This window comes from Devosia sp. FKR38, assembly GCF_005222805.1.
GTDB lineage: Bacteria > Pseudomonadota > Alphaproteobacteria > Rhizobiales > Devosiaceae > Devosia.
This window is the reverse complement of the sequence record NZ_STGC01000005.1, coordinates 281155-720445: the sequence shown is the minus strand read 5'-3', so window position 1 is coordinate 720445 and position 439291 is coordinate 281155. Positions and strand designations below refer to the sequence as shown.

The following is a 439291-nucleotide window of genomic DNA, read 5'->3' as shown; positions in this document are numbered from 1 at the left end:
CTCCCCCTTGAGGGGAGGGGTTGGGGGTGGGGGTCCATCAGTGGACAGCTCGACGACCCCCTCCCTCGGTGCAGCCATTCGACCTTAGGTCTAATGGCCTTCTCGGCTCAAATCGCGCCGCTGGCGCGATTTGCCCTGCGGTCGCCTCGAAGCCCCATCAAGGGGGATGGGAAGGACGACTGATGGATGGTGGGGAACCGGGAGGTGAACGGCGTCAGCGCGTGCCGGGCAGCGGCATGGCGACCACTTCGGCCAGCATCTCAAGCATGCCTTTGACATTGGCCTCGACGATCAGGCGCCCCTTTTCGGCGGTGGCAATGGCGGCGTTGCCGACGGCGCCGGAGGGATTGATGTCGCTGGCAATCCAGGAATAGACGTGGCCGAAGGCGCCGGTGGGCCGCAGATAGCGGAACTGTTGCTCGTCGCGGGCGGCGATGGAAACAAAGTCCTCGGCGCGGCTCATGTCGACCAGGTCGGGCCGGAAATGCAGCACCAATGAGGTTTCCGCATCGCCACCGTGAATGCCGTGGCGGCGTTCGAGATCGGTGAGCACGCCCTCGGGCGTAAAGCGCCAGCCGCTCTTGACCGCCAGCATGCCGGCGCGAACGCGCAGCTCGCGGGCGACGATGCCCATGATTTCCTCATTGCCGCCGTGCGAATTGATGAAGACGAGCTTGCGGATGCCGGCGCGGGCGACTTCGAGGCCGATCTGCGTCCAGGCATCGATGAGATTGGTGGCGGTATGGGTCAAGGTACCCTTGGCCCAGATATGCTCATTGGACTTGCCGATGGCCTGGACGGGCAGGATGCGGATGTCGAGATCGGCCGGCGCGGCGGCGACCAGCGCCTCCATCATGGAGGTATTGATGATGGTATCGGTGCCCACCGGCAGATGCGGCCCATGCTGCTCGACGGCGGCAATGGGCAGGATGGCGATGGTCTTGTTGGGGTCGAGCCCCTCGAACTCGCGGGCGGCGAAATCGGTCCACCAAATCTTGCGCATACTCAGTTTCCTCAGGCGGGACCGGCCGCAATGGCCTCGATCTCAACAGTAAATTCGGGCCGGGCGAAGCCGGAGACAATCATCAGCGTGGAGGCTGGAAAGGGCGCAGCAAACAGGGCGTTGCGCACGCCCATATAGGCCGGCAGATGTTCGCGCCCGCTGACATAGGCATTGATGCGCACGATGTGCTCAAGCCCCAGGCCGGCCTCGCGCAGGATGGCGGCGATATTGTCAAAACAGATGCGGGCCTGGCCGGCGCAATCGGGCGGGACATGACCGTCGGCGCCTATGCCGAGCTGGCCCGAGCAGAACACCAGGCGCTGCCCCGCCGGCACCACCACCCCATGGCTATAGGGCGCAAAGGGCGGGTGAATGTCGGCGGGCTCAAGCGTGGTAATCATGGGTATCCCAAGTCTTGCGAGCGGGATGCTAGCGGCCGGTAAAGCGCTTGACCAGTCACAAACACCCCGCTCTGCACGCATAGCAGGCATTCATCACGACTGCCTATTTTTTGACTTCCCTCGCGCGGCGGAACGCGGAAGTGTTCAGCTCTGGCGACACAGGTCGCAGCAGACACGGGCGGCGGCACCATGACCGCTGCCGAGGGAGCGCAGACATGACCGTTTCTATTCGCACTATCATTCTGGCCGGGCTTGCCCTGGCCGTGCCCGGTGTTTCGGCCCAGGAGCTGGACAAGGTGACCTTTGGCACCAACTGGCTGGCCCAGGCCGAACATGGCGGCTATTACCAGGCCGTGGCCGACGGCACCTATGCCAAATATGGGCTGGATGTGACCATCCGCCAGGGCGGGCCGCAGGCGCCCAATGGCCAGCTGCTGATCGCCGGCCAGCTCGATTTCTACATGGGCGGCATGTCCACCATCGACTCGGTGAAGGAAGGCATTCCCGTGCTGGCGGTGGCCTCGATCTTCCAGAAGGACCCGCAGGTGCTGCTGGCCCATCCCGATGCCGGCTTTACGGACCTGGCGAGCCTGAGCGGCGCCAGCAAGCTGATCATGGGCAAGGACAGCTTTTTTGCCGGCTACTGGCCGTGGATGAAGTCGGCCTTCACCGGCTTCTCGGACGAAATGTATGAGCCCTATACCTTCAATCCGGCGCCGTTCATCGCCGACGACAAATCGGTGCAGCAGGGCTATCTGACGTCCGAGCCCTATGAGATCGAAAAGCAGACCGGCTGGGCGCCGCAGGTGTTCCTGCTGGCCGACTATGGCTATGCGCCCTATTCGACCACCATCGAGACCCGCCAGGAGATCGTCGATACCAATCCGGACATGGTGCAGCGCTTTGTCGATGCCACGGCCATCGGCTGGTACAATTACCTCTATGGTGACAATGCCGCGGCCAATGCGCTGATCAAGACCGACAATCCGGAAATGACGGATGGCCAGATCGCCTATTCCATCGAGAAGATGAAGGAATATGGCATCCTGATCTCGGGCGAAGCCGAGACCAAGGGCATCGGCTGCATGACCGACGCGCGCTGGACGGCCTTCTACGACGAGATGGTCAAGGTCGGCGTCTATGAGGCTGGCATCGACATCTCCAAGGCCTATACCACCCAGTTCACCTGCAAGGGCGTGGGCATGGAACTGGCCAAGTAAGGACTAAGCTCGGCGCGGGCGATCCTGCCCGCGCCGTTTTGACCCTAAACCGGGTTGGTACCGTGACCGATATTGCCGTTTCGACGATCCCTGGCGCTGCCAGCGAGGCCGTGCGCCGCTCCGTGGTGAGCATGCGCGACGTGTCCAAGGTGTTTTCCAATGGCACGCTGGCCCTCAAGGGCATGAGCCTGGATGTGCAGGCGGGCGAGTTCATCTCGCTGCTGGGGCCTTCGGGCTGCGGCAAATCCACCGCGCTGCGCATCATTGCGGGCCTAGGCGCCCCCTCCTCGGGCAGCATCGACTGGCCCAGTTCCAAGATCAATGCCAAGGGCCTGCCGGATGGCGACGTCGGCTTTGTGTTCCAGGACCCCACGCTGATGCCCTGGGCGACGGTGATGGACAATGTCTATCTGCCGCTCAAGCTGCGCGGCGTGTCCAAGGCCGCGGCGCGCGAGGCCATCATGGACAATCTGGCCGCCGTCGGGCTGGCCGATTTCACGGCATCGTATCCACGCGAGCTGTCGGGCGGCATGCGCATGCGCGTGTCCATCGCCCGGGCCATGGTGACGCGGCCCAAGCTGCTGCTGATGGACGAGCCCTTTGCGGCGCTCGACGAAATCACGCGCCAGAAGCTCAATGACGACGTGCTGCGCCTCTGGCAGCAGCATGGCGTGACGGTGATCTTCGTGACGCATTCGGTTTATGAATCGGCGTATCTCTCGAGCCGGATCGTGGTGATGCGGGCGCGGCCCGGCCAGGTGTTTGCCGACATGGCCATCGCCCAGCCGGCCGAGCGCGACCAGGCCTATCGCGTGTCGGAAGGCTATCGGCAGACCTGCCAGGACGTGTCGGACGCGCTGCAGCGCGCCATTGGCGCAGCGGAGGCCCATTGATGAGCCAGACCATGACGAACCCCAGCGAAGCGGGCACCGATAGTGCAGCCGGCGTGCTGCTGCCCAGAACGCCGAACCGCGAGAAGCTGATGCAGGTGGTGATCCCGATCGCGGCGCTGCTGCTGGCGATCCTGGGCTGGCACCTGCTGGTCACGATCAACAATATCCCGCGCTATATCCTGCCCGGGCCGGTGGATGTGGGCATTGCGTTGTTCACCGATTCCGGCACGCTGTGGCCGGCTTTGCTGGTCACGGTGCGGATCACCTTCACGGCGCTGGCTATCGCGCTGATTGGTGGCGTGGGCCTTGCGATCCTGCTGGTGCAGTCGCGCATTCTGGAATTGGCGCTGTTTCCGTTTGCCGTGGTGCTGCAGGTGACGCCGATGATCGCCATTGCGCCGCTGCTGCTGATCTATGCGCCGGACACGCAGACGGCCCTGCTGATCTGCGCCTTCATCGTGGCGTTCTTCCCGATCCTGTCCAACATGGCGCAGGGGCTCAAGAGCGTGGACCACAATCTGCTGAACCTGTTCGAGCTCTATGGCGCCTCGAGCTGGCAGACGCTGATCTACCTCAAGATCCCGGCGTCCATGCCCTATTTCATGGCCGGGCTGCGCATCGGCGGCGGGCTGTCGCTGATCGCGGCAGTGGTGGCCGAATTTGCCGCCGGATCGGCTGGTCAGGGTTCGGGGCTGGCGTTCCGCCTGCTCGAAAGCCAGTATCGCATGAACCTGCCGCGGCTGTTTGTCTGCCTGATCATGCTGTGTGGCACGGGTATCGCCATTTTCGGGCTGACGTCGCTGATCTCCTGGCTGACGCTGCACCGCTGGCACGAAAGCGCCATAAGGCGGGAGAACTAGAGCCATGCGCATCACGATTCCCGCCGACCGGCACTATGTGCTCGCCAATGCCCATGTGCCCGCCTCCGTGCTGGGCCAGGCGCAGTCGGGCGCGCTGGAGCGGGTGGATATCACTGTCGCCGACGGCGTGGTGACCGCTATCGCGCCGGCCGGCCGTGCGCCGGGTGCGCATGTGATCGACCTCGATGGCGGCATTGTGCTGCCGGCGTTTGTCGACCTGCACACCCATCTCGACAAGGGGCATATCTGGCCGCGCCGGCAGAATCCGGATGGCACCTGGATCGGCGCTCTTAAAGCGGTGCTCGAAGATCGCACGGCCAATTGGGCGGCGCAGGACGTCGAGCGGCGCATGGATTTCGCGCTGCGCTGTGCCTATGCGCATGGCACGGCGGCCATCCGAACCCATCTCGACATGGCGCCGCCGCAGCACACCATCAGCTGGGATGTGTTCGAGGCCATGCGCGCCCGCTGGGCGGGACGCATCGAATTGCAGGGCGTGGGCCTGATGGGGCCGGACACCATTCTCGACCCCGCAGCGCTGGCGGCGGTGGCCGAGCGCACCAAGGCCGCCGGTGGTATTCTCGGCGGCTCGACTGCTGTGCATCCGGAGAACGCCACCATCATGCGGCGGCTGGTGGAGACGGCGGGCCGGCTGGGGCTCAACATAGACCTGCACACCGACGAATCCCCCGATCCCGCGGCCAATGCGCTGGAGAGCCTGGCCGATGCGGTGATCGAAACCGGCTTTACCGGTTCGGTGACGGCGGGACATTGCTGCTCGCTGGCGGTGCAGGACCGGGATGTGGCGCAGCGGGTGATCGACAAGGTGGCGCGGGCCGGCATCGCGGTGGTGTCGCTGCCGATGTGCAACATGTATCTGCAGGACCGCAGCAATGAGGCCGGGGTGCGCACGCCGCGCTGGCGTGGGGTGACCCTGCTCAATGAGCTCAAGGCGGCGGGCGTGTCCGTGGCCATTGCCTCGGACAATACGCGCGACCCCTTCTATGCCTATGGCGATCTCGATGGCTTTGAGGTGCTGCGCGAAGGCGCGCGGATCCTCCATTTCGATCATCCGCAGGACAAGGCCTTTGCCTGGGCGCGCTCGGTGAGCGGCGACCCGGCTTCCATTGCCGGCTTTGGCTATAGCGGCGACATCGGCGCTGGCCAGGCTGCCGACCTGGTGGTGTTCGGCGCCCGCAGCTGGACCGAATTGATGGCGCGGCCACAGGCCGACCGGCTGGTGCTGCGCCAAGGCGCCGCTATCGACACGACCCTCCCCGACTATCGCGAACTCGACGACCTGATGGGACCAAACTGATGAGCATTGCAGCCTTCCGCGCCGATCTGGGCGACATTCCGGTGGAAGACCATCCCCGCATCGTGCAGCAGCGCAGCCGGGACCATTACTGGTATTCGCCGGTGCTCAAGGAAAAGCTCGACCATGTGACGGCCGAGATTGTGGTGTCGCCGCGCAGCAATGCCGAGGTCAAGACGGTGCTGGCGGCGGCGTTCCGCCATGGCGTGGCGATCACGCCGCGCGGGGCCGGCACGGGCAATTATGGCCAGGCCATGCCATTGGCCGGCGGCGCCATGCTCAATCTGATGCAGATGGACAAGGTGCTCGAGATCAAGCCGGACCGGGTGCGGGCCCAGGCCGGGGCTGTGATGGAACAGATGGACCATGAAACGCGGGCGGCGGTGGGGGCCGAACTGCGCTTTCACCCCTCGACCTATCGCATGGCCTCGATCGGCGGCTTTATTGCTGGCGGTTCGGGCGGCGTGGGTTCGGTGCGCTGGGGCGGGCTACGCAATCTGGGCAGCATATTGGGCCTTAAGGTCATCACCTGCGAGGCCGAGCCGCGCGAGCTGGACCTCGAAGGCGAGGACATTCTCAAGGTCGCCCACGCCTATGGCACCAATGGCATTATCGTCGAAGCCGAAATGCCGCTGACGCAGGCGCATGACTGGGTCGACATGGTCGTGGGCTTTGACGATTTTATCGCCGCAACCCGCTTCGGGCAGGCGGTGGCGCTGCAGGATGGCCTGTTGGTCAAGGAAGTGTCGAGCTATGCCGCGCCGATCCCCGAGGCCTATTTCAACCGCCACAAGCCCTATCTCAAGGATGGGCAATCGGTGGTGCTGCTGATGGTGGCGCCGGTGGCGGTGCCGGCGATGACGCTGTTCATCAGCCACCACAAGGGCGATCTGCGCTATCGTTCGGACAGCGCCAGCGCCGAAGAACTCAAGCGCCTGCCGCCGGTCTATGAGCTGGCGTGGAACCACACCACGCTGCGGGCGCTCAAGGTCGATCCGACGGTGACCTACCTGCAGACGCGCTACCCCAGCATGGCGCATCTGGAAAAGATCATTGGCATTCTGGGTGACGAGCTGCCGATGCATCTCGAAATCACCCGGCAGGATGGCATCGTCACGCTCTCGGGCCTGCCGCTGGTGCGCTACACCAATGAGGCGCGGCTGGAGGAAATCGTGCGCATCCATGAGGACAATGGCTGCGACGTGTTCAACCCGCACCGCTATACGCTGGAAGAAGGCGGCATGAAGCGCACCGACCAGAAGCAACTCGCCTTCAAGCGCGAGGCCGACCCCAAGGGCATGCTCAACCCGGGCAAGATGGTGGCCTGGGAAAACCCGGACTTCGATTTCACCGCTGGCAAGGCCTGGCTGTTCGACGGCCTCAACCCGGTGCATGCAGCCTGATGCGTGTCCATGTGATCCATGCCCATCCGGTGGAAACCAGTTTCAACCGGGCGCTGTTTGACGCGGTGGTGGCCAGCCTGACGGCGGCCGGGCATAGCGTGGATGCGCTGAACCTCTATGACGAGCAGTTTCCCGCCGTGATGACGCGGGAGGAGCGACTGAACTATCACGACGTGCCGGGGAACCTGACGCCCGCCATCAAGCCCTATGTCGAGCGGCTGCAGGCGGCGGACGCCATGGTGGTGGTGCATCCGGTGTGGAACTACGGCTATCCGGCCATTCTGAAGGGCTATTTCGACCGCATCTTCGTGCCCGGCGTATCCTTCCGCATGGAAGGCGGGGCTGACCGGGGGCGGCTGGTGCCGTGCCTGACCAATATCAAAAAGGTGGCGTTTGTGACCACCTATGGCGGCAGCCATTTGCGCACCTGGGTGATGGGCGATCCGCCGCGCCGCATCGCCAAGCGCTGGGGCTGGGCGACGTTCAGCACGCGGCCGAAATATCTGGCGCTCTATGACATGAACAATTGCACGCCGAGCCAGCTCAGCGGCTTCATCGACAAGGTGCGCGGGGAGATGGGGCGCTTCTAGCGCCTGACTTTCGGTCGGCCGGTCCGATGTAGCCGCAGGTCGCGGACTCGGTCTATTTCGTTTGTACCATGTTCTATGGCTGTGCCGGCGCGGCCGCTGTCTCGCCGGATTTGCTTTTCCTGTATGTATGCCGGCGCCTGCGCCGCGTTTTTCCCCGAGTCCACCATGATCGACGCCAAATCCGAAGTCGCGATCCGCAAGGCCCTGACCCTGGTGGCCATGGGCAAGGCGCCGGCCGATAGTTGCCTGCGGGTGGGCAGGCTGCTCGATGTGGCCACGCGCAGCTGGCTGGACGACCAGGAAATCGTCATCAAGGGCGACCGCATTGCCTATGTCGGGCCTGCCGGTAGCTATCCGGGCAGCTATGGCCGGCATGAGCACCGACCGGATTTGATGGCCATTCCGGGCCTGGGCGAGGTGCACAAGCATATCGAAAGCTCGCATCTGACGCCGGAATGGGAGGCGGCGCTGGTGCTGCCGCGCGGCAATACCTGGACCTGCGAAGCGAGCCACGAATTCTCCAATGTGCGCGGCTCGCGCACACTCGAATTCTGGATGACGGCGCGCCAGCATGGCTCGCCGCTCAAGATCTTCCCCCTGCCCGGCTCGGCTGTGCCGCCGACAGCCTATGAGCATGGTGGTGGCTGGCTCGGCTATGACGAACAGGCCGGCTTTCTCAAGGGCAGCCTGATGGTGGCCGGGCTCGACGAGGTGATGGATTGGCCCGCCGTGTGGGACGCCAGCAATGGCTCGCATGATCGGCTGTGGGGCATGATCGAGGCCACCATGGCGCAGCGTGGCGTGATCGAGGGGCATGCTGCGGGCATCAAGGACCTGCCCACGATCAATGCCTTTGCCGCAGCGGGTCTCGCCTCCGACCATGAGGCGTGGACCGCCGAGGAGTTCTGGGACAAGCTGCGCCATGGGCTCTTCATGGAGCTGCGCGTCCATTCCATGCCCGAGGTGATCAAGGGCCTGATCGAACGCGGACTGCAGGACTGGTCGCAGATTGCCTTTGCCACCGACGACCGCAGCGCCAGCGAGACGCTGCAGAAGGGCGCCACGGACCACAATGTGCGCACGGCGATTGCCGCCGGGCTGGCGCCGGAGATCGCCATCCAATGCGTGACCATCAATCCGGCGCGCCATATGCGGTTGACGCCCTGGGTGGGCTCGATCGCGGCGGGGCGTTTTGCCGATGTGGTGCTGCTGTCCGATCTTGAGAGCTTCAGCATTGCCGAAGTCTGGGCCGATGGTCGGCAGGTGTCGCGCGGCACGGACTATATCGAGCCGGTGCCGGCGATTGCCTGGCCGGATTGGGCCACCGATACCGTGCAGGTCGGCGGGGCGCTGACGGCGGCGGACTTTGCCATTCCCGCCGAGCCGGGGCGCGAGACCATGCAGGCGGCCGTGCTGCGGCCGTTCCATTGGGCCGATGATTTCCTGACCTATGAGCTGCCGGTGCGCGATGGCGCCGTGCAGCGCGACGAGAGCCGCAACATCACCAAATTCGCCATTGTCGACCGCTTCTCCAATGCCCGGTCGGTGTCGAAAATGTTCTGGCTGGGCACGGGGCCGCGCACGCCCGACACGGCCGTGGCCAGTTCGCTGGGCCATGACAAGCACAATATCTGGTGCGCGGGGTCGTCGGACGAAGCCATGGCGATGGCGGTCAATGCCCTGTCCGACATCAAGGGCGGCTGGGCGCTGGTGACCGGCAACAGGGTGGTCGCCACGGTGCGCTATGAGGTGGCCGGGCTGATGTCGTGCCGCTCGGCACAAGACCTCGATGCCGATATGCAGGCGCTCTATACCGAGGCGGCCAAGATCGACTGGATGTATGAGCCGACATTCAGCCCGCGCTGGTCGCCGGGGTTCCCCGAGCGCCTGTCGTTTGCCACGCTGACCTGCTCGCCCTGGCGCTGGGTGCTGGTCGCCCCCGGCCCGCTGGCGCCGCTGGGCCTGGTGAATGTGCAGACCGGCCAGGTGCACAAGACGGTGTGGTGAGCGGCCACGCCAAGCGCTCGACGGTCCGCCCGACGTCCGCTAGACTTCTCCCATGCGACGGGAGATCGCATGACTCATGCGAGGGGAGATCGCACGTTGAGGGGGAGCGGGACGTGAAGATCACTGCGATCAAGACGGCGGCGTCGGTTGGCCATTGCATGCATCTGTGGGTGCGCATCGAGACCGATGCGGGCATCACGGGGCTGGGGGAATGCGTGCATGGCGGGCACCAGGCCATTGCCATCATCCAGCACGAGCTGGGGCCAAAGCTCATCGGCCGGGATCCCTTTGCCATCGATGCGCTGTTCGAGGAGCTGCGGCGGAGCCTCGTATTCGAGGGTGGCTTTGCCGGGGCGCTGATCACGGCGCTGACCGGCATCGAGATCGCGCTGTGGGACCTCAAGGGCAAGGCGCTGCAAGTGCCGATCTATGAGCTGATGGGCGGCAAGTTCCGCGACGACATCCGCGTCTATTGCGACTGCGAAGTCTCGCCGGGCATGAATATGGATGAGGTGCAGGCCGAGGTGGACCAGGTGCTGGCCGCCGGGTTCACCGCGCTCAAGGTCGATCTCGACATCCGCGCCTATGGCCATACCGGCAGCGAAACCGGCTGGTACGAGAAGGACAGGTTCAACATGACTCCCAACAAATGGGAGCATGACCGCATGGTGCAATTGGCCGAGATGGTGGTCAAAGCCGCCGGCAAGGATGTCGAAGTGGCCTGCGACCTGCACACGCGGCTCGACAAACACAGCGCGATCCGGCTGGCGCGCGACCTCGAACATCTGCAGCTGATGTGGCTGGAAGAGCCGGTGCCGCCGGAAAATATCGATGTGATGGCCGAGATCACCCGCAGCACGTCAACGCCGATCTGCGCGGGAGAAAACCTTTATCTGCGCCATGGCTTCCGCAAGCTGCTTGAGAGCCAAGCGGTCGATATCATCATGCCCGATATTCCCAAGTGCGGGGGCCTCAGCGAATGCCGCAAGATCGCGGAGATGGCGGACCTCTATTCCATCCCCTTTGCGCCGCACAATGTGTCCTCGCCGATCGGCACCATGGCCTCGACGCAGGTGTGCGCCACGGTACCGAATTTCCTGGTGCTGGAGTTCCACTGGTTCCACCGCGACTATTGGTCAACGATCACCGATGGCGGCGAGATCATCAAGAATGGGCGCATTGCCCTGAGCGATCGGCCCGGCATCGGGCTGGAGCTCAATGAAGAGGTGGCCCGGGCGCATCAATACCCGGGCACGACCTGGTTCGCTTGACGGCCACTGACTATTGCGCGGCCAGGGCCGGGGTCAGTTCGGCCTCGGCCAGTATGGGCACGATAGGCCCTGCCCCGGACGGTTTCGGACTGACGCCGTCGACGATGACCTGGGCGAAGCCGCGCGAACAGGGCTCGATGCGGGCGTCGATGCGATAGACGTCGCGCAGGAGCGTGGTGGTGATGACATCGGCGGTGGGGCCGACGCCGCGCAGCCGTCCGTCTTCGATGACCATGGTGTGGTCGGCAAAGCGCATGGCCTGGTTGAGATCGTGGATGGCGATGAAGACGATCATGCCGCGCGCACGCGCCACGCTGCGCATGAAGGAGAGCACCTCCATCTGCCTGTGCAGGTCGAGCGCGCTGGTCGGCTCGTCCATCAGCAGGATATCGGGCTCGCGCACCAGCGCCTGGGCGATGCTGACCAGCTGGCGCTGGCCGCCGCTGAGTTCGCCCAGATTGCGGAAGGCGATGGCGGTGATGTCGATGGCCGACATGACGGCGTCGATCAATTTGAGGTCCGCGTCCTCGACTGACCAGCCGCCGCCCTGCTTGCGGGCGAGCAGGATCGATTCATAGACCGTCAGCACGGCATTGGCTGAAGTGTCCTGCGGCATGTAGCTGATGGCGCGCTTGCCCTTGTCGGTGCCGGTGACGGCGACGCTTCCGGGACCGCGCAACAGCCCGGCCATGCGCTTGAACAGGGTGGATTTGCCGGCCGCATTGGGGCCGATCACCGCCACCACATCGCCGCCGGCAAAGGCCGGCGTGGAAATATCGGAAACCGTCAGCCGCCGGCCGTAAAAGGCGCCCAGGCTGTCGAGCGCGATGCTTACCATGACCGCCTCACATTGGAGAGAATGAGGGAAAAGAAGAAGGGCACGCCGACCAGCGCGGTGATGATGCCGATGGGAAAGACCACGCCGGGCAGGATGGATTTGGACACCACGGAGGTGACCGAGAGCAGCAGCGCACCGCACAGGATCGCCGTGGGCAGGAAGAAGCGCTGATCCTCGCCGACCACCATGCGGGCAATGTGGGGCCCAACCAGGCCAACAAAGCCGATGGTGCCGACAAAGCTGACCGGCACGGCGGCCAGGAGGGCGACGATGAACATGGTTTCGAGCCGGATGCGGCGGACATTGACGCCGAAGCTGGCGGCCTTGTCCTCACCCAGGCGGATGGCGGTGAGCGCCCAGGCGTGGCGGGCGAACAACGGAATGGCCAGGAGCAGAACCACGAGGGTGATCCAGATCTTTTCCCAGGTGGCTTTGGTGAGGCTCCCCATGGTCCAGAACACCACGCTCTGCAGCGCCTGTTCGGTGGCCAGATATTGCAGGAACGCCAGCAGCGCATTGAAGGTGAAGACCAGGGCAATGCCGAGCAGCACCACCGTCTGCACGGTGACGCCGCGCATCTGGGAGATGAAGTGAATGATGAGCGTGGCCACCAGCGCCATGGCAAAGGCATTGAGCGGCACCATGAACATGCCGGCAAAGGGCACGAGCGAGACGCCCAGCACCAGGGCCAGCGCAGCACCAAAGCTGGCGGCCGCGGAAATGCCCAAAGTGAAGGGGCTGGCCAGCGGATTGGCCAGAATGGTCTGCATCTGGGCGCCGGCCAGCGACAGGGCGGCGCCGGTGATGACGGCCATCAGCGCCATGGGCATGCGGATGTCCCAGACCACGACACGGATCTTGTCGGACACGCTGCCCGGCGAGACGATGGCGGTGATGACATCGCCCAGGGCGTAGCGGGCCGGGCCCCAGGCGATATCGACGGTGAAGGAGATCGCTAGCGCCAGGGTCAGCGCGGCGATGATCAGAAGGCGGCGCCAGGCCAGGGCGCGGTAAATCCCGCGCCCCTCTGCGGCACCGTCGGCGATGGATGCCGTGGCCATCTGGATTACTCGGCGTTCAGGGCCAGCCAATAGCCGGGCTGGTAGGGAACGGGCAGGAACTTGTCGTGGAATTCCTTGAAGGTGGCTTCCGGATCGAGATCGGCGAAGAGATCGGGGTGGAGCCACTTGGCCATGACCTGGATCGGCACGAACTGGTAGGGGCTGGTGTAGAACTGGTGCCAGATGGCATAGACTTGGCCGTCCTGGACCGCCTTGGCATCGGTGAAACCGGGCTGTTCCATCAGCTTGCCGAGCGCGGTGCGGCTGGCCTCAGCAGAGGCAGCGGCGCCGGGGCCGACATTGACGAAGGACGGGTTGGGGCCGGCGCTTTCCAGCTTGGACCAGTCCGAACCGGTGACCACGATCACGTCGGGGTTGGAGGCGATGACCTGTTCGGGGTTGATGGTGCCGGTGTAGCCGGGCAGGAATTCCGAACCCAGATTGGTGCCGCCGGCCAGTTCGACCATCTTGCCGAAATTGTCATTGCCGAAGGTGCCGCAGCAATCGCCGAGGCCGGCGGCGCGATACATGAAGACGAGCGGCTTTGCGGGATTTTCGCTGGCGAGAACGTCGGTGACGCGGGCGGTCTGGGCGTCCCAGAAATCGATGATCTGCTGAGCGCGCTCGGACTTGTCGAACAGCTGGCCGAGCAGCTTGAGGCTGGGCTCGGTGTTTTCGATGATGTGCTCGCGGAAGTCGACATAGACCAGCTTGACGCCGACCGCGTCGAGCATCTGCTCGAGCTTGACCTCATCGGCGGCGGTCTTGTTGCCGATGGGCAGGATCATCACGTCGGGGTTCAGGTCGACCACGGTCTCGGTCTGCAGCGTGCCATCGGTGAGATTGCCGAGGAACGGGATATCGGCGGCTTGGGGGAAGGCCGCGACATAGGTGGAATAGCCGGTGAAGTCGGTGGTCATCAGATCATTGCGCCACCCCACCACATGGGCGAAGGGGTTTTCGGTTTCGAGCGCGGCGAGCGTGTAGAGCAGGCGCCCTTCCCCCAGGATGACGCGGTCCACCGGGCCATCAAAGCTCACCTGACGTCCGGCGACGTCGGTGACGGTAAAGGGATCGGCCCAGCTGACGCCAGGCATGAGGATAACGGTCCCGGCCAAGGCGGCCAGGGCGAGCTTGCGAATGGACATTGCCATGCACTCCGGGATTGAAAGACACCTCGACCTATGAAATATGACAAACACAATCAAGAATTATCTTTTAGAGCAATTCCAAACAATTAGGCGTCACCAGGGCAGGCAATGAGCGAGCTGAGCAATTATTCCATCCGCGACGAGATCCGCGAATTCTGGTCCGAACGGGCCGCCACATTCGACCAGAGCGTGGGTCATGAGGTGTTCAGCGAGGACGAGCGGCGCGGCTGGCACCGGCTGATCCGCAAGCACCTGGGCGAGGGCAATGGACGGCCGCTGCTGGACATGGCCTGCGGCACGGCGGTGATCTCGCACCTGATGCACGACATGGGCTTTAAGGTCACGGGGCTGGACTGGTCCGAAGCCATGCTGGCGCAGGCGCGGGCCAAGGCGCAGGCGCGCGGCACCGACATCGCCTTCATCATGCGCGACGCCGAGCGCACCGGCGAGCCGGATGGCAAATACGCCGCCATCACCAACCGCCATCTGGTGTGGACGCTGGTGGATGTGCCGGCGGCCTTTGCGGAATGGCACCGGCTGCTGCAGCCGGGCGGACGGCTGCTGATCGTGGATGGCAATATGGGCAAGCCCAATTGGGTGGCACAGCTGCATGGCCAGGTGGACAGCCTCCTGGGCCGCCCGCCCGCCAAGGGGCATATGGACCCGGCCATGCAGGCGCGGCACAAGCGCATCCGCGAACAGGTGTATTTCCGGGACGGCATGCCGGCCGAGGCCGTGGTAGCGCTGCTGGAAGCCGCCGGCTTTGTCGAGATCGAGGTCGACCGCCGCCTATGGGACATCCACTGGGCGCAGGCGCGCAAGAGCAGCTTCTGGCGCGGCGCCGAGCGCCTGGCGTCCGACCGCTTCGCCATCTGCGCCCGCAAGCCGGGGTGATGCGCCCTGCCCCGTCCTCAGCCCTGCGGGGCAAGACCGGTTTCGATGCGCTGGCGATAGGCGGCGATGGTGGCTGCGTCGCGGTCTGCGCGTGGCACCGGAAGCGTCAGATCGGCGATGATGCGGGCGGGACGCTGATCGAGCAGGATCACCCGGTCGGCGAGGCGCGCGGCGTCGTCGGCGAGATGGGAGACAAAGACCACTGTTGGCTGTGTCTCGGTGAGGATGCTGGCAAACAGGTGGTGCATCTCGGCGACCAGCGGGCGGTCGAGCGAGACAAAGGGCTCATCCAGGAGCAATAGGCGGGCATTGACCGAGAGCGCCCGCGCCAGGGCCACGCGGCGCTGCATGCCGCCCGAGAGCTGGTGCGGATAGGCGGCGCCGACATCGCCCAGTCCGACGCGAGCCAGCGCCGCTTGGGCCTCGGCAAGGGTGCAGCCGGGGCGAACGGCGCGGATATTGTCGAGCGCGCTCAGCCAGGGCAGCAGGCGCGGGTCCTGAAACACGAAGCCGGGTGGCGGCGCGGCATGGGCCGCCACGCCATCGATAGTGATGCTGCCGGCGAACTGATGATCGATGCCGGCGATGAGGCGCAGCAGGCTGGACTTGCCGACGCCCGAGGGGCCGACCAGCGCCACGGTGCTGGCCGGGACAATATCGAGGCGCAGGTCCGCGAACAGCGCGGGGGCAGCGGCCGCAAAGCGCTTGTCGGCGATGTGGATGTTCAGGGCCGGACCGGTCGCCATCGCAATATCCGCCGCTCAAGCGGCCGCAGAATGCCATATTCAAAGGCCAGGACGACGAGGATGAAGCTCGCCGTATAGGCCAGAATGCCGGCAATGTTGAAGAATTGGAACATGATGGCAATGCGATAGCCGATGCCGCCGTCGCTGCCGAGCACCTCAAAGACCAGTACGATCTTCCAGATCAACGACAGGCCGGTGCGGGCGGCGGCCAACACAAAGGGGGTGAGCTGGGGCAGAAGGATCAGCCGCAGCCGGCGCCGGCGCGTCAGGCGGAACACGGCGCCCAGCTCGTCGAGATCGGGGGCAAAGCTGCGCACGCCCTCGCGGATGGTGGCGGCGACCAGCGGGATCTTATTGAGCGTCACCGCCAGGATCAGCGCGGTCTCGGTGAGCCCGAGCCAGATATAGAGCACGATGGCGACGACAATGGCCGGCAGATTGAGCCCGACGAGCAGCCAGCCGGAGAACAGCCGATCGAGCCAGCGCACCCGGCCCAGCACAATGCCGATGGCAGTGCCGATCAGCATGGCCAGGACAAAGGCGATGGACGCGCGCAGCAGCGTCTTGCCCAGATCGGCAAACAGCCGGCCGGTGGTGGCAAAGTCCCAGATCTGCGCGGCGACCATGATGGGCGTCGGGAACAGGCGCTGGGCCAGCAGCATGGCCAGGCCCTGCCAGACCAGCAGCAGCAGCGGAATGGAGGCCAGCTCGAGCAGGCCCCCGCCCCTGGCCGCGCCTGTGTCGCGCTCGCCTATTTGCTGAAACCCTTCCAAAAGGTGCCGGGATCGAGCGTCTGGCTGTCGCCGACCAGATCCGAACCGCCAAACTTGGCCAGCAGGGCAAAGGCCTGTTCGGCCGGCGCGGTGGTCGTGGGATCATAGTGCGAGACAATGCCGGCGCGATAATCGTCGCGCAGCCGGGTGAAGAGCGCGTCGTCGCCTTCGGCGCCCATCAGCGCGCGCAGCGGTTCCCAAACCGCATCGTCATGCAGCAGACGGTCCTTGGCCTCAAAGGAGGCATCGAGGAAGCCGGTCAGCGCGTCATGCTTGGCTGCGGCCGTCTCTTCAGTGAAGGTCCAGCCGAGCAGCGGCGGCTGTTCGGAAACGCCCAGATCCCTCAGCATGGCGGCGACCGAGAGCAATTCGGTGGCGCCGGCGGCCTTGGAGCGGGCGTTCCACTGCCAGAAATTGAGCGCGGCATCGGCGCCGCCATTGCCGAGCAGTTCATTGACCAGCGGCGGGGCGCCATAATTGGCGGTGACGTCATCGAGCAGATTGGCGCCGGTGACGCTGTTGTAATAGGCCTGCAGCGTCACCCAGCTCTTGTCGACCGGGCCGCCGGCGACGGCGATGGTCTTGCCCTTGAGATCGGCCACGCTCTTGATGGCGCTGCCCGCCGGCAGCATCAATCCGCCGACGGCCAGCGAATGGGGCACCATGGTCACCGCGCCGCCCTGGTGGCGCTGGATGGAGACCCAGACAAAATCGGAGAGAATGACGTCCACGGCCCCGGCCAGGAGGGCAATCTGCCCGGCCCGGCTATCGGCCAGCGGGCGAATCTCGAGCTCGACGCCATGCTTTTTATCGAGGCCCAGCGCCTGAATGGTCGCCAGCTCCCATTGCACGGTGCCGGTTTCCTGCGCGCCCAGAATCAGGGGGGCGGCCGATGCGGGCGTGGCCAGACAAAGGGCCAGAGCGGCGATGACGAAGGAAGCGAAACTGCGCATGCGAACCTGCCGAAGTGATGTCGCCGCTACCGCTATCATCCCGCAGCACTGGCGAACATAGGCTAGCGCAAGGTGGTCGCCTCCCTGCCCCGCTAGAGTTCGGCCCAATCGGCGTGGATGGCTGCGTTGCCCTGGCCGCGAAAGGCTGGTGCAGCCGGTCTCTGCGCGGCCGGTGCCATGTCCCGGGCGCCCCGCTCGTCGTAGCGGTTGTCGCGGCCGATGTGGAACTGGCCCAGCAGGCCAAACAGCCGCTCGGCCTGTTGGGCAAGACTGTGCGCAGAGGCGGTTGCCTGTTCAACCATGGCGGCGTTCTGCTGGGTTCCCTGCTCGATGGCGACAATGGTGGCATTGACCTCGTGGATGGAGATCGCCTGCTCCCGCGCCGCATTGCCGATGGCCGTGCTGTTGGTGTCGAGCTGGCGGATCTGCTCGACGATGGTGCCCAGCGTACTGCTGGTCTCGACCACCGAATCCACCCCGGACACCACTTGCCTGGCCGAGGTGTCGATCAGCGCCTTGATCTCCTTGGCCGCCTCTGCCGAGCGGCGCGCCAATGTCCTGACCTCCTGGGCCACCACGGCAAAGCCCTTGCCCGCCTCTCCGGCGCGCGCCGCTTCCACCGACGCATTGAGCGCGAGCAGGTTGGTCTGGAAGGCGATTTCGTCCATGACGCTGATGATGCTCGATATCCGGGTCGACGAGGCCTCGATCTGGTGCATGGCATCGACGGCCGTATAGGCGACCGTGCCACCGTGCTCGGCGCTGTCCAGGGCCATGCGCGTGGCCTGCGCGGACTGCTCGACCTGGCGACTGGTGTCGGCAATGGTCGCGGTGATCTGCTCAATGGCTGCGGCGGTCTGCTGCACGGCGCCGGCCTGGTGCTCGGTGCGCGCGGCCAGATCGTCGGACGCCGTCTGGATCTCCTGCGCCCCGTTCGCGATCTGGGCGGCGCTTTCGGAAACCGCATGCAGCGCCCCGCGCAGTGATCGGAGCGAGGCGTTGAAATTATCCCGCAGCGCATGATAGGCGCCGGGCAGCACGGCATGGATCTCGGCAGTCAGGTCCTTGTCTGCCAGGCTGGCGATGGCTTTGCCGAAACTGGCCGTCACCAGCTGTTGTTCATCGGCAATCGCCTTGGCCTCCGCGGCCTGCTTGGCCCGTTCCGCCTGGTCGAGATAGACACAGATCGCCAGATCCATATCGAGCAACACAGCCTTGGCCAGGCTGCCCAGAGCCTCGCCAAAGGCTTCCGAGGTCATGCCATCCTGCGCGGCCGCCCGGCGGCGCCCAAACAGGCCCGTCCTGGGCTTGGGGAAATGCGCAGCGACCGCCGCCTTGATCAAATGTTCCAGCACCAGGGAATAGCCGCCAATATACCAGCGCGGTTCCAGACCGATGCGCGCATGCACCGTGCCGATGGCATGCACCTTGGCGGCATAATCGGCGTTGAAGTCACCATTGGCGATATTGGCCCAATGGCCGACCTGAGCGCCCTTGGCGCGCACCATGTGCTCATCGGAGGCAAAAAAGCGCGCGGTCTGGGGCGTTGCGCGCACCTGCTGATAGAAACTGTCCAGGGCGAGCGGCAGTTCCCGATCGACAACGGTCTTGAGCGCGCGGATCGCGGCGCAACTCTGCTCGGTTATCCGCATGAAGCGCAGGCGGTCGCCGAGGTCGCGGATCCCCGCCTCCGGGGTGGGCGCCGCTGGCTGCGCGCAGGCTGGAAGGGTCATGCTGTGCTCTCTTGTTGCTATCGCCGCAGGCCTTGCGCCTGGGCGGGCGACCCGCGTGACGGTTGACGAGATGGTCGGCGAAAGGCCGCTGTTTCACCGGTGCTGACGCTTCACCGGCCAGGGTTAACGAAATGCTGCGCTTGACCCCGCCCACCTCCCCGGCTTGCGCAGACTGGACAAGACTTGCGCAAGCTGGACAGGGCTGCGCCAGAATGCCGGCCAGACGCAAACCTGGGCGGACCTGAGCAAGCCATCGAGCCCGGCCGATCGACAAGCCACCATTGACCCAGCAAAGCCCGCATGGGGCGATAGCGCGTGTTGGCGGCAACATGACCTGCGCCCCAAATTCTCGCCGGCCTTGAGGGGGTTAGTTGGGTCTGCGTCCGGCCCCGCGCGGACGCGTTCTGCAGCGCCAATGGCGCGGCGAACGCGTCGGGCGTGGAATAGCCAATGCCGATTGCGGTCTTGGGCGGCTATGCCCGCCCGGCCATGCACGGCTGGGCTCCCACACTTCGGCCCCAGACGAGAACCGCATTTTTTGGGATGATCGTCGCGAGTCCTTCGGTTGACGCGCACGACGACGCCGCTCTGCATCGACATGCCGGGAGCGACCTGAAGCCGATCGACCTAGAGATCCCTGGATCATCACAGAATCGCCGTGCTGTTTGACTTGGTGCGGTTGTCGCTGTCCACCGTGAGCGGCTGACTGCGATTATCGATCAGGCCATATTCCACCCATACGCAATACCGCAAACGCACGATCACTTTGGGTCACCAAGCCAGGCACAGGCGCTGTACCGGGTGCTCGCCTTTGACACCGAGGCTGAACTCCGGGCGCATTGTCTACGGACCGAGCAGGGGACGACGTCAGCAGGATGTTGCACCATGCCGAAGCCAGAACGGCAGCCGGTTACCCATACAGACCTCTCTTGGGTCGGCGTGTGTGGGACCTTGTGTGGGAGTCTGTGTGAAGATTTCACACAACCCACGAATTAAACCAGCAATTTCAATGTTTTGAGGAGATTTTTGGCTGGGGAACCTGGATTCGAACCAAGATTGACGGAGTCAGAGTCCGCTGTTCTACCGTTGAACTATTCCCCAGCAGGGGCGAGGCCCGCTGGCGTCGGTGGTGTTTGCCGTGACGCGGGGTCTGCATAGACAATGCGCAAACAGATTGCAAGCGTGTGCGACAGGGTTTTGCACGGTGGAGGAAAATCGGTTGGGGAGAGGTGGCTCTGGGCAGGTCCGGGCGGGCGACGAGGGGCGTTGGCCATGCCGTGGCGGGGGGGGTGCGGCGGCGTAGTTGGTGATATCGATTGCATCAGCAATGCTGATAGATATGATTGTCACACAGCAGCGGACCTGAAAGTGCCGAAATGAGCCGAAATTTTCTGGTCGTGGACCCCGAAGAGGACATGGAGGTGCTCAAGGGGCTGGCCTCGCCGATCCGGGTCAAGATTCTCAAGCTGCTGCATGTCGAAGGCGCCATGAATGGCAATGACATTGCCGACAAGCTGGGCCTGCCCCAATCGACCGTCTCGACCAATATCCAGATTCTGGAGAGCGCCGGGCTGATCCGCACCGAGACGCAGAAGGCCCGCAAGGGCAATCAGAAGATCTGCCACTCGATGTTCGACGAAGTCATGGTGATGTTCAAGGAAGACATCAAGCCGCTGGCCAGCAACACCATTGAGGTGGCGATGCCGCTTGGGCTCTATACCAGTTGCGAGGTGTCGGCGCCCTGCGGGCTGTGCTCGACCGAGGGCATTATCGGCCTGCTCGATGTGCCCGATACCTTCCTCGACCCCGACCGGATGAAGGCCGGGCTGATCTGGTTCACGCGCGGCTATCTGGAATATCAGTTTCCCAACAATGCCAAGCTGAGCCAGACGGTGATCGAGGCCATGGAGTTTTCCATGGAGCTGAGCTCGGAAGTGCCCGGCACTTCGGCCGACTGGCCGAGCGATATTACCTTGTCGGTCAATGGCACTGAAATCGGCACCTGGATGAGCCCGGGCGATTTCGGCGACAAGCGCGGCGTCTATACGCCGGACTGGTGGAAGCTCAAGGGCAGCCAATATGGCAAGCTCAAGAGCTGGCGTGTCACCACCGACGGCACCTATGTCGATGGCGTCAAGATCTCCCCGGTGTCGCTGGTGGACCTCGATCTGGCCACCCATCACTCGATCCGCCTGCGCATTGCGGTCAAGCCCAATGCCAAGCATCCGGGCGGCATCAATATCTTCGGTCGCGGCTTCGGCAATTATGACCAGGAGATCATCATGCGGCTGCAGACCGAGCGCTAAACGCAAAAAACCTGCCCGCCCCCACTTGCGTGCCCTTCCCGGCCTCGTCTACAACGGGGTACGTGATACAAATCATAAAAACGGGATCAGTGGGAGGCGGCCGTGAAGGCAAGCGTAATCGCGCATAAGGATTTTACGATCAGCAAGATCGACGACCGGGTCTATGGGGCGTTTCTGGAACACCTCGGCCGCGCCGTCTATGAGGGCATTTACGAGCCTGACCATCCGACGGCCGACAAGGACGGGATGCGCGGCGACGTGGCCAAGCTGGTCAAGGACCTCAATGTCCCGGTGGTGCGCTACCCCGGCGGCAATTTCGTGTCGGCCTATAACTGGGAAGACGGCATCGGCCCGCGCGAGCAGCGCCCGGTGCGGCTGGACCTGGCCTGGCACACCTCCGAGAGCAATGCGGTGGGCGTGCATGAGTTCGCCGACTGGTGCGCCACGGTGGGCACCGAGATGATGCTGGCCGTCAACCTGGGCAGCCGCGGCGTCGACGAGGCGCGCAATTTCCTCGAATATGTCAACCACCCCGGCGGCAGCTACTGGAGCGATTTGCGCATCAAGAACGGCCGCAAGGAGCCGTGGAACGTCAAGATGTGGTGCCTGGGCAACGAGATGGACGGCCCCTGGCAGGTCGGCCACAAGGATGCCGATGAATATGGCAAGCTGGCCGCCAACACGGCCCGCGCCATGCGCATGTTCGACAGCTCGCTGGAGCTGATCGTCTGCGGTTCCTCGCATATGGACATGCCCAGCTTCCCCGATTGGGAACGCATCGTGCTCGAGCACACCTATAACCATGTGGACTTCATCAGCCTCCACATGTACTTCGCCAACCGCGACGACAATACGCCCGATTACCTGGGGCTCAGCCACAAGCTGGACCGCTATATCGAGACCGTCGCGTCGACCATCAAGCAGGTCAAGGCCAAGAAGAAGAGCAAGAAGGACATCTATATCTCCTTCGACGAATGGAACGTCTGGTACCATTCCAACAAGCAGGATCGCGCGATCCTGGAGGGCAATGGCGGCTGGCCGCATGCGCCGGGCCTGCTCGAAGACATCTACAATTTCGAAGATGTGCTGATGGTGGGCTTGATCCTGAACACCTTCATTCGCCGCTCCGATGTGGTCAAGATTGCCTGTATCGCCCAGCTGGTGAACGTGATCGCCCCGATCATGACCGAAAAGGGCGGCCCGGCCTGGGCGCAGACCATCTACTACCCCTATTACTTCGCTTCGGTGTTCGGTCGCGGCACGGCGCTCAATCTGATCGTCAATTCGCCCAGCTACAGCACCACCCATGCCGCAGAGACGCCGTTTGTCGATATTTCGGGCGTGCACAATGAAGACGAGGGCACGCTGACCTTCTTCCTGGTCAATCGCCACACCACCGACTCCATTGATGTCGACGTGAGCCTACAGGGCTTTGCCGCCGGCACGGTGGTGGATCACCAGGTGATGACGCATCCGAACCTGAAGGCCGTCAACACGGCCGGCAAGCAGGATGAGGTCAAGCCCCGCAAGGGTGACGGCGCCAAGGCTGCCAATGGCAATCTGACCGTCTCCTTGCCGCCCTATTCGTACCAGATGGTGCGGGTGAAGGTCTGATTGCGGGAGGGCGAGCCCCTCCCCTTTCGACGAAAAAGACCGTTTGGCGCGTTCGGCCGGCACCCTGTCGGCCGACCCATCGGGCCATTCCAACACGAGGCACATCGGCAACGATGTGCCTTTTTCACATCTATATCATCATATCAGATTTACATCAGAAAGTGCGTTGACAGCCCATTCGGCTCAGTTAAGTATGACTTAAGAAGGCGCTGGAGGGCGCCTCTACAACGGGGGTGCGCAAAGCGCCCCAAAGGGAGGAATTGATGGATAGACGCAGCTTTATGCTGGGCACCGCTGCTGGTGCGCTTCTGATTTCCGCAAAGGGCCTGGCCTTTGCCCAGGAGGCCGAAGGCACGGCCCCCGATCTGAATAATTTCCCGCGCAATGAGACCGTGATCGTCCACAATCCGGAAGGCGTTATCCGCAATCCGAGCTGGTTCAACATCTGGGTGAACGGTGGCGGCGGCTGGTCCAATGGCCTGCACCAGCTGACCATGGATACGCTCTGGTTCATCGACCCCGATGCCGGCATCCCCGAAAAGAGCGAAAACGCTATCTACTACTCGCTGGCCGAAGGCCCGTGGGAGTACAATGCCGACTTCACCGAAATGACCGTCAAGCTGCGCCAGGGCATCCTGTGGAGCGACGGCGTCGAGTTCACCGCCGATGACGTGGTCTACACCGTGCAAAAGCAGATGGAGACGCCCGGCCTGACCTGGAGCGGCGCCTTCTCGACCCAGGTTGCCGAAGTCACCGCCCCGGACAAATACACCGTCCACTTCAAGCTGCAGGCGCCCAATTCGCGCTTCCACGGCACGTTCTGCGTGCGCTGGAACGGCGCCTGGATCATGCCCAAGCATGTGTTCGAAAAGGTCGAGGACATCCTGTCGTTCGACTACAATCCCCCGCTCAGCTTGGGGCCCTACACGCTGCACTCGTCCGATCCGAACGGCACCTGGTATGTGTGGGAAAAGCGCGCCGACTGGGACAAGACCACCATGGGTCTGGTTGGCGAACCCAAGCCAAAGTATGTGATCTACCGGAACAATATCTCGACCGACAATCGCCTGATCGAGATGCGCAACGGCAATCTGGACATGATCCACGATCTGTCGCCGGAAGGCACGTTCTCGATCACCAAGGACGATCCGCAGGTCCAGGGCTGGTTCCCCGGCTTCCCCTATGCGCACCCCGATCCGACCCTGCCGATGATGATCTTCAATCATCAGAACCCCAAGTTCCAGGACAAGCGGGTCCGCTGGGCCCTGGCGCTGATGCTCGACGCCAAGGCCATGAGCATGGCCAGCTATCGCGGCGCGGCAACGCTGTCGGCGATCTCGATCCCGCCGACCGGCACGCATCCGCGCGACTACCATGCGCCGCTGCAGGACTATCTGATAAATTACGAGATCGACACCGGCACCCGCAAGGTCAAGCCATACGATCCCACGATCGGCCTGCAGATTGCCGAAATGGTGCGGCCGCAGTTCGGCGATCAGGTGCCGACCGACGAGACCGCAATCCGCAACTCCTTCGGCTACGGCTGGTGGAAGCAGGATCTGGAAGCGGCTGGCGAGCTGCTGACGGCGGCCGGCTTCACCAAGAACGGCAACCAGTGGATGATGCCCGACGGGCAGCCCTTCGCCTTCTCGGTGATGGTGCCCCAGGAAGGTGTGATCGGCCGGCTTGGCGTGATTGTTGCCCAGTTGTGGGCGCAGGCCGGTGTGCAGGCGACGGCAGAAATCGCCACCGACAGCTGGGATCGCCAGGGCGCTGGCAATTATGAGTGCAATATCGCCTGGGCCGTGGAGACCTGGGGCGGTCATCCCGACATCAGCTTCTTCCTGGACAGCTACCACTCCGAGTTTGTGGCCGACGTCGGGGCCATCCAGCCGGGTCGCAACTGGATGCGCTGGAAAGATGAACGCCTGGACGCGATCATCGAGAAGGTGCGTGCCGTGGACTTCAACGACCCCAAGAGCCTGGAATATGGCCATGAGTTCGTGAAGCTGCATCTGGACGAAATGCCCAACATCCCGATCATGTCGTACAATGTGTTCTCCATTCAGTCGAACCGGTACTGGACCGGCTGGCCGAATGCGGACAAGCCCTATGCGAACCCCGTTACCAACTGGGCGAATGCGAAGTATATCTTCACCCAGATTACGCCGGTTTCGTAACCGGTCCCTCCCGGGTGGTCCGGCCTACGGGCCGGGCCACTTCGTGACACACTGGCCAAGCAATTGTGATGGTGGGGACATGCCCCCACCGGCTCGCCCTCGATGTCCGGGGGTGATGCCATCTGATCGCCCCCGGGGTGACCAGGCGGCAGGCAGCACTGCAGGTCCACAACCATGCCGAATATCCGGGTTGGCGGGCCGCTGAGGAGACCGAATGAATAGCTATCTCTGGTTTGTGGGAAAACGCACGCTGCAACTGCTGGCAGTGATCTTTTTCGGCGTGTCGGCGACATTCCTGGTGACACATCTGTCGCCCATCAGCCCCGTGGAAGCGGTGCTGGGGCGCATGACGGCGCGCTCGAACTCGGCGCCTGAGGCCATTATCGCCATGCGGGCGGCTCTGACCGAGCTCTATGGCGTGGACGAACCCATCCTCAACCAATACTTCAACTTCTGGCTGCGCCTGTTCCGGGGCGACCTGGGGCCGTCGCTGCTGGCCTTTCCGACGCCGGCGATGGTCCTGGTTGGCCGTGCGATGCCCTGGACGGTCGGCCTTCTGACGCTGGCGACGCTGATCACTTTCGTGGTGGGCAATTTCCTGGGCGGCCTTGCCGGCTATTACCAGAACAACAGGCTTCTGAAGGCCTTCGGCATCGTGGCGATCGGCATCCAGCCGGTGCCATACTATATCGTCGCCTTCATTCTGCTGATCATCTTCGGCTTTCTCTGGCCCGTGCTCCCCATTTCGGGCGGGTTTGCCATGAATGTCATTCCGGGCTGGAACTGGCCGTTCATCAGCTCGATCCTGCAGCATGCGATCCTGCCGGCGGCGTCTCTGGTTCTGGTGGGCTTTGGCGGCTGGTTCCTCGGCATGCGGGCGCTGGTCTCCAATGTGGTGACCGAGGACTATGTCACCTATGCCGAACTGGCGGGCGTGGAACACTCCACGATCGTGAATGGCTATGTGATCCGCAACGCCCTGGTGCCACAGCTGACGGCATTGGCCATGGCACTGGGCGGCGTGTTCTCGGGCACCGTGATTACCGAACAGGTGTTCAACTATCCGGGCCTGGGCTCGCTGCTGATCGATGCGGTCAATGCCGGTGACTCAACCCTGGTGCTGGCGGTTTCGACCGTGTCGGTGACCGCGGTGGCCCTGGCTATCTTCATCGTGGACCTGCTCCATCCCCTGCTCGATCCCCGTGTGCGGGCGGAGTAACCAGCCATGTTTGCCGTTTTTCGTGACCTCATTCGCTACAACATCGAGTTTGCCATCGGGCTGGTACTGGTGAGCATTATCGTGGTGTTCGCCCTGCTGAGCTTTTTCTCGCCGGTCGATCCGTCGCTGATCTACATCACCATCCCCGACCAGCCGCCTTCGGCGCAATATTGGTTTGGCACCAATTCACGCGGCCAGGACATGTTCTGGCAGCTCAGCACCGCCCTGCGCAATTCGCTGAGCTTTGGCATTATCGTGGCCGTGATCTCGCGCGTGATCTCCCTGACGGTGGGCCTGCTCAGCGGCTACGTCGGCGGCTGGGTGGACCGCGCCCTGATGTTTGTGAACGATATCTTTGTGGCCGTGCCGATCTTTCCGGTGCTGGTGCTGTTCTACTTCGTGCTGCGCAATGACATGAACAGCTTCACGCTGGCGCTGATCATGGCTTGCTTTGGCTGGCCATTCGATGCCCGCCTCATCCGCTCGGTGGCGCTGGGGCTCAAGCATCGCGAGTTCACCCGCCATGCCGTGTTTGCCGGCATGGGCACCCGCAAGATCCTGCTCGAAGAGCACCTGCCCTATGTCATGCCGATCGTGTTCTCCACCTTCATGAACAACATGCTTTGGTCGATTGGCCTGGAGGTCACGCTGGCGGTACTGGGCTTCACCAATATCAACAATCCCACCATCGGCACGGTGCTGTACTGGGCCAATAGCCACTCGGCCATGGTGGTGGGCGTGTGGTGGTGGATCGTCATTCCAGTCATCCTGATCGTGATGACCTTCCTGGGCCTGTTCTTGCTGGCCGTCAGCATGAATGAATACATCGACCCGCGCAGCCGCCTGCGGAGGATGGGCGCATGAGGGACCAATCAGCCAAGCCGCCCCTCGCGTCATTCAGTACTGCCCTGCACGGGGAAAGCTGTCGAATGACTGATCTTCGCGTATCCGGAGCGTTCTGCGCATGACCCAGGATCTTCTCAAGGTCGACGGCCTGAAGGCCTACTACCAGATGAATTATTTCGGCGTGACCCGCGAAGTGCGGGCCGTCGATGACATCACAATGACCATCCGCAAGAACGAGGTCTATGGCATCGCCGGCGAAAGCTCGTCGGGCAAGACCAGCTTTATCAAGGTGCTCGCGGCCGCCATCCGACCGCCACTGCGCATTGTGGCGGGCTCGGTGAAGTATGACTTCAAGTCCGGTCCCATCGATGTGGCCACGGCCAGTCCGGCGGAAATCGAGGCCGTGCGCTGGCGCCGGCTGAGCTACATCATGCAAGGCTCAATGAGCGTGCTCAATCCGCTGCGCCGGATCGGCAAGACTTTTGAGGACTTCGCCATGCGGCCGCTGGGGCTGACCGGCGAGGCCTATCGGGCGCGCATCCTGAACCATCTCGAGCGGCTCAAGCTGCCGGCCGATGTGTTGCGCGCCTATCCGCATGAGCTCAGTGGCGGCATGCGGCAGCGTGTGACCATTGGACTGGCCACCGTATGCCACCCCGAATTCGTCATTGCCGACGAACCCACCACGGCGCTCGACGTGGTGGTGCAAAAGGAAGTGCTGGGGCTGATCCGCGAAATCCAGCAGGACATGGGCAGCTCGGTGATCTTCGTCACCCACGACATGAGCGTACACGCCAATATGGCTGACCGCGTCGGCATCATCTATGCCGGCCGGCTGGTGGAAGAAGGCCCGACGCGCGAGATGTTCTTTGCGCCCAAGCACCCCTACACAGCTCATCTGGTGGCCAGCCTGCCGCGCATTGGCGACACCACCCAGCGCCCGGCGCTGGAGGGGCGGCCGCCCAATCTGGCCGATCCGCCCAAGGGCTGCCGCTTCCATCCGCGCTGCCCGCTGGCCGTGGACAAGTGCCGCACCGAAGTGCCGCCGCTCGAGACCGTGGGCAAGGACCATCGCACCGCCTGCTGGCGCTGGCAGGATGTGCAGCCGCTGGTCAGTCCGCACGCCGCCCATGGGGTGATGGCATGAGCACTTTGCTGGACGTTCGCAATGTCAACAAGCGCTTTGCCACCGGTGGCCTGATGGGCCGGCGCGTGGTCGATGCGGTGCAGGATGCCAATCTGACGCTGTCGTCGGACAAGCCGGAGATTTTCACCATCATTGGGGAATCCGGCTCGGGCAAGACCACGCTGGCCCGCATGATCCTGGGGCTGGAATTGCCCACGAGCGGCGAGATCAGCTTTGCCGGCAAGACGGTGAGCCATCGTGTGGGGCGGCAGGAACGCCTTGAGTTCATGGCCAAGGTGCAGCCGGTGTTCCAGAACCCCTTTGAGGCGTTCAATCCGCTCAAGCGGGTGGATCGCTATCTGGAATCGACGGCCAAGCGTTTCCTCAAGTTGAAAAGCCGCGACGATCTCGACGGCGCCATGGATGGTGCCCTGCAGAAGGTGGGCCTGAGCCTGGCGGAAGTGCGCGGCCGCTATCCGCATGAGATGAGCGGCGGGCAGTTGCAGCGCGCCGCCATCGCGCGGGCACTGATCCCCAATCCGCCGCTGCTGGTGGCCGACGAGCCGGTGAGCATGGTGGACGCGAGCCTGCGCATGAGCATCGTCAACCTGCTCAAGAGCCTGCGCGATGACCTGGGCGTGTCGGTGATCTATATCACCCACGATCTGGCGACGGCCTATTACATCTCCAACCGGCTGATCATCATGCAGCGCGGACGGATCGTGGAGATGGGTGATGCCCGCACGGTGCTGGACAATCCCGAGCATCCCTATTCGCGCCTGCTCAAGGCCAGCGTGCTCTCCACCGAAGACGCGGGCGATGGCAAGCTGGCCACCGATCCGGCCATGGTCGAGCTGGCCAATGAGCTGGTTCGCCGGCCGGGCCGGCTTGTGGATCGTCCCGACGGGCGGATGGTCAGGACCTATGATCGCGTATAGATAGTTCGTCACTCGAACTATCTTACGTCCCAGGAGTCCGCATGAGCAGCCCCCGTCCTTCCAAGCCCCGGCCTGCGGCGGATACCGCCGTGGCCACAGGCCCCTTCGCGCCCGATTGGGCGTCGCTGAAGGCCAATTATGTGGTGCCGGACTGGTTCAGGGACGCCAAGTTCGGCATCTGGGCGCATTGGAGCGCGCAGAGCCAGCCGGGCGCGGGCGACTGGTATGCCCGCAACATGTATATCCAGGGCGACAAGCAGTCCGATTTCCACCGCGCCAACTATGGCCATCCGGCCGACGTGGGCTTTCTCGACATCGAGAACCAGTGGACGGCCGACAATTGGGACCCCGACGCCCTGCTCGATCTCTACCAGGCCGCCGGGGCGCGCTATTTCGTGGCGCTGGCCAATCACCACGACAATCTGGACTGCTATGACTCCGCCTGGCACGGCTGGAACAGCGTCAATATTGGCCCCAAGCGCGACATCGTCGGCATCTGGGCGCAAAAGGCCCGGGCGCGCGGGCTCAAGTTCGGCGTCTCCAACCATGGCGCCCATGCCTGGCACTGGTACCAGACCGCCTATGGCTATGATCCCGAAGGGCCGCGCGCCGGCGAGCGTTATGACGCCTGGCGCCGCACCAAGGCCGATGGCATTGGCACCTGGTGGGAGGGGCTGGACCCAAAAGATCTCTACACCGGCCCCAGCATGCCCATGCCCGACGGCATCACATCGATTGCCGAGGCCAATGCCTGGCACGAGGCCAATGATCTGGTGTGGACCGAGGCGCTGCCGCCCAACAACCCCGGCTATGTCACCGACTGGTACCGGCGCTGCAAGGACCTGATCGACAGCTACCAGCCGGACCTGATCTATTTCGACAATTACGACCTGCCGCTGGGCCAGGCCGGGCTCGACATCGCCGCGCATTTCTACAATGCCTCGATGGGCTGGAATGGCGGGCAGTTGCAGGCGGTGATCAACACCAAGGAGCTGCCGGTCGAGCGCCAGGGCGCCGTGGTGGAGGATGTCGAACGCGGCTTCCGCGCCGAGATCCAGGCCTATCCCTGGCAGACCGACACCTGCATCGGCAATTGGCACTACAAGCGCGAGCTGTTCGAGACCAAGAGCTATGTCAGCGCTGCAGCGGTGATCCATAGGCTGTGCGACGTGGTGGCCAAGAATGGCAATCTGCTGCTGAGCGTGCCGATCATGGGCGATGGCAGCATCGACAGCCAGGAGCGCGCCATCGTTGAGGGCGTGGGCGACTGGAACCGGCGCTTTGGCGCGGCGATCTTTGGCAGCCGGCCCTGGCGGGTGGCGGGCGAAGGCCCGACCCAGGTCAATTCGGGCATGTTCGGCGAGGACAAGGCCAAGGCCTTCACCGCGGCCGATATCCGCTTCACCACCAGCGGCGACGCACTCAATGCGCTGACGCTGGGCGCGGCCAGCGGCACACTGAGCCTCAGTAGCCTTGCCGAAGGCGGGCCGCACGGCGCTGGGCGTGTCGAGCGCGTCGAGGTCGTCGGCCAGGATGCGCCGCTGGACTTCACGCGCGACGCGCGTGGGCTGCATGTCCGCCTGCCGGACGGCGCCAGCCATGCCTATGGCGTGGCGATCACCATCAAGGGCCCAGGGCTGGTGGACTGACGGGCGCCCTGCCCGCCGTCCATCGGTCCCCCGGGACACATCAGGAGCGAGCAGGATGAGCACGGCGATATTTCGCGACCCGATCGAGGATGGCGCGGCGGACCCCACCGTAATCCGCCGCGAGGGCAGCAACGAATGGTGGATGTTCTACACCAATCGGCGACCGAGCACGCCGGGGCCGAAATTTACCTGGATCCATGGCTGTCCTATCGGGGTGGCGGTGTCGGTGGATGACGGCGCGAGCTGGAGCTATCGCGGCACGGTGGCGGGCCTCGACGCCCCCGGCGATGTGCCGGGCGGCAATACGCATTGGGCGCCCGAGGTGATCTATGCGCTGGGGCAGTATCACATGTTCCTCAGCTATATTTCCGGCATACCCTCTGACTGGCCGGGCGTGCCGCGCACCATTGTGCATTACACCAGCCCGGACCTCAGCACCTGGACCCGCGTCGGGCCGCTGACGCTGAGCAGCCCGCGGGTGATCGACGCTGCCGTGGCGCCCTGCCCCGATGGGCTGTGGCGCCTGTGGTACAAGGACGAGAACAACCATTCCGCCACCTGGGCGGCGACGAGCCCGAACCTGATGGACTGGACCGTCGAGGGCGAGGTGATCCCCGGCGACAAGGGCGGGCGCGGCCATGAGGGCCCCAATGTCTTCGTGCTGGGCGGCTGGCACTGGATGATCGTGGACGAGTGGCGCGGTAAGGGCGTCTATCGCTCCAGCGATGCACGCAACTGGCAATGGCAGGGGCTGATTGGCGATGTGCCGGGGCTGGCCGGCGACGACAAGCGGCTGGCGCGCCATGCCGATGTCGTCGTGGTGGGGGAGCACGCCGTACTATATTATTTCACCCATCCGGAATGGAACGAGCACAGCCAGGCCGAGGGCCCGCCCGATATCGCGGCACGGCGCACGGCGATCCACCATGGCAAGCTGCGCGTGGTCGATGGGGTGCTGGTGCTGGAGCGTAACGTGGCGGGCAATGCCCCGCTGCTGCGCGCCTAGGTGGCAGACGCCCCGCGCTCGAGCAGAATGGTGGCGTGGTCCTTGTAGCTGGTGCGGGCATATTCGGCGTAGCCGAGCCGCCCCGCCAGGGCCAGCGAGGGGGCATTGGTCGGATCGATCATGCACACGGTGCGGGCGAAATGGCGATCGGCCCAGGCCAGCAGCGCCTGGAGCGCTTCGCGGGCCAGGCCCTTGCCATGATACTGCGGCAGCAGCACCCAGCCAGCCTCGGGCGTCGTGCCAAAGGCCGGGGTGATGTCGCGCTGGAAATCTGCCAGCCCCACTTCGCCCACCAAGGCGCCCGTCGCGCGATCGGTCACCAGGAGATAGCCGTAACCGCGCAGTGACCAGAGCCCGGCATAGCGCAGCAGCCGCGCCCAGACTTCCTCGGGTGTGCTCGCGCGGCCGCCGATGAAACGAGTGACCTCAGGGTCGGCCCAGAGGGCGCAGCAGGCGGCAAAGTCATCGGCCGTGTGCGGGCGCAGGATCAGCCGGTCTGTGGTGAGGACGGGCGGCTGGGTGCCGGTCGCAGGCATCAGCCCACCGCCACGGCACTGCGGGGCATGTCGGAGAGGATTTCGGCGACGCCATTGCGGATGATGACGATCTCCTCAAGCCGCAGGCCGAAGCGCCCCTGCAGGTAGATGCCCGGCTCGATGGAGAACACCATGCCCTCTTCGAGCACTGTGTCGGAGGTGGCGGTGATATAGGGCGTCTCGTGGATGTCGATGCCCAGACCATGGCCGGTGCGGTGCAGGAAATTGGGGCCATAACCGGCGGCGGTGATGACATCGCGGGCGGCCTTGTCCACGGCGCTGGCCGGGGTGCCCGGCCTGGCAGCGGCGATGGCGGCCTCGACGGCGCGGTCAAGGATCGAGTGGATCTGGCCAAAGCCCTCGGGTGCGGTGCCATAGAAGCCGACACGCGTCATGTCGCTGGGGTAGCCATAGATGCGTGCGCCGGTGTCGATCAGCACGGCATCGCCCTCGGCCAGCCTGGTCTCGCCGGTGTGGTGATGCGGGAAAGCGCCATTGGGGCCAAAGCACACCGAGCAGAACTCGGTGGTGGCGCCATTGGCCTTGTAGAAATCGCGGATGACGGTAGCCACTTCGCGCTCGGTGATGCCCGGGCGCAGCGCGGCAAAGCCGGCGGCCATGGCGGCATCGTTGAGCACAGCGCTCTTTTTGAGCGCGTCATACTCAGCCGCGTCCTTGCGCGAGCGCAGATAGCCCACCGTGTCATTGGTGAAGCGGCGGCTGGCGCCGGGCAGCGTATCGAGCACCAGCAGCGCGAAATCGGCGCGCATGGTTTCGTCCAGAACGATGGAGGGCGCCGTGCGGTCAATGCCGGTGGCGGCAATCAGTTCGGCCAGCGCAGCGGCCGGGCCGTCGGCATCGGCCCAGGGGAAGAACGGCAGGTCGGTATGCTGGCGGGCGCTGTCGACATTGAGCGCGGGCATCAGGAAACCGGCAAAGCTCTGGCTGATCATCAGCAGCACCGGGCGCTCGTCGCCATGCGGGGACAGGTCGGCCATGTAGAGCATGTGGCTCGAGGGCCCGATGACCACCAGATCGGTCGCGGTGGCCGCCATGCGGGCACGCAGATTGGCGAGGCGGGTTTGCAGAGTGGCGTTCATGGTGGGCTCGATGCTGGAAAGGGAGTCGGCAGTGGGCGGGCGCGGTGGGCCGCTGTGACCGTTTACGGGGCGGTGATGGCCCGGGGCAAGTCAAATGGGGCCGGGCCACGAAAGGGAGGAGGTCCGGCCCCGATACGACAATGGCTTGGGGACACTGTCGTGTGGTGGGCGCGGCGCCCGGAGGCGCCGGCCGATTGCTTGGTGCGGACTACTTGGTCACGAGGCGATAATAGACAAAGTCCGAGGTCGCGCCGTTGACATAGCCTTCGACATTGTTGGCCATGGCGATGGTCAGCGCGGCCTGGAACATGATGACGATGGGCGAGGACGCCTGCGTCTGCTTCTGGATGTCGATGTAGAGCTCGTTGCGCTTGGCCTGATCGGGCTCGGCCAGAGCGGCGGTGACTTCCTTGTTCAGCGCATCCGGAACAGCCCAGGCATTCCGCCAGGTGGTGGTGGCGGTGTAGGTAGCGTCCGAGTTGTCGGAGTTATAGGCGAAGGCCTTGGCGTTGGAGTGCGGGTCCATGAAGTCGGGGCCCCAATACAGCAGCATGGCCTGGTGGGTGCGCTCGCGGTACTTGGTGATCACCTGGGCGCCGGTGCCCGGGAGAATCTCGAAGTTGATGCCGGCTTCGGCAAAGGTGGCCTGCAGCGACTGTGCCATATCGGTGAAGGGCGCGGCGTTGATCACGTCGAGCGTGACATTGATCGGCGTCTTGATGCCGGCGTCGGCCAGGATCTTCTTGGCCTTTTCGACGTCGAGGCTGAACGGGGTCTCGTCATAGGAACCGGGGAAGCCCTTGGGCCAGAAGGCCTGGTGCTTTTCCATCTGGCCCTTGAGGAAGGACTGGGTCATGCCATCATAGTCGACCAGGTAGCGCGCGGCTTCCCAGACGGCCGGCGGGGTCAGGTCTTCGTCCTTCTGGTTGAAGGAGAGGAAGTGCACGGCAGCCTGGGGATAGGTTTCCACCTTGATGGTGTCAGCCGAGAGGCCCGCAATCTGGTCCGGGGTCAGGTTCTTGGCGATGTCGACGTCGCCCGAGCTCAGCAGCAGCTGCTGGGTGGCGGCTTCGGCAACATGGCGGATCAGGATCTGCTTCATGGCGGGGGCGCCACGGAAGTAGTTTTCATTGGCGGTGAGGCGGACGATTTCAGCGGGGCGGAAATCGGTCATCACGAAGGGGCCCGAACCGGCCGAATGGGTGTTCAGCCAGGCATTGCCCATGTCGCCAGCGGTTTCATTGGCCATCACCAGCGCTTCATCGACGATGGAGGCCGGGCGCGAGGCCAGCACGTTGAGCACGAAGGCGGAGGAGAAATCGCCCTCATACTTCACGATGACCTTGTTGCCATCGATGGTGACCATGTCGGCGATGTTCTCAGGGGTCCAGCCGAGCTGGGTGAGAATGAAGGCCGGGGTCAGGTTGAGCTTGATCACGCGGGTGAAGGAGAACACCACGTCTTCGGGGCGGACGGGATTGCCGGAGGCAAACTTGGCGTCGCGCAGGGTGAAGGTGATGGTCTTGGCGGCGTCATCGGCCACCCATTCGGTGGCCAGGCCCGGCGCCAGCACCGTGGTGTCCTCGGCTTCATAGCCCACCAGGCGATCATACACATTGGTGTTGATCTCGCCGGACGTGAACTCGTAGGCCTGGGCCGGATCGAGGGCGACGATGTCATCGATGTTCTGCGCGACGACAAGGGCGTCGGCAGGCGTGGCGGCGATAGCGGCGACACTGCCCAGAGGCAGTGCCAGCGCCGTCGCCAGCAAGGCTGCGCGGAAGAGTTTCATCAGCGTTTCTCCTGGAGTTTGACGATCTTCTTGTTCTTCACCGGCCGCAGGCCGGGTTTGGCAACCGCAGCGGCCTGGCGCGAGGGCTTGGCCGATGAGCGGAAAAGGGCAAGCGTGCCGGTCCAGAGGAGGCGCGCGGGCTTGTCGGTGTGGTTGGACCACGAATGGGGGCGATTGCCGCGGAAATGCAGGCTGTCGCCGGCGCTCATGATCATCTCGTCGCCATCGAGCCGCTGGGTGATGGCACCTTCGAGCACATAGAGGATTTCCTCGCCCTCATGCGCCACGGTCTCGGAGCGATAGCCGGGCGGCACTTCCATGACGAAGCTGGAGAGCATGTTGCCGGGAAAGTCGGTACCCAGGCGCTCATAGATGATGGACGAGCCGTCGAGAGAAAAGCGGTTGCGCTCCCCTGCCCGGGTCAGCGCCGTCTTGGCCGTGGGCGCCGACACGAAATAGTCGATGCCCACGCCCAGCGCGGCGGCGATCTGGGCCAGCGTGCCCAGCGATGGCGTGGCATGATCGCGCTCGACCTGGCTGAGATAGCCCACCGAAACCTCGGCGGCTTTGCCCAGCGCCTCCAGCGTCATATGCTGCTGGCGACGACGGGCGCGAATGAGGGCGCCTACCCTGGGGTGGCCCTGCGGATCAGTTTTGGTCAGCGCTGCACTTGTCATCAAACCACCAAAATTTTTTTGATATAAGCAAAGTTTTCTGTATGGTGGAAGCGAAATGTGAGGGGCTTCACAATCTGCAGAAGAGTCAATCTGCGGGTGTAGAACCTTGTTTCTCAACAGGAAACACGCTTGAGCCAGAACCCGACGACTGCCGCCACCCTTGAGGTCGCCGGCGCTGCCAGCCGCAGAACCAGACGCCGCCTTCTGGCCATCCTTGGCTTTGTGGCCACGGTTCTGCTGACCTTTCTGGGCCTGTTGGCCATCACCTTCTTCATCGGCCGGGTGATCCCGATCGATCCCGTGCTGGCCGTGGTGGGCGATCGCGCCAGCACCGAGGTCTATGAGGCGGCGCGCGTCGCCATGGGCCTCGACCAGCCGCTGCCGATCCAGTTCGTGCACTATGTGCTGAACGTCTTTTCCGGCGATCTCGGCCAGTCGGTCAGCACCGGGCGCAGCGTGGTCGAGGATCTCAGCCGCTTCTTCCCGGCAACGCTGGAAATGGCCACCATCGGCATCATCATCGGCGTGGTGCTCGGCGTGCCGCTGGGCGTGATCGCGGCCAGCCGCCAGGGCTCGATCATCGACCAGATCATCCGGGTGGTGGGCCTGTTGGGTTATTCGATGCCGGCCTTCTGGCTGGGTCTGGTCGGGCTGGCGCTGTTCTATGCGCGCCTGCGCTGGGTGGGCGGCCCGGGGCGTCTGGATATTTTCTACGATGGCCTCGTGCATCCGGTCACCGGCCTGTTGCTGGTCGACAGTCTCCTCGCCGGTGAGATCGAGATCTTCTGGAATGCCGTGACGCATCTGGTGCTGCCGGCCTCGGTGCTGGGCTTTTTCAGCCTGGCCTATATTGCCCGCATGACGCGCAGCTTCATGCTGGACCAGCTCAGCCAGGAGTTCGTCACCACCGCCCGGGTCAAGGGCGTGCCGGAGCGTCTGGTGATCTGGCGCCATGCCTTCAACCCCATCCGCGTGCCGCTGATCACGGTCATCGGCCTCAGCTATGCCGGGCTGCTCGAAGGCTCGGTGATGATCGAGACCGTGTTTTCCTGGCCCGGCATCGGCAATTATCTGACCACGGCCCTGCTCAATGCCGACATGAATGCCGTGCTGGGCTCGACGCTGGTGATCGGCGCCGTGTTCATCTTCATCAACAAGATTTCGGACGTGCTCTACCGCGTCCTCGACCCGAGGGCCCGCTGATGAGCACGCGTGACTGGTTGCTGGAAGATTCGCCGCATTCGCGGCTGCAGGCCAATGCCGGCCGGGCCTATCGGGTGTTCACCGCGCTGCTGCGCAATCCCCTGTCCGTGCTGGGCGGGCTGATTATCCTCATTCTCGTGCTCACGGCCCTATTGGCGCCGTGGCTGGCGCCCTATTCGGCCACCGGGCAGGATCTGGCCAATCGCCTGGCGCCGCCCTCGGGCGCCCATTGGATGGGCACGGATGAGCTGGGCCGCGACATCTTCTCGCGCGTTATCTGGGGCAGCCAGATCACCCTGACCATCGTGGGCCTGGTGGCGCTGATCTCGGCGCCGCTTGGCCTGCTGCTCGGCGCGGTGGCCGGCTATTTCGGCGGCTGGACCGATCGCGTGCTGATGGGCATCACCGACATTTTTCTCTCCATGCCCAAGCTGATCCTGGCGCTGGCTTTCGTCGCGGCCCTGGGGCCGGGCATCAACAATGCCATTATCGCCATCGCCATCACCTCCTGGCCGGCCTATGCCCGCATCGCCCGCGCCGAAACGCTAACTATCCGCAGCTCGGAGTTCATCGCCGCTGTGCAGATGCAGGGCGCCTCCCCGCTGCGCGTCATCGTCGGCCACGTACTGCCGCTCTGCACCTCTTCGATGATCATCCGCGTGACGCTCGACATGGCCGGGGTGATCCTCACCGCGGCGGGCCTGGGCTTCATTGGCCTGGGCGCGCAGCCGCCGCTGCCCGAGTGGGGCGCCATGATCAGCCGCGGCCGCACCTTCATCCTCGACCAATGGTGGGTGGCGACCATGCCGGGCTTTGCCATCATCATCGTGAGCCTGGGCTTCTGCTTCCTCGGCGACGGGCTGCGCGACGTGCTCGACCCCAAGAGCGAGGGCAAGTGATGGCACCGATGCTTTCCGTCAAGAACCTGCGCGTCAGCTTTCCCACCCATCGCGGGCGGGTCGAGGTGGTCAAAGGCATATCCTTCGATCTGGGCCGCGAGCGACTGGGCATTGTGGGCGAAAGCGGCTCGGGCAAGTCGATGACCGGCCGCGCCATTCTCAAGCTGATCCGCAAGCCGGGCCTGGTGACGGCCGACCGCATGGACTTCGACGGCATCGACCTGACCCAGCAGACCGAAAAGCAGATGCGGGCCATTCGCGGCGCCCGCATCTCGATGGTGATGCAGGACCCCAAGTTCTCGCTCAACCCGGTGATGACCATTGGCGCGCAGATCGCCGAGGCCGTGGTGACGCATGAAAAGCTCGGGCGCGGCGAAGTGCGCGATCGCATGCTCTCCATGCTGGAGGCCGTGCGCATCAACGACCCCAAGCGCGTGGCCGGGCTCTATCCGCACGAAGTGTCGGGCGGCATGGGCCAGCGCATCATGATCGCCATGATGCTGATCCCCGGCCCCGAGCTGCTGATCGCAGACGAGCCGACTTCGGCGCTCGACGTGAGCGTGCAGGCGCAGGTGCTCGACATCATCGACAATCTGGTGACGGCCAAGGGCATGGGGCTGATCCTGATCAGCCATGACCTGAACCTTGTCAGCCGCTATTGCGACCGCATCCTCGTCATGAATGCCGGCACGGTGGTGGAAGAATGCGCCGCCGGCCAGCTTGAGCAGGCGCAGCACCCCTATACGCGGGGGCTCCTGGCAGCCATGCCGGTGATCAATGAAACCCGCGACGAGCTGCCCGTGCTCGACCGCAGCCAATGGGCAGGCACATGAGCGCGATCCGGCTGGACAATCTCAGCATTTCCTATGGCGACACCACCGTGGTGCATGGCGTCACGCTCGACATTGCCGAAGGCGAGAGCTTTGCGCTGGTGGGCGAAAGCGGCTCGGGCAAATCGACCATCCTGCGCGCCATCGCCGGGCTGGCGCCCGAGTGGACCGGCACCATTGAACTCTTGGGCCGTGCCCGCAGCCATGGCGTCGAGCGCGCCGTCGCGGCGCAATGCCAGATGGTGTTTCAGGACCCCTATGGCTCGCTGCATCCGCGCAAGACCATTGACGCGACCCTCAGCGAACCGCTGGCCATTCACGGCATCGGCAATCGCGACAAGCGGGTCGAAGAGGTGCTGACCGCCGTCGGGCTCGACCGGCGCTTCCGCTTCCGCTTTCCGCACCAGCTCTCGGGCGGGCAGCGCCAGCGCGTCGCCATCGCCCGGGCGCTGATGCTGGAGCCCAAGGTGCTGCTGCTCGATGAGCCGACCTCGGCGCTCGACGTCAGCGTGCAGGCGGAAATCCTCAACCTCCTCAAACGCCTCCGGCGCGAACAGGGCCTCACCTATCTGGTGGTGACGCACAATCTGCCGGTGGTGAGCTTCCTCTGCGACCGGCTGGCCGTGATGCGGCATGGTCGGATCGTGGAGGTCGCCGCTGTCGACCTGCTCAAGCGCGAGGCGCTGGTTGAGCCCTATTCCCGCGAACTGCTGGCGGCGACCGAGGGTCGGGCCGGCCTGCTGGACGGCGTGGCCTAGATTGCACCCGCCCCGGCCCAACCGAGCAGTTCCCTGAAAAGCCAGCGGCACGGACTGACAGAGACAGGACAATTCCTCCCCCCTCCCGGGGAGGTCAGGTGGGGCAACCCACAGACGGACGAGACCAAGGACCAAACTATGACTGACTATTCCCAGGCCATCGCGGCGTTTGATGCCGCCATTGCCAAGGCCAAGGGCGCCGACGAAGCTTTCGCGGCGCTGCAGGCGCTGACCGAGGCCACCGTGGGCACAAAGCTGTTCACCTATATGACGGTGGACATGCAGGCCGAGGTGGCGCGCCGGGCTTATACCAGCGACCCCAAGAACTACCCGACCTCGGGCACCAAGCCGATCCGCTATGACAGCTGGTTCGACATCGTGCACAAGGAGCGCCGCTATTTCGTCGCCAATACCATTGCCGATATCGCCAAGGTTTTCCCCGACTACGAGCTGATCGACTCCCTGGGCTGCCAGAGCGTGGTCAACATGCCAGTGGTGATCGGCGGCGAGCTGGTCGGCACGGTGAACATGCTCGACGTGGACGGGTACTATACGCCCGAGCGCGTCCAGACCATCCGCGACGTTATCGCCATTCCGGCCAAACTGGCCGCTTTGGTGGCCGCACAATAGGCTGGTTCACCCTGCCCCACACACCCCAGCCCGCAGCCCCCGCTGCGGGCTTTTTGCTGGGCTAGCGGGCGAATGGCGCCATCGCCGGTTGAAAGGGGCGTCGGAGCGGGCTGCGCCCGGCAGCCCGCGTCAGGTTGCAAAGTCCAGACCTCACACGGCGCAACGCTGGAAAGCCGGCAAGTGGTTGTTCTGCGAGGCATCGCGCAGGTATTCGAGAACCACAGTGATATCGTTGAAGCCGCTGACAGCCGGCAGCAGGTTATCATCGTAGAGCGCTGCATTGGCGATTTCGGCCTGAACACCTATTGCGCAGGCAGCGCCGAGTGTCGCGGGAACGGCGGCGGCGATCTCGGCGGAACCGAGCTGCGTGTTCGCCGGAACGTCCATGCCATAGGCCGTCATGAGCGCGGCAACCTTGCTGGCATGATACTGTTCGGAACCGATGATATTGGCAAAAGGACGAACCTGACCGAAGCGTTCCAGAACGGCGCTATAGAATGCTTCGGCGTGGTATTCGTCCATTAGCGCTGAGGTCAGCGCCGCCTGCACGGTCTGCGGGAGTGCTTCGCCAGCAGACACCGTGGTGGTGCTCGCTAGCGGCGCGGCAAAGGTGGCAGCCAGAGACAAGACGATCACTGCATTGATGTGGTGGGTCACTTTTTGATCTCCTTGAAATTCCGTGCCCCGAGTCTTCGCGGCACCTGTTTATTTATAAGCATATTCGAATGTGCTTACTCTTTAATTCTTGGTAATGTGACGGGGTCTGGCGCGGGCCGGTCGGTTTCAGCGCAGTCCGGGCAGGGTCATGCCTGCGAAGGTTGTGAGCAACAGCCGGTCAGGCGGCCAAAAAGGCCGCGGTGCGCCTAGGCGGCTGGCGCGCACCCGTGGGGTGGATAGAGGCGGATTAGTCCGGGTCGGCCATGCGACGCTGCAGCACGGCGGCGAAGAAGCCGTCTGTGTCGTGCTGGGCTGGCGTCAGTGACAGGAAGTCGGGGTGGGCCGAGCCGGCAAGGTCGGGCGCAGCCTGGGGGAGCGGGATGATGTGGAAATCGGGATGGGCGGCGAGGAAGGCGGCGACCTGGTCCTCGTTTTCCTCGATCAGCAGCGAACAGGTAGCATAGACCAGGCGCCCGCCGGGGCGGACGAGGCGGGCGGCGCTGGTGAGGATTTTCGCCTGCAATGGCAACAGATTGTCGAGGCGTGAGCCGGCCATGGCGCGCCAGCGGGCGTCGGGATTGCGCCGCCAGGTGCCGGTGCCGCTGCAGGGGGCGTCGACCAGCACGCGGTCAAAGCCGGCCTTGTGGCGCTTGACCCATTTGTCGGTTTCGCTGGAGAGCAGCCGGGTCTGCACATTATGGATGCCGGCCTGGCGGAAGCGCTCGGCAGCGCGCTTGAGGCGGCCTTCCATGACGTCACAGGCGACGACATGGCCTTTGTTGGCCATCTGGGCGGCCATGGCGAGGGTCTTGCCGCCGGCGCCGGCGCAGAAATCGACCACACGATCGCCCGGATGGGCATCGACCAGCAGGGCCACCAATTGCGAGCCCTCGTCCTGAATCTCGACTTCGCCAGACTTCAGCATGGGCAGGCGCGCCAGCGACAGGCTCTCGTCGAGGCGAATGCCCTGGGGCGCCAGGGGCGTCGGCTCAGCGCGCAGGCCCATGGCCCGCAGCGCCGACAGCATGGCCGGGCGGTTGGCCTTGATGGTATTGACGCGCAGATCGCGCGGCGCGCCGGTGAGCATGGCAGCCATTTCGGGGCCGAAGGCCGTGCCGAAGCGGCGCTGCAACGGGGCCTCCGCCCAATCGGGGCATTCAACGCGCACCGGGTCTGGCATGGCGGGATGGTCGATCGGCTTGCCCTGGAGCCTTGTCAGAAGGCTGCGTTCCGGCTCGGTGAGCGCGGCGGGCTCGGCATTTCTGCCGGTGAACAGGGCCGCGACCTGGGCCGGCGTGCGACCCGTGCCCAGCACCAGCCAGACGAGCAACCGGCTGCGCGGATGATCTTCAGCGCCCTGCCCGGCCAACCACCAGCCCAGCCGCGCATGGTGGCGCAGCAGCGCATAGAAGAGTTCGATGATCTGGCCGCGGTCATCGTCGCCAATGGGGCGGCGGGCACGAAACCAAGCCGAAACAACGGCGTCGGCGGGGCCGGCGACGGTATCGGTTTCATGCAGCAGATCGAGAGTGGCTTGGAGACGGGCGGAGGGCGACACGGGAGAAAGCGGAAACGGAACAACGCGCGGCACCATAGGGGAAAGCGCGGCGGCTGACCATCCGCTCCCCCGTCTGCGGCGGAAGCGCGTGCAACTAGCTAGCGAAAGGCCTGCACCAGGGAGCGGACCAGCTCGGTTTCGAAATCGGGGTCATCCAGCAGATGCGGCTTGGCCAGGGCTGCCGAGCGGGTGGCCGCGATAACGCCACGCAGCATGGCATGGCGACCGGCTGCGGGGGGGACGCGAACACAGTCGGCAGCGCGGCTGCGCACGGCCTCAACGAACAGCTCGGTCAGGCGATCCAGCGTGTCATCCAGAAGGGCCGCAAGATCGCGCCGGCTCGCTGCTGCCAGCATCAGCGCGCGCCGCACCTTGACCCGGCCCTTGAAGGGCGTAAGGGCTGCCGCCACCAGAACGCGGGCAAAGCCTTCGACGGTCGTGATGTCCGGATCGGCGAGCCGGGCGGCGACCTGCGCTTCCTGGCGCGCCAGTTCGGACCGGATCATGGCCTCGAAGATGGCATTCTTGTCGGCAAAATAGCGATAGATCGTGCCAACCGAATAGCCGGCCCGGGCCGCAACGTGATTGGTGGTGACATGACCGTCAAGGGACTGCTCCAGAAGCTGAGCAGTAGCCTCCAGGGTGATGTCCACCGCCGAGATTGCCCGTTGCTGGCGGGGTATTTTTCGTTTCATTCCAATACCCTATGCAAAGCTCTTTCGCAGCGGCAGCTGCCTGAAACCCGAGTAGCCTAGCCCCCGGCAGCCCCCTAGAGTCAAGGGTGAGGACCACAGCCCACGAGGACACAATGCCGCTCCTGAACCCAAACCTTGCCACCGTCGCGCTTCTGGCGGGACTGGTGTTTGCCCCAGCCTTTGCCCATGCCAATGACGTCTCGACAGGCGGCGCGAGCGGGATCTTTGATGATCGCTATTGCGAAATCCTGACCGTGGAACGGCAGATGCTGGCGCTCAAGGTGACCGTCTATAACACTATCGGGCTCAATGACTGCCCGGCGGAGGCATGGAGCGCGCTCGATGCCGACGCCCTCAAGAGCGCGCTGGGGGTCACGGCGGTGCTCAAGAACGGTCCCCGGCACTGGACGATCGACGGCATCGAGGGGCGCGGCGAATCCATCGCCAGCGCGCCGACCATGTTCGGCACCATCGCAATGACGCAGCGCGCCACTTTGGAGCGCAAGCTGTTTGGCGGCATGACCGAGGAGAGCTATGCCCCGCAGGAGGTCGACCGCGACACGGTGTTTGTCTTTGCCGCCGGCAAGCCGGTGTTCGAGCTCACCGACCCGCAGGGCCATGTCTATATGATGCAGTCCTATGCCCAGATGGTCGATCCCGCGCTCAGCCTGGCGGACCTGCCGGACCTGGGCAGCCGCCTGAACCTGCCCGAGGGCTGGCGCTACTCGACCCGGATTCTCGATGCCGACTATCGACTGGAAGCCAAGGGCGTTGCTGTCGTGGTGCGGGACGAGTTGCAGAACACCTACCAGCGGCGCTAGCGCCTGTGGTCGCCAGGCCGGGTTTACCCGGCCTGGGCCATCAGGCTGGCGTTGCCGCCGGCCGCCGTGGTGTCGATGCAGACATGGCGCTCGAGCAGCAGGCGATGCGCATCGTCCGGGCTGGTCAGCAGCGGGATCAGCGCGCCGCTGCGGGCACTCAGCGCGATGCGGATGCTGCGCAGCGTGCTCTCGTCACCAAACCAGGCCACGGCATCGAAGGTGTTGGCGTGGCTAAGGGCATCGAGATCGAGTTCGGCCACGATGGCAGTATTGCCCAATGTGGAGCACATGACCGATTGCGCCAGAATATCGGCCGGGGTGGGCCCCAGGCACAGCACGGCACCGCGCGGCGCGGTGTGCAGCACATTGGTTTCGCCGGTGGGGCCGGGCAGCGGCAGCGGATCGGTGGTCACCGGCGCATGGCCGCGGGTGAAGCGCGGCAGATAGGCCGGGCCGCCCGCCTTGGGGCCCGTGCCCGACAGGCCCTCGCCACCAAAAGGCTGCGAGCCGACGACAGCGCCGATCTGGTTGCGGTTGATATAGATATTGCCGGCATGAACGGCCTGGGACACCTGACGCACACGCGAGGAAATGCGGGTGTGCATGGCAAAGGTGAGGCCGAAGCCGCTGGCATTGATGGCGGCGATGACAGCGTCGAGCTCCTGCGCCTTGAAGGTGGCCACATGCAGCACGGGGCCAAAGATCTCCTCGCTGAGATCGGCGATGGAGGTGACGCGCAGCAGCGTGGGGGCCACGAACGTGCCGTCGACGGGCGCCTTCAAGCGATGAATCAGATTCCCCTTGCGCTCGTAAGCCTCGATATGGGCAAGGATTTTTGTTCTGGCGGCAGTGTCGATGACCGGGCCGATATCGGTGGCCAGATCCCAGGGATTGCCCAGGGTGAGCTCGTTCATGGCGCCGATGAGCATCTCGAGCGTGCGCTCGGCGGCATCCTCCTGCACATAGAGCACGCGCAGGGCCGAGCAGCGCTGGCCGGCCGACTGGAACGCCGAAGCGAGGATGTCGCGCACGGCCTGTTCGGGCAGCGCGGTGGAGTCAACGATCATGGCGTTGAGGCCGCCGGTCTCGGCGATCAGCGGCGCCGTGGCGGCGAGATTGCCCGCCATGGCCTGATCGATGCGGCGGGCGGTGGGCAGCGAGCCGGTAAAGGCGACGCCGGCAATGGCAGGATGGCTGGTGAGCGCCGTGCCAACCGCGCCGGCGCCGGGCAGCAGCTGAATGGCATCGGCGGGCAGGCCCGCAGCGTGCATCAATTGCACAGCGCGGTAGGCGATGAGCGGGGTCTGTGGCGCAGGCTTGGCCAGCACGGGATTGCCCGCCACCAAGGCGGCCGCGATCTGGCCAGTGAAGATGGCCAGCGGGAAGTTCCACGGCGAAATGGCGACAAACGGCCCGCGCGGCGCGGCCAGCGGCTGGCGCTCGGCCTCATCGGCATAATAGCGCAGAAAATCGACGGCCTCGCGCACTTCGGCCACCGCATCGGACCACGACTTGCCCGCTTCGCGGGCCAGCAGGGCGAAGAACTCGGGCTGATTGGCCTCATAGAGATCGGCGGTGGCGCGCAGCAGCGCGGCACGCGCGGCGACCGGCACCTGCGACCAGGACGAGGCACTGGCAGCGGCAATGGCCTTGGCGACATCGGCCGGGGCGGCATCGAGAATGGTGCCGATGGTGTCGGACGGGTTGGCAGGATTGGTCAGCGTGGCAACACCGCCGGGCGTCCAAGCCACCGCACCCTGGGCTGAAGCGTCCGGAGTGGCGCTCGACAGAGCAACGAGCGGGCTGGCGTGCCACTGCGTGGTGGCAAAGGCGCTACGGCCTGTGTCCATGGCGCCAAAGGCCAGCGGATCGGTGAGGTCGAGGCCGGCGGAATTGCGGCGCGGGGCAAAGATGGCGCCGGGCGCTGGAATGGCCGGATTGGGCAGGCCCTGAGCCGGGTTGTCGAGCGCCATGAGCTTGGCAATGGGATCCTCGGCCACCGTGGCGGCGGGGATGTGCTCATCGGCGATCTGATAGACGAAGGAGCCATTGGCGCCGTTTTCGAGCAGGCGGCGGACCAGATAGGCCAGCAGATCCTTGTGGGCCCCGACGGGCGCATAGATGCGGGTGCGGGCGGCGTGATTGGTGCGCAGCACCTCATGCAGGCGCTCGCCCATGCCATGCAGGCGCTGGAACTCGAAGCTGTCGTTGAAGCGCCCGGCGTCAGCGGCCAGATGCAGCACGGCCGCAGCGGTGTGGGCATTGTGCGTGGCGAACTGCGGATAGATATTGCTGGCCGCAAACAGGCGGCGCGCGGCGGCGATATAGCTGACGTCGGTCGATGCCTTGCGGGTATAGACCGGGTAGCCGGGCAGGCCCATCACCTGGGCGCGCTTGACCTCGGCATCCCAATAGGCGCCCTTGACCAGGCGCACCATGATGGTGCGATCGAGCGAACGGGCCGTGGCATCGAGCCAGTCGATCAGCGGCAGCACGCGCTTGCCATAGGCCTGGACGACGACGCCGAAACCGTCCCAGCCGGCCAGCTCGGGCGTGGCCAGCACGGCCGCGATGATGTCGAGCGACAGATCGAGCCGGTCGGCCTCTTCGGCGTCGATGTTGAAGCCCATATTGGCGGCGCGGGCAGCCAGCGCCAATTTGCGCGTGGATTCAACCAGTTCAGTCAGAACCCTGTGGCGCTGGGCGACTTCGTAGCGCGGGTGCAGCGCCGAGAGCTTGACCGAAATGCCGGGATTGTCACGCACCAGCGGCGCGGTGCAATGCGGCGCGAGGCTGGCGATGGCGGCGGCATAGGCATCGAAATAGCGGGCGGCGTCCTCGCTGGTGCGGGCGGCTTCGCCCAGCATGTCATAGGAATAGCGATAGCCCAGGGCCTCGGGCTTGCGGGCGTTGGTGATGGCTTCATCGATGGTGCGGCCAAAGACGAACTGGCTGCCCAGCAGGCGCATGGCCTGGCCCACCGCGGTGCGGATGACCGGTTCGCCCAGGCGAGCGATGGCGCGGTGGAGCGCATTGCGCGGGCCGACCTCGGGGTCGCCCAGCACATCGGCGGTGAGGCTGAGGGCCCAGGACGAGAAATTGACCAGCGGGCTGCCGGAGCCGCCGAAATGGCTGGACCAATCGGCGCCGCCGACCTTGTCATGGATGAGGGCATCGACGGTCTCGGCGTCGGGCACGCGCAGCAGCGCCTCGGCCAGCGACATCAGCGCCACGCCCTCGTCGGTATCCAGGCCATATTCGGCCAGAAAGGACTCCATCAGGCCCAGGCGATTGCCCTTGCGCACGGCGGTGACCAGCGCTTCGGCATGGCCGGAGATGGCGGTGCGGGCCGAAGCGTCGAGCCCGGTGGCAGCGATGAGATCGCGCACAAGCGGGGCTTCGTCGGCCAGATTGCGGTCGCGCAGGGCCTGACGGATTTCGGTGATAAGCATGGGGACCTCTGGTGAGCGCTCGCGGCAAATGCCCTGGTTCGACCGGCGCACCAGGAGACCGGGGGAAGATATAACAGCACGCATAGGCGTTTTGCCTGATTATGTGGCGATTGGCGCGATGCTGCGTTATCGTAGCGCCCAGATGCAGGATTTTGACCCATGAAAACTGTCACTTACGAGACATTGGACCAGATCGACCGCAAGATCCTGGCCGAACTGGCGCAGGATGGGCGGATCAGCGTCGCCGAGCTGAGCCGACGGGTGAACCTATCCAAGACGCCATGCCAGGCGCGGATCACACGGCTAGAGCAGGCCGGCTATATTCTGGGCTATCGCGCGGTGCTCGACCCGAGGCGGCTGGGCCTGCCGCATGTGGCCTTTGTCGAGGTCAAGCTCAGCGACACGCGCAAGGGGGCGCTGGCGGCGTTCAACAAGGCCGTGCGGGCGATTCCGGAGGTGGAACAGGCGCATATGATCGCCTCGAGCTTTGACTATCTGCTCAAGGTGCGGACCAAGGATATTGCCGATTATCGGGAAGTGCTGGGCGAACGCATCAGCGCCCTGCCCCATGTGGCGCACACCAGCACGCATGTGTCGATGGAGGCAGTCAAAGGCGACGAGGAGTAGGAAACCTCGATGGTCCGGGCGAATAGCCCCATACCGATCAGTCGACACCCTCCCCCTTGTGGGGAGGGATCAAGGGTGGGGGGCTCCCATGCGCTGATTTCGCGCAGAGATACCCCCACCCTGTTCGATCACGGACTTAGCACGCTAAGTCCTATCTCACGTCCCTCCCCACTAGGGGGAGGGTGAGCCCGGTGGTTGTGGCAGGTGCCGGGAGAGCCCGACACCCTGCTCAGTTTACTCGGCGATCTTGGCGTCGCGGAAGTAGGGCACGTTAAGCGTCGAGCGCCAGAAGCCGGTCACCTTGGGGCTCATCATCATGTAGTTGTTGCGATGATACTGCGGCAGGATGACGTGGTCATTCATCAGAATGGCCTCGGCCTTGCGCATTTCGGCCAGCGATTCAGCCTCGTCGCCGGTGGCCTTGGCGGCCGCGATGGCGGCGTCATAGTCGGCATTGGACCAGTTGTTGAGGTTGTTCGGGCTGCCGGTGACGAAGTTGTCGAGGAAGGTCATAGGGTGCGGATAGTCAGCGCCCCAGCCCATCTGGGCGATCTGGTATTCGACCTTCTGGACTTCCGGATAGTAGACCTGCCATTCGCTGGCCTGGATCTTGACGTCGATGTTGAGGTTCTGCTTCCACATCTGCTGCATGGCTTCGAGCAGCTTCTCGATAGCCGGCGACGAATAGGTCACGAACAGCGTTTCGGGGAAGCCCTCGCCATCGGGGTAGCCGGCGGCGGCCAGGGCTGCCTTGGCGCCCTCGACGTCAGCGGTTTCGGAGAGGCCGAAGGTGTCGCGGCCGTCGGTGAATTCCTCACCATTGACCATCATGCCCGGCGGCACGACGCCCAGGGCCGGAATGTCAGCAGACTGCAGCACGAATTCGACGATCTCGGAGCGGTCGATGGCCATCGAGAGGGCCTTGCGGACGTCGAGATTGTCGAGCGGGGCCTGGTGGGGATTGAAGAAGGCATAGGTGGTGCCCAGCGCCGGCACGACCATGAAGGCATCCGATTCCACCGAGAGGCGCGGAATTTCGGGGGCCGGAACGGCTTCGATGCCGTCGACATCGCCGGCTTCCATGGCGGCCAGGGCCGTTGCCGGATCGGGGATCAGGCGGAAGGTGAGCTTGTCGAGCGAGACGGCGTCGGCGTCGTAATATTCGGGGTTCTTTTCAAAGACCACGGATTCGCCGGCGTTGAATTCGGTGACGCGGAAGGGACCGGTGCCGATGAAGGTGGCGGGGTTGCGCGTCCAGCCTTCGGGATCGGCCTCGACCACATCCTTCCGCACGGGGAAGAAGGTGGTGTAGGTCAGAAGCTGCATCATATAGGGGACGCGGGCCTTGAGCGTGAAGGTCAGCGTCTTGTCGTCGGGGGCCGAGATGGCAATGCCGGCGACATCGGCGGTGGCGTTGAAGGCTTCTTCAGCGCCCACGATGGAGAACAGCATGGCCGAGTTCATCGCGCCGGTCTTGGGATCGAGCACGCGCTTCCAGGCATAATCGAAATCGCCGGCGGTCACCGGCTTGCCGTCGCTCCACTTGGCGTCGCGCAGGTGGAACGTATAGGTCAGGCCGTCTTCGGAGACTTCCCAGCTCTCGGCCAGGGCGGGCACGATTTCGCCCTCGGCATCAAAGCGCACCAGGCCTTCAAAGGTATTGCCGATGATCGGGGCGGCAAAGGTCTCGGCCGTGGTGCCGGGATCGTATTTGGCGCTTTCATTGTTGACCACATAGGTCAGTTCGCCGGCGGCAAAAGCGCCAGCTGTCGAGGCGAGGAAGGCCGCTGTCAGCAGCGGCAGAAAATGCTTGGTCATGCGCTTCTCTCCTTGTTTGGGGAACGTGCTCGCTCCCATTCGTGTCGTCACCTCCCGGCTGGGCCGGACGGCATGTCTTTGGCCGCATCGCGGCTTTGCCCGGACCGGCCGGGCGGCGCGACGGGCGGATCGGAGACCGATCCGGTAGGCTGGCAGCCTAGGCTGCCAATTCAGTGCCCGCATAGTGGCAGGCGGCCAGATGCCCGCCGCCAATGTCGCGCAGGGTGGGTTCGCTGCTGGCGCAGAGTTCGGTGGCCATGGGGCAGCGGGTGCGGAAGCGGCAGCCACTGGGCACGGCCATGGCGCTGGGGATCTCGCCGCGCACCGGATCGGCGGGGCGGGTCGCGGTCGGATCGGGCACCGGAATGGAGGCCAGCAGCGCGCGCGTGTAGGGGTGGCTGGGCCGGGCATAGAGATCGGTATTGGAGGCCAGCTCGACGATCTTGCCGAGATACATCACCCCGATGCGATCGGAGATATGGCGGACCATGCTGAGATCATGGGTGATGAACAGATAGGTCAGCCCCAACTGGTCCTGCAGATCCTCAAGCATGTTGACGACCTGGGCCTGGACAGAGACGTCGAGGGCCGAAATGGGCTCGTCGCAGATCACCAGATCGGGCTCAAGCGCGATGGCGCGGGCAATGCCGATGCGTTGGCGCTGGCCGCCGGAGAATTCGTGGGCAAAGCGGTTGGCGTGGTCGGCATGCAGGCCCACCCGCGCCAGCAGCTCATGTACCTTGGCGGTGCGGCTTTCCGGCGTGCCGATGCGGGCAATCTCAAGCGGCTCGGCGATGAGATCGCGCACCGTCATGCGGCCATTGAGGGACGCGTAGGGGTCCTGAAAGATCATCTGGACGCGGCGCCGGAAGGGCACCAGGTCGCGCTCGGAGAGATGGGCGACGTCCTGCCCGTCAAAGACCATGGAGCCCGTGGTGGGCTCATAGAGGCGGATGAGCGTGCGGGCGAGCGTGGACTTGCCACAGCCAGATTCGCCGACAAGGCCGAGCGTCTCGCCGCGGCGAATGTCGAGATCGACGCCATCGACGGCGCGCAGGACTGGTTTGGGACCAAACAGCTTGCGGCCGACGGTGAAGTGTTTCTTCAGGTCGCGGATGGAAACGAGGGGTTGTTCGGTCATGCGGCCACCTCGTTGATGCCGGCGATGCGGGGCGCGTCCGGGTGATGCAGCCAGCAGCGGGCGCCCTGGCTGTGCCCGAAGATCGGGGGCAGTTCGGCTGCGCATTGGCGCATGGCGTGGGGGCAGCGGGCCGTGAAGGGACAGCCGGCGGGCGGATGGGCCATGTCAGGCGGCGAGCCCGGAATGGGCGTCAGCCGGCGATGGGTATCGTCGCGCAGATCGGGCACCGAGGCCAGGAGGCCCCGCGTATAGGGGTGCATGGGGTGGGCGAAGAGCTCGCGCACCGGGCCGGTTTCCATCACCAGGCCACCATACATGACGACGATGCGGTCGGTGACTTCGGCGATGACGCCGAGGTCATGGGTGATCAGGATCACGGCCATGCCCAGGCGCGCCTGGAGATCGCGCAATAGGCCCAGGATCTGGCGCTGGATGGTGACGTCGAGCGCGGTGGTGGGCTCATCGGCAATCAGCAGCCTGGGGTCACAGGCCAGGGCAATGGCGATCATGACGCGCTGGCGCATGCCGCCGGAGAACTCGTGCGGATAGGATTTGAGGCGATCGGCGGCCGACGGGATGCGCACCAGCTCGAACAGCTCGATGGCGCGGGCACGGGCCTCGGCACGGGTCGCCTTGCGGTGGCGCAGAATGGTCTCGATGACCTGCTCGCCCACCGACAGGGTGGGATTAAGGCTGGTCATGGGATCCTGAAAGATCATGCCGATCTTGTTGCCGCGGATGTCGCTGAGATCGGCCTCGTCGAGAGCGAGCAGGTCCTGGCCATCGAAATTGGCCGAACCGGCCTTGATGCGGCCGGTGGCTTTGAGCAGGCGCAGCACGGACATGCAGGTGATGGATTTGCCTGAGCCCGATTCCCCGACGATGCCGAGGATTTCGCCGGGATGGACGTCAAAGCTGACGCCCCGCACAGCCTGCACTTCGCCGCGCTGGGAGAAGAAGCTGGTGGTGAGGTCGCGGACCGACAGGACGGGCGTACCCGAGGTGGACTGGGTCATTTGCGGAACCTCGGATCAAGCGCATCGCGCAGGCCGTCGCCCAGGAAGTTGAAGGCGAACATGGTCAGCGAAATGGCGGCGGCCGGGAAGAAGAGCTGGTGCGGATAGGCGCGCATGGTTTCCACGGCCTCCGAGGTCAGCGTGCCCCAGGAGGCCAGTGGCGGCGTGACGCCCAGGCCAATGAAGCTCATGAAGCTCTCGATGAAGATGGCTGAGGGGATCAACATGGTCAGGGTGACGATGATGGGGCCGATGGAATTGGGCAGCAGATGGCGGGTGAGGATGCGGCCGGTGCCGGCGCCCATGGTCTTGGCGGCGGCAACATAGTCCTGGCTCTTGAGGCTGAGGATCTGGCCGCGCACGATGCGGGCCATATCGACCCAGAACACCGAGCCAATGGCGATGATGATGGAATAGAGCCCACTGTCGAACACCACCATCAGCAGCACGACATAAAGCGTCAGCGGAACGGTGGAGATGATCTCGACGATGCGCATCATGATCGCATCGGTGCGGCCGCCGATATAGCCGGCGAGGCCACCATAGAAGATGCCGATGAAAAAGTTCACCAGCGTGGCGACAAAGGCGACGGTGAGCGAGATGCGCGCGCCAAAGAGCTGGCGCACCAGGACGTCGCGGCCGAGTTGGTCGGTGCCGAACAGATAGGTGCGGTTCCAGCTCCAGCCCGAGGGCGATATGGTCGCGCCATCGGCGGTGAGTAGCCGGGCGGGCAGCGTCTTGTAGTCGAGCGTGACGGTGGTGGCGCCAAAGGTGAAAGGCTGCACCTTCTTGAGCATGTCCTTGCGGCCACCGCGCAGCAGGCCGAGCACATGACCCTCCGCATCGACCTCATAGAGGTTGAAGTTGGAGGCATTGAGGAAGAAGCGGGTGGTGCCCCCCTGCCCGTCGTCGACGGCATAGGTCTCGAAGGCCGGCGGGATATTGGCCAGCTTGAGGTTCTGGTCGGCATAGCTATAGGGGCTGAACCAGGGGCCAAAGATGGCGCCAAGGATGAGCAGGATGATAAAGCCCAGCGCCACGATGGCCGGCTTATTGGCCCAGAGGCGCCGGCGCGCATCCTGCCAATAGGTCAGGCTTGGCCGGCTGGTGGCGGGGGCGGAATCGGCGGGGTGCAGCGGCGCCCACATCTCGGGCGCAATGGTGCGGGGATCGGTCATGCCTTCGCCCCGCTCAGCTTGATGCGTGGATCGAGCACGGCATAGAGCAGGTCAACGATCAGGATCATCACCATGAGTGCGGCGGCATAGAAAATGGTGATCCCCATGATGGCGGTATAGTCGCGATTGGTGATGGAGAGCACGAACTGACGACCTATGCCGGGCAGCGCGAAAATCTGCTCGATGACAAAGCTGCCGGTGATGAGATTGGCGACCACCGGACCCAGCACGGTGACGACCGGAACGAGCGAATTGCGCAGGCCATGCTTGAACAGGATCTGGCCGGGGCGCAGGCCCTTGGCGCGCGCGGTGGTCATATAGTCCTGCTCGAAGGTTTCCAGAAGCGAGGAGCGCGTGAGGCGCGCGACGAAGGAGACCCAAAAGCCCGAGAGGGCAAAGACCGGCAGGATATAGCCGCGCCAGTCATCGAGCCCGAACGTAGGCACCCAGCCCAGGCGCAGGGCAAAGACATAGAGCAGCACGGTGGCGATGACATAGCTGGGGATGGCGACGCCGATGGTGGCCAGCATCATCACGGCCGTGTCGGGCCAGCGGTTGCGGTTGAGCGCGGCGACGATGCCCATGGGAATGCCCAAAGCGACCACGCAGATCACCGCCAGGAGACCTGTCTGCAGCGTCACCGGCAGGCCGGTGGCGATCATGGTATTGATCGAGACGCCGGGATATTTGAACGAGGGGCCGAGATCGAAGGTCAGCACGCCCTTGAGATAGCTCAGATATTGCAGCCAGATGGGCTGATCGAGCCCGTATTTGGCATTGAGCGCGGCGGCGATTTCCGGCGCCAGCATGCGCTCGGACACAAAGGGTCCGCCGGGCACGGCGTGCATGAGGAAAAAGGTGAGCGTGACAATGGCCCACAGCGTCAGCAGCATCATGCCCAGGCGCTGGAGAATATAGCTGGGCACGTCAGCGCCTCACGATAGTGAGTGGGGCGGGACGGACGATGGGCGGACACAGAGCTGACATAATTTATATGACAGCACTAAAAAAATTTTACTGCAAGAGGCCGCGGTGGATTTGCCTGTTGAGACTTGCGGCAGGGGGCGGGCTCGCTGGGACAGCAGGCAGGGACCGGAGCCCCTGCCCGGTCGCTAGAGCGTAAAGTGGTTGCGCAGGATGAGGAAAACGGCGGTGGCCGGGATGATGAGATCGGCGGCGCGGGCCACGACCTCATCGGGATAGGCGCCCTCGACATCGAGCGCATTGATGGTGCCGAGCAGCTGGTTGCCGGCCATGATCGGTACGCTGATCGAGGCATTGCAGCCCAGGGTGCGGATCAGGTCGAGATCGGGGAAATTGCCTTCCATGCCAGCGGCCGTGTTGATGACCGTGGTGCGCCGGTCGGTACGCATGGCCTCGAACCAGTCATCGAGCACGATGGGCTTGGTGCCCAGCAGCGGATAGACCTCGGGATGGCTGGAATAGACGCGGCGGACATGGCCGGCGTCCATGTTGATGGCGGTGAGCGTGAACAGGCGCGCGCCGATGACAGCGTCGGCGAGGGCATGAAGTGCTGCGCCAGTGTCGGCGGGATCGGCATAGCGGGCCAGGGCTTCCTCGAAGGTGCGGAAGGCCTGGGCAGTTGGGGTCGTCGTCATCCGTGGGATAGCTTTCGCGGTTCTGCATTGTCCTGCACCAGGATTGGCATATCGCGGGAGATGATACGATCGCGTCCGGTGGTCTTGGCCATGTAGAGGCGGCGATCGGCCATTTGCAACAGCAGACCCGAGGGGACATCACCCTTGCCGATGGCCAGGCCGATGCTGACGGTCACCGAAAGGCCCTCGGCAATCTGGGACCAGTCGGCATTGGCAATGGCGACGCGGACGCCCTCGCAGAGCGCGGCTGCGGTGGCCTCGGCGACATCGGGGAAAATGAGTGCGAATTCCTCGCCGCCCAGGCGGGCCGCGTGACCAAGCGGGCCGATCTGATCGACCAGGATGCGAGCAACACGCTGCAGGACCGCGTCGCCGATAATGTGCGAGTGGCGGTCGTTGACGGATTTGAACCGGTCGATATCGAGCATGCCGATGGCGATGGGCGAGCCGGCCAGGCGGTTCAGGATCTGGTCGAAGCTGCGGCGATTGGCAATGCCGGTGAGCGGATCACACATGACCTGCTCGGCGAGCATGGAAGCCTCGTCACGCAGACGATCGGTCTCGGAGCGGATCTCCTCAACGCGGGCGCGACGGCGGGCGGTTTCACCAGCCTGTCGGACATAAAGGTTGTGGTAGCGCTTGTGCATGGCAAAGGCCGCGCGGACATCGCCCTGGGCCTCAAGGATTTCCACCAGCTTGGCAGCCGAGTTGATCTGATGGTCGAGCATGCCGCAGCCTTCGGCCAGTGCTAGCGCTTCGGCAGCGGCGAGACGGGCGTCATCCTTACGGCCGCAGCGCAGCAGGACATCGCTCAGGGTATATAGAAAATGGATGCGCAGCCCCATGCCGGGCAGTTCGGGCAGCTCGGAGAGGCGATCCATAAGCTCGACGGCCAGATCGTGCCGCCCCTGCAGGGACAGCAGTTCGGCGCTGTTGCTCAGGGCGGTGCGCAGAGTCCAATCGTCGCCGACGCGATCGGCGAGATCGACAGCCAGCGCGCTCAATTCGGTGGCGGTGCGGTTCTCCTGCACGGCGCGCTCCGGCTCGAGCAACGCGGTGGCTTCCTCTGCCAGTTTGGCGTGGCAGAAGCCGATATTGAGCAGGTAATAGGCCTGTGCGGCATGGTTCTGCTGGCGTGCGGCGATGACCATGGCCCGTTCGATGAGTTCAAGACCCAGCTGCGCCTCGTGGCAGACGGCCAGCACAATGCCCTTGGCATTGAGGGCGAAGGCATGGACGGATTCAAACTCGGTGCCGAGCGCCAGGGTCAGCCCCTGGTCTGCGGCGGCATAGGCTTCGTCGCTGAAGCCGATCTCGACAAACAGAATGGCTTCGATGGCCAGGGCCCGGGCCTTTTCGGCCATGTTTCCCACCTTGCCCCAATGCCACTTGGCACCCATGGCGTATTCAAGCCCCTGCTCGACTTCGCCTAGGCGGTAGCTGCTCCAGGCCATTTCATTGAGGCAGGCCGCCATCAGGCCGAGATCCTGATCGGCCAGCGCACGACTGTAGACGGTCCGGAAGGATTCGATGGCCTCGGTGCAGCGCCCCGTCTGCAGCAAACGGGTGCCGAGCATGAAGGTGTCATCGAAGGCAATGCCGGAAATGGACACTGTGCGCTCTCGGGTTGGTCGAGCTCACACTAGCCGGGAGCTGTAGCTAAACTCCTAAGCCATCGCGCGAATTTAAGTAAAATTGTTTAGATGCCGCGTTCAGCCGCTGGAAAGAGCTGCCAGCGGCGGGGCCGGAAGCTAATGGCGCCGCTCTGGTTGAAGGGTTGATCGAAGGGGACATCGATCTCCACCAGCTGGCCGACACCGAGGTCAAGCTCGACCCGGCGGGTGCCACCGACACGGCGGCTGGCGACGATGGCACCGTTGAGCCCGGTGCCGGGGTCGACCAGATCGACGTCATGGGGACGGAAAAACAGACGCGCCGGGCCGGCCGACAGGGGCCCCGCCGCCTGGCCGAGCGACAGGCTACCGAAGCGGATGTCGCCATCGTTCAAGTTGACGGGCAAATGGCTGGATTCGCCAATGAAGCCAAAGACAAAGGGCGAACTGGGCTGGTCGTAAATGGTGTCGGGCGTGCCGACCTGCTCCACCTTGCCCTGGCTCATGACACAGAGGCGGTCGGACAGCTCCAGCGCTTCTTCCTGGTCGTGGGTGACAAAGACGGTGGTGTGGCCGGTGCGGTCATGGATTTCGCGCAGCCATTTGCGCAGCTCGCGGCGCACCTGCGCATCCAGCGCGCCGAAGGGCTCATCGAGCAGCAGGACGGCCGGCTCGATCGCCAAGGCCCGCGCAAGGGCGACGCGCTGGCGCTGACCGCCCGAGAGCTGATTGGGGTAGCGCTTCTCAAGCCCCGACAGCTGCACCAGATCGAGAAGTTCCATGGCACGGCGGCGGATTTCATTGGCCGGCGGACGGGTCGAGCGCGGACGGACCTTGAGGCCGAACGAGACGTTTTCCAGGATCGTCATGTGGCGGAACAGGGCATAGTGTTGGAACACAAAGCCGATGTTGCGCTGCTGCACGGTCCATTCGGAGGCATCGGTATCGCCGAAATAGATGCGGCCGGTGGTGGGCATTTCCAGCCCGGCGATCAGGCGCAGCAGCGTGGTCTTGCCCGAGCCCGAAGGCCCGAGCAGGGCGATCAGCTCGCCGGAATGGATGTCGAGCGAGACATCATGCAGCGCCGGGAAACGGTCGAATTCCTTGCGCACATTGGTGACACGAACGTCCATTCGCTCAATCCTGTCAGTTGTCGCCCAGGGGCGCATCAGTGGTTGCCGGCGGCAATTTCAGCGCTGAAGCGCCATTCGAGAGCGCTCTTGAGCACCAGTGTCACAAGGGCCAGCAAGGCCAGCAGCGACGCCAGGGCGAAGGCGGCCGTGGCGTTGTACTCATTGTAGAGCATTTCCACCTGCAGCGGGATGGTGGTGGTCTGGCCGCGGATCTTGCCCGAGACCACGGCCACGGCGCCGAACTCGCCCATGGCGCGGGCGTTGCACAGCAGCACGCCATAGAGCAGGCCCCATTTGATATTGGGCAGGGTGACCAGGAAGAAGGTCTGCCAGCCATTGGCGCCCAGCGACAGGGCCGCCTCTTCATCGCCGGTGCCCTGGTCCTGCATCAGCGGGATGAGTTCGCGGGCGACGAAGGGAAAGGTGACAAAGATGGTAGCCAGCACGATGCCCGGCAGGGCGAACAGCACTTCGATGCCATAGCTCTTGAGGACCGGTCCCAACACGCTGCCCGCACCAAAGAGCAGTACATAGACCAGGCCGGAGATCACCGGCGAAACCGAAAAGGGTAGATCGATCAAGGTGATGAGGAAGGCCTTTCCCTTGAATTCGAACTTGGCGATGGCCCAGGAGGCAGCGACGCCAAACACCAGGTTGAGCGGCACGGCGATGGCCGCGACCAAGAGGGTCAGCCGAATGGCTGACTGGGCGTCGGGCTCGAGCAGCGCGGCGAAATAGGCGCCGGGCCCCTTGATCAGGGCTTCGTGGAACACGGCATAGAGCGGCAGCAGCAGGATGACGCCCATGAACAGCAGCGACAGCGCGATCAACAGGCCCTGAACCAGCGGGGTCTCGCTGGTGGGCGAGGTCTTGCGGCTGCGGCGGGCGGTGAGCTTAGTTGCCATAGCCATATCTCCGTCGGCTCCAGGCCTGAATGAGGTTGATGGCAAACAGCAGCGCAAACGAGATCAGCAGCATGACCGTGGCAATCACGGTGGCGCCGACATAGTTGAACTCCTGCAGGCGGATATAGATCAGCAGCGGCGCGATTTCCGAGACGAAGGGGATGTTGCCGGCGATGAAGATGATCGAGCCATATTCGCCAACGCCACGGGCAAAGGCCAGGGCGAAGCCGGTGAGGATGGCCGGCGTGAGGCTGGGCAGCAGCACGCGCGTGATGGTCTGAAAGCGCGTGGCGCCCAGGGTGGCGCTGGCCTCTTCAACCTCGTGGCTGACCTCTTCGAGAATGGGCTGAATGGTGCGCACGACAAAGGGCAGGCCGATGAAGATCATGGCGATGACGATGCCGGCCGGGGTATAGGCGATGCGCCAGCCAAGCGGCGCAAAGAGCGCGCCAATGGTGCCATTGGGGGCATAAATGGCGGTGAGCGCGATGCCGGCGACGGCGGTGGGAAGCGCGAAAGGCAGGTCGATCACCGCGTCGAAGATGCGGCGGCCCGGGAAGCGATAGCGCACCAGCACCCAAGCGATCAGCGTGCCGAAAACGACATTGACGGCTGCCGCGATCAGAGCGGTGACGAAGCTGACCCTGAGCGCGCCGAGCACGCGCGCATCACTGGCGGCGATCCAGAAGCTGGCCGGACCCAGCCCGGCTGAGCGAAAGGCCAGGGCCAGCAGCGGCACCAGGATGATCAGCGAGAAATAGGTGAGCGTGAAGCCCATGGTGAGGCCGAAGCCAGGAATGACACTGGGACGGGTCCAGCGCCAGGCGGAGCGTGTCGCGGAGGCGGCGGCGCTCAAGCGAAAGCCCACAGATGGCGTGACATTTGGACCCCTCAACCGGTTCGGCGATGGTTACCCTAGTAGAACAGTCGGGTTTCCTAAAGGCGACGCTTGGCGTTTGCGACGCGGCGGAGAGAAAACTATTCTGTGCCGTGCGCGCCTGGGAGATTGCGCCCCTGCGTGCCGCCCCAAAGGCTCAATCAGCCGGGTGGGGTCCAGATGGGATCCTCGCGCTGCAGCGGCGCCATGGATTTGATGTCGCCGCCCCGCCGCATGGCGATGTTCATGCGGAAGCTGTTGCCGATGCGCTCGGAGCGCTCGATGAACAGCGCGGCGATGTCGGGCGGGCACAGTTGCGTCACGGTGCGGCGGAACAGGGCCAGCCAGCGCATGAAGTGGGCGTCCGAGAGTTCTTCGATGGCCATGTGCTTGGGCATGGGGCGGCCGGCATAGCGTCCCGAGCCGAGCAGCATGGAGCTCCAGAAATCGGCGATGAGCGAGAGATGGTGCGGCCAGGCTTCGGCCGGGATGCGGCTGTTGAACACCGGACCGATAATGGGGTCGCGGCGGGCTTCCCCATAGAAAGCGTCGACCACGGCGCGGATCATGGCCTCGTCGAGCCCATCCGGCGTGTCCCAGCCCACCCGCTGATGCTGGGTGCCGATGGGGGGACGGGGATTGTCTGTGTTGCTCATTCAGGCCTCGCGGATGGCATAGCTGCAGCGGCGACCGCCGGAGACGATGTGCTCGGCGCGGGTGACGGTCACATCGGGACCCAGCACAGCGCGGAACACCTCGAGTTCGGAGCGGCAGAAGCCCTGGCAGGCGGTGGCGGCCGCGCAGATGGGGCAGTGATTTTCCAGCAGAAGCAGTGATCCGTCAGGCTCTTCCTGCCACTGGGCCATATAGCCTTCCTGCGAGCGCAGACCAGCCAGGGCCGCAACCTTGTCGCGCAGCGCCGGGCGATCGGCCATGGCAGCGGCATAGGCGGCGCTGGTGTCGGCCTCGCGGGTGGCGATGATGGTGTCGAGGGCACCCTCCCCCAGCGTGTTGCGCACAATATCGAGCAGTTGCACGGTGAGCGCGGCATGGGTGTCGGGAAAGCGCGCCTGGGCAGCGGCGGTCAGCGCCCAGTTCTGCGTCGGTCGCCCGACGCCGCTGGCCTGGCTGGTGGCCAGCACGAGCCCCTCTTCGGACAGCCGGGCCAGTTGCTGGCGTGCGGCTTCGCCGGTGGTGCCCAGATGCTGGCCCACCGAGGCCGCCGATTGCGGCCCGTGCATCTTGAGCACCATCAGCACGCGCTCCGCCGGGCTGCGGGGCGTCCAACTCACATTTTCCAAGCCATCACTTGACATATCTGCCGGGAAGGTTTTCAAAGTCATGACTTGGAAATTAAGCGCCACAGCGACAAAACGCAAGTGCGGCGCATCAGCACAAGGAGACGACGATGGCGTTCGAATTGCCAAACCTGCCCTATGCCCATTCCGCCCTTGCCGAGCGCGGCATGAGCCAGGAGACGCTGGAGCTGCACCACGACAAGCACCATCAGGCCTATGTGACGGCGCTCAATGGTTTCGTCGACAAGAACGCCGATCTTGCCGGCAAGTCGCTGGAAGAGATCATCGCCTTGGCCAAGGACAAGGCCGAGCTGGCGCCGGTGTTCAACAATGCCGGGCAGCACTGGAACCACATCCACTTCTGGAATGCCCTGTCGCCCAAGGGCGGCGTGCTCGGCGGCAGGCTGGAAGCCAAGATCATGAGCGATTTCGGCTCGGTCGAGGCCTTCAAGGACGCCTTCAAGACCGCAGCCACAACGCAGTTCGGTTCGGGCTGGGCCTGGCTGGTGCTGGGCAATGACGGCAAGCTCAAGACCACCAAGACGCCCAATGGCAGCAATCCGCTGGCGACCGGCGAAGGCAAGCCGCTGCTGGGCCTCGATGTGTGGGAGCACAGCTATTACGTCGACTTCCGCAATCGCCGGCCGGACTATGTGACCAACTTCCTCGACAAGCTGGCCAATTACGAGTTCGCCGAAGCCAATCTGGGCTGACGCCAGCGAGAGTGCACACGGCAGCGGTGCCCCGCCCAGACGGGCGGCTGGGCGCCGCTGCATCACGTATTGCCAGCCGCGACGGATGGTCAGCGGCATAGCGGACCCAGGACATGACTTTTGTCGTCACCGAAGACTGTATCGCCTGCAAGCACATGGACTGTGTCGAGGTCTGTCCGGTGGACTGCTTTTACGAAGGCGAAAACATGCTGGTGATCCATCCGGACGAATGCATAGATTGCGGTGTATGTGAACCGGAGTGTCCGATCGACGCTATTCAGCCCGACACCGCGCCCGATATGGCGCCCTGGATCGCGCTCAACCGGACCTATGCTCGGCTGTGGCCCAATATCAGCGAAAAGGGCCAGCCACCGGCCAATGCCAAGGCCATGGAAGGCCGACCTGACAAGCTGCGGGACCTGTTCTCGGCATTGCCAGGAGAAGGAAATTGACAGACACCATGGCCGATTTCGACATACCCGAGACAATGATGTTGCGCCCCACCCGCCAGCCGGTGGTGGGCAGCGCCGAATTCCGTGCCGCCATGGCCGGATTTGCCTCGAGCGTCGGCGTGGTCACTGCGCGCCGCGGCGATGAGCGGATCGGACGCACCGTCACCTCCATGCTGTCGCTGTCGATGACGCCGCCGACGCTGTTGGTATCGATCGACATCACCAGCCGGCTGGCCGATTTCATCGCCAAGACCAATGGCTTCTCGCTGGCGATCCTGGCGGACGACCAGCAGGGTGTGGGCGATGCCTTTGCCGGTCGGCTCGACCCCAAGGACCGCTTCGCCTCCGGGGAGTGGTCGCATTGGCCGTCTGGTCACCCGATGCTTCTGGGCGCCGTGACCGCGCTCGACTGCGAGGTCATCGGCTCGATCGCGACCGAGAGCCATGTGCTGTTTGCCGGGGCGATCATCGAGGCCGAGACCAATACGGGACGCCGTCCGCTGGTGTGGCAGCGCCATGGCTATCACGGGCTGGCCGGACTCGACGGCGGCACCGGCGAGTGACAAGCTGGGGCATCATATGATGGCGGGCCTCGTGGGAGGCCCTGCCCCCCTAGTCCTCCAAAGCGAGCCTGTCGTGCCCCGCTACTTCTTTCACTACCGCACCGATGACCAGTTGATCCGCGATACGGATGGCAGCGACCTGCCGGACCTGGACGCTGCCGAGCACAATGCCGCTGCGCTGGCCAAGGCCATTGTCGAACACGCCAAGAGCCAGGGGGAAGACCCCACCCTGCCCCGCTCCATCGAAATCACCGATTCGGATGGCGAGGAACTGCTCTATCTGGTGTTCTGGGCCGGGCCAAAAATGGGCGGCGGTGGCGACACCGATGATGAGCCGGCGCTGGACACCCCCACGCTGCACTGATGGCACAAACAAAAACGCCGGCCCTGGGGCCGGCGTCTGTGCGTCTGGGAGGACGTCGGGATTATTGCGCCGGGGCGCCGGTGTAGATCTGGTCGAACACGCCGCCGTCGCCGAAGAAGCGGGGCTGGGCTTCGCGCCAGCCGCCGAAGTCGGCGATGGTCACCAAATTGACCTTGCCGAAGCGGGCAATGTCTTCCGGCTTGGCCGCCTCGGGCTTGAAGGGGCGGTAGTAGTTGGCAGCCGCGATGGCCTGGCCTTCGTCGGAGTAGAGATAGTCGAGATAGGCCTTGGCGAGGTCGGTATTGCCCTTCTTTTCGGCATTGCCGACCACCAGCGCCACCGGCGGTTCGGCGAGGATGGAGACCGATGGGGTCACGATGTCAAAGGCATCTGGCCCCAGTTCTTCGAGCGCCAGATAGGCTTCGTTTTCCCAGGCCAGCAGCACGTCGCCAATGCCGCGCTGCACAAAGGTGGTGGTGGAGCCGCGCGCGCCGGTGTCAAGGACGGGGACGTGCTTGTAGAGATCGGTGACGAAGGCCTGCGCTGTTTCATCCGAGCCGCCCGGCTGCGCCTTGGCCCAGGCCCAGGCGGCCAGCAGGTTCCAGCGGGCGCCGCCCGAGGTCTTGGGATTGGGCGTGATCACCTCGACGCCGTCCTTGACCAGATCGCCCCAATCCTTGAGGCCCTTGGGATTGCCCTTGCGGACCAGGAACACGATGGTCGAGGTATAGGGGGCATTGTTGTTGGCGAACGAGCCGCGCCAGTCGGCGGGGATCAGCGTCGGGTTGGCATCGGAGATGGCATTGATGTCGCTCTCGAGCGCCAGCGTCACCACGTCGGCTTCCAGCCCGTCGATCACGGTGCGCGCCTGGGCGCCCGAGCCGCCATGGGTGACCTGTACGGCGATGGTCTCGCCTGTGGTCTCCTGCCAATGCTTGATGAAGGCGTCGTCGAACTCCCGGTAGAGTTCACGGGTCGGGTCATAGCTGACATTGACCAGAGTGCGATCCTGGGCGTGGGCCGTTACGACAAAGCCCAGCACCAGCGCCGCAATCAGGGCGGCGTAGGCGAACAGTTTGGGGGCGTTTTTCAATCTCTGTCTCCCGCTGAGATCGGCGATTAAAAGACTACCACATTAGTGGGGTATTACAAGCATGGCCGCTTGCGCCTGAAGCGGCGCGATGGAAACGATTTGCTCCGATTTGTCGCCGGACGGCAAAATGAAGGCGAGCGGCACGCCAGAGCGCCCAAGCACGCAACTTCATTTCAGAACCCTAAGAACCCACTAATAAATTGCGGCTGTCACGGGGCTATTGCCCAACGCCTGTATAGGTCAAACGGACGGCAGACAGCGGCCCGCGCTGTGCCTAGAGTGCCGATGCGAGCTGAGGAGTCGTTGCATGAAGTTGAATCACGCCAACCGACAGATCCTACTGGAGCGGGCCGCGGAGTTGACGGGGCAGGACGAGGGCTTTGCCCAGTTCCTGCGGTCGGCCGTGCTGGCGACAGATCCGGAAGATCTGGCGCGCCAGGATGCGGCGGCCTTCGAGACGGTGCTGGCGCAGTCGTTCCGGCATCTGCAGAACTATCATGGCAAAGGCAGCGAATTGACCGTGACGCAGCCGGCGGTGACGGGTGCGCCGCTGGTGATCGACATTGTCTCGCCCGACATGCCCTTCATCGTCGACAGCGCGCTGGCCGCCCTGCGCGCGGCAGGCGGGGTGGTGCGTCTGTTCTCCCATCCGGTGGTGCGGCAGGCCGACGGACGGGCGCTCAGCGTGCTGCATATCCACAGCGATCCGGTATCCGACCATGGCGTGGTGGTGCATGAGATCGAGAGCACCATGGCCGATGTCAGCCGCGCCGTGCACGACTGGCAACCCATGCTGGAACGTCTGCGCAAGGCGATTGCCGAACTGACGCAGATCCGGTCGAGCCATGCCGATGAGCCGCTGCGCTTCCTCGACTGGCTGATCGAGCATAATTTCACCTTCCTGGGCATGCGCGAATACGCCATTGATGGCGATGCGCTGGTGCCGGTGGCCGGCAGCGGGCTGGGCATTCTCACCGACCCGGAAGTCAAGGTGCTGCGCAGCGGCCCGACCTTTGTCGAATCGACGCCGCAGCATGCCGCCTTCATCGCCTCGAACGAGCCGCTGCTGGTGACCAAGGCCAATGCGCGCTCGCGCGTACACCGGCGCGCGCACATGGATTACGTCGGCATCAAGCTCTATGACGCCACGGGCAAAGCCTCGGGCGAATTGCGCATTGTGGGCCTGTTCACCTCGCAGGCCCTGGCCACGCCGCACACCGAAGTGCCGATCATCCGCCGCAAGATTGCCGATGTGATGCGCAAATCGGGCGTGGACCCCATCGGCCATGACGGGCGCACGCTGCTGAGCGCGCTCGACAGCTATCCGCGCGACGAGCTGTTCCAGATCGGCGTTGACCAGCTGTTCGAATTCGCCACAGCAATTGCCGGTCTCTATGACCGGCCGCGCGTGCGGGTTTTGCCGCGCATCGACCGCTTCGACAATTTCGTCTCGGTGCTCGTCTATGTGCCACGCGACCGCTATGACGGCGCGGCGCGGGAGCGGATCACCGACTATCTGGCCAAGGTCTATGACGGTCGCGTCTCGGCCTTTTATCCCAATTTCCCCGAAGGGGAGCTGGTGCGGGTGCATGTGATCATCGGGCGCGTGGCCGGGCCGACGCCCAAGCCCTCGCGCAGCGATCTGGAGGCCAAGGTCTTTGCGCTGACCAGCAATTTCGGCGACCTGCTGGTGGCAACAGCCACGGACCCGGCGGCGATCAGCGACTACCGCACGGCTTTCTCGCCAGCCTATCAGTCGCGCAATTCGGCGCAGGACGGGCTGTTCGACATCGACGTGCTGCGCAGCCTGGGCGACAGCGGCCAGGTGGCCATCAAGCTGCGGACGCGCACTGGTGCGGATGGCGCGCTGGGCCTGAAATATTACCATCGCGCCAGCGCCATTCCGCTGAGCGACCGCGTGCCGATGATCGAGGCCTTTGGCTTCCGCGTGGTGGATGAGCGCACCTACACCATCACCCCGCGCGACGGGGTGGACCGCTATGTGCACGACATGGTGCTGGCCACAGCCGATGGCAGTTTCCTCGAGGTCGCAACGCGCGGCCCGGCGGTTGAAGATGGCCTGTTGGCCGTGTGGGATGGGCTGGCCGAGAGCGACCAGCTCAATTCCCTGGTGGCCCGCACGGGCCTGGGCTGGACCGATGCCGCCCTGCTGCGGGCACTGTCGCGCTATCTGCGGCAGATCGGCATTTCCTATTCGCAGCGCTATATCGCCCAGGTGCTGGTGACGCAGAAGGACGCCGCCGAGGGGCTGGTGGCGCTGTTTGATGCGCTGCACAACCCCAGGATGGCGGACGCCGCGGCTGCCGCCGAGGCAGCGCGGACGCGGGTGATGACGGCGCTCGACGCCATGGCCTCGCTGGACGAGGACACCATCATCCGGCGCTTCCTCAACCTGGTGGACGCCAGCGTGCGCACCAATGCCTATCAGCGCGACGCCGACGGACAGCGCCTGCCGGCGCTGGCCATCAAGTTCGACAGCGCCAAGGTCGATGGCATGGTGGCGCCGCGCCCGTTCCGCGAGATTTCGGTCTATTCGCCGCGCGTTGAAGGCATTCACATGCGCTTCGGCGCCATTGCGCGCGGTGGGCTGCGCTGGTCGGACCGACCGGAAGACTTCCGCACCGAGGTGCTGGGCCTGGTCAAGGCGCAGCAGGTCAAGAACGCCGTGATCGTGCCGGTGGGCGCCAAGGGCGGCTTTGTGCCCAAGCGGCTCAGTGCCGGCATGGCGCGCGACGCGTTCCAGGCCGAGGGCGTGGCCAGCTACAAGATCTTCGTCGGTGCCCTACTCGATGTCACCGACAATCTGGTTGAGGGCGCCGTGGTGCCGCCGCGCGACCTGGTGCGGCGCGATGGGGACGACCCCTATCTGGTGGTCGCCGCCGACAAGGGCACGGCGAGCTTCTCGGACACCGCCAATGCCATTGCCGTCGGCCGTAACTATTGGCTGGGCGATGCCTTCGCCTCGGGTGGCTCTGCGGGGTACGACCACAAGAAAATGGGCATCACCGCGCGCGGCGGCTGGGAGGCGGTGAAACGCCATTTCCGCGAGATGGACCGCGATATCCAGACCCAGCCCTTCACCGTGGTGGGCGTGGGCGACATGAGCGGCGACGTGTTCGGCAATGGCATGCTGCTCAGCCCGCAGACGCGGCTGGTGGCGGCCTTTGACCATCGCGATATTTTCATTGACCCCAATCCCGACCCGGCGACGAGCCTTGCCGAGCGGCAGCGGCTGTTCGCCCTGCCCCGTTCGAGCTGGCAGGACTATGACAAGGGCCTGATCTCGAGCGGCGGCGGCGTGTTCCCGCGTAGCCTGAAATCCATCCCGCTGACGCAGGAGATGCAGTCAGCCCTGGGTTTGAGCGCGGCGCATGCCACGCCGGCCGAGGTGATGACCGCCATTCTCAAGGCGCCGGTGGACCTGTTGTGGTTTGGCGGCATCGGCACCTATGTGCGATCGAGCCTGGAAACCAATGCCGAAGTGGGCGATCGCGCCAATGACGGCATCCGCATCACCGGCAGCGAGATACGCGCCAAGGTGGTGGGCGAAGGCGCCAATCTTGGCGTGACCCAACGCGGGCGCGTCGACTATGCGCTCACGGGCGGCCGCATCAACACCGACGCCATCGACAATTCGGCCGGGGTGAATTCGAGTGACCTTGAGGTCAATATCAAGATCGCCGTGGCGCCGCTGCTGGCCAATGGCACGCTGAGCCTTGAGGCGCGCAATGCGTTCCTCGTCACCATGACCGACGAGGTCGCGGCGCTGTGCCTGCGCAACAACTATCTGCAGGGCCTGGCGATTTCGCTGGCCGAGCGGGCCGGCCTGGCCGAGCTGCCGGCGCATCGCGAGCTGATGGAGCAATTGGTTGATCGCGGCCTGCTGGATCGGGCGGTGGAATTCCTGCCCACCGATGCGGGCCTCGATAACCGCATGGGCACCGGCAAGGGGCTGATGCGCCCCGAACTGGCGGTGATCCTGGCCTATGCCAAGCTGACGCTTTATGCCGATCTGCTGGATGGCCACGCCATTGACGACGACTATCTGGCCAGCGAGCTCTATCGTTACTTCCCCGAGACGCTGCACACCAGCTATCCCGAGGCGGTGGCCCGGCATCGGCTGAAGCGCGAAGTGATTGCCACCGTGCTGGCCAATGCGATGATCAACCGGGGCGGCCCGGCCTTCGTCAGCCAGATGACGGCAGCGACCAGCGCCAGCCCGGGCGAAGTGGCGCTGGCCTATGCGGCCACGCGCGACGTCTATGGGCTGACCGAGATCAATGCCGCCATCGATGCGCTCGATGGGCAGGTGCCTGGGGCGGTGCAGCTGGAGCTCTATGCCGAGGGCATGGCGCTGCTGCGCCAGGAATGCCTGTGGTTCCTGCGCAATGCCGATGTGACCGAAGGCCTGTCGGGCCTGGTGGAGCGGCACCGCGGCGGCGTGGCGACACTGCGCAGCCTGATCACCAGCACCTTGCCGGCGTCTTTGGCCGAGGGCGTGTCCACCATGGCGGGCCGGCTGATCGTCAAGGGCGTGCCCGAGGCCACGGCGCAGCGCATCGCCGAGCTGGGCGTGCTGAGCTATGCCAGCGACATCGTGCTGGTCAGCGAGCGTGGCGGCGTGTCGGTGGCCGATGGCGCTGCGGCGTTCTTTGGCGTGTTCACCGCCTTCAAGCTCTGGCCGGTGATCGCCCAGGCGCGGGCGCTGGTGCTGAGCGACCGCTTCGACCGCATGGCGCTCGATCGCGCCCTGGCCAATCTGATGCGCGCGCAGCGCGATCTGACCGGCGACGTGCTGCGCGCCGAGGGCAATACGGTGACCGAGCGGCTGGTCGAGTGGCAGAGCCGGCGCCAGGCGGTCATTGCCCGTACAGCAGCGGCCGTGGCCGAGCTGACGCAGGGGACGCTGACCGTGTCCCGCCTCAGCGTGGCAGCAGGTCTGCTGGCCGATCTGGCGCAGGGGTAGCATCACCCCTGCCGCAGGCGCGACGCGTGAGGGCGTTGCGAACAAAACAGGAAACGTGCTCCCTTGGGCCTCAGTCCGGGGGACCCTGATTCGTGCTTGCTCCGTCCAGCTATCTTGATGCGCTCAACCCCGCCCAGCGCGCGGCCGTGGAGCATGGCGCGGGACAGGAGAGGCCCGGCCCCTTGCTGGTGATTGCCGGCGCCGGATCGGGCAAGACCAATACGCTGGCCCATCGCGTGGCGCATCTGATCGTGAGGGGTGCCGACCCCAGGCGCATCCTGCTGATGACCTTTTCGCGCCGGGCGGCCAGCGAAATGAGCCGGCGCGTGGAGCGGATCGCGGTGCAGGTGCTGGGCACCAGCGCCGGGGCGGTGACCGATGCGCTGAACTGGTCAGGCACCTTTCATGGCATTGGCGCGCGGCTGCTGCGCGAATATGCGCCGCAGATCGGGCTGGACCCCAGCTTTACCATCCATGACCGCGAGGATTCGGCGGATCTGATGAATCTGGTGCGGCATGAACTGGGATTTTCGGACGCCAAGAGCCGCTTTCCCACCAAGGGCACGTGCCTGGCCATCTATTCCCGCGTGGTCAATGCGCAGGACGAGCTCAGCGCTGTGCTCGAGAGCCATTTCCCCTGGTGCGCCATGTGGGAGAAGGAGCTCCGAAGCCTGTTCGGCGCCTATGTGGCGGCCAAGCAGGCGCAGAACGTGCTCGATTACGATGATCTGCTGGCCTATTGGGCCGGCATGATGGCCGAGCCGGCCATTGCCGCCGCAGTGTCGGCGCGCTTTGACCATGTGCTGGTCGATGAATACCAGGACACCAACCGGTTGCAGTCCTCGGTGCTGCTGGCGCTCAAGCCCGAGGGTCATGGGCTGACCGTGGTGGGCGATGACGCACAGTCGATCTATTCGTTCCGCGCCGCCACCGTGCGCAATATCCTCGACTTTCCCGCTGCGTTCACGCCGCCGGCCGCGATCGTGACGCTGGACCGCAATTATCGCTCCACCCAACCCATTCTTGCCGCCGCCAATGGCGTGATCGAGCTCGCCAGCGAGCGCTTCACCAAGAACCTGTGGACTGAGCGGCAGTCGGACGCCAAGCCGCTGCTGGTCACCGTGCGCGACGAGGCCGACCAGGCGCGCTATGTGGTCGAAAAGGTGCTGGACGCCCGCGAGGGCGGCATGACGCTGAAGAACCAGGCTGTGCTGTTTCGCACCTCAAGCCATTCGGGCCCGCTGGAAATCGAGCTGACGCGGCGCAACATCCCCTTCGTCAAGTTCGGCGGACTGAAATTCCTCGATGCCGCCCATATCAAGGATCTGCTGGCCATATTGCGCTGGGCGGAGAACCCGCGTGACCGCGTGGCGGGATTTCGCGTGCTGCAACTGCTGCCCGGCGTCGGGCCGGGCACGGCCGGCAAGGTGCTCGATGCCATGGCCACCGGGCCGGACCCGATCTGGGCGCTGGGTGAAATCCCGGCGCCGCCGCGGGCCGCCGAAGGCTGGAGCGGGCTTGTCGATCTGATGACCCGGCTGGGCCGGCGCGACGCGGGCTGGCCGGTGGAGCTGGGCTATGCGCGGCTGTGGTATGAGCCGCTGCTGGAGCAGACCTATGACGACGCCATGGTGCGGGTGCAGGACATTATCCAGCTCGAACAGATCGCCGGTGGCTATGCCAGCCGCGAGCGCTTCCTGACCGAGCTGACGCTCGACCCGCCTGATGCCACCAGCGACCAGGCCGGCGTGCCGCTGCTGGACGAGGACTATCTGATCCTGTCCACCATCCACTCCGCCAAGGGGCAGGAGTGGAAGGCGGTGCATGTGCTCAATGTTGTGGATGGCTGCATGCCGTCGGACCTGGGCACGGGCAGCACGGCCGAGCTCGAGGAAGAACGCCGGCTGCTCTATGTGGCCATGACGCGGGCGCGCGACCAGTTGCACCTGATCGTGCCGCAGCGCTTCTTCGTGACGCAACAAGCCAAGCATGGCGACCGGCATCTCTATGCCCAGCGCAGCCGCTTCATTCCCCGGGCCATGGTGGGGCTGTTCGAGGATGTGCTGTGGCCGCCGGTGACCCCGGCCCACATCGAAGGCCTGTCGCCTGCGCCGGTGCGCATGGACATTGGCGCGGCCATGCGCGGCATGTGGAAGTAGCGCACGGGACACGCCCCTGCCCCATGCCAAAGTCGGATTGTGCCGAGCCGCTGGATGGCGAGAGTGGGCCATCCATCTTGTCCAGCCCAGAGCCGCTCATGACCACGCTTACCGACTGGCTTGCCGCCCAGACTGTCGATGCCGGACTGGCGTCGGTGATGCAGACCATGGCCGCGGCCAGCGCCGAAATCGCCCGTGTGTTGCGCTCTGCCGCCATCACGGGCGAGACCGGGCTGGCTGGCCACACCAATGTGCAGGGCGAGGCGCAAAAGGCGCTCGATGTGATCTCAAACGATATTGTTTTGAGTCACATAGGCGAAAATCCCGAGATCTCGATTCTGATTTCCGAAGAGCTGGATGAAGCCGTTCAGATGCAGAATCAGGGTCGCTATCTGGTGGCCACGGACCCGTTGGACGGATCGTCAAATCTGGACGTAAACGTCACTGTCGGCACGATCTTTTCCATTCTGGATGCCAGCAAGGGCCTGCTTCAGCCGGGCACGGCGCAATTGGGCGCGGGTTACGCCGCCTATGGCCCGGCAACGAGCCTAGTGCTGACGTTCGGACCCAGAGCAGCAGCGTTTACGCTCGATGACACCGGCACCTTCCAACTGACCACCGCGGCGCTGAGCGTGCCCAGGGCGTCGGCGGAATACGCCATCAACACGGCGCGGGAACGGCTGTGGGACGCGGCGACACGCGGCTATGTCGCCGAGAATGTAGCGGGGGAAACCGGACCAGCCGGCAAGCGCTACAACATGCGCTGGGTCGGCTCCATGGTAGCCGATGTGCACCGCATCCTGATGCGTGGCGGCATCTTCCTGTATCCGCTCGACAGCGAGACCTCGGCCAAGGGCGGCCGGCTGCGGCTGCTCTACGAGGGCAATCCCATGGCGCTGCTGGTGCAGGCCGCCGGGGGGCGTTCGACCACCGGGCAGCAGAGCGTGCTCGATGTGGTGCCGACCAGCATTCACCAGCGGGTGCCGGTGGTGCTGGGCTCGGCCGACGAGGTGGCGCGGGTCGAGGCCTGGTACGGGCGGACCTGAGGTCTCTGGGCGCGCGGTCTGCCGCTCGAACAGCGCCAGTCGAGAAGCTGCGGGACGCGACATCTGAGCGAATTGCAACGTTCTTATTGTCTCGCTATAGCTCTTGGCATGTGTTGCCGGCGCCTTGAGATCGCCGGACAGGAGCCATCATGACCGACGCCCCCGCCACCCTGCCCAAGACCAATTCGAGCCCATGGTCCAACCGCCCGTTCCACCGGCAATATCTGATGGCGCAGGCCAACAAGCTCTATGATTTCTTCGAGGGCCCCTCGCTCAATGCCAAGGGCGGCTTCTTCGAGCTCGATGATGATGGCAAGCCGCTGGGCGGCGCCAATCCGATGCGCCAGATCCATGTGACCACGCGCATGGTGCATTGCGCGGCCATCGGCAGCCTGATCGGCCGCCCCGGCTCGGGCGAACTGCTCGACCATGGCATGCGCTACATCTGGGAAGGGCACCGCGACGCGGTCAATGGCGGCTATGCCTGGGGTGCCAATGACACCGGCATCGTCGATGGGTCCAAGCAGGCCTATGGCCATGCCTTTGTGCTGCTGGCTGCTTCGAGCGCCAAGCTGGTGGGCCATCCCCTTGCCGACCAGATCATCGCCGACGTCACCGGCGTGATCAATGCGCGCTTCTGGGACGAAGGCGACGGCGCCATGCGCGACGAATACAATCAGGACTGGTCGGTGCTGCTGCCCTATCGCGGGCAGAACGCCAATATGCACATGACCGAGGCGCTGATGGCCGCCTATGAGGCCACCGGCAACAAGGACTATCTGAGCAAGGCCGAGCGCATTGCCGACCGCATCATTGCCCGCAATGCCGTGCCGCTGGGGCACCGTGTCGCCGAGCATTTCGACTCCAAATGGGTGGTCGACAAGCACTATGAAGGCAATGAGATGTTCCGCCCCTCGGGCACGACCCCGGGCCATTCGCTGGAATGGTCGCGGCTGCTGATGCAGCTGTGGATCCTGGGTGACAAGCGCAACAGCTGGATGACCGATGCGGCGCGCAATTTGTTCCGCCAGTCGATCGAGCTGGGCTGGGACCATGTGCACGGCGGCTTCTTCTACACGCTGGACTGGGACAACAAGCCCATCATGCGCGAGAAGCTGTGGTGGCCGGTGAGCGAGGCCATTGGCGCGGCAGCGTTCCTCTCGGCCTATGACCGCGACGACTATTTCCAGAGCTGGTATCGCACGCTGTGGGATTTTGCCGAAAATCACGTGATCGACCATGCCCGTGGCGGCTGGCTGAGCGAGCTCAAGGAAGATTTGACGCCGACCTCGCGCCTGTTCGTGGGCAAGCCCGATATCTACCATGCGCTGCAGGCCTGCCTGATCCCGCTCTACCCGGCGACGGGAAGCCTGACGGCGGCGATCATCGAGGCTGATCACACGGTCAAGCAGCACCACTGAGCCGCCGTTCTGGTTGCATCGGGCGGTGGTGACGCGTACATCACCGCTCGACGCGAGAGACCCGAGCCATGCTGCCCACTGACCGCCTGCCTGCCCAATTGCCGCGCCTTTTGGTCGACCGCGCCGTTGCCGCGGCGCTGGAGGAAGACCTGGGCCTGGCCGGCGATCTGACCAGCCAGGCGACCCTGAGCCCGAGCGCCACCGCAACAGCAAGCCTGTCGGCGCGTGAGCCCGGCGTGATCGCGGGGCTCGATCTGGCGGCAGCGGCCTTTCGACTGGTCGGCGATGGTGTGGTGTTCACCCCCAAGGTTGCCGATGGCGACCGCATCGCGGCCGGCGGCGTCGTGGCCGTTGTCACAGGGCCGGCGCGGCTGGTGATGTCGGCCGAGCGCGTGGCGCTGAACTTCCTCAACCACATGAGCGGCATTGCGACCCTGACGCGGACCTATGCCGATGCCGTGGCCGGCACATCGGCGCAGATCTGCGACACCCGCAAGACCACGCCAGGGCTGCGGGCCTTTGAGAAATATGCCGTGCGCTGTGGCGGCGGCGCCAATCACCGCTATGCGCTCGATGATGCCATCCTGATCAAGGACAACCATATCGCCGTGGCCGGCAGCGTCACCGCCGCTTACCAGGCGGCCGCAGCCTATGCCGGCCATCTGGTGGCCATCGAGATCGAGGTGACCACGCTGGCCGAGCTCGAGGAAGCGCTGGCGGCCGGGGCCCGCGTGGTGCTGCTGGACAATATGGACAATGCCATGCTGCGCCAGGCCGTGGCGCTCAATGCCGGCCGGGCGCGGCTGGAGGCTTCGGGCGGCGTCAAGCTTGACCGTGTCCGCGCCATCGCCGAAACCGGCGTCGACTTTATTTCCACCAGCCAGATCACCATGGCGGCCAAGCCGCTCGATCTGGGTCTTGATGTCGAGATCGGTGCCTGAGATGAGCCTTGCGCAACAAGCGCCGACCAATAGCGCCCTCACCGATCTGGCCGTGACAGCCGCCATTGCTGCAGCGCGCGTGATCCTCGATGTCTATTCACGCCCGATCTCGTCTGTGTCCAAATCTGATGGCTCGCCGGTGACCGAGGCCGATGCCGCCGCTGAAGCGGTGATCCTGGACCATCTGCGCGCCACCGGCATTCCCGTCTTGGGTGAAGAGAGCGTCGCGGCCGGCATCATTCCGAACCTTGGCCGGCGCTATTTCGTGGTTGATCCGCTCGATGGCACCAAGGAATTCATCAAGCGCAACGGCGAATTCACGGTCAATATCGCGCTGGTGGAAGATGGCGCGCCGGTGATGGGCGTGGTGCTGGCGCCGGTGACCGGCGAGACCTTTGTTGGCGACGCGTCGGGCGCCTATTCCGGCAACAGTCTTGCTGGCGTGCTGCGGGACCGGCGCCCCATCGCGGTGGCAAGCACCCTGCCCCTGCGCATCGTCGCCAGCCGGTCGCATGGCCATGCGGCGCTGGCCAGATTGTGCGAGACGCTGGCCGTCGAGTCCGATGTGTCGGTGGGATCCTCGCTCAAGTTCTGCCTGTTGGCGCGCGGCGATGCCCAGCTTTACCCCCGCTTCACCCCAACTTGCGAATGGGATACCGCTGCCGGCCAGGCTGTGCTTGAAGCAGCCGGTGGGGCCGTGGTGACGCTGGATGGCCAGACCATGCGCTATGGCAAGGGCGAGCTGGGGTTCCTCAACCCCTATTTCGTGGCGGCTAGCACTCTGGATCTGGCGCAGCGCGCCGCTGCAGAGATGGCGCAACTGATCGCCTAGACGGGCCGCCATGCAAGAGGGTCTTAACTGATCTGCACGATCGCAGGCACCGTACAACTTGCACGATTCACGGGCTGCATATAGAGAACCGACATATATCGGTCCGACATAGCGCCCCCGGGAGTGTGCATGAACGTCAGAACCCTGTGCCTGTCCATTCTGCATGATGGCGATGCGACGGGCTATGAGATCCGGCGTCTGTCGGTGGAGGGCGAGTGCTCCTACTTCGTGGAAGCCAGCTTCGGATCAATCTATCCTGCGCTGGCCCGACTGGAGAGCGAAGGCCTGGTCTCGAGCCGGCTGGAGCAGCAGGACGGCAAGCCGACCAAGAAGATCTATTCAATCACCCCCGCGGGTCGGGATGCTTTTGTGCAGGAACTGTCCGCGCCGATGGGCGAGGAAGTCTTCCGCAGCCCCTTCCTGCTGTTTGCCCGCTTTGCCCACCTGCTGCCGCGCGAACTGGTGGCAGCGCGGGCCAATGACTATCTTGCGGTCCGCCAGGAAAAGCATCGCATCGTCGCCGAGGCGATGGAAACGCCTAGCCTGAATGCGTGCGACGCATGGGTGATAAACTACGGTCGTGCCATTATGGGCGTTGCGGAAGAGTATCTGCGCACCCATATGGACGATTTGATCAAACTAGGGCGAGCCGAGCCAAACAAAGACGCGGCCGAGTAATCTAAAGGGACGGAATTTAATGCGTGCACTCTTTTCCTACGGTGTGGCTTTGTTGATCCTGATTTTGGCAGGAGCATGGCTGGCCACCGGGACCCTGGTGATGGGCGGCAACGGCCCGGGCAAGGGTGAACGCCCGATTATATCGGTGATGGAAGGCGAAGAGCATGGTCCGATCGCCACGCAACTGGCCGAGGCCGGCGTGCTGGCCCAGCATGAGGGCGAGGAAAAGGTCGACCCCCATCTGACCATTGCCCAGCGCAATGAGCAGGCCAATGGCGCCAGCACAGCGCTGCAGTCCGTCCGCACATCGACCTATGTGGCCGAGCCGATGACCGTGGAAGTGTCCCTGCGCGGTCGCACCAAGGCCAAGGCCTCGGTTGGCGCGGTTGCCGAAACCGCCGGCATCGTGGACACCGTGCATGTCACCAAGGGCCAGAAGGTTGCCGTGGGTGAGCTGCTGTGCACGCTCGACCAGGGCACCCGCGCCGCCGCTGTGGCCCAGGCCAAGGCCGCCGTAGCCCAGGCCAGCGCAGGGCTGGTGAAAGCCCAGTCGGACTATGACACCAATGCTGAACTCCGCGCCAAGGGGCTGGCTGCGCCCAATACCGCCCAGCAGGTCGAAGTGGGCCTGAGCTCTGCCCAGGCCAATGTGAGCGCGGCCCAGGCGGGACTCGACAATGCCGAGGCCGAACTCAACCGTACCGAGATCAAGGCCAAGGTGGCCGGCGTCGTGCAGGACCCGCTGGTAAACGCCGGCGCCATGCTTGGCCAGGGCCAGCCCTGCGCCACCATCGTGCAGCTGGACCCGATCCTGTTTGTCGGCCAGGTGCCGGAAGCCCGTATCGGTCTGGCCCGGCTCGGCCTTGACGCAACCATCGACACCATTACCGGCCAGTCCGTGCCCGGCAAGGTGACCTATATCTCCGCGACCGCCGATGCCGCGACCCGCTCTTTCCCGGTGGAGATCGAGGTTCCCAACGCCAATGCCGCCATTCGCGACGGCGTTTCGGCCACGGCCAAAGTGGTGATGGGCAGCGCGCTCGCCCATCTGCTGCCGCAGTCGGTGCTGACGCTCAATGACAGCGGTGTGCTGGGGGTCAAGACCGTGACCGACAGTGTCGTCAAGTTCGTGCCCATTACCATTGCCAGCGACACGCGCGAAGGCGTGTGGGTGCTGGGCCTCCCCACCAGCGCTGACGTGATCACCGTCGGCCAGGAATATGTCGTGGACGGCCAGTCCGTCGACGCCACCAATGTTGCTGCCAAGACCCCCAACGCAACCGCGAGCTGATCCATGCTGGACTTTATCGAACGCATCCTGAGGATGCCGCGTGTCGTTCTCACCGTCATGGTTCTGCTGCTGCTGGCTGGCTACTCGGCCTATAGCACGTTGCCCAAAGAGAGCTTCCCGGCGATCGATATCCCGTATTTCTACATCTCGGTCAGCCAGACCGGCGTGTCGCCGCGGGACGCTGAGCAATTGCTGGCCAAGCCGATCGAAGACCGCATCAAGGAAATCGACGGGCTGGAGAACTACTCGTCCACATCAACCACCGGCCACGCCTCGGTGTTCCTTGAGTTCAACGTGAATGCCGACAAGGACAAGGCCCTCTCGGATATCCGCGCCAAGATGGACGGCGTCACAGCCGTACTGCCGGACGACGCCAAAGAGCCGACAGTGTCGGAAATCTCGTTCTCGGACATGCCGACCATCTCGGTGGCTGTCTATGGCACCGTGCCCGAGCAGGAACTGGTGCGCCGCGCCAAGGACCTGCGCAAGGAACTGGAGGGCATGGGCGACGTGCAGAGCGTGACCCTGTCGGGCTCGCGCGATGAAGTGCTCGAGGTCACCATCGACCTCAACCGCCTGGAAGCCTATGACCTGACGGCAGCCCAGCTGCTCGATGCACTGTCCAAGAACAACATGGTGGTGCCGGGCGGCACGCTGGACAGCGGCCAGGGCTCGTTCAACGTCGAAGTGCCCGGCCTGATCAAGAACGCTCAGGACGTCTATACGCTGCCGCTCAAGACCTCGGGCGACACCGTGGTGACCTTTGGCGATGTGGCCACCATCACACGGACGTTCAAGGACGCCACGCAGTATGCGCATGTGAATGGCCAGCCGGCGATCACGCTGGGCGTGGTCAAGAAGCTGGGCACCAATGTCATCACCATCTCCGATGAGGTCCGCAGGGTCACAGAGGCCTATACGGCCGATTGGCCCAAGGGCATCGAGACCAGCTTCCTGATTGACCAGGCAGACTCCACCAAGGGCCTGTTCCGCTCGCTGGAAGCGGCGGTGCTGACTGCCGTGGCGCTGGTGCTGATCACCTGTATCGCAACGCTGGGCGTCCGCCCGGCCATCATGATCGGCATGTCGATCCCGATCTCGTTCATGATCGCTTTCCTCGTCGTGCAGGTCATGGGCATGACCATCAATATGATGATCATGTTCGGGCTGGTGCTGGCGGTGGGCGTGCTGGTGGACGACCCCATCGTGGTGGTCGAATATGCCGAACGCAAGCTGATGGAAGGCGTCTCCAAGAAGGAGGCCTTCATCATGGCGGCGCGCAAGATGTTCGTGCCGGTGGTGTCGGCGACGTTCACCACGCTGGGCGCCTTTGTGCCGCTGTTGTTCTGGCCGGGCATTATCGGCAAGTTCATGAGCTATCTGCCCATCATCGTGATCGTGGTGATGTGTGCCTCGCTGGTGTCGGCGCTGATCTTCATGCCCATCATCGGTGCGCTGATCGCCTCTACCCATGTCGACCCCGTGGCCAAGGAAAAGGCCGACATGGTGATGTATGCCGACAAGTTCGACCCCAAGAAGGTGGGCGGCGTCACCGGCGTTTATGTGCGCACCATGCAGCACTTGCTGCACCAGCCGCTGCCGACGCTGGGCATTGGCTTTGCCCTGATCATCGGCATGTTCGTGCTCTACGCCAACAGCAACCCGACCTCTGAAGCCTTCCCGGCCTCCGAGCCGGAGTTCGGCACCGTCAACGTCATCACGCGCGGCAATTACTCGCCGATCGAGATCCGCGACATGCTGGTCGAGGTGGAGAACGAGATCCTGCAGGTCCAGGGCATCCAGGACGTGATCATGAGCTTTGGCGGCGGTGGCTCAGGCCTGAGTTCGGGCGGTCCGCCGGATACCATCGGCTCGTTCAACCTGCAGCTGCTGCCCTATAATGAGCGCGACAAGGCGGCTGTGATCTTCCAGAACATCCGCGAGCGGGTAGCCGACATCTCGGGCCTGCAGGTGCAGATTGCCGCCCAGGAAAACGGTCCGCCGGCCGGCAAGGCCATCAACCTGCGCGTGGAAGGCACGGTATATGACGACATCGCGCCAGCCGTGACCAAGCTGCGCAACTATATCGAGAACGAGCTGGGCGACACGATCGACATCGAAGACGGCCGCCCTGCACCCGGCATCGACTGGGAAGTGACCATCGACCGCGAAGCGGCTGCCAAATACGGCATCGGCGTGCGGGAACTGAGCCCCTATGTGCAGCTGGTGACCTCCGGCGTGAAGCTGGGCAGCTATCGGCCCGATGATGGCGGCGACGAACTCGACATCCGCGTTCGCCTGCCGGAGGAAGAGCGCACCTTCGACGCGCTGGACTCGCTGCGCATCGTGACGGCGCAGGGTCTGGTGCCGGTGAGCAATTTCATCGAGCGCACGGCCGTGCCCAAGGTGGCCAATATCTCGCGTCGCAATGGCGTCTATGCCATGGGCGTGGCCGCCAATCTCAACCCGACCAATGCGGCTGGGGAACCGGTGACCTCCGACGCCAAGATCGAGCAGATCAAGGCCTGGCAGGCCACGCAGGAATGGCCCGCCTCGGTCAAGATCGTCTATGGCGGCGCGGCCGAGCAGGTGGACGACACCAATGCGTTCATCGTGTCGGCGTTCGGTGCAGCGATGTTCCTGATCTTCCTGATCCTGCTGCTGGAGTACAACAGCTTCTGGCAGGTGATCGTGACGCTCTCGACGGTGATCATGTCGCTCGGCGGCGTGCTGCTGGGCATGGTGGTGACCGGGATGAGCTTCTCGGCCATCATGACGGGCCTGGGCATCGTGGCCCTGGCCGGTATCGTGGTGAAGAACGGCATCGTGCTGATCGACACCTATAACCACTACAATCGTGACGAACATGTCGAACCCATCAAAGCCATGCTGCTGACCATCAGCCAGCGCGTGCGCCCTGTGCTGCTGACGGCGACCGTGACCGCACTGGGCGTTATCCCGATGGCGGCCAATGTCGAGTTCGACTTTATCCGTCGCGAGATCGTGGTGGGCGGCATTGCCGGCTCGTGGTTCATCCACCTGTCAGCGGCGCTGGTGTCGGGACTGTTCGTGTCCACGGCGCTGACGCTGGTGATGGTGCCGGTGATGGTGGTGGCGCCCAATGTGCTGTGGAGGCAGATCCGCTGGATCAGCCACCAGTTTGCCCGCCTGGGACGCTTCGTCACCGGTCGCGGTGGCCAGCCGGCCATGGCAATGCCGGCGGGCTTTGACGGCATGGCCGTCGAAATCCCCGCCGATGCCGATGGCTCCAAGCGCTATATCGTCAGCCCCGATGCCGGGTTGGTGAAGAAGGAACAGAACGGGGTGACCGTCGTCAGCCGCCCCGATCGCCCGGAAGCCGCCGAATAGCTTCGGCGCACACACTCCAACAGAAGGCCCGCAGCGATGCGGGCCTTTTTGTTTCAAGCGACGAGGCTGTAGAGCCGCCAGTCATCGCCATCGAAGCTGATGTCGCGCGCAGGGGCTGCATGGCCTGCGACTGCCTTATGCCAGAATGCCGCCGCTGCCAGGTTCGCATGGGGCACGGCGATGTGCCAGTCGCCCGGATGACGGGCGAATGCTGCGGCCAATGCCGCCTGCCCTGCACCGCGGCGCCGGTAGGCCTTGAGCACGAAGAACTCGGCCATGAACCAGCAGGGCGTGCGGCCCGTCAAAGGGCAGCCGTCGATCACCAGGGCAAAGCCGGCGATCTCGTCTCCCGCCATGATGAGATAGGGATGCTGCCAGAACCGGTCGAGGAAGTCGTACTCGAAGCGTCCGTCTGCGCCGACCGGAAACGGCATGAACTCGGTCATGTCGTGCAGATAGAGCTGGATCAGATTGGCAACGGTACGCTTCTGATCCGGGCGGGCAGCGATGAGGGATATGGCGGACATGCCGGCATGGTGCGCCATGCGGCGCTGCTGGACAAGTGCACAACGCGGCCCGAGGTGAGCGCCGGGGTTCCGGCACGCGCGGACTACCCGCGTCGCGAAACCCCAGTCTCATCCTTGCCTCAGCCTGACCCTGCCCGCGCGGCGTTTTGCCCGCCCTTATTCGGCGGCGGGCAGGCCGCGCTTGACGAAGCCGTCGGGATCGTTGGCGGTCTGCAGCAGCTTTTCCTCGGCCTCGGTGGCCTCGCGCTGGCGGTTCCACATCTGGGCATAGAGCCCGCCCTGGGCCAGCAACTGCTGGTGATTGCCGCGCTCGGCGACGACGCCCTCGCGCAGCACCAGGATCTCGTCGGCATTGACCACGGTCGACAGCCGATGGGCAATGACCACGGTGGTGCGGTTCTGCGACACCACATCGAGGGCGGACTGGATGTCGCGCTCGGTCTTGGTGTCGAGCGCCGACGTCGCCTCGTCTAGGATGAGAATGGAGGGCGCCTTGAGAATGGTGCGGGCAATGGCCACGCGCTGCTTCTCGCCACCGGAGAGCTTGAGGCCGCGCTCGCCCACGGGCGTGTCATAGCCCTTGGGCAGGCTCTCGATGAAGGGCCCGACCTGGGCCATGGCGGCGGCCGCACGCACATCGTCCACCGAGGCGCCGGGGCGACCATATTCGATGTTGTAGCCAATGGTGTCGTTGAACAGCACGGTATCCTGCGGCACCATGCCGATGGCGCGGCGCAGGCTCTCCTGCGTGACATCGCGCAGATCCTGCCCATCGATGGTGATGCTGCCGCCCGTCACGTCATAGAAGCGATAGAGCAGCCGCGAGATGGTGGACTTGCCCGCGCCAGTGGGGCCGACGATGGCCACGGTCTTGCCAGCCGGCACCTCAAAGCTCACGCCCTTGAGGATGGGACGATCAGCATCGTAGTGGAAGGTGACATTGTCAAAGCGGATCACCGGGCCGCTGATGGTCAGCGGCGTGGCCTTGGGGCTGTCCTCGATCTCGGGCTTCTGGTCGAGGAGCTTGAACATCTCCTCGATGTCGGTCAAGCCCTGGCGCAGTTCGCGGTAAACAAAGCCGATGAAGTTGAGCGGGCGATAGACCTGCATCAGGAAGGTGTTGAGCAGGACGAAGTCACCCAGGGTGAGCGTCTTGTTCATCACGCCCAGCACCGACATGATGGCGATGACAAGGAAGCCACCATAGAAGATGACGGCCTGGCCGAAGTTGAGAAAGCCCAGCGAGGTCCAGATTCGAATGGCCGAGCGCTCATAGCCGGCCATGGAGACGTCGTAGCGATCAGCCTCCATCTGCTCATTGGCGAAGTATTTGACCGTCTCAAAATTGAGCAGGCTGTCGATGGCCTTGCCGTTGGCGTCAGTGTCGGAATTGTTCATGTCCCGACGGATCGAGATGCGCCAATTGGAGGCCTTGATGGTGAAGTAGAGATAGCCCCAGATCATCACCACCAGCACGCCCAGATAGCTGATGCCGAACATCCACACGAAGATGACGGCCGTGATGATGAACTCGACCAGGGTGGGGGCAATGTTGAGCATCGTGAAGCGCACGACGGTTTCAATGCCCTTGGTGCCGCGTTCGATGACACGGCTCAGCCCGCCGGTGCGACGCGCCAGATGGAAGCGCAGCGACATGCGGTGCAAGTGGTGAAAGGTGCGGAGCGCCAGCTTGCGCACGGCATTCTGGCCGACACTGGCAAACAGCACGTCGCGCAACTGCTGGAAGCCCGCGTCGGCGATATTGCCAATGACATAGGCGATGACCAGCACAATGGGTACGGCGAGGCCGAAGACGAGATTGCTGTCTGGCGCTGCCCCGTCGAGGCTATCGATAACCCCCTTGTAGGCGAAGGGCACCAGGGTAGTGGCCACCTTGCTGAGCATCAGGGCGCCGATGGCGAGCACAACGCGCAGCCGCAAATCGGCGCGGTCGGCGGGCCACATATAGGTCCACAGGTTCCTGACCGTAGAGAAAAGGGAACCTTCGTCCGCGTTGACGGACGGTTTCTTGGCAGCGCTGTCGGCAGGCATCAGGCGGGTTCCGATTCCATTTTGGGGGTGGCCGGGCCCAGTGCGGCAAGCATGCCGGAATAGGCCGAACCCAGGGCGGCAAGGCGTTCATGCTGGACGATGTAGCAGTTTCGCGTGCCGCGCGGCTTGCGCTCGATCAGCCCGGCGTCGAGCAGCACCTTGATATGCTGGCTGACGGTGGACTGGGCCAGGGTGAGGGACTCGGTCACATCGGCGCAACAACATTCGGGGCGCTGCTGATTGGACAGAATGCGCAGGATGTTCAGGCGCACGGGATGGCCGAGCGCGCGCATGATGGCTGCAATATCGTCGTCTTGCATGGGTTGAACTGCTTTTATCGTCATCTTGCGATATACATGGGACCAATGGCCCAAATAATCAATGGCCCGCCGAGCGGCGGGCCATTTTGTCTTCAGTTCCCTGCACCCTCGGGCAGTTCGAACACCTGGCCAGGATAGATGCGATCGGGATCGCGGATCTGGCCCGTATTGGCCTGGTAGATCGTGGTGTATTTGATGCCCTCGCCATAGACGCGGCGCGCGATGGTCCAGAGGTTGTCGCCGCGGCGAATGATGGCCTTGCCGGCGGAGAAGCGCTGGTCGTCCAGACTGCCGACCGAGACAGCCACCAGGGTGGGGACGGCTTCTGTCGGTGCCGCTTCAGCCGGTGCCGGCTCTGCCGGCTGGGGCTGGGCAGCCTGGGCGGTTTCCGTGGCTGCGGCTGCGGGCGCAGCAGGGGCGGCGGCAGGTGCCGCTGCGGCCTCTGTGGCGGCCGGCGCGACCGGAGCGGCGGGCTCTGCGGCAGCCACAGTCGTCTCAGCCGGGGGTGCCGGCAGATCGATGCGGAAGTCCACTTCGGCGCGCGAGGCGACATTGGCCGTGCCGGCTTCGAGCAGGTCCACGCGGACGCGCTGGGTCGGCTTGGTCAACACCTTGCCGGCCTCGACCAGCCAGCGCCCGTCGGCGACGATGGCGTCGGCAATAAAGACGTCGTCGACATAGAGACGAACCGTGGCGCCGTCCGGACCGGCGCCGGCGAAGAAGGAACGATCACCCTCGACCTCGACGGCATCAATGGTCGCCGGCACGGAAGCCGCAGCGGGCTTGGCCGGCGCCTCGGGCGTTGCGGCTGGTGTCGGAGCTGGAGCCGCTGCGGCTTCAGCCGGTGCCGTTGACGCGGCGGCAGGCGCAGCCGGGGCAGCTGCGGGTGCGGGTGCGGGCTCAGCCGGAGCGACAGCGGCCGAGGCGGCAGTGGCGACCGCTTGCTCAGGCTGCGGCGCGGCCGGCGGCGGAACGGCGGCGTCGGTTGCGGCTGACGCCGCCGGTGCTGCGGGTGCCGTAGCGTCGACGGCGGGTGCAGGTTGCGCGGCGGCAGCGGCCGGAACTGGCGCAGCGGGCGCTGCGGCCGGCGCGGCTGCAGCGGTGGGCTGGGCCGGAGCGGCAGGCGCCGCAGGATCGGCGGCAGCCAGCTTGGTCTCGCCGGTTGGCTTCAGGCCCTGCAGCACTTCGCTGATGGCGCCAGGCGTGCTGGCAACCACCAGCGGCTCGCTGGTCTTGTCCTCATTGATGGCCACGACGAAGGACTGTTCGGCAACGCCGGGCACGCCGGCTTCGCCAAGAGTGATCTCCGTGCCGCCCGGCGGGATGGGCGCATCGGGCACCAGCACCCAGTCGCCGCTCGCGCCGACCTTGGTCTTGCCCAGCGGACTGCCATTGGCAAAGACCTCGATCTCGCTGCCCGGCTTGCCACTGCCGGCTATGACCACGGAACCATCTGGCTCGGCGCGCAGCAGGCCGAAGGTGGCGGCGATCAGGCCCTCGGGGGCCTTGGCGTCGGCAGCGGGGGCCTCAGCCGCGGGCGCCGGCGTCGGCGATGGTGCAACGGCAGGTGCAGCGGGCGCTGCAGCATCGGCAGCCGGTGTCTCGGCCGGCGCCTGGGTCGTGGCGGTTTCGACGGCGGCGGGCAGGCTGCCGGGCAATAGACCGGCCTCGGTCATCTTGCCACGCAGGCAGACGCCCATGCCCTCATCGGAATTGAAGCAACTGACGACATTGGGACCGGCCAGAACACCCAGCACGATGGCGAGCGTGACAGCAGCGGCGCCAAGGGTGAGCATCAGAGGTTGTTTTGGAGCGGTATCGGCCAGTTTGTCCTCCCGGACCGTTATGACGGCAGAGCCGTCCGGTTCAACCAAGCACGCGAAGAGGCCTAAGCCGTCTCAGTTTTCAGCAACTTATAGGTGATTGATTCATACAGAGCTTCAAAGGACGCATCAATGATGTTGGGGGATACGCCGATGGTGTACCAGCGCTCGCCGGTGCCGTCGCGGCTTTCGACCAATACACGGGTGACCGCGCCCGTGCCGCCGTCCAGGATACGCACCTTGAAGTCGACCAGTTCGAGGTCCTCGATACGCGCGGAATATTTGCCAAGGTCCTTGCGCAGCGCCAGATCCAGCGCGTTGACCGGACCATTGCCCTCGGCCACCGACATCAGCAGCTCGCCCTCGACCCGGATCTTGACCACCGCCTCGGTGACCGTGACCTCATCGCCCTGGGCATTGTGGCGCCGCTCGACGCTGGCACGATAGTTCTCGACAGTGAAGAAGCTGGGCAGAACGCCGAGCACGCCACGGGCCAGCACGGCAAAGGATGCGTCGGCGCCGTCATAGGAATAGCCGCGTGATTCGCGCTCCTTGACGGTGGCCAGCAGGCGTTCGAGGCGCGGATCGTCCTTGGCCAGGGCAATGCCGTGGCGGGCCAGTGCGGTCAGCAGGTTGGACTTGCCGGCCTGCTGGCTGACCATGATGGAGCGCTCATTGCCGATGCTCTCGGGCGGCACATGCTCATAGCTGGTGAAGTCCTTGAGCAGGGCCGAAGCGTGGATGCCTGCCTTGGTGGCAAAGGCGGAGGCGCCAACATAGGGCGCCTGGCGCGACGGGGCGCGATTGAGGCGATCATCAAAGGCGCGGGAGATCTGGGTCAGCCGCTTGAGCCGGCTGGGCGCGATGCCGGTCTCGAAGCGGTCGGCATAGTAGCGCTTGAGCACGAGCGAGGGGATGATGGTGATCAGGTTGGCATTGCCGCAGCGCTCGCCGATGCCGTTGAGCGTGCCCTGGATCTGGCACACGCCGGCCTCGACGGCGGCAAGCGTATTGGCGACGGCCTGGCCGGTGTCGTCATGGGCGTGGATGCCGAGGCGATCGCCGGGGGCCACGGCCTGCACGGCCTTGACGATGGCGGACACTTCCGCCGGCATGGTGCCGCCATTGGTGTCACAGAGCACGACCCAGCGGGCGCCGGCCTCAAGCGCGGTGCGCACGCAGGACAGCGCATAGTCCGGATTGGCCTTGTAGCCATCAAAGAAGTGTTCGCAATCGATCAGCGCTTCCTTGCCGGCCGCGACAGCAGCCAGGACGGTCTCGCGCAGATTGTCGAGATTATCCTCCAGCGAGATTTCCAGCGCCGTCTCGACCTGGTGGTCCCAGGCCTTGGCGACAAAGCAGACCGCGTCGGCATTGGAGTTGACCAGAGCCTGCACGCCGGGGTCGTTGGCGGCAGAGCGCCCTGCCCGCTTGGTCATGCCAAAGGCGGTGAATGTGGCCGATCGCGTGCGCCTGGACTCAAAGAAGGCCGTATCGACCGGGTTGGCACCAGGATAGCCGCCCTCAATATAGTCGACACCCAGTTCCTCAAGCAGGCCGACAATGGAAATCTTGTCCTCAAGCGAGAACTCGATGCCGGCTGTCTGGGCCCCATCGCGCAGGGTGGTGTCGAAGATGTAGAGGCGGGTCTTGGTCATGACTTACTCGGGCCAGCGCTGGGTGTCGCGGTCGGGATGCTGATGGTTGGTGGATGCGATGAAGGCGGCGGTGGCGGGGTCTTCGACCTCGGTAGAGGGGCGATCGGGCAGATGACCCAGGCCATTGGCCCAACTCAGGCGGCTCTCGACGCCATGCTGGTCGATGGGCGGAAAGGCCTCGGGATTATCCAGCGAGCCTATCGAGACCGACATCCAGTCCCCATCGATATAGGCAAAGCTGAGGGGCGTGCCGCACTGCCGACAGAAGCCACGTTCCACCTGATCGGAGGAGCGAAACAGTGTGATCTCGCCCCGGGTCACCTCAAAGCTCGCACGCGGCGCGCCGACCAAGGGGGCATAGAAGCCGCCGAAGGCCTTCTGGCACATGCGACAATGGCAGATATGGGCGCCGCGCGGCTGCTGGGTGAAGCGGTAGCGTACGGCGCCGCACTGGCAACCTCCTGACCAGCTTTCAGCCATTGTTGCCTCCGTGCGGTGGCCAGTCGTCGGTGTCGTGGTCCGGATGCTGGTTGGAATGGATGCCCGCGAGGAAGTCACGCCATTCGTCGGGCGCGTCGGTGCGTTCGGGCAGCGCCGTCAGATCGTGAAAGAACGGCAGGCGATCGGTGAGATTGACCTGGATGACGGGGGCGGCGACGGTGGGGTCATCGAACGCGCCGATGGCCAGTTCGAGCCCGAAGCGGGTCTCATAGGCCAGGGGCGTGCCGCAATCGCCGCAGAAGGCGCGGCGAGCCGCATTGGAGGACTGGAACCACTTGGGCTCCCCGCGCGTCCAGCGGGCATTGTGCGCCGTGACCAGCGGCCCGAAGAAGCCGCCAAAGGCCTTCTGACACATGCGGCAATGGCAGATCGAGGGGCGCCCCAGCCGGGTGACGCTGAACCGCACGGCGCCGCATTGGCAGCCGCCCGTATAGGCATGAACAGGTGTCGTCACCGCTTGGCCTCCCATCTGGTTTGCCGATTGCCGGCCTCGTCCTTGTAGTCCATCAACGCGATGCCCTGCTCGGCCAGTTCATTGCGGATGCGGTCGGCCTCAGCGAACTGCTTTGCATTAAGGGCCGCCAGACGGTCGGCGATGGCGGCGGCAAGATGCGGCGGTTCGGCGCGGTCGGACTCTGTGGCCAGGAGTGTATCGAGACCAAAGCCGAGGAAGCGCAGCGAGGCGGCCAGGCAGCGCTTGGCCGACAGGCCATCGTCGCGATTGGCCTTTTTGGCGATGACGTCGAGCGCCACGCTGGCCCGATGGAAGCCCAGATCATCGGCCAGTTCGCGCACGACCGAGTCATCGGGCGCATCGGTGTCGGAGAGTTCGACGCCCTGGGCCGCGCGCTGCCAATCGCGCAGGCGCGTTTCCGCCTCTTCCAGCCGCTTGACGGTGAAATCAATGGGCTCGCGATAATGGGTCATCAGCATGCCCAGGCGCAGCACATCGCCTGGCCATTTGCGGCCGCCGAAGTCGCCGGTCTCGAGCAATTGGGCGATGGTGTAGAAATTGCCCAGCGACTTGCTCATCTTCTGGCCTTCGACCTGAAGGAAGCCGTTGTGCATCCACACATTGGCCATGGCATGGGTGCCGTGGGCGCAACGGGACTGGGCGATTTCATTCTCATGGTGCGGGAAGATCAGGTCGAGCCCGCCACCGTGGATATCGAACAGCTGGCCAAGATAGCGTTCGCTCATGGCCGAGCACTCGATATGCCAGCCGGGGCGACCACGCCCCCAGGGGCTGTCCCAGCCGGGTTCATTGTCGGCCGACTGCTTCCACAACACAAAGTCGGCCGGGTTCTGTTTGTGTGCATCCACCGCAATACGCGCACCCGCCAGATTGTCTTCGAGATTACGCCCGGAGAGCTTGCCATAGTCCGGCATGGAGCTCACCGAGAACAGCACTTCGCCGGCAGTAGCATAGGCATGACCACGCTGGACCAGCGCGCCGATCAGCGCCTGCATCTCGGCGATATTGTCGGTGGCACGCGGCTGCACGGTGGGCTCCAGGCAACCGAGCGCCTTGACGTCCTTCTGGTACTGGGCAGCGGTGCCCTCGGTGACCTTGCGGATAGCCTCGTTGAGCGGCAGGTCGGGGTGGTCGCGCAGCGCCCGGGCGTTGATCTTGTCGTCCACGTCGGTGATGTTGCGCACATAGGTGACGTGATCGGCGCCATAGACCTGGCGCAGCAGCCGAAACAGCAGGTCAAACACAATGGCCATGCGGCCGTTGCCGATATGGGCAAAGTCATAGACCGTGGGGCCGCAGGCATACATGCGCACATTATGCGCATCGATGGGAACGAAACGTTCCTTGGTGCGCGTCAGCGTATTGTAGAGCGACAATGGCAGCGTGGTCATGCGGTCCGTCCCTGGGCCCAAGCGAATGTGCGCTGGCAGGCGGCTCTTCAGGTATCAGAGTTTTGGAGTGAAGAAGACCGCGCCGCCAACGAGTGGTTAGCAGGTAATAATGCAGCGGTTAATCAGAATGCTCTGCGACTTCATGGCGTGATGATTGGCGCCCGCCGCGCGGAAAATCAAGCAGAAAGAAAAAAGGCGGCCCCTGCGGGCCGCCCAATCGCTTTGGAGGCGAAAGAAATCGATCAGCTGCGGAACTGCTGGTGGCACTGGCCGCAGGTCCCGCCGATGGCCTTGATGGCGTCGTTATAGGCGGCAGCGTCGCCGGCTTCGGCAGCCGTCAGGCCGGCCTGGGCAGCGGTCTTGCCGGTTTCGACGATGGCTACGAAGGCATCCCAGTTCTGCCAGATGGCGGGCAGCGCTTCGCTGTCGCCGACCACCGAGCCTTCGGGGAAGAGCGCGGGAATATGCGAGTAATTGGTCAGAAGAGTCTGCATGGCGGTCACCGCCTCGGCGCCGGTCAGCCCGCCGGCGGCCTTAAGCAGGGCGCCATCTTCCTTCATTAGCGCCTTGCGTGCTGCGACGATCTCGGCCGGATCGGTGGGCGCCACAAAGGCGTCTTCAGCAAAGCTGCCAACAACACCCATGGTCATCAGACCAGCCAAGGCCAGGATAGAAATCTTGCGAACCGACATGTCACCCTCAACGTGAACCCAATTTGCCTGGTCGCCAGACTTGCATGCCCCCATGACGGCCCCAAGTCGCACACGGGAATGTTATCGGATCGGGGGCGCCGCCAGCGCAACCGATTGAACAATATCGCCAAATACCGAGGTGCTGCCCGACATTGCACCAATACGGATGGTATCGCCAGGCTGCAGAAACGGCGTGCGGGCCCGGCCATATTTGAGCTTTTCGACGGTGCGGGCTTCGGCGATGCAGGCGAAACCGATTCCATCGCGCTTGATGGGCAGGCTTTCGTCATGCTGGTTGGAGACCGTGCCGCCACCGATGATGGTGCCGGCCGCGAGATTGCGCGTCCGGGCCGCTTCGGCGATGAGGTCGGCAAAGTCGAAATGCATGTCAGTGCCGGCATTGGGCTGGCCGATCAGCGTGCCATTGACCTCCACCCGGACGGGCAGATGCAGCCGCGCGTCGCGCCAGGCCGTGCCCAGGGCATCGGGCGTGGCGACGATGGGGGCAAAGGCGGTGGAAGGCTTGGAGTGGAAAAAGCCGAAGCCATTCTGCAGATCGTCGGCGACGAGGCGGCGCAATGAGACGTCGTTGCAGACCGTGACCAGGCGAATGGCGGCAGCCGCCGTGGCGCGGTCGGCGCCCATGGGCACGGCGGCAATGATCACCGCCACTTCGGCTTCCAGATCGATGGCGAGGTCCGCATCGGTGGCGAAGATCGGCGCAGTGGGTGCCGACAGCGAATCAGAGGCGCCCTGGTAGAGCAGCGGACGCGCAGACTGCAGCTCGGCATCCTTGCTACCCTTGAGGCCGCGCACGCGTTCGAGATGATTGAGATAGCCCGAGCCGTCGATCCACTGGTAGGCGCGCGGTAGCGGCGCCAGCGCCAGCGCCGGATCAAAGGGCTGGCCGGCAATGGCGCCAGCTTCGAGCTGCCTGGACAGGTCGGCGAGGGCCGGCGCCAGCGCGGCCCAGTCGTCGAGCGCAACCTGCAGGGTTGGCGCAATGCGGCCGGCGGATACGCAGCGACTCATGTCGGCGGAGACGATGACCAATTGCCCGTCCGGGCGACCGTTTCTCAGCGTAGCAAGCTTCATGGCGACGCATTCCCTGGCTGGTGTGTCCGTGCAGCGCTATCACGGGGTGGGCGCTGTCACTATAGTGTTGCCATGGGTCCTAGCGTTGTCTTAAGGCCCGGTTGCGGCGCGACGGGCGCCTATGGGATTCGATGGCGATTTTAAGCAGACGTGGCGTGCGAGCGCTGGTGATCCTGACCCTGGCCGGCCTGGGCTTTGCCGTGGATGTGCAGACGGCCCATGCGCAGTCGGCGCAGTGCGAGCGGCTCGTCGGCATTCTGCGCCAGATCGACAGCAATGGCGACTATCGCCAGTTGGGCGGCAATTCGCAGGCGGCACGCGAGGCAAAGCGCGACGTTCAGAATATGGAGAGTCGCTATATCCGCGACGGATGCAATGACGACGCCAAGGCGGGGCGCACGCTGACGCCACAGTGCCGCGAGATTGGGCGCGAGGTGCTGCGCCTGCGCGAAGTGGCGGCAGATGTCGCCCAGCAGGTGGAATCGGCCAATGCCGTGGCCGGCCAGCGCGAGGCTGTGCTGCAGGAGCTGGCGCGCTTTGGCTGCGGCGCTAATGGCTCAAGCGCGACGGTGACCAATGACCGGCAGGGCCTGTTCGAACGCATTTTCGGCACGCCAGCCAATAGCGATTTCGGCGACGGCCAGCTGGTGGATGGCGGCGACCCCTGGGGCTCGTTTGGCTACCAGACGGTCCGCACGGTCTGCGTGCGTCTGAGCGACGGCTATTTTTGGCCCATCAGCTACGCAACACTGCCCGACTATGTGAGCAATGACGCCGCGATCTGCCAGGCGAGTTGCCCGACGACGCCGGTGGAGCTCTACTTCTACGACAATCCGGGCCAGGAGCCCGAGCAGATGATCAACCAGGCGGGCACGCCCTATACCGCCCTGCCCTCGGCCTTTGCCTATCGCACGACGCTGGACACCAGCCCAGGCGCCAATTGCAAAGTGCCGCCGCAGTCGGACGGGTCGATCACGGTGGCGACGCGGACCGATGGCACCTCGCGCAGCATGATCACAGTGGGCGAAGAGCAGTTCCCCATGCCGCTGCGCGATCCGCGCGGCGTGGCGCCGGTGATGGCAGCAACGCCTGCGCCGACCGAGGTCGCCGCGCTGGTGGATGTGCCGCTGCCGCGGCCGCGACCGGCTGGCCCGGGGGAAACGCCGGTGACGCGCCCGGCCAACACCACGGCTGCCGACACCGAACTGCGTCTGGTGCAGTTCGGCGACAAGGTGGTCAGGGTAGTCGGTCCAGACACGCCATACGCCCAGCCAACGGGAGCAGGGACTTAAGCTCAGGCCCATCGTGACGGCCCGTCAGGGCCATGCGCAGGGGCAGGAACAGGGCCTTGCCCTTGCGTCCGGTGGCGGATTTGAGCGCCTCGGTCCAGTGGCCCCAAGTGGTTTCGTCCCAGGGCTCGGGCGGCAGCAGGGCTTTGGCCAAGGCGAGGAAGTCGCGGTCCTCATCGGCGATCACCGGCTCGACCGGGCCGGTCACCAGCTTGGCCCATTCGGTTATGTCGTTGAATTTGCGCAGGTTGTCGCGCAGCAGCAGCCACATGGCTTCGCCTTCGAGCCCCAGGGCTGACAGCCGCGCGGCGGCGCCGGCATAGGGCAAGGCATGCAGCAGGCGGGCGTTGAGATTGTCGAGTTCGACCGGATCGAACCGGGCCGAGCCATGCGAGATCATTGAGAAATCCAGGCGATTGGCGATCTCGTCGAGCGTCTCATAAGTCTCGATGGGTAGGCTCGTGCCGGTGAGGCTGGCCATGATGGCAATGGCCATGGGCTCATAGCCATCGGTGCGGAAATCGGCGATGGACTGGCTGCCCAGGCGCTTGGAAAAGCCCTGACCTTCCGCATCCGTCAGCAGGTTGTGGTGGCCAAAGACCGGAATTGTGCCGCCCAGGGCCTCGAAGATCTCGATCTGCGTGCCGGTATTGGACACATGGTCCTCGCCCCGGATCACATGGGTAATGCCGAGATCGATGTCATCGACCACCGACGGAAGCGTATAGAGATAGCTGCCGTCGGCGCGCACCAGAACAGGGTCGGACATCGACGCCGTGTTGACGGTCTGCGGCCCCTTGATGAGATCGTCGAAATGCACGGGGCGACCGTCGAGCCGGAAGCGCCAATGCGGCTGGCGGCCCTCGGCCTCGAGCCGGGCGCGGTCGGCGTCGGTCAGGGCGAGCGCGGCGCGATCATAGATGGGCGGCTTGCCGAGCAGGCGGGCGCGGGCGCGCCTGCGGTCAAGCTCCTCCTCGGTCTCGTAGCAGGGGTAGAGCCGGCCGGCCGCGATGAGGCGGTCCCGCGCGGCATCATAAAGCGCGGTGCGCTCGGACTGGCGGACCAGAAGATCGGGCGTGATGCCCAGCCAGGCCAGGTCGACCTCGATGCCATCGGCCGATTCACGCGTGGAGCGGACCAGATCGGTATCGTCCATGCGCAGCACATAGCGACCGCCATGACGGCGGGCGAAGAACCAGTTGAGCAGCGCCGGACGCGCATTGCCGAGATGGATGCGGCCAGTGGGGGACGGCGCCCAGCGAACAATGGTCATCCGATGCTGTGGTCCTTAAAGCCATTGGTGATGGGGTATTTGCGGCCCAGGCCAAAGGCCTTGGGTGTCAGCTTGGGGCCCGGCGCAGACTGGCGGCGCTTGTATTCGGCGATGTTGAGCAGGCGCTCGATGCGGCGCACCAGCGCCGCGTCATGGCCACGCGCGACGATCTGGGCCAGCGACATCTCCTCCTCCACCATAGCGGTGAGGATATCATCGAGCACCGGATAGGGCGGCAGGCTGTCCTGATCGGTCTGGTTGGGGCGCAGCTCGGCGCTGGGGGCCTTGTCGATGATGGCCTGGGGGATGACGGCGCCATCGGGGCCGAGGCAATCGCCGGGCAGATGGTGATTGCGCCAGTCCGCCAGGCGATAGACCTCCATCTTGAACATGTCCTTGAGCGGATTGTAGCCGCCGTTCATGTCGCCATAGATGGTGGCGTAGCCCACGCCCATTTCGGACTTGTTGCCGGTGGTGAGCAGCATGGAGCCCAACTTGTTGGACACCGCCATCAGCACGACGCCGCGCATGCGGGACTGGATGTTTTCCTCGGCCAGATCGGCGGGGCGATCGCCAAAGATCGGCGCCAGCTCGGCCAGGGCATCATCGACCGGATTGCCGATGGCCACCACATCGTAGCGCACGCCCAGTCGCTCGGCGCAATCCTTGGCGTCCTTGAGGCTGGCCTGGGAGGTGTAGCGATAGGGCAGCATGATGCAGTGGACATTGTCGGCGCCCAGGGCATCGACGGCGAGGGCCGCAACCACGGCGCTGTCAATGCCGCCCGACAGGCCCAGCACGACCTGCTTGAAGCCATTCTTGCGCACATAGTCGCGCAGGCCGAGCACGCAGGCCAGCCAGGGCGCTTCGTCGGTGGTGGTGAGTTCGGTGACCTCGCCGCTGGCGCAGGTCCAGCCATCGTCGCCACGAACCCAGTCCGACACGATGAAATCTTCGGCGAAGGACTTGCCCTGAAAGACCAGCTTGTTGCCCGGCTCCATGGCGAAGGAGGCGCCATCAAAGACCAGCTCATCCTGCCCGCCGACCTGATTGAGATAGAGCAATGGCACGTCATGGGTCAGGACGTGGTTGCGCACCAGATCCTTGCGGACATGCTGCTTGTTGGTCCAATAGGGCGAGCCATTGGGGCAGAGCATGATTTCGGCGCCGCGCATGGCCAGATGTTCACAGACGCTTGTGTGCCAGATATCTTCGCAGATCGGGATTCCGACCGGCACGCCCTTGATGACAACGGGATCGGGCAGCGCCCCCGCCAGGAAATAGCGCTTTTCGTAGAACACGTCGCCATTGACCAGCTCACGCTTAAAGCGCGTGGCGATGATCGCGCCGTTTTCAGCGACGATGACGGCATTGCGCAGGCCGGATTTGTCCTTCCAGACGGTGGGCAGGATGACCACGAGATCGGAGCCGGTGGTATCGGCGACCAGATCGTTGGCCGCCTGGATGGCGTCGGCAACGAACTGTGGCTTGAACAGCAGATCATCGGGGAAATAGCCGGTGAGGAAGAGCTCGCTGAACATCAAAATGTCGGCGCCGGCGGCCTGCGCATCGCCAAGGGCCTTGCGGGCCAGCGCCAGATTGCCGGTCAGGTCACCGACCTTGGGATTGAGCTGGGCGAGCGCAATGGTGAGGCGGTCTGTCACGGTAATCCTGCCCGTATGCTGGAGAAGTCGCAGGCGCTGCGGCACCGGCCGAAACGCGCGCAAGACTTATCTGCTCACCCCCAACAGGGCAAGCGGACAACAGGAATGGCGGCGTTGCCGGATGGACGGCTAGAACTTGCCGGCCAGCTCGAACAGCGCGCCATAGCGGAAGATGCGGGCGAAATTGCTGGGCAGGTTCAGATCGGAATTGCCCAGAGCCGAGGCGGAGTGAAACTGCGTCTCCAGCTGGCCTTCGAGGTACCAGGCCCGACCACCAACGCGCACCACCAGGTTCTCGGTGGGATGGAAACCGACCATGCCTTCAGCCATCACACCATAGCCGCGGCCGGTCAGCGTGGTGGGGGCGCGCTCGTAGAAGGTCACCGGAATGCCTGGGAAATTGAAGCCGCCGGGGGCAGAGCCGCCGACGGTGCCCGAGACATTGGCATAGGGCACAGCCGCCACTTCGCCCTGGATGTCGAACTGCTCGACGCGGGCCTGGCCCTTGACGCCCAGGCGCAGCGCATGGATGTCGAAATTATCCTTGGCGGCACCATAGGTTGCCGGCACGCCGCCGGCAAAGCTGGCAGCATATTGGCCGGTGCCGATATCGGGCGCGTCCTTCCAATACTGGTAGCCGATCAGGCCGCCGATGGCGGCGCCGTCAGTCATATTGCCAAAGGGCAACCAGCCGAAATCAGCGCCGGCATAGCCAATCGAAGAGTTGCGCCCGATCGAGCCGCTGGCCGCCGGGGTGATATTATAGGTGCCAGTGGTGTGCAGCCCCAGCCCAGCCCGCATGTCGACATAGGTCTGGGTGGTCAGATCCTCGATCTTGCCGTGCAATTCACCGATCTGGGTCTGGTCGCGGGTGGAAATGCCGACATTGCCCAGGGTGACGCCCCTATCGACCGCCGTAAAGCCGGCATCCTGTTCGCCCCAGGACATCCAGTAGCGGGTGCCGAATTCAAAGCGCAGCGAGCTGTCGGGATTTTCCCAGGTCTCGGGATAGGCGGGACGGAGTTCGGGATAATCTGCGGCCATAGCCGGAGCGACCAGCGCGAGACCCAACACAGCAATGGCGCGTTTCATAGAATACTCCCGACCAGCCCACTGAGGGCATCGTCGCATTTATGACCCGTTAGGGTTAATGTTCGGCTAAGGGCAGAACCGGCGCCATGGAACAAAACAGCCCGCACGCCGGGGCGTACGGGCTGATAGCAGCGACCAGGATTTGCGAGCTATTCGCCGGCGATACGCACCGGACGCGGCGCCTTTTGCGCATGGACTTCCTCGGCAACCAGGAAGGCCAGTTCCAGCGCCTGGCTGGCATTGAGGCGGGGATCGCAATAGGTGTTGTAGCGATCGGCCAGGGTCGCCTCGGTCACGGCCGAAACGCCGCCGACACATTCGGTGACGTCGTCGCCGGTCATCTCGATATGGACGCCGCCGGCATAGGTGCCCATCTCGCGGTGGATTTCGAAGAAGGACTTGACCTCAGACAGCACGCGGTCAAACGGGCGGGTCTTGAAGCCCGTTGAGGCCTTGATGGTGTTGCCGTGCATGGGATCGGAGCACCAGACGACAGTGCGGCCGGCCTTCTGCACGGTTTCGATCAGGCGCGGCAGGTGATCGCGGATCTTGTCCGAGCCGAAGCGGGCAATCAGGGTCATGCGGCCGGCTTCATCGGTGGGATTGAGCCGATCGAGCAGGCGCAGCAGATCATCGCTCGACAGCGAGGGACCACACTTGACGCCAATGGGGTTCTTGATGCCGGCGAAATATTCGACATGGGCAGCGTCAGGCTGGCGGGTGCGGTCACCGATCCACAGCATGTGGCCGGATGTGGCATACCAGTCATTGGTAATGGAGTCGCGACGGGTCAGCGCCTCTTCATAGCCGAGCAGCAGCGCCTCGTGGCTGGTGTAGAAGCTGGTCTGGCGGAGGGCCGGCGTATTGTCGGGGTTCAGGCCCAGGGCACCCATGAAGGTGATGGCATCGTCGATCTTGCGCGCGACTTCCTCAAATCGGGTGCTCCAGTTGGAGCCCTTCATGAAGCCCATGGTCCAATCGTGGATGCGGGTCAGCTCGGCATAGCCGCCGGTCGAGAAGGCGCGCAGCAGGTTGAGCGTGGCGGCGGACTGGCGATAGGCCTGCAGCATGCGATCAGGATCGGGCACGCGCGCCTTTTCGGTGAAGCCAATGTCGTTGATGATGTCGCCGCGATAGCTGGGCAGTTCGACGCCATCGATGGTCTCGGTATCGGCGGAACGCGGCTTGGCGAACTGGCCAGCGACACGGCCGACCTTGACCACAGGCTTGCTGGAACCATGGGTGAGCACGACGGCCATCTGCAGGAAGACGCGGAAGAAGTCGCGGATATGGTCGGCACCATGCTCGGCAAAGCTCTCGGCGCAGTCGCCGCCCTGCAGCAGGAAGGCCTCGCCGCGCGCCACAGCCGCCAGGCGGGACTTGAGCTCGCGGGCCTCGCCGGCAAACACCAGCGGCGGAAAGCTGGCGAGCTGGCGCTCGGCTTCGGCAAGAGCGGCCGCGTCGGGATAGGCCGGCACCTGGGAGATCGGCTTGTCGCGCCAGCTATGGGGGGTCCAGGTGGTCATATCAGGTCTCGCTCACGCGCGGTTACGGATTGGTGTGGGCGGAATACCAAGGGACGCCGGGCGGGACAAGGATATTCGAGGCAGACTTTAGGCGGCCGGACCGAGTGCCCGGTGACTGGTCAAGGGGCATTGCCCCTCAACCGTCGATGTGCGCAGGCCTCTCCCCTCAAGGGAAGAGGCGGTCGGAGGCTTAGCCGCCGACCTTCTCGCCATTGCGATAGGTATAGCTGGGCGCCTTGAAGGTCACGAGCTCTTCGGCAGCGCTGGGGTGCAGGGCCATGGCGCGGTCGAAATCGGCCTTGGTGGCGCCCATCCCCATGGGAATAGCCACCAGCTGGATCATTTCAGCGGCGCCTGGCCCCAGGATATGGCAGCCGAGCACCTTGCCGCCGTCCTTCTCCGTGATGAGCTTGAGGATCATGCGCTCGGTGCGGGTGGAGAGCGTGTTCATCATCGGGCGGAACTTGGCGAGATAGACGTCAACGTCGCCGTGGGTGGCCGCCTCGGCCTCGGTGAGGCCGATCACGCCCAGCTCGGGCTCGGAGAATACTGCCGTGGGGATCTGCGAGTGATCGACGGCGAGCTTATTGTTGTTGAATACGGTCTCGGCGAAATACCAGCCTTCGCGGATGGCGACCGGTGTCAGCGCAGCGCGGCCGGTGACGTCGCCCACCGCATAGATGGACGGAACCGAGGACTGCGACCAGGCATCGACGGCCACAGCGCCATCGGCATGCAGTCTCACGCCGGCCTCCTGCAGCCCCAGGCCCTCGGTATTGGGCGTGCGACCGATGGCGAACATGACGGCGCCATAGGGCGCAGTGACACCATCGCTGAAGGTGACGGAGATGTCGCTGCCCGCGCGGGCCATGGACTCGATGGTGGTCTGGTAGATCAGCTTGATGCCGCGGTCGGTCAGGCCAGCCTCGAGGCCGCGGCGCAGATCCTCGTCAAAGCCGCGCAGGATGCAGTCGCCGCGATAGATCAGCGTGGTGTGGACGCCCAGGCCGGCGAAAATGGTGGCAAATTCGACCGCGATATAGCCGCCGCCGGCGATCAGGATGGAATGCGGCAGTTCGGGCAGGTCAAAGGCTTCGTTGGAGGTGATGCCCAGCTCGGCGCCCGGGATGTCGGGCTTGTTGGGACGGCCGCCGGTGGCGACGAGGATATATTTCGCAGTGACTTCGGTGCCCTGCCCCACCAGGCGCACCGAATTGGGTCCGGTGACCACGGCACGGTCGCGGATGATCTCGACGCCGGGCTTTTCGAGATTGGCCACATAGGCATTCTCGAGCCGGGTGATTTCCTTGTCCTTGTTTTCGACCAGGGTGCGCCAGTCAAAGCTGGCATCCACGGTCCAGCCGAAGCTAGGCGCGACATCGAACTGGTCGCGGAAGCGGCTGGCATAGACATAGAGCTTCTTGGGTACGCAGCCACGGATCACGCAGGTGCCGCCGACGCGGAATTCCTCGATGATGGCAACGCGGGCGCCGTAGGTGGCCGCCATGCGGGCAGCTCGGACGCCCCCCGAACCAGCGCCAATGACAACAAGGTCGTAAGTCGAGCTCATCAGGGGTCTCCAGCTGCCGGGGTACATCGGCATTCACCGATGGATATAGGGGGCGCGCAGACAAAAGAAAACCCCGCACACGGCGGGGCTCTCCGGCATGACAAATGCTGGTGGAACTAGAGCTCGACGCCCTGGGCGCGCAGCTCGGCGCGCACCTTGGCGAAGAATTCCTGGCGCACATTGTTGGTGAACACCTGCAGCACGGACTGCAGATCGGCATTCACCTCAGTATTGGCCTGGGCCAGCTTCTTGCCGGTATCGGTGCTGTAGAAAGCAACGATTTCCTGCAGTTCGGCGGCAGTGAAGCGCGCGGCATAGACGCGGGCAAACTGGTCGAGCAGATCGCCCTTGCGCGCGCGGTACTCCTCAAGAACCTTGCCGACGGCAGCGTCGGTCTTGTCGGTCAGCTCGGGGTTCTGCTGCACGATCTGGCGCATGGTGCCAATGCCGATCTCGACCATGGTGATCTCGAACACCGAGGCGCGGTCGGTCAGGTCAATATACTGGCGGGCGAGGGCAAGCTGCTCGGGGGCCAGTTCCTGGGCCATGGCAGGAGCCGCAAAGGCCAATGTGCCGGCGCTCAGCGCCACTGCCACAAGCGCCTTGATGCGCATCATCGTACCGGTCATTTTCGATCCATCCATGTTGTCAGGAACCATCAATTCTTAGCCGCAGGCAGGGTTATTACGCCATCTGCGGTCGCCACATAAGCCGTCTTGCACATTTTCAGGAACAGGCCGTGCTGTACCACGCCGGCAATATCGAGCAGATCGCGCGACAGCGCTTCTGGCTGCGAAATGCGGCCAAAAAAAGCATCCAGGATCAGGTGTCCGCCATCGGTGACAAAGTCCTGGCCAGCCGGAGTGCTGCGCAGGCGCAGTTCGCCCTCGGCCTTGTGGGCCGCCAGGACAGCGGCGACAGCGCGGCGCGTGGCGCCCAGGCCGAAGCGGTTGACCTCGATCGGCAGCGGAAAGCGCCCCAGCGTCTCGACCAGCTTGGAGCCATCGGCGATGACGATCATGCTGTCGGATGCGGCGGCCACGATCTTCTCGCGCAGCAGCGCGCCGCCGCCGCCCTTGATCAGATTGAGCTCGCGGTCGATCTCGTCGGCACCGTCGACGGTGATGTCGAGCCGGTCGAGCGTATCGAGATCGGAGAGCGGAATATTGAGCCCGCGCGCCTGGGCGGCGGTGACTTCCGAGGTCGGCACGCAGATGCAGTCAAAGCCCTGCGCAACCTTCTCGCCGAGCAGGTCCACGAAGTGTCGTGCGGTCGAGCCGGTCCCCAGGCCCAGGCGCAGGCCGGGCCGGATCTGGCTGAGGGCCATAGCGGCCGCTTCACGCTTGAGATGTTCGCTCATGACTGCTGTCTCCACTGCGCCGATAGCCTGCACTTGCAGCGCAAAGTGCGCTGTGTCAATGCGTCACGCCGGGCTCGATCACGAGTTGGTGAACGCGGGTTGTAACCAGCTAGCAACACTCTTTCGGCATGGTGAATAAACTATGGCGGAATGGGGGCGGCCACCTCTTCTCGCTGCACTTCAAAGCGCGTAAGCAATCCGAATTGTTCCGCGCACGAATCAAACGCACGAACTCCTTGCAAAGGCGAAGTCGCAAAGATGCACAAAATCAAGTCAGTCATTGTCGTCGGACTGTCTCTACTGATGTCGGTAGCAGCGGTGGCGCCGACCGCGGCCCGGCAGGTCTATGACCCCGAGAAGGCCAATTGGGTGGATGAATCCACCCTGCAGCTGCCGCAGAAGGGGCGCAGCAGCGCGATCAAGAAAGAGATCGTGTCCTACGAGACCAATTACAAGCCGGGCACTCTGGTGATCGAGACCGACGAGCGTCGGCTCTATCTGGTGCTGGAAGACGGCAAGGCGCTGAAATACGGTATTGGCGTGGGTCGCGACGGCTTCACCTGGACTGGCACGCACCGCATCACCCGCAAGGCCGAGTGGCCCGGTTGGACGCCGCCGGCGCAGATGCGCAAGCGCGTTCCGGACCTGCCGGCCTATATGCCGGGCGGCCCGAACAATCCGCTGGGCGCGCGCGCCATGTATATCGGCTCGACGCTGTATCGCGTGCATGGCACCTCCGATCCGTCTTCGATCGGCCAGGCCGTCTCCTCGGGCTGCATTCGCCTGACCAATGAAGACGTCGCCGATCTGTATGACCGTGTGCAGGTGGGCGCGACGATCGTCGTCAACCACTAGTTACAAGTCAAAGGGCAATGGCGACATTGCCCGGCCTCGCAGACAGTTGAAAGGGTTGCCGCAAGGCGACCCTTTTTTCATTGGCAATTGGCTTTGAAAAAACTCAGCCGGCGTCTAGATTTGCCGACATGATAAATGCCACGCCCCCTGCCCGTCCGCTCGTTGACCGCTATGGGCGGCACATATCCTATCTGCGCATTTCGGTGACGGACCGCTGCGATTTCCGCTGCGTTTACTGCATGGCTGAGGACATGACCTTTCTGCCTAAGCGGGACGTGCTCAGCTTTGAGGAAATCGAGAGCATTGCGCGGGCCTTCATTGATCGCGGTACCACGCGCATCCGCTTGACCGGCGGCGAGCCGCTGGTGCGGCGCGACATCATGGACCTGGTGCGCAGCCTGGGCAGCCGCATCGGGCATGGGCTGGATGAGCTGACCATCACCACCAATGGCAGCCAGTTGGCGCGCCATGCCGAAGGGCTGGCTGCAGCCGGCGTCAAGCGGATCAATGTGTCGCTCGATACGCTGGACAGCGCGCGCTTTGCCGCCATCACCCGACGCGGCCGGCTCGCCGATGTAATGGCCGGGATCGATGCGGCGCAGGCTGCCGGCCTGGCGGTCAAGATCAACATGGTGGCCATGGCCGACGTCAATGCCGACGAGATCGAGCCGATGATGGCCTGGGCGCATGGGCGCGGCATGGGGCTGACCCTGATCGAGGGCATGCCGCTTGGCGAGGTGGGCATGGACCGCGTGCAGAGCCATCTGCCGCTGCGCGAACTGCATGACCAGCTGGCGCGCCGCTATAGCCTGACGCGCCTCGAAAAACGCACCGGCGGCCCGGCGCGCTATGTGCATGTGGCCGAGACCGATGGAGTGCTCGGTTTCATCACGCCAATGAGCCACAATTTCTGCGAAAGCTGCAACCGGGTGCGGCTGACCGCCACCGGGCAGCTGTTCATGTGCCTGGGGCAGGACGACCAGGTGAACCTGCGCGACGCCTTGCGCGAGGGTGGCGCCGAGGGCCTGGATGCAGCCATGGACCAGGCCATGCTGCTCAAGCCCAAGGGGCATGATTTCGTGTTGGATCGCGACCGGCCGGCGCCCGCTGTGGCCCGGCACATGAGCGTGACGGGCGGCTGAGGCCGGTCCAGCAAACCGAACCAAACTAGAACTGGAGAGCACCATGGGCGAGCGCACGACTTTGACGGCCAGCGACGGCTTCACCCTGAACGCCTATCGGGCTGTGCCCGAGGGCAAGCCGCGCGGCGGCGTGGTGGTGGTCCAGGAGGTCTGGGGCCTCAATAGCTGGATCCGCAGCGTGGTGGACCGCTATGCCCAGCACGGCTTTCTGGCGGTAGCGCCGGCCATGTTCGACCGGCTGGAGTTTGGCTATGAAAGCGACAATTACGGCCCCGATCAGTTCGTGATCATTGGCGAGTTGATGAAGCGCTTCAACGCGCAGACGGCGCTGCTGGACGTGCAGGCCGCTGTCAGCGCCGCGGCCGAGGGCGGCAAGGTGGGGATCACCGGCTATTGCTTTGGCGGCGCCGTCTCCTGGCGCGCGGCGCACCATGGTCTGGGGCTGAGCGCGGCATCGGGCTATTACGGCGGCGGCGTGCCGAACTACATCGATCTGGCGCCGAGCATCCCGCTGGAGATGCACTATGGGGACCAGGACACCGGCATTCCGCTCGAGCAGATCGAGGCGCTCAAGGTGCGCCATCCCGATGTGCCGATCTACACCTATGCCGCCGCCCACGGCTTCTGCAACAGCGACCGGCCCAGCAATTTCAACCTCGAGGCCTGCACCAAGGCTTCGGCCCGCACGCTCGATTTCTTCCGCAAGCATCTTGGCTGAGCTGTCCGCGCATCGCGCCTATCTCGAAGGCGAATGGCGGGCAGCTCGGGCCGCGCCGCTGTCGCTGCGCCGCGCCATGTTGGTGGCCATGCTGATCGACGCCTTTGTTGACCGCCAATTTGCCGCCGATCCGAGCGCGGACGATATCCTGGCCTATCGCGCGGCCCGCGCCGCCGCCGCGCCGATGCTGGGGGTGGTCTTGCAGATCTGCGCGCAGGCGGACGGGCCAAAGATGACCCTCGAAGCTGTGACAGTGCCGTTGGAGGCCTATGCCAGCCTCTCGGTGGAGGACTTCATGGTCAGTCTCTACAATGACCACAGCGTGCAACGCGTGGTGATCGCCTGGCCCGACGGTCGTCGGGCGCTGGCGCATGATGTTTTGGAAGAGGCGATGGCGGCGCTGGAGGGAGACGGGCATGCGTGACGTAGTTGCATTGGTGACTGGCGGCAGTCGCGGCATCGGGCGCGGCATTGCCGTGGCATTGCTCGAACAAGGCGCCAGCGTGCACGTAACGGCGCGGACCAGAACGGATGTGCAGGCTGCTTCGCATCCTCAGCGCGAAGGCTCGCTTGACGGGCTGGTCCCCGAGGCAGCGGCCCTGCCCGGGCAATTGGCCACCCATGTGTGCGACCACAGTGTCGATGCGCAGACCGAGGCGGTGGTCAGGGACATTCTGGCCCGGCATGGCCGGATCGATATTCTCGTCAACAATGCCTGGCCTGGCTATGAAAACATGGAAGAGGCCGGTGACTTCACCTGGGTCAAACCGTTCTGGGAGCAGCCGATGTGGCGCTGGGATGCCATGATCGGCACGGCCTTGCGTGGGGCCTTTGTCGCCGCGCGGGCTGCTGCAGGATCCATGGTGGCCCGGCGCGCCGGGCTGATCGTCAACATCTCCTATTGGGCGGCGCAGCGGCATGACGGCAACGCCATTTATGGCATCGCCAAGGCGGGCGCCGACAAGATGGTGTTCGATTTTGCCCATGAGCTGCGGCCGCATGGCGTGGCCGCCGTTTCGCTCTATCCTGGCCTTGTCCGCACCGAGGCAGTGATGCGGGCGGCGCAGTTCTTTGATCTCAGCAATTCGGAATCGCCGCAGTTCATCGGGCGGGTGATCGCCGGGCTGTGGCGCGATCCGCAGCTGATGGACAAGTCGGGCACCGTGCAGGTCGCGGCCGCGCTGGCCGAGGCCTATGACATCACCGACATCGACGGCAAGCGGCCCCGGCCCGCCTAGCGGCCGGGTGCGCGTTCGATCAGTTCGACGATGATGCCGTCGGGATCGCGCACAAAGGCGACGCGGCGGACCATTTCGGTGTTGTGGGCGTCGCGGGGGCGCTCGACGATGGGAACCCCGGCGGCCTCGAGCGTCTCGATCATGGCGTCGACATCGCTGTAGGCCAGCGTCAGGTGACGCATGCCGGCCTCGCCGGGCGGCACATCGCGCGACGGCGTGGCACCCTCGGCAGGGCCGAAGATCTCCAGCATGCCGCCGCCGGCATCGAGAAAGGCGACATTGGGTTTGCGCAGGGCCAGGCGCAAACCCATGAGATCGCAATAGAAGGCAATCGTGCGATCGAGATCGCTCGCCGTCATGCCAACATGTTCGAAGCCGATCAGGCTCATTTGTCGTCGTCAACGACGATAGCAAAGTCCAGCGGCAACGCCGTGGTGTATTTGATCTGCCCCATCGCAAAAGCGGAGCTGACGTCGGTCAGGTTGATCTTGCTGATGAGCTTTTTGTAGAAGCTGTCATAGGCGCCGATATCGGGCACGACGACGCGCATGAGGTAATCGACCTCCCCGCTCATGCGATAGAATTCCACCACCTCGGGAAACTCGTCGATCACGGCGGCGAATTTGCGCATCCAGGTGTCATTGTGTTCGTTGGTCTTGACCGAGACGAAGACGGTGACGCCTACATTGACCTTGGCCGGATCGAGAACGGCAACGCGGCGCTGGATGACGCCGTCTTCTTCCATCTTCTGGATTCGGCGCCAGCAGGGGGTGGTGGACAGACCGACCTTGCGGCCGATTTCGGCCACCGGCATGGTCGCATCCTTCTGCAGAAGGGTCAGAATTTTCCGATCTATCTTGTCCAAAGCCACATCGCCCCGCGAGATCATAATTCTAAAATTGCATCAATTCCGCACGGAATTGCGCCCGTTACTGCCACAAAGTCGCTCATCTAGCAATATTATTGCGGCCCCGCCGCCAATGGGCGCCGGATGGGCTGGACGATCAGCGCGCGTCCAACCCCTCGTCGGGGACCTGTCGGCGCCAGCTGGCGGGCAGATCGAAACCCGCCGACCAGATGCCCAGCGCCTGGGCACGCGCCGCCAGATGCTCAGTCCAATAGTCGCCGGCCGAAACCGCCATGCCCTGGCGCACCATTTCAGCCCCCAGGTCCGTGTTAGCGATAGTGCAGCGGGCGAGGAAGCGGCCATAGCGATCCCTCCCCTCGGCACGGCAGGTGACAGGTCCTTTGGCCAGCAACCCGGCAAGCGCCGTGCGCGCGGCCCGGCCGCAGGCCCAATCTGGTCCATCGGGCGCGGGACAGGTCTGGTCCAGTTCGGGCGCATCAAGGCCGATCAGGCGGACACGGCTGTCGCCGAGGCGAAAGCTGTCACCATCGCTGGCGCGCCCCACCCCGGAGAGCGGCTGGCTCGGGGCGGATTGCCGGATGACCAGCGCCGCAACAATAACCAGCAGGCCGACCATGACAGACATGGCCAGACGACGGGCCTGTCGGGAATTTGGCAGCGGGTTGCGCCGTCCCATTTCACCACCCGTTAACTACGCCCCGGTAAGCTTGGGCTCATCAGCGTAGCGAATAGAGTTCTTGTTCGCATCAGTTAGTAATGAGTAACCATGACGTCCCAACCGGCTGTCACTGACGACGTCCGTTCGCAGATGGGACGTGACGGAAAGCGCACGGCGCAGAAGACTGTGCTTGACGCCCGCCAGCGCCTGACCTCCAGCTCGGGAACGCGCGCCTCCTTCGATTTCGAACTCATGCACGACTATGCCGACTCGCGCGTGGCCGGTGCCCTGCCCATGGCGGCGATCGTGGGTATTCTGGCGACAGTGGCGACGCTTTGGGTGCCGCCGCTGTTCACGGCGCTCTGGGCCGGGTCGGTGGTGCTGGCGCTGCTGATCGTGGTGCTGATGGCCCAGCGCTTCCGCAACAGCGACCCCGCCAGGTTCAATGCCGGAGACTGGACCGCGACCTTTGTCGCTGGCGAACTGGTGCTGGGCATCGCCTGGTCGCTGCTGGCGCTGTTCACCCTGGTGGCCGCGCAGGCCGACCTGGCCCCGGTGATGTTCGCCATGGTGCTGGTGGCCATTGCGGCAAATGCCATTGCCACGCGCACGCTGCCGCCGGCCACGCTGATGAGCACGCTGCCGGCGACGTTGACGGTTTCCGCCGGGCTGGTCATCCAGGGTGGCGTGTTGAACTACACTCTGGGTGGCGTGGCCATTTGCGGCGAAATCTTCTTTGTCTATCTGGCGCGGCAGCTGCACGGGTCCGAACTCGAGACACTGACGCACCAGGGCGAAAAAGACTCCCTGATCAGCGAGCTGGAAGAGGCCCGGCATATGTCCGACGAGGCCCGCCGCCATGCCGAACAGGCCAATATCGCCAAGTCGCAGTTCCTGGCCACCATGAGCCATGAGCTGCGCACACCGCTCAATGCCATCATCGGCTTTTCCGAAGTGCTGCAGTCCGAGCTGCTTGGGCCGCACCAGGTGCCGCAGTACAAGGAATATGCCGGCGACATTCACAGCAGCGGCCAGCATCTGCTCAACCTGATCAATGAACTGCTTGACCTCAGCCGCATCGAAGCCGGCAAATATGATCTCAACGAGGAAGTGGTGTCGCTGGTCGATATCGCCGCCGACTGCCGCCGCATGATGGAGCTGCGCGCCAAATCGAAGGGCATCGACCTGGTGTTCAGCGTGGGCGAGAACCTGCCCAAGCTGTGGGGCGACGAGCGCGCCATCCGCCAGGTGGTGCTGAACCTGTTGAGCAATGCCATCAAGTTCACGCCACAGAACGGCAAGGTGATTCTGGTGGTGCAGCGCAGCAGCGATGGCGGACAGATGGTCTCGGTCAAGGACAATGGCCCGGGCATTCCCGAGGACGAGATCGAAACCGTGCTGTCGTCCTTCGGCCAGGGGTCGCTGGCGCAAAAGACCGCCGAACAGGGCGCGGGCCTGGGCCTGCCGATCGTGCAGAAGATCATGGAACTGCACCAGGGCCGGTTCGACCTGTTCAGCAAGCTGCGCTTCGGCACCGAGGTGATCGCCACCTTCCCGCGCGCGCGCGTCATGGATGCGCTGGCCCCGGTGGTGGAAAAGAAGAACCGCCTCGAGATCTATTCGCAGGCCGGCTAGGCGCCCGCCAGCGGCGCCTCAGCTCTCCTTGCCGCTGACCCCGGCGGAATCGAACGTCGCCATATTGGTATGCAGGTGCAGCGCCGTCTTGACCAGCACGGCGGCCAGCGCCGCGCCACTGCCCTCGCCCAGCCGCATGCCCAGATCGAGCAGACCCGTCTGGCCCATGGCCGAAAGCGCCCTGGCATGGGCGGATTCGGCCGAAACATGGGCAAACAGGCAATGGTCGATGGCCGCGGGATTGACCGCATAGGCGATGGCGGCGGCCGCGGTGGCGACAAAGCCATCGACGATCACCGGCACCTTCTGATGCCGGGCGGCGATCAGCGCACCCAGCATGGCAGCGATCTCACGGCCACCCAGGCGCGCGAGAATGGCCAGGGGATGGTCGAGCTCGCCGGCATGGCGCGCCAGAGCACGATCAACGGCATCGGCCTTGCGCGCCAGGCCGGCATCATCAACGCCGGTGCCCCGGCCAACCCAATCGGCGCCGGTGCCGCCAAACAGCGCAGCGTAGAGCGCTGCGGCAACGGTGGTGTTGCCGATGCCCATTTCGCCGATGCAGATCAGGTCCGGCTTGCCGGCAATGGCTTCCATGCCATAGGCGATGGTGGCAGCGCACATCTTGTCATCCAGCGCTGGCTCCAGCGTGATGTCGCCGGTGGGCAGTTCGAGCGCCAGTTCGAATACGCGCAGATTGATCTCGTGCAGCGCACAGATCTGGGAAATCGCGGCGCCGCCATTGGTGAAATTGGCAACCATCTGGGCAGTGACTTCGCGCGGGAAGCTCGACACGCCCTGGTCGGTGACGCCGTGGTTGCCAGCGAAAATAGTGACCATGGGGTTGTCGAGTCGCGGCTGGGCCCGGCCCTGCCAGCGGGCCAAAAATTCGACCAGGCCTTCGAGCGCGCCGAGCGAGCCAGGCGGCTTGGTAAGCTGGGAATCACGCGCCCGCACGGCCGCAACAGCCGACTCATCGCCATCGGGCGGCAGTGTCAAAAGCTCGACAACATCGGCGTAGGCGGGGTTGAGCGAAGGCATGGCGAGTCCGGTCTGCTGTGGTAGGAAGGTGGGGTCTTGTTGCGTAGAACGGGGGCAAATGCAATTGAGCCAGGAGCAATCCAGCGACGCCATCGACAGCGATGTGCGTGACGCCAGCCGCCCGCCCCCGCCGCCGCCAGCCATGGGGCTGGTCGCCGATTTCATCATGGCGCTGCGGCTGTTCTCGCGGCTGCCAACCGGCAGTTCGCCGCATCAGCCGCCCGATCTGAACCGCATCGCCATGGCGCTGCCGCTGGCCAGTATCGCCATTGGCATCGGCCCGGCGGCGCTCTTGGTGCTGGGGACATTGGCGGGTCTGCCACCGTATTTTGCCGCGACTTTGGCTGTGGCTGCCATGGTGCTGGCGAGCGGCGCCATGGGCGAGGACGCGCTGGCCGATGCTGCTGACGGCTTGTTCGGCGGGCACACCACCGCCCGCCGGCTCGAGATCATGAAGGACAGCCGCCATGGCACCTATGGCGTATCAGCACTAAGCCTGTTCATCCTGCTGCGAGTCACCGGCCTGGGCGCCATAGCGGCGGTCAGCCCCCTTGGCGCGGGGGCGGTCTGGCTGGCTGCCAGCGTCGCAGGGCGCTCGTCGGCCATCTGGCTGGCGGTGGCCCTGCCCGCGGCGCGCAGCGACGGTCTCTCGGCTGCTGCAGGCAGCGTGTCGCCAATCAGCTTTGCCGTAGGGGCGGTGTTTGCCGCCGTGTTGCTGTTCGTGCTGGGTGGCCCGGCGACGAGCCTGGTGGCCCTTGGAGCAGCACTGCTGGCTGCGCTGGCCATGGTGGCGGGCTGGACGGCGCTGTGCAAACGCCTCGTCGGCGGCCAGACAGGCGACCTCATCGGGGCGCTGGGCGCGCTGACGGAAGTGGCGGTGCTGACGGCGCTGTTACCGTTCGCTCTGCGCTGATGCCTTGAAATCGCCGCCTGCCTTGCCTTTATCTGGACCATGACCTGCCCCCGGACAGAAAGCGCGCCAGCATGATCTTCATCGGAATTGCGCTGCTGGTGGCCGCGGGACTGGCCTTGCTGATCAGTGCAGACGTGGGGAGCCTGGTGGGTCTCAGCCAGATGCAGACTGCGCAGCTGATCCCCATGGTGGTGCTGCTGATCGTCTTTGCCGGGGGCCTCTTCACCAGGCCGCGGCGATTGAAGGAGCTGCTGACCGGCGTGGTGCTCTGGGCCGGCATTTTTGGCGTGGCCGGGCTCACCTATGCCTATCGCGATGAGCTGGTGGGCGTGGCCGGCCGGATCATGGGCGAGTTCCAGCCCGGCGTGGCCCTGGTCGATGCCAAACAGGGCACAGCGACCTTCCGGCGCGGTATCGGCGGGCATTTCCAGGTCAATGCCAATATCAATGGCCATGAGACACCAATGATCTTTGACACGGGCGCTAGCGCGGTGGTGCTGAGCGTGGCCGATGCCGAGGCGGCCGGGATCGACACCGACGCCCTGAACTTCACGACGCCGGTATCCACCGCCAATGGCACGGGGCGCGCGGCGCGCATTCGTATCGACCGGCTTGAGGTCGGTGGCATCGTGCGCCAGGGCGTTGCCGCCTTTGTGGCCGAGCGTGGGGCGCTGGAGACCAGTCTGCTGGGCCAGACCTTCCTGGAAACGCTGCAGCGCTACAGCGTGACGCAGAATGCGCTGGAGCTGGTGGACTAGATGCGAAAACGGCCGGTGCGAACACCGGCCGTTTCCCTTTTCAGCGATCCGCCTGATGTCAGCTGACGGCGAACTGAATGGCCTGGCTGCTGACGATGTACCAGGTGACGAACAGCGCGTTGATGAAGGCGCCGGGCAGATAGCTGCCGGTGCGCCGCCAGGCAAAGGTCGACAGGAACGCCACCACGGCCAGTAGCGGCAGGAACTGCATGCCGATCACGGTATTCAGCGGCTCGTTCATGCTGAACAGATGGCCGGTGAACAGCAGCGTGAGATACTGGAAGCCCAGGAACACCACAAAGCCGAGCGTGAGCGCCAGGATGTTGGACAGATACTGCACGAGGCGGCTATCGCCCCGCACCGACAGGCCCGTGTGCAGGCCGCGCAGGGCCAGCACGAAGAACACCGTGAACGGCACCAGATAGACCACGGCAATCTTGGCGCGGACCAGGTCAAACGGCTTGAGCGCCAGCACCCAGAAGCGGAAGTCGACCTTGAAGAAGAAGTCGACCGCACAGACTGCCAGATAGCCAATGCCCACCGTGGCCAGCGCAATCAGCACTGAGCCCAGGATATCGCCACGGCCTTGCACCTTGTTGCCCTTGAGCAGGAAGCCCGTGACCAGCACGATCAGGCCATTGAGCACGGCCCAGAGCGCAATCTGCGAGGTGAAGGTTTGCGGCAGGATGGCCGAGGCCGGGAACAGCACAGTCGCCCAGTAGAAGAAGGGGTAATAGGTGATCACGGGCACAAAGGCGGCCAGGGCGAAGGCCAGCCACCACTTGGCAGTGCGCTTGTCGTGCGCAGTGCCGGCCGGTTCACGGCGCAGATGGGCGAAGGCCTGGGTGGACAGCAGCATTTCGAAGGTGCCGGCCAGCAGCACGACAAAGCCAACCAGGGCGATCAGCGTGCCGATTTCCTTCCAGATCCAGATCTGGTCGTCCACCGGCAGCGGCTTGGCGCCGTCCAGTGTCTGGTCAAACCAGGTGATGGCATCGCCAATGGCTTCATTGGAGAAGTGGTCGCCCGGATGGGTGGTGTTGGGCTGGGTCAGCATGCGACCGGTGCCGGCGGCAATGTCGCCATAGAGCTGGCCGGCAACAACCGGCTCAGTGACGCCAAACACGGTCTGCAGCTTGGCACTGACAGGCACCTCCTGGGCGGTGGGAACGCCCCACATGACTTGAGAGAATTCGTCGAACTTGGAGAAGACCACGGCCAGATTGCGCGGCCAGCTGGTGTCGCCTTCCTTGGCGAAGGGTGCGCCGGTGCTGGAGCCTTCGAGCACGACGGCCTTATAGGCGTCGGGCATGGCGGCGGCGGCAGCCAGAACGGTCCAACCGCCCATGGAATGGCCTTCCAGGCCAATATTGTTCACATCGACAATGTCGAGCGTGCGCAGATAGGCCAAGCCCGCCGGACCGCCGAAGCCATTGGCAAAGGCCGGCGCGTCGGAATAGCCGTGGCCCTTCTGGTCGAGCGCCAGCACGACGTAGCCGCGGCGGGCGAATTCGATGGCGAAACCGTCCTGGGTTTCGCGGCTATTGAAATAGCCGTGCACCGCCAGAATGGCCGGTGCCTTGTTTTCGGCGCTGACGCCCGGCGGCACATAGAGCAGACCGCTCATGACCTCGCCATTGGTGCCATTAAAGCGCAGATCGCGAATAGTGATGCCGCCCGAGGTCTGAATGAAATGCGCTAACAGGGCACCGAAAAGGATGATGATCCACCCCAGGTGGAACAGGCGAAATTTTCTCAGCATGACAATGAGCTCCCCTTAAAGGCCGCAACCATGGCCCGCGCTTGGTGGCGGGTATGTCCAGTTGCTAAATGTCTTTAGCAGACATTGAAACGAAACAATACGCGCCCCAATCGAAATATTTCCGCTGCAATCCGAACCATGGTCTGCGGCAGATGACGGTCTTCTCCCGCGGGCGAACTCCCGCTAGCCTGCAGGTTCGCGCCTCTCTGAAGGAGTCCTGCCATGCCCGTTCGATCTGATGATGAATCTCTGTTGCGTCAGGCCTTTGCCGTGGCGCAGCGCTCCCGCGCACAGGGCGACCACCCCTTTGGCGCGATTCTGGCCGATCGGGACGGCACAGTGCTGATGGAACAGGGCAATGGCTTTTCGGCCGAAGGGCATGACCGCACCGCCCATGCCGAAAAGCTGTTGGCCACGCGCGCCGGCAAGGCCTTCAGCCTTGAGGTTCTGGCCGGAGCGACGCTCTATAGTTCAGCCGAGCCCTGCGCCATGTGCGCCGGGGCGATCTATTGGGCGGGCATCGGCCGGGTGGTGTTCGGGCAGACCGAGCGCGGACTCAAGGCGATGACGGGCAATAATCCGGAGAACCCGACGCTGGACCTGCCGTGTGCGGTGGTGTTTGCCGCCGGGCAGCGCCCCACCGAAGTGGTGGGCCCGCTGCTCGAAGACGAAGCCACGCAGCTGCAGGCCGACTACTGGGCCAGTCGCGGCTAGCTCGCTGCGGCGAGGCGCGACCGGCTGACAGCGTCCAGCGCCTGCTGCATCACGCGGGAATCGGCGCCGGGGCGGCAGGCTTCCACGCTCAGGATCTGGCGGAACTGGCGGGCGCCGGGCAGGCCATTGGCCAGGCCAAGCATATGGCGGGCAATATTGTTGATGCGCGTGCCGGCGGCGGCCTCGCGATCGGCATAATCGGCCATGGCGGCCATCACCTCGGCCAGCGACACCGGCGCGGTGGTCGCGCCGAAAATGCGACGGTCGACGTCGGCCAACAGCATGGGATTGTGATAGGCGGCGCGGCCGAGCATGACGCCATCGGTATGCGCCAGCTCAGCCTCGGCAGCATCCAGGGTTTCAATGCCGCCGTTGATCAGCACCTGCAGCGGCGCCAGTCGCGCGCGCAGGCGATGCACCCGATCATAATCGAGCGGCGGAATGGTGCGATTCTCCTTGGGGCTGAGGCCCTTGAGCCAAGCCTTGCGGGCATGGACATAGAGCGCGTCGACGCCGGCGGCGACCATGGTATCGGCAAAGCGGTCGAGGCTTTCCTCGGTGTCCTGGTCGTCGATGCCGATGCGGCACTTGACGGTGACGGGCCGGTCGGTGGCTTCACGCATGGCCCGGACGCAGTCGGCCACCAGGTCGGGCTCGGCCATCAGGCAGGCGCCGAAGCGGCCGGACTGGACGCGGTCGGAGGGGCAGCCAACGTTGAGGTTGATCTCGGCATAGCCGGCGGCATGGGCAAGGCGCGTTGCAGCGGCCAGTTCAGCTGGGTCGGAGCCGCCCAGTTGCAGCGCCACGGGCTGTTCGACCGGGTTGAAGCGCAGATGGCGCTCGGCATCGCCATGCACGATGGCCGCGCTGGTGACCATTTCGGTGAACAGCAGGCTTTCGCGCGTCAGCAGACGGTGAAGGAACCGACAGTGGCGGTCGGTCCAATCCATCATCGGCGCCACGGAAAAGCGGCGGGCGCGGGCGAGTGTGGCGGCGGGCGAGGTCATAGCGGCGGGCAATAGCGCAAATCGGGCAGATTGGCCAGAAGGCTGGCGCAAGGCGCATTTGCACAAGACGCTAACATGTTAGTGATGGCGCTGTAGAACGATATCCGCTATGGCGGCAGGCACAGTCCAATTGAGCCGTGGTGAGCATGTCCCAGCCCCGTTCCATCGCCGTGATCGACATCGGCAAGACCAATGCCAAGGTGGTGCTGATCGATGCCGTGTCGCGCCAGCAGATTGCCGCGCACAGCACGCCCAACAGCGTGCGGCAGGACGGGCCCTACCCCCATGCTGATGTCGAACGGCTGTGGGGCTTCATCACCGAGAGCCTGGCCGCGCTGCAGGCGGCGCATGGAGTGGATGGCATTTCGATCACCACCCATGGCGCCACCGCGGCGCTGATGGCCGGCGATGGGCTGGCCATGCCTGTGCTGGACTATGAATATGCCGGGCCGGAAGACACGGCCGAGGCCTATGGGCTGGTCCGCCCCGATTTTGCGGAGAGCCTGTCGCCGCGCCTGCCCAATGGGCTCAACCTGGGCGCGCAGATCTTCTGGCAGAGCCGGACGCAGGCCGAGCACTTTGCCACGGTCACCGCGATCCTGACCTATCCGCAATATTGGGCCTGGCGGTTGACCGGCGTGCTGGCGAGCGAAGTGACCTCGCTGGGCTGCCACACTGACCTTTGGGCGCCGGCGCTGGGGCAGTTCTCGAGCCTGGTGACGGGCGAGGGCTGGACCGGGCTCTTCCCGCCGGTGCGGCCAGCGGCATCGGTGCTGGGCACGATCACCCCTGCGGTGGCGGCGGCGTCGGGGCTGGCGGTCAATACGCCGGTCACCTGTGGTATCCACGATTCCAATGCGTCCCTGCTGCCGCATCTGGGCACGCATGCGGAGCCCTTCACGATCCTCTCCACCGGCACCTGGGCCATCGCCATGACGGTGGGCGGCGACACAAGCCGGCTCGACGCGACGCGCGATAGCCTGGCCAATGTGGATGCGCATGGTCGCGCCGTGCCGACGGCGCGCTTCATGGCCGGCCGCGAATTCGACCTCCTGGCGCCGGGCGCGGTGGTGCCGAGCGATGCCGACATCGATGCGGTGATATCAGGCGATATCCAGGCGCTGCCCAGCTTCACGCCGGGCGTCGGCCCCTACCCCGATGCAGTCGGTCGCTGGACGGTCGATCCCGCCACGCTCAGCCCTGGGCAGCGGACCGCCGCCGTGTCGCTCTATCTGGCGCTGGTGACGCGCACGTGCCTCGACCTTTGTGGCCTGGGCCGGCAGATCATCATCGAGGGACCGCTGGCACGTAACGCTCTGTTCGCCGCGGCGCTGGCCGAACTCACCGGTGTGACGGTGACGGCATCGGGCGATGCCACCGGCACCAGCCTGGGCGCCAGCATGCTGTTTGGCGGGGCGGCGGGCGCGGCGGGCGGCACGGCCATCGCGGCGCTGCAGCACCCCGGGTTCAGTGCCTATGCCGCGCGCTGGCGGGACCGGCTGTCGCGAGACGAGCCGCACTTGGGCTAGCGCATCGTCTGCCGCTAACCATCTGCACGAAAAGCGCGAATTCCGCTGGTGCTATGACGCAATTTGCTCGAATCGCATCGGGGAACCCGATAAAGCTTGCCTCGCCTGCCGGATGGCAGTGAAGCGAGGAAATTATGAAGTCGAATATCTTGGGCGTCGTTACTCTTTCGGCACTTGCCTTGATCTCGGTGGTCAGCACCGCATCGGCACTGGACCGCACGGTCAGTGTCAACAACCTGACTGGCTCGGTCATGACCGAGTTCTACGCGTCCAACACCGGCACGGGTGACTGGCAGGAAGACATCCTGGGTGACCAGGTGGTTGGCGCTGGCGAGACGGCAACGATCAACATCGACGACGGTTCGGGCTACTGCAAGTTTGACTTCAAGGCCGTGTTTGACGACGGCACCGAAGTCATCGCGCCTGACAACAATGTCTGCGAACTGACCGACTTCAATATCACCGAATAACGGCCGCCGTCTGGCTGGCTAATGGGGCGGATGCCATGACCGGCGTCCGCCCTTCTGTTTTGCACCAATGGAGGCTCAGCGGTCGGGGAGTTCATCCACCGAGGTGGTGCGGCGATGCAGATTGCGCTCGCGCAGCCAGATATAGAGGCCGCTGCCGATGATGATGGCGGCGCCCAGGAAGAACCAGCGGTCGGGCGGCTGGTTGAAGATCAGCCAGCTGGCGATCGCCAGGTACAGCAGCTGCAGATAGTTGAACGGGGCGAGCGTTGCGGGCGTCGCAAAGCGATGGGCCACCGAAATCAACAAATGGCCCAACACGCCCGCCGTGCCCAGCGTGAAGAAGGCGATCCAGGAGATGGGCTGGCTGGGCCAGGTCCAGTCGCCAAAGGCAAAGGGCGTCACCGCGACCAGCGCAATGCCGCCAGCATAGAACTGCTGGGTCATGGCGCTGTCGACACCGGCCAGCTTGCGGGTGAGGATGCCAAAGACCGCTCCGGCAAAGGCGGCCAGCAGGCTGAGCAGGGCGGCAGGATGGAACGCCTCGGTGCCCGGACGGATGATGATCAGGATGCCGACAAAGCCCATGGCAATGGCCAGCCAGCGGCGCCAGCCGACGGTTTCGCCCAGCAGCGGACCGGACAGGGCGCAGACCATCAGCGGGGAGGTAAACAGCAAGGCGCCCGTCACGGTCAGCGGCAGATAGCGCATGGCCAGGAAATTGCCGCCAGTGGACACCAGCAGACAAAGACCGCGCGCACCCTCGAGCTGCCAATTGCCGGTGCGGAACAGATCCCAGCCGCGAACCGGCAGCACCAGTATCAGCAAGAGGCCGACATGGATGCCATAGCGGGCGAACATGATCTCGGTGGTTGGCATGCCTGTGGTGGCGAGCCATTTGGCCGAGACGTCGAGAAAGATCAGGATCGACTGCGCCAGCAGCAGGATCAGGATCGCGCGATTGGCATTGTGCTCGATAGCGGCAACCGGGCTGGCCATCAGGCTTCCTCGGTCACGGGGGATGCCGGGCGCGACAGGGCCCGTTCACGCAGCCAGATATAGAGCCCGCTGGCCACCACGATCGGGGCGCCGATGAACAGCGAGGTGTCGGGCGGCTGGTGGAAGATGAACCAGCTGGCGGCGATGAAGAACAGGATCTGCACATAGCCAAACGGCGCCAGAGCCGAGGCCGGAGCAAAGCGGTGCGCCACGGTCATGAACTGGTGGCCGGTGAAACCGACCACGCCGATCAGCGACAGCACGGCCCAGTCGACCGGTGTCGTCGGCCAGGTCCAGGCGGCCAGGGCGAAGGGCGCCAGCACCAGGGTTGGCAAAGCCGCGCCATAAAATTGCTGGGTGCCGGCCGAATCCACGCCCGCCAGCCGCCGCGTCAGCATGGCATAGCTGGCGTAGCTGAGCGCACCGCCCAGCGAGAGCAGCGTAGCAGGGTGGAACACCTCGGTGCCGGGGCGGACGATGATGAGGACACCGACAAAGCCCACGGCAATGGCGGTCCAGCGCCGCCAGCCGACATGCTCGTGCAGAAACAGCACCGACAGCGCCGTGACGATCAGCGGTATGGTGAAGCCGATGGCGCCGGTGACGGTGAGCGGCAGGTAGCGGACGGCGGTGAAATTGCACAGTGTCGAGCCGATGAGCGCGGCCGCGCGCAGCAGTTCGAGCTTGAGATTGTTGGTGCGCAACAGGCCCAGGCCCTGGCGCGGCAGATTGATGGCCCCCGCCAGCCCCAGATGGACGGCATAGCGCACGAACATGATCTGCAGCGCCGGGATGCCGACCAGCCCCAGCCATTTGGCGGAGGAGTCGAGACAGACAAACAGGAAATAGGCGCCGAGCACCAATCCGATGCCCAGAAGACGGCGCTCCTCGATGGGCGCAATGGTGGTCGACATATGAAGTCCGGACAAAGCAGGCGGCGCGGGAAGGACAACCCAGCGTTGGAAGATCGCGCCGCTCCTGTCAATGACAGGCTGATGAAATCTTGTATGGAAGTTGGCGGTATTGGCGATGAACGCGGCGTACGAGGCTGCCACCGCCGAACCCGCCACTCAAGCAGAGCCCGCGCGGAGAACGCGCCACCGGCGCGATCTCCTCTATTGGACAGTTCGAAGCCCCTTCAGGGGCGTTCTGCGCTTCTAGAACGTCTCGCTGAGGTTGCGTACCTTGAGCGACTGCACCAGTTCGGACGCCGACGGGGCGGCCCCGTGGCGCGGGGTGAAGGTGAGGTCAGTAGTGCGGCCCGGCAGCAGCGTCACGGCATTGTCGGAGAAATAGCCGGGCACATCGACCGTGGCGGTGACGAAGAGCGCTGGCTGGTCACTGGTCAGGCTGAGCACGAGCTGGCCGTTGACGTCGGACCAGCCGGCTCGCACCTTGGGCTGCACCAGTTCATAGGCCTTGTAGGGCTTGGGGAAGAAGTCGTTCTCGCCCAGCAGATTGCCCTTGGCGTCGCGCCAGGAGAAGAACAGGAACTCATCGGCAGCCAGCGCTTCTGCGGGCACAGCGGTGACTTCGATGGCGGCATCCGCCGAGATGGCCGTATTGCCGGTGAACAGCACGCGCTGGCCGCCGCCGACCTTGACCGCCAGCACTTCGAGCGAAATCGCCAGCGGAGCGCCGGTGTCGTTGATGGCCTTGAGCACAATGCGGCTGGCGGGCGCGCCTTCGACCGGCTTGCCGCGCGAATTGGTCGGCACCACATCATGCACCGGCACGGCCACGACATTGACCGGCAGGAAGAAGCGTTTGGCCATATACTGCAGCAGCTTCCACTGCCCGCCGTAGTCCAGGCTCGACCAGGACGCGACCGGCCAGATGTCGTTGATCTGCCAGAACAGCGTGCCCATGCAGCGCGGCTTGGTGGAGCGCCAGTATTCGATGGCGGTCTTGATGGCCAGGCCCTGCTGGATCTGGGACAGGAACACCATCTGGTCGAAATCGCGCGGGAAGCGGAAGTAGCGCGTCATCGTCTCCAGGATGCGCGCATTGCCGCCGTCATTGCGCTGATGGTTTTCCATCACCGGCGAGGACGGGTTGCGGTCCTTGGGCTCGGAGAAGGTCTCGATGATGTTCATCGAGGTGAAGGACTGGAAGCCGAACTCGGAGGCAAAGCGCGGGTTGACCGTGCGATAGGCCTCGAAGGACTTGGCCGAGTGCCAGACGTCCCAATAATGGGTGTCGCCGCGGGTGTCGGCATGCCAGCCGTCGGAGAAGTCGAGATAGCCCATCGACGGCGAGGATGGCCAGAAGCGGCGGGCCGGATCTTCATCCTCGACGATATTGCCCAGCATGGAATTGAGCCGGTCGTAATTGGCGACATAGCGCTCGGGCGCCGCCCTGGTCTCGGGATACCAGCCGAGCGAGCCGATGACTTCGTTGTCGCCGCACCACAGCGCGATACAGGCATGGTGGCTGAGGCGCCGCACCTGCTGGGTGATTTCAGTGCGGACATTGTCGAGGAACGGCCGGTCGGACGGATAGCTCATGCAGGCGAACATGAAGTCATGCCAGATCAGAATGCCCAACTCGTCACAGAGCTCGTAGAAGTAATCCGGCTCATACTGCCCGCCGCCCCAGATGCGCAGCATGTTCATATTGGCGGCCTTGGCGCTTTCAAGCAGGTCGCGGATCACCGCCGGGGTGATGCGGCTGGGGATAGCGTCGGCCGGAATCCAGTTCGCACCCAACATGGAGATATCGCGGCCGTTGATGCGGCACTTGAAGGAATGGTCGATCTCGTCCTTCTCGACCACCCATTCCAGCTGGCGCAGACCGATCTGGCGGGTAGTCTTTTCCCCCTCCAGATTGGTCACCAGTTCATAGAGCGGCTGGGCGCCCTGCCCGGCCGGCCACCACAGCTTTGGGTTGTGGATGGTGATGTTGTGCGTGAAGACGTTCTCGCCCTTTTGCACCGACACCTTGTCGGTGACGGTCTGGCCATCGATGCTGTGCTCAAGCTCCACCTCACCATGAGCGAAGGCGAAAAGCCGAGTCTTTATCGACAGTTCCACCGTGCTCTTGCCATGGGCCTGGTCGACCTGGACGCTCTCCTGACGGGCCAGGCGCGAGCGGCGCAGGCTCATGGTGCCATACACGCCGATGGGCATGATGCAGATGCCCCAGTCCCATCCGGCATGGCAGGCTGCCTTGCGGATGAAGTTCATCGGAATGCCCTTGAGGCCATTGGTCTGGTAGTTTTTGGTGAAGGGGATCGGGAAGGGATGGGCGTCCGAGCGCGCCTGGGCCACCTCGGGGGCAATGGCGAAATCGATGCGCAGGGTATTCTCCCCCACCCGCACCTTGCCGGTGACGTCGATGTCGTTGCGCAGGAAGCTGTTCTGCGTCTCGGCGACCACTTCACCATTGAGCGAAATGGTGGCGATGCAGTCCACCTCGGCCAGGGTCAGGGTCAGGTAGCCATCGATATCGGCAGCGCTGGCGTCAAAGCGCCGCTCCACCGACCAGGCGGTCTCATTGACCCACATGACGGTCTTTTCGTTCTCGCCATAATAGGGGTCGGGAATATGCCCGCCCGCCAAAAGGGCGGTGTGGACATCGCCCGGCAGGGTGATCGGCGCGGCAATGGCGACCGTCGGCGAGGTCAGCGCAAAGGTGCCGGCCAGATCGAGGGCCGAGTAGGTGTCGGGAACAGACATGGGCGAAGTCTCCGGGTGCCCGGCGCCGCTGCCAGGCCTGCGTGTCGATGAGTGTGATTGGCGGCGGCAGCGTGCACCGCAATCGATTGCAACGTTCTATCTGGACTCGTGAGCGCTTCCAATGGGGAGACGCAGCCGAATTGATCGCCTAGCGCATCCCTGGGGCAACCCGCCAGCCTTTGGAACGTCTCGAATGGGCGACAATAGTCGTCTGACCGTCGCAATCCAGCGGGTCGCGTTTACTGTTGTGTTAGGGTTTTGGGCGCTATTTTGGCAATGATTGAGGGCAAATCTGCCATGTCGGGACTGAAATCTGCGCTGGGGGCACTGTCGGCTCCCCAAGAGCCGGAGCTGGTTATGGCCCAGGCACGCGCCCTCGCGCGGCAAATTCCGCTGATGTACATCATGCTGGTCATCAATTCTCTGGTGCTGGCTGCCACCCACTATGGCTCAGCGCCAGATCTGATGACTGTCTATATTCCTGGCGCGTTGACGATCGTCTGTGTGGCGCGACTGGTTTTCTGGTGGCGGCGGCGCAACCGGCTGATCGATCCGGTGCGGGCGCGGCGGACGCTCAACTCCATGCTGTGGATCACGGGGCCCCTGTCGCTGGGCTTTACCGGCTGGGCCATTGCGCTCTACCCCTATGGCAATTCCTTCCAGCAATCGCACATTGCCTTCTACATGGGCATCACCACAATTGGCTGCATGTTCTGCCTGATGCATGTGCGCGCTGCCTCGCTGCTGGTGGCCGCCTGCGTGCTGGTGCCGTTCACCCTGTTCTTTTCCTCCACCGGCCACGCCATCTTCACCGCCCTGGCGGTCAATATGGTGGTCGTGGTGGTGGCCCTGCTGGTGATCCTGCTCGGCAATAACCGCGATTTCAACGCGCTGGTTGCCTCGCGCAGCGCCATGCTGCAGCGCCAGCAGGAGACGCAGCGCCTGTCGGACGAAAATGACCGTCTGGCCAATGTCGATACGCTGACCGGCCTGCCCAATCGCCGCTCGTTTGATCGCCATCTGGCCGCGCGACTGGCCGACGCCCCCGCAGGCGGCATTGCCGTGGCGCTGATCGACCTGGACAGTTTCAAATCGGTCAACGACATCTTTGGCCAGATCACCGGGGACCGGGTGCTGATCGAAGTGGCGCGCCGCATCGATCAGCTGCGGCGGCCCTCGACCTTCATCGCCCGGCTGGGCGGCGACAATTTCGCGCTGATCATGGATGGCCCGACCAGCGAGACACTGCTGCAGGTGTGCGGCGATCTGGTGTGCAGCGCGTTGCGCGCGTCCTTTGACATGCCCGGCGCCACCATTCACCTGACCTCTTCGGTGGGCTTTGCCGCCTCAAGTGTCGATGACACGGCTGAGACGCTGTTCGACCGCGCCGACTATGCCACCTCGGTGGCCAAGCGCGACCAACGCGGCAAGACCGTGGTGTTCTCCGAGCGGCACGCCCAGGAGATCAGCAAGGTGCGCATGCTTGAGCACGCCCTGCACACTGCCGATCTCGACAAGGAACTCTACATCCTGTTCCAGCCGCAGTTCGACATGGTTCTCAAGCGCACCACGGGCTTTGAAGTGCTGGCGCGCTGGAAGAGCCCGCTGTTGGGCGAAGTCTCACCCATCGAGTTCATTCCGCTGGCCGAGCGCACCGGCATGATCTGCAAGATCACCGAGACCGTGCTGCGCAAGGCACTGCTGGTCTCCAAGGGCCTGCCGCGCGCCATGCGGCTATCGGTGAACCTTTCGGCACATGACATCGGCTCGGCCACGGCCATCGAGAATATCGCAGCCATGGTGGAATCGGTCGGGCGCCCCCGCCGGATCGATTTCGAGATCACCGAGACGGCCGTGATGCGCGATCTGGTGCAGGCCAATGATGCGCTGCTGTCGCTGCTGGCGCTGGGCTCGCGCATTGCGCTTGATGACTTCGGCACGGGCCATTCCAGCCTCACCCATGTGCAGCGGCTGCCGCTGGACCGTATCAAGGTGGACCGCAGCTTTGTCGCCGACGTGACCCATGACACGACCAGCCGGGCTATCGTCAAGACGACGATCGACCTGTGCCGGAACCTGGGGATTTCCTGCGTGTTTGAGGGCATCGAGACCGAGGACCAGTTGCAGGTGCTGACCGGGTTGGGCGGATCGGTGATGCAGGGGTATCTCTTCGGCCGGCCGATGCGCGAGGAGATGGTGCACAACCACATCCTCACCGAGCGGCGCGATTGGGGCAGCGAGCCAGCGCAGGTTTTCGGCAATACCGGCTGATTGCCGCCAGGGCATTGGCGCCGCACGCGGGATGCGCGCGACGCCAATGGGTCAGGTGATGGCGTCCAGGTCGAGGAAGCCGCCGGACTGGCGTTCCCACAGTTGGGCATAGTGCCCGCCAGTGGCCAGCAGCTGGGCATGGGTGCCCTGCTCGACGATCTGCCCCTTTTCCAGCACCACCAGACGATCCATGGCGGCGATGGTGGAGAGACGGTGGGCGATGGCGATAACCGTCTTGCCCTGCATGAGTGTCGTCAACTGCTCCTGGATGGCCGCCTCGACCTCGGAATCGAGGGCGGAGGTGGCTTCATCGAGCACCAGGATGGGCGCGTTCTTGAGCAACACCCGGGCGATGGCGATGCGCTGGCGCTGACCGCCCGAGAGCTTGACGCCCCGCTCTCCGACATGGGCGTCGTAGCCGGTGAAGCCCTTGGGATCGACCAGGCCCATGACGACGTCATGCACCTTGGCCTGCTCGGCCGCCCGGATCATCTCCTCGTCGGTGGCCGTCTGCCGCCCATATTTGAGGTTCTCGCGGATAGAGCGATGCAGCAGCGAGGTGTCCTGGCTGACCAGGCCAATGGCCGCCCGCACGCTCTCCTGGGTGACATCGCGCACATCCTGCCCGTCGATGCGGATCGAGCCGCCCTGCACGTCGAACATGCGCAGGGCCAGGTTGACCAGCGTCGACTTGCCCGAGCCCGAGCGCCCCACCAGGCCGATCTTTTCGCCTGGCGCCACCGTGAGGTGGAAGTCCTCGATGACGCTGCCGGCCTTGCCCCGCCAATAGTTGAAGCTGACATTGTCATAGGTCAGCTCGCCCTTGCTGACATGCAGGGGCTTGGCGCCGGGCGCATCGACCATGGTCAGGGGCTGGGCGATGGTGTCCATGGAATCGCGGACCGTGCCCACCTGGCGGAAGATGTTGGAGCCGATTTCGAGGATCCAGCCGCTCATGTTCATGATCTGGAGGGCGAAGGGGATGGCAGTGGCCACGGCGCCGGCCGCCAATATGCCTTCGTTCCAGCCCTTGAGCGCCAGCCAGGTCACCGACACCACCAGCCCGGCGTTGAGCAGGAACAGGATGGACCACATATAGGTGAACACCCGCATCAGCTTGCGGAAGCTGACGGCGTGATCCTCAATGGAGTCAGCGACATAGCGATCTTCGTGCTCGCCGGTCGAGAAGGTCTTGAGCGTCTGGATATTGGTATAGCTGTCCACGATCCGGCCGGTCATGACCGACTTGGATTCCGAGAGTTCCTCGGAATAGCGGGCAATCAGCGGCATGGTGATGGTGAACAGGATCGCGTAGAGCAGCAGCCAGGCCGCGATGGGCACCAGCAGCACCAGGTCGAGCCGGGCCAGTACGACAATGGCCACCACCACGAACACCAGCGCATACCAGGCGGCGTCGATGGTCAGGTTCACCCCGATCTCGATGGCTTCACCGGCCTGGATGATCTTGTTGGCGATGCGGCCGGCAAAATCGTTCTGGAAGAAGGTCCAGCTCTGGCGGATCACATGCCAGTGGCTCTGCCAGCGCACCAGATCGACCAGATTGGGCACGATGCCGTGGTTGCGGATCAGCGTGTCGCACAGAAAAGTCAGCGGCCGGATGACGACGACGACCAGCACCATCCACAGGAAGGTCTGACCGTTGAGGGTGAACATCTCGCCGGGCGGGGTCGTGGCCAGCATACCGACCACCAGGCCGACAAACACGGGCATCAGGGCATCAGCCACCGAGCCGATGGCCACCAGCACGATGCGGATGACGAAGGCGAGGCGGAACTGGCCGACAAAATAGGTAACAAAAGGACGAAGGCCCATAGGGGGCTGGCGATTTTCGGCCAGCGCGGTGGGCGAATAGAGATGGTCGAAATAGTCGATGACGCGGTTGAACATTTTGAGCTCGTTATCTTGAGCCGCGCCTGACGGAGTTTTTCTGGCTCAGGTCAGGTTCGGAATCGGTCCATGGGTTTGCGTTTGGCGCCCGGCGCGGGGTTTCGCGGTGCAGTTATGGCCGTTTCGATGATGTCACCCATTTTGGGGTCTCCTCTGGTTGTTGGCTTGATACTTCAGCCGCCTTCCCTCCCCCTGGTGAGGGGGAAGGCGGATTGCATATTCTGCGCCTACTGCGCGGCCGCAGTGGCGTCAGTATCGGCGTCTATGAAACCGCCGGACTGGCGGTTCCACAGGCTGGCATAGATGCCGCCGGTCTGCAGCAGCTCGGCATGGGTGCCCGTCTCGACGATGCGCCCCTTGTCGAGCACCACCAGGCGATCCATCATGGCGATAGTGGACAGGCGATGGGCAATGGCGATCACGGTCTTGCCCTTCATCAGCAGCTGCAGCTGGCCCTGGATGGCCGCCTCGACCTCGGAATCGAGGGCCGACGTGGCTTCGTCCAGCACAAGGATTGGGGCGTTCTTGAGCAGGACCCGCGCAATGGCGATGCGCTGGCGCTGTCCGCCCGAGAGCTTGACGCCCCGCTCGCCCACATGGGCATCAAAGCCCTTGCGGCCCTTGGGATCGCTCAGCCCTTCGATAAAGGTCGTGGCCTCGGCAAGATCGGCAGCCTCGCGCATCATCGCCTCGGTCGCATCGGGGCGGCCGTAGAGGATGTTGTCGCGCACCGAGCGGTGCAGCAGCGAGGTGTCCTGGGTGACCACGCCGATATTGGCGCGCAGGCTGTCCTGCGTCACATGGGCAATGTCGTGCCCATCGACCAGCACATGGCCATCGGCGCGGTCGTAGAAGCGCAGCAGCAGGTTGACGAGCGTCGACTTGCCAGCGCCCGAGCGTCCGACCAGGCCGATCTTTTCGCCCGGACGGATATGCAGGTTGAGGTCCTCGATGACACCGCCGGTCTTGCCGTAGTGGAACGAGACATTCTCGAACTTGATGTCGCCCTTGACCTCGGGCAGCGCCTTGGCGTCGGGGAGATCCGACACCACACGGGAGACCGACAGCGAAGCGATGCCATCGCGCACGGTGCCGATGTTCTCGAACAGCGAGGACATTTCCCACATCACCCACTGGCTCATGCCCTGGAAACGCATGACCAGGCCCAACGACACGGCCAGCGCGCCCGGGCTCATCAGCCCGTTCAGCCACAGCCAGAGGCCTGTCGAGGCCACCGCGAACAGCAGCAAGGCATTGGACCACAGCACCGAGATATTGAGCACGGTGAACAGGCGCATCTGCCGGTAGGCGGTGTCGAGGAACTCGTCCATCGCTTCCTTCGCATAGGTCTCTTCGCGGTTGGAATGGCTGAAGAGCTTCACCGTGGCGATATTGGTGTAGCTGTCGACAATGCGACCGGTCATCAGCGAGCGGGCGTCGGCCTGCTCGGCCGAGATCTTGCCCATGCGCGGGATGAAATAGGTCATCATCCAGACATAGGCGACCAGCCAAACGAGGAACGGCACGGCCAGGCGCCAGTCTGCCGAAGCCGCCAACACCAGCGCGCCGGTGAAATAGACGACAACATAGACCAGCATGTCGAGCAGCTTCATGACCACTTCGCGCACGGCGAGCGAGGTCTGCATCAGCTTGGCGCCGATACGGCCGGCAAACTCGTCCTGGAAATAGCTCATGGACTGGCGGATGAGGTAGCGGTGGCTCATCCAGCGGATGCGCTGCGGGAAATTGCCCAGCAGCGTCTGGTGCATGGTCAGGGTCGAGAGCGCGGCAAAAGCGGGCACGACAAAGACCACTGTTGCGCCCATCAGCGCCAGCTTCCAGCCATCAGTTTGCAGGAACGTGGCGCGGTCGGCCTCGGCCAGCCAGTTCACTACATCGCCGATGAAGCCAAAGATGACGATTTCGCCGATGGCTACCGCCGCGGCGGCAAAAGCCATCAGCGCCAGCCACTTCTTGGCGCCATTGCTGTAGTGCAAACAGAATTGCAGCAGGCCCTTGGGGGGCTCCACCGGGTCGCCGGGGGGATAGGGGTCCAGCCGTCGCTCAAACCAACGCAACATCGTCCATCACCATTGTCTGTGCCTGAGAGGCGAAATGTCCGGCCAGCAAGGCTATGGCGCGGCAAAGGCGCGCACATGCATGGATTGGCCGAGGGCAAATGCGCCGGTCGGGGAATGTCAGAAGCGCCCTCGATACGCCCGCAATTGACGCAGAGGAGGCACGCGGAGTGCCCGCAGGTTGCCTCTCCCCAATGCCGTCCCATTTGGCGTAGAAGAGTGCAGCAAAGCGGTCACTGGCCGCGTAGGTTACACGAAAGCGCCGAGTCTGCTGTTGCGGCGCAGCCACAGTTGTTTTGAGACCGCAGTTTTAACGGATCCGTTCATGCGCACCGACACCGAGCACACCATCTATCTCAAGGACTATACGCCGAGCCCGTACAAGATCGTGTCGGTCGACCTCGACTTCCGCATCGAGGCCACGGAAACGCGCGTGCGGGCCCTGCTGACGGTGGAACCCGCCGCGAATACCGCAGCCGGCACGCCGCTGGTGCTGGATGGTGACGAGCTGGTGCTGGATTCCATCGCCATCGACGGCGCGCCGCTGGTGCTGTCGGCCTATGCCAGCGACGCCAATAGCCTGACCATTGTCGAGCCGCCGCTGCGCCGCTTCGTGCTGGAAACCGAAGTCACCATCAAACCGGAAGGCAATACCAAGCTGATGGGGCTCTATCGCTCGGGCGGCACCTGGTGCACGCAGTGCGAGCCGGAAGGCTTCCGGCGCATCACCTATTATCTCGACCGGCCGGATAATCTGGCGGTGTTCAAGGTGCGCATGTCGGCTCCGCGCGATCTGGCGCCGGTGCTGCTGGCCAATGGCAATCTGGTCGAGACCGGCGATGCCGGCAATGGCCGCCACTTTGCCATCTGGGAAGACCCCTTCCCCAAGCCGGCCTATCTGTTTGCGCTGGTCGCCGGCGACCTCGGCCATATCAGCGACAGCTTCACCACCGCCTCGGGCCGCCAGGTGGCCCTGGCCATCTACTGCACCCATGGCAAGGAAGATCAGTGCCTGTGGGCCATGGACAGCCTCAAGCGCTCCATGGCCTGGGACGAGCGCCGCTTTGGCCGCGAATATGATCTGGACATGTTCAACATCGTGGCGGTGAGCGACTTCAACTTCGGCGCCATGGAAAACAAGGGGCTGAACATCTTCAACGACAAGCTGGTGTTCGCCCAGCCTGAGAGCGCCACCGACGCCGATTATGACGGCATCGAGCGCGTGATCGCGCATGAGTATTTCCACAACTGGACCGGCAACCGCATCACCTGCCGCGACTGGTTCCAGCTGTGCCTGAAAGAGGGGCTGACGGTCTATCGCGATCAGGAGTTCACCAGCGACGAGCGCTCCAGGGCGGTCAAGCGCATCTCCGACGTGGTAACGCTGCGCGGCGCGCAGTTCCCCGAGGATGGCGGTCCGCTGGCCCATCCGGCCCGACCGGACCAGTATCGCGAGATCAACAATTTCTATACTGCCACGGTCTACGAAAAGGGCGCCGAGATCGTGCGCATGCTGGCCACGCTTCTGGGCGAAGCCGGCTTCCGTCGGGGTATGGACCTCTATTTCGAGCGCCATGACGGCGACGCCACCACCATTGAGGCGTTCCTGGCCGTCTTTGCCGAAGCCAATGGCATCGACCTCGAGCAGTTCAAGACCTGGTATCTGCAGGCCGGCACGCCGCGCGTCACCATGGCGGACAGCTATGATGCCGCCAGCCAGACCTACACCCTGACGCTGCGCCAGGAGACGCTGCCGACGCCCGGCCAGCCCACCAAGCAGGCGCTGGTGCTGCCCATCAAGTTCGGCCTCATCGGCCCCAATGGCAGCCCCATGGGCTGGACCGGGGTCAGCGGCGCCGAAGTGCGCGACGACATGATCGTGCTGCGCGACGGCCAGGCGGAAGTCGTGTTCACGGGCGTGCCAAACCGCCCGGTGCCGTCCTTGCTGCGCGGCTTCTCGGCGCCGGTGACGCTGGACACCACGCTGACCCAGGATGACCAGCTGTTCCTGGCCCGGCATGACAATGATCCGTTCAACCGCTGGCAGGCGCTGCAGGATGTCGGCATGGCGCTGGTGGTTGCGGCCGTCCGCGGCACGCCCTGGACGGTCGAGGCCGCACAGGCGCTGAGCGATGCCTTTGGCGAGACCCTCGCCAGCCCGACGCTCGACGATGCCTTCAAGGCCCTGGCGCTGTCGCTGCCGGCAGAAGGCCAGATCGCCCGGACCCTTGGCAAGGATGTCGACCCCGACCGCATCCATGCCGCGCGCGACGCGCTGCTGCGGGCGGTGTTCGCCCCGCTGGCCCTGCCCATGCTCAACGCCTATCGCAAGCTGACCAGCGACGCGCCCTATGTGCCCGATGCGGGCAGCACCGGCCGACGCGCCCTGCGGAACCGTCTCCTCGGCCTTCTGGTCGCCAGCGAGGCCGCCGGCGCCGGTGCCCTGGCGGCACGGCAATATAGTGAGGCCCGCAATATGACGGATCGGCTGGCAGCGCTCAGCGCCAGCGCCATCAGTTGGACGGTCGAGGCCCCCGCCATGCTGGGTGACTTCCACACCCGTTTTGCCGCCGGCAATCCGCTGGTGCTCGACAAATGGCTCGCGGTAACGGCTGCGGTTCCCGCAGATGGGGTCATCGAGCGCATTCGTGCGGTCCTGGCCGCGCCGGATTTTCCGCGCACCAATCCCAATCGCCTGCGCTCACTGGTGGGCACGTTTGCCATGAGCAATCCGACGCAGTTCGCACGGGCCGATGGTGCCGGCTTCCGCTTTGTCGCCGAATTCGTCGCCGAGGTGGATAAGGTCAATCCGCAGGTGGCCAGCCGCGTGCTCACCGGCTTCCGCATCTGGCCGATGCTGGACACTGAACGACGCGCGGCCGCCAAGGCGGCGCTCGAAGGACTGCAGGCGACGGGCGGCCTCAGCCGCAACACGGCGGACATCCTCACGCGCATGCTGGCAAGCTAAATCGGCATCAAGATTGGAAGAATTTTTCTTCGTCGCTAAGTGATTCTGCTGACTCGCGTTTTCGTGAGTCAGCCCCTCCGCTGCCCGACGGACCTCTGGACACTGCCCGCGGCCTGATTCATTGTTCGTTAACGGCAAATCGGGCGGCTGTTTCCAGCCTTGCGTTCAGCGGAGAAGTATATGCGGTCGGCGGAGACATCCGGCGTCGGGGCCAACGGATTCCAGGCCGACCAGGAGACGGCCACCGCAGCGTCTGCTGTCCGTTCGGGCCATCGTATCGGCTTTCTGCCCGTCTCTCCCATTACCCTGGCTGTGGCTATCACCTCGGTTCTGGCTGCGACCCTGTTCATCGCCTATGACACGGTCAGCACGCTGATGGAGACCGACGGCGCGCTGGTTGCCATCAGCAGTGAACTGGCTGAACTCGAACAGCCCAGGCCGGCCTTGCTCGACAGGGGCCTGCCCAATCTGCTGGCACCAACGGGCAGTGCTGGCCTGGTGGCGACACCGGTGGGGCTGGATATCACTCAGCCCATGGCCAGCGTGCTGCCCGATGTCGGCGCGGCTGTTGGCGACACCAGCGCAGCGGACAATCTGTGGATCGGCATTGCCCAGCGTGGCGGTATCGCCTTTGGTCTGGCCGCGCTGCTGGTGCTGATCGCCGCCCGCAGCCGGTTGGCTGGGATGAGCGATGTCTGGCAAAGGCAGAACTATCGCACCGTGGCTGCCGCCATCCCCATGGGCGTGGCCTGCTGGACCCGCACCGGCGAACTGGTGGTCTGCAACGACAGCTTCCGCCAGCGGCTCAACCTCACCCTGCCCCATGCCACCTATCGGCAGACCCTGCAGGGCCTGATCAATGGCGGCTATGTCAGCCTGATCAATGAGGACGACAACAATCGCCTGCTGGAGCTGCATGGCGAGGACGGCAGCTGCCTGTTAATCGACGAGCGCCCGCTGGCCGATGGCGGCTTCATGACGCTGGTCAGCGACATCACCGAGCGCAAACAGATCGACAGCATGCTGCAGACCGTGCAGAGCGAACAGCGTCTGCTGGCCCGCCGCTACCACGAAGAGAAGCTCAAGGCCGAGGCCGCCAACCACGCCAAGACCAATTTCCTGGCCCATCTCAGCCACGACATCCGCACCCCGCTCAACCACATCATCGGCTTTGCCGAGATGATGCGGCACCAGACCTATGGTCCGCTGGGCGATCCGCGCTATGCCGACTATGTGCAGTCGATCAAGCAGTCGGGCGAGCACCTGCTGGCGTCCTTCGCCACCATTCTCGATCTGGCGGAATTCGAGAGCGGCGCCAAGGTGCTGCGCAGCGAACCTGTGGCGGTGGACGATCTGCTTGACAGCGTGCTGGAGCGCTTCCATGGCCAGGCCAAGCGTGCCGGCATTGCCTTTGTGCGCTGCGCGCCCTGTCAGGCCGTTGTGCTGGGCGATCGCATGGGGCTGGCCCGCATGGTGGGCAATATCATGGACAATGCCCTGCGCTTCACGCCCAGGGGCGGGTCCGTCACCCTGGCGGCCTTTGCGGCCCGCGATGGCGTGGTGATCGAGATCACCGACACCGGTCTGGGCATGAGCGAGGACCGGCTGGCAAGCCTGTCGCAACCTTTCGCGCGGGGCGATGCCACCTTCACCCGCGAAGGCGTGGGTCAGGGCCTGGGCATATCCATCGCCCGCGCCATTGCCGAACAGAGTGGCGGCAAGCTGGCCATCGATTCCAGCCCGGCGTTGGGGACGACGGTGGCCATCTCGCTGCCACTGGATTCCATGATCAATTTGCAGGCTGCGGAATGAACAAGGACTGGCACAACGCCCATGTCATGCCGGAACGGGCCACGCTCGACCAGCGCGTGGCCTGGCATCTGGACCACGCCGCCCATTGCGCCTGCCGGCCGATACCGGACAGCGTGCTCAAGGTGCTGGCCGAGCGCGGCATTGCCGTGCCGCCTCCGCCACAGCATTGAGCGCAGCCTACAGCGTCCGGGCCTTCTCATACCAGGCAGACGCCGCCGTGGTGACTTCTGCGCGCATCTCCGTCAGGTCGGTCTCAAGCCGGCTGAAATCGGGATAATGCGTCAGCCCGGCCAGCAGTTCCTTGAAGGCGCCGGGCCAGGTCTCGTCGCGCAGCGGATGCACCAGCGCCGAGCTCATCACCTGCAGCACCGTGGCATAGAGCTCGTGGATCTGCGCCAGCCGCACGCCATTGGGCACCAGCCCGGTCTCCCCCAGCCGCTGCAGCACGGCCATGGTCGGGGCCTGCGGCAGAGCGACAGTATCGCCCGCCACCAATTGCGCCGACTGGGCGATGAATTCGAGGTCGATCAGCCCGCCTGTGGCCAGCTTGAGGTCAAAGCCGTGCCGGGCCGGGCGTTCGCGCGCCATCAGGCTGCGCATGGAGACGACATCGTCGATGGTCTTGTTCACATCGCGCGGCCGGGACATCACTTCGTTGATGGCAGCATCGATGGCAAAGCCGAAGCTGTTGTCGGCCACCACCACGCGCGCCCGGCTGAGGGCCAGATGTTCCCAGGTCCAGGCATTGTCGCGGTGATAGGCCTTGAAACCGGCCAGGCTCGTCGCCAGCGGCCCGGCATTGCCCGAGGGGCGCAGCCGCATGTCGGCCTCGTAGAGCACGCCTTCGGCGGTCGGCGCGGTAACCGCTGCAACCAGGCGCTGCGTCAGTCGCGTGTAGTAATGATTGGTGCTCAGCGGCTTTTCGCCCGATGACTCAGTTTCGGGCGCGTCATAGAGCAGGATGAAATCAAGGTCTGAGGCCACGGTCATCTCGCGGCTGGCCATCTTGCCAAAAGCCAGCAGGCCCACCTTGCCCCCGGCGATGACGCCATGGCGGCGCTCGAACTCGACGCGCACGCTGGCAAACAGCCGGTTGAGCAGCGTTTCGGCCAGGGCCGAGAACTGTTCGCCCGCCCCACGCGCGCTGACCGTGCCCGACAGCAGGCCTGCGGCGATGAGGAACTTCTGCTCCTGGCCGATGATGCGGGCGCGATCGATCACCTCTTCATAGGATCGCGCGTCGGCAAGGAACGCATCCACCTTGGCCACCAGCACGTCGCGGCGGGTGACGTCATTGGCAAAGGCCGGATCGATCAGCCCATCCATGACATGGGCGCGGTGGATCACCGCTTCGGCCATGCGCGGGGCAGAGGCCATCAGCTGCACCAGCAGCGTGCGCAGATTGGGGTGGTTGCGCAGCAGCGCGAAGAGCTGCACGCCGGTAGGCAGGCGCGACAGGAAGTCGTCGAACTTGGCCAGCGCCTCATCGGCATTGCCCGCATTGCTCAGCGTGTTGAGCAGGGCCGGCAGCAGCTCGGTGAGATGGGCCCGGGCGGCCGAGGCGCGCGTCGCCGGATAGCTGCCATAGTGCCATTTGCGCACCGTCTCGATGGCCTTGGACGCATTGGCGAAGCCCATGGCGGTGAGGGTTTCCAGCGTCCCCGGATCGTCATCGCTGCCGGTAAAGACCAGATTGCCCTCGCCGCTCCCCAGCGTTTCTCCCTCGGTGAACAGCTCGGCATAATAGCCGGCCACACGCTCCAGCGCGCTGCGATAGTCAGTCTCGAACTGGCGCAGATCACTCTCGCCCATCAGCGTGCCGATCACGGCTACTTCGGCTGGCGTGGCCGGCATGACATGGGTCTGCTCGTCGCGCAGCATCTGCAGCCGGTTCTCCACTGCGCGCAGATACCAATAGGTCTGCGTCAGCTCGGTGGCGGCGCGGGGCGAGATCCAGTTGGCGTCGGCCAGCGCCGCCAGGGCATGGGCCGTGGGTTTGACGCGAAGGCTCTTGTCGCGCCCGCCGGCGATCAGCTGCTGGGTCTGGGTGAAGAACTCAATCTCGCGGATGCCACCGCGGCCGAGTTTGACATTGTGCCCCTCGACGCGGATCTCGCCAACGTTCTTGGCGATGTTGATCTGCCGCTTCATAGCCTGAATATCGGCGATGGTGGCGAAGTCGAGATGCTTGCGCCAGACATAGGGCGCCAGTTCGCGCAGGAAGGCCTCGCCCACCCGCTTGTCGCCAGCGCAGGCGCGGGCCTTGATCCAGGCGGCGCGCTCCCAGTTCTGGCCGCGGACCTCGTAATAGGCCAGCGCGGCATCAAAGGAGATGGCCACTGGCGTCGAGCCGGGATCGGGCCGCAGGCGCAGATCGGTGCGGAACACATAGCCAAACGCCTGGCGTTCCTCCATCAGCCCAACCAGCTTCTGGACGATGCGGGAATAGATCTTGGTGGCTTCGCTGGGGTCCTTGAGCACGCCCTTGTCCGGGTCGTAAAAGGCCACAATGTCGATGTCGGAGGAATAGTTCAGTTCCTGCCCGCCATGCTTGCCCAGGGCAAAGATGGCCAGGCCCGAATTGGCGGCAGTGGCTTCGCCCGGTGGCAGGGTCAGCTGGCCCTTGGCCGCCGCCTCGCGCAGCAGCAGATTGAGCGCAGCATCGAGCGCGGCATCGGCCAGGTCAGACAGCGCTGCCGTGGCCTGCGCCGTGGTCCAGGCGCCGCCGGTTTCCGACAGCGCCGCCAGCAGCGCCGTGCGGCCCTTGGCGATGCGCAGCACCGGTGCCAGTTCGGCCTCGTCACGCGCCACCCGCCCGGCCGCATCCACCGCCTCGATGATGTCGATGAAGGCGCCATCGGCGCTGTCGCCCAGGATCTCGATCAGCCAGCCCAGATTGGCCTGCGCCAGATCGAGCAGGTAGGGCGCCGATTCCAGCAGCGGTCCGAGCGTGGGCATGGCCGGCGCCAGAGACCCGCTCTGTTCGGGCGGCAGTTCGGCAAGCCAGGCCGCGACGCGCGGCGTGGCGATTTTGGGCAGGGCGCTGAGTTTTATGACCATGGCAATGGATTAGCTTGGCAATCCCGGCCCGGCAAGGCCGCAGGCAGCACTCAGGCCGCCGGCAGGTCGATCACCGCGCGCACGCCGGGGGCATTGTCCTCGATGCGGAAATTGCCGCCATGCAGCCGCGTTACGGCATCGACCAGCGACAGGCCCAGGCCCGACCCGGTTTCCGATCGGCTCTTCTCGAGCCGGACAAAGCGCTCCAGCACGCGCTTGCGATCCTCGGCCGGAATGCCCGGCCCATTATCGGCCACCTCGATCAGCACGCGCCCACCCTGCTGGCGCAGGCTGACGGTGATCCTGCCCTCGCCTTCCCCATCGGGTTTGGCATATTTGACGGCGTTTTCGAGCAGGTTGACCATGGCCTGACCGATCAGCTCGCGATTGGCGCGCAGGCGAACTGCGGGCGCAATATCGGTGGTAACGACAATGCCCTCGTCTTCGGCCACCGGGCCATAGAGCTCGGCCAGATCGGCCACCACGGCGCTGACGTCGATTTCGGTCAGCGCGCCAGATGGGGCGCCGGCCTCGACGCGGGCAATCATCAGCAAGGCGTTGAAGGTCTGGATCAGCCGGTCGCTCTCGGCAATGGTGGTGGCCAGCGCCTGCTTGCGGCTCTCGTCCGACGCACCATCACGCAACGCCGACTCGGCCTGGTTGCGCAGCCGGGTCAGCGGCGTCTTGAGGTCATGGGCCACGTTGTCAGTGACCTCCTTGAGCCCCTGCAGCAATTGCTCGATGCGGTCGAGCATGGCGTTCAGGTTGGTGGCCAGGCCATCGAACTCGTCATTGCGCTTGGTCACCGGCACGCGTTCGCTGAGATTGCCGGACATGATCTTGGTGGAGGTATCGCGGATGGTGTCGATGCGGCGCAGCACGCGCCGCGCCGTGACGCCGCCGGCTATCATCGAGAACAGTACGATGCCCAGCACGCCAAACAGGAAGCTCTGCACGATAATGGCCGAGAAGCCGCGCCGCTCGACCACGTCGCGGCCCACGATCAGCCGCATGCCATTGCTCAGCTCCACCGAGCGGACCACGGCATAGCCGGCTTTGCTGGGCCGGTCCGGCTTGCCCTCGATGGCATCGACCGTATCGGCGAGGCTGTCGGCCCGCTCATAGTTGAAGCTATAGGTGCCCGGCTCGCGCAGCACGTCAGGCGGCACGTCGGTGACATTGCCCAAAAGGAACTGCCCGGCGGCATCGCCCAGGTAATAGACGCCCGGCCCCGGCGCGCGGGACACGCGCTGCACAGCGATGGCCACGGCGCGGATGCCCTGGTTGGCATCGAGCCGCTGCAGCACCTGCACTTCGCGGTCAATGTCATTGGCCTGCTGGCGCTGAAGGGACACGCTCGACTGCCAGCCGATGAAGGCCAGCAAGAGAATGGCGAACAGCGAGAAGATCAGGATGAACGTTGCCGTCAGCCGAACCGTCGAGGTGCGCAGCAGCTGGGTGAAACGACTCACGGCCTACTCGCGGATCATGTAGCCAGCGCCGCGCACGGTATGCAGCAGCGGGGTGGCATGGCCCTTGTCGATCTTGGAGCGCAGGCGGGACATGTGCACGTCGATGACATTGGTCTGCGGGTCGAAATGATAGTCCCAGACATTCTCGAGCAGCATGGTGCGGGTCACCACCTTGCCGGCATTCTTCATCAGATATTCGAGCAGACGGAACTCGCGCGGCTGCAGCAGAATGGTCTCGCCATCGCGTTCGACCTTGCGCGACAGCCGGTCCAGCGACAGGCCGGCCACGGCATAGCTGGTGGCGGCCTCGGTGGGGCTGGAGCGGCGCGCCAGCACTTCGACACGGGCCAGCAGTTCGGTAAAAGCATAGGGCTTGGTGAGGTAGTCGTCGCCGCCAGCGCGCAGCCCGGTGACGCGGTCATCGACCTCGCCGAGCGCTGACAGGATCAGCACGGGGGTCTTGTCGTCCTCGGCGCGCAGCGATTCCACGATCGACAGGCCATCGCGGCGGGGCAGCATGCGGTCCACGATCAGCACGTCATAGTCCATGCCCGAAGCCATGGCGTAGCCGGTTTCGCCGTCAGCGGCGTGGTGGGTGATATGTCCGGCCTCGTCCAGGGCCTGCATCAGATAGCTCGCGGCCTCCCGATCATCCTCGATCAGCAAAATCTTCACCGCGATACTCCCGATTGTTGAACGGAATGACCCCGGGACCACTGGCCCCGGGGTCACTTAGCTTACTTGCTCAGCGGCAGGCCGACAAACCGGGCCTCGCCATCACGGCTGGCCTTGATCAGCGCCGTGTTGAGACCCTTGGCCTTGACCGCGTCGATGGCCGCCTCGAACTCGTCGAGCGTGGACACCGGCGTGTTGTTGACTTCCAGGATGGCGTCGCCAACGGCAAAGCCCTTCTGTGCCGCCTGCGATTCCGGATCCACGTCCTGGATCAGCAGGCCGCCATTGCCGTCACCATTGGGCACCAGCGTCAGGCCGACGCTGGACTTGCTGGGGAGCGGTGCGGGCGGAACCGGCTTGTCCTGGTTCTGGTCGGGGGCATCGGCAGCGGCTTCATTGAGCACCTGCAGCTTGACCGACAGCTTGGACTCCGCGCCATCGCGCCAGATGGTCAGCTCGACACTGGAGTCGGGCTTCTTGCCGGCAATGGTCCGGCTGAGGTCGAGTGCGTCATCGATCTGGTCGCCATCAACGGCGGTGATGATGTCGCCGGACTTGATGCCGGCCTTTTCGGCCGGGCCGTCGGCAACCGGCTCACGCACGATGGCGCCCTTGGCCGCGGTCAGGCCGACGCCGTCGGCGATGTCACGGGTCACGTCCTGGATGGACACGCCCAGATAGCCGCGAGTCACCGAGCCGCTGTCGATCAGCTGCTGCACGATGGTCTTGACGGTGGAGGCCGGGATAGCGAAGGCGATGCCGACATTGCCGCCGTTGGGCGAATAGATGGCCGTGTTGACGCCGACCACCTGGCCCTTGGTGTTGAAGGCCGGGCCACCGGAGTTGCCGGTATTCACAGCCGCGTCGATCTGCAGGAAATCGCCGTAGTTGGAGCCGCCGATATTGCGGCCCGAACCCGAGATCACGCCCACGGTCACGGTGCCACCCAGGCCAAAGGGATTACCCACGGCCACGACCCAGTCACCGATGCGGCTCGCCTCGTCCTCGAAGCTGACGAAGGGCAGGTCGGTGCCGTCGATCTTGAGAACGGCAAGGTCGGTGCGCTTGTCGGTGCCCACGATGGTGGCGACCTTTTCGGTGCCGTCGTCGAACACGACCGTCACCTTGGTGGCGTCTTCAACCACATGGTTATTGGTGACGACATAGCCGTCGCCGGAGATCACAAAGCCAGAACCGGCAGCCATGTAGTGGCGCGGTGCGGGCGCTTCGCCATTGCCGCCAGGACCGCCCTGACCGAACTGGTTGAAGAAGTCCTTGAAGGGATGCCCATCGGGAAGGTCGGGGAAGTTGAAGTCGAACTGGCCATTGGGGCCGCGCTGCACCCTCTGGGCGCTCTCCTCGGCTTCCACCAGGATCGACACCACGGCGGGCTTGACCGCAGCGACCAGGTCCGCAAAGCCGGCATGCGGCGCAGCGGAATCGGGCACGATGATCTGCGCGGCATTCTGCACCTGCGCATTGGCAGCCTGTCCGGTAATGACATAGGCGGTGGACACGCCACCGATACCGACCATCAGCGCCAGGGCTGATGCACCGAGCCAGCGGCTGGTACGCTTGATAATGGACGAGCGCATCTAAGATATTCTCCTTCGGCAAGCCCTCAACAGCTTGTGCCGACAGGTATGACCCAGCCCAGCTTTCTAAGACGTTGCGCTCACATTAAGGTTTGGCAATGTTGCAGGCGGGAATGCGGCAGCACCTTGACGGCGCGGAGACTGCGCCTAGCGCAGCTCGTCGAGCGCAGCCTGTTCCTCGGCGCTCAAAGGCGCGCTCTTGGCCGGCCGCCGGCGGAGACTGACCAGAAACAGCGTCAACAGCCCACCACCCAGCAACACTGGCGCGGCGATCCACAACACCAATGTGTGATCGTTGAGGCGCGGGTTGAGCAGCACGAACTCGCCATAGCGATCCACCAGGAACTGGCGCACCTGTTCGTCGCTGTCGCCGGCCACCAGGCGCTCGCGCACCAGCAGCCGCAGATCGCGGGCGAGGTCGGCATCGCTGTCGTCGATCGACTGGTTCTGGCAGACGAGGCACCGCAACCCGGCCGAGATGGCGCGGGCGCGGGCTTCCATCGCGGCATCGGGCAAGACTTCATCGGGGCTGACAGCCAGGGCGCCGCTGCTCAGCAGCAGGCCCATTGCCAGCACCAGGGCGCGCAGCGCCCGCATGCCCGTCATGGCGCGGCCTCGGCGGCCAGCTTGGCCGCGCGGCGCGGCGCGCCAACGCGCACGCGGCGATCGGTCAGCGAGACAACGCCGGCCAGGGCCATCAGCAGCGCCCCCAGCCAGATCAGGGTGATATAGGGCTTGTGCCAGATGCGCACGACATGAGTATCGTTGAGCGGCTCGCCCAGCTGCAGATAGAGCTGGGAGAAGCCATAGGTCTCGATGGCCGCTTCTGTCGTCGGCATGCCAGTGGCCACGTAAGTGCGGCGGTCAGCCATGGTCTGGCGCGTGCCGCCGCCCGGCGCGGTGATGGTGAAATGGGCTTCGTCGGCCATATAGTTGGGGCCGGGCTGCTTGCCGAAGCTGTCAAAGGCAATGGTATAGCCCGAGAGCTCGGCGCTTTCGCCCGGGTTCATTGTCGTCACCAGTTCGGTCTGCCAGGCCGTGGTCGCTACAATGCCCAGCACGGTCACACCCATGCCGAAATGGGCGATGGCGGTGGACCAGGCGGTGCGCGGCAGGCCCATCAGGCGGCGCAGGCTGTCGCCCAGCGGAATGCGGCCGAGCTTGCTGCGATCAACCAGCTCAGCGATAGCGCCGAAGGCCACCCAGAAGCCGAGCAGCAGGCCCAGCGGCGCCAGCGAGATCGAGACGCCACCCAAAGCCGAGATCAATATGGTGACAAAGACCGTCAGCGCCGCGGCGCCGATCAGGCGCTGAGCCGCCGCGACCACATCGGCCCGCTTCCAGGCCAGCATGGGGCCAAAGGGCAGCACCAGCAGCAGCGGCGCCATCAGCGCCCCAAAAGTCAGGTTGAAAAAGGGCGCGCCCACCGAAATGGACGTGCCCATCAGCGCGTCGAGCAGCAGTGGATAGAGCGTGCCCACCAGCACTGCCCCCACTGCCGTAGCGAGGAACAGGTTGTTCAGGATCAGCGCGCCTTCGCGGCTCACCGGCGCAAACAGCCCGCCCTGGCGCAGCGAAGAGGCCCGCATGGCGAAGAGGAAAAAGGCGCCGCCGATGACCAGAGCCAGCAACGTCAGGATGACGAGGCCGCGCGTGGGATCACTGGCAAAAGTATGCACCGAGGTCAGGATGCCCGAGCGCACCATGAAGGTGCCCAGCAGCGACAGCGAGAAGGTGATGATGGACAAAAAGATCGTCCAGATCTTGAGCGCATTGCGCTTTTCCATCACCAGCGCGGAATGCAGCAGCGCCGTGCCGGCCAGCCAGGGCATGAAACTGGCGTTTTCCACCGGATCCCAGAACCACCAGCCGCCCCAACCCAGTTCGTAATAGGCCCAGTAGGAGCCCATGGCGATGCCCAGGGTCAAAAAGGTCCAGCTCAGCATGGTCCAGGGCCGCACCCAGCGCGCCCAGGCCTGGTCGATGCGGCCCGAGATCAGCGCGGCAATGGCAAACGAGAAGCAGATCGAAAAGCCGACATAGCCGGCGTAGAGCAGCGGCGGATGGATGGCCAGGCCGATGTCCTGCAGCACCGGATTGAGGTCATTGCCCTCCATCGGCGCCGGAAACACGCGCAGGAAGGGATTGGAGGTGAAGATGGTAAAGCCCGTAAAGGCCGCCGTCAGCAGGCTCTGCGTGGCCAGCACCAGTGTGAGCAGATCATTGGGCAGCCGTCGGCCAAAGGCCGCCACCATGGCGCCAAAGGCGACAAGGATGAAGATCCACAGCACCATGGACCCCTCGTGATTGCCCCAGACGCCGGAGATCTTGAAGATCAGCGGCTTGAGCGAATGCGAGTTGTTGACGGCCAGCAGCAGCGAGAAATCGGAGGTGATGAAGGCCTGGATCAGCGCCAGGAACGCCACAGCCACCAGCACGAACTGCAGGATCGCCGCCTGGCTCAGCACCTGGGCAATGCGACGGCCGCTGCGCCAGAACAGATAGCCGCCCAGCGCGCCACCGGTGGCAATGGCAAAGGCCAGGATGAGGGCGAAGTGTCCGAGTTCAATGCTCACTTGGTGGCCGGCTCCCGCCATTCGCCGCTGGCCTTGAGGGCGTCGACGACTTCCTTGGGAATATAGTTCTCGTCATGCTTGGCCAGCACATTGGTGGCGGTAAAGCCGCCATCGGGGTCCATGGCGCCCTCGGCGACCACGCCCTGGCCTTCGCGGAACAGGTCGGGCAGCAGGCCGACATAATGCACGGTGATGGTGCTGGCGTTGTCGGTCACCACAAAGGTGTTGTTCTGGCCATCGCGCACCCAACTGTCGGCTTCGACCAGGCCGCCCAGGCGAATGGGCTGGCCGGCAGGTACATGGCGCGCGGCAATGTCTGAAGGGGCATAAAAGAAGACGATCTGGTCGCGCAGCGCCACCAGCACCAGCGTGGTGGCCAGCGCCAGCACCACCGCCAGCCCGGCGATGACGGCGAGGCGCTTCTGCTTGCGGCTCCAGCCGCGCTTGCGCGCCGTTTGGCTCATGGTCATGGCGTTGCTCCCTTGATGGTGAGGCCGGCACTGAGCGCCAGGCTGTCGAGATCGCCGCGGTCGAAGGCCTGGGGATAGGCGGTGACGGCTTTGTCGAAGGCGGCCTGCGCCTTGTCCTTATCGCCGAGCACCAGATAGGCGCGCACCAATTGCGTCCATTCGGCGACGCTGCCGCCATTGGCATCGAGCCGTTCGGCAAGACCCGAGACCATCTGGCCGATCATCTCGGCTTCGGGCCCGCTGGTGGGCACGCCATTGCCGGCTGGGGCGACACCCTCGTTCTGGGCAACGGCCAGACCCTGCTGCGCCGCCGGCAGCCAGGCCTCGTCGCCCTTGGCCAAGGCCAGCACTTCGGTCCAGGCGGTGGTGGCAGCGGGATAGTCGCCCTGGCGGGTGAGTTCGGCGGCCAGATAGAGCCGCGAGCGGACATGGGTGGGGTCGCTGGCCGCTGCGGAACGCAGCAGGTCCATGGCCTCGGGCGAGCCGGCGTCGGTGGCCCCGAACAGCAACGCCTCGGCCAGGCTGGTCTCTAGGTCCGGCGTCGCGCCGCCCAGTTCGATGGCCTTGCGATAGGCCCTGGCGGCATCGGCATAGCGACCCATTTCGAGATAGGCCGGGGCAATCACCGTCCAGCCGCGCAGATCGTCGGGCTTGTCGGCCAGGGCCTTTTCGATGCTGGCAATGGCGCCGTCGAGATCGATCGACTGGGCTGCGACATCGGCGCGGTCGGCCAGCGGTGCGCTGGGCATGTCGGGGCGACCGAGAAAACCATAGACGACGAAACTCATCGCCGCGACGCCGGCCAATCCGACCAGCAGCGGCACGCGTCCCACCTCGGCCTTGCCCGGTTTCGCCTTGCCGGCATCAGCCTTGTGGCGCAGGATTTCGCGCGCCAGTTCGCCCCGCGCGGCTTCGGCTTCGCTCTCGGCCAGCTTGCCAGCGGCGACATCGGCGTCAATCCCCGCCAGCACAAGGCGAAAATGACTGTTGGCAGCCTCCGAATCCGGCGCAGCCGCGTTGACCATCTGCGGGCCGGCTGCGTAAAAAAGTGCAGCGCAGGCAATGGCGGTAACGGCTATGGCAATCAACCAGAAGATCATGGGCCAACAGTGCTTGACGCCGGCATGCGGCTTTGCGGACCACTGTATAAGCGCCCTATCGGGAAAAACCACAAAAACACGGTTCATTGAGGGGGACGCATTGCCACAGGTAACCGGCCAGGCATGAGCCAGCCCCGCGTTGATTTCGCCATTGTGGGGGCGACCCCGCTGGCCCGGCTGCTCGCCGGCCTGCTGGCGGGCACGCATGGCCGCTCGGTGCTGCTGCAGGGCGAAAGCCATGCCGGCTATCGCCTGCCGCGCCATCTTGATCTCTCCATCGGCGCCATCACCCGACCGGCGACTTGGGCCCTACTGGGCGACATCGCGCCCGAAGTGCGACGGCTGGTGACCCGCATCGGCAAGCGTGCTGCCGTGGCGCGGCTCGATCCGCTGCTGGTGGCCCGCAGTGCCGCCGGCCAGGCCGCTCTGGGCCATGTGCGCCACATGGCCGCCGCCTTTGGCCATGCCGCCGAGCCGTTTCGCGGCCGCGGCCTGCCTGATGGCAGCAGCGGCGTATTGCTGCGCGATGCCATCCTGCTGCAGCTGACGGCCGCCGATGCCGCTGTCGATGAGTGGTTGCGCCGCCAGGGTGTCGAGCGCCTGAGCGAAAGCGAAATGCTCACCGTGCATGCGGATGGCTCCGGCCTCGCTCGGCGGGGCGACCAGACCATCGCCATCGGCCAGACCATCCTGGCCGATGACGCCGCCCTCCTCGCCCACCTGCCTCAGTCGCAATGGCCGGATCTACTGGTGCGCCAGGCGGCCAGCACGGTGCTGACCGGCGCCGTGCCGCCGCTGCCCGCGCGGGTGCTGCATGATCTCGACACGGGGCTCTGGGTGCATCAGCAGGCCGGCGGCATCATGGTCGCCTGCGGCCCCGGCTCCACGGGCACCACAGCTCGCCGGCTGGCGTCCCTGCTCGGGGACACGCACCGCTTCGAACAGGCCGGGCAATCGGGTTATACCAGCCTAGTCACCCGCGATGGCGCGCCGGCGGTGGGTCGCAGCGCTGGCATGGGGCCGGATGTGCTGGTGGGGTTTGGCCCCATCGGCGGCGTTCTCGCGCCCGCCATCGCCCGTTGGCTTTGCGGCGCGGCCACCCCAGCAGAATCGGCCTGGATGGGCAGCCATCTGGTCAATCGTTGCAATGTCGAGGGCGCTGCAAGCGTGCGCGACCTGGGGGTGGTGGCATGACACGCCCCCTCGCCCGCCTCGACCCCGCCCGTTCGCCTGCGCTGGCCGGCACAGCCATCGATCGGGCGCGCCCGCTGCAGTTCCGGCTCGATGGCCGCATCATTACCGGCTTTGCCGGTGATACCGTGCTCAGCGCCATCCTTGCCGCCGGCATCGACACTGTCGGCCCGCGCAATGACGGACCGCTGGCGCTGTCGGCGCGCTTTGCCCCCGCGATCGTGCCGGCATCACGCGGGCGCGGCGCGCAGCGGCCGCTGTCGATGGCGCGCACGCCCGCCACGGACGGCGCCGACTACGCCACCATCGGCGTCCATGATTCGCGCCTGCGCTCGGGCCGCCTGGCCCGTCTGCTCCGCCCGGCCCGCAGTCTCGGCCTCAGTCTCGAAGCGCCCGAGGGCCTGCCGGTGCCGTGGCGCACCATGCCCGGCGCCAATGGTCCCTCGGCCGATCTCATCGTGGTGGGTGGTGGTGTCGCCGGCATGGCGGCGAGCCTGGCCGCGGCCAAGGCGGGTCTGAGTGTCATCCTCGTCGAAGCCAGCCCGTTTCTGGGCGGTCACAGCCGCCTCTTTGGTACGCTCGACGGCGAAGAAACGCCCGACGCGGCCATAGCCCGCATGACTACGGCCATCTCGGGCAGTGACGCCATCACCGTGCTGCACAATGCCGAGGTCTTTGCCGCCCGCGCCGGCGTGGTACGGGCCCATGTCACGACGCTGGACGACGGCGTGGCCACAGCCAGCGTCGTGGATCTGACGGCCAAGGCCATCGTCTTGGCCTGCGGCACGGTCGAACGCCTGCCGGTTTTTGCCGGCAATCGCCTGCCGGGCACAGTGGGCACGCTCGAGGCCTTTGCCCTGGCCTATCATTATGGCGTCTGGCCCGGACAATCGGCGGTGTTTGCCACGGCCAGCAGCGCGGCCTATCGCCTGGCCATGCTGGCCAATGACGCCGGGATCGCCACGCGGCGCATCATCGACAGCCGGCCGCGGCCGCAGTCGCGCTTCATCGAATTCTCCCGTGCCTATGGCATCACCCAGACCACCGGCTCGATCATCGCTGCAGCAGAGCCCTCGCGCAGTGGCGCCGGGCTCGACATCGTGCCGCAACTGGCCAGTGGTGGCGCCCTGCCCGACAGCACTCTCAGCGCCGATCGCCTGGTGCTGTGCGGCGGCTGGCAGCCGGATCTGACGCTGTGGCACATGGCCGGCGGCGCCAGCCACTGGGCAGCCGACAGCGCGCGGCTTGAGCCGCAAGGCGAAATGGCCGGGCTGGCTCTCGCCGGCAGCGCCGCCGGCTGGCTCAGCCGACAGGCCTGCGTCAGCAGCGGCGCCGATGCCGTGGCGCAGCTCTTCGGGCACAGGCGCGTCGCGGTCACCGAACGCCTGCTCGATCCGATCTATGAAACGCCCGACGCCCCAGCCGCCATTGCCGATGCCAGCAGTGGATCGGCGCCGGCATTCCTTGACGCCGGCCAGCGGCAGAGCCGGCGCATGCGGGTCGATCAGCGCAGTTGGCTCGCGAGCCTGTTGTTCCGCACAAAGCCCCTCCTTGCCACCGCACCCGAGCCGCTGGCCGTGGCGGACGTCGCGGCCAGTGTGCAATTGGGCCTCGTGCCCGCCGTCAGCGCCGGCATTGTCGCGCGCGAACGCGTCGCCATGGTGAGCCTGGGGGGTGACGAGTCGCCACTGGTCGCGGACGAACCCGTCGCGCCGCTGGTGCCGGAATTCCTGGCGGGTCGTTTCGGCGCGCATCCGACGCTGTGGTCCATAGCCAGCGGCGACGGTCGCCTGTTCGAGATCGGCGCGCTGATCCAGCCCGATGCCGATCAGCGCGATCCCTTTGCGGCGGTTGGCGTGGTCGTGCGGGCCGATCGCGATGGCGCTGTGGCGCTGGTCGCGGCCAGCCATGGCGAGGCCGGACGCCAGCTGGCCCTGATCGAAAACGGGCGCAGCACGCCCATTAGCCTGGTCAGCGCCTTGGAAGGGGCTTAGGTCCGCCGCTCGGCCGAGGCGCGGGCACGACGCATGGTGTCGGCATATTCGGGATTGAAGCGCACTTCGGCCATCTTGATGGCCGCATCAATGCGGGCGCCCACAACAGCATCGGTGGGGCTGGCGCGCAGCAGGTCGAGATTGCGCTGCAGGTGCATTTCCAGCGCCTCGCCGGACTGGCCCCAGGCCTGGTCGAAGGTAGCGTTCAGCGCCATGGAATCGCGGCATTCGCGCACGGTGGCCAGCAGATAGACGCCGTTGATAGCCGCCAGGATGCGGTCATTGTCGAGCCGGTCGATGCTGCCCTCGCGGGCGCGGCGCAGGGCGAAATTGATGTCCGGCACCACTTCGCGCAGCCGCGGCTCGATGCGTTCGGAGACCTGCTTGGTCAGGCTCGAGAGCACCTGCGCCCAGCGGCTGCCGCGCTCGATCTCCACATAGCTGGTCAGGGCGCGCACCATACGATGGAAGCGCTCCAGGGCCCGGCAGATCAGGTCGACGTCTGCAAAAGGTCCGCCCGGCTGCAGCCTGTGCAGCTGGTTCTGCGCATGGGCCAGCATGGCATCGACCAGCGGGCCGAAGCCGTTGCGGGCCACTGCCTGCTCGCTTGCATTGCCCGAGAGCTTGATGATGGTGGTAACGAGGCGGGTCGGGTTGACCACCTGCCCCATGGCCGCATGGAACAGCAGCGCCGCCAGCGGCGGGTCCTGCAGCGGCATGGATTGCAGCGCCACGCCCAGCGCGGCGTCGTCGCCAATGGTGTTGACCGCCTTGCCGAAGGCCTGGGCCTTGGCCAACAGGTGCCGCGCCCGCAGCGCCGCCAGCAGCACTGGCAGTGCGGCGCGGGCTTCGTCGCTGCCCAACATGGCGCGCAGGCGCATGCGGGAATCATGGTCGGCATCGGCGACGGACAGGCCTTCCTTGATGCGCGTCATGATCTGAGGCAGCAAGGGATCAAGTGCAGCGGGGGTCAGCCGACCTTCCAGCACATCGTCTGCAGAAATGATGTCGTTGCAGAGGTCGCGATAGACCCAGGTCCAGCCGGCCATGGCCGACGTGCGGGAGACCGAGCCTGGAAAACTGAAACTCACCGGCTCATCGACAACCACGGACTCGATCAGACCGGCAAATGGCTTGATCGCCACCCGGCTTGCCCGGCTGGCCGGGCGTGGGGCGGCATCGTGATCGTCAGGACGGTTGGCAGCTTGGGACATCAATGCTGGGGGTCTGGGAAGCAATACTCCCCAGACCCTAACGCACGATGGTAAATAATGTTTATGCTTGTGGCGCCCCTCAGGCGGCCGACTTCTCGACGGCCCAGTTGCCGTTCTGCTCGCGGCAGGCCGTGCCCTTCTTGACGAACTCCTGGGCGCCGACCTTCACGGTGTGGGTGAAATCGCGGCAATCGAGGTTGTTCACGCGCACATAGGGGCCGACGGCGACCGAGCCGGTGGTGCCCTTGCTGCCGGTCCAGGCGCGCGGGGCGCCGGGGCGGCCAAACTGCAGCGCATAGAACTGGGCGCTATTGGCTTCGGCCGAATCAGTGGCGGTCATCAGCGCGAGGGCGCCGCTGTCGATGAAGCCGTTGGCGACGTTGGTGGTGGCGAGCGCCTGCTGGGTGGTCTGGGCAGGGCTGGCGACCAGCGGCGTGGCCATCACCGGTGCGGTGATGACAACCGGCGCCTGCGCCACCTGGTTCGTGCCGGTGCTCGAGCACCCGGCCAGGGTCAGGGCGAGCAGCGGGGCGGCGAAAATGGCGAAGCGGTTCATCTGTTTGTGTCTCTGCGTGTCTGGAAAGGTCATGTTGGCGCAATGCGGCAAAAGTGCGTCATGTCGACGGTCTGGTCGTCGCCGATATACGGGCCGAAGGCAGGCTCAATTCAGCCAGCAAACCGCCCAGCGCAGACCGTTTCAGCGCCAGCTTGCCGCCATATACATCCACTAGTTCCTTGACGATATCGAGCCCCAAGCCGCTGCCGGGGGTTTTCTCGTCCAGTCTGACACCGCGACGCAACACTTTGCCGGCGTCTTCCTCGGTCAGACCGGGGCCATTGTCCTGTATGGCCAGCACCAGCATTGTCGCATTGTCGATGCGCTCGGCTACCAGCGCGACATTGACCTTGCCGCGTGACCATTTGCAGGCATTGTCCAAGAGATTACCGGCCATTTCCTCAAGGTCAGCCTCATCGCCGCGGAACCAGGCCAGCCCAGCCGCCGGCTCGGTCCAGCCGATCTCGACCTGGGGGTGGATCTTGCGCATCACCCGCACCAGCCGTGTCATCACTGCGGCCGCATCGGCCTTCTTGCCCACCACCGAGGTGCGCGCCGCCATGCGGGCGCGGTCGAGATAGGTGGCGACAATGGCGCTCATCTTGCCGCTCTGGTCGAGCACGACATCGGCCAGCGGCCCTTTGTTGGCACCGGCCTCATTGCGCAGCACGGCGATGGGGGTCTTAAGCCCATGAGCCAGATTGCCCACCTGGTTGCGCGCCCGTTCGATGATTTGCGTATTGGAGCGCAGCAACTCGTTGACCTCCTCGGCCAGCGGGGCAATCTCGCGGGGATAGGTGCCGGTGACATCGGCGCTGTCGCCGGACCGCACGGCTTCGATGGCCTGGCTCAGCCGGGCAATGGGGCGCATGGCAAAGCGGGCGACCATGGCGCTCATCACCGCCAGCATCACCCCCACCGCGCCCAGCACAATGAAGGCCTGGCCGCGGAAATCGCCGACCAGTTCGAGGATTTCGCTGAGATTGCCCGTCACCACGATCTGGTAGGTCTTGGGCGCCAGGGTCACGGTGCGTTCCACCATGCGCATCTCGGTACCAAAAGCATCGGTCATGATGGCCGTGCGCCGGCCCATGCCGTCGGCGGCGCTGGTGATCTCGGGGAGGTTGATGCCGACCACAGATGAGGAGAGATTGTAGAGCACGCCATCGCTGTCGCGGATGGCCCAGTACCAGCCCGAGCGGGGACGCCCGAATCGCGGATCGGTCAGGGCGATGTCTGGGCTGGTGGGGTCGGTGGTTTCGAGCAGCGCGCCGACCAGGCTCTCGACATGGAAATCCAGCGTCTCGGAGAGCGATGTGTCGAGCGCCCGCGAATAGAGATCGGTGAGCAGAAAGCCCGTCGCCACCAGCGCCACGATCAGCCAGCCGGCCGACAGCCAGAACAGCGATGCCGCGATCGAGCCCTTGCGCATCTGCTTCACGGCCGCGCGTCCCAGACGAACGCGGCGGTCACAGCCAGGCTGGCCTCATGCAGACGCCGGGCCAACCCTAGTCTTCCGCGATCTGGTAGCCGAGGCCGCGCACGGTCTGGATGCAGTCATCCGGCAGCTTCTTGCGCAGGCGGCCGACAAAGACCTCGATGGTATTGCTGTCGCGGTCGAAATCCTGATCATAGAGATGCTCGGTCAGTTCGGTGCGCGAGATCACCTTGCCCTTGTGGTGCATGAGATAGCTCAGCAGGCGCAGTTCATGGCTGGTCAGCTTCACCGACTGGCCATCGACGGTCACCTTGCCCGAGCGCGCATCGAGCCGCACCGTGCCGGCGACGATTTCATTGGAGGCCAGGCCCGCCGCGCGGCGCACCAGGGCGCGGATGCGGGCCAGCACTTCTTCCATGTGGAACGGCTTGGCGACATAGTCATCGGCGCCGGCGTCGATGCCCTGCACCTTGTCGCTCCAGCGGTCGCGCGCTGTCAGCAGCAGCACCGGCATGGTCTTGCCGGCGCGGCGCCATTCCTCCAGCACGCTCAACCCGTCCATCTGCGGCAGGCCGATATCGAGCACCACCGCGTCATAGGGCTCGGTGTCGCCCAGGAAGTGCCCTTCCTCGCCGTCAAAGGCCACGTCCACGGCATAGCCGGCCTCGGTCAGCGCATCCTTGAGCTGGCGATTGAGGTTGGTATCGTCCTCGACGACAAGTATGCGCATCGGCGGCCCCCGGAAGTGCGACTGGTCTTGTGCGGCTGGACTATTGGGCGTCCAGCACCAGGTTTTCTGCTGCGCCCGAGGCGGTCAGCACACCGATCTTATAGACGAGTCGACCGCCCTCGTCACAAACGGCGACATTGAGCACCTGGGCGCTGCCGTCGATACCGGCCGAATTCAGCACATCGGCCAAGGACATGATCTGGCCGGAGGACACGGCTTCCTGGATCTGGCGATTGTCCAGGCACTCAGCCTGAGCGACCGTGCCGCCGGCAAGCGCCAGCACAAGGGCCAGGGCAATCGTCGCTGGAAGATGGGGAATCGAGGTTTTCATGGGCCCACACTACGGCGCGGAAACTGAATGGGACATGAATGCGGCACCCGCTCAGAACGCCTTGGGCAGGCCGGCCTGCTTGAGCGTCTCATTGGCTGTATGCCGCGACTTTGTCCCGGCGTCGATGGTAAAATAGCGCCCAGCGACGGCATAATTCTCTCTCGCATTCTTGCTAGCTGTAGAACCACTACACCTGCGGACGCAGGGCATTCCGTTCAGGCCATCATATCTTCTCTGCACTACCGGCATCCTTGAGGATAGCGTTGGCCGTGTGTCGGCTCTTGAGATTGTGCGGCACGATCATGACCTTGCCAGCCTGGTCGACCCATTTCTCGTGCGAGCCCTTGGCATTGCCCAGCTTTGTGTAGCCAAGCCGACGAAGCTCACCAATTATCAGCTTGTAGTAGCCCGCGACCAATCATGCCGCCTCTGGCACAGGACGTTGCCAGATGATCGTCGGGATCAGGTCCTGCGGGGGGATGGAACGCAGCTCTTCTTTGGTGACATGGTTGGCGATCACCAGGCCTGGTGCCAAATCGAGCATAACGGCCTCGAACTCGGCGATGGTGGTCGCCTCGATATGCAGGCCGATAATGTCGCTTTCCGCGAAGTAGACCTCTGCCTCGTCGTCCCAACGGGCGGTCACGGTGAACACGCGCTTTGCCATCGGCGTCCTGTCCCGGTTTGAGTATGCCTACCTACAGATATCGGCGACGCGGGGCCTGAATGCAACGGCCTTGCGTCACCCCTGCCCCGCGCCGGTCTTGATGCCCTGGCGCAGAAAGATCAGCGCCAGCGCCTCCATGATCATCTGGCCGGACGAGCCGCCCTCGAGCGTCGGCAGGTCGATGCCGAAGGCCTGGGCAAGGCCGGCCAGCAGCATGAAGATGGCGGTAATATAGGTCTTGTAGCCGTTCAGAATGTCCATGGCGGACCTCCCCTTGTGTGGTGATTGAGATGGTAACGGACTGCCGGACGCGGCCAGCGCCGCCGACCGGATGGCGGCGACGCGGCGGGTCCAGCCCTTGCCGAAGGTGGCAAAGCCCTTGAGCCGGCTGAGGAACCCAAGCCGGGCGTCGCAAAGGCCGGCGATCAGGCTTGCAAGGGCTGGCCCGGCGTTGCGCGTGGCGATTGCAGCAAGCGTGATCGGGCCGATCCGGCCATCGGCCACAACGCCCAGCAGGCGCTGCATCTGGCGGATCGCCCGGTCGGGCCCGGAGTTGACGGCGAAGTCGAACAGCGCCAGGTCGAGCCCACTCGGCAGGTCGTCGGCCTGGCAACGCTGCCAATAGAGCGCCCGATAAATCCGCGCCGCCTCTGGCCTCTGCAATCCGCGCACCTCAGCCTTTGGCAATGCCCACCAGGGTGACACCTGACGCCAATCGGCCAGTGTTCGGCGGGTGATACCCAGATTGGTGGCGCCGCCGGGATCGGCGGGATGGTCGGCATAGCCGCCCTCGTGCCCCAACACGATTGCGAGGCAGGCTTCAAAGCGCGCTTCAGCCATGGAACTCTCCCGTTGCACCATATCCCGCGCCCAGCACGGGGCTGATCTGGGCCACAGCGAAGTCAAAAGCGGTCGCCGGACCGCCGAAATCGCTGGTCTGATCGGCCAGCGCGTAGAGCGCGGACGGCGCCGTCAGCTCCAGTGTCCGCAGCGTCAGTCCGGCGCTGGTGATGGTCAGGGAATAGCGCTCCGGCACATGCTCCAGCGGCACGTCGAGCAGGCCCCAGCCGGCACCATCGGCGCGACTGCAGCGCTGCCAGGTCAGCGCGATATCGCCGCTATCCAGCCGAAGCGCCCGCAAATGCACCGGTGGCAGCGGCAGGGCCGGCGCCGCGTCCAGTGAGATCTCCAGTGCCGTACCGGTCATATCGTCACTGCCGGCATAGGCGCGCAGGCTCCTCGTCTCGCCCAGCCAGTCCGCCGCCAGCGGCAGGCTGGCCACACGGCCATCGAGCAGCATGACGCGCCGACCGGCGGCAATGGGTCCCCTGGCGGGGCCACTGCCCTCCAGCCCGCGCAGCAGGTGGCTCAACCGATAGCGCCCCGGCGCCACCAGCACCGCCTCGGCAAAGCCGATCACCTCCCAGCCTCCGGCGTCGGTCTCGACGGCCAGGCGATTGCTGCCCGCCAGCGCCGCCTGCGGCGTCACCGACGCGAGATGGCCGGCATAGAGGATGATTTCAAAGCCCGTTCCGCGATCCCAAACCGCGCTTGGCCCCGGCCCCAGGGCCGTTGCCGTCTCGCCCAACCCAGCACCGCGCTGCAGCGTCAGCAGGTTGGCGCCGGTGGCGGTGTCGGCCAGTTGCAGCGTACCCGGCCAGGGCGTGGCATGGCCACCAACCACCAGGCGCGACTGGCTGGGGTCGTCCGGCAGCGGCGGCAGATGCGCCGCCACCAGCAGCGGCACGCTGGGTAGTTTGACCCCCGCGCCCGCCGCCAGCGGACGGTCCGGCGCGCTGGCCACAGCGCCATCGCGCGGCAGGCTGCGCGCGCTGATGCGCCGCGTGGCGCCGTCGCGGATGTCGGTGATTTCGAATGGTCCGTCGGTGATCCCGGCAATGGCCAGCAGATCACCCGCTTCCAGTTGCAAGGCGTTTGGTGGCAAGGCCAGCTCGACGGTCTCGATCCGCCCGCCCTGGGCATCAAGCAGGCGTTCTGCCGCCAGTCGCGCCGCCGTGCCATCGAGCACCAGCGGCAGGGATTCCGTCGCCAGCGCCCCCTCTTCCAGCGCCAGCGCCGTCACGGCACCTCCGAGATAGTCGCGTTCGCGGTCGACAAAGCTCAGCGCCAACCGCCCCGGCACTTCGGCGGGGTCGCTGCGCTTGCGCGCCAGCACCGGCCCCTCGTCCTCTGCCAGATGCTCGGGCGCGACGGTCAGCGCCGTGGTCGGACGCGGCCGCGCCAGCCACAACCCATCGCTGCGATTGGCCACGCTCTGCCCTGTCGCCGCCAGCAGCGGCTCCAGCGCCGCCCGTGCCGTGCTCACCGTGCCCAGCGCATAGCCCGACACAAAGGGCAGAGCCGGTTCGGCCTTGAGTGCCACGCCATGCTCGGCAGCGATGGCTAGCGCCAGCTCGTCGCTGGCCAGCCCGCCCAGCCGCCCGGTCAGCCAATGGCCGGCGCGGTGATTGGTCCCGTCCGACCAGACGTCGAGCCGGGCCGGGAAGGCCGGGTAGGGCCGCGCGTCCCAGCTCCACAGATAAAGCCGATCGACATCCACCATGCCTGGCGGATTATGCGCGCCATCGCGCCAATAGGCCTGGTGCGCCCGTAGCAGTTGGCGCTGCATCAGCGGGTCCGTTAGGCCCGAGGAAAAATATGGCCGCCCGCTTTCGGCGCTCTTGGGGTCGCCGAAGATATTGGGCTGGTTGGCGCCCTTGTCGACCGCGCCGCAGCCCAATTCCGTGAACCAGATCGGCTTGCTGGCCGGCACCCAGGCCGTCGGAGACGCATTGCGCACGCCGCCGGGGCGGTCGTGATGCGGCTGGCTCCACCAGCTGCGGATATCCTTGTAGCGCCACACCCAGGGCTCGCCATGGGCGCCGTCGGTGATCGGCGTGCGGTTCTGCGCCTGCCGGTCGGCGTCGCCGGCATAATACCAGTCAAAGCCCTCGCCGCCCGCGATATTGGCGCGCAGATAGTCCAGCCCATAGGGACTGGCCGCGTCTTCGGCGTCGCGATGTCCGGCGCCGTCGCGCCAGTCCGCCAGCGGCATGTAGTTGTCGATGCCCACCGCGTCGATGGCTGCCGAAGCCCAGAGCGGATCGAGGTGGAAGACCTTCTCGCCCCCCGCCTGGACGCCGGAATACTCGCTCCAGTCCGCCGCATAGGTCAGCCGCGTCGCTGGTCCCACAATGGCGCGCACCTCGCTCGCCAGACCCACCAGCGCATCGACAAAAGGAAAGCTGGTGCCCGGCCCGCGCACGCCCGTCAGCGCCACCATTTCGCTGCCGATGATGAAGGCGTCGACGCCCCCTGCGCTGGCCGCCAGCCCGGCATAATGCAGTACCATGCTGCGATAGCGCGCGGCGAAATCGGCCACCTGCGCACTCGCCGCCGCGCCCAGATGCGGTGTGCCCGGCTGCCCGGGCGCCGGATCACAGGTGACGCGGCCGCGCCAGGGATAGGCCGGCTGGCCCGTCCCGCCATAGGGGTTGGGCAGGCTGTTGCCTGCAGCAATATCCATCATGATCAGCGGATAGAGCGTCACGCCCAGGCCGCGCGCCTTGAGATCGGCGATGGCGGCGCGCACCGCATGGTCCGACGGCGTGCCGCCATAGGCCGCCCCGCCGGCATGGCTGGTCACCACCGGCACATCGCCGCGCCCCAGCCCCATCACCGACCAGTCGGTGTCCAGCATCGGGCGCACCGCGCCTTCAACGCGTGGCGTGATCTGGCATTGCCCGCAGCGCAAATCGTCGCCAAACCAGGCCACCACCAGCGCCACATGGCGCAGATTGGGGCAGAGCGCGGTCAGCTCGTCGATCGACCAGTTCCAGTCGCTGCCACCGCCCGGCACATGGATATTCTCGCCCGTGCTGGCGCCCGGCCCGAGCAGGCGCAGGCGCGGCACAGGGTCATAGCCAAACTCTGTCGCGCCGGGGATCAGCGTCACCGCGCGGATCTGCGGCTCCAACTCGCCGACCACGCGGCACAGCTCGACGCTCAATTGCGGAATGCGGTTGCCGAAGCGGCTGAGCGGCAGGCTTTCCACCACGAGGTAACACAACCCGCGATAGGCCGGCGCCACGCCCTGGGTCGCCTCGATCAGCCCGTCGGGCAATTGTGTCTGCGTGCCGCGATAAAAGCGCAGCGTCAGCCCGCTGGTGTCGAGCAATTGCCCATCAGCCCAGATGCGGCCTAGCCGCTGCACCTCGCCCTCGCAAAAGGCCACGGCAAAGCTGGCGCCCACTTCGTCGGCCTCGCTCTCGCCCAGCCCCTTGGCCCCGGCGCTATCGCCGCCCAGCCGTTCGAGTTCGCGCGCCCAGATAATATTGCCCGCCAGCCGGCTCCAGCCATAGAGCCGGGGCACTGCCCCACCCTCGCTCGAGCCCTGCAGGCGGATATCGGCCGGGGCAGTCTGCGGCGCCTCGCCAAAGATCGCATTGTCGATGGCGCTACCAGCCAGGGCACCCAGCGCCCGCCCGATGGTGGCGCCGATGGGTCCACCCACCAGGCCTCCCACAGCCTGACCGGCCAGCGACAGAGCAAGAGTTGCCATCAGAAAATCCTTGTCAGTCGGGCCGCTCGGCCCGGTCGGGAAACGTAAACCGCCCCCAGATGCGCTGCGCCCAGCCCTCGGTCAGATTGGCCTCCACCACGCCCAGATGCTCCTGGGCATGGATGAAACGCGTCGGGCTGACCAGAACCGCGCAATGGCGCGGCCCGGCATCGCTGCCGATGCGAAACAGCACCACCTGCCCCGCCGCCAGCGGCGCCTCGGTGGGCAGCAGAAAACGCGCAGCGGCGTCCGCGAGGGCGCCCGCATTTGCTGGGTCGCGCCGATCCGCGCGATAGGGCGGCACCGGCCCGGGTTCCTCGCCATAGAGCGCGCGCCACACGCCGCGCAGCAGGCCCAGGCAATCGCAACCGGCCCCTGCCATCGCCGCCTGATGCCGATAGGGCGTGCCCAGAAAGCTCTGCGCTGCCGCGACCACCCTGTCACCCGTCATGGCACCACCGCCTTGCCGTCGAGCGCATCGCCCTGGCGCGGATGGCGCAGCACATAGTCGCTGCCCGGAATATGCGGAAAGCCGCGGAAGTTGACGGCATTGCCGAACTTGGCCTTGCAGGTCTCAAAGCGCCGGTCACAGCCGGCTGTAACCTCAAGCGTATCGCCCGGCGCCACCCAATCGCCCACGCGCAGGGCAAAGCCCAGCGTGTCATTGCCGCCGCTGCGCCCATGGCTCAGCACGCCATCGCGCAGGCCGGTCCGCTTTCCGCTGAACCAGGCCGCGCTACCGAAGGCAAACCATCCGGCTTCGTAGCCACCCAGCCCGCTCACGCGCACCCGGTAGGGGTCCTCCACCGTCACCACGGTTGCCGTGCCGCGCCATGTGCTGCTGGCGAGACTCACCCCACACCGGCTGTCGCCCAGCCGGGCGTCACACAAGCTCTGGTAGATGCGGCCATGGGTGGCGTTCAGCCCCTGCTGGGCCGAACGCAGTTCGGCACGGAACACGCCGTCTTCGCGCGTGATCTCGCCAATACTGTCGCGCCGCAACAGCAGGCGCTGGCTCACGTCAGCCCAGTTCACCCGCCAGGTCTCGACCTCTGCGCCGTCATAGCGCCCGAGCAGAATATCGTCTTCGCTGATCGCCTCGGCATCGAGCACGCCGAGCACCTCGGCGGTGTCGACCTGGCTGCCCAGCCGCGCCGGCACCGTGCCGCCATCCAGCCCATTGGCCGGGGCAAAGCTGGTGCCATCAAAGCTCAGCACGCCGTCATGGTCAGTGAAACCGAGCACCAGTCCATCGCGCCGCGTCAGCCGCCAGCAATGGCACAGCGTCGTTTCGCCCTGCGCCAGATGGGCGGCAAACCCTGCCTCGAGCTGTCTCATGGCAGGATCTCCACCAGGGGAATGCTGGGCGCCTCGGCGCCGTCAAAACTGGTCAGCTCCACGTCGAGCCGGTCGGTGTCAAAGCGCACCGGCACGTCGAACAGAAAGCCCGCTGTGATCGCCGCGCCGCTGGCCGGCGGTACGGCAAAGTTGATGACACCCGTCGTACTGCTGACACTCCAGCCGCTCGTCCGCTCCACGCCCGCCACCGCCACCCGCACCGAACCCGCCACCGGCTTGCTGATCGGGCGCAGATAGGGGTCAAAGCTGGCGCCATAGCGCTTGGTCAGCTGGAAACTGGTGCGGCTGCCGTCGCCCGTGCCGATCAGCTGGTCGGTGGGCAGCGGCACCGGCCCGCCGCTCGAATGGTCGAGCCCGTCGCGCCACAAAAAGCCATGCAGCCGCCCGCGCCGTTCCTCGAAAAACGCCAGTACCGCCGCCATATCGGCGCGCGACTTGACGCCATAGCCGGCGTTGTAGCGGCGGCGGCTGTGCTGCCAGCGCCCATTGCGCTGCTCGCCGCCGCCCGCCAGCGTCACTACATCGGTGCGACGCTCCGGCCCGCCCCGCGCCCCCAGCGCAATATCGAGCGGAAAGCGAATGGCATGAAAGGCCATGGTATCCTCCGAGTCTTCAGTCAGCCTCCCCTCCCCCTTGAGGGGAGGGGTTGGGGGTGGGGGTAGTTTGGTGTGTCACTGACGGCCCCCCATCCTCATTCCCTCCTCTCAAGGGGGCGGGAGGCGAAGGAGCCGCCAGGTCTGCTGGCTCACGAACCCCGCGTGCCGCGCCGCACGGCCCGCAGCAGCATGGCGCTGAGGTCGGCTTCGGAGGCGGCAAAGCTGCGCGCGTCGCTGGCAGTGACATTGAAAGTGACATTGACCGCGCCGTTGCCGCCGCCGCCCACGCCCAGCCGCCCATCGGCGCCGCGTTGCAGCGGCAGCACGGCCTCGGGCCCCGCCTCGCCCATCAGACCGAGGCCCCCGCCATGCGGAAAATAGCGCGGCGTGGCGATCACCCCGCCCTTGGCAAAGGGCGTCACGCCGCCCAGCGCCGGATTGGTAGCGGTGAACAATTGGCCCACCAGTCCGCCGAGCAGATCGCCCAACGGCTTGACCGCCGCCTTGAGCGCAATATCGGCAAAGCTGCGGGCAATATCGCCCAGCAGCGACTTGAACGACTTGCCCTCGGTGAGCGCGCCGCGAAACGCCGTCGAAATGCTGCGAGCCACGCCATTGGCGAGGTCACCGATGCGGTCGAGCTCGGTCGCCACGCTGCCCAGTTCGTCGCGGAACCCGTCGGGAAACAGTTCATCGGCCATCGGGGAAACGCTCCATCAGTCCATCGAGATCGCGCCGCTCCAGCGGCCCCGCCCGGACGCCCATCAGCGCGCCCCAGGCCGCCGCCAGCTCGCGCGGCGTCATGCGCCAGAATTGCTCGGGCGGCAGGCGCAGCACGCCAAGGCCAAAGCGCATGGCGTCGCTCCAGGGAAAGGGCGTCATGCCGCCTCTCCAAAGCTGGCCTTGAGCAGGCGCACGGCGATCTCGGCGGCGCCCTTGAGCCCGCCTTCGATGCTGAGCCGCGCCAGATCGTCATCGGTGATGGCGTGGCCACCGCCGCGCAGTCCGGCCCCGAGGATCGCCGTGAGGTCACGGGCCGCGATGCGACCGGCGCTGAAACGCTCGGCCAGCCCGACCAGGTCCCCGGCTTCCAGCCGGCTTTCCAGTTCCGCCAGCGCGCCCAGCGTCAGGCACAGCGTCATCACCTCGCCGCCAATGGTGGCGTCGATCTCGCCCCGGTGTGCAATGGCCATGGATCAGTCCCTTTTTGTCAGATGGCGGCAAAGCCGAGTTCGCCGGCGCTTTCCAGCGCCAGCTCGAAGGTCACTTCCCCGGCATGGTCGGCGGCAAATTCCAGCGCCACGATCTGGAACGGCCCTTCGACCACGCCGAAATCGGGCAGGATCAGCTGCCAGTTGCGGATGGTGCCGGCAAAGAACAGCGCGCGGATCTGCGCATCCGACGCGGCGTCCTTGAACACGCCGCTGCCCGACACTGACGCCCGCTTGATGCCGCCGCCGGCCAGCAACTCGCGCCAGCGCCCGGCGCTTTCCTGGTCGGTGGTGTCGACGCTGGCGGCGTTGAAGGCCAGGCTCCGCGTGCGCAGGCCGGCCACGGTGAGAAAACTGCCCGCCCCGCTCTGGTCGAGCTTGAGCAGCATGTTGCGTCCGCTTTGGGCGGCCATGGTTCTGTCCCCTGTGATTGCGTTAACGGCCGGCCCCTAGCCCGCCTCGCTGAACATCCGCAGGCTCACGGCGGCCCTGGCCAGCCCGGTCTCTGCATCGATCACGCTTTCGGTGCGCATATGGTCGATATGGCTGAGCACCAGCCCCGGCGCCTGCAGCGCCAGGGCCAGCGCCACCACGCGCTCGGCCATGTCCAGCGCCCGCTTGCGGCTGGGCTGGTCGCCCCAGCAGGCCAGCAGCAGCCGATGCTCAAAGCCCGGCGTGCCATCGCCGTCGCGCGGCGCCAGGTCATGGCGGGCAATCGCCACATAGGGCGGCGGCCGGTCGCGCGGCGCGGCGTCAAACACGCCGTCCGGTCCGGTGATGGCCAGCAGCGCCGCATCAGTCTTGAGCGCTGCCACCAGCGCCGTCTGCACAAGCGCAATGGGATGCATGGCCTACCCCGTGAAGCTGGTTTCGCTGCAGGCGCAGCTGAGAAAGGCGCGGCGCCCGTCAAGGTCCGCCGCGCTCACCACATCGAGCGCCCGGCCGCGATAGAGAATGCGGTCGCCCGGGGCGATGTCGCTGCGAAAGCGCAGCACCACCGCATGGGAAATCTCCACCGCGCGGCCATCGGCGCTGGTGCCCTGCCGCCCGCGCAGCGAGCGCACCCGCGCCCAGACGCTAGCCAGTGGCACGAAGAGCGCCACATGGCCGCCTTCTGGCTGGCTCACCATTTCGCGGCGCCTGAGCGTCACGCGGTCGGTCATGGTGCCGATGGGCGGACGAGCCTCGCTCACAGCCGCACCCGCCTGTAGCCGGCCACCAGCCGGTCAAAGCCCGATGGCACCACCGCGCCTGACCCCGCCACGATCACCGCGTCGCGGTGCTCGAACCAATAGCCGAGCAAGACCAGCAGGGCCTGGCGGATATCCTGCGGCACGTCATCGGCGTCCGTCCCGAAGCCGGCCCGATAGTCGATCTCGAGCCCCTGCCGCTCGCGCAGCGCCGGCATGCCGGCGACTGCCGCCGGTAGCACCAGCGCCTCTGGCTCGCGCAGGAATTGCGCCAGCGGCACGGCATGGCCCGCCCCGGCATCGTCATAGGCTTTGATGGCGATGACATTCAGCAGCGGCCCGACCGGCAGCCGCACATGGCGGTTGTCCGGCCAGGCGTCGAGCACCACGCGCCAGTCCTGCGCCAGCAGCGCCCGCCCGGTCACGCCCTCGATATGCAGCCGCGCCGCGCCGATCAGCGTCGTAATCAGCCCGTCCTCGGCGGCATCATCCACCTTGAGAAAGGCCTTGGCCTCGGCAAGCGCCACCGGCTCCTGCGCGGGTCCCGCCAGAAGATAGGAAATCATGTTTTTGCCTTTCGGCTCTCTGTCAGTGGGGCACGGCGCCGCGATGTGAGGTCCGTCAGCCTGAGTCAGATGGAGTGGAGGCCCGCGCACCGGAGCGCAGCGTACTGTGAGTACGTGAGCACCGGAGCACAGGGCCTCCGCTTCCGGTGGCCAGGCTCACGGACCTCACGAAGTGGCGAACTTGAGGAGCTTGATGGCGTCATAATCCGCAATGCCGCCACCGACGCGCTTGGTGGTGTAGAACAGCACATAGGGCTTGGCGCTGAAGGGGTCGCGCAGCACGCTCACGCCCTGGCGGTCGACGATCAGATAGCCGCGGCGGAAGTCGCCAAAGGAAATCGACAGCGAGTTGGCTGTGATGTTGGGCATGTCCTCGGCCTCGACCAGGTCAAAGCCCATCAGCCGCGCCTTGCCATCGGCGGTGGCCGCCGGCTGCCAGAGGTAGTTGCCGTCGGCATCCTTGAGCTTGCGCACCGCGCCCTGCACCTTGCGGTTCATCACCCAGGAGGCGTTCTGGCGATAGCCGGCCTTGAGCGCATAGACCAGGTCAATCAGCACGTCGCTGGCATTGTTGGTGGGCAGCGCCCCGGCCGCGCCGGTGGCGATATAGCCCAGGTTCCCCCAGCTCCAGCTCGCCTCGGCCACCGCCGTGGCCGCCAGGAAGCCATTGGGCTTGTTGACGCCATTGCCGGTGACAAAGGCCGTGGTCTCCTGCGCCGCAAAAGCCGCGTTGACCTCGTCGGCGATCCACTGGCCCACGTCCACGGCGGCATCGTCGAGAAAGGCCGCCGTTGCCGCCGGCATGGCATAGAGCTCCATGGTGGGGTAGCTCAGCTCGGCCAGCGTCTGGGACGCCGTGATCGGTCGCGCCGCCGTCTCGCCAACCCAGCCCACGGCCGGCCCGGTCACCGAAATGGGGCGCTTATAGACCGCGCCCGACACCTGCCGCACGCCGGCAATGGCGCGGATCGGCGAGAGCACCGTCATCAGCCGGGTGATTTCCGTCTCGGTCTCGGGCGGCACCACATAGCCGCCATCGGCATTGACGCCAATCGAGAGTGCCTTTTCCTCGCCGCGCTTCACATAGGCCGAAAAGGCCGCCTTGTGTTCGCTGTCGGTCGGGGCACCCTTGCCGTCGAGCTGCGGACGGGCGCGGTCAAGCAGCGCGCGGTCCATGGCCGCCTTGTTGCTGTCGAGCACGGCATTGAGCCGGTCGAGCTTGCCCTCCAGCAGCCCGTCGGCGCTGCCGCGCTTTTCCAGCTCGCCCAGGCGCTGGTCATTGGTGGCCTTGAACTCTTCAAAGGCGGTCGAGAACTCGGCGAAGAGAGCGGCAATATCGCCCCCTGCGCCGGCCTTGGTTTCAAGGCCGTCACTGCTGGTGGTCATCAGGGTCTGTCCTGTCAGTTGCGGATGGATTGAGTGGCGGCCGCAATGGCGGCGCCGGTCGCCAGGTCGGGGCGCGCGATGCGCGCGTCCTCGAGCATGGGGAAAGTCACGATGGAGATTTCATAGAGGTCGATCTGCCAGAGCTGGCGCAGGCCATTGGCCTTGGTCGCCCGCACGGTGCGAAAGCCGATGGAGAGGCCGTCCAGCGCCCCCTCGGCAATCAGCCGCCGCAGCGCATCGGCGCGTTCGACGCCGGGCACCAGATGGCCGGCGACGAACAGGCCATGCCCGTCTTCGGCGATGCTGTCCCAGATGCCCACCGGCTCCTTGGGGTCGTGCTGGAACAGCATGCGGATGCGGTTGCGCCGGCGGGCGAGGCTGCGGGCAAAGGCACCCGGCATCACCACGTCGCCGCCATCATCGCGCCGGTTGAATACGCTGGCATAGCCGGAAAAGCGCCCGTCGGCATCGAGCGGAATGCGCCCTTTGGGCGGCGCCATCAGCGCTTGCTGCCCGGTTTGCCGGGCGTTGGCGCGCTCGTCTTGGGCTGGGCCAGCGTGCCGGCCAGATTCCAGGCGAACTGGCGGAACGTCTGCTGCGCCGTCTCGCGATTGCTCTTGTTTGCCATGGGCTTAGTCATCCTCTCTGAAAAGGCGATTCAGGCTGGCGATTTCCTGCACGAAGTCGTTGAAGTGTTGATTCACCTTGGCCATCTCCCGAAGCGCCCACACCAGAAGGGCCGAGGCACCACTGGCCCACAGGAACAGGGCCAGATGAGCCAGGTCCCCACGCTCGATGACGGTGCGTGTGAGGTCGTCCATTTTATGTCTCCTCAAAAGCCTGTGGTCCGATGGGACCGCTATGGAGAATAAAGCGGCCCTGGTACGGTCAACCGACCGTTGGGCTGGCGACAATCGGGGGCATTGTTTTTGAACGACATTTCCGGCCGGACTCGTGCGTCTTTGCGGCGTGCGGTTGACATTTGACATGTCAGTTTCGGAAGATTCTTGCGCATGATTAGTGCTTTGCTCAGATCCCCAACATCGCCCGCTTCTCCGCGTCGCTCAAAAACTCTGCTCCGCCCACCCGGCTCCACAGCGCCGCGCGATCCTCGGCCAGCGCTTCGACGCCGTCGAAGTCCGGCACTATCGTCGCGCCATCAAATGCCGGCCCCAGCCAGGTGCTGAGTTCGCTGGCCACGCGGATTACCAGCGGGATCAGTGTCTGCCGCCACAGGGCGCGGTTGGCTTCGGCCAGATTGGCATAGGTATTGTCGCCCGGCAGGCCGAGCAGCATGGGCGGCACGCCGAAGGCCAGCGCGATGTCGCGTGCGGCGGCATGGCGGGCCTCGATGAAATCCATGTCGCGCGGCGTCAGCGCAATGGTCTTCCAGTCCAGCCCGCCTTCGAGCACCATGGGCCGCCCGGCATTGCCCGCGCCGGAGAAATTGGCCTCCAGCTCGTCCTTGAGCCGGTTGAACTGCTCCTCGGTCAGGTTCTGCCCGGCCGAATAGACCAGGGCGCCGCTGGGCCGCGCCGCATTGTCGAGCAGCGCCTTGTTCCACTGCCCGGCGGCATTGTGGATATCGAGGCTGGTCTGCGCCGCCTCCAGCGGCGCCATGCCATAGTGATCATCCAGCGGGTGAAACAGCGCCATATGCAGCACCGAGGGCACCGGCCCCTCGTCCTGCCGCAGCCGGATGGTCCGCCCGCCGGCGGTATAGTCATAGGCCATCGGCCAGCCGTCGCTGCCGGCCACCACCTTCATGCGATCGGGCCGCAGGCAGAACAGCGCGCGCACCTCGCCATCGACAATCCCCGCCTGCAGATAGGCATTCCCCGCCGTCTGCAGATAGGCATAGATGGCCTCGAGCAGTTCCCCACCCGACTGCCGCCCATTGGGCCGCGCCACCAGGGTCGCGAGCGGATGCTCGTCCACCCGCCTGCCTCCCTCGCTCACCACCAGTGGCACCCGATTGGCGGTTTCGGCGATCAGCCGCACGCAGCGATAGACCACCGGGTTCTTGCCAAAGCCCTCGTTGACGAGGCTGGCAAAGCCGCGATGGCTCCAATTGGCCGCGCCCAATTGGCTGAGGCTGAGCAGCGTGTGCCCGGCAAAGGCCTTGCGTTCGGCCGGCGCGTTGTCCCGCCCGCCGAGCAGGCGGTTGATCCAGTTCGGCATGGTGTTGTTTTCCTGTTCTCGGTCGGGCGTGGCGCCCTGCCCCTAGAGCCCGCGCACCCTGGGCATATTTTGGTTGAGCAGCAGTTCGGTCACCGCCCAGACCAGCGCATCGACGCGGTCGGGTGAATGGCCGTCGCTGCGGCCGTCGGCGCCAAAGGCGCACATTTCGTCTTCCAGCGCCGTCAGCCCCGGCACATGGCGCACAAGTCCCCGGCCATAGAGCGCGGCCACGGGTTCGGCGCGCAGCCATTTGCCGCGATTGGCATGCACGGCACGCACGGGGACAGTCGCGTCCACCTGCGCGATCACGGCCTTGACCAGATCACCACCCTGGTTGACCTCGGCCACGATGGCGTCGGCCTTGTGGGCGTGAAAGGCCGCTACGGCGCGGCGCGCCCAGGCCAGCGGCGCCGCCGGCTTGAGCGTACAGTCCTCCAGCACCACGGCGCCCTCGCCCACCCGCGCAGCCACGACAATGCCGCAGGCATCCGAGCGGGCCGTACCGGTCACCGGCGGGTCCACGGCCACGATCACCCGCCCCGTCTCGTCGCCAGCAAAGGGCTTGAACATGCCCCGCTGCCAGAGTGCGCCCGGATCGTCTTCGATCAATTCGCCGTCCAGCTCCTGCCGGCCCAGCACTGTGCCGCGATAGCGCTCGACGACGCGCTCCAGAAATCCCCGTGCCAGAAAGCGGTTCTGGTCGGTGCGCTGCCGGGTCACCGCGGTGCGCGGGTCGGCCAGAAGCCGGCGGATCAGCTTGGTCGGCCGCGGCGTGGTCGTGGCCATCTGGCGCGGGTTCTCGCCCAGGCGCAGGCCAAATTGCAGCATGTCCCACGCGGCCTCACCATGCGGCCATTTGCCGATTTCGTCAGACCAGGCGGCGGCAAATTGCGGCCCCCGAAACCCCTCGGGATTACTGGCCGAAAGGACGTTGGCCGTCACGCCATTGGGCCAGGTCAGCGTCTTGTCGCGCAGCACTGGCATCTCCTGCTTGGGATGGACGCTGAGCAGGCCGCTCGGCCCGCACACCATGACGGCCAGCGCTTCGGCCATGGTCTGGCCCACCAGCGCGATCGGCGTCACGCCCTCCGTGGCAAGTCGGCGCACCCATTCGGCGCCGGCCCGGGTCTTTCCCGCCCCGCGGCCACCGATCATCAGCCAGGTGGTCCAGTCGCCCTCAGGCGGCAGTTGTGCCGGCTCGGCCCAGGTCAGCCAGTCGAAATAGATCTGGTCGAGGTCACGCGGTTCGAGCGCCATCGCCAGGGCGATGTCGGCGTCCTCAACGCTGCTGCTTGAGCTGTTCAATGCGGGCAACCAGTTTGTTGCGGATGTCGCTGGTCTGCTTGTTCTGTGTCGGCCGGCCCGCGCGCTGCGCGCCGTCAATCTCGATCAGCTTTTCGAGTGTACGGGTCATGATGCTCAGCAGCGCTGCGTTCTTGTCCAGCCGTGTCTCCGGGCGGCTCTCACCCGCCTCGTCCACCCCATTGCTCATCAGCTTCTCCAATTGGCGCACCTGATTGTCCAGCGCCCGCAGCATGCGGTTGATCATGGGCGCAACGCGCTGGTTGCAGTTGTGGCGCGGCTTCCAGTTGTGCGTTTCGCGGCGATAGCGCAGCTGCGCCGCCGTCACGCCGTGGGCCTCGTAAATCTCGACCAGCCGGGCATCGCCCTGCTCATAGTCCCGCTGCACCGCGTCCCAGTCGATGGTGCCGGTCGCGGTCGGGATCTCTTCAAGCATGGCTGTCTCGCTGCCGGTGCGGCCCCTGCCGACTTACCCAGTTCTCCGACTATGCCTGAACAATAGCATGGCCCCGTCACGCGGGGATTTGTTGGATAGTTTTCTGCGCACCCGGCTTCCGGCGCCGGTGGGCCCCTCCCCCCAAACAAGAAACGCGCCACCCGTGTTGGGCAGCGCGTCCTTTGCATGTTTCAATCGTCTATGCCGTCGGCGCCCTCTGTGGCGCCGCGGTTTCGCTTTCGATCAGAACTCGTCCCAATCCTGTTTGACGGCCGCATTGCCCGAGGAGCGGAAGGCGGTTGCGGCGGCCTTGGCCTTTTGCTGCAGCGCCTTGATGCCGCGGGCCGGGGCTGATTGACCGCTCGCTGTCGGGCTGGCGGTGCGGGCGGCATCGGCCCCCACCACGAAGCGGTCCACGATCTGGTCGAGCTCATTGGCCTGGGCCTCGGTCTGCTCGATGGCCGCATTGGTCTGTTCCACCAGCGCGGCATTGTGCTGGGTCATCTCGTCCATCTGACGCACAGCGGTGGAGACTTCGGAAATGGCGTTGGACTGTTCGCGGCTGGCGCTGGAGATACCGCGGATCAGGGCGGCACTTTCGGTGACGCCGGCCAGCATGTCGTTGAGCTTGGTGGTGGCTTCGCTCACCAGCTTGCTGCCCGAGCTGACCTCATTGGCCGATTGCTCGATGAGCACCTTGACCTCGGCCGACGCCGAGGCGGCGCTCTGCGCCAGGCGGCGGACTTCCACGGCCACCACGGCAAAGCCCTTGCCGGCATCGCCCGCCCGAGCGGCCTCGACCGAGGCATTCAGCGCCAAAAGGTTGGTCTGGAAGGCGATGTCGTCGATCAGGCCGATGATATTGGAGATCTTGGCCGATGAGGTGGAGATGCGTTCCATCGCCTCATTGGACTTGGCCATCACCTCGCCGGTGAGCGCGGCCGTCTCGGATACGGCCTGGGCCTTGGTCGAGGCCTGTTCGGCGCGCTTGGCGTTCTCCACCACGGTGCCGTTGAGCTGTTCCATGGCCGCCGAGGTTTCCTCGATGGCTGCGGCCTGCTTGGTGGTGCGCTCGGCCAGGTCATTGGCGCCCGCCAGGATTTCGCCCGTGGCCGTCTTGAGCCCGCCTGAGGTGCGACGCAGCTGGCCGACGACGGCGCCCAGATTGTCGACCACCGCATTGGTGTCGGCCTTGAGCTGGGCAAAGGCGCCGCGATAGTCGCCGTGCATGCGCTGGGTCAGGTCAGTCTGGGCCAGCGCCGCCAGCACCTGGCCGGTTTCGCCGACGCCGGCATCGACCGTGGCCAGCAGATCGTTGACGTTCTTGGCCACCGCCTGCAGGTCGGCGTCGGGGACATCAAGGGCAATGCGGCGGGTGAAGTCGCCCTCGATGGCCGCATCCACAGCCATGGCCAGCCCGTCCATCAGCTTGCCCATGGCGGCGGCGCGCTCGCGCGTCTGGCCGGTACGAATGGCCTCCTCGCCGTTCATTTCCTCGATTCTGAGGGCACTCTGGCGGAACACTTCGACAGCATCGGAAATGGTGCCGATCTCGTCCTTGCGCCCGGCATAGGGCACGACGGCGCGCAGTTCGCCACCCGCCAGCGTCCCAATGCGGGCGGTGATGTCGGTCAGCGGCTTGAGCACGCCCCTGAGCGTATAGAGCAACGCGCCAATCACCACGGCGAGCACGAGAGCCAGGATGGCGATAGTCACGACCACCACGGTGTTGGTGGTACTGGACGCCTTGGCGGCTTCAGTCTCGGCGCCCTTGACGTTGAGCTCAACCAGGTCCAGCAGCACGGCGCTGGCCTCGACGAATTCATCGCGCATTGGCCCGGCAAAGATGGCATTGGCCTCCGTGTTCTGGTTCTGCTGCGACAGCGCGAGCAGCTCCTCGTGGTGTGTCATGTAGTCGGACCACAGACGTTTGAACTCGCCCCAGCCCTTGCGCTCCTCTTCCGAGGAGATCAGTGCCTCGTAGCGGGCGCTCAGCGTCTCGAACTGGGCATAGAGGCTGGTGAACTCGCCTTCGACCTGCTTCATGATCTCAGGATCGGTGGACAGGATGTGGGAAGACTCAGCGATGCGCATGTCGGAGGTCAGCGTGTTCAGGCTGTGCACCGTGTCCACGGACGGCAACCAATTCTCCTCGATCTGCGCCACGCTGCTGGAAATGCCGAGCAGGCCGAGAATGGCGCCAGCGCCCTGGCCGGTCGCTGCAATGAGGATGGTAAAGAGCAGCGCGGTGAGCGCAAGCTTGATCGATGGCCGTTTCATATGTGGTTCCCTCAGCGAGCCGCAAAGCAGATTTCACGCAGTGGATCGCGAGAATTGTCGCCCCTTCAGAGGCCACCTCACCAGCGCGACACTGCTACCCATAGAATTACAGGCAAGTCGAACCGGGGGTTATCTTCGCCATAACAGGCGCCCAGACATCACCGATCTTCCCCACTCGGCGACAACTTCCTACCCGCCAAGTGATGGTGCGGCCCTGTTGAGTTTGGGACTAGCGGCTTGGAATGTTCGCGTTTAAATTCTGCTATGGAAATATAAATATCCGGTAAACGGCACCCCTGCGTCTGGACGCAAGATGCCGCCCATTTTGTCCCACGATCCACGCGGGCCGGACCTCAGCCGAACTTGCGGCGCGCGTCCATGGCCAGGCCCAGCCCCACGCTGCCCAGCACGTCGGTGCGCACCAGTTCGGCGTCGGGGAAAAGCGTTTCGAGCCGGCGGGCAATGGCCGGCACCTGGGTGGAACCGCCCGTGAGGATCAGGCTGTCGATGGCGTCAATGCCCACGCCGGCCCGGCGCAACGTCTCAGCAATGGTGTCCTCGATGCGCTGCACGGACAGGCGCAGGGCCTCGGTGAGGTCCGCCAGCGTCATGGTGGTGGCCAGCACCGTCTCGCGCACCGGGAAGGCAAAGGGCGTGCTGTCGCTGTCCGACAGCGCGATCTTGGCCGCTTCCACCGCGCCCACGAGGCGATGGCCGAGCCGGTCTTCGATCAGCTCGATCATGGTTTCGACCCGCGCGCTTTCGCGCGCCTCATTGCGGGTGCCGCGCAGGTCGCGCAGCGCTTTGGCATTGTAGAGCCGGTTGATGCGGTGCCAGGTGGAGAGATCATAATAGGGCGCCACCGGCAGGTGCCGCTTGCCGTCGCGGGTCAGGCTGCCCAGGCCCAGCTCGGGCATCACCTTGGCCATCGACAGCAGCCGGTCAAAGTCCGTGCCGCCGATGTGTACGCCCGCCGTGGCCAGAATGTCCCCGCCCCGCTCGGTGGCGCGAGCCCGCTCGGGCGACACGCGCACCACCGAAAAGTCAGAGGTGCCGCCGCCCAGGTCGACGATCAGCGCCAGACGTTCGCGCGTCACCTGCCGCTCATAGTCGAGTGCGGCGGCGATGGGCTCGAACTGGAAATCGACATGGGCAAAGCCCTGGGCGCGCACGGCACCGGCCAACTGCTCCTGCGCCTGCGCATCGGCCACCGGATCATCATCGACGAAGTGCACGGGCCGGCCGCAGACCACGCTGTCGACCGCGTGGCCCAGCCCGCCCTCGGCCCGCTGCTTGAGCTCGGCAATGAACAGGCCGAGGATTTCGATGAAGCCATAGCTGCGCGCCTTGACGCGGGTGCTGTCGCCGATCAGCGCCGTGCCGAGCACGCTCTTGAGCGAGCGCATCAGCCGGCCGTCGGCACCGGTGACATATTCGGCCACCGCCGCACGGCCGAAATGGATCGAATCATCCTCAAAGCCGAAGAAGATCACGCTGGGAATGGTGGGCTTGCCATCCTCGAGCGCCAGCAGTTGTGGAATGCCCCGTGCATCGAGCCGGGCAATGGTGGAATTGGACGTGCCAAAGTCGAGGCCGCAAGCTTGGGTCATGCCAATCATCCATGGGAGAGCCGGCGCGCCGGCGCCGCAGGGGACGGCTCTCTTAAGGGGTGATGGCGCGGGACGCAACCGGTCCCGGTCGGCGATCAGGCGCGGCGGGCGCGCTTGCGCTCCTGGGCGGGGCGCAGGTCGGTTGTTTCGATGCGACCCAGGCCCTTGCGCTGGGCGCGCTTGACGGCCTCGGCAGCGGCTTCGAAGAACTTGCGATCATAGCTGCCGCGCGGATTGCTCACGGCCAGGCCCATGCTGGCGGTGACCAGGCCCACATGGCTTTCCTTGTGCTGCAGGCCGAGCTCGCGGATGGCCTCGTGGTATTTTGCCGCCGTGGCGCGAGCCATCAGCACCGGCATGTCAGGCAGCACCACCACAAAGCTCGACTGGCCCAGCCGCAGGCAGCTGTCGCTGGCCCGTGGCAGGCCGCGCACCAGCACAGCGGTGACCGCAGCAATCGCATCGTCGAGAGCGTCCTTGCCATAGCAGGCGCCATAGTCGTTCATCAGGTCCAGCTCGATGACCAACAGACTCAGCGACACATGCCGGCCCGCAGCGGCGGCCCAGCCGGAGGCCAGTTCGGCGTCGATCTGGGCACCCAGTTTCTGCTTGAGTCCGATGGCGCGGGCCATGGCGGCCTGGCGATAGCCCATGCTGGCATCGCTGCGCATGGGGCGCAGATTGTCGAGCGCATCGCGCACCCGCTGCCAGAAACTGCCGTCAGCGTCTTTTGCGAGCGAATTGTCGGTCATCTGATGCCCATCCTAGGCCAATCGCAGCCCGTCTGCCCGCTGATCTGGACACAAGATGGTTAACGCGCAGTAAACCAATCTGCCCTGGCGCTAGAGCTCGTCAGGCGGCTCGAACTCGGGCCAGTCCACGGCATGGGTTTCCCAGGTGTCCGGCTCCACATCGGATTCGAGCACGGTGCGGCCGGAGACCGACACGCCCACGTCCACCACCGTCTGCGGATCGCCCGAAATCAGCGGATGCCACCAGGCCAGGCCCTTGCCCTCGGCAATGCGACGATAGGCGCAGGTAGTGGGGATCCAGGCGATCTCGGTGACGTTCTGCGGCGTCAATTTGATGCAGTCGGGCACCTTGGCCTGGCGGCCGGGATAGTCGGTGCAGGCGCAGCTGTCGCCGTCCAGCAGCTGGCAGCGCACATCGGAGGTGATGATCTGGCCGGTGTCCTCATCTTCCAGCTTGATCAGGCAGCAGCGGCCGCAACCGTCGCACAGGGCCTCCCATTCGGTCTCGCTCATTTGATCGAGCGTCTTTTCGTCCCAGAAGGCCATTTTAACCCAGTCATCTTAAAGCTGTTGCCGGTTTGCGCTTGTCTGGCGCCAAGGGCAATCATATTGCAGCGATACCGTTGCATTGCCACGCCTTGCGGACAACACTGCGTGAGGCGCCTAGTGGGGAAATCGGTGCAGGATCCGTTCTATACCAAGCAGAAGCGCAAGAAGGGCTCGAGCCTGCTGGCGGCCGATGCCTGGCTTGATTCCTCGCTCTATGACTCCGCCCAACGCATGGGCCGCAGCTGGATGCGGCTGCAGGACGCCTTCTCGATCTTCCGCGTCAGCGGCTTGAAGCGCCTGTTCGTGGAAATCCTTTCGGACGGCTTTTCCTTCTTCGCCATCGGCTGCGTGCTGATGGTGGCGCTGGCCCTGCCCGCCTTCAATGCCACCGCCGTGGGCGAGTTCAACCGCGCCGAGGACTATTCTGTCGTGTTCCTGGATCGCTTCGGCACCGAGATCGGCCGCCGCGGCATCCGCTCGGACGATTCGGTGGCTCTGGCCGATATGCCCGACTATCTGATCAAGGCGACCCTGGCCACCGAGGACCGGCGCTTTTACGACCACTTCGGCATCGACGTGGTCGGCACGCTGCGCGCCATCGTCAGCAATGCCGGCGGCGACAGCTCCACCCAGGGCGGCTCCTCGATCACCCAGCAGCTGGCCAAGAACCTGTTCCTGAGCTCGGAACGCACCATCGAGCGCAAGGTCATCGAGGCGTTCCTGGCCGTCTGGCTCGAGTGGCACTACAGCAAGGACCAGATCCTCAAGCTCTATTTCGACCACGCCTATATGGGCGGCGGCAATTTCGGCGTGGTGGCCGCGTCCGACTATTACTTCGGCAAGAAGGTGCAGGACATCAACCTGGCCGAGGCCGCCATGCTCTCGGGCCTGTTCAAGGCTCCCACCCGCTATGCCCCGCATGCCGATCTGGCGGCGGCGCGCGGCCGCGCCAATCTGGTGCTGTCCAATATGGTGGCTGCCGGCTTCCTCACCGAGGGCCAGGTGGCCGCTGCCCGGCGCCATCCGGCGACCCCCATCGACCGCGCGGTCGATGCCAATTCGCCCAACTACTTCCTCGACTGGGCGTTCGTCGAAGCCAAAAAGCTCATCGAGGCCAGCGGCACCGCCGGCAACAACTTTGTGGTCCGCACCACCATCGACACCACGCTGCAGAAATATGCCGTCGATGCCGTGGTCTCGACCGTGCATGAGGGCGCCGAGCAATATGATGTCGCCCAGGCCGCCATGGTGGTCACCGACACCCAGGGCGCCGTCCGCGCCATGGTGGGCGGCACCGACTATGGCAAGAGCCAGTTCAACCGCGCCATCGTCTCCACCCGCCAGCCCGGCTCGGCCTACAAGATCTTCGTCTATTCCGAGGCCTTCGAGCAGCTCGGGCTCACCCCTGCCGATGTCATCACCGACCGCCCGGTCTGCATCGGCGACTGGTGCCCACAGAATTATGGCCGCAGCTACAAGGGCTCGGTGACCCTGGCCAGCGCCTTTGCGCAATCGCTCAACACCGTGCCGGTGACGCTGTCGATCAAGACCGGGCGCGATACGATCGCTGCGCTGAGCCACCGCATGGGCCTGCAGGCCGACTATCCGGTCACCCGCTCGCTGGCGCTGGGCGTGGCCTCGGTCTCGGTGCTGGACATGACCTCGTCCTATGCCGTTTTGGCCAACCATGGCTACAAGACGCCGGCGTTCGGCATCACGCGGCTGTCGGCCCTGGATGGCACGGTGCTCTATGACTACAACCCCGATGCCCCGCGCGAGCGTATCCTGAGCGAAACCACCGTGGCCAACATGAACGCCATGCTGCGCGGCGTGGTCACCGGCGGCACCGGTCGTCGGGCCACCATCGAGGGCGTGCCTGCGGTGGGCAAATCGGGCACCACCTCGTCCTATCGCGACGCCTGGTTCTGCGGCTTCACCGGCAATTATGTGGCTGCCGTCTGGTTCGGCAATGATGATTACCACCCGACCAATAATCTGACAGGTGGCACGCTGCCGGCCATCGCCTGGCAGAAGTTCATGGCCTATGCCCATACCAATATCGAGATCAAGCCGGTGTTCGGCGTCGATTTCACCCCCGAGCCGACCATTGTGGCGGCCAGCGATGCCGAAACGCTCGAGGCCGAGCAGGAACAGCGCCCCCCCAGCCTGACGCCCCAGGCCGCCCGCAAGCTGGTGGACCTGGCCGACATGTTCAAAGCGGACCTCGCCGCCGGCGGCGGCAAGATCGAGGCGCAAGCCCCGGTCCCCACATCCACGGAAGCGCTCTAGGCCACCAGGATTATTGTACCCACGAAAACCTTGTGTTCGGCACGGTAAGGGTCCATCTAGGCGATGCAGATCAGCGTCGATCCAGCCAAGCGAAAGACGCTGCTCGAAAGCGGACTGGACTTTGCCGACGCCGCCATCGTCTTTGCCGGCCATACCTATGATCTCATCGATGACCGTTTTGACTATGGTGAGGAGCGGGTGATCACGGTGGGCCGGCTGGATGCCCGCATGGTCGTGCTGGTGTGGACGCAGCGGGGCCCAGCGCGCCACGTGATATCGATGAGGAAAGCCAATGATCGAGAACAAGCCCGATACGGCCGCTTCCTGGGTTGATCCGGACGACGCGCCCGAGCTTACCGACGACTGGTTTGCCCGGGCGGACCAGCATCATGACGGCAGGCTTGTGAAACGCGGACGTCCCCCCTTGGCCCAGCCCAAACTTCATATAAACATCCGTCTGGACGCCGATGTGGTTGATCGACTCAAGGCGGACGGTCCGGGTTGGCAAAGTCGCGCCAACGCCTTGCTGCGCAAAGCCATGGGCCTGTGAGCCAGACCAGTTTGCCGGGCCGCACTAGCGTCAACGCCCCCTCGCCGACCGACAGTGGTTTGCCCTCGGTCTTGTTGACGAAAATGTCGCCATAAGCTACATTTCTGCCATGAAAGACGTGCTGTATTCCAAGGCTGCGGTGCGCGCCCTGCTCAGGATGCCGGTCACGACGGCGCGGCGGATACAGGAAAAGATCGCAGACTATGCGGCCGATCCGGCGTCCCAGGCCAATAATGTGAAGAGGCTGCAGGGACGCAACGCGATCCGGCTGCGCGTTGGGGACTGGCGCGTCATCATGGAGGATGGCGTTGTCCTGGCCGTGCTGGACATCGGGTCGCGCGGCAGCATCTACGACTGAAGGGGATCCGGCATGAACGAGATGATCACGATCACTGTCGCCGAATACCAGCGCCTCTTGGCGGCCGCCGAGGAACTGGCTGATGTCGCCGCGTTCGACAGTGCCAAGGCTGCCCTGGCGGATGGCAGCGAAGAACTGATCCCGGCTCAATTTGTCGCGCGCCTGCTCAACCGGGAAAGCCCGGTGCGGGTCTATCGCGACCTGCGCGGGATGACGCAGGCAAGCCTGGCGGCGGCGGCCGACGTCAACAGGGTACAGATTGCCGAGATTGAAGCCGGCCGCAAAACGGGGTCGGTCGAAACCCTGCGCCGGCTGGCGCTGGCGCTGGGCGTGCGCATCGATGATCTGGTCTGAGCCCTGGTTGCACCCTTTCGACTCCCCGCCCCCCTTGCTATAGGCTTGGCACTGTCCTTGCGCAGGTTGACGCCGCCCATGCCGTTTCCCCATCCGAGCTGCTGACCCGATGCGCTTCGTCCTCTATCTGTTGATGATGTGCACCGTGGCGCTGGGGGTCGGCTTCGGGCTGAGCTACTACGCGCTCACCGATGGCCGCCTGTTTGGCGCGGTCGAGATCGGCCCCTGGGCCGCCTGGCCCGACGCCGGCTCGCCCACGCCCAATCCCTATACGCGCAGCTTTCTGGTGCGCGAGGGGCATCTGCAGCTTGGCCAGGCCGAGGGCATTCGCTTCACCGCCACGGCCGACAGCAATGGCGAGCCGCTGACCCGCGACTGCAGCTATGTCATTGCCGGCATGACGCCGCTGGCCACCGGCTGGACGCTGGTGGCGGTCGATGCCCAGGGCGTCAATATCGCCGCGTCCGATGCCGATCCGGTGCTGCGCTCGTCAGGCCTCGCCCGGCCCAATGATGGCGCGATCGCCATCACCATCGGCAAGCATCTGGCGGCCGGCAACTGGCTCGAGCTCAGCGGCGACGGCCCGTTCAGCCTGGTGCTGAGCCTTTATGACACGGCGACCTTCTCGGGCTTCTCCAGCGACTCCTCGATGCCGGCCATCACGCGGGAGTCCTGCCCATGACGCGCTTCCTGCTCTGGCTGGCCGGCGGCGTGGTGCTGGGCGGCATTATCCATCTGGTGGTGGTCCTCACCCTGCCCCGGTTGGCCGAAGACACCATCTGGACCCGCGTCGCCGCGCTCGACGCGGCCAATCGCATGGTCATCCTGCCCCCGGTCGAGGCCGGCCAGCCCAATCCGCTCGGGCTCGATCCGGCGCTGATCTATGGCGTGTGCAGCATCGATCTCACCGCTGGCCCCGCCTATCTCAACGGCGTGCTGCCCGAGGCGCCCTGGTCGGTGGCCCTGCTCAAGCAGGGCGGCATCGTCGCCTATTCCACCACCAACCGCGACGGCATCAACCAGACGCTCAAGCTGGGCATTTTCAATGCCGCCCAGACGCGCCTTCTGGCCCAGCAGACGCTTGATGTGCCCGATGGGCTGTTGGTGGTCGAAGCCGATGTCGATCAGCTCTTTGCCCTGGTGCGGCTGATCCCACCCCACAATGTCATGCGCCCCCGCTTTGCCGAAGCCCTGTCCCAGGTCACCTGCGGGCCAAAGCCCTAGCGTCGACGCGCGACCTAGACCACGCCGGCCGAGAGGATCGTCAGGCTGGCGCTGTCGCAGTCGATGCGCGCCGTGGCGCCATAGGGCAGCGTGAGCATGGGCTGGGTATGGCCGAAGTCGAGCCCGCTCAGCACCGGCAGGTTTTCCAGCCCAGCCTCGGCCAGGCTCTCGCAGACCGCCGCCTCAAGCTGGGCCTGATAGTGGGGATCGGCCAGCGGGTCAGGCCGGGCGATCAGCAGGCCGCTCAACACCGGCAATATCCGCTGCGCGGCCAGATTGCGCAGCCAGTATTTGATGTAGCGCGGCGGCGGCGCCTCTTCGGAGGTCTCGTAAAAGAGGATCGCGCCGCGCCACATCTCCAGTCCCGGCCACCAGGCGGTGCCCTTGACCATTTCGATCACCTCGGCGCAGCCGCCCAGGAAATGCCCGGTCACCTGCCCCTGCCCCTGCAGCACGCGGGGGCTGCCCGCCGGCTGCATCTGCCGCTTCTGGCTCTGCAGCGCCGGGTCAGCCCAGTCCAGCCGCTCAGCCGTCCAGCCCTCGGTGTTGTCGGGCACCAAGCCCATGGGTGCGGGCGTGAACAACGCCTTGCGCAAGCCCTCGATACTATAGGCATGCATGCCGGCATTCTCGCCGAACCCGGCCATGATGCTGGGTCCGTAAAAGCTCGCTAGCCCCGCCGTCAGGCAGGCGAAGTGCAACGACGTCGTATCGGAAAAGCCCAAGAACACCTTGGGATTGGCGCGGATCACCTCGAGATCGAGGTAAGGCAGGAGGCGAATGCAGTCGTCGCCGCCAATGGTGGCAAAGATGCCGGCAATCGCGGGATCGGCAAAGGCCGCCATCAGATCATCCGCCCGCGCCTTGGGGTTGGCCGCAACAAATTCCGGCGGCGCCAGCGTATGGGCCATTTCCACCACCCGCACGCCAAACAGCGCCTCAAGCTGCGCCTTGCCGGCCGCATAGCGCTGCGGAAAAGTGCCCGGCCCGCCCCAGGAGGGCGAGACAGTGGCGATGGTGTCGCCTGACTGCAGGCGGCGGGGCTGGATGAGCTGCACTCTTGTCTCGCGAACCGTTTTGGAGGTCTCTCTCACACCATCATCGCTCGGGCCCGCCAAAGCAATGGTGCTTAACCCAGCAGCCCGACGAGCCCGCCCGCCAGGGCCAGGCCCAGCACCACCACCCAGGGCGGCGCTTTCCAGGCCACGAGCGCGACAAAGCCAGCCGTGGCCAGCAGCATGTCGAGCGGGATCAGCACGGCGCTGGTGATCACCGGGTCATAGAGCGCCGCGCCCAGCACGCCGACCACGGCGGCATTGGCGCCGCGCATGCCGGCCTGGGCCAGTGGCGCCGCGCGCACGCGGTTCCAGAACGGCAGCACGCCCACCAGCAGCAGAAAGCCCGGCAGGAACACCGCCACCAGTCCCAGCGCCGCTCCGGCCCAGCCCTGGGCCAGCGCACCCAGATAGGCGGCAAAGGTAAACAGCGGCCCCGGCACGGCCTGGGTCGCGCCATAGCCGGCCATGAAGGCGTCCCGGCTCAGCCAGCCGCGCGCCACGGTCTCGCTCTCCAGCAGCGGCAGCACCACATGGCCACCGCCGAACACCAGCGCCCCGGCGCGATAGAAACCGTCAAACAGGTCCAGCGCCGGCCAGTCGGTCGCGCCTGCGAGCAGCGGCAGACCCAGCAACAGGCTCGCAAACAGCGCCAGCGCCACCCAGCCGGCCTGCGCCGACACCGGGAACCGCGTCACCGACACCGGCGCCTGTGCCCCGTCGCGGCAGAATGCCAGCCCGCCAATGACGCCAAGGCCAATGGCTGCGATCTGCCCGATCGCGCCCGGCAGCAGCACAACCGCGGCAATGGCGATCACGGCCAGCGTCGCCCGCTGGCGGTCCGGCGTCAGGCTGCGCGCCATGCCCCAGACAGCCTGGGCCACCACGGCGACCGCGACGAGCTTGAGCCCATGCAGCACGCCCTGGGCCAGCGGCCCGTCCAGCGTGCCGGCGGCAGCGGCAAAGGCAATCAGCAGCAGCGCCGATGGCAGGGTGAAGGCCGTCCAGGCGGCGAGTGCCCCCAGCGGCCCGGCGCGCAGCAGGCCAAGCGAAAAGCCGACCTGGCTCGAGGCCGGGCCCGGCAAGAACTGACAGAGGGCCACCAGGTCAGCATAGGCTGCCTCATCCAGCCAGCGGCGGCGCAGCACCAGTTCCTCGCGGAAATAGCCCAGATGGGCGATCGGCCCGCCAAAGGCGGTCAGCCCCAGCTTGAGGAAGGCGCCGAAGACTTCTCCGGGCGTGCCGGTCGGGCGGGTCGTCGGGGTGTCCATGGGCAGGCTCCGGCTGGCCGCTACTTCTGCAGCACGATCTCGGTGTCGCCCTTATGTTGGAAGCGTGACGGGATGACGACGCCGCCGTATCCGGCCATCTGCCCGCCATTGCCGCAGAAATCGCGGCGATTGGCGCGGCCGACGAAGACCGACAGGCGCCGCAGCGTCTCGTCCACTGCCACCGACTGCTCATGCGGGGTTTCCACCAACAGGCTGTCGAGCGCGAAGTCGTAGCTGTCATAGCGATAGTTGAGCGCGCGTACGAACCAGGCAATGAAGGCATCGTTCTCGGCGCGCCGCGCCTCAACATCGGCTGCCGCCGTTGCTGGCAGGCGCCGCGACAGGTCCTGCAGCGCCGTCGCGCGCTGCTGGTCCACCGCAATCACCGCGCAGATGGCGGCAAAAGTGGTCGGCAGCGTCTGGATGTCGATGCCGGCGTGATTGCCCACCGTGCTGTAGCGGGTGCGCGAGGACTGATACTGCGTGCTCTTGAGCCAGGCGTAGTAGCGGTCGGCGCGGTAATGATCGTCCTTGGGGGGAATGATGCGGGTGCGCTGCAGCTCCACCGAGCCGTCAAACAGCCAGTCCTTGGCATGGGGCGCGACGAGGAAGCGCCAGACGCGGTCGTGCATCTCCTGTTCCTGGTCGGTAATATTGAAGCCGGAGACCGGTTCCTTGCGCGCGCTGGCCAGCGCCTTGCCCACCACGGGCATGGCCATATCATGCACGATGCCCGGTTCGGCGCGACCGAAGTCGCCTGTCGGGCGCGCGACGCAGGCAAAGGCCAGTTGGGCCAGAACCAGGATCGCCAGACCACGCAGCAGCAGTCGTGCGTTCTCAGCCACGCTTGCGCTTGGTTGTCGGGTCAATGGTCGTGGTCGGCTTGCCAGGCGTGCCGCGTTCATAACGCACTCCGGTGAACATCAGGATTTTTGCATCGCCCGGGAGCGTTTTGCCGGGTGTGGATGCCGTCCGTCGTCCGTTGATACTGAAGAGCTTAGCCAAGCTATCCTCCGAGGGTCCCGCTCCTCCTTCCCCTGGAGGCCGCGCTTCGTGTTGCAAATCAGTGCGCACTTCGCCCCAGTGCGTCCTGAAGCCATTAAGAGATCGTCAAGGTTAACAGTCTGCTAACGAATTGGCGGCAAGAGTGAGTCCGCATCAAATGTGATGCGATTCCGATATGACGGTCCCCACGATATGCTTGGTTTTCAGCCTTACGAGACATTCCAACTGCTGATCGAATCCGGCGGCGTGGACCGGACGAACACCCTTTTGATCGCCGCCTGTGACGCCTATGCGCGCCGCGGCAAGGCCACTGCTCCCGAAATGGAACAGTTTGAGGCGCTGGCGACGCGCCTCTTCCCCATTGCCGGCCCGCAGGCCCGCGCCAAGGGCGCAGCGATCCTGGGCCGGGCTGCCGTGCTCTCGCCGGTGCTGGAAAACCTGGTGGTGGAAAACATCGGGGAGGATCTCAACGGTTTCCTCACCAGCGCGGTCGAGCTCAGCGAAGCCACCATGCTCGAGATCATTGCGCGCTATGACGTGCCTGCCGCTGCCACCCTCGCTGCGCGGCCGGACCTGTCCAATGTGGTGCTGGCCAAGCTGTTCCAGATGAATTCGCGCAAGGTCTATCGCGCCCTGGCGTCCAACACCCATATCGTGCCGCGCGGCGCCTATCTCAGCGCCCTGGCCCGCTCCGCCCAGATGGACCACATGGTCGCCGAGTCGCTGGCCAAGCGCAGTGACTTCGACGCGGCTCTGCTGGCTCCCGCCTTCTTTGACCTCTCCGATGCCGATCGGCTCAAGGTCATCCAGGCCTTTGCGCATCGCGACACCCCCGTGGCGCCGATCAAGAAGACCATCGAGCTGCTCACTGTCGCCAATGCCGAGCTGACGCTGGCGCTGATGAAGCTGTTCTCGGAAAACCGCCGCCCCGAAGTCACCAAGCTGCTCAGCCAGATCACCGGACTCGATGAAGTGCGTTGCGGGCAGATCGCCCATGACGTCACCGGCGCCTCGCTGTTTGTCATCCTGCGCGCCTTCGGCTGCAGCGCCTATGACGGGCTCAAGGTGCTGATCCACGCCACCAGCCACGACAGCGAGCGCTCGCGCGCCCTGGCCGACTTCGCCACCATGTTCGGCAATGTCACGCCCGATTCCATGGCCTATCTGATGAGCGCCTGGCGCGGCGAGGTGAACCTGCTCGAGCTGGCCAAGCCCGAATACAAGCCCTTCACCGAAACCAGTCGCCGTACGCCCTCGCTTGCCCCGGCGCACAATCCGGTGGTCGAACAGGCCATCGAGGCCCTGGCCCGCATTGGCATCAAGCGCGCCAGCTAAGGCGCGCCTGCCCCATACGCCTGTTCAGGCAGGCAAGCGCCCTATTTGACCAGGTCAACACCCAGGTCATCGCCGCGCAGATCCAGGCTCAGCACCCAGAGATCGGGATCGAACTCGGCCTCGCGGGCGATACGTTCGCGCACCTTCTGCGGTTCGGCATGGTGGAAGCGGCACTGGAACACCAGTCCCGCCGCATTGTTCTCCCGACTGGCAATGGGCGCAGGAGTGTAGAGCGACAGCGTACCATCGAGGTGGTCAACCTCGATGAACACCTGGCCGGCAATGGAATCGCCGCGGCGCGACACCACGCACATATGGCCCAGGTCGTTATGCCGCCGCACAAAGACCCCGCACCATAGATCGCTGCGGAGCAGGCTCACCTAGAGGGTCGCGCCGGCATTGCGCAACAGGCCGACCAGGTCCGGCTTGACCTCGCCAGTGAGCTTGTAGCTGTTGAAATTCTCGAACTCACGGATGGCCCGGGCGGTGGAATCGCCGGGATGGCCATCGATGGCGCCATGGTAGAAGCCCAGGCTCGCCAGGCCGCGCTGGATCTGGCTGACCAGCTCGACGTTATTGGCCGGGTCGAGCGCGGGCGCTGCGGTCTGCTGTGGCGCCACGGTCTGCGGGGTAATATCGGCCACCTGCACCGGCGGGACCGGTTCGGCGGCGGGCACCGACGCTGTCGGGGAGCGCTGGCTGCTCAGTGCCGGCAGCGCAGTGCGCGGCGCCAGCGGCGTGGCCGCACTGGAGTCACCCGATTCAAAGGCAGCAACGATGGAATCTATGGTGGTTTCGGCGGCATTGCCGACAACATCGACGGCATTGTCCACCGGGGTCAGCGCCTGGGCCGACTGCACCATGGGCTGTGGCTGCGGCGCAATCTGGGCCTGGCGTGCCGGCTGCGGCGGCACCACGACGGGCGCAGGCTGCGGCGCTACAGCGACCGGCTGGGCCACGGGCTGCACCACCGGCATGCGGCCGGCGGCATCGGACTGCAGAATCGCGTCGACCACCGCTGGCGTCATGGCGCCGGTCGGTTCCAGCCCATTGCGCTGCTCGAAGGCACGGATGGCATTGGCGGTCATCGGGCCGTAAAAGCCATCCACCGTGCCAGCGAACAGACCGAGCTCGGCCAGTTTCTTCTGCACCGCGAAGGCCTGTGCGTTGCCCACCGGGGCATCCGGGATCGCCGGCGGCGCAACGCTGCCGGTGGTCTCATTGGTTACCACCTGGGTCGGTGCCACGACGCGCTGCGCCGGGATCACCGGCAACACGCCGGTATTGGGCTGCACAACCTGGGGGATTTCGGCGACAGGCATGGCCTGCACAGGTGCAAAGAACGGCGCGGGGTGTCGCTTGGTCTGGAAGTACAAGGCATTGCTGCCCGCCAGTGCCGTCAGCGTCACCAGGGCCATCAGGCCAGTCGAGGCCAGCGGCGCCCGCATGTAATGCGACAGGGCCCAGCGGCCGGAACGACCCAGGGCAGACGCGAGAGCGCTGCCAGCCGCCAGAGGCAGATGTGAGAGGGTGTTAGCCGTCATTGCGCTTTTCTTTTTTCGTCTAGCCATGAGGAGTTGCTGGTGGCGACCGGTTCTTTGCGGATGGGTGTGACGGTGGCAGTCTCTTCGGCTTTTATTGCCGGACCGTTTATGGGCAGCAACACCGTCATGGTTGTCCCCGTTCCAATCTCAGACATGGCCCTGAGCGTGCCATCATGCAAGTCCACAAGGCCCTTGACGATGGACAGGCCAAGCCCCGTGCCCTCGTAGCGGCGATTGAGGCCGTCGTGCACCTGGAAGAAGGGCTCGCCGACACGGGCCAACGATTCGGGCGCCATGCCGATGCCGTGGTCGGTCACCGACAGGTTGAGCGATTGGCCCTGCCGTTTGATGGACACTGTCACGGTGCCATGCGGCTGGCTGAATTTGACCGCATTGGACAGCAGGTTGATCAGGATCTGGCGGCAGGCCCGTTCGTCTGCCAGCAGCAGCGGCAGGTTGGTGGCCACATCGGCCACCAGGCGGATATCGCGCTCGCGCGCCATCACGCCCACCATGCTGAAGCAGGGTTCGATCAGGTCGGGCAGCTGGAAGCGCTCGGTCTGCAGTTCGAATTTTCCGGCATCGAGCCGCGACATGTCGAGCAGCATGCGCACCACTTCGAGCAGGTGCTTGCCGCTCTGGTGGATCAGCCCGGCATATTCCTGGTGGGTCGGCGACAGCTCGCCGCCAATGCCGCTGCTCATCATCTCGGAGAAGCCGACGACGGCGTTGAGCGGCGTGCGCAGTTCATGGCCGATGGTGGCCAGGAACCGCGACTTGGCGCTGGAAGCCTCTTCGGCGACGCGGCGCGCCTCGGCCATCAGGGCTTCGTCGTCCTTGCGCTCGGTAATATCGCGCAGCAGGGCCACCACTTCATGGCGCATGCCGTCGCTTCCACTCTCGAGCACGGGCGACAGGCACACTTCAACCCAAATGAAAGTGGGCGCGGCAGCGCTGGCATGGGGATCGTCACGGCGCATGCGCACTTCGATGGTGCGGGCCTGCCCGCCTTGGTTGGCGTCGGCAAAGGCGGTCAGATACAGCGGACGGTCGAGGACGTGGAGGCGCTCGCCCAGGCCGCTGCCGGTCAGTTCATAGCGCTGGCAGCCGAACAGCTTCTCCGACGAGCGTGAGGCCAGCAGCAGTTCGCCATCGCTGGAGAAGCGGATCACGGCGTCCTGCACGTGTTCGATCAGGTGCCGATAGGCGTTGACCTGGGATTTGTCATAGACCTCATAGGCACCGCCAATGCGGGTGGCGGCGTGCACAACGACCGCCAGGCTGGCGGCAAACACTGTGCCGCTGGCAATAAACCAGGAGGCGGTCATTTCGACGCCGGCCGACAGGCTCAGCATGCTGGCCAGCGTGCCGAGCGCCAGCACGGCCCCGGCCAGGACCCAGCTCTGGGTGCGCAGGGCCTTGCGGCCCTGCAGCGCGGCCAGTACGGGGGCCAGCACGGTCACCGCCATGCCCATGTCACCCAGATTGCGATCAACCAGGGTCATCAGCAGTCCCAGCAGCAGGATGGTATAGACCTGGCCAGCGGCGGCCTGCTCGTAGAGCTTGCGGGTGTGCAGCGTCAGCGTGATCATGCCCGAGGCCAGCGACAGGGTGACCATGACGAAGGGCAGCGGGATGCCGATGATGAGGAAATAGACTGAGGCGGGTATGGCCAGAGCGCTGACGGCAATGGCGATGCGCGCATTGTCGGCGAGCGTCTGGCGGCGCAGTGCTTCCGGCCGATGGCCGCTGCCGGCAACCGCCTGGGAGATCTCTTTGCTTACGCTGAAAGAGAACGGGCTACGCATACGCACTACTCTCACTGACGACCCCGAGAACTGCGGGGCCGGAACACTTGGGGCTTGATCCCGGGGGATCGCGCAGGGCCTGAATCAGCTTCGGGCCTTGTTGCGCCCACACTGGCGTCCAAGAGCTAAAGCGCCCTTAAATGTCTGACCCGCAACGGCTTGTTCGGTGCCCCTGGGGGGCCTTTTTCCGGTTAGCGTAAACAAGGCGTTGCACCGATCAGAGCGGTCGCGCGCATTTGCATCGAATTTTATCGAAATGTCCCAATACCGCTTAAGAGGCCGCCGATAGCGTGGGTTTCAACGGGGCGACCAAGGCCCCGAGCAAGAATCTGGATGTGGTTATGTTTGTGGTTATTCGATCCGTTTTTTGGCTCACCGTTGCCTTTCTGGTGATCCGGCCGGGCGCCGACCTGCCCGATACCGGCGCCATGGCGGCCCAGGCCATGGCCGCGGGCAGCCAGGTCGTTGCTGCCCAGATTGAGTCGATCGACTGCAATAGCCTCACCTGCCTTGGCGGCAAGGCCGTGGTCGCCGCCAGCCTTCAGCAGACCGCCGCCGCCACCCCTGCCGTCGCCCCCGCCAGCAGCGGCATTGTGCCCCCTATTCCCCGTCCACGTCCGGCACGGGCAGGCTGACCGGGTTCGCCCGGCGCCGAAAGATTTCCAGGGTTGCCCGTTTCCCCAAGCGGCGCTCTCCAAAGGCCCTGGTACTGCCCCAGACACGCTGCCCCGTGTCTGGGGCTTCTTTTTCGCTGGCCAGCCCTGCTGGCCCTTTGACTTGCGGCCAGGCCGCCAACCGCCTAGATAGACGGTATGACCGAGCCCGCTGCCTTCCAGGACATTGCCGAAAACCTCTCCTTTCTTGACGATTGGGAGGATCGCTACCGCTATCTGATCGAGCTGGGCCAGGCCCTGCCCAAGCTGGAGGCCAGCGAGAAATCGGACGCCAACCGCGTGCATGGCTGCGTGTCCCAGGTCTGGCTGTCGGCCAGCACCCGCCAGGTCGATGGCCAGACCATCCTGTCCTATCGCGGCGAGAGCGATGCCATGATCGTGCAGGGTCTGGTGGCCGTGCTGCTTGCGCTCTATTCCGACCGTCCGGCCGGCGAGATTGCTGAGACCGACGCTATCACTATTTTCGACCGGCTGGGGCTGCGCGAGCATCTGACCGCGCAGCGCTCCAATGGTCTGGTGGCCATGGTCAACCGCATCCGCGCCGAAGGCCAGGCCCTTCGCCAGTAGGTTTCAGCCCCCCAGCGGCGGCACGATGGGCAGGCGCTCGGGCAGCCAGGCCCTGGCGCGGCCGCAGTCCCCGCCCTTGGCCACCCCCTCAAGCCCCCAGGCTGCCGCCAATTGACTCAGTGCAATGCGCAGCACCAACTTGGCGCTGCGCCGTGGCCAGCCGCGCTCGGTCTCGATGGTTTGCAGACCCTTGCCCAGGCCGCAGACGTCGAACAGCACGCTCCAGCAATCGGCCGGCAGCGTTGTGGCCAGCTGGTTGAGCCGCCGCCGCGCATCCAGCCCCGTCTCGCTGATACCATCGCCGCCCGCGCCCGGCTGGCGGCCGATGCGGGCGGGGTCATAGGACATGGTCACCCGCTGCACCAGGCCCGCGCGGCGGATCAGGGCTTCGAGCCGGTTGGCAGCCAGCACATGCTGGGGTGCCAGGAACGGGGTCGTCCCCGCGCCGCCTATAGCCAGCCGAGCAATGGTCGCGCCGTCACCAGCCATGGCCGCCTACCCTTCCGGCGCTGGCCTCAAGGCGCCGCTCATAGCCGCTGACCGCGTCGTCAAAGGCCGGATCATCGCGCAGATCCTCGATCAGCCCGCAGGCATAGGAGACTGTAGTCCTATCACGACCGAAAGCGCGGGCGATCTCGGTGAGCGAATGGCCCAGCACTACATGAGAGAGATACATGGCCAGTTGCCGGGCCCGCGCCGTAGCACGGCGGCAGCGCGACGGATGCACAAGCAGATGGGCAGGAACGTTTCTTTCGCGCGCAATCAGCGCGATGGCGGCGCTGATTGCGCGGGGGTCCCGGCCCGGGCCGGCGGCACGCGGAAGAGTCTGCGGCTGAGAAATCACATGCAACATAGCCTTGCCTCGTCAGTATCAAGGAATTAATTCCTATATCCTGAGGCTTGGCAAGGGGGCGGGGATAACTTGCATGAACGACCGTTGCAATGTTTCCCTTAACGTCAAACGGTCGCCCCATGGGGCGACCGTTGGTCAGTTCATTGTCAGGCCCAGACCGTGCTTGGGACCGGTCAGTTGCGCGACGATGTCTGTGTTGGTGTGTGCGCCCTTAGGCAGCCTTGCGGCCCAGGCCATTGTCTTTGGCCAGCTTGGAGCGGGTTGCCGAATAGCTCGGAGCAACCATCGGGTAGTCGGCCGGCAGGCCCCACTTCTCGCGATATTCTTCCGGCGAGAGATTGTAGTGGGTACGCAGGTGGCGCTTGAGCGACTTGAACTTCTTTCCGTCTTCAAGACAGATGATGTAGTCAGCGGCCACAGATTTGCGGACAGGAACGGCGGGCTTGAGCTCTTCGACGGCAACGATGACTTCATTGGTCGACAGCGAGCGCAGCGTGCTGTGAATTTCGGAGATGAGCTTGGGCAGATCCCCGGGGCTCATGGCATTGTGACTTACATATGCCGAGACAATTCCAGCGCTGAGTTCGATCAGGTCTTGCTCAAAGCCGGCTCCCGAACCGGTGTTCTCACTCATATTTCAACCTTTCAGATATGCGGCCATCCACATGATCCATGTTGGCCAACGACGTGTACTACGACCGTTTAGTACCGCAAGCAAGCGGGCCAACATTAAATTGCACACAGCAGATTTTACTGCTCGACCGACTCTTTACTCGTAGATGGTGCCCCCAACTCATCAATAAACATTATGGTCTGAGTATGATAACCACCACGATGGCTGACACGAGCCAGCAAATGGGCGGAAACCGGGGTTGTCAGCAGCAAAAACACCGCCCCGATGACGGCGCGCAGGGCAATACTGGCGTCAAAACTCACCAGAGCCACCGCCAGCAGGATCATGCCACCGCCCACGGCACCAGCTTTGGATGCCGCATGCATGCGCGTATACAGGTCCGGCAGGCGCAAAACACCAATGGCACCAAGCAGCGCAAAGCACGATCCCAGCACAAGCAGAATACAGCCCAGACCAGTCAACAGAAGAGAGATCATGATCGGCCCTCCTCGTCCTTGATGCGGGACAACATATAGCGCGCCAAAGCCACTGTTGCAAGAAAACCGAGAAGCGCGAGACTTATAGCAATGTCCAGATAGAGCATAAGCCCGGATCGAATAGCAATTGTGGCAACAAATCCCATGGCAATCACAGTCAAAAGATCAAGCGCAAGAATTCGATCCGCCAGCGTCGGCCCAATGACGACGCGAATAATGGCGATCAGCATGGCGATTCCCAGGATGATCAGGGAAATTGTTGCGCTGAGGAACAAAATATCGGCAGCACTCATTCGAACACCTCCTGCACCTTGCGTTCGAAGCCATTGGCAATCTCGGCAATCAGCGCGTCGCGGTCCTTGAGATTGAGCACATGCACATAGAGCACGCGGCGATCCTCGGACACATCCACGCTCAGCGTCCCTGGCGTCAGGGTGATCAGATTGGCCAGAAGGGTAATTTCCCGGTCGGTGGTGAGGCTGAGCGGAAAGGCCACGATGCCCGGTCGCAGCGCGCTGCGGATATTGGGGGTCAGCACGATGATGGCGACGCGCACCGCCGACACATTGAGCTCCCAGAAGAATAGCAGCGCCAGCGAAACGATGCGGCGCAGCCGGCGCATCACCCGAGGATGGGCGATCCAGCGGCGCAGCAGCAGGCTGGTCAACAAGCCGATGGCGGCGCCGAACAGCAGGTTGAGCGGGCTGAAATTGCCGTTGATGGCCGCCCAGGCGAGGGCAAGGCCGGTGATGGTCAGGGCCAGATTCATGGCGTGACTCCCGCCAGGCCCACGGCGGCGATATAGCGCGCCGGGTCCAGCATGTCAGCGGCGCCGCTGCGCACCACCTCCAGCATGGGATTGGGCCAAAGGCCCGCCGCCACGATCATGGCAAACAGCACGCCCGTGCCCAGCCAGTGCAGCGGCAGGATGGGCAGGCGGTCTACCGGCACGGCCTCAGCCGGCGCAGCCCGCCAGAACATATGCGCCCATAGGCGCGTGCCCGCGATCAGGGTCAGAACGGCATTGAGCAGCAGCGCGCTCACCAGCAGACCGCCGATCCACCCGCCCATCTCCAGCCCACCCTGCAGCAGCAGCAGCTTGGGCCAGAAGCCCAGTGTCGGCGGCACGCCTGCGGCGGCCAGCACCAGCACCAGGAACAGAACAGAAAGCGGCGCATTGGCGGCGTAGAGCCCGCCCATCTGGCGGGTATCGGTCTGGCCCGTAAACCGCTCGATCAGCCCGGCCACCAGATAGAGCGCCGTCATGGTCAGCATGGCATGGAAAATATAGAGGCCGGCGCCGCTGATCGCGGCCAGGTTCGGCAGGGCAATGCCTGCCATGACGGCGCCGATGCCACCGATGACGATAAAGCCCATGGCGCGGCGCAGATTGGTCTCGGCAATGGCCCCCAGCGGGCCGATCAGCAGCGTGGCAATGGCGATGATGATCAGCACCGGCTCTAGCAGGTCGCGCGTCGCCGGCAGCACGGCCACCAGTGTGCGCAGCAGCGCGTAGATGCCCACCTTGGTCAAAAGGCCCGCCATCAGGGCCGAGATTGCTGCAGGCGGCGTGTGATAGGATGCCGGCAGCCAGGCGTTAACCGGAAAGGCTGCCGCCTTCATGCCGAAGGCCAACAACATCAGCGCGGCCACCCCGGCCATCGCGGCGGGATTGGCCTGTGGCGCGACGCGCAGCACATCGGCCATGTTGAGCGTGCCGAGCAGGCCATAGAGCAGGCCCAGTGACAGCAGGAAGACGGTCGTGGCAAGGAAGTTCAGGAAGCCGTATTTCACCGTGCCGTCGAGTTGGATTGCCCGCCCGCCCAGCACCATCAGGCCGAATGAGGCAATCAGCAGCACCTCGAACCAGACATAGAGGTTGAACAGGTCACCGGTCAGGAACGAGCCGGTGACACCGGCCAGCAGCAGCAGCACCAATGCGTAGAAGCTGCCGCCACCGACGGACGCCGGCTGTTCGGGTTCGGCATAGATCAATACCACCAGCGTCACCACGGCAGCGGCGAGGGCAAAGCTGGCGCCAAAGGCATCGGCCGTAAAGCTGATGCCAAAGGGCGGCAGCCATTTGCCCATGGTCATGCTCACCGGGCCATTGGCAAAGATCTGCAGCAGCAGCGTGATCTCGCAGGCGATGATGGCCAGCACGCTCACCAGTGCCAGCACGAAGCTCAGGCCGCGCGACTGACGCACGATGAGCAGCAGCGCAGCCCCCATCAGGGCCAGCACCAGTGGCAGAACCACCACCCAGTCGGTGGGCAGAGTTGCAGTTTCGATCATGGCAGCCGACAGGTCAGGTGCGGCCATATCAATAGCTCAGCGGGGGTTGGGGCGCATCGACCGGTTCGGCCAGACGCATGGTGTCGGTATTGTCGGCATCGAGCGACTGATAGGTACGGAAGGCCAGCACCAGCAGGAAGCTGAACATGGCAAAGCCGATGACGATGGCGGTCAGGATCAGCGCCTGCGGCAGCGGATTGGCGATGGGGCCCTCTGGCTGGTCCAGCCCCGGCGGCACAATGGGCGCCACCTGCAGCGTCAGCCGCCCAGCCGTGAAGATCAACAGGTTCACGCCATTGCCCAGGATCACAAGGCCAAGCAGCATGCGGATCAGCGAGCGCGACAGCAGCAGATAGACGCCCAGCGCCACAAAGCAGCCCACCAGGGCCGCGAGCACATAGTCCATTACGGCTCCTCCCCTTCATCGCTTTCCAGCCCCAGCGCGATCGAGGAGATGGTGCCAAAGACCACCAGATAGACGCCGATATCGAACACCAGGGGCGTGGACAGCGGCACTGTCGATTCGCCCAGTTCGAGATAGAGCCAGATGCTGGTCATGAAGGGATTGTCATTGAAGATCGAGATCAGCCCAGTCAGCCCGGCCAGCAACACGCCGAAACCGGCAAAGGACAGCGGATCGAAATAGAGCGCCTTGCGGGCGTGCGTGGCGCTGGTAGCCATGCCCAGCACGGCAATGGCCGAGGCGCCGATCAGCCCGCCGATAAAGCCGCCGCCCGGTTCATTGTGGCCGCGCAGGCAGACATAGATGGAAAAAACCAGCATTGTGGCCACGATCAGCGGCGCGATGGTGCGGAAGATGATGGTGTTCATGGCGCGGCCTTCCTGCGACGCGTGCGGCGCGCCGGCACCGGCTCAATGGCTTCCACCGGAGCGGTGGCAGAGACGACCGGTCCGACCGGGGTGGCCGTTTTGCGCCTGCGGCCGGTCAGCAGCGCCATGATGGCAATCCCGGCCGCCATCAGCACCGAGATCTCGCCCAGCGTATCAAAGCCGCGATAGTCGACCAGGATCACATTGACGATATTGTGCCCATGGGCGATCGGTACGCTGGTTGCGGTGAAGAAGTCGGACAGGCGCGTGTCGAGGTCGCCGGTGATCACCACCATGAGCAGCAGCGCCACGCCCAGGCCGCAGACAATGGCCAGGAGGCCATCGCGCGCCCAGTCCTCGAAGGGCCGCGGGTCCTCGTCCTCGAGGTTCAATCGCGTCATCACCAGCGCCAGAATCACCACCGAGAGGATCTCGACCATGAATTGGGTGAAGGCCAGGTCCGGGGCGCCGAAGATCAGGAAGATCAGCGCCACCGCCGTGCCCTGGATGCCCAGGGCCAGGATGGAATAGAGCCGCTTGCGTGAGACCACGATGGCGACCAGACCGATCAGCGCCAGGCCGAACACGCCCCATTCATGAATCGCCAGTGGCGGCCAGCTGAGCCGGCCAGCCCAATTGCCCAGCTCGGCCGTGGGCAGCAGGGCGTCGATCCCGCCCAGCGCGAATAGCGGCAGCATCAGCGCCAGCGCCAGCATGGCAAAGGCGGTGCCCAGGTAGATTTCAAGCCGGCCATGGTGCAGCAGCCGGGTCAGCGCACCAGCGAAGCGGATCAGGCCGAACATGACGGCGTCGAACACATCGTCGGCGGTGAATCCCAGGCCCGATGCGAAGCGGCGCATCAGCACGCGCAGCATGTCCGCCTGGCGATAGGCCCAATAAGCCAAGCCCCAGGTGAGCACGGAGATCCAGACCACGGGGCTCATGAGATCGATAGCCCAGGTCAGATGGCTCTTGACCGTTTCGTTCAGAATGGCGCTGGCCGCCGGCTCCAGCACGCTGTGGGCGAAATCGCTGAGCATAAGCGCCGCGACGATGCCCAGCGCACCGAGCAGGATCGGCCCGACCAGCATGGCAAGGGGGGCTTCATGGGCGGCCTTGGGTGTCGCGACCTCGGGGCCAAGGAACGGTTTGATTGCCACCAGTGCGCCGATGGCCGCCAGCAGGGCATTGCCCGCCACCAGCACCACCAGCACGGCGATGTCCTGCCAGTCCGGAGTCAGCAGACCGAGATACATTTCTTCCTTGGCGAAGAAGGCGATCGTCGGTGGCAGGCCGATCATGGCCAGAGCGCCCAGGCCCGCAGCAATGAAGGTCACCGGCATGCGGTCAGCGAGCCCTCCAAGCAGCGTGATGTCGCGCGTGCCGGCCTCGTGGTCGATGGCACCCACCACCATGAATAGCCCGGCCTTATAGAGCGCATGGGCGACAAAATAGACCACGACGCCAGCGATGGCGGTTTCGCTGCCCAGGCCGATCAGCAAGACCAAAAGGCCGAGCGAGGCAATGGTCGATTGCGCCAGCATTTGCTTGAGGTCCGTCTGCTTGAAGGCAGCCAGCGCACCCCACAGCAGCGTCACGGCGCCAAAGCCGACCAGCAACGTGGTCCAGGCCATGGTGCCACCCATCCAGGGGGTGATGCGGGCCAGCAGATAGACGCCCGCCTGCACCATGGTGGCCGAATGCAGAAACGCCGAAACCGGCGTCGGCGCTTCCATGGCATTGGGCAGCCAGAAATGCAGCGGGAACTGCGCAGACTTGGTGAAGGCGGCCAGGAGGAAGCAAGCCAGCACCAGCCCATAGAGCCCATGACCGCGCAATCCGTCCTCAAGCTCGCGCAGCGCGCTCAGCTCCCACTGGCCGGTGATCTGCTGCACCAGGATCACCCCAGCCAACAGTGCCATGCCGCCGATATTGGTGATCACCAGTGCCTGGATCGCGCCGCGCCGCGCCGATTGCCGCACCGCGTCAAAACCGATCAAGAGGAACGAGGTGACCGCTGTCAGCTCCCAGAACAGGAACAGGGCCAGCATATTGTCCGCCAGCACCAGGCCGAGCATGGCGCCCATGAAGGCGAGCAGGAACGCCATGAAGCGGCCAAGGTGCTCGTGGCCGCGCAGATAGGCGCCTGAGTAAAGGATGATCAGCGCGCCGATGCCCGAAATGGTCGCAGCAAAGGTCAGGCTCAGCCCGTCGACAAAGAACGAGAGGTCGAGCCCCATCACCGGCACCCAGCCGATGCGGGCAGAGATGGCGCCCTCGGCCATTATCTGCGGCGCGAGCGACACCAGATAGGCAAAGATCGCTGCCGGAATCAGCGCCAGAAGCCAGCCGGAAAACGGCGCTGTGAAACGATGGACAAGCGGCGCCAACGCGGCGGCAACAAATGGCGCAATGGCCACCAGTGCTATGCTCGCGTCTAGATTTGGCACCAACTGGCAAACTCCCGACCCAATGCGGACCTTGCACGGTCCTTTACTGGTGCGACCTTAACCAATGATCGCCCTTGGACAAGGCAAAACGGACACGCCGCGACGATGTGCCAGTATCTGTTGGGGAAATCGCCGGGCTGGCAATCGGCGCGTCCGCGCCCTATGTGTCAGCCACCTGCCTGCGGGCCGCCCGGTAATTGCCGGCCCGTTTCCTGCCTTCAGCCCGGATCATTCCATGACCAAGCCCGTCCCGCCCGTCGCCGCCACCAAACCGCACCGCGTCGCCTTCCACGGCATCGAGCGGGAGGATCCCTATCACTGGCTGCGCGCGCCGAACTGGCAGGAAGTCATGCAGAAGCCGGAGACTCTTGACCCGGAAATCCGCGCCTATCTCGATGCCGAGAACAGCTATTTCGAGGCCGCCTTTGGCACGCCCACCGAGGCCCTGCAGGAGACGATCTACAAGGAGATCCGCGGCCGCATCAAGGAAGACGACAGCGGCATCGCCAGCCCCGATGGCCCGTTCGCCTATAATTCGCGCATGCTGGAAGGCAAGCAATACCCGCTGATCGTACGCACTGCGCGCGAAGGTGGCCCGGAAACCGTGCTGCTGGACTGCAATATTGAGGCCGGTGACGGCTATTTCGGTTTCGCCGGCGCCGAGCATGATCGCTCGCATCGCCTGCTGGCCTGGGCCGGCGACCGCGCTGGCTCGGAATACTATGATATTGTCATTCGGGACCTGGCGACCGGCACGGACAGTGCCGAGGTGATCGTTGATACCGCCGGCTCCTATGTGTGGAGCAATGACAGCAAGGCGATCTACTACACCGAATATGACGACAACCACCGGCCCTACCGCGTGCGTCTGCATGTGCTGGGCACCGACCAGGCCAATGATCCGATCATCTTCGAGGAACAGGATCCCGGCTTTTTCGTCGGCGTCGGACGCACGCTGAGCGACAAGTTCATCGTCATCGACGCCCATGACCACCAGACCAGCGAGTGCTGGCTCATCGACGCCGAAACCGGCGGCGCACCGCGTTTGGTGGCGCCCCGCGTCACCGATCGCGAATATGATATCGAGGAGCGCGACGGGCAGCTGTTCATCCGCACCAATGCCGATGGCGCCGAGGACTTCAAGATCGTCGTCGCCCCGGTCGACAACCCGGGCGCGGAGAACTGGACTGATCTGGTCCCGCACCAGCAGGGCGTGCTGATCCTCGACACCATCGTGATCAAGAACCACATGCTGCGCCTCGAGCGACACGAAGGCCTGCCGCGTATCGTCGTCCGGGACCTGCGCAGCGGCAAGGAAGACACGGTGCGCTTTGCCGAGGAGGCCTATAGCCTGGGCATGTCCGTGGGTTACGAGTTCGACACCTCGGTGTTCCGCCTCACCTATTCCTCGCCCACGACACCGTCACAGACCTATGACGTTGACCTCGAGACTGGCACGCGCACCCTGCTCAAGGAGCAGGAAGTGCCCTCGGGCCATAACAAGGCCGATTATGAGACGCGCCGCCTGTTCGCCAGGGCCAGCGATGGCGAGCTTGTGCCGGTGACGGTTCTCTATCGCAAGGGCACGCCGCTCGATGGCTCGGCCCCGACGCTGCTGTATGGCTATGGCGCCTATGGCATGTCGATGCCGTCGAACTTCTCGATCTCGGCGCTGTCGCTGGTTGATCGTGGCTTCATCCACGCCACGGCCCATATCCGCGGCGGCATGGAAAAGGGCTATCGCTGGTATGTCGGTGGCCGCCGCGAGAACAAGACCAATACCTTCACAGATTTCATCGCCGCAGCCGAAATGCTGATCGCCGAGAAGTTCACCGCCAAGGGCCGCATCGTCGCCCAGGGCGGTTCGGCGGGCGGCATGCTGATGGGCGCCATCGCCAATCTGCGACCCGATCTCTGGGCCGGCATTCTGGCGCAGGTGCCCTTCGTCGACGTTCTCAACACCATGCTGGACGAGACCCTGCCGCTGACCCCGCCGGAATGGCCCGAATGGGGCAATCCTTTGGCCTCGGCCGAGGACTACGGCCGCATTGCCGCCTATGCGCCCTATGAGCAGGTCGCGGCCAAGGACTATCCGCCCATCTTTGCCCTGGCGGGCCTGACCGATCCGCGCGTCACCTATTGGGAACCGGCCAAGTGGGTGGCGCGGCTGCGGGCCGTCCGCACTGGCACGGCGCCGCTCTATCTGCGCACCAATATGGGGGCCGGCCATGGCGGCGCCTCGGGCCGTTTTGACCGGCTCAAGGAGACAGCCATGTGCTATGCTTTTGCGCTCAATGCCGTCGGCGTAGAAGGAAGTTTGCCCAGCAACTGATTGTTGCCGCTATCAAAACGCCATATACCAATCGCACTATCCGCCACAGACGTCACGTCATTGCCAATGGAGGCTACCATGTCGACCAAGTTCACTCTGCCGCCCCTGCCCTATGCCTATGATGCGCTGGGTCCGTACATGTCGGCCGAAACGCTGGAATATCACCACGACAAGCACCATCAGGCCTATGTGACCAATGGCGAGAAGCTGCTGGAAGGCTCGGGGCTGGAAATCCTGCCGCTGGAAGACATCGTCAAGGAAGCCTTCGGCAAGAACGCCCCGCTGTTCAACAATGCCGGCCAGCACTACAACCACGTGCATTTCTGGAACTGGATGAAGCCCAATGGCGGCGGCAACAAGCTGCCGGGCAAGCTGGCTGCAGCCATCGATTCCGACCTGGGCGGCTTTGACAAGTTCCGCGCCGATTTCATCGCGGCCGGCACCACTCAGTTCGGCAGCGGCTGGGCCTGGCTGTCGCTCAAGAACGGCAAGCTGGAAGTCAGCAAGACCGCCAATGGCGAATCGCCGCTGGTTTACGGTGGCCACCCGATCCTGGGCGTCGACGTGTGGGAACACTCCTATTACATCGACTACCGCAATGCCCGTCCGAAGTACCTCGAAGCCTGGTTCGACAATCTGGTGAACTGGGAACACGTCGAACTGCTGTTCGAAGAAGCCAAGTAAGCGCCGCCCTTTCGGGCAATATGATCAGGAACCCGCCGGCAGGCCGCTGCCGGCGGGTGCTTTTTTTCGCGGGGTCGGTTTCCCCCGCGAAATTAGCCAATTCACGCCCGTCCCCCTTCAACAGCCTGCGCGACCATGTTAACGAAATGTTCATAATGTGAGGGGACTTCGTGACAGAACCAGCCAAGGTCGTTGCCATTATTGCGGCAAGCCCTGCCCTGTCGTCTTTGCTGGCGATGGTGGTGGCTGGTGATTCTCGCCTGAAAGTGCGCGTGTTCGACGCCGAGGCCCAGCTGCTGGCCTATATGCGCATCGCCCCGATTGACATGCTCGTGTGCGATTTCGACCGCCAGGAGCGTCCGGCTCATGAGATGGTCGAGGGCATCAGGCTGGATTCCAGCCTGGTCAGCCAGGATGTGCCCGTCATCGCCCTGACCCGGCAGATCACCGCGCCCATGCGCCACCAGGCCATCAGCGCGGGCATCGATGAAGTCATCATCAAGCCGATGTCGCCGCGCCATCTGCTGCAGCGCATCCAGACCCGCTTGCGCACCCGCAGCGTGGTGGGCGTGCTCGGTGGCTATCGCGGACCGGAACGGCGCAACCGCGTCACCACGCCGGTGCCGCAGCCAGTGCCCGGTCGTCGCGCGACTGACAATGTGGTGCCGCTGTTTCCTGACCGGCGCAAACCGCAGCATCCGGGCCTGGAAGGATAGCGCCAGCGGCGCCTCCGTCTCAGTCGCGAATGGGCGCCTTAGCGCGCCTCTTGCACCAGCCGGCTGATACGGCTCCACAAATCTTCAATGCTATCGGCAAACTGGATGGCGCGTTCGTGCCCGGGCAGGCCCGGCGACAGCACGTCAGCAGCATAGCCGCGCATCACCTCAAAGGCCTTGTGGCGGTTGAGCATAACCACGGGCACGGCATGAGCCCGCGCCTTGGCCGCGGCCCAGGTGCCGAACAGGCCCGACGCCGAGGCCAGCGAGCCCGGCAGGGCCACCAGGCCCTGCGCCAGTTCGGCCATGCGGGCAAACCGCTCGGCCTGGGTATGCAGCGTCTCCAGCGTCACCCCGACCAGGGCGGAGGGCAGCACAATGGTGTCATCACCCACGATCTGCACCTGGCCACCGGCGGCACGCGCCGCAGTGATCAAGGGAATGGGAATGTCGCCGTTTTCGGCCAGGCAGATCAGGCTGGCGCCGCGCTTGGCGAAATAGGTGCCAGCCTGGCTCATGATCGAGGCGCGCTCGGGGTTGCCCGGCCCCTTGTTGGAGGCGAAAACGGCCAGTACGACGGGCATTGCAATGCTGTCCATGGTGGTCATCGCCCCCGCTTGAGACTGCCCAGGATGCCGCGCACCAGCGCGCTCCCCAGGCGATTGGCCACCGTGCGGGCCAGTGAATTCATCGCCGCCTCTGCTGGGGTCTGCCGCGTGGAGCGGCGCACCGGGCGATCATCCTGATAGCGGCGCTCGGCGGCGCGTTCGGCCTTGGCGTCCTCTTCCTCGCGCTGCTGGCGCTCTTCAGCCAGCTGCTTGTCGCGGGCGCGCCGCGCCAGCACTTCAAAGGCGGAGTCGCGGTCGACCGCCGTGTCATAAACCCCGGCGACGGGCGAATTGGCGATATAGCTGCGGCGCTCTTCGGGCAGGATCGGGCCGACCTGGGCCGAGGGCGGCCGGATCAGCGTCCGCCCGACCATGGACGGCACGCCCTTGGCTTCGAGCACGGATACCAGAGCCTCACCAATGCCCAGTTGGGTGATCACGTCCTCGGTCGAGAAGGCCGGATTGGGACGGAAGGTTTCGGCGGCGACGCGCACGGCCTTTTGTTCGCGCGGCGTATAGGCGCGCAGCGCATGCTGGATGCGATTGCCCAATTGGGCCAGCACCGACTCGGGAATATCAACCGGGTTCTGGGTGACGAAGTACACACCAACGCCCTTGGAGCGCACCAGGCGGACCACCTGTTCCACCTTGTCGATCAGGGCCTTGGGCGCGTCGTCGAACAGCAGGTGCGCCTCATCGAAGAAGAAAACCATCTTGGGCCTGTCCGGGTCGCCCACCTCGGGCAGTTCCTCGAACAGCTCGGACAGCATCCACAGCAGGAAGGTGGCGTAGAGGCGCGGCGCGCGCATCAGCTCGTCGGCCGCCAGGATGGAGATGAAGCCGCGTCCGTCGCGGTCGATGCGCATCAGATCGTTGATATCGAGCGCGCGTTCACCAAAGAAATTCTCGGCGCCTTGCTGTTCGAGCACCAGCAATGCCCGCTGGATAGCACCGATCGAGGCAGTGGTGACGTTGCCATAGGTGGCGGAGATTTCCTTGGCGCGGTTCTGCAGGTCCACCAGCAGGGCGCGCAGATCCTTGAGATCGAGCAGCAGCAGGCCTTCGTCGTCGGCCACCTTGAAGGCGATGTTGAGCACGCCTTCCTGCGTATCGTTGAGCTCGAGCATGCGGCTGAGCAGAAGGGCGCCCATTTCCGAAATGGTGGCGCGGATCGGGTGGCCCTGGCGACCAAACAGGTCCCAGAAGATCACCGGAAACTGGGCGTCGGCAAATTCGGTGAAGCCAATGTCCTGGGCGCGCTGGGTCTGCCAGGGCTTGGCCTGGCCCATATTGGCGACGCCGGAGAGATCGCCCTTGATGTCAGCGGCGAAGACCGGCACGCCCGCGGCGGAGAAGCCCTCGGCCAGCACCTGCAGGGTCACCGTCTTGCCGGTGCCGGTGGCCCCGGTGATCAGCCCGTGGCGATTGCCATATTTCAGGACGAGATTTTCCGGCTGGGTGCTGGTTCCGAGGAAGATCTTGTCGTCAACGAGCATGGTCCGGCACCCCTGGAAACTGCGTTCTTATAGACGTCCCGGCGGGCGGGCGACAACTCGTAACTCTGTTTTCCAATGTCAATGGCGCGACCCGCACTGATCGGGCAAGATCGCAGCATGACCCATGTCCCTGCCTTGACCCGCCGCAGTGCCCTCGCTGGAGGCGCCGCTGCCCTCGCTCTCCTGCCGGTGGTTGCCCGCGCAGACACGGTGCTCGACGCCACCACTATGGGCGTAGTCGGCGGCAGTGCGGACGACCAGAGTGCTGTGCTGCAGGCCGCGCTCGAGCAGGCCTCCGCCAGTGGGCAAGCGCTGCGCCTGCCCCCGGGCATCATTGAGGTGCAGGGCCTCGACCTGCCGGGCAATATGGTGCTCGAGGGCGTGCCGGGCAGCACCGAAATCCACCAGATCGGCGATGGCGCTGGCATCAGCGTCACCGATCGCGGGAGCCTGGTGCTGCGCGACATTGGTTTTTCCGGCGGCAGCAGCGCCCTGACCATCGGAGCCAGTGATGATATCCGCATCGAGCGCTGCAGTTTCCGCAACAGCGGCGTAGGCCTGGCCATCAGCGACGCCAGCGTCACCATTCGCGACTGTCGGTTTACCGAGATGGGCGATGCCGCCATCCACGCCATGGACAGCCGCGGCCTCACCATCGAGGCCAATCGCATCGACTATTGTGGCAATGCCGGCATTCGCATCTGGCGCAGCGAGAGCGGCCCCGATGGCTCCATTGTCAGCGGCAACAGCATCAGCAATGTCGATTGGCGCGAGGGCGGCAATGGCCAAAACGGCAATGGGATCAATGTGTTCCGCGCCGACAATGTGATCGTAGCCAACAATCATCTAGCCGACTGCGCCTTCACCGCCGTGCGGCTCAATGCCACCAAGAACTGCCAGGTCATCGGCAATAGCTGCCTGCGCTCGGGCGAAGTGGCGATCTTTTCAGAGTTCGAATTCTCCGGCTCTGTGATTGCCAACAATGTCATTGATGGCGCCGCCACCGGCATTTCCATCACCAATCTGGATGTCGGCGGGGCGCTGGCGGTGTGCCTGGGCAACTTGGTGCGCAACATCACCCCGATGTCGGCGGTCAATCCGGATACCATTCCGCTGGGCATTTATGCCGAGGCCGATACGGCCATCACGGGCAATACGGTGGAGAATGTGCCGGGCGTCGGCATCGGTGCGGGCTATGGCCCCTATCTGCGCAATGTCGCCATCTCGGGCAATGTGGTGTCCAAGAGCCTGATTGGCATCGGCGTCAGTGTGGTCGATGGCGCTGGCACCGTGACCCTGGCGGGCAATAGCGTCTCGGAGGCGCAGCACGACATTGTCGGCCTTGCCTGGAAGGACATTGTCGAACCTGACCTGGTCGCCAATGCCGCACAATACCCTAATGTGCGGCTCGCGCCCTAAAGCGTTTCCAGCACAAGTGGACACCACTTTTGCGGTTCGGAGTCGGGACCGAAAAGGACTCTGGCGCGGCGCTAGACCGTCGCGGCGCGCAGTTCCCCGACAAGGGCACCGCGCACGCTGCGGATCGGCTGATGCGCCAGCCGCTCCAGCACAACTCGCTGCTCGGCATCGGGATCGCCAATCTCGAGCAACAGGCCGGCCAGCATGGCCTGGGACGCCGGGATATTGCCGTCGTCGCATTTGAGCGCATAGCCCCAGCCCTTGTCGCGGATGGCGCCGCATTGCACGCCCTCGGCGCCGACCTTCTGCATCAGCCGGCCCTTGAACACGCTCATCAGCTGGGTATCGGCATGGTCGGTGCCGGCCACCAGATGGGGGTGGGATGTCGCCGCGTCGAACAGGCGCCGCGCGGCCGTCGCCAGTTCGGGCGGCAGGCCCGTGCCGGTCGCCATGCGGGCAAAGCCGAAGGCAAAGGCGCGCAGCGGCGCGGCAAAGGTAGGGATGGAACAGCCGTCGGTGCCGCATTTGCCCTCGGTCAGGGCCTCGCCGATCACCGCTTCGACGGCGGCGCGGACCTGTTTCTGCACGGCATGTTCGCGGTCGACATAGCCGATTGGCGAGACGCCCATGGCCAGCGCCACGCTGAGCATGCCGGAATGCTTGCCCGAACAATTGTTGTGCAGGGCGCTGGGTTCCAGCCCCTGGGTGCGCAGCGCTTCGCGGGCGGCAGCATTGGTGGGCGCGTGGGCGCCGCACTCGAGATCGGCTACCGACAGGCCCAGCTTGGCCAGCAGGCCGCTCGCGGTGGCCACATGGTCGTCTTCGCCATGGTGGGAGGCGCAGGCCAATGCCAGCTCGGCCGAGGTGTGGTGGAATTTGTCTTCGGCATGCTGCGCGAAAATGGGCAGCGCCTGCATGGACTTGATGGCCGAGCGCGGGAAGATGGCCCGCTCAATGTCGCCGGCCGAGGCGATGATCCGCCCGTCGGCATCGATCACCGCATAGGCGCCGCGATGGCGGTTTTCGACCCAGTTGCCACGAATGGTCTCGGCGAGAATGGGATTGGCATCCATGACAAAAAACTCCGGTCCAGGCTGTCTTCATCACAGCGCAGGACCGGAAAAGTCAACAGTGCATGGGAGGCTGGAGGTCGGCAAGAAAGGCTATGAGGTCGCTGATGCCCTCAGCGGGCGGTCGAGGTCAGCAGGTTGAGGGTGAGCACGCCGACCGTCTGACTGGTGGCAAAGGGCGAGGTCCGCTCGACGGTGCGCATGCTGGCGACAGCCGGCTGCACGGCATAGGCGGCCACGGCGCTGATCACCAAACCGCACAAGGCGGCGACGAGAACTTTTTCCTGCTGCTTGGTCATTTGGTCTCTCCCTCAAGAGCGTTGCGATCCATGACCCGACAATGCCCTGCCCCATTTGAACCCATGCTGAGATCGCCGTTCAGATTGCGTTCATCGCCGAAAATCGGGAGGCGGCGCCGCAACGAATGGCCGTGATCGGCTTGGCAGCCGGGGCGAACCATGCAAGGCTTGCCAAAGACAGGAGCATGAAAACCCTGCAAAATGAGGAGGTTGGTATGCGTAAAGTCCTGGTGACGGGTGGCAGTGGCAAATTGGGGCGCGCGGTCCTGCGCGACTTGGTGGAGCATGGCTGCGACGTGCTCAACATCGACCAGGCGCCGCTCAACACCTCCATCTGCAAGAGCGTGAAGGTCGATCTGGCCAATTTCGGTGAAGTTGCTGAGGCGATTCTGGGAGGCATTGACGAGCGCGGCGGCCCGTTTGACGCCGTCGTGCATCTGGCGGCCATTCCGGCGCCGGGCCTCGCCAGCAATGCCCGCACCTTCGCCAACAATGTGCCCGGCACCTATAATGTGCTCGAGGCCTGTCGCCTGGCCGAAATCCGCAATGTGGTCATCGCCTCTAGCGAGACGGTGTTGGGCCTGCCCTTTGAAACGCCGCCGCCCTATGCGCCGGTGGATGAAGAGTATTATCCCCGCCCAGAGTCGGCCTATTCGCTGGGCAAGCTGCTCGACGAGACCATGGCCGCCCAGTTCTGCCGCTGGGATCCCCTCTTGCGCATCTGTGCTTTGCGCTTCTCGAACGTCATGAATCCAGAAGACTATGCGGCCTTTCCAAAATTCGACAGCGACCCGGTGGCGCGCAAATGGAACCTGTGGGGCTATATCGACGCACGCGACGGCGCTCAGGCGGTGCGGCGGGCGATCCAGGCCGATTTCACCGGTTTTGAAGCCTTTATCATTGCCAATGCCGATACGGTGATGAGCCGATCCAATATGTCGCTGCTGGCTGAGGTTTTCCCGGGCGTGCCGACCAAGGGCAATGTCTCGACCAATGGCACACTGCTGTCGATCGAGAAGGCCAAGCGCATGCTGGGCTACTCGCCACAATACAGCTGGCGCAACGAAGTGGCAGCCAAGTCCTGAGGCAAACCCGCCCGGGGCGGCAGGAAAATGCATAGGCTTTACGCAGATTCGTCTCTTGCAGTTATTCTAGGCATCAGCCTATGTGTCGCCGATGCCGCATTCCGACCTGTCGATCCTGATCATTGACGAGAACCGCATCCGCGCCTCCATCATTGAGGACGGGTTGCGCGAGGCCGGACATCATCGGGTAGCCTGCATTCATGACGTCAACGAGGTTGGCCGCACCATTGCCGCCAACCCGCCTGACGTGATCGTCATCGACCTCGAGAATCCCAAGCGCGACACGCTGGAACACTTCTTCTCGCTCTCGCGCGCCGTGCAGCGCCCCATTGCCATGTTTGTCGACCGCTCCGATGGCGCGATGATCGAAAAGGCCGTGGAAGCCGGGGTGTCGGCCTATGTGGTGGATGGCCTGCGCAAGGAACGCGTCAAGGCCATCCTCGATATGGCCGTGCTGCGCTTCAACGCCTTTGCCAAGCTGACGCGCGAGCTGGAACAGGCTCGCAGCGAATTGGAAGACCGCAAGATCATCGACCAGGCCAAGGGCCTGCTGATGAAGAGCCGCAATCTGAGCGAGGCCGATGCCTATGCCCTATTGCGCAGCACAGCCATGAACCAGAACCGGCGCATGGTCGACATCGCCCAGAGTCTCGTGACGGCAGCCGCGCTGCTTGGTCCATAGGAACGCCCATGTCCCCGACCCAACTCACTGCCGGTTTCCTGCCCCTGCTCGACAGCATCCTTCTGGTGCTGGCGCGCGAGAAGGGCTTTGCCGCTGACGAAGGGCTTGAGCTGCACCTGGTGCGCGAGACCAGCTGGGCCAATGTCCGGGACCGATCGGCGCTGGGCCATTTCGAGATTGCGCAGATGCTGGCGCCGATGCCGCTGGCTGCCAGCCTGGGGCTGACGCCGCTGGGCACGGAGATGATTGCCCCCATCGTCTGTGGCCTGGGCAACAATGCCATCACGGTCAGCGCCGCTGTGTGGGACGCCATGGCCGCCGCTGGCGCGCCGGGCGATCTGGCGGCGGGTCCGGCCGGCCAATCGCTGGCCAAGGTCGTCGCCGCCGCGCCGCGCAAGCTGCGCTTTGGCGTGGTGCACCAGACCTCCTCGCATAATTACGAACTGCGCTATTGGCTGGCCGCCAGCGGCATTCGCCCCGACCGCGATGTCGAGATCGTCGTGCTGCCCCCGCCCCTTTTGCCCGAGGCGTTGGGCAGCGGCGGCATCGACGGCTATTGCGTGGGCGAGCCATGGAACTCGATCGGCGTCGCCACGCAGAACGGCCATATTGTCACCACCAAGACGCTGATCTGGCAGTCAAGCCCGGACAAGGTCATCGGCATGCGCGCCAGCTGGGCCGCCGAGCATCCCGAGACCGTTGGCGCTGTGATCCGCGCCATCTATCGCGCCGGGCAGTGGTGCGCAGAGCCCGGCAACCTCGAAGAGGCCGCCCGCATCATGGCCGGCCCCGCCTATCTCAACACAACGGCTGATATCGTCACCCGGTCGCTGACGGGCTGGCTCGATATCGGCAATGGCCTGCGCACCAATGTGCCGGGCTTTTATGTGCCCCATTCCAGCGCCGCCAACTTCCCCTGGAAGAGCCATGCGCTGTGGTACTATTCGCAGATGGTGCGCTGGGGCGAAGTCGCGCCCAGCGCGGCCCATGCCGCCATCGCCGCGGCCTGCTTCCGCCCGGACCTCTATCGCGCCGCCCTGGCGCCGCTGGGCGTGCCGTTGCCCATCGCCGATGGCAAGACCGACGGCACCCATGCACAGGACCATGTTGTGGCCGGCAGTTCCGGCGCGCTGGTGATGGGGCCGGACCTGTTCTTTGACGGCGCGACCTTCGATCCCGACGCGCTCGACGCCTATATCGCCAGCCAGCGCAGCGCTGACTGAGGCAGGAATGAGCAGCCGTCAAAAGATGACTGCTTTATGGGCAAATTGGCGTCGTTTTAGGCCCAAGCCCAATTTGAGGTCAAACGCGCGTTGTCGCCTTCAACCCGCTAAACTGTTGCTCCATATCACAAATGAGGGCTGGAACCCACTTGGCACGCTTCGTGCAATGTAGTCTCCGAAAGGCGCTCCTCCCAAGACGCTCCTTGAACTGACGTCCAAAGCTGGGCGTTGCCAGGCAAAGCTGCCAACAGGTTCCGCATGCGGTCAATCGACCCTGCGCAGACCCGTTGGCAGCTTTTTTGTTTTTCTGACCGGTGCAGATGGAGAACTCGATGACGCAGACAACGACCACCCGCCAGGGTCCCGCCAGCCGCCGCCGCAGCGTGCTGCAGGCGCTGGCCGCCACAGTGTTGGCGGCGCCACTGCTGGTGCCCATGGCGGCGCAGGCCGAAATGCTGGACGTGGAGAAGGATGAGCTGAAGTTCGGCTTCATCAAGCTGACCGATATGGCGCCGTTGGCGGTGGCCTATGAGAAGGGCTATTTCGAGGACGAAGGCCTGTTCGTGACCCTCGAGCCGCAGGCCAACTGGAAGGTGCTGCTCGATGGCGTCGTCACCGGCACGCTGGATGGCGCCCATATGCTGGCCGGCCAGCCGCTGGCCGCCACCATTGGCTATGGCACCAAGGCCCATATCGTCACACCCTTCTCGATGGACCTCAATGGCAATGCCATCACCGTCTCCAACGCGGTGTGGGAGCTGATGAAGCCCGGCCTGGCGGTCGACGCCAATGGCCTGCCGCAGCACCCGATCAGTGCCTCGGCCCTCAAGCCTGTCATCGAGGCCTTCTCGGCCGAAGGCCGCCCGTTCAACATGGGCATGGTGTTCCCGGTCTCCACGCACAACTACGAACTGCGCTACTGGTTGGCGGCCGGCGGCATCAATCCGGGCTTTTATTCCCCCGAAGACGTGTCCGGCCAGATCGGCGCCGAAGCCTATCTGTCGGTAACCCCGCCGCCGCAGATGCCCTCGACCATGGAGGCCGGCACCATCGATGGCTATTCGGTGGGCGAGCCCTGGAACCAGGCTGCGGTGTTCAAGAAGATCGGTGTGCCGGTGATCACCGATGCCGAGATCTGGAAGAACAATCCGGAAAAAGTGTTCGGCATGACGGCCGAATTTGTCGAGCAGTATCCCAATACCGCCATTGCCGTCACCAAGGCGCTGATCCGCGCCGCCAAATGGCTGGACGAGAACGACAATGCCAATCGCCCCGAGGCGGTCGATATCCTGTCGCGGCCCGAATATGTCGGTGCCGACGCGGCGGTGATCGCCAATTCCATGACCGGCACCTTTGAGTTTGAGCCCGGCGACAAGCGTCCGGTGCCCGACTTCAACGTCTTCTACCGGCACTTCGCCACCTATCCCTATTACTCGGACGCGGTCTGGTATCTGACGCAGATGCGCCGCTGGGGCCAGATTGCCGAAGACAAGCCTGATGACTGGTATGCCGATGTCGCCAAGTCGGTCTATCGCCCGGACATCTACCTCAAGGCGGCGCAGATGCTGGTCGACGAAGGCAAGATCGAGGCTGCCGATATCCCCTGGGACAGCGATGGCTATCGCGCCGTCACGGCCGAGTTCATCGATGGCATCGCCTACGACGGCCATACGCCCAACGCCTATATCGACAGCATGCCGATCGGCCTGAAGACCGGCGAAACCGCCGCAGCCAAGTAACCTGTTCCGACCTGGACCGGGCCCAGCGGGCCTGGTCCCACGCCGCATGCCGAACAAGGGATCAGCATCATGACCATTGCCACCGAAATCGCCCCCAAGGGCCGGGCCAACCCAAAACGCCAGAAGCTGTTTGCCGGCATCAACCGGGCCGCAGCCTGGCTGAGCGCGCTGGGCCTGGGCTGGCTGACGCCCCTGCTGCGCATCGCGGCCGGCGATGACCCGCGCCAGCAGTTGGGAGAGCTGCGCGACAGCCTGGTATTCCCGCTGATGGGCATTGTCATGTTCGGGCTGGCCTGGGCGGCGCTTGCGCCACAGGTGCAGACCTCGCTGGGCGCTATCCCCGGCCCGGTGCAGGTTTGGCAGCAGGCCGGCGCGCTGTGGCAGGACCATGTGGCCGAGCGTCAGAAGGAAGCCGAGTTCTATGCCCGACAGGACGAGCGCAATGCGGCTTTGGTGGCCGAGGGACGTTCGGACGACGTCAAGACGCGCAGCTTCACCGGCAAGCCGACGTTCCTTGACCAGATACTGACCTCGCTCAAGACGGTTGGCCTGGGCTTTCTGATCGCCACGGTGATCGCCGTGCCGCTCGGCATAGCCTCGGGCCTCAGCCGCCCCTTCAACGGCGCGCTCAATCCGCTGGTCCAATTGTTCAAGCCGGTGTCGCCGCTGGCCTGGCTGCCGATCGTCACCATGGTGGTGTCGGCCGTCTATGTCGACGTCAACGACGCCTTTCCCAAGGCGCTGATCATCTCGGCTGTCACAGTGACGCTGTGCTCGCTGTGGCCGACACTGATCAATACTGCGCTGGGCGTGGCCTCGATCGACAAGGATCTGGTCAATGTCGGCAAGGTGCTGCAGCTGTCCACCCTCACCACCATTTCCAAGCTGGTGCTCCCGTCGGCCATGCCGCTGATCTTCACCGGCCTGCGCCTGTCGCTGGGGGTGGGCTGGATGGTGCTGATCGCTGCCGAAATGCTGGCGCAGAACCCCGGCCTCGGCAAATTCGTCTGGGACGAGTTCCAGAACGGCTCATCTGACTCGCTGGCCCGCATCATTGTGGCCGTGCTGACCATTGGCATCATCGGCTTCATGCTCGACCGGGTGATGTTCACCCTGCAGACGGCCTTCACATTCTCGTCCAACCGCTAGGAGGCGCACATGGCTCCCATTCTGCAGCTCTCCGATCTGGGCAAGCACTACGGGGATGGCGACAAGCGCCATCACGTGCTCTCGGGTATCAATCTAGACGTCAGTGAAGGCGAGTTCGTCGCCATCCTGGGCTTTTCGGGCGCCGGCAAGACCACGCTGATCTCGCTGCTGGCCGGGCTGATCCAGCCTGATCAGGGCGGCGTCATCCTGCGCGGACGGGAGATCACCGGCCCGGGGCCGGAGCGCGGCGTGGTGTTCCAGTCCTATTCGCTGATGCCCTGGCTGACGGTGGGCGGCAATATCGATCTGGCCGTGAACGCGGTGCACAAATCCAAGGGCCGGGCTGAACGGTTGGCGCTGCGCCAGCACTATGTGCAACTGGTGGGGCTCAGTCACGCGGTCGACCGACGCCCGGCCGAGCTGTCGGGCGGCATGCGTCAGCGCGTTGCGGTGGCCCGGGCGCTCGCCATGCAGCCCGATATCCTTTTGATGGACGAGCCGCTTTCGGCGCTCGACGCGCTGACGCGTTCCAAGCTGCAGGACGAGTTCGCGCTGATCTCGGAAGCAGAAAAGAAGACCATCATCCTCATCACCAATGATGTGGATGAGGCCATATTGCTGGCTGATCGGGTCATTCCGCTGACGCCCGGACCGAGCGCCACGCTGGGGCCCAGCTTTGCAGTGGGCATCGAGCGGCCGCGTGACCGCGCAGCGCTTAATGGCGATGACCGCTTCATTGCCCTGCGTCGTGACATTACCGAATATCTGCTCGACATTGGCGCGGGTCGCAATGCGGCCGGCGAGAAGCCGGTAACGCTGCCCAATGTGGTGCCGATTGGCCGCGGCAAGTCCCAGAAACTGCCCTCGGCCTATGCCCAGGCGGCGGCCTCGCCGGCCAAGGCAGGCTATGTCGAGTTCTCGCAGGTCTCCAAGATCTATCCCACGCCAAAGGGGCCGCTGACGGTTGTGGACCGCTTCGACTTCAAGATGAACAAGGGCGAGTTCGTGACGCTGATCGGGCATTCCGGCTGCGGCAAGTCGACGGTGCTGTCGATGGTGGCCGGGCTCAACCCGATCTCGGCCGGTGGCATCGTGCTCGACAATCGCGAAGTGGTGGGCGCCGGGCCGGAACGGGCTGTGGTGTTCCAGGCGCCGTCGCTGATGCCCTGGCTCACGGCCCGCGAGAATGTCGCGCTGGGTGTCGACCGGGTCTATCCCACGGCCAGCGCCGCCGAGCGCCGCGATGTCGTCGAATATTACCTGGCCCGCGTCGGGCTGGGCGATGCCATGCACCGGCTGGCCGGCGAGCTTTCCAATGGCATGAAGCAACGCGTCGGTATTGCCCGCGCCTTCGCCCTCTCGCCCAAGCTGCTGCTGCTCGATGAGCCCTTCGGCATGCTCGACAGCATCACGCGCTGGGAGCTGCAGGATGTGCTGATGGAGGTCTGGGCCAATACCAAGGTCACCGCCATCTGCGTCACCCATGACGTGGATGAGGCCATCCTTCTCGCCGACCGCGTGGTGATGATGTCCAACGGCCCCAATGCCCGTATCGGCAATGTGATGGAGGTCAACCTGCCGCGGCCGCGCTCGCGCAAGGCGCTGCTGGCGCACAAGGACTACTATGGCTATCGCGAGGAGCTGCTGGGGTTTCTGGAAGCCTATGAAGGCGGCGCCAATCCCGACGAGGCAACGTTGGAGCGGATCCGCGCCCGCCGCATCGCCCGCAGCGGGGCCGCCCTACCCCATTCGGCGGCCTGAGCCATGCAGCAGGGCGAGGCCAGCAAGACTGTTCGCACCACCTGCCCCTATTGCGGCGTCGGCTGCGGCGTGCTTGCGACACCACAGCCGGATGGCAGCGTGGCCATCGCGGGCGACCCGGAGCATCCCGCGAATTTCGGCCGGCTTTGTTCCAAGGGGTCGGCGCTGGGCGAAACCCTGGCGCTGAGCAACCGCCTTTTGCAGCCCGAGATGGATGGGGTGGGCACGAGCTGGGACGCGGCGCTCGACCGCGTCGCCAGCACCTTTTCCCGCACCATTGCCGAGCATGGGCCCGATGCGGTGGCCATCTATGGCTCCGGCCAATTGCTCACCGAGGACTACTACGTCGCCAATAAGCTGATGAAAGGCTTCATCGGCAGCGGCAATATGGACACCAATTCGCGGCTCTGCATGGCCTCCTCGGTGGCTGGGCATAAGCGGGCCTTCGGCTCGGACACGGTGCCGGGCAATTACGAGGACCTTGAGCTGGCCGATCTTGTCGTGCTGGTCGGCTCCAATCTGGGCTGGTGCCATCCGGTGCTCTACCAGCGCATCGCCAAGGCCAAGGCCGAGCGACCCGGGATGCGTGTGGTGCTGATCGATCCGCGCCGCACCGCCAGCGCCGACATCGCCGATCTGCACCTTCCCGTGCAATCCGATGGCGACAGCGCGCTCTTTGTCGGGCTTTTGGCCCATCTGGCGACATGCCGGGCGATTGATCCTGCCTTCGTGGCCGACCACACCTCGGGGATTGTCGCGGCGCTGAAGATTGCCCGCGACTGGCCGTTGGATCGCGTCGCCTCGGCAACCGGCCTGTCTGCCAGCGATGTGGCGCAGTTCTACGACTGGTTTGCCGCCAACGAACGGGTCGTCACCGTCTATTCGCAGGGCGTCAATCAGTCCGGCGTAGGCACTGACAAGGTCAATGCCATCATCAACGCCCATTTGCTGACCGGCCGCATCGGCAAGCCGGGCATGGGGCCGTTCTCCGTCACCGGCCAGCCCAATGCCATGGGCGGGCGCGAAGTGGGTGGGCTGGCCAATACGCTGGCCGCGCATATGGATTTCACGCCGGAGGCCATCGATCGCGTTGGCCGCTTCTGGAACAGCAGCACTGTGGCGACCAGGCCCGGCCTCAAGGCCGTGGACCTGTTTGCCGCCGTGGCGCGCGGCGAGGTCAGGGCCATCTGGATCATGGCGACCAATCCCGTCGATTCCATGCCCGAGGCCGATGCGGTGCGTGCGGCGCTGGCCGCCTGCCCCTTTGTGGTGGTCTCGGACATGACCGACCGCACGGACACGGGGCTCCATGCCCATGTCCGCCTGCCCGCTGCCGGCTGGGGCGAGAAGGACGGCACGGTGACCAATTCCGAGCGCCGCATATCGCGCCAGCGCCCCTTCCTCCCGCTGCCGGGCGCGGCGCGCCCCGACTGGTGGATCATCTCCCAGGTCGCCCAGCGCATGGGTTTTGGCGCGGCCTTTGATTATGCCGGACCTGCCGACATCTTCGCCGAACATGCCGCACTCACGGCCTTCGAGAATGACGGCCAGCGCGATCTGGATCTGTCAGGTCTTGCGGGGGCGGACTACGACAGCCTCGCGCCCGTGCAGTGGCCGGTGCGCGACCAGGCCCGCACGCGCCTGTTCGGCGATGGCCGCTTCTTCACGCCAGACCAGCGGGCGCGCTTCGTCGCCGTGACGCCGCCCGAACCCGTGCAGCCCGCGCCGGGCCTGCTGATCCTCAATACCGGCCGGGTGCGCGACCATTGGCACACCATGACGCGCACCGGCAAAACGGCCCGCCTGTCGGCGCATTATGCCGAACCCTTTGCCGAGCTCCACCCCGCCGACGCCGAACGCCTGGGCATCGCACCCGCCTCGCTGGTGCGGCTCAGCAATGGCCACGGCAGCGCGGTTGTCCGCGCTCTGGTGACGGATCGACAGCAGCGTGGTCACGTCTTCGCGCCCATGCACTGGACTGACCAGTTTGCCTCCAATGGACGCGTGGACGCACTGGTCACCGCGCGCACCGATGCCATTTCCGGCCAGCCGGCGCTCAAGATGGCGCAGGTGGCGGCCGCGCCCTTCGCCGTGGAACGCTATGGCTTCTTCGTCGCGCAGCAGCGTCCGGCGCTCTCGGCCGACTATTGGGCGCTGGCCGAAGGGCCGGGTGGCATCCGGGGCGAACTGGGCTTTGTTGAAGAACCGGGCGATTGGGACGCCTGGCTGCGTGCTGCATTCGCCCTGCCTGCCGCAGCGCGTATCCATTCGGTGATCGATTCCGGCTCGGGCCGGCGCAGCTTTGCGGTGCTGGCCGACGGGCAGTTGCAACTCGCGCTTTACGTCGCCGCGACGCCCGTCGCCGTGGCCCGCCAATGGGCCGTTGACCTGCTCAAGGCAGACAACGTCAGCGCATCCAAGGTGCTCGCCGGCCGGCCCGGCGCTGACCGTCCCGATGCCGGAGCCATCGTCTGCTCCTGCTTCTCGGTGGGCCGCAACACCATTGCCGCGGCCGTCACCGACCAGGGCTGCGCCACCGTCGAAGCCGTCGGCGCCTGCACGCGGGCCGGTACCAATTGCGGCTCCTGCCGCGCCGAAATCAGGGGGATTATCGATGCACATCGTCTCGTCGCCGCAGCCGAATAGGCCCCGTATCGCGCCCCTCGCGGTGCTGCCCGTGTTCTTTGACCTCGCTGGCAAGCCGGTGGTCGCCATCGGCGGCGGTGAGCCGGCGACCTGGAAGATCGAGCTGCTGGCGGCCGCGGGCGCTGATGTGCGGGTGTTTGCGCCCGAAAAAGAGCGCTGCGCGGTGCTCGCGGCCATGGCCGACACAGGCGGCATCGCGCTCATCGACCGCGCCTGGACACCAGCCGATCTCACGGGTGCGGCGCTGGCCGTGGCCGAGATCGAGGACGATGCGGATGCCGAGGCGTTCGTGGCTGCCGCGCGGGCACAGGGCGTGCCCTATAACGTCATCGACAGGCCTGAGTTCTGCCAGTTCCAGTTCGGTGCCATCGTCAACCGCTCGCCGCTGGTGGTGGGTATCTCCACCGCCGGTGCCGCGCCCATTCTCGGCCAGGCGGTGCGCCGCCGCATCGAAACGCTGCTGCCGGCCACACTGAGCCAATGGGCGCAGTTGGCGCAGGATGTGCGGTCCGAGGTGATGGCGCGCCTGCCGGCGGGCTCGGCACGCCGCGCCTTCTGGGAGGGCCTTGCGGCCCGCGCTTTGGGCGACCGCGGCCCAAGTGCGGCCGATCTGCATATCGACACTGACCTGGCCGCGTCGGCCACCGGTCGCGTGACTTTGGTAGGCGCCGGTCCGGGCGACGCCGATCTGTTGACCATCAAGGCCGTCCGCGCATTGCAATCAGCCGATGTCATCCTGTTCGATGATCTGGTGTCATCCGAGGTGCTGGAGTTGGCGCGCCGCGAGGCCAAGCGCATGCTGGTGGGCAAGCGCGCGGCCCGCGAGAGCTGCAAGCAGGACGATATCAACGCGATGATGCTGTCGCTTGCGCGCCAGGGCAAGCATGTGGTGCGCCTCAAGTCCGGCGATCCCATGATCTTTGGCCGCGCCGGCGAGGAGATCGACATGCTCGAACGGCATGGCGTGCCCGTCACGGTCGTCCCCGGTGTCACAGCGGCGCTGGCGCTGGCCAGCCGGCTCGGCGTCTCCTTGACCCACCGCGACCATGCGCAATCGGTCCGCTTCGTCACCGGCCACTCCCGCAAGGGCGTGCTGCCCGATAGTCTGAATTGGGCCGCCCTGGCCGATGCCGCCACCACCAGCGTCTATTACATGAGCCGCCGCACCTTGCCTGCTATTGTCGACCAATTGGCCGCCGGCGGCATGAGCCTGGATACCCCGGCCATCATCGCTGGCAATGTCGGTCGCGCCGACGAACAGGTCTGGCGCGGCAGCATTGCCGAGGCCGTTGTGGCGGTTGAACAGTTTCCGCTCTCGGCGCCGACGATCTTTGCAGTGGGCGATGCGCTTGCGCAGCGCGGTGCCATGGCCCTCTTGGCCACCGGCACAGCCTGAGCGGGTCGGATCAGGCCTCAGCCTGCCCGGTGCGCGCCAGCAGGCGCCGCTCAAGCGCCGAGAGCCCGTCATAGATCAGCACGGCGAGCACGCCCACGATCAGGCCGCCCTGCAGCACAAAGGCGGTGTTGTTGGACTGGAGCCCGGCAATGATCACCTCGCCCAGCGTGCGGGCGGCGACGGTAGAGCCAATGGTCGCTGTGGCCAGCGAGATGACAACCGACAGCCGAATGCCCGCCAGGATCACCGGTAGCGCAATCGGCAGTTCCACCCGCCAGAGCCGCTGCCAGCCGCTCATGCCCATGCCACGCGCCGCCTCAATAACGGCCGGCGGCAGGCCGGTGAGGCCGGTCAGTGTGTTCTCGAAAATGGGCAGCAGGCCATACAGGAACAGCGCCACCAGCGTCGGCGCCGTGCCGAAGCCGAGCATGGGCACCGCCAGCGCCAGCACCGCCACGGGCGGAAAGGTTTGCCCGATATTGGCAAGGCTGCGCGACACCGGCAGGAATTCGGCGCCGAACGGCCGGGTAACAATGATGGCGAGGCCCACCGCGATGAAGGTCGCAGCCAGCGTGGCCACCGCGACAATGCCAAGATGGCTGAGGGTGATGTCGAGCAGGCTGCCCTGGTTATAGATGGCGGGCTGGCCATTGCTGGTCAGCAGGCCAAAGGCGCCGGCAAAGGCCTGCGGCCAGATCAGCAGCGCCAGCAGGGCGAGCAGCGCCACCAGCCGGATCCCGTTGCCCCAGCTCATTGCGGCCGCGCCGCCAGCCGCGCCAGCGCCGCCAGTGTCACCTGGCCAATAACCTGACCATCACGCGTGACCGGCAGCGCCGTGCGCGCCGACCACAAGAGCTCGGCATAGGCATCGCGCAGCGAGGCCGTCACATCGACCGGCGTGCCGCTGGCCGTGCCCGGCTCGACATGGTCGCCAACGCGCGACAGCGACAGCAGGCGGAACGGGCGTTCGCTGCTGCCGATCAGATTGGCAACGAAATCGCTGGCCGGGCGGGCAATGATCTCGGCCGGTGGTGCGCTCTGCAGCAATTTGCCATGCGCCATCACGGCGATGGTGTCGCCCAGATGGATGGCCTCTTCCATGTCATGGGTCACCAGCACGATGGTGGTGCCCAGCTTGCGCTGGATGGCGAGCAGGTCATCCTGCGCCTTGGCGCGGATCACCGGGTCGAGCGCGCCATAGGGCTCATCCATCAACAGGATATTGGGCCGAGCGGCCAGCGCCCGCGCGACGCCGACGCGCTGCTGCTCGCCGCCACTGAGCTGATGCGGCAGGCGATCGCGGAAGCTGACGGGATCGAGCTGGAACAGCTCGAGCAGTTCATCAACGCGGGTCTGCGTCTTGGCCTTGTCCCAGCCGAGCAGGCCAGGGACGGTGGCGATGTTCTGCGCCACGGTGCGGTGGGGAAACAGGCCATGGCCCTGGATGGCATAGCCGATGCGGCGGCGCAGCTCATAGGCCGGAATGCCGGCGATATCCTCGCCATCAATCCGCAGGCTGCCGCTCGACGGATTGACCAGCTTGTTGATCATGCGCAGCAGCGTGGTCTTGCCCGAGCCGGAGGTGCCGACGATGACGCAGACCGTACGTGGCTGGATGGTCAGGGTCACCTGGTCCACCACGGCGCGGCCGTCATAGAGGCGGGAAACGTCGTCGATTTCGATCATGTTCGGGTCTCCCGCGCCGTCATGTCCACCAGGGCGTCCAACACCACGGCCGCAGCAAAGGCCAACGCCACGGTCGGCACCGCGCCAAGCAGCACCAGATCCATGGCCGTCTGGCCAATGCCCTGGAAGACAAAGACCCCGAACCCGCCGCCGCCGACCAGGGCAGCAATGGTGGTGAGGCCAATATTCTGCACCAACACGATGCGGATGCCAGTGAGGATCACCGGAAAAGCCAGGGGCAGTTCGACCGCCCGCAAGCGCTGCCAGCGCGTCATGCCCATGCCGCGGGCCGCATCAATGGCGGCAGGTGATACGCCCAGCAGACCCACCACCGTATTGGCGACAATGGGCAGCAGCGAATAGGCGAACAGCGCCAAGAGCGCCGGCGTCGCGCCAATGCCGGAAATGCCGATGGTCTTGGCCCCCGGCACATGCGCGCCAACCCAGGCCAGCGGCGCGATCAGCAGGCCGAACAGCGCAATCGAGGGAATGGTTTGGATGATGTTGAGCACGCTCAGCACGCTGGCGCGCAGGCTCTTGACCTTGTAGCAGACCAGGCCCAGCGGCACGCCGACCAGCGTGGCCAGGGCCACCGAGCCAAAAGCCAGGCCCAGATGCGTGCGCGCCTCCGACCAGAAGGATTGCGCCCGGTTGGCATATTCCTTGAGCATGGAAAGGTCGGTCCACAACCCGCTCCACAGCAGCAGAGCCATGGCGAAGGTCACCGCCAGCAGCATGACAATACGCTGCCAGGGGCGCAGGGCGAGGCGTGTCAAAGCGTCAGTGACCAGAACGGCAAAGGCAAAGGCCAGCACCCAGAAGCCGGCGCCGGGCGACACACGGGCAAAGCTGTCACCCTCGGGCGTCAGATGGCTGGCCGAAAGCCCGACCAGGACGAAGAGCACCGCCAGCACGACCAGTCCCATGCCCAGCTTGATCGCCGCCGGCCAGCGCAGCAGCGCCGCAGCAAAGCCGCCGACCAGCGCGGTCAGCAGCACCAGCGCCAGTGGCATGGGCAGCGCGGCAAACAGGCCCAGCGCATCACCGGGCACGATGCGATTGGCGCGGAACAGCGCAAAGGGCAGCGCCAGCCCGCCAGCGGCGATGATGGCGACCAACACGCCCAGCCGGTCGAGGGCCAGCCAGGCAGGCGGCGTTTGGGAATGTGCGGTCTCGGCGAGGCTCATGCAGGCTCCGATGTCCGGCAGAAGTGTGGGCGATCCCCTTCTGCCTGAAGCAGAGGAGATCGCGTCGCCGCAGCGGTTGCGGCTACTTCAGGAAGCCGCCCTTGGTCAAATAGTCGGTGGCGACAGTGGCCGAAGCCTCGCCACCCACCTGCACGCGACCATTGAGGTCCTGCAAAACTTCGAGCGTCAGGCCTTCGAACACCGGCTTGAGCAGTTCGGCGATCTGCGGGTACTGGTCCAGCACGGCTTTGCGGATGATCGGCGCCGGCTGGTAAACCGGCTGCACCCCCTTGTCGTCCTCCAGCACCTTGAGGCCCGAGGGGGCAATGCCGCCATCGGTGCCATAGACCATGGCCGCGTTGACGCCATTGGTCTGCTGGGCGGCCGCGGCAATGGTTGCTGCCGTATCACCGCCCGAAAGCGTCACCAGCTGATCGGGCGTGAGGGTGAAGCCATAGACCTGCTGGAACTTGGGCAGGGCGCCGGGCGAATTGACGAACTCGGCCGAGGCCGCGAGTTTCACCTCGCCACCCCCGGCGACCCAGGCGCCGAACTCGCTGAAGGTGGCCAGCTTATTGGCCTCGGCCACATCATTGCGCACCGCGACAGCCCAGGTGTTGTTGGCCGGCGACGGGGTCAGCCAGACGATCTCGTTGGCCTCAAGATCGAGTTTGGCGGCTTCGGCATAGGCGGCCGCAGCATCGTTCCACAGCGGGTCATCGGCCTTCTCGAAGAAGAAAGCGGCGTTGCCGGTATACTCGGGATAGATGTCGATTTCGCCGGCTGTGATGGCCTGGCGGACGATGGGCGTGGCACCCAGCTGGATGCGGTCTTCGACCGGGATGTCGTTGGCTTCGAGCACCTGCTTGATGATATTGCCCAGCACGCCGCCTTCGGTGTCGATCTTGGACGACACAACGACCTGGGCATGGGCTGCGGTGATCGACATGGCCAGTGCGGCGGCAACGCTCAAAAGCATGGATGTGCGGCGCATGGGAGTCTCCGTGATTGTGGTTGGCTGGGGCAAGGGCTGCCCGTCGTGACGTCTGGTCGGCGCGACTCGCAGAGCGGTCAATCGGGCGCCCGAAGACGCAACGGAGCTATCAGCCAATGCTGACAACGCGTGTCAGCATGGCGGCTTATCGCCTGCCGATCAACCTTTGATACGCAAAGCCTGCCGATCCGGACCAATGGTGAGTGGTCCAGATACCGAACTATTCGTTCCAACCGGAGCGGAGGTTACTTCATCCAGAACATGGGCGTGAGATCGACCGAGATCGGCTCGTTCTTGGCATTGGTGGCCATGACATCGGCCATATGCGCCCACCAGCGCTGCATCACCGCGGTGGCTGGCAGGTCCGCCATGGTGTGATCCCGGCGGCGCCACAACACGCCGAACAGGATATTGGTCTCTTCGTCGAGGTGGATCGAATAGTCCCTGACGCCCGCCGCATGCAGCAGGTCGACCAGCTCGGGGAAGATCTCATCATGGCGCTTCTTGTATTCGGCTGCCATGCCGGGATTGAGCTGCATCTTGAAGGCATGCTTTTCGTAATCGCCGTCGGTGATGATCATGTGCGCTGCCTCCACATGCGGAACAGGATGGGCAGCGCGATCACCACGATCAGCAGGCCGCCGATGAAGATGGACATCACAATGCCCGGCACATTGAGCAGGCCCAGTCCGAAGGTGACAAGACCCATGATGATCGCGGCCAGCACGACGCCCAGGATCGAGCCCGCGCCACCGACAATGGAGACGCCGCCCAGCACCACCATGGTGATGGCCTCCAGCTCCCAGCCCTCGGCAATCGAGGGCCGCGTCGAGCCGAGGCGCGCCGTGAGTAGCACAGCAGCGACGCCGCTCATCAGGCCGGTGAGGCAGAACAGCACGAATTTGATACGGTCCACCCGCACGCCAGAGAACTGCGCCGCCACGGCATTATTGCCGATGGCAAAGACGCGGCGGCCGAAATTGGTGCGGTGCAGCAGCACGAAGTAGATCACGGCGCAGAGCACGAACAGCACCAGCTCGAACGAGATCACGCCCCAGACATAGCCCTGGCCGAACCAGGAAAAGCTCTTGGGATAGCCCTTAAAGCTCTGGTCGCCCAGGATGATGAAACTGATGCCCCGGAAGAGGCTCATCGTGCCGATGGTCACCACGATCGAGGGCAGTTTCAGGCCGGTGACGAGGAAGCCGTTGACCGCGCCGCAGGCGATGCCAGTGCCCACGCCAATGGCCACCAGCACCGGTGTATCGGCGCCATATTGCAGCGCCAGGCCCATCAAGGTCGACGCCAGCGCAATGATGGCGGCCACCGACAGGTCGATCTCGCCGGCGATGATCAGCAGCGCCATGGCTAGTGCGATCAGCGCCTTCTCGGTGAAGTTGAAGGTGAGATCGCTCAGGCTCCAAGCGTTGAGGAAATAGGGCGAGGCGAAGGAATTGACGATGAAGATCACCACCGCGACCAGCACGAGCAGGCTTTCCCAGCTCAGCAGGGCCGAGCGGAGCGGATTGTCGAGGCGGTCGGGCAGCGAGCGGTGGAGCGAAGTGTCGGTCATGCTATTTCTGCCGTCTTGAGGATGATGCGACCCTTGCTGCGTTCGCCGCGCGCGTTGAGCACCACGGCCAACAGGATCGCCGTGCCGGAAATGGCCATCTGCCAGAACGGGGAAATGTTGATCACCGGCAGGGCGTTGTTGATGACGCCCAGGAAAATGGCGCCGAGCAGCACGCCGCCGACGCTGCCGATGCCGCCAGCGATGGAGACGCCACCAATGACGCAGGCGGCAATAATGGTCAGCTCATAGCCACCGGCCACTTCGGTGGAGGCGATGACATAGCGCGAAATCCAGAGATAGCCGCAGAGCCCGGCCACGGCGCCCGAGATGACGAAGGCCATGAACTTGGTGCGGCCCACATTGATGCCGGTATAGACCGAGGCCGTCGGATTGACGCCGATGGCATAGAAGGCGCGGCCCAATGGGGTCCGGGTCATCAGCACATAGAACAGCGCGGCCACCACAATGGCGAACCAGCTCAGAACCGGCAGACCCAGGAACACCACGCGCTGGAAGGCAATGAAGTCCGCGCTCATCTGGGCCGCATTGACCCAGGCGCCGCCCGAGATGACAAACACCATGCCGCGGAAAATGGTCAGCGTGCCCAGCGTCACCACGATGGGCGGAATATCGAGCTTCCACACCAGCACGCCATTGAAGGCGCCGAGGCCCGCGCCGATCAGTACGGAGAGGGCCATGAGCGCCGGGATCGGCACGCCGGGGAAGGCGGCGTTGAGCATGGCAACGATCATGCCGGTCAGCGCCAGATTGGAGGCCATGGAGAGGTCGATCGAGCGGGTCAGGATCACCGCCATCTGCCCCAGCGCCAGCATCATCAGAATGGAGGTGTCGTTGAAGATGGTCAGCAAATTGGCCGGCTGGGCGAAGCGCGAAAAGCGCAGCGTGACCAGCACGACCACCAGGACGATGGCCAGCGCCAGCCAGACTTCGCGGTGTTTCATCAAGCGGTTCATGCGGCCTGCTCCTCGATGATGCCGGCGGCCAGCCGCACCAGGGTTTCGGGCTTGAGCCCTTCGTTGTCGAGCGTTGCCACCATGCGGCCTTCGCGCATGACGACGATGCGGTCGCTCATGCCGAGAACTTCGGGCAGTTCGGAGGAGACCATGATGACGCTGAGGCCCTGGGCGACCAGTTCGGCCATGAAATCATGCACGGCGGCCTTGGAGCCGATGTCGATGCCCTTGGTGGGTTCATCGAGGATGATGACTTTGGGCAGCGTCGCCAACCACTTGGCGATCACGACCTTCTGCTGGTTGCCGCCCGACAGGGTCGAGACATTCTGGCTGAGCGAAGAGGCGCGAAGGTCCAGCCGCTCGGTATAGGTGCGGGCGAGGGCAAATTCCTCGGCCAGGCGCAGGAAGCCGGAACGGCTGGTCTTACCCAGCGACGGCAGCGAGACGTTTTTGAAAATGGGTTCGCCGGTAATGACGCCCTGCTTGCCGCGTTCCTCGGGGACATAGACGATGCCGGCCTCGACGGCGTCGGCGGGAGAGCGGGGCGTGATTGTCGCGCCATCGAGCGCCAGCGTGCCAGCGGAGGGGCGCGTCAGCCCGAAAACGGCCTGCATGACCTCGCTGCGCCCGGCGCCAACCAGGCCATAGAAGCCCAGGATTTCGCCCTTGCGCACGGAGAATGAAACATCATCGAATTCAGTGGGATGGCTGAGGCCCTTGGCTTCGAGAACCACCTTGCCGATGGCTGCCTTGCGGGCCGGGAAAATCCCTTCGACCGGGCGGCCGACCATCATCTGGACAATCGCATTCTGGCTGGTGTCGGCGATCATGCCCTTGCCGACCTGCTCGCCGTCGCGGAAGACGGTGAAGCGATCGGCGATGCGGTAGATCTCATCGAATTTGTGGCTGATGAACAGGATCGCCTTGCCGTCCTGCTTGAGCAGGTCGATCAGGACGTAGAGCTCCTCGATTTCCTTCTGGCTGAGGGCGGCGGTGGGCTCATCCATGATGACGACGCTGGCGTCGATGGAGAGCGCGCGGGCCACGGCGACCAGGTGTTTTTTGGCTATTCCCAACTCTTTAAGCTTGATGTCGGGATCGATGCCGGCGGCCATGGCGTCGAGGGTGAGCCGGGCTTCGCTGCGCATCTTGCGCCAGTCTATCAGCCCCAGCGCGGTGCGCGGGGCATGGCCGAGATAGATGTTCTCGGCGACGGTCAGCTCGTCGAACAGCACGGTTTCCTGGTGAATGGCGGTGATCCCGGCCGCTGAGGCAGAATGCGCCGTCGGCAGCGTAACCTTTTGGCCATTCACGGTAATTTCGCCCGCGTCGGGCTGGTAGATGCCGGTCAGGGTCTTGACCAGGGTGGACTTTCCGGCGCCGTTCTCCCCGATCAGCGCGGTGACCTGGCCGGCATAGAGCTCGAGCGAGACATTGTGCAGCGCCCGCACGCCGGGGAAGCTCTTGGAAATGCCCGAGAGGGTCAGGATGGGTTGATCGGTCATGGATCGAGGTCCGTTTTTCACGTTCTGATGCACAATTTGTTACGCCCGGTGGGGCAGATTGTGCCTGAAGTGTGCCGCTTTCTATCCGCATATCGCCCACACTTTGCCCAGTGGTGTCTCCGGCCCCAAGGACAAGGGGGGATAGGCGGGACAAGCGGGATGCGGTGAGGGGTTCTGAGCCTGACTGGAGCAATGATGCCCCTCAGGCTGAACCCCTCACCCGATATGCCGGATGACCTCTCCCACAGCGGGGGAGAGGCGAGGACGGGCTTTAGTAGATCTTGGAGAACTCTTCGATGTTGGACTTGTCGAAGGTGAAGGGAGCGGCCATGGCGCCCGAGTTGGTGTCGTCCAGGGTCAGCTCGCCCATGCGGCCCATCGAGAGCTTGGCACCGGGCTTGGCTTCGCCGCCCTTGACCAGGTCATTGGCCAGCATGACGGCCGAGTAGCCCAGATCGATCGGGTTCCACAGGGCAACGGCCTGGGAAGCGCCATTGTCGATGAACTGCTTGAACTCGGACGGGAGAGCAAGGCCGGTGACGTTGATCTTGCCGATCAGGCCCTGGTCGGTGACGACCTGGGCGGCAGCCACGACGCCGACGGTGGTGGGGGCAATGATGGCCTTGAGGTTGGGATAGGAGGCAATCAGGCCCTTTGCTTCGTCGGTCGACTTGACCGAGTCATCGTCGCCATAGACGACCGAGACCAGGTTGATGTTGGCGAACTTGGCGGGCAGCACGGCCTTGGCCGCATCGATCCAGGCGTTCTGGTTGGTGGCGGTGGAGGCAGCCGATAGGATGGCGACGTCGCCGCCCTCGGGCAGGTAATCAGCGGCCAGCTTGATGATGGTCTCGCCGATCAGCGCGGTTTCGGAGGGGTTCAGGTGGAGCTGGCGGCCTTCGGGGGCGACGCCGGAATCCCAGGAGATCACCTTGATGCCGCGTTCCATGGCCTTCTGCAGGGCCGGCACCAGAGCGTCCGGATCGTTGGCGGAGATGGCGATGGCATCAACCTGCTGGGCGATCAGCGCATTGATGACTTCGATCTGGGCTTCGGCGGTTGCGGCGGTCGGGCCGGTATAGATGACTTCGACATCGCCCAGTTCCTTGGCGGCTTCCTGCGCGCCCTTGTTGGCGGCGTCAAAGAAGCCATTGCCCAGCGACTTGACGACCAGCGCGATGCGGGTCTGGGCGAAGGCGGGGCTGGCGAGCAGAGCGGCGACGGCGGTGGTGGCCGCCAGGATCTTCAGAAGCTTCATAAGGTAATCCCTCCCTGGGATAGTCTGGCTTGGGTTTCTCAGGCGACGGTTTGTTGCTTTTCCGCCTGAGCAGTGGTTTCCGCCACGATGAGCCGCACGCCTGCTGTTTCCAGCATTTGACGGTCTTCGTCGCGGATGCCGGCGTCGGTGATGACGGCGGCTATTCGGTCGAGGCCACACAGAATGAGGCTTGAGCGTCCCGAAAATTTCGATGAATCGGCCAGCACGATCAGTTCGTCAGCCTGGCCGATCAGGCCCAGCTCGGACTGCACGATCATGGGATCGGCTTCCATCAGCCCATGCTGGCCAATGCCCTGGCAGCCGATGAACATGCGCTTGGCATAGAAGTGGCTGGCCACCACCCCGCCGAAGGGCGAGAGGATGACATTCTGCTCGCGATAGACCGTGCCACCGGGAATGACGACGGAATTGCGCGAGTTGTGGATGAGATATTCGGCAATGGCGAAGCTGTTGGTGAACACGCTCATGCGCCGCTGCGTCAGGTGATGCACCATCTGGTAGGTGGTGGTGCCGCCATTGATGATGATCGGCTCACCATCCTTGCACAAGGCGGCCGCCGCGCGGGCAATTGCGCGCTTCTGCTCGATATTGATGGTTTCGTTGACCGAGAAGGGCCGGCCCATCAGGGCGCTTTGCTCTGGCGGGTTGACCGCCTCGGCACCGCCGCGCACGCGCCGCACCTCGCCCCGCACATGCAGGGCCGCAATATCGCGGCGAATGGTGGCTTCGGACGAGCCGGTGACCTGGCACAGATCCGCCACCGTCGCGACGGGGCGCGACTGCACGGCAGCAATGATCACTCTGTGGCGTTCGGTTTCGTGCACGTCTTGTCTCTCCCTGGCATCATAGTTTCCATTCATTCCAATCAGTGTCAATCATGAAACCATCAAATTCGAAACATGTCAGTCTCTGATGCGCGTTTCTGACTGTTTGTGATTGACACTGCACATTTATCGTGGCCATCTCCGGCCAAAATCCGCGTTACCACCCTGTGGGAGGAGTCTGCATGTCGACCACCGCGCCCAAGCGCCTTGCCAATCTTTGGGACGATGCCAAAGCCGCCGCCATGAGCGAGCCGGAACGCCTCGTCTATCGTTCAAACCTGCTGGGCAGCGACAAGCGCGTGACCAATTATGGTGGCGGCAATACCTCGTCCAAGATCATGCAGAAAGACCCGCTGACCGGCCAGGACGTGGAAGTGCTGTGGGTCAAGGGCTCGGGCGGCGACAGCGCCTCGATCAAGCTGGATGGCTTTTCGACGCTCTATATGGACAAGCTGCGTGCCCTCAAGGGCCTCTATCGCGGCGTTGAATTCGAAGACGAGATGGTCGGCTATCTGCCGCACGCCACCTTCAACCTCAATCCCCGCGCCGCCTCGATCGACACCCCGCTGCATGCCTATGTGAACCGGCCTTTTGTCGATCACATGCATCCCGATGCGATCATTGCCATCGCAGCGTCCAACAATTCCAAGGAACTGACGAGCCAAATCTTCGGCGACACCATTGGCTGGCTGCCGTGGAAGAAGCCGGGCTTTGAGCTCGGCCTGTGGCTGGGCAAGTTCTGTGAAGAGAACCCCAAGGCCAAGGGGCTGATCCTTGAGTCCCATGGCCTCTTCACCTGGGGCGACACGCCCAAGGAATGCTACGAGACCACCATCGGTATCATCAACCAGGCCATCGAATGGTTTGAGACGCAGACCGCTGGCAAGACCATTTTCGGCGGCGCCGCCGTCACCGCCCTGCCCGCCGACCAGCGTCGCGCCATCGCGGCCAAGCTGATGCCCAAGATCCGCGGCCTGATCTCGGCCGACAGCCACAAGCTGGGCCATTTCGACGACAGCGCCGCGGTGCTCGAATTCGTCAATTCCAACAATCTGCGCCCGCTGGCGGCGCTGGGCACCTCGTGCCCGGACCATTTCCTGCGCACCAAGATCCGCCCGCTGGTGATCGAATTTGATCCAGCCAATCCGGATGTGGACGCGGTGATTGCCCGTCTGGCTGATGACGTCGCCGCCTATCGCATCGACTACCAGGCCTATTACGACCGCTGCAAGCATGACAATTCGCCTGCCGTGCGCGACCCCAATGCGGTGGTCTATCTGATGCCGGGCGTGGGCATGTTCACCTTCGCCAAGGACAAGGCGACAGCCCGCATTTCCGGCGAATTCTACGTCAACGCCATCAATGTGATGCGCGGCGCCTCGACGGTGTCGACCTATGTCGGCCTGCCCGAGCAGGAAGCCTTCGACATCGAATACTGGCTGCTTGAAGAGGCCAAGCTGGCGCGCATGCCCAAGCCGAAGTCGCTGGCCGGCAAGATCGCCCTGGTCACCGGCGGCGCCGGCGGCATCGGCAAGGCCACGGCCGTGCGGCTGCTGCGCGAAGGCGCCTGCGTGGTGCTGGCCGATATCGACCAGGCGGCGCTGGCTGCGGCCAATGACGAGCTGGGGAAGGTGTTCGGCGCCGATTTCGTGCGGCCGGTGCAGCTCAATGTGACGCAGGAAGCCGTCGTCATCGCCGGCTTTGCCGAGGCGGTGGTGGAATTCGGCGGGCTCGACATTCTCGTCTCCAACGCCGGCATCGCCTCTTCCGCACCGATCGAGGAGACCTCGCTCGAGCTGTGGAACAAGAACATGGATATCCTCAGCACCGGTTATTTCCTGGTGTCGCGCGAGGCGTTCCGCCTGTTCCGCGCCCAGAAGATCGGCGGCAATGTGGTGTTCGTGGCCTCCAAGAATGGCCTGGCCGCTTCGCCCAATGCCTCGGCCTATTGCACGGCCAAGGCGGCCGAAATCCACCTGGCGCGGTGCCTGGCGCTGGAAGGCGCGGGCGAGCAGATCCGCGTCAATGTGGTGAACCCCGATGCGGTGCTGCGCGGCAGCAAGATCTGGGCCGGCGAATGGCTGGAACAGCGCGCCTCGACCTACAAGACCGACAAGGATGGGCTTGAGGAAATGTACCGCGAGCGCTCGATGCTCAAGCGGAGCGTGTTCCCCGAGGATATCGCCGAAGCGATCTATTTCTTCGCCTCGGAAGCTTCGGCCAAGTCGACGGGCAATATCATCAATGTGGACGCGGGCAACGCCCAGTCGTTCACGCGGTAACGCAGTGACGGGGTCGAGAGACCCCCTCCCCGACCCTCCCCTCACGTGGGAGGGAGGGTCCAGATAGCACACAGATTATGCGGCTCCATCGCCTCCCTCCCCTTGAAGGGGAGAGACTGAGGCAGGGGACCGCCGAGGGAGGCACCATCTATGACCGACACCATCATCGACCCGTCTGTGGTTGACGCGAACAATGAGAAGCGCCTGGCGGACCTCAATGTCGACTACGACACGCTAGGCGAGCGGCTGGACCGCCGTGGCGTCGATATCGATGCCATCAAGGCCAAGGTCGCCACCTTCAACGTGGCCGTGCCCTCCTGGGGCGTGGGCACCGGCGGCACGCGCTTTGCCCGCTTCCCCGGCGTGGGCGAGCCGCGCGATATCTTTGACAAGATCGAGGACTGCGCCGTCATCGCCCAGCTGACGCAGGCGACGCGCACGGTGTCGCTGCATATTCCGTGGGACAAGGCCGATCCCAATCGCCTCAAGCAGTCGGCCAGCCGCTTTGGCCTGGGCTTTGACGCGATGAATTCCAACACCTTCTCGGACGCCAAGGGGCAGTTGCAGAGCTACAAGTTCGGCTCGCTCAGCCATGCCGACAAGGCAGCGCGCGACCAGGCCATCGAGCATAACCTCGAATGCATCGAGATCGGCAAGACCATCGGCTCCAAGGCGCTGACGGTGTGGATCGGGGATGGCTCGAACTTCCCCGGCCAGGTCAATTTCGCCCGCCAGTTCGAGAACTATCTGGACTCCATGAAGCAGGTCTATGCCGCCCTGCCCGAGGATTGGCGCATCTATACCGAACACAAGATGTATGAGCCGGCGTTCTATTCGACGGTGGTGCAGGATTGGGGCACCAATTACATCATCGCCAAGGAGCTCGGCGACAAGGCGCTGTGCCTGGTCGACCTCGGTCACCATGCGCCCAACGTCAATATCGAGATGATCGTCAGCCGCCTGGCCCAGTTCGGCAAGCTGGGTGGCTTCCACTTCAACGACAGCAAATATGGCGACGATGACCTCGACGCCGGCGCCATCGACCCCTATCGCCTGTTCCTGGTGTTCAACGAACTGGTCGATATCGAGGCCGGCGACGCCGACTTCCACCCCGCCCATATGCTGGACCAGAGCCACAATGTCACCGACCCGATCGAGTCGCTGATGCTGTCGGCCTCCGACGTGCAGCGCGCCTATGCGCAGGCACTGTTGGTGGATCGGGCAAACCTGTTGGCGGCACAGCAGGGCAATGACGCGCTGGCGGCAACGCAGGCGCTGCGCCAGGCTTATCGCACCGATGTCGAGCCGATTCTGGCCATGGCTCGCTTCGAGCAGGGCGGCGCGATCGACCTGCTCAGCACCTATCGCGCCTCGGGCTATCGCCAGAAGGTCGCCGACGTGCGCCCGGTCGTCGAGGGCGGCTCGGGCGGCATCGTCTAGGTCAGCAGTTGCTCCTCCCAGAGCGGAAAGGCCCGGTGAGCCATCACCGGGCTTTTCGTTTGCGCGGGCTCGCCCTCAGGGCCTTATGAGGCCGCCGAAATAGTCGAGCGCATAGGCTTCGGTATCGCCGACGCGGATGATCTCGCGGCCGTGGAAATGGGCGGCGTCGCCACTGCTGGTGTCGATATAGCGGCCATGCGGGCCGGTCCAGTCGAAGCCACCGAGGAAGCGCCCTTCCCCGTACATTGCGGTGAGCGCTGCCTTGATGGTGGCGCCGGCGCGCTGGCCGTCGATCAGGTCGGGGCGCTGGATATAGCCATAGTAGTTCATGGCCCAGACGGGCGTGCCGTCATGCCAAAGCGTTTCCTGACCGATGAAATCGGTGCCGCCGAAATAGCTGTCGAGATAGCGCCAGGGGCCGTGGCTCCAGCCGAGGTCATGCGAGCCCGGGCACGAGGGCGGCGCACTGCTGCCGCCGCCGACATAGGTGGCCGACTTGGCGGCAACGATGATGGATGTGAGATCGTCGATAGGCATAGGCCCTCCAGTGGTGTGCTGGAGGGCCTTGTAGCCATAGGTCTTGTCAGAGGCTGGCAGGAGGCGGCGGGCCTACTTCATGGTCGGCATCTGGAATTCGGCGCCGTCCTTGATGCCAGAGGGCCAGCGGGCCGTGACGGTCTTGGTGCGGGTCCAGAACTTGATGGCGTCGGTGCCATGCTGGTTGAGATCGCCGAAGGCGCTGGCCTTCCAGCCGCCGAAGCTGTGATAGGCCAGCGGCACGGGCACGGGCACGTTGATGCCCACCATGCCGACATTGACGCGGGCGGCAAAGTCACGGGCGGCGTCGCCGTCGCGGGTGAAGATGGCCGTGCCATTGCCATAGGGATTGTCCATGGTCAGCTTGAGCGCCTGCTCATAGGTCTTGGAGCGGACGACGCTGAGCACGGGGCCGAAGATTTCTTCCTTGTAGATATCCATCTCGGGCGTGACATGATCGAACAGGCTCGGGCCGACGAAATAACCATTTTCATAGCCCTGGAGCGTGAAACCGCGGCCATCGACCGCCAGGGTCGCGCCCTGGTCGATGCCGGACTGCACGAGGGCGTCGATCCGGTCCTTGCTTGCCTTGGTGATCACCGGGCCCATTTCGCTGGCGGCGTCGGTGGCGGGGCCAACCTTGAGCGCTTCGATGCGCGGCTTGAGCGCGGCGATGATGCGGTCGGCGGTCTCGTCACCCACCGGGACGGCGACCGAGACGGCCATGCAGCGTTCGCCGGCCGAGCCGTAACCGGCGCCCATCAGCGCGTCGGCGGCCTTGTCCATGTCCGCGTCGGGCATGATGATCATATGGTTCTTGGCGCCGCCAAAGGCCTGGACGCGCTTGCCCTCGGCTGCGGCGGTTGCATAGACGTAGCGGGCAATCGGGGTGGAGCCGACAAAGCTCACCGCGCCGATCTGGTCGTGATGCAGGATGCCATCGACCACCGCCTTGCCGCCATGGACGACATTGAGCACGCCCTTGGGCAGGCCGGCCTCGATGGCCAGCTGCGCCAGGCGCACCGGCACGGAGGGGTCGCGCTCGGAGGGTTTGAGGATGAAGGCATTGCCGGCGGCGATGGCGGGCGAGAGCATCCACAGCGGGATCATGGCCGGGAAGTTGAACGGGGTGATGCCGGCGCCAATGCCGACCGGCTGGCGCATGGAATACATGTCGATGGCCGGGCCGGCGCCATCGGTGAACTCGCCCTTGAGCAGATGCGGCGCGCCGGCGACGAATTCGGCGACTTCCAGCCCGCGCTGGATATCGCCCTTGGCGTCCTCGATGGTCTTGCCATGCTCGGCGCTGAGCAGGGTCGCCAGCTCATCCATGTGCTGGTTGATCAGGGCGACAAAGCTGAAGAACACGCGGGCCCGGCGCTGCGGATTGGTGGCGGCCCACTTGGGCTGGGCGGCGGCGGCCGAGGCCACGGCAGCGTCGAGATCGGCCTGGGTGGCCAAGGCCACGCGCGCCTGCACCTCGCCAGTGGCGGGGTTGAACACGTCCTGGAATTCGGCGGAATTGCCGGTGGATTCGATGCCGTCGATGAAGTGGCCGATGGTGCGCATAAGGGGCTCCCTTGTTTGGCGGCAGGTTAGGCGCTACGGTTTACGCAGCGCAATGCGATAGATTTTGCATCTGATGTGCACCAATTATAGTCCATGAGCCTTTGGGACAGACGCCGATGAACTGGGATGACGTTCGCATTTTCCTCGCCGTCGCCCGCAGCGGGCAGATCCTGGGGGCGGCCAAGGCGCTGGGGCTCAATCATGCGACGGTGGCGCGGCGGCTGACGGCGCTGGAGACGGCGCTGGGCAGCACGCTCTTCACCCGCAAGACCAATGGCTCGGAGCTGTCGGGCGCCGGCGAGCGCTTTTTGAGCCATGCCGAGGCCATGGAAAGCGCCATGCTGGCGGCCAGCGCTTCGTCCGGCGCGGACAGCAAAGTGGAGGGCACGGTGCGCGTGGGCGCGCCGGACGGGTTCGGCGTGGCGTTCCTCGCGCCGCGGCTGGGCCAGTTGATCGAGCGGCACAAGGGGCTGCGGGTGGAGCTGGTGCCGGTGCCGCGCACCTTTTCGCTGTCGCGGCGCGAGGCCGATATTGCCGTGACGCTGGAGCGGCCGCAGGAGGGGCGGCTGGTGGCGCGCAAGCTGACCGATTATCGCCTCGGCCTTTATGCAGCGCAGAGCTATCTCGACCGGCATGGCGCGCCGGCGGACCTGGCGGCGCTCGCGCAGCATAGTCTCGTGGGTTATGTCGACGACCTGCTGTTCACCCAGTCGCTCGACTATACCGGCGAGTTCCTGCGGGGTTGGCGCTCCAGCCTGGCGGTGTCATCGGCCATGGGACAGACCGAGGCGGTGCGTGCCGGCGCCGGCATCGGCATTCTCCATGCTTTCATGGCCGGGCGCGATGCGGGCCTCGTGCCGGTGCTGCCGCAGCACAGCCTGATGCGCAGCTATTGGACCGTGGTGCATGAAGATCTGCGCGCCATCCGCCGCGTGGCGCTGGTGGCCGAATTCCTCAGCGAGATCGTGGCGCGCGACCGGGCGATGTTCTAGAGCGTTTCACCGCTTCGCTGAATCGGTGAAACCGCTCTAGGGTCCTGTTTGGTCATGTTTCCGAACCACAAAAGTGGTGTCCACTTTTGCTGGAAACGCTCCAGCGCGCCTCAGAAGCTCAGCTTGAGCCCGACTCGGCCGGCCACGGCCTGGGCGCCGTTGGTGTAAAAGGTCGCGTCGGCACCGCCATAGACAGCGGCGGCCTGGGTGACATTGAGGTCAAAGCCGGCGCCGACGCTGCCGGCGAGCAGGGATTTGTCGCCCGAGGCGGTGACGGCATAGGACGTGCCGGAAACGGTGGCATTGAGATTGCTGTCGCCGACCCGCTGCGAGCCCTGCACCGAACCCTGCACATAATATTGCTGCTTGAGGCCAGTGTCGGACTGCTCGGTGTGGGTCAGCTTGATCTGGGCCCGCTCGTCGAACATGTGCACGGACTGGTCCGAATAGGCGACATTCTGGGTCGAGCCGGTTTCGCTATAGCCGTCATAGAATGAACCGGTGTAGCGCAGCTTGACGCTGGGCACGACATCCCAGCCGTCCGTCAGCTCGAAACGATAGCCCAGCGCGGCTTCGGGCGCGACGAAGAGGCCACCAAAACTGCCGGTCGCGGTCTGGGCGCCATTGTTGATATAGCGCTTGGAGTTGTTGGAGAGCTTGCCCAGGGACAGGCCCAAATCGGTGATGAAGTCGTTCTGGTCATTGTGGCCATAGAGACCACCGAACACCACCGAGCCATCCATATCGCCCGATCCGTCGAGCACGCCCTGGCTGGCCTTGCCGCCGCCGAGATAGGCGCCCAGGCGCCAGGTGTCGAAGCGGTGGTCGATGCCGATGGCGGCGCCGTAGTAATAGGAGCTGAGCGCGCCCGAGCCGTTCTGCGCGGGCGTATATTGCGCGCCGCCAAAGGCGCGCGACCAGAAGACATTGCCCGCGCCATCAACAACCTGGCCCTGCGCCGGCATGGTCTGCGGCTTGGCGATCGCCGCATCGATGGCGGCGACGGGCTTGGACTTGGGCTTGACGATCTCGACATAGCCCAGAACGTTCGAACCGGCATCGCCGCTGTCGCTGGACGCGCCCGACACGCCGCTGGTCAGATCGCCGATGGCCATGACGTCGCCGATCATGCCAGAAATGTTGGAGGCATAGCTCGAGGACTGGACCGCAGTGGAATTGGTCACCGAGGCCATGTTGACCACATTGATCGTGGTGGTGGGCGTTGTCGACACCACAGGGGCTGGCGTGACAGCCGGGGCCGCAGCGGCAGGGACCGCTGCAGCGGCAGGCTGAACTGGCGGGGCGCCGGTGGCCGAATAGACGACGGCGCCATTGCTGGTCATATTCACCACCGTTGAGGCATTGGCCGTTGTGACCGTGTTGCCCGTGGTGGAATAGTTCTGCACAGCAAGCGTATAGCTGCCGGCGCCGAAGGCCGTCGTGTTGCCTGTGGTATTGTTGTAGTCGATGCCCCCGGTGAACACGCTACCGGGATTGATGTTGATGGTATTGCCATTGACGCCCAGCCGAACGGCCGCCGTGCCACCCGAGATGGTGCCGCTATTGGTCAGCGTCAGGGCGCTGGTCGGGCTCAGGCCGTAGGTGGTGCCAGTGATGGTGCCAGAGTTGACGATTGTGGCGGCTTGGAGGCCGTCACTGCCGGTGACGGTACCAGAATTGGTCAGCGTGCCGATCCCCGTTACCGCGTTGCCGCCGAGGGTCAAGGTTCCGGCATTGGTCACATTGCCGGTGACGCCGATGGCACTGTTCACCGTCCACAGGCCGCCGGCGTTGACCGTGATATTGCCGGTCACACCGGTGTTGACCCGCGTTGACAAGCCGCCACCATTGTTCACGATGATTCCGGCCGTCGTCAGACGCACATTGTTGTTCAAGGTCAGTGTGAAGTCACTGACCGTGATCGTTCCGAGCGAAATTGTGCCGCCCGACAGGGTGGGGTTAAACGAGCCGTTCACGGCGTCGATGATGAAATTGTTCGTCGGCACGAAAGTCGCGGAATTGCTTAACGGGGATGGCAGATTGCCGGCGAGGTCTCTCCAGTTGCTCGCACTAATAAAACTCGTCGTGTTGCCGTACCACGTGTAGTCGACCGCCCCCGCGCCATCCGTCACCAAGGACACAATAACAAGAGAGGCGGACAGCAAAAGCGCGGAGCGGACGGACGTAAAACGCAGCATAACACTCACCCAGAACACCAATTCGACCGACATGCGATCGCAGATGAAAGTCTTTGGTGCGCCCCAGCACACCGGTTTTAATCGCCTATGGTCGGCGCTCGATTGCAGGGGCCGACAATTCTACGCGGCGTAGGACTGTCATGACTGCTGCTCGACACCAGAACCATTGCCGCCGCCCCAGCGCTTATGTCGTTCCAGACACATCAGCAGCATGGGAAAGCAGCCTGATCAGGGGCGTTAACACCCTGTTAACGCAGGGAATAAATCACTTGGTAAGGTTTTGCACTAGGGGGCGCCAGAATTTATTCCACTCCGGAGCCTTCGGGCCTTGTGCGGAGCGAGCGGCATCCGACCGGCACAGGCCAGCACGCGCCTGGTGCGGGAAGGATGATCGCACAAACCGCGTGCAGAACGGCCCTTCCCTGTTGCAGCGACGGACTTGCCCTTGGCGGCGGAGGCGCTAAAACTTCGCCTCATGTCCAAGACCACGCCCGCCACGCTCGCCCTCGCCAAGACCGGCTTTGCCTTTGCCACAGCCACTTATGACTACGATCCCGATGCCGACCGCGTCGGGCTGCAGGCGGCAGAGGCCATGGGTGTGTCGCCGTCCATCGTGCTCAAGACGCTGATGGCCGAGGTGGACGGCAGACCGGTGTGCGTGGTGGTGCCGTCGGACGCCGAAGTGAATATGAAAAAGCTGGCCGCGGCCTTTGGCGGCAAGGCGGCGCATATGATGAAGCCGGCCGATGCCGAGCGGCTGACCGGCTACAAGGTGGGCGGCATCAGCCCGTTCGGGCAGAAGAAACCCGTGCCCACCGCCGTGGAAGAGCTGGCGACGCTGGAAGAGGAAATCTTCCTCAATGGCGGGCAGCGTGGCTTTCAGATCCGCATGAAGCCTGACGATCTGGTGGCGGCGCTGGGGGCCAAGGCGGCTGACCTGATCCGCTAGGGGTAGGTGTCCTGCGCACGGCGTCCGCCTAAGCCAACCCCAGAAAAGACAAAAGGCGCCCAAGTGGACGCCTTCATCTCAAGTCTATTGGCAGGCTGGCTCGGATTAGCGAGCGAAGTCGCCGCGAGCGATGTTCTTGATGTCGCCCTTGGTGATGCCCAGATCGCTCAGCTGACGGCTGTCGAGAGCGTTGAGTTCGCGCATCGTGCGCTGGTACTGAGCAAACTGTGCGATTTTCTGGCGGATGTTCATTTTCGGTTCCCCTTCGTTTGATGACCCTTATGTAGACCCGCCCCGTCGTGATTAGAAGTCAGCCTTTGTGCACATCCGTTATGCACTCAGTGCAAACAAAAGAGGCAATCCCGTCATCTACCGTTCATCGCGCTACCCGGCGAACGGCAAAAGTTCGGCTGAAATGCCTCGCACAAACCACTGAAAATATTGACTAAAATGCAGAAACGGCGCCTTTTGGCGCCGTTAATTGATTTTTGACCATCTGGAAAAGAGCTATGCACCGGGTGTGTGGCCCATTTCAGCGCCAGCCGCGTTGCGCGGCTGCTGCATAGCAAATGGGCGGCTCAGCCGCAGCGTGCGCGCAGGCGTCCCAGATCGGGCACGCGCACATGGCGGTAGTTCTCGATCTCGACCACACCATCGGCCTTGAGCTTGCTCATCTGCCGACTCACCGTCTCGATGGTGAGGCCGAGGAAATCGCCGATGTCGGCGCGGGTCAGCGGCAGATCGAAGGTCGCCACGGCCTTGCCCTGGGACGGATCGATATGGCTGGCAATGAGATAGAGGAAGCTGGCGACTTTTTCGGCAGCGGTCTTGCGGCCCAGGGTCACCATCCAGTCGCGAGCCTCGTCCAACTCGCGCAGGGTCTGTTCCATCAGGCGATGTTCGAGCGCCGGATTTTCCTGCACCAGCCGCTCCAGCGCCGATTTGGGCACCATGCAGATATCCACATCGGAGGCCGCTTCGGCAGTCACCCGGCTTTCCTTGGCGAAGAGGCGACCGAGCAGATCGGGGGCGAATTGCAGGCCTACCACCTGCTGACGCCCATCCTCAAGCACCTTGGAGAGCTTGACCACGCCGCGCATGACATTGCCATAGCCGGTGACGGGCATGGCCTCGGCGACCATTTCCTCGCCGGCCGCGTGATGCACACGGCGCGTCTGGCGCGCCAGCGATTTGAGCTGCTCGGCATCGAGCGCTCCGCACATGCCCTTGTGCCTTGCTTCGCAGCTTTGGCAAAGCACCGGGACGTCCGAGTTGTGAATGTCTATGCGCGCAACGGCCATTGGACGAGTCTCCTGACGTTGCTGCTTATACTGGCACGATGCCAAGAGTTTAAACAGTAGAACTGTGACCGCGCCAACCTGACGCAGAGCCGTTGACCTTACCACCATGGGAAGGTCTATATGTCACCGCGAAAGGGGACAACCCATGCACTCATACACCCATTCCGCCGCCGTGAGCATCGATATCGAGGGCATGACCTGCGCCTCTTGCGTGGCCCGCGTCGAAAAGGCCCTGCTCAAGGTGCCGGGGGTCGAAACGGCCAGCGTCAATTTCGCCACCGAGCGGGCCACGGTGCACAGCGCATCGGGCGATGCGACCCCGCTGCTGGCGGCTATTGCGAAGGCGGGCTATGGCGCCAAGGTGACGCCCAGCACGCCTCAGCACAGCGGCGGGCACCAGCATCATGACGAGGATGCACAAGGGCTGCGGCGCGATGTGATCCTGGCCGCCATCCCCACCCTGCCCCTGCTGGTGCTGGAAATGGGCGGGCATCTCTATATGCCGTTCCACATGGCGGTGATCTCGGTGGTGCCGCAGGGCGTGCTGAACCTGATCTATTTCGCGCTGGCGAGCTTTGTGCTGGCGGTGCCGGGGCGGCGCTTCTTCGTGTCGGGCATTCCGGCGCTGCTGCGCGGCGCGCCGGAGATGAATGCACTGGTGGCCCTGGGGTCGGGCGCAGCCTATCTCTATTCGGTGGTCGCCACCTTCGCGCCGCAGCTGCTGCCCAGCGAAGCGCAATATGTCTATTACGAATCAGCGGCCGTGATCGTGACGCTGATCCTGGTGGGGCGTTGGCTGGAGGCCATCGCCAAGGGCCGCACCGGCGATGCCATCGGGCGACTGGTGCGCGAACAGGCGCGCACGGCCCGCGTGGAACAGAATGGCGCGATCAGCGAAATGCCGGTGGAGCAGGTGCGCGTCGGCGACGTGATCGTGGTGCGTCCGGGCGAGAAGATTGCCGTGGATGGCGAGATCATCGAGGGATCAAGCCCGATCGATGAATCGATGATCTCGGGCGAATCGCTGCCTGTGACGCGCGGCGTGGGCGATGCGGTGATCGGCGGCACGCTCAATATCTCGGGCAGTGTGCGCTTCCGCGCCACCAAGGTGGGCGGCGACACCACGCTGGCGCAGATCATCCGCATGGTGGAAGAGGCGCAGGGCGGCAAGCTGCCCATCCAGGGCGTGGTCGACCAGATCACCGCCTGGTTTGTGCCCGCTGTCATGGTCGCAGCGGTGCTGACCTTTGCGGTGTGGGCGGTTTTCGGACCCACGCCGGGCTATGTGTTCGGCATGGTCAATGCGGTGGCGGTGCTGATCATCGCCTGCCCCTGCGCCATGGGGCTGGCGACGCCGACCTCGATCATGGTGGGCACCGGCCGCGCGGCCGAGCTGGGCGTGCTGTTCCGCAAGAGCTCTGCCCTGCAGCAGTTGCGCGACGTCGCCGTGGTGGCCTTTGACAAGACCGGCACGCTGACCGAGGGCAAGCCGGCACTGACCGATTTCATCCTCGATGATGACTTCGAGCATGACGAGGTGCTGGCGCTGGTGGCGGCGGTGGAGGCGAAATCCGAACATCCGATCGGCAGCGCCATCGTGGCGGAAGCTGAACGACTGGGGCTGACACCGGGTACTGTCACCGATTTCGTGGCCGAGGCCGGCAATGGCGTCACGGCGCGGGTCGATGGGCGACTAGTGGCCGTGGGCTCGCAGCGGCACCTGGGACATCTGGATTTTTCTGACTTCAGCGCAGCCATCGAGGGCTTTGCCGATGCCGGCAAGACAGCGGTGTTCGTGGCCATCGATGACAAATTGGCGGCGGCCATTGTGGTGGCCGACCGGGTCAAGTCCTCCAGCGCGGCGGTGATTGCCGAACTGCATGCACGGGGGCTCAAGACCGTGATGATCTCGGGCGACAATCAGCGCACGGCCGAGGCCATTGCCCGGCAGTTGGGCATTAGCGAAGTGCGGGCGCAGGTGTTGCCGGCCGACAAGGTCGCCACGCTCAAGGCGTTGCGGCAGTTCGGCAAGGTGGCCTTTGTCGGTGACGGTATCAATGACGCGCCGGCGCTGGCGGAGGCCGATGTGGGCATTGCCGTGGGCACCGGCACCGATGCGGCCATCGAAAGCGCCGATGTGGTGCTGCTGGGCGGCGATCTCAGAGGCGTGCTGGACGCGCTGACCATGAGCCGGGCGACCATGCGCAATATCTGGGAAAACCTGGCCTGGGCCTTTGGCTATAATGTCGCGCTGATCCCGGTGGCGGCGGGCGTGCTCTATCCTGCGTTCGGCATTCTGCTGTCGCCGATGATCGGGGCCGGGGCCATGGCGCTGTCGTCAATCTTTGTGGTGAGCAATGCGCAGCGTCTGCGCACGGTGGCGGGGAGCCTGCGATGAATATTGGCGAAGCGGCCAGCGCCTCGGGCGTCTCGGCCAAGATGATCCGCTATTACGAGTCGATCGGGCTGATCCGCCCGGCGCAGCGCACGGGCAGCAATTATCGCGTCTATGGCGGGGCGGAGGTGCATCTGCTGCGCTTCGTCAAACGGGCGCGGACGCTGGGCTTTTCGGTGGATGAGACCGCCGCGCTGTTGGGTCTGTGGCAGGACAAGGGCCGGGCCAGTGGCGAGGTCAAGGCCATCGCGGTGAACCATATCGCGGCGCTCGAAGCCAAGATCGCCGATCTCGAGGGCATGGTGCGCACGCTCAAGCACCTGGCCCATTGCTGCGGCGGGGATGATCGCCCCGACTGCCCCATTCTCGACGAGCTCGCCGGCGAGGCGCGCGCAACCAAAGGACACTGACATGGCCGAAACAATCGAACTGACCGTCAATGACATGACCTGCAACCACTGCGTGGGCACGGTGACCAAGGCGCTGCAAGAGGCCCTGCCCGGCGCCAGCATTGCGGTGGACCTGGCCAGCCACAAGGTGCGCTTCACCGGCGACCGCGCCAAGGGCGAAGCGGCGATCCGCGAGGCAGGCTATACGCCAGAGGCTGTGTAAGCCCGGGCGCCCGGTGCGCCCCCTGCCCCACCCAAAACAAAGGGCGCCTTGTGGGCGCCCTTTGCCTGTCCGCTCTGAAAGGGAGATTAGAACGGGCTGGAAGGATCGAGGAACTCGGCCGCGTTGTCCTTGGTGATCAGGGTGGAGTCGAGGATATAGCGACCGGCCACCTGGATGCCGCCCACCAGGTGGGACGTGGTCAGCTCGATGGCCGTGGCGATCATCGCCGGGCTGTAGCTGACGTCGACCGGGGTGAGCGCGCTGCCATCGGCAACGGCCTGCAGGATCTGCTGCATGCCGGCGCCGCCGACGATGAACATCTCCTTGTCACGGCCGGCCTGCTTGATGGCTTCGATGGCGCCCAGGGCAATGTCGTCGTCCTGTGCCCAGACGCCCTTGATGTCGGGGAAGCGGGTCAGGAAGTCCTGCATCACCTTGAAGCCGTCATCGCGGTTCCAGTTGGCGAATTCATCGTCCAGCACCGTGATATTGGTGCCTTCGATGCCGGCCATGAAGGCGTCGAAACGCTGGGCGTCGATCGGGATCGGCAGGCCGCGCAGGATGACGATATTGCCGCCATCGGGCATGACCGACTTGAAGTATTCGGCCGAGTTGGCGCCCAGGCCCGGGTTGTCGCCGGCCACATAGAGGTTTTCAACGCCCGAGATCGACAGCTGACGATCCACGACCGTTACGAACTTGCCGGCGTCCTTGACCTGCTTGATGGCCGAGGTCATGGCGTCGGGGTCACCCGGCAGGATGACCAGGGCGTCGATATTGCGGGTCGACACCATGTCCTCGATGTCGGCGATCTGCTTGGGCGCGTCGGGCGCCGAGGCAAAGACGAAGTCGACATTGGGATAGGTGGTCTTGAGGCGGTCGATGGCCTGCTGGGCGAAATAGTTCACCCCGCCCGTCCAGCCATGGTCAGCCGCCGGCACAGACACGCCGATGGTCACCTTGTCCTGGGCGATGGCGACGCCGCCGAGGCCGGTGGCGGTGACCGCCACTGCCAATAGGGATTTCACCAGTTTCATTTCAGTCCTCCCGTGAGTGCCCGTTGCGGGCGATGTAAGCCTTGTCGGCTATCTGCGGCGACCGCGCTGCAACAGCACGGCCAGAATGATGATGACGCCCTGGAAGGCCCCGTTGAGATAGGGGCTGATCAGGCTCTGCAAATTGAGGATGTTGCCGATCAGGCCCAGGATCACGACGCCCACCACCGTGCCCCAGACGCGGCCATAGCCACCCTTGAGCGTGGTGCCGCCGATGATGACGCCGGCGATGGCTTCGAGCTCCCACAAGACGCCCGTCGTGCTAGAGGCCGAACCGAGGCGCGGCACATAGAGCAGCACGGCGACGCCGACCAGCACACCCTGCAGGATGTAGGTCATGAGGCGGACGTTATCGACATTGATCGAGGAATAGCGGGCCACTTGTTCGTTTGAACCGATGGCGGCGCAATAGCGGCCGAAGGCGGTGCGGCGCATGACGATTTCGCCGCCGATGGCCACCAGGGCGAAGACGATGATGGGATAGGGCACGCCCAGCAGGCCATCGTAATAGACCGGGCGATAGACGTCGGCGACCTCGAAGTTGAGCGACAGCGTGCCGCCATTGGCGAGGAAGGTCACCAGGGAGCGGAAGATGCCCATGGTGCCCAGGGTGACGATGAAAGCCTCGATGCGGCCGCGGGTGATCATCATGCCGTTGCCGACGCCGGCCACACCACCCACAAGAATGCCCACGGCCATGCCGGCCAGCACCACGCCCCAGCCGATGCCCATCGAGGGGATCAGCCAGTTCATTACCATGATCATGGCGCCGGCGATGACCGCCGCCATGGAGCCGACCGACAGGTCGAGCCCGCCCGATGTGATCACGAAGGTGGCGCCGATGGCGATGATGCCAATGAAGGACGAGCGCGCCAGCACATTGGTGAGATTGTTGTAGGTGAGGAAATTCTCGTTGAGCGTGACGCCAAGCAGCACCAGCAGGGCCAGGGCCACCAGGGGGCCGGCCGTCTTGAGGTCGATGCGGAAGCCGCGTGCGGGTTTGGCTGCCATATCAGGCGCTGATGCGCTCATCGTGTCCACTCTGTTTGATGCCTGCGGCGTACCGCATGATTTCCGATTCCGTGATTTCGGCGCCTTCGAGCACGCCGGCGAGGCGGCCCTGGCGCATCACCACCACGCGATGGCTGAGCCCGATCACCTCCTGCATCTCCGAGGAGATGACGATGACCGATTTGCCCTCGGCGGCGAGCGCGGCGATGATGTGATAGATCTGCTGCTTGGTGCCCACGTCGATGCCGCGGGTCGGCTCATCCATGATGATGATGTCGGGCTCGCTCTCCATGGTCTTGCCCAGCATCAGCTTCTGCTGATTGCCACCCGACAGGCGGCCGACGGCCACGCTGGCGTCGCGGGCGCGCACGTCGAAGCGGCGCACGGCGCGCTCAAGCGCCCGCGCTTCGCTGGCGCTGTCGAGGAACCCGGCACGCATATGTTTCTTAAGCGTGAGCAGGGTCAGATTGGGCTGCAGCCCCATGTTGAGCAGCAGGCCCTTGCCCTTGCGATCCTTGGTCATATAGGCCAGCCCGGCATCGACGGACTGGGCGACCTGGGTGAAATCGACCGGCTTGCCGTCGAGCTCGATCTGGCCACCGGTGTGCGAGGTGAGCCCCACCACCGCCTCGGCCACGGCGGTGCGGCCCGAGCCGATGAGCCCGGCAAAGCCGAGGATTTCGCCGCGGCGCAGATCAAAGGAGATATCGCTGACGCCCGTGGCGCTGAGATTGCGCACGCGCAGCACCACCGGCGCATCCACGTCCGGCTCATGCTTGGGCGGATAGAGATTGGACAGCTCGCGCCCCACCATCATCTGGGCGATGGAATCGGGGGTGAGCGCCTCGGTGCCGATGGTGGCAATGAGCTGGCCATCGCGCAGCACGGTGACGCGCTGGGCCAGTTCCATGATCTCGTCGAGCTTGTGCGAGATGAAGATGACGGCCACGCCGCGCGCTGTGAGGCGGCGGATCTGCTCGAACAGGGTCTGCGTCTCGCCCACCGAGAGCACGGCCGTGGGCTCGTCCATGATCAGCACGCGGGCGTCGCGGCTGATGGCCTTGGCGATCTCGACCATCTGCTTGTCGGCCACCGAGAGCGAGCCGATGCGCGCATCGGGATCGACCGCGACATGCAGCGTCGCCATGACGGCGGCAGCGCGGCGGCGCATCTCGGCCTGGTTGAGAAAGCCGAAGCGCTTGAGCTCGCGGCCGAGGAAAATGGAGTCGGCCACCGTCAGATGTTCGGCCAGGTTCTGTTCCTGGTGGATGAGCACGATGCCCATGGCTTCGGCGGCGCCATTGGGCGGCAGCACCACGGTCTTTCCATCAAAGCTGATGCTGCCCGAGGTGGGCTGCTCGATGCCGGAGAGGATCTTGATGAGCGTCGACTTGCCGGCGCCGTTTTCGCCAATGATGGCGTGCACTTCGCCGGGGCGAATGTCGAAATCGATGGAGAAGAGAACAGGAATGTCGCCAAAGGACTTGCTGATCCTGTGCGCGGACAGGATGGCAGGCGCAGACGTGCCGTTGGCACTCGACATGATCGACCCCCTCCTCCGAGCGCGGCAGGCTTGGGCCCGTCTCTCCGCTCATGAGGCGAGATGTAAAGGTTTTCATGATCCATGTAAAGGTTTACACTGCGCATAAATGGCGTAAGCCACAGGGAGGAGCTGGCGCTGCCTGCGCCATCTGCTAAAGGCAGGCGGAGCGGGCGCCAGGGTGCGTGCGAGGCACAGATTGCAGCAGCAGAAACTGGCGACCATCGAGGACGTGGCGGCTATTGCCGGCGTATCCATCGCCACGGTCAGCCGGGCGATCAATGAGCCGACCAAGGTGGCCGACGCCACGCGCCGCCGCGTCAACGAGGCGGTGGCCAAAACGGGCTATACCACCAATGCCATGGCGCGCTCGCTGCGCATGCGCCGCTCCAACATGATCCTGATTCTGGCGCCCGATGTGGGCGACCCGAACTTCTCCAATATTCTGGTGGGACTCGAGACCGAGGCCAGCAAGCGCGGCTATGGCGTGCTGATCGGCAATACGCAGAACGACCCCGAGCGGGAAACCGACTATCTGCGCTTCATCAATTCCAATCAGGCCGATGGGCTGATCCTGTTCACCGGCCACCTGCCCTATGGCGTGGGCGCCGGCGATGGCAGCGGCACGCGGCTGCCGCCCATGGTGGCGGTCAATGAGCCGGTGACCAATAGCGCGGTGCCCTATGTGGGCGTCGACAATTTCGAGGGCGCGCGCATTGCCGCTGAGCATCTGATTTCGCAGGGGCACCGGCGCATCGCCTTTATCGGCCACTCGACCACCAAGGCGGTCAATGGCCTGCGCGAACAGGGCTATCGCGCAGCGCTGGCCGGCGCGGGGCTACACATTGATCCCCGGCTGATCCTGGATGGTGACGGCACTACCGAAAGCGGGCGCGCCGCAACCGAGCAGATGTTTGTGCGCGATGTGCTGCCGACCGCTTTCCTCTGCGTCAATGACGCGACGGCGCTGGGGGTGATCATCTCGCTCAATGCGCGGAAATATGACCTGCCGCGCGAATTCTCAGTGATGGGTTTTGACGATATTTCCTTTGCCAGCTTTGTGACGCCGTCGCTGACGACGATGAAGCAGCCCCGCCTCAAGATCGGCGAGGAGGCGATGGACCTGCTGCTGGCGCTGCTGGCCGGGGAGACGCCGGCGCGGACCGAAGTGTTGCTGCGCAGCGAGCTGATCGTGCGCAATTCGGTGAGCCGCGCCGCGCGGGAGTGATGGGGCTCCGCGACACAGCACCCCGCACCGACCGGCCTTACTGACCGTGCTTGGCCAGCCAGACCTGCATCCAGGCGATCTCTTCTTCCTGCGCCTTGATGATGCCTTCGGCCAGAGCCTTCACCTCGGGATCGCTGCCATGTTCGAGCACGATGCGGGCCATGGCGACGGCGCCCTGGTGGTGAGGGATCATGCCCTTGATGAAATCGACATCAGCGTCGCCGGTGTAGTCGATGGCCATGTCGGTATGCATCTGCATGTTGGCAGCCTGATAGGCCTCAGTGGCCGGGCTGGTCGCGGCGGCCATGGCGCCGTGGCCATCATGGGCAGCGGGTGCAGCCTCCTGAGCCAGGGCGGGAAGGCTGAGGCCAAGGGCCAGGGCGCAGACGAGAATGGAACGCTTCATGATTACTCCGAAAGCTGAAAAGACCGGACGATGGTGGGGGCTTACCGCGTGGGAAGGTCAAGCGGGTGCGTCAGCGCGCGCGACAATGTTACTGGCGGGCGTCTGATTGACTTCACCGGGGGCGGCTGGCTAGTGAGGACCATGCGACGGGACGGGCAGCTGCGATGAAGACCATTCTGATTGTCGGCATCGGCGCCGGGCATCCCGAACACATCACCATCCAGGCGATCAATGCGCTCAACCGCGCCGATGTGCTGTTCGTGCCCGACAAGGGCGCGGCCAAGGCCGATCTTGCCGGGCTGCGGCGGGACATCATCGCGCGCTACGTGACCAATCCGGCCAGCCGGGTCATCGACTATGCCGTGCCACAGCGCGATGCGGCCAACCCCAGCTATGGCGCGGGCGTGGACGACTGGCATGGCGCACTGGCCGGGCTCTTTGCCGGGCTGCTGGACGCTGTGCCGGAGGGCGGTAGCTGCGCCTTTCTCGTGTGGGGCGATCCGGGGCTTTATGATTCCACCATCCGCATCGTCGAGCGCCTGCGCGCGACGGAAGAGCTTGCTGTCGAGATCATTCCGGGGATTACCGCGATCCAGGCGCTGACGGCGGCGCATGGCATTGCGCTGAACCGCATCGGCGCGCCGGTGCACATCACCACCGGGCGGCGGCTGGGGCCGGTGGAGCAAGACACCATCGTCATGCTCGACGGCCAGACGGCCTTTGCCGAGGCCGACCCCGACCTCGACATCTTCTGGGGCGCCTATCTGGGTACGCCCGACCAGATCACCATTGCCGGGCGGCTGGGCGATGTGCGTGACAGCATCGTCGCCACGCGGCAGGCGGCGCGGGCGCGGCATGGCTGGATCATGGATATCTATCTGCTGCGCAAGCGCGGCGAAGGCTGACGCCCTGCGCCGAAAGGCCACTGTTTCCCCGTGCGGGGATCGGATAAACCAAAGCGATGTCCATGGCTCTTTCCCCTGCCCCCATAGCGCCGTCGCGGCGCGGCGCCTGTCCGTCGCTTGATGTGCCCATGGCCACAGGCGATGGCCTGCTGGCGCGCTTGCGCGTGGCGGGCGGGCGGATGACCCCGCAGCAGCTGGCCGGAATCGCGGCACTGGCCGCGCAGCATGGCAATGGGCTGATCGAGATCTCAGCGCGCGGGAATCTGCAGGTGCGCGGGCTGACGGCGTCGTCGTCCGGGCCGTTTGCGGCAGCCGTGGAGCAATTGGTGCGCATCGAACGCGGTCTCGTGGTGGAAGTGCCGCCGCTGGCCGGCGAAGATGCCCGCGAGATCGCCGATCCACGGCCGCTTGCCGCAGCGATCCGCAGCGCGGCGCTGCCGCTGGCGGGGCAGCTGGGGCCCAAGGTGACAGTGATTGTCGACGGTTGCGGGCAAATTGGGCTTGCGCAATCCAAGGCCGATGTGCGGCTTGAAGCTGTCGCGCCCGATGGCTGGGCAGTCAGCATTGGCGGGCGGGCTATCGGCCTGCGCAGCGCGGCAGATGCCGTGGCGGCGACGCAGGATTGTCTTGAAGCGTTGGCCGAGCGCGGCATCGCAGCGCGGGCAAGCGAACTGCCGCCCGCTGCCGCGTTTGGCGCTCGTGTCGCAGCGTCGCCGCAGAACGACGACGCCATGCGGCGCTTTGCGCTGGGTGACGGCACGCCGGTGCGTCGCGTGGCGCTGGCCTATGGCAGTGGCGATCATGTCAGCCTGACCGCGCTGGCGCAGGCGGCAGCAGAGCATGGCGTGACGGAGTTCCGCCTGGCGCCGCAGCATAGTCTTTTGGCCATCGGCGCTTCGGAGGGCTTTGTGGCGCTGGCGCGTGACCTGGGTTTTGTCACCGATGCCGGCGATCCACGCCGGCGGATCAGCGCCTGTATCGGCAGCGCGGGCTGTGCCTCGGGGCTGGTGCCGGCGCGCGAAACGGCTGACCGGCTGGCGCCGGGACTGCCGCCAAAGCTGCATCTCCACGTCTCGGGCTGCAGCAAGGGCTGTGCGCATCCAAGGCGCGCCGATGTGACTCTGGTGGGGCAGAGGGACGGTTACGGTCTTGTCATCGCGGGCAGCGCGGGCGATACGCCACAGGCGCTGCTGGCAGCGGACCAGCTTGAGTCCGCCCTTGCCACTGCCGGGCAAGGATGACGATGACCGACTACGACTATATCAAGGATGGTGACGCCATCTACCGGCAGTCCTTTGCCATTATCCGCGCCGAGGCAGATCTGTCGCGCTTTGACGATGGTGAGGCCGAATTGGCCGTGCGCATGATCCATGCCGCCGGGTCGGTGGACGCCGCGAAGGCCTTCAGCTTTGGCCCCGGTTTCGTCGCGGCCGCGCGCAATGCGCTGGCGAACGGTGCGCCGATCCTCTGCGACGCCGAAATGGTGGCGCGCGGGGTGACCGCAGCGCGCTTGCCGGCGAACAATGACGTGATCTGCACGCTGCGCGATGCGCAGACGCCGGTGATTGCCGCCGAGATCGGCAATACGCGCTCGGCAGCGGCGCTGCAGCTCTGGCTGCCGCGGCTGGCGGGTGCCGTGGTGGCCATCGGCAATGCGCCGACGGCGCTGTTCTATCTGCTCGAACTGCTGCGCGATGGCGCGCCGAAACCGGCGGCGATCCTGGGCATGCCGGTGGGCTTTGTTGGCGCAGCGGAATCCAAGGCGGCGCTGGAGGAGAATTCCTATGGCGTGCCCTATGCCATCGTGCGCGGACGGCTGGGCGGCTCGGCCATGACGGCGGCAGCGCTCAATGCGCTGGCGAGGTTTGGACTATGAGCGGGCGGCTGATCGGGGTGGGCACGGGTCCGGGTGATCCGGAGCTGCTGACGCTCAAGGCGGTGCGGGCCATTCAGGCGGCCGATGTGGTGGCCTACTTTGCCAAGCAGGGCAATGTCAGCAATGCGCGCAGCATTGTGGCCGATCTCATCACCAGCCAGATCGAAGAGCCGCTGGCCTATCCGGTGACCACCGAGATCGACCGGCGCCATGCCGACTATAAGTCAGCCACCGGCGGCTTTTATGAGGAGGCTGCCGCGCTTGTGGCTGCCCATCTCGATGCCGGGCGCACCGTGGCGGTGCTCAGCGAGGGCGATCCGCTGTTTTATGGCAGCTATATGCATATCCATGTGCGGCTGGCGCATCGCTATCCCACCGAGGTGATCGCGGGCATCACCGCCATGTCGGGCTGCTGGTCGCAGGCCGGGCTGCCGCTGGTGCAGGGCGATGATATTCTGTCGGTGTTGCCCGGTACGCTGGAGGAGGATGACCTGATCCGCCGGCTCGACAATACCGATGGCGCGGTGATCATGAAGGTGGGCCGCAACATGGCCAAGATCCGTCGCGCCATTGCCGCCGCCGGGCGGCTGGAGAGCGCGGTCTATGTTGAGCGCGGCACCATGGCCAATGGAAAATCGATGCGGCTGGCCGACAAGCCCGATGATGTGGCGCCCTATTTCGCGCTGATCCTTTTGCCGGGCTGGAGCACGCGGCCATGACGGGCAAGCTCTTTGTCGTCGGCACCGGGCCGGGCAGCCCCGAACAGACCACGCCCGAGGCGCTGGCGGCGATTGCAGCCAGCCATGTGTTTTTCGGCTATGGCCCCTATCTCGACCGGCTGAGCCTGCGCGATGACCAGCGCCGCGTCGCCTCGGACAATCGCGAGGAGCTGGCGCGGGCCAAGGATGCGTTGATGACGGCGGCAAGTGGCGAAGCGGTCTGCGTCGTATCGGGCGGCGACCCCGGCGTCTTCGCCATGGCGGCAGCGGTATGCGAGGCCATCGAGGCGGGGCCGCCGGCCTGGCGCGCGCTGGAGGTGACCATGGTGCCTGGCGTTACCGCCATGCTGGCCGTGGCGGCACGGGCCGGAGCGCCGCTGGGGCATGATTTCTGCGCCATTTCGCTGTCGGACAATCTCAAGCCCTGGACGGTGATCGAGGCGCGGCTGCGCGCTGTCGCCGGCGCGGGTCTCGTCATCGCGCTCTACAATCCCATCTCCAAGGCGCGGCCCTGGCAGCTGGGCACGGCCTTTGCCATTCTGCGCGAAGAACTGCCGTGGACGACGCCGGTGATCTTCGGGCGGGCAGCCGGGCGGCCGGACGAGAATATTCGCGTGGTGTCGCTGGCCGATGCCGATCCGGCGACGGCCGATATGGCGACCTGCGTCATCATCGGCTCGCACGAGACGCGCGTCATCGAGCGACCGGGTCTGGCGCCGCTGGTCTATTCGCCGCGCTCGATCGGTGAGCCCAAATGAGCTGGCTCTCCATCGTGGGCATTGGCGAGGATGGCCTCGACGGGCTGGGCAACGCGGCCAGGGCCGCCATTGCCGAGGCCGAGATCGTGTTTGGCGGCGCGCGGCATCTGGCGCTGGCAGCGCCGGTGATCACAGGCACGCCGCAGGCCTGGCTGTCGCCGTTTTCAGCGTCCATCGAGGCGGTGCTGGCGCAGCGCGGGCGCAAGGTCTGCGTACTGGCCTCGGGCGATCCCTTCCATTTCGGCGTCGGCGCGACGCTGGTGCGCCATATCGATGCCAGCCAGATGGTGGTCTATCCGCATCCCTCGGCCTTCGGCCTGGCGGCGGCGCGGCTGGGCTGGCCGCTGCAGGATGTGGTGACGCTGTCGCTGCATGGCCGGCCGCTCGACCTGCTGCGGCCGCATCTGCATGCCGGCGCGCGTATCCTGGCGCTGACGTCGGACGAAAAGGGCCCGGCCGCCATTGCCGCGCTGCTGACTGAAGCCGGCTTCGGGATTTCCATCGTCACGGTGCTGGAAGCCCTGGGCGGCCCCAACGAGACAGTGCGCAGCCAGGTAGCGATGGGCTTTGCGCTCGAGAACGTTGATCCGCTCAACCTCTGCGCCATCAGCGTGGTGGCCCTGCCCGGCGCGCGCGTGCTGCCGCTGACGCCGGGGCTAGACGATGGCCTCTTCGAACACGACGGCCAGATCACCAAGCGGCATGTGCGGGCGCTGACGCTGTCGGCGCTGGCGCCGCGGCGGGGTGAATTGCTGTGGGACATTGGCGCCGGTTCGGGCTCGGTGGCGATTGAATGGATGCTGGCCGACCCGAGTCTGAAAGCCATTGCCATTGAGGCCGATGCCGAACGCGCGGCGCGCATGGCGCGCAATGCGGCGCAGATGGGCGTGCCGGACCTGAGCATCGTCATCGGCACGGCGCCCGAAGCGCTGGCGGGGCTTGAGGCGCCGCATGCCATTTTCATCGGCGGCGGCGGCTCTGACCCCGGCGTGCTCGATGCGGCGATTGCGGCGCTGCGGCCCGGCGGGCGGCTCGTGGCCAATGCGGTGACGCTCGAACTCGAAGCGCTGCTGCTGGCGGCCTATGCCAGCCGCGGCGGGAGCCTGAGCCGCATTGGCGTGGCGCAGGCCGATGCGGTGGGCAGCATGACGGCCTGGCGGCCGGCCATGCCGATCACGCAATGGGTGTGGAGCAAGCCATGACGGTGCATTTCATCGGCGCCGGCCCCGGCGCGGCGGATCTGATCACGGTGCGCGGGCGCAACCTGCTGGCGGCGTCGCCGGTGTGCCTTTACGCCGGCTCCATCGTGCCCGCCGAGATGCTGGGCTGGTGCAGCCCGGGCACGCGGCTGGTCGATACGGCGCCGCTGTCGCTGGACGATATCGTGGCCGAATGCGCCCAGGCCCATGCGGCGGGTCTTGATGTGGCGCGGCTGCATTCGGGGGATCTGTCGGTGTGGAGCGCGGTGGCCGAGCAGATGCGGCGGCTCGATGCGCTTGATATTCCCTATAGCCTGACGCCGGGCGTGCCGGCCTTTGCCGCCGCCGCTGCGGCGCTGGGGCGCGAGCTGACCATTCCGGGCGAAGCGCAGAGCCTGGTGCTGACCCGCGTTTCAGGACGGGCGTCGCCCATGCCGGCGGGCGAGACCCTGGCCGGCTTCGGAGCAACCGGGGCGACGCTGGCGATCCACCTGGCCATCCACGACCTCCATCGCGTCGTGGCGGAGCTGACCCCGCTTTATGGCAGCGATTGCCCGGTGGCCATTGTCTATCACGCCAGCTGGCCGGACGAGCGCATCATCGCCGGCACGCTGGCTGATATTGCCGCGCGCTTTGCCGAGACGCCGGTGGAACGCACGGCGATCATCTTTGTGGGACAGGGCCTGGGCGCCGAGGGTTTTCGCAACAGCGCGCTTTATGACGCCGCGTACCAGCGGCGCTTTCGCGGCCGCCAATAACAGGCGTGACCGGCGGGCCCCCGCCCGGCTCTAGCTGGGGCGGCGCCGCAGCGGCTCGGCGGTGTCCTGCCAGTCCATGGCGCCGGGGCGACCCAGCAGATAGCCCTGGGCTTCGCTGCAGCCTTCGGCGCGCAGCACGTCCAGCTGAGCGCTTGTTTCCACGCCCTCCGCCAGCACAGGGATCGACAGGCTCCGCCCCAGGGCCAGGATGGCCCGGACAATGGCCTTGGACTGATCGTTGAGATCGACCTCGTTCATGAAGGAGCGATCAATCTTGATCTTGTCGAAGGGGAAGCTGCGCAGGGTATCGAGCGAGGAATAGCCGGTGCCGAAATCGTCGATGGCGATGGCGACGCCCATGGCCTTGATCTGGCGCAGCACGTGCAGGGCACGGGCCTTGTCGGCGATGATGGCGGTTTCGGTGACCTCGAGTTCGAGCCGCGACGGGGCAAGGCCTGTCAGCATCAACGTGTCGCGCACGGTATCGATCAGCTCGATCTGGCTGACCTGGACCCCGGAAATATTGACGGCGATGCGGTGCTTTTCCGGCCAGGAGGCGGCATCCATGCAGGCCTTGCGCAGCACCCAGGTGCCGATGGCGCTGATAGCGCCGCATTCCTCGGCCACGGGGATGAAATCGGCCGGCCCCACCGGGCCAAAGCCGGGGCGGTTCCAGCGCAGCAGCACCTCGTAGCCGGTGATGGCATCGGTCTCGACCGACTTCTGTACCTGATAGACAAGGTGGAACTGATTTTCGGCCAGCGCGGTCCACAGATCCTTGGCCATGGCGCGGCGGGCGCGGGCATGCTCGTCCATGTCGGCCTCGTAGTAGCAGACATGGCGATCGAACTCAGACTTGGCGCGATACATGGCCAGATCGGCATTGTTGAGCAGGCGCGAGCGCTCATTGCCATCATCGGGATAGATGGCCACGCCGATGCTGGCGGCGCCGGCGATGCTGACGCCGCCCGCCTCGACAGTCGAGAACAGTGCCGCCTCGACGCGCGCCACGAAGTCGCGCAGGCTATCGACATTGGTGAAGGTCTTGAGCGCAGCGAATTCGTCACCGCCCAGGCGCGCAATGATCTCGCCATCGCGGATGGTGGCGCTCAACCGCTTGGCCAGTGCCTTGAGCACTTCATCGCCCACCACATGACCATGGGTGTCGTTGATTTCCTTGAAGCGATCGAGGTCGATGGCCAGCACGGCGAAGTTGAGATCGGTTTCCTCGGCGGTCTTGAGCACCTGGTCGAGCTGTTCGTTGAAGGCGGCGCGGTTGAGGATATTGGTCAACGAGTCATGGAAGGCCAGGTGGGCCACCGCAGCCTGGCTGCGCTGTTCGCTGGTGACATCATCGATGGTCGTGACCCAGCCGCCGTCGACGGTGGGATTGTGCATGAAGCGGATGATGCGCCCGTCGTGCATGGTGCGCAGATAGTCGAGCGCCTCGCCCTTGTGGATGCTGTCGATGAGTGCGTCGATGCGCAGATGCTGCTCAGCTCGCTCCTCGGAGGACATGGTGGCTTCGCCCCCGTATAGGGCCAGGGCGAGATGCTGGAACTGCAGATTGCGCTTGTCGCCCTTGGGCAGCAGGTCGCCAACCAGCGCGGCGGCGCGCTCGTTGTAGTATTGCAGGCGGCCGTCGGCACTGAACAGGCACAGACCCTGCAGCATATGGGTGGTGGCCAGCTCGAGCAGGGTGCTGACATCCTTGAAGCGCTTGGCGTCGGCGAGCTGGCGAGCCTTTTCGCGCTGGGTGCGGCGATGGTCGGCCTTGTCGAGCATGATGCTGCCAATGGCGGCGCCGAGCACCAGAAGCGCAATCCCCGCCACAGCCAGCGACAGCAGCTCATTGGTAAACGGGCTATCGGCGCTCAGGGGATAGCAGGCCGAGAAATCGGCTGCCTGCATGGCGGTGAAGTGCATGCCGCAGATAGCCAGGGTCAGCACCAGGGCCGCCAGCAGCAGACGACGGCGCATGGCGGCGACGAAGGCCAGACCGCCCAACAGCATGCCAGCCAGGATGGAAATGGCAATCAGCGACGTGTTCCAGCCGATGGCGCCGCCCATGATCAGGGCAGCGATGCCGGTATAGTGCATGGCCGAGATGGCGATGCCCACCACGGCGCCGCCCAGGAAATGATCTGTGCCGCTCCGACCGCGGGCGGCCATGGCAATGCCCAGCCCGCCCAGGACGATGGCGATCAGCAACGAGGCGCCGGTGATGGCCCAGTCATAGCTAAGGCTAAAGCCGGGGCGGAACGCGAGCATGCCGACGAAATGGGTGGCCCAGATGCCCAGGCCCACCGCCAGCGCAGCGACGCCGATCCAGGTCCATTGCATGCGCCCCTGGACGCGGTTGGCATGGCGCAGCAGATTGACGCAGGCGTAGGCGGAAACCAGGCAGATCAGCGCGGCGATCACAACAAAGCGGTAATCATGCTGCTGCAGAAAGAAATCAAAAATACGGAACACGGGTCGGTCCATTTTCGAGCTGGACGCACCCTAATCCCGCCAACTTAAGTGCGGCTTAGCCCGATCGGTTTCAAATGTGTTAACGCGCGCCGGCGATCCCAATTGATCGGCGGCAGGGCGCCGTCAGTGCCCGGCCGATCCGATCAGACGGGAGCGGATGGCGTTGGAGAGACTGTCGAAAAGGAAGACAACGCCCAGGATCAGCACAACCATATAGGCGACGTTCTCCCAATCCTGGTTGGTGCGCATGGCCTCGAGCAATTTGAGGCCGATGCCACCGGCGCCGACGGCACCGATGATGGTTGCACCACGAATATTGGCCTCCCAGAAATAGAGTGTCTGAGAGATGACCACCGGGGCAATCTGCGGCACGATGCCGTAGCGGTTGACGTCCGCCGGACTGGCCCCGACCGAACGAATGCCCTCGCGTTGCTTATCATCGATGTTCTCGATCGCTTCGGAGTAGAGCTTGCCGAAGGTGCCGGTGTCCGTGACAAAGATGGCCGCAATACCGGCCAGGGGGCCGGGTCCGAAGCCGCGGGTAAACACCAGGGCCCAGATCAGCATGTCGACCGAACGGGTGAAGTCGAAGAAGCGCTTGGTGATCCAGTTCGCCGGTTTGGAATTGGTCACATTGCGGGCGGCGATAAAGGCCAGCGGGAAAGCCAGGCAGGCCGCGAACAATGTACCGACAAAGGCCATCACGATGGTCTGCAACAGCTTGTTGAGCACGTCGCCATGTTGCCACTCCGAGTTGGTCAGGAACTCGTGCAAGGCCAGCGACGCATTGGAGCGGTCCGGCTCAATCTGCGGGCCGGTGGTGACACTGGTCCAGAGCTCGGGCAGCCCCATGCCCCAGAAGGGCGACGTCGTATCGAACCAGAAATTCTCCCAACCGAGGAAGCGACGGCGGATCAGCACCTGCGTGGCGCGGATCTCGGCACTGCCGGCAAAACCGAAGTCCACCGTCACGCGCCCGTTCTTCTCGGTCATCGCGGCCGGGGCATTGGCCGGCAGCAGGGCTGCTTCGCCGCTGAATGCAACGTCATAGGCAACGCCCCCAAGGACGGCGACAACACCGGTCGAGGCGACTTCCACGCGATCATCAGCCGAGCCGAAGGTCACTTCTTCGCGTCCATCCGGCAGGGTGGTCATCCAATCGGGGTCGGGGTTTTCGCCGAGCGGCGAGAAACGCTGATGCTCGATCTGGATCGATCCATCCGGCTGAAACCGAAAGCGCGGCTGCGCCTCCCAGCTGATCCAGTCGGCCATATAGATGCTGGCGCGCTCCCACTTGCCCTCGCTCAGCTTTTGACCAACGTCAAAGAAACTCCAGCAATAGGCCAGGTAGCCCAGCGCGCCGAGGACCAGCAAGAGCGCACCCCAGCGCTGCCAGATGGAGCGATGGAACACCTCTGGGTGGGCCCGGTGGAGGCGATTGCGCTCCTGTTCAGACAAAGTGATCGCGGACATGGCGTTCCTAGGCTCCGAACTGGAAGGCGGCATTGCCGACCAGACGCCGGCGCAGCCAGCCAGAAAGCTGGTCAATGGCGACAATGGTCAAAAACAGCAGAATGACGATGGCATACGTCTTGGCAGCGTGGTCGCGCCCGATGGCCTGGCGGAACACCTCACCAATGCCGCCACCACCGACAGCGCCGATGATGGTGGAGGCGCGCACATTGATCTCGGTGCGGAGCAGGAAGTAGGAGACAAAATTGGGCATGACCTGGGGCACGATGGCGAAGCGCACGCGCTCAAACCAATTCGCGCCGACCGCGCGCAGCCCGTCGTCGGGCTTCATGTCGGCATTCTCGACCACTTCGAAGAACATCTTGCCCAGCGCGCCGACCGTATGCACCGAGACGGCGAAGATGGCAGCGATCGGTCCCAGGGAGAGCACTGCGGCCATCATGCCGGCCAGCACAATCTCGGGGAAGGCGCGCATCAGTTCGAAGAGCCGGCGGACGATCCAGCGCAACGGCCCGGCAACGCCCAGGTTGGACGCTGCCAGAAAGCAGAAAAAGAAGGCGAACAGCCCACCAATCAGCGTCGACGCAAAGGCGATGTTGAGCGTCACCAGCATTTCAAAGAAGTATTCGGGGATATAGAAGCCGGTTCCGAACAGATAGTGCCGGCCCACTTCATAGTCATATTTGAACGAGCCATCGGCATAGGGCGACGGCAGATCGAACATGGCGCGCACGATCTCGAACGGATCGTCGGGCACGAAGTTCTTGATGAAATCGAACAGGTACGGCAGCCGGTCGATGAACTTGCCCGAGCTGGCCTCATTGGCGAACAGAAGGGCAAGGACCAGGACAATGGCCACACCGGCCACTGCGATGAGAGAATACAGGCGCCGCGTCGCCAGCAATTGCCGATAGTGCCGATGGATGGCGCCCGTCGCCGGGCTCAGGTCGCGCTCACCGCTCGTCATATCGGCCATGCTGATCTCCAGGCAGAAGTTCGGCCGGACCCGTTGCCAGGTCCGGCCGAGAGGGTTTCGGCTTAGCCGCCGATCTTGGCCTTACGGGCCGCGATGATGGCGTCGTAGAAGCTGGAGTCGACTTCAACATAGCCGTTGTAGTCGCCGGCCTGAGCCGCGCGGAAGCACTCGTAGTTGGTTTCCGGCAGGGCCTTGAGGAAGGCTTCGATCTTGTCCTTGGTTGCCTGGTCCATGCTGGACCGCAGCACGATCGGGCCGTTCGGGATCAGCGGCGACTTCCACAGCTCGACAACGTCTTCCATGTCGAGCATGCCCTTGTCGACCATCGAGCGGATGTTGCCGGAGGTGTAGCCTTCGGAGAACTCACCAACGCCCGAACCCCAGGTGACGCCGGCGTCAAACTGGCCATCCAGCACGGCGAGAACCAGGTTCTCATGGCCGCCGCCAAAGCCGGTCTCGGAGAAGAATTCCTCGACGGGCATCTTGATGTCGTTGGGCAGGGCCACGACCGGAACCAGGTAGCCCGAGGTCGAATCCGGGTCAGCGAAGCCGAGCTTCTTGCCCTTCATGTCGGCCAGGGTGGCGATGCCGCTGTCCTTGCGGGCGAGCATGATCGAGTAGTAGCCGGTCGCGCCGTCGGTCTGCTCGGTGGTCAGGATCGGCTCAACAGCCTTGGGATCCTGGAGGTAGATCGCAGCATAGGCGGAGGCGCCGAGTTCGGCGTAGTCAAGCGTGCCGCCCAGCAGGCCCTGGATCACGCCATTGTAGTCTGCAGCGGGGAACAGCTGCACGTCGGAAAAGCCCAGCTCGGCCTTCATCAGGTCAACCAGGCACTGGTTGTCGCGCAGACGGTCGGCTTCGTTTTCGCCACCGAGCAGGCCGATGCGCAGGACATTGTCCTGGGCGAACACGCCAGAGGTCAGGGCGATGGCGGCAACGCCGGCCAGCAGAACGGTACGGATCGCGGTCATGGAAGTCTCCTTTGGGAACGCGAGGATGTCGGCATGCCGGAGCTTCCGGCAGCGGAACGGGGTTAGGACGTCGACGTTGCGTCCATGCTCCGGACAGTGGGAGCGACGAGCGGCGCGATAGCGGTCGAGGTCATGGCTTCCGAGAAGGCTTCCTTGAGCCCATCGGCGCCGTAAATGGTGCGCGCCACATCAGTGGTGAGCTGGTCGGGCGTGCCATCGAAAACCACCTTGCCCGCGCTCATGCCGACGATGCGCTCGCAATAGGCGCGGGCCGTGTCGAGCGTGTGCAGGTTGGTGATGACGGTAATGCCCTCGGCATTGATGTCGCGCAGGCTGTCCATGACGATCTGGGCATTGCGCGGATCGAGGCTGGCGATGGGTTCGTCAGCCAGAATGAGCTTGGGGCCCTGCATCAGGGCGCGGGCGATGGCGACGCGTTGCTGCTGGCCGCCCGACAGGGTCTGGGCCCATTGCGTGGCGGTCTGGGCGATGTCGAGACGCTCCAGCGCCTTGAGCGCGGCCAGCTGCTCGTCAGCAGTGAACAGCTGCAGCAGGTTGAGCAGCGGGTTGCGGCCATTGAGGCGCCCCAGCATCACATTGGTGATGACATCGAGGCGCGGCACGAGGTTGAACTGCTGGAAGATCATGGCGCAGTCGCGTTGCCAGTTGCGCAGGGCCTGGCCGCGCAGGGTGCTGGTCTGGACACCGTCATATTCGATAACGCCGGAGGAGACGTCAGCCAGGCGGTTGATCATGCGCAGCAGCGTGGACTTGCCGGCGCCGGAGCGGCCGATGATGCCCACCATCTGGCCCTGGGGAATATCCAGCGTCACGCTGTCGACGGCAATCTTGTCACCAAACCGTCGCGTCACATTGGAGATCTTCAGCATGCGGTCGCCCCGTCGATTGACTGTGGCAGACCTAGGGCGGGGCCATGAAACTGACGTAACGATTGCGTGACGGTTGCATGACGATGCACCGGAGACATGGGGCGGGATGTCACAGAGTGCGCAGCGACGAAGTCAGGAGGGGCATGGGCCCCTCCCCTGAGACGCGACGATCAGGCCTGCTCGTATTTGTCGAGGAAGGCTTCGATCGGCAGCTTGCGGAAATCGGGCAGCGCCTGATGCAACTGCTCGTGGCTCCAGTCCCACCACTTGAGCGCGTCCAGCCGGCTGGCGACGGGGTCGCTGAAGCGCTGCTTGATGGTCCGCGCCGGCACGCCCACGGCGATGGCAAAATCGGCGACATCCTTGGTCACCACCGCATTGGAGCCGATGATGGCGCCATTGCCGATGGTGATCCCCGGCATGATGACAGCGCCATGGCCGATCCAGGTGTCGTGGCCGATGGTGATGGGCGTGGAGGCGCGCCAGTCAAAGAAGGCCTGGTCGTCTTCCTCGCCTTCGAAGAACTGTGCCGAGCGATAGGTGAAATGGTGCAGCGAGGCGCGCTCCATGGGGTGCATGGAGGCATAGATGCGCACATGGGCAGCGATATTGGCGAATTTGCCGATTTGGCTATAGGCGATCTGGGTATTGCTGACGCAGTAGGAATAGTCGCCCATACTCGACCGATAGAGCGTGCAGCCGGCGCCCACCTCGGTGTAGCGGCCCAGGGTGGAGTCTTTCACCGTGGCGGTGGGGTGGATGAAGGGCTCGATACCAAGCGTTTTCATGCGGCAATCCTCGGGGCAAAGGCGGTGACGTCGATGATGCGGTCGGCCACCTGGGCGCGGACTTCCTCATCGTGGAAAATGCCGAGCAGGGCGACGCCCTGGGCTTTCTTCTCGCCGATCATGGCGACAACGACGGCGCGATTGGTGGCGTCGAGCGAGGCGGTGGGCTCGTCGAGCAGCAGCACGGGATGGTCGGTGATGAAGCCGCGCGCAATGTTGACGCGCTGCTGTTCGCCGCCCGAGAAAGTGGCCGGCGGCAGGCTCCACAGCCGCTCGGGCAGGTTGAGCCGGGCCAGCAATTCCCGCGCCCTGCCCTGCGCCTCGGTCTTGTCGACGCCGCGGATCACCAGCGGCTCAGCGACCACGTCGAGCGCGGAAACGCGTGGCACAGTGCGCAGGAACTGGCTGACATAGCCGATGGAGTCGCGGCGCAGGGTCAGCACCGTGCGCGGATCGGCGGTGGCGAGATCGACCGCTTCGCCGTGATGCTGGATGGTGATGGCGCCGGCATCAACGCCGTAATTGCCATAGACCATCTTGAGGATCGAGCTTTTGCCCGCCCCCGATGGGCCGCCCAGCACGACGCATTCGCCGGGCTCGACGTGGAAATTGACATTCGCGACCACCGGCAGGACGACCCCGTCGCGCAGGTGCATGGTGAAGGTCTTGCTGAGGTTCTGGACGGACAGGGCAGTCATGGTCACACCTGCAAAATCGAGCTGACGAGCAGCTGGGTATAGGGTTCGCGCGGGTCGTCGAGCACGCGGTCGGTGAGGCCGGCTTCGATGACGTGACCGTCCTTCATCACCATCATGCGGTGGCTGAGGAGACGCGCCACGGCCAGATCGTGGGTGACGACAATGGCCGCGAGGCCCAGTTCGCCCACGAGGCCGCGCAGCAGATCGAGCAGGCGCGCCTGCACCGAAACGTCGAGGCCGCCGGTGGGTTCGTCCATGAACACCAGGCGCGGGCCGGTGACCAGGTTACGGGCGATCTGCAGGCGCTGGCGCATGCCGCCCGAGAAAGAGCGCGGCTGGTCATCGATACGGTCAGCGGCGATCTCGACACGGCCAAGCCAATCGAGCGCTGTGGCGCGGATATTGCCATAGTGGCGGTCGCCCACCGCCATCAGCCGCTCGCCGACATTGGCGCCGGCGGACACCGTCATGCGCAGGCCATCGGCCGGGTTCTGGTGCACAAAGCCCCAGTCGGTGCGCACGAGGAAGCGCCGCTCGGCCTCGCTGAGGTCATAGATATTGCGCCATTGCCCATCGCGCATGCGATAGAGCGTCTCGCCAGCGCTGGGTTCGAGCGTCGCAGACAGGGAATTGAGCAGCGTGGTCTTGCCCGAGCCGGATTCGCCGACGATGGCCAGGACTTCGCCGGGCCAGAGCTCAAAGCTCACATCGGCACAGCCCAGGCGGCTGCCATAGTATTTGGCAAGATTGCTGACGCGGAGAAGGGGTTGTTCAGTGGTCATTTCTGGTCTCCGCGTGCGGGGCCCCACCCCCTCCTAGCCGCCCCCATCAAGGGGGAGGTATCGGCCGGTGGTTGGGACGAGATCGAGTCAAACGAGTGGAGCGGCACCTCCCCCTCGATGGGGGAGGTTGGGAGGGGGTGATGGTCAGGGACCATAGCAAGCATCATCATTCTGCCGCCTTCTGGGCCACGCCCAGCGGGCCGACATGGCCAGCGGCGCGGCGGTCTTCGCAATGGTCGGTGTCCGAGCAGACGAACATATGCCCGCCGTGGTCATCGAGAATGACCTCGTCGAGATAGACTTCACGCGCACCACACAGGGCGCAGGGTTCGGGGAAGTGCTGGATGGTGAAGGGATGGTCCTCGAAGTCGAGGCTTACCACTTCGGTGTGCGGCGGCACGGCATAGATGCGATGCTCGCGGCCGGCGCCGAACAATTGCAGCGCCGCGCTCATGTGCATCTTGGGATTGTCGAACTTGGGCGTGGGGCTGGGGTCCATGACATAGCGACCCTCGACCTTGACCGGATAGGCGAAGGTGGTGGCGATGCGGCCGTGGCGCGCGATGTCCTCATAGAGCTTGACGTGCATCAGGCCGTATTCCTCGAGCGCATGCATCTTGCGCGTCTCGGTCTCGCGCGGCTCGAGATAGCGCAGCGGCTCGGGGATCGGCACCTGGTAGACCAGGATCTGACCCTTGCCCAAGGGCTTTTCGGGAATGCGGTGGCGCGTCTGGATGATGGTGGCCTCGGCAGTACGCGTGGTGGTTTCCACCTGCGCGACCTTGGCGAAGAAGGCGCGGATCGAGACGGCATTGGTGGTGTCGTCAGCGCCCTGGTCGATGACCTTGAGCACGTCAGACGGCCCGATGATCGAGGCCGTGACCTGCACGCCGCCGGTGCCCCAGCCATAAGGCATGGGCATTTCGCGCGAGCTGAACGGCACTTGGTAGCCGGGCACGGCCACCGCCTTGAGGATGGCGCGGCGGATCATCCGCTTGGTCTGCTCATCGAGATAGGCGAAATTGTATTGGGCGACGGTGGTCATGATGTGTGCTCCAAAGCGCGATGCTCGGCTCCCCTCCCCCTAGAGGGGAGGGGCTGGGGGTGGGGGTCCATCGGTGGGCCACTTAACGACCCCCACCCTCGATCCCTCCCCTCAAGGGGGAGGGAAGGACGACTGCAACCTCTCAAGGTCATTCCGCCGCCTCCTTGAGCGCGGCCGCGTCGTGTTCGGCGCGCATGCGGCGGATAAGGTCGAGATCGGCCTGGAAATCGACATAGTGCGGCAGCTTGAGGTGTTCGACGAAGCCGGTGGCCTGGACATTGTCGGAGTGCGAGATGACGAATTCCTCGTCCTGCGCCGGGGCGACAATGTCTTCGCCCAGTTCGCGGGCGCGCAGGGCACGGTCGACCAGCGACATGGCCATGGCCTTGCGCTCGGCCTGACCGAAGACCAGGCCATAGCCGCGAGTGAACTGCGGCGGCACCTTGGCCGAGCCCTTGAACTGGTTGACCATCTGGCATTCGGTGACGCGGATGCGACCCAGGTTCACCGCAAAGCCCAGCTCGGGCACGTCGAATTCGACCTCGACCTCGCCGATGCGGATTTCGCCGACGAAGGGGTGGTTGCGGCCATAGCCGCGCTGGGTGGAATAGGCCAGGGCCAGCAGGAACCCTTCGTCGCCCCGGGCCAGCGCCTGCAGGCGAAGGTCGCGGTCGAGCGGGAAATCGAGGGGTTCGCGGGTGAGATCGCCGACGGGGCGATCGGGGTCCGTCTCGCCGTCGGGCTCGATCAGCCCCTGGCGGCCAAGCAGATCGGTGACGCGCGGCGCGGCAGCGTCTTCAGCCGGACGGGCCACCGGGGCCGGGACGACATCGTCGAGAATGCCGGCGTCGAGCAGGCGGTGGGTATAGTCAAAGGTTGGGCCCAGCATCTGCCCGCCGGGCAGATCCTTGAAGGTGGCCGAGATGCGCCTCTCGATCAGCATGGCCTCGGTGCGCACGGGATTGGAATAGCCAAAGCGCGGCAGCGTGGTGCGGAAGGCGCGGACCAGGAAGATGGCCTCGATGAGGTCACCGCGAGCCTGGACCAGCGCAAGAGCGGCCAGTTCGGTGTCGTAAAGCGAGCCCTCGCCCATGGTGCGGTCGACGGCCAGGCCCATCTGCTGGATGATCTGGTCGAGGCGCAGGCCGGGCACCGAGCGGTCGCCGCGGCGGCGGTCGGCGAGCAGGGCATGGGCATTGGCGATGGCGGCTTCCCCGCCTTTGACGGCTACATACATGTCACTGTCCCTCAGCGATGCGGGTGGAACGGGGCAGACCGAGCACCTGGCCATCAGCGACCAGCAGCAGATCGATGCCGCGCGGGAAGAGCTCGCGATTGGCAGCCCATTGGCCGAGGAAGTCGGCGGGCAGGCCCTGGGGGCTGATCTCGATATGATCCTTGATGCCGGGGCCGCGCAGGCGCAGCACCGGACCACCGCTGAGCGCCGGCACGGCCAGCACAATGGTGGTGGAGCGATCAGGATATTCCTGGGTGCCCAGGTTGAACTGGTCGAGCGACGGCAAATGCGCTGCCGCAGAAGCCGCTGCGAAGGTCGCGTCGCCGGCGCTGCTGGTCAACGGTGCGGCAGTGTGGAAGGCGAGGAACTCCACCAGGGCACCATCGACGCGCAGGGCGTGATCGAGCCAGAGGCTGGTGTCATGATCGCACAGGGTCAGAAGGATGCTGACCAGTTCGGCGGCCATGGCACTGGGCGCAGCCTGGGGCATGGCCAGGGTCTGCAGCGTGCCGGGATTGGCCAGTGCATCCAGCACGGCGCGGAAGGCCGTCTGGGACTGCAGCACGGGATCGGCAAAACCGCCGTCGAGAAGCGTGTCCATCTCAGTTGTCTCCCCGGACCATGGTGAAGAAATCGACCCGCGTTGCGGCGGCTTCGTCGCGGCGCTTCTGGTCGGCGGTGGCGATGGCCTTTTGCAGCGGCGCGATGATCTCGGCCTCAACGGCCTTGGGATCGCGCTGGTAAAGCGCGTCGATGGTGGCAATGACCTCGGCCTTGGCCAGGTCGCGGCCCAGGCAATAGCCATGGCCGACCTCGCCGCTGGCCAGGCGCAGGCTGGCGCGGCTGACGGTGGCTTCGCCCAGGTTGAAAGGGGCACCGCCGCCACCGGCGCGGCCACGCACCATCACCAGCCCCACCTCGGGACCGCGCAGCCTGGTGGTGGCCGGCTTGTCGGACCAGGCGTCCCAGACGGCGGCCAATTCGCGGGCCGGGGCGGCCGCCAGCACGTCGAGCGCGCGTTTGCGGTCGGGGGCCGGATGATCAGATGCGATTTGCATGCTTGCCTCGATTTGTCTAATGAACTAGACAACTAGTGTCGTGATTTCCCTCTTAGGCTTCTCGTGTGAAAAAGCAATGACAGACCCGAAAGATGTGTTGGGCGGGGTCGCGCTGTGGCGGCGGATCGCTGATGCCATCCGATTGGACATCATCGGCGGCAAGCTGGCGAGCGGGGATCGACTGCCCACGGAAGCGGTGCTGGCCGAGCGCTTTTCGGCCAATCGCCATACGGTGCGGCGGGCGCTGGCCGTGCTGGCCGACGAGGGCGTGGTGGGTGCCGAACAGGGGCGCGGCACCTTTGTGCGCAGCGCAAAGCGGCTGAGCTATCCCATCGGCAAGCGCACGCGCTTTTCCGAAAATCTGGCCGGCCAGGCCCAGACGCTGACATCGCGCCATCTCAGTGACCGGCTGGAGAATGCCAGTGCGGCGGTCGCACAGGCGCTGGGGCTGAAGGCGGGCGCCAAAGTGGTGCGAGTGGAAGGCCTGTCCAGCGCGGACGGGCGGCCGCTATCGCGCGCTACCACCTGGCTGGACTATCGCAAGTTTCCCGATTTCGCGGCACGGGTCGTGGCGCTGCATTCCACCACGGCGGTGTTCGCCAGCTATGGCATTGACGATTATGTGCGCGCCTCGACGCGGATTTCGGCACGCCATGCCGATGCAGAGGAAACCCAGTTGCTGGGCCTCTCCGCCGGGGCGATCCTACTGGTGTCGGAGGCGATCGACGCCAGGCTGGACGGCAGTCCGATCTCCTATGCGCTCAGCCGGTTTCCCGCCGAGCGCATGGAACTGGTGGTTTAGCGGCGCACGCCCTGGCTGGCGAGATCCTCCAGCAGGTGCACGAACTGCTGGCCGGCGGTTTCGAGCGCGCCGGAATTGTCGATCTGCACGGTGCTCGAGGGCAGGCGTTCGGCGACGCGGCGATCCAGGCGGGTCTGGATGGAGGCCGCGGTTTCGCGCCCGCGCTTGGCCAGGCGGCTCTCGATGACGTCGCGGTCGGCCGAGACATTGACCACCACGGTATCGGGATAGCGGGCGACCAGCGCCGGGATCATGGCGCGCGAGAGATTGGCAATCACCACGCGGCCGGCGCGCAGATCATTCTCAAGCGAAATGGGCAGGCCATAGCGCAGGTCGTGTGCCGCCCAGGTGAGGGCAAAGGCGCCGTCGCGCTCGGCCTGATCGAAGCTGGCGTCATCAAGGCTGTCGTGGTCCTCGCTGCCGCCATCGGCCTGACGGGTCACCACGCGGCGGACAAAGCACACCTGGCCCCCTGCCCCGAGCTTTTCGCGGGCATAGGCGATCAGGCTGTCCTTGCCGGCGCCGCTGGGGCCGACAACGGCGACGAAACTGCCCCTCATATGACCCGGCGTCCCTGACGCCACACGGTCAGCACGATGGGAATGCCATCCTCGACACGCAGATGCACGAAGTCGGCGCGCTTGCCGATGGCGATCTCGCCGCGGTCATGGAAACCGGCGGCTTCGGCGGGGCGCTTGGTGACCAGCTGGATAGCCTTGGAGAGGCTGACCGATTCCACGCTGTCGGCAAGGGCGAAGGCCGACTGCAACATGGAGAAGGGAATGTAGTCGGACGAGAGAATATCGAGCAGGTCGGCCTCGGCCAAGGCACGGGCGGAGACATTGCCGGAATGCGAGCCACCACGCACCATATTGGGGCCGCCCATCAGAATGGCCATGCCGGCCTGGCGCGAGGCACGGGCCGCCTCAATGGTGGTGGGGAATTCGGCGACCTCGATGCCCAGGGCCACGGCTTCCTCGACATGGTCGCGGGTGGCGTCGTCATGGCTGGCCATGACAATGCCGAGCTCCTGGCAGGCGGAGGCCAGGGCGCGGCGATGCTTGCCGGCATAGCGGATGGAATCGGCATTGCGCCGCTCGACGAAGCCGTTGAACTCGGCATCGCTCATCTTGCGCTTGCCCTGATAATAGGCGCGGCAGGCGTCCATGCTGGTGAACTGGCGCTGGCCGGGGGTGTGGTCCATCAGCGAGGCGAGGCGCACCTGCGGATCGTCGAGATAGAGGTTGAAGCTGTCCAGGCAATCGGGGGCAGAGACTTCGCAGCGCAGGTGGATATGGTGTTCGGCGCGCAGGCGACCGGCCTGGCTGCCGGCGGCAATGGCATCGGCCAGAATGCGCATTTCGGTGGCGGTGACGTCGGTATCCTCATCGAGGCCGACGCGGATGGCATCCAGCACAGTGGTGATGCCGGAGGCGGCGATCTGGGCGTCATGCGCCTGCACCGCAGCCACCGGGTTCCAGCGCACGCGTGGACGCGGTGCGTAGTGGGTTTCGAGATGATCGGTATGCAGCTCGACCAGGCCCGGTATGAGATAGTCGCCATCGAGGTCGACGCCGGTGCGGCTGGGCGTGCCCACGTCGGTGATGACGCCGCCATCGACCCGAACCGAGCCCTCCACGACCTCATTGGCCATGACGATACGGGCATTGGTGAGGACCAGGTCCCCCAGGGCGACGGAGTTCATAGGCGAGCCATTTCTACTTCTGGTTTTCGGGCGTGCAGACCTGCCTGCGCTAGCCGATTTTGATGACATTCTGGCGAATGCCGGGCGTCATCGGTGAGTCACGAAACTGTCGGTGAATGGTCACTGATCCGCAAGGCAAACGTCAAGAAGCCCGCATAGGAGTCCGCCCGCCGCCCTTGGCACCCCTATTCGGAGACGATCCAAATGACACGCAATTGGCTGCTCGGTGCAGCGTCCTCCCTCACCGTTCTGGCCCTGGCCTCCGTTCCGGCCACGGCGCAGACCAAGTTCGACTTCTGGTATGGCCTGTCGGGCGACCTGTCCGACCGCATCCAGGAAATGTGCAAGGATTTCAATGCCTCCCAGGCTGACTATGAAATCGTCTGCACCAGCCAGAACGACTACGACACCAATCTGCAGAACACGATCGCGGCCTTCCGCGCTAACAAGCAGCCCACGATCAGCCAGATCTTCGACGCCGGCACGCTCGACCTGATGCTGAGCCAGGCCTATCTGCCGATCAAGGACCTGATGAGCCAGAACGGCTACGACATCGACTGGAGCAACTACTTCTCCGGTATCGCGTCGTACTATTCCACCTCCAAGGGTGAACTGCTGTCGATGCCGTTCAACTCCTCGACCGCGATGATCTATTACAACACCGACGCCCTGGCCAAGGTTGGCTTCGAAGGCCTGCCGACCACCTGGACCCAGGTGGAAGACGTCGCCCGCAAGATGAAGGCCGCCGGCTATGAATGCCCGGTCGCCTTTGACGCTGCCGGCGTGTGGCAGTGGTTTGAGCAGTTCTCGGCCATCCACAACCAGCCGATCGCCACCCTGGGCAATGGCTTTGGTGGCCTCGATGCCGAAATGGCGGCCAGCAAGGGTCTGTTCGTGGACCAGCTGACCTGGATCAAGAAGATGTACGACGAGGGTCTGTTCATCAACAAGAGCAAGGAAACCGGCGAGACCGAGCTGGACTCCTTCGCCAATGGCCATTGCCAGGTGTTCTCGGGCTCGGTTGCCGGCCACGGCAGCGTGACTGCCAAGGCCATTCCGGAGCTGCATTGGGAAGTCGCCATGCTGCCCATGATGGAAGGCCATGAACGCACCAACAGCCTCGTCGGCGGTGCTTCGCTGTGGACCCTCAAGGGCAAGACCGAAGAAGAATACAAGGGCGCCGCTGCGTTCTTCAACTTCCTCGCCACTCCCAAGCAGGCCGAATGGTGGTCGACCGTGACCGGCTACATCCCGGTGACCAACACCGGCTTTGAGGCCATGAAGGCCAATGGCTTCTACGACGCCGCTCCCTATAAGGGCCGCGAAAAGGCCATCGAAAGCCTGACCTTCACCCCGCCGACCGAGAACACCCGCGGTATCCGCCTGGGCAACTACGCCTCGATCCGCGCCGAAATGGTCAAGACCATCCAGGACGTGCTGTTCAACAACAAGCCGGTCAAGGAAAGCCTCGAAGCCTTCGACGCCAAGGGCAATGAAATCCTGCGTCGCTTCCAGGCCACCTACAAGGACGCTCAGCTCCCCTGATCTGAACGACCCGCGCGCGGACAGCTCCGGCTGTCCGCGCGTCCCTTTATTTGACAATTTGGCGGATGTCCCATGGAACGACGCGCTTTCTATCGCAATGGCACACTGCCATGGCTGCTCATCGGCCCGCAGCTGCTGCTGGTCCTGGTGTTCTTCTACTGGCCAACCTCGCAGGCGCTCTACTGGGCCTTCACGCTCGAGCAGCCCTGGGGTGGCGGCAATACCTGGGTGGGCTGGGACAATTTCGCCGCCATCTTCCGGGATTCCGAATATTGGACCGTGGTGGGCCGCAGCACGTTCTACGCCACCGTGACGACCTTGCTGTCGATGGCCGTGGCGCTGACGCTGGCGGTGTTTGCCGACCGGGCGCTCAAGGGCACCAAGCTGTTCCAGTCGGTCTATGTCTGGCCTTATGCCATTGCCGCGCCGGCCGCCGGCGTTGCGTTCCGCTTCATCTTTGCGCCCGAGTCCGGGCTGATCGGCGCCATCAATCAGATGTGGCCGGGCATCTGGAACCCCGCCATCAATGGCTGGCAGGCGCTGGGCATGGTCATTGTCTGCCACGCCTGGCTGGGCATCGGCTATAATTTCATCTTCTTTTTGGCCGCCTTGCAGATGATCCCGCGTTCCCTGTCGGAAGCCGGGGCCATGGATGGCGCCCGTCCGTTCCGCCGCATGATGGATCTGCAGTTGCCGCTGATCGCGCCGACGGTGTTCTTCCTGCTCATTATGAACCTGATATCGAGCTTCACCGACAGCTTCGGGCTCATCGACACCATGACCGAGGGCGGCCCGTTCGGGTCCACCGAAGTGATGGTCTACAAGATCTATTTCGACGGCTTCAAAGGCTTCGACTATTCGGGCGCCGCTGCCCAGTCGATCGTGCTGATGCTCCTGGTCATTGCGCTGACCATCATCCAGTTCACCTGGGTTGAAAAGCGCGTTCACTACCATTGAGAGGCCGATCATGATCGAACGCTCCCCTATTTTCGACGCCATCAGCTATGGCGTGATGATCCTGGGCCTGATGCTGGTGCTGCTGCCGTTCTGGATCACCTTCGTGGCCGGCAGCCAATCCATCCAGGAAGTCACCCAGGTGCCGATCAACCTGTGGCCCTCCTCGCATCTGCTGGAAAACCTGCAGGCCGCTTGGGACCGCGCCGACCTCGGCCCCAAGATGCTCAACAGCTTCCTGGTGGCTTCGGGCGTGACCATCGGCAAGATCGTGCTGGCATCGCTGTCGGCCTTTGCCATCGTGTTCTTCAACTTCCGCGCCCGCATGGTCTGCTTCTGGCTGATCTTCATGACGCTGATGCTGCCGCTCGAAGTGCGCATCGTGCCCACCTATGCCATTGCCGCCAATGCCCTGCAGCCGCTGCAGGTCCTGCTGGATGTGACGGGGATCAGCTGGCTGATCCAGACCCTGTCGGGCGTGCAGGTGTCGCTGGAATGGAACCTGCTCAACTCCTACCCCGGCATGATCCTGCCGCTGGTGGCCACGGCCACCGGTACCTTCCTCTACCGCCAGTTCTTCATGACCATTCCTGATGAGCTGGTGGAGGCCTCCAAGATGGATGGCTCGGGTCCGCTGCGCTTCTTCTGGGAAGTGCTGATCCCGCTCAGCCGCACCAATATGCTGGCGCTGGCCACCATCATGTTCGTGTCGAGCTGGAACCAGTACCTCTGGCCGCTGCTGATCACCACCGACCGGGCCACCTATGGCACCGTGGTGATGCAGCTCAAGGCGCTGATCCCCGACCCCACTGGCCTGCCCGACTGGAACGTCACCATGGCGGGCGCCCTCATCATCATGCTGCCGCCGCTCCTGGTGGTTGCCTTCATGCAGCGCTGGTTCGTGCGCGGCCTTATTTCCAAAGACAAGTGAGATCCACCATGTCAGCCATCAGCCTTTCTGGCGTCAAGAAGCGCTACCAGAAGAACAATGTCGTGCACGGCGTGGACGTCGAGATCGAAGCCGGCGAGTTCGTCGTGATCCTGGGGCCCTCGGGCTGCGGCAAGTCGACCCTGCTGCGCATGATCGCCGGCCTTGAAGATATCACCGAAGGCGAAATCGCCATCGGCGGCAAAGTGGTCAACAAGCTCGAGCCGCGCGAGCGCGGCTGCGCCATGGTGTTCCAGAACTATGCGCTCTATCCGCATATGAGCGTGCGCCAGAACATCGGCTATGCGCTCAAGGTTGCCGGCATGCCGCGCGCCGAGCGCGACGCCAAGGTGCTCAAGGTGGCCAAGTCTGTCAGCCTTGATCCCTATCTCGACCGCAAGCCGGGCGAGCTGTCGGGCGGCCAGCGCCAGCGCGTGGCCATGGCCCGCGCCATGGTGCGCGAGCCCAAGGTGTTCCTGTTTGACGAGCCGTTCTCCAACCTCGACGCCAAGCTGCGCGTGGCCATGCGCGCCGAAGTGCGCAATCTGCACCGGAGCCTGGGCGTCACCTCGGTGTTCGTGACGCATGACCAGACCGAGGCCATGACCCTGGCCGACCGGCTGATCATCATGAATGCCGGCGTCGTAGAACAGGTGGGCAAGCCCAGCGAGGTCTATCACAACCCGGCAAGCCTGTTTGTCGCCGACTTCATCGGTTCGCCGGCCATGAACCTGGTGCGCGGCTTCTTTGGCGAGGACGGCTATTTCCGTCATGGCCAGGGCGGCATGATGCATTTGCCGGGCCTCGGCCAGGGCCTGGTCAGCCGGGAAGTGTCGCTGGGCGTGCGCCCCGAGCTGGTGCAGCGCGTTGCGGCCGACGCCAAGGGCGCCATGGCCGCAGTGGTCGACTATACCGAAGAGCTGGGCGCCTCGCGCCTGATCTATGCCACCGTCGATGGCAGCCGCCTGATCGCAGTGGACACCAGCAGCGATGCCCTGGGCACCGGCATGCCGATCCACCTCAGCTTCGCTGCCGTGGACGCCCATGTGTTCGACCACAACACGGGCCGTCGCGTCGATCTGGGCGACGCCAATAGCGCCGCCACCCGCGCCCGTATCAACGCCTGATCCACAGTCTTTTTGGAGATTTTTCATGAGCAATATCATCGCGACTGGCTTCAACGCCGGCTCTAACGACGGCGAGCTGTTCAGCCTGGAAGCCGATCTGCGCCGCCTCGCCGAGATCGGCGTGGACACGGTCGAGCTGGCCCTGACCAGCATCGACCTGATCACCGGCGGCCGCATCCTGCCCGAGCGGCTGGAGCGTCTGGTCGCCATCACCAGCCAGTTCGATTTCCGCTACACCGTGCATGGCCTGGTCTCGTCCAATTTCATGGACCCCGAGACCCTGCCGTTCCAGCTGGCCGCCGCCAAGGCACTGGTGGAAGTGTGTGACCGCATCGACGCGCGTATCCTGGTGCAGCACAGCGGCGCCCTGCGCGCCGACCAGATCGTCGAGCGCGCCAATGCCGACCAGCGTGAACGCGAAGCGCTGACCGATCTGGCTGACTTTGCCCGCCCCTATGGCGTGCGCATTGCGCTGGAAAACATCTTCACCACCGAACTGGGCCAGTATCGCCAGACCCCGACCCAGGTGGCCGAGACCGTCAAAGCCGTGAATCACCCCAATGTGGTGGCGCTGATCGACTTCAGCCACGCCTATATCGAAAGCACCTACAAGGGCCTCGACTTCCGCGCCGAAATCGCCGCCATGGCGCCGGTGACCGGGCATCTGCATGTGCACGACAGCTTTGGCCGTCCGCAGGGCTTCTACAAGCCCTTCTTCCCGCAGGAAAACACCGCCATGGGCATTGGCGATCTGCACATGCCGCTGGGCTGGGGCGATATCGATTGGGACGGCATTTTTGCCGATCTCAACGTGCTGCCCGGCACGGTGATGATGATGGAAATCGGCCACCGCCACCGCAGCGAGCAGCCCGAAAGCCTGCGCCGCGCCCGCCTGCTGGCTGGCCTCGACCTGCCGCAGACCATGGCTGCGCAGTAAGGGTCTGACGACCGAAGCTGACCACCCCCACCTGACGGCGCCATTCGGGCATCGCCCCTATGGCCTGATGGGTGGGGGTTCGCCCATCTACCGGCCTAGCCGCCCACCTCTTCGAGCTCGATCAGCGTGCCGTCGAAGTCTTTGGGATGGAGGAAGAGCACCGGATTGCCATGCGCGCCGGTTCTGGGCTTGCCGTCACCGAGCACCCTGGCACCGCCGGCGGTGAGCGTCGCAGCGGCCGCCGCGATGTCGGGCACCTCAAAACAGACATGATGCATGCCGCCCGCCGGCGACTTGGCAAGGAAAGCCGCGATGGGCGAAGCCGCGCCCAGCGGCTCGAGCAGTTCCACCTTGGTGTTGCCGGCATCGATAAACACCACGGTGACGCCATGCTCAGGCAAGGCCTGGGGCGCGCCGACCTTGGCGCCCAGGAGATCGCGATATTTAGCCGATGCGGCTGCGAGGTCCGGCACGGCAATGGCGATGTGGTTGAGGCGGCCGATCATCGGTTGGAGAGCCTTCCCTCGATCTGGCTGAGCACGGAGAATGCCGCGCTCAGCACATTTGTGCCGGGGCCGAAGATGGCCGCGACGCCGCAATCGAGCAGGAAATCATAGTCCTGCTCGGGGATGACGCCGCCGACGATAACGGTGACGTCGTTGAGGTCGCGGTCGCCGAGCGCCGCGATCAGCTCGGGCACCAGTGTCTTGTGCCCGGCGGCCAGCGAGGAGACACCGACGGCATCGACCTTGAGCTCATCGACATGGGCGGCCACTTCGGGAGCGGTCTCAAAGAGATCGCCCATATGGACGGTAAAGCCGAGATCGGCGAAGGCCGAGGCGATAACCTTGGCGCCGCGATCATGGCCATCCTGGCCCATCTTGGCGATGAAGATGGAAGGGGAGCGGCCCCGTGCGGCCTTGAAGGCGGCAATGCGGCCGGAGATGGATTTGAACTCGGGGTCGTCGCCATAGCCTTCGGCATAGACGCCCGAGATGACGCGGGTGACCGCATGGTGGCGGCCGAACACGTCTTCCATGGCCTGGCTGATCTCGCCCAGCGTGGCGCGGGCGCGGGCGGCCTCGATGGCGGCCTCGAGCAGATTGCCCTCGTCCTTGGCGGCAAACTCGCGCAGGGCCGCCAGCATCGACTGGCAACGCGCCTCGTCACGGCTGGCGCGGACCTTGCTCAACAGCGCCATCTGTTCGAGCCGCACCTTGGCATTGTCGATGTCGCGCACCTCGATGGCGTCCTCGACATCGAGGCGGTAGCGGTTGACGCCGACAATGACATCCTCGCCACGATCGACGCGGGCCTGGCGCAGGGCGGCGGCCTTTTCGATCTCGAGCTTGGGCTGGCCGGACTGCACAGCCCGGGTCATGCCGCCAAGCGCCTCGGCCTGGCCGATCAGCGCCTTGGCGCCCTTGACCAGCTCAGCCGTCAGCGCCTCGACATAATAGGAGCCGCCGAGCGGATCGACCACATCGGTGATGCGGCTTTCGTGCTGCAGGATCAGCTGGGTATTGCGGGCAATGCGGCTGGAAAATTCCGTCGGCAGGGCGATGGCCTCGTCGAAGCTATTGGTGTGGAGGCTCTGCGTACCGCCCAGGGTGGCGGCCAGCGCCTCGATGGTGGTGCGTACGATATTGTTGTGTGGGTCCTGCTCGGTCAGCGACACGCCGGACGTCTGGCAATGGGTGCGCAGCATTTTGCTGCGCGCATCCTTGGCGCCCAGCCCGGTCATGATCTCGCTCCACAGCTGGCGGGCCGCGCGGAGCTTGGCGACTTCGAGGAAGAAGTTCATGCCGATGCCGAAAAAGAAGCTCAGCCGGCCGGCGAAGGCATCGATATCGAGGCCACGGGCCTGGGCGGCGCGGACATATTCCATGCCGTCGGCCAGGGTATAGGCCAGCTCCTGCACCGCCGTCGCCCCGGCCTCATGCATGTGGTAGCCCGAAATCGAGATCGAGTTGAACTTGGGCATGTGCTGGGCGGTATGGGCGATGATATCGCCGACGATGCGCATGCTGGGCTCGGGCGGGTAGATATAGGTGTTGCGGACCATGAACTCCTTGAGGATGTCGTTCTGGATGGTCCCGTCGAGCTTGGCCTGCGGCACGCCCTGCTCTTCGGCGGCAACGATGAACATGGCCAGCACGGGGATCACCGCGCCATTCATGGTCATGGAGACGCTCATCTGATCGAGCGGAATGCCATCGAACAGGATCTTCATGTCCTCGACAGAGTCGATGGCCACGCCGGCCTTGCCGACATCGCCGACCACGCGCGGATGGTCGCTGTCATAGCCGCGATGGGTGGCCAGATCGAAGGCGACCGAAAGGCCCTTCTGGCCTTTTTCCAGCGCCTGGCGATAAAAGGCATTGGACTCCCGCGCGGTGGAGAAGCCGGCATATTGGCGGATGGTCCAGGGCCGGTTGGCATACATGGTGGCGCGCACGCCGCGGGTGAACGGCTCGGCGCCGGGGACTTCGCCGCCCGCGCCGAAATAGACCGGCTGCACCGGAATGCCGCCATAGTCGCGGGTCAGCGACTCCACTGACGTGTCGCGAAGCTCCTTTTGGGCGAGCTTGGCCCATTTCTCGCGGTTCTCAGACAATGCTGCCTCCGTGAACGGGCCGGTCGGCCTGCGTCTCCCTCCCCCCTTGAGGGGGAGGGTTGGGGTGGGGGGTGGTACAGTGATTCACTGATGGACCCCCTCCCTCATTCCCTCCCCTCAAGGGGGAGGGATGCGAAAGAGCCAATACTGTAGCAACAGTATCGCTCATCATACGGCCTCGAATTCGAGGATCACCTGATCGACCGCCAGCACGGCGCCGGCCACGGCGTGGACCTTGCTGACGCGGGCGCGCTTTTCGGCCTTGAGCACGTTTTCCATCTTCATGGCCTCGACAATGGCCAGGGTCTGGCCGTCCTCGACGATATCGCCTTCGGCGACATCGATGCGCACCACCTGCCCCGGCATGGGGCAGAGCAGGAACCGGCTCATGTCGGGCGGCAGCTTGATGGGCATGTGCTTGAGCAGGCCCGCCACATGCGGCGCCAGCACCAGCACCTTGAGATCGGCGCCGCGATAACGGATGCGGAAGCCCGAGGTGGTGGTGTCAATCTTGAGCACCGAGGTGCGGCCATCCGACCACTCGATGGTGGCCAGGCGATCACCCGGCTGCCAGTGCAGATGCGCGGCCTGGCTGCGCCAATCGGCGGAAACAGTGTAGCCATCGGATGTGCTGCCGATGCTGACCGGCAGGGCGTGGTCGCCAATCTGGATATGCCAGCGCCGCTCGGCGCGGCCGCCGTCAGTGACATCGGCGCGGCGGCTCATCAGCAGGGCGGCAGCAGCGGCAACGTCCAGGCGATGCTGATCGCTGAGCGCGGCGCCATGGAAGCCCTCGGGGAATTCCTCGGCGATATAGCCGGTGGTCAGCCGCCCGTCGCGGAAGCGGGTCTGCTCCATGACGGTGGAGAGGAACGGCAGATTGTTGCCGACGCCTTCGACCTCAAAACTGTCGAGCGCCACGGCCATGGCGTCGATGGCGGCGATGCGCGTCGGCGCCCAGGTGCAGAGCTTGGCGATCATCGGATCGTAGAAGGTGGAGATCTCGCCGCCCTCGAAGACGCCGGTGTCATTGCGCACATGCAGCGTTTCCGCAGCGCTTTCCGCCGGCGGGCGATAGCGTGTCAACCGGCCGGTCGAGGGCAGGAAGTTGCGATAGGGATCCTCGGCATAAAGCCGGCTTTCAATGGCCCAGCCCTTGCGCTGCACCTGGCTCTGGGTCAGCGGCAGCTTTTCGCCATTGGCGGCGCGGATCATCAGCTCCACCAGATCCAGCCCGGTGATCAGCTCGGTCACCGGATGCTCGACCTGGAGACGGGTGTTCATCTCGAGGAAGTAGAAGTTGCGGTCCTTGTCGACAATGAATTCCACCGTGCCGGCGCTGGTGTAGCCCACGGCCTTGGCCAGGGCGACCGACTGTTCGCCCATGGCCTTGCGGGTGGCTTCGTCAAGGAAGGGCGACGGCGCCTCTTCGATGACCTTCTGGTTGCGGCGCTGGATCGAGCATTCGCGCTCGTTGAGATAGAGCACATTGCCGTGGCTATCGCCGATGAGCTGGATTTCGATGTGGCGCGGCTCGGTGACGAATTTCTCGATGAAGATGCGATCATCGCCGAAGCTCGACGCCGCTTCGGATTTGGAGCGCTCGAAGCCCTCGCGGGCCTCGGCGTCATTGTGGGCGATGCGCATGCCCTTGCCGCCGCCACCGGCCGAGGCCTTGATCATCACCGGATAGCCGATCGACTTGGCGATCGTCACCGCGTGTTCGGCGTCGTCGATCAGGCCCATGTGGCCAGGCACAGTGGAGACACCGGCGGCCGCAGCGAGCTTCTTACTGGTGATCTTGTCGCCCATGGCCTCGATGGCTTTGACCGGCGGGCCGACGAAGATGAGGCCGGCCGCCTGCAGCGCCTCGGCAAATTTGGGGTTTTCCGACAGGAAGCCATAGCCGGGATGCACCGCCTGGGCGCCGGTGGCCTTGCAGGCGGCAATGATCTTGTCGATCTGCAGATAGCTGTCCTTGGCCGGGGACGGGCCGATGTGGACGGCCTCATCAGCCATGCGCACATGCAGCGCCTCGCGGTCGGCATCGGAATAGACCGCGACCGTGGCGATACCCATCTTCTTGGCGGTCTTGATGACCCGGCAAGCAATCTCGCCGCGATTGGCGATGAGGAGTTTGGTGATCATGGCTCAGCTCCTCACAATGGAATGTTGTCGTGCTTCTTCTTGGGCCCCTGCACGCTCTTGTTGCGCAGGGTCGAGAAGGCGCGGATGACGCGGCGGCGGGTGCCGTGGGGCATGATGACGTCGTCGATGAAGCCGCGTTCGGCGGCCACAAAGGGGTTGGCGAAGCGGGCTTCGTAATCGGCGGTGCGCTGGGCGATCTTGTCCTTGTCGCCCAGTTCGGAGCGATAGAGGATTTCCGTCGCGCCCTTGGCGCCCATCACGGCGATTTCGGCCGAGGGCCAGGCATAGTTGACGTCGGCCTTGATGTGCTTGGATGCCATCACGTCATAGGCGCCGCCATAGGCTTTGCGCGTAATGACGGTGACCAGCGGCACGGATGCCTCGGCATAGGCGAACAAAAGCTTCGCGCCATGCTTGATGATGCCGCCATATTCCTGCGCCACGCCGGGCAGGAAGCCGGGCACGTCGACCAGGGTCAGGATGGGGATTTCAAAGCTGTCGCAGAAGCGGATGAAGCGCGCGGCTTTCTTGGATGCGTTGATGTCGAGGCATCCGGCCAGCACCAGCGGCTGGTTGGCGACGACGCCGACGGTATCGCCGCCCATGCGGATGAAACCGCACAGGATATTGCCGGCGTGATCCCTCTGGATTTCGAGGAAATCGCCCTCGTCGGCGATCTTCTCGATCACCTCGCGCATGTCGTAGGGCTTGTTGGCACTATCGGGGATGATGGTATCCAGGCTCGGCTCGTCACGATAGCCGGTGTCATGCGTGGGGCGATGCGGCGGCTTCTGCCCGGCAGCGAGCGGCAGGAAGCTATAGAGGCGGCGCACTTCGAGCAGGGTTTCGATGTCGTTTTCGAAGGCCGCGTCAGCCACCGAGGAAATCTTGGTATGGGTGGTGGCGCCGCCCAGCTCTTCCTGGGTAACGCTCTCATTGGTCACGGTCTTGACCACGTCCGGACCAGTCACAAACATGTAGCTGGTGTCTTTGACCATATAGATGAAGTCGGTCATGGCCGGGGAATAGACAGCGCCGCCGGCGCAGGGGCCCATGATCACCGAAATCTGCGGAATGGCGCCAGAGGCCTGGGTATTGCGCCAGAACACATCGGCATAGCCGCCCAGGCTCGCCACGCCCTCCTGGATGCGGGCGCCGCCGCTATCATTGAGGCCAATGACCGGCGCGCCATTCTGCATAGCCAGATCCATGATCTTGCAGATCTTTTTGGCGTGGGTTTCGCTCAGCGAGCCGCCGAACACAGTAAAATCCTGGCTGAACACATAGACCAGGCGCCCCTCGATGGTGCCCCAGCCGGTGACCACGCCATCGCCGGGAATGATGGTGTCGGCCATGTCGAAGTCGGTCGCCCGATGGGTGACGAACATGTCGTATTCTTCAAAGCTGCCGGGATCGAGCAGCACATCGAGCCGTTCCCGGGCGGTGAGCTTGCCCTTGCCATGCTGGGTATCAATGCGCCGCTGCCCGCCGCCGAGCCGCGCCTGGGCGCGCTTGTCTTCGAGTTCGGCGATGATTTTCTGCATGAGACCCCTCCACTGGTGAACCCAGACTAGCGCGCGACGCATGATCCCCCAAGACAGCAAATGGCGCAGGTGTTACAATCACACAGAGCCAAAATTGTAATTTTGTGGATTTGTGAAGATGGCGACACGCAAGATCTTCGCCGGAGCCCGGCTGCGGGCGCTGCGCAACCAGCACCGGCTGACGCAGGCCGAGCTGGCGGCGCGGCTCGATATCTCGGCCTCCTATGTCAACCAGATCGAATCCAACCAGCGGCCGCTGACCGCCTCGGTGATGCTGGCGCTGGCGGACGGGTTCAATCTCGACCTCTCAAGCCTGATGACCGATGGGTCCGACCGCCTCCTGGCCGACCTGCGCGAGGCCATGGCCGATCCGCTGTTCGGCGAGTCGGTCCCGAACCTGCAGGAACTCAAGACCGTCACCGCCAATGCGCCCGACATGGCGCGGGCGCTGCTGACGCTTTACGAGGCCTATCGCAAGAGCAATGAACGGCTCACCAGCGTGGACGCGGCGCTGACGCGCGACCCGCAATCGGGCATGCAGACGGCCTATGAAGAGGTGCGCGACTTCTTCCACTATGCCGACAATTACATTGACCCGCTGGACCGCGCCGCCGAGGCGCTGGCGACCGAGCTGGGCGAATTCGGCCCCGACCGGCTCAATCGGCTGATCGCCTATTGCCAGGAAGCCCATGACTTGCGCGTGGTGCTGACGGCGCCCAACCGGCCCGAGGTGATCAAGGAATTCGACCGCGCCGGGCGGACGCTGTCGATCAACACGCGGCTCGAGCCCAGCTCACAATTCTTCCAGATCGCGGCGCACCTCGCAGGCATGGAGCAGACGACGCTGCTCGACCAATTGCTCGATGCCGCCAGTTTCAAGACCGCCGACGCGCGGGCCATTGCCCGCATGGGCCTGGCCAATTACTTCGCCGGGGCGCTGCAGATGCCCTACGGCGCCTATCTCAAGGCGGCCGAGGCGCATCGCTATGACATCGAGGAGTTAGGGCAATTGTTCGGGGCCAGTCTCGAACAGGTGGCGCATCGCCTCTCCACCATGCAGCGGCCGCGTGAGCGGGGCGTGCCGTTCTTTTTTGCCCGGGTGGATGCGGCGGGAACCATTACCAAGCGCCATTCGGCCACGGCGCTGCAATTTGCCCGCTTCGGCGGCGCCTGTCCGCTGTGGAATGTGCATCGCGCCTTTGAGGCGCATGGCCAGATCATCCGGCAATTGGCCGAAACGCCCGATGGCAATCGCTACCTCTGCCTGGCCTGGTCGAGCGAGAAGCGCAGCGGTGGTTATCATGGCATCACCCGGCGCTATGCCTATGCGCTGGGCTGCGAAATCAGCCATGCCAATCGGCTGGTCTATGGCAGCGATGTCGATGCGGCGCGCGACCGCTTTGACCCCATCGGCATCTCCTGCCGCATCTGCGAACGGCGCAGCTGTCCGCAGCGCTCGGTGCCGCCGCTGGGCGCCGGCATCTCCATAGACGCCGACCGCCGCAGCATCGTGCCCTATCAGATCGGCTGACCCCTCAAGGCGGCGTTCTCGGCGCGGATGCGGATCCACAGCACACCGGCATTGAGCACCGAGAACACCAGCGCGAACCAGCTCAGGCCAAAGACCAGCGGCAGCACGGCGATCTCGCCGATGACCACGACGTAGTTGGGGTGCGAGATGAAGCGATAGGGGCCTTTGGCGACCAGCGGCGCGCTGGGCAACACGATAATGCGGGTGGTCCAGCGCGGCCCCAGCGTCGCCAGCACCCAGACGCGCAAGCCCTGCAAGACGACGAACACCAGCAGCCAGGCCGTGTCGATGGAGCGGTTCCAGGCCAGCAGCCACAGCCCCACCAGCCAGGCCGTATGCAGCGCGACGATCAGCACATAGTGCCCGGGCGCGTGCTCAACGGCGCCCTGGGCCAAAAGGCGGCTGGTGTTGTGTCGGGCCAGCGCCAGCTCCCCCAGACGCTCGGCGGTGACCAGCATCAGCAGCAGGACCGACCAGATCATGCCGCGGCCACCAGCGAGACGCAGCTGACCGAAAAGCCCGGCCCCATGGCGGCGAGTACAGAGCGGTTCGGCAGGCCGGCGCGGCGGATGCGATCAAGCACAAAGAGCACGGTGGGCGCGGACATATTGCCATAGTCGCGCAGCACGTCGCGCTCCACATCGAGCGCGCCCTGCCCGAGATCGAGCGCATGTTCGAGCGCCTCGACCACCTTGGCCCCACCGGGGTGGCAGATGAAGCGGTCGACCTGGCTACGGGTAAGATTGTTGCGCTGGAGGATGCCATCGACAGCCGGGCCCATTTCGGCCTCGGCGAAGGGCGGAATGGAGCGATCAAAGATGACGCCAAAGCCCTGGGGGTCAACGCTCCAGCCCATGATGTCGAGCGTATCGGGCCAGGTATGCTGGCCGGCGGCCTCGACGGTGGCGAGCCCCCCCTCCCCGGCGCGCAGGATGCAGGCGGCGGCGCCGTCACCGAACAGCGCGGTGGCGACCACATTGGCCTTGGTCATTTCATCAAGGCGGAAGGCCAGCGTACAGAGCTCAACGGCGACCACCAGCACATTGGTGCCGGGGCGCGCCTGGGCCAGCCGCGCGCCAATGCTGAAGCCGGACACGCCGCCGGCGCAGCCCAGGCCAAACACCGGGACGCGCTCGATATCGGGGCGGAAGCCCAGCGTACCGGAGACGCGAGCCTCGATGGAGGGCGTGGCAATGCCGGTGGAGGAAACCGTGACGACCGTGTCGATATCGGTTGGCAAGAGGCCCGCCTCATCGAGCGCCTGGCGGGCGGCCGAAACGAAGAGCGCGCTGGCGACCTCGAGATAGACCGCGGTGCGCTCGGGCCAGCTGCGCGGCTGGCGGAACCAGTCAATGGGCCGGGCGGCGTGGCGCTTGTGAATGCCGGCGCTGTCGAACACCTTGGCCATGCGATCGAATTCGCGGAAGCGCGGCCCGAAGATGTCGCCGGCGGCAGCGGCGACGTCGCTCTGCAGCAGGATATTGTCGGGAACGGCAATGGCGGTGGAGATCAACTGGGCAGGTGCGGGCACTATGGCATCCTCTATCCGGCACTATGACGGCGCGGTTCAGAGGCAAGCTTAGCGCAGGGCACGCCATTGCCAACCATCACAATTGTCCAGCGTGGGTTTATCCAGCCTTTCCGCTGTCGGTGTCGAGCAGATCGGCGGGATCGCGGGAATAGAAGCGGCGGTACAGCAGGCGCAAGGCTGCGCCCATTGCCGGAGCCAGCGCGCCGCGCAGGCCGACCTTGACCACCGCCCGGTCCGAGGTCAGCACAGGCTGCTGATCGCTGTAGAACTGCACCTGAGAGGCCAGGCGTTCGGTGATGGCGCGCGGCATGATGCCGTCGACCACCGCCAGGCTGAACTCCATGACTGCCATTGTATTGGTGATGGTCTTGGCGATGGCCCTGGCGGAATCATTGATCCAGTCGGTCGTGACGGGCTCAAGCGCATTCCAGTCCCATTCGGCCGGATTGCCGGGAGGGACGGCCAGACCCGCGTCCCGCAGCCGCTGCTCGAAGGCGAAGATCGAGGCGATCAGATGTACAAAGGTCTGCTGTCCGTTGCGATCGGTGACCAGCATGGAGCCCAGATTGGCTGAATTGCCGCTCGGCCCTTCCCACAGCGACCCCTGAGCAATCAGGCCGGCACCGACAAAGGTGCTGATGATGAAATAGGCCATATTGCTGGGCCGCGGCACCGGTCGGGCCGCCAGTTCGGCCCAGCAGGCGGCATTGCCATCGTTGAGCACGCTGACGCTGAGACCCGTCTCGCGCTCCAGATGGTCGGCGATATCGAGTTCGCGCCAGACCTGGGTCACTTCCAGTGGCGTGCCCAGCAGATCGGCATTGCGACCAATGTTGGATGGGCTGGCAATACCCAGGCCGACGATGCGATCACGGTGCGCTTCGGGCACCAGATCGACCATGGCACGGGTGCGGTCGACCACCTCGGCCATCAGGAAGGCCGAGTCCGGATAGGGATAGTCGATGTGGTGCTCGAGCAGAATCTGACCGCCCATATTGCGAATCAGCATGTGCAGGCTGCGCCAGCCGATCTCGCAGCCGATGCTGTAGGCACCATCGGGATCAACGTAGATAGGGACCGCGGGCTGGCCACGCTGGCCGCGCCGGGGCTCGCCGCGATAGAGCAGATGCTGGCTCTCCAGCTCGTTGACAATGCGCGCGACGGTCTGGGCCCCAAGCCCGGTGGCACGCGCCACTTCGGCCGCCGACAGGCCGTCGCCCATGGCGACAGAGGTCATGACCGCCCGTTCATTGTTCTGCCGAAGGCCCGAAACGGCCATGCGCGTGGACAGACTCTGGAAAACATCACGCTTGGTCACGGAGACTCCTCTCGATGGACCCCACGCCGGCCATCGCCAGCGTATAAACCCGTCGCTCTGCCAGACAGCGAAACCAGGAACCCGGGCTGGCTTTGCCGGTCCGTGTATAGCGTTTTTCATTCCTAATCTGCAATGTTTGCAGATATTTGCGTTATTTGCGAAGCGACCCCGGATTCCGGGCCTTGCACAGGGAGGTCACCTGCCGCGCAATCGGGGGACCGGCCCAGTGAAACCTCGGAAAACCTGCCTCGCGCGACCGACTCGGACATGACCACGCAAAACTGCCCTTTACATTGCACGGGGAGTCTTTGTTGCGTCCTGCGCGAGCAAAAACTTGCGCCGCCTGACTTGATTACTGATTTTGCTGGTGAATCCGGATAAAATCGCTGGAAATTCTGCCATAGACCTTTGTTGCCGTTAACCGGCGGGAAAGCCTGCGACCCGAACCCGGATGAATTCCTCACGGGAATTTATTACAGGAGGAGAAGTATCCAGGAGGGTTCTATGCGGGTCGTGATCGTTGAAGACAGTTCTTCCAGTCTTGCCGTGCTTTGCCGCATGGTCGGCCACATCAACACGGCGTCGGTTGCCGACTATGTCGAATGCTTCGGCTTTACCGATCCGCTCAAGGCGCTGGAATATCTCGAACACTCGCCCTGCGACCTGCTAATCGCCGACTATGTGATGCCGGCCATGAACGGCGTGCAGCTGATTGAGGCGCTGCGTCGGATCCCGGCGCATCGACATGTTCCGGTGGTGATGGTCACTGCCGATTCCGACCGCTCCCTACGCATGAACGCCATCACGGCGGGCGCCACCGATTTCGTCGCCAAGCCGGTCGATCCGCTGGAGCTGCGGTTGCGCGTCACCAATCTGCTGGAACTGCGTCAGGCGCAGAATACCATTGCCCACCAGGCGGAGACGCTCGCCGAGGAAGTGCGCATCGCCACCCAGCATCTGGTGCGCCGCGAGGAGGAAGTGGTGTTCCGCCTGGCCCGCGCCATCGAGCTGCGCGACGGCGATACCGGCGGCCATGTCGACCGCGTGGCTGAAAGCTCCCGCATCATTGCCGAGGCCATGGGCCTGAACAGCGATTTCTGTCGCACACTGGCCCTGGCCGCCCCGCTGCATGACGTGGGCAAGATCGGCGTGCCCGACGCGATCCTCAACAAGCCTGGCCGCCTGGATGAAAACGAGATGCAGGTGATGCGCACACACACCACCATCGGCGCCGAGATCCTGGCCAAGGCCGATTCCGACCTGGTGCAGATGGCTGCAGCCATCGCCAACTCCCACCACGAACGCTGGGACGGGACGGGCTATCCCAATCGCCTGGCCGGCACCGACATTCCCCTGTCGGCGCGCATCACGGCCGTGGCCGATGTGTTCGACGCCCTGTGCAGCGAGCGGTGCTACAAGAAGGCATGGGCGCCCGAGGCGGCGCGGGCAGAGATCCTGCGGTGCGCCGGCACGCAGTTTGACCCGGCCTGTGTCTCGGCCTTCGACCGGAGCTGGACCAAGATCGTTGCGCTGATGGCGCGCGACGGTGCCAGCGACCAGAAATCAGCAGCTTAGGAAATTTTGATGCGCCACCTTATTCTGTCTATCCTGCTGAGCTTTGCCGGCGTGCTTGCCGCAACCGCAGACGACCTCCCCGCGCCACAAGGTCCAGTGGTCCTGACCGTGTCGGGCGCTATCAGCAACAGCAATGGCAACGGCGTGGCCCAGTTCGACCAGGCCATGCTCGACGCCCTGCCGCAGCGCAGCACTGTCACCACCACGCCCTGGTATGAAGGCCCCCAGCATTTTAGCGGTCCGCTGATATCGAGCCTGCTCGAGGCGGTCGGTGCCACCGGCGAGACCATCCAGGTCACGGCGCTGAATGATTATTCGGCCGATGTTCCGCTGCAGGACGTGCTGAGCTATCCCGTCATTCTGGCCGATCGGCTCGATGACAAGCTCTTGTCCGTGCGCGACAAGGGCCCGTTGTTCGTCATCTACCCGTTTGACGAGTTCCGCGAGCTCTATGACGAGGTGCACTTCGGGCGGTCCGTCTGGCAGATCAATGCGATAACGGTCAAATAGAGTTGCTGCGGGCCCGTGTGAACCTGCGAAGGGTGGTGTCCAGGCGCATTGGCCTGGGCATTGCGCTTCTGACGGTGACCAGCCTTGTGATGCTGGCATCAACGATCTGGCTGTTTGGCAGCCTGCGCGACCGCCAGACGACGGAGGCGCGCAGCGTGCGCGAGAACGCGCTGTGGGCTGTGTTCCAGGCAGACCGGGAAGCCATGCACCTGGGCGAGGCGATTGCTGCGCTCAGCTCCGGCGGCAGCACGGCAGACATGCTGCTACGCTTTGACCTGCTGTATAGCCGCATCGCCCTGCTGGGCAGTGGCGAATATGCGCGCACCTTTGGTCTGGACGCCGATGTGGCGGCCGGCGCAAAGGCGGTGAACGATGCCGTGCATGCGCTGACGCCGCGCATGGACGAGATCGCTGCCAATCCGGCGCGTCTGGCGCTGCAATTGCCCGAGATCACGCAGGCGGCAGACGACATTCGCGCCGCCACTGGCGAGCTGCTGGTCGACGCCAATTCGGCCATCAACCATTTGCGCGTCGAAGAGCGACGTGCGGCGCTGGGCACCTATGTGCAGATCGAGGTTGCGGTTGCGGCGCTGACCATCGTGCTGGTGGCTATTGTGTTCCTTTTGGCGCGCCAGTTGGTTCATATCTCGCGGGCGGGCCGCGAAATCGAACTGCTGGGCCAGAAGAACGCGCGGATCGCTGTCGCCGCCGAAGCGGCCAACCATGCCAAATCGGCATTCCTGGCCACCATGAGCCACGAGATCCGCACGCCGCTGAACGGCATCATCGGCCTGTCGGAAGCGCTGGATGGGACCGATCTGGACGCGGCACAGCGCGACATGCTGCGCAATATCCGCACCTCGGGCGATATTCTGCTCGATGTGATCACCGATATTCTGGACTTCTCCAAGCTGGAGTCCGGCTCGGTGCAGACCGATCCGCGCGCCTTTGCGCTGCGGCAGGTGGTGGACAGCGTGCTCAGCGTCATGCTGCCGCGCGCCAGCGTTCAGGGGCTGCAGATTGCCGTCAACGCGCCCGATGTCATGCTGACCAATGATCCGGCGCGGCTGCGGCAGGTGCTGATCAACCTGGTCGGCAATGCCATCAAGTTCACGGCCAGCGGCTCGATCACCATTACCGCTGAAGTCACCGGCGAGACACTGCGCTGCGAAGTGACCGACACCGGCCCGGGCATTGCAGACGCTGATCTGCCGCGGCTGTTCAAGCAGTTCAGCCAGCTCGACAGTTCCAGTTCGCGCGCCTTTGGCGGCACCGGGCTTGGCCTGGCCATCTGCCGGCAGCTGACCGAAGCCATGGGCGGCACGATCGGTGTACGCAGCACGCTGGGGACGGGCACCACATTCTGGTTTGAACTGCCTGTGGGGCCGGTCAGCGCCATGCCCGAGCCAGCCGCCGACGCTGCGGTGATCGCCCTGCCGGGCGCGCAGGCGGACGGCAGCATCACTGGCCGGGTGGTGGTTGCCGATGACAATGCGATCAACCGCATGGTGGCGGCGGAACTGCTCAAGAAGATGGGCCTTGAGATCGTGACGGCCGAGGACGGCGCATCCGCGCTGGCGCTGATCGCGGCGGGCGGCGTGGACCTGGTGCTGATGGACATGCAGATGCCCAATATGGACGGTCTGGCGGCGACCCGAGCAGCTCGCGCCCGGGGGCATGAGCTGCCGATCATCGGATTGACCGCCAATGCCTTCGACACTGATCGCCAGGCGTGCCTCGCCGCCGGAATGGACGAGTTTCTCAGCAAGCCTGTGACGCGGGACAAGCTGGTTCAGGTCGTGCTGCCATTCCTGGCCCGGCGCCAGGCGGCGGTGCTGTCCCCTGCTCCAGACGTAGCGCCAGGCGGATTGGGCGAGGCCGACCCCGACTACCAGAAAATGCTGATCGAGGAGCTTGGGCCCGAACTGTTCAACGATCTCCAGCACCGTTTCCGCCAGGACGCCGTGCGCCTTGCTGACCAGGCCAAGCAGGCCTTTGGCATCGGGGACATGCTGGCTCTCGACGAGGCGCTGCACACGCTCAAGGGTGCGGCGGCGACGCTGGGCTATTCCGGCCTGGCCGATCAGGCCGAGGCGCTGCGCGGCCCCGATCTCAGCCCATCCGAGCTTGACCGCCTGGTCAAGGCTGTCGCCTGACGCACCGAATAAGCCATTGAATTGGCTTAGCTTCCAAAGATCGGCGCGCGCAGGGTGTGGTTAAATCTCTTTAAATTCTTTTGCGGCAATTAGTAGCGCGAGACCGATCTGGGAGTCGGGGCTCGGCATCATGGACTGTCATGGTGTCCTGACAATCTGAGGGGCATTCATTTGAGATTGGCACGATTTACGACCATGGCGGGGACGGCCATGGTCCTGTTGGCTGCGGGCATCGCAACCTATGGTCAGATCAACACCGGCCGGAACCAGGCCATCGCACAGGCGCTGTTCACCGACACCGTGGACAAGCTGACGGCCAGCCGCCACCTCACCGAAGTGGTCGGCGATCTCAGGCTGGACGTGGTCCAGGTGCAGCAATGGCTCACCGATATTTCGGCGACGCGCGGCCTGGACGGGCTCAATGACGGCTATGACGAGGCCGAAGCCTATGCCTCGCGCTTCGCCGAAGACCTGGCCAAGGCCCGCAGCATAGCGTTGGAGATCGGCGAAACGGCCCTTGCAGAGGCGCTGGACCACAGCGCCGCCGACTTCCCGGCCTATTACGACGTCGGCAAGGCCATGGCGGCCCGCTATATCGCCGAGGGCCCGGCTGGCGGCAACGCCATGATGGCCGCCTTCGATGCCGCTGCCGCGACGCTGGCGAGCGATATCGATGCCCTGATTGCATCCGCCCAAAGCTACTCAGCCAAGGTGGCGGAGGTGGTCGAGGCCGAACGTCAGCAGTTGCAGGCGGCCCAGGACAATACGCTGTTCGCCCAGCTGGCTGGCTATTGCTTCCTGATCGTGGCCATTGCCGGCATGACGGTGTTCTTTGCCGGCTATGTGCTGCGTCGGCTGCGCTCTATGTCCATGCGCATGACCGCTATTGCGGCCAGCGACCATTCGACGGGCGTCTATGGCTCCAGCTTCTGGGACGAGTTGCGCGAGATTGCCAGTGCGGCCGACATCTTCCGCAGCAATGGCATCCGACTGGAAGCCCTGGCCGCTTCGGAGGCCGAGCAGACGGCCGCACGCCGGGCCGAGCGTCGGGCGATGATGGTGGAACTGCAATCGGCCTTTGGCCGGGTGGTGGATGCCGCGATCTCGGGCGATTTCAGCCAGCGGGTGCCCACCAGCTTCCCCGATCCGGAACTCAATGCGCTGGCAGTGAGCTTCAATGGCCTGGTGGAAGCGCTGGGCCAGGGGCTGGGCGAGACAGCCGATGTGCTGGCAGCCTTTGCGGCCTGCGACTTCTCGGTGCATATGGCGACCGAGCAGATCGGCGCCTTCGCCCGACTGCGCGACGACACCAATGCGGTGGCGCGCAACCTCAGCGACGTCATCTCCCGTCTGCGGCACACCTCGGGCTCGCTGCGCACAGCGACCTCGGAGATCCTGGCCGGCGCCAATGACCTGGCCGACCGCACCACGCGCCAGGCCGCAACCATCGAGCAGACCAGCGCGGCGATGGAAGACCTCTCCAACATGATCAGCCAGAACGCCCGCGGCGCAGCGGCAGCCGGGGCGCAGAGCCAGTCGGTCAGCCAGAAGGCACTGGCCAGCGAGCAGGCCATGTCCCGCGCCACCGAGGCAATGAGCCATATCTCGGAATCCTCGTCGCGGCTGCAGAGCTTTATCGGGGTGATCGACGACATTGCCTTCCAGACCAATTTGTTGGCGCTCAATGCCAGCGTCGAAGCGGCACGGGCCGGCGAAGCCGGCAAGGGCTTTGCGGTGGTCGCCATCGAGGTGCGGCGACTGGCGCAGTCGGCCGCTGAAGCTTCACGCGAGGCGCAGCAACTGGTCGACCGCAGCGTGCTGGGCGTGCAGGATGGCAGCGCCATTCTGGGCGAAGTTGCCAGCCGCCTGTCGGAGGTGACCCGCTCCATCGCCGAGACCGCCACCAAGATGGATGAGATTGCCCGGGTCAGCGACGAACAGTCCAAGGCCGTCTCCGAAGTCTCGGCGTCTGTGCGACAGATGGATGAGATGACCCAGCATAATGCGGCGCTGGTGGAAGAGACCAATGCGGCCATCGAGCAGACCGAGGCTCAGGCGCAAAATCTCGACACCATGGTTCGCACATTCACCATCGACGAGACCGGCGAGAGCCGGTCGCGCGGTGGCATGCGCCGGGCGGCCTGATCCAAGATCGGGGCCGGTCTGATCCGGCCCCGCACGCGCGCCGCTGCATCAGACCGGGGCGGCCTCGCTATAGGCCATCACCAGCACCAGCATGGCGAGGCCGAACAAGCCGAGCAACAGCAGCGCGCGAAATAGCGGCGCGGTCCAGTGAGCGGCGCGATTGCCATTGTTGAGCTGCATAGTCGCACTCCGGACGTCTGATCGTCCGGTCAAATAAATGCCGCGCATACGCTTAAGCAAGCCCTTACCAAGCAAAAGCTTCGGTCTTGCTTAATGGCCGGACCGGCGTAAGGCACAGCCAGGTGGCGCGCTGCGACGGACCCGGGAGGGACGTCAGAGGCGCAGGTGTCGTCCCAAGCCGACCATCCGCTCGTGCCGCCGTATCACACGGCGGCACTTTCCTTTTGCCTGTGCCGGCGCTCTCAGCTGGCCCCCGCCAGACGCCTGGCGCCCTGCCCGGCCGCGCCGGTGATGGCGGCGGGGCGTCGGGCAATCAGGAAGAGCGCGCTCTTCCGGTTCGGCTGCCAGCGGTGCTCGATAACGAGGCCCGCCCCCGTCATGGTTGCTGCCAATTGATCTGATGTCATTGGATCGAGATAGGGAATGATGCCCAGTCTGTTGGTCAGCGGGGCCAACAGCGCCAGCAGCGGATTGACCTCGCGCAGGCACATGGTGCTCGAGACGAACAGCCCGCCCGGCTTGAGCGCCCGGAACACCTTGTCGACCACGGCATGGCGGTCGCGCAGCAGATGCAGGATCGACAGGCCCAGGATCATGTCGAGACTGGCCGGCGCCAGATCGATGCTGTCGATATCGCCAACTTCAAACTGTGCATTGCCGATGCCGGCGGCCTCGGCCTTGCCGCGGGCGATCTCGATCATGGCCGGGGAAAAATCCACCGCGCGGATGCTGCGCACGAACGGCGCATGCACCAGGGCGGTCGAGCCCGTGCCGCAGCCGAACTCGAACAGATCCATGTCCGGCCGCAGATGGCGCCGGGTCTGGGCGAGCTTGGTCTGGTAGGCCGCTTCGTCGGCAATGGGCTGGGCCGCGTATTTGCGCGCCAGACGATCCCAGAACACATGGGCAGAAGACATGATGCACTCCTTGTTGGCCGAACCCTATCAAGCGCTGACATGAAGTAAATTGCAGAACGCGGCACAAGGCTTATACATATATGCATGGATAAGCCGCTCAATGATCTCGACTGGAACCAGGTGCGGGCCCTGCTGGCAACGGTGGAGGCTGGCTCGCTGTCGGCTGCGGCACGTCGACTGGGGCTGACGCAACCGACCCTCGGCCGCCAGGTCGCGGCGCTTGAGCGCGATCTGGGCGTGACGCTGTTCGAGCGGGTTGGCCGCAGCCTGGTGCTGACCCAGGCCGGGCAGGAACTGATCGAGCCATTGCGCGCCATGGGCAGCGCGGCTGACCGCATCGCCCTCGTCGCCTCGCGCCAGTCGCAGGACATCGACGGGCTGGTGCGCATCACGGCCAGCGATGTCTATGCCCATTTCATCCTGCCCGAGGTGGTGGCCAGATTGCGCCAAATGGCGCCCGGCATTGTCATCGAGGTGGTGGCCTCCAATGAGGTGGAGGACCTGATCCGGCGCAAGGCCGATATCGCCATCCGCCATGTGCCGCCGCGCGAGGCCGAGCTGATTGCCCGCCGCTGCCCGGATACCACGGCCCGGCTCTATGCCGCGCCCGACTATCTCGACACCCTGGGCACGCCGTTCAACAGCGCCGCGCTGAGCCGGGCCGATTTCATCGGCTTCAGCGACAGCACCGCCATCATGCTGGCCGAGCTGCGCCGGCATGGGCTGACCCTGAGCGAGCGCAATTTTCCGCTGCTATCCAACAGCGGGCTGGTGGCCTGGGGCTGGGTGGCGCAGGGCCTGGGCATTGGCGTGATGATGGCGCCGGTGGCCCAGGCCACGCCCGGGATTGTCGATGCCTGGCCGGGGTTCGATGGCATTCCCATTCCCACCTGGCTGGCCACCCATCGCGAGCTGCGCACCAGCCGCCGCATCCGCCTGGTGTTCGATGTGCTGGCCGAGCATCTCACCGCGCTGGAGCGACCAAAGGCGCCCTGAGCCCTGCCCCTTTCACGCGCGAGACGCTGGCGATCTTGACCGAATGCGCCAATTTGAGGTACGTACCTCATACTTGGTCCGGTCCGGCGATGCCGACATGGATCTGCAAAAAGCCCGCGCAAAGCTGCGGCACCGGAGGAAGCGGATGAGCGGATATGCGATCGACCCAACGCAAAGAATAGCTGACGAAGCGGCGCTGCGGGCGCTCTATCCCGCCGTTACATCTTTGGCGCAGCTCAAGGTGCAGGCCCGGCTCGACGGCCATGCGCGGGCGTTCATCGAACGGGCGCCCTTTATCTGCATCGGCACGCAGAACCTGGTTGGGGCCGCCGATGTCAGCCCGCGCGGCGATCCCCCCGGCTTCGTGCGCATTCTGGATGATCAGACGCTGGCCATTCCGGACCGACCCGGCAACAACCGGCTCGACAGCCTGGTCAATATTCTCGCCAATCCCAGCGTCGGCCTCCTGTTCATCATCCCCGGCTTTGACGACACGCTGCGCATCAATGGCACGGCAAGCCTGGTCAACGATCCGGCGCTGCTGGAGTCCATGACTGTCGATGGCCGCCTGCCCCGGCTGGCCATTGTGGTGCAGGTGCGCGAAGTGTTCCTGCATTGCGCCAAGGCGTTCCGCCGCTCGCGTCTGTGGGACCCGGCCTATCGGCAGGAGCGCAGCAGCATGCCCTCGCTGTCCAAGATCATTCTCGATCAGACCACGGGGGCGCCGGAGGACGCCGCAGCGATGCAGGACATCGATGCGGCGCTCGAGGTCGAATACGCCCAGACCATGTATTGATCAGCAGGCGTCAGGCGGCGGTAGCGTTGGCCAGCGCCTCGCGCACGGCAATCTCCGCCATGGCCAGCGCTGCCTCGCGCGTGCGGGCGGCCGCGACAAAGCGGCCATTGTGGCAGAAGCTGGCGCCGGCAATGCCCGAAGCCGCTTCGAGATCGCCATTGGTGAGGCCGGCCCAGGCGGCGGGCAGGTCGGCACGGGTCTCAAAGCCCTCGTCGCCGCGCCGAATGGTGGTCAGGCACCAGTCATTGTCGCGCGGATGCACCACGAACAGCAGGTGGTCGGCCCCGGCCCGGATGATGGCGGGACGGAAGGGCATGCCCATGGGCAGCTCCAGCACACGATTGCTGCCGGCCGCCGCGATGGCCGTCTGTACAATGGCTTCGGCGCGCAGCTTGGCGGCATAGCGGGCAATGCGCGCCTCGACAAAGCTGCGGGCAATGGCGAGGGCGGCATGGAACGCGCGCTCATCGGCATCGGGCGTCTTGTCATCAAACACCGGCTTGAGCGTTTCGAGCAGCACCGGCAGCGTCAGATCGGCAAGCGGCCCGGTGGGGCTGAGCGCACCATTGTCGGTGAGATCGATGGGCAGCACGAAATCGCCGTCAAAGGCGGCATGGGCGGCGTCGATATCGGCGGCGAGAATGCCGGAGGCCGCGAGATAGGCCTTGCCGAAATGCTTCCAGACCAGGCCAAACGAGCTATAGGGCTGGCCATCGTCGCGCAGCGGGGCGCCGCGCTGGTGATGGTCAAAAATCTGCCGATCGGCATCATAGGCGCCGCCGACATCATAGATAATACGGCCATCGGCCGGGGTGATCCACTCGGGCGCACGGCTGCGCATGATGCGCGCGGCCGGGTAGAGACGGGTCAGGATGACGCTGCTGAGCAGTTCGTCGGCGTGAAAGCCACCCGAATGGGTGACGAGAAACTCAATCGTCATGCGGTGCAGGTCCCCGAAAGCTGGCGCACTATTGGCGGAGCCGTCCGGCTTTAGCAAGACTGCGAAGCAGGCTCAATTGAAGGGGCGAACCTCCACCGGCGCGCGACAGGCGATCGAGGCCTTGCGCCCCCAATCGAGCGCCGCTTGCAGATCAGGCAGATCGAGCACCCAGAAGCCGCCGACATGCTCCTTGCTCTCGCTATAGGGGCCGTCGGTCACCTGCACAGAGCCATCGGCCTGGGGGCGCAGGCCGCGCGACATGCTGATCGGGGCGAGACCGCCAACGAAAACGCGTATGCCGGCATCTACCATCTGCTGGTTGAGCGCACCGATGTCGCGATGCATGGCAGCATCTTCCATGGTGGCCGGGTCATAGTCATTGGGCCGGTGGATGGCGACGAGAAACTGGGTCATGTCTGAGATCCTGATGTGGTCAATTGGGCGGTGCCCTGCCCTGATCCAGCGACGAACGAGGGCGGGCAATTTCGACAAGACGCCTGAAATAACTGCTCAGCTGCGGCCGATACGGGCGGACAATTGCGCGGCCACGGCCGCCACGCGGGCGCCCAGTTCGGCCCGGCGGGCGGGTGGTGCTTCGGCCGATGTCATGGACATGGCCAGGGCCGCCCGGGCCGTGCCGGCGCCATCGACAATGGCCGCGCCCAGACAGAGCATGCCCTGGCGGATCTCGCCATCGTCGAGCGAATAGCCCTGCGCCCGCACGCCCTGCAATTGCTGACGCAACGCGTCGGGCCCGGCAATGCTGGCGGCGGTGAAAGGCTTTGGCCAGGGCGCGGCCAGAAGCGCCGCCAGATGCGGCTGGCTGAGCGTGGCCAGTTGCGCCTTGCCGGTGGCGGCATAGACGGCCGGCATGCGCATGCCGATGCGAAAGGTGATGCCGAGCGGCGCATTGGCATTGCTGACAGCAATATAGACCACCTCGGTCCCCTCCAGCACCGAGAGCGTCAGCGTGTGCTGGGCCAGGTCGGGATCACTGGCGACACAGGCATCGAAGGCGCGCACCAGTTCGGACTGCAGGTTGAAGGCACTGGCCCAATGCAGCATGCCAGGGCCAATGGCAAAGCCGTCGCCCCCCTCCTGCAGCAGGCGCAGATGCACCAGGGTCTGGCACAGGGCATGGGCGCTGCTCTTGGGCAGGCTGAGCGCCCGGGCGATGTCGATCAGCCGCGCCGGTCGGTCGCGGGCAGCCAGCAGATCGAGAATGGCGGCGGCGCGCATGACGGCCGGCACGATCTGGGCGGGTTCGGCGCGGCCCCCTGCGGGGCGTTCGGTTGACAGGGGCTCGGCGGCGGCCATATGTTCATCCTGCTGACTATGGTTCAGTATAATGAACTTCCGGAGCCCTGCAAGATGATTGCCCTGATCGACAAAAGCCTGCTGCGCGATGGCGCGCTGGTCAATGGACACTGGCAGACGCAAGGCGCGAGCGGCACGTTCGATGTGCACAATCCGGCAACGGGCGCGTGCCTTGCCACGCTGCCCATGCTGGGCGCCGAGGAGATCGAGACGGTGATCGAGCATGCGCGCGTGGCGCAGCCGGCCTGGGCGGCGATGTCGGCCAAGGAGCGGGGCAAGATCCTGCGGCGCTGGTTCGAGCTGATGGTGGACAACGCCGACGACCTGGCGCAGATCATGACCGCCGAACAGGGCAAGCCGCTGGCCGAGGCGCGGGGCGAAATCCTTTATGCCGCCAGCTTCATCGAATGGTTCGCCGAAGAGGGCAAGCGCGTCTATGGCGAGACCATTCCCAGCCCGCTGGCCGGCAATCGCCTCACCGTTATCCGCCAGCCGGTGGGCGTCACGGCGGCGATCACGCCGTGGAATTTTCCGGCCGCCATGATCACCCGCAAGGCGGCGCCAGCCCTGGCGGCCGGCTGCAGCATGATCGTGCGCCCGGCCGATCTGACGCCGCTGTCGGCGCTGGCCCTGGGCGAGCTGGCCCAGCGCGCCGGCGTGCCGGCGGGCGTGCTGCAGGTGGTCACCGGGCGTTCGCGCGAGATCGGCGGCGTGCTGACGGCCAGCCCGGTGGTGCGCAAGCTTTCGTTCACCGGCTCCACCGAGGTGGGGCGTACGCTGATGGCGCAATGCGCGCCGACCATCAAGCGGCTGAGCCTGGAACTGGGCGGCAATGCCCCCTTCATCGTGTTTGACGATGCCGATATCGACGCTGCCGTCGACGGGGCCATGCTGTCAAAATTCCGCAATGGCGGGCAGACCTGCGTCTGCGCCAACCGCATTCTGGTGCAGACTGGCGTGCTGGAGGCCTTTACCGAACGGCTGACGGCCCGGGTCGCCGCGCTCAAGGTCGGCGACGGCACCCAGGCGGGCACCGAGATCGGTCCGATGATCGAGGCCAAGGCCATCGACAAATTCGAGGCGCATATCGCCGACGCTGTCGCAAAAGGCGCGCAGCTGGTGCAGGGCGGCAAGCGGCTGGGCGGCCTGTTTGTCGAGCCCGCCGTGGTGACTGGTGTCACCCAGGATATGGCCGTGGCGCATGAGGAGACCTTTGGTCCCCTGGCCGCCATCTTCCCCTTCGAGACGGAGGCCCAGGCCATCGCCATGGCCAATGACACGATCTATGGGCTGGCCGCCTATTTCTATTCGGAAGGTTTCAGCCGCTCCATCCGGGTCGCCGAAGCGCTGGAATATGGCATGATCGGGCACAATACCGGGCTGATCTCCACTGAGGTGGCGCCCTTTGGCGGCGTCAAGCAATCGGGCCTGGGCCGCGAGGGTTCGCGCCATGGCATCGAGGAATATCTCGAGCTCAAATATGTGGCGAGCCGCGTCACAGCCTAGGCACGCGGCGCCGCCTTTGGGCGGATGCTGCGACCCGGGCGGGACGACAGTGCCGGAGCCCCCGCGCACGGGGGCTCCGCTGTGTTTACTTCTGGCCGAGGGTCTCGGTCACGGTCTTGAAGAAGGCGAGATTGTCCACGCCCCAGCCCAGCGGGCTGGCCGGTGAGGACAGCTTGACGATCACCGTGTCGGATGCGGGATCGACATAGATATATTGGTTGAACAGGCCCTGGGCGGTGTAGGCCTTGGAGCCCGGAATCGTCCACCACTGGTAGCCGTAGCCGAGGTTGTCAGCGGGATCGACCACTTCGGAGCCAGCGGTGGCAGCGGTGGATTCGGCGACCCAGCTTTCCGGCACGACCTGGTTGCCATTGGCCTTGCCGCCATTGAGCATCATCAGGCCGAAGCGCCCGAAGTCGCGCAGGGTGGCATTGTAGCCGGCGCCGTAGAATTCGCGGCCGACGCTGTCGGGACCATCGAGCATGTAATAGGCATCGGCCTGCATGCCGGCGGGCTGCCAGATCTTTTCGCTCATATAGTCGGCGCCCTTCATGCCGACGGCGGCTTCCAGCACGCAGCCCAGCACCGAGGTGTCGAGGGTGGAATAGTTGAAGGCACTGCCGGCCTTCTGGGCTGTCTCGGAGCGGTCGCGGGCATAGTCGCACCAGCGGTAGGCGTAGCCGACGAGCGAATTGTCATGCACTTCGGTGAGCTGGGTGTCGCTGCCAAATTCATAGACCTCCAGCCAGTTCACGCCCGAGCGCATCTGCAGCAGTTCGCGGATGGTGATGTTGGCATAGGCCGATGCGGTCCAGTCCGGCAAATAGGCGATGACCTTGTCGTCAAGGCTGGCGATCTTGCCCTCATCAAGGGCGATGCCGACCATGGTGGCCAGCAGCGATTTGGCCATCGAGAACGAGATGTGCTTGCCCGCTTCTGACATGCCGTTGCGATAGGTCTCATGGACAATGGCGCCGTGCTGGATGACCAGCAGCGCATTGGTCGAGGTGGCTTCGAGGAACTGGTCGAGCGTCACCGTCTTGTCGCCAAAGCTGAAGCTGTCGCCGATGTCGCGCGGCTCGACCGGCAGCGTCCAGACGCTGTCGCCGGCCTTGACCGTGCGGCTGGCGAACATGGTGTCGATATGCTGGAACGTCAGATAATTCAGGCCCGGCGCCATGAACTGGGCGCGGGCATTGATCATGGTGTCGGTCAGCCAGCGTGCATCGTCCGCAAGGACCGGCGCGGCGGATGCCAGGGCGGCCAGTGCAATGGCTGCCGATAGTGCCTTTTTCATCGATTTCTCCTCCAGGATGTGCCCGAGATCCGCTCCCCCGGATCCAGGCGTACCGTCGATGGCCACAGCGTCCATGACGGGCCTCCGCGGACATTGTCTGCCGTCAGAGACAGCTGAAGAGTGGCATATAATTGTTATGTTGCATAACATAATTTGCGCCGACTGGAGTTGGGTCCGGGCCGATGCGGCTGCCAGAGAAACACCGCCGCGGCGACACATCGGCGGCACGGCGCAGGCGCACGGTCCTGGTCGGCAATGTCCTGGAAGCCTCGTCCCGACGATCGGCCGACGTTGGCATGTTGCCAAAGCTGACGTCGCAACATTCAGATATACGCCGGGAAGATGTCGCCTTAATTGGTCGGGACCAATTCAGTCTTGACTACCTTGGCCCAGTCCTCTGCCCTCATCTGGATTTGCGCGAACCCGTCGACTGTATCGCAATGCATTGCATGTCCCGCATTCAGGAACGCGAAGGACTTTGGGCGCATGGTAGCTGCCATGCACAGGCCAAACGGCAAATCGATACAGGTTCAGAAGGGCAGCGCTACCGGGACGTCGTCGCTGACCAATGCCGTGAGCGACCCGGACATCATGCGCGAGGCAGAGCGCCTGCTGGGCGGCCGAACCCGCGACATCAAGTTCTCAGCAGCGCTGGAACGCGCCTTTCGCGACCGGACCTGGCGACAGACCGCCAAGATCATCCGATCGTGGATGGTCTGGGTGATCGTGCTCGATGGACTCACCCTATCGATGAACGTGCTCCTGCTGCCCCGGGCACAAGCGATTGCCATGCTGAGCCCGGGCCTGATCATTCCCATCGCCGCCGTGACCATATGGTGGGTCTGGCAAGAGCGGCGCCCGGCCTGGCTGCTCGACGGCGTCCTGAATGTCGGCATGTTCCTGATCCTGCTGGCCGTTTGCTGGATGGGCGCGGCGGCTGGCGGCTTGTGGCAGGAGCGCTACCTGTATGTGATGGTCTTCGTCGGCATTGCCGGAATAACCACCTTCAGCGTCGCCATGCCCACCATCTGGGGTATCGCGACAAGCAGCCTCGTCCTTTACCTGACCTTCCAGCTGCACAATCCCCGCATCGGCCTGCCGGAGGCCCTTGCTGCCTTCTTCTTTTTCGCATCGGGGGTGGTCGCCGTGGTCTTTGCCCGCCGCACCATGTCGGTACTGGCCAACAAGGCGTTCCTGCTCGAACTGCGGGATGGCGCCCGGCTGGCCGCCCTGACCGAGGCGAACGAGCGGCTTGATCACCTGGCCAAGGTCGATCCGCTGACTGGCGTGGCCAACCGGCGATGGATGACAGAACTTCTCACTGCGCTCGCCGGGCGCCCGGACCACCTGCGCGGGAGCACATCACTGCTGATGTGCGATATTGATTATTTCAAGCCGCTCAATGATCGCCTCGGGCACGCGCACGGGGATCGCTGCCTGGTCGAAGTGGCCGCGATCATCGATCAAAGCGTCCGGAGCGGATCGGACCACGTCGCCCGATATGGCGGCGAGGAATTCCTGGTCATCCTTCCGGACACCACTGCCGAGGAGGCGCTTGTCGTCGCTGAGCAGATCCGAAAGAACGTCGCGCGCGCGGCCCTGCCCAACCCCGGTTCCCATGTCGCAACGGTGGTCACCATCAGTATTGGCGTTGCTGCGCGCACGGGCGATCAAGCTTGGTCGGCGGACGAGTTGCAGGTTGAGGCGGACCTCGCGCTCTATCGGGCCAAGAAGGAGGGCCGCAACCGAACCGTGCTGTTCGGTGCTGCGGAATCGTCCAAACCGGCGAGCGCCGCTGGCGCGGCCTAGCCGGCGCCACGGGCCGCACTGGACCTGGGTCCTTGGCTTGAGCCGCCCGAGCAGTGGGCTTGGCCGTTTGGCGTCGTGAAGGCGGGCAGCGGACGACGGGGGCAAGTCCAACGATCAGCCCCCTCCCCTCTGAGGTTGGCCATGCGCAAACCGGCGAGGGCGACCACCGCCGCAAGTCCTTAAAAACTAAACCAAATCTTAACTATATCGCAATCAATCACTGCCCCGGTAAACACTCCAGTAAGGTTATTTTTGTTCTAAGTGGACTTCGTGCCAGAATCCGAAGGGCCATTGCTCTGAATACCCGCTCACGACTTGACCTTCCCAAAATTCTATTAGTCGTCGCCGCCCTGAGCTTGTCGGCCTGCGCGACGCTATCGCCCCTGGAGGGCTATCCTGCCAAGCCCGTTGAGGCACGCGACGCCATGCTGGTGCTGTCGCCCGGCGCCGGGGCCATTCTGGGAGTTGTCCAGACCGGCTATGCCAACGCCACCGAGCAAACCATTTCGCTGGCGACCAATGCCCGTGCGCCGGGTCAGAACTACTTCAAGGTCCAGATCTTTGATGCGGCGGGCAGCTCCAGCGCGCCCGGCGCCTTGCGGGATGTCGCGCTGGCGGACCTGGATATGGCGGGTGAAGCGCGGGGCACCGTCAGCTTTGCCGACATGAAGCTGGCGCCCTATTTCGTGCAGAACCAATATGGGCCGTTTGGTTATTCCATGGGGCGGACCGAGACCTCGGACATTTGCATGTATGCCTGGCAGCGCATCGGCCCCAGCCTGAAGCGGACCGGTGCCGGCGCGCGCGGGGCGGTCAATCTGCGGGCCCTGATCTGCGACAGCAAGAAGACCGAGAACGAGCTGCTCCAGATCATGTTCGACCTGCGCCTCAAGGGCGTGACAGGCGTGGTGGCGCCGGCGCCGCGGACGCTTGGCGCCTCTGGCACGGTGATCTCGCCCTTTGCCAAGGATGGCGCGGCCAATGTGCTCTCCCCGCTCCCGGTGGCGCAAAACCACAAGGCCACGCCGCAGCCAGCCAAGGTCTCCGAAGAGATCACCGGCTCGGTGACGCCGCGCCTGTTCATCCCGGAACCTTCGGCACAGCAGTCCATGCCCATCGTGCCGCAGCCATCGGCGCAGCAATCCATGCCCATCGTGCCGCAACCATAGGTCCCTTCCCCGCTTGCGTCCCAATGTCGTGGCATCCGTCCAACCGAGTAATTTCCATGCGCAAGATCGCCTTGATTGCTTTCTGGCTCTTGTTCGCCGGCATCGCGGCCATAGCGATTACCTTGCCGATCAGCATTCAGACCCATCTGGTCACGGCCGTGCTGATGCTGGCCTTGATGCTGCTGGTCAAGCTGTTCCGGCTGGAGGGAATCTGGCGCCTGCTGCTGCTCGCCTTCGGCACGGCCCTTGTGCTGCGCTACGCCTTCTGGCGCACCACGAGCACCCTGCCGCCGATCAGCCAGATCGCCGACTTCATCCCAGGCTTTCTGCTCTATCTGGCCGAAATGTACAGCGTGCTGATGCTGGGCCTGAGCCTGTTCGTGGTGTCAGAGCCCTTGCCGTCGCGGCCGGCCACCAAGCTGGAGCCGGACGACGAGGTGCCCCAAGTCGACGTGTTTGTGCCGAGCTATAATGAATCCGAGGAGCTGCTGGCTGGGACGCTGGCGGCCGCCAAGGCCATGGACTATCCGGCTGACAAGCTGACGGTCTGGCTGCTCGACGATGGCGGCACCCTGGCGAAACGGCAGTCCGCCAATGCCGATCAGGCCGAAGCGGCGCAGGATCGTCATGTGCGCCTGATGGCGCTGGCGGCAGCGCTGCAGTGCAACTACCTGACCCGCGATCGCAATGAGCACGCCAAGGCGGGCAATCTCAACAATGGCCTGGCCCATTCCAAGGGCGATCTGGTGGCTGTGTTTGATGCTGACCACGCGCCGTCACAGGATTTCCTGCAGCAGACCGTGCCCTATTTCGCGCGGGATCATCGGCTGTTCCTGGTGCAGACGCCGCATTTCTTCCTCAATCCAGACCCGCTGGAACGCAATCTGCAGACCTATGACACCATGCCGTCGGAGAACGAAATGTTCTACGGCGTCATCCAGCGCGGGCTCGACCGGTGGAATGCGTCCTTCTTCTGCGGTTCGGCGGCCGTGCTGCGCCGCACGGCGCTCGAAACCACCAATGGCTTTGTTGGCAAATCCATCACCGAGGACGCCGAAACCGCCATTGACCTGCATGCCAAGGGCTGGAACAGCCTCTATGTCGATCGCCCGTTGATCGCCGGCCTGCAGCCCGCCACCTTTGCCAGCTTCATTGGCCAGCGCACGCGCTGGGCGCAGGGCATGCTGCAGATCATGATGATGAAGTTCCCGCTGTTCAAGCGCGGGCTGAGCATGAGCCAGCGGCTCTGCTACATGTCGAGCACCATGTTCTGGCTGTTTCCGATCACGCGCATGACGTTCCTGTTTGCGCCGTTCTTCTATATTTTCTTTGATCTGCAGATCTTTACGGCATCTGGCGGCGAATTCTTCGCCTATACCATGACCTATATGCTCGCCAATATGATCATGCAGAACTATCTCTTCGGCAAATGGCGCTGGCCGCTGATCTCCGAGCTCTACGAGTATATCCAGTCAGTGCATCTGTTTCCGGCACTGTTCTCGGTCGTGCTGAACCCGAACAAGCCCACATTCAACGTCACCGCCAAGGACGAGACGACGGTTCGCAGCCGCGTCTCGGAAATCGGCACGCCGTTCTTCATCATCTTCCTGATCCTTTTGGTCGGCCTCGGCTTTACCATCTACCGGCTCTATGCCGAGCCCTATAAGGCCGAGATCACCCTGGTGGTGGGCGGCTGGAACCTGTTCAACCTGATCATTGCCGGCTGCGCGCTGGGTGTTGTGTCCGAACGCAAGGAAGCGCGACAGAACCAGCGCGTCCGCGTCGATCGTACTTGCCAGATCAGGACGCCCGACGGCAGCTGGCTGGAAGGCGCCATTGTGGACGTATCTTCGGCCGGTCTGGGCGTCCGCCTGCGGTCCAGCCGCAGCGGCGTGACCAAGGATTCGCTGAGCCATCTGCGCTTCGAGCCCTACTCGGCCATCGAAAATCCGGAGATGGCGCTGGACGTGCGCAATGTGGTGACCAGCGAGAACGGCACGCTGCTGAGCTGCCAGTTCGTGCTCAACACTCCCAATGACTTCCGCCTGATGGCCGATCTGCTCTATGCCAATTCCGAGCAGTGGAGCGAGCGGCTCAATTCCAAGCGCATCAATGTCGGCATCATTGAAGGTGTCCTGCGGTTCCTGTGGATTGCCTTGTACCAGACCAGCCGGGGGCTCTCTTATTACGTGCGGTTCGGCAAGACGCCGGCGGTCAAAGCCACCCGCGCGCCGAGGGCGTCGCGATGATCCGCACGCTATCATCCATCGCCTTTGTCGTGCTGGCCGGGCCCGCCATCGCGCAGACGGCGCCGCATTTCGACATGACGCCCGAAGCTGGCCTGGTGACTCCAGGCGAAGCGGCGCCCGAGAGCGCCACCCCGGTGGTGGTCGCGGAGAGCCCGGCGTTTGTCCGCTATCTGCTTCCAAGCGGCGATGCCCGCCTGGCAGGCGAAGTGGATCGCCGGAACTACCAGATCTATCTCACCGCAGCGCAGGTGCAGGCGCAAGCCAGCCTGAGCCTGGGCTATATCAACGCGCTGGTCGTGGCGCCGGAATCCTCGCGCCTGCGGGTGCAGATCAATGGCACGACAGTTTTGCTTAATCCCATCGCATCGGCCGCCAGTATCGCCAAGCTGGAGGTGGATGTTCCGGCCGGGGTTCTGGTGCCGGGCTTTAACACCGTCACCATCTCGGCCGACCAGCGCCACCGCACCGATTGCACCATCGAGTCCACTTATGAATTGTGGAGCGACATTTCCTCAGCAGACACCTTCCTGCGCTTTTCCGGACCGCGCCTTGGCGAGGTGACCCGCCTTGACGATATCGCGGCGGTCGGCTGGACCGCAGCTGGCAATAGCGTCATCCGGGTCATTCTGCCCGCGGGCTCGGCCATGCAGCATGGCGCGCTGCTGGCCGACATGGTGCAGAGCCTGGCGCTGTCCATGCGTGTCGCCAATAGCGATGTGCAATATGCCACCGCGCTCCCAAGCGCCTTGGAACCCGGCGTGCTCAATGTGCTGGTGGCGCCGGCCGGCGACTTGCCGGGGTCGATCGCGCCGCTTGCCGTTGATGCCCGCACAGGGCCCGTTGCCGAGTTTGCGCCCTCGGGCACCAATACGCTGGTGCTGTCCGGCCCGGACTGGGACGGCGTGGCGCGTGCCCTCGACGAGGTGCGTCTGGTCGCCGAGCACTATCCGCAGCCCGACAACAGCCTGCCACCGCGCGCTGATGCGGCCCTGCCCGTGCGTGAACTTGATGGCGCCGGTACGCTGTCGTTTGCCGAAATGGGCTTTGAAGGCCTGAGCTTTAACGGGCGGCGCTATCGGACCAGTTTTTCATTCGCGCTGCCGCAGGATTTCTACGCCACACACTATGGCCAGGCCCAGATTACCCTCAATGCCGCCTATTCAAGTGACGTGCTGCCGGGCAGTCGCTTCGACGTATTCGTCAACGGGCACATCGCTTCCGTAACCCCCATCCTGCGGACAGACGATGCGCTGCGCGACTTGCCGCTCAAAGTGCCCATGACTGACTTCCACCCCGGCATCAACACGCTTGAAATCGTCGCCGCGCTGCGCACACAGGCCGACGATGTCTGCGCGCCGGGCACGGTGACCGTGGGTGCCGACCAGCGCCTGCTCATTTCCAGCAACAGCACGTTTACCGTGCCCGACTTCGGCCGGGCGTCGCAGGTCCCCAATCTGTCGGCCTTCGCCAACACAGGCTTTCCCTATGTGGACGATGCGCAGCCCAATCTGGTGATCGGATCGGGCGAGGACTCGCTGCCGGCGGCACTGACATTCCTCTCCCGCATGGCCGGGCAGACCAACCGGGTGATCCCCATCGGCGCGGTCAGCCTTGCCAGCCCGTCGCCGGCCCAGGATGCGATCTTTGTCGGGGCCTATGGACAGCTCCCGCCCGATTCCATTCAGCGCATCGGCGTGCTGCAGCCCTATGCCAGCGACGACAATGCGCTGGAGGCCGGCGGTGGCGATCTGGACGAGATCCTGCAGCGTTGGCGCTCCAATGGCGGCTCGGGCGACCAGTCGCTCGTTGGCCGCCTGCAAACCTGGATCGCCGGGGTGCTCGATCTCGGGCCCAATAGCCTGGGTATCCTGCCGCCGCCGGATGAGCCCTATGCCCCGCGCCTGTCCGACAGGGCCGTGCTGCTGCAGACCCTGCAGGATGAGGGCGGACTCTGGACCATGCTGACCATTCCCAACGCCACGGCGCTGAAGTCAGGCGTCGATCTGATCACCTCGACGGCGATCTGGCCCAATATGGCCGGGCGGGTCTCGGTCGTGCCCAGCGATCAAAGCACCATTCAGGTTGTCGAACCCAACCACGTGGCGTTCTCGACCAGCGACGGATGGAATTTCTTCAACCTGCGCAATGTGGTGACCAATTGGGTGTCGAGCCACACGCTCGCCTATGCCCTGGGGCTTTGCCTGGTGCTGGTGGGCCTGACACTGGCAACCGCCGGCGTACTGGGCATCACCAGAAGGTCGGTGAAATGAAGAAGTTGTATCGGGCACTGTGCATGACAATTGCCATGACGACGGGCGCTGCGGCCGCCGAGCCGGGCAGCGTTCATGCCGATGAATGGGCCGCCTATCAGCAGGCCTTCGTGCAACAGGGGCGTGTCATCGACATCGCCAATGGCGAGATTTCGCACAGCGAGGGCCAGGGCTATGGGCTGCTGCTCGCCTATCTGGCCGGGGACACGGACGGCTTTGCCGCCATCTGGGGCTTCACCACAGCTGAGCTGATGGTGCGCGAGGATGGCCTTTTAGCCTGGAAATGGGAGCCCGACGCCAAGCCGCATGTCACCGACAGCAACAATGCCGCTGACGGCGACCTGCTCGTAGCCTATGCGCTCGCTCTGGCTGGTCGGGACTGGGACCGCCCCGACTATGTGGACGCCGCCCGCAAGCTCGCCAATGCCGTGGGCAGTGCCGCGACACTGCGCTGGGGTGGGCGCGACATCCTGCTGCCAGGTGCCTTCGGTTTTCGGCCAGAGGATCAGGCCGATGGCCCGATCATCAACCTCTCCTACTGGGTCTTTGAGGCGTTTCCGGTTCTGGCCACTGTCGCTCCGAACACCGATTGGTCCGCCATCGCCCAGAGCGGTCGCCTGCTGGTGCATGAATCGCGCTTCGGCCCGCTGCAATTGCCCACCGACTGGATTGCGCTGGGCGGCGAGCAGCCGGCGCCGGCGGCAGGCTTTGCGCCCGAGTTCGGCTACAACAGTGTGCGCATCCCGCTCTATCTGCTGCGCGGCGGCGATCGGGAGCCCGTGCTGCTGCGGCAGTTCGTTGCTCCGCTGAGCGGGGAGACTGCCGCCACCACGCGGGTCGAGACGGGACAGGCCATCGACCCTCTGCAGGAGCCCGGCTACCGCATCATCGGGGCCGCCATCAGTTGTGTGCTCGATGGCGCGCCGATTGATCCTGCGCTGCTGACGTTCTCGCCGCAGAGCTATTACGGCTCGACCCTGCAGCTGCTGACCCTGTCCTATCTGCGCCAGAGCGCACCACATTGTCTGGGAGGTTCAAAATGACCCATGGTTCCCATCGCCTGATGCTCGGGCTGTTGGCCGGTCTGGTTCTGACCACGGGCGCAGCCGCCCAGCAAAGCCCGGTGACGTCAATGCCGCGCCCTGCGCCCCAGTCGGGGCCGGCCGTTGACGAGAGCGCCTTGCGTTATTTTGCCAGACAGGGCGACGAACGCCGCCTGCGCGCTGAAACCGCCAGGCTGGCGGCAATCTATCCCGGCTGGGTTCCGCCCGCCGATCCCCTGGCCGAGGTGAGTACGGTTGATGAGAGTCTGCAGGCCATGTGGGACCTGTTCGGCGCGGGGGACCTTGCCGGTGTCGACGCGGCGATTGCCGCGCGCCAGGCAAGCGATCCGAACTGGCACGCGCCAAAGGACCTGGTCGACGCCTTGGCCGCCAGCACTGCTGCGGCTGACATCCGGGCGGCCGCCATCGCCAGGGAGCATGCCAGGGTCATCGCGCTGGCCGCCAATCATCCAGACATACTGGTCTGCACAAACGTGGATTTGCTCTGGTCGCTGGCCGAGGCGTTTGCCGCTGCCGGCAGCGACAACCGGGCGGTTGAGGCCTATCAGTTTGTGCTCAATCACTGCGATCCCAGCCCCGAGCGCCTGGCCACCATGCAGAAGGCCCGCCTGGTGCTCAGTGCCGATGACCTGGAAGTGCTCTACCTGCTCGAGCGCGACGGTGAGTTCGCCTCGGTTAGGGTCGACCAGGCGCGCCAGATGCTGGCAGACGTCGTTGGCGGCGCCCTCCGACAGGCCGACCCTGCCGCAGTCAGCTTGATGCAGCAGACGGTTGCAGCCGAGCCCAGCGCGGGCGATCTCCGCCTGCTCGGCTATTACGAGCTCAAGAACAACCGCGGCCGACAGGCGCGGATGCTGTTCCAGAAGGCCTTTGACATCGACAGCGCGCCGGAATCGATCACGGGCCTCGCCCTGTCGATGATGCAAACCCGGGACCTGGTCGATGCCGAGAGCCTGCTGGCAGACCATCGCTATGGTTCGGATGAACTGGATGGGCTGTACCTGACTGTTGCCAACGCCGTCTTGCTGGCGATGCCGCCCATCGAGCTGGAGCCCGATACGCTGGTGCGCATCACCGATTCCATCAACGAGGCAAAGGACTATGCCGGCGCCCAGGCTGTGGGCTGGTATGCCCTTAACTATCAGCAGAGCCAGACGGCTGCCCGCTGGTTCCAGAAGGCGCTGGAATACAACCCCGGCTACGAGCCGGCGGCCTATGGCCTGCTGGTGGCCAGCGACAAGCTCAAGGACCGGGAGACGGTCAAGGAGATCATGCGCAAATGGGGCGCATTGTCGCCCCGCATCGCCCTGTTCGGCACGCCTGGGGCGCCAACCGAGGCGCCGGTGATCAGCAGCATTCCCGAACCGAGCCTGTACGCCCCTGCCGTTTACCGGCTCGGCAGCGCGCCAGCATTTCTGCTGGTCGCGCAGCAGACCGCCGCCCAGAAGCGGGCCTATGCCCAATGCGGGACCTATAGGGACCCCGCAACGCTGTCGCCCGCGCAAGCCCTTCCACGGGCCTGGTGCCTGATGGATCTGGAGCGCTCCTCGGAAGCCGAAGCAGCCTTCCGTCGCGCGATTCTGACGACCTCGGTCACGGCGCGGACCGATGGCTATTATGGCCTGACACTGGCGCTGTTGCGGGTTGGCCTGGTCGAGGAGGCGGCGATTGCCGCGGCAGCCATGCCGCAGAGCGCCGAACGCGTCCGGGAAATGCAGCTGGCGATCTTGTCCAGCACGGCGGTCGCCTATTTCAACATCGGCCGCTATGACGAGGTGCTGCAGCTGCTCGACCACCGCGCGCACATGGCGCCCGAACAGAATGACCTGCTGACGATCCGCGCCTGGAGCTATTACCACCTCGGCCGTCTCCGCGACGCCCGCCATATCTTCGCCGCCGTCGCCGCCACAGGCTATGCAGATGCCCAGCGCGGCCTCGAAGCCGTTGAGGCCCATTCTTTCCAATGATCAGGGGTGTCCGCCAGATAGAGCGAAGATGCGCTGCATGGTGACGGCGCCATGCAACGCAAAGCGCTGGCTTGGTTTGCGGGCATAGCTATTGGCGCCGGTCGTCGATGGCCTCGCCCCGCGACATGGCCCTGTGGGACTCAGGCGGTTTCTGGCGGCGGATCGGCGATTTGGGGGCTGGCTGGGGCGCCAGGATTCGAACCTGGGAATGGCGGTACCAAAAACCGCTGCCTTACCACTTGGCGACGCCCCAACTGGCGCGGTTCCTACACGGTTTAACTTTGCTTCGCAACTCGGTCACCGGCTGCATAAAAAGCCTGTGCGAAGCGCTTGAATGGCGGGGCAAGCGCAGCTATAACCCGGCTCATCGCGATGGCCGACACGCCCATCTGGGCCGTCCGCCCGCCAATCCCGTGTCGCGATTTTGACGGAGTATAGCGCAGCCTGGTAGCGCACCTGCTTCGGGAGCAGGGGGTCGAGTGTTCGAATCACTCTACTCCGACCAATCAACCCCGGCGTCTCAGGACGTCGGGGTTTTTTACACCGACAGGGTTACCGACAGGGTTTGCCCGGATCGTTACCTCTTGCGCTTGCCCATCGCTGCAGCAGCACCCTTGAGGTGATCGGGATGATGGTGCCCGTAAACCTCCATCAAGGTCTGCACCGTCATGCCAAAATAACCTGCGGCCTCCCAAAGCTCGATACCGTTCTGCATTGCCCACGTCACCGCGGTATGTCGGAGAGCATGGGGGATGACTCCCTTATCTAGACCGCACTCAGCAACCAGGGCGCGAAAGGCCTTGCTGATGTTGTCGACTTTCCTGCCGTTGAACTCGACCGCGAAGGTCTGACCAGCGCGGCGCCAACGCCTGAGATGGGAGAGCAGGCCAAGCGGTAGCGGTATAGTCGTCTGCTTTTTCTTCGTTGCAAGTTTCGAAGAGGCCTTTCGCGTCCAGACGCCGCGCTCCAGATCGATGTAGCCATGGTCGACGCTGTGCACGAACGAGGCATTCAGGACGTCGCCACGTCGGGACCCGGTGTAGACGGCTAGCAGAATGAACCGTGCCAGGTGCCGCCGCATGTGCCAATTGTCGCCCTCCCCTGACCGACCGTTTGCTGCCCTTCCTCCCCGCCAGGCTGTCCAAACGAGCTTGGCGACCTCGGACCGCGTCAGCCAGCGTTCACGCGGCTTGGACTTAGGCGGCAGCGTCACGTTCACTGTCCCTTCCAACACCCGCTGTTCCTGGGCATGCCGAAGAGCCGCCCGGAGCATCTCCAGATCCCGGCTTGCTGATCTGGTAGCGCCCACGAAGGTAACATAGGCATGGCAGTTGGCGGCATTGATGTCGCTGACGAAGCCGGTCAGCACCGGTTTGGGCCCGATGGCTTTCCGGGATGCTTCAAGCGGGTTCCCCCACCACGACGCCAACCTGGCTATCATTGCGGCCGATTCCCTCGGACGCGCGTGCAAGTGAGCAACGTCGCGGGCGTATACGTTGAGCACGTCGACGATCAGCACGTGCGACGGCTGGCCGACGTTGCGGCGAGGATCGTGCTTCTGGGCGATGTATTCCGCTAGTGCTGCCTCAGCCCCTGCAAGGTCGCCTGGAGGGCATCCCGTGCTGCGTTTGATGTTGCCGTCACGGATGACCCACCGGGCGGCCTCGACGCTTCCGTTGCTGTTCTTGCGCTCCGGCTGGAGCCAAAGCCTGGGTCCCTTACCTGTGGGTCCAACTGACACTTGCGACGCATATCCCTGATTGCATTGCGTGTGACGAGGTGAGTGCGTCCTACTTTTTCGAGGACCAGATTTCCGCGCCTATGCTCGGCCCGGAGACTAGCGGGCTTGATCGCACCACCGAATTCCACCTCGCACGCCACTTCGAGCGTCATGGGAAAATCGTCTTCGAGATGGCGGGGAATATCGAGCATAGTCATGTCACACGCGGGACCAGACACAGGTCTGGCCTTCATGTTTCATTTTATAGCGAAACGCTCGACGGAGTGTCGCAGGTGACTGCAGAAAGTTGCGCCCACATCGGGCGACAGCCTAGATCGCGGGTGAAAACTTGAAATGGCACCAGACCAATATGGGTCATGCTCGATCCGAATTGCCGCATCTAGCTAGATCGGCCAATACAGCCGCCGCAGCGGCAGGAGCTGTTTGGTCTCGTTATCCAGTGCGTCGTAGTTCTCAATCAGCGCGGCGACGAGCTCGTCTATGTCCATGAGCGAGAGGGGAATGCTGGCCCGCTCAGCCTCATAGCGCGCGTCCTTGGAGAACCCGCCGGTGCTGACATAGAGGCCCTTGTCGTCTTTGTGTCGGCCGCCCAGAAAGCTGCGAATCTCCTGGCTGCCCATGGCGCCCTTGCGGTGCTTCACCTCCACAACAATGCGCGGGCTCTCGAAGCCGAAGCCATCGGGTGAGGCGACGATATCCTTGCCGCGGTCCGGTCCGGCCGGCGAGATCCGGGTCTTGTAGCCCATGGCGCGCAGCAGCCCGGCAACCAGCCGCTGCATCTGCTCCCAGTCGAGCTTGGCGGCGCGGTCCTTGATGAACTCCAGCGCCTTGGCCTGCATGTCCTCTGCCAGCACGGCCTCTTCGGCCTCAGCTGTCTCGGGAGCCTCTGCCGGCGCCTTTGACGTCATGGCGCGATGCAAGTCTGCGGCGGCCTCCTTGGGCACCAGGAAGATGGTGGATATCGCACCCAGGCTGTTCTTGGTGCCAGCGCTGAGCAGGTCGCGGCTGACTTCGCCTGCCCAGCGGACCTGCTTGATGTGGGGGTGCTCCGACCTTGTGGGATCGAAGCGATAGGGGTTGGTGACAGTGCCGACTAGATAGATGCGACGACCCGGGTCATAGCTGACCACGGTGTCGTCCTTGCCAATCTCGTCCTTGAACCGCCAGACTTGGCCGACCGCCATGGACTGGGACTGCTTACCCCAATCGGGCCAGATCGCAGCGACAGCGCGCGCAAGGTCGGCACGCGTGCCATAGTTCTCAAGCGACCCCAGCGGTGCCCAGCCAATCGACACCACCCCTTCATCACGAAAATCATCGATAAACGCCGCGCCTTCGCCGGCGCGCACCATCCAGGTCTTTGTCATCGGCTCCCCCTCATGTTCACTCTGGGGGCAACGCGGGCGCAGTGCAAGACAAGGTTTGCGCGCGGTGCGTCCACTTAAGTTCTTGACAGCATGGGAGTCTTTGCAGCCATTCTGCCGCGCAGTTTAGGCAGAGGAATTCGACTATTGCGTAGGAATATGTTGCGGACTGGGGCAGCGACACTGGCCCTTTCACTGGCCCTAATGGGCACGAGCGCGGGCCAGACTTATGATCCGTATGCGGCAGCCATCGCCAACTCGGTCCCGCCGAGCCGCGCTGTTCGGGCCGCCATTGTCGAGGCTGCCAGAAACATCCTCTTTGACCCCTACAGTGTGCGGGACGCGCAGATCTCCAATGTCGCGGACTTTGGCAATGGCACGCAGGGCGTCTGCGTCCTCGCAAACGCTAAAAACCAGTTCGGCGGCTATACCGGTCGCCAATCCCATGCCATCACCATGAGCGGCAGCCTCCTCCTCAGCCAGCAGACCAACCATCCGCTGTGCGCCAGGCCGGACGTGAAGTGGCACAAGTTCCCCGAACTTGAAGCCCTATGACTCCGGCGACGTAGATCAATCTACCACACCATCTGGATCCAGCTCGGCCGCCACACCCCGGAACTGCTCAAGTGCGGCCTCAAGGTTTTCGACGATCTCGGCAGCCAGGACGTCAGGCTCTGGCAGGCTGTCTATATCTTCGAGGCTATCGTCCTTGAGCCAGGTTATGTCCAGGTTGAGCTTATCCCGCTGCGAGAGTTCGTCGTAGCTAAATCTACGGAAACGCTCGCTCTCTTTGCGATCGCGATAGCAGGCGACGAAGTCATCCAGGTCTGACGAGGTCAGGCGCTTGGTCTTGAGCGTTTTGTGGACATTGGTGCGATAGTCGTAGACCCAGAGTTCCTTTGTCTGGATCTCCTTGGACGCCGGGCGCTTGTCGAAAAAGAGCACGTTCGCCTTGACGCCTGGGCTATACCAAATGCCCGTTGGCAGGCGCAGCAGTGTGTGGAAGTTGAATCCCTCGAGCAGGCGCTTACGGATCCCCTCCCCGGCCCTTCCCGCTTCGAAGAGAACGTTGTCCGGCAGCACGACACCCGCCCGACCATTGGCCTCCAGAATGGTCATGATGTGCTGCAGGAAATTGAGCTGTTTGTTCGAGGTCGTGAACTTGAAATCCTCGCGCTCATAATTCTCGCGCTCCGTTGTGACGGAGCCATCCTCTCCGACGACCTTGTAGCTCGACTTCTTGCCGAAGGGCGGATTGGTCAGAACCACCTTGAAGCGATCGCCGCGATCACCCGCCAGGGCGTCACCCTGCGATACCGGACTTCCACCGTTGCCGATACCGTGCAGGTAGAGGTTCATCGCACAGAGTCTGACCACCTCGTCGACGATGTCGCCACCGGTGAAGGCTGTGTGACGCAGGGAGCGAAGCTTTTCCCGATCCTGCGATTGCGTCTTCATGTGATCGAAGGCCGAAAGCAGGAAACCACCAGTGCCGCAGGCCGGGTCGCATACCGTCTCGCCGATCTTCGGATCAACGCATTTGACGATCGCATCGATCACGGGGCGCGGCGTGAAATATTGGCCGGCACCCGAGCGGACCTCGGAGGCATTGCGTTCAAGCAGGCCCTCGTAGATCTCGCCCTTCACATCGACTTTCATGCCCACCCACGGGCCTTCCTTGTCGATCAGGCTCACGATGCGCTTGAGTTTAGCTGGATCTGAGAGCTTGTTCTGCGCCTTGCGGAAGATCGTCCCGATCAGGCCTTCTTCTTTGCCGAGAGCCTCCAGAGTATGGCGGTAATGCAGCTCGAGAGCATCACCATCCTTGCCCGACAGGTGCGGCCAACTCCACTGCGGTGGAATGGCAGAAGTCTCGCCCAGTAGCTCCTCGCGCTCCTGGTCCATCTTGAGGAAGAGCAAATAGGTGATCTGCTCGATATAGTCCCCATAGGAGACGCCCTGGTCGCGCAAGACGTGCGCGTAGTTCCAGACCTTGGAGACGAGCTGTTCGTTAGTCACTATGGTGCCCTTCCCGGGTATTGTTGTTCGAGGCGCTTCAGCAGCCATCGAGCTGTCACGACAACTATCTGCAAGCGGAACAGAGCGTCGTGCGGCGTTGTGATGCCAGGATGTGATCCATCCGTGTGGAGTAGTTTGGCCAGGCCGGGAAGGTAAGTCTGACTTGGGCCATCGCCAAATTCATGTTTCTCCTTGAGAAGAAACCCACGTTCGGCAAGCAGTTGTCGTTTTTGCAGTCCGCTCGACCTCCCTGCCGACTCGGCTGCAAAAAGGCCATCGGCGATGCTGTCCGTGAGGGCCTCAAGAAAGGTCCGGCACTGCCCGTTAGCGGCCTCGAGGTCTCCCTGTGCGAGGTTCTCTCGAGCGCTTTTGAGATGGCGAGCGGCTGTGCTCATTTGGTAGCGATCGAGTAGCTGTTCGAGTTCGCTGGCGCTCTCCTGCAGCTCCGCATACTGCGGCATACTCGCCGTCACGCCGGTAGGCTTTGGATAGTCGCTCCAACCCTCGGGCGCCTGTGTCAGTAACGAGTAGCCGTCCAGGTTTAGATACCGCTCAAGCTTTTCCCAGAGGGATGCGGTCTGCGAGTCCCACTGCACGCGTCTAATGGCCTCGTCAACGAGCAGTTGCCGCAACTCTTTCCAACCATAGTCGCTGTGCACCTCTAGGTCCGGGTTTTTCACAGCGAACTGCTTGACTGCAAGCGCAGTCTTCTCTCGGGACCCGCTGGGCCGAATGTGTTCGTCGAGGCCATACTCAAGCAGGATGCTCTCAAGCTCAGCATTTGTCTTGAGAAATCCCAGCAGGTCACACGCCGTTACCACCGCCCCGCGACCAATTTTCAATTTGCCGCTCACGCTCTGCTCCTACCGCGTCGAGTGGATGCCGAGCGGGCAACATCCTGCATGCGAGCAAGCAATTCCGCCGCCGGTTCATCGGCGGGGTCCTGGGGGACCAGGCGGCCGGCAAAAGCGTCTTTCAGAACGGATTGGCGCAGTGCGCTGGAGCGGGCAAGTTGCTCTCGACATAGCCTCTCCAAAAGCTCGATGCGCGCCATGATTGCCGAGACCCTGTCGACTATCTCGTCACGTTCCTCACTACTAAGAACGGGCACCGCCAAAGTCCGCAACTGCTCAAAGCTTAGGTGAGGCCTCCCCGCCCCATAAATGTGACGTTCAATCTGATCCCGCCCTGCTCCTTTGCCATTTAGGTGCAGTTCCACAAAACGGGCCCACTCAGGCTCTGCCAATCTCAAAAGCGCGACACTTTGGCAGACAAAATGCCGCTGGTCTCCACGATCGAAGCGACAAGTATCCCCTGTATTTGCACCCACAATGGTAATGAGGATGTCGTCGAGCCGTGCCTCACTGCGTTTAGCGTCAGGGCTATCCAAGGGCGGATCGACCGGGAATTTTTTGGTAAGGTCAAAGTGCATTGGGCGCACATTCTGGGCCATAATGAATACCCCATGACCTCTCCCATAGTAGCGCTTCCAATCACGCGAACCGCTGGTCAAGTGGACTGAGATCTGGTCTATAGATGCCCAGACCCAGCTCGTCGGCAGCTTCGGTAGTTCAGTGGTGTCAGGCTCCATGGCTTCCTTGTATTTGCCACGACCATCCCAGGCCTCGCGGCGGGTTTGCAGGATGCGGGCGAGTAGGTCGCGGCCATGCTCCAATCGCTGTGCATTTTTGGCACGCCAGTCAGCTGTGAGCTGACCGGTGACGGCAGCCTTCAGGACGGACTGACGATAGCGAGCGAGCTGCCTCTGAACCGCGCGTAGAGCCTCTTCACCCTTGTCCAATTGGGCAAACAACATTTCGATCCGGTCGACGATCCGGCGTTGCTCATTCACCGGCGCGATCGGCACCAGAAATTTTTTGAGCCTATCGGTGTCAATGCTTGCAACCGTCGTGCCCTGCTTAGAGCATCCAGCCAAGATGCGGCTATTCTGCGCCCGAAGATACCATGCGATGTAGTCGGCCTGCACGCCACAGAATGGCGACAAGACCTTCAAGTCTTGGTTCACGGTGATTTCGCGATCATTTACGGCAACAGGGAAAGTGTGCGACAGAATTCCAGAACGGGTTACCATCAGGACTGAATCGGCAGGGATGTATTTCGCTGACGACTGCTCAACGGCCGCGCGGGTGATAAAGTCCTCGCTAGTTCGAATGCGTCCGGACTTCATGTCCTTGGGTGACACCCAAGGAATAGTGCCATTTGTCCAAAACGCCTTATTGGCTTTTGACGGTGTCCCTCCGCCCGACCAGGTGCCCAGTCCGCCCAGGGTTGTCCACGCCCAGTTGGTGGGTAGCTCATCGTGCTGCTCGCTCACGCGACCAGCGCTCCAAGCAGATCATCCAGCATGTCGTTCAATCTCGGCCCCAATACTTTGCGCGCCTGCAGAATCCCACCCTTGTCAGCAAGGCTCGGCACGTCCTGGAAATCGCGCGGCGCGATTTCGGCATTGGCGGCTATAAACGAGGCGATGGTCCGCAGCCAGTCTTCCTGCTCGGACGTATAGTCCCGACCGGCTCTTTTTTCGCGACCCATCCACAGATTGAAGCGCTGCTCGACTGCGGATGCGAAGGGCTCAAGCGTATCCGTCTGGCCCAGGGCAAAGCGCACGAGGCTCACCACCTCCGTCAGTTGTTCATCGACAGGAGCGCCACGAACCTTGGCGGCATCAAGCCGCTTGTAGGCCTGCCAGACGTTTGCTGTGGTCAGATAGAGCGGCGGATCCGTCAGGTGCTGCACCAGCTCCTTGATCGAAGCGTAGGTCAGCCGCTGGCGGCCTTGCGGCTGATTGTAGAGAATCTGCAGGGCGGTGAGCTCGTCGCGATTTTCTTCGATGAACTTCTTGAAGCTGGTGATGGTCTCCTCGGCCCGCTTCACATCGAAAGACGCTGACACGAGAGAGTCGCTCGTCACTTCGTCGATGACGATGTCTGTCTTCTGCTTGATGTCCGTCAACAGGGTCCGCGCTGCAGGGCTGTCGAACGGGCGGCATGCCGCCTCCACCATGGCTTCGATAACCAGTCTCTCTTGTTCCTGGCTCGGCGCCGGACCATGGCGCGCCTCGATCTCGGCCTGCTGCTTGTCCACGTCGATCGCGTCCAGAAGACCGTTGGCGAGATCACGAAGGCTTTTCCCTGAGGTAACCTCGGCGATGCGGGCGCGATCTTCGTCATCGAGCTTGCGATCAAGTATAGCCAGACGGCCCGCCAGGGATGAAAGCGCGTCCTCGTCGCGCCGACCCATGGCGACCTGTTCGACCAGCGCATCAAAGCTGACAGATTTCTTGCGCTCCAGCGGCTGACTCGCCGTCTTCTTGCTTTCGGAGACACCGACGGCGTCGATGAGGATGAAACGCGTCTTGGTCTTGGCGTCGGGCGTAACGGCCTGCAGATCGGCGTCCGGTATCGTGCGAACGCCGCGTCCCTTCATCTGCTCATAGTAGCCTTCGGACTTTACGTCGCGCATGAAGATCAGCACCTCGACGGGCTTGATGTCCGTGCCGGTCGCGATCATGTCGACGGTGACAGCCACGCGCGGAAACGGATCAACGCGGAAGGCCTTGACTAGGGACTTGGGGTCCTCGCCTGTGTTGCGGTAGGTGATCTTCTTGGCGAAGCTGTTGCCCTCGCCGAACACCTCTCGAACCGCGTGGACGATCTCTTCGGCGTGATTGTCGTCCTTGGCAAAGATCAGCGTCTTCGGCAGCCAGTCCCCGGTGCGATCGGGGAAGAGTTCAGTAAACACGCGATCTTTGTAGGTCTGCAGCACCGTGCGAATCTGGTTCGGGTTCACGACAGACCGGTCTAGTTCCTTGGCGGTATATTCCAGATCAGCATCGAGCTGCTCGTATCGGACCTTGCGCGTGCGCTTGTCGCGGACGGGCACCTGGAAGCCGGCCTCATCCGTCTCAACCCTGCCGCCGTTTTCAGTGACGTGCGTCCTGATCCGGTAGATCTCGTAACCGACATTCACGCCGTCCACGACTGAACGCTCATATGGGTATTCTGCGACAAGGTTCTGGTTGAAGAAGCCCAGAGTGTGCTTGGACGGCGTCGCGGTAAGGCCAATGATCGACGCGTCGAAATATTCGAGCACCTGACGCCAGAGCCCATAGATGGACCGGTGGCACTCGTCGGTGACGATGAAGTCGAACGTCTCGATCGGCAAGGCCGGGTTATAGGCGAGAGGCACATCTTCGCCGTCAGCCTGCCAACCCTCAAAAGCTGAGCGGTCTTCTTCCTCGACGGAAAGCTCCTTGCCGCGCAGAACCGAATAGAGTCTCTGAATCGTCGTGATGACGACCTTGGCGTCCGGATCGATGCGCGCGCCGCTCAAGTGCTGCACGATGTAAGTGTCGGTGAAGCGGTTCGCGGTGCCGGGCGGCTGATAGGCCTGGAACTCCTTGAGCGTCTGATCTCCGAGATTGTTTCGGTCGACCAGAAAAAGGATGCGCTTGGCCCTAGCCTCCTTGATTAGGCGATGTGAGAAGGAGCACGCCGTAAACGTCTTCCCAGCGCCCGTGGCGAGCTGAATGAGTGCCCTGGGCCTATCTGCCGCCAACGAGGTTTCAAGGCCGTGCAGGGCCTCGTCCTGGCAATCTCTGAGCCCGCGCCCATCGATGGGCGGCATGTGTCGTAGCCGCGCCCGAAGCGTCTCACGCTGCTGCAGCCACTCCAGCAGGATTTCGGGCCGGTGAAAGGCAAAGACGCGTCGCGACCTGGGAACAGGGTCGCGCATGTTGCGGAAGTAGGTCTCGTCGCCAGTGGTCTCATAGTCGAAGACCAGGCTTTCGTCCCAGCTCGCCAGATGGGACGGGAGCTGGCCCATGTATTTCTCCGACTGCTCCGCCACACCGCTAAGTGTCACACCGGACTTCTTGGCCTCAACGACGCCGGCCGCCTTACCTGCAACGAAGAGCAGATAGTCGGCGTGGCCGCCGGGCAGTGGGAACTCGCGGACGGCGACACCCAATGAGGCATTGCGGTCGAGGTGCTCCCGATCCTGGAGAACCCACCCGGCATCGCGGAGAAGTCGATCAATGCTCTCGCGAGCCGTTTGCTCCGGTGCGGCCAATAGTTCCCCCTTACCTCCAGGCAGTTCTGGTCTCGTCGTCCCGGAGACGTCCCAAGAGTGACGCTTCCCTATGTAGTTCTATATTTCAAGAGGTATATACATTTAGGGAGGCGTCACTCCGGTTTGTCTAGGGAAGCGTCACCTCCGGCAATGGGGACGTGGCGGTGAGGGAGCTAGATACTCCGGCTGATGTGGTCGCGGCCTTCTTCTTCGCGCGATACCGCTTCTGCCGCTCATTTGGAGCCTTCCTCAGTGCCTTCTGACGCGGCTCCTCATGGCCGGTACTCCGCAGAACCTCTGATTTCACCATGGATGCCAGGCCGTTGCAGGAAGCCGAGGAGGAGCACTTCCGGCACGCCTCTGCGCTTGTGTCCATCGCACTCGGCATTCCATGGCACGACGGCCACAAAATGCCCGCAAGAGCCGCGTCTGACACAGGTGTAGGACCAAGTGCCCCCAGCAATGCGGTGGCGACACTTGCTTCCAGCACCTCCGGCGGCACTATCGCGGCGAAGTCATCTGGCGTCACGATCGGATAACTGTAGCACCACATCTCAATTGCCCTGGGCCAAGAGCATTCTGACCGACCACAAAGATCGACGATGAAGGCGCGTGCTGCAATCTGCTCGGCGGTTCCTTCGAATGCATCAGGATGGAGCTGCGGAACATCGGCGAGCGAACGGGACGCAGCCCAGAGCCGATCATGCGACAAGAACTTATTGAATTCTGCCCGCCAGGCGGTCTCAGTGGCGTCGGAAAATCCCAGCTGATTGATCTGCGGGACATTGTGGCGACCACCGCTTGCCCTCCTCGACCAGAACCAGAAGCCGAATTCGATGTAGATCTCGTATGGCACACCAAAGGTATCGGCAATCTGCCGCGCAAACCAAGCCATGGCGAGTTTTTTGGGGTTCTTCACAAAGTCCGAGAACGGAACCATGGGCAGGTTATCTGCCAGGTCTTTGTCCTTGTGCTCGCGAACATAACCTACACGAAGGCTACGATAGATATCATAGAAAAGCTTCGTCGCTGCCAGCGGCGTCATGAAGCGGTAGCCGACCCATTTCAGGTCCTGCAGCTCCCGCTCAGTGGTGAGGCGGCAATGCTCAAGATTGGAAGCGACGAAGACAGCGTCATCGAAGCGCTGCTTCTTGTGGGAAAGGTCCAAGGTGGTCATTGGAGGACGAGTTACCTTCTCATTGTTGAGGATGTCTCGTTTATAGCGGTCCGGTCCATGAAGTGCTGGAGGTGGGCCTTGAGCAAGTTCAAGCCCGAGAAAAACACGGCCAATCGCGCCAACGACTACTACCTTGAACGCCTCGAGGCGGAGACACCGTTGATCTACAACGATCTGCTCGCCGGCAAGTTCTCGTCGCCAGCGGCGGCATTCAGAGTGGCGGGGTTGAAGAAACAGCGCACCCGGCTGCAGGAGCTCAAGAATGCCTGGACTAAGGGATCGAACGAGGAAAGGCGGGACTTTCTGTTGTGGCTGCGAGCACTGGCAGGTGGATCCTCCACCACGCTCGGGTCGCCGGGCGCGGTGACCCCGCCACGCACGCCCCCTATTGCGACAACGCCGCCAACACCCCCCGCTTCCACGATCCCGGCAATGATGGTTGTGCTATCGGATGAAACCAAACGCAGAGTTCGTGCCATCCTGAATGCCCGCTCGATTGGGGCCGGGGAGGCAATGAAGGAGATGGGCTACAAGAGCTTGAACGGTTCACTGGGGATGTCCCTTCACCGCGGCTCGCGGGTTGACGCGGAGTTGGCACGTGCCGTGGAAGCGTGGCTCCTCGCCAACGAGCCGTAGATCGATCTACATCGCGCACTGGGTGCGCAGGAGCGGAGGCTACCGAAAATTGCCGTCGACGACGCGCGCACCGAGTTCGCTTGCCAAGGCTCCTGTCATAGTTGGAGCAGCTATCTGCATTCAGCGGTCGGCCACGTCAGGAGTCGTCGGACATGGACGAAATTGCAGAGTGCGGGAGCGCCACAGCTCGACGACAAGTGTCTGGTGCTCATGTCAGGGTCTACCCGACAAATTCGCCTGACTGATGGTCGAGATACCTATTTCCCCAGGCAATCCCGACGTCTCAGCGAACATCAGGTCGAGCTCAAGTCAGACCGGAAAATACTACGCGCTGGTATCGAAGAGACGTCGAAGCCCGCTGGGCACGCGACGGGAGACCTACGACCCGGTCTCATGAATGAACGCCGCTGATAGAGAGACTTGCGGGAAGCCAGCGCGAAAATAAGTCGTTTCCGCTCTTCTGTGTCAACCAAACGTAAAGATCTGCCAACTTAATGGCACGAAATACCTATTTCCGATCCCCATAAGTTGACATCGGTGGGCAGAAAGTTGTCATTTTTGATCTATTGCTTTACATTTTTGAGGCAGAAATGCTTCCGATGTAAACTTAGTGTTACGTTTTTAGACCGCGGTCATTATCGACGGAACACGTGGTTGGCTGCGAGAATCAAGCGTGAAATACCTATCGTGATCTCTGGGGTGTCAGAGGAGGTTTGGACCATAGGTATTCTCGGACACCCGATCAGTCCCCATGCGCTCATCGCTGGCATTCTAGGACTTCGATTTGGGGCTGACGTCCGCCCTTCTTGTCACCACAAGCCGAAAGCGTGGCAGAGGTCGAGTGACATCAGAATTTTCTTGCTCGGTCGGTCCCTATGGAGCTAGCCAGTCCTACTATCTACGCCCTTCGCGTTTCCTTTCTCCAGGTCGCTGATCTGATTGAAGGAAGTGCAAACACTGCGAAGCGTGACCGGTGCGCTCCTGTGGCCGAAGCCCAGGACCTTGGCTCCGTCCTGCTTCAGGCGCACCACCAGCGGTGTGAAGTCTGCGTCACTCGCAATCAGAGCATATATGGGCGCAGGGCGGGTCAGATGCAACTCAACGGCGTCCGTCGCAAGCGCAATGTCGGCACCGTTTTTCCCGTCAGCCAGTTGCGCCATGTGACGGACAATCAGACCCCGGCTCTTGGTCAGGCTCGACCAGGACTTCACATTGCTGTTGTTGATGTTCCCGAAAACGCGCACCTGCGATACGACGCTTCGATCGCGGAGGTGGTTGAGGACGATCTCGACGTGGTGCGCCGACACACTGTCGCCATCGACAAAGACGACTACCCTCTTCGAGGGCGACCAGCATTGCCCGATCGAACCAGCTATACGCAAGGCAAGGTTACGCATCGTCATCCTCCATCCAGGTCAGGACGAGGGCCCTCACCGCCCTCACACGATCGAGGGTGATGGCAGGCAAGACACCATTGGGCTTCAACGCGCGAAGCCAGAGCTGCTCCAGCAGGCGAGGTGCTACCGACCGGCGGCTACGCGCTTTCATGTCCATCCTCACTTTCCAAAAATGCTGCGCAGCAACGTGCGCGTCCTGGTTGTGACTGCGGGGTCCGTATTGTCCGATGCGGCCCTTATTTCATTTATCCAGTCGGCCTCATTGCGAGACACCACAGTGCTGAAGATAGCTTCGAAAGCACGCGCCGCTGACGAGCCGACCCACTGCTCGAGCGCCAGCTGGAGCAGTCGGGCCGGGTCTACGTCCAAGGCCGCAGCAAGGGCGGGCACACGATCAAGCGGCAGCCGAGTTGCACCGCTCTTGATCAGTGACATCATGTTGGGGTTGACGAAGCCAGTCTCGGCCGCCACCTCGGCCTGGCTCTTGGTGGGGCGCAGTTCGAGAATGCGCTTCTCGATAAATGCAGTCAGTCGGGTTCCTTCATACGGCTTCGTTATGGTCATAGGCGTCTTTCAAGCGGGCTACTGTATTGATGTTGCTTGATTTATAGCGATGTCATCGTTGGAAGTGATGCGGACGTTCCCGATCGGGAACATACCAGCCAATAGACCGGATAAGTTCCCGATCGGGAACAGGCCGGTTGCTTTCTGGCAGCGATGCGAGTATTGCTCCCGATCGGGAACACAGGTGGAAGCTGGAATGTCGGATCAATCCGTGTCTCGATCAGGGCCAATCCGCTCCGGCAGCGATCTGGGTGTGTTCATCGCCCTGACTAGAAAATCGCGTGGCTATACACAGCAGGATTTCGCAGACATAGCCGGCGTTGGACGTCGGTTTGTCTCCGACCTTGAGAACGGTAAGGCCACCGTGCAGCTCGGGAAGTTGCTCCAGGTGCTTACGGCTCTGGGACTCGATCTAGAAGTGAAGAGCCGCTGATGCAACTCGATGTTCGCCTCGACGGCTTTGACGAACCCATCGGCCAGCTGTCGTCTAGCTGGGCCACGGGTGCCACCGCATTCGCCTATGCAGGCGACTATGTTGTCCGTTCTGACGCACTTCCACTGTCCATGGCGCTGCCACTAGGCCAGGAAGCGTTCGTCGACTACGCCACCCGGGCCTACTTCGACAACCTGCTTCAGGAGCGCGATACAGCCCGCGCCGACGTCATCGCTAAATATCGTCTGGCCAATGATGACATCGTCGGGATACTCGCCCATCTCGGCAAGGACTGCGCCGGCGCCGTCTCTGTGCTCCCGGAGGGCTCACCACCGACAAAGGTGCCTGGACGGCTGGGACACGACTATCGTCCATACGCGGACGATGAAGTCGCGGCGATTGTCCAGGCACTCTACCGCCGAGAACCACTTCCGCAGGAGCTGGTCGACCCCTCCCCGCTGGCTGGTGTCCAGAGCAAAATCGCCATTACCGTCCTGCCGGATGGTCGCTACGCCGAACCGATTGCCGGCGCGCCGACCACGCACATCCTAAAGGTGCCCCAGGAACGCCATGAGCGCGACGCGATGCGTGAACATGCCGGAATGAACGCTTCGACGGCTGCTGGCTTCGAGACGGCGCCAACGACCCTGGTAGAGATCGGTGGGATCCCGGCACTGCTTGTCGAGCGGTTCGACCGGCGGGTCGAAGAGGGTATCGTGACGCGCGTGCATCAGGAGGATTTCTGCCAGGCGCTGGGCCTCCCCGCGCGGCACAAATATCAGCGGCCCGAGCGCGGCGCCAATGGCTTCAATGTGCCCGCCATCCGCAACATCCTCGATCGCACCATCGATCCCGCCGGCGAGCGCATCAAGTTCGTGCACGTCACCCTCTTCGACATCCTGCTGGGCAATGTCGATGGCCACGCCAAGAATTTCGCCCTGTTCCATCTGCCGGGCGGCCGGATCAGAACCACGCCGCGCTACGATGTCATGCCGACGATGCTGGACCTCCGGACGACGGACGAGTTCGCCTACTACCTAGGGTCGGCAAAAACGCTTAAGGAGCTCGACCAGGCAGCTCTGGACCAGTTCATGATCGACCTCGGCTTCGCATCTGCAGCCGGCCGCAAGCGCGTTGTCGGTGCGGCTCTGGCCGAAATCATCGAAGTTTTGAACCGCGAGATCGAAGCCGTCGAATACGACGACAAGAACTTCGCGGACCTCATCGGCACTAACATCCGAACGCTATGCGGCAACCTCGGACTCCCGGCTCCCATACTATCAAGAGGTCGAGATACCTTCGTCCGATAGGTCGATTTCCACCGACAGGCCACCGACAGGGTTAGCGGAACAAAAGCGGATTATCAGGGTATTTCTAGAAACGAGAAGCCCAGTTTTCCGGGCTTTTGTCTTTCGGCACCTGCTTCGGGAGCAGGGGGTCGAGTGTTCGAATCACTCTACTCCGACCAATCAACCCCGGCGTCTCAGGAGGCCGGGCTTTTTTCTGGCCACAGTGCCGACCAGCACATTCCTGCTATCGCCTTTTGCCTTGCAGCCGGCGGGCCAAGAACTTGATCCGTCCAGGCCGGCCAGATGGTCGCCTAACGCGCGACGGGTCTGGTCTCCGCCAGATCTGGCCAGCGCGAGGCGGCGGCGATCAGGTCTTCGGCGACCGGGCTCTGGAACTGCCGCTGAAAGGTCAGGGCATAAAAGGTCTCTTCAATCCCCGGCAGGCGAACAATTTCGCTGAGGCTGCCGGCATCGAGTTCATCGCGGACGACGATGGCCGGCAGCGGCGCCAGCCCGATCGCCTCGCGTGCCATCAGGCGCAGCATGGCCATGTCGTCCACCTCGGCCACGACATTGGGCACGATATCGAGCCGGATGCAGAGCGCATCAAATTCGGCTCGGATATTGCTCGCGCCGGTCGGCAGGATGACGCCGTGCGTCCGGAGGGCCTCGGCTGGTGTCTTGGCCCGGCAGTCGAGCGCCGGAGCGCCAAACAGGCTGATCGGCTGGCGCGCCAGGCGGTGGGCGATCAGGCCGTCGGCATGGCCGGTGCCGGGGGCGCCATTGCACAGCACCACATCGAGATCGAGCCGGCGCAGCAGGCCGGTGAGCTCGATCAGGCTGCCCGAGGTCAGCACGACCTCAAGGTCCGGCCGCCCCAGGCATGGCCGCAGAAAGTCGATCTGGAAATTGCGCGACAGCGTGGCCAATGCCCCGACCCTAAGAACATGACGACGCCCCGAGCCGACGCGCAGCGTCGTCAACAGATCATCGCCCATATCAAAGATGGCCTGGGCATGGTCGAGCGCAATGCGGCCCGCTTCTGTCAGCACCAGCCGCCGGCCAACCCGCTCGAACAGTGGATGGCCGAGCCGGGCTTCCAGCGTCTGGATCTGGGTGGAGAGGGCCGACTGTGACACCGCCAGGGTCTGAGCGGCCCGCGTCAAATTGCCCTGACGGGCCACCTCCATGAAATAGCGCAGGTGATGGAAGTTGAGCGTGGTCATCATTCTGTTTTAGAGAATGTTCTTATTCAATCAATGAATTTTTCGGAAGGAATGAGTTGGGCTAGACGGGCGGCACCCATCCTGTGCCGAGGTCCTGCCATGCAGAGTCTGCTGTCTCCCGCCATCCTGTTCTTCCTGTTGGGGCTGCTGGCCGCCACGCTGCGCAGCAATCTGCAGATCCCCGAAGCCATCGGCAAAGCCCTGGCCATCTACCTGATGGCGGCGATCGGGCTCAAAGGCGGGGTGCAGCTGGCCCAGAACGGGGTTACGCCCGACCTGGTGCTGGCCGGCATCGCGGGGCTGTGTCTCAGCCTCTTGCTGCCGTTTTCTGCCTATTGGGCGGTGCGGCGCCTGGGACAGCAGGAGCGGCCCCAGGCCGGCGCCGTGGCGGCCCATTATGGCTCGGTGTCCGTCGTCACCTTCGTCACTGGCACAGCTGCCCTCGAGGCGGCTGGCCTGCCGGCCGCCGGTTTCATGGTCGCCGTGCTGGCGCTGATGGAGGCGCCGGCGATTCTGGTCGGGCTCTGGCTGGCGCGGCGGTCGTCACCGCAGGGGCAATCGGGCATGCGTGCGCAGCTCTCCCATACCCTGCGGGACGGCTCGATCCTGCTGCTGATCGGTGGCTTTGTCATTGGCCTGGTGGTCGGGCCGCAGGGCTTCGAGCCGGTGCGCCCGGTGTTTGAAGGGGCATTCGGCGGCATGTTGTGCCTGTTCCTGCTCGATATGGGCCTGGTGGCGGGCCGCCATCTGGCCCGCACCGGCCGGCTGTCGCCCCGGCTGATCGCCCTGGCGATTGTGCTGGCGGTGAGCCATGGCCTCGTCGGCCTGTTGGTCGGCACGGCCATCGGGCTCGACCCGGGCACGGCGGCGGCGCTGGCGATCCTGGCGGGCAGCGCCAGCTATATCGCGGCGCCGGCCGCCATCCGCATGGCCCTGCCCGAGGTGGATCCGGGCATGCCGCTGACCATGTCGCTGGCCATCACCTTCCCGTTCAATGTGCTGGTGGGCATTCCCCTGGTCATCGCCGTGACCGGCTACCTGACCTGAGGCGGTCGCGGCCGCTCAGGCCGCGGGCGGCTTAGCCGGGATCTGGGGTACGCGAGGCTTGCTGGCCAGCCAGATGTGGTGGCGTTCGCCGCCCTTGCTGCCGCGCGAGCGGACGCGTTCTTCCTCGACCTTGAAACCGGCGGCGACCAGGCGCTTGGTGAAGGGCGCGCTGGTGTGTGAGGACCAGACGGCCAACACGCCCCCGGCGCGCAAGGCCCGCAGGGCACGGCGCAGGCCGCGGGCGGTATAGAGCCCGTCGTTGGAATCGCGCGTCAGCCCCTCGGGGCCGTTGTCGACATCGAGCAGGATCGCGTCATAGCGATTCTCGTCGTCGAGCAGGCGGCCGACATCGGCTTCGCGGATGATCAGGCGTGGATCGCTCAGGCTCTCGCCATGCACTTCGGCCATGGGGCCCCGCGCCCAGGCGACCACCGCCGGCACCAGCTCGGCCACGGTGATGCGCGCGTCGGGCGGCAGAATGGCCTGGGCGGCGCGCAGGGTAAAACCCATGCCCAGCCCGCCGATCAGCATATGCGGGCGCGGCTGGCTGGCGATGCGGGCCCAGCTCAGGGTGGCCAGCGCTTCCTCCGAGCCACTCATGCGCGAATTCATCAGCGAGGTGCTGCCCGCCATGATGGAATACTCGCTGCCGCGGCGCAGCAGGCGCAGATCGCCCTCGCCGCCGGGGACCTTGGCCGTATCGAGCAGGATCCAGGGATTGACCGCCATGATGCCTCGCAAAAAAGAAAGCCGGCCAGATGGCCGGCTTTCGCAATCTCATGAAAGCGCCGATCAGCGCTTGGAGATCAGGTTCCAGGCGCCGGTGACAGTCACGGCGGCCAGGGCCATCTTGAGAATGTCCCAGACGATGAAGGGCTGCACGGCCTTGGCAAAGGCGGAGCCCAGCACATTGGTCTGGTCGATCCAGCCGGCCTGGCCAGCCATCAGAGCGAGCCAGGCAAAGCCGAGCACGAACATCAGGGCATCGCCCACCAGCATGGCGGCGAACAGGGCCAGGGGCTTGCCAGAGGCGCCACGGTCAGCGGCATAGCCGGTGACGGCGGCCAGAACCAGGAAGCCGAGGAGGAAGCCGCCGGTGGGGCCGACGAGATAGACAAGGCCGCCGCCGGTGGCGAACACGGGCAGGCCCAGGGCGCCTTCAACCAGATAAAGCGCCACAGTGGCCATGCCGATGCGCAGGCCGAAGGCTGCGGCGAGAGCGGCAATGGCAAAGCCCTGCATGGTCACCGGAACAGGCCAGACGGGAACGTTGATCTTGGCGCACAGGGTAATCAGGAGCGTGCCGAGCACGACCGTTGCGATGTTGGACGCCAGCTTGGCAACCGCGCCCTTGGGCTGGTACAGGCCGAGGAGCGTGTTGGGCGTGGTCAAAGTCACAGCCATTTCATACCTTCCATGCTGAGGGGCGAACCGGTATCCCCGAGCGGAACACGGCGCAGTTCGCGTCTCAGTCTTCTTAATCTGCCGCCCCAGTGAGTGCAATGGCCGCCAGCCTCGCCTTCGACAGCCAATTTGACCCGCAGACGGGCGCGCCGGTTGCGGTCGCCGATGGCCTGGTGCGCGTCACCGCGCCCAATGGCGGCCCCTATACCTTTACCGGCACCAACAGCTTTCTCATCGGCCACGATGCCCTGGCGCTGGTCGATCCGGGTCCGCTGGTGGCGCGCCATGTCGCGGCGCTGACCCAAGCCATTGCCGGGCGGCCGGTTACGGCGATCCTCCTCACCCATACCCATCGCGACCATAGCGCGGCGGCGCGCCATATGGCGGGGCTCTTGAAGGCCCCGATCTGGTTCGGCGGGCCGCATCGGCTGTCGCGGCCACTGCGGCGTTTCGAGCGCAACCCGCTGGCGCGCTCCTGCGACTGGGATCTGGTGCCGGACCGCACACTGCTCGATGGCGAGGCATTTCTGGCCGGCGATCTGCCGGTCACCGTGCATGCCACGCCCGGCCATTGCGCCAATCACCTGGCCTTTGCGCTTGGCGCTGACCTCCTCAGCGGCGACCATGTGATGGGCTGGAACTCAACGCTGGTGGCGCCCCCCGATGGCAGCATGGCCGACTATTTCGCCTCGCTCGATAGGGTCATCGCCCTGCCCCAGACCCGCTATGTGCCGGCGCATGGCGGGCCGATTGCCGATGGCCCGGCCTATGCTCGGGCGCTGCGCGAGCATCGCCAGATGCGCAATGGCCAGGTGCTGGCGGCGGTGCGCAGTGGGGCCAGAAGCCTCTCGGCCATTGTGGCGCAGATCTATCCGCCACAGAACCTGCTGGTGCGCCGCGCCGCGCGGATGACGATCTCGGCCCATGTCGAATACCTCGAAGCGCTCGGCCAGCTGCAGGTGACGCGCAAGCCCTGGGGCACGACCATCACGCTTTAGGGCGTTTGGTCGCGTCGCAAAACCGGTGACACTGCTTTGGGATAGTGTCTAGTCATGTCTCCAATCTGAAATGGACTGAGGCACAGACACTCCCCATACGCCCCATTTATGGACCACCCCAACCGCAACCCAACTATTCCCAATCCTTGACTTTGGGTAGCAAATTGAGCACATACTCGTCTCATGATGAGGCGGAACGATTCCATGACCCCGAAAGAGCAAGCTATCCACGACGCCATAACGACGATTGAGAAGGCGTTGAGCAAGGCGTTGGACAACGTGTTGCCGAAGGTTATGAGTGACCTATTCGAAGCTGGCGGGGCTGAGTATGCCAAAGCCCTTCAACGGGCGATGCAGTCTGTGGGCTCGGATAGCATCTTTCCGCGGTCGATCGCTGGCGGGGTGACGAACCTCCACCCCGTCTCGCGACAAGAAAATGCAATGCCTAGCAAAGATGGACGCGCTCCGCGTGGCTCAGTCCGAAGGGCCGTGCTGACTGTGCTTCTACCCAGGCCGGAAGGTCTCGCCGCTACCGAAGTGGTGGCTGAGGCACAGAAGGTTGATCCATCTATTAGCGCCGGCGGCATCCACAACGAACTCAACCGTCAAAAGGGGATGATCTACCTCAATGAGGAGGGGCGCTGGCGCGTGCCGCCTGCGCTCAAACTCGGTGGTGAATATTACGACCTCAACGGTCTAAGAAATCCTGAAAAGGATAGGGCGACGGAGCCTCGCGAGCTTTGACCGTCGCCCTGAACACAACCAAGGAAGCGTACCATGCCGCCGCCTTTAGTCTGAGTTGGTGACCCTCTAGGGGGAGCCACCCAATACCGCCTTGGTGCCTGCGTTAGCGGGTTCCAAGGCGCCCTGGGTGGGGCAGCTGACGGCGCAAGGGGTGAGATTTAGGACCTGCCCCCTGCGAGGTCGACACTCGCGGCCTCCACCACCTTCTGTTATCGGAATCGCTAGAGTCCGTCAAACGGGCCATGTTCCTACAGGGCCTGTACTGCCGTTATCGGTAAACGTTATCCCCCCTTCTTCCAATACTCATTGGATGATTAGGAGGTGGTTACCGACAGGCGTGCGCCCACCGGCCTCAAAGCCCCGTATGGTTGATTGGGACACGCTTCCCGCCGTGGCTCACTCACCGGATTAGCCGCAACTCGACCGGTGATTGGCAGCGCTAGACCCCAAAAGCGGTGTCCACTCTTGCTGGAAACGCTTTAGGTCGCGGCAGCGTCGCCCTCGGTGGTGACGGGCGGAATAGCTTCGTCCTCGACATCGTCGGCGGCCGGCGGGGCCGTGCCGGCGGCATCGCGCAGCGCTGTGGTCACCGCCTCGTCGAGGGCGCGCAGGAAGCTCTCGATGCGCAGGCCATTGCTGCCGAAATCATGCGGGGCATTGAGCGAGGCCGAGCGCATGTCCACCGTGGCGCTGTCGTCATTGCCGGTCACGGCCAGCACGATCTCCTCGCGCCAGCCGGGCCAGGTCATGGTCTGGGCGTTGATGCGTCCGGGCTGGCCACTGCCGCCGGGTGGCGTGCTGCGGCGCATGGTCCAGCCATTGTCCTCGACCAATTGGCTGACGATCTCGAAAATCTGCGTCTGGCTCAGCCGATAGGTGCGGCTGACCACATTGGGGAAGGTGCTGGCGATCTGCTCGGCGGTGAGCAGGCGCGGCGCGGGCATGTCGGCCGTACCGGCCTCAAAGATCAGCGGCAGGGCATCGCGCTGGGTGGTGGCAATGTCGGTGACCGGCGGATAGTGCAGCGCCAGCTGGCCATACCAGAGATAGGGTGCCAGGCAGACCAGACCCAGGATCAGGCCGAACAGCGCCCGGTTCCAGCCGCGATCGCCGGTCTGCCACAGCCGCGCCAGCGCCATCAGCGATACGGTCACTGCCAACAAGGCCACGACGCCACCAAGACCGATGATCACCAGAAAGCGGTCGCCGCTGACCAGCCCGAAGCGGTGCAGCAGCACCGACAGGACAACAAGCGGCACCGCGATGCCGCCCAGACGGCGCGCCCAGATAGCCCATCGCGATGTCCGGATCAGTATGCGCACTCTGCCGCCGCCGCTGCTTAGGCCTGCCACCATAGCGGCAAGGTATTGATCGAATTTGAAGATCGGACGAAACCGATCATCGTGCCCTCAGCTCGCCGAACTGCCGCACATGCTGGTGATCGCTTGCCATTCGGCGGGGGTGAAGGGCGGCGGCAGGTCCAGTGGCCGCCCGTCCGCCAGGCGCTCGAGCGCCGCCTTGCGCTCCTCGGTCAACGGATGGGTGCTGAACAGGGCCAGCGCCCGGGTCAGCGCATCATCGCCACCGACGCGGTCGAGCAGATTGGCCAGGCCCACCGGATCGAACCCCAGGCGGTGTGCGGCCTGGGCGGCAAAGGCATCGGCCTCGCGCTCGGCCTCGCGGGAGAAGCGCGAATCAATGACCGTCGAGCCCAGGCCGGCGGCAATGGAGACGCCCGTCATATCGCCCAGGATAAAGCCGATCAGCGCGCCGGTGCCGGCCGAGGCGATCAGCTGTTCCATGCCGTGGCGATAGGCGACGTGGCCGACCTCATGGGCGAGCACACCGGCAAACTCATCCTGGCTCTGGGCCTGGTCGAGCAGGGCCGAGAACACATAGACCCGCCCGCCGGGCATGGCGAAGGCATTGGCCACCGGCGCATGGATGACGCGGATATCGATCGCGAAGGGGCTGTTGCTGCCTTCCAGCACCGTGGCGCCAAAGCGGGCCAGCGCCTGGTTGGCAAGGCTCTCGGGCGCCGGATCGCACAGGATCACCGGCGCTTCGAGGCTGGCTTCCATCTGGGTGGCGACCGTGCCGCCCAGGCCACGCTCCCAATCGGGCGGCACCAGAGTGACAATGCGCCCGGCCAAGAGCGGCACGCCATACAGATAGGCAAAGATCACGGCGGCCAGTGCCAGCGTGGCCAGCGCCGCCAGGCCAACCTGCTGGCGGGTTTCGCGACGCTGTCGGCGCTCGAGCACGGGCAGGTTCGCCTTCATGCGGGCAATGGCCGCCGCGCCGCGCACCACCAGCCGCGCGCCCTCGGGCAGGCCCCTGCCCCGCAGGCGCAGCTCATCGGGACGGCTGGAGACCATGGTCAGCGCCTTGACCGGCCAGCGCGTGATGGGGACCAGCGCCTCGCCCTCGACCACCAGCAGAAAAGCCACATCGCCCTCGGTTTCGAGCAGCAGGCCAACGTCGCGGGCCTGGGCGGTGACGCCGTCATAATAGCGGGCGGGAACGGGCATCAATAGGCCCCCACATTGAGCGCATCGGCCAGGCCTTCGCCGCCGAGGGACTTGTCCTCGGGCCGCGCGCCAACGCTGTCCAGACTGTCGATATCGGTGATGCGGGCGCCATTGGCGACCAGTTTCCAGAAGGCGAGGCTGAGGAACAGCTCGCGCGTCAGATTGAGGCCACCCAGGATCAGCAGATAGCCGGCGACAATGGCCAACAATGTCTCGAAACTGCCCTGCATGTGCTGGAGGAACAGCTGGAGATCAAAGCTGCCATTGGCAAAGGCCTCGGGCGCAACGGCGCTGAGCACAACAAAGCCGCCGATGGCCAACCCGGTGGCGGCCACGATCAACGCCAGCCCAAAGCGCAGATATTGGTGCAGCAGGGACCGGGCGCGAATGGTCACCGTCAGCGCCGCCGTGCCCAGCCGGACGCAGGAGAACATGCGGCTCAGCTCCCGCGCCTGGTAGCGCAGCATCAGAATGCCGATCAACAGCGCGGCGATCGCCAGCGGGACATAGGCCCAGGGATTGGCCACCCCGGTGGTGGGGAAGGCCCCCATGGCCGCGCCGATGCCCAGGCCGATGGCGCCGATGATCACGGCCATGACATAGGTGATGTAATATTGCGCGGCCAGCAGCCGCCAGGAGCCAGTAAAGCCGAAGCGGCGCGTGCCGAACCAGCTATGCGCATAGCGGTAGCGCCACAGGCTCACCGCCATGAAGGGATAGGCGAGCCCGGCGGTGGCCAGCATCAGCAGCGACCAGCCGAAGCGGCGCGCCGCATAGGCCCAGGGATCGCCGGTCTGGTCGCAGCGAATGCCGCGCCAGAGCGTGCGCGACAGGCGGAAGTCGCGCGCCCGATAGATGGCATAGCCAATGAGAAACCAGATGCCCACGGCCACCAGGCTGTAGCCGACGATGGCGGCCTCGGTGGATTGGGTGGAAAGATAGAAGAAGAGGCCATAGAGCGGAATGAACACCGCCAGCGCCATCAGGAACCCGACCAGCAACTGGCTGGCCTGGCCGGTATATTCGAGCGCATCGCCATCGATGACGGTGTTGGACCAGTAGAAGCGCCGCGTCCAGGTGGTGAGCCAGAAGCGATAGAGTCCGATGGTGGGGATCAGCAGGGCATAGCCGCGCAGTAGCAGGCCGACCAGTTCGCGACGCGACCCGGTGAACACGACCGGCACCGGCCGCTCCGGCCCCCGCTGCATGACCATGCTGACTGTCCCCCAATCCCAGCAGTCTTAGGCGAGGGGCACGAGCTTGGGAAGCAGGTGGCCGATCAAACCTGTGCGGCGGGCCGATCAGGGATACGGCGGGCCGATCAGGGATAGAGGCGCTTGCTGGTCCAGGCCTGGCCGGGCGTCGCGCGGGTGAAGCGCACGCGGTCATGCAGGCGGAACTCGCCATCCTTCCAGAATTCGATGCTGGCGGGCACGATGCGGAAGCCGGACCAATGCGCCGGGCGGGTCATCTGGCCATCACCCACCTTGGCGGTGAGATCGGCCACTTCATCGATCAGCGTCTGGCGGCTGGCCAGCGGGCTCGACTGCTGGCTGGCGGCCGAGGCGATCTGGCTGCCCTTGGGGCGGCTGGAATAATAGGCATCGGCTTCGGCGGCGGTCAGCACTTCGACGTCACCGCGCATGCGCACCTGACGGCGGATCGACTTCCAGTGCATCACCATGGCAACCTTGGGGTGGGCCAGCAGCTGGGCACCCTTGTCGCTGTTGAAATTGGTGAAGAAGCTGAAGCCACGGGCATCGCGGGCATTGAGCAGCACCATGCGCACGTCGGGCATGCCATCGGCATCCACGCTGGCCAGGGCCATGGCGTGGGGATCGTTTGATTCGGCTTCCTTGGCCAGGGCGAACCATTCTTCGAACACAGCAAAGGGGTCGAGATCAGTCCTGTCGCCGTCGTCAAACAGGCGTTCTGTCAGGGTCTGGAGCATGGCAGTGATATCCCAATCGTCGCGCAAAACTGGACAAGCCGGGGGGGCGTCGCCATATAGGACTGGAAACCTGGGCGAAGCAACGCCCGCATCAATGAATGGACCAAATGCGCGATCCCTATACCGTGCTTGGGGTGCCACGATCAGCCAGCGAGAAGGACATCAAGTCCGCCTATCGCAAGCTGGCCAAGAAGTATCACCCTGACCAGAACCCAGAAGATCCGGCAGCGCACAGCAAGTTTGCTGAGGCGACCAACGCCTATGATCTGCTCAATGACACGGCCAAGCGGGCCCAGTTCGACCGCGGCGAAATCGACGCCGACGGCAATCCCAAGTTCGCCGGCTTCCATCCGGGTGCCGGCGGACAGCGTGGCGGCCGCAGCACGCAGGGCGGCTTCACGGCCGAAGATATCCTCAAAGAATTCATGAGCGGCTTTGGCGGCCAGCAGCGTGGCGCCGGTGCCGGTGCCGGTCGCGCCGGTGCAGGGGGCGCGCAATGGGACCCCTTTGCCGGCACCGCCAGTCCGGGCGGCGGCGCGCGTGCGATGAAGGGCGAGGATGTGGTGGTCAATGCCACGGTGTCGCTCGAGGATGCGCACAAGGCAGCCTCGGTTCCGGTGCGCATGCCCAATGGCAAGGTGCTCTCGGTCAAGCTGCCCGAAAAGGTCGAGGAGGGTCAGCAGATCCGCCTCAAGGGCCAGGGATCGCCCGGCATGGGCGAGCCCGGCGATGCCCTGGTGACCGTGCGTTTCGAGAAGTCCAAGCAGTTCCGCCGCGACGGCGCCGATCTGCGCACCGATGTGCCGATCACGCTCTATGAGGCGGTGCTGGGCGCCAAGGTGCGCGTGCCGACGCTGGATGGTTCGGTGGAGCTCAACCTGCCGCCGGGCATCGACACAGGCAAGGCGCTTCGCCTCAAGGGCAAGGGGCTTTATGGCGATGGCGATCTCTACGCCAATCTCAAGGTCATCCTGCCCCCCGGCGGCGACGCCGACCTCGAAGCCCTGGCCCGCTTCATGCGCGACCAGAAGCCCTATAAGGTGCGCGACTAACTAGCCGCGCGGTGCGGCGGCGCGCTCAAGGCGATCGTTGATGGCTTCGCCCAGTCCGTGCTCGGGCACCGGCGCCACGGCGATGGTCTGGCAGCCCGCCGCGTCGAGCTGGTGCAGCATGGCAAAGAGGTTCCGCGCCGCCTCGCGCAGATCGCCGCCTGGCGAGAGATTGGCCATGGGCCCATCGAAGGCTTCGGCCTTGCCAAAGGCCAGATAGGCCTCGCCGGGGCGCGGCGTGGTGTTGAGGCGGATCTGCGCATCGGGCGCATAATGGCTCAGCAGCATGCCCGGCGCCGCGATGGCGGCGCCCTCTTCCACCACATCGATCGGCAGACCGAGGCGGGCGGAAATATCCTCGCGCGCCATGGCGCCGGCGCGCAATTGCACGAGGCCATCCTCGTTCACCCGCAGGATGGTGCTTTCCACGCCCGAGTTGCAGGGCCCGCCATCGAGCACCGGCACGCGCCCGCCAAAGCCGGCAATCACCTGCTCTGCGGTGGTGGGCGACAGCTTGCCCGAGGGATTGGCCGACGGGGCCGCCAGCGGCCGCCCGGTGGCGCGGATCAGTGCCAGCGCCAGCGGATGATCGGGAATGCGGATGGCCACGCTGTCGAGGCCGGCGGTCGCCACATCGGCCAGGCCATTGCCGGGCCGCGCCGGCAACACCAGGGTCAGCGGCGCCGGCCACAGCGCGGCGACGCGGCGCGCCAGCGGCGAGAACAGCGCCAGGGTCTCGGCCATGGCCAGATCGGCGCAATGGATGATCAGCGGATTGAAGCGCGGGCGGCCCTTGGTTTCATAGATCGAGAGCACGGCATCGGCATTGGTGGCGTCGGCGCCCAGGCCATAGACCGTCTCGGTGGCAAAGGCGCACAGATGGCCAGCGCGCAGCAGGGCGGCGGCGGCTTCCACCGAAATCGGTTCAGAACGGGTCTCAGAATTGGCCATGGGGTCCTTCTTGCTCACGGCGTTGTTTGACAACCTCCCCCCGGCGCGTCAAGACGAAGGGGCCGAGCCAATGGAGATCATGCCCGCGTGACAACACTGCTCATCAGCCAGCAGAACTATGCCGACCATGCCACGCCGCACGGCCACCCCGAGCGCGCCGACCGCATTGCGGCCGTGCTGGAGGCGCTGAGCCGGTCGCGTTTTGACGGACTGCTGCGCCGCGATGCCATCTCGGGCGATCTGACGCTGGCCGAACTGGTGCATGGTCCCGGCTATCTCGGGCAGTTGCGCGATGCTCGCCCCGCCGAGGGCATCGGCCAGCTCGACGCTGACACCTTCATCTCGGCCAATTCCATGGCTGCCGCCGCCACCGGACTGGGCGGCGCGCTCGACGCGCTCGACGCGGTGCTGCTGGGCGCGGCCGACAATGCCTTTTGCGCCATTCGCCCACCGGGCCATCATGCCGAAGCGGCCACGCCCATGGGCTTTTGCCTGATCAATACCGTGGCCATCGTGGCGCGCGAGGCGCAGCGCAAATATGGCGCCGAGCGCATCGCCATCGTCGATTTCGACGTCCATCACGGCAATGGCACGCAGGATATTTTCCAGGCCGACCCGAGCGTCTTTTATGCCTCGACCCACCAGATGCCGCTCTATCCCGGCACGGGCAAGGCCAGCGAGACGGGCGTGGGCAATATCAGCAACACCCCGCTCGACCCCAATAGCGACGGCGAGGCCATGCGCGAGGCCTATCTGACGCGCGTGTTGCCGGCGCTGGTGGATTTCTCGCCCGACCTGATCCTGATCTCGGCCGGCTTTGACGCGCATGAGCGCGATCCCCTGGCGCAATTGCGCTGGCAATCGTCGGACTATGGCTGGCTCACGGGGAAGTTGATGGATGTGGCGGACCGTTGCTGCGGCAACCGCATTGTCTCGCTGCTCGAAGGTGGCTATGACCTCAAGGGCCTGGCCGGGGGTGTTTCGCACCATGTGGCCATGCTGATGGACGGCGCCATCGGGCGCCTCGACGAATAGGAAATCTGCCATGGCCGAGATGGATGACGTCAAGACACTGAGCTTTGAGGCCGCATTGGCCCAGCTTGAGGAAATCGTCGGCAAGCTGGAATCGGGCCGCGCGCCCCTGGCGGAATCGATCGCCATCTATGAGCGCGGCGAGGCCCTCAAGGCCCATTGCGAGGCCCTGCTCAAGGCGGCAGAGGCCCGTATCGAAAAGATCACCCTGTCGCGCGATGGCAAGGCCACCGGCACCGAGCCGCTGGACGCTTAGGCCAAGCCATGGCCACGCCCAAATCGCTGCGCGCCTTCCGCATTGTGCTCTGGACCCTGGTCGCCGTGGTGGCCCTGGGCGCTACTGCGCTGTACCTGTTCCGCCCACCCGCTCGGCCGCTGGGCATCACCGGCCAGGAGTTCGCGCTCAATTCCACCAGGGGTGGCGCCTTCACGCAGGACGATCTGCGCGGCGTGCCGAGCCTGATCTTTTTTGGCTATACCTATTGCCCCGACGTCTGCCCGACGACGTTGGCCGAGACCACGGCGATCCGCGCCGAACTCGGGCTGACCCCGGACCAGTTGCGCATCATCTTTGTCTCGGTCGACCCCGAGCGCGATACGCTCGACATGCTCAAGAGCTATGTCGAGGGCTTTGACCCCAGCGTCATTGGCCTGGTCGGCAGCAGCCTCGAACAGACCGAAAATGCCAAGGCGGCGTTCGGCGTGTTCTCCGAAAAGTTCGGCGAACCCGGCGATCCCTATTACACGGTCAACCACACGGCCCTGACTTTCCTCGTCAAGGCCGACGGCACCTTCCAGGGCACCATTGCCTATGAGGAGCCCAAGGAAACTGCCATGGCCAAGGTCAAGCGCCTGGTGCAGGGGTGAGCGAGCGCATCAGGCTCGATCTGGCGCTGGAACAGCGCGGCCTGGCCCCCAGCCGCGCCCGGGCGCGCGACGCCATCCTGCGCGGCACGGTGACCATCAATGGCACCGTCGCGCACAAGCAGAACCAGATGGTGGGCAAGGATGATGTGCTGGCGCTCAGCGATCCGGCCGCCAATTACGTCTCGCGCGCCGCACTCAAGCTGGTGGCCGGGCTCGATGCCGGCGGCATCGACCCCACGGGGCTGACCTGCATCGACGTCGGCGCCTCCACCGGGGGCTTTACCCAGGTGCTGATGGAGCGCGGCGCCCGCCGCATCTATGCGGTCGATGTGGGCCACGACCAGTTACACCAGCGCCTCAAGGGCAGCGACCGCGTGGTCAGCATGGAAGGGGTCAATGCGCGCGATCTCACGCCTGAGTTGATCGCTGAGCCGATTGACCTCCTGGTTTCCGACGTCAGCTTTGTCTCGGTCACCAAGGTGCTGGCGGCGCCGCTGGCGCTGTGTACGACGAACGCCCAGGCGGTGATCCTCTTCAAGCCGCAGTTCGAGGTTGGCCGCAGCAATGTGGGCAAGGGCGGCATTGTCAGCAGTCCGGAGGCCATTGCCGTGGCGCTGGACGAGGTTATCGCCTTTATGGTCGAACAGGGCTTTGCCCATCGCCTCTCGGTGACATCGCCGATTGCCGGCGGCGACGGCAATGTGGAAACCGTTCTGGTGTTTGCCCGCGCCGCCTGAGCGGCAAAGGCATTTGTGTTCTGCGCCCCGAAGCGCTAGCACGGGCGCAACGCGCTCCTATCCTGGCGCGACCAACCCCGGATTGATGATGACTGACGGCAATGACGACTATGTTTATGACGAAGCCAGTGGCGAATGGCGTCCGGCCTCCGAGGTCGTCGCTGCTGCCGACGCGGCCATTGTGGTGGTCGATTCTGCCGGCACGCCGCTGGCCGATGGCGATCAGGTGGTGCTGATCAAGGATCTCAAGGTCAAGGGCGCCGGGCAGACCATCAAGCAGGGCACCGTGATCAAGTCGATCCGCCTGACCGACAATCCCGAAGAGATCGACTGCCGCCACGACGCCATCAAGGGCCTGGTGCTGCGCACCGAATTCGTCCGCAAGCGCTAGTCTGCCACCCCGTCCAGCACGGACGGGGTACGTCCCTAGTTCCGCTCGAAGCCCACAGCGCCGTCGCGACCGGTCTGGCCGCGGTGGCGCAGGAAGTGATCGGCCAGCACCAGCGCCATCATGGCCTCGCCCACCGGCACGGCACGAATGCCGACGCAGGGGTCGTGGCGGCCCTTGGTGATGATGTCGGTGTCGGCATTGGCGGTGGTCACGGTCTGGCGCGGCGTCAGGATTGACGACGTCGGCTTGACGGCGAAGCGGCAGACAATGGGGTCGCCATTGGAAATGCCGCCCAGAATGCCACCGGCATGGTTGGAGAGGAAATAGGGCTTGTCCGCCCCCGCCCGCATCTGGTCGGCATTCTCGACGCCGGTCAGGCTGGCCGATTCAAAGCCGGCGCCGATTTCCACCGCCTTGACCGCATTGATGCTCATCATGGCCGAGGCGAGGTCAGCGCTCAGCTTGCCATAGATCGGCGCGCCCCAGCCGGCCGGCACGCCTTCGGCCACCACCTCGATCACCGCCCCAACCGAATTGCCATCCTTGCGGATGCCATCGAGATAATCGGCCCAGAGCGCGGCCGCCGTGGCGTCGGCGCAGAAGAAGGGGTTCTCACCCACCTGGTCCCAGTCAAAGTTGCCGTAGTCGATCTTGTGCGGACCGACCTGCACGAGGCTGGCGCGAATGGTGATGCCGGCCAGCACCTGGCGGGCCACGGCGCCGGCAGCAACGCGGGCGGCGGTTTCGCGCGCCGAGGTGCGCCCGCCGCCGCGATAGTCGCGGATGCCGTATTTCTGATCATAGGTATAGTCGGCATGGCCCGGACGGTATTTGTCGCGGATCTCCGAATAGTCCTTGGAGCGCTGGTCGGTGTTCTCGATCAGCAGCGAGATCGGCGTGCCCGTGGTGCGCGGCCCGTCGGTGCGCTCGTCCTCGAAGACGCCCGAGAGGATCTTGACCGCATCGTCCTCGCGGCGCTGCGTCGTATATTTGGACTGGCCCGGCTTGCGGCGGTCAAGATCGCGCTGGATGATCTCGGGCGTCAGCGTCAGTCCGGGCGGGCAGCCATCCACCACCACGCCCAGCGCCGGCCCATGGCTCTCGCCCCAGGTGGTGAAGCGAAACAAAGTCCCGAATGTATTGAACGACATGGCGCGGCCCCGTGGTTGGCGACGTTCTAGGAGCCGGGCGCGGTCAGGTCAATCGCGGTCCTGCAACCGGCGTTCGGCCGCGCGGTAGGCATCGCCGCCGTCGCGCCGGCCAATGGCGATCACCACGACGGTGATGGTCTGATCGACGACCTGATACACCAGCCGATAGCCGGCATCGCGCAGCTTGATCTTGTAGCAGTCCGGCATGCCATGCAGGGCCGCCGAAGCAATGCGTGGATGGATGAGCCGTTCGGCCAAACGGGCCGCAAACTGCTGCTTGAGGCTATTATCGAGCTTGCGCCATTCCTTGGCCGCCTTCTCGTTGAAGGCAAGACTATAGCTTGGCGAGGTCATCGATGCTGACGGCGATGGTGGCGTCGTGCTGGCGCTCCAGCACGGTCGCGATATCCTCGAGGTCTTCGAGGCGATCCAGCATGTCCTGATAGACCTCAGGCTTGATGATGTAGGCCGTCACCCGATTGTGGTTGAGCACGGCCACCGGCCCATCTTGGGCCGCAGCGATCACCGCGGAGGGATTTTTCTTCAGGTCGGTGATCGAGACCAGGCGCTGGCTATCGATGCGCTGAATGTGTTCGTTCATTTGGCACCTTCCTTGATGCCAATAAATGACCTGAATTCAGCACCAAATCAAGTACCTTGAACATGAATGACCGGCAACGCCACTGCGCTGCAACGGCCATGCTCTTGCCCACTTGGACCTGTTTGTCGGTGGTTGTAGCCGGGCCCGCCGCCGACCCGTCAGGTCAATCGAGCCAGTTTTCCAGGCGCAGATCCGGCACACGGGCGAATTCACCGATATTGGCCGTGACCAGCGGGAGATCGAGGGCCAGCGCATGCGCTGCGATCAGCATGTCATATGGCCCGATGGGTGTTCCACTGTGTTCAAGATGGGCGCGGATTTCGGCGAAGGCATGAGCGACCGGCTCATCGATCGGCAACACATCGATGGTCCGAAGAATACCTGCAATCTGACCGAAGAGCTTCTCAGACCGCACCTTGCGCGCGCCAAAATAGAGCTCTTCGGCAACCACGACCGAAACGCAAATCGGCTTCTGGTCGGGCTCAGTCATTCGCGCCGCAGCGTTGCCATTGGGAAACCGCAAAGCGTTGGACACGATGTTTGTGTCCAACATTGCACGATAGCTCATAGATTGATGTCGTCAGGTGGCAGCAGCCCCTCGTCAACATCGGGCCACTCGATGTCCAGGGGTTCCAGGGTGTCCAGGAACTCTCGCAACGACTGCCGCTTGGGCTCAATGATGAGCCGGTCGCCATCCTTGGTTACGATGACCTCCGTGCCCGGCAGTTCGAACCCTGCCGGGACCCGCACGGCCTGCCCGTTATCGGATATGAACAGTTCGGACTTCTTGATCTCGTTCACAGGCGCCTCCACCGGCTCATGTCGTCACAACATAAGCCCGAACGTCACCCTGAACAACATCGCCCCTACCCCCGCAGCAGCTCCATGCGGCCCGGGGTAAAGTGCATGATGGCGTCCTGCGGCGGCGCCCAGTTGATCACCTCGATGATGGGCGCCTTCTCGATCAGCACGCGCAGCGTGCGCGCGATACCGCCATGGGCCACCACCACCGAAGGCCCCTTGAGCACGCGAGAGAATTCGGCGAGCCGGGCCTCGACGTCGCGGTAGTTCTCGCCATTTTCGGGGCGATAGTCGTAATAGGCCTCGTCGCGCGCGCCGGGGGCCACGGCCATATTGGCCGGCAGCTCCTCGTGCAGGCTGCCCTCGAGCACGCCGAAGCTGATTTCCATCAGGCGCACGTCATACTGCACCTCGGGCAGGTGCAAGGCGAAGCCGGCGCGGACGCGGTCCATGGTCTCGCGGGTGCGTCCGAGCGGGGAGGCATGCCATTCAAAGGCCAGCGGATCGAGCCCGCGCGCCGCAAACAGCGCGGCCAGCGTCTTGCCGTTCTGGTTGGCCTGGCCACGGCCCTTGTCGTTGAGCGGAATGTCCTTGCGGCCCTGATAGCGGCGCTCGGCGTTCCAGGGCGTTTCCCCATGCCGGATAAAGTAGATTTCCGGCCAGACCAGCGCTGTCATCGTATCACGCCACGCCGTCGTCACGACGCGTCCCAAAGGCTAGAGAATCAGTCGGCAGGGCAGTCCTCTGCCCCGGGGCACACTATAGCGGCGACCGGCCGCGGCAAGACGCGCGACCGTTCACCGTAAAGCGCGCATTAACCTATCGGACTTGCCCAAGTGTGCCAGAGGCCGGGGCGGAGGGCTGCCATGCCGCGGGTGACGGACGCGGCGGCGCTTGAACGGCGCGGCGGCAAAGGCCATTGTGCGGCGCGCTTTTACCGATCCACATCCCTGCCCCAGCCGGACCCTGTCCATGACGCTTGCCGCTTCCGCCATCGTTGCCCAGCTCTCCAGCCTGATCGGCGAGGCCGCCGTGATGGGCGCGCCCGAGCAGATGGGCAATTATCTCAAGGAGCCGCGCAAGCGCTTCCACACCGGCGCCGCCGCCGTGGCCCTGCCCGGCTCGGTGGCCCAGGTGCAGGCCATTCTCGCCTGGGCGCATGAGCACCGTGTCGGCATCATCCCCCAGGGCGGCAATACGGGCCTGGTCGGCGCGCAGGTGCCGCTGCGCGGCGATGAGGTGATCGTCAGCCTCGCCCGGCTCGATCGCATCCGCGCCATCGATACGGCGGCGGGCGCCATGACGGCGGAAGCCGGGGTGATCCTTGAAAACGCCCACAAGGCCGCAGAGGCCGAGAATACGATCTTTCCACTCTGGCTGGCCTCACAGGGCTCGGCCCGCATCGGCGGCCTGCTCTCGTCCAATGCCGGCGGCGTCAATGTGCTGGCCTATGGCAATGCGCGCGAGCTGACCATGGGCGTCGAGGCCGTGCTGGCCGACGGGCGGCTCTATCAGGGCCTCAATTCCCTGAAAAAAGACAATACCGGCTATGATCTGCGCGACCTCCTGGTCGGCGCCGAGGGTACGCTTGGCATCATCACGGCGGCGACGCTCAAGCTCTTCCCCAAGCCGGAAGACTATGAGACCTGCCTGGTCAATATCAGCGGGCCGGATGCGGCCCTGCCGCTGTTTGAGCTGCTGCGCGCCCGCATCGGCGCGCGGCTCAATGCCTTCGAGATCGTGCCGCACATCGGGCTCGACATGCAGCTGCGCCATGGCATGCTGGATCGCGACCCCACCGCTGGCCCCTCCCCGTGGTACGGATTGATCGAAGTCTCGCGCATGGCCGGCGGCACGCCGGGGGTGCTGCAGTCCGCCATCGAGGCCGGCTTTGCCCAGGGCCTGCTCGACAATGCCGTCTTTGCCGAGTCGCTGGCCGATCGCACGCGCATGTGGGCCTTCCGCGAGCAGATGAGCGAGGTGCAGTCCAAGGAAGGCGCTTCGGTCAAGCATGACGTCTCGGTGCCCATCGCGGCGGTCCCAGCGCTGATCGCGCGCGGCACGGCGGCGGCCGAGCGCCTGGTGCCCGGCATTCGCGCCGTGCCCTTCGGGCATATGGGCGATGGCAATATTCACTTCAATTTCAGCCAGCCTGTCGGCGCCGAGCCCAAGGCCTTCATGGCCGAAAACGACGAGAAACTGCACGAAGCCATCTATGAGATCGTGCTTGATCTCAGCGGCTCGGTCTCGGCCGAGCATGGCATTGGCCAGCTCAAGCGCGAGCTGCTGGTGCAGGTCAAGGATCCGGTGGCCATCGAGATGATGCGCGCCATCAAGACCGCGCTCGATCCGCGCGGCATTCTCAATCCGGGCAAGATGCTTCGAACCGACCCGTAGGGGAAATCCGCTTCCGGTGGAGCGGATTGAAGCGAGATGGCCATGAGCGCTACGCTCGAATGGCAACCACGGTAACAAATTGGTGCCGTCTTGTCGGGAACGGCACGGCGCGCCATCTGTGGGCCATGTTGCTCAATATTGCTTTTCTCGACGACGCCACCCGTCCCGCCGCTCCGCGCCTCGAGGGCCTGACCGCGGCCCAGCGCGCGCCCGGCCAGCATTTGCGCATGATCCATGATCATCTGCGCCACAATATGGAGACGCTGGCCACGCTGATCCAGCGCGCCGCCGCTGGCGAGGCGAGCCCCGCCGATGTGGCCGCCGAAACCGGCGATCTCGCCATGGTCGCCAACTACCGCCGCTTTGGTAATCTGTGCGGCCGCTATTGCCAGGTGGTGCATACGCATCATTCCATCGAGGACGAGGCGATCTTCCCGGCGCTGGCCGCGCAGAGCCCGGTCTATAAGGCCATTGCCGAACGCCTGGTGGCCGAGCATGAGGTGGTGCACGAACTCTTGGTTCGGCTCATCGATGCGCTCAATGATCTGGCCGCCGAGCCGACCCAATCGCGCTTTGAAGACACCAAAACCGTCTATCACGCGCTCGAACGCGTGCTGCTGTCCCATCTGGGCTATGAGGAAGAGGCCATCGGCGACGCGCTGGGCTATTTCGAGATCGGCGTCTAGAACAGATCGAGCTGCCCGCCGCCGCCGGCCACCTTCTTGGGCTTGGGCGGCGCGGGCTTGTCCAGCGTCACCGGCTCGATCAGCCCGGGATCGTCGTCGCGGGCGGAATTGACCCGGGTCGAGACCGGATGGAACTTCAGCGCGCCATCGGCCAGCGGCAGCGCCAGCTGCGCGGCATCGGCGGCCCGCACATCGCGCACATTGAGCCAATCGTCGATGGCTTGGCCATCGAGAATGGCCGGCATGCGGTCGTGGATGGGCGAGAGCTGGCCATTGGCCGGCACGGTGATGGTAGCGACGCTGTCGACCAGTTCGCCCTCCGGCCCCTCCCAGGTGGCATAGAGCCCGGCCAGCGCCATGGGCCGGTCATCGGCCAGGGTGATGTAATAGGGCTGCTTGGATTTATCCGGATTGGTGTGCCACTCGTAATAGCCGCTCGCCGGAATGATGCAGCGGCCATGCTTGAGCGCATCGCGAAACGTCGGCTTGTCGGCCATGGTCTCGACGCGGGCATTGATCACCAGCGGAAATTCGCGCGGATCCTTGACCCAGCGCGGCACCAGGCCCCAGCGGGCAAAATGCGCCTCGCGGCGGCCCGCCGCTTCCCAGATGGCGGCGACCGGCTGGGTCGGCGCGATATTGTAGCGCGGCACCAGCTCGATATGGTTGAGCAGGTGGAACAGCGCTTCCATCATCTCGGGCGGCAGCGTCGACGCATAGCGTCCGCACATGTTCGGTGTCTCCCAATTGGCCAACTACAGGTAGTGTGTAGGCCTCCGAATCGCAATTGGACTGCCCGTCGTGACCGATGCCCCGCCCAATGCCGCCAGCGTCGCCCTTGTGCGTGGCGGCAAGGTGCTGCTGATCAAGCGCGCCTATGCCCCCTATCAGCATCTGTGGACCCTGCCCGGCGGCCGCATGGAGCCCGGCGAGAGCATCGAGCAATGCGCCGCGCGCGAGATCTTTGAGGAACTTTCCGTCACCATCCGCAATCCGCGCCCGGTGATGGTGCAGGCGCTGGGGCGCGACCTCGAGTTCCGCCTGGCCGTCTTTGTCACCACAGATTTCTCCGGCGTCATCCGCGCCTCCGACGAGGTGGCCGACCACAAATGGGTCGATCCCACGGCGCTGATCGCCTTCCGCACCACCAGCCGGCTCGATGACGTGCTGGCGAGGGCCTTCGCAGTGCTGGCGCAAAGCTGATAGAGGTGCGCATCACCATGTGGACCCGCGCCGTGAAATCGCTTCGCATTCTGTTTGCAGCCATTGTGCTGGCGCTGGGCGCCGGGCCGGCGCTGGCCATTGATCCGCTCTATCAGCAGCAGATGGAGCGGCTGTCCCAGATCATGGGGAGCCTCTATTTCCTCGCGCCGCTGTGCAAGGCCGGCTCCACCGACTGGCGCGCCGAAGCGGCCGATCTGATCGCGCTGGACCAGCCCGACGAGGACCGCCGCCAGCGGCTGAGCGGGGCCTTCAACGATGGCTATACCGCCTATGCCCGCTTCCACCGCAGCTGCACGCCCACCGCCCAGGCTGCCCTGCAGCGCCTCCTGGCCGAGGCCGAGCGCACCGCGCGCGATATCCACACCCGCTTTGCCGAATAGGCCGCTTGGCCACCTCGATACAAAAGCCCACGTCTTGTTAACCTTCGGGTTACTTCTGGCGCGCGGCGCGGAAAATCCCGTGCTAGTTGAAGGCTATGTCGATCAATAAATCCATATTCGCGCCCGCGTCCGGGCTTGGTGTGTTCGATCGGGAACAGGGCGAGCGGCAGATTGCCCTCGAATACCTGGCCGATGCCTGGAACGACGCCGAGGAAGATGGGGTGCACAGCGCCTCGCTCGCCCACGCCTCCCTGTTCGCGGCCCTGGCCACGTTCTGCAAGATGCACGGCGACGAAGCCGCGGCCGACCTGGTCGCCATGCTCCCCGACCGCATCCGCTCGGGCGAATACAACCTCGACAAAATCCTGCAGTAGACGCCGACCCGACCAGACAGTCCTACGCTGCACTGGATTCGCGGCTCCACTGCCTCCCTCCCCTCAAGGGCCTGCTCTCGGGCGCGCAAAGCGCGACCTGGGTGGGGAGGGGGCGACGGAGCCGCATCGATCTGAACTTGAAACGACCCGGGCCTCACACCACCCGCAGAACGGCGCCGCGGTCGCTCAGCGCCACCGCCCCGACCAGCACGGCCCAGAGCATCACGCAGATCGTGGCTGTCGCTGCGGCGCTGGCCGACAGGCCGCCCCCCGACGCCAGGTTGAACAGCGTGTGCCAGAGCGCCACGGCGATCACACTGCCGCCGGCGAGATGGGCCACATGGGCCAGCACCAGCGTGCCGGCCAGGAGGCCCAGGCTCCAGCCGAAGGCGGCGGTGGTCAGATCCATCGCCTGGAAATCGGCGACACAGGCAAACAGCGGGATGTGCCAGGCCAGCCAGATGGGCCAGACCAGCAGCGTGCCGACGCGCGGCCCGAAGCGCAGTTGCAGCTGTGGCAGCAGGAAGCCGCGCCAGCCGATTTCCTCGCCCAGCCCATTGACCACCAGCACGATCAGCAACACCGGCACCACGCCCAGTTCCGGCAGGCCGGAATAGCGCCCCAGCGCCGACAGCGGCGGCAGGCGGCCGGTGATGGCGAATTCGGCAATCAGCGCTGCCGCGATGATCAGCAGCGGCGACAGCGTCGCCAGCCACGCCATTTGCCCGCGCGGCAGCCGCGTCACCCGACGCCGAAGGTCAGCCCAGGTGGCGCCGCCCGTGCGCCAAGCGATCCAGATGGCGGCAATGGCCGGGCCCATCAGGCCGGAGAGATGCGTGGGCCAGCCGACGCCCGTCATCACCGATCCACCCGTGAGCAGGATCGGCAACCAGGCCAGCCACGACAGGGCATAGGCAAGCAATACAAAGACCAGAACCGACGGCATCGACAGATCCTGCGCACCGGGGACCGCTCCCCTCACGCGCGCGATGCTGCCGGACAAATCCCGCCGCCACCTTGACGCCTATCAAGCCGCGGTGGCGCATTTGCCTTAGTTCAGGCAGGCGGGAGGGCTTCAAGGAACTGGATGGGCTGGCCGGTGGAGGGCGTTAGCAACGTGCCCTGCCCTATGCCCCGAAATCCCACCTGCGTTGCGGCGGCATAACTGCAGAGATGAGGGGGCCTAAAGCTTTGCAGACCAACTGCCCATGGCCGCTTCCGACCCCATTGCGGCCATACGAGGGGTCTAACCTGAGCCCGAAAACAGACGTAACCCTAATTTTGTTGGGTTACGGCGAAACCGACTTTGCATTTTTGCACGTTAACGAAAGACGATGTGCATCGTACTCTCGAAATCCTATGGCTTTGCCGTTTACGCCGAATACGGCGTCGCCAGTCCAGGCCATATAGCTACCACTGGGGCCCGGGTTGGACGTTCGAGCATAGATAAATATGTTTGGCACCATCGTTGCCGCTAATCTGTTGCGTATACTTGCTCCAGCCTCTCGCATCACGACGTGTTCCTGAGGCTTCACGTCTGTGGCTGTACTAAGTTTCCACTCGCTAGTCTGATAATCGAAATACCGGACGTAAACATCTATCGCACCATATTCGTTGCAAGCATTGCCAATGTCTATTACCCACGGATAATCTGAGTATTTTCCGCAATCCGTAAGATTAGAAATCCGCTCTAACGTCATGATTGGCGCGCTTTCTGCCTCTACGTCATGGTGAATAAATAAGCCATTGCCTTCCCCCGCTTGCATCACCATGTTGATTCTTATGCCCCTACTTATGAGCGCGGACAAAACTTCTTTGGCAGTGGACAAGGGAACACCTGCGCCGCACGTTACGGAGTTTAGAGGACCGTGACCTACCTGTGTGCTTCTCGCCACATCGAAGCCGGCGCTTTCGAGGATGCTCAGGGCTTGTAGCCCATCCGTCGCATCCTCTACAGTGATGACGGTTCCTTCGAACGCGGCCGGCTCCTCTACTTCATCCGGTATGACAGGAGAAGAGCCCCCACAGAAAACCTCCCCCGCCGGGTAGACGTTGAGTAGGTTCATAGCCAGTCCAATTGGGACTATCATAGCGAGCGGCGTAGGTTTTCCGTCGAACTTGTACCCACCCTTCACAATACCAACCAGCTCTCCTGCCAAGTTGTAGACGCCGGAGCCGCTGTTGCCGAACGTGACGCCAATGTTGCTGACTATGTAGGTTGGTTCCTCCCCATTCATCGTTCCTGTGACTGGCATCAAGGACAGGCCAAGAGGAAAACCTAGGGTCCCAATAGCATCCCCGATGTTTGGTTCTTCCGACGCCAAGCAGGCGTGATCGAAGTTTTCGGATACCGAGGGCGAGAATCTGAAAAGAACCAGATCACGTTCGGCGTCCTTTCGAATGTAGTTTAGCCGAAAGGCGACACCTTCATTCGCGCCTACAATCCCCGTGACAATTTTTTGAGAAATGTCACTGCCATAGGCCAGCTCGGTCATGTCAGCGACCAAGTGCAACGACGTTAGTACGTAGCCATCTGGGAGGAGAATCCCTGTTCCTCTGGCAATAACGGGGCCGGTTTCTGCTTCGCGTGCTTGTACAAAAACGGTCTTTAGACGATGGCTGGCCAGCAGCTGGCTCTCAAAGGAAGTGCTGGTCTGCGCAAAGACCTGCCCGACAGGCAAAAATACAATCAAGCCCGCAAAAATAAGCCGTATCAGGCCGTTCAATTTGAGTACGTCTCGATCGCGCACTTCACATCAAGCGGAGAAATGGTAGTCGATGGATCGGGTACCGGCGTTCCCGTTATCAACCAATTTGTAGCAACTGGATAGTGCATAATGGATTTGACGTCGTAGTCAGTGCAAGCTCTTGAGGCCGCATAAGGTGCGTTTGTTATATTGGTCTCAACCATTGAAGAGGTCCACGGGCTAGCGCCAATCGGAAGAGAAGAGTTTATGATCTGTGCGATTTCTGCTGCCGGCCTGAATCGATAGCCAGCATCAGGGTGTCGATGCTCGTGGCCAAATGCCATTAGGCCGTGGCCGAATTCGTGCAGTATTGCCCGCCGCGACGCGGTCGTTCCGGGCCTCTTTCGTACGTCAGGTAGCCACATCGTGGCCTGTCCTCTGAACTGCAGTGCCTCAATTCCCGTCTTCGATTTGTTTACACCGCCGGTGAATGAAATCTGGATGTGGGTCTCTTTCAGGTCGTTTGAATAGTCAAAATCGAGACCGATGGAAGGGACCTTCCAAGCTTGAGCGATGGTCTTGACCGAGTCATGTTCGCTTGCGCTTCCATCTACAAACCCGATGAGAACCAGGGGGCGGTTGTTGCGGGAAAGTCCGGTGTTGCTGGCGGTCCATCGCAAAGCCCTTGTGGCAGTCCCATAGTCGTCACTACCCAAAAGGGCGGATGACATTCCGAATCCGGTATCGTCGATCTGGCCGGCAGCAGAGAAATTCTCTTCCCCGACGCCCAATACGGTTATTTGAGGCGTGTCGCAGTAAAAGAATGCATCATCCAAATCGGCTTCCGAGGCCGATGGCCTAGCAACCCAAGGCAAACATGCGGCGCATCCGCCCAATGCCAACGCCTGACGCCGTGAAACCATTTTTGGCCACCCCATCCGTAATAAACGGATAATTACTGCAACCAGCATTGCTGTAAATAGCCGGTATGGTCGAACTATATTCTGGCGCGAAGTAAATGCACGAAGCCTATTCGACGATGTTAGCTGTGCTGGCGAGCGCCATCGTCGGTGGGATGCGAGATTTTAGAACGTTCCATGGCCTGCGACCCTGCATCCGAGCGCAACCTATGGCAGCAATTAGAACGTTGCATCGGCAGTTTTGTCGATATTTCAATCTTTAAGCGGACGGTCCCTTATCCACCCCTAAACCGCCGCTCCCTATCCCTCCTGCGGCAGCGCCTCCAGAAACCGCATCGGCTGCCCCGTCGATGGCGTCACCAGTTCGCCCTGCCACATCACCGTCTTGCCGCGCACAATGGTGCCGACGGGCCAGCCGGTGACGGTCACACCATCATAGGGCGTCCAACCGGCGCGGCTTTTGACGTCTGCGTTGCTTATGGTTTCGCGGCGCTTGAGGTCGACGATGGTGAGGTCCGCGTCATAGCCCACGGCGATGCGGCCCTTGCCGGCGATGCCAAACAGGCGATTGGGGCCGTGGCTGGTCATGTCGACAAAGCGCTCAAGGCTCATGCGCCCGGCGTTGACATGGTCGAGCATGGTGGGCACCAGGGTCTGCACGCCCGTCATGCCCGAATGGCTGGCGGGATAGGCGTGGTCCTTTTCTTCGCGCGTGTGCGGGGCATGGTCGGAGCCCAGGATATCGGCGACGCCATTGGCGACGCCCGCCCAGATGCCCTCGCGATGCGCCTTGTCGCGCACCGGCGGGTTCATCTGGGCATAGGTGCCCAGGCGCGTATAGGCGGTTTCGTCCAGGGTCAGGTGGTGCGGCGTCACCTCGACTGACGCCACGTCCTTGTGGTCGGCCAGATAGAGCATTTCCTCGGCGGTCGAGATATGCAGCACATGAATGCGCTTGCCCGTCTTGCGGGCGAGGCCCACCAGGCGCTTGGTGGAATTGAGCGCCACCTCGGGCGAGCGCCACACCGGGTGGCTGGACGGATCGCCCGGCACGCGCAGTCCTTTACGCTCTTCGAGCATATATTCGTCTTCGGAGTGGAAGGCGGCGCGGCGCGAAATGGCGCGCAGAATGGCTTCGACGCCATCATCGTCCGCCACCAGCAGCGAGCCGGTGGACGAGCCCATGAACACCTTGATGCCGGCGCAGCCGGGCAGCTTCTCCAGCACCGCCAGCTCGCCGACGTTCTCATGCGTGCCGCCGATATAGAAGGCAAAGTCGCAATGCATGCGGTTGGTGCCGGCGGCGATCTTGGCCTCAAAGGTCTCCCGGCTGGTGGTCAGCGGATTGGTATTGGGCATTTCGAACACGCCGGTCACCCCGCCCATGACGGCCGAGAGCGAACCCGATTGCAGGTCTTCCTTATGCGTCAGGCCGGGCTCGCGGAAATGCACCTGGGTGTCGATGACGCCAGGCAGGATATGGAGGCCCGCGCAGTCCACGATTTCGGCCGCTGCGGCATTGCCGAGGTTGCCGATGGCGGCAATGCGGCCATTGCGCACCGCCACATCGGCCAGGCCCTGGCCATCGTGGTTGACCAGCGTGGCGTTCTTGAAAATGCTGTCGTACTGCGCCATGTCTGTGGTCCCCGCAATGCCTGGTTCCCTGCCGGTTTAGCGGAGGCAGCGACCATGAGGCAAGCGACCATGACCATCCATCTGCGTGCCGACCGTGCCCTGTTCCGCTTTTCGGGCCCGGATGCGCACAAGCTGCTCAATGATGTGGTGACGGGTCATATTCCGTCGGCCGGCGATGGCTTGGGCGAAGCGGCTGCTGCCTGGGCGCTGCTGTCGCCGCAGGGCAAGATCCTCGCCGAGGGCCTCGCCGGTCATGCGCCGGACGGCATCTATGTCGATGTGCACCAGTCGGTCGCCGACGATTTTTTCAAGCGCATGAAGATGTATCGCCTGCGCGCCCAGGTGGTGATCGACGATCTGCGCGAGACCCATCGCGTCGGCTTTTCGCAGGACGCAGCGCCTGGCCTGATCCATCACAGTGACCGCCTCGGACCGCAGGCGATCGGCTTCAGTGTCATCGCCCCGGTCGAGGCCACGGCGGACTGGGTGCAGTCCGACGATGTCTATCACGCGGCGCGCATCGGGGCCGGCATCGCCCATCAGGGCAATGACTTCCCGGCCAATGACGCCTTCGCCCATGACATTGGCCTCGATATTCTCGACGGCATCGACTTCGCCAAGGGCTGCTATGTCGGCCAGGAGGTGGTGAGCCGGATGAAGCACCGCGGCACCGCACGGCGCCGTCCGGTGATCCTGAGCGGCGTCACCGCTTCAGCCGGCACTCCCGTGCTGGCTGGCGCGCGCGAGGCCGGAACCATCGGCCAGGTCGTCGATGGCATGGCGGTGGCAATTGTGCGGCTCGACCGCATCACCGATCCCTCCGCCGTCACGGTCGACGGTCAGCCTGTCGCGATCGCCCTGCCCGCCTGGGCCAGCTATGCTTTTGGCGAGGCCAGCGCCGAGGATTGAGCGCGCCTGTCGAATCGCGTGACGACGCGCTACGGTTCGCGTGATCACAACGACAGCACTTTGGGGCAAAATGGCACGCCAGAACGACAGGGCATGGCAACGCATGTTGTCGGGCCGCAGGCTTGATATTCTGGACCCTTCCCCGCTCGATGTGGAGCTGCCCGATATCGCCCATGGCCTCGCCCGCGTCGCGCGCTGGAATGGCCAAACCTTTGGCGATTATCCCTTTTCCGTCGCGCAGCATTCGGTGCTGGTGCTCGAACTGTTCCGCGCCGCCAATGCCGACGCGACGCCGGTGGCGCAATTGCAGGCCCTGCTGCATGACGCACCCGAATATGTGATGGGCGACATCATCTCCCCCTTCAAGGCGGCGATGGGCGGCAATTACAAGGACGTAGAAAATCGTCTGCTGTCAGCGATTTACCTGCGATTCTCCCTACCGGCGACCATGCCGGCGGCGCTGGCCAAGCAGGTCAAGAAGGCCGACCGCGAGGCAGCCTTCTTCGAGGCCATCCATCTGGCCGGTTTTGAGGACAGCGAGGCGCGAAAATTCTTCGGTGCGCCCAGCCTGCCGGCCTTTGACGTCGATGCTTTCGACCGGCTGATCCGCCCCTGGCCGACGCGCGAGGCGCATGACCGTTTCGTGGCCGCATTCACGGAAATCTCCGTTTAGCGACAGTCCTTTGGCCTGTCCAAATTAACCTTACCGAGTGATGAACTTTGCGCTGCGCGCTGGCATATGGTTTCTGAAATCTTAATGCCAACCAGCGACACCGCTTCATTTCGGGACGGATTTCATGGGCCTGCCAGACCGCCGCATTTTGCTTGGAATGTTCCTGGGCGCCATTAGCGCCACCGCCCTGGCCACCACCGGCCCCGGTGCCGTGCTTGAGGTATTTGCCGACGAAGAACAGCAGGTCATCGCGCCCGGCTTTGACACGTCCAAGCTGGTCAAGTTCGAGGGCCGCACCTATGCGGTGACGGCAGAGCCCGGCGTGTCGCAGGAGCCGCTAAGTACCCAGACCGTCAAGAAAATTGAGGGCGGCCGGGTCAGCTACGTGACTATCGCCACCACGGCCACCGGCACCTATTCAAGCGACGCGATGTTCTCGTCCCATGTGCAGTATCCGGGCATCGCGGTGGAAGAGTTATCCCCGTCCTGGTTCAGCAATGTATTCTATAGCTGGAATGGCAAGACCTGGTCGAGCTTCTCCAGCCGGCAGGGCCATTCCTACATGTCCTACCGCTCGGGCAATACGCGCGTGTCGACCTACAATGGCGTGACCTGCGTCTCCGGCCCCGGCTATCGCGTCTGCTGATCAGCCAAACAGCCAGCCGCGCTTGAACTTGTAGAAGACGTGCAGCCCGATCTGGGCGACCTTGGTCATGCGCGGCGCCCAGTCGGGGCGGACATAGGTGGCGTGATAGTGGGTCGCGTCGCCCACTTCGGTCAGATAGAGCTGGCCGTCGGTGAAGCGTTTGGCAATGTCCTGCGCCTGGGCCCAGGCCGTGCTGTCGTTGACATATTCGGGAATGCCGTCGCAGGCGAAGGAGAACTGGCAGGCGTTGCGCTTGTTCTGGTTCTGGAACACCACGCCGCAGATAGTGCTGGGGTAGCGACGATCCTTAACGCGGTTCTGCACCACCTGGGCCACGGCCACCTGGCCGCGATAGCTTTCGCCGCGCGCCTCGAAATAGATCGCGGTAGCCAGGCACCAGAGTTCTTTTTCCGAGGTTTCGATGGGCACGCCGGTGGCAAAACCGCCGGTCACCGGCGCGGTTTCGCGGGCATAGGCCAGTTGCGCCGAGGCGGTGACGGGGATGGGCATGGCGCTTTCCGGCGCAATGCCGGCGATGGCGTCGAGCGCGGCGGCTGATCCGGCGCTGAGGGCTGAGGGATCGATGGCCGCCACCGACATGCGCGGGCCGATCTCGACGTCGCCAGTGGCCGGCAGCACCACGTCCGCTATGCGGGTCTGGTCGAGGCCCGTGGTCTCCCCGGGCCCTTGGCGCAGCGAGGCCAGGCGCACGCGCACTTCCTCAAAACTGCGGGAAATGGCCAGCGCATCAACGGGCTTGCGGTGGCGGTCGGTCTTTTCGGCCCGGTTGGGGCCGGTGAACATGGCGGTCTGGAACAGATCGCCGACCGAGCCGGTGATCACAGGGTCAACGCCGGAAAAAGAGAGGCTTGCCGTAGCGATCTTGGTGCCCGGCGGCAGGACGTCTGCCAGGTCCGAAGCCGGACCAAAAGCGGTGCCGGTGAGCCCCGCATAGCTGAGCGCGCACAGCACCATCACGCCGCACACCCGGGCAATGGGATGGCCGCCGCGAGCCGCTCTGGCCGGGCGCATGCGCGCCACCGGCTGGGGGGAAAACACCATCAACGCTACTCAACACAACGCAACACAACTACTGATCGGCGAAAGTGACGCTAAAATGCCGACGTTCGGAATGATGTCTTATTAGGGTTAGCAGCGGGTAAACGGCGTTTGCGGCCAGGCCATGGAACAAGCGTGGCGGCAGCTTGGCAGGACTGGGATTCACGCCATTGTGAGGATCAGCGGTCGCAGGCCGCCCTGATGCGCCCGATTTCGGGCAGGAAGCCATCGACGCGGAAGCGCACGGACAGCGAGCGCGAATTGGCCGGCGTCACGCGGGCGGTCAGATTGGTCACTCCGGCCAGACCATCGAGAAACGTTGCAGCGTCGGCACTGTTGTTGATCAGAACGGCGGTGTTGTCCGCATTGACCGGGAGCGTGCGGCTGCGCGCGGCCTGCAGATCGTTCTGCAAGGTGATGCCGGCATCGTGGCCCAGGGCCGACATGGTGTTGTTGGCAAAGGCAAAGGCGACGCTCAGTGTGTCTGCCACACAGGTCACTGTCATGGTGGCCGGCGCCCGGCCGCTGGGGCGGGCGGGAATGAGCTGTTCGGACTGCAGCACGGCCGAGATCCCCTCACTGGCCAGTGCCGGGGTGCGGAACAGGCCGTCGTAGCAGGCCAGGCGCTCGGCATCACCGGCGATGGCCGTGCATTGCGAAACGGGCGACTGGGCATGGGCAAATGGGGCGGGCGCGATGAACAGCGGCAGCAAAGCCAGAACCGGCAGAAGCTTCACGTCAGTATTGTCCTCTCCCTTGCGTCGGCCTCTGCCGAGCGCTGATCAACATATAGGGATTGTGCGGCCAATAGTTAAGCGGAGGCCTGCGCCAGGGTCAGCCGGGCCACCGGCACGCGATAGGGCGAACAGCTGACATAGTCGACGCCCAGACCCGAAAAGAACTTGAGCGAGGTGGGATCGCCGGCATGTTCGCCGCAAATGCCGATCTTGAGGCGCGGATTGGCCGCCCGGCCGCGCTGGATGGCAATCGAGATCAATTCGCCCACGCCCTTTTCGTCGATGGTGACGAAGGGATCGCGCTCATAAATGCCCTTGCGCTGATAGGCGGCCAGGAACGTGGGCGCATCGTCGCGCGAAATGCCGAAGGTGGTCTGGGTCAGATCGTTCGTCCCGAAGGAGAAGAAATCGACCATATTGGCGATGTCGCCGGCCCTCAGGCACGCGCGGGGCAGCTCGATCATGGTGCCGAAGGCCATTTTGACCTTTTCGGAGCGCAAGAGGCCCGAATTGGCGGCAATGGTGTTCATGCGTTCGCGCACGAAGGCCACTTCGCTGGCTGTGGACACAAAGGGCACCATGACCTCGACAGCCACGGGCTCGGCCTGCCGTTCGCTGGCTGCGCGCACACCGGCCATGATGGCCTGCATCTGCATGGACAGGATTTCGGGATAGGTGATGGCGAGGCGCACGCCGCGATGCCCCAGCATGGGGTTGACCTCGGCAATGCGGTCGAGCCGCTGGCGCAGTGCCCGTACGGCCAGCCCCAGCGAGGCCGCAGTTTCCTCGATGTCTTCCTCGGTGCGCGGCAGGAACTCGTGCAGCGGCGGATCGAACAGGCGCACCGTTACCGGCAGGCCCTTCATGGCCGAGAACAGCGCCGAATAGTCCCCGGTCTGGAAATCGACCAGGCCATCGACGGCGCGGCTGCGATCGTCCTCGTCTTCGGAGAGGATCATGCGGCGCAGGGCCACCATGCGCTCGGGCGAAAAGAACATGTGCTCGCTGCGCGCCAGGCCAATGCCCTCGGCGCCGAAGCTGAGCGCGGTATTGGCCGATTCCACTGTCTCGGCATTGGTGCGCACGGCGATCTTGCGGGTGGCGTCCGACCAGCCCAGCAGCGTGCCGATGGCGCCGCCGATATGGGGCTGGGCCAGCGCCAGCGTGCCAGCATAGACGCGCCCGTCCGTGCCATCGATGGTCAGGCGGTCGCCGCTGCGGAACTCGCGGGTGCCGATGCGGCAGATCATTTCGGCGCTGTCGACCGAAAGCGTGCGCACGCCGGCGACGCAGGGCTTGCCGGTGATGCGGGCGATGACGCCGGCGTGGCTCGACATGCCGCCGCGCGCGGTCAGAATGCCGGTGGCGGCCTTCATGCCCTCCATGTCGGCGGGGCCGGTCTCGTTGACCACCAGAATGCAGTTCTTGCCCCGGGCGCGCAGGCGGGCTGCATCTTCGGGGTTAAAGACGATAACGCCGCTGGCCGCGCCGGGCGAGACGCCCAGGCCCGTGGCGATCGGCACATTGCCATCGCTGGATTTGAGGCGCGGATGCAGCAATTGCGCCAGCCGCGCCGGATCGACGCGGGTGACGGCATTATGCGCCGACCACACCTTGCGATTAACACGGTCAACGGCGGCCTCAAGCTCGGCAGCCGGCGAGGCCTGAAACGGGCGTGCGGAGAGGAACTGCACCTGCCCGCGTCGCACCGCCACCGAGCAGGCCATGTGTTGGCCCGCCTTGCCATCGACCAGGGTCACCAGCGCGGCAATGGACTCCGGCAGCGCCGGCAACGGGCTGCTGCCCATGGCGGCCGGCCCCATGACACCGGTGGTGCCATTGCGGGTGAGGAATTGCTCGATCTCGCCTTCGGCCTGGGCCTGCACGAGAACAATCTGCTTGCCGCGATCCTCGTCGGGTCGGCCGGTCCAGCCCTGGCCGAAGCCATAGCTGTCAAAGGCATTCTTGATGGCCTTGGCGAGCGGGCGGTTGGGATCGACCGAATCTTCGGGATTGGCCGGCGCCGAAATGCCCAGCTTGGCCGGCATCAGCCCGCCATTGTGCAGGGCCGCCGAGGTGCGCACCACCAGCGGTGGCGGCACGCCATCCTTGCCCACGAGCTTGAACAGGCAGGCCACCCAATGGGTGCGCAGGCGCAATTCCTTGCGGCTGCGTTCGGCCTGCAGCTCATCCCAGGCGGCGCGGGTCAGCACAATGGTGGGAACAGTGGGGAATCCGGCGTCGCCGACGCGGAAAATCCAGCGCGCCTTGCCGCTGAGCAGCTTGAGCTGGCTGGCGGACAGGTTCGCCTTCCCGATGGCCGGGGCAATTGCGAACATTTCCTGCGCCACACTCACACTGGGTCCTTGTCTTGCGGTTAGAGCCTTGTCGTGAACCGCATAATGCCTGTGCGGCATGGCGGCTGCAACAAGACTTGACTTGCCGGGCCGTCGAAAGCATCTGATCTGCTATGGAAAAGCGGCCACACCTAGACATTCTGCTCTGTGCCCCACGCGGATTTTGCGCGGGGGTCGACCGAGCCATCCAGATCGTCGAGCTGGCGCTCGAAAAATATGGCGCGCCGGTCTATGTGCGCCACGCCATCGTGCACAACAAATATGTGGTCGATGGCCTGCGCGACAAAGGCGCGGTGTTTGTCGAGGAGCTCAGCGAGATCCCTGAAACCGACGCCCCCGTGGTGTTCTCGGCGCATGGTGTACCCAAGTCGGTGCCGGCCGATGCCAAGAGCCGCAACATGTTCTTCCTCGATGCCACCTGCCCGCTGGTGAGCAAGGTGCATGTCGAGGCGCAGCGGCATTTTGCCGAAGGTCACGAAATCGTGCTGATCGGCCACAAGGGCCATCCCGAAGTGGTGGGCACTATGGGCCAGCTGCCGGCCGGCGCCATCACGCTGATCGAAACTGTCGCCGATGCGCAGGTGTTCGAGCCCAAGGATCCGCAGACCCTGGCCTTTGTCACCCAGACGACGCTCTCGGTGGACGACACCCGCGAGATCGTCGCCGCGCTCAAGGCGCGCTTCCCGGCCATCAATGGGCCGCACAAGGAAGACATCTGCTACGCCACCACCAACCGGCAGGAGGCCATCAAGGCCATAGCGCCGGAAGTGGATGCCATGATCGTGGTGGGTTCGCCCAATTCGTCCAATTCGCTGCGCCTGGTGGAAGTCGCCGAGCGCGCCGGCTGCAAGATCTCCATGCTGGTCGACCGTGCGTCCGAGATCGACTGGGCGCGCTTTGAGGGCATCAAATCGCTGGGCGTTTCGGCCGGCGCCTCGGCGCCCGAAAAGCTGGTGGACGAGGTCATCGAGGCCTTTGCCCAGCGCTATGACATCAAGGTCGAGGCGCGCGTCACGGCCAAGGAGAACATTGCCTTCAACATTCCGCGCGAGCTGCGGACCATTGAAGCTGCGGTCTCGCGGTGAGCGACGCGATTATCCTGCAAACCGAGCGGCTGGCGCTCGCGCCCTGGCGCGCCGACCAGCTGGACGATCTGGTGGCGCTGCAATCGGACCTCAAGGTGGCCCGCTTCTACGATATCGCCGGGGTCCCCTGGACGCGCGAAAAGTGTGAGACCCGCCTGTCGAACTGGCTGATGGAATGGACCGAGCACGGCCTGGGCAAGCATCGGCTGGTGCGGCGCAGCGACGGGCGTTTTGTCGGTCGCGCCGGCTTCAGCATCCATGCCCGCACCGGCGAGCCGGAACTGGGCTATGGGCTGGCCTCGGAGTTCTGGGGCCTGGGCTATGCCACCGAGATCGCCGCAGCCCTGCGCGACTGGTACTTTGCCACCCGGACAGACGAACATTTCATAGCCTTCGCCCATCGCGACAACACAGCCTCGCGCCATGTGCTGGAAAAGATCGGCATGACGCCGACCTATGCGATGCAGTTCGCGGACATGCCGCACCAGTTTTACCAATACAAGCGGGCCGCGTCATGACTGATACCGTCACCATCCATACCGACGGCGCCTGCTCGGGCAATCCGGGTCCCGGCGGCTGGGGCGCGATTCTGGAATATGGCGGGCACACCAAGGAGCTCAAGGGCGGCGCCGAGCTGACGACCAACAACAAGATGGAGCTGACCGCGGCCATCGAGGCGCTCAATGCGCTCAAGCGGCCGTGCCTGGTCGAGCTGCATACCGACAGCCAATACGTCAAGAATGGCGTGCAGAGCTGGATGCACGGCTGGAAGAAGAACGGCTGGAAGACCGCCGACAAGAAGCCGGTCAAGAATGTCGAGCTGTGGCAGGCGCTGGACGAAGCCAGCAAGCGCCACACCATCGATTGGAAATGGGTCAAGGGCCATGCCGGCCACGAACTCAACGAGCGGGCCGACCAATTGGCCAATGAGGGCATGGCGCCCTTCAAGGGCAAGCGCTAAGCGGCCCCTTGTCGCCCCTCCCCTTGAGGAGAGGCGAAGGCCACGTCAGGCCCGCTTGGGCAGCAGGCGCTTGATGGCCTTCATGGCCGGAGCCAGCACCAGTCCCACGATCGGGATCAGAATGGCGCCCAGGATGATGCCAAAGACGAAATCGACCGCGGCCGTGGCCAGCCAGCCGGTAAAGCCTGCGATGGCCGGCGTGGCCGCCTCGGCCCAATGCGCGGCGCCCTCGACCAGATGTTCAGGCCAATCGATGCCGAATTCATAAAGCCCGTGCACGATGATGCTGCCGCCCACCCAGGTCATGGCAGCGGTGCCGATCACGGCCAGCGCCTGCATGATCACCGGCATGGCCACCACTATGCCGCGGCCAAAGGCGCGGCCCAGCCCGCTCCGGGCATGGCGGGCCATCCACAGGCCAAAGTCGTCGCCCTTGACGATGAGCGCGACCGCGCCATAGACGGCCACCGTGATGCCGATGCCGGCCAGGGCCAGAATGGCAGCGCGGGTCCAGAAATCCTCGACATCGATGGCCGCCAGAATGATGGTCATGATCTCGGCGGAGAGGATGAAATCGGTCTGGATGGCGCCGGCGACCTTCTGGTCCTCCAGTGTCTCGGCAGAGATCAGCACGGGCTCAAGCCCGGCTTCGTGCACCTCGGCATCATGGGGCCGCAGGGCGTGGAAGATCTTTTCGGCGCCCTCATAGCTCAGATAGGCGCCGCCGATCATCAGCAACGGGGTGATGACCCAGGGCGCGAACAGGCTCAGCAGCAGCGCGGCCGGCAGCAGGAACAGCAGTTTGTTCTTAATCGAACCCCAGGCGATCTTGCCGACAATGGGCAGTTCGCGGTCGGCGGTGAAGCCGTTGACATAATTGGGGGTGACGGCGGCGTCGTCGATGACAGCGCCAGCGGCCTTGACGCCCGCCTTGGCCGCCTGGCCGGCAACATCGTCCAGCGACGCCGCCGCGACCTTGACCAGACCGGCGACATCGTCGAGCAGCGCAAGAAGACCAATACTCATGGCAAGACCCTGGTGATTTTGCGCAGACCTTTACAGCACCCTAGCCGGCGCGCAACTGGTCCTGTGTTTCGCTCTCCACCCAAGCCTCGCCGCCCATGGCCTCGATCATTGCCGACAGCCATTCGCGATAACCGACAAAGCGCCCCACCGAGGCGGTATTGATCTTCTGGCGCACCTGCCACTGGCTGGCGGTGTGGATCTGGCGCTGATCCAGCTCAGGGGTGAGACAGGCGTCATTCCAGTCGAGCCCGACGAAATCGATCAGCCGCCGCGATTGGGCCTCCGGGTCGGCGACCAGGCTTTCATAGCTCAGATCGAGCATGGGCAGCGGCACGCTGGCCTTCCAGGCCGCCATGACATCGGCGGTCTGGCGGATGCGTTCGCCCAGATCGACCTGGCGGAAGGCAAAGCCCTGCCCGGCGGTGAAGCGGGTGAACAGATTGGACAGGCCGCAATCGAGCGGGTGGCGCCGCATATGGATGATGCGGGCATTGGGAAACAGCGCCGCAATCAGGCCGATGCGAAAGGCATTGTCGGGCGTCTTGTCGACCACGACTCGGGTAGCGCCCGTTGCGCCGCTGGCCATGGTGCGCATGGCCTGTTGCGCGCGCGCCGACAACTGCCCGGCATCAAGACTGGTCAGCCGGCTGGAGTCGCCCCCCGTCAACTCGTGCTCCACCTGCCCCATCAGCGGGCTTTCGCCCAGCGCCAGCACCGCCGGGTGCCGCGCCAATATGGCCTCGGCCAGCGTGGTACCTGAGCGCGGCATGCCAACGATGAACACCGGCGCGGGACCGTCAACCGGCTGGGTGGTCAGCGGCAGCCTGTGGGCCCTGGCGATGTCGAGCAGGGCCTGCACTCGGCGACGCTCGCGCATGCGGTCATAGGGCCGGTCGGCCAGCCAATTGGCCTCGATGCAGAAATGCATGGCGCGGGCGCGATTGCCCATGTCGGCATAGACCTTGGCCAGGCCGAAGCAGAGGAACTCCAGTGCCGTGCGGCTGAGCATGCCCGAGCCGTAAAGCGCCAGCATGTCGTCGATGACCGGTTCGGGTTCGGTGAAGCGATGATTCTGCGCCATGGCATAGAAGGCCAGCGTGTCGTCGCCACGAATGCGCAACGCAGCAGCAAAGCTGGCATAGGCGCCCGCCATATCACCCATCGACGCCTGCAGCGTCCCCAGATTATGGCGATGCGGCCCTACCTCGGGCGCCAGGTCCACGGCGCGCTGCAGCAAGGCAATGCAGTGCGCAACCGAATGGCCAAGCTCCCACTCGGCCATGCCAGCACAGGCCAGCGCCGAGGCATTGTCCGGATTGCTCGCCAAGGCCCGGCGCGCTTGCCGCGCTGACTCTTCAAAGCGCCGGGCCCCCAGAAGCTGCCAGGCGACCTCGACCAGGGTTGGGGCAATCTGCAAATGAAGAACTCTTATGAACGTCGCGTCGAGCCATCCGGCGCGATGGGTAAAGTTTGGGCGCTGCTCAAAAAACCCGCAAGTTACGGTTCATGACAAATCTGTAACAATTGGGGTGTGGTCGCATAGGGCTCCCAGCGCCCATCAGCCATGCGGCGATCACGGGACTATGACTTGCATGCGGGCGCCCCGCGGGGCTGATATCGCCCCCATGAAACGCCTTGCCCTGCCCTTGCTTAGCCTGATGGCTGCCGTGTCGCCGGCCTATGCGCAGTTTCCGCCGCCGGGCATCTATGCCTGCGTCGATGCGGCGGGCGCCGTATTCGGCACCCTGAGCCTGTTCGTGGCGGGGGATTATGACTTTGCGTCGGAGGTGATTGAACGTGGCCAGGGGCAGCTGGCGTCAGCCGGCCCGAGCGTGGATGCGCTCACCGGGCCCCTGGCCGATATCCACCTCAAGGGCAGTTTCGTCACCGATGACTATGGTGACACGATCTTCAGCTTCACCACCGACAAGGGCGCATTGACCTGCGCCCTTCCGCAGGACTCCTAGCCGGCGACCTTCGAAAAATCGGCGACCAGATGCATGGTGTCGCGCAGGCGGGCCAGCAGGGTCAGGCGATTGACGCGGACAGCCGCGTTCTCGTCATTGACCAGCACGGCGGTGAAGAAGGCATCGACCGGCACGCGCAGCGAGGCCAGTTCAGCCATGGCGGCCTGATAGTCGTCAGCCGCCACATGCTTGGTCACTGCGGCGTGCACAGCGTCGACCGCGAAGGCCAGCGTGGTCTCTTCGGGCAGCACCAGCGCACCCTGGACGACGGCGCCGCCATAGGCCTTGCCGTCCTTCTTTTCCTCGGCCGCCAGAATATTGGCAGCGCGCTTGTAGCCGGCCAGCAGGTTCTTGCCGTCTTCGGACGACAGCAGGGCCGAGAGGGCCTCGGCACGCTGGCTGATCTGCAACATGTCATTGCTGTCGGCTGCAATCACCGCGTCCACCAGATCGTGGCGGGCGCCGGCATCGCGCAGCATCACCTTGAGGCGATCATGGAAAAAGGCCAGGAGATCGGCCTCGACCTTCAGCGGCATGCGGATTGCATTGTCGATCAGGATGCGGATCACGCCCAGCGCGGCGCGGCGCAGCGCGAAGGGGTCGCGCGAACCAGTCGGCTTTTCATCGATCGCCCAGAAGCCGGTGAGCAAGTCGAGCTTGTCGGCCAGCGCGACGGCGATGGACACCGGCTCGCTGGGCACCTTGTCGGTGGGGCCGAGCGGCTTGTAGTGCATTTCCATGGCGGTCGCGATATCTGCCGGCTCGCCCTGGGCGGCAGCATAATAGCGCCCCATCAGGCCCTGCAGTTCGGGGAACTCGCCCACCATGCCGGTGGTGAGGTCAGCCTTGGCCAGCATGGCGGCGCGCTTGGCGCGCTCGGGATCAGCACCCACCACGGGCGCGATCTCGCCGGCCAGCTTGACCAGGCGTTCGACGCGGGCAAACTGGCTGCCCAGCTTGGCGTGGAACACGGTGTCTTCCAGCTTGGGCAGGCCATGCTCGAGCGGCAGCGACAGATCGCCATCGTAGAAGAAGACAGCATCGCTGAGGCGCGCACGGATCACGCGCTCATTGCCGGCGGTGATCACGGCGCCGCCGTCGGAGGCGATGGTATTGGCGGTGATGATGAACTTGGGCGCCAGCTTGCCGTCGGCATCGCGCAGACAGAAGCATTTCTGGTTGGCGCGGATGGTGGCGATGATCACCTCTTCGGGCAGGCGCAGGAAGGCCGGATCAAAGCTGCCCATCATCACCACGGGCCATTCGACGAGCCCGGCGACCTCTTCGAGCAGGCCTTCGTCGGCGATCACGCTCAGGCCCTGGGCGAAGGCGAGGTTTTCTGCATCGACGCGGATGATGTCCTTGCGGCGATCGATATCGAGCACGACCTTGGCGCGTTCGAGCGCGGTCACATAGTCGTCAAAGCGGCGCACGGTGATGGCGTCGGGCGCCAGGAACCGGTGGCCAAAGGTGGTCTGGCCCGAGGTCAGTTCGTTGGACTGGAAGGGAATGACCACGGGGTCTTCGTTCTCGCTGCCGAAGGTGGCGGTGATGGCGCGCAGCGGACGCACCCAGGCAAAGCTGCCGCTGCCCCAGCGCATGGACTTGGCCCAGGGGAATTCGGTGAGCATTTTGGGCAGAATGGTCGACAGCAGGCTCACCGCATCGGCGCCGGGCTTGTCGATCTGGGCGACGTAGAAATCGCCTTTCTTGGGGTCGGATTCGATCTTGGCCTGGTCGAGCGAGGTCAGCCCGGCCGAGCGCAGGAAGCCGTCGATGGCCTGTTGCGGCGCGCCGACCTTGGGGCCCTTCTTTTCTTCGCGGGTGTCGGGCGAGCGGGCCGGCAGGCCGGTCACGGTCAGTGCCAGGCGGCGCGGCGTCACAAAAGCCCGGGCGCCTTCGTAGACCAGCCCGGCATCCACCAGCGCATTGGTGACCGCCTTCTTGAGGTCCTCAGCCGCGCGCCGCTGCAGGCGGGCGGGGATTTCCTCGGAAAACAGTTCGAGCAACAGTTCGGGCATAGCGGATACCAGGGTTAGAAAGCGCGGTTTTGCTTAGCTTGGGCAGGCGGCGATGTCCATAAGCCGATTACCAGCCGCCGCCACCGCCGCCACCGCCGCCGCCGCCGGAGAAGCCACCACCGCCGCCGCCACCGCTGGAAAAGCCGGAGGAACTGGCCTGTACCGGCTGGGAGGCCACCATGGCCGCCGTCATGCTGGCGGCGGCTGTGCTGACGGCATTGCTGATGCTGGAGCTGGCATTGCCAAAGCCGCGCGGCTGGCCGCCATAATACCAGGCAGGCGCATAGGTGCCGGTGACGTCGCTGACCGCATGGCGGGCCAGTTCGGCCTCGAAGTGATCTGTCCAAGGCTTTTCCACGCCCAGGGCGATGGCATAGGGCAGCAGACGCTCAAAGAAGCTCGCGGTCATGGGCGGCGCCGTGACCATGTTCATGCGGTCCTTCTCGGCGGTCTCCATGTAGAGCTTGAGCCCGTCGATCTGGTCCATCACCTTGCGGCCCTGCACGGTGGGGGCGCGCATCAGGAAGGCGAAGATCACCGTCACCAGCACAATGGAGACGGCGGCGACCGACGCCACGTTGATCGAAAGGGACGTGAAGCTGTCGAGCGCAAAGCCCACTACGTTGAAGCCGACCACCGCCACCCAGATCAGGGTGAAGGCACGGGCAAATATGCCGCCGCTCATGCCCTTGCCGGCGAGCCCGCCCAGCGAGGCAAGCAAGATGCCCACGATCACCGAGCCGATCAGCCAGACCGGGTCGAGAATGTCGAGGAACACCATGCCGCCTAGCAGCACGAAGGCCAGCAGATAGCCCAGGATGGTAAAGCCGGTATTGGTCTTGAACCAGGCGCTGCGGTTTTCTGCCTCGATGGCGCCGACAAATTCCGCGCGGCGCTTTTCGAGTTGCGGGCCATGGGTCTTGTCGATCGAGACCGTGCCCAGTCGGGAAAAATAGGCGAAGAGGCTTTCCTCGCCCGCCGGCAGCTTTTCGTCGGGCTGCTTGTTGGTGCGGGTGATGCGCAGCGTATCGGTGCTGTTGTCGACCGTCACCAGGCCCTTGACGCCCAGGCTGAAGATCGAGGCGGTCAGCGCCACCCAGCCGGAATTGGCGAAGCCCCATTTGTGCACGTAATGCACCAGCGCAGGCGAGAAGCCCTTGGGCGCATGGAACAGCGGGATAATGATGCCCTTTTCGGGGTCGCGACCGACGCGGAACCAGGCAATGGCGTTGTAGGCCAGCGCCAAGAGCGCGGCCAGCACCGGCACGATGGTGTCGCGCAGATCGGCAATGGACTGCAGCAGCGCGGCGAGGCCGGTGGGATGGTCAATGGCGCCCTTGTTGAAGGCCACCGCGATGGTCATGCCCTCGCCGGCGCCCAGCGTCCGTGTGGCGCGGAAGCTGGCGGTGGCGTCGGCATTGCGCTTGCTGGCGACGGCCTGCTCGGTTGAGCCGACCACGCCGGTATAGCCGGCCAATTGGGTGATCACCGCCCCATTGGGCAAGCTCACCCGGGCGCTGGCCGCCTCAATCGGGAAGACCCAGAAATTGCCCGTCACGTTCCAATAGAGCTCGTCATGGTCAGCGAAGGAACGCGCCATGCGGCTCATGGTATAGGTGATGGTGTAGCTGTGGCGGCCATAATCGAGGAACACATCGGGATTGCCGATCCAGATGCGCATAAAATTGCCCATGCGCTCGACGCGATATGGCTCGTCAGAACCGTCGCGGGTCACCGAGAGGACAGTGAGGTCGGGCCGTACCTTGGCGCCGTCGCTGCCGAGCATGACCACGGGAATGTCGCGATAGATGCCGCGCCGGATCTCGTTGCCCTCGGCATTGACTACGATTGTCTCGGCGACCGTCACCGTGCCGTCGCGCGCCAGGGTGATGTCGCTGTCATAGGCGCGGATCACTTCGCGCGCGGCCACCGGAAATACCAGCAGCAGCGCCAGGGTCAGTGCGAGAAGGGACCGGACCACGAGGGCCATTGCCGTCAATTGAACTTGACGGTGGGCACTGCGCGCTCGGCCGGGCTGTCCAGCTCGAAATACTGCGCCTTCTGGAAGCCGAAGGGACCGGCGATGAAGTTGGACGGCACCGATTCCACCATCACATTGAGGTTGCGCACCGCGCCATTGTAGTAGCGGCGCGACATCTGGATTTCTTCTTCGACGGTCTGCAGCGCCGCCTGGAATTCGAGAAAGGTCGTATTGGCCTTGAGGTCGGGATAGGCCTCGGCGGTGGCGATCAGCCGGCCCAGCGCGCCGGACAACTGGCCTTCGGCCGCCGCACGTTGCTCGGGCGTGCCATTGGCCGCGCTGGTGGCGGCGGCACGGGCATTGGTCACCGCCTCCAGCGTCTCGCGCTCATGGCTCATATAGCCCTTCACGGTCTCCATCAGATTGGGGATCAGATCGGTGCGCCGCTTGAGCTGCACGTCGATGCCGGACCAGCCCTCCTCAACCATCTGCCGGTTCTTGACCAGGCCATTGTAGATGCTGACGGCGTAAAAGGCGGCGACCACCACCAGACCCAGAATAATCCAACCGATCATGATGCAGGCTCCCTCAGAGGCATGTGCGTGGCGCGACAGTGGCACCGCCCAGCGGCGCGCGCAATGGTCCCACTTGACTTGCCGCCAGCGCTTCCTAAGTTATTGGCATGATCAGGATTGCGACCCATTGGCTGGAAAATCCCCTGGCGGGATTTCACCCCTAAGCACGCTGCCAGCGCCGGCGCCTGCTTAGGGTAGGCTTGCCGCGTTCACAGCGAATTCCTGGCGCATCATTTCCCATTTTTTCCGGTCGTACCGCCGCGCAGTCCGCGCGCGGGCGGCCGCATTTCATAAAGTTCACGACCATGACCGCACTTGCGCCCTTCAACGACCTCAGCCCCGACATCGTGCTGGGAGAAGCCGATCACCGGCAGCTCAATATCCTGGCCATAGCGGGCCTCGACCACACGCCGGACCAGTCCGACAATCTGCTCTATGAACTTGAACGCGCCCGCGTGGTCGAGGATGGCGCCGTGCCGTCCGATATTGTGCGCATGGGCTCCAAGGTCACCTATCGCACCGACAGCGGCCAGCATCCGACGGTGACGCTGGTCTATCCTGCGGATGCCGATATTGCCCGCGGCCGCATTTCAGTGATGACGCCGGTGGGGACGGCGCTGATCGGCCTGCGCAAGGGCCAGTCGATCACCTGGCGCGGCCGCGACAACCGCAAGCACATGCTGACCGTGCTGAATGTGGCGGCGCCCTGAGGGCGCCGCGGACTCTTACTCTGCGCCGCCGCCGGCGGTCTGCAGCCAGGCTTCGCCGCAGCTCTTGGCCAGCTCGCGGATGCGCAGGATATAGCTCTGCCGTTCGGTCACCGAGATGACGCCGCGCGCATCGAGCAGGTTGAAACTGTGCGCGGCCTTGAGCACCTGCTCATAGGCCGGGATGGCCATGGTCTGGCGATTGCCATCGGCGCCCTTGGCCAGCACGGCCCGGCACTCGTTTTCGGCATCGAGGAAGTGGCGGAACAGGATATCGGTGTCGGCAGCCTCGAAATTATACTTGGACTGCTCCTGCTCGTTCTGCAGGAACACGTCGGCATAGGTCACCTTGGCATCGCCCACGCCGCCGTTGAAGTTGAGCTCCATGATGGAGTCCACATTCTGCAGATAGCAGGCCAGGCGCTCCAGACCATAGGTCAGCTCGCCCGCCACGGGGTTGCACTCAAAGCCGGCCACCTGCTGGAAATAGGTGAACTGGCTGACTTCCATGCCGTCGCACCAGACTTCCCAGCCCAAGCCCCAGGCGCCCAGGGTCGGGTTTTCCCAATCGTCCTCGACAAAGCGCAGATCATGTACGTCCGGGTCGAGGCCAATGGCATAGAGCGACTTGAGGTAGAGCTCCTGGATGTCGGCTGGCGAGGGCTTGAGGATTACCTGGAACTGGTAATAGTGCTGCAGGCGATTGGGGTTTTCGCCATAGCGGCCATCCTTGGGGCGGCGCGAAGGCTGCGCATAGGCAGCGTTCCAGGGCTTGGGCCCGAGCGCACGCAGCACGGTGGCCGTGTGGGAGGTACCGGCGCCCATCGGCATGTCATAGGGCTGCAGGATCACGCAACCCTGCTCCGCCCAGAATTGCTGCAGCGTCAGGATCAGACCCTGGAACGAATTCTTGGGGTCCATGTAGGATGGGCGGTTGGTCATTTGGCAGTCCCTGCTAACTGGCACAAACCTCTAGTTTGCGCGCCCGGCAGGGTCAACGGCGTTTGTCGTCATCGCCGGGGCGATAGGTGCCATCCTTGTCGCGCTTGAGGTCGATCACGCCGGGCTGCTCGCGCTCGCGCAGGTCGCGTTCGCGGCGCAGGCGGCGGGCTTCCTCGGCGTCGCTGTCGAACTTGCCGGTCCAGTCGCGCCAGATGCGGCGCACGCCCATATAGACCATCAGGCCCAGCACGGCGAAGATGATGACGCGGAGCAGCAGTGCAGTCATGGGCGGTTGTCCACGGTCTAGAGGCCGAGCCGCGCCCAGATGGCACGGTCTTCGATGGTGGCGGCGATGTCGGCGCTGAGGCCGGCCATGATGCCGATGCGGGGCAGTTGCAGCCAGCCGCGCTTGGGCTCGATCAGTCGAAGGTTTACTTCGGGGCCATAGCGGGTGGTCAGGGTTTCATGCAGGTCGCCGATGGCGTCGACCAGGCCCAGTTCGACCCCGCGCAGGCCCGTCCACCACTGGCCGTTGAACAGTTCCTCGTCACTGCCTTTGAGGCGCCCGGCCCGGCCGGCCTTCACATGGTCGATGAATACCTGGTGGATGTCGTTCTCAAAGCGGGTGATGCGTTCCACATCCTCAGCCTTTTCCGGCAGGAAGGCGTCGAGCGTGGATTTGCTGTTGCCCGCGGTATGGACGCGCCGCTCGATGCCGAGCTTGTCGATGGCTCCGACAAAGCCGAAGCCGGCCATGATGACGCCTATCGAGCCGACGATGGATGACGGATCGACAAAGATCTCGTCGCCGGCGACCGCGATGAAATAGCCGCCCGAGGCCGCGGCATCCTCGACAAACACCAGCACGGGCTTGCCGTTCTGGTTGGCGAGCTCGCGGATGCGCTTGGAGATCAGCCGGCTCTGCACCGGCGAGCCGCCGGGCGAATTGATGACAATGGCGACAGCGGGCGCATTGCGCATGCCAAAGGCGCGCTTGAGCAGCGGTTCAACCGCAGCAATGTTGAGACGACCCTGGCGCTGTTCGGCGGCGATCACACCCTGCAGGCGCACCACCGGGATGGTGACCCTGCCGCGCCGCAACATACGCTGCAGCCAGGTCCGCTTCGGCACTGCCGGATCATTCATGCTTTGTCCTCATCTGCGCGCGGGTGAGATTTAGGACGCCCTGCCCCCGATTACCAGTCAAGCCGGGCCGACCCAAGAAAGATTGCGTCAAATTCGGGCGCAAAGGCGCGCCCATCGTCGCCATGCAGCGCCCGATTGGCCAAAAGGGTCAGCGGCGCCCGCGAGCCCTTGATGCCGCGGATCAACACGCGCGACGCCGCGGCGCCAAGGCGCGGGCTCAGTGGCAGGATGGTCAGTGCGCCAAAGCGCTGCTCGAAGCCGGCCAGCAGCGGCGCGAGACTGGTGGCAGGATAGATGAAGACCACCTCGCCACCCGGCGCCGCGCAGCCGGCTGCCGTCTTGATCCAGCTATCGAGCGCAGAGGCGTCCATATGGCGCGAGCCAGCGCGGCCAGCGTCATCGGCCAGCGTGCCGTCACTGAAAAACGGCGGATTGGCGATCACAGCGTCATGCCCATTATCGGCCAGCCCCGCCGCATGGCGCAGGCTGCCCTTGGCTGTCACATCGACCGTCCGGATCTGTCCGCGTTCGGAGAGGCCATTGTCCCGCAGGTTTTGATCGGCCAGCGCCAGCATCTCGGTGTTTTGATCGACCAGCGTGCCGCTCATCTCGGGCGCATGCACCAGCGCCACCAGCCCTGCCGTGCCGACGCCGCAGCCCATGTCGAGCAGCGTTTTGCAGCCCGCCGACACCGCGGCACCGAGCAGCACACTGTCGAGGCCAGCCCGGAATCCGTTGCGCGGCTGCGACACAGTCAGCCTGCCCCCCAAAAAGGCATCGCGTGTTACCGATTGGTGTTTTACAAAGGCAGGCGGCTGGTCTAGGGACATCGCACCCGTAAAGGTCGGTTTTGCGCGAGATTACAAGCGCAATTGAGGCAGACTCAACCAAATTTGCCGGTAGCGGCGCGCAGGGACGTAAACAGGTGTCAGTGCTGACGCAAATCAAAGAGGCGCCGGTCGCCACGCCCATAGACCGGCTGCTGGCCGCAACAGCTGCCGATATGGCGCAGGTGAACGCGCTCATTCTCAGCCGCGCCGACTCGCATGTCGAGATGGTGCCCGAGCTGGCCCGCTATCTCATCGAGAGCGGCGGCAAGCGCTTGCGCCCCATGTTGACCGTCGCCGCAGCCCAGCTCTTCGGCAAGGGCAAAGGCAGCGCGATCAATTTCGCCGCAGCCGTTGAATTCATGCACAACGCCACCCTGCTGCACGATGATGTGGTGGACGAGAGCGACATGCGCCGCGGCAAGCCGGCGGCCCGCATGGTGTGGGGCAACAAGGCCTCGATCCTGGTGGGCGATTTCCTGCTCGGCCAGGCCTTCATGATGATGGTGGAAACCCGCGACATCGACTCGCTGGGCGTGCTGTCTGCCGCGTCGGCCGTGATGGCCGAGGGCGAAGTGTTCCAGCTCGCCAAGACGGGCGATCTCACCACCACAGCCGCCGATTATGCCGAAGTGATCCGCGCCAAGACCGCCGTGCTGTTCGAGGCTGCCTGCGAAGTGGGCGCCATGGCTGGTGGCGCTGACGCAGCGGGCCGCGCGGCCCTGGCCCGCTATGGGCTGGAACTGGGCAATGCCTTCCAGCTGGTGGACGATGCGCTCGATTATGGCGGCCAGGCCGGCACGCTGGGCAAGAATACGGGCGATGATCTGCGCGAGGGCAAGATGACCCTGCCGGTGATCCTGGCCTTGGGCGACGCCACCGAGGCCGAGCGCGCCATCATTGCCGGCGCCCTGGGCGATGCCAGCGCCAGCGCCGATCAGGTCGCCGCCGTTGTGGCCATCATGGAACGCTACAATACGCTGGGCCGTACGCTGGAACAGGCTCGTGCCCATGCCGCGTCCGCGCAGCAGGCCCTCGACACCTTGCCGGCGTCCGAAATGCGGACCCTGCTGGCCGATGTGGTCGAATTCAGCGTGTTGCGCGCCTACTAAGAGCCGGGTGTAATCAGCGGCGCGGCTGCGACCCAATGGTCGGGATTGGCCGCCCGCATCATCTGCGCGGCCTGATGGGCCTGCCCGCTTGACCCGAACAGCCCGAACACCGTCGCGCCCGAGCCCGACATGCGCGCCAGCATGCAGCCCTGTGCCTGGGCGAGATGATCGACAATCTCCCCGATCACCGGCACCAGCTTGACCGCCGGCGGCTGCAGATCATTGCGTGTCTCGGCCAGCCAGATGCCCAGCTGCGCCGGGCGGGTCAGCGGCGCGGGCAATTCGGGCAGCGGATAATTGTCATGCGCCCGAAGGCGGCGGAATACATCGGCCGTGGCCAGCGGCACCATGGGGTTTACCAGCACGATATGCAGCGTGGGAAACTCCGGCAGCGGCTCGAGCAATTCGCCAACGCCCCGCGCCAAAAGGGGCGTCGAGACCAGGCACGCCGGCACATCGGCGCCCAATTGCGCCGCGAGGTCAGCCAGCGCCGCAAAGGAGATCGCCTCTGTGGAGAGGCCCGCCATCAGCCGCAGGGCCGCGGCGGCGTCAGCCGACCCGCCGCCAATGCCGGCTGCCACCGGCAGGTTCTTGGTAAGGCGCATGGCGAGACCCGTGCTGACAGCCCCCGGCCAGCGCGCGCGGAAGCCGGCCACGGCGCGGCTCACCAGATTGGTGTCGCCGGCGCCCAGGCCCTTGGCAAAGGGGCCGGCGATGGTCAGCGAATCGGCATCAGCCGGCGCCGCCTCGAGCTCGTCGGCGACATCGGCGAACACCACCAGGCTTTCCAGGTCATGATAGCCGTCCTCCCGGCGCCGCGTGACATGCAGCGCCAGATTGATCTTGGCGGGCGCAATCTGCAGAATCGACTGGTCCATCCGCGGCTAGTCGATGGCGTTTTCGGCTGTGAGCCCATCCGCCAGCTTGACGGCGACGCGCTCCTTGACGTTGCCGACCTCGTCCATGGCGCCAGCAATGCGCCACTGGAACTTGGCTTCAAGGCGCCGCCCGACCTTCCAATAGGCATCGCCCAGATGGTCATTGAGCTCGGGATCATTGGGGCGCAGCAGCACGGCGCGTTCCAGCGTGGTCACGGCCTCGTCAATGCGACCAAGCTTGTAGAAGGCCCAGCCGAGCGAATCGACGATATAGCCGTCCTGCGGCTGTGCCTCGACAGCGGTCTCGATCATCTTGAGCGCGCGGTCCAGGTTCATGTCCTGGTCGATCCAGCTATAGCCGAGGTAGTTCAGCACCGCCGGCTGGTCGGGGTTGAGTTCCAGCGCCTTGAGGAAATCGGCCTCGGCCTTGGGCCATTGCTTGGCGCGTTCATAGGAAATGCCGCGCACATAATAGAAGCGCCAGTCAGACAGCTTCTCGCCGCCGGTCAGCTCGAGCGCCTTGGTGTAGGTAGCTGCGGCGTCCTCATAATGCTCGCCATAGCGCTGCATGTCACCCAGCACCGAAATGGCGTCGAGGTCCGTGGGGTCGGTGGCGACGATATTGTTGAGGCGCCGCAGGGCCTCCTCATGGTCGCCCATGGCGTCCAGGTTCTGCGCGATATGCACCACGGCATTGGACTTCATCGGCGAGGTGGCCGGCACGCCGTCATAGATAATATTGGCGGCCTCGTGCTGACCGGCGGCATCGAGCTGCTCGCCCAGGGCGACAGCGATCACATCGGCGGAGGGGTCGAGATAGAGCCCCATGCGCAGGAACACCAGCGACAGGTCCGGATTGCCATCGCGCGACAGCGCCACGCCAATGCCATGGAACATTTCGGCGGCGCCGATCTGCACATTGGCGGCGAAAATGCCCGGCCGCACGCCGGCATTGATCTTGTCGCGCACCATGCTGACGATGGGGTGGCTCAGCCCCTGGTCCTCGAACTGAGCGATGGCCGCCTTGGCCTCGTCAAACTGGCCGGCATTGGCCAGCATGCGGGCATAGACCTCGACAATGCGCGCCACATAGGGCTCGGCATCATAGGCCTGGCCGGCCAGCTCGATGGCCTTGTCGGTGTCGCCAGCAGCTTCCGCCATCAGCGCGCGGTGGAACACCAGGAAATCGTCGAGCCCGGTGGCGCCCAGCTTGTCGAGCATGGCGTCGGCTTCCGGCTTGCGGTCGGCGCCCACCAGGGCCCAGGCGCGTAGAATGCTGGCCGTGACGCCGGTGAAGCTCTCCTGCCCGATGGCTTCGAGCATGCTGTCTGCGGCGTCGTAGCGGCGCTCCTTGAAGGCCTCGGTGGCCACGATCAGCTCGGCCAGCTCGTTATGGGCATCGAGGTCCAGCAGATGCTTGGCGGTCGAGGCGGCCTGGCCGAACTGGCCATCGGCGGCAAAGGCGATGAAGGCGCGCTCGACCAGAATCTGATTGTTCCAGTCGGCCTGCGCGGCCTCGTAGAAATAGCGCGCGGCCTCGTCGGTGCGCAGATCCTGAAGGGCCTGGCGGCCCGCCATATAGGCGCCGGTGACGCTGGCGTTGAACAGCGGCAGCATGCCCGTCTCCAGGCCGCCTTCGGACTGCGCCGTCCGGATGGTCTGCGCCGAATAGACGGCGGTCGCGGCCACCGAGGCCAACAACGCGGCTATCAACGCGGGGCGTGCAATGCGGTTCAGAAACGATGTCACGAGGCTGGATTCTCCGTTGGCCCAGAGGGCCCTTCTGCGGGGGCAGATTGGCGGTTTTGCGACTGCGCCGCAAGGCCGCGCCACATAGCGTGATCTACATGCCGGTGTAGTTGGGGCCGCTGCCGCCTTCGGGCGGCACCCAGGTGATGTTCTGGGCCGGATCCTTGATGTCGCAGGTCTTGCAGTGCACGCAATTGGCCGCGTGGATGCGGAACACCGGCTGGCCGCCGGCCTCGGCGACCTCATAGACGCCGGCCGGGCAATAGAGCGGCGCCGGCTCGCCATAGACCGGCAGGTTATCGCGCACCGGCACGGCCGGATCGGCCAGCACCAGATGCACCGGCTGGTCTTCATCATGGGACAGATTGGAGAGGTACACCGAGGCGGCGCGGTCGAAACTGAGCTGCCCGTCGGGCCGGTCATAGGTACGACCCGCTACGGCATTGCGCGGCTTGAGCGCGGCATGGTCCGGCCCCTTGTGGTGCAGCGTGCCCAGCAGCGAGCGGCCCAGGATCGCGGTGGCCCACATTTCGACCCCACCGGCGATGGCGCCCAGAACCGTGCCAAAGCGCGACCAAAGCGGCTTCACATTGCGCACAGCCTGCAATTCGTCGGCGATGCCGGTCTGCATCACCCGCTTGCCGAAGTCGGCGATCACATCGTGCTTGCGCCCGGCGGCGATGGCATCGGCCACCGCATCGGCCGCGCCAATGCCGGATAGAATGGCATTGTGGATGGCCTTGAGGCGCGGGGCATTCATGAAGCCGGCCGCACAGCCGATCAGCCCGCCACCGGCGAAAGCCAGTGTGGGGATAGACTGCCAGCCGCCGGCCGTCACAGCACGGGCACCATAGCTCAGGCGCGTCGCGCCCTTGAGCAGCGGCGCCACGGACGGATGGGCCTTGAAGCGCTGGAACTCGCCAAAGGGCGACAGCGTGGGGTCGGCATAGTCGAGATAGGTGACCAGGCCCACATAGAGCTTGCGGTCCTCGGCATGATAGACAAAGCCGCCGCCGGAGGTGGCGTTGTCGAGAGGAAAGCCGAGATAGTGGTCCACCTTGCCGGGACTGTGCCGCTCGGCAGGGATTTCCCAGACTTCCTTGATGCCCAGGCCATATTTCTGCGGTTCGCCGGCGAGGTCGAAATCGGCGATGATCTTTTTGGCCAGCGAGCCCCGCGCGCCTTCGGCGATCAGCGTATATTTGGCTTCGAGCGCAATGCCTTCGGCAAAGCTGTCCTTGGGATTGCCGTTGTGATCGCGGCCGAGGTCGCCGGTGATGATGCCGCGCACGGGAGCGCCCTGCCCGCCCAGCACATCGACCGCTGACGTCATCGGGAAAATGTCGACGCCCAGCGCCGTGGCCTCGTCGCCCAGCCAGCGCACCAGATGGCCGAGGCTGACGATGACGGCGCCCTTGGTGCGCACCTGGGGCGGCATCATCCAGTGCGGCAGGCCGAAATCGCCGCTTTGGGTCAGATAATGATAGGTGTCACTGGTGACATCGGGGCCCACTGGCGCGCCCTTGAGGCGCCAGTCGGGAAGGAGGGCGTCGAGCCCGCGCGGGTCCATCACGGCGCCCGAGAGGATATGGCCACCCAGTTCGGCGGATTTCTCCACCACGGTGACGGCGAGCTCCGGATGGCGCTGCTTGATGCGGATGGCGGCCGAAAGCCCGGCAGGACCGGCACCGACGATCAACACATCGGTCGAAAGGGTTTCGCGCGAACCGGCCTCTGCCATATAGATTGCCTCTATCCCCGGGACGCGGCTGGCCGCGCCAAACGGGCTGTGACATAACAGAGAACATGGCCGAAGATCGACCGCTAAATCACGACGAAATGCTCGCCGTGCTCGATTGGTATCGGGCTGCGGGCGTTGATGTTGCGGTGGGCGAAGAGCCGGTCGACCGCTTTGCGCAGCGCCCCCCGGTGCGCAGCGTCCTGCTGCAAGCCGCGGCATTGCAGCCTCCAGCCTCGCAGTCCGAAGCCGCGCCACTCGCTGCCCCCGCCATCGGCGCCGACCCCGCCGAGGCGCGCAGTCTGGCCGCCTCGGCCCAGAGCCTGACCGAACTCGAAGCCATCCTTGGCCAATATGACGGCTGCGGGCTCAAGCTGCGCGCGACGCAGCTGGTGTTTGCCGATGGCAATCCGGATGCCAGCATCATGCTGATCGGCGAAGCGCCCGGCGCCGAAGAGGATCGCATCGGCAAGCCCTTCGTGGGCAAGTCGGGCCAGTTGCTCGATCGCATGCTGGCGGCCATCGGGCTGGACCGCAGCAAGGTCTATATCGCCAATACCGTGCCGTGGCGGCCGCCGGGCAATCGCACGCCGACGCCCGAGGAAATGGCGCTCTGCCTGCCGTTCCTGCATCGTCAGGTGGAACTGGTGGCGCCCAAGGTTATCATGACGCTGGGCGGGCCGGCCATGCAGACCATTTTCGACACCACAAGCGGCATCATCAAGATGCGCGGCAAGTGGGCGAACCTGACCGTGGGCCGGCACCAGGCCGAGGCCGTGGCGACGCTGCATCCGGCCTATCTGCTGCGCAATCCAGCCGCCAAGGAACAGGCCTGGCAGGATATGCTCAGCCTCAAGCTCAAGCTGGTGGAACTGGGCCTGGTCGACTGAGCCGGATCGACGTTCGCCAAAGAAAAATCCGCATGACGGGCAAAAGAGCCGCGCCAAGCCTGGTTTGCCGCGTTAATGTCACCGTTGCGTGATTTGCAACGTTCCCGTCCCTCCCAGCGCCGAAAGTGCCATGGCTTCCGTTATCAAGATCTACGCCCTTTTCCTCGGCTCAGCCCTGCTGATGTTCGGCGGCGGATTGCAGGGCCTGCTGCTCTCGGTCCGTGGTGCGGAGGAGCATTTTTCCCTGCTCTCGCTGGGCCTGATCGGCACAGGCTGGTCGGTGGGTTTCGTTGCCGGATCGCTCACTGTGCCCCTGGTGGTGCGCAAGGTGGGCCATATCCGGGCCTTCTCGGTGATGGCGGCCATCGGGACGATCACCATCCTGCTCAATCTGCTCTGGATCAACGATATCAGCTGGATTTTCCTGCGCGCCCTGTCGGGCTTCTGCTTTGCCGGCGCGGCGATGATCGTGGAAAGCTGGCTCAACGAAGTCGCCGAGAACAAGAGCCGCGGTACGATCTTTTCGATCTACGTCACCATCAACATGGCCGCCTCGACCCTGGGCCAGATCGCCATGTCGGTCACCGGCACGGCGGGCTATGTGCCATTCGTTCTGGGCGCGATCAGCTTTATCTGCGCCATTCTGCCGACGGCGCTGACCTCCAGCCCGCAGCCGCGCCCGCTGTCCTCGGCCAAGATCGATATTGGCCTGCTCTACCGCACCTCGCCGGTGGCCGCGATTGCCGCCTTTTCGGTCGGCATGGCCAACGGCTCCTTCGGCACGCTGGCGCCGGTCTATGGCTATGAGCGCGGGCTCGACGCCGGCGGCATTGCCTTCCTCTTCTCGCTGGCGGCCATTCTGGGCGCGGTGGCGCAGATCCCCTTTGGGCGCCTGTCCGACCGCATCGACCGGCGCCTGGTGCTGATTGGCCTTTCCGGCTTTGCCGCGCTCGTGGGCATGCTCACCGTGCTGATCAACCCCGAAGCCGGCTGGGTGATGTATGTGCTGTTCGCCGCCTATGGCTTTGCCGCCAATCCGATCTATGCGGTGGCCGTGGCCCATGCCAATGACTATGCCAAGGAGGGTGAATTCGCCCGCGTTGCCGGCGGCATGCTGGTGATCCTGGGCGTGGGCCTGGCCATCGGCCCGGCCGTCGCCTCGGCGATCATGAGCGCCTGGTCGCCGGTGGGCCTGTTCATCGTCACGGCGGCCTTCCATGGCGCACTGGCTATCACCGCCTTCCTCCGCATGCGGGTGCGCAAGGGGATCGATGCGGCCGACCGCACGCCGTTCCAACCCATGGGCAATGATCGTCAGGTGACGCCGGAAACCATCGAGCTTGATCCGCGCGCCGATTTTGATAGTGCGGAGATGCGGGTCGATGAGGACCCCGTGCCCGAAGAGCTGGCATCGGCCAAAGCCTAGGAGACCCCCATGTTCAAGACCGCCCGGTTCGAGGACCGCGCCTTCCAGCCGTTGTCGATTGCGGTGATCGCCGTGTCTGACACCCGCACCCTCGAAACCGACACCGGCGGCGCCCTGCTCAAATCGCTGCTCGAGGCCGATGGCCATCGCTGTGCCGAGCGCGTGGTGGTGCGCGACGATATCCAGCTCATCCGCCAGGCGGTGCAGGGCTTTGTCGCCGACCCTACGGTCGATGTGGTGCTGACCACCGGCGGCACCGGCTTTTCCGGCCGCGACGTGACGCCCGAGGCGGTCGAGCCGCTGTTCGACAAGCGCATGGAAGGCTTTTCGGTGCTGTTCCACCAGTATTCGGCCACCACCGTGGGCACCAGCTCGCTGCAGTCGCGCGCCACGGCTGGCCTCATCGGAACGACCTTCGTCTTCTGTCTGCCCGGCTCGCGCGGCGCCTGCCGCGACGCCTGGGAGGGCATTCTGACCCACCAGCTCGACTACCGGCACAAGCCCTGCAATTTCGTCGAGCTGATGCCAAGGCTGTCCGAGCGCTGAGCGCCTTGCCCCAGATACAAACAAAAACGGCGTCCCTTGGGACGCCGTTGTCGTTTTAAGGCTTGGCTGCGGCTAGTGGCCGTGGCCGCCCATGCCGCCCGGCTGGGCTTCGGGCTTGCGCACCATGATGGCAGCGCCGATGGCGAGCAGCGAGATCACGGCACCCACCAGGAACGCCAGCTGGATGCCACCGGCAAGGGCCGACACGGGCTCGGTACCCGCAGCGGTGAGGCTTGCCGCGCGCAGCGTCATCAGCGCGACGAACAGGGCAATGCCCGCCGCACCCGCCACCTGCTGCACTGAACCGAGGATCGCGCTGCCATGCGAATAGAGATCCATGCGCAGCGACCCCATGGCGGCGGTGAACAGCGGCGTAAAGGTCAGCGCCAGGCCGATGCTGATGACGATATGACCGGCCAGGATCGCCCAGATCGAGGTGTGCTGATCCACGCGGGTCAGCGCCCAGAGCACGATGGAGACCAGGATCGTACCCGGCACCAGCAGCGGGGTCGGACCATATTTGTCGAACAGGCGGCCGACCGTGGGGGCCAACAGGCCCATCAGCAGCCCGCCCGGCAGCAGCAGCAGGCCGGTCTGCAGCGTATCGATGCCCAGCACATTCTGCGTATAGATCGGCAGCAGGATCACCGTGCCGAACAGCGCCATCATGGCGCAGGCCATGGTCAGCACCGAAACGGTGTAGTTGCGCGACAGGAAGGTGCGCAGGTCGAGCAGCGCCTTGCCCTGCTGCGACAGGCCGATCTGGCGCCAGATGAAGACGGCCATGGCGACCAGGCCCACCACCAGCGGCAGCCAGATCGGGAAGGCGGCGCCCTCGGCACTGCCTTCGCCCAGGCTCGACAGGCCATAGACCAGGCCGCCAAAGCCGATCACCGAGAGCAGCACCGACAGCAGGTCAAGCGGGGCATAGCGCGGCGTCGTCACGTTCTGGATGCGCAGGCTCCCCAGCACCAGCGCCAGGATCGAGATGGGCAGCATGATGATGAACATCCAGCGCCATTCCAGCACATTGAGGATGAAGCCGCCGATGGTGGGGCCGATGGCCGGCGCCACCGAGATGACGATGGAGATATTGCCCATGGTCTTGCCGCGCGATTCCGGCGGCACCAGGGTCATGACCGTGGTCATCAGCAGCGGCATCATGATGGCGGTGCCGACCGCCTGGATGACGCGGCCGAAGATCAGCAGCTCGATGCCGGGCGACGCGGCGCAGATCAGCGTGCCGATGGTGAACACCGACATGGCCAGCATGAAGATCGGCCGCGTGTTGAGGCGCTGCAGCAAAAAGCCGGTGATCGGGATGACGATGGCCATGGTCAGCAGGAACGCCGTGGTCAGCCATTGCGCGACATTGGGCAAGACGCCCAGATCATCCATCAGATGCGGAATGGCCACGCTCATCATGGTCTCGTTGAGGAAGACCACAAAGGTCGACCCGAGTAGCAGGGCAATCACCAGGCGATTGCGCGCGGCATTGTCGAGGACCGGTGCAGTCTGGTCCGGCATGGCGTCCAGCGCCGGTGCATCAGTGGTCATGGTGTGGTCTTTCGTTCTGGAAAATCGTCTTGCCGCCTCGACGTTCCGCTGGCGGCGATTTCGACGGCTTGTCCCAAACAGTTCCGTCAGGAGCTGTCAGCAGCCGATCACTCAAATGGATAGTTCTATGGTCTTGGCCCCATGGGGGCGGGAAAAACCCGCTACGGACAATGGTCTCTGCCGACCGTGAGCGGGGAGCGAAATCGATATGGACTTTTGCCGTGTCCGTCCAGTGGCCAGGCTGCAACGCCGCCTTGCAGCATGCGGATGCCTGCCGTTCGCCGCCAAACCCGGCCAAAGCTCTCCAAGTCGTGTTCTTGTTCTGTTCTCCTCATGCTGCTAGAAGAGAACAACGACACCGGCCGCACGATTCGATGGCCGGGGACAGGCAGGAGACGCAGTCATGGCCCTATATCAAGCGCCGTCCTTTGAAGCCCTGGAACAGCTCAGCCGCAGCCGCGACGCCGATCTGGCGCGGCGCGAATTGCTCAATCCCGACCGCATCCGTGGCCGTGGCGCCCAGTCCAACACCACTGGCCGCTTCGAGAAGCAGACGCGCGAGAGCTTTGACGATGGCTGGGACAATGTGGAGCCGCTGTCGATCTTTGAGACGGTGGAACATGTCGAGCGCGCCAAGTCGATCATCACCACCAATGACAGTCCCGACATCGGCTTTGAGCGCTCGATCAATGCCTATCGTGGCTGCGAGCATGGCTGTTCCTACTGCTATGCCCGGCCGAGCCATGCCTTTTTGGGCCATTCGGCCGGCATCGAGTTCGAGCGCGACATCTATGTCAAGGTCAACGCGGTCGAGACGCTGCGGGCCGAGCTGGGCGCGCGCAATTACAAGGTCAAGCCCATCGCCATGGGCACCAATACCGACCCCTACCAGCCGGCCGAGCGCAAGCACAAGCTGACGCGCGGCATTCTGGAAGTCATGCTGGAGACGCGTCATCCGGTGATGATCACCACCAAATCGGCGCTGATCATCCGGGATCTCGATATCCTGACCGAGCTGGCCAAATTGGGTCTGGTCAAGGTCGCCATTTCCATGACCTCGATGGATCACAAGCTCAGCCGCCGCATGGAGCCGCGCGCCTCCTCGCCGGCGCGGCGTCTGGAAGCCATTCGCCTGCTCAGCGAAGCCGGCGTTCCGGTGGCGGTGTTTGCCTCGCCGATGATCCCGGCCATCAACGACATGGAGCTCGAGCGCATTCTCGATGCTGCCAAGGCGCAGGGCGCCAGCAGCGCCTCGATGATCCTGCTGCGCCTGCCCGGCGAGGTGCGCGACGTGTTCCGCGAATGGCTGCTGCGCCATTTCCCGGACCGGGTGCGCCATGTGCTGGCGCTGGTGCGCGATACGCGCGGCGGCAAGGATTATGACAGCCGCTTCGGCACCCGCATGACCGGCGAAGGCCCCTATGCCACGCTGTTGCGGCAGCGCTTCGACAAGGCGCGCGAGCGCTATGGCCTCGACGTCAAGCTGCCGGGCCTGCGCAATGACCTCTTCGTGGCGCCGCGGCTCGAAACCGCGCAGATGAGCTTGTTCTAGGGCCTGTCAGGCGATGCGGCGGCTGGTGAGCCGGGCGGTGATCAGCGCCATCACACCGGGGTCGTCATAGCGGTGCGTTGCCAGGCTCGCCCCGGCGGCCAGGAGTGCCGCTTCGTCGAGGCTGGTCATCATGCCCACCGTGCTCAGCCCCGCTGCCACGGCGGCGGTGATGCCGGTGCGCGAATCCTCAAAGCCCACCGAGACTTCGGCGTTGGCGCCGAGCAGGCGCAGGCCTTCGAGATAGGGCAAGGGATGCGGCTTGGAATGGGGGAGTTCGGCCCCGATCACCACGGCGCCGAAGCGCTTGGTAATGCCCAGGCCACCCAGCACCAGTTCGGCATTGGCCCGCGGCGCATTGGTCACTGCCGCCATGGGCACGCCATGCGCATCGGCCCAATCGAGCAGCGCGAAGAGGCCCGGCACCGGTTCGATAGCGCTGGCGGCGAGTTCGCGAAACATGGCCTCCTTGGCGTCAAGCACTGCCATGCCCGCCTCTGGGCTGAGCTGGGGCAACAGGCGCCGGGCGATGTCGACATTGGCCAGACCCTGCAGTTCCCGGGCAAAGCGCGGCTTGTCGAACTGCTGGCCATAGGGCGCAAACGCCTGGTTGAAGGCGGCCAGGTGCAGCGGGTCGGTATCGGCCAGCGTGCCATCAATATCAAACAGCAGCGCGGCGCCTTGCGTCGGGGTCATCGTCAGGTCCGGATCGTGGGGAAATGTGGTGTGCGGGCTAGTATTGGGTGACCTTGCGGGCATAGGCCGACATGAAGTCGAGCGAAGCCAGCACGCCGCGCATGGAGAGCCACACCGCCTTGGTGGGCGCGCTGCCGCCGGTCAGCGGCACGGTCAGCGTCAGCGCATTGCGTTCCTTCATCAGCGCGATCATCTGGTCGCGGCGGGCCGGGTCGGCAATGAAATACTGGTTGGTGGTGTTGTAGCGGGTCTCGAGGTCCGTGGTGAAATCGAGCGCCATGGGCGCCTGGCCGCTGAACGCAAAGATCATGGGCCGGCTGGTGTCGGTTTCGACGCCATCGGCGGCCACGGTCACGGCAATATCGAGGTCGCCAGTCAGCCGGTTGCGCAGCACCGTCAGCTTATATGCCGGCAGGCCCGAGCCGTTCAGCTCCTGGCTGCCGGTGCTGGCAAAACAGGACGTGCCGTAGAAATCGGTGGCATCCTCGTTGATCACATCGGGACAGGCCGCCAGCCAGTCGCGGTTATATTCGCGCCATTCGCCAAAGGCATGGTGGAAGGGGGCAGCGGCCACGGGGCTCGCCAACAGCAGGCAGGCAGCAAAGCATGTCGAAACGCGCATCTTATCTCTCAATGGCTTTGCCCCCCGGCGGAAGTCTTATATCAGGCTCGGCAGGCGGGTGAAATGGAGCGATTGCCTTGGAAATCGAAAAGCTTGGCGGTCTGACACTGGCTTTCGTGCCGGCCGATGGCCCGCTGTTGTCAAGCGAGGCCGACGCCGTCGATCTGATGGGGCAGACCTATGGCACCGGCGCCGACATGGTGGTGCTGCCCGTCTCCCGGCTGGTGCCCGATTTCTTCCGGCTCGAGACGCGTCTGGCGGGCCTGTTCATCCAGAAGCTGCAGAACTATCAGCTGCGGCTGGTCATCATGGGTGACATCAGCGCCGAGATGGCGCGCAGCCGGGCGCTCACCGATTTTGTCGGCGAGACCAACCGCATCGGCTTTCACCTATTTGTCCCCGACCGCGCGGCACTTGCGGCGGCAGTGCCGGGGCGCCGCTGAATGGCGAGACGCACTACCCCAACCGGCCCGGCGCTGTTCGATGGCGAAGCTGGCCGGCCCGACTTTTCCCATGAGGCCATGCTGATCGCGCGCGGCGCCAAAGTGGTCGTCGGCGTCGACGAGGCCGGGCGCGGTCCGCTCGCGGGGCCCGTGGTGGTGGCCGCCGTGCGGCTCGATCCCGAGCGCATTCCGCCCGGCCTCAATGATTCCAAAAAGCTCAATGCCAGCCAGCGTGAGGCGCTGTTCGATCTCATCATGGCCAGCGCCGAGGTGTCCATCGCCAGCGCGCCGCCCGATGAGATCGTGACGCGCAATATCCGCGGCGCCACGCTGGCCGCCATGGCCCGTGCCGTCAGCGCCCTGCCCACTCCGGCCGATCGCGCGTTGATCGATGGCCGCGACGTGCCGCCGGGCCTGCCCTGCCCGGGTCTGGCGCTGATTGGCGGCGACGGGCGCAGCGTCTCGATTGCCGCGGCCTCCATCGTCGCCAAGGTCACGCGCGACCGCATGTGCGCCATCATGGAGGCTGACGCGCCCGGCTTCGGCTTTGCCGGCCACAAGGGCTATGGCACCGCCGCGCATCTGCGGGCGCTGGTCGACCAGGGCCCCAGCCGGCATCACCGAAGTGAATTCGCCCCGGTTGCCGCGGCTCTGGCACAGCGCAGGACGCTGGCTTAACCTCCTGCTAACCCCTTACGAACGCTCCATTAACCCTGGTGGGCTATAAGGGGATTGTTAGTACTGCGTTAGGGTTAAGTGTATGTTGAGTACCGCGCGTACGGCCGCCATGGCCGATGCGGATGGGGCCTCGCGCCTCCCGATCGATACCATCCTTGTGGGCGATTGCATCGACCACATGAACGCCCTGCCGGCCGGCTCGGTTGATCTGATTTTTGCTGACCCTCCCTACAATCTGCAGCTTGAGCAGGGCCTCACCCGCCCCGATCAGAGCAAGGTGGATGCGGTGGATGACGAGTGGGACAAGTTCGAGAGCTTTGCCCATTACGACGCCTTTACCCGCGCCTGGCTCAAGGCGGCGCGGCGGGTGCTCAAGCCCGACGGGGCCCTTTGGGTCATCGGCAGCTACCACAATATCTTTCGCGTCGGCGCGGCGCTGCAGGATCTCGACTTCTGGATGCTCAACGACATCGTCTGGCGCAAGGCCAATCCGATGCCGAACTTCCGCGGCACGCGCTTTACCAATGCGCATGAAACGCTGATCTGGGCCGCCAGGAGCCAGAAGAGCCGCGTCACCTTCAACTATGAAGCCATGAAGCTGGCCAATGACGACACGCAGATGCGCAGCGACTGGCTGTTCCCCATCTGCACGGGCGCCGAGCGGCTCAAGGGCGATGACGACGAAAAGGTGCATCCGACGCAAAAGCCGGAAGCCCTGCTGTTCCGCATCCTCAATGCCACCACCAAGCCGGGCGACATCGTGCTCGATCCCTTCTTTGGCACCGGCACCACGGGCGCCGTCGCCCGCAAGCTGGGCCGGCATTTCATCGGCATCGAGCGCGAGCAGAGCTATATCAATGCCGCGCTCAAGCGCATCGCCGGCATTCGCCCGGGCGTGTTCGAGGCGCTGCAGTCGGTCACGCCCAAGCGCAAGGAAACTCGCATTCCCTTCGGTTCGCTGATCGAACAGGGGCTGATCGAGCCGGGCACGCAACTTTTTGACTTAACGAAACGTTACTTCGCCATGGTCCGCGCCGACGGCTCGCTCGTCTCGGGGACACACCAGGGCTCCATCCACAAGGTGGGTGCGCTGGTCCAGGGGGCCGAAGCCTGCAATGGCTGGACCTTCTGGCATCACGATATGGACGGACAGACCGCCCCCATCGACACCCTGCGCGCCGGCGTCCGCGCCGAGCTGGAACGACTTTCCGCCTGACCCTGACCTCCAATCACTCAGGCTTCTGACTGGCCGCCGGCTCATCCCGGCGGCCTTTTTCTATCGGGCGGGGAGGCAACACCGATCCAGCGGTTTCCCCCTATGAACGCAGGCGCTTTGGCAGCACCATGGCACTGGGCCACCGCAAGAACTAGACCGGTGCCGCCATCTCCGCCCGCAAGCTACGGAGGTCAGCTATGTCCTTTGCCAAACGTGAACTTGCCATCGTCGATGGCACTGGTCGGCACAGAGTCGCGATCCATGTGTTCGCGCCCGAACAAGGCGAGCGCGGCTGGATGTGTCGCTACGAGATCGGCTGGCCGGAGCGGCAAAGATCGGGCGCTGGATATGGGATAGACGGCATGCAGGCGCTGACGATTGCCCTGCAGAATATCGGCGCCGAACTTTACGCCAGCCCCTACCACACGGCGGGCACGCTGGTGTTTGACAAGCCGGGCAATGGCTACGGCTTCCCTATTGCGAAGGACGCAAGGCATCTCCTGGTGGGAGACGACGCCAGACATGAGGGCAATGGTTAGTCCCCCTTACGCCACCGCCAAAGCCTCCAGATCCGGCACACCCAAGTTGACTACCTCGCGGGCGGTCTTGCCGATCATTGCCCCGACGCTGCGGGAGACGCAGGAGAGAGTTTCAACGGCATCGCCATCCGCGCCTCCCGGGGCGCCAAGACTCTATAACCTTCAAAATACGACCCGCCATACCGGGCCAACTCCTGATCGGTCAGCGCCAAGAGCACCTCCGGCTTGCCCTGAACCGCGTCTCGAAAGGCAGCAACCGTGTGCGCCGCCAGTTCTGGATCAAACTGGCGCAGAAGGCGAGGCCCCCATTTGCCCTTGCCGGTCCATTGATGGCGCCCGAGCAGCATCAGATCGATCAGGCGCGGATAGAGTTGCGCGGCTATCGCCGCGATCTCGTCGGCCGGTCTTTCAGCCCGCAGATCATCGGCTAGGTCGCTGAGAAAATACCGCATGGTATCGTAAGAGATCCCGGCCAGTGGCCTTGGCCCCTGCGCCAAAATGGCCCGTGCCTCTTGCTGCATGGCATTTGCTGGCCCCGGGGCGCCGACAATAAGGCCGTGGGCAACCATGTTCACGATAACCGGCGCGCCGCCTTCGACGTCTTTTTCAACGAAATGGGCCAATGTCTCGGCGTCGTGCACAAACGCTTCGATTGGGAAGCCATCGAGACAGAACGACTCGCGCCAGGCCTGGTCCAGCGTTGGATAGATTACGACGAGATCGATGTCCGAGAAGGCATTTCCGTCGCCCCGCATGATCGAGCCGGCGACGAAAATGTGCGATGCGCCTGCGAACCGTGTGGCCAGGCATGTCTGTGCCGCCCGGAGCGCGGCATCTCTACGGTTTTCCTGCTGTTGCATTGTGGCGTCCTCTCCTCATGCGGGGACGCGGCGGGCACAAAAAAACCCGCTCGCATCCGGCGGGTTGATCATGCGTGTCTGAACTAGCTTTAGCTCATGACGTGACCAACCACCGCAGCGCGGTGGTGGTGGAGGTCGAAACTGCGGTCCTCTTGGTCATCAGCTCACGCTATCGCCACCGGAGGAATTGTCAATCGCCCGAGCGGGCTGGTGCTGCTTTGCACCCATCGCCAGCACCCCTACCCGACCGCCACAATCTCCAGTTCCATCGCCCCCACGCTCACCATTTCGCCCACCGTCTTGCCGATCAGCGCGCGGGCGATGGGGGAGACATAGGAGATGGTGCCGGCCTTGGGGTCGGCCTGGTCTTCGCCGACGATGCGGTAGCTCTGGCGGCGGCCGTCGTCGCGTTCGAAGGTCACTGTGCTGCCGAAGGCCACTTCGGTGGCGTTTTCGGACGCCGGCACCAGTTGCGCGGTGCGGACACGTTCTGCGAAATAGCGCAGGTCGCGCAGCGGATTGGCGGCCTGGCGGCGGCGCTCGTTGACGTCCTCGATCAGCGTGGCCGCGTCATAGGCGGCGCGGGCGGCATCGCGCTGCTGTTCGAGCGCAGCCAGGCCCTCTGGCGTCACCAGATTGGGCGCGTCGGAAATCGGCCGATCCGGCAGCAGGGTTTCTGATGCGGTTTCGGCGCTGTCTTCCTTGGTGAAGGCTACACTCAATCGTCTGCTCCTGCGGCGCCCGTGGCGCCCTGCGCAAAGTCCATAGCCCCGTTCGCGCCCGCGGCGCAAATCGCGGTGCTAGCAGCGGTCCCACCAATGTGCCCAGACCGGCACGCGTCCGCACCATGCCCGCGCCCCCGCCGATTGGCGCATGCCTCTCGTCCTGCTCCCCCTTCCCCCGCTCCCCCACCCCGCGCCCCCAAGCCCCGCACACCGCGCAAACCAGCCCCCGCCAAAAATCCGCAACCCATCACTAGACGACCGGTCTATTCCATCCTATATCAGCGCCATGAACACGATCCCCAAGAGCGAACAGACCCGCAGCCGTATCCTGTCGACAGGCCGTCGCCTGGTGCTGGGCATGGGCTTTACCGGCATGGGGCTGAAGGAACTGCTGACCGAAAGCGCCGTGCCCAAGGGCTCGTTCTACCATTATTTTGCCTCCAAGGAGGCCTTCGGGCAGGCGCTGCTGGAGGACTATGTCACCGACTATCTCGGCCGGGTCGATAGTCTCGTCGCCGCGCCCGGCACAGGCGGCGCGCGGTTGCTGACCTATTGCACGGCCTGGCTGGCCGCCGCCAACAAGCCCTCGATTGCCGAGACGTGCCTGGTGGTCAAGCTGGCCAGCGAAATCTCGGACCTGTCCGAGGACATGCGCACCACGCTCGATGCCGGCGTCACCGAGTTGGTGGCACGGCTCGAGCAGATCATCGCCCAGGGCATGGCCGATGGCTCGATTGTCCCGCAAGGCGACACCGCCCGGGCGGCGCGCCTGCTCTATGGCCAATGGCTGGGCGCGGCGATCCTGAGCAAGCTGGGCAAGTCCGAACAGCCGCTCGTCGACGCCATGGACGACACGCGCCGGCGCTTTTTCCCCTAACCCACCCCTTCCCTTTCACATCCCTATCCAAAGCAAGGAGCTCGCCATGCGCGCAGCCATTTATGAGAATTTCGGCAATCCCTCTGAGGTCACCAAGCTCGGCGACGTGGCCCAGCCCAATCCCGGCAAGGGCGAAGTGCGCATCCGCACCATTTTGTCGCCCATCCACAATCACGATCTGTGGACCACGCGCGGCAGCTATGGCTACAAGCCCACCCTGCCCGCCATCGGCGGCACCGAGGCTGTCGGCACGGTCGATGCCGTCGGCGAAGGCGTTGATGCGGCCCTCGTTGGCCAGCGCGTCGCCGTTGCCGGCATCAATGGCACCTGGGCCGAGTTTTTCGTGGCGCCCGCCGCTGGCCTTGTCCCGCTCCCGGCTGCCATCGCCGATGAGGCTGCCGCCCAGCTGATCGCCATGCCGTTCAGCGCCATTTCGCTGCTCGACCTGCTCAAGGCCAAGGCCGGCGACTGGATCGTGCAGACCGCTGCCAATGGCGCCGTCGGCAAGGTGCTGGCTGCCCTCACCGCCGAACGTGGCATCGGCCTGATCAATCTGGTCCGCCGCGAAGAGGCCGTTGCGGAACTGACCGAGCTGGGCATGACCCATGTCATCGCCACCTCGAACGCCAACTGGATCGAGCAGGTCAAAGCCATCACCGGCCCCAAGGGCGCCGTTTCGGCCGTGGATTCGGTGGGTGGCGAGGTCGGCGCATCGCTGATCGACGTGCTGGGCAGCGATGGCGAGCTGGTGATCTTCGGCACCGCCACCGGCGCGCCCATGCCGCTCAATTCGGGCGCCGTGATCTTTAAGGAAATCACCATCAAGGGCTTCTGGGGCGCCAAGGTCAGCGCCGCCATGTCCGGCGAAAAGAAGGGCCAGCTCTTCGGCGAGCTGATCACCCTGGCCGTCCAGGGTAAGCTGCCGCTGCCGGTCGGCGGCGTGTTCGACCTCGCCGATGCCGGCAAGGCCATGGACGCCGCCCAGATCCCCGGCCGCCCCGGCAAGATCCTGCTGCGCGCCTGAGCCATCCCAATATCAAGCTGACCGAGGCCCGCCCCACAGGCGGGCCTTTTTTGCGCCTCTAGCGGCCTGCTAGCCAGCCAAAGGCCCGGCGCAGAAAGGCCTGCCCATCGTTGGGGATCAGGGGGCCATGCGCCATGATCACCCGCTCTGTCGGCCAGGCCAGGATGGTTGCAAGCGACTGCCGCGCGGCCCGCCGGTCGAAGAACGCCATGCGGAATTTGCGCGGCACGGTCGGCTCGTCGGCCAGCATCAGGTCCAGCCGGGCGACCAGCGCCCGCCAGCCGCTGAACCAGCCCGGCGGAAACTGCTGGATCAGATCGGTGACAATGGTGGTGCGGCTCTCGCGGTGGAAGAACACCACCTCGGTGGTGATGCGATTGCCCCACATGATGGCGAACTCGATCTCCCCGGCCCAATCAGCGACCGGGCCATCGCTGAAGTCGACGTCAAATCGGATATCGCGGCGTTTCTCTCGCAGTCCGGGCGGCGCACAGACCGTGGCGTCGGGAAAAGCCTGCTGCCAATCGGCCAGGAAGCTGTGGTGCAGGCCATTGGGTGCCACCAGAAAACGCACCACGCCCAGTGCATTGACCGCAGTGGCCAGCGCTTCGGACAGGGCAATGGGCGACCAGATCACCAGATCCCCGCGCGCCAAGCGGAGCACGGCCATGCGGGTGGGATAGGCAAACCCGGCCGCCGCGGTGACCGTTGATCCCTCCGCAATCCAGATATTCGGGCCAAACGCCTGCATGGGCGGCCTCCGCAATGTTTACATGCGTATAAATTTATACCATTGTGTAAACATGGCAATCCCCAAGCGTACCGACCGATCCCGCCTCCTCATTCTCAATGCCGCCGACGCGGCATTCCGGGCGCTGGGCTATGAGGCGACTTCTGTCGAGGAAATCGCCATCCGCGCCGGCCTGACGCGGAAGACGGTCTACAATCTCTTCGCCTCCAAGGAGGACATTGCCCTCCAGCTCATTGCCCGGGTGGAAGCGCAGGACGGGTCCTACCGCAGCCGCATGCTGGCGGGCGACGGTGCGGTGGCCCTGCTCGAAACGGTCTTCCTCGACAGCGCCCAGTGGTGCCTGGCCAATCCGGCGCTGGCCCGGCTCGCCCTTGCTCCGGCCGACCGGCCAGAGCTTGCGCCGCCGCCTGATCGGCCATCGTTTCAGCGCCTGGTGCGTGACATTGTTGCACTCGGCCAGAGCCAGGGCGTCATCCGCCGCGATGAAGACGCCAATCTGCTGGCGCTGATCCTGCTGGGCATCTATGGCCAGGCCATGCTCTCCGTCCTCGCCGGACGGCCCTTCGTCGCTGACGAGATCAGGCGCATCATCCGCATCGTTGTCGAAGGCATCGGCGCGCGGTGAGCCGTATGGCTGCTCAGTCCAGCCCGGCCGCTGCCAGCACCTTGCGGAACAGCGTCGGCAGGGCCTCGCCCTTGAGCGAATGTGGCGCCGCCCACCAGCCGCCATCGAGACCATCGGGCGCGACTTCGGCTGACCAGACTTCAAGCTCGAGGCGGAAATGGGTGAACACATGCACCACTTGGCCGCGATGCTGCCAGGCGGCGTCGCGCGGATAGGCAGCGGCGCCGAGGTCAGACGTCCAGTCCGAACCCGGCACTTCGGTCATGCCACCCAGCAGGCCCTTGGCCGGCCGGCTCTGCAGATAGACATCGCCCGCGCTGTCGCGCATGACAAAGGCATGGCCCCGGCGCACCGGCCGGTCGGCCTTGACCGGCTTGACCGGATAAAGCGTCGGATCGCCCTGCCGCGTGGCGATGCAGCCGGGCTGGATCGGGCAGAGCATGCAGGCGGCGGCGCGCGGCGCACAGATAGTGGCGCCCAGATCCATCATGGCCTGGGCATAGTCGCCGGCCCGCTGGGGCACGCTGGCCTGGAGGGCGGCGCGAAGCGCGTCCTTGGCCTCGCGCACCGGCACATCGAGCGCATAGTAGCGCGCCAGCACCCGGTCGAGATTGCCATCGAGCACGGCAACCGGCTCGTCAAAGCCGATCGCGGCGATGGCGGCGCTGGTATAGGCGCCAATGCCCGGCAGCGCCTGCAGGCCCTCTGAACTGTCGGGGAACACACCGCCATGCTCGGCCACCACCGCCTGGGCGCAGGCATGCAGGTTCCGCGCACGAGCGTAATAGCCCAGGCCCGCCCATTCACGCAGCACGCTGTCGAGCGGCGCCGCAGCCAGATCAGCCACGGTCGGCCAGAGGCTGGTGAAGCGCAGGAAATAGGCCTTCACGGCGGCCACGGTCGTCTGCTGCAGCATCACCTCGCTCAGCCAGACCCGATAGGGATCGGGCCGGGTGCCTTTGGCGCGATCAGCCGGCGCCACCCGCCACGGCAGGTCGCGGGCATGGCGATCATACCAGACGAGCACGGCGTCGGCGTCGATGGGGGCGGGATTGGGGAGATGCATGGCTATCGGATATATCCGGGCGGCGGATTGAAACAAGGGGGCCACCTTCACTTCGGATAGGTTGGCTCCCGGCCCCTTCCACCCTCTTCCCCCTTGTGGGGAGGCCCGGCGTCGCGATACTTGGGCACCATGGCCAAAGACGATCCACCAGAGCCCAAGCGTCGCAATCGGACCATGAGCATGGCCGATGTGCTCAGCGGCGCGCTCGATCCCGTGCTCAAGCAGCGCGGCTTTGCCAGTCGCGACATCATCACCCATTGGTCGGTGATGGCGCCCAAGCCCTATGACAGCGTGGCCATTCCCGACAAGCTGAGCTGGCCGCGCGGCGAGCGCAGTGCCGAAGGCGCCACGCTGCTGCTGCGCTGCGTGCCCGGCCATGCGCTGGCCATTGCCCATGAGGGCGAGCGCATTGCCGCCGCCGTCAACCGCTATTTCGGCTTCGTGCTGGTGGGCAGCGTGCGCCTCTCGGCCGAGCCATTCAGGCCCGGTTCAGCGCCGGTCGCCAATACTCCTCTTCAACCCAGCCAATCCGTGGTGGCCAGGGTCGGGGCGGAAGTTGCCGACGTGGCCGACGAGGAGGTGCGGGAAGCCCTGCGCAAGCTCGGTCATGCCCTGGCCAGCCGAGCGGAGCGGAAACACGGATAGTGCGTTCACCGAGCAGTGATAAAGCTGCCCACTTGCCCTCACATTTTGCCCGTGTAGTGTCGCCACAATCAAAACAGGAGCCTGAGCTGTGAAATTTACCCGCCGTGACACCCTTATTCTGGCAGCAGCCGCATCGGCGCTGAGCCTGTGCGGGGTCGCCACCGCCAATGCAGCCGAAGGCGACACCGTCGATGTGGCCAAGCTGATGGCGCCTGCTGGCGGCTATGTCGATCACGTCCTGGGCAGCGACACCGCGCCGGTGACCGTGATCGAATATGCCTCGCCGACCTGCCCGCACTGTGCGTCCTTCGCCAATGATGTGCTGCCCGGCTTCATCGCCGCCTATGTCGATACGGGCAAGGTCAAGTTCATCAGCCGCCCCTTCGTGCGCAATGTGCTCGATGCCGCCGTGTTCATGCTGGCCGAGGCCGCCGGCCCGACCAATTACCACAATGTGGTCTCGACGTTCTTTAAGACGCAGACCACCTGGGCCAGCTCGCAGACCCCGCGCGACGCGATCCTGGAAATCGCCAAGCAGCTGGGCTTTACCCAGGAAACGTTTGACGCTGCATTGACGAATCAGGACCTGTTCAAGGGGATGGAAGCGGTGCGCGAGCAGGCACTGAACGATTTCAAGCTGGAAGGCACGCCGACATTCTATGTCAACGGCAAGACAATCAGCGGTGAACAGAGTGTCGAGTCGCTGGGTGCGGTCGTCGATCCGCTGCTGCCTGCCGATTTCGTCCCCACCGCCGCCGCGCCTGCCGCAGCCGCACCGGCCGCTGACGCCGCTGTCCCGGCAACCGATGCCATGGCACCGGCCGCAACCGACGCCATGGCGCCTGCTGCAACCGACGCGATGGCCCCGGCCGCTGGCGCAGCAACGCCTGTCAAGTAAAGCGCATCCCGCCGCATTCCGCCGCCTCCTTGTGGGGCGGCGCCACGGCTTGGGCTTGGGGCGGGTGACATGAAGTTCTCCCGCCTCAAGCTGCATGGCTTCAAATCCTTCTGCGACGAAACCACCCTGGTCATGGAGCCGGGGCTGACCGGCATTGTCGGGCCCAATGGCTGCGGCAAATCCAATCTCGTGGAAGCCATGCGCTGGGTCATGGGCGAAAGCTCCTACAAGGCCATGCGCGCCTCGGGCATGGACGATGTGATCTTTTCCGGCTCGGGCAACCGGCCGGGCCGCAACTCGGCCGAAGTCACCCTGGTGCTGGACAATTCGGACCGCACTGCGCCGGCCGCCCTCAACACCGCCGATGTGCTCGAAGTCACCCGCCGCATCGAGCGCGAGGCCGGTTCGGTCTATCGCGTCAATGGCAAGGAAGTGCGCGCCCGCGATGTGCAGTTGCTCTTCGCCGATGCCTCCACCGGTGCCCATTCGCCGGCCATGGTGCGCCAGGGCCAGATCGGCGAGCTGATCGCCGCCAAGCCCACCGCGCGCCGGGCCCTGCTCGAAGAAGCCGCCGGCATTTCGGGGCTGCACTCGCGCCGCCATGAGGCCGAGCTGCGCCTGCGCGCCGCCGAGGGCAATCTTGAACGCGTCGATGACATCATCGCCCAGGTCGATAGCCAGCTCGAAACCCTCAAACGCCAGGCCCGCCTGGCCACGCGCTATCGCGCGCTGAGCGGCGACATTCGCCGCGCCGAGGCCACGCTGTTCCACATCCGCTGGGTCGCGGCGCGCTTTGCCGAAAGGGAAGCCGAGGCGCAGCAGGCCGTGCTGATCCGCGCGCTGGCCGATGCCACCCATCATGAGCTGGCCGCGCAAAAGGCGCTGAAAGCCGCCGATGCCGCCTTGCAACCCTTGCGCGATCGCGAGGCGGTCACCGGCGCCGTATTGCAGCGCTACACCATCCTCTCCGAACAGCTGGCCGAGGAGACGCGGCGCATCGGCCAGCGCAAGGCCGAGCTGGACGACCGCATCCGTCAGCTCGCCGCCGATGGCACGCGCGAGCGCGATCTGGTGGCCGAAAGCGAGCTGACGCTGGCGCAGAACGCCGCTGAACTCGCCCAATTGCAGGACGAGATCGCATCCGCCCAGGCCGATTTTGACGAAGCCCGCGACGTCGCCGACATCGCCCGCGAGGCCGTCGATGACGCCGAGGCCGAGGCGCGCGCTGCCGCCGATGCCCTGGCACAATTGCGGGCCCGCCGTGGCCAGGCGCAGCGCAGCCTCGTCGATGCCGAGGGGCGCGTGGCCCGGCTGGCGCGCGAACTCGCCGACGTTCAAGCCGAGGCGCAAGCCGTCGCGGCGCAGCTTGATGCCGATGACACGCTGAGCCAGAAGCGGACGGCCCTCGCAGAAGCCCAGGAACAGGCCTATGCGGCCGAGGCGCTGGCCACCGAGGCCGAAGCCGCCTCCACCCAGGCCCAGGACGCGCTCGATGACGCGCGGCCAAAGCTGGCCGACATCGACGCCGCGCTCAACCGGCTCGAAGCGGAAGCCGCAACGCTGGGCAAGATGCTCAATGTCGGCGCCAGCCTGTGGCCGGCCATTGTCGACGAGCTGAAAGTCACCCCCGGCTATGAAACGGCCCTGGGCGCCGCGCTGGGCGATGATCTGGATGCCAGTTCCGACGCCGGTGCGCCCATGCACTGGTCGGTGCCGGTCGATCATACCGACGACGCCGCCCTGCCTCAGGCCGCTGAACCGCTCAGCCGTTATGTCACCGGCAGCGCCCTGCTCAAGCGCCGGCTCGACCAGATCGGGCTGATCAGTGGCGTCGATGGCCCGAGCCTCATGCACGCCCTCAAGCCGGGGCAGCGCCTCGTCACCCTTGAGGGCGCGTTGTGGCGCTGGGATGGTTTTGTCGCCGCCGCCGATGCGCCCAGCGCCGCCGCGCAACGCCTGGCGCAGCGCAATCGCCTGGCCGAGCTGGACGAAGACATCGCCCGCACCCGTGGCGAGCGCAATGGCTGGAAGCGGCAGGTCGATGCCCTCGCCGCAGCGCTCGAAACCGCGCGCCAGGATGAGCGCGCCCGCCGCGAGGCCTGGCGCTCCGCCCAGCATGCCATTGGCGCGGCGCAGGCCGAAGTCGATACCGCCCAGCGCGCCATGGGCGATCTCACCACGCGCCAGTCCACCCTGGCCGAGGCCCAATTGCGGCTTGAGGCCAGCCGCAATGAAGCCGAAGCCGCCCGCGCCGAAGCCGAAAAGGCGCTGGCCGGCGCCGGCACCGAGGACGAAGCGGCGCACCACGCCAATGCCGCCCAGGCCCGGCTGACCGCCATGCGCGACCGGTCTGACCAGGCCCGGCTGCGCCTGGGCAGTTTTGAGAGCGCCGCCACCATGCGCGCCAGCCGCGTCGCCCAGCTTGAGCGCGACAGCCAGAGCTGGCAGCGCCGCCGCGACAGCGCCCAGGCGCAATTGGCCACGCTCGACCAGCGTAGTGCCGAAGTCGCCGCGCAGCGCGATGCCCTGCTCGCCGCGCCCGATGGCTTTGACAGCCGCCGCGCCCAGCTCGACGACCAGATCGAGACCGCCAGCGCCGAACATCAGGCCGCCGGCGACGCCCTCGCCAGCGCCCAGACCGGCCATCGCGAGGCCGACCGCGCCCTGCGCGCCGCCAGCGAGGTCCTGGCCAATGCGCGCATCGAGCTCACCCGCATCGAGGAGCGCCTCAAGGGCTATATCGCCCAGCGCCAGCAGATCGAGCGGAGCATCGAAGAAAGCCTGCAGATCCCCGCCAGCAAGACGCTGGAAGCCTCGGGCATCCGCCCCAGCGATCCCCTGCCCGCGGAAGCTGCCACCGAACAGCGGCTCGACCGGCTCAAGGCCGAGCGCGAGCGGCTGGGCGGGGTTAATCTGTCGGCCGAAAAGGAAGCCGAAGAGGTGCAGGCCCGCCTCGATCTGATGGTCAAGGACAAGAATGACCTCATAGAAGCCATCGCCAAGCTGCGCACCGGCATTTCCTCGCTCAACCGCGAGGGCCGCGCCCGGCTCAACGAAGCCTTCGTGCGGGTCAATGCCTATTTCCAGGAGCTGTTTACGACGCTCTTCGGCGGCGGCACGGCCGAGCTCAGCTTTGTCGAAAGCGATGATCCGCTCGAAGCAGGCCTGGAAATCATCGCCCGCCCGCCTGGCAAGAAGCCGCAGACCATGACGCTGCTCTCGGGCGGCGAGCAGGCGCTGACCGCCATGAGCCTGATCTTTGCCGTCTTCCTGACCAATCCGGCGCCGATCTGCGTGCTCGACGAAGTTGATGCCCCGCTCGACGACGCCAATGTCGAGCGCTTCTGCAACCTGCTCGATTCCATGCGCCAGCGTACCAACACGCGCTTCATGGTCATCACCCACAATCCCATCACCATGAGCCGCGTCGACCGCCTCTTCGGCGTCACCATGGCCGAACGCGGCGTCAGCCAGTTGGTGTCGGTGGATCTGACGACCGCGGAGACGTTCCTAGAGGTGGGGTGATCCGGCGGAGGCCGACGCCAGCGCGCCCCAACCCGGCTCTGCAGCAAAGCTACCGATCCTGCCCGCTGACTCCTGACACGGGCTGCAAGCGGAAATCAGACGGGCCAGAGGTTTAGTCCATGTGGGAGTTAACCTGTTGTTCTACAAAATCACCGAGAGTTTTGTGGCGTTCGAATTCCTCTCAATGGGTGATCTTGATGTCCCGCCTGTCCAGCACAATCTCGGGCAAACTTGTACTTGTCTCTGGCATCTCCATAGCGGCGATTCTCATTGCCTATACGGCGCTCAATGTTTGGTCCGCCAAGACCAGCACAGAGGACCAGGTGATGACATTGGCCACAGAAACAGCCTCCGGCGTGGCCAGTCAGGTGTCTGCCAAGCTATCGATGGCAACGTCGGCCGGCGCCACCCTGTCGGCCAGTATTGGCGGCTATATGGAAAAGGGCGCCAAGACGCGCAGCGACGTCATCGCCCTGCTCGAGCCGGTCGCACCGGCCTATGACTTTGTGTTTGGGTCCTGGATGATGGAACTGCCCGATCCGGCGGCACCAAAATTGCTCACCGGAACGGAAGGCGCCAATGCCGAGGGCGTGTTCACCGCCTACTGGACCAAAAGCGCCACCGGCGAGATGGGCTTCTCCACCTGGACCATCAAACCTGACTCCGAATATTATCGAGCGCCATTGGAAGCCAAGCAGTCCATCATCACATCGCCCTATTTGTCGACCGAAGGCGAGCTGCTGACATCGGTGTCGGTTCCGGTCACGGTGAACCAGCAGATCGTTGGCATCGCCGGTGTCGATATCAAGCTGACCGATCTGACTGCCCTGCTTGCTGAGATTCATCCGTTTGGCACTGGCCAGGTGATGCTGGTTGCCAGCAATGGCGACTGGCTGGCCAATCCCGACAGCACCAAGCTGATCACCCCCTATGCCGACTCCGGCACCGACCTTGTGACGCAGGCGCTGGCCGATGGTCAGATGCGGGTCATTCGCGACATGCCGGATGGTACGGTTCGTCTGGTCTATCCGTTCACGGCCCCGGGCATGAACAAGACCTGGGCGGCTGTTCTCGACATTCCCGCCGCAGTCTTCCAGGGCCCGGTGCTGCAGCAGGTTCAGTCGGCCATCATTGGCGGGCTGGCGATTCTGCTGGTCAGCCTGACCGTCATTTTGCTGGTGTCGCGCGGCATTGTCGGAAAGCCGATCGCCCGTCTGTCTCGGACCATGGACGAGCTGTCCAAGGGTAATCTTGCGGTCACTGTTGGCGATACCGAACGTCGTGACGAAATGGGGGCCATGGCACGCACCGTGGAAGTGTTCCGCGCCAATGCCATCAAGGTGCAGGATATGAGCCAGGCCGAGGCCGTGCGCATCGTCGCTGACGAGGACGCCCGCCGCAAGATGATGGGCCAGCTGCAGCAGGCCTTTGGCAATGTGGTGGATTCCGCCATTGCCGGCGATTTCTCCAAGCGCGTCGATACCGAGTTCCCCGATACCGAGCTCAATGCACTGGCAAGTTCGGTCAACGCTCTGGTGCAGACCGTGGATCGCGGCCTGGCGGAAACGGGCGATGTTCTGGCATCGCTGGCCGAGACCAATCTGACCCGGAGGGTCAATGGCGACTATCATGGTGCCTTTGCCAAGCTCAAGGACGATACCAATGCGGTGGCCGAGAAGCTGACCGATATTGTCGGCCAGTTGCGCCAGACCTCACGCGGCGTGCGTTCGGCGACGGGCGAAATCCTGGCCGGTGCCAACGACCTGTCCGAACGCACCACCAAGCAGGCGGCAACCATCGAGGAAACCTCGGCCACAATGGAGCAGCTGGCGGGCACCGTTCTGGCCAATGCCAAGAAGGCCGAAGAGGCCAACCTGAAATCGCAGTCGGTGTCCCGCACCGCCGAAGAGGGTGGCAGCGTCATGCGACAGGCCACCGGCGCGATGGAGAAGATCACCAGCTCCTCCGCCAAGATCTCCAATATCATCGGGCTGATTGACGACATTGCCTTCCAGACCAATCTGCTGGCCCTGAACGCTTCGGTGGAAGCCGCGCGTGCCGGCGACGCTGGCAAAGGCTTTGCCGTGGTGGCCGTGGAAGTGCGCCGCCTGGCGCAGTCCGCCGCCAGCGCCTCTTCGGACGTCAAGGTTCTGATCGAGCAGAGCGCCAGCGAAGTGGCGGGCGGATCCAAGCTGGTGGCCGATGCCGCAGCCAAGCTCGAAGCGATCCTTGAGGGCATTCGCGAGAACAGCCTGGTGATGGCGGGCATTGCCCGGGACAGCAAGGAACAGGCCTCTTCGATTAACGAGGTCAATATTGCGGTTCGCCAGATGGACGAGATGACCCAGCACAATGCCGCTCTGGTGGAACAAACCAACGCGGCCATTGAGCAGACCGAAGGCCAGGCATCCGAGCTCGACCGGATCGTCGACATCTTCATTCTCGACGACAGTCGGCCGACGTCCCGGCAGTCTGCCGCGCCTGCCGCATCCAACACTGTCCGGGGCCAGCAGGAGCGGGTCAAGCAGGCCGCAAAGAGCTATATCAGCCACGGCAACGCAGCCGTCGCCACCGACTGGAACGAGTTCTAGGACCGGCATCGCCCGCAGGGCAGGTGGTGTCCTGAGGGCGAAAGCCGGACCGCACCATCACGGCCGGATCGGGCGCGGTGCAAGAGACGGCTACAAGTGCACGGCCGACCACCATTGACCGCCCGCGGCCCCTATTCCAGGGCTGCGGGCGTCTTCGTTCAAGGGCACCCGCCTCCATCACCCCGCATGGGCGAAAAGCCTCCGCCGCTTGACGGGTACGAGAAACCGACGCCCCCAGGCGGCTTTCGTCTCACTCGATACCCCGGCCAGGGGCGATTGCCGTCTCCGAATTCGTCAACAACTGTCCACCCAATTGCCGCCGTGTGGCGCCTTGGCATGGCCCGATGGAGCCGAGAATCCCCACCGGGGTGCCCCAACTTTGCCACCATTGCGCGTGGACAGCATGCCGCACCCCTGCGACAAGGGGATTTCGCATTATAAAACAATGCCTTACGCGGTTTAAGGTTGTCTTGACACTCTCAGGGGCCACCACTATGTTGCGCGCGACTTAAAAGGGCGTCCCGAAACTTCGGGAAAATGGCCGGCCGAGGGGAGCGCGCGGATGAGTGACCCGCAAGAGACCAAAGGTCTGCCGGACAGCGCCAAAGGGGTGACGCGCGATCTCGCATCGCGTATTGCTTCTGCCAAGCGGGACCGGGCGATCGAGGACAACAGAGCCTCGAGAGACGCGTCCCCGGAGATGAGCGGTATGGCGCGCGGTATGCGCATCGGTACCGAGTTCATCGCCGCAATCCTGGTGGGTGCCGGTTTCGGCTATCTCATCGATCTTGGCCTGGGGACCAGCCCATGGTTCTTGCTCATCATGTTGGTGGTGGGCTTTGCCGCTGGAATACTCAATGTCACCCGCGTGGTGGCGCAAATGAATGCCGCATCGCCTCCCCCGCCGGGGTCCGACATGGGACCGGATGAGGAAGACGAAGATGACAAATGATGACGCTTAGAGGGTTCAATCTTGGCCGGTACTGATCCGATCCACCAATTTGTCATTCAGGACATTTTCTCGCTGTTCACCGTGGGCGGCGACGGCACCGAAGGCTCGGGCCTGCATTTTGCCTTCACCAATTCAGCCCTGTTCATGGTTGCCACCGTGGCAATCATCTCGCTGTATCTGGTGCTTTCGACGGGCTCCAAGAGCCTGATCCCGAACCGGGCGCAGCTGCTGAGCGAACTGGTCTATGAGTTCGTGGCCAATATGGTGCGAAGTGCCGCCGGTACGGCCGGCATGAAGTTCTTCCCGCTCGTCTTCAGCCTGTTCACCTTCATCTTCGTGGCCAACATGCTCGGCATGGTGCCCTATTTCTTCACCGTCACCAGCCACATCATCATCACCTTTGCCCTCTCGATGCTGGTGTTCCTGACCGTGGTGATCTACGGCTTCGCCAAGAACGGCCCGAAGTTCCTCAAGCTGTTCGTGCCCGCCGGCGTGCCCGGCTATATCCTTCCCATCGTGGCGCCGATCGAGTTCATCTCCTTCATGAGCCGCCCGATCTCGCTTTCCGTGCGTCTGTTCGGCAATATCCTGGCCGGTCACATCACGCTCAAAGTCTTCACCGGCTTCATCGTCACCATGAGCAGCCTGGGTTTCCTCGGCATTCTTGGTTCGGCGCTGCCGCTGATCATGGCCATTGCTCTTACTGGCCTCGAATTTCTCGTCGGTGCGGTTCAGGCCTATGTCTTCGCAGTCCTGACCTGCATGTATCTCAACGACGCGATCCACCCGTCTCACTAACCACCCGTCACGGCGGGCTGTTCCGCCAGAACCCCCGCTTAAAAGTCGCTTGAAAGGACTAAAAAATGGAAGCTGAAGCCGCAAAGTTCATCGGTGCCGGTATTGCTTGTTTCGGTATGGCCGGTGCCGCCATTGGCGTGGCCAACATCTTCGGCAACTTCCTGTCGGGCGCCCTGCGCAACCCGTCGGCTGCGCCGAGCCAGTTCTCGAACCTGATCTTCGGCTTCGCCGTGACCGAAGCTCTGGGCATCTTCTCGTTCCTGGTTGCCCTGATCCTGCTGTTCGTCGCCTAAGACTGACGCGCGATCACGCTCTTCCGCAGCCGGACCTGTTCCGGCTGCGTGCTCTTATCCGGCGTGTGCCGGCTGACAGGATTTAACGGGACCTCACCTGATGGTAACGCAAGCCAACGCCCAAGAAGCGGCTGCACCGGCCGACACGACCCACGCGGCGCCCGCCGTTGACGCTACCCATGCCGATCCGACCGCGGACACCCATGCAACCACTGAAGCCCATGGCGGTGGCCATGAGTCCGGGGTGTTCCCGCCGTTCGACCCCGCAACATTCCCATCCCAGCTGCTGTGGCTCGCCATTACCTTTGGCGCCCTCTATCTGGTGATGAGCAAGATCGCCCTGCCCCGCATCGGCGGCATTCTGGAAAACCGCAAGGCCATCATCGACGCAGATCTCGCTGCCGCTGATGCCGCTCGCCAGAAGACCGACGCAGCCATTGCAGCCTATGAGGCAGCCCTGGCCGCCGCCAAGGCCAAGGCCCAGGGCATTGCCAACCAGACCCGCGAGACCATCCAGGCGGACCTGGCCAGCAAGCGCAGCTCCGTCGAGGCTGATCTGACCGCCAAGGTCACCGCCGCCGAGGCCCGCATTCTGGCCACCAAGACCGAAGCGCTCACCCATGTGGACGAGATCGCTACCGAGACAGCCCAGACTGTTGTGACCCAGTTGGTCGGCGATGTCTCGACCGACAGCGTCCGCGCTGCCGTCGCCAAGGCCAAGGAGTAAGCCCGATGGAATTGGACAACACATTCTACGCCACGCTCGCCCTGGTGATCTTTGGCGGCATGATGCTGTACTTCGGCATCCCGCGTATTGTCGGCAAGATGCTCGACGGCCAGATCAAGAAGATCGCCGACGACCTGGCTGCCGCCAAGACGCTGCGCGAAGAAGCCGCGGCCCTCTTGGTCGAATATGAGCAGAAGCGCGTTGCTGCCGAAGGCGAAGCCGCCGGCATCATTGCTGCCGCGCAGGAAGAGGCCACCCGCCTCGCTGCCGAGGCCCAGGTGTCGCTGGCTGATCTGATCGCCCGCCGCACCAAGGCTGTGGAAGACAAGATCGCCCAGGCCGAATCGCAGGCGATCGCCGAAGTGCGCGCCCGCTCGGCTGATGTCGCCATCGAGGCGGCTCGCCTGGTGCTGACCGACGAAATGAACCGCAAGGGCGGCCAGGTGGTCGACAAGGCCATCGCTGACGTGGGCAATCGCCTGAACTAAGGCCAAAGCGCCGATTTGAGATTTGAGGGCGGGCATTTATGCCCGCCCTTTTCGTTTGTGCCGGACCGGACAGCCCTACCCTCTTGTCGGGGTCTGGACCGAGCGCCGCATGGTTTTCCCTGTGCCCCATGCGCGCAGCGCAATTGACGGCCCCGGAAATCTCCACCATGGTGCCCTCACTGCGGGAGAGACTGGTTTTTCTCCAGCGCCGAAGGAGCAACCGCCCCGGAAACTCTCAGGCCAAAGGACCGCAGGACACTGCAACTCTGGAAAGCGGACCGTCACATCGACAGGTCCCACCGAAGGAGCAACCGGCGCTCAGCCGGGAATCTCTCAGGTGATCAGGACAGAGGGGGCACGGAATTCGCCGCAGGGCGAGTGTAGTCGTGTCACCGTGTTCATTTCCGGGAAGTGTTGATGGCCCAGTCCACAGCCGAAACTCTCAAGACGACGCCGCTGGTCGAGCGGCACATCGCCGCCGGCGGCCGCATGGTTCCCTTTGGCGGCTATAATCTGCCGGTGCAATATCCCACGGGGATCATGACCGAGCACAAATGGACCCGCGACTATGCGGGCCTGTTCGATGTCAGCCACATGGGCCCCAGCTTTCTGGTGCTCAACAATCCCAGCGGCGATGCCGAGGCCGATCACGCTGCCATAGCGGCGATCATCGAGCCGCTGATCTGCGGCGACATCGCGGGCCTCAAGCCCGGCCAGATCCGCTACACGCTGTTGCTCAACGAGACCGGTGGCGCGCTGGATGACCTGATGGTCGGCCGCTCGCCCCTCTTCGGCGGCGCGCTCTACATCGTCGTCAACGCCGGCACCAAGGACGGCGACTTCGCCCGCATCGCGGCGGCCGCCGGCGACAAGGCCAAGCTCACCCGCGCCGATGGCGACAATGCCCTGCTCGCCCTGCAGGGTCCCGAGGCGGTCAATGTCATGGCCCATATCGCCCCCGGCGCCGTCGACCTCGGCTTCATGCAATATGCCCCGTTCGAATGGGGCGGCGAGAAGCTCATCATCGCCCGTTCCGGCTATACCGGCGAGGACGGCTTCGAAATTCTCGTTTCGGCCGGCAATGCGACCAAGCTCTGGGATGCCCTGCTCGCCGATGACCGCGTCAAGCCGATTGGCCTGGGCGCCCGTGACAGCCTGCGGCTTGAGGCCGGCCTGCCGCTCTATGGCCATGACCTCAACGAAACCATCTCGCCCATCGAGGCCGGCCTGGGCTTTGCCGTGTCCAAGCGCCGCCGCGAGGCCGCCGACTTCCCCGGTGCCAATCGTATCCTCGCCGAACGCGAAGGTGGCCTGAGCCGCGTGCGTGTCGGCCTGATCGTCGAGGGCGCTCCGGCCCGAGAAGGCGCCGAGATCCTTGACGCCTCCGGCGCAGCCATTGGCGTGGTCACCAGCGGCGGTTTCGCGCCGTCCCTGGGCAAGGCCATTGCCCTGGGCTTTGTGCCGCCCAGCCATGCCGCCAATGGCACGCCGCTGCAGGTCAGCGTGCGTGGCCGTTCACAGTCCGCGCAAGTGGTGGAAACGCCCTTCGTGCCGCATCGTTATTTCCGCAAGCCCAAAGCCAGTTGAGAGAGCTGCCATGACCACCAAGTTCACCCCCGATCATGAGTATATCCGCGTCGAGGGCGCGACCGGCATTGTGGGCATCACCCCCTATGCCCAGGACGCGCTGGGCGACATCGTTTTTGTCGAGCTGCCCAGCGTGGGCAAGGTGCTCAAGAAGGGCGACGAGGCCGCCGTTGTTGAATCGGTCAAGGCCGCTTCGGAAATCTATGCCCCCGTCTCGGGCACGGTGACCGAAGTCAACGACGCCCTGACCGGCAATCCGGGCCTGATCAACTCCGATCCGGAAAACGAAGGCTGGATCTACAAGATCGCTATCGCCGATGCCGGCGAGATCGACAGCCTGCTCGATGATGCGGCCTATGCCGAACTGACACAGTAACGGATACCCATGCGCTACCTTCCCCATTCCGAGGCCGAACGCGCCGAGATGCTTGGCGTCATCGGCGTACCCAATATCGATGCGCTGTTCAGTGCCGTGCCGGCACTGGCGCTCAAGAGCTTTGACCTGGGCCTGCCGGCCCATAGTCCCGAGTTCCTGGTCGAGGCGCATATGCGCGCGCTGGCCGGGCAGAACCACGCCGGGTCCGATGGTCCATTCTTTGTCGGCGCCGGCGCCTATCGCCACCATGTGCCGGCGACGGTGGATCATTTGATCCAGCGCTCGGAATGGCTGACGGCCTATACGCCCTACCAGCCCGAGATCTCGCAGGGCACGCTGCAGATGCTGTTCGAGTTCCAGACCCAGGTGGCCAAGCTCACCGGCATGGATGTGGCCAATGCCAGCCTCTATGATGGCTCGACCGGCACCGCAGAGGCCGTGCTGATGGCGCGGCGCCTCACCAAGCGCAACAAGATCGTGCTCTCCGGCGGGCTGCACCCGCATTATCGCGACGTGGTCCGCGCCTATCTCAAGGATGATGCCGATCTCGTTTGCCTCTCGGCCTCGCCTGAGGGCCAGGGCGACATCCTCGACCATATCGACGACCAGACCGCCGCCATCGTCGTGCAGACGCCGGACTTCTACGGCCATCTGCGCAACATCAAGACTGCTGCGGACGCCGCCCATGCCAAGGGCGCGCTGCTGATCGTTGTTATCACCGAAGTGGTCTCGCTCGGCCTTCTCGAAGCCCCCGGTGCCCTGGGCGCCGATATCGTGGTGGCCGAAGGCCAGTCGATCGGCAATGCGCTCAACTTCGGCGGGCCCTATCTGGGCCTTCTTGCCACCCGCAAGGAATTCATCCGACAGATGCCCGGCCGCATCTGCGGCGAGACCGTTGATGCCGAGGGCCAGCGCGGCTTTGTGCTGACGCTGTCCACCCGCGAGCAGCATATCCGCCGCGAGAAGGCGACCAGCAATATCTGCACCAATTCGGGGCTCTGCGCCCTGGCCTTCTCCATCCACATGGCCCTGCTGGGCGAGGCGGGGTTCACCCGCCTGGCGCGGCTCAACCATGCCAATGCCTGCAAGCTCGCCGATGCGCTGGAAGCCGTGCCGGGCGTAGAGGTGCTCAACAAGACCTTCTTCAACGAAATGACCATCCGCACGCCCCAGCCGGCGGCGGCGCTCATCGAGCGTCTGGCCAAGCGCGGCATTCTGGGCGGAGTCCCGGTCAGCCGTCTTGAGCCCAAGGATCATTCGGTGGGCAATCTGATCGTGCTGGCGGCCACCGAGCTGACCACCGACGAAGATATTGCCGCGCTCACCAGCGCCCTGGCGGAGGAACTCGCATGAGCATGAACAATCAGGGCCGGCCCACCGGCACCGGCACCTCGGGCTTTGCCTCCACCTCGGGCTCGGCTCTCCTGCCCAATGAACCGCTGCTGTTCGAAATCGGCGATACCGAGCATTCTGGCGTCGACCTGCCGGATGCGACGATCACCAATACCCGCCTGGGCGGCTTCGAGCGCAAGACTGCGCTTGATCTGGCCGGACTCACCGAGCCGGAAGCCATGCGCCACTATGTGCGCCTGAGCCGGCTCAACCACTCAATCGACAGCGGCATGTATCCGCTGGGCTCGTGCACGATGAAGCACAATCCGCGCCTCAACGAGAAGATGGCCCGCTTGCCCGGCTTTGCCGATATCCATCCGCTGCAGCCCGCCTCGACCGTCCAGGGCGCGCTCAAGCTGATGAACGAGCTCAGCCACTGGCTGATGACGCTGACCAATACATCGGCCGTGGCGCTCACGCCCAAGGCCGGCGCCCATGGTGAACTGCTGGGCATGATGGCCATCAAGGCGGCGCAGGATGCCGCTGGCCAGGGTCATCGCCGCACGGTGCTGGTGCCCGAGAGTGCCCATGGCACCAATCCGGCCACCGCGGCCTTCCTCGGCTACTCCGTCAAGTCGATCCCGGCCCGCAGTGACGGCACGGTCGATGTGCAGGCGGTCAAGGATGCGCTGTCGCCCGACGTGGCGGCGATCATGCTGACCAATCCCAATACCTGCGGGCTCTTCGAACCCCAGGTCATCGAAATCGCCAAGGCCGTGCATGCGGCGGGCGCGTTCTTTTACTGCGATGGCGCCAATTTCAACGCCATCATGGGCGTGGTGCGGCCGGGTGACCTCGGTATCGATGCCATGCATATCAACCTGCACAAGACCTTCTCGACGCCGCATGGCGGCGGCGGACCGGGCGCGGGTCCAGTGGTGCTGTCGGCAGCGCTGGCGCCCTTCGCGCCGGTGCCCTTCGTCCGCAAGGGCGCCAACGGGCTCGAGCTGGTCGAGCACGAAGAAGACCAGGCCCTGGGCCGCATCACGGCCTTCCAGGGCCAGATGGGCATGTATGTGCGGGCGCTGACCTATATGCTCAGCCATGGCGGCGACGGGCTGGCCCAGGCTGCGCAGGATGCCGTGCTCAACGCCAATTACATCAAGGCGCGTCTTGGCCAGGTATTCTCGGTGCCCTTCCCGGACTATCCGACCATGCACGAGGCGCTGTTCGACGACAGTTTCCTGGCTGGCACGGGCGTCACCACGCTCGATTTCGCCAAGGCGCTGATCGACGAGGGTTTCCACCCCATGACCATGTATTTCCCCCTGGTCGTGCATGGCGCCATGCTGATCGAGCCGACCGAGAGCGAATCCAAGCAGACGCTGGATCGCTTCTGTGACGTGATGGAAGAGCTGGCCCTCGATGCCAAGGCCGGCAATGCCGCCCGCTTCACCGCCGCCCCGATGAAGGCCCCGCGCCGTCGCCTCGACGAGACCCGGGCGGCCCGCTCGCCGATCATCAAATGGGAACGCCCGGCCGAAACGCTCAAGGCAGCGGAGTAGTCGACTGGCCGCCCGTCACCCGGGCGGCCCCTCCGCTTCGACTAAAAACCAAAAGGCCCGTGGACTTATCCACGGGCCTTTGTCGTCTGATCGTCTTGCGCGGTCGATCGTCAGCCGCGGGTGTCGAAACCGACCCAGATGATGATCTCTTCGCCGCCGAGATAGGGGATGGCGATGTTCTCGATGACCTTGACGAATTCGGCTGAGCGGGCCGGCGGAGTCAGCGCCACGGGCACGGCATATTTTTCCGAGAAGATGGCCTGGCCGTCACGTTCCACGGCAAAGCGGATCGGTGCGGTCACCGCGGCCTGGTTGCCCTGGGGGCCGAGCAGCACGCGGCCGACCACGCCCATGTTGACGGTGATCAGCCCGTTGGACACCACGCAATTGCGCGTCGCCTCGTCGATCACGCCCTGGTACTGCAGGGCCTTGGGGTCACCGGTCTTGCCGTTGCCATAGTAGAACATGGCTTCGCCACCGGGGCGCACGCGAATGGGCGGGCACTGCGTGGCAATGGCGGGCAGCGCATTGGTCTGGGCCTGGGCAACGGCCGCCGGGCTGGGCGTGGCGTTCTGCAGGCTCGGCGAGGGCGTCGAGGAGCCACCGCCAAACATGCCCCCCATGGAACAACCGGCCAGCAAGGTGGCCAGGGCGGCGGCGGCGGACAGGCGCGAGGCCAGAGGCGCGAAATCAGTCATCAGCAGGTCTCCCTGATGCAAAGGTAGCCTTAGGCGGCTTCAAGAGCCATCAAAATGGCGGGGGCTCCACTGGCATTGACGCCCGGACCATCCTCGACGAACACGGCATCGACCACGCCGTCGCGGATCAGCAGGGCCGCACGGGCAAAACGGGTCCCCATGCCGAACTGGCCAAGGTCCCGATCCAGGCCCAGCGCGGCGGCCAGCGCCCCATTGCCGTCGGCGACGAAATCGACAACGCCCAGAGCGCCGGAGGCTTCTGCCCAGGACTTCATGACGTGGTGGTCATTGACCGAGGCGCAAACGATGCGCGCGACGCCAGCGGCCTTGATCTTGGCCTGGTTGGCAACAAAGCCCGGCAGGTGATTGACATGGCAGGTGGGGGTGAAGGCGCCTGGCACGGTGAACACCACGACAAGGCCCTTGCCCAGAACCGCATCTGTGGTGGTGTCGCTGACGCCATCGGCGGTCACCAGCTTGGTGGGCACGGAGGGAATGGGATTGCCGCGTTCGATCATATTTGCATAGGCCTCAAAAGGTGGCCCGCCTTCCGGCAGCGCCACAGCGCGCTCGACATGTGCTTTGGGAATATGCGGCTTTGGCCGCCCAGACAAGGCCTACCGCGCCGGAGTGCCCGACTCTATTGGCCCGGCGCCGGTTTGACGGTGCGGGCCAGCTCGAAGGCCCCCATGCCCGTGGTGAAGGACAGCTGCACGGTCTGGCCGACCAGTTCGCTCTCCTCGATATCCCCCAGTACGGGAATGAGCACTACATTGGATTCCGGGCTAATTTGCGGCGCCCCGAACACCGGCACGCCACTGGCGGTGGAGGCAATCAGGGTGTCCCGGTCCACGGCCGCATCGCCCACAGGCACCACCAGCATGGCGGCGGCCGCATCATAGGTCACGTCGCCCACAGGCTGGCGCGGATCGGTCCACTCGATGGGCACCATGGCCAGGGCCTGGCGGATGCGCAGGCCATTGGCGCGGTCCGGGGCCGCATCATCCAGAGCCAGCGTGAAATGCGCCTGGGCCGGCACGCAGATATCAGAGCATATGCCCATGGTGGCGGCCACGTCGGCAGCATGGGCGCCGGGCGCCAGCGTCAGTTCGACCGGCAGCACGGTGTCGCCGAAATAGGCATAGTCGAGATAGCCGTCCTGCTCTTCGCGGGTGGGATAGGGCCAAAGCATTTCGTGGCTCTTGACTTGGGCGTTGGCAGAAAAGTCGAGGTCGGTGGGCAGGCCTGTCTCGCCCGGCACGCGCCAATAGGTCTTGGTGCCGGCCGGCATGTCGAGCTCCAGCGCCACGAGCGTGGTGCCATCGGGCTTGACCTGACCGGTCGAGATCATGCGGATGTTGACGCCGGGCGCCACCTCCTGCCATGGCGTTTCGCCCGCAGCGGCGGGCCCCAGCAACATCAGCAGGGCGGCGATGGTGGAGGCAGACTGGCGCATGCCCAAGCCATTACCCCAGCTGGGGGGCGAGGCAAAGGGACAAAACCATCAGAGCTTCGTGATAGCGCCCCGTGCCTGCCCCGCTTGGCAGGCGGGGCAAGTCTGCCTAGAATTGGCGCATGCAGTCGCTCGAAGGCCAATTTCTCGTCGCCATGCCCGACATGGAAGACGAGCGCTTCCAGGAAAGCGTCATCCTCGTCGTCGGCCATAGCGACGAAGGGGCGATGGGGCTCGTGGTCAATCACGAACTGCCCAATCTGCGCTTTGCCGATGTGCTCGATGAACTCGACCTGGGTGACCCCGACAGCGTCATCCGCCTGCCCGATGCCATCCGCCAGCGCGCCGTCATGCGTGGCGGGCCAGTGGAGAAGGGCCGCGGCTTCGTGCTGCATTCATCCGACTACAAGAGCGGCAATACCTATGCGGTCACGTCGGGCGTGAGCCTTACGGCGACGCTGGATGTGCTCAAGGCCATGGCCTTTGGCCCGGCCCCACGCTCATCGCTGTTCGTGCTGGGCTGCTGCGGCTGGAGTGCCGGGCAGCTCGAGGACGAACTGGCCGGCAATGGCTGGCTCACCGTTCCCTTCTCGCGCGAACTGCTGTTCGAGACCCCGGTCGAGCGCCGCTATGACGCGGCCCTCGCCAGCCTGAATATCACCCGAGCCACGCTCAGCCCGGACGCCGGCCACGCCTAGTGCGGCCTAGCGACCCAGCTGGGCAGTCAGCTTGCGGCCGAAATCGGCGCCGGTGATCGCCGCGCCAAAGGCATAGCCCTGGGCATAGCGGCAATTGAGCGCGCGCAGACGGTCGGCTTCCTCGCTGGTCTCGACACCCTCGGCAATCACCATCAGGTCCAGATCGGCGCCCAGCGCCACCACGGCCCGGATGATCGGCCCCTGGGTATGGGCAATGCCACTGCCATCGCCCAGCTTCACGAAGGGGCGCGGGATCTTGATGGTGTCAAAGGGGAAGCGGTGCAGATAGCTCAGCGAGGAGTGGCCGGTGCCGAAATCGTCGAGCGCCAGCCCGAGGCCGAGCGTGCGCAGCGCCTCGAGCATATAGGCGGAGTGCTCGGGATTGGTCATCAGCTGGCTCTCGGTGATCTCGAGCTTGAGATGCTGGGCCAGAGCACGGTCCTGGTTGACCAGGCTGCGCAGGTCGTTAAGCAGCGTCTCGGTGCCCAACTGGGTCGGCGACAGATTGACCGAGATGAAGAAGCCCTCGGGCAGGCCGATGGTCGTCATCCAGTCCCGCGCCTGTGCGGCGGCCTGTTCGAACGCCAGGCGCCCGAGCTTTTCGATCTGGCCGGAGCGTTCGGCCAGGGCGACGAATTCGTCCGGGTTGACCACGCCGCGCGTCGGATGGATCCAGCGCATCAGCGCCTCGGCGCCGACCATCTGATTGGTCTGCAGGTCCATCACCGGCTGGAACTGCACATGCAGCTCGCCCTGTTTCATGCCGCGTTCGAGGTCTTCCTCGCTGGCGCGATTATAGGCGGCAATCGAGCGCGCCGAGGCGCGATAGGCCTCGATACGGTCGCCGCCCAGCCGCTTGGCATAATACATGGCAAGCTCGGCGTCGCGCAGCACGTCGGCGGCGCTGGCGGGGTTGCTGTCATAGATGGTCACGCCGATCGAGGCGGTCAGCGACAGGTCGCGGTCGCCAAAGTTGAACGGCGCCTTGAGCGCCTTGCGGATCTGTTCGGCCGTCTCGGCGATCTTGCCCGCCGCCTGCTCGGATGCGAGGATCACCGCGAACTGGTCGCCGGTAACGCGGGCCACGGTGTCGAGCGGCCGCATGATGCGGGCAATGCGGCGCGAAATGGCCAACAGCACCGAATCTGCTGCCGAATGGCCGATGCGCTCTTCGAGCTCCATGAAGCGGTCGATATCGATCAGAAACACCGCCGGCTTGATGCCCCCGGGCATGCGGGCGCGCACCAGGCTGCGCTCCAGCCGGTCGAGGAACAGCATGCGATTGGGCAGGCCGGTGAGGCTATCATGCACGGCGTCATGCAGCAGGCGCTCGCGCGAGGCGCGGTCCTCGGTGACGTCCTGCAGCGTGCCGACGATGCGGTTCACCTGGCCGTCGCCACCCAGCACGGGCTTCACCCGCATACGGAAGGCGCGGTAGCTGCCGTCGTGGCTGGCGATGCGCATATCGGCCGACACCTTGCCGCGGCGCAGCTCCACCAGCGTGTCAAAGGCCGTGCGGAAGCGGTCGCGGTCGTCGGGATGTACGCGGTCGAGCCAGCGCTTGATGGCGCCGCGCAGGCTGCCGCGCTTCTCGCCCAGGCGCGTCGCCAGCTCCTCGCTGACCGAGACGCGGTCGCGCTCGATATTCCAGTCGAAGACGAAGTCGCCCGAGCCGGTCAGCGCCAGGGCGCGGCGCTCGACTTCGGACAGCGTGCCGATGCTGACCTGGCCTTCGGAGAAGGCATGCTGGACAGCGGTGAAGCCGAGCAGCATGACGATGAGCACAAGGCCACCGCCAACGGCAGGCTGGGCTACGTCGTTGGACACCTGACCGGAGACCACCAGCCAGCTGTAGAACAGCCAGGCAATGACGATGATCCAGGTGGGCACCAGCAGCACGGCGCGGTCATAGCCGCGCAGCGCCAGCAGCAGAATCAGGAACAGGCCGGAAATGCCCAACAGGGCCAGCACCAGCCGGGCAATGGTGGCGGCGCTCGACGGCTCGAAGAAGGCAAAGCCGAACAGCGCCAGGAACAGCGCGGCCAGGCCCAGCGCCAGATGCACGAAGCGCAGATGCCAGCGGTGCAGGTTGAGATAGATGAACAGGAACCCCGCCAGCGTCGTGGCGATGCCCGCCTCCGCCGCTGCGCGCAGCGGTTGCACGCCGGTCGCGGTGAGGCCCAGCAGGCGCCCCATGACCCCGAAGTCGATCAGCAGATAGGCCATCACGGCCCAGGCGAACGCCGCCGTGGCCGGAAAGACGCCGCGGCCCTTGACCACGAACATGATGGTCAAGAACACCGCCGCCAGCGAGGCCACGCCCAGCACCACGCCGCGGAACAGGGTGAAGGAGTTCACATAGTCGCGGTAGGCATTGGGCTGCCACAGATAGAGCTCGGGCAGGTCGGCGCCGCGCAACTCGGCGACAAAGGTCACCGTGGCGCCGGGGTCGAGGGTCACCTCAAACACATCGGCTTCGGTGTCAGCCAGGCGCACCGGGCGGATGCCGGAACTGGGGGTCAGCGCAGCAATGCGATCATCGCCCAGATCGGGCTGGATGATGCCGGAACCCGGCAGGCGGAAGAAGGGCGCCACCAGCAGGCGTTCGATCTGCTGGTCGCTGTCGTTGCGCAGGGCGAACAGCGCGTAACTGGGATTGGTCCCCTCTTCGGAGGCCAGCACTTCGATGCGGCGGATAATGCCGTCCTCGGCCGGGGCCGTGGACAACTGCACCTTGCCACCCTGGCCGGGCACGACCTCGATGACATCGGACAGGCTCACGGCATTGACGTCGTCGGGGACGGAAATGACCTCAAGCGCGGCGGCTGGTGCGAGCAGGGCCAGCGCGAACGCAAGACACATCGCGAGTGCATGTAGATGACGCATCAAGGGCGACTAAATCCTGCGGTGGGCATCATTGTGGCGGTGGAACCAGCAGGCGGTGTTTTGGCCACGCAAATTCCAGGGCTCCCTCGGACGGGGAGCGGTCTTTGGTAGCGGGGAATATCGCCAGCGGCAAGGTTCGACCACTGTTGCCATTGCGCAACAGGCCTAGGCCAGACGCCCGCCATGGCGCGCGCGCTCGTAGCGTTCGCGGGTCAGGGCGAACAGCACATGGTCCTCCCAGCGGCCGTTGATCTGCAGGTAGTTCTCGGCAAAGCCCTCTTCGACAAAGCCGTTCTTCTCCAGCACCCGGCGCGACGCCATATTGCCCGGCAGGAAGGCGGCGTGAATCCTGTGGAGGTCGAGCGTGTCGAAGGTGAACGGCAGGCAGAGCGACACCGCCTCGCTCATCAGCCCCTGGCCGGCATATTGCTGGCCCATCCAATAGCCCAGATTGACGAACTGGGCGGCGCGACGCCGCACATTGGACAGTGTCACGCCCCCCACCAGGGTCTCGCGGCGACCATCGGGCTGGAAGATGAAGAGCGAATAGTCCGTGCCCTCCTCGGCCTCCTCCCGGGCGCGCTTGACGCGCTGCACGAACACCCGGCGGGCCAGGTCCGCCTCGGTCCAGCGTGGCTCAAAGGGGCGCAGAAAGTCGCTGCTGGCCAGGCGTAGCCGATACCACTGCTCATAGTCGGACAGCTGCGGCAGGCGCAGCGTGACCCGCGGGCCGCGCAGGGTGATCAGCGATTGCTGGGATGACCAGGGCCAGGGCACGGAGAGACGCCGATCAGCGCTTGATGTGGTCGCTGATGGCCTCGACATCGGCCAGATTGCCGATCGGGCCAATGCCAGCCAGCGTCGGTGCGCCAGAGGTGAAGATTTGCTCGGCCACCTCCTGCACGCGGCGCGTGGTGATGGCGTTGATGCGGTTGACCGTCTCCTGCATCGGGATGGGGCGGCCCCACAGAATCTGCTGGCGGGCCAGCTGGCCGGCGCGGGCGGACGGGCTTTCCAGCGACATCAGGAGGCCCGCGCGAATCTGGTTGCGCACGCGCACAACCTCTTCCTCGGTGATGTGCTCGGTGGCGCGCTTGAGTTCGTCGAGCACGACGGGCACCAGGTCCGCCACCTCCTCTTCGCCTGTGGCTGCCGCCACGCCAAAGACGCCACTGTCGGCAAAGGCCCAGTGGAAGGAATAGACCGAGTAGCACAGGCCGCGCTTCTCGCGCACTTCCTGGAACAGGCGCGAGCTCATGCCCCCGCCCAGGATCGAGGCCAGCACCTGCGCGGCATAAAAGCCGTCGGCATTGTAAGCGCGGCCCTCAAAGCCGATGACGATATGGGCCTGCTCATGCTCGGAGACCAGGCGCTCCTGCCCGCCCTGATATTCGGCGCGCTGCGGCGCCGGGGCGCCATTGGGCTTGAGGGTGGAGAAGTGTTCCCGCGCCACGTTGACCAGGCCGTCGTGGTCGACATTGCCGGCGGCGGCCATCACCATGTGGTCGCCCACATAGTTGCGGTTCATATATTTGCGGATGGTGTCGGGGTTGAAGGCCCGCACCGAATCCACCGTCCCCAGAATGGTGCGCCCGATGGGCTGGCTGGGAAAAGCGGCCTGCTGGAACAGGTCGAACACCTGATCGTCGGGATTGTCGCGTGCCGCGCCGATTTCCTGGACGATCACCTGTTTCTCGCGAGTCAGCTCTTCCTCGTCGAACAGCGAGTTCTGCAGGATGTCGCTGAGGATATCGGCGGCCAGCACCACATCCTCCTTGAGCACGCGGGCGAAATAGCCGGTGTGCTCGATGGAGGTCGCGGCATTGAGGTCACCGCCGACATTCTCGATGGCCTCGGCGATGTTGAGCGCATTGCGCGTCTTGGTGCCCTTGAAGGCCATGTGCTCGAGCAGATGGGAGATGCCGTGCTCGGTCTTGCGTTCAGAGCGCGCACCCGCCTTGACCCACACGCCCAGCGAGGCGCTTTCGAGATGGGGCATGTCGTCGGTGAGGACCACCATGCCATTGTCGAGGGTCGTCGATTGTACGCTCAAGAGACAGTCTCCTCAGACCGGCGATCCAATGACCACCTGGCCTTGTTGGTTCGCTAGACAGCGCGTGTGCGCGCCAGGATGAAGTCTTCGACGGATTGCTGTTGGTTGGCAAGAACGCTCAATCGCTCGGGGCGATCATAGAGATCGGCCAGCCAGGCCGGCAGCGCCGGATCAATGCCCGACGCAGCCTTGACGGCGGCCGGGAACTTGGCCGGATGGGCAGTGGCCAGGGTCACCATGGGCACGCCGCTCTGGGGCTGCTGCATGGCCACGCTGACGCCCACGGCGGTGTGCGGGTCGAGCAGATAGCCCGCCTTGGCATGGACGGATGCGATGGTGGCCTTGGTGGCGGCCTCGTCAGTGGTGCCCGCAGCAAAATCGCGACGGATGGCGTTCAGCGTCCCCTCGGGCACGGCAAAGCCGCCGGACTGCTTGAGGCCATCCATCATGCGCACCACAGCGCTGGCATCGCGCCCGGCGCCTTCGAACAGCAGGCGCTCGAAATTGGACGAGATCTGGATGTCCATCGAAGGGCTGATGGTGGGGGCGACGCCGGCCATGTCATAGCGGCCGGTTTCCATGGTGCGGCGCAGGATGTCATTGGCATTGGTGGCGATGACCAGCCGGTCGATCGGCAGTCCCATGGCCTTGGCGCAATAGCCGGCGAAGATGTCGCCGAAATTGCCGGTCGGCACCGTGAAGCTCACCGGACGGTGCGGCGCACCCAGCGAGACGGCGGCAGTGAAGTAATAAACGATCTGGGCAACGATCCGCCCCCAGTTGATCGAATTGACGCCCGATAGGCGCACCCGGTCGCGGAAGCCATGGTTGTTGAACATCGCCTTGACGATGTTCTGGCAGTCGTCAAACGTGCCCTCGATGGCAATGTTGTGCACATTCTCGTCGAGCACCGTGGTCATCTGCAGGCGCTGCACCGGCGAGGTGCGGCCCTGGGGATGAAGAATGAAGATGTCGGTGGTGTCGCGACCGCGGAAAGCCTCGATGGCGGCCGAGCCTGTGTCGCCCGACGTGGCGCCGACAATGGTGGCGCGCAGGCCGCGCTCGGCCAGGATATGGTCCATCATGCGGCTGAGGAACTGCATGGCGACGTCCTTGAACGCCAGCGTGGGCCCGTGGAACAGCTCGAGCGCGAAGTGCCCCGGCGCCAGTTCGATCAACGGCGCGACCGAAGGATGGCGGAAGTCGGCATAGGCGGCGTCGATGATCTGCTTGAGCTTGGCCGGTGCAATCTCATCGCCGGTGAAGCGGCTGATGATGGCATAGGCCACCTCCGCATAGGGCTTGCCGGCAAAGCTGGCGATCTCCTGGGCGCCGACCTGGGGCCAGCTCTGGGGGACATAGAGGCCGCCGTCGGATGCCAGACCGGCCAGAATTGCGTCAGAGAAGCCGAGCACGGGCGCCTGACCGCGCGTTGATACAAATTGCATTCGGGGAAGGAGCCCTTTTGGAATTGTTGCAACCTAGTGAATTGACCCGGCAATCGCAAGTTTGCCGGATCAGGTCTTGGCCGCCTTGCGCTGGCGCCACAGCCAGAAGCCGAGCATGACCACGGCCACGATGGCAAAGCCGTACCAGGTATAGGCATAGCCCAGGTGGTTATTGGGGAATTCGATCACGGTCTCGCCGCCCTGCGGCAGCTCGCCAGGCGCGCCGGCGGGCATGTCGACATAGAAGGGCGCAATCGGCGCGAGGGCCGGATCGACCATGGCGGCCAGTCGATTGGGGTCGCGCACCCATTCGACGCGGTTGGAGGTGTCGGCAGCCGGGGTCATGAAGCCCGCGGCCTCGCCCGGACGCAGCAGGCCGGTGATGGTGACGATGGTGCCGTCGCCCTCCCCGTCTGTAACGGCGGCTTCCTGCATGGTCTCGGGGACAAAGCCGCGATTGACGAATACCGTGCCGCCGGTCTGCAGCACAAAGGGCGTCATCACCCAATAACCGGGGCCCGACGCCTTGCCGCGGGCATTGGCGAGACTGGTGAACACCGTGACGGTCTGGTTGTAGCGGAAAGCGCCGGTGAGGGTCACCGGCTGGAAATTGACCTGCTCGAGATCAAGCGTAGGCCAGGTGCCGGCCTCGGGCACAGCAATGGGCGCAGCGTCGATGCGGCTGTCGACCGCGGCGATCAGCGCTTCCTTCTCGGCCAGGCGATGCATCTGCCAGGTGCCCAGGAATGCGCAGACCACCGCCAGGGCCAGCATGAGCACCACAAAGCCGCCCGTCATCAGCGGGCCGAGGCGGCTCGACTTGGTCATTGATGCCCCTCATGGGCGTCGTTGCGGTATTGCAGCGCCACCAGCACGCCCTTGAACGGCGGCAGCAGGGCCAGCGACAGCACGATCGTGGTGGGGATCCACAGCGCCAGATGCACCAGCGGCGGCGGATTGAACAGCGCGCCCACCACCATGGCCAGTAGCACGACAATGGGCGCCACGAGGAAAATCACGAAGATGGCCGGGCCATCGCCGCTGTCGGCAAAGGCGAGGTCGAGACCACAGGCGCTGCAGCGCGGCGCCACCTTCAGATAACCCTTGAACAAGGGCCCCTCCCCGCAGCGCGGGCAGCGGCAGAGCAATCCGGCGACGAAGGGCGAAGGCAGGGCCACGATAGTCTCCAAAAGCAAAGGGGCGCAGCGGATCGCTGCGCCCCGTCAGAAGCGAGGGGCTGGCCCCTAGTGGTGGATGGCCACGCCCCAGCTGCCCCAGACATAGATCGAGGCAAACAGGAACAGCCAGACCACGTCAACGAAGTGCCAGTACCAGGCGGCGAATTCGAAACCGAGGTGACGCTCGGGGGTGAAGTCGCCCCGCAGGGCGCGGATCAGGCAGACGGCCAGGAAGATGGTGCCGATCAGCACGTGGAAGCCGTGCAGGCCGGTGGCCATGAAGAAGGTGGCGCCATACATGTTGCCGGCAAAGCTGAAGCCAGCTTCGGAATATTCGATCATCTGCACGCAGGTGAAGACCGCGCCGAGCAGGATGGTCAGCGCCAGGCCCCACTTGAGACCTTCGCGGTCGTTCTCGAGCAGGGCATGGTGCGCCCAGGTCACCGTGGTACCCGAGGTCAGCAGCAGCAGCGTGTTGAACAGCGGCAGGTGGAAGGGGTCGAACAGCTCGATGCCGGTCGGCGGCCAGATGCCGCCGGTGGCCGCGACGCGCGCATATTGCTCAACGTCGTCGAGGCGGAAGAAGCCATCGAAATAGGCCCAGAAGAAGCCGAAGAACACCATGACTTCGGAGGCGATGAACAGCATCATGCCATAGCGGTGATGCATCTGCACCACGGCGGTGTGGTCATGGCCGTTGTTGGCTTCCTTGATGACGTCGCTCCACCAGGCGTACATGGTGTAGAGCACACCCACGAGGCCAATGAAGAAGACCCACGGGGTCCAATGGTGCATCCAGAAAATGCCACCCATCGCCATGATGAGGACGGCAACCGACATGACGAACGGCCAGGGGCTCGGCTCGACCATGTGATAGTCATGGTTCTTCTCAATGGCGGACATGTTCAGCTTCCCTCGTTGTCTGAAGCGTAGAAAGTATAAGAGAGCGTGATCTCTTTGATGGTGTCGAGCTCGTTGTTGCTGTCGAGCTCGGGGTCGATGAAGAACACGATCGGCATATCGACGGTCTCGCCGGGCTGCAGCGTCTGCTCGGTGAAGCAGAAGCATTCGATCTTGTTGAAATAGGCGCCTGCCTTTTCGGGCGAGACGTTGAAGATGGCGCGGCCCGTCACCGGCTTGTCGGACAGATTTTGTGCGACGAAGTTGACGGTATCGACCGTGCCGATCTTGTCGGTGATCGATGCGGCCGGTTGTATCTTCCAGGGCAGTTCGTTGGCGACGTTGGAGTCAAAACGAACCTTCATTTCCCGGGCAATGATGCCCTTGGGGGATTCGGTGGCCACCCGCGTGGTGCCGCCAAAGCCGGTGGCCTGGCAGAACAACTGATAGAGCGGCACGCTGGCATAGGCCAGGCCCACCATGCCCATGGCAATGCCCAGGCCCATGAAGGCCACGCGGCGATTGTTGCGGTTGACCGCGGGCGGGGTCGACTGGGTAATCTCAGCCATCACAGCGACCGATCAAACAGGGCCGGGCCCATCTTGACGATGGTCAGCGTGTAAAAGGTCACGGCAAACAACGCCAGGGCGATGGCCAGGGCAATCGAGCGACGACGCCTAGCCTTGGCACGGGCGGCCATCACTTCGGGCGTTTCGAGCGCTACGGCGCGGAGTTCATCAGGTGCACTCATGCGCCAAAGCCTCCAAAGCGGGCCAGAAGATTGTCGCAGAGCAGTGCCAGGAACAGCACGAACAGATAGCTCAGGGAATAGTTGAACAGCACGCGGGCCGCCTTGCGCATGGCAACATCGTCACCCGTGCGCAGCAGGCGCAGCGCCAGGAACAGGAAGCCGGCGCCCGTCGCCACGGCCACGGCCGTATAGGGCAAGCCGGCAAAGCCAAGCAGGCTGGGCAGCAGCGCCGCAGCGGCCAGCAGAACCGTATAGGCAAAGATCTGCCGCTTGGTCGAGGCCGCGCCCTTGACGTTGGGCATCATGGGAATGCCGGCGGCGCCATAGTCAGACTGCTTATAGAGCGCCAGCGCCCAGAAGTGCGGCGGCGTCCACAGGAAGATGATCAGGAACAGCGCAACGCTTTCCAGGCTGATTGTGCCGGTGACGGCTGCCCAGCCCACCATGGGCGGGAAAGCCCCGGCGGCGCCGCCGATGACGATGTTCTGGGGCGTCGAGCGCTTGAGCCACATCGTATAGACGACGGCATAAAAGAAGATGGTGAAGGCGAGCAGGCCGCCGGCGACCCAATTGGTCGCCAGGCCCAGCAGCGCCACCGAGAACAGCGAGAGCACAACGCCGAAGATCAGCGCTTCGCCGCCGGTGATGCGACCGGCCGGGATGGGCCGGTTGACCGTGCGGCTCATGATGGCGTCGATATCGGCGTCATACCACATGTTCAGCGCGCCAGAGGCGCCGGCACCGATGGCGATGCAGACGATGGCAATCACGCCGATCAGCGGATTGATGCCGCCCGGCGCCACCAGCAGACCGACGATGGCCGTGAACACAACCAGCTGCATGACATTGGGCTTGAGCAGCGCGAGGTAGTCCTCGACGCGTGCCTCGCCCGTCATGGCGGGAAGCTGTGTGCTGTCGTCGGTAAGAGCCACTGGCCTTGCTTTCCTCGGGGGTGGACCGGGCCGCACGCGGCGGCCCGATTGAACTTAGTGTGCCTTGGTGGAGTCGATCCGCGGCAGGGTGGTGAACTGGTGGAACGGCGGCGGGGAGCTCAGCGTCCATTCCAGCGTGGTGGCACCATCGCCCCAGGGATTGTTGCCGGCAGGGCGCTTGCGCTTGAAGGCTTCCCAGGTGGCGTAGAAGAACACGATCATGGCCACGAAGGTGATGTAGTAGCCGACCGAGGAGATGCGGTTCCAGAAGCCGAAGGCATCGGGATAGTCGATGTAGCGGCGCGGCATGCCGGCGAGGCCAAGGAAATGCTGCGGGAAGAAGATCAGGTTCACGCCGACGAACATGATCCAGAAGTGCACAGCGGCCAGGGTCTCGTTGTACATGTAGCCGAACATCTTGGGGTACCAGTAGTACCAGGCCGCGAAGATCGAGAACACGGCGCCCAGCGACAGCACGTAGTGGAAGTGTGCCACCACATAATAGGTGTCGTGCAGGGCACGGTCAGCACCGGCATTGGCCAGCACCACGCCCGTCACACCGCCAACGGTGAACAGGAAGATGAAGCCGACAGCCCAGAGCATGGGCGACTTGAAGGTGATCGAGCCACCCCACATGGTCGCGATCCACGAGAAGATCTTCACGCCCGTGGGCACGGCGATCACCATGGTGGCGGCCACGAAGTAGCGCTGTACGTCCAGGCTCAGACCGGTGGTGTACATGTGGTGCGCCCACACCACAAAGCCCACAAAGCCGATGGCGACCATGGCATAGGCCATCGCCATGTAGCCGAAGATTGGCTTGCGGCTGAAAGTGGACACGATGTGGCTGATGATGCCGAAGCCCGGCAGGATCATGATGTACACTTCGGGGTGGCCGAAGAACCAGAACAGGTGCTGGAACAGGATCGGGTCACCGCCCTCGGCGGGCTTGAAGAACGACGTGCCGAAGTTGCGGTCGGTCAGCAGCATGGTGATGGCGCCAGCCAGAACCGGCAGGGCCAGCAGCAGCAGGAACGCCGTAACCAGAACGGACCAGGCAAACAGCGGCATCTTGTGCAGCGTCATGCCGGGGGCGCGCATGTTGAAGATCGTGGTGATCAGGTTGATGGCGCCCAGGATGGAGCTGATGCCGGCCACGTGCAGCGACAGGATGGCAAAGTCCATGGCGGGGCCAGGATGACCCGAGGTCGACAGCGGCGGGTAAACGGTCCAGCCGCCACCAAAGCCAAGTGCGCCCGGGCCGGTGCCTTCAAAGAACAGGCTCATCAGCAGCAGGATGAACGCCGGCGGCAGCAGCCAGAAGGCGATGTTGTTGATGCGCGGGAAAGCCGTGTCCGGCGCGCCGATCATCAGGGGAGCGAAGTAGTTGGCAAAGCCGCCCATGGTGGCGGGCATGACCACGAAGAACACCATGATCAGCGCATGCGCGGTGGTGAACACATTGTACATGTGCTTGCCAGCGTCGAGCGCCTCGCCGGCCGAGGGATCCATGCCATAGACCATGGCTGCAAGGCCGTGGAAAATCTGGATGCCAGGCTCCTGCAGCTCCATGCGCATCACGCCGGAGAGCAGGCCACCGACGATGCCGGTGAACACGGCAAACCACAGATACATCACGCCGATGTCCTTGTGGTTGGTCGAATAGAGCCAACGGCGCCAGCCGGTCGGGGTATGGTTGTCATGAGCGCTGTCGTGCGCCGCATGGGCTTCGAGGTGAGCGATATCGGCCATTTTTAGTGTCCCCTGACCCGTGTTCTTACTGCAGCGCTACGAGCGTGGCGTTGGCGGCGGCGTAGTCGCCAGCCTTGAACGCAGCCATGTAGGTTGCGAATTCTTCCTTGGTGACCACGCGGATCGCGATGGGCATGAACGCATGGTCCTTGCCGCACAGCTCCGAGCACTGGCCATAGTAGACGCCGGTTTCGCGCACGTTGAACCAGGTCTCGTTCAGACGACCGGGAACCGCGTCGATCTTGACGCCGAACGACGGCACGGCAAAGGCATGGATAACGCCGGTCGGATCGGCGGTGACTTCCAGGCGCACCGTGGTGTCGACCGGCACAACCAGCTCATTGTCCACAGCCAAGAGGCGGGGCTGACCCGGCTTGGTGGCAGCGCGATCTTTTTCATTGAGCATGATCGAGGTCAAAGACACGCCATCGTCGACGTATTCATAGTCCCAATACCACTGCTGGCCGGTGGCCTTGATGGTCAGCTCGGGGGCCGGAACCTCGACTTCGCCGAAGGAGAAGATGTTGGAACCAAGATATTTGCGCTGGCCGTCGGGCGTCGTCAGCTGGTCGGACAGCACGCCGAAGGACGGAATGGCAATGATGATGAGGATGACGATGGGCAGGACCGTCCAGATCACTTCCACAAGAGTATTGTGGGTGAAGGCCGCCGGAACCGGGTTCCGCTTGGCATTGAAGCGGAACATGATCCACAGCAGCAACGCCAGGACGAACAGCACGATCAGCGAGATGGTCCACAGCAGAATGCCATCGTGGAAGCTGGTGATCGAATCCATGATCGGCGTCACGGCACGCTGCAGATGATACTGACCGTAAACGGGATGCCCCGTTTGTTCGGCCACTTGCTCTTGCGCCATGACGAAAGCCGGGGCCAGCGCCATTGCGGCTGCCGAAATAGCGCCTATCTTTCTCAAGAACTGCCCGGTCACCATAAACCCCTGTGTCGACATCAATTGGTGCATCCACACCGGGATTGAGTGCAATAACAGCGGCATAGCAAACGCCGCCCCGACTCAACCTCGGAGCGAAAAACTCTGCCTTGACCTAAATCACATCCAGAACACTGAGTCCATTGCGGCGAGAGCGTGGTGATGTGCGTCATATTGTGCGGCCGCGGCAGCAATTCGCCTCACGGCAGCCGCAGTTTGGCGCGCATATCCCCTGCATTTCCGGGGTTTGGTTGACTCATCGCCCCGGCTATCGGAAACACGTTGGCAATAGGCTGACGCGCGATTCGTCGGGAGAATTGACACTGTGAAGCAGATTTTTTGGCGCCATTTCGTCGGTGCAGGCCTGGCCCTGCTGGCTCTGGGCGCACCCGGCAACGCCGCCTTTGCCCAGGGCGTGGTCAAGGCACAGTATGGTGACTGGCAGATGAGCTGCGACACGCCGCCCGGCGCCAGCTTCGAGCAGTGCGCGATCATCCAGAATGTGATGGCCGAGGATCAGCCCAATGTGGGGCTTTCGGTCATTGTTCTGCGCACGGCCGACCGAGAGGCCCGCCTGCTGCGCGTGCTGGCGCCGCTCGGCGTGCTGCTGCCCAATGGCTTGGGCCTGAATGTCGACGGCAAGGACATGGGCCGGGTCGCCTTTGTGCGCTGCCTGCCTAATGGCTGCGTCGCCGAAGTGGTGCTGGACGACAGCCTGATCGAGACGCTGTCGAATGGCACGAGCGCCATTTTTGTGGTGTTCAAGACCCCCGAAGAGGGCATCGGCATTCCCGTGTCGCTCAATGGCTTCAAGGACGGATTCGCCCAGCTGCCCTAGAGGAAGGGATACGGACATGACCGAGGAGCGCCGCGCGACCATTCGTCATAGGGTGCTCAAGGGCGGGCATGTCGTGGTCAACGACGGCTTTTCGACCTTCGACTGCACCGTGCGCAACCTCTCCGAGGCCGGCGCGCGGCTCAAGCTGGCCAGCATCATCGGCATTCCCGATCACTTTCAGCTGCTGCTCGACGACGGTCGCAGCTATGCCTGCAGTGTCATCTGGCGCCGGGAATCCGAGCTGGGCGTGCAGTTCGTCGCCGCAGAATGAAAAAAGCCGGACAAGTGCGAGGCACTGTCCGGCAAGTCATCAGGAAACAAGGTCGGTGGCAAACCGACCAGTGATGGAACGAGCGCTCGTAACAAGTGTTCGGACCAACGAGGGAACGCAGCCCGGCTGATGTCCGGGCGGCGTAAACTGGGCCGCCGATCAGAGGCGGGCGTTGCGGGCGCGGGCCGCGTTCAGCACATGGCCGGGATTGTTATCCCGGCGGGCCAGGGCAGCGCTGATATCGGCGCGCGAAATGCCGAGATCATCGAGCCGGCTGTGGTCGAGATCGAGCAGCGACTCCAGCGCATTCCGGCGGGCACGGGCAGCTTTGGCCTGGCCGAGCCAGCGCAGCAGCGCGGCAAAGGGGCGGGGCGTGGCGGCCACGATTGACCGCTCGCCGGGAAGCGAGAGAGCCATAGTAATCTCCAAACATTCTGTTGTGCCGCAGAGGGGGAACCGCGGCTGTGTCGGCAGCCTGTGTTCAAGCGCCGATGTTGAAGAAATAGCGCTCTGGACATTCATTCGTCCAACAAATAGATTTCATCCGGTCCATCAATTTGAGTGATGCACTTGCCATGAGCACGCCCCTTGATCTCGATCAGCTGCAGAGCTTCTGCGCCATTGCCGATTGCGGCAGCTTCACCGAGGCGGCGCGGCGGCTGAACAAGACGCAATCGGCCGTCTCCATGCAGATCAAGCGGCTCGAGGAGCGGCTGGGGCAATCGCTGCTGACGCGCGACGGCCGACGGGTCACGCTGACGCTGGCCGGCGAAGCGCTCTATGCCAGGGCGCGAAAGATGCTGCGCACCAATGCCGAGATCCTCGATCATTTCTCCGAAGGCGACCTCTCGGGTTCGATCCGTTTCGGCGTACCGGACGATTATGCCGTGCGCCTGCTGCCGGTGATCCTGTCGAGCTTTCAGCGCACCCATCCCAAGATCGTGGTGGATGTGGCCTGCATGGCCTCGGAACACCTGCTCGAAGGCATGCGCGCGGGGCGCTACGATCTGATCGTGTTCACCCAGGGCACCGAACAGAATTACGGCGAGCTGTTCCGCACCGAGAAAATGTTCTGGGTGGCCAGCCACGGCGGGCGGGCCCTGGCCAGTTCGCCCCTGGCGGTGGCCTGCGGCCCGACCTTCTGCACCTGGCGCAAGGATGCCCAGGAAGCGCTGGATCGCTCCGGGCTGGACTATCGCATCGCCTACACATCCTCCAATGCCACGGCAATTTCGAGCGCCGTGCTGTCGGACCTGGCGATTGGGTTCCTGCCCGAAAGCGCGCTGCAGCCCGGCATGCGCGTGGTCAATGATGACCATGGCCTGCCCAAGCTGGGCGACGCACAGATCGCCTTGATGCGGGCCAGCCACGCCTATGGCGGCATCTATGATGCGCTCGCCAACCACATCGTGCAATCGATGGGCAATCTGGAGACACCAGCGGCCCAGCAGGGAGAAGCTGCGGAGTAAGCCGCAGCCACCCTTGACCTGATCGGGCCGATGTCGCACCACAGGGCATGTCCGAAGCCCTGACCAATGCCGCCGAATACAGCGTTTCCGAGATCGCCCAGGCGGTCAAACGCACCGTCGAGGACGAGTTCGGCCATGTGCGGGTGCGCGGCGAGATTTCCGGCTTTCGCGGCCAGCATGCCTCGGGCCACGCCTATTTCACCCTCAAGGACGAAGGCGCCGCGCTCGACGCCGTGGTCTGGAAGGGCAATTACGCCAAGCTCAGCTTCAAGCCCGAAGAGGGCCTCGAGGTCATCGCCACCGGGCGGCTGACGACCTTCCCGCGCTCCTCGAAATATCAGATCGTCATCGACAATATCGAGCCCGCCGGCGCCGGCGCGCTGATGGCGCTGCTCGAAGAGCGCAAGCGCAAGCTGCAGGCGGAGGGCCTGTTCGCCCGCGAGCGCAAGCGCGAGCTGCCCTATCTGCCGCGCGTGATTGGCGTCGTCACCTCGCCGACCGGCGCCGTCATCCGCGATATTCTCCATCGCCTTGCCGATCGCTTCCCCACCCATGTGCTGGTCTGGCCAGTGCGGGTGCAGGGAGACACCTGCGCGGCCGAGGTGGTCAATGCCATCGAGGGCTTCAATGCCCTGACGCCGGGCGGCGCCCTGCCCCGTCCGGACCTGTTGATCGTCGCCCGTGGCGGCGGCTCCATTGAGGACCTCTGGGGCTTCAATGAAGAAGCCGTGGTGCGGGCGGTGGCGGCCAGCGACATTCCGATCATTTCGGCAGTCGGGCACGAGACCGATACCACGCTGATCGATTATGCCTCGGACATGCGCGCGCCAACGCCGACGGCGGCGGCCGAAGCCGCCGTGCCGGTGCGGGCCGAGCTCATCGGCTATGTCGATGACTTGGGGTCGCGCCAGCGCCAGGGGGCCCGCCGCTTGGTGGGCAGCGCGCGGGACCGGCTGCGGGCGGCCAGCGCCGGCCTGCCGCGCCCGGGCGATCTGGTGGCCATCCAGCGCCAGCAGCTCGACCATGCCGCCTCGAACCTGTTGGGTAACCTGCGGCATAGTGTCCAGGCGCTGCGGCTACGCTTCTCGCGCGTTGATACGCGTCTCACCCCGCGGGTGCTGCAGGGGCAGCAGGCCGAAGCCGGTGAGCGGCTGCGCAATCTGTCGCTGCGCGCCGAGGCCGGCCTGCGCAAGACGGTGGAACGCGCCCGCCTCACCCATGACCCGCGCGCCGGGCGCCTCGCCAGCGCCGCCGGGCGTTTGCTGGAGCGCAAGCAGGCGCAGTTGTCGGCCATCGGCCCCAAGCTGTCGCCCAATGCGTTGCGCAGCGAATTGCGCCATGCCCATGGCCTGCTGGGGCCGCTGGGCAACCGGCTGAGCACGACAATCGCCCAGCGCCTCGACACCAGCCGCAGCGCCCTCACTCAGGCGGGCAAGCTCTTGGCGAGCCTGAGCTATCGCAGCGTGCTTGCGCGCGGCTATGCCGTGGTCAAAGATGGCGATGGCAATCTGGTGGCCGCCCGCAGCCAGCTGCAGCCGGGCGACGCCATTGCCATCGAATTTGCCGATGGCGATATTGGCGCCACCGTGGGGGGCAACCCAGCGCCCCGCAAGAAGCCGCGCACCGGTCCCGCCGGATCCGGCACGCAGGAAAGCCTCTTTTGAGGCAGCGGCAAGTTCGCTATAGCCAACCCAGATGAGGGACGCGCCGATGAACCTGTTTGATAAGGCCTTTGCACCGGTCGAGGCCCAGATCCGCTATTTGGACGGGGACTATGTCGTGCTCAAGCCCGGCACCTTTGTGCGCTGTGCCATCACCGGCAAGCCGATCCCGATCGATGAACTGTTCTATTGGAGCGTTGACCGGCAGGAACCCTATGCCGATGCCGTCGTGGCCAATGAGGCGTTCGAGCGGTTTGGGCTGGGAGCCTGATCGTGTCGCCAGCCTCCATCCGTCGCCGCATGTTGTTTATTTCCAACGGTCACGGTGAGGACTGGATCGCGGCAGCCATTGCGGCGCGCCTGCCCAAGGGGCTTGAGGTCGACGCCTATCCCATGATCGGCGCGGGCAATGCCTATACCGGCGTCTGCCCGGTGGTCGGTCCGCGCGCCACCCTGGCGTCGGAGGGCTGGCGCAATGTGAAGGGTTCGCTGCGGCGCGACCTGGCCAATGGCGGGCTGATGACCATTCCCCCGGCGCTCAAATTCCTGCGCCAGGTACGCGGGCGTTACGGCCGCATCATTGTGGTGGGCGACATGACTGGCGTGCTGGCCGCCTTTGTTAGCGGCCTGCGCAACCTCACCTATCTCGATGTGTACAAGACCGGGGCAGCCCGGCTCTATTCGGCCGCCGAACGCTTCCTGATCAAGCGCACCTGTTCGACGGTGTTCTGCCGGTCCGATAGCCTCTCCGACATGCTGGTCCAGGCCGGCATCGATGCCCGCTGCGCCGGCAATGTGATGATGGATACCATCCCCAGCGGCGACTATGACGCGCATGCCCGCCGTCGGCGTGAGCGGGCGGTGACGCTGTTGCCGGGCAGCCGGGCCCTGACCGCGGAAAGCTTTGGCCTCCAGATCGAGGCGCTGCGCAGCCTGCCGCCGGACCTGATGCCCGATGTGTTCCTGGCCGTCGCCGGGGGCATCAATGTCGATGAGCTGGCCAAAAAGACCGGCTTGCGCCGCACTCACATGCTGAGCGCGGAATCCTGCGACCTGGGCGAGCTGACTGACGGCAAGATGACCGTGCACATGGCGCGCGGCAATGCGCTGGGCAATCTGCTGGCCGCCTCCGATCTGGTGCTGTCTCAGGCCGGCACCGCCACGGTGCAGGCGCTGGGCATGGGCCGGCCGGTGATCACCTTCATCAATCCGCGCGACCGGCGCTCGCGCTTTGAGGATGAGCAGAGACTGTTCGATGCCGCGCGTGTCGTGGTGCCCGCCGATGTCGCGGCGGTTGGCGCGGCGCTGGCCGACCTGCTGGCCCATGATGAGGAACGGCGCCGCCTGGGCAATATCGGCCGTCAGCGCATTGGCGGTCCGGGCGCGGTGCAGGCGATTCTGGATTGCATAACGCCCCGCGACTGAGGTCACGGGGCGCTGGGCCGGATGGGCTAAACCAAATTTACTTCTTGTCGGTCTGCGGATCGAGCAGGCGGTGCAGGTGCACGATGAAATAGCGCGTCTGCGCGCTGTCCACCGTCATCTGCGCCTTCTGCTTCCAGGCGACCAGCGCGCTGGCGTAATTGGGGAACAGCCCGACAATGTCCACCTTGTCGAGGTCCGTGAAGGTAACGCCCTCAATGCTGGACAATTCTCCGCCGATGACCAGGTGGAGCAATTGTTGGCCGGGTTCTGTTTTTTCTGCCATGGGTCAAATCCGTTCGTCGGTGGTGTGCGCAGCAACCGCCTGGCCCTCGGCCGGACAGCCATAGACCTTGATCAGCGCTGCATGAACCAGCGGTTTTAGGCTCATGTCGCCAAGCGCCGCAAGCGCCCCGTGGCGCACATCTCGTTTGTTGAATTGGGGGAAGCCAACGCAGACATCGGCAATGTCGACGCCGGCTTCATCCAGAATCACCGCCGCGCCGGCAATATCCCAGTCCTGGCTGCCGCGCCGGCTGGCCACGGCGTCCAGCTTGCCGGTGGCCACCTGCACCAGCCGATAGGCCAGCGAGGGATAATAGGGGCCGCGGGTATAATTGAGCCCGGCCTGCTGGAGTTCCTGATGCACGGCGCCAGCCGCGGGGATGACCGGGGCCGCGCCCGGGCGCCGCACCCGGCGGATGATCTTGCCATTGAGCCGAGCGCCCTCGCCCTTGGCGGCGGCATACATTTCGTCGCGCACGGGCGCATAGACGACGCCGGCTACGGCAACGCCGTTTTCCACAACCGCCAGGGAGATCGACCAGCTGTCCTCCCCGCGCAGAAAGCCGCCGGTGCCGTCGATGGGGTCAACCACGAACACGCGTTCACAATCGAGCCGCGACGGATTGTCGGTGGTTTCCTCGCTCAGCCAGCCATAGGTGGGGCGCGCCCGCAGCAAGGAGGCGGCCAGATAACGGTCCACCATGATGTCGGCCTCGCTCACAGGCGAGGCATTTTCCTTGTTCCAGCTCTTGACGTCGCGGCGGAAGAAGCCGCTGGCAATGATGCCGGCAGCCACCGCGCTGGCGCGGAGCAATTCAAGGTCTTCGCTGTAAGTCGTGGCTGGAACGGGCATATTCGGGCCTTTTAGGCTGGCCCCGGGCTTTGGACAAGGCCCGCGCACATCGCTGACCCCCGGCGGCCGGAAAAGCCAGGGTTAACGGGGCTGCAGCGGGTGCGGTTAACCGGTTCCTACCCGGTGCAAGACCCTGCTAACCCTCTCGGAAAACAAGATAAATTTAACCCAACCGATTAAGGTGGCAGGTAAGGGGCCGGGGTATGTTGGAGGCACAAAAGAGAGCGCCAAAAAACAGCTCTCGAAGTTGACAGGAAGGCGAATTCAAATGGTTCATGGCGTTTCGATGGAAGGATCGTCGGTCGTTCTGGCATTTGGCACTCCCGCTGTGGCGGACCGGCGCTTTATTGCTGCAAACGACAATGGTCCCAAGGATCCGGTCAAGACCGTCACGGTCCGCCGCATGCTCGATCAGAGTGGCGTCGCCATCAAGATCAAGGTCCCGGTGACCGAGTTCATCGGCGTGGCGGTTGCCACCGCCATCTCGGTCGAAGGTGTTCTCACCAGCTCGATCGAACTGGTGCATTCCGACAGCGCGCTGAACTATCGCGTGTTCGAGGAAGAGGGCAACCAGAGCGTCGTCGCCGAATGGCAGAACTGGGGCAAGAAGCTCCGCCTGCCGCTGTTCATCAAGGCCGGCGATGGTGCCTATATGCCCTATAGCCAGCAGGTTGATGGCGTCATGCTGGGCAGCAGCGCCTCGCGCCGCAAGCTCGCCGCCGAAGCCGGCCGCCGCCCCCGTTTCCTCAACCGCCGCACGCCCGGCCAGGTTGACGCCTGAGTTCTGCCGCCTCCAAAGCACGTTGAAAGGGTCGACCGGTGGTGCGGTCGGCCCTTTTGACGTCTATAGTGCTAGTGCACTCAAAATGGGGGAACCAGGTGTCAGACGAGTTTTCTTCTAAGATCGTGTTGACGTCGTCCGGCGGCGAACAAGCCGAAATTCAGAATCTGCCTGCACCAGTAATGCAAGCCCTCTATCATCAAATCACCGGCAAGAGAGAGAAAACAGTTCAGCGTTACGATGATGACTTTATCGTGGACAAGAAATCTATCGACCAGCTAATAATAAAACTCGCCCAGACGCTTGAACAGTTTCAAAGCAAAGCCCAGAATGTATCAATTGATGTATTTCACCATGGGCGCGACAGAATTACCCACTCCTCGCCTGCCAAGTTTAACCACTACGACACCAGCAAACCAGACCCTGTTTCATCGGTTGTAATTGACGCGTCATTCCTAATCTCAGCCCCGACTTTTGGACAATTTCAGAGTTATGAAATTCAGATTGACATAAATTCTTACAACATAATGAAAGACGATAAACATGCCGCATATTCCGGCCGAGGCAGGGAGTACAAAGAGCATTCTATAGAAGTATCAATTAGTTATGTTGACTACGTCATAGCCAGATCATTCAAATCAACAATAGACGAATGGGTAAATACACTAGAAAAGCAAAAACTCTGGCGACTTCCGAAGATTGTAGTTGATTATGATTTTCGCTTTTCAAATTATATATCAATTCCAACAGCAACTTCTGTTGCTGTTATAGTAAACTATGCATTCCCATTTATGAATACGACGTCAGGTGCAATCGTACTTCTTGGTCTCTCTCTGTTAATTTGGAGAGTTACAGCGGATATCTGTGAGTTCGGATTGAGCATCGTGGGATCGTATGGGTCATTTCCGGTCATAATATTGAATCGTGGCGACGAGCGAAACCACAAGATATTCCTTGAAAGGCGAGAAAAGGCGAAGAAGCTTGGCTGGTTCATTTTGGCAAGCTGCAGCCTACCCATCGTACTGGGAGTGGTCTCTTCCTTTATCTTTGAGAACTTTCTTCGCTAGCTACCAGACCCAGTCGGCCAGCAGCGCCAGGGCCAGGGCCATGCCGACATAATTGTTGGCATAAAAGCGAACGCGGGGATTGTCCGGCGCCGCAGCGTCGAGCGTGTAGACCTGCCAGGCGAGCAGGCCCGCGGCCACCAGCGACAGCACGGCAAACATGATGCCGGCGCCAACCAGCGTCGCCGCCGCCAGCCACAGCACATAGGCTCCGGCATAAAAGCCGGCTACGATCACCCTGGTGCGGCTGCCGAACAGCAGTGCGGTGGATTTCACCCCGATCAGGGCATCGTCCTCGACATCCTGCAGCGCATAGATGGTGTCATAACCCACCACCCAGAGGATCGTGCCGAAGTACAAGAGCAGCGTGGGCACGGCGAGGCCGGCGGTCTGGCTGCTCCAGCCGACGAGGGCCCCATAGGAGAAGGCCAGGCCCAGGAACGCCTGCGGCCACCAGGTGATGCGCTTCATAAAGGGATAGATCGCCACCAGCACCAGCGAGGCCACGCCGGCGATCACGGTGAAGCGGTTAAACTGGAACAGGATCACCGAGGCCAGCAGGGCCTGGGAGACGAGGAACGCCAGCGCGTCACGCGCCGTCACCTGGCCGGAGGGAATCGGGCGCGAGCGCGTTCGCGCCACCTTCATGTCGATGTCGCGGTCGACGATGTCGTTAAACGTGCAGCCCGCGCCCCGCATCAGGGCAGCCCCCACCAGCATGAGCACGGCGCCCCACCAGTCAAAGCCGCGCGCCGGATTGGCGACGGCAGCAAGGCCCAGACCCCAGACGCAGGGCCAGAACAGCAGCCAGATGCCGATCGGCCGGTCCCAGCGCGCCAGCCGCGCATAGGGCTTGAGCCAGGTGGGCGCGTAGCGGTCGACCCAGTTGCCGGCCTGGGCATCGGCAACGGCCGGGCTGGAGGGGCTGGATGCGGGCTGATTGGTATCGGACATGGTGCCACGATCTCCGTTAGGGGCGACAGGGCCGGGCAGCAGGCCTGCCACGACCTCGTCCTGCGACAAGCTCTGGATGAGGTCTACTGTGTTCGCCGCGTTTAGAGTAGACCTCATGGTGAACCCGTCGAACCCATGAGGTCGCAGCACACTCTTGCTGCGAAAACTGATGCCCCGTACCCATGCCAACCTGCCCCGCCTGTTTGTTCCGTCCGCGCTGATCGCCGGCACGCCCGTCGATCTGGGCAAGGAGCAGTCGCTCTACCTGGCCGCGGTGCTGCGCAAGTCGGTGGGCGACGAGGTGGTGCTGTTCAACGGGCGCGACGGCGCCTGGCGCGCCCAAATGACCAGCGATTCCAAGCGCTCGGTGTCGCTCGATCTGATCGAGCAGATCGCGGCCCAGCCCGCCGCCAGCGACCTCTGGTATGGCTTTGCCCCGCTCAAGTCCGAACGTCTCGACTATGTGATCCAGAAGGCGGTCGAGATGGGCGCCGGCACCATCCAGCCTGTGCTGACCCAGTTCACCCAGGTCAGCCGGCTCAAGCATGAACGGCTGGTGGCCAATGCCATCGAGGCCGCCGAGCAGTGCGAAGTGCTCAATGTTCCCGTGGTGGCGCCCGAAATCAGCCTGTCGGCTCTGCTCGAGACCTGGCCCAGCGACCGCCGGCTGATCCTGGCCGACGAAGGCGCGGCTTCGGCCTCGCCGGTCGAGCGGCTCACCCAGCTGGCCGGCGAGAAGCTTGGCATTCTCATCGGGCCCGAGGGCGGCTTTTCCGATGCCGAACGCACAAGGCTCCTCGCCCTGCCCTATGTGGTGCCCATTAGCCTGGGGCCGCGCATCCTGCGGGCCGATACGGCGGCAGTGGCCGCCCTGGCGGTCATTCAGGCGACCATCGGCGATTGGCGATAAAAGGCGATTGCTTTCGGCTTGGGCGACGCTATGTTCGCCCGCACGATTGACCCTCTTGAGACCGAGGACTGACCATGGCCGGCGCAGACAGCTATAGCCCTCTCATCGAATCGCGCGCCGACCTGATCGAGGTGCTGTCGCGCGGCTGCAAGCCGCAGGCTGACTGGCGCATTGGCACCGAACACGAAAAGCATGTGTTTCACACCAATCCGCTGCGCCCGGTGAGCTATGAGGGCCCCAACGGGATTCATGCCCTGCTTGATGGCGTCCAGGCCGCGACCGGCTGGGAGCCCTTCTACGACGGCGACAACCCCATTGGCCTGCGCAACAAGGAATCGGCGGGCGGCATCTCGCTCGAGCCCGGCGGGCAGTTCGAGCTCTCGGGCGCGCCGCAGATCGACCTGCATGCCTCGGCGGCCGAGCTGGCCGAGCATATGGCGGTGACCAAGGCCGTTGCCGCGCCGCTCGATATTCATTTCCTTGGCCTGGGCGTCACACCCATCTGGTCGGTCGATGAAATCCCGGCCATGCCCAAGTCGCGCTATGGCATCATGAAGCCCTATATGGAAAAGGTCGGCACGCTGGGCACATCGATGATGTTCCGCTCCTGCACCGTGCAGGCCAATCTCGATTTTTCTAGCGAAGCGGACATGGTCAAGAAGCTGCGCGTCGCCCTGGCGCTGCAGCCGGTGGCCACGGCGCTGTTTGCCAATTCGCCCTTCGCTGATGGCGTCGACACCGGCTATCTCAGCTACCGCAGTCACATCTGGCTCAACACCGACAATGCCCGCACCGGCATGCTGCCCTTCGCCTTCGACGAGGGCTTCGGCTTTGAGCAATATGTCGATTATGCCCTTGATGTGCCGATGTATTTCGTCATTCGCAATGGCGCCTATGTCAATGTGGCCGGCGAGAGCTTCAAGGCGTTCCTGCGCGGTGAGCTGCCACAGCTGCCGGGCGAGAAGCCGACGATCAAGGATTGGGAAGATCATCTCTCGACCATCTTCCCCGAAGTGCGGCTCAAGCAGTTCCTCGAAATGCGCGGCGCCGATATGGGCGACGAAAAGTCGGTGACGGCGCTGTCGGCCTTCTGGACGGGCCTGCTCTACGACGACATCGCGCTCGAAGCCGCCTATGAGATGATCAAGCCGTGGACACAGGCGCAGCGCGAGCAGATCCGCCAGGATGTGCCCAAGCTGGGCCTCGCGACACCGCTCGACCGCACCAATCTCTATGACTATGCGGCCCAGGCCGTCGGCATTGCCGAGGCGGGCCTGGTGCGTCGCAACCGGCTCAATGCGGCCGGCAAGGACGAATCCATCCATCTGGCGCCGCTGGAAGAGACCATTCGCCTGGCCCAGTCGCCGGCCGAGCGCTGGCGCGCCAAGCTCACCGGCGAATGGGGTGGCGACATCACCCGGATCTTCACCGAAGCCGAGATGTAGGCACGCCCCTCGCCTTATTGGCGCGGCGAAGAAATCCTTGCCACCACCGTCTGTGTCGTGCATCACGCGCCCAACAGGCACGGAGGGCGGCACATGCGGGTTTTGGTGATCGGTTCGGGCGGGCGTGAACATGCCCTGGCATGGAAGATCGCGCAGTCGCCGCTGCTGACCAAGCTGTTCATCGCGCCGGGCAATGGCGGCACCGGATCGGTGGCGGAAAACCTTGCGGTTGATGTGACCGACCATGCGGCTGTGGTTGCGCTTTGCCGACAGCACCAGATCGACTTCGTCGTCGTCGGCCCCGATGCCCAGGTGGTGGCCGGGCTGGGCGATGATGTGCGCGCGGCTGGGTTTACCTGCTTCTGCCCTTCCAAGGCCGCCGGCCAGCTCGAAGGCTCCAAGGGTTTTACCAAGGCGCTGTGCGACGAGATGGATATTCCGACCGCCGCCTATGGCCGCTTCAATAACGAGGCCTCGGCCCTGGCCTATCTCTATACCCAGGGCGCGCCCATCGTGATCAAGGCCGATGGTCTGGCCGCCGGCAAGGGCGTCACCGTGGCCATGACGGTCGAGGAGGCTGAAGAGGCCATCATCGACTGTTTCTCCGGCGCCTTCGGGGAGTCCGGCGCCGAGGTGGTGATCGAGGAATTCATGGAGGGCGAGGAAGTCAGCCTCTTCGTGCTCTGCGATGGCAGCAACATCCTGCCCCTCACCACCGCGCAGGATCACAAGCGCGCCTTCGATGGCGATACCGGCCCCAATACCGGCGGCATGGGCGCCTATTCGCCGGCCCCTGTGATGACGCGCGACATCTATGACGAGACCATCGACCGCGTCATCTGGCCGACCGTGCGCGGCCTGGCCGCCCGCGGCACGCCCTATCAGGGCGTGCTCTATGCCGGGCTGATGCTCACCGAGGATGGGCCGAAGCTCGTGGAATACAATGCCCGCTTCGGCGACCCCGAGACGCAGGTGATGATGATGCGCATGCAGAGCGATCTGCTGCCGCTGCTGCATGCGGTGGCCACTGGCACGCTGGCCGGGCATGACGTGGCCTGGAAGGATCAGTTCGCGCTGACGGTGATCCTGGCCACCGAGGGCTATCCCGGCAGCTATGGCAAGGGCTCGGTGATCACTGGCGTGCAGGCCGTCAATGCCGAGCACACCCATGTCTTTCACGCCGGCACCCGCCGCGATGGGGACAAGCTGCTCGCCTGGGGTGGCCGCGTGCTCAATGTCACCGCGCTGGGCGATAGCGTGCGCGAGGCGCAGCAACGTGCCTATGCCGGCGTCGATGCCATCGACTGGCCGGAGGGCTTCTGCCGCCGCGACATCGGCTGGCGCGAAATCGCCCGCAGCCGCTGAACGGCGCGGGTCTGAACCTTTCCTCAACTTCGCCGGGCTAGTCTCTGGGCTGGACGGTCACTGACGAGACGCCGTCGCAACCTCCTGTGGCCAGCGCCTTTTGGCGCCCACCGGTCGCCGACAAGGCGCTCTCGCGGTTGGCGGAGCGAGGCGAGATGAGCACGATTTCAGGTCCAAGGATCGGGGTTGCCCTGGGCGGCGGTTCAGCACGCGGGCTGACCCATATTCCCTATATCGAAGCCATAGACGAGCTGGGCCTCAGGCCCGCGGTGATCTCGGGCACCTCGATCGGCGCGCTGATTGGCGCCGGTTGGGCGTCGGGCATGACGGGGGCGGAACTGCGCGAGCATTCCTATGCCGTGCTGGGCACCATGCGCACCATTGCCACCAAGCTCTGGGCCATCCAGCTGCGCGGGCTGGGCGGCATTCTCCGGAACGGCATTTCCATGCAGCTTGATGCCTCCAGCATTGTGGACAGCTTCATCCCGCCCGATTTTCCGCTCGAGTTCAAGGATCTCAAGATCCCGCTCTATGTGGTGGCCACCGACTTCCAGTCCTGGCACCAGGTGGTGTTCAATACCGGCCCGCTGCGCCCGGCCATTGCCGGCTCGATTGCCATTCCGAGCCTGTTCAAACCCGTATCCTATGCCAATCACCTGCTGGTCGATGGCGGCGTGGTCAATCCGCTGCCGCTCGACCAGGCCGATATCGACACCGATTTCCTGATCGGCATCGACGTCAATGGCGATCCCTCCCAGGGCCTGACCAAGACCGACCACAAGGCGCTCGACATCTGGTTTGGCTCAGCCCAAATCATGATGCACTCGCTGACCGCCCATATGATGGCGGCCTATCCGCCCGACATCTATGTTCGGCCGCATGTGGCCAATTTCGGCGCGCTGGAGTTCTGGCGGGTGCGCGAAATCGTTGCCCATGCCGATGCCGAGAAGGACCGCTTCAAGCGCATCCTCAGCCAGAAAATCGAGGACTATATTCAGAACCGCCTGCCCGCCGTGGGCATGGAGTAACCCCTGCCCCGAATTCGCAACCCGCGCGTCGAATATGGACGGCACCAAGCGTCATGCTAGCATGGCGGCCATGGGGTCGCGCGTTGGGGAGAGCGTGTCGTGATTATTGCCGGTTGGATTCTGAGTGCCTTGCTGGTGCTGTTCATTTTGGGCGCGTCGGTGGCGCCCAAGCTGATGGGCATGAACGCAGCCATCGAGCCGCTCACCGTGGTGGGCTGGCCGATCAAATATATGGTGCTGATCGGCTGCATCGAGCTGACCTGCATGGTGCTGTTCGCCATTCCGCGCACGGCTCTGTTGGGCGCCATCCTGATGACGGGCCTGCTCGGTGGCGCGCTGGCAGCCAATCTGCGGGTCGATAATCCGCTCTATAGCCATACGCTGTTCAGCGTCTATTTCGGCATTGCCATGTGGGGCGCGCTCTGGCTACGCGATCCGCGCATCCGCGAGCTGTTTCCGCTGAGCTGAGGCGTGTCGGAAAATAATAAGGCCCGGCTGATGCCGGGCCTGTTCGTTTGGTCAATCGGGTCGATCAAACTTCGCGCGGATCGACGTCGGCCGCGTAATCCACGCCGCCCAGGCCGAAGCCGAACAGCTTGAGGAATTCCTCGCGATATTTCGGCAGGTCGGCGAGATCGGCCAGGCTTTCGGTGGTCAGGGCCGCCCAGCGCTTGGCCAGCTCGGCCTGCATGGTGTCGGACAGTTCCCAGTCGTCAACACGGATGCGGTTTTCCTCGTCCAGGGCGAGGTCACCGGCCAGCTTGTCGCGGAACAGGCGGTCGATCTGCTGGATCGGGCCTTCGCCCAGGCCCATCTCGTCCTCGACCTTGATCAGCAGCGTGCCATAGAGCGGCACGACGGGAATGGCCGAGCTCGCCTGGGTCACCACGGCCTTGAGCGCCACGACATGGGCAGCGTTGTCGCCATGGGTGGCGCGGATCGCCGCAGCAGCGCGGTCGAGATCGGCCTTGGCCTTGCCCAGCGTGCCCTTGTGATAGATCGGCCAGGTCAGCTTGCTGCCCAGATAGGTGTAGTTGAGGGTCTGGAATCCCTCGGCCAGCACGCCGGCTTCGGCCAGGGCGGCGATCCAGAGTTCCCAATCCTCACCGCCCATCACCTTGACGGTGGCAGCGGCTTCTTCCTCGGTCGCCGGCTCGACGGAAATCTCGGAGACTTCACCGGTGCCGGTGTTGAGCGTCTTGGAGGTGACGGCAGCGCCATAGGGCTTGATGGCCGAGCGATAGGTCACGCCGTCCTTGGGGTCGGTGCGCACCGGGGAGGCCACCGAATAAACGATGAGATCAACCTGGCCGAGATTGGCGCGGATGGCTTCGATCGCCTCGGCCTTGACGGCGTCGGAGAAGGCGTCGCCTTCAATGGTCACGGCCACGCGGCCGGCAGCCTTGGCGCGCTGCTCGAAGGCACGGTTGTTGTACCAGCCGGCGCTGGCCGTCTTGGCTTCGCCCGGCTCGCGCTCGAACGACACGCCGACCGTATCGGCATTGCTGCCAAAGGTGGTGACGATGCGCGAGGCCAGGCCATAGCCCGTCGAGCAGCCCAGCACCAGCACGCGGCGCGGCCCGGTGGGGATGGGGCCCTTGACCACGACATGATCGATCTGGCGCTGGACATTGGTGGCGCAGCCGACCGGATGGGCCGTCGTGCAGATGAAGCCACGGATCTTGGGCTCGATAATCATGGGTGGTCTCCAATAGGGTCTTGTCTTTGCCAATAGCGCGCGGAAGCGGTTGCGGCTAGTGCGGCGGGGTCAGGACGGGCGTAAACCCAAGAAAAACTGCTTGAGCATGGCCTCGGCGCGGGTGGCGCCAATGCCGCCGATGACTTCGGGATGGTGGTGGCAACTGGGTTGCTCGAACAGGCGCACGCCATTGTCGACCGCCCCGGCCTTGGTGTCTTCAGCGGCATAATAGACCCGGCGCAGGCGGGTATGGGCAATGGCCCCGGCGCACATGGCACAGGGCTCGAGCGTCACATAGAGGTCACAGCCATCGAGCCGCCCGGTGCCACGCGTGGCCAGCGCCGTGCGGATGGCCAGCATTTCAGCGTGCGCCGTGGGATCATTGAGCGCCTTCATGCGGTTGCGCTCGGCCGCCAGCACGCGCCCGCCCTCCATGATCACGGCGCCCACCGGCGCCTCGCCATGGGCGGCGGCATCTTCAGCCAGCGCCAGGGCCTGGCTCATCGGTGTGGGGGCCGTGTCGGACATGGCTTTGGTGATACCGAGCAAAGCCCTGCCGGGCAAGCCGGTCCTGCCGCGCGGTGGTGGCTCAGCCGTCCTGCAGCGCCAGAAAGGCCGCGGCTGCCTGAGTGCGGTGCCGCTGGCGATGCCGCAGCAGGTAGAAGTCCCGCCGCACGGGCGGCGTATGGACGAGGCAGAGCAGCCCTGCCGCCAGATGGGCCCGGGCCACATTGCGCGAGACCAGCGTGGCCCCAAGCCCGGCCTCCACCACGCCGATCACCGCCTCATTGCCCGGCAGGGCCAGGGCGATTTCCGGGGTCACCCCGGCGCGCTGCAGCAGGCCATCGAAGGCGGCGCGCGTGCCCGACCCGGTCTCGCGCACCACCCAGGGCGTGGTGCCCAGATCGGCCGGGGCAATGCTGCGCCCGGCCCAGGGGTGACCGGGGGCAACCACAACCACCATTTCGTCATGGTCCAGCAGGTCGCGGCTCAGCGCGGCGCGGCTGACATCGCCTTCCACCAGCCCCAGCTCGGCCCGACCGCTCTCCACCCCGTCGGCCACCTGGTCGGTATTGGCAAAGCCCAGTTCGATCTCGACCTGCGGATAGGCACGGCGAAAGGCCACCAGCCGGCCTGGCAGCCAGTGATTGGCAACAGTCTGGCTGGCCATGATCGACAGCCGGCCGCGCCGCAGCGCCGACAGGTCATCAAGCGCGTTTTCGGCCGCCCGGGCGCTGTCGAGTACGGCGCGGGCTTCGGCCTGGAAAGCCCGCCCGGTATCGTTGAGCAGGATGGCCCGCCCAACCCGGTCGAACAGGCGCACGCCATGGCGGCTCTCCAGGGCCGCAATGGCGGCGCTGACAGCGGACTGGGTCAGATGCAGGCTCTGGGCGGCACGGGTGATGTGCTGCTGTTCGGCGACGACGAGAAAGATGCGCAACTGCTCAAGGGTCATGCCCGTTATTAATCGATTTCGTCGATCAATACCACGATTACGTTCTGTTGGATTGCATGGATCGACTGGCGCTATCTGAGCGCAGGAGACGCCCATGATCGTGATCGACACCAGCCCCCATCCCGCCATCCTGCCCCCGCTGGCTGGCAATGCCATCCGGCACTTTGCTCCCAACTGGTTCGCCGCGACCATGGGCACCGGCGTTGTGGCGCTGGTGCTTGGCCATTTCGGTCAGGTGCCGGCGCTCTATTAGGCCGGCCGGTTGCTTTGGGGCCTCAACATCGGGCTCTTTGCCCTGTTCAGCGTGCTCTATGCGCTGCACTGGCTGCTGCATGGCGAGCAGGCGCGGCGCATTGCCAGCCATACCGTGCTGTCGATGGCCCTGGGCACGATCCCCATGGGCCTGGCGACCATCGCCAATGGTTTTGTGCTGTTCGGGCCCGCGCTGGTGGGGCCTGCGGCGATCAGCATTGCCCATGGCCTCTGGCTGCTCGACTGCGGTCTGGCGATCGCCGCCGGGCTGGGCGTGCCGCTCTTGATGTTCACCCGCCAGAGCCATAGCCCGGCGCAGATGACCGGGGTGTGGCTGCTGCCGCTGGTGGCCGCGGAAGTGGCGGCGGTCAGCGGCCTGCAACTGGTCACCCATCTGCCGCAGGCCGAACAGGGCGGCGTGCTGCTGGCCAGTCTTGCGCTCTGGGCCTGCTCGGTGCCGCTGGCGCTGGGGCTTGTCGTGGTGCTGGTCGTGCGCATGATCGTGCACAGCCTGCCGCCCGCCAGCATGGCGCCAAGCTGCTGGCTGGCCCTTGGCCCGATCGCGACCGGCGCCCTGGGCATGGCGCTGTTCAGCCAGGTCGTGCAGGGCGCCCTGGCCAATACGGTCCTGGCGCCGCTGGCGCAACCCATGGCCGGGGCCGGCCTTTTGCTGGCCACCCTGCTGTGGGGCTATGGC

Annotated in this window: 414 protein-coding genes, 3 tRNA genes, 1 pseudogene and 2 riboswitches (1 of these 420 cut by a window edge); of the genes and pseudogenes, 180 read left to right on the top strand and 238 right to left on the bottom strand. The window is 64.6% G+C overall.

The features are described from left to right. Positions 1-214: 214 nt before the first annotated feature. Complete coding sequence (locus E8M79_RS08520) at positions 215-1003, bottom strand: creatininase family protein (protein ID WP_137151500.1); 789 nt, start codon at positions 1001-1003, stop codon at positions 215-217. A gap of 11 nt (positions 1004-1014) precedes the next feature. Continuing rightward, positions 1015-1404, bottom strand: a complete 390-nt coding sequence (locus tag E8M79_RS08515; RefSeq protein ID WP_137151499.1) for a RidA family protein — start codon at positions 1402-1404, stop codon at positions 1015-1017. Between the two features lie 215 nt (positions 1405-1619). Between E8M79_RS08515 and E8M79_RS08510 the strand changes: the two genes are divergently transcribed. The 8 genes from E8M79_RS08510 to E8M79_RS08475 all read left to right on the top strand — a co-directional run bounded on the left by E8M79_RS08510 (position 1620) and on the right by E8M79_RS08475 (position 10963). Beyond that, positions 1620-2624: an ABC transporter substrate-binding protein gene (locus E8M79_RS08510; protein ID WP_137151498.1), complete on the top strand. Its 1005-nt coding sequence runs from the start codon at positions 1620-1622 to the stop codon at positions 2622-2624. A gap of 131 nt (positions 2625-2755) precedes the next feature. After that, positions 2756-3517 carry an ABC transporter ATP-binding protein gene (locus E8M79_RS08505; protein WP_137153310.1) on the top strand — a complete coding sequence of 254 codons (762 nt, stop codon included), beginning with the start codon at positions 2756-2758 and terminating at the stop codon, positions 3515-3517. Then, entirely contained in the window at positions 3517-4377 is an 861-nt protein-coding gene (locus E8M79_RS08500) for an ABC transporter permease (protein WP_248304945.1), read from the top strand. The genes E8M79_RS08505 and E8M79_RS08500 overlap by 1 nt, the downstream gene beginning before the upstream one ends. Positions 4378-4381: 4 nt before the next feature. Next, on the top strand, positions 4382-5695 hold the full coding sequence (locus E8M79_RS08495) for a cytosine deaminase (protein WP_137151497.1): 1314 nt from the start codon (positions 4382-4384) through the stop codon (positions 5693-5695). Further along, positions 5695-7095 carry an FAD-binding oxidoreductase gene (locus E8M79_RS08490; RefSeq protein WP_137151496.1) on the top strand — a complete coding sequence of 467 codons (1401 nt, stop codon included), beginning with the start codon at positions 5695-5697 and terminating at the stop codon, positions 7093-7095. Before E8M79_RS08495 ends, E8M79_RS08490 begins: the two co-directional genes overlap by 1 nt. Then, positions 7095-7685 (top strand): NAD(P)H-dependent oxidoreductase, encoded by a 591-nt coding sequence (locus E8M79_RS08485; RefSeq protein WP_137151495.1) that lies wholly within the window; start codon positions 7095-7097, stop codon positions 7683-7685. Before E8M79_RS08490 ends, E8M79_RS08485 begins: the two co-directional genes overlap by 1 nt. 165 nt (positions 7686-7850) lie before the next feature. Continuing rightward, positions 7851-9692 carry an adenine deaminase C-terminal domain-containing protein gene (locus E8M79_RS08480; RefSeq protein WP_137151494.1) on the top strand — a complete coding sequence of 614 codons (1842 nt, stop codon included), beginning with the start codon at positions 7851-7853 and terminating at the stop codon, positions 9690-9692. Between the two features lie 113 nt (positions 9693-9805). After that, complete coding sequence (locus E8M79_RS08475) at positions 9806-10963, top strand: mandelate racemase/muconate lactonizing enzyme family protein (RefSeq protein WP_205747894.1); 1158 nt, start codon at positions 9806-9808, stop codon at positions 10961-10963. A 10-nt stretch (positions 10964-10973) separates the two neighbouring features. On the opposite strand, the gene E8M79_RS08470 is transcribed toward E8M79_RS08475, so the two are convergent. The 3 genes from E8M79_RS08470 to E8M79_RS08460 are packed head-to-tail and all read right to left on the bottom strand — an operon-like array spanning position 10974 to position 14010. Beyond that, complete coding sequence (locus tag E8M79_RS08470; protein WP_137151493.1) at positions 10974-11801, bottom strand: ABC transporter ATP-binding protein; 828 nt, start codon at positions 11799-11801, stop codon at positions 10974-10976. Continuing rightward, complete coding sequence (locus E8M79_RS08465) at positions 11795-12862, bottom strand: iron ABC transporter permease (protein ID WP_137151492.1); 1068 nt, start codon at positions 12860-12862, stop codon at positions 11795-11797. Before E8M79_RS08465 ends, E8M79_RS08470 begins: the two co-directional genes overlap by 7 nt. A 5-nt stretch (positions 12863-12867) precedes the next feature. Continuing rightward, a complete protein-coding gene (locus E8M79_RS08460) occupies positions 12868-14010 on the bottom strand; it encodes an ABC transporter substrate-binding protein (RefSeq protein WP_137151491.1) in 1143 nt (380 codons plus the stop codon). A gap of 111 nt (positions 14011-14121) precedes the next feature. Here E8M79_RS08460 and E8M79_RS08455 point away from each other — a divergent pair, with 111 nt between their 5' ends. Beyond that, the gene (locus tag E8M79_RS08455; protein WP_137151490.1) at positions 14122-14907 is read left to right on the top strand and encodes a class I SAM-dependent methyltransferase; all 786 of its coding nucleotides are present in this window, start codon (positions 14122-14124) and stop codon (positions 14905-14907) included. Positions 14908-14924: 17 nt separating this feature from the next. On the opposite strand, the gene E8M79_RS08450 is transcribed toward E8M79_RS08455, so the two are convergent. The 5 genes from E8M79_RS08450 to E8M79_RS08430 form a co-directional block, all read right to left on the bottom strand. After that, positions 14925-15653, bottom strand: a complete 729-nt coding sequence (locus E8M79_RS08450) for an ABC transporter ATP-binding protein (RefSeq protein WP_137151489.1) — start codon at positions 15651-15653, stop codon at positions 14925-14927. Next, positions 15632-16426, bottom strand: coding sequence for an ABC transporter permease subunit (locus E8M79_RS08445; RefSeq protein ID WP_248304944.1), 795 nt, complete (start codon positions 16424-16426; stop codon positions 15632-15634). The genes E8M79_RS08450 and E8M79_RS08445 overlap by 22 nt, the downstream gene beginning before the upstream one ends. Next, positions 16405-17379, bottom strand: coding sequence for an ABC transporter substrate-binding protein (locus E8M79_RS08440; RefSeq protein WP_137151488.1), 975 nt, complete (start codon positions 17377-17379; stop codon positions 16405-16407). The genes E8M79_RS08445 and E8M79_RS08440 overlap by 22 nt, the downstream gene beginning before the upstream one ends. A gap of 92 nt (positions 17380-17471) precedes the next feature. Further along, a complete protein-coding gene (locus tag E8M79_RS08435; protein ID WP_137151487.1) occupies positions 17472-19112 on the bottom strand; it encodes a globin-coupled sensor protein in 1641 nt (546 codons plus the stop codon). A 1027-nt stretch (positions 19113-20139) separates the two neighbouring features. Continuing rightward, positions 20140-20213: transfer RNA gene (locus E8M79_RS08430), tRNA-Gln, on the bottom strand. A gap of 275 nt (positions 20214-20488) precedes the next feature. On the opposite strand from E8M79_RS08430, the gene E8M79_RS08425 reads away from it, so the two are divergent. From E8M79_RS08425 to E8M79_RS08385, 9 genes are all read left to right on the top strand, one after another. Continuing rightward, entirely contained in the window at positions 20489-21418 is a 930-nt protein-coding gene (locus tag E8M79_RS08425; RefSeq protein ID WP_137151486.1) for a helix-turn-helix domain-containing protein, read from the top strand. Between the two features lie 102 nt (positions 21419-21520). After that, a complete protein-coding gene (locus E8M79_RS08420) occupies positions 21521-23032 on the top strand; it encodes an alpha-N-arabinofuranosidase (protein WP_137151485.1) in 1512 nt (503 codons plus the stop codon). A 263-nt stretch (positions 23033-23295) separates the two neighbouring features. Beyond that, complete coding sequence (locus E8M79_RS08415) at positions 23296-25212, top strand: ABC transporter substrate-binding protein (RefSeq protein ID WP_205747893.1); 1917 nt, start codon at positions 23296-23298, stop codon at positions 25210-25212. A 214-nt stretch (positions 25213-25426) separates the two neighbouring features. Continuing rightward, a complete protein-coding gene (locus tag E8M79_RS08410; protein WP_137151484.1) occupies positions 25427-26431 on the top strand; it encodes an ABC transporter permease in 1005 nt (334 codons plus the stop codon). A gap of 6 nt (positions 26432-26437) precedes the next feature. After that, on the top strand, positions 26438-27295 hold the full coding sequence (locus E8M79_RS08405) for an ABC transporter permease (RefSeq protein ID WP_137151483.1): 858 nt from the start codon (positions 26438-26440) through the stop codon (positions 27293-27295). 100 nt (positions 27296-27395) lie between these two features. After that, the gene (locus tag E8M79_RS08400; RefSeq protein WP_137151482.1) at positions 27396-28424 is read left to right on the top strand and encodes an ABC transporter ATP-binding protein; all 1029 of its coding nucleotides are present in this window, start codon (positions 27396-27398) and stop codon (positions 28422-28424) included. Beyond that, positions 28421-29341, top strand: coding sequence for an ABC transporter ATP-binding protein (locus tag E8M79_RS08395; protein WP_137151481.1), 921 nt, complete (start codon positions 28421-28423; stop codon positions 29339-29341). Before E8M79_RS08400 ends, E8M79_RS08395 begins: the two co-directional genes overlap by 4 nt. 41 nt (positions 29342-29382) lie before the next feature. Then, complete coding sequence (locus E8M79_RS08390; RefSeq protein WP_137151480.1) at positions 29383-30990, top strand: alpha-L-fucosidase; 1608 nt, start codon at positions 29383-29385, stop codon at positions 30988-30990. A 55-nt stretch (positions 30991-31045) separates the two neighbouring features. Further along, positions 31046-31996 (top strand): family 43 glycosylhydrolase, encoded by a 951-nt coding sequence (locus E8M79_RS08385; protein WP_137151479.1) that lies wholly within the window; start codon positions 31046-31048, stop codon positions 31994-31996. Here E8M79_RS08385 and E8M79_RS08380 read toward each other — a convergent pair. From E8M79_RS08380 to E8M79_RS08365, 4 genes are all read right to left on the bottom strand, one after another. Then, positions 31993-32532 carry a GNAT family N-acetyltransferase gene (locus E8M79_RS08380; RefSeq protein WP_137151478.1) on the bottom strand — a complete coding sequence of 180 codons (540 nt, stop codon included), beginning with the start codon at positions 32530-32532 and terminating at the stop codon, positions 31993-31995. The genes E8M79_RS08385 and E8M79_RS08380 overlap by 4 nt on opposite strands. Continuing rightward, complete coding sequence (locus E8M79_RS08375) at positions 32532-33632, bottom strand: Xaa-Pro peptidase family protein (protein WP_137151477.1); 1101 nt, start codon at positions 33630-33632, stop codon at positions 32532-32534. Before E8M79_RS08375 ends, E8M79_RS08380 begins: the two co-directional genes overlap by 1 nt. A gap of 208 nt (positions 33633-33840) precedes the next feature. Next, positions 33841-35424, bottom strand: a complete 1584-nt coding sequence (locus E8M79_RS08370) for an ABC transporter substrate-binding protein (protein ID WP_137151476.1) — start codon at positions 35422-35424, stop codon at positions 33841-33843. Next, entirely contained in the window at positions 35424-36101 is a 678-nt protein-coding gene (locus E8M79_RS08365) for an XRE family transcriptional regulator (protein ID WP_137151475.1), read from the bottom strand. The genes E8M79_RS08370 and E8M79_RS08365 overlap by 1 nt, the downstream gene beginning before the upstream one ends. A 204-nt stretch (positions 36102-36305) precedes the next feature. Between E8M79_RS08365 and E8M79_RS08360 the strand changes: the two genes are divergently transcribed. The 5 genes from E8M79_RS08360 (at position 36306) to E8M79_RS08340 (ending at position 40421) form a co-directional block, all read left to right on the top strand. Continuing rightward, positions 36306-37304, top strand: coding sequence for an ABC transporter permease (locus E8M79_RS08360; RefSeq protein WP_248305049.1), 999 nt, complete (start codon positions 36306-36308; stop codon positions 37302-37304). After that, positions 37304-38203, top strand: coding sequence for an ABC transporter permease (locus E8M79_RS08355; RefSeq protein WP_171015789.1), 900 nt, complete (start codon positions 37304-37306; stop codon positions 38201-38203). Before E8M79_RS08360 ends, E8M79_RS08355 begins: the two co-directional genes overlap by 1 nt. Next, the gene (locus E8M79_RS08350; RefSeq protein WP_171015788.1) at positions 38203-39036 is read left to right on the top strand and encodes an ABC transporter ATP-binding protein; all 834 of its coding nucleotides are present in this window, start codon (positions 38203-38205) and stop codon (positions 39034-39036) included. The genes E8M79_RS08355 and E8M79_RS08350 overlap by 1 nt, the downstream gene beginning before the upstream one ends. Continuing rightward, on the top strand, positions 39033-39791 hold the full coding sequence (locus E8M79_RS08345; RefSeq protein ID WP_137151472.1) for an ABC transporter ATP-binding protein: 759 nt from the start codon (positions 39033-39035) through the stop codon (positions 39789-39791). The genes E8M79_RS08350 and E8M79_RS08345 overlap by 4 nt, the downstream gene beginning before the upstream one ends. A gap of 138 nt (positions 39792-39929) precedes the next feature. Beyond that, positions 39930-40421 (top strand): GAF domain-containing protein, encoded by a 492-nt coding sequence (locus E8M79_RS08340; RefSeq protein WP_137151471.1) that lies wholly within the window; start codon positions 39930-39932, stop codon positions 40419-40421. A 150-nt stretch (positions 40422-40571) separates the two neighbouring features. Here the strand turns inward: E8M79_RS08340 and E8M79_RS08335 are convergent, their stop codons facing one another. From E8M79_RS08335 to E8M79_RS08325, 3 genes are all read right to left on the bottom strand, one after another. After that, entirely contained in the window at positions 40572-41078 is a 507-nt protein-coding gene (locus E8M79_RS08335; RefSeq protein WP_205747892.1) for a DUF2202 domain-containing protein, read from the bottom strand. A 247-nt stretch (positions 41079-41325) separates the two neighbouring features. Next, on the bottom strand, positions 41326-42636 hold the full coding sequence (locus tag E8M79_RS08330; RefSeq protein WP_137151470.1) for an RsmB/NOP family class I SAM-dependent RNA methyltransferase: 1311 nt from the start codon (positions 42634-42636) through the stop codon (positions 41326-41328). A gap of 98 nt (positions 42637-42734) precedes the next feature. Continuing rightward, complete coding sequence (locus E8M79_RS08325) at positions 42735-43331, bottom strand: TetR/AcrR family transcriptional regulator (protein ID WP_137151469.1); 597 nt, start codon at positions 43329-43331, stop codon at positions 42735-42737. A 113-nt stretch (positions 43332-43444) separates the two neighbouring features. On the opposite strand from E8M79_RS08325, the gene E8M79_RS08320 reads away from it, so the two are divergent. Then, positions 43445-44152, top strand: a complete 708-nt coding sequence (locus E8M79_RS08320; RefSeq protein WP_137151468.1) for a hypothetical protein — start codon at positions 43445-43447, stop codon at positions 44150-44152. A 23-nt stretch (positions 44153-44175) separates the two neighbouring features. Here E8M79_RS08320 and putA read toward each other — a convergent pair whose 3' ends face one another. Next, entirely contained in the window at positions 44176-47604 is a 3429-nt protein-coding gene (gene putA / locus E8M79_RS08315; protein WP_137151467.1) for a bifunctional proline dehydrogenase/L-glutamate gamma-semialdehyde dehydrogenase PutA, read from the bottom strand. Between the two features lie 159 nt (positions 47605-47763). Here putA and E8M79_RS08310 point away from each other — a divergent pair, with 159 nt between their 5' ends. Next, positions 47764-48231: an Lrp/AsnC ligand binding domain-containing protein gene (locus E8M79_RS08310; RefSeq protein WP_137151466.1), complete on the top strand. Its 468-nt coding sequence runs from the start codon at positions 47764-47766 to the stop codon at positions 48229-48231. A 234-nt stretch (positions 48232-48465) separates the two neighbouring features. On the opposite strand, the gene E8M79_RS08305 is transcribed toward E8M79_RS08310, so the two are convergent. The 12 genes from E8M79_RS08305 to E8M79_RS08250 all read right to left on the bottom strand — a co-directional run bounded on the left by E8M79_RS08305 (position 48466) and on the right by E8M79_RS08250 (position 60784). After that, positions 48466-50049 (bottom strand): peptide ABC transporter substrate-binding protein, encoded by a 1584-nt coding sequence (locus E8M79_RS08305; RefSeq protein WP_171015787.1) that lies wholly within the window; start codon positions 50047-50049, stop codon positions 48466-48468. A gap of 157 nt (positions 50050-50206) precedes the next feature. Further along, entirely contained in the window at positions 50207-51190 is a 984-nt protein-coding gene (locus tag E8M79_RS08300; RefSeq protein WP_137151464.1) for an ABC transporter ATP-binding protein, read from the bottom strand. Then, positions 51187-52206: an ABC transporter ATP-binding protein gene (locus E8M79_RS08295; protein ID WP_137151463.1), complete on the bottom strand. Its 1020-nt coding sequence runs from the start codon at positions 52204-52206 to the stop codon at positions 51187-51189. Before E8M79_RS08295 ends, E8M79_RS08300 begins: the two co-directional genes overlap by 4 nt. Next, positions 52203-53384: an ABC transporter permease gene (locus tag E8M79_RS08290; RefSeq protein WP_205747890.1), complete on the bottom strand. Its 1182-nt coding sequence runs from the start codon at positions 53382-53384 to the stop codon at positions 52203-52205. The genes E8M79_RS08295 and E8M79_RS08290 overlap by 4 nt, the downstream gene beginning before the upstream one ends. After that, complete coding sequence (locus E8M79_RS08285) at positions 53381-54310, bottom strand: ABC transporter permease (RefSeq protein ID WP_137151462.1); 930 nt, start codon at positions 54308-54310, stop codon at positions 53381-53383. The genes E8M79_RS08290 and E8M79_RS08285 overlap by 4 nt, the downstream gene beginning before the upstream one ends. Positions 54311-54496: 186 nt before the next feature. After that, on the bottom strand, positions 54497-55003 hold the full coding sequence (locus E8M79_RS08280; RefSeq protein ID WP_137151461.1) for a GAF domain-containing protein: 507 nt from the start codon (positions 55001-55003) through the stop codon (positions 54497-54499). After that, positions 55000-56616 (bottom strand): GGDEF domain-containing protein, encoded by a 1617-nt coding sequence (locus tag E8M79_RS08275; protein ID WP_137151460.1) that lies wholly within the window; start codon positions 56614-56616, stop codon positions 55000-55002. The genes E8M79_RS08280 and E8M79_RS08275 overlap by 4 nt, the downstream gene beginning before the upstream one ends. A gap of 86 nt (positions 56617-56702) precedes the next feature. Next, a complete protein-coding gene (locus E8M79_RS08270; RefSeq protein WP_137151459.1) occupies positions 56703-57749 on the bottom strand; it encodes a sulfate/molybdate ABC transporter ATP-binding protein in 1047 nt (348 codons plus the stop codon). Between the two features lie 35 nt (positions 57750-57784). Beyond that, complete coding sequence (cysW, locus tag E8M79_RS08265; protein ID WP_137151458.1) at positions 57785-58660, bottom strand: sulfate ABC transporter permease subunit CysW; 876 nt, start codon at positions 58658-58660, stop codon at positions 57785-57787. Continuing rightward, positions 58644-59510 carry a sulfate ABC transporter permease subunit CysT gene (cysT, locus tag E8M79_RS08260; protein ID WP_137151457.1) on the bottom strand — a complete coding sequence of 289 codons (867 nt, stop codon included), beginning with the start codon at positions 59508-59510 and terminating at the stop codon, positions 58644-58646. The genes cysW and cysT overlap by 17 nt, the downstream gene beginning before the upstream one ends. A 182-nt stretch (positions 59511-59692) precedes the next feature. Next, positions 59693-60187: a group III truncated hemoglobin gene (locus tag E8M79_RS08255; RefSeq protein WP_248304943.1), complete on the bottom strand. Its 495-nt coding sequence runs from the start codon at positions 60185-60187 to the stop codon at positions 59693-59695. After that, on the bottom strand, positions 60188-60784 hold the full coding sequence (locus E8M79_RS08250; RefSeq protein WP_248305048.1) for a MarR family transcriptional regulator: 597 nt from the start codon (positions 60782-60784) through the stop codon (positions 60188-60190). It lies immediately after the preceding gene. 155 nt (positions 60785-60939) lie between these two features. On the opposite strand from E8M79_RS08250, the gene E8M79_RS08245 reads away from it, so the two are divergent. The 4 genes from E8M79_RS08245 (at position 60940) to E8M79_RS08230 (ending at position 62921) form a co-directional block, all read left to right on the top strand. After that, entirely contained in the window at positions 60940-61542 is a 603-nt protein-coding gene (locus E8M79_RS08245) for a superoxide dismutase (RefSeq protein WP_137151456.1), read from the top strand. A 113-nt stretch (positions 61543-61655) separates the two neighbouring features. After that, on the top strand, positions 61656-61994 hold the full coding sequence (fdxA, locus tag E8M79_RS08240) for a ferredoxin FdxA (RefSeq protein WP_137151455.1): 339 nt from the start codon (positions 61656-61658) through the stop codon (positions 61992-61994). Next, on the top strand, positions 61991-62557 hold the full coding sequence (locus E8M79_RS08235) for a flavin reductase family protein (protein ID WP_137151454.1): 567 nt from the start codon (positions 61991-61993) through the stop codon (positions 62555-62557). The genes fdxA and E8M79_RS08235 overlap by 4 nt, the downstream gene beginning before the upstream one ends. A gap of 73 nt (positions 62558-62630) precedes the next feature. Beyond that, the gene (locus E8M79_RS08230) at positions 62631-62921 is read left to right on the top strand and encodes a hypothetical protein (RefSeq protein ID WP_248304942.1); all 291 of its coding nucleotides are present in this window, start codon (positions 62631-62633) and stop codon (positions 62919-62921) included. 61 nt (positions 62922-62982) lie between these two features. On the opposite strand, the gene E8M79_RS08225 is transcribed toward E8M79_RS08230, so the two are convergent. After that, on the bottom strand, positions 62983-63996 hold the full coding sequence (locus E8M79_RS08225; RefSeq protein WP_282568117.1) for a sulfate ABC transporter substrate-binding protein: 1014 nt from the start codon (positions 63994-63996) through the stop codon (positions 62983-62985). A gap of 325 nt (positions 63997-64321) precedes the next feature. Between E8M79_RS08225 and E8M79_RS08220 the strand changes: the two genes are divergently transcribed. The 9 genes from E8M79_RS08220 to E8M79_RS08180 all read left to right on the top strand — a co-directional run bounded on the left by E8M79_RS08220 (position 64322) and on the right by E8M79_RS08180 (position 80738). Further along, a complete protein-coding gene (locus tag E8M79_RS08220) occupies positions 64322-69001 on the top strand; it encodes an NAD-glutamate dehydrogenase (RefSeq protein WP_137151452.1) in 4680 nt (1559 codons plus the stop codon). 92 nt (positions 69002-69093) lie between these two features. Further along, positions 69094-71160: an ATP-dependent helicase gene (locus tag E8M79_RS08215; protein WP_137151451.1), complete on the top strand. Its 2067-nt coding sequence runs from the start codon at positions 69094-69096 to the stop codon at positions 71158-71160. Between the two features lie 98 nt (positions 71161-71258). Next, positions 71259-72206, top strand: a complete 948-nt coding sequence (locus tag E8M79_RS08210) for a class 1 fructose-bisphosphatase (RefSeq protein ID WP_137151450.1) — start codon at positions 71259-71261, stop codon at positions 72204-72206. A gap of 149 nt (positions 72207-72355) precedes the next feature. Next, the gene (locus E8M79_RS08205) at positions 72356-73627 is read left to right on the top strand and encodes an AGE family epimerase/isomerase (RefSeq protein ID WP_137151449.1); all 1272 of its coding nucleotides are present in this window, start codon (positions 72356-72358) and stop codon (positions 73625-73627) included. Between the two features lie 68 nt (positions 73628-73695). After that, positions 73696-74568 (top strand): carboxylating nicotinate-nucleotide diphosphorylase, encoded by an 873-nt coding sequence (gene nadC, locus E8M79_RS08200; RefSeq protein WP_137151448.1) that lies wholly within the window; start codon positions 73696-73698, stop codon positions 74566-74568. Position 74569: 1 nt separating this feature from the next. Next, positions 74570-75400, top strand: coding sequence for a 3'(2'),5'-bisphosphate nucleotidase CysQ (gene cysQ, locus E8M79_RS08195; protein WP_248304941.1), 831 nt, complete (start codon positions 74570-74572; stop codon positions 75398-75400). A gap of 129 nt (positions 75401-75529) precedes the next feature. Then, the gene (locus E8M79_RS08190; RefSeq protein WP_137151447.1) at positions 75530-76078 is read left to right on the top strand and encodes a PadR family transcriptional regulator; all 549 of its coding nucleotides are present in this window, start codon (positions 75530-75532) and stop codon (positions 76076-76078) included. Positions 76079-76097: 19 nt separating this feature from the next. Beyond that, the gene (locus E8M79_RS08185; RefSeq protein ID WP_137151446.1) at positions 76098-77369 is read left to right on the top strand and encodes an efflux RND transporter periplasmic adaptor subunit; all 1272 of its coding nucleotides are present in this window, start codon (positions 76098-76100) and stop codon (positions 77367-77369) included. A gap of 3 nt (positions 77370-77372) precedes the next feature. After that, positions 77373-80738: an efflux RND transporter permease subunit gene (locus tag E8M79_RS08180; protein WP_137151445.1), complete on the top strand. Its 3366-nt coding sequence runs from the start codon at positions 77373-77375 to the stop codon at positions 80736-80738. A gap of 53 nt (positions 80739-80791) precedes the next feature. Here E8M79_RS08180 and E8M79_RS08175 read toward each other — a convergent pair whose 3' ends face one another. The 10 genes from E8M79_RS08175 to E8M79_RS08125 form a co-directional block, all read right to left on the bottom strand. Continuing rightward, positions 80792-81283 (bottom strand): GNAT family N-acetyltransferase, encoded by a 492-nt coding sequence (locus tag E8M79_RS08175; protein WP_137151444.1) that lies wholly within the window; start codon positions 81281-81283, stop codon positions 80792-80794. A gap of 138 nt (positions 81284-81421) precedes the next feature. Then, positions 81422-83317 (bottom strand): ABC transporter ATP-binding protein/permease, encoded by a 1896-nt coding sequence (locus tag E8M79_RS08170; protein ID WP_137151443.1) that lies wholly within the window; start codon positions 83315-83317, stop codon positions 81422-81424. Further along, positions 83317-83637, bottom strand: coding sequence for a metalloregulator ArsR/SmtB family transcription factor (locus E8M79_RS08165; protein WP_248304940.1), 321 nt, complete (start codon positions 83635-83637; stop codon positions 83317-83319). The genes E8M79_RS08170 and E8M79_RS08165 overlap by 1 nt, the downstream gene beginning before the upstream one ends. A gap of 92 nt (positions 83638-83729) precedes the next feature. Beyond that, positions 83730-85433, bottom strand: a complete 1704-nt coding sequence (locus E8M79_RS18475; RefSeq protein ID WP_205747889.1) for a LysM peptidoglycan-binding domain-containing protein — start codon at positions 85431-85433, stop codon at positions 83730-83732. A gap of 92 nt (positions 85434-85525) precedes the next feature. Next, positions 85526-87118: a citramalate synthase gene (cimA, locus tag E8M79_RS08150; protein WP_137151441.1), complete on the bottom strand. Its 1593-nt coding sequence runs from the start codon at positions 87116-87118 to the stop codon at positions 85526-85528. 3 nt (positions 87119-87121) lie between these two features. Beyond that, a complete protein-coding gene (locus tag E8M79_RS08145; protein WP_137151440.1) occupies positions 87122-87598 on the bottom strand; it encodes a GFA family protein in 477 nt (158 codons plus the stop codon). Next, the gene (locus E8M79_RS08140) at positions 87591-88073 is read right to left on the bottom strand and encodes a GFA family protein (RefSeq protein WP_248304939.1); all 483 of its coding nucleotides are present in this window, start codon (positions 88071-88073) and stop codon (positions 87591-87593) included. The genes E8M79_RS08145 and E8M79_RS08140 overlap by 8 nt, the downstream gene beginning before the upstream one ends. Continuing rightward, a complete protein-coding gene (gene cysS / locus E8M79_RS08135; protein ID WP_137151438.1) occupies positions 88070-89485 on the bottom strand; it encodes a cysteine--tRNA ligase in 1416 nt (471 codons plus the stop codon). The genes E8M79_RS08140 and cysS overlap by 4 nt, the downstream gene beginning before the upstream one ends. 242 nt (positions 89486-89727) lie before the next feature. After that, a complete protein-coding gene (locus tag E8M79_RS08130) occupies positions 89728-90177 on the bottom strand; it encodes a cytochrome c (RefSeq protein WP_171015785.1) in 450 nt (149 codons plus the stop codon). A gap of 81 nt (positions 90178-90258) precedes the next feature. Next, positions 90259-91272, bottom strand: a complete 1014-nt coding sequence (locus E8M79_RS08125; RefSeq protein WP_137151436.1) for a fumarylacetoacetate hydrolase family protein — start codon at positions 91270-91272, stop codon at positions 90259-90261. 131 nt (positions 91273-91403) lie between these two features. Here E8M79_RS08125 and E8M79_RS08120 point away from each other — a divergent pair, with 131 nt between their 5' ends. Next, entirely contained in the window at positions 91404-92564 is a 1161-nt protein-coding gene (locus E8M79_RS08120; protein ID WP_137151435.1) for a DUF2865 domain-containing protein, read from the top strand. Here the strand turns inward: E8M79_RS08120 and gltX are convergent. The 7 genes from gltX to rpiA form a co-directional block, all read right to left on the bottom strand. Further along, complete coding sequence (gene gltX / locus E8M79_RS08115) at positions 92509-93834, bottom strand: glutamate--tRNA ligase (RefSeq protein ID WP_137151434.1); 1326 nt, start codon at positions 93832-93834, stop codon at positions 92509-92511. The two genes, E8M79_RS08120 and gltX, sit on opposite strands and share 56 nt — an antisense overlap. Further along, complete coding sequence (locus tag E8M79_RS08110) at positions 93831-95498, bottom strand: NAD+ synthase (protein ID WP_137151433.1); 1668 nt, start codon at positions 95496-95498, stop codon at positions 93831-93833. The genes gltX and E8M79_RS08110 overlap by 4 nt, the downstream gene beginning before the upstream one ends. Before the next feature lie 129 nt (positions 95499-95627). Beyond that, positions 95628-96590 (bottom strand): hypothetical protein, encoded by a 963-nt coding sequence (locus E8M79_RS08105; RefSeq protein WP_137151432.1) that lies wholly within the window; start codon positions 96588-96590, stop codon positions 95628-95630. 149 nt (positions 96591-96739) lie between these two features. Further along, entirely contained in the window at positions 96740-98116 is a 1377-nt protein-coding gene (locus E8M79_RS08100) for a 3-deoxy-7-phosphoheptulonate synthase class II (protein ID WP_137151431.1), read from the bottom strand. A gap of 190 nt (positions 98117-98306) precedes the next feature. Then, positions 98307-99686, bottom strand: a complete 1380-nt coding sequence (gene gor, locus E8M79_RS08095; RefSeq protein ID WP_137151430.1) for a glutathione-disulfide reductase — start codon at positions 99684-99686, stop codon at positions 98307-98309. A gap of 116 nt (positions 99687-99802) precedes the next feature. Next, positions 99803-100315: a DUF2059 domain-containing protein gene (locus E8M79_RS08090; protein WP_171015784.1), complete on the bottom strand. Its 513-nt coding sequence runs from the start codon at positions 100313-100315 to the stop codon at positions 99803-99805. Positions 100316-100344: 29 nt separating this feature from the next. Next, positions 100345-101046 carry a ribose-5-phosphate isomerase RpiA gene (gene rpiA, locus E8M79_RS08085; protein WP_137151428.1) on the bottom strand — a complete coding sequence of 234 codons (702 nt, stop codon included), beginning with the start codon at positions 101044-101046 and terminating at the stop codon, positions 100345-100347. Between the two features lie 303 nt (positions 101047-101349). Here rpiA and E8M79_RS08080 point away from each other — a divergent pair, with 303 nt between their 5' ends. From E8M79_RS08080 to E8M79_RS08060, 5 genes are all read left to right on the top strand, one after another. Beyond that, positions 101350-101901, top strand: coding sequence for a L,D-transpeptidase (locus E8M79_RS08080; RefSeq protein ID WP_248304938.1), 552 nt, complete (start codon positions 101350-101352; stop codon positions 101899-101901). 128 nt (positions 101902-102029) lie between these two features. Then, the gene (gene moaA / locus E8M79_RS08075; RefSeq protein ID WP_137151426.1) at positions 102030-103043 is read left to right on the top strand and encodes a GTP 3',8-cyclase MoaA; all 1014 of its coding nucleotides are present in this window, start codon (positions 102030-102032) and stop codon (positions 103041-103043) included. Positions 103044-103086: 43 nt separating this feature from the next. Continuing rightward, positions 103087-103761 carry a dienelactone hydrolase family protein gene (locus E8M79_RS08070; protein WP_137151425.1) on the top strand — a complete coding sequence of 225 codons (675 nt, stop codon included), beginning with the start codon at positions 103087-103089 and terminating at the stop codon, positions 103759-103761. After that, positions 103754-104185: a hypothetical protein gene (locus E8M79_RS08065; protein WP_137151424.1), complete on the top strand. Its 432-nt coding sequence runs from the start codon at positions 103754-103756 to the stop codon at positions 104183-104185. Before E8M79_RS08070 ends, E8M79_RS08065 begins: the two co-directional genes overlap by 8 nt. Continuing rightward, the gene (locus E8M79_RS08060; protein WP_137151423.1) at positions 104178-104999 is read left to right on the top strand and encodes an SDR family NAD(P)-dependent oxidoreductase; all 822 of its coding nucleotides are present in this window, start codon (positions 104178-104180) and stop codon (positions 104997-104999) included. The genes E8M79_RS08065 and E8M79_RS08060 overlap by 8 nt, the downstream gene beginning before the upstream one ends. On the opposite strand, the gene E8M79_RS08055 is transcribed toward E8M79_RS08060, so the two are convergent. The 3 genes from E8M79_RS08055 to E8M79_RS08045 all read right to left on the bottom strand — a co-directional run bounded on the left by E8M79_RS08055 (position 104996) and on the right by E8M79_RS08045 (position 106492). Further along, positions 104996-105388 (bottom strand): VOC family protein, encoded by a 393-nt coding sequence (locus tag E8M79_RS08055; RefSeq protein WP_137151422.1) that lies wholly within the window; start codon positions 105386-105388, stop codon positions 104996-104998. The genes E8M79_RS08060 and E8M79_RS08055 overlap by 4 nt on opposite strands. Continuing rightward, positions 105385-105864: an Lrp/AsnC family transcriptional regulator gene (locus E8M79_RS08050; RefSeq protein WP_137151421.1), complete on the bottom strand. Its 480-nt coding sequence runs from the start codon at positions 105862-105864 to the stop codon at positions 105385-105387. The genes E8M79_RS08055 and E8M79_RS08050 overlap by 4 nt, the downstream gene beginning before the upstream one ends. 139 nt (positions 105865-106003) lie before the next feature. Then, complete coding sequence (locus tag E8M79_RS08045; protein WP_248304937.1) at positions 106004-106492, bottom strand: thermonuclease family protein; 489 nt, start codon at positions 106490-106492, stop codon at positions 106004-106006. A gap of 141 nt (positions 106493-106633) precedes the next feature. On the opposite strand from E8M79_RS08045, the gene E8M79_RS08040 reads away from it, so the two are divergent. After that, on the top strand, positions 106634-108160 hold the full coding sequence (locus tag E8M79_RS08040; RefSeq protein ID WP_248304936.1) for a HAMP domain-containing sensor histidine kinase: 1527 nt from the start codon (positions 106634-106636) through the stop codon (positions 108158-108160). A gap of 18 nt (positions 108161-108178) precedes the next feature. Here E8M79_RS08040 and cobT read toward each other — a convergent pair whose 3' ends face one another. Continuing rightward, positions 108179-109201, bottom strand: coding sequence for a nicotinate-nucleotide--dimethylbenzimidazole phosphoribosyltransferase (gene cobT, locus E8M79_RS08035; RefSeq protein WP_137151420.1), 1023 nt, complete (start codon positions 109199-109201; stop codon positions 108179-108181). 58 nt (positions 109202-109259) lie between these two features. On the opposite strand from cobT, the gene E8M79_RS08030 reads away from it, so the two are divergent. Both E8M79_RS08030 and E8M79_RS08025 read left to right on the top strand, forming a co-directional pair. Then, positions 109260-110114, top strand: a complete 855-nt coding sequence (locus tag E8M79_RS08030) for an adenosylcobinamide-GDP ribazoletransferase (protein ID WP_171015783.1) — start codon at positions 109260-109262, stop codon at positions 110112-110114. A gap of 71 nt (positions 110115-110185) precedes the next feature. Next, the gene (locus tag E8M79_RS08025) at positions 110186-110872 is read left to right on the top strand and encodes a TIGR02281 family clan AA aspartic protease (RefSeq protein ID WP_137151418.1); all 687 of its coding nucleotides are present in this window, start codon (positions 110186-110188) and stop codon (positions 110870-110872) included. A gap of 58 nt (positions 110873-110930) precedes the next feature. On the opposite strand, the gene E8M79_RS08020 is transcribed toward E8M79_RS08025, so the two are convergent. Then, the gene (locus E8M79_RS08020) at positions 110931-112634 is read right to left on the bottom strand and encodes an alpha/beta fold hydrolase (protein ID WP_137151417.1); all 1704 of its coding nucleotides are present in this window, start codon (positions 112632-112634) and stop codon (positions 110931-110933) included. A gap of 222 nt (positions 112635-112856) precedes the next feature. On the opposite strand from E8M79_RS08020, the gene E8M79_RS08015 reads away from it, so the two are divergent. Then, complete coding sequence (locus E8M79_RS08015; protein WP_137151416.1) at positions 112857-113348, top strand: nucleoside deaminase; 492 nt, start codon at positions 112857-112859, stop codon at positions 113346-113348. On the opposite strand, the gene dusA is transcribed toward E8M79_RS08015, so the two are convergent. Further along, positions 113345-114355 carry a tRNA dihydrouridine(20/20a) synthase DusA gene (gene dusA, locus E8M79_RS08010; RefSeq protein WP_137151415.1) on the bottom strand — a complete coding sequence of 337 codons (1011 nt, stop codon included), beginning with the start codon at positions 114353-114355 and terminating at the stop codon, positions 113345-113347. The genes E8M79_RS08015 and dusA overlap by 4 nt on opposite strands. A gap of 146 nt (positions 114356-114501) precedes the next feature. Between dusA and E8M79_RS08005 the strand changes: the two genes are divergently transcribed. Together E8M79_RS08005 and E8M79_RS08000 are read left to right on the top strand one after the other, a co-directional pair. Next, entirely contained in the window at positions 114502-115884 is a 1383-nt protein-coding gene (locus E8M79_RS08005) for an FGGY family carbohydrate kinase (protein ID WP_137151414.1), read from the top strand. A 134-nt stretch (positions 115885-116018) separates the two neighbouring features. Continuing rightward, positions 116019-116354 (top strand): hypothetical protein, encoded by a 336-nt coding sequence (locus E8M79_RS08000; protein WP_137151413.1) that lies wholly within the window; start codon positions 116019-116021, stop codon positions 116352-116354. Positions 116355-116429: 75 nt separating this feature from the next. On the opposite strand, the gene E8M79_RS07995 is transcribed toward E8M79_RS08000, so the two are convergent. The 3 genes from E8M79_RS07995 to E8M79_RS07985 form a co-directional block, all read right to left on the bottom strand. Next, positions 116430-117350, bottom strand: a complete 921-nt coding sequence (locus E8M79_RS07995) for a DMT family transporter (protein WP_137151412.1) — start codon at positions 117348-117350, stop codon at positions 116430-116432. Then, the gene (locus E8M79_RS07990) at positions 117350-118264 is read right to left on the bottom strand and encodes a DMT family transporter (protein ID WP_137151411.1); all 915 of its coding nucleotides are present in this window, start codon (positions 118262-118264) and stop codon (positions 117350-117352) included. Before E8M79_RS07990 ends, E8M79_RS07995 begins: the two co-directional genes overlap by 1 nt. A gap of 243 nt (positions 118265-118507) precedes the next feature. Further along, complete coding sequence (locus E8M79_RS07985) at positions 118508-121027, bottom strand: glycoside hydrolase family 2 protein (protein WP_137151410.1); 2520 nt, start codon at positions 121025-121027, stop codon at positions 118508-118510. A 357-nt stretch (positions 121028-121384) separates the two neighbouring features. Here E8M79_RS07985 and E8M79_RS07980 point away from each other — a divergent pair, with 357 nt between their 5' ends. Further along, positions 121385-123298, top strand: a complete 1914-nt coding sequence (locus E8M79_RS07980; RefSeq protein WP_171015782.1) for an EAL domain-containing protein — start codon at positions 121385-121387, stop codon at positions 123296-123298. 51 nt (positions 123299-123349) lie between these two features. Here the strand turns inward: E8M79_RS07980 and E8M79_RS07975 are convergent, their stop codons facing one another. Together E8M79_RS07975 and E8M79_RS07970 are read right to left on the bottom strand one after the other, a co-directional pair. Further along, the gene (locus E8M79_RS07975; RefSeq protein ID WP_137151408.1) at positions 123350-125206 is read right to left on the bottom strand and encodes an ABC transporter ATP-binding protein; all 1857 of its coding nucleotides are present in this window, start codon (positions 125204-125206) and stop codon (positions 123350-123352) included. Between the two features lie 227 nt (positions 125207-125433). Then, on the bottom strand, positions 125434-127287 hold the full coding sequence (locus E8M79_RS07970; RefSeq protein ID WP_137151407.1) for an ABC transporter ATP-binding protein: 1854 nt from the start codon (positions 127285-127287) through the stop codon (positions 125434-125436). Between the two features lie 322 nt (positions 127288-127609). Here E8M79_RS07970 and pepN point away from each other — a divergent pair, with 322 nt between their 5' ends. The 3 genes from pepN (at position 127610) to E8M79_RS18375 (ending at position 132234) form a co-directional block, all read left to right on the top strand. Further along, entirely contained in the window at positions 127610-130252 is a 2643-nt protein-coding gene (gene pepN / locus E8M79_RS07965) for an aminopeptidase N (RefSeq protein ID WP_137151406.1), read from the top strand. A gap of 180 nt (positions 130253-130432) precedes the next feature. Beyond that, entirely contained in the window at positions 130433-132064 is a 1632-nt protein-coding gene (locus E8M79_RS07960; RefSeq protein WP_137151405.1) for a PAS domain-containing sensor histidine kinase, read from the top strand. After that, on the top strand, positions 132061-132234 hold the full coding sequence (locus E8M79_RS18375) for a hypothetical protein (RefSeq protein ID WP_171015781.1): 174 nt from the start codon (positions 132061-132063) through the stop codon (positions 132232-132234). The genes E8M79_RS07960 and E8M79_RS18375 overlap by 4 nt, the downstream gene beginning before the upstream one ends. A 7-nt stretch (positions 132235-132241) precedes the next feature. Here the strand turns inward: E8M79_RS18375 and E8M79_RS07955 are convergent, their stop codons facing one another. The 8 genes from E8M79_RS07955 to ccmI form a co-directional block, all read right to left on the bottom strand. Further along, positions 132242-135124 carry a bifunctional [glutamine synthetase] adenylyltransferase/[glutamine synthetase]-adenylyl-L-tyrosine phosphorylase gene (locus E8M79_RS07955; RefSeq protein ID WP_137151404.1) on the bottom strand — a complete coding sequence of 961 codons (2883 nt, stop codon included), beginning with the start codon at positions 135122-135124 and terminating at the stop codon, positions 132242-132244. A 50-nt stretch (positions 135125-135174) separates the two neighbouring features. Further along, on the bottom strand, positions 135175-136596 hold the full coding sequence (locus tag E8M79_RS07950; RefSeq protein WP_137151403.1) for a HAMP domain-containing sensor histidine kinase: 1422 nt from the start codon (positions 136594-136596) through the stop codon (positions 135175-135177). 3 nt (positions 136597-136599) lie between these two features. Beyond that, positions 136600-137271 (bottom strand): response regulator transcription factor, encoded by a 672-nt coding sequence (locus tag E8M79_RS07945; RefSeq protein ID WP_137151402.1) that lies wholly within the window; start codon positions 137269-137271, stop codon positions 136600-136602. Positions 137272-137333: 62 nt separating this feature from the next. Further along, positions 137334-138866, bottom strand: a complete 1533-nt coding sequence (locus tag E8M79_RS07940; RefSeq protein WP_137151401.1) for a Do family serine endopeptidase — start codon at positions 138864-138866, stop codon at positions 137334-137336. A gap of 147 nt (positions 138867-139013) precedes the next feature. Further along, positions 139014-139472, bottom strand: coding sequence for a cytochrome c-type biogenesis protein (locus E8M79_RS07935; RefSeq protein ID WP_137151400.1), 459 nt, complete (start codon positions 139470-139472; stop codon positions 139014-139016). Then, positions 139469-141442 (bottom strand): heme lyase CcmF/NrfE family subunit, encoded by a 1974-nt coding sequence (locus tag E8M79_RS07930; protein WP_137151399.1) that lies wholly within the window; start codon positions 141440-141442, stop codon positions 139469-139471. Before E8M79_RS07930 ends, E8M79_RS07935 begins: the two co-directional genes overlap by 4 nt. Continuing rightward, positions 141439-141912 (bottom strand): cytochrome c maturation protein CcmE, encoded by a 474-nt coding sequence (gene ccmE / locus E8M79_RS07925; protein ID WP_137151398.1) that lies wholly within the window; start codon positions 141910-141912, stop codon positions 141439-141441. The genes E8M79_RS07930 and ccmE overlap by 4 nt, the downstream gene beginning before the upstream one ends. Then, complete coding sequence (ccmI, locus tag E8M79_RS07920; protein ID WP_171015780.1) at positions 141909-143012, bottom strand: c-type cytochrome biogenesis protein CcmI; 1104 nt, start codon at positions 143010-143012, stop codon at positions 141909-141911. Before ccmI ends, ccmE begins: the two co-directional genes overlap by 4 nt. A gap of 123 nt (positions 143013-143135) precedes the next feature. On the opposite strand from ccmI, the gene E8M79_RS07915 reads away from it, so the two are divergent. Continuing rightward, positions 143136-144206, top strand: coding sequence for a hypothetical protein (locus E8M79_RS07915; RefSeq protein ID WP_171015779.1), 1071 nt, complete (start codon positions 143136-143138; stop codon positions 144204-144206). Then, positions 144203-146197: an FAD-dependent oxidoreductase gene (locus E8M79_RS07910; protein ID WP_137151395.1), complete on the top strand. Its 1995-nt coding sequence runs from the start codon at positions 144203-144205 to the stop codon at positions 146195-146197. The genes E8M79_RS07915 and E8M79_RS07910 overlap by 4 nt, the downstream gene beginning before the upstream one ends. Here E8M79_RS07910 and E8M79_RS07905 read toward each other — a convergent pair. The 31 genes and pseudogenes from E8M79_RS07905 to E8M79_RS07760 form a co-directional block, all read right to left on the bottom strand. After that, positions 146194-147411 carry a hypothetical protein gene (locus E8M79_RS07905; protein WP_137151394.1) on the bottom strand — a complete coding sequence of 406 codons (1218 nt, stop codon included), beginning with the start codon at positions 147409-147411 and terminating at the stop codon, positions 146194-146196. The two genes, E8M79_RS07910 and E8M79_RS07905, sit on opposite strands and share 4 nt — an antisense overlap. Positions 147412-147490: 79 nt before the next feature. Continuing rightward, the gene (locus tag E8M79_RS07900) at positions 147491-147967 is read right to left on the bottom strand and encodes a hypothetical protein (RefSeq protein ID WP_137151393.1); all 477 of its coding nucleotides are present in this window, start codon (positions 147965-147967) and stop codon (positions 147491-147493) included. A 58-nt stretch (positions 147968-148025) separates the two neighbouring features. After that, on the bottom strand, positions 148026-149399 hold the full coding sequence (locus E8M79_RS07895; RefSeq protein WP_248305046.1) for a HAMP domain-containing sensor histidine kinase: 1374 nt from the start codon (positions 149397-149399) through the stop codon (positions 148026-148028). Between the two features lie 76 nt (positions 149400-149475). Then, on the bottom strand, positions 149476-150135 hold the full coding sequence (locus E8M79_RS07890) for a response regulator transcription factor (protein ID WP_137151391.1): 660 nt from the start codon (positions 150133-150135) through the stop codon (positions 149476-149478). Positions 150136-150175: 40 nt separating this feature from the next. Continuing rightward, positions 150176-150466, bottom strand: a complete 291-nt coding sequence (locus E8M79_RS07885; RefSeq protein ID WP_137151390.1) for a hypothetical protein — start codon at positions 150464-150466, stop codon at positions 150176-150178. Positions 150467-150517: 51 nt separating this feature from the next. Next, a pseudogene (locus E8M79_RS18580) lies at positions 150518-150613 on the bottom strand (type II toxin-antitoxin system HicA family toxin); the annotation flags it as partial. 76 nt (positions 150614-150689) lie between these two features. Then, positions 150690-150884: a type II toxin-antitoxin system HicA family toxin gene (locus E8M79_RS07875; protein ID WP_137151389.1), complete on the bottom strand. Its 195-nt coding sequence runs from the start codon at positions 150882-150884 to the stop codon at positions 150690-150692. Then, positions 150885-151133, bottom strand: coding sequence for a DUF1902 domain-containing protein (locus tag E8M79_RS07870; RefSeq protein ID WP_137151388.1), 249 nt, complete (start codon positions 151131-151133; stop codon positions 150885-150887). It abuts the gene before it with no gap. Positions 151134-151208: 75 nt separating this feature from the next. Beyond that, a complete protein-coding gene (locus tag E8M79_RS07865; protein ID WP_137151387.1) occupies positions 151209-151973 on the bottom strand; it encodes a glycosyl hydrolase 108 family protein in 765 nt (254 codons plus the stop codon). Next, positions 151966-155694 (bottom strand): glycoside hydrolase/phage tail family protein, encoded by a 3729-nt coding sequence (locus E8M79_RS07860; protein WP_137151386.1) that lies wholly within the window; start codon positions 155692-155694, stop codon positions 151966-151968. The genes E8M79_RS07865 and E8M79_RS07860 overlap by 8 nt, the downstream gene beginning before the upstream one ends. A 13-nt stretch (positions 155695-155707) precedes the next feature. Further along, a complete protein-coding gene (locus E8M79_RS07855; RefSeq protein WP_137151385.1) occupies positions 155708-156145 on the bottom strand; it encodes an NlpC/P60 family protein in 438 nt (145 codons plus the stop codon). Further along, a complete protein-coding gene (locus E8M79_RS07850; RefSeq protein WP_137151384.1) occupies positions 156142-157032 on the bottom strand; it encodes a DUF2163 domain-containing protein in 891 nt (296 codons plus the stop codon). Before E8M79_RS07850 ends, E8M79_RS07855 begins: the two co-directional genes overlap by 4 nt. Further along, the gene (locus E8M79_RS07845; RefSeq protein ID WP_137151383.1) at positions 157029-157649 is read right to left on the bottom strand and encodes a DUF2460 domain-containing protein; all 621 of its coding nucleotides are present in this window, start codon (positions 157647-157649) and stop codon (positions 157029-157031) included. Before E8M79_RS07845 ends, E8M79_RS07850 begins: the two co-directional genes overlap by 4 nt. 149 nt (positions 157650-157798) lie before the next feature. Then, on the bottom strand, positions 157799-158350 hold the full coding sequence (locus E8M79_RS07840) for a phage tail tape measure protein (RefSeq protein WP_137151382.1): 552 nt from the start codon (positions 158348-158350) through the stop codon (positions 157799-157801). After that, positions 158340-158531 carry a rcc01693 family protein gene (locus E8M79_RS07835; protein ID WP_137151381.1) on the bottom strand — a complete coding sequence of 64 codons (192 nt, stop codon included), beginning with the start codon at positions 158529-158531 and terminating at the stop codon, positions 158340-158342. The genes E8M79_RS07840 and E8M79_RS07835 overlap by 11 nt, the downstream gene beginning before the upstream one ends. Further along, on the bottom strand, positions 158528-158842 hold the full coding sequence (locus tag E8M79_RS07830; protein ID WP_137151380.1) for a gene transfer agent family protein: 315 nt from the start codon (positions 158840-158842) through the stop codon (positions 158528-158530). Before E8M79_RS07830 ends, E8M79_RS07835 begins: the two co-directional genes overlap by 4 nt. 17 nt (positions 158843-158859) lie before the next feature. Further along, complete coding sequence (locus tag E8M79_RS07825) at positions 158860-159273, bottom strand: phage major tail protein, TP901-1 family (RefSeq protein WP_137151379.1); 414 nt, start codon at positions 159271-159273, stop codon at positions 158860-158862. Positions 159274-159309: 36 nt separating this feature from the next. Further along, positions 159310-159708, bottom strand: a complete 399-nt coding sequence (locus E8M79_RS07820; protein WP_137151378.1) for a DUF3168 domain-containing protein — start codon at positions 159706-159708, stop codon at positions 159310-159312. Positions 159709-159711: 3 nt separating this feature from the next. Beyond that, entirely contained in the window at positions 159712-160053 is a 342-nt protein-coding gene (locus tag E8M79_RS07815) for a phage head closure protein (RefSeq protein WP_137151377.1), read from the bottom strand. Then, complete coding sequence (locus E8M79_RS07810) at positions 160050-160616, bottom strand: phage head-tail connector protein (protein ID WP_137151376.1); 567 nt, start codon at positions 160614-160616, stop codon at positions 160050-160052. The genes E8M79_RS07815 and E8M79_RS07810 overlap by 4 nt, the downstream gene beginning before the upstream one ends. 165 nt (positions 160617-160781) lie before the next feature. Continuing rightward, positions 160782-162002: a phage major capsid protein gene (locus E8M79_RS07805; protein ID WP_137151375.1), complete on the bottom strand. Its 1221-nt coding sequence runs from the start codon at positions 162000-162002 to the stop codon at positions 160782-160784. Positions 162003-162016: 14 nt separating this feature from the next. Then, positions 162017-162502 carry an HK97 family phage prohead protease gene (locus E8M79_RS07800; RefSeq protein ID WP_137151374.1) on the bottom strand — a complete coding sequence of 162 codons (486 nt, stop codon included), beginning with the start codon at positions 162500-162502 and terminating at the stop codon, positions 162017-162019. Beyond that, a complete protein-coding gene (locus E8M79_RS18665; RefSeq protein ID WP_282568103.1) occupies positions 162502-162630 on the bottom strand; it encodes a hypothetical protein in 129 nt (42 codons plus the stop codon). Before E8M79_RS18665 ends, E8M79_RS07800 begins: the two co-directional genes overlap by 1 nt. 4 nt (positions 162631-162634) lie before the next feature. After that, positions 162635-162823, bottom strand: a complete 189-nt coding sequence (locus tag E8M79_RS07795; RefSeq protein ID WP_137151373.1) for a hypothetical protein — start codon at positions 162821-162823, stop codon at positions 162635-162637. Positions 162824-163031: 208 nt separating this feature from the next. After that, entirely contained in the window at positions 163032-164183 is a 1152-nt protein-coding gene (locus E8M79_RS07790; RefSeq protein WP_137151372.1) for a phage portal protein, read from the bottom strand. Positions 164184-164225: 42 nt separating this feature from the next. Then, positions 164226-165488: a terminase family protein gene (locus tag E8M79_RS07785; RefSeq protein ID WP_248304935.1), complete on the bottom strand. Its 1263-nt coding sequence runs from the start codon at positions 165486-165488 to the stop codon at positions 164226-164228. Next, complete coding sequence (locus E8M79_RS07780) at positions 165463-165921, bottom strand: hypothetical protein (RefSeq protein WP_137151371.1); 459 nt, start codon at positions 165919-165921, stop codon at positions 165463-165465. Before E8M79_RS07780 ends, E8M79_RS07785 begins: the two co-directional genes overlap by 26 nt. 243 nt (positions 165922-166164) lie before the next feature. After that, positions 166165-168201 carry a methyl-accepting chemotaxis protein gene (locus tag E8M79_RS07775; protein ID WP_137151370.1) on the bottom strand — a complete coding sequence of 679 codons (2037 nt, stop codon included), beginning with the start codon at positions 168199-168201 and terminating at the stop codon, positions 166165-166167. A 353-nt stretch (positions 168202-168554) separates the two neighbouring features. Continuing rightward, positions 168555-169811 (bottom strand): Hsp70 family protein, encoded by a 1257-nt coding sequence (locus tag E8M79_RS07770; RefSeq protein ID WP_137151369.1) that lies wholly within the window; start codon positions 169809-169811, stop codon positions 168555-168557. A gap of 95 nt (positions 169812-169906) precedes the next feature. Continuing rightward, complete coding sequence (locus E8M79_RS07765) at positions 169907-170563, bottom strand: diguanylate cyclase (RefSeq protein ID WP_137151368.1); 657 nt, start codon at positions 170561-170563, stop codon at positions 169907-169909. A 90-nt stretch (positions 170564-170653) separates the two neighbouring features. Continuing rightward, on the bottom strand, positions 170654-171109 hold the full coding sequence (locus E8M79_RS07760; protein ID WP_137151367.1) for a YcgN family cysteine cluster protein: 456 nt from the start codon (positions 171107-171109) through the stop codon (positions 170654-170656). Between the two features lie 132 nt (positions 171110-171241). Here E8M79_RS07760 and E8M79_RS07755 point away from each other — a divergent pair, with 132 nt between their 5' ends. From E8M79_RS07755 to E8M79_RS07725, 7 genes are all read left to right on the top strand, one after another. Further along, positions 171242-173401 carry a PBP1A family penicillin-binding protein gene (locus E8M79_RS07755; protein ID WP_137151366.1) on the top strand — a complete coding sequence of 720 codons (2160 nt, stop codon included), beginning with the start codon at positions 171242-171244 and terminating at the stop codon, positions 173399-173401. A gap of 63 nt (positions 173402-173464) precedes the next feature. Continuing rightward, entirely contained in the window at positions 173465-173734 is a 270-nt protein-coding gene (locus E8M79_RS07750; RefSeq protein WP_137151365.1) for a BrnT family toxin, read from the top strand. After that, positions 173694-173951, top strand: coding sequence for a BrnA antitoxin family protein (locus E8M79_RS07745; RefSeq protein ID WP_137151364.1), 258 nt, complete (start codon positions 173694-173696; stop codon positions 173949-173951). Before E8M79_RS07750 ends, E8M79_RS07745 begins: the two co-directional genes overlap by 41 nt. Positions 173952-174060: 109 nt before the next feature. Next, positions 174061-174309 (top strand): type II toxin-antitoxin system RelE/ParE family toxin, encoded by a 249-nt coding sequence (locus E8M79_RS07740; RefSeq protein WP_137151363.1) that lies wholly within the window; start codon positions 174061-174063, stop codon positions 174307-174309. 12 nt (positions 174310-174321) lie between these two features. Further along, positions 174322-174663, top strand: coding sequence for a helix-turn-helix transcriptional regulator (locus tag E8M79_RS07735; RefSeq protein ID WP_137151362.1), 342 nt, complete (start codon positions 174322-174324; stop codon positions 174661-174663). A 109-nt stretch (positions 174664-174772) separates the two neighbouring features. Then, positions 174773-175345 carry a DUF1214 domain-containing protein gene (locus tag E8M79_RS07730; protein WP_137151361.1) on the top strand — a complete coding sequence of 191 codons (573 nt, stop codon included), beginning with the start codon at positions 174773-174775 and terminating at the stop codon, positions 175343-175345. Next, entirely contained in the window at positions 175342-175887 is a 546-nt protein-coding gene (locus tag E8M79_RS07725; RefSeq protein ID WP_137151360.1) for a hypothetical protein, read from the top strand. The genes E8M79_RS07730 and E8M79_RS07725 overlap by 4 nt, the downstream gene beginning before the upstream one ends. A 14-nt stretch (positions 175888-175901) precedes the next feature. Here the strand turns inward: E8M79_RS07725 and E8M79_RS07720 are convergent, their stop codons facing one another. The 4 genes from E8M79_RS07720 to E8M79_RS18370 all read right to left on the bottom strand — a co-directional run bounded on the left by E8M79_RS07720 (position 175902) and on the right by E8M79_RS18370 (position 179218). Continuing rightward, positions 175902-176945 carry a S66 peptidase family protein gene (locus E8M79_RS07720; protein ID WP_137151359.1) on the bottom strand — a complete coding sequence of 348 codons (1044 nt, stop codon included), beginning with the start codon at positions 176943-176945 and terminating at the stop codon, positions 175902-175904. A gap of 71 nt (positions 176946-177016) precedes the next feature. Beyond that, a complete protein-coding gene (gene chrA / locus E8M79_RS07715; RefSeq protein WP_137151358.1) occupies positions 177017-178213 on the bottom strand; it encodes a chromate efflux transporter in 1197 nt (398 codons plus the stop codon). A gap of 20 nt (positions 178214-178233) precedes the next feature. Then, positions 178234-179058: a hypothetical protein gene (locus tag E8M79_RS07710; RefSeq protein WP_137151357.1), complete on the bottom strand. Its 825-nt coding sequence runs from the start codon at positions 179056-179058 to the stop codon at positions 178234-178236. Continuing rightward, entirely contained in the window at positions 179051-179218 is a 168-nt protein-coding gene (locus tag E8M79_RS18370; protein WP_171015778.1) for a hypothetical protein, read from the bottom strand. Before E8M79_RS18370 ends, E8M79_RS07710 begins: the two co-directional genes overlap by 8 nt. A 192-nt stretch (positions 179219-179410) precedes the next feature. On the opposite strand from E8M79_RS18370, the gene E8M79_RS07705 reads away from it, so the two are divergent. Next, positions 179411-180553 carry a DUF2336 domain-containing protein gene (locus E8M79_RS07705; RefSeq protein WP_171015777.1) on the top strand — a complete coding sequence of 381 codons (1143 nt, stop codon included), beginning with the start codon at positions 179411-179413 and terminating at the stop codon, positions 180551-180553. Between the two features lie 41 nt (positions 180554-180594). On the opposite strand, the gene E8M79_RS07700 is transcribed toward E8M79_RS07705, so the two are convergent. Genes E8M79_RS07700 through E8M79_RS07690 form a run of 3 tightly spaced genes read right to left on the bottom strand, consistent with a single transcriptional unit; the run spans position 180595 to position 183905 of the window. After that, the gene (locus tag E8M79_RS07700) at positions 180595-180933 is read right to left on the bottom strand and encodes a DUF1491 family protein (protein ID WP_137151355.1); all 339 of its coding nucleotides are present in this window, start codon (positions 180931-180933) and stop codon (positions 180595-180597) included. Beyond that, a complete protein-coding gene (locus E8M79_RS07695) occupies positions 180934-182097 on the bottom strand; it encodes a peptidoglycan-binding domain-containing protein (RefSeq protein WP_171015776.1) in 1164 nt (387 codons plus the stop codon). It lies immediately after the preceding gene. After that, positions 182094-183905 (bottom strand): PAS domain-containing sensor histidine kinase, encoded by a 1812-nt coding sequence (locus tag E8M79_RS07690; RefSeq protein WP_137151353.1) that lies wholly within the window; start codon positions 183903-183905, stop codon positions 182094-182096. The genes E8M79_RS07695 and E8M79_RS07690 overlap by 4 nt, the downstream gene beginning before the upstream one ends. A gap of 341 nt (positions 183906-184246) precedes the next feature. On the opposite strand from E8M79_RS07690, the gene E8M79_RS07685 reads away from it, so the two are divergent. Both E8M79_RS07685 and E8M79_RS07680 read left to right on the top strand, forming a co-directional pair. After that, positions 184247-184540 carry a hypothetical protein gene (locus E8M79_RS07685; RefSeq protein ID WP_137151352.1) on the top strand — a complete coding sequence of 98 codons (294 nt, stop codon included), beginning with the start codon at positions 184247-184249 and terminating at the stop codon, positions 184538-184540. A 177-nt stretch (positions 184541-184717) separates the two neighbouring features. Continuing rightward, positions 184718-185146, top strand: coding sequence for a SufE family protein (locus tag E8M79_RS07680; protein WP_137151351.1), 429 nt, complete (start codon positions 184718-184720; stop codon positions 185144-185146). Between the two features lie 3 nt (positions 185147-185149). Here the strand turns inward: E8M79_RS07680 and E8M79_RS07675 are convergent, their stop codons facing one another. The 10 genes from E8M79_RS07675 to mbhE all read right to left on the bottom strand — a co-directional run bounded on the left by E8M79_RS07675 (position 185150) and on the right by mbhE (position 192655). Further along, entirely contained in the window at positions 185150-185635 is a 486-nt protein-coding gene (locus tag E8M79_RS07675; RefSeq protein ID WP_137151350.1) for a DUF6456 domain-containing protein, read from the bottom strand. Beyond that, positions 185625-185999, bottom strand: a complete 375-nt coding sequence (locus E8M79_RS07670) for a helix-turn-helix domain-containing protein (RefSeq protein ID WP_137151349.1) — start codon at positions 185997-185999, stop codon at positions 185625-185627. The genes E8M79_RS07675 and E8M79_RS07670 overlap by 11 nt, the downstream gene beginning before the upstream one ends. Positions 186000-186210: 211 nt before the next feature. Next, positions 186211-186633 carry a MucR family transcriptional regulator gene (locus tag E8M79_RS07665; RefSeq protein WP_137151348.1) on the bottom strand — a complete coding sequence of 141 codons (423 nt, stop codon included), beginning with the start codon at positions 186631-186633 and terminating at the stop codon, positions 186211-186213. Between the two features lie 116 nt (positions 186634-186749). Continuing rightward, the gene (gene mnhG / locus E8M79_RS07660; RefSeq protein WP_137151347.1) at positions 186750-187109 is read right to left on the bottom strand and encodes a monovalent cation/H(+) antiporter subunit G; all 360 of its coding nucleotides are present in this window, start codon (positions 187107-187109) and stop codon (positions 186750-186752) included. Further along, positions 187106-187402, bottom strand: a complete 297-nt coding sequence (locus tag E8M79_RS18660; protein ID WP_137151346.1) for a cation:proton antiporter — start codon at positions 187400-187402, stop codon at positions 187106-187108. The genes mnhG and E8M79_RS18660 overlap by 4 nt, the downstream gene beginning before the upstream one ends. Beyond that, a complete protein-coding gene (locus E8M79_RS07650) occupies positions 187399-187878 on the bottom strand; it encodes a Na+/H+ antiporter subunit E (RefSeq protein WP_137151345.1) in 480 nt (159 codons plus the stop codon). Before E8M79_RS07650 ends, E8M79_RS18660 begins: the two co-directional genes overlap by 4 nt. Then, a complete protein-coding gene (locus E8M79_RS07645) occupies positions 187875-189431 on the bottom strand; it encodes a proton-conducting transporter membrane subunit (protein ID WP_137151344.1) in 1557 nt (518 codons plus the stop codon). The genes E8M79_RS07650 and E8M79_RS07645 overlap by 4 nt, the downstream gene beginning before the upstream one ends. Position 189432: 1 nt before the next feature. After that, the gene (locus E8M79_RS07640; RefSeq protein WP_137151343.1) at positions 189433-189810 is read right to left on the bottom strand and encodes a Na+/H+ antiporter subunit C; all 378 of its coding nucleotides are present in this window, start codon (positions 189808-189810) and stop codon (positions 189433-189435) included. Further along, positions 189810-190235, bottom strand: a complete 426-nt coding sequence (locus tag E8M79_RS07635; RefSeq protein ID WP_137151342.1) for an MnhB domain-containing protein — start codon at positions 190233-190235, stop codon at positions 189810-189812. The genes E8M79_RS07640 and E8M79_RS07635 overlap by 1 nt, the downstream gene beginning before the upstream one ends. Continuing rightward, positions 190232-192655: a hydrogen gas-evolving membrane-bound hydrogenase subunit E gene (mbhE, locus tag E8M79_RS07630; protein ID WP_137151341.1), complete on the bottom strand. Its 2424-nt coding sequence runs from the start codon at positions 192653-192655 to the stop codon at positions 190232-190234. The genes E8M79_RS07635 and mbhE overlap by 4 nt, the downstream gene beginning before the upstream one ends. 265 nt (positions 192656-192920) lie before the next feature. On the opposite strand from mbhE, the gene E8M79_RS07625 reads away from it, so the two are divergent. The 3 genes from E8M79_RS07625 (at position 192921) to E8M79_RS07615 (ending at position 196417) form a co-directional block, all read left to right on the top strand. Next, positions 192921-195017: a S9 family peptidase gene (locus tag E8M79_RS07625; protein ID WP_137151340.1), complete on the top strand. Its 2097-nt coding sequence runs from the start codon at positions 192921-192923 to the stop codon at positions 195015-195017. 78 nt (positions 195018-195095) lie between these two features. Continuing rightward, the gene (locus tag E8M79_RS07620; RefSeq protein ID WP_137151339.1) at positions 195096-195701 is read left to right on the top strand and encodes a superoxide dismutase; all 606 of its coding nucleotides are present in this window, start codon (positions 195096-195098) and stop codon (positions 195699-195701) included. A 170-nt stretch (positions 195702-195871) separates the two neighbouring features. After that, on the top strand, positions 195872-196417 hold the full coding sequence (locus tag E8M79_RS07615; protein ID WP_137151338.1) for a response regulator: 546 nt from the start codon (positions 195872-195874) through the stop codon (positions 196415-196417). A gap of 38 nt (positions 196418-196455) precedes the next feature. Here E8M79_RS07615 and E8M79_RS07610 read toward each other — a convergent pair whose 3' ends face one another. Both E8M79_RS07610 and E8M79_RS07605 read right to left on the bottom strand, forming a co-directional pair. Beyond that, the gene (locus tag E8M79_RS07610; protein ID WP_171015775.1) at positions 196456-197016 is read right to left on the bottom strand and encodes an LOG family protein; all 561 of its coding nucleotides are present in this window, start codon (positions 197014-197016) and stop codon (positions 196456-196458) included. 5 nt (positions 197017-197021) lie between these two features. After that, a complete protein-coding gene (locus E8M79_RS07605) occupies positions 197022-198521 on the bottom strand; it encodes a helicase HerA-like domain-containing protein (RefSeq protein WP_137151336.1) in 1500 nt (499 codons plus the stop codon). Positions 198522-198638: 117 nt separating this feature from the next. Between E8M79_RS07605 and E8M79_RS07600 the strand changes: the two genes are divergently transcribed. Further along, complete coding sequence (locus E8M79_RS07600) at positions 198639-199940, top strand: TIGR03808 family TAT-translocated repetitive protein (RefSeq protein WP_171015774.1); 1302 nt, start codon at positions 198639-198641, stop codon at positions 199938-199940. 71 nt (positions 199941-200011) lie between these two features. Here E8M79_RS07600 and E8M79_RS07595 read toward each other — a convergent pair whose 3' ends face one another. Together E8M79_RS07595 and E8M79_RS07590 are read right to left on the bottom strand one after the other, a co-directional pair. Then, the gene (locus tag E8M79_RS07595) at positions 200012-201013 is read right to left on the bottom strand and encodes an asparaginase (RefSeq protein ID WP_137151334.1); all 1002 of its coding nucleotides are present in this window, start codon (positions 201011-201013) and stop codon (positions 200012-200014) included. A 110-nt stretch (positions 201014-201123) separates the two neighbouring features. Continuing rightward, positions 201124-201309 (bottom strand): hypothetical protein, encoded by a 186-nt coding sequence (locus tag E8M79_RS07590; protein WP_137151333.1) that lies wholly within the window; start codon positions 201307-201309, stop codon positions 201124-201126. A gap of 215 nt (positions 201310-201524) precedes the next feature. On the opposite strand from E8M79_RS07590, the gene E8M79_RS07585 reads away from it, so the two are divergent. The 8 genes from E8M79_RS07585 (at position 201525) to cysG (ending at position 212990) form a co-directional block, all read left to right on the top strand. After that, positions 201525-202394 (top strand): NAD(P)-dependent oxidoreductase, encoded by an 870-nt coding sequence (locus E8M79_RS07585; protein ID WP_137151332.1) that lies wholly within the window; start codon positions 201525-201527, stop codon positions 202392-202394. 91 nt (positions 202395-202485) lie between these two features. Continuing rightward, entirely contained in the window at positions 202486-203076 is a 591-nt protein-coding gene (locus E8M79_RS07580) for an ANTAR domain-containing response regulator (RefSeq protein WP_137151331.1), read from the top strand. A gap of 8 nt (positions 203077-203084) precedes the next feature. Continuing rightward, positions 203085-204299: a CmpA/NrtA family ABC transporter substrate-binding protein gene (locus E8M79_RS07575; RefSeq protein WP_137151330.1), complete on the top strand. Its 1215-nt coding sequence runs from the start codon at positions 203085-203087 to the stop codon at positions 204297-204299. 434 nt (positions 204300-204733) lie between these two features. Further along, on the top strand, positions 204734-206038 hold the full coding sequence (locus tag E8M79_RS07570; RefSeq protein WP_248305044.1) for a CmpA/NrtA family ABC transporter substrate-binding protein: 1305 nt from the start codon (positions 204734-204736) through the stop codon (positions 206036-206038). Between the two features lie 69 nt (positions 206039-206107). After that, a complete protein-coding gene (locus tag E8M79_RS07565; protein WP_137151328.1) occupies positions 206108-207187 on the top strand; it encodes an ABC transporter permease in 1080 nt (359 codons plus the stop codon). Positions 207188-207196: 9 nt separating this feature from the next. Beyond that, the gene (locus E8M79_RS07560) at positions 207197-208948 is read left to right on the top strand and encodes a nitrate ABC transporter ATP-binding protein (protein WP_137151327.1); all 1752 of its coding nucleotides are present in this window, start codon (positions 207197-207199) and stop codon (positions 208946-208948) included. A 3-nt stretch (positions 208949-208951) separates the two neighbouring features. Continuing rightward, positions 208952-211594 (top strand): nitrate reductase, encoded by a 2643-nt coding sequence (locus E8M79_RS07555; RefSeq protein WP_137151326.1) that lies wholly within the window; start codon positions 208952-208954, stop codon positions 211592-211594. Between the two features lie 31 nt (positions 211595-211625). After that, positions 211626-212990, top strand: coding sequence for a siroheme synthase CysG (cysG, locus tag E8M79_RS07550; RefSeq protein WP_248304934.1), 1365 nt, complete (start codon positions 211626-211628; stop codon positions 212988-212990). Positions 212991-213000: 10 nt separating this feature from the next. Here the strand turns inward: cysG and E8M79_RS07545 are convergent, their stop codons facing one another. The 10 genes from E8M79_RS07545 to E8M79_RS07500 form a co-directional block, all read right to left on the bottom strand. Next, positions 213001-213744, bottom strand: a complete 744-nt coding sequence (locus E8M79_RS07545) for an ABC transporter permease (protein WP_137151324.1) — start codon at positions 213742-213744, stop codon at positions 213001-213003. Next, entirely contained in the window at positions 213741-214676 is a 936-nt protein-coding gene (locus tag E8M79_RS07540) for an ABC transporter ATP-binding protein (RefSeq protein WP_137151323.1), read from the bottom strand. The genes E8M79_RS07545 and E8M79_RS07540 overlap by 4 nt, the downstream gene beginning before the upstream one ends. Further along, positions 214673-215863 (bottom strand): ABC transporter permease, encoded by a 1191-nt coding sequence (locus E8M79_RS07535; RefSeq protein ID WP_137151322.1) that lies wholly within the window; start codon positions 215861-215863, stop codon positions 214673-214675. Before E8M79_RS07535 ends, E8M79_RS07540 begins: the two co-directional genes overlap by 4 nt. Before the next feature lie 82 nt (positions 215864-215945). Further along, entirely contained in the window at positions 215946-216857 is a 912-nt protein-coding gene (locus tag E8M79_RS07530; protein ID WP_137151321.1) for an ABC transporter substrate-binding protein, read from the bottom strand. A gap of 245 nt (positions 216858-217102) precedes the next feature. Next, complete coding sequence (gene rhaM, locus E8M79_RS07525) at positions 217103-217438, bottom strand: L-rhamnose mutarotase (RefSeq protein WP_137151320.1); 336 nt, start codon at positions 217436-217438, stop codon at positions 217103-217105. Continuing rightward, positions 217435-218430, bottom strand: a complete 996-nt coding sequence (locus tag E8M79_RS07520) for an ABC transporter permease (RefSeq protein WP_137151319.1) — start codon at positions 218428-218430, stop codon at positions 217435-217437. The genes rhaM and E8M79_RS07520 overlap by 4 nt, the downstream gene beginning before the upstream one ends. Then, positions 218427-219404 carry an ABC transporter permease gene (locus E8M79_RS07515; protein WP_137151318.1) on the bottom strand — a complete coding sequence of 326 codons (978 nt, stop codon included), beginning with the start codon at positions 219402-219404 and terminating at the stop codon, positions 218427-218429. The genes E8M79_RS07520 and E8M79_RS07515 overlap by 4 nt, the downstream gene beginning before the upstream one ends. Beyond that, positions 219401-220909: a sugar ABC transporter ATP-binding protein gene (locus E8M79_RS07510; protein ID WP_137151317.1), complete on the bottom strand. Its 1509-nt coding sequence runs from the start codon at positions 220907-220909 to the stop codon at positions 219401-219403. The genes E8M79_RS07515 and E8M79_RS07510 overlap by 4 nt, the downstream gene beginning before the upstream one ends. Before the next feature lie 271 nt (positions 220910-221180). Beyond that, positions 221181-222167: a rhamnose ABC transporter substrate-binding protein gene (gene rhaS, locus E8M79_RS07505; protein WP_137151316.1), complete on the bottom strand. Its 987-nt coding sequence runs from the start codon at positions 222165-222167 to the stop codon at positions 221181-221183. Between the two features lie 38 nt (positions 222168-222205). Next, positions 222206-223012 (bottom strand): DeoR/GlpR family DNA-binding transcription regulator, encoded by an 807-nt coding sequence (locus E8M79_RS07500; RefSeq protein WP_137151315.1) that lies wholly within the window; start codon positions 223010-223012, stop codon positions 222206-222208. 182 nt (positions 223013-223194) lie between these two features. Between E8M79_RS07500 and E8M79_RS07495 the strand changes: the two genes are divergently transcribed. Beyond that, positions 223195-225294: a bifunctional rhamnulose-1-phosphate aldolase/short-chain dehydrogenase gene (locus E8M79_RS07495; RefSeq protein WP_137151314.1), complete on the top strand. Its 2100-nt coding sequence runs from the start codon at positions 223195-223197 to the stop codon at positions 225292-225294. A gap of 150 nt (positions 225295-225444) precedes the next feature. Beyond that, positions 225445-226734, top strand: coding sequence for an L-rhamnose catabolism isomerase (rhaI, locus tag E8M79_RS07490; protein WP_137151313.1), 1290 nt, complete (start codon positions 225445-225447; stop codon positions 226732-226734). A 75-nt stretch (positions 226735-226809) separates the two neighbouring features. On the opposite strand, the gene E8M79_RS07485 is transcribed toward rhaI, so the two are convergent. Then, a complete protein-coding gene (locus E8M79_RS07485) occupies positions 226810-227271 on the bottom strand; it encodes a DUF5680 domain-containing protein (RefSeq protein ID WP_137151312.1) in 462 nt (153 codons plus the stop codon). Positions 227272-227343: 72 nt separating this feature from the next. Further along, positions 227344-228840 carry a CoA-acylating methylmalonate-semialdehyde dehydrogenase gene (locus E8M79_RS07480; protein WP_137151311.1) on the bottom strand — a complete coding sequence of 499 codons (1497 nt, stop codon included), beginning with the start codon at positions 228838-228840 and terminating at the stop codon, positions 227344-227346. A gap of 116 nt (positions 228841-228956) precedes the next feature. On the opposite strand from E8M79_RS07480, the gene E8M79_RS07475 reads away from it, so the two are divergent. After that, the gene (locus tag E8M79_RS07475) at positions 228957-229832 is read left to right on the top strand and encodes a LysR family transcriptional regulator (protein ID WP_137151310.1); all 876 of its coding nucleotides are present in this window, start codon (positions 228957-228959) and stop codon (positions 229830-229832) included. A gap of 110 nt (positions 229833-229942) precedes the next feature. On the opposite strand, the gene E8M79_RS07470 is transcribed toward E8M79_RS07475, so the two are convergent. Next, a complete protein-coding gene (locus E8M79_RS07470; RefSeq protein ID WP_171015773.1) occupies positions 229943-231838 on the bottom strand; it encodes an autotransporter outer membrane beta-barrel domain-containing protein in 1896 nt (631 codons plus the stop codon). Positions 231839-232505: 667 nt separating this feature from the next. Between E8M79_RS07470 and ybaK the strand changes: the two genes are divergently transcribed. Then, positions 232506-232979 (top strand): Cys-tRNA(Pro) deacylase, encoded by a 474-nt coding sequence (gene ybaK, locus E8M79_RS07465; protein WP_137151308.1) that lies wholly within the window; start codon positions 232506-232508, stop codon positions 232977-232979. Positions 232980-233084: 105 nt separating this feature from the next. Here ybaK and E8M79_RS07460 read toward each other — a convergent pair whose 3' ends face one another. Both E8M79_RS07460 and E8M79_RS07455 read right to left on the bottom strand, forming a co-directional pair. Further along, the gene (locus tag E8M79_RS07460; RefSeq protein WP_137151307.1) at positions 233085-233231 is read right to left on the bottom strand and encodes a DUF1127 domain-containing protein; all 147 of its coding nucleotides are present in this window, start codon (positions 233229-233231) and stop codon (positions 233085-233087) included. Between the two features lie 326 nt (positions 233232-233557). Further along, positions 233558-234280, bottom strand: a complete 723-nt coding sequence (locus E8M79_RS07455; protein ID WP_137151306.1) for a Crp/Fnr family transcriptional regulator — start codon at positions 234278-234280, stop codon at positions 233558-233560. A gap of 145 nt (positions 234281-234425) precedes the next feature. Between E8M79_RS07455 and E8M79_RS07450 the strand changes: the two genes are divergently transcribed. Genes E8M79_RS07450 through E8M79_RS07440 form a run of 3 tightly spaced genes read left to right on the top strand, consistent with a single transcriptional unit; the run spans position 234426 to position 237287 of the window. Then, positions 234426-236678: a heavy metal translocating P-type ATPase gene (locus E8M79_RS07450; protein ID WP_137151305.1), complete on the top strand. Its 2253-nt coding sequence runs from the start codon at positions 234426-234428 to the stop codon at positions 236676-236678. Then, positions 236675-237085: a Cu(I)-responsive transcriptional regulator gene (cueR, locus tag E8M79_RS07445; protein WP_137151304.1), complete on the top strand. Its 411-nt coding sequence runs from the start codon at positions 236675-236677 to the stop codon at positions 237083-237085. The genes E8M79_RS07450 and cueR overlap by 4 nt, the downstream gene beginning before the upstream one ends. A gap of 1 nt (position 237086) precedes the next feature. Beyond that, entirely contained in the window at positions 237087-237287 is a 201-nt protein-coding gene (locus tag E8M79_RS07440; RefSeq protein WP_137151303.1) for a heavy-metal-associated domain-containing protein, read from the top strand. A gap of 86 nt (positions 237288-237373) precedes the next feature. Here the strand turns inward: E8M79_RS07440 and E8M79_RS07435 are convergent, their stop codons facing one another. Genes E8M79_RS07435 through E8M79_RS07425 form a run of 3 tightly spaced genes read right to left on the bottom strand, consistent with a single transcriptional unit; the run spans position 237374 to position 240896 of the window. Next, positions 237374-238324 (bottom strand): substrate-binding domain-containing protein, encoded by a 951-nt coding sequence (locus E8M79_RS07435; protein WP_137151302.1) that lies wholly within the window; start codon positions 238322-238324, stop codon positions 237374-237376. Between the two features lie 48 nt (positions 238325-238372). Next, positions 238373-239353, bottom strand: a complete 981-nt coding sequence (locus E8M79_RS07430; RefSeq protein WP_248304933.1) for an ABC transporter permease — start codon at positions 239351-239353, stop codon at positions 238373-238375. Position 239354: 1 nt separating this feature from the next. Then, complete coding sequence (locus E8M79_RS07425; protein WP_137151300.1) at positions 239355-240896, bottom strand: sugar ABC transporter ATP-binding protein; 1542 nt, start codon at positions 240894-240896, stop codon at positions 239355-239357. Between the two features lie 196 nt (positions 240897-241092). Here E8M79_RS07425 and E8M79_RS07420 point away from each other — a divergent pair, with 196 nt between their 5' ends. Next, positions 241093-242121 (top strand): LacI family DNA-binding transcriptional regulator, encoded by a 1029-nt coding sequence (locus tag E8M79_RS07420; RefSeq protein ID WP_137151299.1) that lies wholly within the window; start codon positions 241093-241095, stop codon positions 242119-242121. A 37-nt stretch (positions 242122-242158) separates the two neighbouring features. Here E8M79_RS07420 and E8M79_RS07415 read toward each other — a convergent pair whose 3' ends face one another. After that, complete coding sequence (locus E8M79_RS07415) at positions 242159-242527, bottom strand: DUF305 domain-containing protein (protein ID WP_137151298.1); 369 nt, start codon at positions 242525-242527, stop codon at positions 242159-242161. Positions 242528-242691: 164 nt separating this feature from the next. Between E8M79_RS07415 and cobF the strand changes: the two genes are divergently transcribed. The 7 genes from cobF to cobM all read left to right on the top strand — a co-directional run bounded on the left by cobF (position 242692) and on the right by cobM (position 248742). After that, complete coding sequence (gene cobF, locus E8M79_RS07410; protein ID WP_137151297.1) at positions 242692-243432, top strand: precorrin-6A synthase (deacetylating); 741 nt, start codon at positions 242692-242694, stop codon at positions 243430-243432. Positions 243433-243494: 62 nt separating this feature from the next. Next, positions 243495-244673, top strand: coding sequence for a precorrin-3B synthase (gene cobG, locus E8M79_RS07405; RefSeq protein ID WP_171015772.1), 1179 nt, complete (start codon positions 243495-243497; stop codon positions 244671-244673). A gap of 2 nt (positions 244674-244675) precedes the next feature. Beyond that, positions 244676-245308, top strand: a complete 633-nt coding sequence (locus tag E8M79_RS07400; RefSeq protein ID WP_137151295.1) for a precorrin-8X methylmutase — start codon at positions 244676-244678, stop codon at positions 245306-245308. Beyond that, positions 245305-246027, top strand: a complete 723-nt coding sequence (locus E8M79_RS07395) for a precorrin-2 C(20)-methyltransferase (protein WP_137151294.1) — start codon at positions 245305-245307, stop codon at positions 246025-246027. The genes E8M79_RS07400 and E8M79_RS07395 overlap by 4 nt, the downstream gene beginning before the upstream one ends. Beyond that, complete coding sequence (locus E8M79_RS07390; RefSeq protein WP_137151293.1) at positions 246024-246785, top strand: precorrin-3B C(17)-methyltransferase; 762 nt, start codon at positions 246024-246026, stop codon at positions 246783-246785. The genes E8M79_RS07395 and E8M79_RS07390 overlap by 4 nt, the downstream gene beginning before the upstream one ends. Next, positions 246782-247987, top strand: a complete 1206-nt coding sequence (gene cbiE / locus E8M79_RS07385) for a precorrin-6y C5,15-methyltransferase (decarboxylating) subunit CbiE (protein ID WP_137151292.1) — start codon at positions 246782-246784, stop codon at positions 247985-247987. The genes E8M79_RS07390 and cbiE overlap by 4 nt, the downstream gene beginning before the upstream one ends. Next, entirely contained in the window at positions 247984-248742 is a 759-nt protein-coding gene (cobM, locus tag E8M79_RS07380; RefSeq protein ID WP_137151291.1) for a precorrin-4 C(11)-methyltransferase, read from the top strand. Before cbiE ends, cobM begins: the two co-directional genes overlap by 4 nt. Positions 248743-248772: 30 nt before the next feature. Here the strand turns inward: cobM and E8M79_RS07375 are convergent, their stop codons facing one another. The 12 genes from E8M79_RS07375 to phnG all read right to left on the bottom strand — a co-directional run bounded on the left by E8M79_RS07375 (position 248773) and on the right by phnG (position 261135). Continuing rightward, positions 248773-251217, bottom strand: coding sequence for an EAL domain-containing protein (locus tag E8M79_RS07375; protein WP_171015771.1), 2445 nt, complete (start codon positions 251215-251217; stop codon positions 248773-248775). A gap of 123 nt (positions 251218-251340) precedes the next feature. Next, positions 251341-252690 carry a phosphonate ABC transporter, permease protein PhnE gene (gene phnE, locus E8M79_RS07370; protein ID WP_137151289.1) on the bottom strand — a complete coding sequence of 450 codons (1350 nt, stop codon included), beginning with the start codon at positions 252688-252690 and terminating at the stop codon, positions 251341-251343. A gap of 7 nt (positions 252691-252697) precedes the next feature. Continuing rightward, positions 252698-253657: a phosphonate ABC transporter, permease protein PhnE gene (phnE, locus tag E8M79_RS07365; RefSeq protein WP_137153295.1), complete on the bottom strand. Its 960-nt coding sequence runs from the start codon at positions 253655-253657 to the stop codon at positions 252698-252700. Positions 253658-253728: 71 nt separating this feature from the next. Beyond that, positions 253729-254637: a phosphonate ABC transporter substrate-binding protein gene (phnD, locus tag E8M79_RS07360; protein WP_137151288.1), complete on the bottom strand. Its 909-nt coding sequence runs from the start codon at positions 254635-254637 to the stop codon at positions 253729-253731. A gap of 62 nt (positions 254638-254699) precedes the next feature. Next, entirely contained in the window at positions 254700-255527 is an 828-nt protein-coding gene (gene phnC, locus E8M79_RS07355; RefSeq protein ID WP_137151287.1) for a phosphonate ABC transporter ATP-binding protein, read from the bottom strand. 170 nt (positions 255528-255697) lie between these two features. Continuing rightward, a complete protein-coding gene (locus tag E8M79_RS07350; protein ID WP_137151286.1) occupies positions 255698-256315 on the bottom strand; it encodes a DapH/DapD/GlmU-related protein in 618 nt (205 codons plus the stop codon). Further along, entirely contained in the window at positions 256312-257013 is a 702-nt protein-coding gene (phnL, locus tag E8M79_RS07345) for a phosphonate C-P lyase system protein PhnL (protein WP_137151285.1), read from the bottom strand. Before phnL ends, E8M79_RS07350 begins: the two co-directional genes overlap by 4 nt. A gap of 2 nt (positions 257014-257015) precedes the next feature. Further along, on the bottom strand, positions 257016-257795 hold the full coding sequence (phnK, locus tag E8M79_RS07340) for a phosphonate C-P lyase system protein PhnK (protein WP_137151284.1): 780 nt from the start codon (positions 257793-257795) through the stop codon (positions 257016-257018). Positions 257796-257961: 166 nt separating this feature from the next. Further along, positions 257962-258840, bottom strand: coding sequence for an alpha-D-ribose 1-methylphosphonate 5-phosphate C-P-lyase PhnJ (locus tag E8M79_RS07335; protein WP_137151283.1), 879 nt, complete (start codon positions 258838-258840; stop codon positions 257962-257964). A 148-nt stretch (positions 258841-258988) separates the two neighbouring features. Then, positions 258989-260077: a carbon-phosphorus lyase complex subunit PhnI gene (locus tag E8M79_RS07330; protein WP_137151282.1), complete on the bottom strand. Its 1089-nt coding sequence runs from the start codon at positions 260075-260077 to the stop codon at positions 258989-258991. A 1-nt stretch (position 260078) separates the two neighbouring features. Continuing rightward, on the bottom strand, positions 260079-260678 hold the full coding sequence (gene phnH, locus E8M79_RS07325; RefSeq protein WP_137151281.1) for a phosphonate C-P lyase system protein PhnH: 600 nt from the start codon (positions 260676-260678) through the stop codon (positions 260079-260081). A 1-nt stretch (position 260679) separates the two neighbouring features. Next, positions 260680-261135, bottom strand: coding sequence for a phosphonate C-P lyase system protein PhnG (phnG, locus tag E8M79_RS07320; RefSeq protein ID WP_137151280.1), 456 nt, complete (start codon positions 261133-261135; stop codon positions 260680-260682). 76 nt (positions 261136-261211) lie between these two features. On the opposite strand from phnG, the gene phnF reads away from it, so the two are divergent. Then, entirely contained in the window at positions 261212-261937 is a 726-nt protein-coding gene (gene phnF / locus E8M79_RS07315) for a phosphonate metabolism transcriptional regulator PhnF (protein WP_137151279.1), read from the top strand. Here the strand turns inward: phnF and phnN are convergent. Together phnN and E8M79_RS07305 are read right to left on the bottom strand one after the other, a co-directional pair. Continuing rightward, positions 261934-262497 (bottom strand): phosphonate metabolism protein/1,5-bisphosphokinase (PRPP-forming) PhnN, encoded by a 564-nt coding sequence (phnN, locus tag E8M79_RS07310; protein ID WP_137151278.1) that lies wholly within the window; start codon positions 262495-262497, stop codon positions 261934-261936. The two genes, phnF and phnN, sit on opposite strands and share 4 nt — an antisense overlap. Continuing rightward, positions 262494-263642, bottom strand: coding sequence for an alpha-D-ribose 1-methylphosphonate 5-triphosphate diphosphatase (locus E8M79_RS07305; RefSeq protein ID WP_137151277.1), 1149 nt, complete (start codon positions 263640-263642; stop codon positions 262494-262496). Before E8M79_RS07305 ends, phnN begins: the two co-directional genes overlap by 4 nt. Before the next feature lie 204 nt (positions 263643-263846). On the opposite strand from E8M79_RS07305, the gene E8M79_RS07300 reads away from it, so the two are divergent. From E8M79_RS07300 to E8M79_RS07280, 5 genes are all read left to right on the top strand, one after another. Then, complete coding sequence (locus E8M79_RS07300; protein ID WP_137151276.1) at positions 263847-265187, top strand: extracellular solute-binding protein; 1341 nt, start codon at positions 263847-263849, stop codon at positions 265185-265187. A 72-nt stretch (positions 265188-265259) separates the two neighbouring features. Continuing rightward, positions 265260-266144, top strand: a complete 885-nt coding sequence (locus E8M79_RS07295) for an ABC transporter permease subunit (RefSeq protein WP_137151275.1) — start codon at positions 265260-265262, stop codon at positions 266142-266144. Positions 266145-266154: 10 nt separating this feature from the next. Next, positions 266155-267072, top strand: a complete 918-nt coding sequence (locus E8M79_RS07290) for an ABC transporter permease subunit (protein ID WP_137151274.1) — start codon at positions 266155-266157, stop codon at positions 267070-267072. 8 nt (positions 267073-267080) lie between these two features. After that, positions 267081-268196 carry a sn-glycerol-3-phosphate ABC transporter ATP-binding protein UgpC gene (ugpC, locus tag E8M79_RS07285; RefSeq protein ID WP_137151273.1) on the top strand — a complete coding sequence of 372 codons (1116 nt, stop codon included), beginning with the start codon at positions 267081-267083 and terminating at the stop codon, positions 268194-268196. Between the two features lie 25 nt (positions 268197-268221). Next, positions 268222-269133 (top strand): TIM barrel protein, encoded by a 912-nt coding sequence (locus E8M79_RS07280; RefSeq protein ID WP_137151272.1) that lies wholly within the window; start codon positions 268222-268224, stop codon positions 269131-269133. A gap of 95 nt (positions 269134-269228) precedes the next feature. Here E8M79_RS07280 and mce read toward each other — a convergent pair whose 3' ends face one another. The 4 genes from mce to E8M79_RS07260 all read right to left on the bottom strand — a co-directional run bounded on the left by mce (position 269229) and on the right by E8M79_RS07260 (position 275442). Beyond that, a complete protein-coding gene (gene mce, locus E8M79_RS07275; RefSeq protein ID WP_137151271.1) occupies positions 269229-269639 on the bottom strand; it encodes a methylmalonyl-CoA epimerase in 411 nt (136 codons plus the stop codon). Next, complete coding sequence (scpA, locus tag E8M79_RS07270) at positions 269636-271750, bottom strand: methylmalonyl-CoA mutase (protein ID WP_137151270.1); 2115 nt, start codon at positions 271748-271750, stop codon at positions 269636-269638. Before scpA ends, mce begins: the two co-directional genes overlap by 4 nt. Positions 271751-271918: 168 nt before the next feature. Then, positions 271919-273898, bottom strand: coding sequence for an acetyl/propionyl/methylcrotonyl-CoA carboxylase subunit alpha (locus tag E8M79_RS07265; RefSeq protein WP_137151269.1), 1980 nt, complete (start codon positions 273896-273898; stop codon positions 271919-271921). Positions 273899-273909: 11 nt separating this feature from the next. Next, a complete protein-coding gene (locus E8M79_RS07260; protein WP_137151268.1) occupies positions 273910-275442 on the bottom strand; it encodes an acyl-CoA carboxylase subunit beta in 1533 nt (510 codons plus the stop codon). A 118-nt stretch (positions 275443-275560) separates the two neighbouring features. On the opposite strand from E8M79_RS07260, the gene E8M79_RS07255 reads away from it, so the two are divergent. After that, positions 275561-276973 (top strand): helix-turn-helix transcriptional regulator, encoded by a 1413-nt coding sequence (locus E8M79_RS07255; RefSeq protein ID WP_137151267.1) that lies wholly within the window; start codon positions 275561-275563, stop codon positions 276971-276973. Here the strand turns inward: E8M79_RS07255 and E8M79_RS07250 are convergent. The 3 genes from E8M79_RS07250 to E8M79_RS07240 form a co-directional block, all read right to left on the bottom strand. Next, complete coding sequence (locus E8M79_RS07250) at positions 276961-277455, bottom strand: isoprenylcysteine carboxylmethyltransferase family protein (protein ID WP_137151266.1); 495 nt, start codon at positions 277453-277455, stop codon at positions 276961-276963. The genes E8M79_RS07255 and E8M79_RS07250 overlap by 13 nt on opposite strands. Further along, a complete protein-coding gene (locus E8M79_RS07245) occupies positions 277452-278504 on the bottom strand; it encodes a type III polyketide synthase (protein ID WP_137151265.1) in 1053 nt (350 codons plus the stop codon). Before E8M79_RS07245 ends, E8M79_RS07250 begins: the two co-directional genes overlap by 4 nt. Before the next feature lie 97 nt (positions 278505-278601). Beyond that, complete coding sequence (locus tag E8M79_RS07240; protein ID WP_171015770.1) at positions 278602-279822, bottom strand: ROK family transcriptional regulator; 1221 nt, start codon at positions 279820-279822, stop codon at positions 278602-278604. Between the two features lie 504 nt (positions 279823-280326). Here E8M79_RS07240 and E8M79_RS07235 point away from each other — a divergent pair. From E8M79_RS07235 to E8M79_RS07220, 4 genes are all read left to right on the top strand, one after another. Then, positions 280327-281397: an HD domain-containing phosphohydrolase gene (locus E8M79_RS07235; RefSeq protein WP_137151263.1), complete on the top strand. Its 1071-nt coding sequence runs from the start codon at positions 280327-280329 to the stop codon at positions 281395-281397. 9 nt (positions 281398-281406) lie between these two features. Beyond that, complete coding sequence (locus tag E8M79_RS07230; protein WP_137151262.1) at positions 281407-281907, top strand: hypothetical protein; 501 nt, start codon at positions 281407-281409, stop codon at positions 281905-281907. 35 nt (positions 281908-281942) lie between these two features. Next, positions 281943-284063 (top strand): ATP-binding protein, encoded by a 2121-nt coding sequence (locus tag E8M79_RS07225; protein ID WP_137151261.1) that lies wholly within the window; start codon positions 281943-281945, stop codon positions 284061-284063. Positions 284064-284273: 210 nt separating this feature from the next. Then, on the top strand, positions 284274-286208 hold the full coding sequence (locus E8M79_RS07220) for a methyl-accepting chemotaxis protein (protein ID WP_171015769.1): 1935 nt from the start codon (positions 284274-284276) through the stop codon (positions 286206-286208). Positions 286209-286256: 48 nt separating this feature from the next. Here E8M79_RS07220 and E8M79_RS18655 read toward each other — a convergent pair whose 3' ends face one another. Next, positions 286257-286388 carry a hypothetical protein gene (locus E8M79_RS18655; RefSeq protein WP_282568102.1) on the bottom strand — a complete coding sequence of 44 codons (132 nt, stop codon included), beginning with the start codon at positions 286386-286388 and terminating at the stop codon, positions 286257-286259. A 242-nt stretch (positions 286389-286630) separates the two neighbouring features. Then, complete coding sequence (locus tag E8M79_RS07215; RefSeq protein ID WP_137151259.1) at positions 286631-287305, bottom strand: class I SAM-dependent methyltransferase; 675 nt, start codon at positions 287303-287305, stop codon at positions 286631-286633. An 84-nt stretch (positions 287306-287389) separates the two neighbouring features. Between E8M79_RS07215 and E8M79_RS07210 the strand changes: the two genes are divergently transcribed. Next, positions 287390-288301 (top strand): LysR family transcriptional regulator, encoded by a 912-nt coding sequence (locus E8M79_RS07210; RefSeq protein ID WP_137151258.1) that lies wholly within the window; start codon positions 287390-287392, stop codon positions 288299-288301. Between the two features lie 145 nt (positions 288302-288446). Continuing rightward, a complete protein-coding gene (locus E8M79_RS07205; RefSeq protein ID WP_137151257.1) occupies positions 288447-289097 on the top strand; it encodes a pyridoxamine 5'-phosphate oxidase family protein in 651 nt (216 codons plus the stop codon). 10 nt (positions 289098-289107) lie between these two features. Here E8M79_RS07205 and E8M79_RS07200 read toward each other — a convergent pair whose 3' ends face one another. The 3 genes from E8M79_RS07200 to E8M79_RS07190 form a co-directional block, all read right to left on the bottom strand. After that, a complete protein-coding gene (locus tag E8M79_RS07200) occupies positions 289108-290037 on the bottom strand; it encodes an MYG1 family protein (protein WP_137151256.1) in 930 nt (309 codons plus the stop codon). A 72-nt stretch (positions 290038-290109) separates the two neighbouring features. Then, positions 290110-290451: a YciI family protein gene (locus E8M79_RS07195; RefSeq protein ID WP_137151255.1), complete on the bottom strand. Its 342-nt coding sequence runs from the start codon at positions 290449-290451 to the stop codon at positions 290110-290112. Between the two features lie 96 nt (positions 290452-290547). Beyond that, entirely contained in the window at positions 290548-291354 is an 807-nt protein-coding gene (locus tag E8M79_RS07190; protein ID WP_137151254.1) for an IclR family transcriptional regulator, read from the bottom strand. Between the two features lie 54 nt (positions 291355-291408). Between E8M79_RS07190 and E8M79_RS07185 the strand changes: the two genes are divergently transcribed. Further along, positions 291409-292860 (top strand): NAD-dependent succinate-semialdehyde dehydrogenase, encoded by a 1452-nt coding sequence (locus E8M79_RS07185; protein WP_137151253.1) that lies wholly within the window; start codon positions 291409-291411, stop codon positions 292858-292860. Positions 292861-292945: 85 nt separating this feature from the next. Here the strand turns inward: E8M79_RS07185 and E8M79_RS07180 are convergent, their stop codons facing one another. After that, positions 292946-294157: a serine hydrolase gene (locus E8M79_RS07180; protein WP_137151252.1), complete on the bottom strand. Its 1212-nt coding sequence runs from the start codon at positions 294155-294157 to the stop codon at positions 292946-292948. A gap of 486 nt (positions 294158-294643) precedes the next feature. Between E8M79_RS07180 and E8M79_RS07175 the strand changes: the two genes are divergently transcribed. The 6 genes from E8M79_RS07175 (at position 294644) to E8M79_RS07150 (ending at position 304685) form a co-directional block, all read left to right on the top strand. Further along, positions 294644-295966, top strand: a complete 1323-nt coding sequence (locus tag E8M79_RS07175; protein WP_248304932.1) for a GGDEF domain-containing protein — start codon at positions 294644-294646, stop codon at positions 295964-295966. Between the two features lie 356 nt (positions 295967-296322). Continuing rightward, positions 296323-297135, top strand: a complete 813-nt coding sequence (gene bcsN, locus E8M79_RS07170; RefSeq protein ID WP_137151251.1) for a cellulose biosynthesis protein BcsN — start codon at positions 296323-296325, stop codon at positions 297133-297135. 56 nt (positions 297136-297191) lie between these two features. Continuing rightward, a complete protein-coding gene (gene bcsA, locus E8M79_RS07165; protein ID WP_137151250.1) occupies positions 297192-299384 on the top strand; it encodes a UDP-forming cellulose synthase catalytic subunit in 2193 nt (730 codons plus the stop codon). After that, entirely contained in the window at positions 299381-301654 is a 2274-nt protein-coding gene (locus tag E8M79_RS07160; protein WP_137151249.1) for a cellulose biosynthesis cyclic di-GMP-binding regulatory protein BcsB, read from the top strand. Before bcsA ends, E8M79_RS07160 begins: the two co-directional genes overlap by 4 nt. After that, positions 301651-302697, top strand: a complete 1047-nt coding sequence (locus E8M79_RS07155) for a glycosyl hydrolase family 8 (RefSeq protein ID WP_248304931.1) — start codon at positions 301651-301653, stop codon at positions 302695-302697. The genes E8M79_RS07160 and E8M79_RS07155 overlap by 4 nt, the downstream gene beginning before the upstream one ends. Beyond that, positions 302694-304685 (top strand): cellulose synthase, encoded by a 1992-nt coding sequence (locus tag E8M79_RS07150; protein ID WP_137151248.1) that lies wholly within the window; start codon positions 302694-302696, stop codon positions 304683-304685. Before E8M79_RS07155 ends, E8M79_RS07150 begins: the two co-directional genes overlap by 4 nt. Before the next feature lie 178 nt (positions 304686-304863). Here E8M79_RS07150 and E8M79_RS07145 read toward each other — a convergent pair. Continuing rightward, a tRNA-Gln gene (locus E8M79_RS07145) sits at positions 304864-304938 on the bottom strand. A gap of 175 nt (positions 304939-305113) precedes the next feature. Between E8M79_RS07145 and E8M79_RS07140 the strand changes: the two genes are divergently transcribed. Beyond that, positions 305114-305190, top strand: a tRNA-Pro gene (locus tag E8M79_RS07140). A gap of 72 nt (positions 305191-305262) precedes the next feature. On the opposite strand, the gene E8M79_RS07135 is transcribed toward E8M79_RS07140, so the two are convergent. After that, positions 305263-306426 (bottom strand): site-specific integrase, encoded by a 1164-nt coding sequence (locus tag E8M79_RS07135; RefSeq protein ID WP_137151247.1) that lies wholly within the window; start codon positions 306424-306426, stop codon positions 305263-305265. 383 nt (positions 306427-306809) lie between these two features. Then, entirely contained in the window at positions 306810-307793 is a 984-nt protein-coding gene (locus E8M79_RS07130; protein ID WP_137151246.1) for a restriction endonuclease, read from the bottom strand. Between the two features lie 201 nt (positions 307794-307994). Here E8M79_RS07130 and E8M79_RS07125 point away from each other — a divergent pair, with 201 nt between their 5' ends. Then, positions 307995-308345: a hypothetical protein gene (locus E8M79_RS07125; RefSeq protein WP_205747888.1), complete on the top strand. Its 351-nt coding sequence runs from the start codon at positions 307995-307997 to the stop codon at positions 308343-308345. Between the two features lie 15 nt (positions 308346-308360). On the opposite strand, the gene E8M79_RS07120 is transcribed toward E8M79_RS07125, so the two are convergent. The 5 genes from E8M79_RS07120 to E8M79_RS07100 form a co-directional block, all read right to left on the bottom strand. After that, the gene (locus tag E8M79_RS07120) at positions 308361-309809 is read right to left on the bottom strand and encodes a class I SAM-dependent DNA methyltransferase (RefSeq protein ID WP_137151244.1); all 1449 of its coding nucleotides are present in this window, start codon (positions 309807-309809) and stop codon (positions 308361-308363) included. Then, positions 309809-310663, bottom strand: coding sequence for a hypothetical protein (locus tag E8M79_RS07115; RefSeq protein ID WP_137151243.1), 855 nt, complete (start codon positions 310661-310663; stop codon positions 309809-309811). The genes E8M79_RS07120 and E8M79_RS07115 overlap by 1 nt, the downstream gene beginning before the upstream one ends. After that, the gene (locus E8M79_RS07110) at positions 310660-312144 is read right to left on the bottom strand and encodes a restriction endonuclease subunit S (protein ID WP_137151242.1); all 1485 of its coding nucleotides are present in this window, start codon (positions 312142-312144) and stop codon (positions 310660-310662) included. Before E8M79_RS07110 ends, E8M79_RS07115 begins: the two co-directional genes overlap by 4 nt. Continuing rightward, on the bottom strand, positions 312141-314900 hold the full coding sequence (locus E8M79_RS07105; protein ID WP_137151241.1) for a DEAD/DEAH box helicase family protein: 2760 nt from the start codon (positions 314898-314900) through the stop codon (positions 312141-312143). The genes E8M79_RS07110 and E8M79_RS07105 overlap by 4 nt, the downstream gene beginning before the upstream one ends. A 127-nt stretch (positions 314901-315027) precedes the next feature. Then, on the bottom strand, positions 315028-316077 hold the full coding sequence (locus E8M79_RS07100) for a hypothetical protein (protein WP_137151240.1): 1050 nt from the start codon (positions 316075-316077) through the stop codon (positions 315028-315030). Positions 316078-316155: 78 nt separating this feature from the next. Here E8M79_RS07100 and E8M79_RS07095 point away from each other — a divergent pair, with 78 nt between their 5' ends. After that, positions 316156-316713 carry a hypothetical protein gene (locus E8M79_RS07095; protein WP_137151239.1) on the top strand — a complete coding sequence of 186 codons (558 nt, stop codon included), beginning with the start codon at positions 316156-316158 and terminating at the stop codon, positions 316711-316713. An 881-nt stretch (positions 316714-317594) separates the two neighbouring features. Here the strand turns inward: E8M79_RS07095 and E8M79_RS07090 are convergent. Together E8M79_RS07090 and E8M79_RS07085 are read right to left on the bottom strand one after the other, a co-directional pair. Next, complete coding sequence (locus E8M79_RS07090) at positions 317595-318110, bottom strand: NYN domain-containing protein (protein WP_171015768.1); 516 nt, start codon at positions 318108-318110, stop codon at positions 317595-317597. Between the two features lie 159 nt (positions 318111-318269). Further along, positions 318270-318674, bottom strand: coding sequence for a helix-turn-helix transcriptional regulator (locus E8M79_RS07085; RefSeq protein ID WP_137151237.1), 405 nt, complete (start codon positions 318672-318674; stop codon positions 318270-318272). A gap of 432 nt (positions 318675-319106) precedes the next feature. On the opposite strand from E8M79_RS07085, the gene E8M79_RS07075 reads away from it, so the two are divergent. Continuing rightward, positions 319107-320417: a HipA domain-containing protein gene (locus E8M79_RS07075; RefSeq protein ID WP_137151235.1), complete on the top strand. Its 1311-nt coding sequence runs from the start codon at positions 319107-319109 to the stop codon at positions 320415-320417. Positions 320418-320707: 290 nt separating this feature from the next. On the opposite strand, the gene E8M79_RS07070 is transcribed toward E8M79_RS07075, so the two are convergent. Further along, positions 320708-321622: a LysR family transcriptional regulator gene (locus E8M79_RS07070; protein ID WP_137151234.1), complete on the bottom strand. Its 915-nt coding sequence runs from the start codon at positions 321620-321622 to the stop codon at positions 320708-320710. A gap of 99 nt (positions 321623-321721) precedes the next feature. On the opposite strand from E8M79_RS07070, the gene E8M79_RS07065 reads away from it, so the two are divergent. After that, entirely contained in the window at positions 321722-322669 is a 948-nt protein-coding gene (locus tag E8M79_RS07065; RefSeq protein ID WP_205747887.1) for a sodium-dependent bicarbonate transport family permease, read from the top strand. Between the two features lie 15 nt (positions 322670-322684). On the opposite strand, the gene E8M79_RS07060 is transcribed toward E8M79_RS07065, so the two are convergent. Both E8M79_RS07060 and E8M79_RS07055 read right to left on the bottom strand, forming a co-directional pair. Next, positions 322685-323398, bottom strand: coding sequence for a spermidine synthase (locus E8M79_RS07060; protein ID WP_137151232.1), 714 nt, complete (start codon positions 323396-323398; stop codon positions 322685-322687). 63 nt (positions 323399-323461) lie between these two features. Next, positions 323462-324073, bottom strand: a complete 612-nt coding sequence (locus E8M79_RS07055) for a biotin transporter BioY (protein WP_137151231.1) — start codon at positions 324071-324073, stop codon at positions 323462-323464. Positions 324074-324171: 98 nt separating this feature from the next. Here E8M79_RS07055 and E8M79_RS07050 point away from each other — a divergent pair, with 98 nt between their 5' ends. Both E8M79_RS07050 and E8M79_RS07045 read left to right on the top strand, forming a co-directional pair. Continuing rightward, entirely contained in the window at positions 324172-325071 is a 900-nt protein-coding gene (locus E8M79_RS07050) for an MBL fold metallo-hydrolase (protein ID WP_137151230.1), read from the top strand. A 204-nt stretch (positions 325072-325275) separates the two neighbouring features. Next, entirely contained in the window at positions 325276-325815 is a 540-nt protein-coding gene (locus E8M79_RS07045) for a hypothetical protein (RefSeq protein ID WP_137151229.1), read from the top strand. A gap of 479 nt (positions 325816-326294) precedes the next feature. Here the strand turns inward: E8M79_RS07045 and E8M79_RS07040 are convergent, their stop codons facing one another. The 4 genes from E8M79_RS07040 to pdxH all read right to left on the bottom strand — a co-directional run bounded on the left by E8M79_RS07040 (position 326295) and on the right by pdxH (position 330297). Beyond that, positions 326295-327074 (bottom strand): DUF1499 domain-containing protein, encoded by a 780-nt coding sequence (locus tag E8M79_RS07040; RefSeq protein ID WP_171015767.1) that lies wholly within the window; start codon positions 327072-327074, stop codon positions 326295-326297. Between the two features lie 150 nt (positions 327075-327224). Beyond that, on the bottom strand, positions 327225-328346 hold the full coding sequence (locus tag E8M79_RS07035; protein ID WP_137151227.1) for a M48 family metallopeptidase: 1122 nt from the start codon (positions 328344-328346) through the stop codon (positions 327225-327227). Beyond that, positions 328346-329560 (bottom strand): DUF898 family protein, encoded by a 1215-nt coding sequence (locus E8M79_RS07030; protein ID WP_137151226.1) that lies wholly within the window; start codon positions 329558-329560, stop codon positions 328346-328348. The genes E8M79_RS07035 and E8M79_RS07030 overlap by 1 nt, the downstream gene beginning before the upstream one ends. Positions 329561-329667: 107 nt before the next feature. Then, positions 329668-330297, bottom strand: coding sequence for a pyridoxamine 5'-phosphate oxidase (pdxH, locus tag E8M79_RS07025; RefSeq protein WP_137151225.1), 630 nt, complete (start codon positions 330295-330297; stop codon positions 329668-329670). A 107-nt stretch (positions 330298-330404) separates the two neighbouring features. Here pdxH and E8M79_RS07020 point away from each other — a divergent pair, with 107 nt between their 5' ends. Then, positions 330405-331349 (top strand): J domain-containing protein, encoded by a 945-nt coding sequence (locus tag E8M79_RS07020; RefSeq protein ID WP_137151224.1) that lies wholly within the window; start codon positions 330405-330407, stop codon positions 331347-331349. Here E8M79_RS07020 and E8M79_RS07015 read toward each other — a convergent pair whose 3' ends face one another. Further along, the gene (locus E8M79_RS07015) at positions 331350-332297 is read right to left on the bottom strand and encodes an L-threonylcarbamoyladenylate synthase (RefSeq protein ID WP_137151223.1); all 948 of its coding nucleotides are present in this window, start codon (positions 332295-332297) and stop codon (positions 331350-331352) included. 87 nt (positions 332298-332384) lie between these two features. Between E8M79_RS07015 and E8M79_RS07010 the strand changes: the two genes are divergently transcribed. The 5 genes from E8M79_RS07010 (at position 332385) to E8M79_RS06990 (ending at position 335324) form a co-directional block, all read left to right on the top strand. Next, complete coding sequence (locus tag E8M79_RS07010; RefSeq protein WP_137151222.1) at positions 332385-333332, top strand: histone deacetylase family protein; 948 nt, start codon at positions 332385-332387, stop codon at positions 333330-333332. 10 nt (positions 333333-333342) lie between these two features. Further along, positions 333343-333585 carry an exodeoxyribonuclease VII small subunit gene (locus tag E8M79_RS07005; protein WP_137151221.1) on the top strand — a complete coding sequence of 81 codons (243 nt, stop codon included), beginning with the start codon at positions 333343-333345 and terminating at the stop codon, positions 333583-333585. A gap of 8 nt (positions 333586-333593) precedes the next feature. Then, a complete protein-coding gene (locus E8M79_RS07000) occupies positions 333594-334196 on the top strand; it encodes an SCO family protein (RefSeq protein WP_137151220.1) in 603 nt (200 codons plus the stop codon). Then, positions 334193-334933, top strand: a complete 741-nt coding sequence (locus tag E8M79_RS06995; protein ID WP_137151219.1) for a TlyA family RNA methyltransferase — start codon at positions 334193-334195, stop codon at positions 334931-334933. Before E8M79_RS07000 ends, E8M79_RS06995 begins: the two co-directional genes overlap by 4 nt. Before the next feature lie 88 nt (positions 334934-335021). Continuing rightward, positions 335022-335324: an alkylphosphonate utilization protein gene (locus E8M79_RS06990; protein WP_137151218.1), complete on the top strand. Its 303-nt coding sequence runs from the start codon at positions 335022-335024 to the stop codon at positions 335322-335324. A 35-nt stretch (positions 335325-335359) separates the two neighbouring features. On the opposite strand, the gene aroC is transcribed toward E8M79_RS06990, so the two are convergent. The 6 genes from aroC to E8M79_RS06960 all read right to left on the bottom strand — a co-directional run bounded on the left by aroC (position 335360) and on the right by E8M79_RS06960 (position 338554). Further along, positions 335360-336475 (bottom strand): chorismate synthase, encoded by a 1116-nt coding sequence (aroC, locus tag E8M79_RS06985; RefSeq protein ID WP_137151217.1) that lies wholly within the window; start codon positions 336473-336475, stop codon positions 335360-335362. A gap of 48 nt (positions 336476-336523) precedes the next feature. Continuing rightward, complete coding sequence (locus E8M79_RS06980) at positions 336524-336829, bottom strand: type II toxin-antitoxin system RelE/ParE family toxin (RefSeq protein WP_137151216.1); 306 nt, start codon at positions 336827-336829, stop codon at positions 336524-336526. After that, positions 336810-337076 (bottom strand): type II toxin-antitoxin system Phd/YefM family antitoxin, encoded by a 267-nt coding sequence (locus tag E8M79_RS06975; RefSeq protein ID WP_137151215.1) that lies wholly within the window; start codon positions 337074-337076, stop codon positions 336810-336812. The genes E8M79_RS06980 and E8M79_RS06975 overlap by 20 nt, the downstream gene beginning before the upstream one ends. Before the next feature lie 163 nt (positions 337077-337239). Continuing rightward, positions 337240-337644 carry a type II toxin-antitoxin system VapC family toxin gene (locus E8M79_RS06970; RefSeq protein WP_137151214.1) on the bottom strand — a complete coding sequence of 135 codons (405 nt, stop codon included), beginning with the start codon at positions 337642-337644 and terminating at the stop codon, positions 337240-337242. After that, entirely contained in the window at positions 337641-337877 is a 237-nt protein-coding gene (locus E8M79_RS06965) for an AbrB/MazE/SpoVT family DNA-binding domain-containing protein (RefSeq protein WP_248304930.1), read from the bottom strand. Before E8M79_RS06965 ends, E8M79_RS06970 begins: the two co-directional genes overlap by 4 nt. Before the next feature lie 65 nt (positions 337878-337942). After that, positions 337943-338554 carry a histidine phosphatase family protein gene (locus E8M79_RS06960; protein WP_137151212.1) on the bottom strand — a complete coding sequence of 204 codons (612 nt, stop codon included), beginning with the start codon at positions 338552-338554 and terminating at the stop codon, positions 337943-337945. Between the two features lie 295 nt (positions 338555-338849). Here E8M79_RS06960 and E8M79_RS06955 point away from each other — a divergent pair, with 295 nt between their 5' ends. Together E8M79_RS06955 and E8M79_RS06950 are read left to right on the top strand one after the other, a co-directional pair. Beyond that, positions 338850-340274 (top strand): FAD-binding oxidoreductase, encoded by a 1425-nt coding sequence (locus E8M79_RS06955; protein WP_137151211.1) that lies wholly within the window; start codon positions 338850-338852, stop codon positions 340272-340274. A gap of 125 nt (positions 340275-340399) precedes the next feature. Next, positions 340400-340960: a hemerythrin domain-containing protein gene (locus E8M79_RS06950; RefSeq protein WP_171015766.1), complete on the top strand. Its 561-nt coding sequence runs from the start codon at positions 340400-340402 to the stop codon at positions 340958-340960. Here the strand turns inward: E8M79_RS06950 and E8M79_RS06945 are convergent. Beyond that, positions 340957-341691, bottom strand: a complete 735-nt coding sequence (locus E8M79_RS06945; RefSeq protein WP_137151209.1) for an SOS response-associated peptidase — start codon at positions 341689-341691, stop codon at positions 340957-340959. The two genes, E8M79_RS06950 and E8M79_RS06945, sit on opposite strands and share 4 nt — an antisense overlap. 70 nt (positions 341692-341761) lie before the next feature. Here E8M79_RS06945 and E8M79_RS06940 point away from each other — a divergent pair, with 70 nt between their 5' ends. From E8M79_RS06940 to E8M79_RS06930, 3 genes are all read left to right on the top strand, one after another. After that, positions 341762-342163 (top strand): NUDIX domain-containing protein, encoded by a 402-nt coding sequence (locus tag E8M79_RS06940; protein ID WP_171015765.1) that lies wholly within the window; start codon positions 341762-341764, stop codon positions 342161-342163. Between the two features lie 32 nt (positions 342164-342195). Continuing rightward, positions 342196-342564 (top strand): TIGR02301 family protein, encoded by a 369-nt coding sequence (locus E8M79_RS06935; RefSeq protein WP_171015764.1) that lies wholly within the window; start codon positions 342196-342198, stop codon positions 342562-342564. Positions 342565-342659: 95 nt separating this feature from the next. Beyond that, positions 342660-342938, top strand: a complete 279-nt coding sequence (locus E8M79_RS06930) for a hypothetical protein (protein WP_137151206.1) — start codon at positions 342660-342662, stop codon at positions 342936-342938. A 154-nt stretch (positions 342939-343092) separates the two neighbouring features. Here E8M79_RS06930 and E8M79_RS06925 read toward each other — a convergent pair whose 3' ends face one another. The 4 genes from E8M79_RS06925 to E8M79_RS06910 form a co-directional block, all read right to left on the bottom strand. Beyond that, the gene (locus tag E8M79_RS06925; RefSeq protein ID WP_137151205.1) at positions 343093-343884 is read right to left on the bottom strand and encodes a CPBP family glutamic-type intramembrane protease; all 792 of its coding nucleotides are present in this window, start codon (positions 343882-343884) and stop codon (positions 343093-343095) included. Between the two features lie 343 nt (positions 343885-344227). Then, positions 344228-345664: a serine protease gene (locus E8M79_RS06920; RefSeq protein ID WP_171015763.1), complete on the bottom strand. Its 1437-nt coding sequence runs from the start codon at positions 345662-345664 to the stop codon at positions 344228-344230. Next, positions 345661-346596 (bottom strand): hypothetical protein, encoded by a 936-nt coding sequence (locus E8M79_RS06915; RefSeq protein WP_137151203.1) that lies wholly within the window; start codon positions 346594-346596, stop codon positions 345661-345663. The genes E8M79_RS06920 and E8M79_RS06915 overlap by 4 nt, the downstream gene beginning before the upstream one ends. Positions 346597-346845: 249 nt before the next feature. Then, positions 346846-348180, bottom strand: coding sequence for a dihydroorotase (locus E8M79_RS06910; protein ID WP_137151202.1), 1335 nt, complete (start codon positions 348178-348180; stop codon positions 346846-346848). A gap of 54 nt (positions 348181-348234) precedes the next feature. Between E8M79_RS06910 and E8M79_RS06905 the strand changes: the two genes are divergently transcribed. The 3 genes from E8M79_RS06905 (at position 348235) to E8M79_RS06895 (ending at position 350408) form a co-directional block, all read left to right on the top strand. Then, positions 348235-349089 carry a folate-binding protein YgfZ gene (locus E8M79_RS06905; protein ID WP_137151201.1) on the top strand — a complete coding sequence of 285 codons (855 nt, stop codon included), beginning with the start codon at positions 348235-348237 and terminating at the stop codon, positions 349087-349089. A gap of 103 nt (positions 349090-349192) precedes the next feature. Next, on the top strand, positions 349193-349762 hold the full coding sequence (locus E8M79_RS06900) for an HD family hydrolase (protein ID WP_248304929.1): 570 nt from the start codon (positions 349193-349195) through the stop codon (positions 349760-349762). 124 nt (positions 349763-349886) lie between these two features. Next, positions 349887-350408 (top strand): hypothetical protein, encoded by a 522-nt coding sequence (locus tag E8M79_RS06895; protein WP_137151199.1) that lies wholly within the window; start codon positions 349887-349889, stop codon positions 350406-350408. Here E8M79_RS06895 and E8M79_RS06890 read toward each other — a convergent pair whose 3' ends face one another. The 3 genes from E8M79_RS06890 to E8M79_RS06880 all read right to left on the bottom strand — a co-directional run bounded on the left by E8M79_RS06890 (position 350409) and on the right by E8M79_RS06880 (position 354543). After that, positions 350409-351470, bottom strand: a complete 1062-nt coding sequence (locus E8M79_RS06890; RefSeq protein ID WP_137151198.1) for a cell wall hydrolase — start codon at positions 351468-351470, stop codon at positions 350409-350411. A 176-nt stretch (positions 351471-351646) separates the two neighbouring features. Beyond that, complete coding sequence (locus E8M79_RS06885) at positions 351647-352204, bottom strand: hypothetical protein (RefSeq protein ID WP_137151197.1); 558 nt, start codon at positions 352202-352204, stop codon at positions 351647-351649. A 74-nt stretch (positions 352205-352278) separates the two neighbouring features. Next, entirely contained in the window at positions 352279-354543 is a 2265-nt protein-coding gene (locus tag E8M79_RS06880; protein WP_171015762.1) for a putative PEP-binding protein, read from the bottom strand. Between the two features lie 131 nt (positions 354544-354674). Here E8M79_RS06880 and ispH point away from each other — a divergent pair, with 131 nt between their 5' ends. Genes ispH through rnhA form a run of 3 tightly spaced genes read left to right on the top strand, consistent with a single transcriptional unit; the run spans position 354675 to position 356607 of the window. Further along, positions 354675-355646 carry a 4-hydroxy-3-methylbut-2-enyl diphosphate reductase gene (gene ispH, locus E8M79_RS06875; RefSeq protein WP_137151195.1) on the top strand — a complete coding sequence of 324 codons (972 nt, stop codon included), beginning with the start codon at positions 354675-354677 and terminating at the stop codon, positions 355644-355646. Next, positions 355643-356164, top strand: coding sequence for a GNAT family N-acetyltransferase (locus E8M79_RS06870; RefSeq protein WP_137151194.1), 522 nt, complete (start codon positions 355643-355645; stop codon positions 356162-356164). Before ispH ends, E8M79_RS06870 begins: the two co-directional genes overlap by 4 nt. After that, complete coding sequence (gene rnhA, locus E8M79_RS06865) at positions 356161-356607, top strand: ribonuclease HI (protein ID WP_137151193.1); 447 nt, start codon at positions 356161-356163, stop codon at positions 356605-356607. Before E8M79_RS06870 ends, rnhA begins: the two co-directional genes overlap by 4 nt. Before the next feature lie 45 nt (positions 356608-356652). Here rnhA and E8M79_RS06860 read toward each other — a convergent pair whose 3' ends face one another. After that, complete coding sequence (locus E8M79_RS06860) at positions 356653-357633, bottom strand: DUF808 domain-containing protein (protein WP_137151192.1); 981 nt, start codon at positions 357631-357633, stop codon at positions 356653-356655. Positions 357634-357673: 40 nt separating this feature from the next. After that, positions 357674-359050: a sulfotransferase gene (locus E8M79_RS06855; RefSeq protein ID WP_137151191.1), complete on the bottom strand. Its 1377-nt coding sequence runs from the start codon at positions 359048-359050 to the stop codon at positions 357674-357676. A gap of 208 nt (positions 359051-359258) precedes the next feature. Here E8M79_RS06855 and E8M79_RS06850 point away from each other — a divergent pair, with 208 nt between their 5' ends. Then, positions 359259-359600, top strand: a complete 342-nt coding sequence (locus E8M79_RS06850; RefSeq protein WP_137151190.1) for a hypothetical protein — start codon at positions 359259-359261, stop codon at positions 359598-359600. On the opposite strand, the gene glyS is transcribed toward E8M79_RS06850, so the two are convergent. The 3 genes from glyS to E8M79_RS06835 form a co-directional block, all read right to left on the bottom strand. Beyond that, positions 359597-361621: a glycine--tRNA ligase subunit beta gene (gene glyS / locus E8M79_RS06845; protein WP_137151189.1), complete on the bottom strand. Its 2025-nt coding sequence runs from the start codon at positions 361619-361621 to the stop codon at positions 359597-359599. The genes E8M79_RS06850 and glyS overlap by 4 nt on opposite strands. Positions 361622-361688: 67 nt before the next feature. Further along, positions 361689-363602: a DUF2207 domain-containing protein gene (locus E8M79_RS18365; RefSeq protein ID WP_171015761.1), complete on the bottom strand. Its 1914-nt coding sequence runs from the start codon at positions 363600-363602 to the stop codon at positions 361689-361691. 14 nt (positions 363603-363616) lie between these two features. After that, on the bottom strand, positions 363617-364177 hold the full coding sequence (locus E8M79_RS06835; RefSeq protein WP_137151188.1) for a LemA family protein: 561 nt from the start codon (positions 364175-364177) through the stop codon (positions 363617-363619). Positions 364178-364482: 305 nt separating this feature from the next. On the opposite strand from E8M79_RS06835, the gene rnk reads away from it, so the two are divergent. Beyond that, a complete protein-coding gene (rnk, locus tag E8M79_RS06830) occupies positions 364483-364887 on the top strand; it encodes a nucleoside diphosphate kinase regulator (RefSeq protein WP_137151187.1) in 405 nt (134 codons plus the stop codon). Between the two features lie 15 nt (positions 364888-364902). Here the strand turns inward: rnk and E8M79_RS06825 are convergent, their stop codons facing one another. The 4 genes from E8M79_RS06825 to E8M79_RS06810 are packed head-to-tail and all read right to left on the bottom strand — an operon-like array spanning position 364903 to position 367724. Beyond that, positions 364903-365826 (bottom strand): glycine--tRNA ligase subunit alpha, encoded by a 924-nt coding sequence (locus E8M79_RS06825; protein WP_137151186.1) that lies wholly within the window; start codon positions 365824-365826, stop codon positions 364903-364905. Positions 365827-365878: 52 nt separating this feature from the next. Further along, positions 365879-366112 carry a Na+/H+ antiporter NhaA gene (locus E8M79_RS06820; RefSeq protein ID WP_137151185.1) on the bottom strand — a complete coding sequence of 78 codons (234 nt, stop codon included), beginning with the start codon at positions 366110-366112 and terminating at the stop codon, positions 365879-365881. A 17-nt stretch (positions 366113-366129) separates the two neighbouring features. Beyond that, complete coding sequence (locus E8M79_RS06815) at positions 366130-366972, bottom strand: S49 family peptidase (RefSeq protein WP_248304928.1); 843 nt, start codon at positions 366970-366972, stop codon at positions 366130-366132. 50 nt (positions 366973-367022) lie between these two features. Then, the gene (locus E8M79_RS06810) at positions 367023-367724 is read right to left on the bottom strand and encodes a methyltransferase (RefSeq protein WP_171015760.1); all 702 of its coding nucleotides are present in this window, start codon (positions 367722-367724) and stop codon (positions 367023-367025) included. Positions 367725-367975: 251 nt separating this feature from the next. Here E8M79_RS06810 and E8M79_RS06805 point away from each other — a divergent pair, with 251 nt between their 5' ends. Beyond that, the gene (locus E8M79_RS06805) at positions 367976-368911 is read left to right on the top strand and encodes a polyprenyl synthetase family protein (RefSeq protein WP_137153291.1); all 936 of its coding nucleotides are present in this window, start codon (positions 367976-367978) and stop codon (positions 368909-368911) included. Here the strand turns inward: E8M79_RS06805 and E8M79_RS06800 are convergent. The 3 genes from E8M79_RS06800 to E8M79_RS06790 form a co-directional block, all read right to left on the bottom strand. Then, positions 368908-369789 carry a 4-(cytidine 5'-diphospho)-2-C-methyl-D-erythritol kinase gene (locus E8M79_RS06800; protein WP_137151183.1) on the bottom strand — a complete coding sequence of 294 codons (882 nt, stop codon included), beginning with the start codon at positions 369787-369789 and terminating at the stop codon, positions 368908-368910. The two genes, E8M79_RS06805 and E8M79_RS06800, sit on opposite strands and share 4 nt — an antisense overlap. A 6-nt stretch (positions 369790-369795) precedes the next feature. Continuing rightward, a complete protein-coding gene (locus E8M79_RS06795; protein ID WP_137151182.1) occupies positions 369796-371538 on the bottom strand; it encodes a tetratricopeptide repeat protein in 1743 nt (580 codons plus the stop codon). A gap of 94 nt (positions 371539-371632) precedes the next feature. Continuing rightward, positions 371633-373279: an electron transfer flavoprotein-ubiquinone oxidoreductase gene (locus E8M79_RS06790; protein WP_137151181.1), complete on the bottom strand. Its 1647-nt coding sequence runs from the start codon at positions 373277-373279 to the stop codon at positions 371633-371635. Positions 373280-373344: 65 nt separating this feature from the next. Between E8M79_RS06790 and E8M79_RS06785 the strand changes: the two genes are divergently transcribed. The 3 genes from E8M79_RS06785 (at position 373345) to moaB (ending at position 376138) form a co-directional block, all read left to right on the top strand. Next, positions 373345-374166: a uracil-DNA glycosylase gene (locus E8M79_RS06785; RefSeq protein WP_137151180.1), complete on the top strand. Its 822-nt coding sequence runs from the start codon at positions 373345-373347 to the stop codon at positions 374164-374166. Positions 374167-374296: 130 nt separating this feature from the next. Continuing rightward, a complete protein-coding gene (locus E8M79_RS06780; RefSeq protein ID WP_137151179.1) occupies positions 374297-375592 on the top strand; it encodes an MFS transporter in 1296 nt (431 codons plus the stop codon). A 9-nt stretch (positions 375593-375601) separates the two neighbouring features. Beyond that, positions 375602-376138, top strand: a complete 537-nt coding sequence (gene moaB / locus E8M79_RS06775) for a molybdenum cofactor biosynthesis protein B (protein ID WP_137151178.1) — start codon at positions 375602-375604, stop codon at positions 376136-376138. A gap of 72 nt (positions 376139-376210) precedes the next feature. On the opposite strand, the gene E8M79_RS06770 is transcribed toward moaB, so the two are convergent. Further along, on the bottom strand, positions 376211-377695 hold the full coding sequence (locus E8M79_RS06770; protein WP_137151177.1) for an MDR family MFS transporter: 1485 nt from the start codon (positions 377693-377695) through the stop codon (positions 376211-376213). A 403-nt stretch (positions 377696-378098) separates the two neighbouring features. Here E8M79_RS06770 and E8M79_RS06765 point away from each other — a divergent pair, with 403 nt between their 5' ends. Further along, a complete protein-coding gene (locus tag E8M79_RS06765) occupies positions 378099-379247 on the top strand; it encodes a PA0069 family radical SAM protein (RefSeq protein WP_137151176.1) in 1149 nt (382 codons plus the stop codon). A gap of 6 nt (positions 379248-379253) precedes the next feature. Here the strand turns inward: E8M79_RS06765 and E8M79_RS06760 are convergent, their stop codons facing one another. Together E8M79_RS06760 and E8M79_RS06755 are read right to left on the bottom strand one after the other, a co-directional pair. Continuing rightward, entirely contained in the window at positions 379254-379940 is a 687-nt protein-coding gene (locus E8M79_RS06760; RefSeq protein WP_137151175.1) for an HAD-IA family hydrolase, read from the bottom strand. 37 nt (positions 379941-379977) lie between these two features. Beyond that, complete coding sequence (locus E8M79_RS06755) at positions 379978-380562, bottom strand: hypothetical protein (protein ID WP_137151174.1); 585 nt, start codon at positions 380560-380562, stop codon at positions 379978-379980. Between the two features lie 77 nt (positions 380563-380639). Here E8M79_RS06755 and E8M79_RS06750 point away from each other — a divergent pair, with 77 nt between their 5' ends. The 4 genes from E8M79_RS06750 to E8M79_RS06735 all read left to right on the top strand — a co-directional run bounded on the left by E8M79_RS06750 (position 380640) and on the right by E8M79_RS06735 (position 383438). Continuing rightward, the gene (locus tag E8M79_RS06750; RefSeq protein WP_248304927.1) at positions 380640-381005 is read left to right on the top strand and encodes a DUF4180 domain-containing protein; all 366 of its coding nucleotides are present in this window, start codon (positions 380640-380642) and stop codon (positions 381003-381005) included. Beyond that, positions 381006-381683, top strand: coding sequence for a ribonuclease HII (locus E8M79_RS06745; protein WP_137151173.1), 678 nt, complete (start codon positions 381006-381008; stop codon positions 381681-381683). 82 nt (positions 381684-381765) lie between these two features. Then, positions 381766-382899, top strand: coding sequence for a site-specific DNA-methyltransferase (locus E8M79_RS06740; RefSeq protein ID WP_137151172.1), 1134 nt, complete (start codon positions 381766-381768; stop codon positions 382897-382899). Positions 382900-383096: 197 nt separating this feature from the next. After that, positions 383097-383438, top strand: coding sequence for a hypothetical protein (locus tag E8M79_RS06735; RefSeq protein WP_137151171.1), 342 nt, complete (start codon positions 383097-383099; stop codon positions 383436-383438). A 74-nt stretch (positions 383439-383512) separates the two neighbouring features. Here E8M79_RS06735 and E8M79_RS06730 read toward each other — a convergent pair whose 3' ends face one another. Continuing rightward, positions 383513-384298, bottom strand: coding sequence for a nucleotidyltransferase domain-containing protein (locus tag E8M79_RS06730; protein WP_137151170.1), 786 nt, complete (start codon positions 384296-384298; stop codon positions 383513-383515). A gap of 239 nt (positions 384299-384537) precedes the next feature. Then, positions 384538-385020, bottom strand: coding sequence for a transcription elongation factor GreA (greA, locus tag E8M79_RS06725; RefSeq protein ID WP_137151169.1), 483 nt, complete (start codon positions 385018-385020; stop codon positions 384538-384540). 289 nt (positions 385021-385309) lie between these two features. On the opposite strand from greA, the gene E8M79_RS06720 reads away from it, so the two are divergent. Both E8M79_RS06720 and E8M79_RS06715 read left to right on the top strand, forming a co-directional pair. Then, entirely contained in the window at positions 385310-385900 is a 591-nt protein-coding gene (locus E8M79_RS06720) for a TetR/AcrR family transcriptional regulator (protein WP_137151168.1), read from the top strand. Between the two features lie 46 nt (positions 385901-385946). After that, a complete protein-coding gene (locus E8M79_RS06715; protein ID WP_137151167.1) occupies positions 385947-386924 on the top strand; it encodes a zinc-binding dehydrogenase in 978 nt (325 codons plus the stop codon). Between the two features lie 58 nt (positions 386925-386982). On the opposite strand, the gene E8M79_RS06710 is transcribed toward E8M79_RS06715, so the two are convergent. Then, positions 386983-387675, bottom strand: a complete 693-nt coding sequence (locus E8M79_RS06710) for a DUF4336 domain-containing protein (RefSeq protein ID WP_137151166.1) — start codon at positions 387673-387675, stop codon at positions 386983-386985. A gap of 52 nt (positions 387676-387727) precedes the next feature. On the opposite strand from E8M79_RS06710, the gene E8M79_RS06705 reads away from it, so the two are divergent. Beyond that, positions 387728-388300 (top strand): TetR/AcrR family transcriptional regulator, encoded by a 573-nt coding sequence (locus E8M79_RS06705; RefSeq protein WP_137151165.1) that lies wholly within the window; start codon positions 387728-387730, stop codon positions 388298-388300. Positions 388301-388313: 13 nt separating this feature from the next. Here the strand turns inward: E8M79_RS06705 and mutY are convergent, their stop codons facing one another. Beyond that, positions 388314-389366: an A/G-specific adenine glycosylase gene (gene mutY, locus E8M79_RS06700; RefSeq protein ID WP_137151164.1), complete on the bottom strand. Its 1053-nt coding sequence runs from the start codon at positions 389364-389366 to the stop codon at positions 388314-388316. Between the two features lie 129 nt (positions 389367-389495). Between mutY and E8M79_RS06695 the strand changes: the two genes are divergently transcribed. The 13 genes from E8M79_RS06695 to gcvPB all read left to right on the top strand — a co-directional run bounded on the left by E8M79_RS06695 (position 389496) and on the right by gcvPB (position 405143). Further along, positions 389496-390011 carry a DciA family protein gene (locus E8M79_RS06695; protein WP_137151163.1) on the top strand — a complete coding sequence of 172 codons (516 nt, stop codon included), beginning with the start codon at positions 389496-389498 and terminating at the stop codon, positions 390009-390011. An 88-nt stretch (positions 390012-390099) separates the two neighbouring features. Continuing rightward, complete coding sequence (locus E8M79_RS06690) at positions 390100-390909, top strand: thioredoxin domain-containing protein (RefSeq protein ID WP_137151162.1); 810 nt, start codon at positions 390100-390102, stop codon at positions 390907-390909. A gap of 69 nt (positions 390910-390978) precedes the next feature. Continuing rightward, positions 390979-394434: an AAA family ATPase gene (locus tag E8M79_RS06685; RefSeq protein WP_137151161.1), complete on the top strand. Its 3456-nt coding sequence runs from the start codon at positions 390979-390981 to the stop codon at positions 394432-394434. Positions 394435-394631: 197 nt separating this feature from the next. Then, a complete protein-coding gene (locus E8M79_RS06680; protein WP_248304926.1) occupies positions 394632-397025 on the top strand; it encodes a methyl-accepting chemotaxis protein in 2394 nt (797 codons plus the stop codon). 562 nt (positions 397026-397587) lie between these two features. Further along, positions 397588-397977: an AtpZ/AtpI family protein gene (locus E8M79_RS06675; protein ID WP_137151160.1), complete on the top strand. Its 390-nt coding sequence runs from the start codon at positions 397588-397590 to the stop codon at positions 397975-397977. 21 nt (positions 397978-397998) lie between these two features. Next, the gene (locus E8M79_RS06670; protein ID WP_282568101.1) at positions 397999-398775 is read left to right on the top strand and encodes a F0F1 ATP synthase subunit A; all 777 of its coding nucleotides are present in this window, start codon (positions 397999-398001) and stop codon (positions 398773-398775) included. A gap of 65 nt (positions 398776-398840) precedes the next feature. Further along, a complete protein-coding gene (locus E8M79_RS06665) occupies positions 398841-399068 on the top strand; it encodes a F0F1 ATP synthase subunit C (protein ID WP_035087599.1) in 228 nt (75 codons plus the stop codon). A gap of 100 nt (positions 399069-399168) precedes the next feature. After that, the gene (locus E8M79_RS06660; protein ID WP_137151159.1) at positions 399169-399795 is read left to right on the top strand and encodes a F0F1 ATP synthase subunit B; all 627 of its coding nucleotides are present in this window, start codon (positions 399169-399171) and stop codon (positions 399793-399795) included. 5 nt (positions 399796-399800) lie between these two features. Next, positions 399801-400283 carry an ATP F0F1 synthase subunit B gene (locus E8M79_RS06655; protein ID WP_137151158.1) on the top strand — a complete coding sequence of 161 codons (483 nt, stop codon included), beginning with the start codon at positions 399801-399803 and terminating at the stop codon, positions 400281-400283. Positions 400284-400455: 172 nt separating this feature from the next. Further along, positions 400456-400544: riboswitch (glycine riboswitch) on the top strand. Further along, positions 400545-400641, top strand: a riboswitch (glycine riboswitch). It begins immediately after the preceding riboswitch. Positions 400642-400700: 59 nt separating this feature from the next. Beyond that, positions 400701-401870 (top strand): glycine cleavage system aminomethyltransferase GcvT, encoded by a 1170-nt coding sequence (gcvT, locus tag E8M79_RS06650; RefSeq protein WP_137151157.1) that lies wholly within the window; start codon positions 400701-400703, stop codon positions 401868-401870. 10 nt (positions 401871-401880) lie between these two features. After that, the gene (gene gcvH, locus E8M79_RS06645) at positions 401881-402246 is read left to right on the top strand and encodes a glycine cleavage system protein GcvH (RefSeq protein ID WP_137151156.1); all 366 of its coding nucleotides are present in this window, start codon (positions 401881-401883) and stop codon (positions 402244-402246) included. A gap of 9 nt (positions 402247-402255) precedes the next feature. Then, positions 402256-403599 (top strand): aminomethyl-transferring glycine dehydrogenase subunit GcvPA, encoded by a 1344-nt coding sequence (gcvPA, locus tag E8M79_RS06640; RefSeq protein ID WP_137151155.1) that lies wholly within the window; start codon positions 402256-402258, stop codon positions 403597-403599. After that, the gene (gene gcvPB / locus E8M79_RS06635; protein ID WP_137151154.1) at positions 403596-405143 is read left to right on the top strand and encodes an aminomethyl-transferring glycine dehydrogenase subunit GcvPB; all 1548 of its coding nucleotides are present in this window, start codon (positions 403596-403598) and stop codon (positions 405141-405143) included. The genes gcvPA and gcvPB overlap by 4 nt, the downstream gene beginning before the upstream one ends. 110 nt (positions 405144-405253) lie before the next feature. Here gcvPB and E8M79_RS06630 read toward each other — a convergent pair whose 3' ends face one another. The 3 genes from E8M79_RS06630 to E8M79_RS06620 all read right to left on the bottom strand — a co-directional run bounded on the left by E8M79_RS06630 (position 405254) and on the right by E8M79_RS06620 (position 407297). Beyond that, positions 405254-405841 (bottom strand): hypothetical protein, encoded by a 588-nt coding sequence (locus tag E8M79_RS06630; RefSeq protein ID WP_137151153.1) that lies wholly within the window; start codon positions 405839-405841, stop codon positions 405254-405256. 29 nt (positions 405842-405870) lie between these two features. Next, the gene (locus E8M79_RS06625; RefSeq protein WP_137151152.1) at positions 405871-406359 is read right to left on the bottom strand and encodes a peroxiredoxin; all 489 of its coding nucleotides are present in this window, start codon (positions 406357-406359) and stop codon (positions 405871-405873) included. A 122-nt stretch (positions 406360-406481) separates the two neighbouring features. Further along, entirely contained in the window at positions 406482-407297 is an 816-nt protein-coding gene (locus E8M79_RS06620) for a protein-disulfide reductase DsbD domain-containing protein (protein ID WP_137151151.1), read from the bottom strand. Between the two features lie 119 nt (positions 407298-407416). On the opposite strand from E8M79_RS06620, the gene E8M79_RS06615 reads away from it, so the two are divergent. Further along, complete coding sequence (locus tag E8M79_RS06615; RefSeq protein WP_137151150.1) at positions 407417-407992, top strand: YqgE/AlgH family protein; 576 nt, start codon at positions 407417-407419, stop codon at positions 407990-407992. A gap of 6 nt (positions 407993-407998) precedes the next feature. On the opposite strand, the gene E8M79_RS06610 is transcribed toward E8M79_RS06615, so the two are convergent. From E8M79_RS06610 to coxB, 12 genes are all read right to left on the bottom strand, one after another. Beyond that, positions 407999-410854, bottom strand: coding sequence for a GGDEF and EAL domain-containing protein (locus tag E8M79_RS06610; protein WP_248304925.1), 2856 nt, complete (start codon positions 410852-410854; stop codon positions 407999-408001). 189 nt (positions 410855-411043) lie between these two features. Then, entirely contained in the window at positions 411044-411655 is a 612-nt protein-coding gene (locus tag E8M79_RS06605) for a GNAT family protein (protein WP_248304924.1), read from the bottom strand. Between the two features lie 13 nt (positions 411656-411668). Then, positions 411669-412931, bottom strand: coding sequence for a pitrilysin family protein (locus tag E8M79_RS06600; RefSeq protein ID WP_137151148.1), 1263 nt, complete (start codon positions 412929-412931; stop codon positions 411669-411671). Between the two features lie 53 nt (positions 412932-412984). Continuing rightward, a complete protein-coding gene (gene thrC / locus E8M79_RS06595; RefSeq protein WP_137151147.1) occupies positions 412985-414379 on the bottom strand; it encodes a threonine synthase in 1395 nt (464 codons plus the stop codon). A 69-nt stretch (positions 414380-414448) separates the two neighbouring features. After that, on the bottom strand, positions 414449-415207 hold the full coding sequence (locus E8M79_RS06590; protein WP_137151146.1) for an SURF1 family protein: 759 nt from the start codon (positions 415205-415207) through the stop codon (positions 414449-414451). Further along, a complete protein-coding gene (locus tag E8M79_RS06585; RefSeq protein WP_349236038.1) occupies positions 415204-415491 on the bottom strand; it encodes a DUF983 domain-containing protein in 288 nt (95 codons plus the stop codon). Before E8M79_RS06585 ends, E8M79_RS06590 begins: the two co-directional genes overlap by 4 nt. A 132-nt stretch (positions 415492-415623) precedes the next feature. Further along, a complete protein-coding gene (locus E8M79_RS06580; protein WP_137151144.1) occupies positions 415624-416460 on the bottom strand; it encodes a cytochrome c oxidase subunit 3 in 837 nt (278 codons plus the stop codon). Between the two features lie 2 nt (positions 416461-416462). After that, entirely contained in the window at positions 416463-417026 is a 564-nt protein-coding gene (locus E8M79_RS06575) for a cytochrome c oxidase assembly protein (protein ID WP_137151143.1), read from the bottom strand. Then, on the bottom strand, positions 417026-417208 hold the full coding sequence (locus E8M79_RS06570) for a hypothetical protein (RefSeq protein ID WP_137151142.1): 183 nt from the start codon (positions 417206-417208) through the stop codon (positions 417026-417028). The genes E8M79_RS06575 and E8M79_RS06570 overlap by 1 nt, the downstream gene beginning before the upstream one ends. After that, positions 417205-418104 carry a heme o synthase gene (locus E8M79_RS06565; RefSeq protein WP_137153286.1) on the bottom strand — a complete coding sequence of 300 codons (900 nt, stop codon included), beginning with the start codon at positions 418102-418104 and terminating at the stop codon, positions 417205-417207. The genes E8M79_RS06570 and E8M79_RS06565 overlap by 4 nt, the downstream gene beginning before the upstream one ends. A gap of 90 nt (positions 418105-418194) precedes the next feature. Next, complete coding sequence (gene ctaD / locus E8M79_RS06560) at positions 418195-419892, bottom strand: cytochrome c oxidase subunit I (protein ID WP_137151141.1); 1698 nt, start codon at positions 419890-419892, stop codon at positions 418195-418197. A 25-nt stretch (positions 419893-419917) separates the two neighbouring features. Beyond that, positions 419918-420769: a cytochrome c oxidase subunit II gene (gene coxB, locus E8M79_RS06555; protein WP_248304923.1), complete on the bottom strand. Its 852-nt coding sequence runs from the start codon at positions 420767-420769 to the stop codon at positions 419918-419920. Positions 420770-421205: 436 nt separating this feature from the next. Between coxB and E8M79_RS06550 the strand changes: the two genes are divergently transcribed. Both E8M79_RS06550 and E8M79_RS06545 read left to right on the top strand, forming a co-directional pair. Further along, the gene (locus E8M79_RS06550) at positions 421206-421679 is read left to right on the top strand and encodes an invasion associated locus B family protein (RefSeq protein ID WP_248305041.1); all 474 of its coding nucleotides are present in this window, start codon (positions 421206-421208) and stop codon (positions 421677-421679) included. A 16-nt stretch (positions 421680-421695) separates the two neighbouring features. Next, entirely contained in the window at positions 421696-421950 is a 255-nt protein-coding gene (locus E8M79_RS06545; RefSeq protein ID WP_137151139.1) for a PilZ domain-containing protein, read from the top strand. 159 nt (positions 421951-422109) lie between these two features. On the opposite strand, the gene E8M79_RS06540 is transcribed toward E8M79_RS06545, so the two are convergent. Beyond that, entirely contained in the window at positions 422110-422367 is a 258-nt protein-coding gene (locus E8M79_RS06540; protein WP_137151138.1) for a hypothetical protein, read from the bottom strand. A gap of 158 nt (positions 422368-422525) precedes the next feature. Between E8M79_RS06540 and E8M79_RS06535 the strand changes: the two genes are divergently transcribed. From E8M79_RS06535 to E8M79_RS06520, 4 genes are read left to right on the top strand one after another with little or no spacing between them, the layout of a single operon-like run. Continuing rightward, positions 422526-423419 (top strand): LysR family transcriptional regulator, encoded by an 894-nt coding sequence (locus tag E8M79_RS06535; RefSeq protein WP_137151137.1) that lies wholly within the window; start codon positions 422526-422528, stop codon positions 423417-423419. A gap of 47 nt (positions 423420-423466) precedes the next feature. Beyond that, positions 423467-425083: an exodeoxyribonuclease VII large subunit gene (gene xseA, locus E8M79_RS06530; protein ID WP_137151136.1), complete on the top strand. Its 1617-nt coding sequence runs from the start codon at positions 423467-423469 to the stop codon at positions 425081-425083. Between the two features lie 46 nt (positions 425084-425129). Next, on the top strand, positions 425130-425351 hold the full coding sequence (locus tag E8M79_RS06525; RefSeq protein WP_137151135.1) for a DUF2093 domain-containing protein: 222 nt from the start codon (positions 425130-425132) through the stop codon (positions 425349-425351). A gap of 2 nt (positions 425352-425353) precedes the next feature. Then, on the top strand, positions 425354-426505 hold the full coding sequence (locus tag E8M79_RS06520; RefSeq protein WP_137151134.1) for a hypothetical protein: 1152 nt from the start codon (positions 425354-425356) through the stop codon (positions 426503-426505). 37 nt (positions 426506-426542) lie between these two features. Here the strand turns inward: E8M79_RS06520 and E8M79_RS06515 are convergent, their stop codons facing one another. Beyond that, a complete protein-coding gene (locus E8M79_RS06515) occupies positions 426543-426788 on the bottom strand; it encodes a DUF4170 domain-containing protein (protein ID WP_137151133.1) in 246 nt (81 codons plus the stop codon). A gap of 3 nt (positions 426789-426791) precedes the next feature. Continuing rightward, on the bottom strand, positions 426792-427640 hold the full coding sequence (locus tag E8M79_RS06510) for a 3'(2'),5'-bisphosphate nucleotidase CysQ (RefSeq protein ID WP_137151132.1): 849 nt from the start codon (positions 427638-427640) through the stop codon (positions 426792-426794). 268 nt (positions 427641-427908) lie between these two features. Here E8M79_RS06510 and E8M79_RS06505 point away from each other — a divergent pair, with 268 nt between their 5' ends. Together E8M79_RS06505 and E8M79_RS06500 are read left to right on the top strand one after the other, a co-directional pair. Further along, complete coding sequence (locus tag E8M79_RS06505; RefSeq protein WP_137151131.1) at positions 427909-428421, top strand: DUF6101 family protein; 513 nt, start codon at positions 427909-427911, stop codon at positions 428419-428421. Between the two features lie 98 nt (positions 428422-428519). Then, positions 428520-429488 (top strand): hypothetical protein, encoded by a 969-nt coding sequence (locus E8M79_RS06500; protein ID WP_137151130.1) that lies wholly within the window; start codon positions 428520-428522, stop codon positions 429486-429488. Here the strand turns inward: E8M79_RS06500 and ubiA are convergent, their stop codons facing one another. Then, positions 429489-430439 carry a 4-hydroxybenzoate octaprenyltransferase gene (gene ubiA, locus E8M79_RS06495; RefSeq protein WP_137151129.1) on the bottom strand — a complete coding sequence of 317 codons (951 nt, stop codon included), beginning with the start codon at positions 430437-430439 and terminating at the stop codon, positions 429489-429491. A gap of 169 nt (positions 430440-430608) precedes the next feature. Between ubiA and E8M79_RS06490 the strand changes: the two genes are divergently transcribed. The 5 genes from E8M79_RS06490 to E8M79_RS06470 all read left to right on the top strand — a co-directional run bounded on the left by E8M79_RS06490 (position 430609) and on the right by E8M79_RS06470 (position 435655). Further along, entirely contained in the window at positions 430609-431349 is a 741-nt protein-coding gene (locus E8M79_RS06490) for a 16S rRNA (uracil(1498)-N(3))-methyltransferase (RefSeq protein ID WP_137151128.1), read from the top strand. A 74-nt stretch (positions 431350-431423) separates the two neighbouring features. Further along, positions 431424-432794 carry a glutamate--cysteine ligase gene (locus E8M79_RS06485; protein WP_137151127.1) on the top strand — a complete coding sequence of 457 codons (1371 nt, stop codon included), beginning with the start codon at positions 431424-431426 and terminating at the stop codon, positions 432792-432794. 93 nt (positions 432795-432887) lie between these two features. Continuing rightward, the gene (gene purD, locus E8M79_RS06480; protein ID WP_137151126.1) at positions 432888-434159 is read left to right on the top strand and encodes a phosphoribosylamine--glycine ligase; all 1272 of its coding nucleotides are present in this window, start codon (positions 432888-432890) and stop codon (positions 434157-434159) included. Positions 434160-434314: 155 nt separating this feature from the next. Continuing rightward, positions 434315-435187, top strand: coding sequence for a patatin-like phospholipase family protein (locus E8M79_RS06475; RefSeq protein ID WP_137151125.1), 873 nt, complete (start codon positions 434315-434317; stop codon positions 435185-435187). Between the two features lie 99 nt (positions 435188-435286). Continuing rightward, the gene (locus E8M79_RS06470) at positions 435287-435655 is read left to right on the top strand and encodes a DoxX family protein (RefSeq protein WP_137151124.1); all 369 of its coding nucleotides are present in this window, start codon (positions 435287-435289) and stop codon (positions 435653-435655) included. 64 nt (positions 435656-435719) lie between these two features. Here the strand turns inward: E8M79_RS06470 and fabV are convergent, their stop codons facing one another. The 3 genes from fabV to E8M79_RS06455 all read right to left on the bottom strand — a co-directional run bounded on the left by fabV (position 435720) and on the right by E8M79_RS06455 (position 438342). Further along, entirely contained in the window at positions 435720-436886 is a 1167-nt protein-coding gene (fabV, locus tag E8M79_RS06465) for an enoyl-ACP reductase FabV (RefSeq protein WP_137151123.1), read from the bottom strand. Between the two features lie 69 nt (positions 436887-436955). Further along, on the bottom strand, positions 436956-437414 hold the full coding sequence (locus E8M79_RS06460) for a nucleoside deaminase (RefSeq protein ID WP_248304922.1): 459 nt from the start codon (positions 437412-437414) through the stop codon (positions 436956-436958). A gap of 61 nt (positions 437415-437475) precedes the next feature. Continuing rightward, complete coding sequence (locus E8M79_RS06455) at positions 437476-438342, bottom strand: LysR family transcriptional regulator (protein ID WP_137151122.1); 867 nt, start codon at positions 438340-438342, stop codon at positions 437476-437478. A gap of 94 nt (positions 438343-438436) precedes the next feature. Here E8M79_RS06455 and E8M79_RS18470 point away from each other — a divergent pair, with 94 nt between their 5' ends. Together E8M79_RS18470 and E8M79_RS06450 are read left to right on the top strand one after the other, a co-directional pair. Beyond that, the gene (locus tag E8M79_RS18470; RefSeq protein ID WP_205747886.1) at positions 438437-438595 is read left to right on the top strand and encodes a hypothetical protein; all 159 of its coding nucleotides are present in this window, start codon (positions 438437-438439) and stop codon (positions 438593-438595) included. A 9-nt stretch (positions 438596-438604) separates the two neighbouring features. Further along, a protein-coding gene (locus tag E8M79_RS06450) for a C4-dicarboxylate ABC transporter (RefSeq protein ID WP_205747885.1) crosses the window boundary here: on the top strand, positions 438605-439291 show its 5' portion. Its footprint extends 330 nt past the window's final position; only the first 687 of its 1017 coding nucleotides appear in the window; its start codon is at positions 438605-438607; its stop codon lies beyond the right edge, outside the window.

Coding starts and splice junctions, on each gene's coding strand:
- E8M79_RS08520 (WP_137151500.1), bottom strand. CDS start 1,003: ATGCGCAAGATTTGGTGGACCGATTTCGCCGCCCGCGAGTTCGAGGGG.
- E8M79_RS08515 (WP_137151499.1), bottom strand. CDS start 1,404: ATGATTACCACGCTTGAGCCCGCCGACATTCACCCGCCCTTTGCGCCC.
- E8M79_RS08510 (WP_137151498.1), top strand. CDS start 1,620: ATGACCGTTTCTATTCGCACTATCATTCTGGCCGGGCTTGCCCTGGCC.
- E8M79_RS08505 (WP_137153310.1), top strand. CDS start 2,756: ATGCGCGACGTGTCCAAGGTGTTTTCCAATGGCACGCTGGCCCTCAAG.
- E8M79_RS08500 (WP_248304945.1), top strand. CDS start 3,517: ATGAGCCAGACCATGACGAACCCCAGCGAAGCGGGCACCGATAGTGCA.
- E8M79_RS08495 (WP_137151497.1), top strand. CDS start 4,382: ATGCGCATCACGATTCCCGCCGACCGGCACTATGTGCTCGCCAATGCC.
- E8M79_RS08490 (WP_137151496.1), top strand. CDS start 5,695: ATGAGCATTGCAGCCTTCCGCGCCGATCTGGGCGACATTCCGGTGGAA.
- E8M79_RS08485 (WP_137151495.1), top strand. CDS start 7,095: ATGCGTGTCCATGTGATCCATGCCCATCCGGTGGAAACCAGTTTCAAC.
- E8M79_RS08480 (WP_137151494.1), top strand. CDS start 7,851: ATGATCGACGCCAAATCCGAAGTCGCGATCCGCAAGGCCCTGACCCTG.
- E8M79_RS08470 (WP_137151493.1), bottom strand. CDS start 11,801: ATGGTAAGCATCGCGCTCGACAGCCTGGGCGCCTTTTACGGCCGGCGG.
- E8M79_RS08465 (WP_137151492.1), bottom strand. CDS start 12,862: ATGGCCACGGCATCCATCGCCGACGGTGCCGCAGAGGGGCGCGGGATT.
- E8M79_RS08460 (WP_137151491.1), bottom strand. CDS start 14,010: ATGTCCATTCGCAAGCTCGCCCTGGCCGCCTTGGCCGGGACCGTTATC.
- E8M79_RS08455 (WP_137151490.1), top strand. CDS start 14,122: ATGAGCGAGCTGAGCAATTATTCCATCCGCGACGAGATCCGCGAATTC.
- E8M79_RS08450 (WP_137151489.1), bottom strand. CDS start 15,653: ATGGCGACCGGTCCGGCCCTGAACATCCACATCGCCGACAAGCGCTTT.
- E8M79_RS08440 (WP_137151488.1), bottom strand. CDS start 17,379: ATGCGCAGTTTCGCTTCCTTCGTCATCGCCGCTCTGGCCCTTTGTCTG.
- E8M79_RS08435 (WP_137151487.1), bottom strand. CDS start 19,112: ATGACCCTTCCAGCCTGCGCGCAGCCAGCGGCGCCCACCCCGGAGGCG.
- E8M79_RS08425 (WP_137151486.1), top strand. CDS start 20,489: ATGAGCCGAAATTTTCTGGTCGTGGACCCCGAAGAGGACATGGAGGTG.
- E8M79_RS08415 (WP_205747893.1), top strand. CDS start 23,296: ATGGATAGACGCAGCTTTATGCTGGGCACCGCTGCTGGTGCGCTTCTG.
- E8M79_RS08410 (WP_137151484.1), top strand. CDS start 25,427: ATGAATAGCTATCTCTGGTTTGTGGGAAAACGCACGCTGCAACTGCTG.
- E8M79_RS08405 (WP_137151483.1), top strand. CDS start 26,438: ATGTTTGCCGTTTTTCGTGACCTCATTCGCTACAACATCGAGTTTGCC.
- E8M79_RS08400 (WP_137151482.1), top strand. CDS start 27,396: ATGACCCAGGATCTTCTCAAGGTCGACGGCCTGAAGGCCTACTACCAG.
- E8M79_RS08395 (WP_137151481.1), top strand. CDS start 28,421: ATGAGCACTTTGCTGGACGTTCGCAATGTCAACAAGCGCTTTGCCACC.
- E8M79_RS08390 (WP_137151480.1), top strand. CDS start 29,383: ATGAGCAGCCCCCGTCCTTCCAAGCCCCGGCCTGCGGCGGATACCGCC.
- E8M79_RS08385 (WP_137151479.1), top strand. CDS start 31,046: ATGAGCACGGCGATATTTCGCGACCCGATCGAGGATGGCGCGGCGGAC.
- E8M79_RS08380 (WP_137151478.1), bottom strand. CDS start 32,532: ATGCCTGCGACCGGCACCCAGCCGCCCGTCCTCACCACAGACCGGCTG.
- E8M79_RS08375 (WP_137151477.1), bottom strand. CDS start 33,632: ATGAACGCCACTCTGCAAACCCGCCTCGCCAATCTGCGTGCCCGCATG.
- E8M79_RS08370 (WP_137151476.1), bottom strand. CDS start 35,424: ATGAAACTCTTCCGCGCAGCCTTGCTGGCGACGGCGCTGGCACTGCCT.
- E8M79_RS08365 (WP_137151475.1), bottom strand. CDS start 36,101: ATGACAAGTGCAGCGCTGACCAAAACTGATCCGCAGGGCCACCCCAGG.
- E8M79_RS08355 (WP_171015789.1), top strand. CDS start 37,304: ATGAGCACGCGTGACTGGTTGCTGGAAGATTCGCCGCATTCGCGGCTG.
- E8M79_RS08350 (WP_171015788.1), top strand. CDS start 38,203: ATGGCACCGATGCTTTCCGTCAAGAACCTGCGCGTCAGCTTTCCCACC.
- E8M79_RS08345 (WP_137151472.1), top strand. CDS start 39,033: ATGAGCGCGATCCGGCTGGACAATCTCAGCATTTCCTATGGCGACACC.
- E8M79_RS08340 (WP_137151471.1), top strand. CDS start 39,930: ATGACTGACTATTCCCAGGCCATCGCGGCGTTTGATGCCGCCATTGCC.
- E8M79_RS08325 (WP_137151469.1), bottom strand. CDS start 43,331: ATGAAACGAAAAATACCCCGCCAGCAACGGGCAATCTCGGCGGTGGAC.
- E8M79_RS08320 (WP_137151468.1), top strand. CDS start 43,445: ATGCCGCTCCTGAACCCAAACCTTGCCACCGTCGCGCTTCTGGCGGGA.
- putA (WP_137151467.1), bottom strand. CDS start 47,604: ATGCTTATCACCGAAATCCGTCAGGCCCTGCGCGACCGCAATCTGGCC.
- E8M79_RS08310 (WP_137151466.1), top strand. CDS start 47,764: ATGAAAACTGTCACTTACGAGACATTGGACCAGATCGACCGCAAGATC.
- E8M79_RS08305 (WP_171015787.1), bottom strand. CDS start 50,049: ATGACCAAGCATTTTCTGCCGCTGCTGACAGCGGCCTTCCTCGCCTCG.
- E8M79_RS08300 (WP_137151464.1), bottom strand. CDS start 51,190: ATGACCGAACAACCCCTCGTTTCCATCCGCGACCTGAAGAAACACTTC.
- E8M79_RS08295 (WP_137151463.1), bottom strand. CDS start 52,206: ATGACCCAGTCCACCTCGGGTACGCCCGTCCTGTCGGTCCGCGACCTC.
- E8M79_RS08290 (WP_205747890.1), bottom strand. CDS start 53,384: ATGACCGATCCCCGCACCATTGCGCCCGAGATGTGGGCGCCGCTGCAC.
- E8M79_RS08280 (WP_137151461.1), bottom strand. CDS start 55,003: ATGACGACGACCCCAACTGCCCAGGCCTTCCGCACCTTCGAGGAAGCC.
- E8M79_RS08270 (WP_137151459.1), bottom strand. CDS start 57,749: ATGGACGTTCGTGTCACCAATGTGCGCAAGGAATTCGACCGTTTCCCG.
- cysW (WP_137151458.1), bottom strand. CDS start 58,660: ATGGCTATGGCAACTAAGCTCACCGCCCGCCGCAGCCGCAAGACCTCG.
- E8M79_RS08255 (WP_248304943.1), bottom strand. CDS start 60,187: ATGAGCAACACAGACAATCCCCGTCCCCCCATCGGCACCCAGCATCAG.
- E8M79_RS08250 (WP_248305048.1), bottom strand. CDS start 60,784: ATGGTGCTCAAGATGCACGGGCCGCAATCGGCGGCCTCGGTGGGCCAG.
- E8M79_RS08245 (WP_137151456.1), top strand. CDS start 60,940: ATGGCGTTCGAATTGCCAAACCTGCCCTATGCCCATTCCGCCCTTGCC.
- fdxA (WP_137151455.1), top strand. CDS start 61,656: ATGACTTTTGTCGTCACCGAAGACTGTATCGCCTGCAAGCACATGGAC.
- E8M79_RS08220 (WP_137151452.1), top strand. CDS start 64,322: ATGAAGTTGAATCACGCCAACCGACAGATCCTACTGGAGCGGGCCGCG.
- E8M79_RS08210 (WP_137151450.1), top strand. CDS start 71,259: ATGACCACGCTTACCGACTGGCTTGCCGCCCAGACTGTCGATGCCGGA.
- E8M79_RS08205 (WP_137151449.1), top strand. CDS start 72,356: ATGACCGACGCCCCCGCCACCCTGCCCAAGACCAATTCGAGCCCATGG.
- nadC (WP_137151448.1), top strand. CDS start 73,696: ATGCTGCCCACTGACCGCCTGCCTGCCCAATTGCCGCGCCTTTTGGTC.
- cysQ (WP_248304941.1), top strand. CDS start 74,570: ATGAGCCTTGCGCAACAAGCGCCGACCAATAGCGCCCTCACCGATCTG.
- E8M79_RS08190 (WP_137151447.1), top strand. CDS start 75,530: ATGAACGTCAGAACCCTGTGCCTGTCCATTCTGCATGATGGCGATGCG.
- E8M79_RS08185 (WP_137151446.1), top strand. CDS start 76,098: ATGCGTGCACTCTTTTCCTACGGTGTGGCTTTGTTGATCCTGATTTTG.
- E8M79_RS08180 (WP_137151445.1), top strand. CDS start 77,373: ATGCTGGACTTTATCGAACGCATCCTGAGGATGCCGCGTGTCGTTCTC.
- E8M79_RS08175 (WP_137151444.1), bottom strand. CDS start 81,283: ATGGCGCACCATGCCGGCATGTCCGCCATATCCCTCATCGCTGCCCGC.
- E8M79_RS08170 (WP_137151443.1), bottom strand. CDS start 83,317: ATGCCTGCCGACAGCGCTGCCAAGAAACCGTCCGTCAACGCGGACGAA.
- E8M79_RS08165 (WP_248304940.1), bottom strand. CDS start 83,637: ATGCAAGACGACGATATTGCAGCCATCATGCGCGCGCTCGGCCATCCC.
- E8M79_RS18475 (WP_205747889.1), bottom strand. CDS start 85,433: ATGCTCACCCTTGGCGCCGCTGCTGTCACGCTCGCCATCGTGCTGGGT.
- cimA (WP_137151441.1), bottom strand. CDS start 87,118: ATGACCAAGACCCGCCTCTACATCTTCGACACCACCCTGCGCGATGGG.
- E8M79_RS08145 (WP_137151440.1), bottom strand. CDS start 87,598: ATGGCTGAAAGCTGGTCAGGAGGTTGCCAGTGCGGCGCCGTACGCTAC.
- cysS (WP_137151438.1), bottom strand. CDS start 89,485: ATGACCACGCTGCCATTGTCGCTCTACAATACGCTGACGCGCACCAAG.
- E8M79_RS08130 (WP_171015785.1), bottom strand. CDS start 90,177: ATGTCGGTTCGCAAGATTTCTATCCTGGCCTTGGCTGGTCTGATGACC.
- E8M79_RS08125 (WP_137151436.1), bottom strand. CDS start 91,272: ATGAAGCTTGCTACGCTGAGAAACGGTCGCCCGGACGGGCAATTGGTC.
- E8M79_RS08120 (WP_137151435.1), top strand. CDS start 91,404: ATGGCGATTTTAAGCAGACGTGGCGTGCGAGCGCTGGTGATCCTGACC.
- gltX (WP_137151434.1), bottom strand. CDS start 93,834: ATGACCATTGTTCGCTGGGCGCCGTCCCCCACTGGCCGCATCCATCTC.
- E8M79_RS08105 (WP_137151432.1), bottom strand. CDS start 96,590: ATGAAACGCGCCATTGCTGTGTTGGGTCTCGCGCTGGTCGCTCCGGCT.
- E8M79_RS08100 (WP_137151431.1), bottom strand. CDS start 98,116: ATGACCACCTGGACCCCCCATAGCTGGCGCGACAAGCCGATCTCCCAG.
- gor (WP_137151430.1), bottom strand. CDS start 99,686: ATGAGCTCGACTTACGACCTTGTTGTCATTGGCGCTGGTTCGGGGGGC.
- E8M79_RS08090 (WP_171015784.1), bottom strand. CDS start 100,315: ATGACCGGTACGATGATGCGCATCAAGGCGCTTGTGGCAGTGGCGCTG.
- rpiA (WP_137151428.1), bottom strand. CDS start 101,046: ATGAGCGAACATCTCAAGCGTGAAGCGGCCGCTATGGCCCTCAGCCAG.
- E8M79_RS08080 (WP_248304938.1), top strand. CDS start 101,350: ATGTCGGTAGCAGCGGTGGCGCCGACCGCGGCCCGGCAGGTCTATGAC.
- moaA (WP_137151426.1), top strand. CDS start 102,030: ATGATAAATGCCACGCCCCCTGCCCGTCCGCTCGTTGACCGCTATGGG.
- E8M79_RS08070 (WP_137151425.1), top strand. CDS start 103,087: ATGGGCGAGCGCACGACTTTGACGGCCAGCGACGGCTTCACCCTGAAC.
- E8M79_RS08060 (WP_137151423.1), top strand. CDS start 104,178: ATGCGTGACGTAGTTGCATTGGTGACTGGCGGCAGTCGCGGCATCGGG.
- E8M79_RS08055 (WP_137151422.1), bottom strand. CDS start 105,388: ATGAGCCTGATCGGCTTCGAACATGTTGGCATGACGGCGAGCGATCTC.
- E8M79_RS08045 (WP_248304937.1), bottom strand. CDS start 106,492: ATGTCTGTCATGGTCGGCCTGCTGGTTATTGTTGCGGCGCTGGTCATC.
- E8M79_RS08040 (WP_248304936.1), top strand. CDS start 106,634: ATGACGTCCCAACCGGCTGTCACTGACGACGTCCGTTCGCAGATGGGA.
- cobT (WP_137151420.1), bottom strand. CDS start 109,201: ATGCCTTCGCTCAACCCCGCCTACGCCGATGTTGTCGAGCTTTTGACA.
- E8M79_RS08030 (WP_171015783.1), top strand. CDS start 109,260: ATGCAATTGAGCCAGGAGCAATCCAGCGACGCCATCGACAGCGATGTG.
- E8M79_RS08025 (WP_137151418.1), top strand. CDS start 110,186: ATGATCTTCATCGGAATTGCGCTGCTGGTGGCCGCGGGACTGGCCTTG.
- E8M79_RS08020 (WP_137151417.1), bottom strand. CDS start 112,634: ATGCTGAGAAAATTTCGCCTGTTCCACCTGGGGTGGATCATCATCCTT.
- E8M79_RS08015 (WP_137151416.1), top strand. CDS start 112,857: ATGCCCGTTCGATCTGATGATGAATCTCTGTTGCGTCAGGCCTTTGCC.
- dusA (WP_137151415.1), bottom strand. CDS start 114,355: ATGACCTCGCCCGCCGCCACACTCGCCCGCGCCCGCCGCTTTTCCGTG.
- E8M79_RS08005 (WP_137151414.1), top strand. CDS start 114,502: ATGTCCCAGCCCCGTTCCATCGCCGTGATCGACATCGGCAAGACCAAT.
- E8M79_RS08000 (WP_137151413.1), top strand. CDS start 116,019: ATGAAGTCGAATATCTTGGGCGTCGTTACTCTTTCGGCACTTGCCTTG.
- E8M79_RS07995 (WP_137151412.1), bottom strand. CDS start 117,350: ATGGCCAGCCCGGTTGCCGCTATCGAGCACAATGCCAATCGCGCGATC.
- E8M79_RS07990 (WP_137151411.1), bottom strand. CDS start 118,264: ATGTCGACCACCATTGCGCCCATCGAGGAGCGCCGTCTTCTGGGCATC.
- E8M79_RS07985 (WP_137151410.1), bottom strand. CDS start 121,027: ATGTCTGTTCCCGACACCTACTCGGCCCTCGATCTGGCCGGCACCTTT.
- E8M79_RS07980 (WP_171015782.1), top strand. CDS start 121,385: ATGGCCCAGGCACGCGCCCTCGCGCGGCAAATTCCGCTGATGTACATC.
- E8M79_RS07975 (WP_137151408.1), bottom strand. CDS start 125,206: ATGTTCAACCGCGTCATCGACTATTTCGACCATCTCTATTCGCCCACC.
- E8M79_RS07970 (WP_137151407.1), bottom strand. CDS start 127,287: ATGTTGCGTTGGTTTGAGCGACGGCTGGACCCCTATCCCCCCGGCGAC.
- pepN (WP_137151406.1), top strand. CDS start 127,610: ATGCGCACCGACACCGAGCACACCATCTATCTCAAGGACTATACGCCG.
- E8M79_RS07960 (WP_137151405.1), top strand. CDS start 130,433: ATGCGGTCGGCGGAGACATCCGGCGTCGGGGCCAACGGATTCCAGGCC.
- E8M79_RS18375 (WP_171015781.1), top strand. CDS start 132,061: ATGAACAAGGACTGGCACAACGCCCATGTCATGCCGGAACGGGCCACG.
- E8M79_RS07955 (WP_137151404.1), bottom strand. CDS start 135,124: ATGGTCATAAAACTCAGCGCCCTGCCCAAAATCGCCACGCCGCGCGTC.
- E8M79_RS07940 (WP_137151401.1), bottom strand. CDS start 138,866: ATGCGCTCGTCCATTATCAAGCGTACCAGCCGCTGGCTCGGTGCATCA.
- E8M79_RS07935 (WP_137151400.1), bottom strand. CDS start 139,472: ATGACGGGCATGCGGGCGCTGCGCGCCCTGGTGCTGGCAATGGGCCTG.
- ccmE (WP_137151398.1), bottom strand. CDS start 141,912: ATGACCATGAGCCAAACGGCGCGCAAGCGCGGCTGGAGCCGCAAGCAG.
- ccmI (WP_171015780.1), bottom strand. CDS start 143,012: ATGATCTTCTGGTTGATTGCCATAGCCGTTACCGCCATTGCCTGCGCT.
- E8M79_RS07915 (WP_171015779.1), top strand. CDS start 143,136: ATGAGCCAGCCCCGCGTTGATTTCGCCATTGTGGGGGCGACCCCGCTG.
- E8M79_RS07910 (WP_137151395.1), top strand. CDS start 144,203: ATGACACGCCCCCTCGCCCGCCTCGACCCCGCCCGTTCGCCTGCGCTG.
- E8M79_RS07905 (WP_137151394.1), bottom strand. CDS start 147,411: ATGTCCCAAGCTGCCAACCGTCCTGACGATCACGATGCCGCCCCACGC.
- E8M79_RS07900 (WP_137151393.1), bottom strand. CDS start 147,967: ATGAACCGCTTCGCCATTTTCGCCGCCCCGCTGCTCGCCCTGACCCTG.
- E8M79_RS07895 (WP_248305046.1), bottom strand. CDS start 149,399: ATGCGCAAGGGCTCGATCGCGGCATCGCTGTTCTGGCTGTCGGCCGGC.
- E8M79_RS07890 (WP_137151391.1), bottom strand. CDS start 150,135: ATGCGCATACTTGTCGTCGAGGACGATACCAACCTCAATCGCCAGCTC.
- E8M79_RS07885 (WP_137151390.1), bottom strand. CDS start 150,466: ATGAAAACCTCGATTCCCCATCTTCCAGCGACGATTGCCCTGGCCCTT.
- E8M79_RS07870 (WP_137151388.1), bottom strand. CDS start 151,133: ATGGCAAAGCGCGTGTTCACCGTGACCGCCCGTTGGGACGACGAGGCA.
- E8M79_RS07865 (WP_137151387.1), bottom strand. CDS start 151,973: ATGGCTGAAGCGCGCTTTGAAGCCTGCCTCGCAATCGTGTTGGGGCAC.
- E8M79_RS07860 (WP_137151386.1), bottom strand. CDS start 155,694: ATGGCAACTCTTGCTCTGTCGCTGGCCGGTCAGGCTGTGGGAGGCCTG.
- E8M79_RS07855 (WP_137151385.1), bottom strand. CDS start 156,145: ATGACGGGTGACAGGGTGGTCGCGGCAGCGCAGAGCTTTCTGGGCACG.
- E8M79_RS07850 (WP_137151384.1), bottom strand. CDS start 157,032: ATGAGACAGCTCGAGGCAGGGTTTGCCGCCCATCTGGCGCAGGGCGAA.
- E8M79_RS07845 (WP_137151383.1), bottom strand. CDS start 157,649: ATGGCCTTTCATGCCATTCGCTTTCCGCTCGATATTGCGCTGGGGGCG.
- E8M79_RS07840 (WP_137151382.1), bottom strand. CDS start 158,350: ATGGCCGATGAACTGTTTCCCGACGGGTTCCGCGACGAACTGGGCAGC.
- E8M79_RS07835 (WP_137151381.1), bottom strand. CDS start 158,531: ATGACGCCCTTTCCCTGGAGCGACGCCATGCGCTTTGGCCTTGGCGTG.
- E8M79_RS07830 (WP_137151380.1), bottom strand. CDS start 158,842: ATGGCCATTGCACACCGGGGCGAGATCGACGCCACCATTGGCGGCGAG.
- E8M79_RS07825 (WP_137151379.1), bottom strand. CDS start 159,273: ATGGCCGCCCAAAGCGGACGCAACATGCTGCTCAAGCTCGACCAGAGC.
- E8M79_RS07820 (WP_137151378.1), bottom strand. CDS start 159,708: ATGCATCCCATTGCGCTTGTGCAGACGGCGCTGGTGGCAGCGCTCAAG.
- E8M79_RS07810 (WP_137151376.1), bottom strand. CDS start 160,616: ATGATTTCCTATCTTCTGGCGGGACCCGCGCAGGAGCCGGTGGCGCTT.
- E8M79_RS07805 (WP_137151375.1), bottom strand. CDS start 162,002: ATGACCACCAGCAGTGACGGCCTTGAAACCAAGGCCGGCGCAGGGGGC.
- E8M79_RS07800 (WP_137151374.1), bottom strand. CDS start 162,502: ATGGCGCCGCCCAAAGGGCGCATTCCGCTCGATGCCGACGGGCGCTTT.
- E8M79_RS18665 (WP_282568103.1), bottom strand. CDS start 162,630: ATGGCAAACAAGAGCAATCGCGAGACGGCGCAGCAGACGTTCCGCCAG.
- E8M79_RS07795 (WP_137151373.1), bottom strand. CDS start 162,823: ATGGACGACCTCACACGCACCGTCATCGAGCGTGGGGACCTGGCTCAT.
- E8M79_RS07790 (WP_137151372.1), bottom strand. CDS start 164,183: ATGCCGAACTGGATCAACCGCCTGCTCGGCGGGCGGGACAACGCGCCG.
- E8M79_RS07780 (WP_137151371.1), bottom strand. CDS start 165,921: ATGCTTGAAGAGATCCCGACCGCGACCGGCACCATCGACTGGGACGCG.
- E8M79_RS07775 (WP_137151370.1), bottom strand. CDS start 168,201: ATGAAACGGCCATCGATCAAGCTTGCGCTCACCGCGCTGCTCTTTACC.
- E8M79_RS07770 (WP_137151369.1), bottom strand. CDS start 169,811: ATGACCCAAGCTTGCGGCCTCGACTTTGGCACGTCCAATTCCACCATT.
- E8M79_RS07765 (WP_137151368.1), bottom strand. CDS start 170,563: ATGACCGACAATTCGCTCGCAAAAGACGCTGACGGCAGTTTCTGGCAG.
- E8M79_RS07760 (WP_137151367.1), bottom strand. CDS start 171,109: ATGGCCTTCTGGGACGAAAAGACGCTCGATCAAATGAGCGAGACCGAA.
- E8M79_RS07750 (WP_137151365.1), top strand. CDS start 173,465: ATGCAGATCAGCGTCGATCCAGCCAAGCGAAAGACGCTGCTCGAAAGC.
- E8M79_RS07745 (WP_137151364.1), top strand. CDS start 173,694: ATGATCGAGAACAAGCCCGATACGGCCGCTTCCTGGGTTGATCCGGAC.
- E8M79_RS07740 (WP_137151363.1), top strand. CDS start 174,061: ATGAAAGACGTGCTGTATTCCAAGGCTGCGGTGCGCGCCCTGCTCAGG.
- E8M79_RS07735 (WP_137151362.1), top strand. CDS start 174,322: ATGAACGAGATGATCACGATCACTGTCGCCGAATACCAGCGCCTCTTG.
- E8M79_RS07730 (WP_137151361.1), top strand. CDS start 174,773: ATGCGCTTCGTCCTCTATCTGTTGATGATGTGCACCGTGGCGCTGGGG.
- E8M79_RS07725 (WP_137151360.1), top strand. CDS start 175,342: ATGACGCGCTTCCTGCTCTGGCTGGCCGGCGGCGTGGTGCTGGGCGGC.
- chrA (WP_137151358.1), bottom strand. CDS start 178,213: ATGGACACCCCGACGACCCGCCCGACCGGCACGCCCGGAGAAGTCTTC.
- E8M79_RS07705 (WP_171015777.1), top strand. CDS start 179,411: ATGCTTGGTTTTCAGCCTTACGAGACATTCCAACTGCTGATCGAATCC.
- E8M79_RS07695 (WP_171015776.1), bottom strand. CDS start 182,097: ATGACGGCTAACACCCTCTCACATCTGCCTCTGGCGGCTGGCAGCGCT.
- E8M79_RS07690 (WP_137151353.1), bottom strand. CDS start 183,905: ATGCGTAGCCCGTTCTCTTTCAGCGTAAGCAAAGAGATCTCCCAGGCG.
- E8M79_RS07685 (WP_137151352.1), top strand. CDS start 184,247: ATGTTTGTGGTTATTCGATCCGTTTTTTGGCTCACCGTTGCCTTTCTG.
- E8M79_RS07680 (WP_137151351.1), top strand. CDS start 184,718: ATGACCGAGCCCGCTGCCTTCCAGGACATTGCCGAAAACCTCTCCTTT.
- E8M79_RS07675 (WP_137151350.1), bottom strand. CDS start 185,635: ATGGCTGGTGACGGCGCGACCATTGCTCGGCTGGCTATAGGCGGCGCG.
- E8M79_RS07670 (WP_137151349.1), bottom strand. CDS start 185,999: ATGTTGCATGTGATTTCTCAGCCGCAGACTCTTCCGCGTGCCGCCGGC.
- E8M79_RS07665 (WP_137151348.1), bottom strand. CDS start 186,633: ATGAGTGAGAACACCGGTTCGGGAGCCGGCTTTGAGCAAGACCTGATC.
- mnhG (WP_137151347.1), bottom strand. CDS start 187,109: ATGATCTCTCTTCTGTTGACTGGTCTGGGCTGTATTCTGCTTGTGCTG.
- E8M79_RS18660 (WP_137151346.1), bottom strand. CDS start 187,402: ATGAGTGCTGCCGATATTTTGTTCCTCAGCGCAACAATTTCCCTGATC.
- E8M79_RS07650 (WP_137151345.1), bottom strand. CDS start 187,878: ATGAATCTGGCCCTGACCATCACCGGCCTTGCCCTCGCCTGGGCGGCC.
- E8M79_RS07645 (WP_137151344.1), bottom strand. CDS start 189,431: ATGGCCGCACCTGACCTGTCGGCTGCCATGATCGAAACTGCAACTCTG.
- E8M79_RS07640 (WP_137151343.1), bottom strand. CDS start 189,810: ATGGACTATGTGCTCGCGGCCCTGGTGGGCTGCTTTGTGGCGCTGGGC.
- E8M79_RS07635 (WP_137151342.1), bottom strand. CDS start 190,235: ATGAACACCATCATCTTCCGCACCATCGCGCCGCTGATCGTGGCCACA.
- E8M79_RS07625 (WP_137151340.1), top strand. CDS start 192,921: ATGACCAAGCCCGTCCCGCCCGTCGCCGCCACCAAACCGCACCGCGTC.
- E8M79_RS07620 (WP_137151339.1), top strand. CDS start 195,096: ATGTCGACCAAGTTCACTCTGCCGCCCCTGCCCTATGCCTATGATGCG.
- E8M79_RS07610 (WP_171015775.1), bottom strand. CDS start 197,016: ATGGACAGCATTGCAATGCCCGTCGTACTGGCCGTTTTCGCCTCCAAC.
- E8M79_RS07605 (WP_137151336.1), bottom strand. CDS start 198,521: ATGCTCGTTGACGACAAGATCTTCCTCGGAACCAGCACCCAGCCGGAA.
- E8M79_RS07600 (WP_171015774.1), top strand. CDS start 198,639: ATGACCCATGTCCCTGCCTTGACCCGCCGCAGTGCCCTCGCTGGAGGC.
- E8M79_RS07595 (WP_137151334.1), bottom strand. CDS start 201,013: ATGGATGCCAATCCCATTCTCGCCGAGACCATTCGTGGCAACTGGGTC.
- E8M79_RS07590 (WP_137151333.1), bottom strand. CDS start 201,309: ATGACCAAGCAGCAGGAAAAAGTTCTCGTCGCCGCCTTGTGCGGTTTG.
- E8M79_RS07585 (WP_137151332.1), top strand. CDS start 201,525: ATGCGTAAAGTCCTGGTGACGGGTGGCAGTGGCAAATTGGGGCGCGCG.
- E8M79_RS07580 (WP_137151331.1), top strand. CDS start 202,486: ATGCCGCATTCCGACCTGTCGATCCTGATCATTGACGAGAACCGCATC.
- E8M79_RS07575 (WP_137151330.1), top strand. CDS start 203,085: ATGTCCCCGACCCAACTCACTGCCGGTTTCCTGCCCCTGCTCGACAGC.
- E8M79_RS07570 (WP_248305044.1), top strand. CDS start 204,734: ATGGCGGCGCAGGCCGAAATGCTGGACGTGGAGAAGGATGAGCTGAAG.
- E8M79_RS07565 (WP_137151328.1), top strand. CDS start 206,108: ATGACCATTGCCACCGAAATCGCCCCCAAGGGCCGGGCCAACCCAAAA.
- E8M79_RS07560 (WP_137151327.1), top strand. CDS start 207,197: ATGGCTCCCATTCTGCAGCTCTCCGATCTGGGCAAGCACTACGGGGAT.
- E8M79_RS07555 (WP_137151326.1), top strand. CDS start 208,952: ATGCAGCAGGGCGAGGCCAGCAAGACTGTTCGCACCACCTGCCCCTAT.
- E8M79_RS07545 (WP_137151324.1), bottom strand. CDS start 213,744: ATGAGCTGGGGCAACGGGATCCGGCTGGTGGCGCTGCTCGCCCTGCTG.
- E8M79_RS07540 (WP_137151323.1), bottom strand. CDS start 214,676: ATGATCGAAATCGACGACGTTTCCCGCCTCTATGACGGCCGCGCCGTG.
- E8M79_RS07535 (WP_137151322.1), bottom strand. CDS start 215,863: ATGAGCCTCGCCGAGACCGCACATTCCCAAACGCCGCCTGCCTGGCTG.
- E8M79_RS07530 (WP_137151321.1), bottom strand. CDS start 216,857: ATGCGCCGCACATCCATGCTTTTGAGCGTTGCCGCCGCACTGGCCATG.
- rhaM (WP_137151320.1), bottom strand. CDS start 217,438: ATGATCATCACCGACGGCGATTACGAAAAGCATGCCTTCAAGATGCAG.
- E8M79_RS07520 (WP_137151319.1), bottom strand. CDS start 218,430: ATGACCGACACTTCGCTCCACCGCTCGCTGCCCGACCGCCTCGACAAT.
- E8M79_RS07515 (WP_137151318.1), bottom strand. CDS start 219,404: ATGAACCGCTTGATGAAACACCGCGAAGTCTGGCTGGCGCTGGCCATC.
- E8M79_RS07510 (WP_137151317.1), bottom strand. CDS start 220,909: ATGACCGATCAACCCATCCTGACCCTCTCGGGCATTTCCAAGAGCTTC.
- rhaS (WP_137151316.1), bottom strand. CDS start 222,167: ATGAAGCTTCTGAAGATCCTGGCGGCCACCACCGCCGTCGCCGCTCTG.
- E8M79_RS07495 (WP_137151314.1), top strand. CDS start 223,195: ATGTCGACCACCGCGCCCAAGCGCCTTGCCAATCTTTGGGACGATGCC.
- rhaI (WP_137151313.1), top strand. CDS start 225,445: ATGACCGACACCATCATCGACCCGTCTGTGGTTGACGCGAACAATGAG.
- E8M79_RS07485 (WP_137151312.1), bottom strand. CDS start 227,271: ATGCCTATCGACGATCTCACATCCATCATCGTTGCCGCCAAGTCGGCC.
- E8M79_RS07480 (WP_137151311.1), bottom strand. CDS start 228,840: ATGCGCACCATCGGCCACTTCATCGACGGCATCGAATCCACCGGCAAT.
- E8M79_RS07475 (WP_137151310.1), top strand. CDS start 228,957: ATGAACTGGGATGACGTTCGCATTTTCCTCGCCGTCGCCCGCAGCGGG.
- ybaK (WP_137151308.1), top strand. CDS start 232,506: ATGTCCAAGACCACGCCCGCCACGCTCGCCCTCGCCAAGACCGGCTTT.
- E8M79_RS07460 (WP_137151307.1), bottom strand. CDS start 233,231: ATGAACATCCGCCAGAAAATCGCACAGTTTGCTCAGTACCAGCGCACG.
- E8M79_RS07455 (WP_137151306.1), bottom strand. CDS start 234,280: ATGGCCGTTGCGCGCATAGACATTCACAACTCGGACGTCCCGGTGCTT.
- E8M79_RS07450 (WP_137151305.1), top strand. CDS start 234,426: ATGCACTCATACACCCATTCCGCCGCCGTGAGCATCGATATCGAGGGC.
- cueR (WP_137151304.1), top strand. CDS start 236,675: ATGAATATTGGCGAAGCGGCCAGCGCCTCGGGCGTCTCGGCCAAGATG.
- E8M79_RS07440 (WP_137151303.1), top strand. CDS start 237,087: ATGGCCGAAACAATCGAACTGACCGTCAATGACATGACCTGCAACCAC.
- E8M79_RS07435 (WP_137151302.1), bottom strand. CDS start 238,324: ATGAAACTGGTGAAATCCCTATTGGCAGTGGCGGTCACCGCCACCGGC.
- E8M79_RS07430 (WP_248304933.1), bottom strand. CDS start 239,353: ATGGCAGCCAAACCCGCACGCGGCTTCCGCATCGACCTCAAGACGGCC.
- E8M79_RS07425 (WP_137151300.1), bottom strand. CDS start 240,896: ATGTCGAGTGCCAACGGCACGTCTGCGCCTGCCATCCTGTCCGCGCAC.
- E8M79_RS07415 (WP_137151298.1), bottom strand. CDS start 242,527: ATGAAGCGTTCCATTCTCGTCTGCGCCCTGGCCCTTGGCCTCAGCCTT.
- cobF (WP_137151297.1), top strand. CDS start 242,692: ATGAAGACCATTCTGATTGTCGGCATCGGCGCCGGGCATCCCGAACAC.
- cobG (WP_171015772.1), top strand. CDS start 243,495: ATGGCTCTTTCCCCTGCCCCCATAGCGCCGTCGCGGCGCGGCGCCTGT.
- E8M79_RS07400 (WP_137151295.1), top strand. CDS start 244,676: ATGACCGACTACGACTATATCAAGGATGGTGACGCCATCTACCGGCAG.
- E8M79_RS07395 (WP_137151294.1), top strand. CDS start 245,305: ATGAGCGGGCGGCTGATCGGGGTGGGCACGGGTCCGGGTGATCCGGAG.
- E8M79_RS07390 (WP_137151293.1), top strand. CDS start 246,024: ATGACGGGCAAGCTCTTTGTCGTCGGCACCGGGCCGGGCAGCCCCGAA.
- cbiE (WP_137151292.1), top strand. CDS start 246,782: ATGAGCTGGCTCTCCATCGTGGGCATTGGCGAGGATGGCCTCGACGGG.
- cobM (WP_137151291.1), top strand. CDS start 247,984: ATGACGGTGCATTTCATCGGCGCCGGCCCCGGCGCGGCGGATCTGATC.
- phnE (WP_137151289.1), bottom strand. CDS start 252,690: ATGTCCGCGATCACTTTGTCTGAACAGGAGCGCAATCGCCTCCACCGG.
- phnE (WP_137153295.1), bottom strand. CDS start 253,657: ATGACGAGCGGTGAGCGCGACCTGAGCCCGGCGACGGGCGCCATCCAT.
- phnD (WP_137151288.1), bottom strand. CDS start 254,637: ATGACCGCGATCCGTACCGTTCTGCTGGCCGGCGTTGCCGCCATCGCC.
- phnC (WP_137151287.1), bottom strand. CDS start 255,527: ATGCTGAAGATCTCCAATGTGACGCGACGGTTTGGTGACAAGATTGCC.
- E8M79_RS07350 (WP_137151286.1), bottom strand. CDS start 256,315: ATGAAAACGCTTGGTATCGAGCCCTTCATCCACCCCACCGCCACGGTG.
- phnL (WP_137151285.1), bottom strand. CDS start 257,013: ATGACTGCCCTGTCCGTCCAGAACCTCAGCAAGACCTTCACCATGCAC.
- phnK (WP_137151284.1), bottom strand. CDS start 257,795: ATGACCACTGAACAACCCCTTCTCCGCGTCAGCAATCTTGCCAAATAC.
- E8M79_RS07335 (WP_137151283.1), bottom strand. CDS start 258,840: ATGACCACCGTCGCCCAATACAATTTCGCCTATCTCGATGAGCAGACC.
- E8M79_RS07330 (WP_137151282.1), bottom strand. CDS start 260,077: ATGTATGTAGCCGTCAAAGGCGGGGAAGCCGCCATCGCCAATGCCCAT.
- phnH (WP_137151281.1), bottom strand. CDS start 260,678: ATGGACACGCTTCTCGACGGCGGTTTTGCCGATCCCGTGCTGCAGTCC.
- phnG (WP_137151280.1), bottom strand. CDS start 261,135: ATGCAAATCGCATCTGATCATCCGGCCCCCGACCGCAAACGCGCGCTC.
- phnF (WP_137151279.1), top strand. CDS start 261,212: ATGACAGACCCGAAAGATGTGTTGGGCGGGGTCGCGCTGTGGCGGCGG.
- phnN (WP_137151278.1), bottom strand. CDS start 262,497: ATGAGGGGCAGTTTCGTCGCCGTTGTCGGCCCCAGCGGCGCCGGCAAG.
- E8M79_RS07305 (WP_137151277.1), bottom strand. CDS start 263,642: ATGAACTCCGTCGCCCTGGGGGACCTGGTCCTCACCAATGCCCGTATC.
- E8M79_RS07300 (WP_137151276.1), top strand. CDS start 263,847: ATGACACGCAATTGGCTGCTCGGTGCAGCGTCCTCCCTCACCGTTCTG.
- E8M79_RS07295 (WP_137151275.1), top strand. CDS start 265,260: ATGGAACGACGCGCTTTCTATCGCAATGGCACACTGCCATGGCTGCTC.
- E8M79_RS07290 (WP_137151274.1), top strand. CDS start 266,155: ATGATCGAACGCTCCCCTATTTTCGACGCCATCAGCTATGGCGTGATG.
- ugpC (WP_137151273.1), top strand. CDS start 267,081: ATGTCAGCCATCAGCCTTTCTGGCGTCAAGAAGCGCTACCAGAAGAAC.
- E8M79_RS07280 (WP_137151272.1), top strand. CDS start 268,222: ATGAGCAATATCATCGCGACTGGCTTCAACGCCGGCTCTAACGACGGC.
- mce (WP_137151271.1), bottom strand. CDS start 269,639: ATGATCGGCCGCCTCAACCACATCGCCATTGCCGTGCCGGACCTCGCA.
- E8M79_RS07265 (WP_137151269.1), bottom strand. CDS start 273,898: ATGATCACCAAACTCCTCATCGCCAATCGCGGCGAGATTGCTTGCCGG.
- E8M79_RS07260 (WP_137151268.1), bottom strand. CDS start 275,442: ATGCAGAAAATCATCGCCGAACTCGAAGACAAGCGCGCCCAGGCGCGG.
- E8M79_RS07255 (WP_137151267.1), top strand. CDS start 275,561: ATGGCGACACGCAAGATCTTCGCCGGAGCCCGGCTGCGGGCGCTGCGC.
- E8M79_RS07250 (WP_137151266.1), bottom strand. CDS start 277,455: ATGATCTGGTCGGTCCTGCTGCTGATGCTGGTCACCGCCGAGCGTCTG.
- E8M79_RS07235 (WP_137151263.1), top strand. CDS start 280,327: ATGCGGGTCGTGATCGTTGAAGACAGTTCTTCCAGTCTTGCCGTGCTT.
- E8M79_RS07230 (WP_137151262.1), top strand. CDS start 281,407: ATGCGCCACCTTATTCTGTCTATCCTGCTGAGCTTTGCCGGCGTGCTT.
- E8M79_RS07220 (WP_171015769.1), top strand. CDS start 284,274: ATGGTCCTGTTGGCTGCGGGCATCGCAACCTATGGTCAGATCAACACC.
- E8M79_RS18655 (WP_282568102.1), bottom strand. CDS start 286,388: ATGCAGCTCAACAATGGCAATCGCGCCGCTCACTGGACCGCGCCGCTA.
- E8M79_RS07215 (WP_137151259.1), bottom strand. CDS start 287,305: ATGTCTTCTGCCCATGTGTTCTGGGATCGTCTGGCGCGCAAATACGCG.
- E8M79_RS07210 (WP_137151258.1), top strand. CDS start 287,390: ATGGATAAGCCGCTCAATGATCTCGACTGGAACCAGGTGCGGGCCCTG.
- E8M79_RS07205 (WP_137151257.1), top strand. CDS start 288,447: ATGAGCGGATATGCGATCGACCCAACGCAAAGAATAGCTGACGAAGCG.
- E8M79_RS07200 (WP_137151256.1), bottom strand. CDS start 290,037: ATGACGATTGAGTTTCTCGTCACCCATTCGGGTGGCTTTCACGCCGAC.
- E8M79_RS07195 (WP_137151255.1), bottom strand. CDS start 290,451: ATGACCCAGTTTCTCGTCGCCATCCACCGGCCCAATGACTATGACCCG.
- E8M79_RS07190 (WP_137151254.1), bottom strand. CDS start 291,354: ATGGCCGCCGCCGAGCCCCTGTCAACCGAACGCCCCGCAGGGGGCCGC.
- E8M79_RS07185 (WP_137151253.1), top strand. CDS start 291,409: ATGATTGCCCTGATCGACAAAAGCCTGCTGCGCGATGGCGCGCTGGTC.
- E8M79_RS07180 (WP_137151252.1), bottom strand. CDS start 294,157: ATGAAAAAGGCACTATCGGCAGCCATTGCACTGGCCGCCCTGGCATCC.
- E8M79_RS07175 (WP_248304932.1), top strand. CDS start 294,644: ATGGTAGCTGCCATGCACAGGCCAAACGGCAAATCGATACAGGTTCAG.
- bcsA (WP_137151250.1), top strand. CDS start 297,192: ATGCGCAAGATCGCCTTGATTGCTTTCTGGCTCTTGTTCGCCGGCATC.
- E8M79_RS07160 (WP_137151249.1), top strand. CDS start 299,381: ATGATCCGCACGCTATCATCCATCGCCTTTGTCGTGCTGGCCGGGCCC.
- E8M79_RS07155 (WP_248304931.1), top strand. CDS start 301,651: ATGAAGAAGTTGTATCGGGCACTGTGCATGACAATTGCCATGACGACG.
- E8M79_RS07150 (WP_137151248.1), top strand. CDS start 302,694: ATGACCCATGGTTCCCATCGCCTGATGCTCGGGCTGTTGGCCGGTCTG.
- E8M79_RS07130 (WP_137151246.1), bottom strand. CDS start 307,793: ATGACAAAGACCTGGATGGTGCGCGCCGGCGAAGGCGCGGCGTTTATC.
- E8M79_RS07125 (WP_205747888.1), top strand. CDS start 307,995: ATGGGCACGAGCGCGGGCCAGACTTATGATCCGTATGCGGCAGCCATC.
- E8M79_RS07100 (WP_137151240.1), bottom strand. CDS start 316,077: ATGACCACCTTGGACCTTTCCCACAAGAAGCAGCGCTTCGATGACGCT.
- E8M79_RS07090 (WP_171015768.1), bottom strand. CDS start 318,110: ATGCGTAACCTTGCCTTGCGTATAGCTGGTTCGATCGGGCAATGCTGG.
- E8M79_RS07085 (WP_137151237.1), bottom strand. CDS start 318,674: ATGACCATAACGAAGCCGTATGAAGGAACCCGACTGACTGCATTTATC.
- E8M79_RS07075 (WP_137151235.1), top strand. CDS start 319,107: ATGCAACTCGATGTTCGCCTCGACGGCTTTGACGAACCCATCGGCCAG.
- E8M79_RS07070 (WP_137151234.1), bottom strand. CDS start 321,622: ATGACCACGCTCAACTTCCATCACCTGCGCTATTTCATGGAGGTGGCC.
- E8M79_RS07065 (WP_205747887.1), top strand. CDS start 321,722: ATGCAGAGTCTGCTGTCTCCCGCCATCCTGTTCTTCCTGTTGGGGCTG.
- E8M79_RS07060 (WP_137151232.1), bottom strand. CDS start 323,398: ATGGCGGTCAATCCCTGGATCCTGCTCGATACGGCCAAGGTCCCCGGC.
- E8M79_RS07055 (WP_137151231.1), bottom strand. CDS start 324,073: ATGGCTGTGACTTTGACCACGCCCAACACGCTCCTCGGCCTGTACCAG.
- E8M79_RS07050 (WP_137151230.1), top strand. CDS start 324,172: ATGGCCGCCAGCCTCGCCTTCGACAGCCAATTTGACCCGCAGACGGGC.
- E8M79_RS07045 (WP_137151229.1), top strand. CDS start 325,276: ATGACCCCGAAAGAGCAAGCTATCCACGACGCCATAACGACGATTGAG.
- E8M79_RS07035 (WP_137151227.1), bottom strand. CDS start 328,346: ATGCCCGTTCCCGCCCGCTATTATGACGGCGTCACCGCCCAGGCCCGC.
- E8M79_RS07030 (WP_137151226.1), bottom strand. CDS start 329,560: ATGGTCATGCAGCGGGGGCCGGAGCGGCCGGTGCCGGTCGTGTTCACC.
- pdxH (WP_137151225.1), bottom strand. CDS start 330,297: ATGCTCCAGACCCTGACAGAACGCCTGTTTGACGACGGCGACAGGACT.
- E8M79_RS07020 (WP_137151224.1), top strand. CDS start 330,405: ATGCGCGATCCCTATACCGTGCTTGGGGTGCCACGATCAGCCAGCGAG.
- E8M79_RS07015 (WP_137151223.1), bottom strand. CDS start 332,297: ATGGCCAATTCTGAGACCCGTTCTGAACCGATTTCGGTGGAAGCCGCC.
- E8M79_RS07005 (WP_137151221.1), top strand. CDS start 333,343: ATGGCCGAGATGGATGACGTCAAGACACTGAGCTTTGAGGCCGCATTG.
- E8M79_RS07000 (WP_137151220.1), top strand. CDS start 333,594: ATGGCCACGCCCAAATCGCTGCGCGCCTTCCGCATTGTGCTCTGGACC.
- E8M79_RS06990 (WP_137151218.1), top strand. CDS start 335,022: ATGACTGACGGCAATGACGACTATGTTTATGACGAAGCCAGTGGCGAA.
- aroC (WP_137151217.1), bottom strand. CDS start 336,475: ATGTCGTTCAATACATTCGGGACTTTGTTTCGCTTCACCACCTGGGGC.
- E8M79_RS06980 (WP_137151216.1), bottom strand. CDS start 336,829: ATGACCTCGCCAAGCTATAGTCTTGCCTTCAACGAGAAGGCGGCCAAG.
- E8M79_RS06975 (WP_137151215.1), bottom strand. CDS start 337,076: ATGAACGAACACATTCAGCGCATCGATAGCCAGCGCCTGGTCTCGATC.
- E8M79_RS06970 (WP_137151214.1), bottom strand. CDS start 337,644: ATGAGCTATCGTGCAATGTTGGACACAAACATCGTGTCCAACGCTTTG.
- E8M79_RS06960 (WP_137151212.1), bottom strand. CDS start 338,554: ATGACAGCGCTGGTCTGGCCGGAAATCTACTTTATCCGGCATGGGGAA.
- E8M79_RS06955 (WP_137151211.1), top strand. CDS start 338,850: ATGACGCTTGCCGCTTCCGCCATCGTTGCCCAGCTCTCCAGCCTGATC.
- E8M79_RS06950 (WP_171015766.1), top strand. CDS start 340,400: ATGTTGCTCAATATTGCTTTTCTCGACGACGCCACCCGTCCCGCCGCT.
- E8M79_RS06945 (WP_137151209.1), bottom strand. CDS start 341,691: ATGTGCGGACGCTATGCGTCGACGCTGCCGCCCGAGATGATGGAAGCG.
- E8M79_RS06930 (WP_137151206.1), top strand. CDS start 342,660: ATGTCGATCAATAAATCCATATTCGCGCCCGCGTCCGGGCTTGGTGTG.
- E8M79_RS06925 (WP_137151205.1), bottom strand. CDS start 343,884: ATGCCGTCGGTTCTGGTCTTTGTATTGCTTGCCTATGCCCTGTCGTGG.
- E8M79_RS06915 (WP_137151203.1), bottom strand. CDS start 346,596: ATGCTGGTTGCAGTAATTATCCGTTTATTACGGATGGGGTGGCCAAAA.
- E8M79_RS06910 (WP_137151202.1), bottom strand. CDS start 348,180: ATGGCGCAGTACGACAGCATTTTCAAGAACGCCACGCTGGTCAACCAC.
- E8M79_RS06905 (WP_137151201.1), top strand. CDS start 348,235: ATGAGGCAAGCGACCATGACCATCCATCTGCGTGCCGACCGTGCCCTG.
- E8M79_RS06900 (WP_248304929.1), top strand. CDS start 349,193: ATGTTGTCGGGCCGCAGGCTTGATATTCTGGACCCTTCCCCGCTCGAT.
- E8M79_RS06895 (WP_137151199.1), top strand. CDS start 349,887: ATGGGCCTGCCAGACCGCCGCATTTTGCTTGGAATGTTCCTGGGCGCC.
- E8M79_RS06890 (WP_137151198.1), bottom strand. CDS start 351,470: ATGGTGTTTTCCCCCCAGCCGGTGGCGCGCATGCGCCCGGCCAGAGCG.
- E8M79_RS06880 (WP_171015762.1), bottom strand. CDS start 354,543: ATGTTCGCAATTGCCCCGGCCATCGGGAAGGCGAACCTGTCCGCCAGC.
- ispH (WP_137151195.1), top strand. CDS start 354,675: ATGGAAAAGCGGCCACACCTAGACATTCTGCTCTGTGCCCCACGCGGA.
- rnhA (WP_137151193.1), top strand. CDS start 356,161: ATGACTGATACCGTCACCATCCATACCGACGGCGCCTGCTCGGGCAAT.
- E8M79_RS06860 (WP_137151192.1), bottom strand. CDS start 357,633: ATGAGTATTGGTCTTCTTGCGCTGCTCGACGATGTCGCCGGTCTGGTC.
- E8M79_RS06850 (WP_137151190.1), top strand. CDS start 359,259: ATGAAACGCCTTGCCCTGCCCTTGCTTAGCCTGATGGCTGCCGTGTCG.
- glyS (WP_137151189.1), bottom strand. CDS start 361,621: ATGCCCGAACTGTTGCTCGAACTGTTTTCCGAGGAAATCCCCGCCCGC.
- E8M79_RS06835 (WP_137151188.1), bottom strand. CDS start 364,177: ATGATCGGTTGGATTATTCTGGGTCTGGTGGTGGTCGCCGCCTTTTAC.
- rnk (WP_137151187.1), top strand. CDS start 364,483: ATGACCGCACTTGCGCCCTTCAACGACCTCAGCCCCGACATCGTGCTG.
- E8M79_RS06825 (WP_137151186.1), bottom strand. CDS start 365,826: ATGACCAACCGCCCATCCTACATGGACCCCAAGAATTCGTTCCAGGGT.
- E8M79_RS06820 (WP_137151185.1), bottom strand. CDS start 366,112: ATGACTGCACTGCTGCTCCGCGTCATCATCTTCGCCGTGCTGGGCCTG.
- E8M79_RS06815 (WP_248304928.1), bottom strand. CDS start 366,972: ATGAATGATCCGGCAGTGCCGAAGCGGACCTGGCTGCAGCGTATGTTG.
- E8M79_RS06805 (WP_137153291.1), top strand. CDS start 367,976: ATGGCGCAGGTGAACGCGCTCATTCTCAGCCGCGCCGACTCGCATGTC.
- E8M79_RS06800 (WP_137151183.1), bottom strand. CDS start 369,789: ATGGACCAGTCGATTCTGCAGATTGCGCCCGCCAAGATCAATCTGGCG.
- E8M79_RS06790 (WP_137151181.1), bottom strand. CDS start 373,279: ATGGCAGAGGCCGGTTCGCGCGAAACCCTTTCGACCGATGTGTTGATC.
- E8M79_RS06785 (WP_137151180.1), top strand. CDS start 373,345: ATGGCCGAAGATCGACCGCTAAATCACGACGAAATGCTCGCCGTGCTC.
- E8M79_RS06780 (WP_137151179.1), top strand. CDS start 374,297: ATGGCTTCCGTTATCAAGATCTACGCCCTTTTCCTCGGCTCAGCCCTG.
- moaB (WP_137151178.1), top strand. CDS start 375,602: ATGTTCAAGACCGCCCGGTTCGAGGACCGCGCCTTCCAGCCGTTGTCG.
- E8M79_RS06770 (WP_137151177.1), bottom strand. CDS start 377,695: ATGACCACTGATGCACCGGCGCTGGACGCCATGCCGGACCAGACTGCA.
- E8M79_RS06765 (WP_137151176.1), top strand. CDS start 378,099: ATGGCCCTATATCAAGCGCCGTCCTTTGAAGCCCTGGAACAGCTCAGC.
- E8M79_RS06760 (WP_137151175.1), bottom strand. CDS start 379,940: ATGACCCCGACGCAAGGCGCCGCGCTGCTGTTTGATATTGATGGCACG.
- E8M79_RS06755 (WP_137151174.1), bottom strand. CDS start 380,562: ATGCGCGTTTCGACATGCTTTGCTGCCTGCCTGCTGTTGGCGAGCCCC.
- E8M79_RS06745 (WP_137151173.1), top strand. CDS start 381,006: ATGGCGAGACGCACTACCCCAACCGGCCCGGCGCTGTTCGATGGCGAA.
- E8M79_RS06740 (WP_137151172.1), top strand. CDS start 381,766: ATGTTGAGTACCGCGCGTACGGCCGCCATGGCCGATGCGGATGGGGCC.
- E8M79_RS06735 (WP_137151171.1), top strand. CDS start 383,097: ATGTCCTTTGCCAAACGTGAACTTGCCATCGTCGATGGCACTGGTCGG.
- E8M79_RS06730 (WP_137151170.1), bottom strand. CDS start 384,298: ATGCAACAGCAGGAAAACCGTAGAGATGCCGCGCTCCGGGCGGCACAG.
- E8M79_RS06720 (WP_137151168.1), top strand. CDS start 385,310: ATGAACACGATCCCCAAGAGCGAACAGACCCGCAGCCGTATCCTGTCG.
- E8M79_RS06715 (WP_137151167.1), top strand. CDS start 385,947: ATGCGCGCAGCCATTTATGAGAATTTCGGCAATCCCTCTGAGGTCACC.
- E8M79_RS06710 (WP_137151166.1), bottom strand. CDS start 387,675: ATGCAGGCGTTTGGCCCGAATATCTGGATTGCGGAGGGATCAACGGTC.
- E8M79_RS06705 (WP_137151165.1), top strand. CDS start 387,728: ATGGCAATCCCCAAGCGTACCGACCGATCCCGCCTCCTCATTCTCAAT.
- mutY (WP_137151164.1), bottom strand. CDS start 389,366: ATGCATCTCCCCAATCCCGCCCCCATCGACGCCGACGCCGTGCTCGTC.
- E8M79_RS06695 (WP_137151163.1), top strand. CDS start 389,496: ATGGCCAAAGACGATCCACCAGAGCCCAAGCGTCGCAATCGGACCATG.
- E8M79_RS06685 (WP_137151161.1), top strand. CDS start 390,979: ATGAAGTTCTCCCGCCTCAAGCTGCATGGCTTCAAATCCTTCTGCGAC.
- E8M79_RS06680 (WP_248304926.1), top strand. CDS start 394,632: ATGTCCCGCCTGTCCAGCACAATCTCGGGCAAACTTGTACTTGTCTCT.
- E8M79_RS06675 (WP_137151160.1), top strand. CDS start 397,588: ATGAGTGACCCGCAAGAGACCAAAGGTCTGCCGGACAGCGCCAAAGGG.
- E8M79_RS06665 (WP_035087599.1), top strand. CDS start 398,841: ATGGAAGCTGAAGCCGCAAAGTTCATCGGTGCCGGTATTGCTTGTTTC.
- E8M79_RS06660 (WP_137151159.1), top strand. CDS start 399,169: ATGGTAACGCAAGCCAACGCCCAAGAAGCGGCTGCACCGGCCGACACG.
- E8M79_RS06655 (WP_137151158.1), top strand. CDS start 399,801: ATGGAATTGGACAACACATTCTACGCCACGCTCGCCCTGGTGATCTTT.
- gcvT (WP_137151157.1), top strand. CDS start 400,701: ATGGCCCAGTCCACAGCCGAAACTCTCAAGACGACGCCGCTGGTCGAG.
- gcvH (WP_137151156.1), top strand. CDS start 401,881: ATGACCACCAAGTTCACCCCCGATCATGAGTATATCCGCGTCGAGGGC.
- gcvPA (WP_137151155.1), top strand. CDS start 402,256: ATGCGCTACCTTCCCCATTCCGAGGCCGAACGCGCCGAGATGCTTGGC.
- gcvPB (WP_137151154.1), top strand. CDS start 403,596: ATGAGCATGAACAATCAGGGCCGGCCCACCGGCACCGGCACCTCGGGC.
- E8M79_RS06630 (WP_137151153.1), bottom strand. CDS start 405,841: ATGACTGATTTCGCGCCTCTGGCCTCGCGCCTGTCCGCCGCCGCCGCC.
- E8M79_RS06625 (WP_137151152.1), bottom strand. CDS start 406,359: ATGATCGAACGCGGCAATCCCATTCCCTCCGTGCCCACCAAGCTGGTG.
- E8M79_RS06620 (WP_137151151.1), bottom strand. CDS start 407,297: ATGCGCCAGTCTGCCTCCACCATCGCCGCCCTGCTGATGTTGCTGGGG.
- E8M79_RS06615 (WP_137151150.1), top strand. CDS start 407,417: ATGCAGTCGCTCGAAGGCCAATTTCTCGTCGCCATGCCCGACATGGAA.
- E8M79_RS06610 (WP_248304925.1), bottom strand. CDS start 410,854: ATGTGTCTTGCGTTCGCGCTGGCCCTGCTCGCACCAGCCGCCGCGCTT.
- thrC (WP_137151147.1), bottom strand. CDS start 414,379: ATGCAATTTGTATCAACGCGCGGTCAGGCGCCCGTGCTCGGCTTCTCT.
- E8M79_RS06590 (WP_137151146.1), bottom strand. CDS start 415,207: ATGACCAAGTCGAGCCGCCTCGGCCCGCTGATGACGGGCGGCTTTGTG.
- E8M79_RS06580 (WP_137151144.1), bottom strand. CDS start 416,460: ATGTCCGCCATTGAGAAGAACCATGACTATCACATGGTCGAGCCGAGC.
- E8M79_RS06575 (WP_137151143.1), bottom strand. CDS start 417,026: ATGGCTGAGATTACCCAGTCGACCCCGCCCGCGGTCAACCGCAACAAT.
- E8M79_RS06570 (WP_137151142.1), bottom strand. CDS start 417,208: ATGAGTGCACCTGATGAACTCCGCGCCGTAGCGCTCGAAACGCCCGAA.
- E8M79_RS06565 (WP_137153286.1), bottom strand. CDS start 418,104: ATGACGGGCGAGGCACGCGTCGAGGACTACCTCGCGCTGCTCAAGCCC.
- ctaD (WP_137151141.1), bottom strand. CDS start 419,892: ATGGCCGATATCGCTCACCTCGAAGCCCATGCGGCGCACGACAGCGCT.
- coxB (WP_248304923.1), bottom strand. CDS start 420,769: ATGGCGCAAGAGCAAGTGGCCGAACAAACGGGGCATCCCGTTTACGGT.
- E8M79_RS06545 (WP_137151139.1), top strand. CDS start 421,696: ATGACCGAGGAGCGCCGCGCGACCATTCGTCATAGGGTGCTCAAGGGC.
- E8M79_RS06540 (WP_137151138.1), bottom strand. CDS start 422,367: ATGGCTCTCTCGCTTCCCGGCGAGCGGTCAATCGTGGCCGCCACGCCC.
- E8M79_RS06535 (WP_137151137.1), top strand. CDS start 422,526: ATGAGCACGCCCCTTGATCTCGATCAGCTGCAGAGCTTCTGCGCCATT.
- xseA (WP_137151136.1), top strand. CDS start 423,467: ATGTCCGAAGCCCTGACCAATGCCGCCGAATACAGCGTTTCCGAGATC.
- E8M79_RS06525 (WP_137151135.1), top strand. CDS start 425,130: ATGAACCTGTTTGATAAGGCCTTTGCACCGGTCGAGGCCCAGATCCGC.
- E8M79_RS06515 (WP_137151133.1), bottom strand. CDS start 426,788: ATGGCAGAAAAAACAGAACCCGGCCAACAATTGCTCCACCTGGTCATC.
- E8M79_RS06510 (WP_137151132.1), bottom strand. CDS start 427,640: ATGCCCGTTCCAGCCACGACTTACAGCGAAGACCTTGAATTGCTCCGC.
- E8M79_RS06505 (WP_137151131.1), top strand. CDS start 427,909: ATGGTTCATGGCGTTTCGATGGAAGGATCGTCGGTCGTTCTGGCATTT.
- ubiA (WP_137151129.1), bottom strand. CDS start 430,439: ATGTCCGATACCAATCAGCCCGCATCCAGCCCCTCCAGCCCGGCCGTT.
- E8M79_RS06490 (WP_137151128.1), top strand. CDS start 430,609: ATGCCCCGTACCCATGCCAACCTGCCCCGCCTGTTTGTTCCGTCCGCG.
- E8M79_RS06485 (WP_137151127.1), top strand. CDS start 431,424: ATGGCCGGCGCAGACAGCTATAGCCCTCTCATCGAATCGCGCGCCGAC.
- purD (WP_137151126.1), top strand. CDS start 432,888: ATGCGGGTTTTGGTGATCGGTTCGGGCGGGCGTGAACATGCCCTGGCA.
- E8M79_RS06475 (WP_137151125.1), top strand. CDS start 434,315: ATGAGCACGATTTCAGGTCCAAGGATCGGGGTTGCCCTGGGCGGCGGT.
- fabV (WP_137151123.1), bottom strand. CDS start 436,886: ATGATTATCGAGCCCAAGATCCGTGGCTTCATCTGCACGACGGCCCAT.
- E8M79_RS06460 (WP_248304922.1), bottom strand. CDS start 437,414: ATGTCCGACACGGCCCCCACACCGATGAGCCAGGCCCTGGCGCTGGCT.
- E8M79_RS06455 (WP_137151122.1), bottom strand. CDS start 438,342: ATGACCCTTGAGCAGTTGCGCATCTTTCTCGTCGTCGCCGAACAGCAG.
- E8M79_RS18470 (WP_205747886.1), top strand. CDS start 438,437: ATGATCGTGATCGACACCAGCCCCCATCCCGCCATCCTGCCCCCGCTG.